Raw genomic sequence first — 461,373 nt, forward strand, 5'->3', positions numbered from 1 at the left:
CAACAATGGTTACTCTTTATTGATTTGCACTTTTTTAATATTGCCGTCGCCATCTCGAATACTAACTATAACGGTGTCTTTCCCCTCTAAAATTGATTTGTTAATAACATCGCACAAACTTATTGTTGAACAATCAATCCCATCTATTGCAATAATTTGATCGCCTTGTTTTACTTTTCCAATTCCCTTTTCCCAAACAGTGCCAACCATCAGTTTATTATTTGCAATTATTGGCTGAAAGGGCCAATGTTTTTCATTTAGGTCATTGAGCGGTTGATTGGCATCGAAATAAAATTTTCCGTGAATAAAATCAAGCGTAACCGATCCGTAATCTAAAATTTTAGTTCCTATAGCCGGAGAGCCTTCTTTATTGTTTTCGGTAATTACATTATCAAACCGGCCGTTGCCTACGGTTATAAACGGAAATTTTATAAGTTGTTTGTCTGCACTTGCTTGCAGGCCGCCCGCACTAAAATTGTTGGCTCCATAACCTTTGGCCAAAACTTCATAAACGCCCGGTTTTGTAAACTGCTTTAATAAAGGATCGCACATTCTGATAAAGGTATTGTCGCCGGTATCAAATCCAAGGGTTACATCAACTTTATCTGCAATAACGATTTTGACAATGGGGTCGCTTTGTGAACTTGTGTTAGTCACCAACGGACTACTACTTTTAACGTTCAACGATAGCTTTTTGGAGTTATTGGTTAATATAATGAGATGTTTTGCCGGGTTTATGTTAACTATAGAATTACGAAGTATATTGCTGCCTATAACACCATCAACATTCCAACAGTTGTAAAAATCAGGAATAAGCATTACAGCGGGTATGTTGTTAAACTCTGTGTTGCCTAATTTTATTCTGTTCAGGCTTACAAAAGCAATTGAGTCTGTACTTTTACCATACGCATCTGTAACCGGAGATTTATGTAATACAGCAGCCCTTAATTCCTCAGCTAAAGCTTTACTGATAGCAACGGGCGCACCGGTATCAAATAAAAACCTATGGTTTTTGCCGTCTATTTCAACGTTTAAGAAGATTTTACCATTTATGTTTTCGTAGGGAAGCTCTTCGTAATAATCTTTGGCCAGTGTGCCCCCCTGGTTAAAAGTAAACTTTTGCGCTCTTGAAACGGTGGTTAAAAATAGCAGAGCAATAAAAAGTGTATAAGGTTTCATATAAAATAGGTTGACGTCACAAATTACATAAATGGGGTGATTTTAAAAAATGTATAGAAACAAGAAGCGCCCCTGATGGGCAGGGGCGCGTTCTAACCAATTATAAACCTAAATTATGAGAAGAGTTGCAAGGGAGGAGTCGAACCGTCTGTTGCTGCCTGTCAGCTCCTTACAAATAACTATGGCACAAATATACATACAGAAGTTATATTTTGCAATAGTTTTAATAAAAATCTTTATGTGTTAACAATATGTTAACTATATAGATGTTAAAGTATGATATTAATAATACAATTGATTGCTTTTTCTATCGCTAAAGCCTGTATATCAATTGGATTTATCATGATACAATTTCAAACTATTGCTTTCCTAAACGTAAAAACAGTAAGTTTCGCATCCAAATAAACGCGAAACTTACTGTTTAATGAATAGGTGGTTTAGTAATTTGACTTTACGGTGATCAATCTAATGCCGTTTGATGACCGCCGCGTGCTGTTTTAGTTAGCCGGATAGCAGCAAGTAAATAATAAAATGCACCAAATGCAGAGTAGCCCGCCAAGCTGGCTATACCCTTTGTTGGATCATGTGCCGTTATTATAAAAACAACACCAGCAAGTAGCGATTGACCACCGCTCAGAATCATTGGCCATTGGCCACCAAGCTCGCGTCTTCTGCGTAAGCCTAATATCAGTTGTATAATTCCGGTTAAGCCGGCCCATACGCCAAATACTATAATGGCCGCCGGAACGCCGACGGTTAAGGCAAAACCAACTGCAAAGGTGGTAACTATACTGATAATCGCGTTTGCAAATTGAGGTTTTAATGAATTGCCGCTGCCACGGTTTGCACGAATGTCAAGCAGTGTACCCACCACATCCCATGCCGGATAAATGACCAATAATACCGCCGCTATCTGGGGTGAAGTTTTAGCATAAACAGATACAAGCGTAACCCAGACGATGGAGAAAGCCATGCGGGTAAAATAAAGTGAGCGCAACGCATTTGCTGTTTGAGCAATGTTGTGCGATTGATTGTTTGAAGTTTTATCAGTTTTCATTTGCTGTCGTTTAATATTTGATAGCAAATTTGAGTGTTATTGAACCGGTAATTTTTCACCTAGGTGAAAATCAGCTGAATTATTTTAAAATAACCCAGATTCGTATTAATCTTTTTGTTTGAGCAGCCTTTTTTTAATGCGGGTTAATGATGGGTTTTTAATACCCAGGTACGATGAAATATGATAAGCGGGTATGCGGTTAACAATGTTGGGATGTTCGCCCAGCATTTTAATATAGCGTTCTTCGGCTGTATTAAATAAAAATTCTTCGGCCCGGCTTTGTGAATAGTTGAAAAACAGTTCGGCAATCAGCCGGCCAAATTTTTCCCAACCGGTGGGTGTGGTATAAAGATATTGGAGGTCTTTATAATTGATGGATATGATCTCAGCATCTTCCAGCGCTTGTATATAGTAATAACAAGGATATTGGTTAATAAAACTCCGAAATGACACCAGGAACTGTTTTTCTGAAAAGAAGTAAACATTTTTTTCCTCACTTGTTTCCGGCGGAACATAGTAAATCCTGAAAATGCCTTTGGTAATTAAAGCCAGATCTGTACATACAAAGCTTTGCATGTTAAAAAAATCGCCTTTTAAAATTTTTCGGGGTCGCCATAGCGGTAAACCAACGGTAATGTCGTTATCTGTAAGGGCTGCAAAGTTTTTTAATACTTCAGCCAGTACTACGTGCTTTTCATTCATTAATGTAAATATAATAATAGCGGGAGACGAAATAAATAGCTAAGGGGGGTAAAACGCAAAAGCCACCTCAAAATACATGGGTGGCTTTTTGTATTTATATAAAATTTAATACTTACTGCTTGGGAGCTGCAGTGTCGGCTTTCTTTTTATCGTGTTTTTCCTTTTTTGCAGCCTTAAAATCAGCAAGGGCTTTTTGCTGATCGGCAGTTAAAATGGTGTTTAGTTTTTGATCGGTTTGCGCCTCTATAGCTTTGTGCTTTTCCTTGTTGGCCTTTTTACCGGCTTTGTTAGCTTTTAAGCTATCAATACGGGTCGCTTCTGTTAGGAAAAGAGCATTAACCTGTTTGGTTTGGGTAGCAGTAAGTTTCAGGTTCTTTTGCAGGTTTTGTGTTTTATGGGCAGCCTTTTCTGCAGGTGTCTTGTCTGTTTTTTGCTGCGCATTGGCAAGTGTGCTTAAACTGGTTGCCAGTGCTATAACTAAAATTAATTTTTTCATTTGATATTTATTTGTTAGGTATGACAATTACTTGCCCGGTTAGTTTAACCGGATGATAAAGTTAACAAAAACTTAAAGCTAAATAATTTGCCTGCCTTTTAAACCAATATATTTATTTCAGGTCAAAGCATTTAACAACTTAAACTTATTAATCATTAGCGCCTATGAAAAAGACGGTAAAATACCTTTGTTATGTTGGATTGTTAATATTTGGTACTATACTGCTTTCCTCTTTTTTTGCAGGAGACAGAGGGTTTAAAACAGTAAAATTCCCGTACAAAAAACAGGGGCTAACCGAAACACAGGCAGCTGCTCATTTATTAAGCCGCTTTACTTACGGGGCCACACCCGGTGAAATTGATGAAGTGGCTAAACAGGGGTTAGAGAACTGGTTTAATCAACAACTGCAGGCCAGTCTGCCCGACGATTCTCTAAATAATTTATTATCACAATATGATGCGCTTAAATTAAGCAACGCTCAGGTTGTTACAGAATATCCAAAAAATGCCCAGGTTTTGCGTATGGCTATAAGTGCAGGTATTATAAATAAAGATTCAGTAAAAACCGACAGGAAAGCCTATCGGGATATATTACAAAACTACATGCAGCAAAACGGTATGAAGCCCGAGCAGGAATTATTCCGTCAGTTTATCAATCAAAAAATATTAAGGGCTGCTTATAGCAATAACCAATTGCAGGAAGTAATGACAAGTTTCTGGTTCAATCATTTTAATGTATCTATCACAAAAAACGACTGTGCTCAATTTATTCCTGCCTATGAACGTGACGTAATCCGTCCCAACGCATTAGGAAAGTTCAATGATATTTTGCTGGCCACTGCTAAATCTCCGGCTATGCTGTATTATCTCGATAATTTTAGCAGTTCGGCATCAAACGACGATGTGAAATCCAATAAAGGAATTATGCGCCGCAGGTTGATGCAAAATATGAACGATCAAAGTGCCGATACCGGACGCCGTGCGGCATTAATGAATAAATTACAAAAAGCAAAAAAAGTACAGGGACTTAATGAAAATTACGCCCGTGAGGTAATGGAGCTGCATACCCTGGGAGTTGACGGAGGCTATGCCCAACAAGATGTAACGCAGGCTGCCAAAGTATTAACCGGCTGGACAGTTTATCCAATGGGACAATACGGAAAAACGGCAAAAAATATAATGGATAAGGCGGGGGATAACCGGTTGGAAAGTCGTGGCTTTGTTCACGACGGCGATTTTTTATTTAACGCCAACCGGCATGACAAAAGTGAGAAAGTAGTTTTGGGCAAACATTTTGGCCCCGACGGAGGCTACCAGGAAGGGGAACAATTATTATCCATGCTGGCCCATAACCAGGCTACGGCAAAACTTATAACCAGGAAAATAGCGATTCGTTTTGTAAGTGATAACCCGCCCCAGAGCCTGCTTGATAAAATGGCCAAAACATTTTTGGATAAAGACGGAGATATTAAACAAGTACTGGTTACCATGGTAAGTGCACCAGAGTTTTGGAGCCCGGCTGCATTGAGAGAAAAAACAAAATCGCCTTTTGAACTGGCCATTGGCGCTGTACGAACTTTAAATGCCAGTATTGAGCAGCCATACCAGTTATACAGCTGGATAAACAAAATGGGCGAAAAAGTATATTTTTATCAGGCCCCAACCGGTTTTCCCGATAAAGGTCAGTATTGGATAAATACCGGGTCGCTGCTTAACCGCATGAACTTTGGTTTAGCCCTTGCTTCGGGTCGTATACCTGGAGTTAAGGTTGATCTGGTTGCCCTGAATAACCATCATGAGCCCGAAAGCGCACAGGCCGCTCTTACTACATACAGCAAATTGATTATGCCAGGGCGAAAGCTGGATGAAACTATTAAGCGATTAAGTCCGTTGCTTACCGATCCCAACCTGATGCAGAAAGTTGATGAAGCCAGTTCCAATAAGCTTTATGTAAAAGTCGGGCAGCCTGCCTCCATGACTATGACATCTTTAGACAAAGCAATAGCCGATAGTAAAATGAATTTGAAGGGAAAACGCTCCAATAATTTGATGGCAATGCAAAATGCAACTGGCAATAATTCCATGCTGGGGCAGGTTGTAGGGATTATCATCGGATCGCCGGAGTATCAACGACGTTAAATTTATATAAACATACAATCATGGTATCAAGAAGAGGATTTTTAAAATCGGGCGGCTTAGCCTTGTTAGGTGTTGGTTTAATGGGAGGCATTCCTGGGTTTTTAGCCGAGGCAGCCGCAAGTGAAAAAATTATTGCACCTTATAAAAAACGCAAAACACTTATCTGTATATTTCAAAGGGGCGCCATGGATGGCTTGATGGCTGTTACACCCTTTACTGATGAGTATTTAAAAACGGCACGGCCCAACTTATTCATGTCGGCAGCAAAAAGTGGTAACAGCACGCCGCTTATTGATCTGGATGGCCGTTTTGGGTTGCACCCATCTATGAAAGCTTTTGAACCCATGTTCCGCGAAAAGCGCTTGGGTATAGTACATGGTATAGGTTCGCCAAATACAACCCGCTCTCATTTTGATGCACAGGATTATATGGAATCGGGCACACCATTCAATAAAGGGACTGCCAGCGGCTGGCTTAACCGCGCAGTTGGTTTACTTGGTCATGATGCTCTTACGCCTTTTACTGCCGTAAGTATGACGTCGGCAATGCCACGGTCCTTTTATGGCGATAACCCTTCTGTATCTATCAGTAACCTGCAGGATTTTGCTATTCAGATGCGCGGCAACCCAATGGGGGCCAACCTGGCAGCTAAGAGTTTTGAAGACTTGTACGATCAAACCGCATCCGGTTTATTAAAGGAGACAGGTAAGGAAAGTTTTGAGGCTGTTAAAATGCTTCAAAAAACCAATATTAAAAATTACACACCTGCTAATAATGCGGTGTATCCAAATTCTGCATTGGGCAATTCTTTAAAGCAAATAGCGCAGCTCGTTAAAATGGACGTTGGCCTGGAGGTTGCCTTTGCCGAATCAAACGGCTGGGATACGCACTTTAACCAGGGAACCGAAAACGGTATTTTTGCCCGTAATGTTGCTGATCTGAGCAATAGTGTCACAGCACTATGGACAGATCTCGGCGCCTATCAGGACGATGTAACCATAATGACCATGACCGAATTTGGACGCACTGTGCACCAAAATGGCACCGGTGGTACAGATCATGGCCGCGCATCATGCAATTTTATTTTGGGCAATGATATTAATGGCGGCCTGGTACATGGCGACATTAAGCCATTAGCGGTAGATAATCTGGAGGATGGCCGCGACCTGGCAGTAAGTACCGATTTCAGGAGTGTGTTTAGTGAAGTTGCGGACAAACATCTTAGTATAAACAACGACCATGTTTTATTTCCCGATTGGAAGGGGGACAGGATAGGGGTGATGCTTGGATAGAATTGCTAATTAATTATCGCATCCAAATATTGGATACAATAATTAATTTAGTTGCAAAACTTTTTTAATGAAATTCATTTTTGCACTACTTGTGATAGTGACTGCTTGTAGTAATAATCAAAAACAAAATAATTGCAAGGATGCTAATTTAAAACTTCTTGATTATGGAACTTTTACTATACAAGTTCCTAAGCAATGGAGAAAAATGGAGGTAGGACCTCCCGAAGATTCATATGTTGGCTATATTCAGATAAATGAAAAAGCCTTGGTAAGTTTTGATTTTGGTCGTTATTCTAACTCACTAAATGAAGATGATAATAATTATTATTATCAAATTGAAGATGGGAAAGTTTTTATGATTGAAAAATCATCAACACCCAATAATGTTAAGTTAAAGTATTTTGGAATTGCTGACAGCGCAACGTTGGAAAAAGTAAGAAGAAATAAAATTGAATGGATTAAAGTTGATGGTAAAACTGCCAAATTAATTACGCCCAAAAAGCATGGAGTTGGTACAACAGGCGTTTACATCGATAACTTATGGATAGTGCAGGGGAGCAAAATAAAAATTCAAATAAACGCACAAAATCTTCCTAAGGAACAAGAGAAACAATTATTATCTGCAATAAGATCTTTAAAGTTTTATCAAAAAAAACCTTTCATAATTAATTGACTCAGTTTTCATCCGGCATAGTTCTTGCACCATTTTCTGCAATTGTACACTTAATTTAATATCTTATGAAAAACCATCAGGATTCAAAAAACAGTGGAAACATGCAGGGTAACCCCACGTCCGACAGGGCATTTTTTGATCAGAAAGCGGCCAAGAAGCAAGCAGGAATAAGTAATGGTGGTGGCCAGCGGTCAGATCAGACTTCAAATCGCGATAATAACCGCAAATACGAGAATAAAAAAAGTTAGTAGAATGAGCAAAATAAAGCGTCCCTGGCAAAAATCGGGGACGTTTTATTTCAATACTTATAGCTATAAATTCAATGCCTCAATTTTATCAGCAATGAGGTGCAGTACTTCTTCATCAATATTTCCGGGGTTTTGACAAATATGCAGAAACCGCTGCTTGTCTGGCTCAAATCCCGCCACCATTCGTCCTTCTCTGTAAACCTCAAATTTGCATTGTTCGCCCTCGTGGTGCACAAAATCTGCCACCTCAAATTCAAGGGTTTCTTCGTCCTTTTCAATAGCTATTTTAAATAATTCCATAATTACCGGTAAATCATAAGTAATGATTTTACAACAACTGTTACAAGCAATTGTTGTAAACAAAACTATAAGCTTAAAACGGTGTTTTTTGTAAATGAAACCAATCAGCATCGTTATTGAAACACCCAAAGGAAGCGGTCACAAGTATAACTACCAGCCCGATCAAAAAAACTTTAAGTTAAAAAAGCTTTTACCCGCAGGGATGGTGTTCCCTTATGATTTTGGCTTTATTCCGGATACCCGGGGTGAAGACGGCGATCCGCTGGATGTGATGGTTATTTCGGAGATTGCCACTTTCCCGGGTTGCTGTATGGATTGTCGCATTATTGGGGCCTTTAAAGTTTTGCAAACCGCACCCGATGGTAAAACTATCCGCAACGACCGTTTCTTTGCCATTCCCGAGGTGTCTGTCATGTTTAAGGATGTCACTGATATTAAAGATCTGCCCCATGCTTTACTCGACCAATTGGAACACTTTTTTAAAAACTACATAACACAGGAAGGCAAGCTGCTCGAGGTAACAGAACGGATTGGGGCTGCTGCTGCACGAAAAATGATACATTGATTCAGATGGGCTTAAAACTTTATTTCTACTTAAAATGTTATAGTTGTAATTAATGGAGCGATGCTATGAGCCTGGAAAAATATGCACAAAAACGCGACTTTACCAAAACTGCCGAACCCAAATCGGGAAAAAGTAAAGACAAGGACAAACTAACTTTTGTTATCCAAAAGCATGATGCCACCCGTTTGCATTATGATTTTAGGCTCGAAATGGAGGGCGTGTTAAAAAGCTGGGCAGTACCCAAAGGACCATCTACCGATCCCCAAACCAAGAGGTTGGCCATGATGGTGGAAGATCATCCCTATGACTACCGAACATTTGAAGGCATTATTCCGGAGGGTGAATATGGCGGCGGTACCGTGATTGTTTGGGACGAGGGAACCTATGAACCCATAGAGGAGATAAGAGGCAAAAAAGAACAGGAGAAATACCTCTTAAAGCAGCTCAAGTCGGGCTCGCTCAAAATTAAGTTACATGGCGAGAAATTGCAGGGCGAATTTGCACTGGTTAAAACCCATGGTATGGGCGATAACGCCTGGTTGCTGATCAAACATAACGACGATTTTGCATCAAAAAAAGATATTACCAAAGAAGATAAATCTGTTTTATCCGGTAAAACCATAACCGTAATGGAAAAAACCAGTGATAAGGTTTGGCACAGCAATCATGAGGAAACGATAGAGAAACCCAAGAAAAAGGCAGCAAGTAAAAAAAAAGTACCTGAACCTGCAGAGCCCGATGAAAGTATAGCCGAGACGGCGGATATAGATGTTGCCGCTATATTGAAAAAAGCGCCAAAGGCTAAAATGCCGGCTGGTATCAAACCTATGCTGGCTACGCTTGTTGATGAACCATTTGATGACCCGGATTGGGTTTACGAGGTAAAATGGGATGGTTACCGGGCCTTGGGCTTTATTAATAAAGGTGAGGTTGAACTGTTGTCGCGTAATAAAAAAACATTTAACGAAAAATTTTATCCTATACATGATATTCTTTCAAACTGGAAGATCAACGCTGTAATTGATGGTGAGATACTGGTTTTGAACGACGAAGGGATCTCCAACTTTGGCAACCTGCAAAATTGGCGCAGCGAAGCTGATGGTGAGCTGGTTTATTATGTGTTCGACCTGTTGTGGTATGAGGGTAAAAACCTTATGGGCTTACCTTTAACACAACGACAGGCCATATTAAAAGACATTTTGCCTGCTGAAGACGATCGAGTACGCTTGAGTAAAGTTTTTGACGCAAGTGGCACCGATTTTTTTAACGCTGCGGAACGGATGGGGCTGGAAGGTATTATTGCTAAAAAAGCAGATAGTACCTATTCGCCAGATGTACGGTCGAAAGAATGGTTGAAGATCAAGGTAAGTAAACGCCAGGAGGTGATCATTGCAGGTTTTACAAAAAACGCCGATACACCCAAGCAATTCAGCTCGCTTTTACTGGCGGTTTACGAAGATAAAGCGCTGCGTTATGTAGGCAAGGTGGGTACCGGTTTTTCTGATAGTGTGCAAAAGGAAATGATGGCACAGTTTAAGCCGCTGATAATTGATAAAAGCCCTTTTGACGAAATACCTGATGTAAATAAACCATCGCGCTTTCGCCCAAATCCGCCTAAGGCTAAAGCTATATGGTTAAAACCAGAGTTGGTTTGCGAAGTGGCCTTTAGCGAAGTTACCAGTGATGGAGTATTTAGGCATCCGTCGTTTCAGGGCATGCGTGAGGATAAAAAGGCTAAGGATGTAGTTCGTGAAGTTGCCGCGCCTACCGAAGATGTAATTGAAGCTACAGAGAAACAACAGGAAGATAAGCATACAGCAGCAATTAAGCCACCCAAACAGAAAGGACGGAAAACATTGTTAAACCCTACAGACGAAACACAAGTACGTAAAATTAACGGTCACGACCTGAAATTTACTCACCTGAGCAAAATTTACTGGCCCGAAGATAAGGTTACCAAAAGGGATATGTTCAACTACTATTACCAGGCAGCCGAATACATTTTACCTTATTTAAAAGACAGGCCCATGTCGCTCAACCGTTTTCCCAATGGCATACATGGTCCCAGCTTTTACCAAAAGGATGTTAAGGATAAAGCCCCGGATTGGGCCAAAACATTTCCTTACACAACCAGCGAGGGAGAGCATAAAGAGTATTTGATAGGTACAGATGAAGCGAGTCTGCTGTGGATGGCTTCTTTGGGCTGTATTGAGATGAATCCCTGGTTCAGCCGTGTACAATCGCCGGATAATCCAGATTATTGCGTAATAGATCTTGACCCTGACAAAAACACCTTCGACCAGGTCATTGAAACCGCGCAGAAGGTAAGAGAAGTGCTGGATGCAGTTGACGTGCCTTCATTCTGCAAAACATCGGGCTCAACCGGAATGCATATTTATATTCCTATTGGAGCAAAATATGATTATGACCAATCGCAAATGTTTGCCCGTATTATCGTAGGCATAGTGAACAAACAATTACCCGGCTATACTACACTGGAGCGGATGGTGGCTAACCGGAAAGGAAAGATGTACCTTGATTTTTTACAAAACCGACCTGGGGCAACCATTGCAGGACCTTATTCTTTACGCCCAAAAGAAGGGGCAACGGTATCCATGCCACTGCATTGGGACGAGGTAAAGCCTGGGCTAACCATGAAGCATTTTACTATTTTTAATTCAATCGACCGTTTGAAATCAGAAGGCGATCTGTTTAAAGGTGTATTAGGAAAAGGCATCGACCTGGAGAAAACCATAAGAAAAACACAGAGCGTGTTTGGGTAGAAGTATTGAGTTTTAAGTTGTGAGTGTTGAGTCTGATAATAGAGTGTTACTCATAACTTAAAACTCAATACTTTAAACCGCTCATCCCAGCCAGGACGCCGGTAATTTTATGGTAAAAACAGATCCGCGGCCTACTATGCTTTCCACCTCAATAATACCGTTGTGCCTTTCAATAATCTGGCGTACAATACTCAATCCCAAACCGGTTGATTGTTCTCCCCTTAAACCTGTTCTCCGTGCTTTTGAAAAGCGGTCAAATACGTCCGGAAGCATATCTGCTGGTATGCCAAGGCCATAGTCTTGTACCTCAATAATCAACTCTTCGTTTTTTTTACTCAACCGCACGTCTACCCGGCTGTTATCTTTTGAAAACTTTATGGCGTTGCTTATTAGGTTATCAAGTGCCCTGTGCAGTTTTTCTTTATTTACCGCTCCATAAACAGGGTTAATATTACTTGTGAAAAGCACATCTGTTTTAAGATCCTGTTGTATTTCCCAGTCGCTTACAATACTTTTTAATAATTGGTTCAGCTCCGTTTTTTCCATTTCAAAAACGTTACTGGTATCATTATGCGCAGCTTCCAGCAGGTCGTCAATAATGTTACGGGCCTTAACACATGATGCCTTCATCAAACTCAGGTTTTCCAGGGTATCCTCGTTTACTTCATCCAGCTCCATCATCATCGCAATAGATTCAACAGCAGCTATAGGGTTGCGCAGGTCATGGGCAACCATTCCTAAAACCTGGTTTTTAAATTCGCCTGCTTTTTCAATCTCCACATTTTTTTCCCTGATCTCAATCACCTGTTGGTAGTAATTAACTTTGTAAGAGAAAAAATATCTTGAAGTAAGATAGAAAGCCGAAAGTAAAATTGCCGATATCAATTGGTTGTATACCATTTGCGTGGCACTGGTTTGGCTGTAAAATAAAAGAGCGGTAAACAATACCTCTACTGTGATTATTAATATTATTGTTTCATAATATTCAAACACGTAAATGGCGCTTACCAGGCTTAAGGCAATGAGGTACAAGGTTAAAGCATTGCTGGGGTCAGATGTGGCAATAAAACTTGAATACATGCCACATGATATTATATATACTGAAAATAAGAACACAAGCAGCGCCATTGAGGCGGTAGCCTTCCTGTGACTTTTAAAATTAGCTATCAGTAAGTTGCTTACGATCAGAAAAATGGGAGTAATGATGATGAATGCCCAGTTGCTAAAATTAAACTCCGGAAAGTTTTGAGCCTTGGTAAGGCTTACCGGAAATACAAGGTATAAAATCCTTATAATAATATTCAGCAATAGGAATATAATGCTCCCGGCTCTTATGGCAACCAGGTTTTGATACGTATAATAGTCCCGGTATGATGCCTTATATTTTGCCGGCAGGCTGTTAAAAAAGAAATGCGTATTCAATTATTTTATATATAAGGTTTGGTAGCAAAAATATTAAAATTTAATAAGAATTCTTCTAAATAATAACAAGCCAAAATGTCGTTTTGGTTTATATTTACATGACTTTTTTTCATTATAAGCTAAATGGCAAGCGTTTTGATTAATACCAATCAATATGAACTTTAACAACTTTACAATAAAAGCCCAGGAAGCCGTACAAAAGGCTTCGGAAATTGCTACTGGTAATCAACAGCAGGCAATTGAACCCGCACACCTGTTAAAAGGCTTGTTGCTGGTTGATGAAAATGTTATAACCTATTTATTAAAAAAACTAAATGTAAACCTTAACCGGCTGAACGAAACGCTTGATGCACAAATAACGTCGTACCCTAAGGTAAGCGGAAGCAATATTTATCTTTCCTCAGATGCCAATTCGTCACTGCAAAAAGCGCAGGGATACCTAAAGGAATTTAAAGACGAATTTGTATCGGTTGAACATATACTGTTAGGTATACTCGCAGCAGGTGGTACGGTAAGCTCCATGCTCAAAGATCTTGGTGTGAACGAAAAAGATCTTAAAAAAGCCATCCTAAGTTTACGTGGCGATAGCAAAGTAACTGACCAGAATGCTGAAGCTACCTACAACGCTTTAAATAAATATGCCCGTAACCTCAATGAGTATGCCGGATCAGGTAAGTTAGACCCGGTGATTGGCCGTGACGAAGAGATTCGGCGCGTGATACAGATACTATCACGCAGAACCAAGAACAACCCTATACTGGTAGGTGAACCGGGCGTAGGTAAAACCGCTATTGCCGAAGGTATTGCCTTCAGGATAATTAAAGGTGATGTGCCTGAAAGCTTAAAAACCAAGGTAGTTTACTCGCTGGATATGGGAGCGCTTATTGCAGGCGCCAAATACAAGGGCGAATTTGAAGAGCGCCTTAAAGCCGTGATAAAAGAAGTTACCCAGAGTGATGGTGAGATCATTCTGTTTATTGATGAGATCCATACGCTGGTAGGTGCCGGTGGGGGCGAAGGAGCCATGGATGCCGCTAATATATTAAAGCCCGCTTTGGCCCGTGGCGAACTAAGGTCAATTGGTGCTACTACGCTTAACGAGTACCAGAAGTATCTGGAAAAAGATAAAGCTCTTGAACGCCGTTTTCAAAAAGTAATGGTCGAAGAGCCCGATGCTGCAGATGCTATATCTATTTTGCGTGGATTAAAGGAACGTTATGAAACCCACCACAAGGTGCGTATTAAAGACGAGGCCATTATCGCAGCAGTTGAAATGTCGCAACGATATATATCCGACAGGTTTTTACCCGATAAGGCTATCGACCTGATGGACGAAGCTGCTTCTAAACTGCGTTTGGAAATGGATTCGGTACCTGAGGTAGTTGATGAGCTGGAACGCCGCATTATGCAGCTGGAAATTGAACGTGAGGCTATAAAACGTGAAAAGGACGACCGCAAGGTTGCTGAGTTGAGCGAGGAAATAGCTAACCTGTCGGCCCAGCGCGATTCTTTGCGTGCCAAATGGAAAGGTGAGAAGGATTTAGTTGATGGCATCAATCAAAAAGTGGAGCTTATTGAAAATTATAAGCTGGAAGCAGAACAGGCAGAACGCGCCGGTGACTATGGCAAGGTAGCTGAGTTACGCTACGGGACTATCGTGGAAGCGCAGAACGAGGTTGAAAAACTGAAAGCTGCCCTGCTCGAAAATCAGAGCGACAGCCGTATGCTGAAGGAAGAAGTTACTGCCGATGATATTGCAGGGGTAGTTTCCCGCTGGACAGGTATACCCGTTTCTAAAATGATCCAGAGCGAACGTGAAAAACTGCTGCATCTGGAAGAAGAGCTGCACAAACGCGTAGCCGGGCAGGAGGAGGCTATTGAGGCCATAAGTGATGCTATACGCCGCAGCCGTGCGGGTTTACAGGATAAGCGCAGGCCAATTGGTTCTTTTATATTCCTGGGTACAACAGGTGTAGGTAAAACCGAACTTGCAAAAGCATTGGCCGAATACCTGTTTAATGATGAAGGCGCGCTGGTACGCATTGACATGAGCGAATATCAGGAACGACACGCCGTTTCAAGGTTGATAGGAGCGCCTCCGGGCTATGTGGGATATGATGAAGGCGGCCAGCTTACCGAGGCTGTGCGCCGTAAACCTTACAGCGTGGTATTGCTTGACGAAATTGAAAAAGCGCACCCTGACGTGTTTAATATATTGCTGCAGGTACTGGATGATGGTCGCCTGACTGACAACAAAGGTCGTGTGGTGAACTTTAAGAACACTATCATCATCATGACGTCCAATATTGGATCGAACATAATACAGGAAAACTTCCAGGGACTGGAAGATAATAACCGCGATGAGTTGGTGGCCAAAACCAAGAACGAGTTGTTCACCTTGCTAAGGGCAACCATCAGACCTGAGTTTTTAAATCGTATTGATGAGATCATTATGTTTACTCCGCTTAACCGCGATGAGATACATGATATTGTAAAACTACAGTTTAACCAGGTAAAACATACCCTTGCCGAAATGGGAATCTCTATGGAAGCTACCGATGAAGCGCTCGACTGGCTGGCGCAATTGGGTTACGACCCGCAATTTGGCGCCCGTCCGCTGAAACGTGTTATCCAGAAAAGGATCCTGAATGAACTGTCAAAACAGATCCTTGCCGGTACAGTAGATAAGGACAGTACCATTAAGGTAGATATGTTTGATAACAACTTCGTGTTCCTGAATGTTCCCAAGACTGCAGAGGATGCTGTTAAATCATAAAATAATAACTCCATACATATAGCAAAGAGCCATCCAATAGGGTGGCTCTTTGCGTTTCATTAGTTATTACCCTAAAATAGTAAAGCGGGGCTGTCATCCTGAGAGAGAGCTTGTCGAAGGATCTCGCGCAGAGGCATGCCCAGCATGCTTCGAACGGGGGCATTATGACAACTTATTTCACAATAAAGACTTACGAAGTTTTTAAAACTTCGTAAGTCTGACAGACCGTTTCTGCTGAGCTCGCCAGGAGATCTGGCTCAGAGGCTAATCAGGGTTTTTCTTCGTCATCATCTTTTTTTTGGTCAACCATTTCAATTAAGGTTTCATTATCAATAATTTTTTGCCTGTTTTTCGGCTGGGTTGGCGCGGCACCTGTTATGGCAATGCCGGTCACTGCCAGCAGTAAAAGCAGGGCAAGGCAAAAAAGCCTTAATATTCTTTTAAGTTTCTTCATGCGTATAGCGCAGATATTCAATGCGCTTCGAGCGCATTAAACGGGTTACTAAAATTTACTTAAGCCATAAAGGCAGGAGAGAAGGATCAACTGATCCTGAATGAAGACGGGCTGTAGTATTTATCGGAGTTATAAAATAAGCTATTTACCGGGTAACTGATGCTGTGTTTGGTAAATAAATAGAGCTGTTTTAAATGCTGATAGCGGTTTATTATCAGGGTATGATATAAACAAACCCCCAGTTGGCAATTTTTGCTGATATTAAAGTAACCGGCAGCATTTTTATAAATAAGCAATGCTGCTCTTTTATAATTAATCCCCTTTTTTAAGCTGAAGGATTTAGTGGCTAATACCTCGGTATTGACCCTGGCATAGTTATACCGGTTATTAACCAAATAGCCGGAAACGGCAAAAAAGCCCAGCACAAAGGTTAATGCCAGCAATTGCCTTTTAAGTAGGGTTTTTATATGGATTTCTTTATAGGCCACATGTAAATATAGTGATTAGTTTAATCAGTACTTAGATAAAAAAACAAGGTAAACTGGGCAATATGGAATCGATGAAAATTTAAATGGCTTATAGCAGTTATAAACTAATTTATACCGCCAGATATTTAATAATAAGTTAATATCCGGGCAATATGTAAGTATAAACTTTTAGAGAAGTTTACCGTATAATTAATAAGTATCAACTTATATTAAACTCACCTATTATTATGCTTAAATTTACTACCTTAAGGTTATTTGTAATAGCCTCAGCGCTTACCGGTATGCTGGTAAGCGGTTGCCAGAAAAACGAAACGGTTCCGGCAGAAAATGCCGGTGCTTCCAAAGTTGAAAACGGCAAAACCCTCAAAACGCTCGCCGTATCGCTTACCCAGGGATTTGAAGTAGGTTCAACAAGTCCTAAAACTGCCTATGACGTGGCTCCGGCCGGTTCAAGCAGTGGCGATAATGTAACATTGTCTGGCAATTCATGGAACATGTATGATGCGCTGATCGGTAATCTGGCAGCCGATCAAAGGGTTGGTTCGTGGAGCGCAAGAGTACGTAATACAGGTAAAATCACCATGTTGTTTAATGTAACAACAGGTATAAGCACGGTTACCATAAAAAGTGCTACTTATAATGGCGATACGCCAAGCGCCTGGGGGTTATTCTACTCAACAAACAATGGCAGCTCATGGGCACAAACCGGATCAAATATAACTACCACGGCCACATTGGTTACTTCAACCTTTACCATCAATCAAACCGGTAACGTACGTTTAGAGATCCGCAAGCTAACCGGCGGCAGCAACCGTATCAATATTGATGACATTACTGTTAATGACAATGGCGGCGGTACAACCCCTCCGACGGTTATCACCGGTAAAAAGTACCTGTTTGATGCAAGCCATCTGGAAAACGCAGGCAGCGCCGACTGGCAGATAGATGCTGACGGTACCGAAAGTGTGCCAATTTATACTGGCGGCTCAACTACCGAAACAAAAGCACAGCGTACACCAACACCTTCATATACCGGTATTACAGCAAGTACCTCTGAAACTTATTGGAAAGGTGGGATATCATCATGGGCTGTTTCATTGGTTAAACTTGGTGAACTGGTTGAAACCCTTCCGGTTGGGACAAGTTTAACCTACGGCAATTCATCAAATCCGCAGGATCTGAGCAATTATGATGTGTTTGTAGTGGTTGAACCTAACCGTTTATTTACTGCTGCTGAGAAAACTGCGCTGATGAACTTTGTTTCAAACGGCGGCGGATTGATGATGATTGCCGACCATACCGCAGCTACCACAGGTGGTACCGATGCCAATGGTTACAATCCGTCTGACAGGGATGGTGATGGTTACGATTCGCCAAGGGTATGGAACGATCTGATGACCAATAATGGTATTAATAACAGCAACCCTTTCGGTTTTACCATAAACTATGTTGATATAAGCGAAGGGCCATCAACCAATGTTTATACCGGTACAAATGCTAACGCACAAAAAGTATTGAATGGTGCAACCGGTACAGCTTCAAAGCTGGCCTTTTATGATGGTTCAACCGCTACTTTAACGCCAACAAATAATTCGAGCGTACAGGGATTGTTTTGGCGCAACTCTGCTACTAACGGTGGCAATAACAATGTAATGGCGCTGCTGGCTACTTATGGAACTGGCAGGATAGTTTGGATAGGCGACAGTTCGCCCGCTGATGATGGCACAGGTGATACCGCCGACAACTTATTCAACGGCTGGTCGGGCGATGCACCATCGGGCTTTACATCACATCCGGCGCTTCATCTTAATGCGTCCTTGTGGTTGGCTAAGGCTATATAATAGCTGAATAGCTCTTTTTGACTCTGAATACTGAAACTTACGAAGTTTTAAAACTTCGTAAGTTTTTCTATTTAAAAGGTAAACTGTTCAAACAACATGAAAGGTTTAACGGTTATAAAACACAAGCGGCTCATGAGTGCTGCTTTTACTTAAACAAAACATCGCTGCCATGCAAAATTATGAAACCTTAGTGGATGCCACTAATGACCTTCTGAAAAGAGGATATACTGCCAACCTGATCCTGGATGGCGATACTATAGATGATAATGACCAAGGCATCAAAATGGGTGCCGATGATTTTGAAATTGATGAGTTTTACCGATTTGAGGGTGCCAGTAACCCCGACGATATGTCAATAGTTTACGCGGTATCATCGCCAAAATACAACCTTAAAGGTGTGCTGGTAAATGCTTACGGAACTTATGCTGATGATAGTTCATCGGCTATAGCGGCCAAACTGCATCACAATCAGATAAGCGATAACCTGCACGGTGAAGACAGACCGAGTGCTTAAAAGTTAAAATTCACCAGCGCGTCATTGCGAGGTACGAAGCCTCACCCGACCCTCTCCAGAGGAGAGGGCTTTAAAATTTTTTTTTAAGTCTCCCCCCTTTGGGAGATTTAGAGGGGGCTTATTGCTTCATACTCGCAATGACGCGTTTAATTTTGCATATCTGAAGTCTGCACATCATTTTTTTATCTCCTTCAGTATCTTTTTTCCGCCTGTTTGTATCGCCGGGCTGCCATCGCGCATCAAAAATTCCAGCTGATCTGCGAGTTCTTCCTTTACCCATGGAAATGTGTCTTTCAGGTTAAACAAAGCACTTCCGGCAAACATCTTTACCGCTACCTTGATTTTTGGATTTATCATCCAGTCAAAAAGCTGTTCCACAACCGGTTCAAAATCGATTTCTTTAAGTTTTAATTTTAACGATTGTGGAGCTTTAGCATCGGTTATATGCATGGTAATTTTGGCATAATGCCGCATGCAGCCCTGGTGTTTCACTTCTTTAAACTTTTGTATCAGGTAACGCAAGTCATCAAGATAACTTTCGGGATCGGTTAACAAAACATTTTCCAACAACCATACGGCTCTAAAAGCAACGGCTTTATCGGGATGAAAGGTAATATCAATAACATCCCGTAAGGGATAATGCAGCTCCCTCAGTACCCGGCTCAGTTTAAGTATACGCTGTTTGCCGATACTACTGCTTAATTGCTTTATGAGTTCTGCCTGGTTCATGGTTGGTTAGTATAAAGATAACACGTTTGAAAAGAAATTCCGGTTGCTTTATTCGCGTGTTTCTGTCATCTTATATCTTAACAATACCATTATCAGCAAAAGTTTTACATTTGCTTTCTGTTTTATTAAATATAAAAACTGTACATGGTTAAATTCAACCGATTTACACTGGATAATGGCCTAAGGGTTATTGTTCACGAAGATAATACAACACCCATGGCGGTGCTTAACATATTATATGATGTTGGCGCACGCGACGAAAATCCTGAACAAACCGGTTTTGCACATTTATTTGAGCACCTGATGTTTGGCGGATCTGTAAATATACCCAGCTACGATGAGCCCCTGCAGCGGGTGGGCGGCGAAAATAATGCTTTTACCAGCAACGATATTACCAACTATTATATCACCCTGCCATCTGCCAATATCGAAACCGCTTTTTGGCTGGAGAGTGATCGGATGCTGAGCCTTGCCTTTAGCGAAAAAAGCCTGGAGGTTCAGCGTAATGTGGTGATAGAAGAGTTTAAGCAGCGTTATCTTAACCAGCCTTATGGCGATGTATGGTTAAAGCTGCGTCCGCTGGTTTACAAACAGCATTCATACCGCTGGGCCACCATTGGCAAAACCATTAAACATATTGAAGACGCCCGTATTGAAGATGTAAAGGCATTTTTTAAGAAACATTATAACCCACAGAATGCCATTATGGTAGTTGGGGGCGATGTAAAGCTGGAGCAGGTGAAACAACTGGCCGAAAAATGGTTCGCACCTATTCCGGCTGGCGAAAAATATCACCGTAACCTGTCACAGGAGCCCGAACAGCGCGAGGAGCGCCGTGAAACGGTTACTGCCAAAGTTCCGCTTAATGATGTTTATATCGCTTTTCAGATGGGAACCAGGCTTGACGATGATTTTTATGCGGTAGAGCTATTGTCAGACGTGCTTTCACGTGGTAATTCATCCCGTTTGTACCGGAGCTTGGTACAGGACAAGCAAATATTCAGCGAGGTGCATGCATATATCACCAGCAGCTTAGATAAAGGCATGTTTGTGCTGGAAGGTAAGCCGCTCGAAAATGTAAGTATTGAACAAGCGGAAGCCGCCCTTTGGGAAGAGCTTGAAAAAGTGAAGCAGGAACAGATCCCGGCTGATGAGCTCACCAAGGTGCAGAATAAAACCGAATCGACCATGGTGTTTTCCGAAATGTCATTGCTTGACAAAGCCATGAACCTGGCATCGTTTGAGTTGCTGGGCGATGCCGATATGCTAAACCAGGAAACAGCCAGATACCTTCAGGTAACTACGGCGCACATTAAGGAGGTTGCCAATAAAATATTCAGGAGAGATAATTCATCAACCCTGGTTTACCTGGCCGAGAAAACAGAATCAGCATTAGTCTGAAAAATAGCTGATTCAAACAAACTAAAAGAATAAATACATGATCGACAGAAAATTAGCCCCTGAATTTAAGGCTATTGATAATATAAACCTGATCAGGCCCGAACATACAAAGCTCGATAATGGCTGCAATGTTTTTTGCTTTAACTCCGGCGACCAGGAACTGGTACGCATTGAGTGGATTTTCAGCAATCTGCGTTTTGATGCTGCCAAACCGTTGCTTAACATGGCGGTAAACACTATGCTTACCGAGGGTACCCGTACTTTAACCGCCGCGCAAATTGCCGATAAAATTGATTTTTACGGCGCCTTTTTACAGGTTGATTACGGCTACGAGAATTCGCAGGTTACGTTGTACAGTTTGAACAAGCACCTGCACCACATACTACCGGTTATTATAGATATACTTACCAATTCTGTTTTTCCCGAAAAGGAGTTGGAAACATTTAAACGTAACCAACAGCAAAAACTACAGGTGAGCCTGCAGAAAAATGATATTGTTGCTCGTCGTGATTTTAATAAGGCCATATACGGCGATACCATATATGGCTTAGGCGCAAGTTTTGATAATTATAAAAGCCTGCAACGTAATGATATGCTAGAGCATTTTAAAAAAATGTACCAGCCTGCAAACTGCACGCTGATAATTGCAGGTAAAATAGAACCCGATGCGTTATTATTGATAAAGGACACATTTGGTAACGACTGGACAAATGGCGAGATAGCGGCCGATATTACGCAGCCCGAAATACAACCAGCCACCGAACTGTTTTATTTTACCGAAAAGCCCGATGCCCTGCAATCGGCTATCAGAATAGGGTTGCCTACCATAAACCGCAACCATCCCGATTTTCAACCTATGCAGGTGTTGAATACAGTTTTGGGTGGTTATTTTGGATCAAGGTTAATGGCCAATATCCGGGAGGACAAAGGGTATACTTACGGCATTGGCTCTGGCCTTAACTCGTTTAAACAGGGTGGCGCATTTTTTATAGCTACCGAGGTTGGCGCCGATGTATGCAGATCGGCCATTACCGAAATTGAAAAAGAGATCAGTCTGCTGAAAAATGAACTGGTTCCGGACGAAGAGCTATCGCTGGTGCGCAACTTCATGCTCGGTTCATTACTGGGCAGCCTGGAAAATGTTTTTTCGCATGCCGATAAATTCAAAAGTATTTATTTTGCAGGCTTAGATTATGATTATTACGACAGATACGCGTTAACGGTAAAGACAACAACTGCTGTCAAGCTACGCGAATTGGCCAATAAGTACCTGAACTTTGACCAGTTTTATAAGGTGATAGTAGGGAAATATTGAGATTTAATCTATAAGAGTCTTGTCATTCTGAGGTACGAAGAATCTAATCGGATAACAGATTCTTCGCTATGCTCAGAATGACAAATGTTTTGGTATTGAAGTCAAAAAAGCAATTATCACAGAAAGGCAATTTTCCGTTCAGTTTTAAATAAATCCGAAATCTTAATTCCGATATCCGAAATATTTATTACCTTTGCCCGGCAAATAATAACTCCAAAATAATTATTTGCTATGCAGTTAGACCCATCAAAGTTTGTTGCCGAAGGATTAACCTACGACGACGTTTTACTACTCCCCGCTTATTCAGAAGTATTACCGCGCGAAGTTAACACCAGTACTTTTTTAACAAAAAGCATTCGTTTAAACATCCCGATCATCTCGGCCGCTATGGATACCGTTACCGAAGCTGGCCTGGCTATTGCCATTGCCCAGGCAGGTGGTATAGGTATGCTCCATAAAAACATGACCATACAGGCGCAGGCCGATGAAGTACGCAAGGTTAAGCGTTCTGAAAGCGGTATGATCCAGGATCCGGTAACGCTGCTGGAAGATGCATTGCTTGCTGACGCTTTTCAGATCATGAGGGAGTTTAGCATAGGGGGGATTCCGATAATTGACGCTGAGCATAAACTGAAAGGAATCATAACTAACCGCGATCTTCGTTTCCAGAAAGATATGACGGTGAAGGTTAGCGACGTAATGACCAAAACGGGTTTAATTACTGCACCCGAAGGAACTACTTTAACCGAAGCTGCCGCTATACTACAGGGCAACAAAATAGAAAAGCTTCCTGTTGTAAATAAAGATGGCAAACTGGTTGGTTTAATTACCTATAAAGACATTCAAAAAGTTAAAAACTTCCCTAATGCCTGTAAAGACGAGTTTGGTCGTTTACGCGTAGGGGCTGCGGTTGGGGTTGCTGCTGATAATATTGATCGTGTTACCGCGCTGGTTAATGCTGGCGTGGATGTGGTTACTGTCGATACTGCTCACGGACACTCAAAAGGAGTTATTGAAATGGTGAAGGCTGTAAAAAAATTACACCCTAATCTTCAGGTTATTGCCGGTAATATAGCTACCGCCGATGCCGCCATTGCCCTGGCCGATGCAGGCGCCGATGCGGTTAAAGTAGGTATTGGTCCGGGTTCTATATGCACCACACGTATTATTGCGGGAGTTGGCGTACCACAATTGTATGCAGTTTATGAATGTGCCAAAGCGCTTGAAGGCCGCGGCGTACCGGTTATTGCTGATGGTGGTATTAAACAAACCGGCGACATTGTAAAAGCCATTGCCGCAGGTGCAAGCTCTATTATGGCCGGTTCGTTATTTGCAGGTGTGGAAGAATCACCCGGCGAAACCATTATATACGAAGGGCGTAAATTTAAATCATACCGTGGCATGGGCTCGGTTGAAGCGATGGCAAAAGGTTCAAAAGACCGCTATTTCCAGGACGAGACCGATGTGGTTACCAAGCTGGTTCCCGAAGGTATAGTTGGCCGCGTGCCATTTAAAGGTAATATGGCCGAAGTAATATTCCAGTACATTGGTGGTTTACGTGCCGGTATGCACTACTGTGGTGCTGCCAACATTGAGGATCTGCAAAGAGCCAAATTTGTACGCATAACCGCTGCTGGTATGCGCGAAAGCCATCCACATGATATTACCATTACTAAAGAGGCTCCTAATTATACAAGTAGGTAATTCTGAAGATCCGGGGATAGGGAAATAAAAGATCAGGGACAATTTTTATAAAAGAAAATGGAACCAATTTGGTTCCATTTTCTTTTTTTAGCCTTATTTGCCACCTCCCAGGGCCGCACCTGATAATATGCCTCCGGTAGTAATTATTCTTAAAGCCTGGTCTTCTGTAAAGCCTTCTTTTTTCAATGCATCAAAGTATTGTTTGTTCACTTTAGCTAATTCTTCTATTTTTCCCGGTTGTCTATAGTAATTGAGCTGCGAATCCATTAATGATTTGGCCATGTTAGCATACATAGGCCCCATGGCATTCATAGCGCTTGTCATACTATCCATTTCATTATTACCGTTGAGTATTGGCGGAGGTGGTGTTAATACTACATCGGTAACTTTTACTTTGCGTGTTCCGGCAGGTAATGATTGGGTAAGGCTTACGTTATAAAAATTAAAAAAGGTGATGCCGTCACTTCTTCTGCCGGCTCTTTCAATTATATCTATTGATTTTGCGGCCTGGGGTATTTTTTTAAAATATACTTTGAAGGTAAGTTTATCGCCAGCTTTAGCAAAAGTATGTTTAGCAGGTGCTATAGCAATATTTTCAGATTTTACATAATCATAGTGCTCATTCCCCTGATCGGTTTGAATAAAGATCTCTTTATTTAGCTGTGCTCATGAGTTATCGCCATTTGCGGTGTATTAAAAATTTACTGTTGTAAACTGTTTATCGGTTTCAATTTTGGTTATGGTACTGCTCCAATCGTCCTGGTTTTCAACCAACGGATTTACAATGGTTTGTGCAAATGATGATAAGCAGCTTGTTAACAGTAAAAGCGGTAAGATTAACTTTTTTTTCATGTGAATAATTTAGGTGGTTATTTTATAAATATATAAATAAGCTTTTAAATGTATGTCTGACAAATAAAATATATTTTGCTAAAACATTATTTAAACACAAGGGAACACTTTTAACGGATATATTTACAACATGAAAGCTATCTGCGTATTCTGCGGCGCTAATTTTAATGGCGACCCAATATTAAAACAAGCCATTGAACAACTGGCCGAAGTGTTGGTAAGCCGGGGTATTACCCTGGTGTATGGCGGCGGTAAAGTTGGGATAATGGGATTACTGGCCGACGCTGTTTTGCATCATGGGGGCAAAGCAATTGGTGTTATACCGCAGTTTTTACTGGATAAAGAAGTTGGCCATACCGGCCTTACCGAATTGCATATTGTTGAAAATATGCACCAGCGCAAACAAATGATGAATGATCTTTGCGACGGTATAATTACCCTGCCGGGTGGCTTGGGCACGCTCGAAGAGTTTTTTGAAGTATTAACCTGGCTGCAATTAGGCTTGCACAAACACCCTATAGGTTTATTAAACGCAAATGGATATTATGATTTTCTGCTGAAACAGTTGGATGTTATGGTAGAGCAGCGATTCCTGAAACCCTCCAATCGCGAACTGGTGATCACCTCCGGCGACCCCATCGAACTTGTTAACCTGATGGATAGCTTTGATGTAAACCCTGATGAAGTATGGTTTAAGGACCGGAACCTGACATAGGCTTTGGCAAATTAAAGCAAATAAAAAAGGACGCCATCCTTTCGTCATGACGCCCTTCACTATACCCGTTTAATCGCTTGAACTACAATAGGTGCATTGCACCGTTATTCTCCGCCAACAGGGCCATAAAAAATAACCCAGGTGGCAAAATCACTGGTGAAGTTTTCAAAGCGGTGCTCTGTACCTGCCTTAACAAAAAGTACGTCGCCTTGCTGAAAGGTGGTGCGTACACCATCGTTTAAAAATTCGCCATGCCCGCTTATGATCATGTATAGCTCATCCTGCAAATGCGGGGTTTGCGGATCAATATTATCTGGCCTGTATATCTCAACAGACATACTGCCGTGCTGTATTACTTTAACAAATAATTGTCCGGGTTTATCACTTAAATGTTGAAGCGCCTTTATTACCGATGATTTCATTTTATAATTTGTACGTTAATGTTGTTTTGAGTCCTAAGCTTAGGATAGAAAATAATGTTATGCTCAATTACCCCGATTATAAACTCAATACTTATAACTCGATATTTATCCCTCTACCTGGCTTATTGTCCAGAAATCGTCGGCCAGATCGGTGCTGGTCACGTAATCGTAGGGCATATAAAAATAACCCTTAAGTCCCCATCCGTCGCCCCAGCTGTTGCGGATAATAAACGCTTTCTTTTTGTCATCGTAACCAACAGCCATAACCGCATGGCCGCCCATCACGCTTTCATTTTTTGTAGGCATATTCAGCACACCGCTTTGAGCTACTTTGTCGCCTTCAAAACTTTGATATACAGTAAAACCGAAAACAAAGGGATTGCCACTTGCCAAACAGGTTTTAAGCTCATTGATGGCGGTATTGTTTAACCTGGTATATTGCAATGCCTGGTTTTTCAATGCTTTGGTGTATAACGATTTCTTGGGTTTTTTGGCGAATTTACTAATGTCATACGGCCAAAGCTGTTCATCGCAAACACCTTGTACGGCTACGGATTTAACACCATCACGAATTTGCGCGCCGCTATCTTCTTTAACATGTCCTTCCAAAACGCGTTCATTGTAATAAATAAACAATCTCGACGGATTAAACACCGGCAGGTTTTGTTTCATCAATTCAAATTGGAAGGCTGCGCCTATGGCGTTGGCTGTGCAGGAGCCTAATGTGCCCTGGTCGTAAACAGGCGGGCATTGGGCGCGCAGGTCAACCAATGGCGGGGTGGGTTTTGCTAAAGCAGCATGGCGAACTGTCGCGTATCTGTAATCTCTTTGGTCGGGCAGGTCAGGTAACCAGCCGTAGCGTTTGGTTTGCTGTATCATATCAGGGATGAAATAATTGTTGGCTAAAGGTATACTGTTTAACAGGGATTTGTTAACGTGTTTTTACGTAATTTAATACGTACTGACACCTTAATATTTTAGGAACGCAATAAACAGGTGATTAATATATCAGGCGTTATTTTTATAAACAAAACAACAATTCATTAGCTTTTCCTGCCGTAATTTTTCCTAATTTACATTTCCTATTACAACCAGATTATGGATATCGGATTCAATATAAATGAAGATATAAACAAACAACTTGTTTATGAGCTGAATACCAGGCTCAAAAAAGTACATGAAGGCGGCGGCGAAAAGGCTGCAGCTAAACAAAAAGAAAAAGGAAAGATGCTGGCTCGCGAACGTGTGGCCTACTTAATTGATAAAGACAGGCCCTGGCTTGAAATTGGCGCGTTTACTGCCGATGACATGTACTCAGAGCATGGTGGTTGCCCCTCCGGAGGAGTGGTATGCGGTATAGGTTACATATCGGGCAGGCAATGTGTAATAGTAGCCAATGATGCCACGGTAAAGGCCGGGGCCTGGTTCCCTATAACGGCTAAAAAGAACCTGCGGGCGCAGGAGATAGCTATAGAGAACCGCTTGCCCATTATTTACCTGGTTGATTCGGCGGGCGTGTACCTGCCTTTACAGGATGAGATATTTCCGGATAAAGAACACTTTGGGCGTATATTCCGCAATAATGCCATCATGAGCAGTATGGGTATTATCCAGATTTCGGCCATTATGGGTTCATGTGTTGCGGGCGGGGCTTATCTGCCTATCATGAGCGATGAAGCCATGATCGTGGAGGGCACAGGTTCGGTTTTTTTAGCAGGATCTTACCTGGTAAAATCGGCCATAGGTGAGGATGTGGACAACGAAACCTTAGGAGGGGCAATTACACACTGCGAAATATCCGGCGTTACAGATTATAAGCAACCAAATGATCAGGCTTGTTTGGATTCAATCCGTAACATCATGAGCATGATTGGTGATTATAACAAGGCCGGGTTCGACAGAATTAAACCATTAGCTCCAAAGCTGAGCGAGAAGGAAATTTACGGTATACTGCCCGATAACCGCGAAAAGGCTTACGATATGCACGAGATTATATTGCGCCTGCTTGACGACTCGGCTTTTGAGGAATATAAAGAAGGCTATGGCAAATCTATCATTTGCGGCCTCGGCCGTATTGATGGCTGGGCGGTGGGTATCGTCGCTAACCAGCGCAAAGTGATCAAATCAAAAAAAGGAGAAATGCAGTTTGGCGGCGTTATTTATTCCGACTCCGCCGATAAGGCCACCCGCTTTATTATGAATTGCAATCAGAAGAAAATCCCGCTGGTCTTTTTACAGGATGTTACCGGCTTTATGGTAGGCAGCAGAAGTGAACAAGGAGGAATTATTAAGGACGGCGCTAAAATGGTGAACGCGGTTGCCAACTCTGTAGTGCCCAAATTCACCATTGTTATAGGTAATTCTTATGGGGCAGGTAATTATGCTATGTGCGGCAAAGCTTACGACCCAAGGCTCATTTATGCATGGCCATCGGCCAAAATTGCGGTTATGGGGGGCGGGCAAGCCGCCAAAACCCTGCTGCAGATACAAGCCGCCGGTTTAAAAGCCCGGGGCGAAGAAGTAGACGAGGTAAAAGAGGCCGAATTGCTGAAACAAATAACCGACCGATATAACGCCCAAACAACTCCTTACTATGCCGCTGCAAGGCTTTGGGTAGACGGTATTATTGATCCGCTGGAAACCCGAAAAGTGATATCCATGGGTATTGAAGCGGCAAATCATGCGCCGATAGAAAAGGCCTTTAATGTTGGGGTGATACAGACGTAAGTAAACAGATAACACTATAACTTTCAACATGTCATTGCGAGGAGGAACGACAAAGCAATCTCAAGGGACAGGAGGCAGACCTGTATAATGAGATTGCCACGCTACGCTCGCAATGACATACTTTATAATAATATTAAAATTCAGCTAATCAACGGTCATGAACGCAACAGTTAATGAAGTTTTAGCAATTACAGCAGGTGCTTTTCTCGCAGGAATTGGTGTGATAAAAATTTATTTACGTAAGCAGCTTCAAAAAATTGGAATCAAAGTCAACGGTGTTGTCATCAGAATAGACACCAACATAGGTATAGGTAAAAGAAATCTGTATTACCCTGTTTTTAGATTCGTTACTCTTGAAAATGAAATAATTGTCAAACGCGTAACATGGGGCTCTAATCCTTCAATATATAGTGAAGGTGAACATGTTGTAGTAATTTATGACCCAACTGATAAGAACCACTTTATCATAGATAAACTGGATATATACTGGCAATCGTTGGGTTTGCTTTGATATTAAGTGTAATTTTTGATTATATACTACATCAGGCATAATCAATAATCAAAATTTCTATCTTGAACTTATGAAAAAGCTACTACTCCCTTTTCTGTTTTTCTCGTTAAAACTCTCTGCTCAAAATGTACAACAAATTCATCAAAAAGCGATCCTGATTGATACGCATAACGATGTATTATCCAACCAGCTTATTACCAAATTTGATCTGGCTAAACGTCAAACCGAAGGAAATTTCGACCTGGTAAGGGCCAAAGAGGGTGGGCTTAAAGCGCAGATATTTTCTATCTGGTGCGGTGAAAAGTATGGTAAAGGAACAGCCTTCGCAATGGCTAACCGTGAAATTGATTCCTTGTATGCGCTTATTAAACGCAACCCAGATAAAATTGCCCTGGCCCGTAACAGTGCCGAACTGCAAAACATTGTTAAGCAAAAAAAGCTCGCCGCGCTGATAGGTGTGGAAGGTGGTCACATGATAGAGGACCGCATGGATTATATTGACAGTCTTGCCAAACGAGGTATGCGCTACCTAACCCTCACCTGGAATAACAGCACTTCCTGGGCAACATCCGCGCGCGACGAGGTCACCAAAAAAGACAGTCTGCCGCATTTAGGACTTAGCGACTATGGCAAACAGATTGTCCGCCACCTGAATGGGCTGGGTGTAATGGTCGATGTATCTCACGTAGGCGAACGTACATTTTACGATGTACTGGCCACTACAACCAAACCTGTAATAGCGTCACATAGCTGCGCCTATAGTATTGACCCAAACAGACGCAACTTAAAAGACGAACAACTAAAAGCGCTGGCTAAAAACGGGGGAGTAGTGTGTGTTAATTTTTACAGTGGCTTTGTAGACAGTGCTTATTCAGCAAAGGTTCAAAGTTTTGTTAAGCAGCATAAAGCAGAGCTGGATTCATTGGTGAAAATATATCACGATGTTGATTTGGCAACCATCAGGCTGAACACAATACACAAAACCGAATCGGAGCAATTAAGGCCGCCGCTGAGTATGCTCATTCACCATATTGATTATATCGTAAAACTGATAGGGGTTGACCATGTAGGTATAGGCTCTGATTTTGATGGTTCTGAATCTTTTCCGCAGGAGATGAATAGCGTTGCCGATTACCCTAAGATAACCGAAGAACTGCTTAAACTGCACTACAGCGAAAAGGATATTGATAAAATATTGGGCGGCAACGTGATGCGTGTGCTGAAAGCAAATGCCGGTAAATGATTATCTTTGTGTACCTAAATTAGTATATGTTAAAACCTTATCTTATCTTTTTATTTTTATTAATTATCGTACAAACGTCAGGAGCACAAGTCTATAAAGCCTACGTAACCACCGATGGTTCAAGAACCACAGATTCCTCGAAAGCCGTCTCTTATATTTTATACAAAAAAATGAAAGCGGATTCAGCCTGGGCAATGAGTCAGTATGATATGCAAGATACTTTAATGACGACAGGAACATTTAAAGATGAACAGTTGATGATTCCACATGGAAAATTCACTTTTTATCATTTTATTCGTCCGGCTGAACTACCGTTTTACAGTAGGAATACTACAAAAAAAAAGATTGTCTTTGAACGTGGCGGCAATTTTATTCAGGAAACAGGAATATATTTAAATGGAAAGAAGAATGGAACGTGGAAATCATACAGGCATGGAAACCTTGAATTTGTAAATACATATAAAAACAATATTCTTAACGGAAGGTATTTGAACTATCGAAGCGGTAAAATACTCATAGAAGGCAATTTCGTTAATAATAAACGGGAAGGAAATTGGAACTACTTATCTTACTATGGAGACACAATAAAGACCGACATTTACAGAAAAGGGGAATTTATAAGATCTATTTCTCATTTATATGATAAAAAGTTTAGATATCTAACAAATGTTAAAGGTTCTAAGTATGACATAATAAGATACTTGAACTCAAAATTATCCAAGAATAAATTCGATAGCATAGGTAAATACTATGCTTCGTATAGTTTTAATTTAACATCAGATGGAAAGCTGATTTCGCCAGTGGTTAATGAAAGTGCAGACAGTCAAATAGATAACGCAATTGTATCTGAAATAACTCTTGCTCCAAACTGGAAACCAGTTATACAATATCCAACAACAGAGTTGTTTTTATTAACACAGGCCCCCAATACCGATCTTAATGCAGCTAACAAGGGAGAAAAAAAAGGATACATCTACTTTGATCTTTTGATTAACGTAAATGAGTATGGAAAAATTGATATTTCATATTCGGAGAGAGGTTCTATATATAACTAATCAGCTAACAATGGCAGTATCCTGACCATTCCCACTTGTCTGATAACCGGATAAATGTTAAATTCGCATACATTTTTTAAAGATAATGTCTCAAGAAACTGAACACATCAAATGCCTTATCATAGGCTCTGGTCCTGCAGGTTATACTGCAGCAATATATGCTTCAAGGGCTGATTTAAAGCCCGTTATGTACACCGGTTTATTAGCCGGCGGACAGCTCACCCAAACCACCGAAGTGGAGAATTTTCCCGGTTATCCTGAAGGTATTATGGGGCCCGAATTAATGGAAGATTTCCGTAAACAAGCCGAGCGGCTGGGTACCGATATTCGTTTTGGCTATGTAAGTTCTGTTGATTTTACAAGCCTGCCACATAAAGTGGTAATTGATGATGTAAAAACCATCACGGCCGATACCGTAATTATTGCCACCGGGGCATCCGCCAAATGGCTGGGTCTGGAATCTGAAGAAAAATATAGCGGTTTTGGTGTTTCGGCCTGTGCCGTATGCGACGGGTTCTTTTTTAAAGGACAGGATGTTGCCATTGTTGGTGCCGGCGATACCGCTGCCGAAGAAGCTACCTATCTTGCTAAATTAACACGCAAGGTTTATATGATTGTTCGCAGGGATGAGTTCCGGGCTTCCAAAGCCATGGTACACCGCGTATTAAACACGCCGAACATCGAAATTTTATACAACACCGAAACCAAAGAAATACTGGGCGACGGACAAAGCGTAACCGGTGTTAAGGTTACCAACAACCAAACCAATGTTGATACAGATCTTGACGTTACCGGGTTCTTCGTGGCAATAGGCCACCATCCCAATACCGATATTTTCAAAGGCTGGTTAAACATGGACGAAACCGGTTATATCATAACCCGCCCCGGTTCAACAGAAACTAATGTAGAGGGCGTATTTTGCTGCGGCGACGCGCAGGATCATATCTATCGTCAGGCAGTTACGGCTGCAGGTACCGGTTGTATGGCGGCCATTGATGCCGAACGTTATCTGGCTGCTAAGGAGCACGTAGTTACCGCATAAGCCCCACCCAACTCTCTCCTTTAGGGAGAGGGCTTTAATGAAATTACAAAAAGAAGCTGTCAAAAGGGCAGCTTCTTTTGTTATAGGATGCTTTTTTGTGTATCTTAAAGACATGGGAGGCAAGGTAGTCTTTAAGGCATATGATCCGGACCAGTTAACGTTTTTACCGTATAAACTGGAAGAATTGGTACCGGCGGGTCATCCGGTACGGATAGTTAAACAGGTGGTTGACGCGGTCGATGTCAAGCCACTCAACCGGAAGTACAAAGGCGGCGGCGCGTCGAGTTTTCATCCCCGGCTGATGCTGAAACTGCTGGTTTATGGTTATCTGACCAATACGTATTCATCACGTAAACTGGAAGACCAGGCGGCACAGAACGTTCACTTCATGTGGTTATTGGGCATGAAAAAGCCCGACCACAATACCATCAACCGTTTTCGCAGTGAAAAGCTATCAGGGGTACTAAAGCAGATATTCTCACAGATCGTTCTTTTATTACAACAGGAAGGAATTGTATCATTGAAGGAGGCCGTTTTCACTGATGGCACCAAGATCGAATCGGTGGCGAACAAGTACACTTTTGTATGGGGTAAAAGCATAAAGAACAGTAAAGAGAAGATGAAAGCCCAGCTTGATGAGTTACGGGGCTATGCGCAAAGTATTGCTGCTGAAGAACTCAAAGACACCGCACCGCTGGAATACAGCGAGATCAACCCTGAGAAAGTGAAAGAAACGATCTCAAAGATCAACGCGGCATTGGAGGATAAGGAAGACGTGGCGGGGAAAGTAAAACAAAAGCTGAACTATGCAAAAAAGCATTGGCCGGAGAACCTGGCCAAATATGATGAACAGGAAAAGTTATTGGCTGGGCGTAACAGTATGTCAAAGACGGACCCGGATGCCACGTTCATGCGGATGAAAGAAGACCATATGCTGAATGGGCAACTCAAGCCTGCTTATAACCTGCAGATCTCCACCCAAGAGCAGTTCATTCTCAATTACACGCTGCACCAGACCCCGACCGATTACCAAACGCTACCATCACATATCGAACAGTACGAATCCCTTTATAAAGAACAGCCCAAAGCGATAGTTGCCGATGCAGGTTACGGCTCGGACGAGAACTATGGTGTGCTGCAGCAAAAAGGTATTGAAGCTTATATCAAATACAATACGTTCGACAAGGAACAAAAAGAAGGTATCAAAGCATTCAGTAACGATAGTCTGCATTATAACGAAGCGGATAACTATCTAACCTGCCCGATGGGCCAGCGCATGCACCATGTTGGCGACGGTCAGCGGATAACTTCTTCAGGTTTTCTGCAGTTGATCAGCCGCTATCAGGCGCAGAACTGTGAAGGCTGTCCGATGCGGGGCGTATGCCACCAAAACCCCGGCAACCGGATCGTCGAGATCAACCACAGTCTGAGAAAACATAAACAGGCAGCGACGGAAAGATTGAATACAGAACAGGGCATCAAATACCGAAAACGAAGACCCGCCGATGTGGAGCCGGTATTCGCACAACTGAAGCACAATCATGGTTTCAGACGATTCCTGTTGAAAGGAATGTCCAAAACAGAGGTAGAAATAGGGTTATTATCCATCGCTCATAACCTCAGAAAATGGAAAGCCTGAGAAAAAGGCTTTTATCTCCCCAAAGACAGCTGAACCAATCCAAAAAACAGAACAAACCAACACAGTCCGCCTTCCCTAATAGCTTATCTAAATCGCTCTAAATAAAAAAACCGCCTCATAATTGACTTATGAGACGGCTTCTTCTTGTTTCCTCCCCATGGGAAGGGTGCGGAAGCTTATGCGGGGGCAGTAACCAGCATTTAATCAAGGGGGCTAACACATTTTTTACACATCAAACTTCTTATATTTTTTTAAAAACTTATATATTCACCACTTAGTATTAACCTGATTAATAATTATGTACAAAAAAGCCCTCCTAATGCTGTTTGCTTCGCTTACAGTAAGTGTAACCGTAGTGGATGCACAGGATTCCGACCCTAATTTAGGCATCATCCCTGCACCTGTATCTGTAAAAAAAGCTCCCGGACAGTTTGTGCTGAGTGAGGAAACCATTATTCAGGCCGACACGCCATCGAATAGGGCGGTTTTGTTTTTTAATGATTATCTGGCCAATAATATGTATCATCGGAAAGGTGTTGTGGTAAAGGCAATGATGAAGAACCATAAAAATGCAAACCTGATCAGACTGACAGCGGCAGGTACGGATGGTTTGCCTGCAGAAGGTTATCGCTTAACCATTACGCCTGAGCAGGTAACAGTTGCCGGTAAAGGTTCAGGGCTTTTTTATGGTGTGCAAACGCTATTACAGCTAATGCCGCTGGAAAGAAGCGCTACGGCTAAATTACCTTGTGTGCAAATAGAGGATTATCCGCGTTTTGGTTACCGCGGGGCTATGCTTGATGTGGGCCGCCATTTTTTCTCTGTTGAAATGGTTAAAAAATACATCGACCTGCTGGCTGCTTATAAGCTCAATAATTTTCACTGGCATTTAACAGAAGATCAGGGCTGGCGTATCGAAATTAAAAAATACCCTAAGCTTACTCAAATAGGCAGTATGCGGGCACAAACGCTTATCGGCGGTTATCGCGACCGTACTCCGCAGCAGTTTGACAATACACCTTACGGTGGCTTTTATACCCAGGATCAGATTCGTGATGTGGTAAAATATGCAACTGCGAGGTATATCAATATTATACCCGAAATTGAAATGCCCGGCCACTCAACTGCAGCGCTGGCAGCCTATCCGGAATTGGGATGTGAGCCTGGCAAACCTTATAAGGTTACCGAAACCTGGGGCGTGTTAAAAGATATTTATTGCCCCACTGAAAAAACATTCAGCTTTTTGGAGGATGTTTTAACCGAAGTGATCGCGCTTTTCCCAAGCAAATACATTCATATAGGTGGTGATGAAGCTCCTAAGGATGCCTGGAAAAATTCGGCATTTTGCCAGCAACTCATCAAAAAACTTAACCTTAAAGACGAGCATGGACTGCAAAGCTATTTTATACAGCGCATTGAGAAGTTCCTGAACTCAAAAGGGCGCAGCATCATTGGTTGGGATGAGATACTGGAGGGGGGGCTTGCACCAAATGCTACCGTAATGAGCTGGAGGGGCGAAGATGGTGGTATAGCCGCTGCCCAGCAAAACCATAATGTGATCATGACACCAGGCAGTGCAGGTTTATATATCGACCATGGTCAGGGTAAACCAAGCCAGGAGCCACTGAGCATTGGCGGTAATGAGCCATTATCAAAAATTTACAGCTATAACCCAACTCCGGCTGTTTTAACACCGGAGCAACAAAAGTATATTGAAGGTGTACAGGCTAATTTATGGACGGAATATATACCAACTGATGCTAAGGTTGAGTATATGCTGCTGCCCCGTTTAATGGCCCTTTCAGAAGTGGCATGGTCGCCGCTGGCTAACAAAAACTTTAAGGACTTTTCAGAAACCCGCTTACCCGGTCATTTAGCCTGGCTCGATAAAAACAACATCAATTATCGCGTGCCCGTGGCAATTGGCGCTAAAGATACGGTAATGATAGGTTCGCAGTTGAACGCCACTTTAAGACCGTCTGTTGACGGAGCTAAGGTCTATTATACAATTGACGGTTACACTCCGCGCGAAACTGACCTGACCTACAATATCCCACTGAGCTTTCCTGTTCCGCAGGATCAGTACCGCGAGTTGCAAACCATTGTTATAACCCCATCTGGTAAAAGGAGTGTGGTGACACGTACCGTAGTTTACAATAAAGCCCCTTTTGCCCCCGTTAATTATATAGGGCAAACCACTGGCGTAAAATACAAGTTATTTGCAGGTACATACACGGCTACCGGCCAGCTGGAAAATGCTACGGTTGCAGATAGCGGCACTGTTAAAACTTTTAGCACGGTTGATTTTCGTAAAAATAAAGGGAAATATGGTGTAGTTTATTCGGGTTATATTAATATTGATGCTGATGGTAATTACGGTTTCTCAACACTGTCTGGTAACGGATCGGTTTTGCTGATAGATGACCAGGTGATAGTTGATAATGATGGCAAGCATGCAGTAAATGAGCAGGATGGCGCGGTACCATTATTAAAAGGATATCATAAATTTACTTTAAAATATGTTGATGCCGGTGGCCCGCCCGCATTAAAGGTATTTGTAAACGCTCCTGGCAAGCAAAAAGCCGAGCTAACAGCCGATACCTTATATAATTAATACCATTAAATAATGATTAACAGATTTTATCTTTTTGCGTTATTAATAGGTACTGCAATTGCCGGTTGCAGTGGCAACGAAACAAAAACCGCTGTAACGGCGCCTGCGCCCAAGAAACCCGAATTAATGGGGCCTTTCCGATTTCACAAGCTGATAGAGGTTTCTCCTGGGCAGAGCTATGATATACTGAGCTGGGGCCGTGGCTCGGTTGACGCGGGCGCTTTTATGATATTACACTCCGACTCATCGGCTATACAATACACCACCACTACCGGCGATCTGGATGGTACTATTGTTGATGTGTACAATGCCGACATGGACGTAGATGGTAACCCGGAGATACTGATACAGGCCAAATCAAAGGATACTACCAAGTACGCTACCATTTATGCTTTTGAGTTTAATAACAACAAAGCTAATAAACTCGATTTTCCAAGACTGAACAGTTCGCAGCGTAAAGGCTATCGCGGAAACGATAATTTTTATATCAGGGACGGTAAACTGATGCGCGAGTTCCCGATTTACAGCGGTACCGGTAAAGATGCCAAACCTACCGGCGCAAAGCGTCAGCTGGAATATGGCCTACGGAGCAACGAGTTCACTGTAAAACAGTTGAGCAAAGATTCAACCGATGTAGCTGATAAACCTGCCGCGAGCACACCGGCTAAAAGCGACGATAATAAAAGCACAGTTCAAAAATCTGATAACAAAAGCTCTTCTTCAAAATCTAACAAGAAGAAACGCAGAAGGCATAGAAATTAATAAGAAAGGAGGTATAGTAACCTCTGAAAAATATTTGTCATCCTGAGCGAAGCGAAGGATCTATTCGCAAATGTGCTATCGTAAAATAGATCCTTCGCTTCGCTCAGGATGACAAATTTAGAATATCGCTTTTCTTCAACACCGAATTATCCAACAATCTCCAGATCGCTGAGCTGGTTATTTATAAACTCCATTTCTTCACCATTAATATGAATGTCAATGGCTTTGGCATTTTGTTTGGCTTGCTCGGCGTTGCGGGCGCCAACCAATGCAATGGTAATACCAGGGTGGTTAATAGTCCAGCGGATCACTAATTGGCCCAAGGTGGCATTCTTTTCATCGGCCAATGGTTTTATTTTTGCCAGGAACTCATTAGTGCGCCTGATGTTTTCTTCCTTAAAGTATTTATTGCCGGCACGGTGGTCGCCCTCGCCAAAGGTTTGGCCGGGTTTTAGTTTACCAGTAAGCAGGCCGCGTTCCATCGGGCTATAGGCCAGTATGGCTTTTTTATTTTCAATGCAATAGGGAATCAGTTCATCCTCAATACCCCGGTTTACCATACTGAAAGGTACCTGGTTTGATGCCAGCTTAATTACTTTTTCGGCAATGGCCATTTGTTTTACATCGTAATTGCTCACACCGGCTTCGCGTATTTTCCCCTGCTCTTTAAGGCGCAGTATAGCCTCCATGGTTTCTTCAATAGGCGTGGTGCTATCGGGCCAGTGGATCTGATAAAGGTCAATATAATCTGTATCCAGGCGTTTAAGGCTGTTTTCGCATTCTAAAATGATGCTTTCCTTGCCGGCATACTTATAAATATCAATGTCATTACCATTATTATCCTGGCTTTTGAAAAAGAAGTCACCTTTGGCAAAATCCCAGCGCATGCCAAACTTGGTCAATATCTGAACCTTATCGCGTTGCAGGCCTTTAATGGCTTCGCCAACCAGCTCTTCGCTTTTGCCCTGCCCGTAAATAGGTGCAGTATCAATAGAGGTAATACCAAGGTCATAAGCGGCACGCATGGCTTCAATAGCTTCCTTATCGTCGTTACCGCCCCACATCCATCCGCCGGCTGCCCAGGCGCCGAAAGTTATTGCCGAAACCGCCAGCTTAGTCTCTCCTAATCGTCTAAATTCCATAGTTAAATAAGTAGAATGTATAGTTTAAAAATCAACAGCAAAATGTAGTTAATTATTCAAATTATAAAATTATTTAACGAGAGAAATCATGTCTTTTGCGTTCTGCACACCAACCGCATCAAAATCATTGTTAAAATAAAACCAGCCCTCGAGAGTATGGTGGTTTTGCTTTACCGCATCTGCTACTTTCTGCAGAAAATCCATAGCATAAGGCGACCGGTACAACACAGGCACACCATGAAAACGGTAATAAACTATCGGGGTATTCTGTATCACATCATCGGGCAGGGTTGGGTGACTCATGCCGCAAAAAGTGATTTTATGTTTGGCCAGTTTCTGATAAACATCATTGTTCCACCAGCTAACATGACGCAGCTCCAGCACGTTTTTAAATGCGGGGCTTAGGCTGTTGATAATACGGTCAAGCCTTTCTTCGTCATAACTAAAACTGGGCGGCAACTGGAAAAGCACTGGACCAAGCTTTTCCTGCAGACCATTATTAATGGTGTCATAAAAGCTGGTAATAAGATCGGTAGTATCATTGAATTTCTTATAATGGGTGATAGCCCGGGGGGCCTTCACCGCGAAACGAAAATCTGCCGGGCTTTTAGCGTACCATGTTTGCAAGAATGAAAGTTGGGGAAATCGATAAAAGGTAACATTCAGTTCCAATGTTTTAAAATGTTCGCAGTAAAAATCAAACCATTTACGCTGCGGTAACCCCTCCGGGTAAAATCTGCCTTTCCAATCCTTATAATGAAATCCTGAACATCCAATATGCCAATCCATTTACAAAACCTTTTATTGATAAGAAGGATAAGGGCGATTTGTTTGATAACGCAACGAGATCTCGCGGCAGTGGTAAGCCCAATTCTGCACATCTAAAATAAAATCTGCACATTTGTATATCTGCCAATTGCACGTATAAAATATGCACTTTATATATCCGGCTTTTTTATTTGCATTACTCACGTTAGTTATTCCGGTTATCATTCATTTGTTCAACTTTCGAAAATTTCAGAAAGTGAATTTCAGCAATGTGCAGTTTTTAAAGGAGATACAGGAACAGCAGGCATCGCGCAGAAATTTAAAAGAACGGCTGATATTGGCCGCAAGGTTATTGGCTTTACTTTTCCTGGTGCTGGCCTTTGCCCGGCCTTATCTGCCCGGACAAAACACTGGCAATACAGGCCGACAGAATGCAGTAAGTGTTTTTGTTGATAATTCTTATAGCATGCAAACCCTTAACCGTGAGGGTTCATTGTTGGATGATGCCAAACAGAAAGCAAAGGAAATAGCAACGGCTTATAATATTAATGATCGCTTTCAGCTGCTTACGCAGGATTTTGAGGGGAAGCACCAGCGCTTGCTAAGTCGCGATGAATTTAATGACGCGGTTGACCAGGTAAAGATCAGTCCGCAGAGCCGTAGTTTGCAGCAGATTATCAGCCGTCAGCAAAATTTGCTTGCTACACAGCCCGGCGCTACCAAATCGGTATATATTATTTCAGACTTCCAGAAAAACATGGCTGATAAACCGTTAAAAACGGATAGCAGCATTGCCATCAGCCTGATACAACTTAAAGCGGGTAACCTGCCTAATGTGGCGGTTGATTCTGTATGGCTGCTTAGCGCGGTGCATCGCCCGGGCGAAAGCGAAAAACTGGTGGTTCGCCTGCATAATTATGCGGGTGAAAATGCCAATAAAATTCCGCTGAAGGTTTTAATAAACGGAGCTCAAAAAGCATTAGGCAGTTATTCTATCCCGGCCCGGTCGGTACAAAATGATACGCTCACGTTTATAGGCCTGCAAGAGGGTTGGCAGCAGGGGAGGGTGGAGCTGCAGGATAACCCGGTTACATTTGATAATCAATTCTATTTCAGCTTTAACGTAAGTAATCAACTACCCGTATTGCTGATAGATGGCGGAACCCCCAGTCCATACCTAAAAGCGGTTTTTACTGCCGATCCATTTTTTAATATCCACCGTGCGCCCGATGGGAATGTAGATTACGCCGGTTTGGGGAGCCTGCCTATTGTGGTGATCAGCGATGTGAGAGCTGTTTCTACAGGTTTGGCGCAACAGCTAAAAACATATGTTGCCAAAGGTGGTACATTGGTTGTTTTCCCGCCAGCAGATGCCGACTTGGCCAGCTATCGTGGGTTTCTGCAAGCGATGAACGCTGCCTATCCCGAAAAATTAATAACAGGGGCCACCAAAGTAGCTGCTCTTAACAGGCAGAGCCCGGTGTTTAAGAATGTGTTTGAACATTTTCCGGAGAATCCTGACTTGCCATCGGTAAGTAAATATTATCAGCTTAGCAGGGCGCATGGTGTAGAGGATAATTTAATGCGGTTAACCGGCGGCCAAACTTTCTGGGCCGGTTATAATCATGATAAGGGTCGGGTTTATGTGGCGGCAGTGCCACTTGACGAGACATACAGTAACCTGCCCCGGCATGCGCTGTTTGTGCCAACCTTGCTGCGGATAGCCTTGTTGAGTGGGCATGATCTACCGCTTTTTTATACATTAGGACAGGATGAAACCTTAGAAATTCCTCCGGTGCAGGTGACCGAAAAACAGCTGCTGAAGCTGACAAAAGGTGATCAGAGTACTATTCCCGATGTGAAACAGCAGGAAGGGAGCACGCTTTTGTACCTGTCAGACCAATTACACGACACCGGCATTTATACCTTGAAAAAACAAGACAGCACACTGGCAACGCTGGCCTTTAACGATAACAGGGCCGAATCTGACATGAGTTATTTGAACCAGGCTACCTTAAAGGAACTGATGCCAAAGTCAACTGCCTTATTAACAGGTAGTAACATTTCATTAAAAGGTATTGTTAACGAAACAAATTTTGGCACACAATTATGGAAACTTTGTATAATTTTGGCATTGATTTTTCTGGCGACCGAAATTTTGCTCATCAGGTATTTTAAGCCCGATAAACAAACAGCCGGGCAGCCTGTTTAATCAATACAAAATCCTTAAAGCAGTGCTAATGAATTTGCTTATCAAATCTGCCACTATTCTTGATCCCGGATCACCTTTTCATCAACAAGTTGCCGATATATTAATCGAAAATGGGGTAATCACCCGTATTGCTGAAGAGGTTGAGGCTGATGCCGAACTGATTGATGCCGAAGGTAAATATGTATCACCCGGCTTTTTCGATCTGAATTGCAATATCGGTGAGTTGGGCCTCGAAACAAAGGAGGATATGTATTCCGGAACGCGGGCGGCCGCAGCAGGTGGTTTTACCGGCGTAGCGCTTATGCCCAATACCAATCCGCCTGCACATTCTAAAGCCGAAATAGAATATTTGCTTAACCGGGCAAAAAATAACCTGGTTGAAGTATATCCTTTAGGAACTATATCGCACAAACGCGAGGGTAAAGATCTTGCCGAAATGTATGATATGTACCTGAGCGGCGCCAAAGCTTTTACCGATGGTAATCGCCCGGTGCAGGATGCCGGCCTCATGGAACGCGCCCTGTTATACGCTCAGGGTTTTGATGCGCTGGTGTTTTCATACCCGGAGGATACAGCTATAGCCGGTAAAGCCAAGGTAAATGAAGGCGAGATCAGCACCCTGTTGGGTATGAAAGGCATCCCGTCGCTGGCCGAAGAACTGATGATAGCACGTGACCTTTACCTGGCCGAATACACGGTGTCAAAAATACATTTCAGCACCATATCAACCGCCCGGTCGGTAGAGCTGATACGCGAGGCAAAACGAAAAGGCCTTGAGGTAACCTGCGATGTAGCCGCTCATCACCTGGTACTTACAGACGAGGCATTGATGGGGTTTGATAGTATGTATAAAGTAAAACCACCGCTACGTACCAAAGATGATGTTACAGCGTTGATAAAAGGGCTTAAAGACGGTACCATTGATGCCATAGTAACGCAGCATACCCCGCACGAGGTAGAATTTAAAGATGTGGAGTTTGAAATGGCCGAATATGGTATCGTAGGCTTGCAAACGGCTCTTCCGCTGGCACTCAGGTCTGGCTTAACGGTAGAACTGCTGGTTGATAAACTGGCCATTAACCCGCGTGAGATACTGGGAGTTGCCGTACCGGTTATTGCCGAAGGCGAGCGGGCCAATTTGGTACTTTTTGATGTGGACACGGAATGGGAATATACTGGTAAAAGCAATCGTTCCAAATCAGTTAATTCACCATTTATAGGAAAAAAATTAAAGGGTAAAGTATTACTGACATATAATAATCAACAAATTTTTAAATAAAAATCATGATAGATCCTAAAATAGAAACTGCCTTTGAGGCTGCTTTAGAGGCTTTTTCTAAATATAATAGCTTTGATGCTACTTCACTTAATAATGAATTTGGTGAAGTTTTTGCGTCAGACGAAGACTTTTTGAGCAAAGTAGATGCTTTGGACCAAGTATTTGATAACCATCCGGCGGTTGAATCATTGCGCGAGGTGTTTTTTGATCTGCTGATGATCAACTTTTTTAGCGCGGATGTTAAAAAGCTGGAAGAGGATTACCTGGATACTCCTGAATGGGAAGATATCGAAGAGCAAACCCTTGACCGCGGTACCGAGCTGCTGAACTTGCTATTATACCTCAACGAATGCGAGGATGAAGATATTGAGCCGGAACTGGAAGATTACCTTAAAGAGTTTTTACTGGTGGATGAGGATGAGTTTCAGGACGAATACCGCATTTATGAGCCTGTAATTGCCAACCAGATATTGATTGAAAGCCCGGTCGCAGAGATCAGCAAAGTAGCCAAAAGCCTTCCTGAAGATTCAGAATTGAAAGAGTTGTTTTATCCACTGATGTGCTTTTTTCAAAATATTGATCCTTCAGCCGACGAGAAAAATGCAATTGCTGCTAATGCCATCGATAAAGAGTTTGATATGGCCGTGTTGGAGATACTGGTTAATTTTCAATAATACCCATTAGTTAATCTACATTTACTAAACTATGGCTATTGAAATTGATAATAAAAAGCTGCGGGTTACCGGCATCACTTTTGGATTATTACTGGGACTTGCGCTGACCATATTGAGTATTTTATCATTTTACATCATGATATCCATATCATCTGTGATCCTGATATCGTCGGTTCCGTTTATATTTTCGGTATTGTTACCAATTGTGCTGGTTGTGATCTTATGTTTTAATTTCAGGAGAAGGATAGGCGGGTTCTGGACGTTCAAACAGGCGGCTACCGGTATATTTATCATGTTCCTTACCGCTTTCGTGGTGCAATTTGTATTGAGAGATCAGGTGTTTGCTAAAGTTATTGAGCCTGATATGGTGCAAAAAACGCAAACAGCTATGACTAATGCTGTATCAAAGTTCCTTCACGAGAGCAAAGCAAGTCAGGATGATATTGATAAAAAGATGGATGACATCCAAAAACAATTTGAATCTCAAAAAGAAGTTACCATAGGCAAGCAGATCCAGGGAGTTTGTTTCTCCATTATCTTTATGTTTGTATTAGCCCTTATTTTCGCTGCTTTCTTTAAAAAAGAGGTGCATATATATAATCCGGGTGTTGATATTACGAATCGTTAAAAACAAAATATATTGTCAAAAGCGGCCTTTCTCACCGGGAAAGGCCGCTTTTGTTTTCAGGCGTTTTGGTAACCGTTAATTTACAGCAGATAAGCGTTTATTATGGTTGTATAAAAAAATATTGGTTAATTTTAAATTATATCATTAAACCAATAATTATGAAAACCCAAACACCTAATCCAAACAGTGCAGCAATTAAATGGGCTGTAATCAATTTAGTCACCACTATTATCCTTACTTATGGCATACAGTCGTTGAATATGGATCCTAACTCATCATTAAAATATATAGGGTATCTGCCTTTTATTTTATTTTTGATACTCACACAAAAGGAATTCCAGGAGCAGCTTGGTGGTTATATAACTTTTGGACAGGCATTTACCGCGGGGCTATGGTATGCTATATTTACAAGTTTACTGCTTGCTGTTTTCATATACCTATACCTCGCCGTATTAAGCCCTGATGTGTTTGATAAATCATTGGCAGTATCCCAAAGCCAAATGGCCGAAAAAGGCATGTCGCAGGAACAAATTGATAAGGCGATGGGGATAGCCAAGAAATATGGGCCAATCATTGCAGCTGTTGGCACAGTAATCATAGATATTATTTTCGGCATAATAGTCAGTTTAATAGGCGCCGCTATTGTGAAAAAGGAACGTTCACCGTTTGATACACCCGATGCAGATTACAAGGATCCTGAACCCACAGTTTAGATAAATAACCATAAACAGGAAAGGCCTTTTCAATCGAAAAGGCCTTTCCTGTTTATAATTGTATCTTTTAATAATCTACGCAGTAGCAACCAGTTTGCTGATGCTTCTGTAAACGTAATCGTTATAAATATGTCTGCGGGCAAATCTTCCCGGCGAATCGGCATTGATCAGCTTTACGTAAACCGCCTTTGGTACGTCAAAGTATTCGTAAGTATTACCATCGGCAAAGCTTATTTTCAGCACCTGCGATTTGTATTCAAAATCGGCAATACTTGAAGTTGTGGTTGTAATAGTGTACTCAGCAAACGACTGGCTGCGCGTTTCGGGTGCTATACTTACCAAAAAATGGTAGGCTTCAATAATGGTTTTGCTTTTTTCTTCGGCCTCCAGTTTGCTTTCCGGACTATCCTGAAATTTATCGGGATGCCAGGCTTTCATTAAGCTCCTGTAAACTGTTTTTAATTCCTGTAGTTCGGCTGCTTCATTTACGCCTAAAAGCTTTCTGTAATCGACAATTTTTTTCATTCTGTTTTATGTTGTTTTATTGTCGTTGAAGAATTAAGCAAATGAATGTTGCGCCCTTTCAAGAAAATAATCGCGCAAAGGTACGGTTTTTCGGTCAGGAAAAATCGGGTGCCGATAAAGTTAAGGTAAAGCATGGGTTATGAAATGATTTAAGCACTGGCTTTAGCTTAAATTCTGATTACAGCGTCAAAAACAAAACAGCCCCGGAAAATAAAATCCCGGGGCTGCATATATCCTGTTAATCAGGGGGTTATTTTTTCATTACCTGTTTTACAATATCATTACCAAAAACAAATACCATCAGGGTAACCAATATTACAAAGCCAACTATCTGGGCGCGTTCTAAAAACTTATCGCTTAGCGGTTTGCCCTTTATCATTTCAATAATCAGGAATACAGCATGGCCGCCATCAAGCGCGGGGATAGGCAGCAGGTTCATGAGGGCAAGCACCATTGATAAAAAGCCTACCAGGCTCCAGAAGTGTACCCAGTCTACATGGCTGCCAAACAGGTTGGCAATAGCAACCGGACCGCTCACCGCTTTGCTGAATTTAACATCGCCCTTGAATATTTTACCCAGGCCCTTGGCATTATCGGTAAAAGTTCCCCAGGCCCTTGACGCGCCAATGGGAAGGGAGCCAAAAAAGCCATAATAAATGGTTTTTACCTGTGGAAAACCTTCTTTTGACCGGGCAAAGCCGATAGTTCCGTCTCCATTAACCTGAATTTTAAGCGGAACCAGGGCATTGTTACGTTTCGCGGTAACATCAGCCACTTTACCTTTAGCATTTAGTAAGGCAACCTGTAATTGATCCCAGAAAGCGATAGACTGGCCATTAACAGCTACTACGCTATCGCCTTTTTGCAAGCCGCCCTTCAGCGAGTTCCCATATACCGAATCAACCGAAAATTTGATGCGGGGAATACGGCTGATAAATTCTTCAATGCCGTGATCCGACAGATCATTCAGTATAGTACGCGGTATAGTTACACTTACATGCTCGGTGCCGCGTTCAATGCTGAAAACGGTGTTTTCAAGCAATACTTTCGGACTGGTAAGGTCGTCAAAACGCTCAACGGCTTTGCCATTAATGGCAACAATTTTATCGCCGGGCAACAGGCCTATTTTTTTACCAACCTCACCCGGTACAATACCATATTTCGCGGCTGAGTTAGGTATGTAACTATCGCCAAAACGCATGGTAAGCACCCAGAATATCAATATACCCAGTATAATATTTACAGTAACACCGCCAAGCATTACAATTAAGCGCTGCCAGGCGGGTTTTGAACGGAACTCCCACGGTTGCGGCGGACCGGCAAGCTGATCGGTATCCATTGATTCGTCAATCATGCCGGCAATTTTAACATAGCCACCCAAAGGGAGCCAGCCAATGCCATATTCAACACCTTTATAAGTAAATTTAAATAAGCTTATGTTCCATGCATCAAAAAAGAGGTAAAACTTCTCTACCTTAATGCCAAAAGCACGCGCTGCCAAAAAATGTCCCAGCTCGTGCAGGATTATTAAAATTGAAAGGCCCAGTATCAGCTGGCCCACCATGATCACTATGCTCATTATCTGCGTTTATGTAATTTTAAAGTTGTATTGCCTTTAACGGCATTTGTTGTATTAAATTTTGCGCAAAGATGCGTGTTTCTTTATCAGTATTCAAATAGTCGGTTAAGGTAGGCTGTTCTAAGTAGTTCATTTGCTGCATACATTCTTCAATAACACTGCTCATACCTAAGAAACTGATAGTGCGGTTTAAGAAACCGGCAACCGCCACTTCATTGGCTGCATTGATGATGCAGGGCATATTGCCGCCTTGCTTTAACGCCGCAAATGCTAAACCAAGATTACGAAAAGTATCAAGATCTGGTTTTTCAAATGTTAAATTAGGGTAGCTGGTAAAGTCAAAGCGCTTAAAGTTGGTCTGTATGCGGTTTGGGTAGGTCAATGCGTATTGTATAGGTAGTTTCATATCAGGCAGCCCCATTTGAGCTTTGATAGAACCATCGTTAAACTGTACCAGGGAATGTACAATAGATTGCGGATGAACAATTACCTCAACCTGGTCGGCGGTTACATCAAACAACCATTTGGCCTCTATCACCTCTAAGCCCTTATTCATGAGCGAGGCTGAATCAATAGTGATCTTGGCGCCCATTACCCAGTTAGGGTGTTTCAGCGCATCCTCGCGGGTTACGCCGGCCAAAAAATCAAGGCTGCGGCCGCGGAAGGGACCGCCGGAAGCGGTGAGTATTACTTTTTCAATTTTGTTATTATGTTCACCGGCAAGGCATTGAAATATAGCCGAGTGTTCTGAATCGACAGGTAAAATTTTAATTCCATGTTGTTTAGCCAGTCCGGTTATCAGCTCACCCGCTACTACAAGGGTTTCCTTGTTGGCCAAAGCTATATCTTTACCCGCTTTAATGGCGGCTATAGTAGGTTCAAGCCCCGCAAAGCCAACCATAGCGGTAAGTACCACATCAATATCCGGATGGGTTATATGGTCAATAATGGCCTGGTGACCGGCAAGCACTTTTACAGGTAAATGAGCCAGGGCTTCTTTCACCCGCAGGTATTTACTCTCGTCGCATATAATGGCATACTCAGGCTTAAATTCAATAGCCTGATTGATGAGCAAATCGGCATTAGAGTGTGCGGTAAGTAAAAATGCCCTGAACAGGTTGGTATTACCCCTTACTACTTCCAGTGTTTGTGTACCTATGCTGCCTGTGGAGCCAAGAATGGCAATGTTTTTTATATGATTAGTCAATGATCGTATTGTTTCAATTAGTTAAATAAAACAAACGGGGTATTTGCGACCACGCTTATCTTAATCATGTCAAAGTTACTTATTATTAGTGTATTCCTTTAATACATCTGCTATCTTCCTGTCGTTTGCCAGCCGCGGAACCTTATTTTGTCCGCCAAGTTTACCCTGTGAACGCATGTAATTTATAAACGCATCCTTTTGCATGCTTTGGATGATCAAAGGTTGCAGAATGTTACCTTCAATGAGGTCAAAATAGTAAATATTTTTCTTTTGCAGCGCTTTATCTACTTTGAATGCGAAACCCTGTAAATTGGCCGGCGCCGAACCAAATTCAATAAACCATTCGTGGTAGGGGAGCTGTCCGGCGGGCGGGTTTACCTGTGGCGCCACGGTGAATTCTATCACGTCAACCCCTTCTTCTTTGGCCACACTCATTAAAGCCTGTTCTACCTCTTCGCCAATTACGTGCTCGCCAAAGGCCGATATGTAATGCTTGATGCGGCCCGTCACCACAATCTTATAAGGGTTTTTTGAAATAAATTTGATGGTATCACCCAAGCTGTAACCCCACAAGCCTGCGCTGGTATTCATAATAAGCGCGTAATTTTTGTCGAGCTCTACATCTTTAAGATTGATGCGCGTGGGCGATTCATTAAAATATTCTTCGGAGGGGATAAACTCATAAAATATACCCGAATTTACCAGGAGCAACAATCCTTTTTCTTTTTGCGAATCCTGGAAAGCTATAAACCCTTCGGATGCAGGGTAGGTTTCAATAGAATCAATGTTAAACCCTATGCTCTCTTCCATACGGGCGCGGTATGGTTCGTAATTTACGCCTCCGTGTACATATAGCTTAAAATTGGGGAATATATCCTTTATTGGTTTGCCACCAGCCTTGGCCGATAACCTGTCGAAATACATCTGGCACCAGGGCGGTATGCCAGATATAAGGCGCATATCTTCCTTAAAAGTTTCTTCGACAATGGCATCAACCTTTTGCTCCCAGTCTTCAATACAATTGGTATCATAGCTGGGCAGGCGGTTTTTTTGCAGATAGGCAGGCACATGATGCGCTACTATACCCGACAGCCTGCCTGTTGAAATACCGTGCTTTTCAGCAAGCACAGGGCTGCCTTGTAAAAATATCATTTTGCCATCAACAAAACCGGTATTGCCTGTTTCATGAATATAGCTGAGCAGGGCGTTGCGGGCGGCCTTAATGTGCTCGGGCATACTCTCTTTTGAGATGGGAATGTATTTTACGCCCGAGGTAGTGCCCGATGTTTTGGCCAGGTAAGCCGGTTTGCCCGGCCATAATACATTTTCTTCGCCGTTTACAACCCTGTCAATATAAGGGCGCAGGTCCTCGTAATCATGTACCGGAACGTTTCGTTTAAAATCTTCGTAGTTATTGATCTGGTCGAACTGGTGTTCGCGGCCAAAGGAAGTATTTTTAGCAGCGTGAACAAGATCGGTAAAGGTTTTTTGCTGAAGCGCGACGGCGTTTTTTCGTATCTGGTTAAGCTCCCGGTTTACCAGGGCCGCAAACACTTTGCTTAATGCAGACTTTAATCCCATTGGTTAATTCGTTTCGGCAATATCATCGTCAACATCCAGGTGACTATAAACCAGTTTACGATAAGTAACCATAATGATTACCTGTATAAATGGAAACGTGAGGATAAACCAGCAATAAAATGCCAGCCTGAACATAAATCCTCCGTTGTCATCATCCAGCCCAAAAAAATGCATAACAGCAATTACAGGTATCAGCGCCAGCGCCAAAATGGCAATAATGATAATAAATATGCTCAGTGTTTTAAAAAAGTTATCCTTGGTTATTTCAAAGCTTTGCTTTAGCGATTCCCATGGTGAGGAGGCGTCGTCAACTATAAAACAAATGCAGAATATGCAGCGCAAGCCTATGTAAAGTACAAATAACAATTCCAGTATTTCAAAAACGCGGGGGTAGCCCAGGTAACGTTCGGCTGCCACATACAGGAAAAACAATAACAGAAATAAAACACCCAGTAATAACCCTATAACAATGAAATTGAACGCCATTTTAAATGACGGTATGATGTCTTTAAATTCAAATTCATAATATGCCCTATCCATCAGGGTTAGTATCAACTTGTAAAAACTTAGTCCGATATAGGCCTGTACCAACATTTGTAATAAAATAATGATAAGACGACTTACTATGTCATCATCAATTAATATAAATGCCTTAAGGAAATCAACAAATTCATAAATAAACAAGGATATCACCGAGTAAACTACCAGGGGCACAAAGTTTCTTTTCAATACATTCCATGCAGTTTTAATGGTTTCTGCAACAGAAAAAGGGTGGTACATAGGTTCTTATGATCTGTTAAAAATTACTCGCTTCCAAAAATCCTGCATAAATCCTATGCCATAGGCAATAAGCTGTGTCAAGGCCGCTATAATGCTCAAAAATGCAATTTTTGCTGATTTATTTTTCAACCACGCGTGAAAAAATATTAACAAAATGTAAACCGCCAGCAAAAGGTTAAATAATTTGCTTATTTGCCAGCCAAACAAATTGGTTATAAAGGTGAGCAGCACAAACATGGTAAACGCCGCAGGGAAAAAATGCACCATCTTTAATTCTTTTGGGAAAAACTTATAGATGTTGATACGTGCCCTTCCAAAAAAATGGAGCTGTTTGTAAAACTGCGAAAAATTGGTTCTCCTTTTATGATAAACAACGGCATCAGGTATCAGGCCTATTTTAAAGCCCATCGAGTGGATGCGGATACTATATTCAATATCCTCGCCCAGGCGGGTAATGATAAAGCCGCCAGCTTTTTCCCACACTTGCCTTGACACACCCATGTTAAAACTGCGCGGGTGAAACTGCCCAATAGCCTTTTTGTTGCCGCGTATACCCCCGGTTGTAAAAGGGGAGGTCATGGAATAACTGATGGCCTTTTGAGTTGGTGTAAATGAGGCATGTGCGCCATCGGGGCCACCATAAGCATCGAGGTAGTTGGTGGCTAATGAATTATTTACAATTTCGAGATAGTTGGCCGGTATCAGGCAATCGGAATCAAAAATGATAAAGTAATCGCCTTTGGCACGTTCAAAGCCAAAATTGCGGGTAAATCCCTGGCCCTCGTTGGGTTTTTTAAAATAACGAAGCTGCAGTTGGCCGGCAAAGCTGTTTACAATAGCTTCGGCGTCGTTAACAGAACCATCTTCAATTACCAATACCTCAAAATCCCTGTAGGTTTGCAGTACAAGGGTTTCCAGCAGTTCTTTAATTTCCTGTGGGCGGTTGTATAATGGAATAATGATGGAAAAAAACATGTGCTAAATTAGAATCAAGAGATTAGAACCAAGATATAAGATAAAAGTCACTCTCTTGACTCTTGTATCTCGGTTCTTGTTTCTCAAATTATATAATCTCCTCAACCTGGTAGTTATTGCGTTCGCTGGCGCTTCTTGACACCAGTTCGGCAACAAAGCCGGTTAAAAACAGCTGCGAACCAACAATTATGGCTACCAGTGCAATGTAAAACAATGGGTTATCGGTTGGTTGCCGTACCGTTATACCATGAGCCAGGTTATACAGTTTATCGGCTATGATCCATATAGCTATCACCATACCGGCCAGAAAACTCAGGGTACCCATAGTGCCAAAAAAGTGCATGGGCCGCTTACCAAACTTGCCAACAAAAAATATCGATAAAAGATCCAGAAAACCGTTGACAAAGCGGCTCATACCAAATTTGGTTTTGCCGTACTTACGTGCCCGGTGCTCAACTACCTGTTCGCCAATTTTGCTGAACCCGGCCCATTTGGCCAGTACGGGTATGTAGCGGTGCATTTCGCCGTAAACCTCAATGTTTTTAACTACCGTTTTTCGGTAAGCTTTTAAACCGCAATTAAAATCATGCAGATTATTAATACCGCTCATTTTACGCGTGGCAAAATTGAACAGTTTGGTAGGTATGGTTTTGCTCAGTGGGTCATACCGTTTAGCTTTCCAGCCCGATATGAGGTCATATTGTTCTTCGGTAACGCGGCGGTAAAGTTCAGGAATTTCGTCGGGGCTGTCTTGCAGGTCAGCATCCATGGTAATAACCACATTGCCGTTTGCAGCTGCAAATCCGGTATTCAAAGCTGCCGATTTACCATAATTACGCCTGAACTTGATGCCTTTAATAAAGGGATTGTTCAACTGCAGCTTCCTGATCATTTCCCATGAACCATCTTTACTGCCATCATCAACAAGAATGATCTCGTAGGTAAAACGATGCTCGTCCATCACCCGGCTTATCCATGAGGTTAGCTCCGGTAATGATTCTATTTCGTTGTAAAGTGGTACTACTACTGATATATCCATTTATTAGGAATGTGATGTGGAACAGTGGTTTTGCATGCTCCTAATCATCCGCAAAAATATAAAAAATAGATAATGGTTTACATACTGTTTTTGTGGGACTGTTCTAAAACCTTCGCTAACATGCATCTTGTTTTAAATCTGCAAATATGGAATAATTGTGAAGTATTATTTGTTAAAATATGTTATTATGAGCATTATAACTTATCAGTGCAGACATAATTTTGATATATTGGCGTTCATAAAAGAATCAAGAAGATATTCATGAAGTTTTATAAGATAACACTTGCTATATTGCTGTGCATCATTGCTTGTACAGGATATGCTCAAAATGCCGGTCAGGCCGGAGCAAAGTATGATCAGCATAAGGTGTTTAGTCCGCTTTTTTACCCCGAAAAAGGCAATGAATTTCGCAATGCCGCGGGAGCGCCGGATGCAAAATACTGGCAAAATCGTGCCGATTATAAGCTAAATGTTACCCTTGATACTTCAAAACACCGGTTAGATGGCACCGCCATGATTACCTATACCAATAACAGTCCGGATGCCCTTGGCTTTTTATGGTTGCAAGTAGAACAGAATATTTATCGCGAAGATTCAAGAGCAGAAGCTACCAGCCCGATAACCGGAGGGCGGTTCAGCAATAAATCATATACCAAAGGCGATGAAATAAAGGCTATTTACGTCACCAATAAAGGTAAAACTGAAAAAGCTGATTATATAGTAACTGATACCCGCTTACAAATAAAGCTTAAAGATTCATTAAAGGCCGGAGGCAGCAAACTTCAAATAAAAATTGAGTACGGGTTTGATATTCCGCAATACGGAACCGATCGAATGGGGCGCCTGCTTACTAAAAACGGCTGGATATATGAAGTGGCACAATGGTACCCGCGTATGGAGGTTTATGATGATGTGACCGGGTGGAATACACTGCCATACCTTGGGGCAGGCGAATTTTACCTGGAATACGGCAACTTTGATTATACCATTACCGCACCGTCCAGTATGCTGGTTGTGGGATCGGGAGAGCTGGTTAATCCTAATGAATTGTATTCGGCAACAACAATAAATCGTTTGGCCGAGGCCCGTAAGAGTGATAAAACGGTGATGATTAAAGATTCGGCAGATATTATGTGGAATAATAATCGCCTGAAGAAGCCGTCACTTACCTGGCATTTTTTGTGTAAAAATGCGCGTGATGTATCCTGGGCAGCTTCAAAAGCCTTTATCTGGGATGCGGCCCGTATTAACTTATCGGGTGGTAAAAAGGCGCTTGCTCAATCTGTTTATCCGGTTGAGGGTAAGGGTAATGCGATGTGGGGGCGCTCAACTGAGTATGTGAAAGGGGCTATTGAATTATACTCAAATCAGTGGTTTGAATATACTTATCCTGTAGCTACCAATGTAGCAGGTACAGTTGGAGGTATGGAATATCCGGGTATTGTTTTTTGCGGTTTGGAAAATAAAGCCGGCGATTTGTGGGAAGTTACCAATCATGAGTTTGGGCATAACTGGTTCCCGATGATAGTGGGATCAAATGAACGAAAATATGCCTGGATGGATGAAGGCTTTAACACATTTTTGAATCGTGTAGATACTAAAGCATTTAATAAAGGTGAATATTATGTAAAACGGGACGAGCAAAAGGAAGCTCCCCTTTTATTTGGGCCTGATGCTGAACCTATAATGACCATTCCGGATGTGTTGCAGGCTGAATCTTTGGGAGGTGAGGCATATGATAAACCCGCCTTGGGCCTCACTATTTTACGAGAACAGATCCTGGGCGAACAGCGGTTTGATTATGCCTTTAAAACCTATATAAAACGCTGGGCATTTAAACATCCTACGCCCTGGGATTTTTTCCATACTATGGATAACGCCGCGGGAGAAGACCTGAGCTGGTTTTGGAACGAGTGGTTTTTTACCGACTGGAAATTAGATCAGGGGGTGAGGGGGATAAATTACCCTAATGGCGATGCCTCAAAAGGTGCGCTTATTACCCTCGAAAACCTGGAAGAAATGGCGTTGCCAGTAACTGTTCTCATTAAAGAAGAAAATGGTAAGATCGCTACTGTTAAACTTCCTGTCGAAATATGGCAACGGGGAGGAGTATGGACTTTTCCTTATAAATCTACCTCGCGTATTGTTTCGGCTACTATTGATCCCGATCACCTTTTACCCGATATAAATCCGGAAAATAATTCATTCAGCGGTTTGCCAATACCTGCGGGTACGACAACTGCTGGCGTAATAAAAACTTACATTGACGCTATTGGCGGCGCCGAAAAACTAAAAAATATAAAAGACCTGCAAGTATCATCGACAGGTGTGATACAAGGTTCGGAAGTGCAAATGGTTACGCGTTACAGGGTGCCGGATATGTATTTTCAACAAGTATCAGTTCCTTCTTATAACAACCTTGTAGTGAACCATATTTTGGTAAATGGAGATAATGTAAGTGCCCAGCAGCTTAACCGTGAACTGCCTTTAGATGATGTAAGTAAGAGATTACTAAAAATAAGAAGCAAGCCATTTCCGGAGCTCGACTATGAAAAAAATGGCTACCCCATGCAACTCGACTCAACGCTTAAAATTGTTAATGGCGACCTTGCTTATGAAATTGACGTTAATGTAGCCGATGGAGCTGTAGTAAAGAACTTTTATAACCAGAAAAACGGATTGAAGGTAAAACAGGTAATAGAAGGGCCAATAAATTCGGTAAATGAATGGAGTGATTATGAAGGTATAAACGGCGGTATTAAAATTCCTTTTTCAATTAAAACAACGTTACTTGGGCAAGCGGCCGAGTTTAAAGTTAAAGAAACGGCTGTGAATAGTAATATGACGGCTGGGGCATTTCAGTAGGACCTTACAACCAATAGCGTCATGCTGAACTTGTTTCAGTATCCCACTTGCAAAGTCAGCATTGTTTAAGCTTAGTACTTTGCTAATGAGATCCCGAAATAAATTCGGGATGACTTAGGAGAGGTTACACCAGTCCCAACGCCTCGCTTGTCCTGGCTCTTGTAGCTTCGCTTAATGCCGCATCATTGGATAATGACTGTCCGTATGATGGTATCATCTGCTTTAATTTTTCCTGCCAGTTGGTTGATTTTATATGGTTTTTGAAACAGCGTTCAATCAGGTGGATCATGATAGGAACAGATGTTGATGCGCCCGGCGAAGCTCCCAGCAATGCAGATATGCTACCATCGGATGAGGTTACTACTTCAGTACCAAATTCAAGCACACCACCATGTTTGGCGTCTTTTTTTATAACCTGTACACGCTGGCCGGCAATGTCCAAATCCCATTCACTTGCTTTTGCTGTTGGCATATACTCTTGTAGTGCCTTTAAACGGTCGGTAGGCGATTGCATTACCTGGCTGATAAGATATTTGGTTAGCGGCCAGTTGTCGCGTCCTACGGCCAATAATGGTAATATGTTGTTAAGCTTAATGGAGCAAAAGAGGTCAAGTAATGAACCTTTTTTCAGGAAACGGGTAGAGAAACCGGCATAAGGGCCAAAAAGTAATTCCCTTTTACCATTGATCATGCGGGTGTCCAAATGCGGAACCGACATTGGAGGAGATCCTACCGAGGCCTTGCCATAAACTTTAGCTTCATGACGTTTAATAACATCGGGGTTGTTGCATACCAGCCATTGCCCGCTTACCGGGAAACCGCCAAAGCCCTTGCTTTCCGGAATGCCCGATTTTTGCAAAAGGTGTAAAGCGCCGCCACCAGCACCAACAAAAACAAATTTGGCGTTTAACTTTCTTTTTTGGCCGGAAGCTTTATCCTTAACGGTTACCAGCCAGCTATTATCATTGTTGCGTTTCAGGTTGGTTACATCGTGGTTGATGTGCAGGTTTACACCGTTTTTTTGTTTTAATTGACTGAGCAAACTGCTGGTTAAACTGCCAAAGTTTACATCGGTACCCAGATCCATAAACGTAGCCGAAACTTTTTCGTTCTCATCACGGCCTTCCATTACTAACGGTATCCACTGCTGCAGTTGCGCACGGTCTTCAGAGTATTCCATCCCTTTGAAAAAGTGATGTTTGGTAAGTGCTTGCTGGCGTTTTTTTAAGTAATTTACATTTTCGGCACCCCAAACAAAGCTCATGTGCGGCACCTTGCGGATAAAACTTTGTGCCGATGGTATGTATTTTTGGTCGATAAGGTATGACCAGAATTCTTTTGATATTTCAAACTGCTCGGCAATTTTTATCGCTTTTTTTATTTCAACCGTACCATCCGGAAGCTCGGGCGTATAATTTAATTCGCAAAAGGCCGAGTGACCAGTACCCGCATTATTCATCGGGGCCGAGCTTTCGGCGGCAATAACATCAAGTCGTTCAAAAATTTCAATGGTTAAATCAGGTTGCAATTCCTTAAGCATTACCCCAAGCGTGGCGCTCATAATACCGGCACCAATTAAAACTACATCAACCGTTGTTCCTGAAACTTTATCGCTATTAGCCATCTTTTTATAGTATCCCGTAAGGGGGATGTGCAAATTAAATTATATCAGGTATAACCTGATTTTGGAAAAATTGTTATGATGATTAAGTCCTGCCGGATTGTTTTACAGCGGGGAAAATTAAATCAGGCAATTTTAAGAAATTTTATAGAAAAAGCTGTCTTTTCCTGTCCTCTAATTGCAATAAAAACCATGTTTAAATTTAAACAATCGTGATTTTTCCCCTCATGAAACCCAAATTGATCATATTTAACACAAAAAGCAGTCAATACTGTATAGTAAGAATATAATTAGTATAAACCTGCCATGAATATATTGAAACTTTGTGCCTGCATTGGCATTATAAGCATAACCTTGTTTGCCTGTGATCAGTCCAAACCAAAGCCGGTATCAAATGATATTTCAAAAACTGCTGTGCAAGTAGCCGGAAAAAAAGACAGCGTGATCAACAATCCGAGAAAAAATTATGGTATGGCTACCGTTGCGGACCCCTGTGTAAAATGCCTGTTACAGGTAATACAAACCAGCAAAAGCTATAAAGAAAACACAGCATCGGTATCGCCGCAAGACATAACCTATACAGTTAACTGGATCAAAGCTTCGGCCCCGGCCGAACCTGCTGATGGCACTACCACAACCAATGGTTTAAAGGTGGATGTGAGGGAAAATAACAATGGCGAAGAAAAAAAGCTGTGCTCATACCTTTATAATAACCAGAGTGGCTCCATGTATTTGCTTGATTCTCAAAATAAATACCAGCGGGAAGTATCAAGCGTAACACCCGAAATACTTAAAAAGATCAGGAACAGCTGCTATTGGGGTGTAGCATCAGCGAAGTGAGTGGTGAGTGGTGAGTAGTGAGTAGTGAGTAGTGAATAGTGAATAATAAAATTGGGAAACAAGTTAATCAAAATCCTGTGATCCCTTAATCCTGTGAATCAAGGTTCCGACAAAATCAACGAAATCAATCAATCACCCTCAATCAACGGTCAAAAAAATAGCGGTGAGTTTAACCCATCGCTATCAATATTTAAAATGCAAACTGCCTGCAGATAACTGCAAACCGCCCACTGCAAACTGTTAAGTAGTATAGCCCAGGATTTTCAGAACCTGCTTGCTGTTTTGCTCCTCACCGAATACTTCAAAGTTGAATGTCTCATCGCGGTTGCGGCGGATGATCACGTGTTTGGGAGATGGCAGTAAACAGTGGTGGATACCCCCGTAGCCGCTCAATACTTCCTGATAAGCTCCTGTATTAAAAAAGCCCAGGTATTGAACCTTACGGGTTTTAGGCATAAATACGCTGTTCATGTGTGCTTCCTGGTTGTAATAGTCCTGCCCGTCGCAGGTAATGCCGCCCAGGTTTACACGCTCGTATTCCGAATCCCAGTTATTAACCGGTAACAGAATGTATTTTTGGTTCAGTGCCCAAACATCGGGCAGGTTGGTGATAAATGAACCATCAAGCATCAGCCATCTTTCACGGTCATTTTGTTGCTTGCGGCCCAAAACCTTGTATAAAATGCCTGAAGCCTCAGCAACGGTATATTTACCAAATTCGGTAATAATATCCGGTTCAATGGTATCGTGTTCGGCGCAGATCTCTTTAATCCGACTTACAATTTCATTGATCATGTACTCATAATCAAAATCAAAAACCAACGAATCTTTAAACGGCATACCACCACCAATATCAAGCGTATCCAAAGCCGGGTTTACCTTTTTAAATTTACAGTAAAGCGTTACATATTTCTCCAGTTCGTTCCAGTAATATGGGGTATCGGATATACCGGAGTTGATAAAGAAGTGTAATAGTTTTACCTGGAAGTTAGGGTTCTCTTCTATCTTGTTATGATAGAAATCAATAACATCTTCCATACGCACACCTAAACGCGAGGTATAGAATTGCGAATCGGGCTGCTCTTCTGCTGCTATACGGATACCAAGGTTGCATGGGGTATCCATCTCAATCTCATCATCGTACAGGTTAAACTCCTCTTTATTGTCCAATACAGGGATGATGTTTTTAAAGCCATCATGCAGCATGTCAATAATATAGGTTTTATACTGGAACGTTTTAAAACCGTTGCAAATTACCGTAATATCTTTGTTAACAGCACCCTTTTTCTCCAGGGCGTCAATCATGGGCATATCAAATGCCGATGATGTTTCGAGATGGATCTCGTTACGGAGCGCCTCTTCAACAATATGCCTGAAATGCGAGCTTTTGGTACAGTAACAATATTTATAGCTGCCGCGATAATTGTTTTTGATAATAGCCTGCTGAAATAACAGCTTGGCCTGCTGTATCTTCTTGGTTATCATGGGTAAATAAGTGAAGCGCAGGGGAGTGCCGTACGTTTCAATCATCTCCATTAAATTAAGATCCTGAAAATATAGTTCGTCGTCGATGATCTCAAAACCATCCTGCGGAAAACCTACACTTAAATCAAGAAATTCCTGGTAACTCTGCATGCTTTAAAATTTTGGCAAAAATGTAATTTTTAAACGGAATTAATGGCCAAATGTTGGGATAAAATTTATAGTCTGAATGTAATTTATTTGTGGAGGGTTAGCGAGGTGGGTTTAAGTTAAGGAGATACAGCCTTGCTGTTATGCTGACAGGGGGCGCAGGAACAGTATTCTAAGATTGGATTGCTTATACATACTCTTAGTAATTATTACGCAATATAATTTAGAGGCATCCTTAAAGATGCCTTTTTTATTTATATTTATTTATAAATCAAATCCTTACCCCTATGTTTAACCTGCCATTTCCTACCGATAGCTTGTATAAATTTGCCTTTATGTTTGGCTTGGCTTTAATCGTTTTTGCTTTTTATTTCAGAGATACCCATTTAAACAGATACAATAAAACACAGCCTATATTTTCGATTGATTCGATATCTGAAGTGGACGAAGTGCAAAAAAAAGCGTTTGTTAAAGTTCTGAAATATATAGATTCGACAGAACTCAAAAATTTTACAAACAGTGGCTTGATGGATGAAAATGACTTTTTAATAATAGCTGACGAATTAAATCATAAAAAAGTAATAGATACTTTATCTAAAATAGAGGACATAGACATGTATTTTCATGGACTTTTGAAAAGAATTAAATCTCCCGATTACGTAATATCAAAACAAGGAGTGGCATCAAGTTTTTATATTAGAGAGTTATTATATATTAGAATGGATGCAATTGATAAAAAACATAAAAAGGAAATTGCCTATTATAATGACGTGAAGAAAGATGATAACAGCTCATTCCAATTTTTACTTACTTCTGGAATAGTTTTATTTATACTTGGGTCTTTAGGATGGTACTTTAATATACAGAGAATTCAGGATAAGTTGTTGAAGTTTCAGTTATCTGAAACCGAAATAAAAATCGTAGAATCTAAAGTTATTAAAACAAGGAAACATTTTGAACCTAAGATGTTGCCCAGACCAGAAGTTAGGAATGGAGTATAAGTAATAACATAGTAACTTCGAAGCATTTTTATTAAATTGCTTACCTAAATTCTTATCATGAATAATATTTGGTTAACGGGTTGGTTAGCAATAGCACCAATTATAGTTGGCTTTATTAATGGTTGGATCTCTTATCGAACAAAAGATGTTTTCGACAAAGAACTTAGTAAGCTTCAAGCAGAGGAATTACTAAACTTAAATGTTTGATTATCAAATGTTCATGAATGTTCACGCTGTTCACCGGGGCGTGAACATGAACATCGTGAGCATTTTCATCTATTTCCCCACCGGCAAATGCACCTCCGCCATCATGCACCTGGCGCTGCCGCCGCCATTGGTTTCAATGGTGTTGATATCAGCATACACCAGTTTGCCGTATTTTTGGAGGGCCAATCTCTGTTCTTCATCCAGGGCCTGGTAAGCATTTTGCGACATCACAATCAGGGTTTCGCCTTTATTGCTTTTCACTTCCAGCATATTGCCTGCAAAGCGGTTCATCTGATCAAAGCTGATGGTGATCACTTCTTTCCGGGTTGATCTTAACGACTCCAGAACCACTACCTTTTCATGCGGATTTGGGATACTATCTGCACAAATTACCGCGAACCCGCTGCCTATACACATCAGTACGTTGGTATGGTATATGGCTTTGCCATTGGCTTCGGCAGCTTCAAAACTGATGATTTTATAACCGGCCTGTTCACCAAACAATTTTAGTACTTCCTGATCTGTACGGGGCGAAAGACCGGCGTAGGCTATTTTGTTCTCTCTGTCGAGTACCATGCTACCTGTGCCTTCCAGGAACTTATTTTCTGCTTCAAAGCGGCTCAGGTCAATTACATGGGCAACTTTAAAACTATCTTCCAGCTTGCTGATGATATCCTCGCGGCGTTCCAGCCTGCGGTTCTCGGCCTGCATGGGATACAGGAAAACATTACCATCGGCATGGAATGATACCCAGTTGTTAGGGAAAATAGAGTCGGGGGTATGCGGCTGCGGTGTATCATCAATTACGGTAACACTTACACCATTTTCTTTTAAAGTATTCACAAAACCGTTAAACTCGGCCAGTGCCTTATCCTGAACGGCTTGCTGGTCGGCATCGCGGTTCTGAAACGCGTTACTATCTGCAGTTTGCTCGTTAAACCCGAAACTTACCGGCCGTATCATTAATATGCTATTGGTTGATTGCATAGTGCAATATGTAATTTTTAGATTGTAACAGCAATAATTGTAATTTGTTGTCAGTCTGCTTTGTAATCTAATATATCGCCGGGTTTACACTTCAATTCACGGCAAAGCGCTTCGAGCGTGTCAAATCGTACTCCCTTTACTTTGCCAGTTTTGAGCAGCGAAAGATTGGTCATGCTGATATCCAGACGTTCGGCAAGTTCTTTTAATGACATCTTGTTTTTCGCCATTTCTACATCAAGGTTTACTATGATAGCCATTATACAAACTCTCCATTTTCTTTTTGAAGTTCAAAACCATACCTAAATATATCAGCCATAATATAAATCACAGCACCCAAAATCAGGCCTGTAAAACTTTCCGACCATACCATCTGCCCGTAATCTTTAACGTAGCTCCTTAATAATATTGAAGTACTTATGCCCTGCAAAATATGTAGCAGCGTTAAGGAGGCGAAGCACAGAGCCGTTATGCGCAGCCTTTTGATATTATCATATTTAAACGGCATATCTTGTTTTATACTTTCAAAAAACTTACGTAGCTGGTATACGATAATCATAACTAATACCTCAAATAATATAAGAAAGAAATAGGCGGTAACTATTTGGCCAACTGTATTTCTCACCTGCATTTTCAGCATACCCTGGTCGCTTTGTACAGTAACAGGACCTGTATCAGGTATTAACGGAACGAGTTTAATAACCTCCGGATGAGTGGGATATTTAACAGGCGTGCTAAAATCAACAGCATCGGCTGTAATAAATTTCCATGTTAACAGAGAGAAAGCGATGATTATTAAAACGATGTTAACATACCACAATATGCTCAGTATAACCCTCACAGTGTTTAAAAGCCATTTCGAATTAGTTTTCATGTCTGTATTGTTTAGTAATACAAACATAAATATATATCAGGCATAAAACAAAAAATATTTTATGTTTTACATAAAATATTTTTTGTTTTATGCTATACAACCTTTTCTCTCAATAGCGGCATGCTCATACAATGAAAACCACCACGGGCCCTTGAAAGTTCTGCCGAAGGCATTAAAATTAAGGTATCGGTCATTTCTTGCGGATCAAGCTCGCCGGTTTCAAATTTCTGAAGCAATTCGTTCACCCTGATGATAGCAAAGCCGTTTTGTTTAAAGGCCTCTACCGTTTTATCGTTGCGGTCGTAACCCAAAACAACACCCTCTTTTATAGCCAGCAGATTACAGGAGTCTGTCCATTGTTCGCGTGCATCAAAGGGGAAGGTGCTATTACCCGAATAAATGAATTTCGTTTTGGTTTTGCTTTGCAGATCATTCTCGCTGATATCGGCCAGGAGGTCCTCAATACAGCCAAACAGACGGGGCTTTTTATCTTTCTCAAACTGCACAATTTCGGCCCTGTCTTTTTGTTTTTTATCAGCGAACCACGATATAGGCTCCTGTTCTTCCAGTGGTGCTTCACCTACAGCCAATGAGCGCAGTAGTACCCAGGTATCACGTTTCACTTGTGTAAACACAGTATCGATGTGCATGTAATCGCGCTTATGCGGAATTTTTACAACAGTTACTTTTTTTACCACATCGTTATCAAACAATAATTTAATAGCTTCATTTGCACCGCTGATAGAGGTACGTTCACTGCAACCTATAATTAAATGCTGCGGACTCACCATCATTACGTCGCCGCCTTCCAGCGTCGTTTTTTCCAGACTGTCTTCGCCCGGGCGTAAAAAATGCTGAGCGGTTTCGGGTATTTCGAGTATATTATTGCTGTACGCAGCGAACAATGGGTGGTTGAAAAATATGTACCGGGCCAGTAGGGTTTCGCGGAAACGGGCCTTTTTAGCAGGTTTGTTGAGCAGCATGTGGTTGTTCACCGCAATGCCAATGTCCCTCGAAAAAATAAGGTTTGGTATAGGGGCAAATATCATTTCCTCATTATTTAAGGACCCTGATATGAATATTTTAGCCAGTTCAACCGGGTCGGTATTAATGAGTTGTTCCTGCAAGCGGTAGTTGCAGCTTTCAATAGCGCAAACTGAGGCTGTCAGTTTTTCGCGGATATCATACTGCTGTAAAATATCGGCCAGCAGAGTTTGTATCTCAATTACCTTGTTAGAGGAATGAAAGGCTATATTATCAGGTTTAAAAAACAAGCGGTCGGCATCATCATCTATCTGCTGTAATTTGCCCTTTATTTTATCAGGATCTAAAAAATAGAGCAGGAGTTTTACGTAATAATCATACTCGTTTTTACGCATGGTATCCAGGTGTACAATATCTTCAAAAAGCCAGTCCTGGGCTTTTGAAGGTACAACTTTACCCAGACCACTGTCGGGACTGTGGATCAGTAGACTGCGCAAGCTGCCAATTTCGGATGTTACATCTATCTTAAAATCGTTGTTGGTTAATATCATAAGGGGTTATAAGTACAACAAATCTATTCAGAATAATCAACATTTTATTATAGCCGGGATATTGGCAATTTAATTAATTTTGCCGCATGGATTTTATTATTGATGCGGCTGTTAAAGCGATAAAACATCTGTACCAAACTGATGTAGCCCCAGCCGCTATAAGTTTACAGGAAACCCGGAAAGAATTTGAAGGGCAAATTACCATAGTAACCTTTCCGTTCACCAAGTTCTCGCGCAAAGGGCCGGAACAAACCGGTACCGAAATAGGGGAGTTCCTGAAAAATGAATTGAAAGAGATAGCCTCATTTAATGTGATAAAGGGTTTTCTCAATATCTCTATAAGCGACGAATACTGGATCAGTCAATTATATAACGTTGTACTGCCTGATAATTTTGCAGTAGCAAAACCAAATGGGCAAAAAGTGATGGTAGAATATTCATCACCAAATACCAATAAGCCGTTGCACCTCGGGCATATCCGCAACAACCTGTTAGGTTATTCCGTTGCACAAATATTGGATGCTGCTGGTTATGAGGTAGTGAAAGCCAATTTGGTTAATGACCGCGGTATACACATCTGCAAATCTATGTTGGCCTGGCAAATGTTTGGTAATGGCGAAACGCCTGCGTCATCGGGCTTAAAAGGCGATCATTTGGTAGGTAAGTATTATGTACTGTTTGATAAAGCTTATAAAACGCAGATTGATGAACTCAAAGTCGAAGGTCAAAGTGAGGAAGAAGCTAAAAAGAATGCTCCCGTTATAAAAGAGGCACAGCAAATGCTGCAAAAGTGGGAAGCCGGTGATGCAGAAGTGATTGGCTTGTGGAAAACCATGAACGAGTGGGTTTATGCAGGTTTCGCCGAAACTTATAAGCAGTTAGGCGTTGATTTTGATAAATACTACTACGAGTCAAATACCTATCTTTTAGGGAAAGACATCATAGAAGAAGGCCTTGAGAAAGGCGTGTTTTTCAAAAAGCCGGATGGTTCCGTATGGATTGACCTTACAGCCGACGGACTTGATGAAAAACTGGTGCTAAGGTCAGATGGTACATCAGTTTATATCACCCAGGATATGGGTACCGCCCAGCTAAAATATAACGACTATCACATGGATAAATCCATTTATGTGGTAGGTAACGAGCAGGATTATCACTTTAAAGTGCTTTTCCTGATACTGCGGAAGCTGGGCAAGGCTGGTGCCGATGGTTTGTTCCATTTATCATATGGCATGGTTGATTTGCCATCGGGTAAAATGAAATCGCGCGAGGGTACGGTTGTAGATGCCGATGATTTGATGGAAGAGATGAACGCAACTGCTAAAGAACAAACTGAGGCCATGGGCAAGGTTGATAATTTTAGCGAAGAATATAAATTGCAACTTTACCATACTATAGGTATGGGTGCGCTTAAATATTTCCTGCTGAAAGTTGATCCCAAGAAACGCCTGTTGTTTGACCCTAATGAGTCGGTTGATTTTCAGGGACATACCGGACCGTTCATTCAATATACCCATGCCCGTATTAAATCGGTACTAAGCAGGGCTGATTACCAGGTGAACAATAACATAGAAATAACTGAACTTGCCGCGGTTGAGCGTGATCTGATTGTGCTGTTAACCCAATTCCCGGATATTATACGTGCGGCAGCAAATGATTACAGTCCGGCAGTTATAGCCAATTATGTATATGAACTGGCCAAAGCATACAATAAATTCTATCACGAAAAGTCAATATTGCAGGCTGAGGATGAAATATCCAAACAATTCAGGTTGCAGTTGTCGGCATCATCGGCCAAAGTGATCAGCAAGGCCATGAACCTGCTGGGCATTGATGTGCCGGAAAGGATGTGAGCCCCCAGCCCCTGAAGGGGGACTTTTGATTTGCAAATGTGCAGATATTAAAACAACAAAGCCCAGTTTCTGGAAAGAGCCGGGCTTTGTTGTTGAATTAGATTTTAAAAACTCCCCTTAGGGGTTATGGGCTCTATCTCCAATGCCCTCTGTGCCACGCATAGCCACGGCGCACAGGATGCCAGTATCCCTGAACGTAAACACGACCCGGACGCGGGCGGGCATAGTAGCCATTTATGTAAACATATCTATTGCCGCGCCATGCCCATTCACCGGGTACCCAATAGGCCCCGGCATACGGAGCCACGGGACGTACATATACGGGTTCGGCAGGACGTTCGGCAACATAATAGTCAGCAGCGCAGGAGGTGAATAAGGTGCCTGTTAAGGCCAGTAATAATCCTATTTTCGCTATCTTTTTCATCTGTAAAATGTTTATTTTATTAAATACTACAGAATTTTGACAGCGGTCAGCTTAAAAAGTTTAATTATTTACCAGCAAATTTATCCGCTACAATAAGCTCTTTATTACCTGGTGTGTACTTGTAAAAGCCACTCCCTGATTTTACTCCCGTGTGGCCAGCGGTCACCATATTTACCAATAAAGGGCACGGCGCATATTTTTGGTTGCCAAAGCCATCATACAGCACTTTTAATATAGCCAGGCAAACATCAAGCCCTATAAAATCGGCCAGTTGCAATGGGCCCATCGGATGTGCCATACCCAACTTCATTACGGTATCAATTTCTTCAACACCGGCAACCCCTTCGTATAAGGTATAAATGGCCTCATTGATCATCGGCATTAAAATACGATTAGCTACAAAACCCGGATAATCATTCACTTCAACGGGTTCTTTTTCTAATGTTTTAGAAAGCTCCATAATGGTGACTGTCACTTCATCGGTAGTAGCATAGCCCCTTATTACTTCCACCAGCTTCATTACCGGCACAGGGTTCATAAAATGCATACCGATAACATTACCCGGATTTTTTGTTACCGCGGCAATCTGCGTAATGGATATTGACGATGTGTTGGATGCCAGGATAACGTCATCGCCACAAATGTCGCTGAGCTGTTTAAACAGTTTTAGCTTGATATCCCGGTTTTCGGTGGCGGCTTCAATTACCAGATCGGCATTGACAGCGCCTTGCGCCAGATCTGTAAATGTTGTAATGCGATCGAGGGTTTCGGTTTTTATCTGCTCATCAATAGTTCCTTTTTTTAACTGTCGGTCCAGGTTATTAGTAATGGTTTGTACGGCTTTATTTAACGCTTCTGTGCTAATATCAACCAATGACACTTCAAAGCCATGCTGTGCAAAGGTATGGGCTATGCCATTACCCATAGTGCCTGAACCAATTACAGTAATATTTTTCATGATAACCGGGTGTTTAAGTGCTTAACGCAATGGCTAATTTGAAGCAAATTATTTATTTAGCAAAATACTGGCGTGTTATATATTAATAAAGCTGCCGGCTTCAACTACCATTTTTTTATTAATATGATCGTAAGTGGGGATATGCCCCAGCTCATCAACACCCGAGTAATCCAGGATATACGTTTTTGAATAAATATCCTTATCTCCATTGAATATAATTCCCATTACCGGTATATTATATTTTTTAAGCGCAAGGAGCGACAACAGTGTGTGGTTTATACTGCCAAGATAGTTCTGCGATACCAGAATAACCCGGGCATTTAGTTGTTTAATCACATCTATTATCAAGAAGTTATCATTCAACGGAACCATAAGGCCCCCTGCTCCTTCAATTACCAACTGGTTATCAGTTTGGGGAGCGATAATATTTTGCATATCAATAACAATTTTATCAATAGCAGCCGATTTGTGCGGTGAGTAAGGTTGGGTTAAACGATATGCTTCCGGAAAAAATCGAGAAACATTATTTGACACTAAACTTTGTACTTTCAAGGTATCGCTGTTATCCAGGTCGCCCGATTGGATGGGTTTCCAATAGTCGGCCTTCAGTTTCTCTGTAACAATAGCGGAAATTACGGTTTTGCCAACTCCGGTACCAATACCGGTAATAAATATGGGTTGCTTAGATGACATTAATAAATTGGTTTATAGTAGCAATAAGCAAGGTTAAATCATCGGTCGTATTAAATGCATGCAAGCATATCCGTATCCGTTCTGTGCCTGCTGCAACAGTAGGACTAAGTATAGCTCTTACATCTAACCCTGCATTTTGCAAAATGTTTGCAGCTTTTCGCGCTTTGTCATTGCTCTTTAGCAGAATACACTGAATGGCACTATCGCTGTCAAGTAACGGGAAATTCTCATGCGGCCGAAGCTGCCTTTTAAATAAATTGATATTGTTTTTAAGATTGATAATGTCAGCAGTCTCATTTCGGAGAAGCTTATAAGCCATTTTTATAGACGCCAGCTGATGAAATGACGATGCTGTAGTGTAAATAAAAGAGCGGGCAAAGTTTATCAGGTATTCTCGTAACAAATTACTACCTAATACAATAGCCCCATGGCAGCCCAGGGCTTTTCCAAAGGTAACAATGAGTGCGAACACCCGGTTTTGTAACCCCATTTCATTTACCAACCCGGCAGGGTAGAGGCCTACGGCGTGAGCTTCGTCAACTATCAGATGCGCGCCGTATTTTTCAGTCAGGTTTAATATTTCCAGTAATGGTGGGGTATCCCCATTCATGGAGTAAATGCTTTCGATAACCACATAGCAATTGCCTTTAGACAGCTTTAGCTTGGTCTCCAGGCTGTTTATATCGTTATGGCGGAAACTATACCTGTTGGCATAACTTAAACGCGCTCCGTCAATTACAGAGGCATGTATCAGTTCGTCGAGTATAATGGTATCGCCACGCTGTGCTAACGAGGATAATAGACCCAGATTAGCATCGTAGCCTGAATTGAACAGCAAACCTGCTTCATATTGATGATGGGCAGCTATTTCCTGTTCCAGTTCTTCGGCATAGGTTACATTTCCGGATAACAGCCTTGAGCCGGTAGCCCCGTTTAAAGCGTAAGGGTGGTTTTGGATTTCGGTTGAGATATTATTTTTTAACTCTGTTGAGCGGGCAAAACCGAGATAATCATTCGAGCAAAAATCAATAAGGTTGTTTTCGGGCTTTAACGTTCGGTACGTGCCCGCTGATGTCCTTTCATCAAGTTTGTTTTTGATATATTTTTCGGCAGATGTCAAAGCGATTGATTTCTGCAAAAATAAAAAAAGCGGCGCTAAGCCGCTTTTTATTATCAATTAATTTTGTGAGCCGCCTCCGCCGCCGCCCTGTCTCATCCTGTCCATTCTTTCCTTCATCCAGGCATCATAGGCAGTTGCTTGTTCGGGAGTTAAAACAGCTTTGACTTTATCATCAGTTGCTTTTCTTAAAGGTGCCATTGCTCCGCGCATTGCACTTCTATCGCCATTGGCAGCTGTTCTTACGCTGTCCATTTTGGTAGCCTGGTCTTTGTATATAGCAGTAATTTTAGTGGTCTGGTCGTCAGTTAATTTTAACTGGGTTTGCAGTCCCTTAGCCATTTCCTCGGGGCTTCTTCTCATACGGCCACCTTGTGCATAGCTTAATGCCGAAATTCCCATCAGGAAACAGCACATTAACAAAATTTTTTTCATAGCTTTTTTAATTTAATTTACGTTTTAATCTTATGATAAAGATATACCGTAAAGGTTTAAATAAGCCGTTGTAACTTAATTGTTGCTTTGTCGCAAGTTTGATATAGAACGCTGCATTTGAGCCATCATTGCGGTAAGGCTTTCCATAGTTGGCTCGGGTGTTGGTTGTGGTAATTGGGTTGAAATATAGCCTTTAGCTTTCCATATTTCCAGCACATCCTCACCGTTTATTTCATAAGGTTCATATACCGGATTGTCAGATATCAGTTTGAGCTTTTTGTTCTCTTTAAATTTGTTGCCTATACGTTTATATACTACGCCATCATTTTTTGATATAACCACATAGGTTTCGCCGCTTTTAATATCGGCCCAGTTCTCCAGGTATTCCCCTATAATAATATCGCCTGATAATATAGGCAGCATGGAGTCACCTTTTATTTCAAATGCCCGGTAGGTACCCTGTTTAAACATGGGCAAATAAAATTTGGGCAGTTGGGATACATATTCCGGATCTGCATAGCCATTTAAATAACCGGCGCTTGCTTTAAGCGGTACCATCTCAATATTTTCATTATCATCCTTATCAACAGAAATACTTAGTATACGCAGGTTTGCAGGGTTTCCCTTTGGCTTAGGTGCCCATTTTTCGTCGATGGTTTCATTGATAAAATCATCAATCGTGATGTCAAAAAAAGTTGCTAATGTTTTTAGCAAGTCATATTTTGGATCAGCACGGTCTTCTTCATATGCACCTACTAATGAGCGTTTTATGCCCAGTTGATCAGCGAATTGCTGTTGGGTTAAACCCTTTTTCTTGCGGAGGAACTTAATATTTTGTGAAATTATTGACATAAAATTTGCATTTGCTAAAATAATTAGTAATTTTATGCTCATAAAGTTAGTAATAATTATCGGTTCACCAAAATTTTTATCATAAATGAAACGTTTTATATATATCATCACTGACAGAAACAGGAAAAACTTACATGTTGGTTTATGCTCTGATCTTGTAAAAACATTACAGTTCTATAGTGATATGCCTACGTTGTTTTTTGACAGCGCCCAGCAACTTAACCGGTTGGTTTATTTTGAAGAGATTAATACCGAAGAGCAGGCTATGGAACGTTTTAAAGTGGTAAGCACTTATACCCGCCCGCAAAAAGAAAAAATGATCAGATCTGTTAATCCCGACTGGATAGACCTGACCATTGGTTTGAAGTTTGAAAATGGTTTACGAGTAAGGCCTCAATTGCGCCCATCTGTAAATGCTAACAGGAGAGCCCTTACTTTTTAATGAATTTTAAGGCTCCCGAGTTCATACAGTATCTTTTACCGCCACGGTCGGCGGGGCCGTCGTCAAAAACGTGACCAAGGTGCAGACCTGTACTTTTTTCAATAACTTCATCACGGCTCATACCGTAGCTATTATCATGTACAATAGCAACTTTTTTAGGATCAAAGGCTTTTACAAAGCTTGGCCACCCTGTTCCGCTGTCGAACTTATCGTCAGAGCTGAACAGTATATCACCGGTGGCCGCGCTTACATAAACGCCCTTTTCATGATTGTTCCAGTATTCGTTTTTATAAGGCGGTTCCGTTCCGCTTTCTACCATGATGTGGTACTGATTGGAGGTTAATGTTTTTTTCCACTCGGCGGCAGGTTTACTCAGCTTTCTTTTGGCATCCTGCCCGTTGCTATTCTGACAGCCAAAGGAGGTCAGAACACCTAATATTACTATCGCTAAAATTGATCTTTTCATTTTTAATTATTTAAAGCATTGTAAACATTAGTCGTAAAATACGGCTCGTCCTTACAATTAATTATACTTTAAATACGTAATATTATTTTTAACGGATTGTCATCCACTGGTACTATTAAATGATTTTGTTTTTTGGGATAAGTACTTTATTTACAATATGCATCATGCCGTTGCTTTGTTCAATATCAAAACGGCTTATAATGCTTTGACCACCATTTTCGTCTTCTAATACGATATTCCTGTTACTATCAATTTTGGCGGTTAGGGTAGCGCCGCTCAATGTTGTAAATGTGGCTATTCCTTTATGTTCGTTAATCTGTTTTTCAATATCCTTTGCTTTTAACTTACCCGCAACGGCATGGTATGTCATTATACCGGTAAGCTCCCAAACGCGTATTGGTTTGGACAACGAATCGAGCTTACCAACAGGTAAATTTTCAAAAGCCACGTTATCTGGGACAAATACGGTGATAGGGCCTTTGCTCTCATAAGTTTGGGTCAGGTTGGTGGATTTAATGAAATTATAAAAAACAGAAAGTTCATTAGATGATGCAATGTTCTGCACAATGTTATTCGTAGGCTGCATTCCATCACCAGCGGTGTTTTTTAAAGTGCCGATTGTCGGGACGTGAGCAGTTGTGTCGATGGTTTGCGCAAGCACCGTGGTGCAGTATATTAACAGGCTTAACAGCAACAGTTTTTTCATATAGTGAGATGATTATATAAATAGCTGCAAAAGTAACCGTTTTTAGTGGTTTAAGTTTTAAATAAAAGAAGCCGTCTCATAAGTCAAATATGGGGCGGTTTTTTGTGTATCTTAAAGACATGGGAGGCAAGGTAGTCTTTAAGGCATATGATCCGGACCAGTTAACGTTTTTACCGTATAAACTGGAAGAATTGGTACCGGCAGGTCATCCGGTACGGATAGTTAAACAGGTGGTTGACGCGGTCGATGTCAAGCCACTCAACCGGAAGTACCAAGGCGGCGGCGCGTCGAGTTTTCATCCCCGGCTGATGCTGAAACTGCTGGTTTATGGTTATCTGACCAATACGTATTCCTCACGTAAACTGGAAGACCAGGCGGCACAGAACGTTCACTTCATGTGGTTATTGGGCATGAAAAAGCCCGACCACAATACCATCAACCGTTTTCGCAGTGAAAAGCTATCAGGGGTACTAAAGCAGATATTCTCACAGATCGTTCTTTTATTACAACAGGAAGGAATTGTATCATTGAAGGAGGCCGTTTTCACTGATGGCACCAAGATCGAATCGGTGGCGAACAAGTACACTTTTGTATGGGGTAAAAGCATAAAGAACAGTAAAGAGAAGATGAAAGCCCAGCTTGATGAGTTATGGGGCTATGCGCAAAGTATTGCTGCTGAAGAACTCAAAGACACCGCACCGCTGGAATACAGCGAGATCAACCCTGAGAAAGTGAAAGAAACGATCTCAAAGATCAACGCGGCATTGGAGGATAAGGAAGACGTGGCGGGGAAAGTAAAACAAAAGCTGAACTATGCAAAAAAGCATTGGCCGGAGAACCTGGCCAGATATGATGAACAGGAAAAGTTATTGGCTGGGCGTAACAGTATGTCAAAGACCGACCCGGATGCTACATTCATGCGGATGAAAGAAGATCATATGCTGAACGGTCAACTTAAACCTGCTTATAACCTGCAGATCTCCACCCAAGAGCAGTTCATTCTCAATTACACCCTGCACCAGGCTTCGACCGATTATCAAACGTTGCCCTCACACATCGAACAGTACGAAGCCCTTTATAAAGAACTGCCCAAAGCGATAGTTGCCGATGCAGGTTACGGCTCGGATGAGAACTATGGTGTGCTGCAGCAAAAAGGTATTGAAGCTTATATCAAATACAATACGTTCGACAAGGAACAAAAAGAAGGTATCAAAGCATTCAGTAACGATAGTCTGCATTATAACGAAGCGGATAACTATCTCACCTGCCCGATGGGCCAGCGCATGCACCATGTTGGCGACGGTCAGCGGATAACTTCTTCAGGTTTTGTGCAGCTGATCAGCCGCTATCAGGCGCAGAACTGTGAAGGCTGTCCGATGCGGGGCGTATGCCACCAAAACCCCGGCAACCGGATCGTCGAGATCAACCACAGTCTGAGAAAACATAAACAGGCAGCGAAAGAAAGATTGAATACAGAACAGGGCATCAAATACCGAAAACGAAGACCCGCCGATGTGGAGCCGGTATTCGCACAACTGAAGCACAATCATGGTTTCAGACGATTCCTGTTGAAAGGAATGTCCAAAACAGAGGTAGAAATAGGGTTATTATCCATCGCTCATAACCTCAGAAAATGGAAAGCCTGAGAAAAAGGCTTTTATCTCCCCAAAGACAGCTGAACCAATCCAAAAAACAGAACAAACCAACACAGTCCGCCTTCCCTAATAGCTTATCTAAATCGCTCTAAATAAAAAAACCGCCCCATAATTGACTTATGAGACGGCTTCTTTTATTTAAAATATCAATGAATTACCAGCCAGGTGTAAAGCCTAAACCGAATAACGGTTTTTTAACATCATTGCGGTTAAACGGAATGGCCAGATATGGTTCAAGTACGAAAGCGCCGAAAACATTAATCCGTAAAGAGATACCCGCACTTAATGCCGGAACCCTGCCATACACAGGTTGAGTGACCGGCTGTCCATCTACTACAGATTGGGTACCATCATCATTTAACACAGGCTTTTCACCAATTACAGGTGGATTTTTTTGGAAATAAATATGGTCGCCGGCGTTCCATGCCAAGCCCGCGTCGAAAAATAAGTTCAGATCGGTAAACAGGAATTTCGATTTAATTTGGGCCAGTTTCTCAGGACCGGTAAATGGCAAACGGACTTCAAAGTTAAATACCGCTATACGGCTGCCCGATAGCTGGTCGATAGTGAAATTATTGGTTTGACCCTTGCCATTATTATAAAAAGTTTGCCCTTCGTAGCCTCTTATATAAAACGGATAGCCCACATATAGCGGATAAAGTCCGGTAGCATCGCCCCCAAAACGGCCATAACCATAAAATCTGGCAGCAAAAGTAACGGGTTCAACGCGTACATATTTCCGGAGATCGATGGTAGGAGCAAAGAAATGATATGTTCCAAAATTGTATTCTGCCTCGAGCCTGTACCTGAAACCATTAAGTGGAGCTGTTACACCAAAAAATGAATTGTCACCAACCAACGCAGTTGAAACCTGAAAAAGTGAGTATGATCTTAAGCTGGTACCTATGAGGTCACCTTCTTCTTTATTAGAGATCTTTTTACGGTCGGACGTGATGTAATTGGTGGTAATAGTTTTGCTGTTATCGGCATTTACAACGGTATCAAGGGCATAGTAATCGCTGTAACGGTCAACCCTGTAAGAGTTGTACGATGCGCCAGCGCCAACCTCAAACCTGGTGGTTTTTGAGATAGGATAGGAGGTGAATACCCTTGCCGCGTCCTCAAAGTTGCGTATGATATCGATATTATCTGATAGTACCGTTTCGTTTTTACCTCCTACATTTTTAACCGGGAAGGTATTGGTTTGCAAACCGAACTGGTAGGGGATGTGCGATATACCAAACCCAAGGTTCCAGCGACCGGTTTGATTTACATAGGTTATGGCGGCACCCGAATCATATATCTGCCCGTTAACAGAGGCCGCGGCAAATATCTGATTGCGACCCAGTATATCGCTGAAAACACCCTGTATACCACTTGATAAACTGGTTCCGTAAAAACTGCTTACCCCAACACCAATGCCACTACCAGCCAAATAATCGAGCTTAAACTTTGGTTTAAACGGAATATTGGTGACCGAATCGGTCGGGATTTTTTTATAGGCAAGGTAATTGTTCAGATTTGAGTTGATCAGATCGACACCTACAGCACGCGGCGGAGGCAACATGGCGGCGCTAAAATTAACATCTGTGGCCTGCAGGGTTACGGGTTTAAAGTCGGACGCCTTGGCATTGTACAGCGCATATTTTTGAGCCCGGTAATAGGAGTAAACTACATCATCATTATTGGAGATGCTTAACGCAGGCGAGTATTCGGTTATGCCGCAGATGCCGGTAAACAAGTCGGTCATTTGCTCAATTTTTCCGCTGCTCAGTGTGTAGCGATACAAATTGCGGAAGCCATCGCGGTTTGATAAAAAGTAAACCTGAGAACCATCTGCCGAATATTGTGGGTTAAGGTTGTTTGCGCCGTTAAATATTTTAATATCGGTTATCTTTCTGGTGGCCAGGTCAAGTTCTGCCAGGTTAAATGGGATATCCTGTTCTAACGATTGATCGTACGTTGAGCGGTCGCTCGAAAAAATAATCTTTTTGCCATCCCTTGAGTAGCTTGGCTGATAATCTGAATATTTATCATTGGTAAGCTGGGTGACTTTTTTTGTATCAAAGTTATAGGAGTACAAATCACCCTGCCCCTCAGACAAGCCCTGGAAAACAATATCTTTGCCATTTGGCGACCATGAAAGGTTACTGAACTGCTCGGCTTTCTCCATCGATACATCATCCACCGTACGCCCGCTGGCCACATCAACTACAACCATCCGGTTCCGGCCCTTATTAAAAACGCTAAAGGCAAAACGCTTACCATCCGGCGACCATGCACCCGCCGATTCAATAAAATTAAACTCGTCTATATGGGTGTTGGATACCTTACTGGTAAGTTTTCTTAATATACGTCCGGTATGCGCGTCGGCCAGATAAAGGTCAATAGAGAATAAACTTTTTGCAGATAAAAACGCCACATACTTACCATCAGGGCTAACTGCCGGCGCCACTACCAAATCCCCGCCTGTTTTACTGTCGACCAATTTAAGACCAACCGGCTTTTGAACCGTATCTTTTAAATATGGTTTGTAAGTATTCTCGATGGAGTTTTTCCATAAACGCGAAAGGGTTTTATCGTCATACCCAAAAGTTCGGCGGATGCCATATTCCAAACCATAACGGGCCGTGTTTTTAAAAAAAGGTACGATTACCGTGTCTCCATAAGTGGATCCCAGGTACGACCAAAATGCCTCTCCATATCGATAAGGGAAATATTTGTTGCTTTCGGTAAGGTCGCGTACCGAGGGGATGTCATGATTTAGATAAGCATCGCGCATCCACATAGCGGTATATGAATCTTTTTTACCTAACGAAAGATATTCGGCCATACCCTCAATCATCCACAACGGGATGTTATTGATATTATCAAAACTTTCGTTTTCGCCGCCTTGTAATGCACGATATTGAAAGGCGTGCACCAACTCGTGACCAATAACGTGCCGTGTGGTTTGGTTAGTTTCCATCACAGGCATTACCACCCTGTTTTTAAGACCCTCCGTAACACCGCCGGTACCTACACCGATTTCGCCATCGATGGCTGTAGTTTGCTGAAAATCGGGATGGTTGGCATATAGAATAATGGGGTTTGCGGTCCTGAATGTATCCCTGAATATTTGCTGATGCAGGGTATACCACAGTTCGCTTTCCTGTGCAAAGCGCTTAACCATGCTGTCATTCTTTAAATAATAGTAAATTTCAAAGTGCGGTGTTTTATAAACCTTAAACTTAAGATTTTTGTACCGTACCTTATTTTGACCGAAGTATTGCGCATGGGCGCCGGAACTCATCAGCAGGGAACCAATAAGACAAATCGTTATTAAAACGGCCTTTTTAGCTTTGTTTGATAAGGAGTAGTTGTTATTCATAAACTTAACTAAGTGTATATGGCTAATTTAATGAAATAGGGTATTACTAAAGCAAATTACTATTTATTACCGGTTAAAACACAACCGGCAGACCTTAATGATCTACCGGTTATATTATATTTATAAGCATACGCCATTAATACAAAATGTTTTATTGATTTGGCGGTGTATTCTCCGGATTTTCTGGCGGCGTTGTAGGTGCCGGTACAGGTAATACGCCAGTTGTGTCAATAGGGTTGCTTACGCTATCAGTGGCTGTAGTGTCTTCTACTATCCTGGGCGAAGGGCAATTATATTCTTTGGTTATTTTAACCCATGGTTTTGGGAAAGCCCCATAGGTATAACCCAATTTCTGATCGGCGTAAACTTTTTCCATAAACCGGCCAAAAATAGGCAGTGCTGTATGCGAACCCTCGCCGGTTTCGGAGGTAGTGAAGTGAACGCTCCTGTCATCGGCACCTACCCAGATTCCTGTAACCAGGTCTTTAGTAATACCCATGTACCAACCATCAACATAGTCGGACGAGGTGCCTGTTTTACCGCCTATCTGGTTGTCTTTTTTCCATAACCCGGGATATTCCCACAAGGCCTGAGAGGTGCCTCCAGGCTCTTCCATACCACCGCGGAACATGTAAAGCATCAGCCAGGCAGTCTCCTCGCTTATAGCGCGTTCTTCTTTGAGTTCAAACTCTTTTAACACATTTCCTTGCTGGTCGGTTATTTTGGTCACCAGCATCGGATCTAACTTTTGGCCTTTGTTCAGGAATGTGCTATAAGCCCGTACCATTTCAAAAACCGAAACATCATTTGAGCCTAAAGATACTGATGGCACTGATTTTAACGGGCTCTCAATACCACATTTATGCGCATATTCTACAATTTTATCCCAGCCAACTTTTTCGGTTAGCTGCGCGGTTATGGAGTTTACCGATTTGCCCATGGCCCAGCGTAATGACATTTCGCGATATGAAAAATTGAAATCGGCGTTGTTTGGCTGCCAAACTTCATCCTTACCATTATCCTTGTATTTGATAGTTACGGGTTTGTCGGTAAACTTATCGCAGGGAGTAAAACCGTTATCCAAAGCGGTTAAGTAAGCAAAGGGCTTAAAGGTAGAGCCTGCCTGCCTGCGCGATTGGTTTACGTGATCGTAATTGAAAAAACGATGGTCGATGCCACCAATCCAAACCTTTATTTTACCCGTTGATGGTTCCAGGGTCATCATACCGGTATTAAGGATCTTAGCATAATATTTAATGGAATCGATACTTGAAAAAGTAGTATCCTGTTCACCCTTCCAGGTAAAAACGGTCATGCGTTTTTTCTGTTTAAAGTAATGTTGAATTTCAGTAGTATCGCCTTTGTACTTTTTATCGAGCAATTTATAAATCGGTAATCTCTGCTCATTTTTCAATATAAAATCTTTGATTTCCACACCCTTTGAATCGCGCCACGGATTTTTGTTACCCCACAAATTGTTGAAGCGCTTTTGCAGCATCTTCATCTTCTCGGTTACGGCTTCCTCGGCATATTGCTGCATGCGTGAATCAATGGTAGTATAAATTTTAAGTCCGTCCTCGTACAGGTTATAATCATTTTCCTTGCACCATTTATCCAGCCATTTTTCGACCGCGCGCCTTAAATAGGAGTCGCCATGCGAGTCCTGTTCCACATAGCTCAGGTCAAGTTTTATGGGCGATTTGGCGCTGGTATCATATCCGGATTTTGTCAGGTAACCATATTTTTCCATCTGCCCCAATACAGTATTACGACGTTCAAGGGCGCGTTCCGGATTTTTAATAGGGTTGTAGCTCGATGTAGCTTTAAGCATACCTATAAGCAATGCAGCCTGGGCCGGGGTTACCTGATCAGGTGTTTTATTAAAATATTTTAATGTAGCCGTTTTAATGCCAAATGAATTGTTCCCAAAAGGCACGGTATTGAAATACATGGTAAGTATTTGCTGTTTGTTGTAAACATGCTCTATTTTAAACGCCGTGAGCCACTCTTTACACTTATAAACTACGGTATTAATTAGCGGTACGCGCTTAATTAAACCCTGCGACTTTCTTTTACGTGTTTCGAAAAGGTTTTTTGCCAATTGCTGTGTAATGGTACTTCCGCCGCGGCGTTCACCTTTGGCAGTGGAAAGCATGCTGGTAAAAAAGGAATAAAAGTCAACACCGTTGTGTTTGTAAAAACGTACGTCTTCGGTAGCTACAAGAGCGTTTACAAGGTTTGGGGATATGTTTTTTAATTCAACCGGTGAACGGTTCTCTTTGTAATATTGACCTATTAATTTGCCGTCGGCGGTATAAACTTCAGAACCCACTGACATGATGGGGTTTTTAATATCCTGCATATCAGGTGAGTATCCTGACAGCCAAAGGAAGTTAAGTTCAATAGAACAGAAAAAGATAATAACGAAGTAAATAAATATGGCGAAATATCTCAGAAATCGGTTTCGTATACGTCTGAACATTGGGTAAAGATGTAAAATTATGGCGCTATATCATAGCTTCAAACAAATATTAATATATACAGTTTACATAAAAGTTACAGATACGCATGTTGTAAGCCAGTTGCCAAGCGTAAGCCTTTAAATTGTTTACCAATATCCGGCTTTAAAAATAAACAGCATTATTATCAACGCAATTTTAACATCTAAATTTTAAGTTAACAAAGTGTAAAGCCATTTTTTTAAATATGAGCAACATGATTGGTAAATTCAGGATAAGCAATGGTAAAAAGTTTTCACTTAATGATTTTGACGCGGGATATGCCGATGGTTTTGAAAAAGAGGATGCTAAAGAAGTTTTAAGCGGGCTAATTGAAGAAACTTTTGATTTGCAAACTGAACTATATGCGGCTAATAAATATGCTTTATTGATAATTTTTCAGGCGATGGATGCGGCAGGTAAAGACAGTGCTATCGCGCATACCTTGTCGGGTTTAAACCCACAGGGCTGTCAGGTTTATAGCTTTAAACAACCCAGTACTGAAGATTACGAGCATGACTTTTTATGGCGGCATTACCGTGCGCTGCCCGAGCGTGGCCGCATCGGCATTCATAACCGTTCGCATTATGAAAATGTACTGATAACAAAAGTGCATCCGGAGCTACTGTTAAAAGAAAATTTGCCTGGTATTGATGATGTTAAACTTATTGATAATAAGTTTTGGGCCAAACGTTACGAAAGTATCCGGGCCTTTGAAAAGCATCTGACGGATAACGGAACGGTTATCATCAAGTTTTTTCTGCATTTATCAAAACATGAGCAAAAAGAGCGCTTTTTAAAACGGATAGATGACCCAAAAAAGAACTGGAAATTTTCGGCTGCAGATATTGAAGAACGGGAACGCTGGGGCGATTATATGGATGCTTACGAGAAAGCGATTCAGGAAACAGCCACCAAGAACAGTCCGTGGTATATTATACCAGCCGATAAAAAATGGTTTACACGGATCGCCATTTCATCAGTTATATTACAAACTTTGAAAGACCTGAAGTTGCAATATCCAGTTTTATCGAAAGAGGAGAAGGAAAAACTGGATGAATCAAAGAAATTGCTGGAAAAGGAATAGAGTTTACCGTCCTGTATATCTGCCAGGCACGGCAAACTTTAAGTATGATTAAATATTTGAAAACATTGATTGTGCTTTGTCGCCAATAAGGGGAATTGGTTTTTGATCGCCATTGATAGCACCGATAAACCCGATGATCCACAGTACAAATAATGCCACTTTAATTACCCAGTAAAGCGAATAACCAAGCGAAAAGCCGCCCGAAAAAAATACAGCTGCAAAAATGGCCCCTGCGGCATAATAAACTATAATGGAAACGATGTGAAATAATAAAGTTTGCCTTAGCTGATAACTCGCTAACGCTGTCTTATTATCCTTATAGATAGCGAAATAGGCTACAAGCCAACCAATAATTGTAAAGTAACTGACAATGCCGGCTGTTTTGCCGTCATCTTTTGATGGAAACTCGTTCATAGCGATAGGTTAATTTAAGATTTGGTGTTTTTTTAATAAAGCTAATTATATTTTATTATCAAATCATTAAATTCCCGATCAATTATCTGATCAATTTACCTTTACAAAATTTGCTTCATCAATAAAGCTGCTTTTTCCGTTCAATATAGCTATGGCCTTAACCGTGGTATTGGTCGAAATATTAACGGGTTGATTATAAAGCAGTGAATTGCTGTTTGGAATAGAACCGTCAAGTGTGTAATAAATTTTGGCTCCGGCATCTGCACTTTTTATCTGTATGCTGATTGGCTGCTTAAAATCTTTTGATGGTGCGATGATATAAGGATTAGCCACAATCAGGTCATCGGCTATTTTTGAAAATGGTTTTTCAATATCCTGTAAAAACATTTTGTTGGATAGCTTTCCGGTAAATACCTCAAATTCCCCTCCATCGGCAATATCATTATAGTTTAGGTATAGTTTGTTATAGGCTTTTTTAGCAAGGTTCATGCCCTGCAAGTAAATATTAGCCCTGCTTATGCTTGCTCCAGGATTGGTAATGGTGAACTTTTTATTGTTCTCCAGGTAAATAACCGCCTTATCAAACTGAGGGATACCTATCTGGAATTGGCTTTGACCTGGCGCAATATTATAAAAACCCAATGAGCTCATTACATACCAGGCCGACATTTGCCCGCAATCTTCGTTACCAGCCAGGCCATCTGGTTTTTCGCTATATTCCTCACGCAATATGCGATCAATATATAGCTGGGTTTTATCGGGCGAATCGGTGAAATTATATAGGTAAGCCATGTGGTGACTTGGTTCATTCCCATGAGCGTACTGGCCAATTAATCCGGTAACATCGGGTACCGCGTTGCCACTTAGCTTTGATTCAGTGGTAAACAGTTCATCAAGCTTGGTTTCAAAAACTTGTTTGCCGCCCATCCATGCCATTAAACTTTCCACATCCTGCGGTACCATGAATGCATATTGCCATGCATTACCCTCAGTATAATTGCGATTTACTTCTGTTGGTTCAAAAGGGGATACCCAGCCGCCGTTAACGCGGGCCTGCATAAAACCATTTTGGTTGTTATATACGTTTTTCCAATATTGGGCACGTTGTATATATTCTGTGTAATCCTGTGGTTTATCCAGCATTTTCGCCATTTGGGCTATACACCAGTCGTCATATGCATACTCCAGCGTTTTTGAAACTGAAAGATCTATCGTATCGGCCAACACTACACCATCATTGCGGTAATCATCTAAACCAAACTGATCACGGTTTACTGCCGCTTTCATAGCTGTAAAGGCCTTTGCGGCATCAAAATCACGAATCCCTTTTGCATAAGCATCTACAATAACTGGAATGGAGTGATTGCCAATCATGGCAAAAGTTTCATTACTGGCTAATGGCCACATTGGCAATAAACCGCCCTGCTCATACATGGCTAAAAAAGTTTTAATGAAATCGAGGGTCCGTTTTTTATCTATCAGGGTGAGCAGGGGATGTTCGGCCCTGTAAGTATCCCATAAAGAAAATACCGTATAATAATTAAATCCCTGTGCGGTATGTACTTTTTGATCTAAACCGCGGTATTGTCCGTCAACATCATTATAAATACTGGGGGCGAGCATTGTATGATAAAGCGCAGTATAAAATATGGTTTGTTTAATTTTAGCATAATCAGGAATTGCAGGTCTTTTTGCGTTTGGCTTATTGCTTACCCTGATGTCTGTTTGCGCCGCTTGAGTGGCTTGCGCTACGGTAGGGGCACCGCCTTCAACCTGTATTTTATTTAGTTCGGTATTCCAGGCAGTTTTTGCAGCCTTCTGTACCTTTTTAAAATCAAAATCCGGTACTTCGGCATCCAGGTTTTTTAAGGCACCGTCAGTGCTCACCGCTGATATGCCCACCTTGGCAATTACTTCGCCGGGGTTATCAAACTGGAGGTACATCTTGATATTTTTCCCCTCGAGTTTGTTTTTCCCTTCCTGTACCTGGTCATCACTGGCTATACCGTAAGTTTTAAATGGTTTTGAAAACTTAGCGTAAAAATACACCTGCTGATCTGCCGCCCATGATCCGGATTTTCGGAAACCTCGTATTTCATGGTCATTTACAACTTCTATCCAGGAGTCAAGCACCTCGTCGCGGTGTTGCAGGTCAATAATAATGTTGGCATTTGGGGTGGATGGGAAATTATAGCGGTGCACACCAACACGCGTAGTAGCCGTAAGCTCTACGCCAATGTTATATTTATCAAGCAGCGTTTTATAATAACCAGGAGATGCCTCCTCATTTTTCTTTTTAAAGCCCGACAGGTAATCTGTATTCTTAAACCGGGGTTCGCCGGTGGTGGGCATAAACAATACATCGCAATAATCCAGATCGCCAGTACCGCTTAAGTGGGTATGTGAAAAGCCATAAACAACGGTGTCGGTATAATGGTAACCAGAGCAGCCATCCCAGCCTGTTAAACGGGTATCCGGACTCAGCTGTACCATGCCGAAAGGCAGCACAGCGCCGGGATAAGTGTGTCCGTGCCCGCCCGTACCAATAAAAGGATCAACCAATTGGGCATAATCCTTTATTTTTTTATTCTCGGTTTTTTGTTTTTGTGCCGATGCAGTAAATACTACTGCGGATAATATGATAAATGTTAAAACGCTGCGGTGTGCAAATTTTAGAGCGGGCATATTGGTGAATGCTGTTTTATAATACGCAAATTAAAACTTAAATGCCATAACAAAAAACGCCCCGGTATTTACGAGGGCACTGAAAAAGTCTAAATAGGCAAAACGGGGTTGAAAAATTAGTTTTTCAACCCCGTTTTTTGTATCTTGAAGTGTCAAAAGAAAGCCACTACAAGATGCTCGTTCAACAACAAAAGATCCATTTTAGCGCGTTTTCGGGCTTATATGACCTGATCGTTCCTAAAGACAATCTTCTGCGGAAGATCAATGACCTGGTAGATTTTACCTTTATCTATGATGAACTGATCAGCAAATACAGCATTACTAACGGCCGGGCAGCAGAAAGCCCTGTACGGATGTTCAAGTATCTGTTGTTGAAAACGGTTTATACGGTTTCAGACGTTGATGTGGTTGAGCGTTCGCAGTATGATATGTCTTTCAAATATTTCCTTGATATGTCGCCTGAAGAAGAAGTTATTGATCCCAGTTCATTAACAAAGTTCAGAAAGCTGCGGCTAAAGGATAATGATCTGTTAAACCTGCTCATTGGTAAAACGGTCGCTATCGCTATTGAAAAAGGGGTCATCCGGTCCAGATCCATCATTGTTGATGCTACGCATTCCCTGTCACGATCAAACCCATATTCAGCATTGGAAGTATTGCGGGAACGCTCGAAACTGCTCCGCAAAGCGGTATATGCTATCGATGAAGACATGAAGGCCGGTATGCCTGAAAAGAACACAACTGACGAACTGGAAAAGGAACTGGCTTATTGCAGCGCGCTGGAAAAGCACATCGAAGCTGATCAAACGTTAAGCCAGATACCTGCGGTGAAGGAAAAGCTGAACCTGCTGAAGGAAACGGTAGCGGATACGCAGGATCATTATACATTATCTAAAGACAGGGATGCCAAAACAGGGCATAAATCAGCTGACAACTCATTCTTTGGTTACAAGACCCATCTGGCGATGACCGAAGAACGCATCATTACCGCTGCGGTAATCACATCAGGTGAAAAAGGTGATGGGCCGGAACTTCCCAAGCTTCTGGAGATCAGTCAGAACAACGGCATTGAAGTAGAAAGGATCATCGGCGATTCGGCTTATTCAGGAAAAGAGAACCTTGCGTTAATGAACGGAGAGGATATTAAGGTGGTAGCCAAACTAAACCCAACCATTACCCAGGGGTTTAGAAAAGAAGAAGATAAGTTCGATTATAACAAAGACGCTGATATGTTCGTTTGCCCTGCAGGGCATTTGTCCATACGAAAATCAAGACAGGGAAAAAAGAACGTTGGAACAAATCAGACAGACACGTATTACTTTGATGTTGAAAAATGCAAAATCTGCCCATTTAGGGAGGGTTGCTACAAACCTGGGGCAAAAACCAAGACCTATTCTGTAAGCATAAAGTCAGACCTGCACCAACAACAGATGGCTTTTCAGGAAACGACACAATATAAGGAAAGCATCAAACACAGGTATAAGATCGAAGCCAAAAACAGTGAACTAAAAAACGTTCATGGTTATGACCGGGCGATAGCTTATGGTATCGAAAACATGCAGATGCAGGGCGCATTGGCCATCTTTACTGTCAATCTGAAAAGGATCATCAAACTGATCGCCTAAAAAACAATAAAAAGAGGTATTTAGCCGTTTTTTGCACTCCCCAAACTCCTATAGGCCCGTATTATCCACATTAAATCACCCACACAAAAGCAATCAGAACAAAAAAGCGACCAAGTAAAAGTTGCCTTTTCTCTTGATCGCTTTTCGTAATTCGTTTTATTGCACTACTTTTTCAGTGCCCTCGTATTTACCGGGGCGTTTTTTGTTATGGAGACTATGCATTTCGTACAACGCCCATTTTTTTCAATAGCTTGCGGTTTTCACGGCGATGTACCAGCCGGTGAACTATAGCATAAATAATAGGTAATATGAGCAAGGTAAGTATGGTTGATGTAACCAACCCTCCAATAACTACGATGGCTAGCGGTTTCTGTGTTTCGGAACCAATACCTGTTGATATAGCCGCCGGCATCAGACCTATAGCAGCCATCAGGGCCGTCATCACCACCGGGCGCACCCTGGAGATAACACCTTCCAATATAGCTTCATTCAGGTGCATGCGCTCTTCCAGGTTCTTTTTGAAAACAGAGACCAGGATTACACCATTCTGGATACAAACACCAAACAGCGCTATAAAACCAATACCTGCGGATATACTGAAATTGGTGCCGGTAATATGCAGTGCCAATATACCCCCAATAAGGGCGAATGGCACGTTCATGATAACCAGTGTAGCATCCTTGGCATTGCCGAAGGTTATAAACAGGATAAGGAAAATAACTAGTAAGCAAATAGGTACCACATGTGCCAATGTGTTTGATGCCCTAATCTGGTTTTCAAACTCACCGGCCCAAACATAGGAATATCCCTGATCAAGCTTTACTTGTTTGTTAACCTTTTGCTGGGCCTCGGCAATGGTACTGCCTAAATCGCGACCTCGTACCGAGAATTTTACAGCAATGTAACGTGTGTTATTATCCCTGTAAATAAAGGCAGGACCGGTAATTGTTCTGATAGTAGCAATCTCTTTTATGGCAATTTTTGATCCGTTAAGGGTAGGTACCATCAGGTTTTCAATCTTTTCCTGCGTATCGCGGAATTGTTTTTGATACCTTATTCTGATATCAAAGCGGCGCTCGCCCTCATACAACTCGGTAGCTGCCTTACCGCCAATGGCCATTTCTATTACAGAGTTAGCATCGGCGGTGGAAACACCGTAAAGGGCCATTTTGCGTTGGTCCAATTCAATCCGGAACTCAGGCTGACCTAAGTTACGCAGTACACCAAGATCATCAACCCCTTTTACGGTTTTAAGGACATTAAGCACTTTATCAGCTTTTTCATCAAGCGTTTTAAAATCGGGGCCGAATATTTTTACAGCTAAAGCAGCATTTACACCGGCTACGGCTTCTTCCACATTGTCGCGAATAGGTTGCGAATAGTTGAAAATGGCCCCAGGGATCTTGCTTAGCTGTTTATCCATCTGATCAATAAGCGCATCTTCGGTTAAGCCGCTTGGCCATTCCTTTTTGTTTTTAAGATCGACCTGTATCTGTACATCGAAAAAGCCCTTAGGGTCTGTACCATCGTTAGTACGGCCTACCTGTGCCAGCGTCTGCTTCACCTCCGGGAATTTGGCCAGTATCTGCATCATTTTCTGATTGATACTTTCGGCTTCGGACAGGGAAACACTCATTGGCAGCTCGGCTTCAACCCAAAGCGCGCCCTCGTTAAGATCTGGCAGGAACTCAGATCCCAGAAACTTAGCCGAGAAGAACGTAAGCGCCATAAACGCAATAGCTACAATTAAACTTAACTTAGGATTGCGATAAGTGTAATTGAACATGCGGCGAATACCGTTCTCGAAAAATATAACGATAGGGTTATGCTTTTCCCTAACATTTTTGCGCAGCAGGATGCTTGATAAGGCAGGTACCAGCGTTAAGGTGAATATAAGCGCACCCAATAGGGCAAAGCCCAATGTATAGGCCAGCGGACTAAACATTTTACCCTCCACCTTCTGAAACGCGAAAATGGGGATTAAACAAGTGATGATGATAAGCTTGGAAAAGAAGATAGCTTTACCCATTTCCGTGCCTACGTTTTTAAACAGCCCGAGTTTTGCCAGGCCGTTAAACTTCTGCATACCTACCTCTTTAGCCTTATGATCAAGGGCCACAAAAATACCTTCAACCATCACCACCGCACCATCTATGATGATACCAAAGTCAACCGCCCCCATCGATAACAAGTTGGCGCTCATGCCCTTTATTCGCATACATATAAAGGCAAATAATAGCGACAATGGGATAATAATGGCTACAGTAAGTGTGGTTCGCCAGTCGGCCATGAACAGGAACACGATTACGGTAACCAGGATGATACCCTCGCACAAGTTGTGGATCACCGTTTCGGTACAAAAGTCCATTAGGTTTGTACGGTCATAAAATGTATCGATCTTGACGTCTTTAGGTAAAACATTTTCGTTCAAATCTTTCACTTTAGCCCGTATCCTGTCGAGCACTTCGGCCGGGTTTTCGCCCTTGCGCATCACAATGATGCCTTCAATAACGTCTTGTTGCTTATCGCGGCTTACCTGGCCTAAACGAGGGAGGCCACTTTCTTTTATATCGGCAATATCTTTGGCAAGTATGGGTACATTGTTGACATTCTTAATGATGATGTTCTGTATCTCCTCAATGTTATTAATGATACCTATACCTCTAACCACATAAGCCTGATCATTCTTTTCAATCACATCGCCACCCACATTAATATTGGTGCGGTTTATGGCATTATAAACATCAAGAGAGGTAAGGCCATATTTTTGCAGCAGGGCAGGATTTACGCTTACTTCATAGGTTTTTTCCTCACCACCGAAACTGTTTACGTCGGCAACGCCCGGTACTGATTTAAACTGGCGATCAAGAATCCAATCCTGTATGGCAGTTAATTCGTGTATTGATTTGGTATGGCTTTTAAGTGTATAGCGATAGATTTCGCCTGTAGGTCCATAAGGAGGTTCAACTTCGGGTTTTACACCATCGGGCAAATCTGCATTGCCCAGACGGCTCAGTACCTGCTGGCGGGCAAAGGCATCGTCAACATCATCATCAAAAATGATGCGCACATAAGATAAACCAAATGCCGATGTAGTACGCAGGTTGGCTTTTTTTTGCACCGAATTTAATACCGTTTCCATAGGAATCGTGATCATTTTTTCCACCTCTTCGGCACTGCGCCCCGGCCATTGGGCTATGATAATGATCTGGGTATTGGTTACATCGGGAAATGTTTCAATAGGTGTGTTCATGTAACTCCACACACCAATCACTACAAGCACCAGTGTCATGAAAAACACAAACACGCGGTGCCTTAGTGAGAAATAGATTATATTTTTAATGAATTTGTTCATTTTAGTATCAGGTATTTAGTATCAGGTAGCAAGTACAGATATTAAATAGTGTTAGTTATTAAGCATCCTTGATCTGTAACTCGGATACAACTTATTCTTGTTTATTCTCCTGTTAAAGAATCATACAATAACAGCTGATTTTTGGAGATCACCTTATCACCGGCCTTAAGGCCCGAAGCAATGTAGGTAGTATCGCCCACGGTTTTAATGATGCTAACTTCCCGCAGTTTTAAATCGCACTTGTCGTTATATACAATCACAAAATTCCTGCTGTTATCAAATACTACTGCTTTTGCCGGTACCGATACCGATTGGGCCCTTTCACTATTGGTGATAATCACGTTGGTGAACATTTCGGGCTTCAGTAACATATTGGTATTCGGCAATACTATCTTGATCTTCATTACCTTGTTATCCGGATCAAGTACCGAGCTTACAGCATCTACCTTGCCGGTGAAAACCTTATCGGGATAGGCTACGGTAGTAACCTTGGCTTCATAACCTGTTTTAACCTTGCTAATGTCAGATTCAAACACGTTGGCCCAGATCCAAACATCCTTCATGTTTGAAATGGTAAACATGCTGTTATTGTTATCCGGACGGATAAAACTCCCCGAAGTGATATTTTTTTCGACGATATAACCGCTCTCAGGCGCTTTAATAACCAGTGTACCACCTGCATTGGTATTACCTCCGCCGTTAATGGCAATTTGCTGTTGTACCTTGCTATTTGCTGCAACTGCCTTATTGTAGTTTTCTTTTGCTTCGGTATAATCACGTTCGCTTGATATGCCGTTTTTGTATAAATATTCGGCCTGCTCTAACTGGCGTTTGGCAATGGCAAGGTCTGATTTGGTAGCAGTTAAGTCGGTATAATTACCAGCAACATCAGCACTGCGCACAATAGCCAGTGTTTGGCCTTTGGTAACCTTATCGCCCAGCGAAACCTTAACGTCCAACACCTGCCCGCCGGCAAATGGGAATACTTTAACCACATTATTGTCATCATAAGATACCTCGCCCGAAAGGCTTAGTTCATCTTTCATGGTGGTTGTTTTTGCAGTGTCAATGGTTATCATGTGCGCCATGGAGTCGCTAACACAAACCTGTTTGTTTTCTGCTACGGGTTGCGGCTTACCTTTGCAGGCGGCAAGCAATAGTAAAGCGGAGATGCCGGATAACAGCGTTTCTCTTTTCATCATTATTTTATTTATAAAAATTTATCAGGATTTAATTACAGTGGTGCCGGTGGCAAAATTCAGATCGGCAATGGCTTTTTGGAGGTTGTATTGCTGTTGCAATATTTTAAGCTTGGTATCTTTATAAGTATCAAAAAAATCAACAAACTCAACCAGGCTTATTTGTCGTTGCTGAAAGCTTTTGAGCATGCTGTTAAATAACTTATCATACTGTTCATTAAACTCAACCTGCTGCGTTGTGAAAAGCTGCTGGTTTAATTTATATTGATTTACAGCGGCTACCACATCGTTTTTAAGCTGCAGCTCGTTTTGCTTCAGTGTGCTTTCCTGGCTTTGGATATTGTATTTGGCCGATTTAATATTGCCTTGGTTACGGTTAAAGAAGGGCAGGGGCAAACCAATTTCTAATCCATAATAATTAGGCGCGTAGCTGCTGTTTTTGTCATACGACGCGCCAATGGTTATATCCGGAACAGCCAATGCTTTTTGATAAGCCAGGTTGTGTGTGGCCGAATTAAGCTGGTATTGGTTTGACAGGTAATCGGGTCTGCTGGTTTTAGCCTGTTCGATTAAAGCAGGGATATCAAGCGCTACAGTTTCGACGGGTTTGTCGTTAATAATGGGATCAACAAACGCAGTTTCTTTGGTTTGCAACAGGGCTTTTAATTCTGTTTGCAGATCATTGATCTGGCGGTTGTTCTCTACCATATCATTCTGCAAGCCAAAAAGCAAAGCTTTAAGCCTGATCAGATCTTTCATGGATGTGTTACCCGCGTCATAAGATTTCTGGATGGCCTGAACCAGGTTTGTAGCTGATGTGATCTCGTTCTGATAAACCTTTTCCTGAGCATTCAGGGTAGCCAGCTGACTAAAGTCGAGTTGCAGGTTATATTTCAGGTTGCGCATCAAATCGTTAAAGGCAGCCTCTTGCACCATGGCGTCGTCTTTAGCCATCTGTACCTGTTTGCCGCGTTTACCAGCGGTGGTAAACACCTGGCTTAGCTGAACAAATACTTGTCCGCTGCCATTGCTATGATCAAAAAACTTACTACCGCTGGTATGTATATTTTGATCGGTGCTAAGGGTGGGATTGTCCCAAAGTTTGGCTTGCTGTATGAGCGCTTTCGATGCCTCTACATTGTATTTCTGAGCCAAAAGGCTTAAATTATTTTCAAGAAATTGTTTTTCAGCATCTTGAAAGGTAATCTTAACGGTGTCGGTTTGGCCATTGGCCCGGTTAGCAGTAAAACTAAGAAGTGAGACTGATAAAAAAAGCAGGGTTTTTATTTTAAACATGATCCTCGTCTATTCAACGCTACAAAAATTCGGAACGGATATGAATTTTCTATGAAGACCAGATATAGATAATGAACAGAGTTATAGATGTTACATTTGAGGCGCAACTGAATAAATCGGGCATAGTATCCCCCTGCAAATTCTAAAAAAATTACAGTTAAGAAAAAAATTAAGGACTGAGAAAACTGAAGTTATTTTATTTCAAAATCATCAGCATCTTTTAGGAAAGGCAGGGCCCTGCGCGCTTTTTTTACTTCGTCGGCTATGATAGAGAACGTATACACATCATCTTCATCGCGCTTGTAATATACCACATTGCCATTGGGGTCAATACAAGTAGAATCGCCAGAGTGATAAACCTCGTTGCCATCGTGCCCAACGCGGTTAACACCAATTACATAAGTTTGGTTTTCAACAGCGCGTGCAGGTAATAGGGTACGCCAATGCAACGCCCTACGCTCGGGCCAGTTGGCTACTATAATGAGCAGGTCATAAGCGTTTTCGCCAACATTGCGCAGCCACACCGGAAAACGCAAATCGTAACATATAACCGGGCAAATTATCCATCCCTTCAATTCAACAAAAAGTTTTTCGGTACCTGCAGTATAAGTATTATGTTCTTTGCCAAGGGCAAAAAGGTGGCGTTTATCGTAATGTTCATAGGTGCCATCGGGGCGCATCCAGATGAGGCGGTTGTAATATTTATCAGCTTCTTTTATAATAATGCTGCCTGTTACCACACAATCATACTGCTGCGCGGTTTTGTGCATCCACTTCATGGTTTTACCATCCATAGGCTCAGCAAGTTTTTCGGCGTCCATAGTAAAGCCGGTGCTGAACATTTCTGGCAGTATAATCAGTTCTGTTTTTTCACGTATACCACCTGATAATCTCAATGAGATATTCTGTAAATTTTTATCGGTATTTTCCCAAAAGAGGTAGCCTTGAAAAACAGTAATTTTAAGATTATCCATAAGCGTTTTTTAGTCGCAGCACTATAGTCAATAGTCTTGCGATGTTTTATAAAGTTAACGTATGGTGGTAATTATCCACAGGTTTATTTTGTTGGCAATTTAAACTTTCATTAACCTATCAACGGCTTTATCTAAAGTTTCTTGTCTTTTGGCAAAACAAAACCTTAGTACATGATGATCTATCCCTTTGGTATAAAAAGCCGAAACCGGTATGGAGGCAACACCATTTTCCTTAGCCATTCGTATAGCAAATTCAGCATCTTTATCATGGGTTATTGCATTGTAACGTACTGACTGAAAATATGATCCGAAGCAAGGTAATAGTTCAAACCGGGTTTGCTCCAGGCCCTTGCGAAAGTAATCTCTCTTCTGCTGAAAAAAATCGGGCAGGCCCATATATGTTTCTTCTCTTTTCAGATATTCGGCTATAGCATATTGTATAGGGGTATTCACCGCGAACACCAAAAACTGGTGTATCTTCCTGAACTCCTGCATCAGGTATTCAGGCGCCATACAATAACCAATTTTCCACCCGGTAGCATGAAAAGGTTTGCCAAATGATGCCACAATAAAACTGCGCTGCTGTAACTCCGGATAGCGCGCCATACTATGATGAATTTCGCCATCATATATCAGGTGTTCATACACTTCGTCGCTTAAAATCAATATATCCTGATTTTTTACTATGGCGCTCAGCTCATCAATATCTTCTTTATGAAGAATAGTAGAAGTTGGATTATGCGGCGAGTTAAGGATGATCATTTTTGTTTTATGATTGATCAGCCTTTTAACCATATCCCAGGCAATACGGTAGTTTGGCGGTTCGAGCGCTAATGATTTTACAACACCGCCCATTAGTTTAATAGCGGGTGCATAACAATCAAAGGCAGGCTCAAATATGATCACTTCATCATTAGGATGTATAACAGCACTTATAGCAGTAAATATTGCTTGTGTACCACCAGCAGTTATCGTGATCTCGGTATCGGGATTATAAACAGCGCCGTATAGCTTTTCGGTTTTCTCGGCAATTCTTTCACGTAGGCTCATCACTCCGGCCATAGGAGCGTACTGATTATGGCCATTTTTCATGGCTTGGTTTACCAGCTCAATAAGCTCAGGGGAACAGTCATAATCAGGAAAACCCTGCGAAAGATTTATTGCACCAGTATCGTTGGCCAGGGCCGACATAATGGTGAATATGGTTGTGCCGGTTTGGGGGAGTTTTGAAACAACAGGTATCATCAGGCGCCAAAATTAAGCAAAAAACGATAAAGGGTAACACGTAAAACTACGCTTTTTTTGTTTGCTGAAATTATTTAACCTTATACGAAAATTGATCAAACTATGTGAATTACTGCGTATAAAGCTGCTAATGATATGGTTACCCATAATAATATACCCTGTAGTAAAAGTTTGAAACCTACAGACAGGAGTACTGTGCGTGACAGGCCTGCGCCTATTAAAAACAAGGTAAGTGTTAAGCCCGATTTGGCTATTTTTATAAAAACAGGACTAACTATAGCCACCGCGGGTAGGTAGGTGTTAAGAATCATGGCCAGGATAAATAACCCGATAAAATAAGGGATCTTTATTTTTTTTGAATTATTTTTGAAAGCAAACGACGACAGGAAAGCTACGGGAATTATCCATAATGCCCTTGCAAGTTTTACCGTTGTGGCTACTTCTAAAGCATGCGTGCCATATTTGCTGGCTGCACCTACTACCGAACTGGTATCATGAATTGCAATGGCGCACCATAGGCCAAATTGAGTTTGGGTAAGATTTAAATGATGCCCAATTACCGGAAATATAAACAACGCTACAGAATTAAGAATAAAAACACAGCCCAGGGCTACTGATATTAGTTTTTCTTCGGCTTTAATTACAGGTGATATTGCTGCTATAGCACTGCCACCACAAATAGCCGTCCCTGATGAGATCAAGAATGAGGTTTTCTTTTCGATATTAAACCATTTGCCAATAAAATATCCTAAAATTAAAGTGCTGGTAATGGATGCTATAGTAAATAATATACCTTCTTTACCTGCCTGAAGGGCGCTGTGTACATTCATTCCGAACCCTAAGCCAACTACCGATATCTGAAGTAGAAGATGAGTGGCTTTATGATTAAGATGCAGATAGGGATGCCCTGTAAATTGTGCTATAACTAAACCCATTAAAAGTGCAGCTGCCGGATTTATAAATGGGGTTAAACAAAGTATTGCGCAGATGATAAATATAATTATACGAGCATTTGAATTTACCTGGAGTAACAGGTTATTGGTATTATCGGTGATTTGATTTTGCGTATGCATGTGATGTTCATTAATTATATCACAAAAGTGACAGTTTGTTCGATGCTATTTTCATCACAAAACGCAATCCGTAATAACTTTTAGTTATTTGGTTGTATATTTATGGCTGAATAATTGCAATTACTGAAATTATTTCTACGGTTAATATTTCTTAAAGTTATAATAACCACCTTTAACTGTGTGTTTCATTAATTACAATAGATGTGCAAACAATTATTTATAATTTGGACTTCCTATAGAAGAATCATCATTTATTTTTTTGTAAATTGAAGTCATGAAAAACGCATTTGTAACAGGTTTGGTTATGGGGATTTTTAGCGGGACCTGGCTATTCGTAATGCACGCGTTTGGGTATAGTAATTCTGGTAACCGTGTTGACCCAATTGAATATTTATCCATTTTAATACCGTTGGTAGGGGTTTACATCGGTGTGAAGAGTTATAAGGAGAATGAAAAGCACAATAGTCTTAGTTTTTTTGAAGCATTGTTTCAAAGTTTTAAGATACTATTAATAGGCGGTGGCTTTGCCTGCCTTGCGGGGCTTGTTTACCTGAATTATGTTGATCAGGGAAATAACTTTCTTGATTTTTCGGGCCGGTTGTTTGGAGGATTGCTGATAGGGATATTGATTTGTGTGACGGTATCATTGGCGCTTATGAACAGGTCAAGTAAACTTGATTAGAGATTACCTTATCTGTTAAACCGGAATATATCTGCATAAGGGTTCTTTTTACCGAGTATCAGGTCATGAATAATTAGAGCTGCTATAACACTAAAAGTTATTCCATTACCCCCAAAACCTAAAGCAAAATAGGTATTAGGTCTTTCGGGTATCGAGCCAATGTAAGGTAATCCATCTTTAGTGGACGCAAATGCCCCAGCCCAGCTAAAATCGGGTACAAGAGGTATGTGCGGCATTTTTTTTAAAAATGCTTTCTTTAATAATTCAGTTTTTCTGATAATTACCGATGGCAAAATATGAGGGTTATGAAATGGATCATCACGGCCTCCAATCAGGATGCGGTTTTCGCTAACCACCCTAAAGTACATATAAGGTTCCGCGGTTTCCCAGATCAGGCTGTTTTTGTGCCAGAAAAAATCCTCAGAAACAGGTTCCGAAACCATGGCATAAGTGGAGTTAATGTCGGCTATTTTTTTAGGAATATAATGCAGGCTCTCATATCCGCAGGCTATTATCAGTTTTTTTGCCTTTATGGTTAAGTTATTAGTGGTAAGTAACAACACACGTTGTTTGGTATGTTCTATGTGTTTTATAGCAGTGTTATTATAAACCTTATGACCAGCCTCCTGAAAATTGTTAAATAAAGCATGAGTAAGTAAATAAGCATCAACTTCGCCGCCATCTGCCGAAAACAAGCCCCCGGGCGCATCAAAGCCAAATATCTTTTTAACATCGGTACTTTCAAGCCACTCTACCTTAAACCCGTGCTTTTTACGAAGCTTGAATTCTTCTGATAAATTTGTTTTGTGAGTTTTAAAGCTGGCATATTGCAGGCTTGGCCGTAGGTGAAAATCAAAAGCTGGTTTAAATGATTTGCACAGATCGTGAATATCATATATAGCCTTTCGGCAAAGCTCGTAACTTTTTATGGCATCTGTTTCGCCTACCAAATCCTTTAATTTGGTTAACGGGGTATCAATTTCATATTGTAAAAAAGCAGTGCTGGCAGCGGTACTGCCCATGCCGGCATGTTTTTTATCAAACACAGCCACTTTTAATCCTGAGTTACGCAAATGCCAGGCAGTTAATGCCGCACTGATACCAGCGCCCATAATAGCTATGTCTACCTGTAGATCATGTTGTAAAGAAGGGTAAGAGGCAACAATACCATTCTTCATCAGCCAGTAAGGGTGCTGTTCATACAGGTTCATATGCTTTTGAGGGATTTGTATAAAACAACATTGTTCAGTATTTAAAGTTTTACAACAACAATATTTGTGTAAATTGAGCTAATAGCATACTAAAATAAGACTCGGAAATTTTTTAAAAAAATTAAATCCCGTGCAAATGAACGAGTTAAACTTTAGCTTTAAACTTCTTTGAAAAAAAGTTTTGTAACTTAATTTAAAATCCTACTTTTGCAAACCCAATCGGGAACGGGATGTAGCGTAGCCCGGTATCGCGCCACATTTGGGATGTGGAGGCCGCAGGTTCGAATCCTGCCATCCCGACTAAAGCGATACCAATCGAAGTCAAGAACCCGCAAATCAGTGTGATTTGCGGTTTTTTTGTTTTATTTACCACCAAAAACCACCAATCAATATCAAAGAAGGATTTACTCACGCAATTGCTCACATCTTCGGGTCAATACAAATTCAAAGGGTCAGAAATTGACCGCAGTTTGAGCTACGGAAAATTGAACAAACAGATAGGGCAGCAGGTACGGCAAAAAGAGGCAGAGGAACAACGCCCATCTTTGGCACAGCAGCTAAGGGAGGTAATAAATAAAGAACCGGACAAAGAGCAATCCCATCACCAGCCAATCTTTAACCCGTTTGAACATCTGCCAGTGATTACACCGGAACCGGATGAACCTTACAGAAGAAGAAAAAGAAAAGGCCAAGACCAAGACCAAAGTCAGGGAATTAGTTATTAAAAATTATTAATCAATTGAATGGAGTAAATCATGAATTACAGTGAAGATAAAAACATGCAAGACGAAATCATAAACAGTTTAGCTAAGAAAGTTACCCAACTGGAAAACCGTCAGCACAAAGTAGAAGAAATGGAACTGGAAAAGCTGCAACCGAGGGTAAAGGATTTGGAAACAAAGGCAGCCAATGTGCACCATTTTAATATTAAAAATATTTGTTTGTAACAATATTATATCCGATTTTAGAAATCGGAAATTTAAATAAATAACCAACCTTATCACAATGAAAAATACTCCGCTATTGCAAGTCCATTTAAGGATTTGATCCGCTAACTGTATCTGATTTTAAACAAGCTAAGCTACTTTCTCCAATAAGGGACTGATATTGCCTTATGCTTCAGAAATACGAATCCCCTATAATATTAACACTAAACTTAAATCACTTCATGAAAGGTTTTTATTTGACTCTTTTTGTTAGTTTATTAACTGGATACCGCACTTATGCGCAAAATACATTTCCTTCAAGCGGGAATGTCGGGATTGGAACCACAACTCCTCAGGGAAAGCTTAACGTTATCGGACAAGAAGCAATCCGGATTACGGGTACAGGCGCCAGTGGTGTAGCCTCATTGGGATACCTTACTTTCTTTGATTCAAACAACACGGTACGACGTGGCTATTTGGGCGACGCCTCATCTGGTGATGCTAATATTTATCTTACCGCGGAAGCTGGCGGAGGCTTAACATTTGGTACCAATGGCATTGACCACCGAATGTTTATCAATACACTGGGTAACGTCGGGATTGGAACATTGACTCCTGTCACCCTATTAAGCGTTGCCGTTTCCAGTCCCAAAACCACAGTTGCCGGCAACGTTGCTTCATTCTTATCAACGAATGAAGCATCCGGCCCCTTTGGACTTCGAACAATGATTTACGGAGCGGCATCGATAGCTGACAGGTATGTAACATTACAAACTACTGATTACGCATTAACAGACGGGGGCAGTTTGGTATTGCAACCATCTGTTGGTAATGTGGGGGTGGGTACTGCCGACACCAAAGGCTATAAGTTTGCTGTAAACGGCAGTGCCATAGCTACCTCCATGACGGTTAAGTTATACGCCAACTGGCCCGATTATGTCTTTAAAAAAGACTACCAATTGCCATCACTATCAGAAGTGAAGACTTACATCGATCAGAACCAGCACCTGCCGGATATGCCATCAGAACGAGAGCTCGCTAAAGATGGGCTTAACCTGGGGGAGATGAATAAGCTATTGGTTAAAAAGGTGGAAGAATTGACTTTGTATTTGATTGAGAAGGAAAACAAAGACAAGCAGCAACAGGAACAAATCGACCAGTTAATAAAACAAGTTAAATCATTACGAAAAAAATAATTCAATTGAATCATGAAAAAGGTAGCCCTGACTCTTATCCTTATTTTATCCCTTTTCGCCATTCTTACATGCCCAGTGGGTTAATAACCCTGGTGGTACCATTTATACAACAACAGATAAAGTTAGTGTCGGGAACACTACACCTGTTGCCGGCTTAAGTACGGAAGCCGGAGAGAATGCAGCTATCGCCCCGTTGACGGTGGTTCCCAATGGTTCTGCATGGATCGGCGGATCAGGTACGACGGGCGGTATATTAACCTTTATGACCTAATCTTCCTGGGAGTAATATTTATCGGGCTGACTTTTGTCCTATTGCTTTGGTTCACCCAAAAGACAGGTAAGGCAGCAAACAGGTTCCTTGCCCTGGCAATGGCTGTCATCGTTTTACGGGTAGCCTGGATTTTGGGAATCGACATTAGGCTGGAAACCTATCCGCGATGCATACATACACCCGTCTGTTGCCCCTTGAATGAAATTTATGCCTTATTAAAAGTATTAGTAGTTGAATTATTGTAAATAATTGATTATAAGTAGTTTGCTTGTTTTGTTGACTATGCACGTAAATGCCTGTATCTGCCTGATGCATTTTGATAGCAGTAATAATATGTTTGCTTTAACGGTAGTCTCTAATAGCGCCCTGCATTAGTTGCAAATGATTCGGGGCAGTTTAGGATGATGTTAACCAATTATACTAATAGCGCTTTTTAGAGGTAGCGGTGTGTTTTTCTTATTCAGCTAAATTCAGGATTGTCCGGTGTGCATGCTGCCAGGATAATGGTTGCCGGTTGGGTAAATCATGACAATAAAGCCCCAAAAAGTTAGCGCCATTAGTCAAGAAACCAATTTGACAATTAATAATCAATTATGAAATTATTTTTACTTCAATGGAAGTATAGGCATAAAGCATTAAGACTTTGTGTTATACCTGCACTTGTAAGCTGTATCGCTTTTAATGGTAAAGCGGCTCCGGCACTAACACACCCCGTCATAAAAAACGGAACATTTCACCGTGTTCCCGATAATGTCATCACAGGTACAGTTATCAGTAAAGGGCGGCCTTTGCCGGGTGTAACCGTTTCTGTTAAAGGCGTAAAGGGCGGAACCATTACCGATGCTGACGGACACTTTATCATTAAAGCCGGAGATAACGCTATTCTGATATTCAGTATGGTTGGTTTTGTAAAACAGGAAGTTACTGTTGGCACAAAAACCAGTATAACCGTTGACCTTGTTGATGATTCAACATCGCTAAACGAAGTTGTTGTTGTGGGTTACGGAACCCAAACCAGAAAAGACCTGACATCATCAGTGGCTTCTATCAAAGGAGAAGACATTGCAAAGGTTCCGGTAACAAACCTTGACGCGGCTATGCAGGGAAAAGTTGCAGGGGTGCAGGTGGTTCAAAATTCAGGCGCACCAGGCGACGAAACCTATATCCGCATCCGTGGTAACGGTTCTTTATTTGGAGAGAATAGGCCTTTGTATGTGATTGATGGCGTTCCGATGAATAATATTCCTGCCGGTGTATCCCCAATTGGAGGCGACGGGCAACGGATAACGGCGACCAATGACATTAACCCGAATGACGTGGAGTCTATTGAGGTATTGAAAGATGCGGCAGCAACAGCCATCTATGGATCACGTGCTGCGGCCGGCGTAATCCTGATTACCACCAGGAAAGGAAAAGCTGGAAGGGCCCGCTTTAACTTTAATGCTTATACTGGTATTGCAAGTGTTACACCAAGGCTCTCCCTGCTTAACGCAGACCAATATGTAGACCTTATAAGCGAAGAACGAGTTAATGCCGGGTTACTGGTGGATACGGCTATTAAAAAAACAGGCGTAAATACCAATTGGCAGGATGCAATTTTTAGGAATGCGCCTATTTCAGAATACAATTTATCTGTTTCGGGGGGCGATAAAAACATCACTCATTATTTATCGTTCGGCTATCTTGATCAAACTGGTACGGTTGTGGGCCAGCAGCATTTTAAACGTTTTAACGGACGGGTAAACCTAGAATATAAAGCCACCGAAAATCTGAAAATAGGGATTAGCGTGAACGGTATGCACTCATTGAACAATCGTATCGACAATAGCTTTTCCGGTCAGTCGGTACTTGCTAATGCGTTGATATATAATCCTAATTATCCTATTTATAATGCCGACGGAAGCTATTATTACGATGTTAACCGCCGGGCTACCAATCCGGTGATGCTGGCCAATAACCTTCGTTTTGTATCTATTGTTGATCGGTATGTGGGAAATGTTTTTGGAGAGTATACCATTTTACCAAATCTGAAGTTCCGCACAAGTTTCGGTATGGATAATCAGGGTATCCAGGATGATCGCTATCAATCTTCCGAAATTAACAACCGTAGCGCAGCTACCGGTGCAGCTGATTTTTTTACCCAGATGCTATGGCTGAATGAAAACACCCTGACTTATACGGCTAATTTACCCAAAGGGCACTCGCTTTCAGGAGTAATCGGTGAAAGTACCCAGGTTACCAGTATCCGCCGTATCGGCGCAGCCGGAAACACCGGCGCTACGGATTTGATCCCTGCAATAACAGGCTTTACCAACCGTACCGAAGCAAGCGATTACCGGTCGAAATCGGGGTTGCTTTCTTATTTCGGTCGTGTTAATTATAATTATCAGGACCGGTACCTTGTACAGGTAGCCGCACGTATTGACGGCTCTTCGCGTTTTGGTACAAATCAGAAATATGGGTTTTTTCCTACAATTTCCGGCGGCTGGCGTATCAGTAACGAGTCGTTCATGAAAAATCAACACTTCGTTGATGATCTGAAGCTGCGTGCAAGCATAGGTGTTTCGGGTAGTCAGGAAGGTTTGGGGAACGATTTCCCCTCACTGGCAACCTACGCTACAGCGGTAAACTATGGCACCGAGCCAGGTATTGCAGCCTCAACGCTTTCAAATAAAGACCTTAGCTGGGAGGCGACGACCCAAACGAATATTGGAATTGATCTGTCACTTTTCAACAGCCGTGTTAATATCACTGTTGACGCATACCTTAAACAAACTAACCGGTTGATCTTTAAACTTGATCTGCCTTACACTTCAGGTTTTGCCAGAACTAATGGTGCAAACATAGGCAAGCTGCAGAATAAGGGCCTGGATATCAACGTAAGTACCGATAATATCAGGGGTAAATTTGGCTGGAGCACAAACTACAATATGTCTTTTAACCGGAACAAAATTACCGATCTTCCTCAATTGGTTGTTGGCGATCCCACCAGCTCTGATTTTACCGAAAGTTTACCTGGCCTTTACGGCACAACGTTGCCCACCAGTATTTACCGTGTAAATGAACCGGTTGGGTCGTTTTTTGGTTACAGGAGCTTTGGTGTAGATCCTGCAACAGGCAATATGGTCTACCAGGATACCAATGGCGACGGAAAAATAAACGCTGCAGACCGGGTTATTATCGGTAATGCACTTCCGAAGTTTACGGGCGGCTTTACCAATACGTTCAGTTATAAAGGATTTGACCTTAGCGTTTTTCTTTATTTCTCTTATGGGAACCAGGTCTATAATCAAACCCGCGCCATATTGGAGCGTATGGTAGGTTATAACAACGGAAATACAGCGGTTTTAAACCGCTGGGCTCCTGCCAACACCGTAACCAATGTACCGAAAGCCATTTTTAACGATCCGGTTGTTGCCAATAGTCTTACCAATGGGGAGATGTCCTCGCGCTGGGTGGAGAACGGCTCCTTTATCAGGCTGAAAAATATTACGCTGAACTATAATATTCCTTCTTCCATTTTGAAAAGGCTGCGGATTCAATCGGCGAAAGTATTTCTGAGCGGACAAAACCTTGCGTTATGGACCAAATATTCAGGTTATGACCCGGAAGCCCAAAACCAGTCTGTTAAGAATTCACAACTGGGTATCGACTATGCGGTGCAGCCGCAACCCCGAACCATCAGCGCAGGCATCAATGTTAGTTTTTAATTTAAACATCATGAAAAAGTTTTTAATAACGCTCCTTATACCAGTATTGCTATTTAATTCATGTACCAAGGTACTTGACCAGGTTCCTCAGGATAAAATCACGGAAGAAAATTTTTATAAAACCACCGGCGACGCAGAAGCCGCTGTCACAGGGATTTACGATGCTGCCCAGGCGTTGTCTACACAATACCCGGTGGCCTTTGATGCAGCATCCGATCTGGCCAATGCTTTACTCATTAATTACAGCCCCTTTTCCCAGCATGGCATCACGGTTGACAATGCAATAGTTGCCACTTATTGGCAAAATAATTATGTAGGAATTGGCAGATGCAACGACGTGTTGAAAAATGTTCCGAATATTGATGGCAGTTTGTTTGCTGCCGGGCAAAAAGAGCGGATTTTGGGCGAAGCATATTTTATGCGGGCCTATTTTTATTTTAACCTGCTTAAAGCTTATGGCGGCGTGCCCCTTGTAACTGCACCCTACGATTCGTTCAATGCCGACTTTACCATTGCCCGTTCTACAAGCGACCAGGTATTCGGTCAGATCGTTTCCGATCTTAAAATTGCCGAAACTAATCTTCCTTTGAGTTATCCTTCCAATATTGATACACGCGGTAGGGCTACTCAGGGCGGTGCAAAGGCGCTTTTGGCCAAGGTGTATTTAAGCATGAAGGATTACACTAACGCTGCCGCAAAAGCATTAGAAGTAATCAACACCACCACCTACAGCCTAGTTTCCGGGGCTTCTGCATACGCGGCTATGTTCTCTGCTTCATCTAAAAATAGCAGCGAATCTATTTTTGAAATCCAATATGTAAGCTCATCATCTGAAAGTAACGGTCTGTTCAGTTTATATGTACCTACACCTGCTCCAGTGGGTATACAGGGTGGCAGCTACCAGATTGTGCCTACAGATAAAATCATCAACGCCTTTGAAACGGGTGATATCAGGAAAAATGTATCTGTAAGCAATAGCCCGGCCACACCACCGGTACCGTATGTGGGGAAATATTTAAGGCTAACCAATGGTATCGATCCCAATATTATAGCCCTCAGACTTGCCGATATTATTCTTGTGCGTGCAGAAGCTTTGAATAACCTGGGGCAAACTGCAGAGGCTACCGATGCACTTGACATCATCAGGAGGCGTGCATTCGGGTTACCAATAAATACGGCGTCACCTCGGGATTTTCCGAGTGCAAATGACGTAGCTAATAACTACAATCTTACCCAGGCAATTGAAAACGAGCGGATGAAGGAGCTGTGTTTTGAAGGGCAACGTTTTTATGATCTTGTCAGGACTGGCCGTGCTACAGCAGTACTCGGCATTTCAGCCAATCAAATGCTATGGCCTATACCGCTACGGGAGGTTGGCCGTAATCCTAAACTACAACAAAATCCGGGCTATTGAGTGTCGCGAGCAAATCAGAGGTTCGCAGAACCACTGATTGCGAGCTGTATAAAAGATGAGGGACGGCCCCTCGGTATCGGCTTACAGGAGCGGGTACCAAACCGCCGCTAAGCTGCTTTGGTTAAGTGCCTTGGTAGTGAGCGTTAGCGGAAAAGGCATCATTAAAGGTGTCAGGTAAGTGTTAAGAAGGTGAACGCAAGTGAACCACTGATGAGGCATCGAAAGGATTAGACGATGTCAAAACCGGGTAACAGTAGCGACCCAGGGACAAGCAAGGCGGGAACCTGTTTACTGGCTTTGCGGCATCCGGTGTATAAGTGGCACGAGCTTAACACAGGCTTTTGTATGGAACGCGAGAACCTGTCGCCATCATGTTAAGGGAAAACCTCAAGTCGGTGCACCGGCAAGAGGGAAAGTACCGATGGATGGCACGGGGGCGGAACATCCCGTATTAGTAATGAAGTTCCTGTAATGGGAATGGAGCGAAGGGGATGTATTAACAGGCTTTCTATATCCGGCGCAAAACTGAGCGATCAGGAGGTAGCAAAGGATGAAAGCAAAACACGCGGAGTCAAGGACAGACCCCGGTGTATTAGTTAATAAGAGCCGTGTGATGGGAGACTATCAAGCACGGTTCTATGAGGGACTTGGGGTGAAATTCCCCAGGTCTACTCGACAATTTCAATAGTGATATCTATGAAAAAGAAAGTAATTTATACATTGCTGGTTTGTTTTGCAGCACTCGGCACCAATTGCAAAAAACAAATTGTAGCTGGTGACAGTCACGTAAAACCTATATTAGGTGCAGGTAATCAAAAGCTATCTGCCTTAGCGACCGATTATAGTGTAACATGGTTCGGGAACAATTTTCCGGATGTTAATAATCATGTGGGTAATGCTGCCCGGTCAATGTGGGTTTCGCCCGATGGTATAATTTACACAGCATCGGGTTGGGACGAAAAGAGCAGGAACATTGGCATTTACCAAAATGGTGCTACCATCGGTGCAATGGGCGGTACTAAAGATTCGCAGGGGAGCGCCATAGGTGGTGATTCAACCTCTATCTATACCGCCCAGCAGGCGCCAAATGCTGGTTACATTGGTCGCTATGGTCGAAGTACCAAAACGCGCAACCTGCTTTTTAAAGCAAGTAACGGTACCGGCGATGCCATTCGTGGGATTTTGGTAAACGGCAGCGAGATTTTTGTAAGTGATTTTGCCGGGAACAGGATCGGCGTATATAGTAACGCGGGAGTTTTGCTAAGGGAATGGACGGTTACTGAACCGGGAGCTTTGGCAATAGACAGTCAATCCAATTTGTGGGTTGCCCAGATGAGCACCGGCCAGGTAAAGAGTTATAGCACTACAGGTGTTGCCGGTGCTGTAATTGATATGGGAACCAACAGCAGGCCTTCCGCACTTTATTGCGATAATACGGCCGGTTTACTTTATATCGGCGATCAGGGGCCGGATCAAAACATCAAAATCTATTCAAACCTATCGGCAATTCCGCAATTGCAATCGACCTTTGGCGTTACTGGCGGTTATCTGGAATCTACAACCGGCATTCGCGGGCAAACAGGTGATAAAAGGTTTACCAGGGTAGTTGGAATAGGAAAAGACAATACAGGAAAGCTGTATGTGCTCAATAACCCCTGGGGACGCTCATGGGATTTAGGGCGCAATGGAGCTACTGATATTCACTGTTACAGCAGCTCCGGAACCCTGCTATGGGTATTACAGGCCCTGAATTTTGAAGGCAATGCCGGCGCAGACTCAGGAACAGACGGGGCTGATTTCTATAGCGGAAACATGTTTTATACCTATAGTGGTACAGGAGGAGGAAGGTTTAAAGGGAATACGATAGACCCGTTCCGGTATCCGTCCGATCCGCGTATCAATTTAGGCGATCCTTCGAGAGGCTTACATTTCGGGCATTTTGCCAATGTTGGCGGAAAAAGGATACTGATGGCTTGTGGCCAAAATCCCGATACTTTCTACAGCTTTTATTTTAACAGAAACACCGATGGTTATATTGGTATCCCGGGCGTTTCTTTTACCAAGGTGAGAAACGGTTTTGCTTTAGATTCGCTGGGTGGTGTTTGGATTTCGCAGGATAAGACAAATGCCATTCAATATTATGAGCTTACCGGCTTTACCGCCAGCGGAAAGCCAACCTGGGCTTCGCCTGTGAGCACGCCTGTACCGGCAAGTATTGCTCCCCTTAACCGTCTTGCATACTTACCAAATGGCGACCGGATGATACTGGCCGGCGGAAGTTCCGACTGGACACTGATTGGTAACCGGTTAGAAGTTTATAACGGATGGAAGGCCGGTAACCGCATACCAAATACAGTTATAACGCTTACCAGGGGTCAGGCAAAATCAATGACGGCTTCGGGTAATTACGTATTTGTAGGCTATTATGCAGTGCCAAATATCGATATTTTTGATCTTGCTACCGGAACCTTGGTATTGAGCATGACCACCAATAATGATGTTTATGTTGGCAATGATGTTGATTCAATGTATGGCATCAACGCATATAGAAAATCAAACGGGCAATACCTGATAACTAAAGATGACTACAATGCTAATAAAGTGGTACTTTACCAGTGGACACCGGGTCAATAATAACCGCAGCTATAAATGAATACAATTAATTCGATACTATTAAAATGCCTGTTCTTGTTGCTGTTGGGAAGTCCGCTTATTGTGACTGCGCAAATGACTTCTCCTGAGCAATGGGTAAATTACAACCAGATTTTCAATCTCAAAACGGGCTTAAGGCAATATGACTATGATGTGGCCCTCATCCAGTCCAGCACTAATACCAATATACTCTGGCCCGGCGAACAGCCGGGCTATACCATTCAGGTTGTCAACAACCTCAATGCACCTCTTGAGGTTAAAGGTAAATTGGAAATTATTCGGTATGGTACCAAAGGCAGGCCAAATGATGTTTGGTTGCCTGAAATGGTGAAATTTGCTACGGTTTCGTCATCAGCTATACCAGTTTCTATTAAACCTAAAGGCTTTGCCAATATTGAAGTAAAACCACTTATCCCAGCCACGTTTGGAGGATATGCCCTTATTCTTGATCTCGGACAATACGGCAGGCACCTCATTTGCAGTGTGGTACGGACGTTTGCGGCTAATCCAAAAAGACTGCAATACCCTAAACAATCGCTGGATGATATGGATCCGGATTTTCTTCAGCGGCTCGGTGTACAGGCAATAAGGATGGGGATAGACTATTTTCCAACCACGGATGCCGATTATCAGACCAAATTATCGGCCCTTTATGAAAAATTAAAAAAATACAGCGATAGAAATATCACGGTTTTATTGATGTTTGGAGCAGGTACCGCAAAATTACCACTCGACATGCCCCGGTCGTTGTTAAACGACGAGGGCGTGATGCGTAAAACTAAGCAGGACTGGGTATGGGCACCCTCTGCCGATACTGATTTTGCAAAGTTCGTCCATCGGTTCTGCATTGATCAGGGCTGGCCGAAAGGCCCGGTTACGGCAGTTTCTTTGTGGAATGAGCCCTGGGAAGGAAGCTCAATTTCGGGCTGGCAATCTGATATTCCGCGATACCGGGAAATTTATAAAAGCATGGCCGATGCTGTTCTCGATGCCCGCAAAAAAGGGGCAGATGTGCTGGTTGGCGGAGGCGATTCAAATTCGAACGCCTGGGATAAGCTTTTTGCCGATGGTAAAATGACTTTTCTGCCAATCTTTGACTTTTGTTCCATCCATTACCAGGGAATGGAAGCCCCGAGTATTTACCCAGAATGGATCAACCGGAAATCGCCGAGAGGGCATGTTAAAATATGGGATACGGAAAGCTGGGTAGGCAATACGGATGATCGTATCGGGCTTACCGTTGCAACCAATAGATCTACCGGGTATGATCGTTCTATGGGGATTTATGCAGGATACCTTTCAACAGGTGGCAGGGGATCTGAGCATTTTAAACAAAAGGTTATGACGGATGCCGGTCGTATCACTATAAACCGGATCCCTGATGCATGGTCGCCGGCCGTTGGCGTAGGCGCGGTACAACATTTGGTTGGTGAAAGGGATTTTAACCGGCTGCTGTTCAAAAAAGGTCTGCCATGGGTGATGCTGTTTGATGGTTATGATCATAATCCTGACGATGGTACAGCGGTTATATGCGGAGACATTGGCGAGGCCTTCGGTGCCGATCGTTTGCTTTTCAGGAGTGTTAGGGGCCTTAAAGAAATTGAGGATAAAGAACGGATCCGCAAGCAATTAAATGATGAATTGCTTAGCCCGGCACAGAAAGATAGCCTGTCACGTTTGCTAAAAATTGCCCAGCCATTGTCAGGAGGTTCAATGATTATACCTGCTGATAGTCACTTTAGGTTATATGATTTTTACGGAAACATCATTCCCGCTGAAAGTGGAAACATCCGTGTTCCGCTTAATACGCAGGGATATTATTTGCGGTCTGATGGAACTAAGGGTTCGTTCGACAGGCTTATTAAAGCTATGGAGCATGCAAAGATCACGGGATATGAGCCAATTGAAATTATTGCTAAAGATATGACCGCGCGCATTGAACAAAAAGCCATACTAAATCTTCAGCTAACCAATATCCTAAACAGGCCTGTAAACGGGCAATTGTCGGCCTCGCTTTCTGGCTTAGAATTGTCATACAATAAAAACATAAGCATCCGCCCGCATGAAATGATTATTGTGCCATTGCAAATAATTAAAGGCAAAGCCAATGCTACTAATACCTATCCATTAAGTGTCCGTATTGAAACGCCAAAAGATGGTATTGCTGTATTAAATGAAGAGATGCATGTCAATGTAATTTCCCGGATCCCTGTTAAAGTGGATGGCAACCTGGATGAGTGGAAGCCGGCTATACCACAAACCGTAAGCAGTAAGGGGACTGAAAGTACAAGCCTTACCGAAGCTGCCTGGTATCCGTTCAAAAACTTTGATAACAGGGCAGAGGGCTATGCAAACGGTTACTTTGGGTATGATGATAAGAACTTTTACTTTGCCGCTAAAGTTGCCGATAATACGCCGCACCCGGGCACTTACCGTTTTGAAAACAGGCCCGACGATTCATTTTTTTATCCTGACACGGCATATATCATGGATATGGATAAGACCCTTATAGCAAAAGAAGATAGTGTCCCAGCAAAAAGCAATGACAATGGCGATTTGCAAAAGCCCAATGGAACCGGAAGGACCGTGCATTTCCTCTCAAGCAGCGATGTTGCTTATGCATTTGGCATCGACCTGGACCTGCCGGCGCAAAAATACACCCGTGTATCTTTCTACATGCCCAATATCAGGGTGCCTAATGCAACAATTGAGGTTTTTGATGGGCAGACCGGCAATTTCCTTTTGCGCAAAAAAATAGAAAATTTATGGCAGGGTGCTTTTGAATCGCTTGATCTCACAGGTAAGGTAAGAGTTGTTTTTCGCACTTATAACTGGTGGACATCAGTAAAAGTAGCCGGGATTTTCTTCGATAATTCAACAAACGCCGAAGTTCATGATAAAGCCGTTTTTGTAAAGGAAGACCTGGATACCAGGGGAAACTGGAAAGGCTTTTATGGGAAGAATGGATATAATATTATAGGAGTCGAAGCAATGATACCCGGAGGTATAAAACTTAGCATACCTGAAGTGAAGGTTAAGCTCCCGCTTCCCTGGCCGGATGGAGTACGTCATTATACTTATCGTAAAAACCCGGTAACTCCGGATAATTCGGGACTCGGTTATTCATATGATAACGTGATACTTGCTTTCAACGTACTGCCCGCAGGAGCTGATGGCATGCTTGCAAATCCTCCGGGAACAATGCCGAGATATACCGGTTACAAGGATACCGATTATGAATATGCCATGAACAGCGTAGCGCCCGAATATGGCGGTGGCACAGAAATGTGGCGCTTGCTAACCCCGCAACTCAACCGAAAACACTTCTTTCCCCGTCAGCCAAAATCAGCGGGAGAGGGGCCTGTAAGAAATAGCCAATTGGTAATTAAAAGGACAGGGAACACACTTGTTACAGAATGTGCCATTCCCTGGTCGGAAATACCGGATGTTTATAAAGCGCTGCAAAGCGGGAAGAAAATTAAGTTATCCTTCCGGGTTAATGATAATGCCTCACCTGCCGCTACAATGGAATTGGCTAAGGACAGAAGTGTATCTAAAGTAAATGCCAGGGCCTTTCACCCTGATTGGAAAACGCATTGGGCAAACGAAGTAGAGTTTGGTTTTGAAAAGTAAGTATTCAGGGATAAAAAATGCGTAATATCGTTTGAACTACGGGAACTGTCCGCTGAAGATTTCAGCGGACAGTTTTATAAAAATGCATCTATGAAATTTAAGAGATTAATTTTACTTCTTGTTTTGATAACGCCGGCTTACTGTTCTGCTCAAACAACCGGAGTTAAATGGGCAGAGTTTCACGCGCCGCTTCAACAGGGTTTGAATGGGCTATCTAGCGAAAACGGTAATTACCCATATTTGAATTTCGTTACGAATACCAATAATATGATTGTTCGCCTGGTTTATGGGCAAGTTAAAAATACTAAAAGCAAATTGGCGGAAAGCAAATGCAAACTATATGCTTTGGACGATGATGGAAAATGGACTGAATTTGAAGGAACCCGATCAGGAGAGGATTCGGTTTCGTTATTATTTCGGGATATTTCAATTGATAATCCTCAACCCCGTAAAAGCATCGAATACAGGCTGTTTTTGCCGATAGGTCAGGCTCTGTCCGACATTAAGATAGGCACAGACGCACGAAGCCAATTTGAACTACTGCCCCTTCAGCCCGAAAAACAAATTTTTATTTATAAGCAGATAGAGGAAGACAAAGGCATTGAAGCAGGAAATAGCTGGCCGGCCCGGCTGGAAAGAGAGTTGGATCGTCCCATTATTGTTTTTGATGATAAAGCAGATCGGAAAGTATTTTTAGGACAGGCCGCAAAGGCCCCAACAAAAGCGGTTTTTCTGGAGATTTGCGCCTACAGAGGCGCTGGTAAGATAAATGAAATGCTTAAAGATGCCAGGCAAATAGAACAAGCCGGCATTCCTGTATTTATCACTCCTTGTGAACATGAATCATTAAACAAATCAAAGGCAATATTGAACGAAATTGCCAGGCAGATAGCAGGGGGCAAAGGCATCTATATATTAAGCCGCCCCGCGACAGATGACTGGGCTGCCTTCAATGCGCAGGTACGCCTCGTACTTCAGGAATCCGGAGGCGATATTTCGACGATGAGGCCTTTAACCCAGCATCGTGACAGAAATTACGATTGGCGACGAAGGCATGCAGATGAACTTACCTTAAATAAAACAAAGGCACCACACAATATCATATTTGCTAATTCCATCATTCATTACTGGGGTGGGCTGCCGCAATCAACCATCGTAAGGGGAAAGGATTCATGGGATACTTATTTGCAGCCGTTAGCTGTGCAAAATATGGGTTTTGGCTGGGACAGGATTGAGAATGTACTTTGGAGGATTTATCATGATGAATTGGATGGCTTTAAGGCCGATCATATTTTATTGATGATAGGCACTAATAATCTGCAATCAAATACCGACGACGAAATTATTAGGGGCCTTAGGCAGCTTATTACTGCTGCTAAAACAAGGCAGTCTCAAAGCAGGATAATTATTTCGGGAATCCTGTCACGCCGTAATATGGAGACGAGGGTTGCTGCCCTTAACGTCGACATTGAAAAGCTTGCTGCAGAAGTGAATATTAAATACATTAATCCCGGAGCAGTGTTCCTCAATGATGCGGGGAAAATTAAAGAGGAATTGTTTGGTGATGGGCTTCATCCTAATGCCGCCGGTTATCGCCTGCTTGCCCCAATTATTGCAGAAGCTTTCAGTGAACATTGACCTTAGTGTGAGGCTTAAAGCTGATAAGTTTATTTAGATGTTATTCAATTTATCGTTCCACTATATAATACCATTAACAGGACCAAAAGATGACCTGTTAATGGTTAAACTCATCCACGTATATTAAATGATGCTGCTGATCATATACCCTGATAAAATCAAGTTGTCCTGATCCTTTAAACCGGCAAAAAAGCCCCCGGATGTTGCCTATAGGGGTGTTGTAAACCGTTTTGTATTTAAAAACATTGTTTATATAAACCATGCTGGTTTTATTTCGGGTTTCGATGCGTACAACAGTCCATTTTGACAGATCAATTCCCAACGAAGATAAATTGTGGAAGTTTCCCGTTAACTGAGTATCTCCAAACTCGGTATCAGCAAACTGGGTACAGCCGGGTTTAACAAATTTAAAACGTCCGCGCCCGCTTTCGCCTGTAAACTCCAGGCTGGTGTCAAAGCAATCAAACCCACCCATATCCTGGCTGTTGCGTAAACGAAATTCAACTGTCATTTGATCGCCGTCAACATGGAAATTTTTGATGTTACGGTAATCAACCCAGTATTCCTCTTTAGTATTAATATTAAGTCTGCTTATTACTGCAGGTGCAAAATACAAAGATGTTTTATCATTGAATTTGTTTGAATCGATTACTACCCTTGCATTCTGGTCGTTATTGCCTACATAGCAAACCCATCCGTTTGTTTGTACATAAACCGTATTTTTTGCCAATACACGACCATCAACAATCAGCCTCATTTTGTAAAAATTAGGTGTTTTGTATTGGTAGGTAAGTTCGCCTTTGGGGCCGAGCAACAGTTTATATTCACCTCCGCTCCCAAAATCTATAAACGCATTTTTATAATTCAAACCGGATAGGTCATAGCTAATAGCGGCAGTTAGCGGGGCATGCCCAGAAGTGTTTTTTACGTTGAAGGTAATATCGGGTTGATTAAAAAAGAATGTTAATCCCACTATGAGGACGATTAACAGAAGTCCGCCGGCAATCCAAACGCTGCGCTTGCTTTGTTGACCTGCAACCGGACTATCCGGTTTAACTACACTGGCCGGAATTTCAACAGGTTTAGAGTCCTTGTCAAAATTTTCTTTTAAAAAAAGCGCCCAGTCCTTATAACCAAGGTATTGAGCCATAGCATTCTTGGTGGCAATTTGCGGCTCGTAATTATCGTTTACTTTGAAAATACGTTTCAGTGTGCGTACACTGATCGAAATTTTGGTTGCCTCAAAAATTCGGTCATGAAGCATGGAATAATTATAATCAATCCAGTCCCTGCTTGGGCCCGACTGCATTTTATCCTCAATTAACTGAGTACATTTTAGCAAATAATCAGGATTTTTCATTTTAGGTAAACGATCGTGCAAAAAGCATGAGCGGTGGAGTAATTGAGTTTTTAGGTGGCTTTCAAATATGCTAAAATGCAATCTTAATTTATTACAGTTGATGTTATTTTTTTAAGATTTTTTGTGTTGGCGCTTTGTTTTACTAATTGGAAACATCAATCCGGTTAACAATAATACAGGTAAAATAATAAAAAATTACCGCCTGTGCATTATGCTTGACTCTGCCCGAGAATGCATTTAACCTGAAATATACTAATTGATAGTTTCGCTCTCATTGTCTCCCGGTTCGGTGATGGAGGCATTACCAATTGGAACACTTTAGTTAATTATGAAAAACTATTTTCTGATGTTATTTTTCCTTTTTACCGGTACTCACCTGCTCGGGTGGCCTGCCGAATCCGCACAAAGCCGGCAACTCTCAACGTCAAACAATCAAATTAAATAATGATGTTGATGAAGAAAATCATTGCCTTGCTTTTCGTTAGTATTGCTTTTCCCTGCATCGCATTAGCCAAAGACTATCTTGTCACAGATTATGGCGCGATAGGAAACGGCAGTCAATTATCCACAAAGTATATTCAACAAGCTATTAATGTATGCAACGCTAATGGCGGCGGGCGTGTAGTGGTTCCACCGGGAGATTTTTTGACAGGGACGATATATTTAAAGAGTCATGTTGAACTTTATTTGGACAGGGGGGCTAAAATTTCGGGGAGCCGGGATCATGCTGATTACCCCGAATTTGCCGGTGAGCGGGGGCTGATATTCGCTTTAAAAGCAACCGATGTAGGAATTACTGGCAACGGTGAGATCAATGGCAATGGGGACGCCTTTTTTAAAGGGGACAATACGCCAGACAGGCCATTTCTGGTCATGATCAAAAAATGCAGTAAAGTACTGGTTTCCGGCATTAGCCTTAAAAATCCGGCTTTCTGGACATTTCGCCTGCTTTATAACGATCAGGTTAATGTTGAAGGTATCAATATATACGCCCACGTTAATTTTAATAACGACGGATTGGATATCGACAGCAAAAATGTAACGATTAGCAACTGTATCATCGATACTGACGACGATGCCCTGTGTTTTAAAAGCGACAGCAGTTTCATTTGTCAAAATGTGACTGTATCTAATTGTGTGCTTGCCTCCAATTGCAATTTTATTAAAATGGGCACTGCTTCTGTAGGAGGCTTCAAAAATATCAATGTAAGCAATTGCGTTTTGCGGAGGGCTTCCGAATCGCGTTTCCGCTTTTGGGAACGCAGTGTGCCCGGAGTAACGGAACCGGTAACCGGGCTCGCAGGAATTGCACTGGAGATAGTTGATGGCGGGGTGATGGATGGCATTAACATTAACAATATTGTGATGGATGGCGTGCAAACGCCGTTATTTATCAGACTGGGTAGCAGAAGTAATGCGACGGGTGCAGCCAGGAATGTAATGATCAGCAATATAACCGCCAAAAGCGTGAGCAGGATTGCGAGTAGTATTACAGCAATTCCGGGTTTCCGGATAGAGAATATCGTGTTGCGTGATATCAACATTCAAAACCCGGGAGGGGGGAGTAGGAGTGAATACGCAACCAAGGTCCCGGAGCAGGAACATGCTTATCCCGAAAATCGAATGTTCGGCACCAGTTTGCCTGCTTATGGGATATATCTCAGACATGTCGGTAATATCAGCTTTTATAACGTTCAGTTTAGGCTCGATGCCGGCGAGGCCCGGCCGGCTGTGTACATTGAGGATGGGCATGGAATCCGGATTTCTGATCTAAAAGCAACCGCTTCCATACAGCATGCTCCATTGATAGAACTAAATAATGTTTCCGGATTCAGTTTTGAAGGCTGTACACCGGATAAAACAATTCCCCTTCTTTTCCGGATCCGTGGTGCACAATCAAATCATATTAGTATAACCGGGAAGTACGATGACAATATCCATCGCCTTTATGAATTAAAAGATTCGGCGCCGAAAAAAGCACTTATTATCAGATAATATTTATTGATACCTGAATTAGCAAATGAAAATTACCATATCTAAACCTAAAAGCAAAAAAGGCTTTAAAGCTGCTCATGCTTTGAAATTACTATTATTCATGTTTTGTATTGTGGGTATACAAGCCAAAGCCCAGGAATACCAGGCGGGTGCTTTCAAATTCACTATTCCAAAACAGGAAGGTGTGAACGTGGATATAAGTCATGAGCGCTCTGAAGCCGGGGTTTTACTTTTAACTTGTCGCTTTACTACTACCGGAGCATTTAAAAATGAAATTAACATCAAATGGAGCTGCCCGCTCCGGGATGTTACCGGCTTCTGGACCACCAATGGCAATGAAGCTCGATTTATGCACGCAGGCTTTAAAGTGCAAGCTAACCTTGCCAGCCAGGCGCCGGTTTTAGCCATGTATAACGATGCCGGGCAAAACCGGTTAACGATAGCTTTATCTGATGCATTTCATAAAACTACCTTGTCTGCAGGTGTGAATGAAGATAATTCAGTACTTAATTGCAGTGCAGGCATTGAGCTCACTGGCGAAGAGCGGAACAGCAGGTCGTACCAGGTTATCCTGATGCTGAACGACCGGGATGAAAGATATGAGGAAGCATTAAACCAGGTAGGCGCGTGGTGGGCGGCCATGCCCGAGTATCGTCCTGCTTTAATTCCGCTGGCAGCGAAGCAGCCGTTGTATTCAACCTGGTATAGCTATCACCAGAATTTTAATGAGGCTTTATTGCTTAAAGAATGCGCGGAAGCGCATAAGCTGGGCTATACCGGAATTATTGTCGATGACGGCTGGCAAACAGTTAACCATTCGGGAGGCTATGGTTTTACCGGCGACTGGAAGCCGGAGCGACTTGTACATATGGCTGATTTCGTGAAAAAGGTACATGCAACCGGGATGAAGTGCCTGCTTTGGTATTCGGTGCCATTTATGGGCTATCATGCCGAAGCTTACAAACGCTTTGAAAACAAAGTATTATACAAAAGCGACCGTCGATCCGCCGTGATACTTGATCCGAGATATCCTGAGGTACGGAAGTTCATTGTTGATCGATATGTGCAGGCCCTGAAGTCATGGAAGCTTGATGGGTTTAAACTTGATTTTATCGATAGTTTTACTAATCAACCCGGTGATCCGCCTGTTGCTGATAAAGAGGCAGATTATCAATCGGTTTATGCGGGTGTCGATGCGTTGATGTCGGATATAAAGAATGCACTTACCACCATCAAACCGGATGTCCTGATCGAGTTTAGACAATCTTACACAGGCCCGGCGATGCGTAAATATGGCAACATGTTCAGGGCCGGCGACTGTGCAGCTGCAGCGCTTACAAACCGGATCAGGATAACAGACATCAGGTTGCTGGCCGGGGGAACAGCTGTTCATTCTGATATGCTCACATGGAATTACTATGATACGCCGGAGATTGCGGCCCTTCAGTTCCTGAATGTGATCTTCTCCGTTCCTCAACTTTCCGTACGATTAACCGAGATCTCTGCATCGCACCTCAATATGATTCAGTTTTATACCCGTTACTGGCTCAAAAATAAAGACGTGTTAATAAACGGGAAATTCAGGGCTTATGGGCCGGAAATGAATTACCCGATGCTCAGTAGCGGAAAAGGAGGTAAGCTGATAGCTGCAGTTTATAGCGACCAAAGTCAACCGCTTCTTTTAAATAAACCTTTTGTGGATATCATTAACGGGAAAACCACCGACGGAGTATTGATAAAGTTAATGGCAGCTCGAAGCTATAGAGCTGAGATATTTAACTGTGAAGGGAAAAAAATACGGGTTAGCAGATTAAAAGCTGGTACAGCTATACAGAAGTTGCCTATTCCGCCTTCGGGGATAGCTTGCTTACGATAATTTCCTTATAGCGCTTTCCTCACTTTTAGGTACTCTTTGACCATTTCTGTTAGGTCATTAAAAATTTTTAAGACATGTGGTTGGTTGATGTTGGCTGGAGAGTTGATCTCAATGGAAACGCATACTCTTAATTCTTCCGAACTGTTTTCCCATATGAAATCATCAGGTTGAATTAACGCGGTAACTCCATCCATCGATTCCAATTTTTTATAATAGCAGTTAAGAATATCTGATTCCAGGGATGTTAACATGGTATTCATGGGGTGCCGAGTATAACAAATGTAAAGTACAAATTTAAGCGGGGTGATGCGCAGTCTATTTGCGTAGCATAAAAAAACTGAATGTAAAATATTCCGGAAGTCAAGCCCCGACAGAGCTCAAACTCCAAAATGAATGGTTCGAAAAACACCCACTAAGGATCGTTAAAAGTGCTCTAAGTCGTTCAAAACGTACATTTGATCTAATAGTTGATTCGAATTTCGTTCAGTTAGGGACTCGAGTAGCCGTCCAGACCGTTCGCGCCACTGGTATCATCTCCGGCGGCGAAGTACAGTACAATCTGTTCTCCAATTACGAGCACAGCAGAGAACCGACACGGCCACGGCACCATCCGCTTAGCCGCAGACAGCTTTGAACCTAAATGGGTTATGAAACAGGAGTCTCTAAGTAAGCCGACACCACGAACTGGTGGGATATCGTTATCAACTGATGCTCTTAATGAACCGATTCCGGCGCATTTTCATATTTTCTGTACTTGCCCAGCCATTTACCCAGGGATACCAGCAAGGGAAAATAAGTAGCCTGTATAAAACCGGGGATCTCTGTCATGCGAAATTCCGACCGGTACCTTCGCATCAGAAAGGCGATGTCGAACATGCTCGGTTTATAGTTACCCGCATAAACAGCCTTGTGTATTTCAGATAACAAAAAGACAAAACTGTCGACCGGGGTCACCCAGCCGTCGTAATGCAGTGTATCTTCGCCGGCATTCCAGAATTTGTGAGTGACACCGGCTTCCCACAATACGGTTTCACCAGCGGTGATGAACCGCTCGGGTTTACCCGGCTCTTTAATGCCCATCGTACCCGAGATGACCCTCAGATATTCGTCCTGCTTAATATGTACGTGCTCAGGCGGTCCGCCCTTAGGTGGCGTCTTGCCTTCTACAGCGACCACCGGCCGGCCCTGATCGTCGGTGAAATAACGTTGGAAGATGATGTAATCATCCGGTTTATAATGTACTGCCAAAGGCAGCTCTATACGATCCTTTGCGATTTGCATAATTTTTATATTTTTGACACTGTCAAAACTAAATACAAAACTTGACAATGTCAAATAAAATATCAACCCGCGAAACGATCGTCAATAAGGCTTTGGAGATGTATAATGCTTATGGCGTAGAATATGTCGGCGTGCGAGAACTGGCCAAAGAACTGAACACAAAAGGCGGGAATATCACTTATTATTTCCCAACTAAAAATGACCTGTTACAGGAACTGGCTGAGCGACTGACGGCCTCGAACAGCGAAATACTCCAACGGTCCAAAGCTCCTGGCCTGTACGGTTTCATGGAAATGAACAAAGCCCTTTATTTTAACCAGTATCAGTACCGGGCATTTTTCCTCAGCCTGCCTTTATGGCTGCAACAGAATATCGCCTTTGCAAAAAAATACAGGGAGGGGTTGATCACCCGGCGAAAATTATTCACCCAGGAATTGGAAACACTGGTTAACGAAGGTTATTTGCTGTCGCTTTCGGCGAAGGATATGGAGCCCGTATTAGGTGCATTATCCGCCACGGGTCGCCTGTGGATCTGCGAGGCCACCATCGACGGATTGATCGATCAGGAAGAAAAGGCCGTACATACCTACTTGCGCAGAATGGCTGGACTGCTGCAATTGATTGCTACAGAAGAAGGCAAGGCAGACCTTCAGAAATTTTTGAAAACCTTCAAATAGAACTTACCTGTTCCTGTCACCTACTTATAAACCATTGGACCGGATAACCAGGGAGGTGATGAAAGAACAGTCATTCGCGCCTTCGTCGCTGTTTTTCAAGCGCCTCGCCAATGGTGCGATAGCCGGTCCCCGTATCAGGATCGAAAAGATGACGATCATATAAGTGAATCGCGCTCCGGCAAACCAAATCACTGCCCGTTCGTTTCTGAAATAGGAAACAAGCAGGCGTTATCCGCAATATTAAATAACAACATCTGATGATCAGGAAATTAAAATCAGGACAATACCGCATCTATTCCAGGAAAGTAGACCCCGAAACTCATAAACGGAAAAACCTGGGCACCTTCGATTCCAAGGAAGCCGCGCAAAAGCATGAAAAGGAAATACAGTATTTTAAGCAGCATTAATCCGGATTCGGATCAAACGGCAAAGAAGCCAATCACGCTTAGATCCGGCAACTTTAAATGACAGACCGCAAAACCGGTACAGGCATCTGTTTGCCGCTCCAGTACAACTGCCCCCAAATCCAGGGCAGTGCTAACAGCCGAATCCAGATCCTCCACCCGCCAGCTGATCACCGGCTGTGGTGCTTCCGTCAGGTACGCCGGCGGCTGCACCCCCGCATTGCAAAGCTGCAGCACAATGCCCGGCGCAATCTGGTACGCACACGAACCAGGTTCTGTATAGACCTCCGCGCCGCCGAACAGCGAACGCAAAAGCGCCGGCATCGGGTCGCGGGTGCCGGCGCTGTAATGCGTAATAAACAGATGAACTGTTTCCTTAACCATAGCGATCTTAGATCTGCGCCAACCCCCCGTCAACGAACAGTTCGATACCGGTGATATAACTCGAATCCGCCGAAGCCAGGAATAAAGCGGTGGAAGCGATCTCTTCAGATTCACCAAAGCGCCCCATCGGTATCTTGGATGTGAAAATGTCCCTGGTTTCCTGCGGTACCCCATCAAATGTCGCGGTATCGATCGAACCAGGGCTGATCACGTTCACCCGGATCTTGCGCGGTTGTAATTCTAACGTCCAGGTGCGGGCGAAAGAACGGAGGGCCGCTTTGCTGGCGCTGTAAACACCCATACCCGGCAAACCTTTCATACTGGCAATTGAACCTGTCATGATGATAGATGCGCCATCGTTCAGCAAAGGCAGGGCTTTTTGTACGGTGAACAACGTACCTTTGACATTGACATCGAACACGCGGTCATATTCTTCCGGCGAAATAGTTGCAACAGGTTCATTCCAGTGACCGATGCCCGCGCTCGCATATAACACATCAATGCGGCCATGCGCCTGTTTAACGGTCTCGAACAAGCGGTCCAGATCGGCTAAATTGCCGGTATCACCTTGTACTCCGGTCACATTGCTGCCGATATCTGCTACAGCAGCATCCAACTGCTCCTGGCGACGGCCGGTGATATATACATAAGCGCCTTGGGCTACAAATAATTTGGCGGTGGCTAAAGCCATCCCGCTGGTTGCGCCAGTAATTACGGCGACTTTGTTTTCTAATTTACGTGACATGTTTTTTGCTTTTGTTATGAAGCAAAATTGCTACGAAAAGCAGCCTCGGAACGATGAGGTTTGTCAAGAAAACAATTGACAAATGTCAATCAAAACGCATTAGCGCTTATTACGCAGCCGGCTCAGGGTTTCCGGTTTGATGCCCAGGTAAGATGCGATCATCCCTTGCGGCGCGCGCAGCGCAAAGTCAGGATAACGCCGCACAAAATTTTGATATTTTTCTTCCGCCGTACTGCTGATAGCTTCGTGGATGCGGTTCTGCGAAGTAATAAAACTCTTATTCAGGATATCATTGATCATTTTGCTGAATACCGGCAATTTTTCCATCAGCATATCCATGTCCGCTTTGTTCCACAGCAACATTTCCGAATCTTCAATCGCATCGATATTAAACCGGCTCGAGGTCTCCGTCAGCAGGCTTTCGCGGTCGCTGATCCACCATTCCTCTTTGGCAAAACGGGTAATGTGCTCATTGCCTTTATTATCTACCGAATAAGTCCGCATCAGACCTTTCGTGATAAAGCAATGGTATTTGCAGACATCGCCTTCCTGAAGCAGGTACTGGCGCTTGCGTAGTTTTTTCACGCGCGCAACGGATTCCAGTAACGCGAATTCGTCATCGCTCACCGCAGCATGGCGCAGGACATAGGCTTTAAATATTTCAAACACGGCGCTAATTTAGTAAAACCGCAGATTTTTCTTCCATATCTTCTCTTTACCTGCTGATGACCAATGGAATCTTCAATCCGCTAAGTTTGACTGGCATCAACTGAAAGGACATATTATAAATTTCAACCATATTTTGTTTAACCACATCATTCGGTATTTTTGAAGGAATGACGCGCTACGAATTCAACATCCTCACTGACTACCATAAGGCCAATGCAATCTGGCAGGGCGGCTTCCTAGCAGACCGTAGGGAGGACGGCTCACAGGCACAACTATATGCCGTAGACAATTTTTACGTAGCGCTATTTTATGACGCGCGGGAAAACAAACAGATAAACCCCGGCCAGTTTGTTCAAATTCAGAAAATTTTATAGATCATATCGATTCCTTTTCTATTGTAAAAACCTGAATATGATTACCAGCAAAATATATTTTAATCCGTTTCTTAAATGTTTTAAAGCATTTGAAAGCTGGTTTTCTACGGTGCGCCTTGAAATTTGCAGGCGATCCGCAATTTCGGCAATCGACAGGTTTTCCTTACGGCTCATAGTATAAATTTCACGGCAACGTTTGGGGAGGTCATTTAGCAGGTGGTCAACTTCTAAATCCAATTCACTTTTATAAAGGGCGGTTTCTCCAAAATTAACCGCGACATGCGGGTTGCTTAAATCAGCGTTATCTTCGGTATACTCATAGTTTTCCACGTAATTGATCGGAATTGCTTTTAATATTTGTTTTTTTCTGATGCCATGATAGCTGGCTGCTGTAATTACGTAGCTTTTAAATGATTTAATATGCAATTCGTGCCGTTTCTTCCAGATATTCAGGAAAACATCATGAGTAATTTCAAGGCAGGTTTCCTGATCCTTTACATACCTGAAGGCCATAGTATATACTTTTGACCAGTGGCGCTCAAATAATTGATTAAACGCCTTTTCGTCATTGATAATAATAGCTTCTAATAATTCGGAATCTGTTAAATTATTTTTAAGCATACATTGGTTTGCATAAAGCTATATATTAAAAATTAGTAAGTGAAACTTTTATTAACACACATTTAACTTTGCCCCACACTCCGGCTATTTTTCAGGCATCCTTGGCCTCATTTCAGAAATATTCAAAATATTTCAACTTTTTTATGTGCGTGGCAAGTGAAAATTGTATCAGATACTTATATAAACCAATTATATAAAGTATTGCCTCATGACGGAAAATGAATATTTGGCGCTCTGCGAGAAATATCTGAATGGCCATTGTACACCCGGGGAAGAAGCTCGTTTACAACAGTACCAGAATGAGTTTGGCATGGCAGAAGAGCAGTGGAGCGATAGTGATATGGGCGACCAGGAGCATATGAAGCGCTTACTTTACAGCAGGCTACAGCAAAGTATGAAAGTGCGGCCTAAGCCTGATGTTCGTAAACTTACCTGGAAATATGCCGCTGCTGCATCTGTACTCATATTTCTATGTGTAGGAATATATATCAGCAACAGATCATCCGGTAGCCGTAACCCTTCTGAAAAAAAATCAACAGTTTTCAAAAATGATATAAGACCTGGGTCAAATAAAGCGGTACTCACGCTTGCCGACGGTAGCCATATCGTACTTGATAATGCCAAAAAAGGGGTGTTGACCAGACAAGGCGGTACTGCGGTGACCAAATCGGCCAATGGTCTTATCGTTTATAATTTCAATAAAACAGTTACCCAGCCGCAGGCGGCTAACCACTTAAATACCATTACCATTCCGCGTGGAGGTAAATACCAGATCGTGCTGCCCGATGGCACTAACGTTTGGCTCAATTCATCATCAACGCTAACATTTCCGACATCTTTTGCGGGAGCAGAACGGGATGTACAACTAACCGGTGAAGCTTATTTTGAAGTTGCCAAGAAGAAGCGTATGCCATTTAAAGTAATGCTCAACAATAACACCGAAGTAAAGGTTTTAGGCACCCATTTTAACATTATGGCTTATGATGATGAACCTGAGGTAAGAACAACGCTGTTGGAAGGCTCTGTTAAATTAACCAATAAACAGGGCAATGTATTACTCGCTCCCGGGCAGCAGGGTGTTATTGAAAGAAAAGACAATGCAGCCTTCAGGGTCCGTGATGTTAATACAGCGCAGGACATAGCCTGGAAAAACGGAAGCTTCATGTTTGTTAATGATGATATCCGGAGCATTATGAAACGAGTATCCAGGTGGTATAATGTAGATATCGAATATACCAGCAATATTACCGACCGCACCTTTACCGGCACCATTTCACAGTTTGAAAATATAACAGAGGTACTCAAGTTGTTGCAACTTACCGGTGCTGTTCATTTTAAAATAGAAGAAAGGAGGATTCTCGTCATGCAATAAAAATTACTACATCTTCAACCCAATAATGGTATAACATAAAAAAACCAGAAGCGTTCCGAGGCGCTCCTGGATAATGTCGGGTTATCCATTTACATCTGATGAGAGAATCAATTTATAAACCCAAACTATTCAAAGATATGAATTTTCGACTTCTAATTAAATTTAGGAAGGTCTCCTGTATTCCTGCTATAAGGTTCCTAATCATGGTAAAAACGATCTTATTCTTAGTGTTTGTTTCTTTTCAGGCAACAGCTTCCATGTATGGTCAAACAGTAAGCCTCAATGTGAAAAATGAATCATTACACAAAGTACTCCTCCGGATACAAAAGCAAAGCGGATACAATGTACTGTTTAATGACCAAATGTTAAAAAACACTGTTCCGGTAAACGTATCGCTATCAGGCGTACCCATTGAATATGCATTGAAAGAATGCTTTAAAGGCCAGCCGGTGACTTATGTGATAGAAGCCCGCACCGTAGTGGTGCAAACAAAGCCAGCATCAGTGATCGCCTCTGAAAGAAACGACATTACAATAACTGGTATAGTTACGGACGAAAAAGGAGTCACGCTACCTGGTGTGAGTGTAAAACTTAAAGGAACCACAAGTGGTGTGGTTACGGACGGCGCCGGGAAATTTTCTATACGCGGGCCGGGAAATGGTACGCTTGTATTTTCCTTTATAGGTTTTATAAGCCAGGAAATCGCCATCAATAACAGAATCGCTTTTACAATAAAACTGGTTGAAGAAAATAAAGCCCTTAATGAGGTGGTGGTAATTGGATATGGGACGGCCAAACGGAAAGACCTCACCGGTGCAGTTTCTTCGATTGATAACAAAACTATCAAAGATTTAGCGGTTACACGCGTTGATCAGGCCCTATCCGGCAAAATAGCGGGGGTACAGGTTAAAACGACATCTGGTGAGCCGGGTGCGGCACCGCAGGTGAGAATACGCGGTATCAGCAGTATCTCCGCCGGATCAGGTCCTTTATATGTGGTAGATGGCTTTCCCATAGACAATATTCAAACCCTCAACCCAAATGATATCGAAAGTCTCGACATTTTAAAAGATGCATCGGCCACTGCTATTTATGGTTCGCGCGGTTCAAATGGTGTTATCATTATTAACACCAAACGGGGGAAATCAGGTAAAGCAACCATTGCCCTTGATTCCTATTATGGTTATCAGAGTGTATTGAGGGTTCCGCAGCTTAAAAATTCCATAGAGGAGGCAAACTATTATTACGATGGTATCAAAAATCAAAATATTGATGCCGGTAATGATATTTCCGGCCCGCCCAACGCCTGGAAAGTAGTTGTCCCGCAGGATATTCTGGATGTGTTAAGCGGTAAAAACAAGATTGACGAAAATGCGCTTGACGCGATTTTACGGACCGCCCCGCAAAAGCAATATCAGCTTGCTGCTTCCGGTGGCACCGAAGGTGTAAGGTATTACCTAAGCGGTGAGTTTCTTGATCAGGATGGCCTGGTTAAAAATAGCTGGTTTAAAAGATATAATGTAAGGGCTAACATTGATGCCAACCTATCAAAAAAGCTTACGGTGAAAGTAAATTTAAATCCCTCCTATGCAGAAAAAAGCTCACTTCCGGTAACAGGTACAGGTCCTAATGCTACTGATGTTTCGGGCAGTATAGTAAGCGCCGTAGCGGTTAACCCGTTTTATCCCTTGTTAGATGCTAATGGCAATTACACTATTTTCCGTGGTCTGGCCGCCAATGGTGATTTTCAGAACCCCTTAGCCGTAGTAAATGAAACCATTGCCAACACCAAAACATTTGGCTTTGTAGGTAACGTGAATGCCAGCTATAAAATCATTGATGGCCTTAACCTCAATATATTATTAGGCGGTAATATATCTACTATTAAAGACATGACCTTTAAACCGCAGTTGCCCGTTTTTTTTAACAACCCGGCATACGGTACAGACGCGCAAAACCTTGATGTAAATTGGCTTTCGGAATATACACTGAATTACACCAAAACTATGGGGAAGCATAATATATCGGCTGTGGGTGGTTTTACAGCTCAAAAGGATGTGTTTTCTACCAACAGTATGAACAGCAATAAGTTTCCTAACAACCTTGTGCCCACACTTAGCGCAACCAGCGGCCAGATCACCTACGGAACTTCAACAAAGTCTGAATGGTCGTTGCTGTCATACCTGGCCAGAATTAATTATAATTATGCGGGCAAATACTACCTAACAGCATCTATCCGTACTGATGGCTCGTCCCGTTTTGGATCCGAGAAAAAATATGGTCTGTTTCCATCGGCAGCGCTGGCATGGCGTATATCGCAGGAAGATTTTTTAAAGGATGTAAGCTTTTTAAGCGATCTGAAGATCCGTACCAGTTATGGTAAAACAGGCAATAACAACATTGGCAATTATCAGCAATACGCGCTCATTAATTATCAGTCCTATCCGTTTGCGAATGCTGCCGTTGGCGGTTATTCACCCGGGCAATTAGCCAATCCTGCGCTTACCTGGGAAACCCAGCAGTCATTCAATACAGGTGTTGACATCAGCTTGTTTGACCGGAGAATAAATCTATCAGCCGATTACTTTCACTCTGTTAACAGTAATTTGCTGCTGAACGTAAATGTGCCTGCGGTAACCGGGTTCAGTACCGCGCTGCAAAATATTGGGGAAGTTAAAAACAAAGGATGGGAATTTGTTTTAAGTACCGATAACTTCAGGGGCAAATTCACATGGTCAACAGATTTTAATATCTCTACCTATAAAAATAAAGTAACCAAACTCGGTCCGCAGGGTGATCCTATCTATTCCGGCACCAACGTCACCATGATCGGGCAGCCTATAGGTATGTTTTATGGCTATGTAACCGATGGCATATTTAAAAACCAGGCCGATATTGATAAAGGCCCGATTTACAATCCGGGTGCGGCTGACCATTCAAGGCCCGGTGATATTCGCTTTAAAGATATCAGTGGGCCAAACGGAACTCCCGATGGTGTGATCAACAGTTTTGATAAAACGATCATGGGTTCACCATACCCCAATTTCTACTACGGCATGACCAATAGATTTAGTTATGCGCGTATAAGTTTAAGCGTAAATGTGCAGGGTGTACACGGCAATCAGATCTACGATCTTTCAAGAGGATCGGGAAACAGTACCCGCGGCCGTTACAGGGGTTACACCTTCACCAATAACTATTGGAAATCTGCTGATGATCCGGGAGATGGTAAAACACCAAGACCTAATAACTCACCAACCGGTGGAGTACGCGAAAACAGCCAGGCATTTTTAGATGCTGGATCTTATTTGCGTGTAAACAATATTACTGTGGGTTATCAGCTACCGGATCAGTTTGTGCAAAAAATAGGTATCAGTGCGCTCCGGTTTTACTTTACGGCTACCAATCCTTTTATCGTAACAAAAAACACCGCGTTTAATCCCGACGTAAGTACCAGTGCCGATGCGCTTACGCCAGGTTTGGAGGCTAATGATTATCCCATAGCCAAAAGCTTTGTTTTAGGACTAAACTTATCATTTTAACAGTAATCATTATGAAAAAGATAATCAGCATACTTGCCCTAAGCATTGTGTTTATGGCATCATGTAAAAAGAGTTTTATTGAATTAACACCGCCATCATCGGTTAGCGTTGACGCCGTTTATAAAACCGACAAAGATTTTCAGGATGCTACCACAGGTGTTTACAGTACCTATGAAGACCAGTATCAGAACTTTTGGATGTTTGGCGATGTACGTGGCGACGACTCCTGGCAGCAGGTAATAAAAAACTCACCCTGGTATTTTGTTGATGTTTTTACCACCAACAGCTCAGATGGGCTTATGAGCAGCACCTGGCTTAATTACTACAAGATCATTTACGGTTCGAATACCATCCTTTCTAAAATTGCAGCAACAGACTCTGCTGTGGTAACCAATAAACAGCGTTATATGGCAGAGGCACACTTTCTGCGTGCGCTTGCCTATTTTGACCTGGTTAGAATATTTGGCGATGTGCCTATGATCACCAAACCGGTAACCATTGAAGAATCATATAAAATTGGCCGCGAAAAGGTAGATGACATTTATAATAAGGTAATTATTCCTGATCTGATTGCTGCTGAAGCGGCGTTGCCCCAAAAATATACAGGGCCTGACATCGGACGGGCTACCAAAGGGGCGGCCAGCGCATTATTAGGCAAAGTATATTTATACCGAAAGGATTTTGCAAACGCTGAGAAAAAGTTTCAGGAGGTAACCACTATGGGCTACGCCTTACTACCCAATTATAATGACCTGTTTGACTATACCAAGGATGAGCATCACAGCGAATATATATTTGACATTGAGTATGAGCAAGGCATTGGCCGCGGCAGTATTTTTACCAACCAGTTTATGCCAAACTCGGGGCCAATGGCTACATTTTTTGGTGTTAACGGCACGCTGCAGGAAACCAATTCGCCCACGCAAAAATTAATGGATGCTTTTGACCCGAACGACAAGCGGAAAGATATTACGGTAGGTGTAGCAGGAGGTTTTTACAACGGCAACCACGATTTTATTACCCTGCCGCCACAAACTTCACAAACTTATACTAAAAAGTACCTTACGCCTGTGCAAACGGGTAACGACAGCCGTGCCAACTGGAAGGTAATAAGATATGGCGATGTGCTCCTGATGTATGCCGAGGCGCTGAATGAAAATGGCAAGACCGCCGAAGCGCTTCAATACCTTAACCAGATACGGACAAGGGCGGGACTGGCTGGCTATAGTAGCCTGTCTCCAGCTGATACTCGTGAAAAAATTTACCTCGAACGCCGTTTTGAACTTTCGTTTGAAGGTCAGCGTTGGTTTGATCTTGTACGGACAGGCCGTGCCTACGATACCATGAAGGCGACCGATATGCAACCGTATATGACTGTTTTTCCTATTCCGCTTACACAAATACAGCTCATGAATAACCCATCCATATTTCCTCAAAATGCGGGTTATGGACAGTAAGCATTTCATGACTTTATCAATTAATAAATTATCCATCGACCTTTAAATTATCAACTTATATGTCAGATCATTCAGCATTTACAGATACAGGCGACAGCAGACGGTCGTTCCTGAAAAAAAGCATGCTTGCCAGCGCATTGCTGGCTACAGCCGATTTGGTATCCTTTGCATCACCTAAAAACGATGCTCAACCGGAAGCAGCTGCAGAAAAGCTACCATGGTACAAGGAACTCACCCGCTGGGGGCAGGTAAACATATCAGAAAAAGACCCCGCGCATTATGATATTGCCTGGTGGCGTAAATACTGGAAACGTACCAGCATACAGGGTATTGTAGTAAATGCAGGAGGCATAGTTGCCTATTATCCCAGCAAGGTTCCGCTCCATCACCCGGCAGAATACCTTAAGGGCGGAGACCTTTTCGGCGACTTATGCCGCGCGGCGCATGAAGATGGCATTGCCGTATTTGCCCGCATGGACTCCAACCGTGCATACGAGGAGGTTTACAAAGCCCATCCCGACTGGTTTTGTGTAGATATTGACGGTAAACCTATTAAAGCAGGCGAACTTTATATTACCTGCGTAAACGGGCCTTATTATAACCAACATATACCCGCCATTCTGCGCGAAATATACACGCTATATAAACCCGAAGGCTTTACCGATAACAGCTGGAGCGGTTTGGGCCGCGAAACCATTTGCTATTGCGACAACTGCAAAAAGAGTTTCCGTGACAAAACCAGGAACGATATTCCCAAATCCAAAAACTGGGAAGATAAAGTTTACAAACAATGGATCCGCTGGAATTACGACCGCAGACTGGAAATATGGGACCTGAACAACCGGACTACCAAAGAGGTAGGCGGACCGGATTGCACGTGGTCTGGAATGAACAGTGGTTCCATCAGCGGACAAAGCAGGAGTTTTAGGGATTTTAAAGAAATCTGTAAACGCGCGGATATCATTATGTTGGATGATCAGTCGCGGTCAAATGCCGCCGGCTTTCAGCATAATGGCATTAATGGCAAACTGATACACGGCCTTTTGGGCTGGGATAAACTGGTGCCCGAAAGCATGGCCATGTACCAGGCAGGCAGGCCATGGTACCGGCTGGCCTGTAAACCACCCGAAGAAGCACGCATGTGGTCAATAAATGGTATGGCCGGCGGTATACAACCCTGGTGGCACATCCTGGCCGCCTCTCATGACGACCGGCGGATGTACAGTACCTTTGTTCCGCTTTTCAACTGGCACAAAGCCAATCAGCAATACCTTATTAACCGTAAGCCTGTTGCCCGGGTTGGCGTGGTATGGTCACAGGAAAATGCAGATTATTATGGTAAGGATAATTCCGATGCGCTTGTAGAGTTGCCTATCATGGGCATGACACAGGCGTTGTTAAAAGGCCGGATTCCCTACCTGATGGTTCATGCTGATCATATTGAACGCGATGCCGCCCAGTTTGATGTACTGGTGCTGCCAAATCTCGCCGTAATGTCTGACAAACAGGTTGCTGCTGTAAAGGCCTTTGTTGAACGAGGAGGTAGTTTAATTGCAAGCGGCGAAACCAGCTTGTATAATGAATGGGGCGAGAAACGCGATGATTATGCGCTTGGCGACCTATTTTGCGCACATATCAAATCGGGGGAATCAATTAAGCCTCCGAAAGAAAGATTTTCGGGTGATGCCTATCATACTTACCTCCGTTTGCTGCCTGAAATGCGCAAAGGTGTAGACGGTCCATCCTCGGGCACAGAGCCGGCCTTGAGCGGAAAACGCCATGAAATATTTAAGGGCTATGACGAAACTGATATTATCCCTTTTGGCGGTTTGTTAAGTCCGCTGAAATTGGATCAAGGTGCAGAAGCAGTGCTTACATTTATTCCGCAGTTCCCCGTTTACCCACCTGAAACAGCATGGATGCGCGTACCTAAAACAGATATTCCGGGATTGATCATTAATACCGGTAAAAAAGGTAACCGCGTTGCTTTCATCCCTGCTGATATTGACAAACAATATGGCAGAGACAATTTGCCGGATCATGGCAATTTACTGGCAAACATTGTGAGGTGGGCCGCGAAAGGCGAAGTTGGACTTAACGTTACCGGGGCGGGTATGGTAGATTGCCATTTGTATAAACAGGCTGGGCGTATGATTTTGCATATCGTTAACCTGTCAAACGCTGCCACATGGCGCCAGCCGGTTGATGAGTTAACGGGAATAGGTCCTTTAAAGGTACAGGTAAAATTAGCCGACGGCGTTAAAGGAAAAACGGTTCGTTCTATTGTAACCAACCAGCCTGTTATTGCCCGGGCAGAAAACGGATATTGCTATTTTGAGATAAAAACAGTGCTTAATCATGAGGTCATTGTGTTAGGCTAAGTGCCTGTTTTTTTCAGATCCGTATGATGGGTCAATTACCTCATCATACGGTTTGCCATCTTTTACTAAATTATAATATGAAACAAAAAATAAAACTATTAGTAGCCGTACTTTTTCTATTATTTGCTGCACCTGTGTTTGCCCGGCAACAACCCGATCCGGCAAAATGGTCTGATAAACAGGTTGCTGTCTGGTTTGCTAAAAGCAACTGGTATAAACAAACAGGACTAAAGCCTGACATTTCCATTAATAAAAGGGAATTTGCCATTAGGTATTATAAAAACAAATCTTTGTGGGATAAGGCATTCGCATTTCTGCTCGATGCTGATCTGACAGCTTTAAAACCGGGTGTATATGAACTCCAGGGAAAAGATCTTTTTGTAAAGGTTACCGATTATCAAACCAAAAGTGCGGAGTCCATTCCCTTTGAATCGCACAGTAAGTATTCAGATATCCATACGGTGGTTTCAGGAATGGAATATATTGGTGAATCTGTTCCATCAGTTGCTACCATAAAAACGCCTTATAATGAAGAAAAAGATATTGCTTATTACACTGTAAGAAAAAGCCGCAACCTATTGGGCGTACCCGGCAAATTCTTCCTGTTATTTCCTGATAACTTACACAGGCAGGGGGTACAGGTAAATAAAAGTGAAAACCTAAAAAAGATCGTAATTAAAGTAAAAAACTAACAGTAATTGTTATACAATCAGCTTTTCTTCCATGGATGTTTCCCTTGTACGTATTTTAATCTGCCTTATAGCCGGAATCGCGGTTATCGTATTGCTTACCGCCAAATTTAGAGTTCATGCGTTTTTTGCCCTGATTATAGCCTGCTTCCTGGTTGGCTTAGGTGTTGGAATGAGGCTTAATGATGTGCTCACAACAATTAAAGATGGCTTTGGTAATATATTGAAATCATTGGGCCTGCTCATCGTACTGGGTACTACCCTGGGGGCCATACTGGAGCATACAGGCAGTACAAAGGTAATGGCCAATACCATTTTGAAGATCGTTGGAGAGAAGTATGCGGCGCTGGCCATGAGCTTAACTGGATTTATTGTAGGGCTGCCCATTTTTTGCGATTCCGGGTACATTGTTTTAAGCGGATTGAACAAATCGCTGGCAAAAAGCACTGGTATTTCTTTGGCTATAATGAGCACCTCACTGGCTACTGGTTTGTATGCGGTTCATTGCATGATTCCGCCGCATCCCGGCGCTGCCGCAGCAGCAGGTATCATTAGTGTTGATTTCGGTAGGCTGATGCTTACGGGTATCATGATTGCTATTCCTGCAATGATCTCCGGATACTTGTGGTCAAAGTACGCAGGAAAAAAAATTCCGGCACAGCTTATCGATGCCGCGGAACTGATTAAGGGAAATCAGCGGCTCCCTTCCGTTATCAAAGCATTTATGCCTGTGGTGGTTCCTATCTTTTTGATTGCATTAAAGTCCTTTTTTATAGTTGAGCCGGGCACTGCAAGTAACCGGATAAACATGTACCTAATGTTGGGCGATCCCGAAATTGCACTGGCTATCGGTGTCTTGTTTGCTTTTAATACCATGCCATCATTTAAAAAAGATGTTCTTGGTCCGCTGTTGCAGGAAGGTGCCGAAAAAGCCGGAGGTATCTTAGTGATCATAGGTGCAGGGGGCGCTTTCGGGGCCATTCTGGCGGCAACCAAGCTCGGCACACATTTAAGCGAAGCATTACCTTTGGCAAGTCTCGGGATATTATTCCCTTTTTTATTGACCAGTATAGTCAAAACTGCCCAGGGATCTTCCACTGTGGCTATCATTACCGCGGCTTCTATTATATTACCACTATTGCATGCGCTTGGCCTGGATACAGATACAGGACGCTTACTCTGTGTTTTATCAATGGGCGCGGGATCAATGATGATCTCCCATGCCAATGATGCTTACTTTTGGGTGATCGCCAAATTTTCAGGTCTCGAAATGAAAACCATGCTAAAAGTATATTCCCTCGCTACTGTATGCATGGGTTTAACCGCTTTAGCTATGGTTTATATTGTTTCATTTATAATTTAATTTTATGCATATCCTTATAGCTCCCAATGCCTTTAAAAACAGTTTAACTGCTTATGATGCCGCGCAGGCCATTCAAAAGGGAATAAAACTGAGCATACTACGATGCACTACGACATGTTTTCCGATAGCCGATGGTGGCGATGGGACTGCCGGGTTGATTATTCAGCAATTAAAAGGTACCATCGTGCCGGTAGCAGTACATGATCCTTTAGGTAAGCTTATTTCTACTTCATTCGGGCTAATTGAAAACGGGCGTACTGCCGTTATTGAAATGGCTGACGCCTCTGGTTTAAGACTATTAAATGCAAATGAACTGAATCCACTCTCAGCCAACTCCTTCGGTACAGGCGAACTGATCAAAGCGGCACTTGATACAGGGGTTAACAAGATTATCATAGCTATGGGAGGTTCAGCCACAGTTGATGGGGGTACCGGCATATTAAAAGCACTAGGCATTGGTTTCCTGGACACCCATGACGCTGAACTTGTCGGCATACCTGCAAGCCTTCCTGATCTTGCACGAGTAGATATTTCGGGCTTAGATAAGCGCTTATTAGCTTGTGAAATTGTTGTACTTTGCGATGTAGACAATATGCTATTGGGAAGCCGGGGTGCCGCGGTTGTGTTTGGTCCGCAGAAAGGCGCCGATGCATCGACTGTCGGAAAACTGGAACAAGGGCTTTCCAAGTTTGCCGAGATAACATTTAAGGAAACTGGAAAAGACATAGCCTCAATAAAATACGGAGGCACAGCCGGAGGAGCATCTGCCGGGCTATATGCTTATTTAAATGCCAAACTTGTAAACGGAATTGATTATTTTATGGAATTAACTGGTTTTAATGATGCTTTAAACAGAAGCACATTGGTGATAACTGGAGAAGGGAGCATAGACGAACAAACTTTACAAGGGAAAGGACCATTCGGGGTAGCTAACAGTGCCAAATTAAAAGGCATACCGGTGATTGGTTTAGCAGGCAAAATACCGCTCGAACCTCACGAACAGCTCAACCGGTATTTCGATGTGCTGCTGGCCATAGGCAACGAACCTTCAGATATGCCAACGGCTCTTAGCCGTACCGAACAAAACCTAATACGGGTGTCAAAAGAGATTGCTGAGATGTTGGGGATGGGATAAGCAGGTTGTTGTGACTGTATTCTTCTAATTCGTTTCATCAGCAAATTATGCCGGTGGTTATTGCCAATGATCCCAAAGTTCAAATAAGTATAGCGCTAAAATTATCTCCCACCGAATATCAAAAGGGCGACATATCAAAATTGATAAACGGTATATCCAGGGAATGGAAAAAAATTTATCCTGAAGAGCCCTTTGATTATTCATTCCTGGAATCAACCCCTAATAAATACTTTCTAAAATCTCCAACTTTAAGGTAAATGGTTCGAATTTAGTGAGATTGGGGCTAGTCTGATAGCCCGAGTAGGACTTGAACCGTGTAACAAGACATCTTAATATCAAGTTCCACAACAAAAGAAAAGTAACATCGTGGATTTAACACAAAAAGATTAGCTGAACAATATTATAGGGCGTCTGGCAATTAAGTAGTACCTAGATAGTACCCATCTTCATTGGTTTTTGAATCATTCTCTTGAATTTGATTTAAGATCTTAAAATCGCATTTCTGGATTTAGCCTAAGGCATGCATTTTTAGATAATTCGAACATAACTCTCACATTATCAATAATAATTTTGGTATTATGTACATCGTGTGGAGCCTTAAAAATCAATGATTTAACCCCGCTCTGGCGAGTGAGGCTTTTTTATTTGCATAAAATTTGCATAGAAATTTACTAACGTTACATTTCTATAAAAGCAGGTCAATGAAATTTCGGCCGTATTTATCACTTTTTTTACAAAGAATAACCTAATTTATTTTTTTCATTGTTGTGTTTTTGGCCGGCTTATCCGTCCTTCCCCAATATTTTTTTGCGGTTTTTTTCATTTTCTTGTTATCCGACTCGGATGATCTCGGACGTCCCAACCTGACCGGCTGAATATTTTTGTCTCTGTACAAAAGGGAAAACATTATGGAGATATTAACTTTTGACCAACTGCCAAAGGCTGTCAGTGAACTTTTGGAAAAGGTATCAATGATTGAACACTTGCTCAAGGATGACCATTCAAGCGATATTAATGATAACAGACTTTTTTCCATCAAACAAGCTGCAATTTTTTTGAACTTGTCGACTTCCACGATTTATGGTAAAGTCTGCCATAGGGAAATTCCGGTCAGCAAACAAGGTAAAAAGCTATATTTTAATAAAGCAGAGCTCCTTGAATGGTTTAGTCAAGGGGCGAAAGCATAAGATAGCAGAGATGTCAAATTCTATTGAAATAATTCGTCGTAGACGTTCGTGATTGCCACCGTGTTTTAATATCCAATTAATCCCATGATAAACAACTACTGGTTTTTCATATCAGTTGATAACGGCGTAGATGCTGCCCAAAAAGGTGATATATCTACTTCCGTTAAATTATATGACGATGGTACCGCAATTAGCCAGTTTCCAGGAGCAGGTATTACGCAGTTTAATTTGGCCGGTACACCTCTGAAACTTAGCCAGCCTATTTCAGTGGTGCCAAACCCAATGCGTTTACTACGCTTCCAGACATTACCGGTATGATCAAAGTAACCCTCAAGTAACAATTGTTTCATTCCATCGGCCGGAAAATACCCGGGCTGATGGAATGAATCATTTTTAGTAAATAAACCTTTATTTAAAATGATTCCATTATTAAAAGCTATAAAATAATGGACTGATAATTCGAATTTTCCAAACTGGCGAACGATTACTTCATGTTTCTCTATAGCTGTTTTTTTGAAGGAGTCATAGTTAATATAGTATTTAAAGTGTGACAAATGTCCTTGTACTGGAATCTTGATTTCTTTTCTTTTGTATATACTAAATAGGATAGAAGAATTCTAAAACTAAAAGTTGAATATGACATTAAATGAAAACGATCTTATTACGGTAATTGACGAACTACGCCTTAAAGGTTACACAGATAACTTTATCATAAAAGACAATCTGATTTTCTCGAATAGCTTGAACCAAGGGTTTAAAGTAGAAGATGTAATTATTGAAGGGGCATATCAATTTGACGTCACTGAAGACGCCTTCGATACACAATATCTATTTGCTGTTTTTGTGCCACAATATGGACTAAGGGGAATGATTGTTGATCTTTTAGGAATGTACTTCTATATGGAAGATCAACCAATCACCGAGATACTGAGAAATGCATCCCTGGTTAGCTACATTTTTGACGATCAAGACCCTTATGTTAAATATGGACTAAAAAAAATTATGCCATCTGATTTTAACGCGGACAGCAATAGATACGTGTTACGGATAGGATTTCCTGATTATCCTGCATGTCCTGTAGGAACTGATTTTACGATGCTGGGATTTGATGAACAAACAAAACAGTATGTATGGCTTTCAACAAGCATTCTAAAAGATAGTCGGCTTAAAAAATTCGAGTTTAATAAATTGTGATCCTTGCCAAGGATCACAATTTACAATTGATTTTTGTGACAAATATCAATTCTTAAGAGATGTCCGTGCCCTCATGTAATTGAAATTAAAGGCTTGAAGATTGTCTTAAAACAAGAAGAATCCGACGAAGACTTGAAAACATAGACAGAAAAAAATTAAACAAATAGATTTTTATGAGCAACTTTTTAATGCCGAACGAACAAGAAGTTTCGGATAAAAACAAAAAAATATTTGAAGAATTCAAAAGGATGTTTGGTAAGGTACCTAATATTTTCCTGGCCTTTACCAGTAGTGAAAATGGTCTTGAAAGTTATTTTAATTACTTCACGCAAAAAAACTCATTAAGCTATCGTGAACGGGAAGTAATAAACCTCGTAGTGAGCCAGGTTAATGAATGTCCATATTGTCTTAGCCTCCACAGCGTAATCGCCGAACGCCTCGGTTTTACAAAAGAACAGATATTAGATATACGCGCAAATAACATCCTATTTGATAACAAATTGAAAGCCATCGCTGCATTGGCGCAAAGGCTTGTTGTCGCAAAAGGAAATATTGCGGGACCTTACCTTTTAGACTTTTATCAGCAAGGATATGACCAGGGACATTTGGTTGATGTGGTACTTGCAGTTGGTAACATCTCTACGCTTAACTTATTGTACGCGATTTCAAATGTTCCTATCGACTTTCCACATGTAACGGTGAAACTTTAAAATAAACCTTAATGTCCTGAGGGGGGAAGGTAGCGCCATCGCAGTAAAGGAAATGATGAAAGGATTATAACGATAAGCTATGTACTGATTAACACCACAAATAAAAAGATATGTCTGCAATTTCACTAAGTAGTTCTAAGGGAAGATGGGTGATGGTGAGCACGATTATGGCTTCGTCTATGGCATTTATAGACTCGACAGCACTTAATGTTGCATTACCTGCTCTGCAGAGTGGATTTCATGCGACAAGCAGTGAATTATTCTGGATTTTGAATGCATACCTCCTCATGCTCACTTCTTTGATCCTGATAGGTGGATCATTAGGTGATAAAATTGGACGTAAGCGCATCTTTATGTTAGGAATATTGATTTTTAGTATCGGATCTGCTACATGTGGATTGTCGCGGGATGTACTATCGCTGATTATGTTTCGCGTAATACAAGGTATTGGTGGTTCCTTGATGATCCCCGGAAGCCTTGCACTGATTTCTTCTTCGATAAATGAAAGCGAGCGGGGAAAGGCTATCGGGACATGGTCGGCCGCAACGGCTGTCGTTACTATCGGAGGGCCGTTACTCGGCGGCGCGCTTGCCGACGCCGGACTTTGGAGATATATATTCTTTATTAACGTACCCATAGGTGTATTTGCTTTGATTTTTCTGGCGACAAAAGTAGGTGAAGTCAAGTCAGATGTAACAGATAAATCGATTGATTTTATTGGCGCCATTACGGTTGCTGCCGGGTTAGCCGCACTAACATTTGGATTCCTGAATATGCCCGCTAAAGGGATTTATAACTACCAGGTATATATGGCGTTGATAATGGGTGTTATCCTTCTCATCGGTTTTGTTCGGATTGAACAACGGGCCAAACATCCAATGATGCCAATATCCATATTCAAAAATAGAACCTTCAGTGGAGTCAATTTGCTGACACTATTTCTCTATGCAGGTCTTGGTGGTGGATTGTTGTTTCTCTCGTTAAATCTCGTTCAGGTGCAAGGATATTCACAATTTGAATCCGGACTTACCATACTTCCTTTTCTTATCCTTATGATATCGTTCTCACGGTTCATCGGTAAATTATCCGACAAATATGGAGCGAGGACGTTTTTGATATTCGGTCCGATCATCGCCGGTAGTGGCCTTATAATGCTTTCATCAATCCGGCAAACCCATGGATCAGGTCAGTACTTGAATACTTTTTTTCCAGGGATATTCATATTTGGGCTTGGTATGGTCATTACCGTTGTCCCGCTTACAAAAACCATAATGAGTTCGGTTGGTGATCAATTATCAGGGACCGCATCAGGCATCAATAATGCAACGGCACAAATGTCTAATGTTTTTGCTTATGCCATTTTTGGAGCTTTGGCCGTTTTCTACTTCTCTTCAGGAATTGAAAGCCGCCTAGCAAATTCAAATTTATCTAATGACGCTCGGAAGCTCATAGTTTCTGAGGCTATAAATCTTGGAAACGCCCAGGTCCCGGCAACATTACAGGAGCCCGACCGTACTCAAGTTGCGACATTTTATAAGGAAAGCTTCATAGACTCCTATAAAAATGTAATGCAGATATCAGGATTGCTTTGTATTACCGGAGCATTTATGACGATTATCTTTATTAAAAAAAATTCTGTTAAGGATGGCGCAGAAAACTCTAAATCCATACTTAATAAAAACTATGATGCGATTCAGTAATTTAATTTCCTGGCAAACTATCGCAAATATAGAAACATGAATTTTTCAACTTGTAAAAAATATCGATGAACACACTTTACTTAATCGGTTTTTAATAACTGTTAGATCCAAGTTGATATAGTATAGTATTCTGTCAATTTTATAGATCTGATTTTCAGGGTTATATAATGATCGTTTGTGGTAGTCATAGAAAATGGCCCGAGCCCGGCGGGCATTAGTTACATGAAGTTAGCTTTGTTTGAAGCTACGAATAAATTAAAGATGCGGTTGAACGCCAATTTAACACCTACTTCGGGATTAATAAAAATAAACTAACGTTATTTGACATCGAAAAATCAAAATCGATAAACGTGAAAAAGAAACTTTTGATAACGGGAGGAGGTGGTACGCCGGTGGATACTGCCTTTCAACCTTATTATGAAAAACTGTTCACGTCGGTTTCGGAATGTGTGGGCCGTGTCAAGAATAGGAAAAAAGATATTGATTTTACATTACAGTCACCGGTACAGGCAAGAGATTTTAGAATTATAAAATAGGTTGGGGGTATCAAGCCTGTTGAAGGGCAGGTATATTCAGTTTTCATTTTTTGATCATTGTTCCTCAGGGTGGATCGCCCCACAAGTACTTTTTTTGTAATTATAACGCTTTACCTTAGTAACAGGGTGAGGCCTTTAAGTTGGACTTTAAGGTCAAATTAACGTACAACTGAGCCCTTTTTTATTTGATTTCATCTAAATGGCCTATGTTTGTAATCGGAATTAACTTTAAACCATAATTATGGAAACGATAGAGGATTACAATGTGGACTGGAACGAAGTGATCAAGCAGGCATTTTTTGATTCCTGGTCAAATAACTCGCCGGTAGACGTTACAAATTACGCTTATAAGATAAGTAGTCATTTTAACCTTGATTTGATCACGAAGAAGCTTCAGATCACTATCATGAATTCCAATGACAAGGCGGGTGAGATTAAATACCATACCAACAGGTTACAAATACTGGTGGATGCTTTTGTTTTAGCACTCCTTTCCGTTTCCGACGATGGCAAAATGTTAACCGCACATAATATCGAATTAGCTAAAAATACTTTACAGGATAAAGAGAAGTGCAGCTATGAATAATAGCGGTAATGAAATGTTTGTTACTTTAAAGCTTCCCCGGCTAAAACAATAAAGTAACAAACTAATGATTATTGGTCAACTGGCGTGAAAACGTATATATAATACGATACTATCCATCAATAACTAATATGCACTTACAAGGATTTGCTGACGGTTTTTTCCGCCTTTTTTCCAAAATAGGTAAAAATGTAAAATGAAGCCCCCATCGCCGTAATGTCCTTAAAAAGAAAGGAGCCAAGATCCGAAAGTCGTGGAAATCCATTTATAAGATGTACGGAACCTGGTGTTGACAATACAAAGGTGCTGGTAACGAAGAAGATTACCACGGCCATTAACGCACCGATCATGCCAAGCTTCGGCTGAAAGTTGCCGATAATGATTAATAATGCAGCTATAATTTCGGTAGTCCCGATAAAACCTGCTCCTAAACGAACGCCGAATAAACTGTAATCCCAACTGACTAGCGGGCTGTTGGTTACCAAAATAGCAACGCCATTAGCTTCAACAGCCTCAAATTTAAAAGAACCGATCCATAGCAGTATAACACTGATGCCAAAACTGCATAAGATGAATGGAAGATTTAAGTCAGCAATTGCTTTTGATAAACGAATAAGTTTCATAGGTTAAAGTTGAATGGTTAAAAAACAGGAACAATTAGCGGGCATCGGTCCCGGGGTGAATTGATGCGCCTAAGTTCCTAGTAAAATGAACCTATGTAAATAGATAAAAAGGACTATTGTTGGTATAATACGACCACTATGTGCCGCATTAGCACCGTTATTCAATTCCCCCAAAAAGATTATTAATTGATTCCGCATAAAGCGGATGGGCGAAAATCCAATATTTTAGTTGTAGGTAAGTAATGTTTGCTGCCATCGCCATGTGGAGGATTGTCATTAACTCTCCGCCGTCGGTACATAAAGCAGCCACCCCGAGGATCAATTTGGTATCTGTATCCACGATCACTTTTATAAATCCCCGTGTGTCTCCTTTTTCAACAGCCCTTGCAATATAGTTCGCAGGCAAACTTACAACACGAAAGTTTAATCCTCTGTTTCTAGCCTGTAACTCTGTAAGCCCGACCCGTCCCAATGGCGGATCTGTAAAAATGCAATAAGGAACCAGCCTGTCCTTCGCTGACAGTCCCCCATTTTCAAAAAGATTACGATATACTATGGTAAAATCATGATAAGACGTATGAGTAAATGCCGGGCCGCCATTAATATCACCCAAAGCATATACTCCCGGCACAGATGTTTCTAACCGTTCATCAACCTCAATGTAACCCAGATCATTCAATTTTATCTTTTTGTTTTCCAGTCCAAGTGCTTCCGTATTTGGAATGCGGCCTGTAGCGAAAAGTACATGCGAGCACTTAATGTATTGTGATTCTCCTTTTATAGAAACAGTTGCTTCCACATATTGGTCCGACAGCTTCCTGAAATGAGTAGGCTGAGAGAACGGTACTAAGTTAATTCCCTCCAATTTGAAAATTTCTTCCAGGCCCCCGGCGATATCCGGATCTTCCTGGGATGTAAATTGTCCGCCGCGGTACGATATCGTAACCGCGCTTCCAAAACGACGAAACATCTGACCAAACTCGAGGGCTATGTAGCCGCCGCCAATGATCAGTAGATGCTCGGGAACGTACTGCAATTCCAAGATCGAATGGGATGTTAAAACCTGAATATCCTCTATACCGGGAATATTGGGAACGAATGGCCTGCAACCAGCATTAATGAAAATCTTATCAGCTACCAAGACCAACTCTCCATCAGCTTGTTTGACTGAAATTGTTTTATTGTCCAAAAAGGATGCTTCTCCGTATATCAGCTCAAGATTCGGGGTATTCTTTAATCTCCGTTCTCCCCCTTCACGAAAAGAATGCACAATCTCATCTTTACGGGCTTTGATCTTAGCCATATTCACCTTGAATAAAGGAATATCAATACCAAGATTTGGCGCTCTCGACGCAGCGTAAGCAGCATCCGAGGATGCGACCCAACTCTTCGTAGGCGTGCAGCCGTCATTGATACATGTTCCTCCTACAAACCGCCTTTCAATGATGGCGGTTTTCAAGCCCTGTGCGGCCAGCTTTTGGGCAAGAGGTCCGCCAGCTTGTCCGGCACCTATAATTAAAGCTTCAAAGTTTTTAACCATAAGAGAACATTTATATCCGAAATTGATCGATAACAAAGACATGGCTAACCTGTTAAGGTTAACAACCGTTCTTTCCGGCGATCAATACTAAATAAAAAAGATAGTTAAACAAATGGATAAAAAAGCTAATTGCTTGGATTTATTTGCTACTTGAAGCAAAATGAGTTGACTCCTGGCTTTTATAATATACGACAAATGTCCTTGGATGCATTTTCATATCTCGGTATCTTAGACCTGTTTCTGTACACTGCTTTACGCTTTCTGAAACGCTTTATAATTTATCAAACCAAGTAATGGAGAAGAATAGGACGGATTACGATGCTGTGATAGTAGGGGCCGGTCCAAATGGCCTATCCGCTGCTATTTTGCTGCGACAGTATGGGTTATCTGTTCTATTGCTGGAAGCAAAAGATAAGATCGGCGGTGGTCTCGCCACAGAGTCCCTTACATTACCCGGTTTTTTGCATGATGTAGCTTCCGCCGTTCATCCGATGGCCGCTGCATCGCCATATTTGCAAACTCTTCCTTTGAATGAATATGGCCTGGAATTTATTAACCCTGACATTCATATCGCTCATCCTTTTGAGAACGGTTCCGCAGCATTTGTAAATTCTTCTCTAACCGAAACTGCACACCAATTTGGCATCGATGAAGACATTTACCTTGATCTTGTCGGGTCAGTTGTTGAAAAATGGCCGAAAATCGGTAATGGTTTGTTGGGGCCACTACGAATGACATCTCATTTGTTTGATTTAGCACGGTTCGGCCGTAATGCCCTACTTCCGGTGTCACTGTTAGCCAGACGTTTTCATAGTTCAAAGGCACGCGGTTTATTAGCCGGTGTGGCCACTCATAATTTTCAGCCACTTGAAAATTTGGCGACGTCTGCTATTCCGTTGGTGATGTTGGCAAATGCCCACCTCAAGGGTTGGCCAGTGGTTAAGGGAGGCTCTGCAAAGCTCGCGGAAGCCCTGGGTAATTATTTTTTGAGCATTGGCGGACAGATCGAAATCGGGTTCACCTTATCGGACTTGGCCTTATTACCTCCGGCCAAAGCTGTTTTGTTCGATTTAACCCCTGCACAAATTCTATCTCTAAAAAACAACCGGTTCTCCGGATTTTATCGCTGGCAGTTAAGAAGATATCGATACGGACCTGCAGTATATAAAATAGACTGGGCGCTCGAAAATCCGATTCCTTTTACTGCTCCTGAATGCAGACGTGCGGGTACAGTTCATTTAGGTAACACATTTGAGGAGATAGCAGCTGGTGAAAAATGTATTGCTGCTGGTAAGGAAAACGATAATCCTTTTGTACTGCTTTCCCAACCTTCTCTTTTCGATATAAGCAGGTCACCAGCCGGCAAACATACAGCTTATGCGTATTGTCACGTTCCGAACGGTTCTGTCCAAAACATGGCAGCTCGAATAGAAAATCAGGTAGAGCGGTTTGCACCTGGTTTCAAAAAGTCGATCATCGGAACACATACTATGAATACCGCTGATCTGGAAAACTTCAATCCCAATCTTGTAGGCGGAGATATTAACTCCGGTCGCATTTCAATCGATCAACTGTTTACAAGGCCAGCTTTTCGTTTTCCGCCGTATAACACTTCTGTCAAAGGGTGGTATGTCTGTTCCGCTGCAACGCCCCCTGGCGGCGGTGTCCACGGTATGTGCGGATACCATGCAGCCCGAACGGCGTTACGGGAAGTGTTCGGCGTGAAAATTTCGGGCCATTAATAATCTATTTTTTATTGATCATCATGCAATACGGCTGAATCGCTAATCTCGCGCTAATAGTTTTTTTGAAATATCGCGAATGATCGCCGGTCAGTTTGTTTTTGTGACATATGTCCTTGAAGCCATTGATCATTCCCGCTTAACTTTAAATAAAAACATGGAAAAGAACAAATTATTACAAATCGGCAGTTTTGGCCAGAGTATATGGCTGGATTTCATAGACCGCGATATTTTAAGATCAGGTAAACTTGCCTCCTTAATCGAACAGGATGGCGTAAAAGGCATCACTTCAAACCCTGCAATTTTTGAGAAAGCAATAAGTAGCAGCGATGATTATGCAGATGACATTGCTGAATTGCTGAAGTATTCACACGACAGCGAAAAGATTTTTTATCAGCTGGCTGTGAAAGATATTCAAACTGCGGCAGATTTGTTCAGAGGTGTTTATTGTGAAAAAGACCGGCGGGGCTATGATGGCTACGTTAGTCTTGAAGTTTCGCCTTTTTTAGCGAACGATACCGAAAAAACTATCAGACAGGCGGTTGAGCTTTGGCAGGCGGTAGATCGGGAAAACCTGATGATCAAGATTCCCGGAACCCAACAGGGAGTTCCCGCTGTCAGACGGTGTATCGCTTCAGGCATTAACATAAATATTACCCTGCTCTTCAGTTTAGACCGTTACAGTGAAATTATTGAAGCCTATATTTCAGGACTTGAAGAAAGATTGTCCGAAGGAAAAGATATCAGTAAAGTAGCATCAGTCGCCAGCTTTTTTCTTAGCCGCATAGATGTGGTAGTGGATCCTCTTTTAAAAGATACGGAAAAGGCTACCTTAAAGGGTAAAGTAGCGGTCGCAAGCGCAAAAATCGCCTACCAAAAATATAAAGCGGCATTTAACTCCGATCGCTGGAATAAATTGGCCGATAAAGGGGCGATGCCACAGCGGCTTTTGTGGGCCAGTACCGGAACTAAGAATCCGGAATTTAAAGATACAAAGTACATCGAAGAATTAATAGGCCCTGAAACCGTTACGACAGTCCCTGTTGAAACTCTCGCCGCTTTCAAAGATCACGGTAACGCCTCAAATACGTTAGAAACAGACATCGCCTTGTCACAGGAAACACTAGACTCTCTAAGCAAAGTGAATATAACCCTTTCCCAGATTACACAACAGTTAGAGGACGAAGGTATCCATAAATTTAATATTCCTTTCGGGAATATCCTGCGGCTTATCGACAAAGCAAAAGGAAATTTGATCACGACTGCGAAAGATTTTACAAAAAGCTGAACAAATCAGACATGATGAATGATATTAACAAAGTTTTAAAATCCACTGCAAAACGGCTAGTTGCTGACCACAAAGGTTTATTAGCGATGGACGAGAGCGTCTCCACTTGTAACAAGCGTTTTGAAAAATTAGGAATTCCGCAGACCGCGGAATTCAGGCGGCTTTACCGGGAGCTGATCGTTACCACTCCGGGACTTGGAGACTACCTGAATGGAGCAATCCTATTTGATGAAACAATCTATCAATCTACATCCGACGGTATACCGTTCGTTAAGAAACTCAGGGAAGCCGGTGTGTTACCCGGAATAAAAGTCGATGAGGGGACCATTGATCTAATCGGCTCCCCTGGTGAGCGGATAACAACAGGCCTGAAGGATCTGCCGGAACGACTGAAAACCTATTCGGAGGCGGGGATGCGATTTGCAAAATGGCGTGCAGTATTTTCAATCAGTACTGGTGTTCCGACTAAAGCAGCTATCGAGGCTAACACGCGTGAATTAGCGATTTATGCCAAATACTGCCAGGAAGCAGCGATTGTACCCATCGTAGAACCGGAAGTTCTTATTACCGGGATGCATTCCATAGAGCGTTGTCATGCGGTCACAGGTAGTGTGCTGGCCGAACTGTTTGTACAGCTTCGTGAACATGATGTAAATTACGAGCACATTATTTTAAAGCCTAACATGGTTACTTCAGGTGATTCGGCAGAAATGCAGGCAACTCCAATGTCCGTAGCTCAACACACGATCGAGTGCCTTGCAAATCATGTTCCTGCCGGCGTGCCCGGAATTGCGTTTCTCTCGGGGGGACAGCCGCCGGCAACTGCGATTGCCAATTTAAATGCAATGAATCTTAAAAATGGGTTTGCGACTCCCTGGCCGGTTACCTTTTCTTTCTCACGTGCGATCCAACAGCCTGCATTAGAGTTTTGGGCGGGAAAAGCTGATAAAGTTATTGGAGCACAAAACCTATTATATACTCAGTTGGAGCGGTGCAGACAGGCGCGTAAAGGAGTGTATCGGATAGACGCTGACAAGTAAATTGTAATGAAGGCCATTAAAGAAAAACACTCTTTGCTCATGCGGTGGACCCATTGGGTTAATTTCCCATTGCTGACTATCATGATATGGAGCGGTATATTAATATACTGGGCGAACGATGAATACAGATTAACCGTTTTCGGCCATACGTATATTCATTTTTTTCCTGATTGGTTTTATAATCTGCTGCATATTCCCCATCGTCTCTCGGAAGGTATGGCATTCCATTTTCTCTTTATGTGGTTTTTTACTTTGAATGGATTCTTCTATGTTTTGTATACCATTATTTCGGGTGATTGGCGTCAACTGTTACCAAACCGGCATTCATTCAAAGAAGCATGGCAGGTCTTATTACACGATCTTCACATTCGTAAAATAGCACCGCCTCAAGATAAATATAACGCCGCTCAACGTATCGCGTACACAGCCATCATTATCATGGGATTTGGATCTGTGATTACCGGCCTCGCAATTTATAAACCTGTACAATTTAACTGGTTGACATGGCTTTGCGGAGGCTACCATCTCGCCAGAATATCGCATTTTATCCTTACCATAGGTTACACTCTGTTTTTCCTGATCCATATTATTCAGGTGGTCCTGGCAGGGTGGAGCAACTTCCGTTCCGTTATATCAGGTTTCGAAGTAATAACCAAAACAACTAAACCTGCCATTGAAAGCAAGTCCGAAAATGAAAAAACCTAAGAGGGAATTAACAATTGAGCAAAAGATCAAAAGAAGAAATTTCATTTCATTTGCCATATTTGGTGCCGGAGCTGTAAGTACCTACACTGGCTGGAGATGGTTATATAAATCTCCCAACGAAATACCTGGAATAACTGCTGGAGCACATCAACCGCTGCGCAGGGCATTGAATAAAACCGAATTGTTCTTTAGAAGATTGATTTTTAACGAGAATCATTTGGTAAAAACCTATCCCAGAGAAATGGCCGCAAAAAAGATCAGGCATAATAGCGATATAGGCTCTGAAGGAAAACTGCCGCCGGAAAATTGGAAATTACACGTGAAGAAAATTTCGGGTGAAATTTTGCAGATTTCGCTTGACGAGTTGATGGCATTACCAAAAACGGGAATAACTTATAATTTTAAATGTGTCGAAGGATGGGATCAAATTTCTCATTGGGAAGGTGTAAAATTCCGGGACCTTATCACGCATTACCAATTGCATGAAGAGACCAGATTAGGCTATGTCAGTTTTGAAACACCAGACAGGAAATATTATGTCGGTATTGATATGCCGAGCGCTATGCACCCGCAAACCCTATTGGCCTACCAGATGAATGATGAGTTATTAAATGGTCAGCATGGACAGCCTCTTAGACTGATTATCCCGATAAAATATGGAATTAAAAATTTAAAACGTATAGGAACAATTGCCTTTAGTGACAGCAGACCCCGCGATTACTGGGCCGAAAAAGGCTATGATTATTATTCCGGATTGTAGCTAATTAAATTGATGTTTAATAATTTTTATCGGACGGGATATTTTTTCCTTTTCAAACCGCACCATTACGAAATGTTGACGGGTCTGAATCGTAAGTTTTTCGGAATGCTTTCAAAAAACTTCCCCTGCTATCATAGCCTGCAAGATGAGCGATGTGCTCCACTGACATATCGCTCGTTTTTAGATGTTGGGTAGCCTGGCGCATTCGTAAATCCCTAAGGATGGACATCGGTGATTTTCCAAAGAGTTCGGTAAAGCGGGACATAAACGCTGACCGGCTCATGCAGGCACAATCCGCCAGGCTCATCACTGTGTGATCGCCACCAGGTGCAGCCACCATTTCACTAAAAGCTTTTGAGATCCTTGCGTCACTAAGAATCGAAAACCGTTCTATCCAAAGCTCTAATGAAACCAGGGAACGGCGTAAAATGGAAACAATGACCTGCTTTAACAGCGCTGCACTCATTGCACCAGAACCAATCTCCTGGGACATTAATTCTGAAAGTGCGGCTTGTAGTTTAATGTCAATATGATCGTTAATTTCGAATTGTTCGACAATCGGGGATGAAAGGGAGGCAAACAGGTCAGCTGAGGCCCCATAAGAGGCATAGAAGTAGCCACAGAGCAGGACTACCTCGGGTTGACCAGTTCCCGCTACATAACGCTGCACGCCATCGGTACTCTTGTTCTGCAGCCTACCATCAATCGGTTTCAAAACGGCGGACCGCTCTTTTTCATCTGCTACCTCAATTCTAAAAGGCGTATTCTTCGGGACGATAATTAAAGTGTGCGGTTTTAATTCGATCGGCGGATGATTTGCAATAATAATTTTCCCCCTGCCCGATAAATTGTAATGTATGCCTGGCGCTTCCGCATCTCCTAATTCAAGGCGGTAACCCGTACTAACTGAACAGTGGGCCAATCCAACAAATTTAACGTCTAAGGTGCTGATCAGATTTTCAAGGTCTGCTGGCGCGATTTGAAGGCCTTTGTTAAGGCTGTTTACTTTCATAGGTATTGTGTTACTAGTCTGAGGTTCTGGCAAATCTAAACCAAATCAATAAAAATTGTCAAAATCAAATCGATTTCCCCTTAAACATCGCTACTCCCTTAAGAGAACCTAACATTTGGACTTTTGAAGCCCACTTGCGGATTTTTGGATTTACGGGGCTACCTACCTTTGTATTGTCGCCGCTGATAATAAGATGCCGGCGACATTAAACAAAAATTTTTAAACATAAATTATCATAAAATGGAAACTACATCATCAAGAATCAAAATCCTCGATAACAGCAATCTTCCTGCGCAATCTGTCGAAATCCTAAACTCAGTTGATAAACAACTAGGTTTCGTTCCGAACGTCTTAAGGCTTTTAGCTGCCAGCCCGTCCGTTCTTAAAAGCTTCCTGGGTTTACAAGCTGGCCTTTCCGGAACACTTGACCTAAATACACGAAATGCCATTGCGCTTGCTGTTTCTGAATCCAATAGTTGCCATTACTGTGTATCAGCCCACGCGCATTTCGCCGCAAAAGGCGCCAATTGTTCACAAGATGAAATCTCCAGAAACAGGGTTGGAGAATCGATCGACCCCAAAAGAGCAGCCGCTGCAGCATTTGGCGTAAGCGTGATTAAAAGACGCGGAAACGTCTCTAACGCTGACCTTGAAAAGATTAGAGAAGCCGGTTACAGCGATGTTGAGATCCTTGAAATAATCGCACTTGCTGTGCAGTTTTCTTTCACAAATTTCATGAACAACGTTGCACAAACAGAAATTGATTTTCCTAAAGTAGACGCGCCAGCGGGAATAACGGAACAGCTTGTAGCTTAATTGAAAATGAAAATGTTGAATGCCATGTTGCTCCAGTCTATTGCCGCTTTGCCATGTATTTTAAAAGAACGTTTCGCTACACGATTAGCCGGTTTCGGTGGAAGACGGAAAATCAATGTTGCCTTAGATACCGATTTTAAAATTCGCCTGCAGCGGCTTATAGATCTGGAAATTGAACGGAAGAAAGGCAAATAATTAAATTATTATTCCTTCTACTCTGAAAATTAAAAATGGTTCAGAAATGCAAACCGGAAGAAGTTTCCGGCTTGCATTTTTTTAACAACTCAAAACAATCAACAAATTTTCAAATCTCTGACGAATCACATCAGTATTACAAATTTCAATATTAATGGGGGAAGGTAAATAGGATGAAAGGTACAAATGCTGGTACAATAGAGCCAAAAGAACAGGTATCCGCTAACAACGACTTTCTTTTGTGATATATGTCCTTGAGCTGTTTTACAATCACGGCTAACTTTAACGTTATATCGGCAAGTTACATGACTTGAACCGCTATCGGAGCTACGCAATTAGATATAATATAGACTGTGAAAAAGTATAGCTATGAACCTTATTAACCACAAATCCGGGAAAAGTAAAATACTTATTAACTACTATGCCAAAGGTAGAGATTCTGATGAACCTAAAGTCGGCATGTATGAAGAGGGTGCTTGTTTTCAAGCGCAACATTATCGTTTAGATACCCGCACCGCGAGACCGGTGATTAAAGAGGCCCCGCGTGAGGGCTTGTATAAAATCAGCCTCGCTATGATAAGTTTCCCTATTCATGAAAGTCGTTTTCCGCCAGTGGCAAATTGTTCTACTTTACTATTTATGCACCCCGAGGCGAAACAGCCTGAACAGTATAAAGATGGAAAATGCTACGAGTGTTCCTTTACGCCCAATTATCTATGTAAGAAAAGCGTGGAAATTTCCCAAATTATGAATTTATTTAATTCCGAAATTTCAACTGCCTTTTTAGTAAATCATACTCAGGAATGGCGTATCGAGGAAATTTTTGAATCCATGATAGAAGAGAGTTTAGTAAACAGACCATTTAAAAGTGAAATGCTTCAAAATCTCATAACTGAGCTATCCGTTTTCACTCAAAGGCTGATTCCTGTCGATTTGGCGGTGTCTTAAACTTAACTGAACTTCAACGACCATTAGCATCAATGGAAAGAACTTCGCTCATGTAATCTAAAAACGGGCGCATTTCTTTAATGGTGTCGCTGGCAAGTAGAAGAAACTCTGAACTTAAAACCTGTTCGTCAGTAAATTTACGACGGACGAGAAATTGTTTATATCGCAGCAGGTCAGCAGCCTCATGTGTCTTTTCGAACCCTCTCGGTATGTTCTTCAGCTGCTCACCACGCAAAACTCCGAAATACTCGGTAAAAGTATCCGAATTAATTATTTCCGTTAACCGTTTAGGGTTAAATGCAATATCGTCACGAATAAGTCTCAGATCATGTGCGTTCGGTCTCCAAAAGTCCCCTGATAAAAAGCTTTTATTACCCGGTTCAAAATGATAGTAATATCCGCCACGTCTTTCTTTTCCCGCCCGTTTAAAACGGCCGCCCAAATAAGTATTATATGGCATCTTATCTAATGAAAATCGGACATCACGATAAATCCGATATTGGCTTTTAGCTCCGCTTGGCGTCTCTATCACATCATGCTTGTTCAGTTCCTTCAATAAGCTATCCGCAAAATTCATAATGTCTCCTGACACCTGTAGGTATAACGGTTTATTTTGAGTAAACCACGCCCATTCATTATTTTGTTTGAGCTCTTCGAGAAAGCTAAAGGTTAATTTGGATATTTTAACTAGTCCCATTTTAAAAACTAACGCTTCGGCCTTTTATCCGATGCCTATGTAATAAATGATTACTTAATTCTTACTCTAGTGCATACCACTATAAGTAGAATTGATGTTTTTACGCTTCAGTTTCAAAACGCTGACTATCATCTGTCAGTCATGAATTTAATTAATTAATGGCGTCGGCAAGTTTTCAAGAATTACATACTATATCTCCTCACCCAATATGGCTTTATCGTTATTCGACAGTTATAAGGAGTATGATTCTACATCCTTTTCTATAAGAATATCGCGATTGATTGGTGTTTTTCCGGTCCCCGAAATAAAACTCAGCATTAATGTTATCGATAACAAGGACACGGTTATCCAGATAACCTGGTGAATACCATAATGTACAATGGCAAATCCGCCGAGAAGACTGCCCAACGTGATCCCGGCATTGAAACAGGACGGCATTAAACTGTTTACAAAGTCGAGTGAAGTATCTGGCAGATTATGCGTGAGCTGTATGCTGGCAACCAGGAAACCTCCGGTATGAATAAAGCCCCAAACGGATAGGATGATGACCATCGGAATAAAATCTCCGCCAAATTGATAAGCTAGTCCATGTGTTACGATCAGCGCTATCAGGAATAAACGCACGGTTACCCGTACATTTTTGCTAAGAGCGATCCCAATAAACCAGTTGCCGGCTATGCCGGTGCTTCCGAATACAAGTAATAAGATACTGATCTGTGTTCCGGTCATGTTTGTTACTTTTTCGAGGTATTCAGCGAGATAGCCGTAAGAGGCGAACATACCGGCGAGCACCAGAGTCGCCGCTAAAAGTTTGATCCACAAATTTACATTCCGTAATATTTTAAGGAGACTTTTGGAACCGGGCTGTTCAGGAGCGATCGGCATTGAAGGTGAAAACAACGCCAAAGCTGCAAAGGCTAGTAAATTGATAACCGAAGACACAACAAAGGAGATGCGCCAGTTGAAAACATTGGCGATATATGTAGTTAACGGTATCCCTAATACTGTGGCGAGACTAAGGCCGGCCATAACAATAGCGACTGCTTTAGGTGCATCTTTGGGACCGGTTTGTTTGGCCGCGGCAGTGACCGCCACGGCCCAAAATACCGGATGCAGGAACGCAGGCAGTATACGTGCGATCATCAATATAGTGAAATTCGGCGCGACCGCAGACACTAAATTCGACAGCGCAAACATAACGAGCACCAAACACATTATTGTTTTGCGATTTATCTTCGCTGTCAGCATGTTAGTAAAAGGGCCGGTAAGAGCAACAGTTAATGCGAAGCCGCTGATCAGCCATCCGGCGGCATCTATCGAGACATTAAATTGTTTACTGAGGTCAGGCAATATGCCGATCACACCAAGCTCCGTGGTGACGATGCCAAAAGCCCCGAGCGCCATAATATAGATTGATCTTTTCATATCTTTTAATTAGTTACAAGTATTTTCGCGACTTTTTTTAAAAGGTTGTTAAGCTCTCTTTTCTCGGGCTAGGTGCATGTGACTTTGTGATATGACACTTTGTTTTCTGCCATCCTACGCATTATCTTCGCAGTTTTATGACAAATTGTTCATTATCAAAAGATGGGTTTCACCTTCCGGCTACTTTTTAGTGTAACTTATAATACAGCAGACCTCATAAGCCTTCCGGTCTAATGAGTATGCGATAGTAAGATTCCGAAAAGGCTTATCTCAATAGAAAATCAACGTCAGCCAGGCAGTTACTCTTCCCGGTTGAAAATTCTGCGTGTCCTATTTATTGGTTATCAATATAATTGCCTAACGCAATGGCCAGCTTTTCAAAAACTTCATCTTCTATCTGCCCGTCGCGCTGTTCCCAAGCATCCGTACCCTCACCATTACGAACCATTGTCGTGAAATGCTCGTTTTCTGTAACCACAATAAATACATCATTACAGGGAATGAACAGCAGGTTGTAATAATCGCCGGTATCATAGAGGTCCATTTCTAAATGGAACGCTTCCTGCGGCATCTGTGGCTCGTCGAGTTCAAAATCTTCTTCTTCTATCATGGGGATCGTTTTTATGCAAAAAAAGGCGACTGCGTTGAAAGATGGAATGGACAAATGAGATAATCTCTTGCACTTTTAGGCTATTATATGCGGATTTTGCAATTGGTAGCCTAAATTTGATAAAAGACAAAATCTACAATTATGCTTAACTGGAATGAAGTGATCAGATTCGCCAATACCGGTAATCCGACACCTGACAAGAGGGTGGAACGTCCGGATGAGGAATGGAAACAAATTTTGACTAGCGAACAATTTGTGATAACCCGAAAAAAAGGAACTGAAGCTAGTTTCTCGGGTGAGTTTTGCAGTAGCTATGATCCTGGTAAATACCATTGTATATGTTGCGATACTCCATTATTCGATTCAACGATCAAGTTTAATTCTCAAACAGGCTGGCCAAGTTTTACCCAACCTGTCACGATAAATGCTATTAAATACCTGATGGACAGGTCGTACGGGATGACTCGTGTGGAAACGCAGTGTAACACCTGTGACGCCCATCTCGGACATGTATTTCCGGACGGTCCGCATCCAACTGGTTTGCGCTATTGTATTAACTCTATTTCCCTAAAACTAGAAAGAAATGATGTCAAATCATAAAAATCCTCTTATGCGGCGGTTGCTTTTGGTGTACTGAAGCTATATTTAAAAGCCTGAGGGGCCAACGAGTCCGATCCGAAATATACATTAAATCAAGAAGCGCCTTGATTTTTGATGCTTGATAATACCACGTGACTGCAAATATTCCGGCCTGCAGAGCCGGATATTTACAGTCATACCTAGTCTATTTCGCTTCCCAAAGAACATCCGCAAACCATTCGCGGCTATCTGTAAATAAATTTATTGGTTGAAAAGCATTAGCCAGTGCAATATCCTCAATCTGAGCTAAGGTATATTTTTGGGATATTTCCGTCCAGATCGATTCATAACGAGATAATTTAAATCTTTCAGCGCCGATGTCGATGCTTGTATCACCTACGGCTACTAAATAACTCTTGCAGGCGCCGGTCACGGGGTCATAGCTACAATAATGTTCGAACTTTGAAATATCCAGATCCGCCTCCAGCTCATTTGACATTCGACGAAGCAGGTTAAGGTTAAACTCTCTGGTAATACCTTCATCGTCATCGTAGGCTGCGCGTATGATTTTCGGATCTTTTACCAGGTCGAATCCCATCAGGACAATATCCCCTTTAGATAAACTGTTTCGGAGGTCCCCAATGAACTTGTAACATTGTTCCGATGGCATATTACCTACATTTGCCCCTAAATTTAAGATGACTTTTCGGCTATCCGAACCTGAGGAGAGTGCCTTTAACATTTGATGGTAATCCCCATGTCGGCTGGAAATTTGTATGCCCGGTAAATCTCCTGGTAAATTAGATTCAATACCCTGAATGACATCATACGAAATGTCTATCGGAACATAATTGAAACGCACCCCATTATTAAGTAACGCCTGTAGCAGGTGTTTTGATTTCGAACAATCGCCGGGACCGAGCTCTATCAAATCAAATTCACCACGCCCAGTCGAAATTGCCCGGGCGATCTTTTCGGTCTGTTCGGTAAATATTTCCATTTCACATCTTGTAACATAATAGTCCTTACAGGCCATGATGTCACGAAAGAGTCCATCTCCTTTCGCATCATAAAAATACTTAGATGGCAACCTTTTAGGAGTCATGCTGAGACCGGCAATCACATCCTGCGTAAATTGGGCAATTATATTTTCTTTTTCAGTAAGTACAAACATGTTTATGTGTATAGTGGCCTTGATAAAGCCAGAATTTATTGTTAATATCTTGCTGCCGGTTTAATGCACCGGCAACCTGCCTCATAAGCGGCCGTTAATTTTAATTACTGTTCCCTGCTGACGAAGACTATTGTTTTTTTGAAAATTTCCGTGCATTCATGTTAATCTAATCCCCGGTGGCCTTTTGTGCCTGTTCCAGATGTCGTTGTATTTTTCCGGGTCGCGGTTGAACTGCGAATAGGAATAAGGACAAAGTACAGTCACTATCATACCATTTGAGCGTACATATTCGGCCATTCCATCTACGAGCTTGGCACCAAAGCCGCGGCCCTGATAAAACGGTTCCATTTCCGTATGCTCCGCGGTTAATTCATTACCCCTAATGGTGACAACCATTTCACCGGCTTTTTTTTGGTTATCATATAAAACAAATGCAAGCGTGTTATCTGCCTTCGTCTCCAGCGTGACTTTTTCCATATGCAATAACCGGCACTCAACGGCCGGTGCGTTGAATTTACAAGAACCGTAGCGTACCATGTTACTTAGTAATCGAATTTGTCCGCTTAGTCCTTTTCAATGTCCCTATAGTCCATGTGTAGTGAAGTCAACTGATTCTTAAACCGGGAAAAGGAAATCACTTCAGCGTTTTTAGTCGCCATTTTTCATGGGTGAAATTTGCAACCGATAGTCCCTTTTGTCCATTTATAAATCTTGCCGAGTAATGCAAATTTGTACTGGTAAAGACCCTAATGAACGTATCTATGAAAACAACCATTAACCAAGATTTGATAAGGTACGGTTTATGTCTGTGAGTATGCTTGAATTTTTTGAAAACTATATTAGAGCGCACAGCTCATGTTCAAATGAAGAGATTGCGATGATCAAATCACTGGCAATTTCTAAACGGCTTAAGAAAAAGCAATTCCTTTTGCGACCCGGCGATGTTTGTCGGTTTCATACATTTGTGTGCAATGGCTGTCTGCGATCCTATCGGATTGGCTTCGATGGCTCTGAACACATACTTAGCTTTTCATCCAATAATCACTGGATCAGTGACCAGGTGAGCCTTGCGACGGGTGAACCTTCCACGGACTATATAGATGCCCTGGAAGACAGCGATATCATACAGGTATCCGTTGATAATTTTAAAAACCTACTGCGTGATATACCTAATTTCGATGCGCTGCGTAATAAAATCATCACCGATGATAGCGGTAGGACACAGGATCGTATTTATATGATGATCAGCCAACAGGCAGAAGAACGATACCGGCATTTTGTCCGCTTATACCCGCATTTATATCATCGTATCCCACTATTCATGATTGCATCCTACCTAGGTGTGACTAGAGAAACTTTAACGAGGATTAGGGGTAATGCAGTCGTTAAATGACATCAATTATCGATAAATCGTAATAAAGTAACGCAGAATGAAATGCTTTGAGGGTGACGGGGCAGCTTAAATTGATAAAACTAATCAGGTAAAGTTATCGGTTAATCGTCCCAATATAACCCTGACCGGTATATATCCGGAAGAGGATGATGGTCGCTGTCATTTATCGCTAATGGCGTTTCGAAGGATGGTAGATGTATAGGCATGGTGGCGATGGATGTCATTTAAGGGATCCGTAAAAAGGCGCGGGACGGCGCAGCGATAGGTTTAATAAGCACAGTTAAACTGCGATTTTGCGGATTTGGGCTTTTTAAATTAAATCATATCGCCAAGATTATCTAAAGAATTACCTGACATATATCACGTTTTTTATTGATCCATCCTGTAAATACCGATTAGAAAAGGCTTCCTATCACTTTCGGGTCGTAGATGAACGAGACTTATATCCTTGTACAAGTTGCGCTATTGAAATAACATTGTTTCGTAATGAATGCACCTAACGAAACGGCTCTGATTAATCCTCTGACGAATGCGCTGGCCTTTAAAGTATTTCAATTTAGGGATGACCAATATTTTAAAAACTTAAACTGTTTTAATTTCTATACGGTAATTCTGATCAGAAAAGGGTCGGGGCAGGTAATTTTCGATCTGGCTAAGTACGACTTTGATGAAAATACGCTGATCAGATTTCCCGTCTATGTGCCTTTTCAACTCAACAGTAATGGCTTGTTGGAAGGGGTGCTTCTTCAGTTCCACCCGGATTTTTTCTGGAACCATAGATACCAGAAAGACCTTCCGTACAAACAAGCCTTGTTCAAAAACATTGATGAAGTCCCGTTACTGAAAATCGATGAAGAGGAAATGGCAAAGCTATTATACCCTCTGGATAATCTCTTGTCAGAGGTACAAAGCGACCGTCTGGGTCGTTACGACATAACGATTGCCTGGACCAAAATTTTTATGATCTACGCATCAAGGATCAAAATGGCCAAGGGAACTAAGACAAGAACTGTAGAAACTGAAGCGCCCTATATCATTAGAAAATTAATTGATGCAGTAGAAGAACATTTTTACAGTAAGCACAGGCCTGCTGACTATGCTGCATTGCTAAACGTTACTATGAAAAAACTGAACCGGGTCGCAAGGCAGCATCTGTCGAAAACCATAGGCGATATGATCTCAGAGAGGCTGATTGCGCAGGCTAAGTATGAGCTGTACGTGGGTGGCAAACCTGTCAAGCAAATCGCACGGGAACTCGGTTTTCGTGACGTATCTTATTTCAGTCGCTTTTTTAAAATGCGGACAGCTACTTCTCCTCATGTTTATAGAGAATCGTTCAGGAAAGATAGGGGTGATCCTGCTTAAAATCTATTTAAGATTGAATATAGGACGGGACATAGAATTAATGTCCAGATTTTAAATTTGGGATGCCAATGGCATTGGCGTATTGAATTGAAATCATTTAACTCCATAAGTTTCATCCCATCCTTCAGCACCCAACCGTTTTGCGTTTGCATACCGGCTTTCGGCTTCTGCGAGATGGGGGTTTAGCGAACAACGCCGTGGACGGGTGCCATTCGACATATTAATCAGTTCAAGCACTAACGCTGCAACAGATTGTGAATGCACTTTACCCTGCTTATTACCTTCCAGTATCTTATTCTTTAATTTGGCTTGCTCATCGCAAAGCCCCCCCTCGTCATATATAGAGATATCTTCTATTTTTTCCAAATTGCTTAAGACCTCCGCGGGATAGTACCCTGTCCATACACTGACATTCTCGATACCAAACCTTTGTACCTCGCTTAATATTCCGTCTATGAGCATTTCAAGGCCCGCTTTCGCCATGCTCAACGCAGTAATGAACGGGGCGGCGAAATAGCAAACGCCGCTGTTGACATTTATAAGTAAACCGCACCTGTTTTTTCTCATGGTCGGAAGAACCGACCTAAACACACGAAGAACACCGTAAACATTGACGTTAAAAGTTTCTTCATATTGTTCGATAGATGTGTTTTCTGCCAATCCTATTTTAATAGGCCCCTCGTTGCTGATGAGCACATCGATATGACCATAACGTTTGAGGATCGACGAAAGGCCGAGCTTTACTGACGCGTCATTTCTTATATCGACTTCCACCAATTCCACGTTGGCGGTTTGTCGTAATTCCTTAGCGGCCGCCATATTGAGCTCGTTTAACGGGTCAACTATTGCAACCACACCGTGACCTTCATCAGCGAGCGTTTGAATAATCGCTCTTCCATAAGATGATGTGGCACCTGTAACTATAATTGTCTTTGACATCGTTTAATGATTAATCACATACATGGCCTGCCGTATCCGGTAGATTATTTCTTATTTGTGCTATTCTCGAATCACCTTTAAGAATGCTGTTTTTGATATTGTTTAATCGCCCCGATTATAAAAGTCGGTTCAGCACGCTGCCGGTAGTCAGATTCTACAAACGCATATATGACTGTACCTTGAGGACTGATGATATAAGTGGCCGGTACCGGGAACTCTTGTATGTCATCAGTGTAATGATCAAAGACTCCGCGGTCTTTATAGAAATCTTTTACTTCTTTGTTGAGTCGATGTACGCCTCCATAAAGTTTAGCAATTTCATTATTCTCATCAGTCAGTATTTCAAATTCAAGGTCGTGTTTTTCCTTAATGGTTAGCGTCTCATCAGGTTTTTCAGGTGTAATAGCTATCAGCTCAGCTCCCGCTTCCTTGAATTGTTTAAGGAAGCGTTGGAGATAAGCCAGCGCAAGGTTGCAATAGGGGCACCATCCACCGCGATACCATGTCAGGATTACTGGTCCTCTCTTTATTTCCGCACTTAGGGTAATTGCTTTTCCCAACGCATTTTTAAGCGTAAAGTCGGGAGCTGTCTCACCCATTTTTAATGCGCGTGATTTAATCTCGGCAGGGTCCGTTTCTCCTATGAATTTGGTGAAATTATCTGCGCTTTCCGTTCCGTTTTCTTTACGGATTTTATCTTCTGCCTCGGTTAATTTCCAAGCCAATGAGCCTTGGTCGTGGTTTTTAGATTCGTTGTTCATGTGGGCACGTGATTACGTTCAAGCAAAAATCCCCGAATGACTTACTATATACAAGGACATTTATCTCTTTTTTTAAAAAAATCAGTGAGTGTTTTCTGAGCTTTCTGAGCAATGATCCGGATCGAAAATCTCCATCACAAGTAATAGGTAAGGTGTCTTTTCCAGCCGGTAATTGAATACTGTAGTGATGTTTTTTATCTTTATGGTCAAAGATCAACCGAGAGTCCTTCCGGCTTTAACTAGCCCGCCGGTTTGCAATATATAAGACTAGTATTTATTATATGTTTATTGCGCCGCAGCCACATGATTCAAGGAATGCATCTTTAAGAACTTCCGAATAGGTAGGATGGGCGTAACATATTTTACCCATCTCGGCATCCCCGATCTCAAATTCCATCGCGACGACAGCTTGTTGGATTAGATCGGCGCTTCGGGCACCGATAATATGTACGCCAAGTATTTCTCCTTCTTTTGTATCCGCCAAAACTTTCACAAACCCATCTGTGTCGTCCGCCGCTCTTGCGCGGCCACTCGCCAAAAACGGAAATTTACCTTTCCGGTAAGCGATATTTTTTTCTTTTAGCTCTTCCTCCGTATAGCCAACAGACGCAACTTCCGGCCAGGTATAAACAACCGATGGAATAGTGTGATAATTTAAATGTGGATTTAGCCCCAATATGCTTTCAACTACAAATGTAGCCTCTTCTTCTGCTTTATGCGCCAGCATAGGCCCGGCAACAACATCGCCTATCGCGAAGATATTGATCTCCGCTGTGCGAAGCCTGCCGTCTGTCTTGATCCGTCCCCGCTCATCTACATTGATCCTGGTATTTTCCAGTCCAAGACCAGCAGTATAAGGCTTGCGGCCAACGGCTACGAGGCAGTAATCAGCGCCGATTGCCTGGAGATTACCGGATGAATCTATATAAGTCACTTCTGCACGGTCACCTTTATTAACTGCAGATTGTACTCTGCAGTTAAGCCGGCTGTCGATATTCAATTTATTTAATATCTTCTTCAGTTCACGCCCGAGTTCCCTGTCCATGACCGGGATCAGGACATCGGCATATTCGATTATGGTTACCTTAGTACCGATACGGGCATAAACCGACGCTAATTCAACACCAATTACTCCGCCGCCGATAATTACAATGCTCTTCGGTTGTTCTTTTAGGGACAGTGCTTCTGTAGACGTAATGATTCGCCGCTTATCAATTTCCACACCGTGGATAGTCGTGGGTTTTGATCCGGTCGCGATAATAAAGTAATCGGCTGTAATGAGTTGAACGGAACCGTCTTTGGCAGTAACTTGAATTTGATTACAGTTGATAAATGAACCGGTGCCGAAGTGGGTTTTTACCTTGTTTTTTCGCATTAAATAGTTTACTCCGTCGGAATTCGATTTAACGACGCCTGCCTTACGTTCAATAAAACGGCTAAAATCGAGCGAAATGCCCTCCACATTAATCCCCATTTTCCCGACTTTATGCTGAACGTCATGATAATGCTCCGAAGCATCCAGCAACGCCTTTGTCGGAATGCATCCAACTACGGTACAGGTACCTCCTAAAATATCATAACGCTCGATTATTGCAGCTTTTAATCCAAGCTGGGCTGCTCTTATGGCTGCTACATATCCGCCCGGACCCGACCCGATAACGACAATATCATAATCTGTCTTCATAGCCTGCCTGCTTTTAAAAGTTGTTAGTTTAAGTCCCATAGATCCATGTTCCTACGAATTATAGTTAAGTTCTTCCGCGCTTTTCCTTTTAAGAACATCCTCAATGCTTTTTGCCCTAGATGAGCGCATCGTTAATGTTCACCGGGTAAGCCGGGAACACCTGTTTTGGCGTCCCGGCATTCCACTCATCGTTCGCATCCCGTGTTTCCCGGAACATACTTTTCTTATGAAGGGTATATTGTTTATTTTTTATATTAATTAAAATCTGGACGATCCCGGATGTGCCTCAGGGGTTTCACTCGCAGTTAAAGCTACGACCAGATAGACCACTACTGCATTGATATAAAAATATGCAGCGTCCACGCCTTCCAATTTAAAAAGATAAGGTACAAACATAAAGGCAGTAGCTACTAAAAGGTCAAGCGCAAGGTGCCCGCCAAATGGTATCAGTTTGAAAATTCCGTATCGGTAACGTGTAGCGATACTGACAATAATGACAGTTATCCCGGTAACGACGGAAATCCACAACGCCGCCGGGTTACTACTACCCAATCCTAAAATAAACGGTCCGCCAATTAAGGCAACAGCTGCTGCATAATCAACAATTCCGTGATTGGTCGGGGATAGAAATCTTAGTTTCATGATAATTTGTTTATGGTGAAAAAATATGTTTGTTATCAGGCTAACTTCAGACCGCGATCCCGACATCCAGTTAATGAATGTCAGCAGCGCATCGCGCTTTCCCAGATCCGTCGTCAGGTGTCGCTTTTAAAGTCAGGAACTTTTGTTTATTTGTTAACTTGACACTATGGCTTGTCGGGCCATGTTTCAAGCCGGCTCCAATAGATTTTTTATTGCTATCTTAGATGTGATCGAAGCATCCATGCTGTTTTTTCATTGTATTCAGTGAGCCCCGTCAAATAGTCACTGGTGCCGGCATCTTTTAATTTTTCTGCTAAACGATTGATATGGCCGCGTATATGGAGGATAATGCTTTCATGGTCATTCAATAACTCCCGGATAAAGCCTTCACTGTCGTTTTTTTCCCTGCTCTGTTCAGTGAGGTGCGTAAGCTCTAGAAACTGCTTCAAAGTAGCCGGAGCGTAATGACCTAGTATCCTTATGCGTTCAGCAACCGTATCTATAATTTCCGCGATATCGTTATATTGTGATTCAAAAAAGATATGCATTGAGTGAAAATCAGGACCCTCTACATTCCAGTGGGCGTTTCTGGTCTTTGTGTATAAAACATACTCATCCGCAAGGATGTGTGAAAGTGTTTGGGTGATCTCTGCCAGGTGTTCCGGGCTGATTCCAATGTTAGGCTTCATGATATTATAATTTGATTTTTAATTTTCTCCTAATGTAAAAGGCTCGCGGTGTTGCCTTCAAGGATATATGTCACATAATTCACAATGGTTAGGCTACGTAATTCCCGTCATTGTTTCCTTTGATCACGGGACTCTTCCAGCATACTAATAATTTTATTCAGCTTCTCTGTTTCGATCAAATTCAGCCTTATCGTCAATTCTTCAATCTCACGTTTGGCTTCCAGGTTCGTGATGTAGTCATCGTGTGCCTGTATGCGGTCACGTTCACTTTGCCTGTTTTGTGCCATCATAATTACCGGAGCCGCATAAGCGGCCTGGGTCGAAAAAAGCAGGTTCAGCAGGATAAAAGGATACGGATCCCAGTGGGAAAGGTATGCGATCAAATTGACCGTAACCCAAAGGCCAACGACAATAGTCTGTGCAATTATAAATCGCCATGATCCCATAACTGCAGCAACACGGTCCGCAAGCCGCTCACCAAATCCACAGGTGGCTTTGTGCTGTTCATGCCACGTCGCTCCATCAGGAAGGTCTTCCATCTACTTTGTATTTTCGGTGTGTTCAATGCCTGAAAGATGACGCTCACAGTCCAGTGCGGCCATACAGCCACTACCTGCCGCCGTGACGGCCTGTCTGTAAACAGGGTCCTGGGCATCTCCGCAACAAAAAATTCCGGGCTTATTGGTTTTTGTCGAACGGCCAATAGTCTTAATATAGCCTGATTCATCCATGTCGATCCATTCTTTAAAAATGGCTGTATTAGGCTGGTGACCTATAGCAACGAAGAAGCCGGTCACCGGAAGTTTTGATTCTTCCATCGTTACCGAATTGAAGATTCTGACCCCGTCGACGGCAATACCATTACCCACCACCTCTTTTACTTCGACATTAAACATGACGTCGATATTGGGTAACGCCTGCAATCGGTGAACCATAGCCTTTGACGCCTTAAATTCACTCTTACGCACCAGCATATAGACTTTTTTAGACAAGCCTGCTAAGTGGATGGCTTCCTCGGCGGCAGTATCGCCGGCACCCACTATGGCCACATCTTCTCCTTTAAAGAAAAATCCATCGCAAGTAGCACAAGCCGAAACGCCACAGCCGGCATATTTTTGTTCAGATTCCAGGCCAAGCCATTTTGGAGCCGCGCCTGTAGAAATAATGATCGAATCAGCCAGTAACGTTTTTTCCTCATTGGCGATAACACGATAGGGGCGTTGCGAGAAATCCACCTTACTGATAAACCCATCCCGCAGATCAGCACCCATCCGTTCAGCCTGTTTATGAAAGTTGTTCATCATCTCCGATCCCATTACTCCATCCGGGTAACCCGGATAATTATCTACATCGGTCGTATTTATTAGTTGTCCCCCTGCGAGAAACCCCTTGTACAAAACAGGCTTGAGATCGGCACGGGCAGTATATATCGCCGCCGTGTACCCTGCTGGCCCTGATCCAATGATCAGGCATTTAACGTGTTCAACTTCATCCGACATCATCAGTTATAAATTTATTGTTTAATAATTTTGGCTCTTACAACAAATTACCTTCATTCCCCATCCTTTTTCAAGGACATTAATCACAAAAAAAACACCTCTGCTATAAAAACAAGAGAACTAACCCCGTGATGGAGTGCGTGCGGGCTACCGCAATGATGATTTATATAGGCAGGTAACTTTTTTAAAAAGCGGAGTTACAAAATTGACCTGAAGCTACTTTCACGGCTTGGTATCTCGATGGTAGAGTTGATGAAATTATTGTGAAGTTATGCCGTGTAGTCAATCGTATCGCTACGGCATTTAGCTCGGACCAGGAAGAATGAAAAGATTTGTGAATGACGCCAACAGGGAAACGAAGGAGGACATCTCAACGTAATGGCATAATACCTCCTAAAATACTATAAATCGATGGCGCGACCGGTCCAGGTTCGGGCAATCGCAACAAGTTCAGCGATATCAAAGGGTTTACTCAGAAAAGCATTGGCGTGGCTTTCCAAAGCCATTTGTTGCACCCTGGGGTCACCGGAAACTAAAATAATCGGTATATTTTTGGTATCATGACCTTCCTTGAGCTTTTTACAGATATTTTTGTTATCGCTTTCGGCGAGCCAGTTATCAATTAATATCAGATCCGGCATTAACGATTTGATATCCCTGAGTGGCCAGTAATCCCTCGACGGAACGACATTGTAACCGTCCTCCGTCAAAACCATATACATCATCTCTAGTACATCTGGATCGTCTTCAATTATCAGAATGCGCTTTTTTGACATTTCTAAAGTTCATTGATTGATTAATATAAAGCATATCGTTCTGAACCTGCCGGCAGACAACAGTAAGTAAATGTTCCGACAGCGCTCAATCTGCTATTTCAATTTCATCATCGAAGGCAATCTTGTTCCTAACCACCTTCGCAGCATCGCTCGGATCGTGATATTGCCACGCCCCGTTTGTTAGCTTTTTCCGGCCAACTTTAATGTGAAAATAATTGGCAGTCCCCTTAAGATAGCAGCTTGAAGTTTCACGGGAAGGTATTAACAGATCCATACGAACTGCATCAGTCGGGAAATAATAATACCCTTCGTTCATTATTGCATTATCGCTTTCGGCAATAATCTCTTTATTCCAGATCGCCTTCATTCACCTAACTATTATTTCCCAAAGCCTGCCATAGACAAGTTTATTTTAAATAGCCCGCGAAATGCGCTTTAAACTTCTGCAATTTGAAATCAATTACTGCCCGGCAATAAGGAGCATCAGTATTCTTTTTATAATAATCCTGATCATCCGCAGATGCTATTTCAAACGGATGTGACGGCAGTATCTCAGTAATGATCAAATGTTCATAAGACGACTGCATTTCAGCAATGATCTCAACAATTATTTTTCTTTCCTCTTCATTGTTGAAAAAGATCACGCTCCGAAATTGTTGGCCAGCAGCATCATGTACCCCTAATTCCGTTGTCGGATTGTGCGTTCGCAAATGTATCCGTATGATATCAGCCAAAGTGATTTGCTGAGGATCATAAGTTATTCTTACTACTTCACTGTATCCATGCTCCGATACGTCTTGGTCGTCGCCGCCTTCAGAAGCATAATGACTATAACCGCTTTCAACATTATTCACGCCAATTACTTGCCTGAATATGGCCTGTGTACACCAAAAACGTCCGCCACCAAAGATAATTTCACTGGTATTCATAGAATTTTTGCCGCTGTTTTATCTACCTATTATTTAGCCTTGTTGTTTTTTCGTTTGCTTTGCACGCGGTAATCGGAACCGGGTTCTTCCCCCAGCAAGTAGGCTGATTCTGCCGCGCGGTACGCTTGCGCAAGAGTATCAGGATTGGCATTTTGTTCAGTCACCCGTGGTGTCCGTTCTTCTTCTAAACCGTTGGAATGGTAGTCTTTCTGGCTAACCTGGTCTTCCTTGTCTTCGAACTCCTGATCGTCGAAAGGTATTTGATCTTCTGGATTTATCATTTTCTTTATTTTACTGAACAATATTGCTCTTAGCTGGAGGCAATTTCCAGTTTAACAGAAAACTTTAAAAGGACATATGTCTCATTTTTAACATAAACATTTCCGGATATAACAACAGTAATTGGCGTCGATCCATGACGTTAGGCCTAAAAGTCCTACTGATAAGTCCTATTTTCCATTGCGGCGTTTTTTTTTCTTTCTAAAATTGCCTGGCCGGTAACAAGAAATGTAATGGCAGAAAACGTTACCGGTAGTAGCCGTGCAGTCTGAAAAAGGTGGCTGCGGTCGCAGTTTATGCTTAACAACTTAATATCTCATACAATGGAAAACAATCTTCAGGCAATTTTTGCGGAAAAAAATGCAATGGTTAAACAGGGGCAGATCGTAGAAGCCACAGCCAAATTTTTCGCTGATAGCGCCACTACAAGCGATCACACGGGTGCGAAAACAAAAAATAAGGCGGAGATGCTGGAAAAAATGCGCGGTTTTGCGGGATCGATCAAAGCTGTTAATGGCATTACCCTTCATAATGAAGCGTTGAACGGCAATGTTTCATTTGCCGCCGCCTCTCTTTGCTTAACATTATACTGCGATGGATGGCCGGACAAATAATTTCCCAAACCCAAAAGCTTTCCGACCGGCTCCTTTCGCGTAGAGTTCGATTATTTTTAAGACCGAAGAATATAATAACCTGTTATTCGTTTCGCTAAAAGAAAGTTTTGTGATCATCCGCGGCAATGCCGATACCGCGCCTGACGTGGAATATTTTTAATTTGTTCAACTCCGTTCTCCGGGTCTTGATTTAAAACACGTACCGTTATAGATACCACTCCTGATCGTTATTTCAATAGCTTATCTACGAGTCCTGAGGGCAACCGCTTTGGGGCGGGCTATCCGATGTATCTTCTGTCGAATGCTGCCGCTGCTATCCCTCTTGCTGAACTACGTCCCAATTCTACCAATCCTTCATTCTTTCAAATCACAGAAGATGTACGACTTTTTCCTGATCGACCAGATAACTGTATCGCGCGATCAATTCCCGGAGTTTGGGATTTACAATATTTTCACAGAACGGTTTTTGCGGGTTCTTAAAATAATAATTCAGGTAATTTGCGGAGTTAAGTTTAAAAGCCCCAAAGGGTACAACCTCCGTGATAATCGGAGCGTCAAAGTCTCGCTGATAATCCTGGATTGCATTAACGACCGGTAATTCCTGCTGATCATTTAGCAGGTAAACGGCTGACCTGTACTTGGATCGCATACTATGACTCGAAGTGCAGCTATGCGAATGCAAGTGTATTCCGATCAGATCATGAATACCGATTACCTTCCTGTCAAATTCGACGATGACAGCTTCAGAAAATGCAGCGTCATTTCCCTTTGGCGAAATCCAACCCTGATCAACATTAAGAACCCCTTTGATGGACAGAAATATTGCCTCCGTACACCAATGGCAGCTACCGCCGAATCCGATCTTTTCTAGCATCATTTAAGTATGTTCTTTCTTTAACCCGCAAAATTTAATCCAGTTTTTACTTACATCAAAATTTTATTGAAATTCTATCGCTCTATTCAAGTTCAGCAAATACGCCTCAAAAAAGACGTGTTATCATTTTCATTAAGCAGTTATAAGAGCGTGGATTATTCTCATTATCCGCTATTTTCTTCAAACTATCAGTAACCCAAATACCTGCTTTGTTTTTTGAACCTGCGCCAATTGACGATAATAATGGCGAAAAATAGCTAATCACAAAATCAATAAATTGTTAAAATATTGAAAGCCAGATACTTATTGCGTTATTCCAAACTGGAACTTAAATTGATTTTACTGCGGTGATCAAATCAGGAACTATTAAAAATGATAAACATGGCCTATTTAACCAAAAACCAACACAAGATCTTAATTATCGCCTTAGTGATACTTTCAGGTTGTTCATCAAAACCAACGCCGTCGGCGATGCCTGCGCCTGTTGTACCTGTACTTACGCTGGCGCCGGTTTCCCTTCTTACTCACCAGCTTTATCCTGCGTCCATCGAAGCTAAAGACGAAGTCGAAATAAGACCACAGGTAAGCGGCATACTGGAAAAAATTCACGTTGATGAAGGTGCGTATGTAATGGCGGGGCAACCCCTTTTTGAGATAGATCAAAGACCATTTCAAGCTGCCTTAAGCAATGCGACCGCGACCCTGCATGCCGCCGAGGGTACCGCATCAAATGCCCGATTGGAAGTTGAGAAACTAACGCCGTTGGTTAACAATAAAGTCATATCCGATTTTCAATTAAAGACTGCGACTACCGCTGTGCAAGTAGCTGAAGCTAATACTGAAGAAGCTAAAGCCAATATAAGGACTGCTCAGATCAACCTGGCTTATACGATTATCAAGGCGCCTGTTAGTGGTTATATAAGTAGATTATTGCGAAAACGGGGCAGCCTTGTTGGTCCTGGTGATGCGGAGTCGCTGACAAGTATATCTGATGTCCATGAGATCCATGTCTATTTTTCATTGTCAGAAAATGACTTCACCATTTTTAAAAACAGGTATGCAGGTAATACGCTCAGTGAGAAAATCAAAAAGGTTCCGCAAGTTTCATTGGTGTTAAGTGATAATTCCGAGTACCCCTTAAAGGGAAAGATTGACATCATCAATGGACGTTTTGACAAAAACACCGCGGCTATCACCTTACGCGCCGTTTTTGCAAATCCTCAAGGAATATTACGGGCAGGCAATACCGGTAAGATTCAGCTTGATTTGCCATATAATGACGCCTTATCCATTCCTCAGTCCGCTACCGTCGAATTGCAAGACAAGATATTTGTTTTTTTACTTACCGATAGTAATAAGGTTCTGAAACAGGCTATTCATGTAGCGAGCCGTGAAAATAAAAATTACCTGGTTGACAACGGATTAAAGCCGGGCGATAAGATCATAACGGATGGCATTATTACGCTGCAAGACGGTATGGTTGTTCAGCCCGAAACGGCTAAAGCAACAACATCCGCCTCATCCAAAAATTAACCTTAAATCACATTAGTCATGCTAAAAAGCTTTATCAATAAACCGGTACTGGCGACCGTTATATCTCTTTTGCTGGTCATACTCGGAACAATTGGGTTGTCCAAGTTGCCGTTACAGCAATTTCCGGATATTGCTCCCCCGACAGTCGTGGTCACCGCACATTATCCCGGCGCTAATGCGGAAACTATACTTCGATCGGTGGCACCTCCGCTCGAAGAATCTATTAATGGCGTTGAAGGGATTACTTACATTAACTCGACAGCGAGTAACGATGGTTCACTAACCATCAACGTTTTCTTTAAATTAGGAACAAATCCCGATCAGGCGGCGGTTAACGTACAAAACCGCGTCAGCCAGGCTACGAGTCAGTTACCCGCTGAGGTTGTTCAACAAGGTATAGTCACTGCTAAACAGCAGAATAGCCTCATCATGGCAACTGGTCTTTACACGGAAGACGTGGGAAAATATGATGAGGTCTTTCTAAATAATTATGCCTCGATCAATATCATTCCTGATATCAAACGGATTCCAGGTGTCGGCTTAGCACAGATATTTGGCGGCGGAAAAGACTATTCCATGAGGATCTGGTTAAAACCAGCTCAAATGGAAACTTACCATCTTACCGCGGCTGATGTTACAACTGCAATACAAGATAAAAGTCTGGAGGCCGCGCCGGGGCGTTTTGGGGATCGTACTGATGAGCCATTTGAATATGTGATCAAATATAAGGGCAAACTGAATAAACCGACGGAATATGAAAATATTCCGGTAAAGGCAAATCCGGACGGGTCCATTTTGAGGTTGAAAGATGTTGCCAGAGTGGAGTTCGGTTCTTATGATTATTCTAATATTCAACGGTTAAACGGACATGTCGGAGTCGGGATCATCGTCGTGCAACTGGCCGGCTCGAATTCAAACCAAATCCAGATTGAGGTAAATAAGTTGATGGAAAGGGCATCAAAAAAATTTCCCAAAGGCATAAAATTTAAGACTTTCTATAGCACAAAAAGTGCGCTTGATGCCTCAATCGATCAGGTTGTTCACACATTGGTGGAAGCCTTCATATTGGTGTTTCTTGTAGTCTTTTTATTTCTTCAGGATTTCCGGTCAACGCTGATACCTGCGATCGCCGTGCCCGTTGCCATCGTAGGCACTTTCTTCTTTATGTATGTGTTTGGTTTTACAATAAACCTGCTTACTTTATTTGCACTCGTGCTCGCTATCGGTATTGTTGTTGATGACGCGATCGTTGTTGTTGAAGCTGTCCATGCAAAAATGGAAACAAAAAACCTTGAGCCTGGTGAAGCTACGATCGAAGCAATGCAAGAAATAACCGGTGCGATCATTTCCATCACACTGGTAATGTCGGCCGTATTCCTACCTGTCGGCTTAATGGACGGGTCAACCGGATTATTTTACCGGCAGTTCGCCTTTACCATGGCGATCGCTATTGTTATTTCGTCCGTTAATGCGTTAACCCTAAGTCCTGCTTTAGCAGCCTTATTCCTGAGAAATAAATATGATGTTGAGGATCCCGGGAAGAAAACAACCTATAAGGAGCGGTTCTTCGCAGGTTTTAATACAAAATTTAACCAGATCAGCGGCATATACATGTACCTCCTGAAATTTCTAATGACAAGAAAATGGATGGTCATAACAGGTCTGATGATAATCGTCGCATTTACTATCTATTTGCTCAGAACGACACCAAGCGGATTTATTCCGACCGAGGATCAGAATTTCGTCGCGGTAGCAGTCAGTATGCCTTCGGGAACGTCATTAAAAAGAACGCAGGATGTGATGATAGAGGCCGAGAAAAAATTAAAGGCCCTTGCTCCAAGCGAGTTTGTCATCGTTATTCCAGGGTATAATTTACTTACCTCAACGACAAGCCCGTCTTCTGCATCAGCGTTTATTAATCTGAAAAAAGTTAAGGATCGAGGAGAAGTAAGTGAGCTCGGGGCGGTACTTGGTATGTATCAGCGTACGCTGTCCACTATAAAAGGGGGGGTGTTCTTCGCTTTTACATTCCCGACTGTTCCGGGCTTCAGTAACGTAGAAGCATTAGATGTCGTTCTTCAGGACAGATCCGGCGGGTCGCTAAATCAGTTCTCGGGCGTTGCGAATAATTTTATTGGAGAATTAAATAAACAAGCCGCGGTTGGCGCCGCATTTACAACGTTTCGTGCCGATTATCCGCAGTACCAAATAGAAATAGACGATGATAGGGCAGCCCAGCTAGGTGTTAACGTACGAGATGTGTTACAAACAATGGCGGCTTACTTCGGCAACGTCCAGGCATCCGACTTTAACCGTTTTGGTAAATATTACAAAGTTGTATTACAAGCCGAAGCGAAGGATAAGTCAAATATAGACGCCTTAAATAATGCTTATGTAAGAAACAAGCTCGGCGATATGGTGCCCGTAAATTCATTGATTAAGCTTAACCGCGTATTTGGATCGGAAACCGCATCTCGTTATAATTTGTTTAATTCGATATCATTGAATGTGATTCCGAAGCCGGGACATAGTTCGGGCGAGGCTATTCAAGCCGTAAGGGATGTTGCCGCGAAATTACTTCCTGAGAACTTTGCTTATGAGTTTTCAGGTCAGACAAGAGAAGAGATCGCATCCAGTGGTGCTTCTGTAATAGTCTTCGGGTTATGCCTCGTCTTTGTTTACCTTTTGCTTTGTGCGCAATACGAAAGCTATATATTACCTTTTGCGGTTATTCTTTCGATACCAATCGGCGTTTTTGGTGTATTTTCCATGATCAACCTAAGACATATTGACAACAATATCTATGTCCAGGTTGCCTTGGTGATGCTCATCGGGTTACTTGCAAAAAATGCGATCTTAATCGTCGAATTTGCTGTACAGCGCCGCCGTTCAGGTGAGACACTGATTGATGCGGCTCTTGACGCGGCCAAACAACGGTTACGTCCGATCATCATGACTTCACTCGCATTCATTTTTGGCCTTTTTCCTATGAGTATCGCGACGGGTCCTTCAGCCCAGGGTAATCATTCTATCAGCTACGCGGCTGTAGGGGGAATGATTGCCGGAGTTTCATTGGGGATTATCGTTGTTCCTGTTCTTTTCGTCATTTTCCAAACGTTCCAGGAGAAAATAAGTAAGAAAAAACCAAAGAAAACGAATAATAAATTTCGTGTATTACCGGGCGCAAACCCAATAAATCTTTCTTAATATGAAGAATATTAAGTTTTATTTCACCGTCATGGCCGCGTTGACTTTTTACATATCGTCATGCAAAGTATCCAAAGATATCGGCGTTTCAGCGACGCATGTTCCTGCCAATTATAAAGACACCGGAATTGATTCAACCAGTATCGCTAAAGTACCCTGGAAGGATTTTTTTGAAGAACCACCGCTACAGGTACTGATTGACTCTGCTATCGTGCATAATAATGACTTGCTGATCGCCGTAAAAAATATGGATGCTGCTTCGCTGATACTAGGTCAGGCGAAGCTGGGAAATTTACCTACGCTGGGCATTCAGGCTACGGCAAATACGAGCCGGCCGTCTGATAACAGCCTGAACGGACTAAGCCTTTCTGCGTTTAATTACCAATCCAAACATATTGAAGATTATAACCTTTCCGCTTATTTAACTTGGGAGGCTGATCTTTGGGGTAAAATAAGAAGTCAGAAAGCAGCAGCGTTTGCCACGTTCTTAAAATCAGATCAGGCAAAGCGGGCGGTTCAGACACAGCTTGTCAGTCAGGTCGCCAAAGGGTATTATAACCTTATTTTGCTGGATAAACAATTGCATATTTCCCATGAAAATGTAAGGTTATATGATAGCACGCTGAGCATTATCAAACTGCAATTTAATGCCGGACAGGTTAGCTCTCTTGCGGTGCAGCAGGCAGAAGCCCAGAAAATGTTAGCCGAGGTGCTCGTGCCGCAATTTGAACAGGCAATTTCGATTCAGGAAAATGCCCTTAGTATTTTGACCGGAGCATTTCCCCGGCAAATAGCCCGTGCAACAGTTCCCTTCCGGCTGTCTGAAAACACCTATATAGATGTCGGTTTACCAGCGGCATTACTAAGTAATAGACCGGATGTCAAAGCATCTGAGCTTGAAATCGCTGAAGAAAATGGAAAGTTCGGTTATGCCAAGGCAAATATGTATCCTTCGTTGTCAATAAGTGCCCAGGGAGGGCTAGACGCGATAAAAGCAAGCAATTGGTTTAATATACCCGCTTCGCTTTTTGGAATGGTTACCGGCGGCCTTATACAACCAATCTTTGCGCAAAGAAAATTGAAAACAGCATACGAAGTAGAGAAAATCCGACGTGAACAGGCTGTAATTCGTTTCCGGCAAACATTTCTTGTAGCTGTCGGAGAAGTTTCAGATAATATCACGAAGCTCAATAAAACGAGTCAGCAATTATCGATATCCGAAAACCGGGTCGAGATATTACGTACAGCAATCTCAAATTCACAGCAACTTTTCAAAAATGGCCTGGCAAACTATCTGGAGGTACTTACTGCCCAGGGAAATCTGTTGCAAGGCGAGCTTGAGCTCGCCAGTCAGCAAAATTCAATCCGTTCAGCCCGTATCGATCTTTATCGCGCCGTGGGTGGCGGTTGGCAATAATAATATATCAATAGTCAATTTACCAACAATATATCTATGGAAAAAATAGTAATCGCCGGAGGCGGGTTTGCGGGAGTGAATCTTGCAATGGGTCTATTAAAAAACAAGGCCTATGAAATAGTATTAGTTGACAGAAATAATTATAATTATTTCTCACCATTGTTATACCAGGTTTCTACCGCTTTTCTGGAACCTTCAAGCATCTGCTATCCCTTCAGAAAGCTATTTCGGGATGGAGGGATTAGCTACCGTCTGGGTGAGATCGTAAGGATTGACACATCCGAGCAGATTCTCGTACTCAGCGATGGACAGATAACCTATGACCATCTGATCATAGCCACAGGGGCAGCGATAAATTATTTCGGTAACGAAAGTATCCGGCAAAATGCCATCCCTATGAAAACTGTAGACGATGCCTTGCAGATGCGGAATACCATTGTGAAAAGATGGGAAAAGGCCGCCATAACAACAGATCCTGTTGAAAAGCAAAAATTATTAAATATGGTTGTAGCGGGGGGCGGTCCGACGGGTGTTGAGGTTGCCGGCATGCTTGCAGAAATAAAGAAATTTATCCTGGCCAGGGAATATCCCGAATTTAAAACATATCCCTGTGAAATCTATCTTGTAGACGGAGGATCATCTTTATTACGTTCCATGAGTGCTAAAACTCAAAAACACGCCGAAAACGTACTAAACCGTCTGCATGTAAAAATAATATTGAATACAACTGTATCAGAGCTAAAGGATGGTTATGTAAAGTTAAGTAATGGCGAAGCTATCGAAGCATATACATTGATATGGGCCGCAGGCGTAACCATAAAAAGATTTGATGGAATCCCGGAGGATAGCTTTGCAAAAACAGGAAGGATGTTTACGGACGAATTCCACCGGGTAAAAGGGGTGGAAAATATTTATGCGATCGGTGACTGCGCTATCCAAACACACGAAGCAGCCTTTCCAAATGGACATCCGCAACAAGCCCAGACCGCGATACAACACGGGACACATCTTGCCAAAAATTTCACGCTCAGAGCGGCAGGTAAAGAAGAACGCCCGTTTCGCTATAATGATAAAGGAGAGTTGGTGGTTATCGGGCGAAATCAAGCCGCCGGCGATCTGTTCAAGGTTCGTTTTCACGTTCAGGGATATCCGGCGCTTTTCCTTTGGCTGTTTGTACATTTAACAGGTTTACTCAACCCTACTAATCGTATGAGGACCCTAAATAGCTGGATAGTCGCTTACTTATCCAGGGACCAGGCTTTGCGAATGATCTTCAGATCAAAAGCGGATTAACACCGTAAATGCGGAGCCAGTGTATTAGAAGGGCTAAATAATAGACAACTTGTTGGAAATTGTTATCAAAGCTCTATTAAAAGAGAAGCGTAAAGGTTTCCTGATCAGTAACGGGACTGATCAGGAAACCCTTGAAAATGATAGGTCGATTTCTGATTTGACGATAGCTCCCTTCGTACCTCAGTCCCGCTGATTCATTTTATTTAGTTCCTTATTCCGTTGTAGTATATACTGATTACCAGGCCAGGCTCTAATTCAACATAGCAAAAACGGAAATTCGGACCACATGAGATCACTTCGCTTAAGAGCTTAAAACCTGACTGCCGAATGAGATCCAGTGCTATTGACATGTCAACCACCGGGAAACTCATCAGTTGGTTACTTCCGTGAAAGATAAAGTCCGATGAGGTCGACCCAGGGCCGTGAAGTTCCAGAAGATCATCATTGAGTAACTTATAGGCTTTCAGCCCGGGATTGATATAAATCTCTTCAGTGTCTAATAATCTTTCCAAAAAGTCTGAAACCCGATCCAGTTGATCGGTCTCTATATTGATCGTAAATTTTAAGCTATAATCCTTTTTCATCAATAAATTAAGAGATATATGATCTTTCTCTGTAATAAATTTTACAGGTTTAAATTCTGCAGGTTTTCCTTCTTACCCTGCTGAGCGTTTCCGGATTTACACCCAGGTAGGATGCTATCATTCGATGGGGAATACGCAGAAGCAGTTCCGGCTGACTTTTAAGAAAATGCCGATACTTCTCTAACGCCGTCAGTGTATGTGTAACATGGATCTGGTATTGGCAAGAAATGAAATTAGTGTAACGCCAGTTTCTCAAGACTTCCCGAAGAACAGGTACTTGATACGAAAGCGTCGCAAAATCACTTTTGTCGATCACTATAACATAACTATTTTCCAATGCTTCAATTTTAAATCCCGACGGTTGCCGGGAAGTAAGACTTTCATTGTCACCGATCCAGTTATATTCCAGAAAAAAGGAAATAACAGATTCTTGCCCATTCCGATTTAAAAAGCAATGCCGAAAGCACCCTTTCATAACAACGGCATAGTTATTCCATTTGTCTCCTGAAACGATAAGCGCCTCTTTTTTTAAATAATGATGAACCTTAAAATATGGTTTAATGTACTCCCAGTCCGACTCACCGAGCGGAACAGTTTTGCAAAGGTGTTTCCTGAAGTCTTCTATTATTTGTGCTGGCATAGAATATTTTTCTCCTCTTGGATTATCAACGAACTGAAACAAGAACAGACATATATAAATTTCGATAGGTATAAAGGTCCTTTTTCTTTAGTCACGCGCACAGGACATTTATCACAAAATTAGCTTACATCACTAATAGGCTCGCCTGAAGCAAGTCTTGATCTACTATAAGCTCGATACGTATAAGGTATAATCTGATAATAAATATTCTCCTTCATCCCTGCCTTTCATTATATCTCTACCGAAGGATGATCAGGTCTTTTTTCTCGCTATGCGAGATCTATCGGGATATTCCGGGTGCTGAACAATAGATTAATAGCTAACTGATAGATATACCCCGTTTCATATTTCTAATATCGAAATCTTGCCTGTTTTTTTAAAGGTGGTTACCTGGCCTCTAATATTAATCTCCTACGGCTGAAAAGCCGGAAACTATACTGCCCGTGATATTTGCCCATTATCAAAGTTCCTGCTGTTGATTTCAGCATCACCGCATGTCGTCACGCTTAAAACATGTTATGCGTTTTCGAGATCATTATCCAACAAACTCATTTTTTTAAAAATGAGTTTGTTGGACGAAACAGATCACTGTCTAAATTCTTTTTTTTGAAAACATCCCCGGCCTGACGCGATTGACGTCCGGTATGTATCAAAGCTTACTCAGTTTCCCAAGTACCTACGGGCGAACACGAATGATCGTTTTTCCAACGAGCGGCACCTTTGAAGCGAACGTTGCAACTGCCTCATCAAGCGTAACAATTTTTCCAATATTCGTTTTAATGCGCCCGTCCCGAACCCATTGGGCGAGCTCGATCAATTGCCCACGATTGGCCTCGACGACGAAATCTATCGCGCGGCCGTCGACAGGTCTCGCCTCAGTTGGGCCGGCGATAGTGACGAGCGTTCCGCCGGCGCGAATTACGCCTGCAGACCGGGTTGTGATATCTCCGCCAAGAACGTCAAAAACGAGATCAACCTTACGGACGTCTTCTAATTTCTCATTATCGAGGTCGATATATTCATTTGCACCAAAATCGAGCGCCGTATGACGGCTGCTCGCGCGTCCGGTTCCGATGACGTATGCACCAGCTTCACGTGCGAGCTGTACAGCCATTGAGCCTACCACACCAGCCGCACCATGAACAATTACGCTTTGTCCCGATTGAACCTGGCCATGCTCGATAATCCCTTGCCACGCCGTAAGTCCCGGCATAACCAAGGCAGCGCCAATCGTGAAGTCGATATCTCCCGGTAACGGCGCGAGATTTCGGGCTTCGATGGCAACGTATTCCGCCAGCGATCCGTCGCGAAACCAGTCAGCGAGACCAAATACGCGTTGTCCCACCGATAGCCCCGCGGTACCATAGCCGAGAGCCGTAACTACGCCGGAAAATTCATGTCCCGGAATGGACGGTGTTCGATTAACGTCACGTCGGTCAGTCCAGGTCGATGGCCATTCAAGCTCGTTGAAAGTGAATCCCGAAGCGTGAACCTGAACAACAACTTCGTTCATTGCCGCGATCGGCTCAGCGCGCGCTGTCAGCTTCATGCCAGCCGTTCCTTCAGCCTCGTTTGTTACAATAATTGCTTTCATAATATTACCTCTCTTTTTTACACATGCACATGCTCGCTTGATGATTGAACTAGCTGAGCATTACAGTTTTAATTTTTGAATTCAGGTTAATTTAATATTTACGGTTTTTAAATATTTTTTATGGTAAATCAAATCTAACTTTTTGTTTGGTCACTTAAATGGACCAATTTTAAAATAGGTTTGGGTCCAGTTATGATAGAGAAATTGTTTTGAAATTACATGCTATAAACTCCGTCAGACGGCGCCGTCGCCAGGTTCACCGGCGGAGAGATTAAGTCTCTACCGTAAGATAATGGTGATGGCCTACAAAGAATTAAATACGCTCAGTACGGTAGAAACTAAAGATAGAAACGATCCACACGTTTGAAGGTAACCGCCTGAAACTTCCGCTCGTATTGTTAATATAAACAGTGAAAAGCTGATACGTGGCCAGCCACAGGTAGCCTGCTGATAACAAAATTATACCGTAGCTGATCGACATCCCGCTGGTTTTTTGATCGCTCCGGCTCCAACGGCATTTTATATTTAAATTGATGAATATTTTTAAGCGAAACGGGTAAAAAGCGCAGTTAAAATCAATCCAGGATCTGTCGTGGGGTTTGCAAAAGATTACGGCATAAACGGTTTCCTCCCCTAAAGGGCCCCTCCGAAATCCATTTTGACAAAATTTAAGTTGATTGCCAGAGATCAGTAGAGCTTAGGCAATCGTCTAATATAGCCAATGATAGTTAATTTACCTGATTAGGTCAGGCTCAAATACTTTGCGGTACCGCAACTGTTCTAATAATTAATTATCGGCAGAACTTCGGGAATATCAAGCCGGGCTACGCCAATACGATTGTCAGCCATGCCGTAATAAACGTCAAATCGATCAGGTTTCCCCAAATCATCACGGCGGTCGATACCCGTAGGAAACACTACGTCTGCAATTATTCCCACGCGTTCCTCAGGAAGGTCCGGACTGAGAAGCGGATATCGAGATCTGTAGAGTATTTTACAAGGATTATCGGCTGCCAGAATCATAACACCCGCAGAATATCGGTATTCTTTTTTCGTCGACGAAGAATGCGGACCTTCGCCAACGCCGTGGTAGAGATACATCCAGCCATGCCTTGTTAATATTGGCGGAGTTCCGGCACCGATCTTTAGGTCTTCCCAGTTTTGAATCGGGGCCGCGAGCGGATGATGGGAAATGAATTTCGATAATTTCCAGTGACGGGCCTTCTCCGAATTAAAATGCAAATAGGAAATCCAGATACATTCTTGATGACGGTTTCTTTTCGCCTGATTTTTGTGTAGCGCCTTTTCTTCGGGACTGGTACCAGGGAATAACGGCCTGTGCAACATACCCAAAGCCGTATGGCCGCGCGGGTCTTTAATAACCTGGGGAAAAATGCAGGCATCTTTATTATTTATTCCGTTAAACTCGATATGTTGAAACGTATTATAATTCGCTAGTCCGAGCCGTTCCCAGTGGAGTAGATCCGCGGACTTGGCCAAAGCAACGCGTGGCCCCTCTGGCGAAAAAGCCGTGTAGGTCATCAGGTATAGGTCCAGCGGTTCAACAAATGTTATACGAGGATCTTCACAGCCGCCGCCGTTTGGCCGCTTTTCATACTCGGCTTCAGGCTCCAAAGCTATACCTAATCTTTCAACGCCGCAAGGGTCGCCGACAGCATTGAATTTAACTCTTGCTATTCCTATCCTGGAATAATTATCCATTGTCGCCATACGCGGGAATAGATACAGATTACCGTCCCGACTTCTGATAGCGGCGGGATTGAGCACACCGCCGGCTTCCATAGGGTTGGTCATATCAGGCTCCATGATCGTGCCTAACCGTTGCATTTTAAAATCTTCTATACGCACCGTCAATGCGTTAATTTTAGGGTTATTTGTCATTGCAAATTGTTATTAAAATTGATAAAGCCACATATATGCCACTTTTATAAGTGATTAAAGATCAAATGTTTAATATATTTCATACGATGGGATATCCGAGATTCCGGGATTTGGCGAAGTGCCGTTACGAAATAGAGGCCTATTTCTTATCATTTAGAATACACCGGAACAGTCGCGCACTTCGCTATATCACGAGATTTCGGATTTTGCCGACACCATGAATTAATTAACAAGCTGTATCACTTGATCTTATATTAACTGGCATTAATACTGTTGTAGAATAAAAAGATTATTTATTAAGGTTAGTTGATAGAGTTCGGGTGATGAGTGAAATTGAATAACTACAAAAATAATTGAACTGACAACCGATGAAAAAGGAGAAGGCGGATTGATTGCCTTCTTACGTTAGTGAAAAATCAGAGGCACGGGCGTTCGAATATCTGGGTCAACTTTAATTGTGAAAGTCGTGAAAGTCGAAGAACAAATAACATTTGACCTCGAATGATCTAATGCGTTAAATTAACATAACTTATACAAATCAAATTAGAAGAAGGGTAATTATGCTACAGTGGAATGACATCATCAGGCTTGCGAAAAATGGTAATCCCGCGCCTGACCGAAGAGTTGAGAAAACCGACGAGGAATGGAAGGCCATCTTAACTCCTGAACAGTTTCGGATCACTCGTCGAAAGGGGACGGAAATGAGCTTCACCGGCGAATTGTGCAGCCGGTACGATCCTGGAAAATACAACTGCATCTGTTGTGACACCGAGCTTTTCGATTCCGAAATAAAATTCGAATCTTACACCGGCTGGCCAAGCTTTACACAACCGATCAAAGAAAATGCGATCAAATACAAAATAGATCCGCCATATAAAATGACAGGGTTTGAAGCTATCTGTAATACCTGCGATGCTCACCTCGGACATGTATTTCCGGATGGACCTGCGCCAAGTGGCTTGAGATATTGCATGAATTCTGAATCGCTCAAGCTGATATCTGCCGCCGAAAACCAGAAGCTATCGAACTCATAGATTTTTTAAAAATCTGAAGCTATGAAAAAGATACATCTATTTTTAGCGTTTATGTTGATCATTTTGAATGTGGCTTGTCAAAGTCCCCGGCCCGATAAGCAGGTAATAGATTCTAAAAGATATCCCGACGCAAAGCCGGACAGCTATTGGAAGAAAAAGTTGTCGCCGGAAGCGTATAACATTTTGGTCAACCGGGGAACAGAACCCCCCTTTAAAAATCCTTATTGGAACAATCACCAAAAGGGCGTCTATGTAAGCGCTGCTACGGGAAAGCCGTTATTCACTTCAGATGATAAATTTGAGTCCGGTACGGGTTGGCCGAGTTTTACTAAACCGATAAATGACAAAGATATCAGTATTGTGAAAGATACATCGTTCGGTTTGGTACGTGATGAAGTTGTAGAAAGCAGTACAGGGCTGCATCTGGGCCATTTGTTTGACGATGGCCCGGCGCCCACGTTTAAGCGGTTTTGTATGGATTCATATGCATTCAAATTCATTCCTGCTGAGAAAAAACGGAATACTCACATAAATCGAGACACCATAAAATGAAGAAGACAGGATTATACATTGTGTTTGTATTATTAAGTTATAGTTGCACCTATTCACAGACATCCGGCAACGGTCAAGGATACGCTAAACTACCGGCGGTTACACCAGGTGAGCACGTAGCTGATTTTGCCGCCGGATGCTTTTGGGCGAGCTCAGAGGCGTTGCTGGAGTTAAAAGGGGTAAATAGCGTGGTGTCCGGATATGCGGGCGGTAACGTTGTAAGACCGACCTACGAAGCCGTTTGCTCTGATAAAACCGGGCATGCCGAGACGGTCCAGGTATATTATGATCCCAAGATAATCAGTTACGCAAAATTGGTTGAAGCTTTCCTTTATGCCCATAATCCTACAGAACTGAATTACCAGGGCCCTGACCGTGGTACGAGTTACCGTTCTGCTATTTTTTACCGGAATGCTGAAGAAAAGGCAATTATTCAAAAAACAATTAACCAGGTTAGCGCCTCCAAATATTATGATGCGCCGATCGTTACACAAGTGTTGCCGTTTTCAACATTCTATCCGGCAGAAAGTTATCACCAAAATTATTTTCGCCTGCATCCGGAAAGTCCCTACATACAAAATGTTTCCGTTCCTAAAATCCTTAAACTACGAAAAAAGGAAAATAGCCTTTTAAAACCTGAATTTCAGAATAACTAATATTTGAGGCTGCTATATGTCATGTAGTAAAAGTGGGATGTGAAAGTTGAATGCGCCTCCATTAAAAAGAGATTATGACAGCGACATCATGCATGGTGGCTATCCTTTTGTTCTCGTGCATATCACAGCCAGCCGATTTTTTTAAACCTAAAATATAATAGGATACATATTGTAGCCATCACTATCAAAACCACGAAATAACCGGAATTTGTCCGCGTTTCAGGCATGTTTTGAAAATTCATACCATAGATGCCAGCAATTGCGGTGGGCACTGCAAGAATTCCTGCCCAGGCCGCTAACCGCCGCGTTATTACTCCCTGCCGTTGCTGTTCTAACAAAGTACTCGCTTCAAACACCGATTTGATTATCTCTATAAGGCTACTAACCAGCACTTCCTGCCTAAGGACATGATCCAGTACATCGCTGATATATGGTTTTACCTCTGCCGCCACACATGGAACTTGCAAATGCACGAGTTTTCCGGTTACTTCCGACATCTTTCCCAGCACGCGTTGAAAGAGGATCGCTTCTCTGCGAATGCGGAAAATCCTTGTTATTTGATCCCTGCTGAGAAACGCTTCCAGCATCTGTTGTTCCAGGCCTAAGACGGTGTCCTCCATCATTTGAAGTACCGGCAGATAACTATCAATAATGAAATCCATTATTGCATGTAGTATATAATCCGGGCCTTGACGAAATGATGAAGGTCCATTGTCCAGCCTTAAGCAATAGTCGTGATAATCAGGATAATCTCCATGCCTTGTAACGATGATATATTTCTTGCTTAGGAAAACTGACATGTCGCTGTACACAATACAATCATTTTTTAGGTTCGCAGACTTTATCACCAAAAAGATCTGGTCATTATAAAGATCTAACTTAGGTACCTGGGAAACGCTCATGGCATCTTCTACAGCAAGATTATGTAAATTGAATTTTTCTTGCAGCACTGAAAAGTCAGCCTCAGTCGGATCTTGAAGGTCGATCCATATAAATTCTGAAACAGCCAGGGGGGGAGCGGCATCCTCGAGCGCAATTTTTTTGGTCCGGTTTCCGTCCTTGTATATAAATGAAATGCTTTGACTCATTGTAACCAAATTAGCTATTTTAATGCCACCCGGCTAATATGCTATTTTTCAAGGAGGTTTATAACCGAAGAATCGTGATTTGCCGATATTTGGTGATATAACGAAAATGGCCTGTTTAACAAATATTTATATCCGGGAGCCGGTCAAACAAACCTAGTCTAAATAACTGTAATTCAATACCAAGATAAGATTTTGTTCTAATCGACATCAAATTGCACGGCTTTTGGTGCAGTTTCGATTTGGGGCATTCCCATGATTAATAATTTGTATACCAATTAATATAATCAGTAAACAAAAACAAATCTTATGTTAAAGTGGCTTGATATCATCAGAATTGCAAATAACGGTAATCCATCCCCTGAAAAAAGGGTTGAAAAAACTAATGAAGAATGGCAATTGATCTTAACACCTGAGCAGTTTAGGGTAACCCGTTTGAAAGGTACTGAGCGGCCGCACAGTTCTGACATGTGTTCTTATTTTGAGCCGGGCAAATATGCCTGTATCTGTTGTAACACGGAATTGTTTGACGCAGGTGAAAAGTTTGAAAGCGGAACGGGGTGGCCTTCCTTTACACAGCCTATAAAGGAAAACGTGGTTGCATATCATAAGGACAGCACTTTCGGCATGGTTAGAATTGAAGCATTATGTAACATCTGCGACGCGCATTTGGGGCACGTATTCCAGGATGGTCCCACGCCAAGCGGTTTGAGATATTGTATGAACGCTGTTTCGCTAAGAAAGATAGTTGTAAACGAAAGCAAGATCACCTTTGGTGGCGGATGTTTCTGGTGCACGGAAGCGATATTTCAGCAGTTGAAAGGAGTTGTCAAGGTAGAAAGCGGCTACAGCGGAGGAGAGATCTCGAATCCCAGCTATCGGGAGGTTTGCAGCGGTATGACAGGGCATGCTGAAGTTATCGAAGTCACTTTCAATCCGGCAGAAATAAGTTTTGAAGACCTGCTGCGCATTCATTTAGCAACACACAATCCCACCACCATTGATGCGCAGGGCGCCGATAAGGGCTCACAGTACAGAAGTGTAATTTTCTATCGTAATGACAAGGAAAAGGATGCGGCTATGAAAGTAATAGAAGAATTGCAGGCCAGTTATAATGCAATGATCGTTACACAGCTCGAGATGTTTGAACATTTCTATAAGGCTGAAGCCTACCATCAGAATTATTACAACAATAACAGTGATCAGACATATTGCCAAGCCATTATTAACCCGAAACTAAAAAAATTCAAGGATTTATTTAAAGAGAATCTCAAAGAACAAGTGACTCTTTAAAAAATATCTGCGAATCCAGTGTTGAATTTTAATTAATAAACATCCGCTACATAATATGAAAATCGCATATATATCAACCGTTCCGCCCGCGAATGCACTTACGCTGGCCCATCGTCAGCGCCGAGTTTGTGAAATTGGCCCAGGGGATGTCGCTCTTGCCGATGATTTCAATGACAAGATGTTAAAAAGCGGCATTCTGGACCCCTAGATTTTACTATGAATGTTATTGCCAGATTCTGCAGCTGTATTCAATTGCCACAAATTTTAATGAAGTTGTCGGAAAATGAGATTTATTCGGGATTCTTTTATTCCTTTCATTTTTGGAATCCGATGTTGCCAGTTTTCCTGAAATCCGACCTTCATTAGCAGATAAGAACCGTTTTCAAGTAGAATAGAAAATTCAAGTGAGTGGTCATCCCTGTTCCGGATGTCAAACATCCGTGACCGGCCAATACTGACAACGCATAATTTTCGTCCCGGCTCGCCATAGTTATCCATATGCCAACCCACCGAGTCGTTCCCGTTCCGGTAATAGTTCAGCGATACGCTGTCGAATTTTTCTCCGGATAGCCTTTCTATACGCTCTTTTATCACCAGTAGCTCAGATGTCCAGGGCAACGGGTATAAACCTTTGCATGTAATGGAATAATCCAGGTCGGCTTCGCCGAACCAGGCGATCAGGCGTGGGGTGGAAACTTCTTTTCCATTTATCAATTCAAATTTTTCCTCCCAAGGAGTTTCGTCAATAATCTTGTCCAATAAATCCAAACTTTCTTCAATACTGAAGACTCCGGGTTTATAATCGACAAGCTTTGCCGGAATCCCATGATTCGGGAGCATGTCGTCAGGTGCGTTAAATTGCGGCATATGTTTATTTTAGTATAGTCATTTTAACAGGCTGTTATTTGGTTACAAAAGCGATACTTTGATCTTACATCCTGGTAGGTATCGAAATGCCAAGTAAAGATAATCCTGATTTCAATATCGACAGGACACATGCCGACAATGAAATTCGCGCCGCTTTAAGTTGCTGATTATTGGAATCCTTAATCTGGGTTGAATTATAGAAACTGTTATATAATCTGGATAATTCATATAAATAATTTGCCAAAAGGTTTGGCTTATACTTCGTACATGCCTGAACGACTTGCTCGTTAAAACGAGAAATTTTAATTAAGATGTTTTTTTCAACCTCCGAAGTTAAAACCGACCAATTGGTATGCTCGGCGTGTGGCATTCCTAATTTGTTAATTAGTGAATTAATACGGGTGGTGGTATATTGTAAATAAGGACCGGCGTCGCCGTCAATCTTTAACCATTCGTCCATATCAAATATAATCTTGTGGTCCGGATCGATCTTATTCATGCCATATTTTATAGCTCCCTCAGCAATTATTTTTGCGTTGTCCTCAATTTCACTACTAGTTAAATTATTATTATTACGATTCAAATGATCTATTTTTACTTTTTCTGTCATTTGCTTGATCAAATCCAAAATGGGTATGATGTTACCCGCCCTGGATGACATCGCGCCTCCCGGGAGCTCTACAAAGTTATACGACAGGTGAAGATTATTCTTTGCGTTCCTATCTCCTAACACCTCTAACACTTTAAATACCTGCGCGAAATGATGGCCCTGCCGTTGATCTACTACGATTATACTTTTTTCGATATTATAATCTGAAAATTTAAGTTTGGCTAATTCCAGATCTTTCGTGGCGTATAATCCGTTGCCGTCTGATTTAATCAACAGGCAGAACCCGAGATTAAACTCACTCAGATCAACTCCTACAGCTCCCTCTGACTGTACAAAAACTCCGTTGTGTAAATTGCCTTTTACATAGTGGACCGATGACAATGTAACATCGGATTCCCAGTACCATTGGTCAAAGTGTATATTGGCCCAACGATAAACTTCGTTCATTAATGCAATGGACCATTGTCTCGTTTCCTTCCAAAGCAGGTAAAAATGGCCAGTTTTGTTTTCAATCTGATAAAGAATTTCGGTAAGCTGCTCCTTGTTGACGCGCTCGTGTGGTGTACCTTCTTCTGACGCAAGTTTTAAATGTGCCTTAGTATACAGGGAACCGAGCCAAGTTCCCTGGTCGTGCGAGGGAATGCTTTCACTATTATAATATTCCATATACCACAGGCATTTCGCTACATGCGTGCCCACATCACCTGGAAAAGTGGCGCTGATTACTTTAAATCCGCAATATTTGTGTATCCGCACTAAAGCATCGCCCAAACACATGTTCCGCATATGGCCGACATGAAGTTCTTTGTGGGTATTTGGCTGTGAATATTCGATCATGATCAAGGGGCGGTCATCCAAATTAATCTGGTCAAAAAAGATTCCCGAGAGTACCTTGCTACCGACTGCTTCGCCGGTAAAAAGTGAAGTCAACGTAAAGTTGATATAAGGGCCTACCGCTGCAAACCGCTCAACTTTTTCAGTATCCGTTGCTATATGGTCCGCGATCTGTGTCGCAAGCTCAAGAGGCGACCGGCCGGCAGCTCTGGCAAGAAAAAAACAGGGGAACGTAAAATGCCCGAATGCTGTATCGGGCGGCGGAATCAACTGATTATATATTTCATCAATTGAAATATTTTTTATTATAATATAAACAGCATCAAAGAGTATTTCCGAAAGATAATCTTTCAGCACATCTGATTTGTAGGAGTACATATGTTTTGTTGCATTTATGCCAAACTATGAGTATGGCGTAGTAATCTTGACGTTTAGGAATAATGTTTTGTCAGTCATACGCTATACCGGTCGTTACGCCAGGGATACGCGGTATCTGAATATCCCCTTTCTTCCCAAAAGCCGCGTTTCTTTTCTGTTAAAAACTCGACGCGTTTAATCCATTTAGACCCCTTCCATGCGTACAATTGAGGCGTAATCATTCTTACAGGGCCGCCATGCTCTATCGACAATGGCTGTCCTTCGAAGGTATGGACCAAAAGTACATCCGGTTTAAGCGCTTCTTCAATCGATAAATTGGTTGTATAGTTGTCATAACCATAACATAGGACATTAGTCACATCCGATGAAGGTTGCGCAAGTGCGGCCAGATCTATTAGCCGTACTCCCTTCCAGTGCATATTGAGTTTAGACCATGTTGTGACACAATGAAAATCGGAGGTGTCCTTCGTTTGTGGCAGATTCATAAATTCCTTCCAGCTTAGTTTAAGCGGATGCTCAACTGCGCCATTGATTTCCAAATTCCAATATTCGAGCTTTATGTTAGGCTGATTCCCCAGGTCGAGCACCGGCCATTTTTCAGTTACCGTTTGTCCTATAGGGACTTCAGGCATGCCATGCCGGTTGATATTACCGGTGCCCATTGGTGGAGCATCAGCCCCATAGGCTTGGTGTTCCATTTGTTTTGTAAATCGCTCCCTGAGTTTCATTCGGGCCGCTACGATTCGATCTGACTGGTCCATATTTAATAAAGTTGAAAAAAATTCATGGTAACAAAAAATTTAACACTGTCGATAACATCGAAATCATTTGCCACCGGAGGAACATCTGCGCAATCAGTTTGTCAAGTTTAGATCCGCAGATCTATTTATATTTATTGTTCCTTACCGTTAAGTATTCGGAGCTTAATCATATCCGGAAATAAACTACTGAAAGGCCAGGATATCTCCATTCATGGTAATCCGGTCCTTCTATACGCCAAAAGCGCTTTCAACGAAAGGAGCGGACTATGCAGGCGGCGACTTTCGCCAATCCTGTTCTAATCATCAGTCCTTTTCTACTTTAACACCTTTCCAGAAAGCAACATAATTACCAATTTGTTGGTAACCGCTTTTGGGATTGGGATAATACCACGCCGCTGCCATATTTTCATTCCCGTCCACATTGATGTCATAATAGCTTGCAACGCCCTTCAAAGGACAGGTTGTATGCGAATCTGTGGTTGAGAAGTACTCCTTTACAATACTTTCCGGGGGGAAATATTGATTGCCTTCTAACGCTACAGTATTATCGCTCTGAGCGATGATCTTATTGTTCCAAATTGCTTTCATTTTTATTTAATATTGATAGAAATTATTTTAGTTGTATGTTCTGTTAAAGCCAACGTCGTCCTATCCCGTCAAAATCCTAAAACTTCGCCAACGAGAATGACATGGACCTGTCGGGGCCTGATTTCTCTTTCAAAAACCAAATACTTACCCAACGTCGCACCTTCTTTAAAGCCTGCTCGTTTCATCCGCTCATTCTCTAACGGAAGCACAAATTCGTTAAGCCGTTCGAATGCAGAATCCAGAGTCGGAACAACTTTTTGTAAACCGGCAACGAACACAATGTTTCGGCTGGCGTAAGCAATTGCCGACAGTTGATTTCCCATACCAGATGCAATAAGTAATTGTCCGTTTTCAGTGATGGCCTGAAGACTTTGGATATTGTAGTCAGCCAAAATGCTCTCCCTGCGTAGCTCATCCCTTTTCAAGTGATCGACTTCGGTAAAAATATTATCCCTAAAGTTTTTCCAATCATGTTTTTTTGAATTGAGGAGATCGAGAAAGCCTATTTGTTTCAGTGTAACAGACGATGCTGTTGCTATTTCCGAGCCGGGAGGAATAACCGAAATGACTTTAGCCAGTGCATCCTCCTTTGACACTGCAAAATGAGGGATAAAGTTCCGGTGTCTTAAATTTTCAAAGAGTTTGTCGACACTTTTTCGGGTAGCGAGGTAATTCATAACCGCATGTTTAATAAATTAAGGATTTCATGGCTTATAATTTTCGAGAAATTCAATAGCATTCTCCACATTCAGGTGGAAGTCACTAAATACTATATTCCGATTTTTGTCGATGAAAATAAACCAGGGAGTTCCACCAGTTCTATAATTGAACATGATATCGGAAATATTATTTGTTGAGGCATCGCCGTCATCCTGACCAAACGGAATTTCAAGGTTGTATTTTTTCTGCATCTCTATTAGCTTTTCAGCAGTGTTAATATCTCTTCCTTCAAAGACGGTCTGGATAGCCAGAAAAACCACTTTGTCGTTTCCTTTTAGGGCGTTTGTCATACGTTGTAATGAAGGAAAACCTTTTAGGTGACAACCTCTGCACCAACTTTGGAAGCAAAACAAGACAATAAATGCTCCCGGAAAATCAGCAAGCAGTATCGGCTTATTCAATTTTTTGCCGGTTTTATCTATCCACAATGGTATATTCAATTCCGGAGCTTTTTCGCCCGAAACGCGATTAGTTTTTTGCATATCGTTTTTATTTATTCTTTACTTAATCCGTGATTTGAGTCGGCAAAGAGAAATGGAATATGCTGCCGACTCCGGGCTGACTATTAACCCAAATCTTGCCTTCATGACGTTGAATGATTTCGGCACACAGGTATAAACCTATTCCTGACCCGCCAGTATGCCTGGTAAAACTGTTTTCAGCGCGATAATATCGTTCGAATAATTTTTCCTTATCCCGCGGCTCTATACCTATGCCTTCATCGCTCACACTTATCTGAACCACATTATCCGCCAAATGGCAATTAATCTTTATTAGTTTTCCTGGTAATGAATACTTGATCGCGTTCCTAATGAGGTTACTGATTACGTAACCGATTTTATTATAATCAGCATTTAAGAACAGTGGGTCACAAGCGGAAAACTGAATAGAATGAGTGGAAATGCTAAGCTCAGTTTCGCGGATCTGTTCTTGAATAAGCTCGCTTATATCAAAATCGCTCTTGTCAAGCCTTAATTTACCGGCATCAAGCCTCGGAATCTCTAAGAACCCGTCGATAAGATTAGTCATCTTTGTAATCTGACTCATTGATTTTAAAAAGGCTTCCCGGACATAATCGTCATTACTTCTTTTCAGCTTCAGTGCGACCGTCTGGAGGATAGCGCTAAGAGCCGAAAGGGGACTTTTAAGCTCATGGCTGACCATGATGATAAAATCATTTTTCCGAATTTCATTCCGTTTCTTTTCAGTAGTTTCATAAAAGAAAGCGATAAAATAGCTATTGTTTATACGCTTTTTATCATGGTGAATACTTCCAATGCCATGAACCCAACGTGAGTGTTCGTCGCACGAACCTGTGATCGGAAATTCCATATCGAATCGGATACCTTCCACCATTGCCGCCTCAATAGCTTCATATACAACCCGGCGATAATCCGGGTGAATTCGGTCGATAGCATCGTGATAAGTGAAATGATCGCTTGGAATGTAGCCGAAAAGCTGTTTAAACCGCGTGTTTTTGACAAATATCTTTCGGTCGATTACATCGACATAGAAATATCCGAGATCGGCCGAATCAAAGGCGATACCCAGACTTTCTTCGAGAAATCCGGCATGGTGATTCCCGGAGCAGATCCGGTCATTTGTTTCCTTTATAAATATTGGGGGCTGCATCAGGTTATGAATATCTTCCATGATTTCTAATTTTTAAAGGTTACTGAATAACATTAGATAAGATTTATAATATTCTAATGCCATGCCGAAAGTGTAACTAATTGATAATCATAAGGTATGTTTTTATATGACGATTCATGATACCATATTTCGTGCTTTGACGAGCATGCGGGGTGATCGGTTGTAAGATGTATTATAAAAGGGTAACTGCGAATATTGGAACACACATAATTAGAATAGCAGCCATCTATTTCTTTAAATACGTTTTGATTTCTTCAAGGCATTTTGGCAGGTAGCTAGTAGGCGCCCACAAGAATACGGCTTACGAATCATGGCGATAATACTCATTTTCTGTTCGGATTTTTTTCAATTCTGAAAAAACAGAGGTTACATCAACAGCCGAATTTAATTCCATGATAAATTCATTAACAGTAATTCTACCCTGATGAAAATCGAGAAACATCAAATCAATTTTTCCAGACTGTAACAATTGAACAGCAGAGAAGGGGACCGTCAGAGTATCAGCTAAATTAATAAAATATGATTACAACACTCTTCATGTGATTTGTTTTACTAATTGCTGTAAAAACGTTACGACTTCATTTTCAAACCAGGGATTTTTCTTTTGCCAAATCCTATTGCGAGGAGAAGGATGTACGAGCGGTAAATAAGTTGGAAGATAGGTGTGGTACGTCCTGACCGTCTCGGTTAATGATTGCTTATCTGTATTTTTCAAATAATAATCTTGTGAGTATTTTCCGATAAGAATAATCAATTTATTTTCGTCCATGCTGCTCAATAATCGTTGATGCCACAATGGAGCACATTCAAACCTCGGCGGTAAATCACCGGAAGTACCCTTTCCGGGATAGCAGAAGCCCATCGGAATTAATGCAAATAAGTTCTCATCGTAGAACTGCTCCTTGGTAACACCAAGCCATCTTCTAAGTTCATCGCCACTTTGATCATCCCAGGGAACGCCACTATTTTGTACTTTTAACCCCGGTGCCTGCCCAATGATGACAATCCGTGCGCTCTTACCTGCCTGTACAATTGGTTTGGGTGGATAAGGTAAACAATTTGCGCACACTTTACACGACCGTATTTCTGCCAGTAGTTGTTCCATAATCTTGTACTAAGAAACGACAAATAATATCATCTGTCGTTTCTAACTTATTTATTCGGCCGGTCGGTTCTCGGTGAGCGCGACTACCAGGTATACAATGACAGCGTTTACAAAAAAATACATTGCATCTAATCCCTTTAAATCAAATGTAAAGGGAATAGCGACAAATGCGGTAGCCGCCGCGAGGTTAATTGCGAGATGGAGATCAAACGGAATAACCTTAAATATTGAGTATTCGTATTTTGTTAATATACTTATCGCTATGCCTGCAAGTCCGGTTCCAATCGATACCCATTTGATAGCCGGTGAATCTCCCAGTTTTAAAATAAATGGGCATGCTATCAAGGCGATCGACCCTACATAGTCAATAATACCGTGAGAACCCGGCGAAATGAAACGAAGTTTCATAAAGGCTATAATCCTTTGAAGTATGCTTCCTCAGTAACTTTACCATTTTCCCAAACAGTACGAATGATCTCATGCCAAAGTATTTTGCTTCCGTCTTTCATGTCGAAATCAAAAGTGAATTCTGCGAATGATATGTCTCCGGTAATAGATGCATAATGTAGAGTAATCCCGTTTACATTTTTGATGTTCTCCAGTAAGCCTTTTTCTTTTGCTACTAGTTCATCGCGGCTGTTGGTTAATGCTCCTGTAAAATCCATTGTTTTTGCATCGGGTGCGAAAAATTTCTCGCAGGCTTCCACAATTTGTCCTTTTACGATCATTTCATTCTTTTCTGTAAATAGCGCATCTAAATTCTGTTTCATGGTAATTTTTTTAATTGATTATTAGTTAAAAGAAGACAACAGCCCATTAGATGATACCTCACCACAGGATCCGCGTCCGTTATCTCAAAGTCATACTACAAAATCCATGCGTGAACCCGTCAGACGAAGCTATACGCGTTTTATTAAGAGATTTCCGCGGATTTTTATTTTTATCAATCGCGCTCGAGCTGCATGCTTCACGTTATTTAGTTAATTAACGAAGTTTGAAGTGAAATAACGACGGTCGATTTCAAATAGCTTTAATCGGTGTCGTAGTGATAGGGGCCTATAATCATTTCACCGAATTTAATATAAGCAAATGAATAGTAATCGTTTTCCACTATAACATTACTGATTGCTTTAAAACCAGCTTTTTTCGTCGTTACAATTGCTGCAGATAGGTCATCCTCTTCAAAACGAATCACCACCTCGTTATTTTTAAAGATAAAATTATGTGGATGTGCTCCGGGTCCATGAGCTTCGAGCAAAATATTTTGCCACTTACAGGCTACTAAGCCAGGCTCACTATAGATTTCTTTCGTTCCTGGAACGCATTTTAAAAATGGACCGATCATCGGGTATTGTTCGTGGTCGAACAACATTGAAATTTTTAGACCCGTTGCATCTTTCATGGTTTCTTGTTTTATTATATCCTTCGATTTTTATAATTTATAATAAGGGTTTTCTTTTTCCTTTCGAAAATTCGCGCCGTACAGAATTCAGTGTTTCTGTATTAATACTTAAATAAGATGCGATTAAATTCTCCGGTAAGCGTAACACCAGTTTTGGATATTGATTCAGGAAATTTCTGTATCGTCCGATAGCCGTACGGGCAAAAGCCGCATGGATCTTTTTGTTCGAGTTGATAAACTTGCCATATCGGACCGAATCGACATAGTTATGAAAAGCTTTCACGTTGTTTCGGATCAAATCAAAATCGGTATTTTCGATTAAAAGGAGATGTGTATCTTCAATTGCTTCTATATTGAAGCGGGAGGGCAATCCCGAAGCCAGGGCCTCGCCGTCGCCGATCCATGCCGTTTCACAATCAAAGGAAATGATTTCTTTATGATCGGTTTCGTTTACTTTAAAAGTGCTAACGCAGCCTTCTAAAATGAATGCATGAACTTGCCAATTCTCACCTGCCGTTAATATCATGTCGCTTTTATGAAATGAGCGGGTTTTGAGAAGTGGCGCAATAAACTCCCACGCATCATCAGTTACACAAAGACGATCCTGTAGATACTTCTTAAAAATACTAATCATAAAAATGTCCGATTTCATAGTTGTTAAATCCAATGCAAAGTGCTATCAAAGTCGTATTAGAAATCTTGCGATGCTTTCCTGAGCTTTTTTTAAGATCCTAACGACATCTGTAAACCATTGCCGACTGTCAAAAATAATGTGAGAGGCTACAAGGGGTAGTGTAGCGATTGTTTTTAAATAAATTACTTCTTTCTAAATCGTTAACTTATGGCAGGTAACTACATGCTATGAATATGCCAATATGTGCAATTGTTTACTTATCATAATTTAGTGATTGTGAAAGGGGGGGATTCGAAATCTCGGGATTTGGCGAAATTAGTTACGAAACTATAGGAACCTTCTAAATAAAAATATATGCGAGGTAGCTTACCGTAAAGTAGAAAATAAAAAGACAGGAGGCATCTATTACCATTTCTTTAGACCAAGCCTTTTGATTTTCGAATGTAAGGTTGTAGCAGGTATTCCTAAATGCTCAGCTGCGCCACCGGCTCCGCTGATTTTACCGTCGCATTGTTTTAGCACAGACAAAATATGTTCTTTCAAATTTTTATCGATAATTTTCGCAAGCGGTACGGTTTGCTCCGCCTTGTCGGTAAGAGGAAAGCCGGGTTCGAACGAAAAATGGTCAAATTCACTTATGAAGTTGTCTTTAGATAATAAGACGCCTCTTTCAACGAAATTTTCCAATTCACGAATATTACCGGGCCACGGGTGGGATTGCAAACTATTCATAACCTGGGTCGATACGCCCGAGACGGTTTTGCCAAATTTTCGGGAGAACTTCTTACAAAAGTAGGTGACGAGCTTAGGGATATCGGATTTTCTTTCACGTAAAGCAGGCATCCTGATCGGAAATACGGAAAGACGATAATAAAGATCCAGTCGGAACCGTCCTTCTCTGATTTCAGTTTCAAGATTCCGGTTGGTGGCCGCAATCACCCGAACATTTATACGTATAGTTTTGCTTCCGCCAATTCGTTCGATTTCTTGTTCCTGCAGCACTCGCAATAATTTGCCCTGCACTTCTATAGGCAGCTCGCCAATTTCGTCAAGAAAAATAGTACCCTTATTGGCTAATTCAAATTTACCGATCCGCTTTTCGATTGCCCCGGTGAATGAACCTTTTTCATGTCCGAAAAGCTCTGATTCAATAAGATTTATAGGTAGTGAGGCGCAATTGATAATGACGAGCGAATTGTTTTTCCTCGGAGATAGCTCATGAATAGATTTCGCGATTTGTTCTTTACCTGTTCCGCTTTCTCCAAGAATTAATATTGAAGTGTCGATGGGAGCAGCGATACTGACATGATCGAGAATAGTAAGGAGTTGATTACAATCACCAATAATGTTTTTAAATATCGCTGGTTTACCTTTTCCGCCGTTAAGGTCGCTGCCAGAAAATTCATTCTCAGTATTATTAAAGGCTTGCAACGGTAACACCACTTCGATGGCGAGCGTAAGCGTAGGGTTAAGCCTATTCATCAATTTTAAATGTCCCACATCATATGCGTCAGACCCACTGCTATAAAATGAGATGTTAATGACCTGCCCGGTGGAACTAAGAACAGGCAAATGAAGCATTGATCGTAAATGAAAACAAATAGCGAGCGCTCGTCTTATAGCACAGCTGCCACATAAATCCTGGAAATCTCTCTCGTTAAAATATCCGGGCTTAATAAAAGTATTGCTATCGCTTGAACTATCGACGTCGGTTTGATTTAAACCTGAAAGTTCAAGGAACTCCGCATACGAGCTGATTATGTATGAATCATAGTTTTTTCGTCGCAGGAAGATTCTGTCGTGGCGCGATCCTCTAACTGTTTCAGAAATAACTAAATAATCAAACGGCAAATATGGTTGAAGGCTTTTTACAATACCAAAGAGTTTTTCCTTCCAATCCGTCTCCTGCCCGGCGATAGATTTAAACGATTCTTCTAAAATCAGTTCATGTCGGAGTTGCGCCTCTAAACTGTTTTGATGACGATAAAGTGCGATGTCTAACATGACTAGCATTTCGCTTTCTCGAAATGGCTTAATTAGGAAACCATACGGTTGGGTAGCTTTGACCCATTCCATGATATTGTCTTGATAGTTAGCGGAAAGATAAATAAAAGCGATATTGAGGTTTTTCAATCGCTTACCTAGATCAACACCGTTTTCATCAGATTTTAAATAGATGTCGATAAATACGATATCAGGTTTATAATGTTCAATTAATTCTAGGGCATCTAATACGGTATCGGCAATCCCGCAAACAGCGTAGCCCGCCTTTTTCAACATTATCTCCATGTCGTAAGCAACCATCGTCTCGTCCTCCACAATCAATACTTTAGTGCTCATCTTTATGCAATTTAAGATAGTTGAAATAATATGTAAATATATTTCTCTAAACCTAAAAGATCAGCCAGATGCGTTAAAACGCGTGTTTTATTGACCAAACTCCAGATTGGTCAAGTCTTTCCCATGCTCGGCTTTTACCGGTGGTATTACGGTCAAAATTCGGAAACTAGCCCTTTGTGCTTGCTTCTCTATGTGGAATTGATTGTGAGGCCGGGTCATATTGACCGTTTATTTGATTTTGTAGTTTGCTTGAGCAGCTTATTGTTATCACTGATCTAGCAAAAAGCGGAAAATGATATTTGTTATACCGATTTTCGCTATTTCACTAAATATGGCGAAATCGCAATTTTATAAAACCAACATAACCCTTATTGTCAGTGGTTTAAAAATCAGGTTCGGTTTTAGGTGTAGTTATTTGAATTGTAACGCGGTTGGCTACGGAAGATTACAATGATCAACATTAAAATGCTAAAGCAACGGCCAAAATCCGATACGAAATCTTATAGTATTAAAAGAAGAAGAAATGGAAAGCAAAGCAATATTCGCGTCAGGCTGCTTTTGGGGAACCCAATACTACCTTAAGAAGGCGCGAGGGGTTATTTCAACCATTGTCGGTTATACTGGTGGAAACAAAGATGATCCCACCTACCAGGAAGTGTCTACAGGACGGACCGGTCATGCCGAGGCAGTCGAAGTAACTTTTGACCCGTCAATTATATCTTACGAAGAACTGGGAATGCTTTTTTTTGAGACTCATGACCAGGGCCAAAAAGACGGACAGGGTCCGGATATCGGAAATCAATATAGGTCAGCGATTTTTTATCTGGATGAGAACCAGAAAGAGATCGCGGAAAAATTAGTATCCGCATTAAAAAATATGAGTTATCCCGTTGCTACAGAGATAACAATGGCTACTAAATTCTGGAAAGCCGAAGACTATCATCAGAACTACTATGATAAAAAACATGCCGTGCCTTATTGCCATCTCTACATGAAAAAGTTTTTTGTTCCCAATAGAACGATATGAATTCGGATGTTAACGATGGTGTTACGTCTGACCATTATTTCCCGACCGGCAGGTATGTGACAGCGCCGCAATCTATGCGGTGCCGTGCGATCTTTAAACCGTGTCGATTCGTATTGATTGATATCCTGCTGAAGCAAAAGTGAATTGTTACCTGTTATTTTAGAGCGAATGGAGTTAGGGCCTGCTTCCATATATTAATAGCTTCAGCCATTTCTGTTTCGTCCAATGAACAGAAACCTATCCGCACAAAGTCATATGGCATCGAGGTGTTAGACTGAAAGAAATAATTACTGCCGTCGCTGATGTTTAATCCCAGCTTGCCTGCATTTACGGCAACTTCTCTGGCGTTTATACCTTTTCTGTAGGATGCCCAGATGGCCAAACCTCCGTTCGGCCGCTCAAATGTTAAATATTCTCCCAATTGATCCTTAAGCAACCGGCATGCATTATCCAACCGGCCTTGGTAAACCTTATGCGACTTTTTGAGATGCCGGGAAATTTCACCCGTGCTCAAAAGTTCGGCAATCGACTCTTCCATTAGCCGTTCACCCTGCCGGTCTATTAACCTACGGATTGTCGCGGCTTCGTTTATTACAGCTTCTGGTGCCACCATAAATCCGATCCGGATACCGGGTGCGATGCTTTTACAAAAGGAACCTGCATAAATAACGTGTCCGCCCGTATCTAAACACGCCAAGGGAAAAAGAGGATCGCTTGTAAAGTGATAATCAAAATCGTAATCATCTTCCAGCAAAGCAAATCCGTATTTGGCAGCCAGGTCCATTAATCGCATGCGCCGGTCCGCACTTAGGGTAACTGTAGTGGGCCGGTGGTGATGCGGGATAATATAGATCATTCTGGGGGCTTTCTTCTTACAGAGTTGTTCAATCCTTTCTACATCCATACCTTCTTTATCTACAGGAATGAATGCAAGATTAGCCCCTGCAAGAATAAAGGTTTGATTCGCATCCCTATAGCCGGGTTCTGGTACAAATACCGTGTCTCCAGGTCGGATAAGCAGCTGCGCTGTCAGATAGATGGCCATCTGCGTTCCTTTAGTGATGAGTATCTCTTTTTCAGTGATCTGCAGGCCCCGGGTCCGGTTTAAAAATTTAGCGAGTTCAACACGGAGCCGATAGGAACCCTTCTCGGGGCCGTACATTAAAAAACGATTTGTTAAGTGACCTTTTCCAAATCTTCTGAATTCCCGCACGATCTGCTCAATGGGCGCTATTCTGGGATCAGGAAAACCGTCATCGATTCTGTATAATGGCGCCGCAGTTCCCGGGGTATCGTCATCGATGTTTGGATTTGTAGCGATCGGTTTATCCGAAGCTGATTTTATGATCAATGGATAGCCCGGTTGGAGGCTTCGCGCCCATTTTTCGCCATTGTCGTCAATTGCGCGATCCGATGTATCAGGCAGGTGGCCGGAAACATAAACGCCGCTTCTGTCCCGGCTTTCGACCCAGCCTTGGGCATTCAGCTCGTCGTAGGTTGCCACCACCGTTTTACGATTGAGCTGAAGGCATCGCGCCAGTTCTCTTGAAGACGGAAGTGCCTGCCCTGGTTTCAAGATCCCGCGACAAATTAGCCGTATAATCTCCGACTCTAATTGCTGATATAAAGGACGATTATCCCCACCTTTTATAAAAGATATGTCAATTAGTTTTTGGATCATAACTGGCCCCCTGTCTTCTTAAAATTTGAACCACTAATGTATCCAAATTTTACCATAACTTTATCGTATCGTTAAAAAGTTTATTGTATAACTTTAAATAAAAATATATGACTAAGCCGTCATCGAGACTATCTTGAGTTGCACGGATGTCCGTAGTGACTGGGCTCACCGGAAAATCTGTCGATACTAATTCAGAATACCGGTGTCACCTTTAATGCTGAAACACCAACGGCATATACAAATTGAAAAATGAGTAAAAAACAACTTTTAGATTACGTAAAAAAATTTGTGTCATTAGATGATAATGAAGCAGAACAATTTGTGTCTTGCTTCAAAGAAGTCAAAGTAAAAAAGAGACAATTCATTGTGCAGCCTGGTTTTACCAATAAGTATAGGGCGTTTGTGATAAAAGGTGCTTTCAGAGCTTATGCCGTTACGGATGAGGGGCAAGATCACACCTTTCAATTTGCAATAGAAAATTGGTGGGTATCGGATTTTAATAGCTATATCTATCAGCATCCTGCGACCCTTTTCATCGTTGCACTAGAAGACAGTACCATTTTACAAATTGAATACAATAACGAGCAAGAACTAAAAAAAAACAACCATAACTTCGAAACCTTTTTTAGAATAATGGCTGAAAAGGGCCTTGCTTTTGAACACCGAAGAATCCTTTTTAACCTATTACACGATGCGGAAGCGCGCTACGAAAACTTTTTATTGAACTTCCCGAACTTTGTCCAACGTGTACCTCAATACGCATTAGCTTCCTATCTCGGAATGTCAACTGAATTCCTCTCAAGAATCAGAAACAAGAGAATCCGGGGAAAAAGTTGAACTACATCAACCTTTTTTCTTGACTTACCACATTTTTATTGCTTTTGAATTATTGGAGTTTTGTTTTGTCAACGTTGACAGATAATTTGAAACAGATAAAAAAATGGAACATTCATTAAATGAAATCTTCTCGGCTAAAAACGAGATGGTTAAAAAAGGGCAAATTGTAGAAGCAACCGAAAAGTTTTTCGCTCCGAATGCCAAAACCATCGATTTTGATGGCACAGTAACGAACGGGAAATCAGAAATGCTAACTAAAATGGGAGGTTTTGCAGGTGCTATAGCCAAAGTAAATGGTATCACCCTGCATAACGCTTCAGTGAATGGAGATGTTTCTTTCGCTGAATTCACTTTTGACTTCGATATGAAAGATGGGAGCAAAATCTTATGGCACGAAATACTTCGAACCTTATGGCAAAACGGACAAGTTGTAGAAGAGCAATATTTTAAAGCTTAAACCGGCGAGACATGAGATTTGTAGACGAAAAGAAGACACTTGGGTACCGTGCTCCCCGCCTTTTTTAAGAGAAATGTCAAAAAGCTTTTGAATCCTAACTGGACCCCTGTGTATTTTGAATTTGGCCCACTATGGTGTCCAAATTATGCTATAGTTTTATCGGACCATCAAAAAAATTTGCAAACTTTAAAATATTAAAATTATGACCAACGTTGTCATCGACACTATTTTGAGCCGTAGCGCCGCCAAGTACTACGATTCCACCGCTACCCTGAGCGACGACCAAATAAGCGATCTGGTACGAATTGGCACTACTGCGCCGACGTCCTTCCACTTGCAGAACTGGCGTTTTATCGCTGTGCGTACGCCTGAGGCCAAAGCGAAATTGAGCCCGATCGCATGGCATCAACCCGCAATTACCGAGGCCGCAGTTACCTTTATTATGGTCGGGCAATTAGCTGATTCCAGCGTGATACCGGAACGTCTGGCACCACTGGTAGCAGCGGGTGTTATGCCGGCTTCAATGGTGCCGGATTGGGAAATTCCCGCACGCGACCTATATAAAGAATTCCCGCAACGTCAGCGCGATGAGGCGGTGCGCACCGCTAGCTTCGGCGCTGCAGCGATAATGTATGCGGCGCGCTCGCTAGACCTGGGCTCTACACCGATGATCGGTTTTGATGCCGAAGATGTGAGCCGTGAGTTCGGACTTGCTGAAAATGAAATACCGGTACTACTGTTGTCCGTTGGTAAAGAACGTTCCGGTAACTGGGCACAAAAACCGCGCCGTCCGATCGCTGAGGTGTTGGAATTTGTATAAATATTTATCAGGACAGTAAATTAAAGAAACTATAATGCCAAGAACTAAAGCTTTAAATCCGGAAGAAGTACCGGCCGAATCGAAACCGACGCTCGATGCGTTTACGAAAAATATCGGGTTTACTCCAAATATGATGGCAACCTTCGCACAGAGTCCGATTGCGTTCAACGCTTGGGCCACACTGTTCGGATCTCTCAGTAAGGCGCTCGACGTGAAGACACGTGATAGCATCGGCCTTACTGTTTCCGAAGTGAACGGCTGCAACTACTGCCTTACAGTTCACAGCTTCACCGCGGAGCATATGGCCAAGTTGCCTGCGGACGAAATTATTCTGGCCCGGAAGGGTCATGCCACCGACGCGAAGCGGGATGCCGCCGTGCAGTTTGCTCGCAAAGTCATGGAGACACGCGGCAACGTTAGTGACGCCGATGTGAGTTCCGTTCGCGATGCTGGCTACACGGATGCAAACGTTATGGAGATCATCGCGCTCGTGGCGATGTACTCTCTTACGAACTTTTTCAACAACGTGTTCGATCCTAAGAAGGATTTTCCAGAGGTTAAGCCGGCTGGTTCGATCTGATTGCTCGGTGGCGATTTGTTGACTAACACATCAAAACATAGAACAATTAATAAAGAAAAGGATAACAATGCCAAGAATTCAAGCTTTAGAACCGGAAGAGGTGCCGGTCGATTCGAAACCTACTCTCGATGCGTTTGCCAAGAACCTCGGATTCACCCCAAATATGCTGGCAACGTTCGCTCGGAGCCCGATTGCCTTCAATGCGTGGGCCACGATGCGTAACTCTTTGAATAGGACGCTTGATCTGAAGACGCGCGAACTCATCAGCCTGGCCGTGTCTGAGGTGAACGGCTGCAACTACTGCCTTGCGGTTCACAGTTATGCGGCCAATAAAGCTAAGTTGCCGGTGGAAGAAATTGTTCTGGCTCGGAAGGGCCACGCCAGCGACCCGAAACGGGATGCTGCTGTCCAGTTTGCCCGCAAAATCATCGAGGCCCGAGGCCAGGTCAGTGATGCTGACGTGGAAGCTGTCCGCGAGGCCGGTTACACAGATGCGAACGTCATAGAGATCGTCACCTTGGTGGCGGTATACTCGCTGACGAATTTTTTCAATAATGTGATCGATCCGGTTAAGGATTATCCGGCCGTTGCGCCGGCTGGCTCGATCTGACCACTATTCGTCACATCGACTATCTTTGAGGGTTTTTGGATGCTAACATGCTGAAAACAAGATTGAAAGCGTCCTGTTATGTTGGAGAGGTCTTTTTTACGGATAGTTTAATTATCAATGTTAATTCTAATAAAAAATGAAAATTTTAGTATCCGGTAACATCACGATGTTAAGCTGGTGTGTACCGTTGATCAAAAAAGGAGGTGTATTATGAAAGCGATAGTTGTTAAAGATCAGAATGCCGGATTAGCCGGGATGAAATTAGTAGAATTGCCCGAACCGGAAGTAGCGATAAACGACGTCATTGTTCAAGTTTATGCCGGCAGTATTACTGGAGATGAGCTGTCATGGCCGTCAACCTGGACAGATCGCGCCGGTCGCGATCGGACGCCGTCGGTCCCTGGCCACGAACTGGCCGGAGTAGTTACCGCGATAGGCTACGGTACGACAGGATTTTCGGTTGGACAAAGGGTATTTGGCCTTCAGGATTGGTATCGGAATGGCTCGCTTGCAGAGTACGTGGCCATTGAAGCGAGAAACCTTGCGCCGCTACCTGGCGATGTTGATTTTACTGAGGGAGCTGCGCTTGTGATGCCTGGCTTGACTGCATGGCAGGGACTTTTCGATCACGGCCGACTTCAGGCTGGGCAGCGGGTTTTGATACATGGTGCGGCAGGTATCGTTGGGTCGATGGCTGTTCAACTCGCTCTTGAAGCCGGAGCGTACGTAATCGGCACCGGACGTGGTACCGGACGCCAGGCGGCTCTCGATTATGGCGCTAATGAGTTTGTTGACCTTGATAATGATGTCTTAGAGGACATTGGCCAGGTCGACCTTGTTTTCGATGGTCTCGGTGGTGATATTGCGAAAAGATCTGCGGCGTTGATTCGCAAGGGGGGAATTATGGTGACTGTTACGGGCGCTAGCGATGCCCGGCCGGCTGATGGTTTAACCATTGACTTTGTTGTCGAAGCTATTCCCGCTCAATTGACTGAGATAGCCCGGAGGTTCAGGGAAGGAAGTCTCAAGACGAACATCGGTAAGATTGTTACGCTCGATGAGGCCGTAGCCACTTACAACTCGACCGATCGGGTCAAAGGTAAGGCGATAATCCGCATTCGCTAGTAAATAACCAGAGAGGCCGAACTTCCGCGGCCTTGCTGTAATTTAATTAATCATTCCAAAATCAATATAGTGATACGCAAAAAGGAAACCGTGCGGCTCTTCGCAAAAGACATTACCGGTGACCTGGTGAAAGATCGCCAAGAGGTTACGATCAACTGGAGGGCCGGACAGCTTGTGCTGGACGAGCCGTCATTCAACGGCGGTAAAGATATCGGCCCGGATCCGTTTACAACTGTACTTTCGGGATTGGTAGGTTGTACGTTGACAACATTACGCATGTACATCAAGCGAAAAGCATGGGATATCACGGACATACATTGTTCGGTAAATCTGTTGCAAAGAACGGAACCTTTCGAGACGTCGATCTTTCGAACAATTTCCTTCGGCCAGTCGGTGACCGACGAGCAGAAGGAAAGACTGCTCTGGATAGCAAGGAATTGTCCGGTTGCCAAGTTGTTACAAGGTGATATTAAAATAGACACCCATCTATCCGACGATGCTGCGGTACCCGCCGGTACTGGCAATTATCCACCATCAGACGAAGAATCTACTCATGTAACTAAAAATTACGCTTTGCAACTTTGAAAGCCAACCCTTTGAAAGTGGCTGTAAAATAAGTTTTATAAACTGATATAGCTATTGTTTTTCAAATCTGTATCTAAGTTCAAAGAAAGTCAACGAGTGATGGAGTATGTACAGCAATTTTTGCCCTATACACTTCATCTTTTTCCAATATTGGTGGTGTAAATGATCTTTCGGATTTCCGAAAGGGGTCAAAAACTGGTAATACAATCCCATTTATTATGCGTATACTAGACTGTATGGTGGGAGTTACAGAATAATTTATCTGAAGGTATTTATTCAAACCCATTTTCTACTGCATCTCTGCTAATGACCTAAATCCCTTTAAATAATCCGGAAAGGACTGACGCCCTTTCCGAACCGCATATTTTCAGCAGTTGCGAATATGGTATACAACACGGAGTGGGCGTACGCGATTGTTAGATGCGCCTTTCATACGTCTTCGAATTTTTTGTGTTATTAGTATTCAAGTTATTATCAAGTTTAAAGCATTAACATAAAATTGTTGGATCATGAATAATCAATTGAAAATAGAACTTGTAAACCCTCAAACAAACATCTTAGCGTTTAGACTGATACGATTTAACGATGATGCGTATTTTAAAAGCATAAAAAGCTTTAACTGTTATAAAGTGATCCTGATCAGAGAAGGTAAAGGCCAATTAACCTTTAACCGAGCGAAATATGATTTCTCTGAAAATTGTTTAATTAGATTTCCGATTTACCAGCCTTTTCAAATTGAGACAGATGGACCGGTTGACGGGACATTAATACAGTTCCATCCGGATTTTTTTTGGAACCATAAATACGACATGGAATTGACAAGCAAACAAGTGCTTTTTAAGAGTATCGGCGAAATTCCATTAATAAAAATCAGTAAAGAGGAAATGGAGCAACTCCTGTTTCCCCTGGACCATCTTCTTTTAGAGCTCACGGACGACCGTCTCGGTCGGTACGACATAGCAATTTCATGGGTGAAAATATTCATGATCTATGCTTCGCGGATAAAGATGGAAAGAGGAACAATACCGTCGGAGACACTCTCGGAGATCCATTACAATATCCGGGAACTGATCAATGCAGTGGAGGAACACTTTCATCATAAGCATCGGCCTGCAAATTATGCAAAATTGTTGAACGTTACTGTGAAAACACTGAACCGTATGTCGAAACAGCACCTGGAAAAAACTGTTGGCGATATGATTTCGGAGCGGATAATAACACAAGCTAAGCATGAATTATATTTAAGTGACAAGCCAATAAAACAAATTGCGCTTGAACTCGGGTTTCATGACGTAGCTTATTTCAGCCGTTTCTTTAAGATACGCACGACCGTTCCTCCCGACGTTTATCGGAAATCATTCAGGGATGATATCGATTAGGCTATTAATGACTTAATATTTGTTGATAAGGCAGAAGATGGTAAAAAGGACTTTCGATCGTATAACTTGTCTAAAGCTGAGAACTTTAAAATCACTCTCGTAAGCATTTTATACCTAAAAGGCACGCGCATTCCAGTGAATGTCTTTTTTATTGAAACACATAATCTTTTCTTCCCGAAAAGTAATTTATGTCCTTGTTGTATGGGATAAACTGTTCGCACTTTGAGTGATCGATTCCGTTTTGTGTAACGTTGACGCAAAGAGTGCCTAAATACCTTCCACGATATGAAAGATAGCGCCCTCACCAAAAGAAAATTAATAGACGCTGTAGGAGAAATTTTCTGCACAGAAGGCCATGCCCGGGCTCGGCATGAGCAAAGTCGATCTCGGCGAAAGGTTTAAAACTTCCTGTGAGGAGAGGGCTAGGGTTGATGCTGCTTTTCCTGAATGTGGGCGCGCGTATTTTCCTGAGCAGTTTATGCCATTGGTAGAACGTCTCTTTAAAGAGTAATACAAAAGCTGTCCAATAGCTGCAACATTAAAATTGTCAATAAAAGAAATCGGATAAAGCTCGATTTTAACGCTTTATCCGACTAGTTCATCCGGCTTTAACCCAAATAGGATTTCAATATGCGAGATCGTGAATTCTCACGGAGCCTTGCTAAGGCTTTATCCTTGATTTGTTTTACCCGTTCACGCGTAAGATGATACTTCTCCCCGATTTCTTCCAGGCTTAACGCCTGCCCACTGCCAAGTCCAAAAAATAGTTCCACAATGTCCTTATCTTTATCGGGTAGGGTTCGCATGCTATTTCTAATTTCGATACGTAAAGATTCTTTCATCATGTCCACATCAGTCTCCGGTTCACTGCTTTGCAATACGTCTAGCAAAGTATTGTCTTCTTCACTTGAAAACGGTGAATCATAAGAAAGGTGACGGCCCGAATGCGAAAGCGAATTTGTTACCTTTTCAACGGCTGTATCTAAGTCATCAGCTAACTCCTCCGGTGTCGGTTGCCGTTCGTACACCTGTTCCAACTTCGAAGCGGCTTTTGCGATCTTCGATAGATCACCCACCTGATTCAACGGCAAACGAACCATACGCGACTGTTCGCCAATCGCAGAAAGTATAGATTGACGGATCCACCATACAGCGTAGGAAATAAATTTAAAACCCTTGGTTTCATCAAAACGTTTTGCCGCCTTAACCAGGCCAAGGTTGCCCTCGTTAATTAGATCGCCGAGTGTAAGACCCGAACTTTGGTACTGTTTGGCCACGGAAACTACAAAACGCAAATTTGCGGTAGTCAATCTTTCCAGTGCTGCCTGGTCGCCCTCCCTGATTTTTTGAGTCAGGATCACCTCTTCCTGTGGCGTAATCATTGGAATCTTTGCAATGTCCGACAAATATTGATTCAACGACGCCGTCTCACGATTCGTGATCGACTCACTTATTTTAAGTTGCCTCATTTATTAAAATATTTAAAAAGTGAATGCTAAAGATCCGATGCCTTAAGATGCGCGTTAAGCAGAAATATTCTCTATGAGAGGGCAGCGAAGTTGCTGATGCTTGCGGAAGAAAGGATTTGCAAAAATCTTTAACACACAAATATAAGCACAGAAGCAAAAAATAGTGTTGACTGGATGTCAGAAGATAGACAACCCATCATCCTTTTGTGATTAAGGGTTCCTCTAAAAATATATGACTGGCACCTTAAATCGAGGGGTAAGTAATGCTATTCAAAAGTTTGTTTAATTAATCCGTTCGAATCTTAATGATCATTTCCTTTATAAATCCACATTGACTTTGTTTGGCCGGCTTGTTCAAAACCACATTTGGCATAAAACTCTATAGCTTTTCCATCTGCGACGAGCATTTGCTGATGAAAATTTCCATACTTTTCTTGAAACTTATCCAAAATCATTTTCCCTATGCCGTTGCACTGATAGTCAGGGTGAACAATTAAGTGCGGATAATAAACTACCAAGTGACCATCTGATAAGGCATTTCCTAATCCCACTAGACGGTCATTATGCCAAGCGGTTATAAATGAGTGCGAATCAATTAAGGCCTTGTACAATAAATCCGGTTTTTCAGCGGATGACCAGTGATTTGCTTTATAAATTGAAAGTATATCCTCCTTTTTTTACGTCTTTGATTTCTTTAATTTCAATGGTCATATTTTTTACGGTTTACTATACGAACTCAATTTGATTACCTGATTTAGCCCATGCATCCAAACCGCCAAGCAAAGGACGGATGCGTTTAAACCCCGCTTGCCGTAGTCTTTGAGCAAACTTGGCTGCAGTAATTTCATTCGGACATGAACAATATATAACCACCTCATTATACTTCGAGTAAAGATTTACAATGTGGTCAAGGTTATTTTCGTCAATCGGGATTGAACCAGGGATGTAGCCATCAATAGAACGTTGATCATCGGGCCGGGCATCAAGAATAATTGTTTGTGGTTCTGTTACCATTAAAGCATTAAGATCCTCCACAGTAACTCTATCCATCTGGAACCGTTTAAGTAGGCGGTAACGCTGAACCCATTTCAAAAAAAGATAAAAGGCTAAGAGAGCAATAACAACAAGTCCTCCAAGCCTGCCGAATTCCTGCAATGTGGAAATCACGTCGCCGATCGCATTTCGAAAGATAACACCCAAGGTAACTGCTAGACCGAGATAAATTAAGGCTGCGAGGCTTGAAAATATACTGAAGATGGTTACAGGCATGGCATATGCACCTGCAATAACGGGCGCTAATGTCGAAAGGCCGGGTATAAATTTGACAAAGGTAAGCGAAGAGGCGCCATACCTACCAAACAAATTGCCGGTTTTGTTAACGCAGGTATCTGGTGAGATGGATATCTTACATATCCGTCCTAAAATACTGGTGCCATAATGCCGGCCTGCGGCGAATAACACAAAATCACCGATCAAGGTTCCGGCCGAGCCAATCAATATAAGAAATGTGGCATCGTAAATGGTAGGTGGCATCAAGGCAGCAGCAACCAATAAAAACGGATAGGCAGGAAGTGGTAGTCCAATACTTTGCAAAAGCATAATGATGAACACTACCCAAAGACCGTAAATTTCTAACAAATGAATTAACCAACTCATAAATTCCTCCCTCCACAAAGATGAAGCAAATATCGGTAAACCAAAATCTCAATTTAACGTGTCTGTTACTTGTTTACCAAAGTCTTACACAATGTCGACACGATATTTATAAAAACGAGATTGTCGGGTAGCAAATTAACTCTCTGCATTAAATTTCCTTTCCAAATGAGCGCGCCCCGCTTGCTTTAAACATTTCTTTTTTTCATATCGTTGAATCAGATCAATATGTCTGTACCCTGAGACACCCCAAGCTTGATCCTGTCGTTACTGATACTATTTTTCTCAAAACCGTCCATTGTTATTTTCATTGATTTTATTTAAAACTTAGCTTTTATGCTGGTCCATTTAATAGGCAATAGCTGGTACCTAAGACTTTAAATAACGGGCGTTACATTTGATTTTAAACTTAAAATCAAATGAAGAGAATCGCGGAAGTAGGCCAGCTGTTATTACGATTAGCTATTGGAGCTGGTTTTTTAATACCAGTAATGGACAGGTTAGGTTTATTGGGGCCTCCCGGTTCAGGACCTTCATGGGGCGACTGGAAACATTTTGTTGACTATACAAATACGCTCATACCTTTTGCAAGTAGACCCATGGCCAATATTATGGGTGGTTTTTCCACTCTCGCGGAATTCGTATTTGCAATAATGTTAATTGTAGGCTTCAGAATTAAAGAAGCTAGTTTAGGCACCGCTCTCCTCACACTTAGCCTCGGCCTTTGCATGGGAATATTTCTAAAGATTAGCGCTCCGTTCGATTATCCGGTTTTTGTTTTTACAGGAGCTGGAATGGTACTGTCAGGGCTCGATCATTACAAGTGGAGTATCGATAACTATGTCAAAAAAAGGCCTTTGTAACTGGATTTAACAATATATATAAAGAATGATTATGGAATGTAGAAAAGCGGTCACTAAAGCTGATATTGAATTTTGTAAAGACGCGATCCTTGAATTTCGACCGGAAGTCCATCCAGAAACGGTAGTAGATCAGGTTTTTAAAATGATTACTGAGGAAGGATATGAACTGGTCTTTTTGCCGAACGCGGAGAATACCAGAGCCGGTGCGTTTATAGGTTACCGAAAGTTGAATATGCTTCGTACCGGACCTATAATTTATGTTGATGACCTGTTTACTTTTGCTGAGTGCAGAAAACAGGGGCTTGCTGGTGCTTTGTTAGATTATGTCACTCGTCAAGCTACGGATGAAGGAATGAAAAGCGTTCATTTGGATAGTGGTTATACCCTGCACCCCGCGCACAGATTATATCTGAATAAGGGCTACTATCTTGCTTGTAACCATTTTGCCAAAGCCATCAACTAATTTAAAACAATATCAACGCCGGAAAGTATGGATAAGGGGTTAGTCACCTTGAGATCATATTTATTAAATTACGAACTTGCTATTTGCAACCATTTTTGGTTACCTCAGCACATAAAATTCTAACCAAATGAAAAGAGGACGTCTGGAAGCCTTCAGCGATGGGGTTATAGCGATCATTATTACGATCATGGTATTGGAGTTTAAAGTACCTGAACACGGGCATGACTTGAACTCTCTTATTCCGCTTGCTCCATTTTTCCTGAGTTACATATTGAGTTTTGTTTATGTGGCTATTTTTTGGAATAATCATCATCACATGCTCTATGTGGTTAATTCCATTAACGGTAGTGCATTATGGGCTAATATGTTTTTGCTATTCTGGCTGTCACTTATTCCTTTCGGTACGGAATGGATGGCCGCAAATCAATTTGCGAAAGCGCCGGTAGCCGTTTATGGATTTTTACTATTTATGTGCGGCGTGGCTTATCGTATACTGGCGGGCATTTTAGCAAGGAATGGTGGTGAAGACTCCGAATTAGCGCAAGCGCTTGGCTATGATCAGAAAGGAAAGTTTTCCAGCATAATTTATGTTATCGCGATAGCGACAGCATTTTGGTTGCCTGTCCTGGCATGTGTATTATATGCCGTGGTTGCCTGTATTTGGTTTATCCCGGACAGGCGTATAGAAAAAAAAGTTATAAAAAGATAAGAATGCGGCGCATTATGGGCTCTTGTCGCGGTCAAAATGACGATGTTAAATGCAAAATAAAAAAGATGTAGCTAAGCTACTCATAACGGTACAGATTTTAGAATCTGTACCGTTTCCTTTTGCACCAGATCTTATTAAGCTATGATCTTATCATTCGAAGCCATTTCGGCTATTTTAGAATAAACATCTTTTTTAGATTGTTCATATACCTCCTGGTCAAATGCGCTTCCATTTAATGCGATCTCCTGGATATCTGTAAGGCCCATGATTTTAAAAACCGTTTTGAGGTACTCAGTCTGAAAATTCATGTGTGCGTAATATTCGTCTCTTTCGTAACCCGCGTTTCCTCTGCTAAATAGCAGGTAAACTTTTTTATCCTTTAATAGGCCCCTATATGGGTTTTTCGGATCATCAGGTCGCATTTTTACGGTTTCATTAGCTCTTATCACCTGGTCTAAATAAGCTTTTAATACACTCGGGATGGACCAATTATACATGGGAGTTCCTAAAACAATCACGTCGGCGGCTTTAATCTCGGCAATGTACATATCGCTGATTTTCAATATGTCGATTTCTTCTTCAGTTCTCAACTCAGCAGGTTTAAATGTGGCTGAAATCCAAAGCTCGGATACATGCGGTATGGGTTCCCGGCCAACCTCGCGATGGTGGATCGTGTAATCAGGATTAGCTTCCATCCACTTGGTGGCAAACAGTTTTGTAAGATCTCTGGTGACTGAACGTTCGCCTCTGGGACTCGCGTTAATAATCAATAAATTTTTCATTTTCTTCTGTTTAATTCAAACAAAGGCCGGCCCTTGCTATATATATTGTATCGTATGATTAGTTATCATATGATGGTGATTGTAATATATTTGTGCAATGCAAAATTAAATACGACTGCTCATAGCTTTGGGTACCAACTTTTGATAGTCAGAGTGACCAGGGCAGTTTGATGTTTTGTGGTATAACTTACTTGGTCTATTATGCTTCCTTTTAAAACTTTGTTAAACATCGACAAAAAGAGTCCTGAAGCGGTATACAGGCAGATTGCTTCGCAGCTTGTTCTGTTAATTCAAAAAGGAATATTGATGCCCGATATGCAATTACCTAGTACCCGCTTGTTGGCGGCGGAGCTCGGTTTGCATCGTAAAACTATAATGGCGGCATACAACGATCTGATAACGGAAGATTGGATAATCGGTAGAGAAAGGAAAGAATATAAAGTGTCAACTCTTCTAACTATTATAAAACCACGGGCATATGCTAATAAAGCTAAATCAAGTTATAAGACTAAATCGACATTTGTATTTGATAAATTGGACCATGTGCCGTCGTTAACTCAAATAACCTCTGATTTTAAGGTTATTATAAATGATGGTTTCCCTGATGTTAATATATTCCCGGTTGAAAAGGTTTCGGCCGAATACAAAAGGCTCCTTACTCATCAAAACTTAACAAAAGCCTCCATAAGCTGGAATAATACCGGTAATCAAGTTTTTAAGGAGGCTTTATCATTATTTCTGAATGATACCCGTGGTCTAAACATTGAACCAGAAAATCTGATGGTTACCCGGGGCGCTCAAATGGCCATCTACACGGCTGCTTCATTATTAATAAAACCCGGAGATAAGGTTCTAGTAACCAACCCGAGCTATTTTTTTGCTGATGCGATCTTCAGACAGCTCGGTGCGCAACTAGTAACTATTCCGGTAGATAGCGAAGGTGCTGATGTGGAGGCTATAGCGGATGCGTTAGAAAACAACGATATAAAACTGTTGTACATTATCCCACATCACCATCATCCGACAACCGTTACGTTAAGCTCTGCACGTCGCACTAAACTCCTCGAGCTTATTAGAATTAACCGACTAACTGTTATTGAGGATGATTATGATTACGATTTTCAATATCAATATAGCCCATATCTACCCCTGGCAAGTGGTGCCCACGAAGGCAATGTGATTTATATAGGCTCGCTTACTAAAGTGCTGGGTTCAAATTTCAGGCTTGGTTACATGATATCAACACCTGATTTTTTGCGTAGCGCTTTTAAATTAAAAATGTTAATTGATTTAAAGGGCGACGCGTTGATGGAAGATACTATAGCATCACTTATGCAGAGCGGTGAATTTTCGAGGTTTATCATGAAAGCGAACAAGCTGTATAGTTCCAGATGCAACTATGCTTCAAATCTCATAGAAAGCGAACTGAGCCATTTGGTAGAATTTATGAAACCGCAAGGTGGTATGGCGCTTTGGCTAAAGTTCAATGAGAATTATCAGCTTGCCGGTGTTATTAATAAAGCCGCTGCTTTAGGATTGCAACTTACGGCAAGGCCTTATCTTAAAGGTAATGGTTTAACATACGATGCCATCCGTTTCGGATTTGCGTCCGTAAATGAACAAGAAATAGGATTTGCTGTCGATGTGCTTAAAAAAGTATCTTTTGGAAGATGAATGTCGGTTTACGCTAATTTTTCGTATGCTCATTTAGGTTGTTAAGTTTGATTAACATGGGGAAAGTGTTGTCCAAATCATATAATGGTCAATTAAAATACTATACTTTGGTATTTAGTCTTCCATGTTTTAAATTTATAAAAAAAGCTATATGAAGATTGAAAAAGCCATTTTGGCCGGTGGTTGTTTTTGGGGCGTAGAGGATTTGATTAGAACGCAACCGGGTGTAATTTCAACTGTTGTTGGTTACACCGGCGGTGACACCCCTAATGCGACCTACCGGAATCACGGCACACATGCCGAAGGAATTGAAATTACGTTTGACTCTGAGCGATTATCTTATAGAGAACTGCTCGAATATTTTTTCCAAATTCACAACCCGACTACGCGCAACCGCCAAGGAAATGACATTGGTACCTCATATCGTTCGGCAATTTTCTTCTTGGATGAAACTCAGGAAACTATTGCGAAAGATTTGATATCGGAGATGGAAGCGTCGGGTAAATGGCCAGGCAAAATAGTAACTGAGGTGGTTCCTGCTTCAGATTTTTGGAACGCTGAGGAAGAGCATCAAAACTATCTACAAAAACACCCTTACGGCTATACTTGCCATTACGAGAGACCTGAATGGACATTGAAGTAATTGTTATTTGAGATTTATTGGGTTTAGTTTTCGAATGCCCCATTGAATGCATTAATATGCTGTTCAATGGGGTTTTTCTTGTCGGGCTAAATTTAGCTACGTAGTTATTGCTGTAACAACGTCGGAAAGAAATACTTATCAAGGCCTGTATTCTCTGGCTCCAGATGGCTTCTCTCCAATGAGCTTTCTTCCAAAATCAGCATATCCTTGGTCTAACGCCCAAGTGGAGAAAATACCAGCATAGCATTTTTACTATCTGTTTTGATGATTTATGAGTGTAATTCATCAGCACAAACAAGGACTCAAAGGTTGGACAGCCTTTTTTCCGCGCTGGATCATGACCATACCTTCAACGGAAATGTGCTGATTACCGAAAAAGGAAAACTTATATACCAGCGATCCTGCGGGTTTGCCAGTTTTGCACCGCAAAAAAAGAACAATGAAGCCTCCGCTTTCTAAATAGGCTCCGTATCCAAAACATTTACTGCGGTAGCCGTCTTGCAGCTCCAGGGAAAAGGCAAATTAAAGATAGAGGACACATTTGTTAAATATTTTCCTGAGTTTCCATACCCAACCGTAACCATTAAACAGTTACTGGGGCATACCTCCGGTATTCCGGATAAAGAAGAATTGTTCTTCCCGATCATTGAAAAACAGCCAGAGCGTCTTTTTAGCAACTCCGACATCATCCCCGCTATGATCCCGTCTTCTTTAAAATTATTTACGGTAAAGTTGAAGCTCGAGGTTTTGGTGCCTCCATTAATATTCAGATTTTCAGTGTGAGATAACGCGTCCCGTCCAAATACCTTGTTCTGCCAATCACTAAAAGTGTAGTTTTTGTAAATATCAAGATCATCGAACGTTCCATAAGTCTTGGTAAAAGCATCTTTGGTTGCTTGATCAGTATTGAGATTATAGATTTGGTATTGATACTGTACATAATCATAAGGATTAAGGACTGGAAGTTCATTAGTGATCTTTCGAACACCCGCGTAACTGCTAAAAGAAACAAGCGTTCGGGCATTCCGTCCGCTTTTTGTGGTGATCAATACCACGCCATTAGCTCCCCTTGCACCATAAATAGCGGTAGAAGCAACATCTTTTAAAACATCAATAGACTGGATTTCCTGTGGCGAGATCACCGCCAGTGCATTTTCTACCTGAATGCCGTCTACGATATATAAAGGCGAGTTATCCTGAGTAATGGAACTGCCGCCTCTAACGCGTATCTGCATGTCGGCACCAGGTTTACCTTCCGTGGTTGTTACTGTAACACCGGCCAGTTTGCCTGCTAAAGCTTCCGCGGTAGTCGAAACAGGAAAGTCTCTGATATCCTTGGCCCCAACCGAAGACACCGCGCCGGTGACCGCATTTTTGGAGACCGTGGCATAGCCGATGTTAACTACCTTGACCTCTTCAAGTACACGTGCATCATCCTGAGACATAATGATCACGATTTCATTTTGTGACCTAACCGACACTTCCTGTGGTTTTAAGCCCACATAGGTGGCTACCAGGGTTACATTGCCGGAAGCCGGCACAATGAGTTTGAAATTACCTCCTACATCTGTTGTAGTTACGGTTTTGGTGCCCTTAACAGTCACTGTTGCCCCGACCAGTAATTCATCATCTTTACCAACAACTTTTCCGGTAACAGATCTGGTCTGTGCGAAAACGGGAAGGCAAAGCGTTAGCAACAAAAAAGTTTGCAGTAAAACTTTCTTCATAATTTAGGTTTTTTTTCATGTGCTGAAACCTCGAGCAAGGTTTTCAGCACGATTGGATAAATTGGTTAATTTATGCAAGCCCGATAAAAACGATATTTATGTATCGAAACAATCGATTGCGAAAGCAAACCTAAAGGAAGTTGAACGGAAAGTAAGACAATATTTGACCATTTAGGTCTAAAAATTGTCAACCTCCAATTTTATTGAGTGGCTTAACGCACTTTGGGTATGTGTAACTTAAACTTTAATCAGCTTATTTTTTATAGCAAACAGTACCAGCCCTGTACGCGATTTAAGGTCAAGTTTTTGAAAAAGTGTTTCCCTGTAATTATCAATAGTATGAGGGCTCAGATTCATAACACCCGCAATTTCTTTATAAGTAAGTTCAGAACAGCATAACTCCAGAAATTTCATTTCCCTGTCCGATAACTGATTTACCTTGCCGTGTGCCTCCAGCTGATCGTCCTGTACAGACCTGATCAGTTTACCGGATACAAGATTGTTTAAATAAAACCCATGGTTAACAACGGTTTGAATGGCCACTACCAGATCGGCTGTTTTTGACTCTTTAAGCAAATAACCACTTGCCCCGCTTTTGATCATTCCAATGATGGGAGCATCGTCCTCAAACATGCTTAAAGCCAGCACTTTTATCTGCGGGTGGTTTTTTTTTAGCCACTGCGTTGATTCGTACCCATTCATAACCGGCATAGTAATATCCATTAATATTACCTCCGGTAAGGTATCAGGAACCAGTTTATTTATCATTTCTTCGCCATTGGCTGCATCAAACACCACCTCAATTTCATTCAGTTCCGAAAGCAGGCTTGCTACTCCATTCCTGAACAGGGTATGATCATCAATTATGGCAATACGGATACTTTTATCCTGCTGCATACTTTATGGTTTTTTAGGTATTTTTATCAGTACCTCTGTTCCTTTTCCGGGCACCGAGTTAAACGTTGCTTTGCCGCCAAGCATAGCTGCCCTTCTTTGTATGGTATGTAAACCCATACCATTGGTCTCCTTCATTTTTTCATCAATTACAAAACCCAGCCCGTTGTCTTTTATCGTCAAGCCGGTTCCCTGATCAGATTGCTCAAGGTCAACACTTATGGTTGTAGCTTTTGCATGCTTTATTACATTGTTTATGATTTCCTGAAACAGCCTGAACAATATAATGTCGTTATCTGTTTGCTTCGGATCTACCTCATAGTTATCATTTTTAAAATGGATCTGGTATATCCCGGTTTTATTTAGCCATTCCAGTTCAAATCCAATAGCAGTTTTCAATCCTTTGCTTATAAGCTCTTTACCATACAATAAGCGCGTAAGCTGCCGCAGCTCCTTAATACACCGGCTTGTAAGTTGCTCGGCCCTTTCTACTTTCTCTAACGCCTTAGCTGTTTCATTGATATTTATAGACGTTAATGTAATAGTGGTGAGACTAAGCAATTGCCCAATATTATCGTGCAGTTCTGATGCTACATTTTGCAGCGTTTGCTCCTGGACTTCCATTTGGGTCTTAAGCAACTCATTTTCAAAACTTTGTCTTAGTTTTTCCTTTTCCTCGGCGTGGGCCCGCTTTTTACGATTATAGGAAATAACATATAATATTAAAAACAGCGGCGCTATCAGAAAAATGACTGAAGTTAATCCGACGAGGGAGTATATATCCGTTGAAGATATCTGCATATAAAAGCGTATGACCAAAAACTGTACAAAATGATATTTAATATGCTATAAACAATATACCTGATAGAGTTACCGAATAAGATATGTGTATCCTTAATGAGATAATTAAAAAATATATTACAGGCAGTGCTTCCAAAATAAAAAAACAATGCCCCGTTAACCCACCAAAACGGCGCGTAAGTGCTTAAGCGTATATATTTTTCGTCCATAAGCATGAGGTAATAAAAGTATAATGCAACGAACACAAACACTATTGACATTACTGATGCTGTATAAAATAAAAACTGCCCCATATGGTTTATAATGAGCTCAGTGATATACATTGTTATAAAAATAGCCAGCCAGGTAATTACATACGGAAGCAAGTTTTTATACGCCCTAAAAAGGTAATAATAGAAAAAAGTGACTGTGCCGTACTCAGCCAGTAGCGAAAGGTTATAAACCGGATAATTATGAAGGTGTAACCCAACCCGTATATAAATGCCAGCTACTTCTGTACTACAGGTTAATAGCATGTAAAAAATGAACAGCCTCCATGCCGGGCTTTTGTCTTTTGCTAAAAAAAACAAGCTGGCAATAAGGCATACAAATTCCGATATTGTGTTAACGGTGAAGTAGCTGGCCATATTTTAGTTATCCAGTAAAGTAGCACCTATATCTTTGCATTTTGCCGGTGGCGGGCACAATTCACCACGGTTTTCCGGAACAGCCATTACTATAAACCCATGTCCCCTTGGGTTAGAATTGATTGAATTAGTGTAATAATCTACATGGTTACCATTAATGTATTGCGTTGAAACCATAATCAATGTATTATAGCCCCAATATGCCCGCTCTGGTTGGTTGGGTTGTTTTTTACTGATGTATTCTTTATCGTATGTGGACAGATAAAATCTTATCCCATCGCCGTGTTCTTGTTCTATCTGGTCAGCAAGTGCTCTTAACCTTTGGGCGCTAAACCATATACAACGCGTATCGGGCAAAGTATCTGTTGCTAGTTTTTTTTCACCATCAGTCGTTATTTTTTTTACAACTCCGGCACGTGGGGCATAATTTTGAACATATTTTTTGGCTATTTTATAACTCAGCATATCAGAATCAGGTATGGCTGATTTCATTTCACTTTTTGGGGCCTCCCTTTGTGTACAGGCGCTCATAAACAAAATAGCGAGTGTAATGACACATAAGATGTTCTTCTTTTTTTTCATAAAGGTTAATAATTGGTTTTTCATAATAATTAATTGATTTAATACCAAATTGCTTATTTATTTTCTAAAAACCTATTAGGAAAATGCCTTTTTTTAACCCGGAAAAGACTGAATAAAAAAGCTGTTTTCACCCTATAAAATAAGAGTTGTTGCATTGAAATTTGTTTTCGTAAAAATTAATATTTAACCTTTAAGAAACAAAAGTATGAGCACACTCACTATTCCAACCGTACTTCGGTCGGCAGCAAAAGGCACAGCGAAAACAGCAGAATCGGGCGAACCATCATTGTATGTAAGCTATACCAGCAACTACAACTTTATATACAATGACCAGGGCTCGGGATCCGATGGGGATGTTGGTATCTGGAGACCATCTCCTACAGACAATAATTATTTTATTGTAGGCGATTACGCACAAGGCAATTACGGAGCACCTTCTGGTTCATCCCTTATTGTAACAGCAGTAAATGACGATCCGGATTATCCATTACTAAAAGCTCCTATACGTTATGACCAGGTGTGGAATGACAAAGGAAGCGGCGGCGATTATGATGGTTCTATCTGGCGCCCGGTAGCGCCCGATGGTTATGTAGTATTAGGCTGTGTCGCCGCACTCGGCTACGACGCGCCTGCCATACCTAACTACCGCTGCATCCGTAAAGACATGGTAACCGATGCCGCCGTTGGTTCACTCATCTGGAGCGACAAAGGATCAGGTGCAGATAATGACGTATCATTATGGCAGGTTCAGGGTGTTACAGGCGCATTTGTAGCCCAGGGAAATTATAATCCGTACACCGGGCCTTGCTTTAAACTGGCAACTATCTAAACCTTATACCTAAACCTACACTACGTGTTTAACCGGCAGCAACGCACATGTGTACTGCCGGTTTTTTATTTAATATAAACCTAAAAATCATCTATCATGGCTACCCTAAAACAATACAGTAGCGCTAATGCGGCTACTGACACTAATACTGTACCTGCGGTTGGTCTTAAATCCGCAAATTTTCAAGTAGATGGCAGCGGACAGGCCAGTTATACTATTCCTGTTGAAGTACCTCCCGGAATAGCGGGAATGCAGCCTAAACTGGAAATTACCTATAACCACAGGCAACCAAACGGGATTTTGGGTGTTGGCTGGAGCCTTACGGGCCTCTCGGCCATTAGCCGTTCCAAAGCAAATTATGCTATTGATAATTTTAACGGAGCGGTATCATACGATAGCTTTGACCGTTACGCGCTCGATGGGCAACGCCTCATTAATATTGATGGCGAATACGGCGAAGCGGGAACGCTTTATTATACTGAGCAGCAAAGCTGGCGTTATATTAAAGCCGGCGCCACAGCCAATGACGGATTTATCGTCACTACAAAAAATGGAGAAAAATGGTACTACGGCACCACCGACGACAGCCGTATCCTGGCTGCCGGAACTAGCGACATAAGGGTGTGGGCCCTGCATGCCATTACCGATAGGAATGGCAATTCCATCATTTATACGTACACACAATCGCCCAAACTTGCCAATAGCCAAAACGGCGCGGCAGATGAGGGCGCCTACTATATCGACAGTATAAGCTATACTTTAAGAGACGGCCTGGATGCTAACCGCTTTGTAAGTTTTGTTTACGAACAACGCCCGGATGTTATCAGCAGTTTTGTGGGTGGCTATCCGGTTCCGTTAAGCTATCGGTTAATAACCCTGTCAACCGCTTTAGCCAGCCATGTACAGGTAAAATCCTTTACATTTAATTACACCACAAGTGCAAGCACAGGGTTAAGCTGCATAACTACCATAACCGAATCGGGCAGCGATAGTGTTACCCAATTGCAGCCTACTGTTATTACCTGGCAGGAGCAGGATAGCCCGGGTTTTGATATTAATGACGCGTCGGTATTAGACCAGCACCTTAACGCCATCGGAATAGAAACCATGGATGTAAACGGCGATGGCTGTACTGATGTTGTACAACTATGGCTTGATCATGATGGCGCCATTAATGCCTCAACCTATCTGGCAACGCCGGCAAACGGTAGTACGCAATATATTCTCAGTAAAAACAGTTACCTCGGCGTTTTTCCTGCTAACAGGCAAATTTTCCCTGCCGATCTTACTGGCGATGGCCGGTCGGATTTGCTTATTGTTTATGCTTCGGGCCCAAATAGTAATCTTAAGTTAGCCGCCTTCCTTTCGGACGGCTCCGGTTTTGTGGCACAGGATATTTTTGATACCGGCGATACCTGGAGCTCAAAACACCTGAACTTTTTTCCCATGGATGTTAATGGCGATGGCCGTACAGATCTGGTAGAAACATACGCCCATTATGACCCTTCGAGCGGGGGCGACCTGTTATATTTCAGAAGCTATTTGTCTTTATTAGGCACTGGCTCCGGTCCGGCATTTACCAGCGGTATCGTTAGCGAAACCACAGACCCGGCCTACCCAACACATGAACTTGCCTTTTGGCCTTTGGATGTAAACGGCGATGGTATGGTTGACCTGGTACGCATCTGGCAAAACGGTTCTAATGATCATGTTATAGCTACATCGTATATCAGTGTAAGTAAGGCTATTGATGATGTATCGTTTTCCAAAACACAAAAGACCGATCTTGGCGTACTCAACTTCGCTAACCAGATCGCGTTTTTTCCGGTTGATGTCAATGGCGATGGCGTGGTAGATATGCTGCAGATCTGGAAAGAATCGGCAGGCGGCAAAACCACATTGCACTTCACCACATTTCTGTGCAACGCGGGCGGCGGTTTTATAACCGGGCCCGACTCCGCCTTTGAGGGACAAACCATTGATCCCGAAAACTATTTCTCGCTTAACATTACCGGCGGTGGGTTATCAAATATTATCAATAAATGGGTATCGGGCACCGATCTGTATTTTACCCTCTACACTGCGTCACCTTCTGGTACATACAGCTTAACCGGCGATATTCCTGCCGGACAGGCTGGCTCAGTCATCAATATGGCTAAATTTTACGGCGGCGATGTAAATGGCGATGGCAAGGCCGACTTTATCCGCATGTCGCTCGATCAAAATCAACAGATAAATATTGTGCCCTATGTAAGCACCGGTCTTTACCCCGATCTGGTAACCAATATTGTAAATCCGCTCGGCGGCGAAACGGCCATTGAGTACGCTCCGCTAACCAACAGTGATATTTATACATCTAATGCTGATACCAGTTTTCCACAGGGCCCGGGGCTGCGCTACCCTCATCCTATTACACCCGCGCAATTCCCGATGCAAGCCGTTATTGGGCAGTCCATATATGTGGTTAGCAGCTATACGCAAACCACCAATAGTGACATTAACCGGTTCACGTATCAAAACCAGTATAATATAACTTATACCGATGCCTCTATCAATTTACTTGGGCGCGGTTTTGAAGGTTTTAAAACTATAGGCACCCTAAACACTGCTAATAACTGCAATACTATTCAAACCTATAATCTTGATTACCCGCTAACCGGAACCATTGCCGAAACCCGAATTGAAGGCGATAATTTATTAATGGCCCTTACCACTACTACTTATGAATCGTTTGTGCGGGCCACGGGCGTTAACCCCAATCAGCAGGTGGTTGAAGTGTTAAAAACCGCTACCTTGAACGCTCAATATGATTACGGTGAGCAAAACCTGGATTATGCCATAAAGGAGACATTTGAATACGATGATTATGGTAACCTTATCAAAGACTCCTATCTGGGTAATGTAGATCCCAACACCGGGAAATCGCTAAGCAACTCAGATGTGGTTTATCATTATAAGCTTTTCGAAAATAATTTACTGGCCGATGGCTGGGTACTGGGGCTACCTTTGTATGCCAAAGATTCGGCAAATGACAAAGATCCGGATATAGTCCAATTTAATAGCGGCGACTTCCATCTCGAAAAATCAACTTATACCGATAATACCTATAACGAGGCCTCAAACAGTAAATGGGACAATATAAACAATTGTTATCTCACCACTACTTACGAGTATGACGAATATGGCAATCGCAAAAGCCAGGCCTTGCCGGGTGGTGCCACTACTACCTATGAGTATGAGCCCGATTATCATACCTATCCTATGCAAACCACGTTGCCTCCAAATGCCGATGGTGTATCACTGGTTACCTGTTATGGTTATGACCCCCGTTTTGGTGCCGAAATAGCGAAGAAGGATGTAAATGGTTTTATATCTGTAAACTCGTTGGATAGTTTTGGCCGTACGCAATACATACAGGGGCCGGTGCCGCAAATTAACAATGCCGCCACCGACCTCAACGAACTTACAACGCTGGTAACCGGGAATACCCAGATAAAACAGGCTTTTCTGGATGCCGAAGTGGTAACCTTGCAAACTATAACTTTTGAAAGCGACGGCTCGGGAGGTTTGTTTAAACGTCAAAATTCGCTGCAAAGCTTCCCTACAGATATCGGCCGCGTTTTTGTATGGTATAAAACCTATGTTGACGGCCTGGGCCGAGAAAGGCAAACCATTCAGCAAACGGGCCAATCCTCAGGCAATATAACGGTACTTACCGATTACGACTCTGGTAATAAACCTGTTCAAAAGAGCCTGCCGTTTTTATCAACGGAGTCTGTGTCGCCGCAAACTTCAAACTATATAATTTATACCTATGATGTTCTGGAGCGCATACTTTCGCAAACACAACCGGTTGGCGAAAATAATGACGAAACATCTGTTACTACCTGGGTTTACAGCAGGGGCGGATTAGTAACCCAAACAAGCGCCTCCGGTACCGATAGCAGCTACGTACAGGCTTTTGAGCACCACGCTTACGCCGGTAAAGATAAAGTGATCAAAAACACAGTTGCTGCCGACAATAATGCCGTTACCACTTATAATTATGATGCGGTGGCGCGGCTTTATAAAACCACTGATCCGGCAACAACATCCAATCCCGACGGAGTGAGCAATTATATTACCTATGATTCTATAGACCGCCAGCTTACGCTTGACAACCCTGATCAAAACACCACCGGCAATGCAGATATAAAGGCACTGAGCTATCAGTACGATGCCAGTACCGGTTTGCTCGGCAATCAAACAGACGCTGCACTTGCAACTACTGCTTATGAATACGACAAACTGGGCCGCGTGCTTAAAACAACATTGAGCGATAGCCGGGTAATTAACTATACCTACGATGATGCATCGGTAAACGGAAACGGGCGGCTCACCAAAGTAAGTTTATCGGCGACCGATAAAACTGTAGAGTCGCAGTACGAATTTACTTATGATGTTTATGGCAACACCAACCAGGTTACCTTAACCATACAAGGCCAAAATGACCCGTTTGTTACCGCTAAAGTATTTAACCCGCAAAAACAGGTAATAAGTACGGTTTATCCCGATTCGTCGGAACTTAGCCGCACCTTTGATTATGGTTACATGGTAAGCCAGTCGTTAGATGGTGCAAGGATTGATTATTCGCTTGATGATTACACCGCTTCGGGTAAAGCAGGGCAAATGATATTTGGCAAGGGAATACTGCCTGCCGATGGCATCATTACCAATTATACCTACAATGCGTCGGACCAATTGTATCAGGAAAGCTTAACCGGTAATGCTGGCGATCTTTTAAAATTCGGTTATCAATATGATGCTCTTGGACAGCTATTACAGGTAACTGATGACCTGACAAGCAATAACAACCAGGTATTTACCTATTTTAATAAAAGACTGGCATCAGCCATAATCCCAGGGTTTGATGATGGGGGGTATGGCTATGACCAATCCGGTAATATTGTGAGCAAGGATGGCTCCAATTATACCTACCAGGCCCATTTTGCCAAAAGCATCACCCAAAATGGCACGGAGATGTTTTCTGCAGTACCCGATGCCTGCGGTCGCACACAAACCCGCACCTCAAATGGCGTTACGCTTAACTTTAGTTATGATAGTTTAGGCTGTTTAAATAAAGTAGCCGACGACCAGCAGAACATGGTACTGGAAGTATCATCAGATTACAGTGGCAAGCGACTAAAAGAAACCCAGCCCGACGGTTCTGTTACCTTGTATATTGATGCCGCTTACCAGGTAAAGTTATCAGGCAGCGAAACAACAATTATCAAATATTTGCAGGATGGCCAGGGCAGTGTAGCATCAGTAAGTACAGTATCTGCCGACAAAACCATAAGTTATTTCCGCAGAAATAATAAGGGCAGTATAACCCATACTTTCGACAGCACAGGTGTCATAGCTACCATTATCCAGTACGACGGATATGGTTTATCGAAACTCATCAAAGGCCCGGACGATCCGCAGCCCAGATATGAGCAGCGGCAATGGAACGAAAAAACAAGCCTCTATTATTTCGGTACCCGTTATTACGATCCGGTTATTGGCCGCTTTTTAACTCCCGACAGTGGCTTAGGGGCCAAAGACCACTTAATGGCCGATGTGCAAAACAGGTATGCCTTTGAGCTTAACAACCCGGTCAATAATATTGATACTTCAGGCAATAATGCATCCTGGATAGCCGGCTTGATAATTGGCATAGCACTAATTGCGGTTGGTGTCGCGTTAATGGTTTTCACGGGTGGGGTATCAGCGCCGCTGATTGCACTGGGCGTGTCAGAAACTGTAGCAGGTATTGCTTCGGGGGCCATATTAGGTGCCGTTGTAGGTGCGGGTATTAATGCCAGCATATATTCGGCAACCCATAAAAATGATGATAAATTCTGGGGTGGCTATTTTGCCAGTGCGGCTATAGGAGCAGCCGTTGGCTTTGTTAGCGGAGGTGCCTTCTCAGGTATTGGCGCCGCTGTTGAAGCATCTTCATTTGGTATCCGTGCCGGGGCATACATAATCGGTGGCTCGCTGGTTACCTCGGGCAGCGACTCGTTGAACCAGTTTGTTAATAATGCTATAGATAAAAATATAGTAGGAAAAGACGGTGTTGGTTTAGGCGATGGAGTAGGCAGGGCAGCTATTACGGGTGCCATATTTGGCGCGGTGGCAGGGTTGACACAAGCTTCGGCCGAAGCCAAATTCCTGAAAACACGTTATGTAATGGATGGCGAAACCCTGAGCTCAGAACCAATAGAGTTAAGACCAGTAGCCGCTAATGATCCTTCGGCTTCGTTACTGCCCAAACCTTATACCACCATTAAGTATGTAGAAAATACCTTAAAAACGAGAGCAATAATGGTTACGATGAACACCGCATCGGCCATTACCGATGCCAGTTTGGAGGCAGCTGGTTTGTGATAATCCAGCAAAACCCGGTTAGATAATACCTAACCGGGTTTAAATTGTAGTTATAAATGATAAAATGCCTGAAGGAATTATTCCTTCAGGCGTTTTATTGTAGCGTCCAAGATGGGTAACCTACAGAGCAAAAATCTTAATCGTAAATGTCTCTACAAATAGGGAGCTCCTACGGAGCATGAAATTGGGGGAAGCGGTTATGATAAGAGACGCAAATATGCGCCCCTTATCAAACATCCCTTTTTGAGATATTGAATTAAACGGTTTTAACCTCTGCCAATGTATCCATAGCTGATTTGAGACCATCTTTTTCCTTGCCAAACAAATGACGTGACCAGTAATCTGTAAGGAAAATATTATTAGGATCGCGTTTTTCACGAAGCGCCATAAAATCATTCCATCGCGGATAGGATTTGCTGATGTAAGATGCCCAACCCGGGAAATCATATTCGGGCAGGAATTTGGCCCAGTGCAGGCGGAAGTCAATATTCTCATTCTTGAGCGCTTCCCAGAATTGGCTAAAAAATCCGTCTTTAGCGGCTGGGTTTCCTTCATTGGTGCTGAACCAGAAAAAATCTATCCGCAGTACATCCTGTTGGTAAGCTGGGCTCATCCAGTAATTACTTTGTTTACCTGCATAAAGCTCGGTTGAGTAGTAGCCGGTTGCTGCAAATTTTCCCTCCTTAAACATTTTGTCTAACAGTTTCATGGCCTTTTCCGTGTCCGACAGCGGGATCCATATTTCTGTAAACTCGGTCCCCATTAGTATATCATTCGCGCCGTTATCCATCGGCAGGCTGCTGTAAGTATAATCCATAAATAATTGCGCATTGCCTTTTTTTGTTAATGGCTGCAGGGTATTAATTACAAACGGGTACAACGCATGCAGCAATCCTTTAAATGTCATGAAGAAAAATACCAGTATAAACCCGATTACTTTGAGCACACCGGTAAGTAACCAGGCTATTACTCTGGCAAAAAAACCACCTCCCCATGACTGTTCGGTAAGTCTCCTGAACTCCGTAAAGGAAGGTTTAAGCTTTTGCCATACTACCCAGAATTTACTGTTCCCCAGCATGGTAAATAACATCGATGCTAACAATTGTTCAATATTACTGGCAAGGGAGTTTTTCTCAAACTCTTCATATGGGGCCGGATCAAACACCGGCATGGCCGTTCCGCGCGACGCTTCCCATATTACTACCCGCTCAACCTTTTCCTGCGGCCACCACAACACCCGGGTATAAGGCGTAGCCTTTAAAAAGTCCTCAAAGCTGGGTTTGCCCGGCGAACCACTGCCAAACAGGTCAATTGGACATGCAGCCGGTTGGGTAGGATAGGTGATCTGCTGGCCATAAATATTAAAAAGCGGGGCTAATTGCAGCTTAACCTTACTCACAATACCCAACAAACCCAATGAAAGCACTACCGCGCCAAAATCATCATCGCCTTTATTAAACCATTGCAAATCGCCATTACCGTCAATAACGGAGAGCCCCATTATATTTTCGTCAATGCTATACATTAGCGAGCCACCCGAAGAACCCGTCATCAGGAACCCACTTATGGTTTGATGGGATATGCCACCTAAATCGCTCAGGGTAAAGCCATTAATAAAAGCCTGATAAAGCAGACTATTCTCCAACGTAGAAGTCATAGTAGGATCTTCCGGATCATACCCCAGATGAATCCCGGCTTCCACTTCAATAATCCCGGCAGCTTTATCAACCCATACCAGTTTGGCATACTGGTCAAACATAACATTGAGGTTAGATCCCTTAGGCGGCGCCTGCTCAGATACCACATTGGGTAACTGCGGATCACCTTTGCCGGGGTCGGTATAAATGGCCCTTGCCAATGAATGTGCCGCGCCGCGGCACCTGATCTCTAATTTTTCGCCGGCAGCTTTTTGCACCAGAGCAATAATTTCATCTTCTGTGGTGGGATGGTAAAAACCATCAGCACCTAAGGGAGGTGTTTGTAACATATCGTGTTTTTTAGGTTATGAAAATTCAGGTTAAATAATGACTGAAAAAGCGTTAAAATGAAGCAAAACACATCAATAACAGTTGATTTTCGCAACTATTTTGACGATATAAAGCGCATTCCGGCTATAAAAAACCAAACCGGAAAGCGTATTATATCAGTTTACTTTTTCTTCTTTTTATTCAATAGATCATGAGCAACAATCAGGGGTTGTAACTTTGAATATATATGGCTCAAGGTATCGGGGAACAAAACAGGATTGGCCGGGCCATTGGAGTGACAGGTAAAACAGCTGTTCTTCGGACTTTGAAAATAGGTTTCCATAGTACTGTTTGCCAGGACACTGGTTCCTATAGATACCCCTGATGTGGTGTCTGAACCATAACTAATTCCGGTAGGTGCAGCACCGCCATCTGTCCAGGTTGCCCCAATAAGGATATAATTTTTGCGGATATCGTTACCCACTAATAATTGATGTATTGTGTTATTAATAGATATGATTTCGCTGTTAGATGCTGCCGAGCTCTTGTCCTGCTGATTGGTAACAGAATCCATTGCACTTCCCCATGGCAAAGCCTGGAGTGTATTACTTGGACTAATATTGTGGCCTATTTTAGCTTTAATAGTATCGCCATAAGCTTTCATGTGCGAAACATTATAAGGTGTATCGGCAGCATTGGCATTAAATAACCAGTTTGTACCCTCTTGCTGCGGTACAGTTACTATTTTTTTATTGATATCAACATATTGAAAAGACGCATTTGGCGTATTATTCTGATGTTCAAAAGTTGCCCATACCATTTCCGGATGGCCTGCCACGCTGCCGACAATATGTATGCCTACCAATGCCATTTTTGCTATTTTTTCACCTTTTGGTAACCATTGTTTTGAACTGGTAGTATCATATGTTGGAATAGAAGCATTCACGGTTACATAGTTCTCAGGGTCGGCAAGCGTGCTGGCTTCTACCCAAGAGGTTTTAAGTTCCATAGCCAGTGCATTAGAGTCGGGTAGGGTAATGTGGTTGGCCCGGGCAATGGCACAAATGCTGTCTCGTGCCGCTGCTGTGGTTGGGAACTGGCTGCCGCTTATCTGGCCATTTTTTGCACCGGTCAAATAATAAGCGTAAACATCATTTACAAAAGAAAGATAGTAAACCAAAGCGCCGTTTTTAGTCATTAATGCATCGTTGGTTGCCTGACCTTCTTCAGATTCAATAAAGTTACCGAACGAATCAAGAAATACAAATTTTTGGCCCACTGCAAAGCGGTGCACGATGTTTTGCGAATTGTTTTTATGCTGAATAATGGCCTTAGGATGCTGGATAGGTTTACCGGCTTTGTCCATAAAAACAATAGCTCCTTTGGCATCTGTTTGTACATGATCAACCTCCACTTCAGCCCCTGCATCGTTTTTTACCAGTGCTTTAATATTTGCCTTTATTGCCGGCGTTTCTATTTCAAATAACCTACCCGTTTTCTTGTCTTTAATAACAGGCAACTTATTAGGGCCATTTTTTTCCAGATGATTGGACATGCGTAGCAGTGTATTTTGCACATGGGGGATGAGTATGCGTTGATTAGCCGAATCGACCGGTGAAACACTGTAAAAAACCGGAGATTCCATTATCGTACCGGTCTGCCCATACACTCCGGAAGCGGGTGAAGTAACCCAAGAAAACATTCTTTCGGCCCACTGGTAAAAATCACAATTATCCTGATGCGGAAAGCCAACACTGTTGGCAGGGGTTACCAAGCCATTTTCGGTAGCGTTTTTTCCGGCAAACCAGCTATTAAAGGTATCTGGCCTAAGCGTACATGATGGGTACGCATCTGTGGGAAGTCCTCCCTGATTTGTAGTTGTATTTGAATGTGGCGTACTGCATCTCCATAATGTAAATGAAAACACAACTACTGTGGCAATTACTTTAAACTTATTTTTCATGGTTTAGGTTTTAGTGATGAAATATATTTGTTTGAATAGTATGCTTTGTTATTTCTGAAACAGTTTAAGTTTAAGGCCCAATTCAACAGCCCCGGCGGTATAGCTGTTAATACGCCCGGTTTCCAGGTTATAAGTAAAGTTTACAGCAAATGCTTTTTGGTCAAAAACGAAACCAAGACCTGCGCTTTGGTTACTATGATAAATAGCCTGGAGTGATATATAATAATTGGTCATGGTGAAATTAAGGCCGGCATCAAAAATATCGGTTGCTCCCTTTACCTTTCTATAAGCTACCAACGGTTCAAATATCATGTTACTGAAATCATCATTCGATTTTATCTTGTAGCTCACCGCACTCATGAACAATACCCTGTCCACATCTATCCGTTCAATAGAGTTTTTAAAAAAAGCGGCCTTTAAATTGGGGACAACAGCTTCAACAAATAGTTCATTGCTGGTGTAGGCAATACCAAAATCGCCATCAACATAAGGCTTTGCTTGATTATACCTGGCAATCTGCTCATCAGTTTCGTCGCCTATAATTTTATCACGATCAAGTCTTGAATCATCAATACCCAGCGACAAACCAAAGTTCAGCTTCTGGTTATTATCGCTCAGGGGCAAGTGATAGGCATAGGTACCCATAGCCCGGGTTTGCCTTATTAAGCCAGCCTGATCGTCATTTACATTAAGCCCCAAACCTACTTTATCCGTCGCCTGGTAATCGGCAGTTAATATCTGCGATTTAGGTGCGCCCGGAAAAGAACTCCATTGCTGGCGGTAGCCTATGTTGAGGTTAAGGCCCGGGTTAAGACCAGCCATAGCCGGATTAAGCAAGTAGCGGTTTTGAAAATAAATAGATTGAAACGGATTTAACTGGGCTTTACAGCATAGCGTACCGCATATAAGCAGCAACAGCACCAGTAAAGGCTTTTTTAATATCATATTTTTATTCCGTTTAAAGTTTTTCATGTTATTAATAATTTCTTTTTATCGGCATTCGCCTTTTGTTGATTTATGCCGGTTATCTGTTCCTTACAATGGTTATATATCCTTTGAATTTGCGTTGCTGTGGCCCCAGGTCAATCAGGTAATAATAAGTTCCCTCGGTAAGCGGCGATCCACCATACATTCCATTCCAATCATTGGTATAGCCATGTTTAGTGTAAACCGTGCGGCCCCCTCTGTCGTAAACAGTAACTATGTTATTGGGGTAAAGCTGAATATCCTGTATTACCCATACATCATTTTTCCCGTCGCCATTTGGTGTAAGGATGTTTGTAACCACTAAATCTTTCTGATCAGCCCCTCTATACACCAATAAGGTATAGGTGTTGGTAGTAGTGTGGTCCTGTGCAGTTACTACAATGGTAATAGTATTATTACCTGTATTAAGCGGGATGCTGTAAGATTCATGATTATTTGAGGTTGATGTACCATTAACCCGGGCAGTTGCTGTGGCATCAAAAGTTAAGGTAAGCCTGATATGGTCAACATCATTATCAACCTGTGTGGTGTAAGCCAGATTACCTGATGTAAATGCCGGTGATAAAGTACCCGAGCTTAGTACCAGGTTAATTAAATTTGCATCACTCAGCGGATTAACCATCAGTTTACCGGGAACATAGTTGAATGTATAATTGGATGATACCGTGCCACTTGCCGTTATCGGATAAGTTCCCGGCGTTGAGGTAGTATTGGCCGGGGTTGTTAGTACTGGCAGCGTCGTTAAACTCTCCTTATCATCACCGTTCACAAAACCACTGTAGGCAGCAGTAAGTGCCGGGTTAGGCGCACCATATAGCCTGCTCTTATTTTCGGCAGTAATGGTTAACGTTGCTTTGTTAATGATTAAAGTTCCGGGAACATATACAATTTTATAATTCGCAATAACAGCACCGCTGGCCGTAATTGGATAGGTACCTGCCCCCGATGCAGCAGTAGCCGTTGTAGATACTGATGGTTTGGTTGCGAAGCTGGAGTTGTTATCACCATTAATAAACCCGTTATAGCTTAAACTCAATGCCGGATTAGCCGAACCATAAATCTTACTTTGATTATTAGCCGTAATGGTTAAAGTCACCTGGTTTACAATAATATTGCCGGCTACATAAGTTATCTTATAATTGCCCGATGTAAACGAACCACCGGTTGCAGCGCTCGCCACTACCGAACCTGTGTAAGTGTTAACCGCCGCGTTGGCTGCGGCCCCGGTTCCATAAGTTATGGTTACACTGCCAATGGTTTCGGAATTTACAAGTCCTGTTGAGGTAAATGCTGTTAACCCAGTACCACCAGTTAGTATTTGCCCATAAAGTTTGGTTTTATTGTTAGCCGTGATAGTTAATGCAACTGGCGTTACAGTCAAGATACCTGGTTTATATGCAATGGTATAATTTGATGAAACTGCTCCGCTGGCTGTAACGGGATAAGTATTAACCGGCGAATTGGCAACAGCTGTTGTTGCTATCGTTGGCTCAGTAGTCAAACTGGATGCATTATCTGTACCAACAAAGCCATTGTAGCTTACACTCAATGCCGGATTAACCGAGCCATAGGTTTTAGTAGCATTATTAGCTGTGATGGTCAGCGCGGCAGGAGTGACCGTTAAAATACCTGGTTTGTAAACAATGGCATAGTTAGCCGATACTGCACCGCTTGTGGTAACAGGATAAGTATTAACCGGCGAACCGGTTACCGCTGTTGTGCTAACCGTTGGCGCGGTAGTTAAGCTCGATTCGTCATCCGTACCGGTAAAACCACTATAACTTACAGTAAGCGCCGGGTTAACCGAACCATAAGTTTTGGTGGCGTTATTGGCGGTAATGGTCAGTGCTTTCTGAATAATGGTGAGGTCTGCGCCGTTATAGGTGAGCGTGTAATTACTGCTTAATGCCAGGCTGCCTTGTTTAATGGCGTAAGTACCTGCATTCTCGCCCGCATCCCTGCTCAATGCTCCGCTGAAAGTATCTGCAAATGCTAACGTGCCGTTGGTGACACGATACGTTAATGCAGGATCGGCAGCGCCATAAGGTTTAGTTTGCGGATCGGCAGTTACTGTAATGGCCTTTTTAGCGATTGTTAGATTTGCGCCTTTGTAAGTCAGTATATAGTTAGCGCTTAATGCTAAACTACCTTGCTTAATAGCGTAGGTGCCTGCGTTTTCGCCGGCGTCCCTGCCGAGCGTTCCGGTAAAGGCGTCTGTACCCACTAATGCACCACCGGTAACACTGTATGTTAACGCCGGATCGATATCGCCATAGGTTTTGGTTTTTGTGTTTGCGGTAACAGTCACCGCTACTTTACCAACTATTATATCACCCGCAACATAGCTGATGTGATAATTACCCGGAGCAAAGGTGCCGCCGGTTGCCGCGCTAACTGTTACAGAGCCTGTATAAGCATCGGCAACTGCGCCTGCGGCAGATCCTGCACCATAAGCAATGGTTACGGTGCCAATGGTTTCGGAATTTATAAGTCCAGCTGATGTAAATGCTGTTGAACCAGCGCCTCCGGTTAATGCTTCACCGTAAAGTTTATTTTTATTATTGGCCGTAATGGTCAGTGTTGCCGGGTTTATTGTTAAAATACCTGGTTTATAAACTATGGTATAATTAGCCGATACCGCACCACTGGCAGTAACAGGATAAGTATTCACAGCCGAGTTAGTTACTGCCGTAGTACTTACCGTCGGAGCGGTGGTCAGGCTTGATGCGTCATCGCCGACTGTAAACCCGCTGTAGCTTACACTTAAAGCCGGGTTAGCAGCACCATAAGTTTTTGTGGCGTTATTAGCGGTAATAGTTAAAACCTTTTTACCAACTATAATATCGCCGGCAACATAGCTAATGGTATAGTTACCCGGTGCAAACGTGCCACCAGTAGCCGCGCTGGCCACTACAGATCCGATGTAGGTATTAACCGTTGCGCCTGCCGCCGCACCTGTACCATAAGTAATGGTTACACTGCCTACGGTTTCGGAGTTTACAAGCCCGGCTGAAGTAAAATCAGTTGAACCAGCACCGCCGGTTAACGCCTGGCCGTAAGACTTCGTTTTATCATTGGCAATAATAGTTAATGTAGCCCGTGTTACTGTTAAAGTACCTTGTTTATAAGTTATAGTATAGTTTGATGATACTGCTTCGCTTGCTGTAATTGGATATGTATTTACCGGCGAATTGGTAACGGCTGTCGTGTTTACTGTTGGTGCTGTGGTTAAGCTTGATGCATCATCCGTTCCAACAAAGCCACTATAACTTACATTTAGTGCAGGAACTGTCGCTCCATATATTTTGGTAGCATTATTAGCGGTGATGGTCAATGCCGCTTTTGTTACGGTCAATGCACCTGGCTTATATACAAAGGTGTAATTGGCAGATGCTGCCCCACTGGCCGTGATCGGATATGTATTTACCGGCGAGTTGGTAACGGCAGTGGTTGTTATGGTTGGAGCGGTGGTAAGGCTTGTTGCATTATCCGTTCCAACAAAGCCACTATAACTTACACTTAGTGCAGGAACAGGCGCCCCGTATATTTTGGTAGCATTGTTGGCCGTAATGGTCAATGTTGCAGGAGTAACTGTTAGCGTACCAGGCTTATACACAATGGTATAATTAGCAGATACCGCCCCACTGGCTGTTATAGCGTATGTATTCACCGGCGAGTTTGGAACTGCTGTTGTGCTGATGGTGGGTTGTGTAGTTAAGCTGGATGGATCATCGGTACCTACAAAACCGCTGTACGTAACACTCAGGGCAGGAACTCCTGCTCCATATATTTTAGTAACATTATTTGCCGTTATAGTTAAAATAGTCTGGCCAACGGTAAGGGTACCGACTTGATAGGTAATAGTATAATTATTCGCGTTAAAGGTACCGCCTGTGGCCGCACTCGGTATTATATGGTATGTGCCCACCGGGGCCAGGGCTGTCCCACCAACTCCATAATTAATGGTTACACTGCCTATCGTTTCTGTACCCACGAGGCCGGTTGAGGTAAAGTCAGTAGAACCCGAGCCACTGGTAAGGGTTGTACCAAAGGCCTTGCCTTTATTGCTGGCGATAACGGTGAGTGCTGCTTTGTTCACCACGATGTTTCCGGCTACATAATTAATGGTATAGTTGGCCGGTGTAAATGTGCCGCCGCCTGCTGCACTGGCGGTTACCGAACCGGTGTAGGTATTAACAGCGGCATTGGCAGCAGCGCCTGTTCCGTAAGCAATCAGCATATTACCCACGGTTTCTGTGCCTACCAATCCTGTAGCTGTAAATTCAGTAGTTGTGGCACCATCGGTAAGGGCTTGTCCGTAAGTTTTGGTAATATTTTTGGCCGTAACTGTCAATGCTTTACGATTAACCGTGCTGGCAACCGTTGCCACTTTTACATCGCTTACCCCGGTGCTGCTCAGTACTATATCGCCGGAGTAAGTGCCTGCTCCAGAGCCAGCGGCCAGCCTGATATAAACCGGTGTTGAAGCAATGTTTCCGGCTGCACCAATGGTAACCGTAGGGGTAAATGTGGTGTTGTTGGCACTCACCTCAAAACCAGCCGGAGCCGTAACCAATATACCGGCGCTAAGCCTTAAACCCGATACGTTAAATGTACCCGATGATGACGCCGTTCCGTAAGTTGTAGCTAAGGTCGATAATGTGCCGGTAGTACTGATTGTCGAAGGGGCATAAGTTATGGTTTTGAAGGCCGTGGTGCTGTTATGCAATCCATCGCTTACCATAAGGGTTATTGTACGGTCGCCCGTATTTGCAGATGTACTTTGATAAGTTATTGACCTAAGCGCATTTTGCCATTGTGCGAGAGTTGCCGATGATCCTACTGAATTGAGGATAAATGTGCCGGGTGCCCCTGGAGAAGCGGTTATATTGCCCACATCACCGGTAGGTGCAAAGGCCAGTTGATCTCCACCTTGAAAACCTGTCTGTATAGTTAAAAAGGCGCTAAACAATGTAGTGTTATCAACATCCGCTACCGTTATCCCCGGGTCAACAATTACAGGTACCGCACCATACACAGTGGTTCCGGCGCTTGCTGTTACCACCGGCGGTTGATTAACTGCCGCTATATTAAAAGTGGCAGTTGCCGTATCGCACAAAGAAGGTGTACCATTATCACACACCTGGTATCTCAATGAATCGGATCCTGCGTAATCATTATTTGGTGTGTAGGTAACGCTACCATCCGCATTTAATACCACGGTACCATTTACCGGTGCTGTTACCAGCGACGCAGTTAAAGCATTACCATCCGGGTCGGTATCATTAGCAAGCACATTGCCGGTTGATGGAATATTTTGATTTGTGTTGTAAATATCATTATTAGCTACTGGGCTGGAGTTGGCATGGGTAAGCGATACCGTGACTATATTACCATCGCCTTTACTATCGTTTGCTTTATAGGTAAAATTATCACTAGCCGGACCTGTTGAGGCATAAGTAAAACTGCCGTTGGGATTTAAAGTCAGGGTACCATTGACAGGGCCGTTTACCAATATGGCAGTTATCGGGTCACCATCAGCATCGGTATCATTACTTAGTACACCCGGCGCTGCAATGGTTAAGGTCTGATTGGTTTTAATGTTATAATTATCGGCAACAGCTACAGGTAATTGATTTACCGCCGACACGTTGAAAACCAGCGTTGCCGTATCACACAAAGAAGGTGTACCATTATCACACACCTGGTATAAAAGTGAATCGGAACCTGCGTAATTATTGTTTGGTGTGTAGGTAAAGCTACCATCAGCGTTTAATACCACGGTACCATTTACCGGTGCTGTTACCAGCGATGCAGTTAAAGCATTGCCATCCGGATCAGTATCATTAGTAAGCACATTTCCAGTTGAAGGAATATTTTGATTTGTGTTGGAGAGATCATTATTCGCTATAGGATTTGAGTTGACATGGCTAAGCGATACCGTAATCGTATTGCCATCACCCTTGCCGTCGTTAACCTTATAGGTAAACTGATCATTAGTTGCACCGGTTGAGGTGTAGGTAAAACTGCCGTTTAGATTTAAAATCAGGGTACCATTGGCAGGGCCGAATACCAATATGGCTGTCAGTGGGTCACCGTCGGCATCAGTATCATTACCCAATATTCCCGGTGCAGCAACAGTTAAAGCCTGGCCTGTTTTAAAGCTATAATTATCGGCCACGGCTACCGGTAGATTATTTGCTGCAAGTGTGGTAAAAGTTTGATCGGCGCCGTAAGATGTACCTATTGAGTTGGTTGCGTAGGCCCTATAATGATAAGTAGTGCTACCCGCCAAACCCGAAGCGCTTACAGATATAGCTCCGGTACCGGTACCATTGGTTAGTTTAGTATTAACTGTGGTAGGGTTGGCTGTAGTAGCGTAAACTATACCTTTTTCGGTTACGGCGGCGCCACCGTCGGCGGTTACCGTACCGGTTAAGGTAGCGGAGCTGGCGGTAACCGATGTCGAATTGTCGGTGGTTACGCTTGGCACCGTTGCACCGGTACTAATGACCACATCATCAATACCAACACCAAAAGCGGCAGCTTTATCAGAGGTAAATCTCACCTCATCTATATTAACAAAGGCCCCCAGCTGTGATTCGGGGATGTTCACTAACCCGAACGCATTGAATGCCGCTGTTGATGTTGAACCTAACTCACGCCCTCCTTTATAAGCATGCAGCGTAATTACCTGATCGCCACCGGCTAAAGCACCTACAGCAGTTGGTGTAACCGATATACTCCGTAAAGTAAACTGAGAGCCCGATGCTGTTAATATACGCGCAAAGTTAAACGTTGCATCCGTACCGACCTTTTGCATACGGATATAAGGATTCCCGCCTACATTTGAGGTAAGAATCCGCTGTTCGCCGGTTCCCTGGCACTGTACTACCCAACCATTGGCAACACTGCAGTTAGCACTGGTCAGGTTAAGATTGGCGATCACATTGTTATCGGCCAGTATGACGCCCGAGGTTGGGAAACACGACCAGTCAAAGGTTTGGGCCGAAGCCCGAAAACCGAACATGACTATTAAAAGGCTTATACAAAAAACAAGTAGAAGTTTTTTCATTATAATAAGGTTTAGGTTAGGCAGATGCCTTTATAGTATGTATAAAATTTATTCTGTTTCCATCTTTGCCAGGTTTAGATATTCAGCATAGCTTATAAAGCGCTGCCCTGTATTAAATCCGTATTTACTGGCAAACCTGGCCGGTACATAACAATTTTTGATGTTGAAAAAATTGATATTCAATAACTTATTACTTCTGCATGCCACAGTGAAACCAAAATTCGCGTTGAGAATAATGGTTCCGGGGGCATAGTACATCTTATTGGAGATGGTAACAGCTGCATCTAAAATTTTAAGCTCTGATCCATTGATCAGCGTGGGGGCTCCCATATTCCATGAGCTACAAGCTTTGATCACATCAATAATTTCTTCAGCTTCCATGGTGCCCCAATTGATCATGATATCTTTAAGCTGGGGGCGCTCGTAATAGGCCGCCTTACTTTCATCCTGTTCAATTTCAGGTAACATTTTACCTGCGGTTATGCTATCTAATATGTTAAATACCCCTTTTATGTATAGTTCACCAAATAACTGATGAACATAATCATAACTAAAGTGCGGTTCATTCAAGACTTTATGTCGCCATACTACCGCACCGCTGTCTAACTTATCAACCAAACGATGGATAACTAATCCAATTTCTTTAAGCCCGTTTCTAAGTTGCCAAAAAACAGGCGCGGGTCCTCTGAATTGTGGCAGTAAGCCAAAGTGAACATTGTAAATACCCCATTTTACATCGGTAAGACGTGCCGTTTTTACAACATGGCTGTAGCCGACAAAAAAAATAATGTCAGGCTGATTTAATTGCTGCCAATTATACAGATCATCCTTTTCACTTTCAAAGGTGAGTTCAATACCTGCGGCATTACAAAAATTTACCGTTTCGGAAGGGTTTTGATTAGGATCGGCAGTTTTGCCCACATATAACATTGCCCCTGCTTTATTTTTATAGTTATATAAATTTGAAAGCAGGGGGATGTATAGCATTGCTGAATTGGATACGATACCTATTTTCATCAGCTCCGGATCAATGTAAAACGGTTTTATAGTGATTCTTATTTAAATCAATTAGTTTCTTGATGGATAAATGCCTTCTAAAGCGATAATAAAGGTAATCGCCAAATAAGGCTGCATGTTATTGTGCGGCTGGCTGTTTCCCGCTGTAGAAATCATGGCAGGAGCCATCGTAGTGTTAATAGAAGCGGGGGCGATGAAATTTAATGGAGCGCCTCCAACGTCCGGATCTGAGGATAAGGCCAGTACATTTCCCTCTGGCGAAGCCTGTGTACCGGTTGCAGCACTTGCCGAAACCGTATGCGTATGCTGCGGCATCTGAGTATTGATCAATGTTACATTTTCTGATCCGCTTGCTTCACCAATTACCCTGTTAGTTAAACCCGGGCTCTGGCCCCAGTGTATTGGTGCCCGACCCTGCAAATTAGGCAGTGCGAAGGTTGTTATGCCATCACCTCCATAAGTAGTGCCGAGAAGTGAAAATAATGCTGAGTTTTGAGCTATTGACAGCAATTGACCATTACACAATGCCCAGCCACGTGGGGCAAAGTTGCCGGCAAACATTAAAACAGTTCCAAGATAAGTTTCCATAATTTAAGGGTTGTTTAGGTATTAATTAATATTTATAAATGGTTTTGTGTATCAATATAAACAACTCCAGGATAGCACTTGCGCATGCTACGGTATTGTTTAATAATAGTATACCGAAATCAGTATATTAACTAAAACAACATATCAAAATGCATTATAAATCATACATTTAAACATATCGATTGTTAAAATGATTATTCACAATATCATGTCAAACTATATAGTCAAGCCTTTATAAATGTGATTATCAGGGGTAAAATCACCTAAAATTAGTAGCAAAACGTTTAATGGGCGTTTATTTTGGTTTTGAGATTTAAGTTTATAAAGGTAAATGTAACTACTTTTAATATATTATTATAATTTTTTTATTTAGTTTTAGTTAAAAATAAAATATTGATTAAAATTAAATCTACTTAATTATTTTACTATTAAGTATTTAATGATTGCCTTCATAAATCTTTAGTAAAATAAAATGAATAAAATAAATACTATAATTAACCAATAGTTTATTTATAATCTACATGATATAGCTTATTATCACCAAATGTCTATCAAAAATATAATGTCATACAGGGTGAAAACAGCTTTTTTGAAGGTTATTTTAAGGTAAAAACAGCTTCAAATCACGTTTTTATGCGTTAATAAGTATCCATTTTCGTAAATTTTAACACTTTTTTGTAAAAAATGACGCGTATTATTTGGTTAAGACCAAATGCCTCATTCTTGATAAATCCTAAACCATTATCTATGATCCGTTATGCAAAACTCCCCTTCCTTTTTAATTCCGAGGCTGTACAAAAAGAGCTTCAATCCATACGGGAAGGGTGGCAGAAGCATTTTAATACATTTTATTATGAAGGGACATGGACAGTGCTGGCATTAAGATCTCCGGGAGGTGATACCAGAAACATCATACCCGATCAGATAACGGATGCAGATTATATAGACACCCCAATGATGCCTTGCTTCCCAACCGTTAAAACCTTATTATCACAGATCAGAAGTCCGATAATGGCCGTGCGTTTTTTAAATCTGCAAGCAGGGGCTGAGATAAAACCTCACCGGGATAGAGAGCTGGCTTTTGAAATGGGCGAAGCGCGTTTGCATTTCCCCATTATTACTAATCCTTTGGTATCATTTACTATCGACAATAAGCTCATCCCCCTGCAAGCCGGTGATTGCTGGTATATAAATGCCAATTTAATGCACAACGTGGCAAACAGGGGTACCACTGACCGGATCCACCTGGTTGTTGACTGTAAGGTTAACGACTGGCTTAAGCATACTATGAGCTTGGCGACGGAAATCTCCTGTAAAGAGGATGCCAATAATGCCGATCTCAGCAATATCATACGGGAACTCAGGGGGCTTAATACGTATACTTCAAACAAACTTGCCGACGAACTGGCACAAAAGTTAAAAGACTTAATGAGTATCGGCACATCCAATAACTAAAAAACTATGTCCAACGTGCTGCTAAAAGATTGGATCCCGTATAAACTCGAAAACACCGCAGCTCAAATACAATGCTCGTGGTTAAATACTTATGCTGTGCCGTTTACCGAGCCGTTTTTTGATGATACTATTAATAAGTGTAAAAGGATGAACGGCGGCGGCGCTCCGTTTGCATCCATAAGTGGTATTGATGTGCTCACAGACTGGGCTGCCGGATTAGCCTATGTTGAGCCTTCTGCTTTTATTTTTCACATATCGCGTTGCGGGTCCACACTGGTTTCGCAATTACTGGCCACATCGGCTGCAAATATTGTACTTTCTGAAGTCCCGTTTTTTGATGCGCTGCTTCGCTTGCCTTACCAGGTTCCTGGTTTTAATGAAAACAATTCGGCAGATTTATTAGCAGCTGCCATAAAATTTTACGGGCAGAAAAGAACCGGCCATGAACGGCATTTATTTATTAAGACGGATAGCTGGCATATATTTTTTCACAAACAATTCAGAATACTTTACCCGGATGTTCCAATTATTTTGATTTATCGCAGTCCCTACGAAGTATTGGCATCGCACCTGAAAATGCCAGGAATGCAAGCGATACCCGGTTTTATTGAACCAGAAATATTTGGATTTAAGCCCGGGGAATTAACTTATAACCGTCCTGACATTTATACTGCCCAGGTGCTGGAGCGGTATTTAAATCAATATCATGAAATTATAGCAACCGACAACAAATGCCTGCTGCTAAATTATAACGAAGGGCCTATGGCCATGATTAAACAAATTGTATCATTTACAAACACGCCGCTCAACGAACAAGGTGTATTGACTATGGATGAACGAAGCCGCTACCATTCTAAAAAGCCCAATGAGCTTTTTTCAGAAACACATCAACATCCCAAACCACATTTTTTAAACAACGCCATGGCGCTTTATCATTCATTAAATTCCATGTAAGATTGTTGCAAACCACCTTTGATCTGTTTAAACATAATATTAATTGTGTTTTATACAATAATTTATCTGGTTATTTATTGATTATTTGAATAATAGGTTGTTACGTTATAATTCCAATTATAATATTGCATTGTTAAACCATTTGAGTTCATCTGATACAGGTGACGAAATACCAATTTCGCTGCATCAGCGTCTGTCATCGGGCGACGATCGGTATTACGGGCGCAAAACACACAGCCTTATTCACAGCGCGTGGCACAAACGGTGATGACCATTTGGAAAGATACCTTACCAACCGGGGATAAGTGGACCTATGACCAGGGAGTAATCTTAAAAGGAATAGAAGGCATTTGGCAACAAACAGGCTACAAAACACTTCACATATATACAACAATGTATGAATATGTACGTTACGTCCGATGGTTTCTAAAGATGAATTGATGCGCGACCCATGTATTATTCGTGGAGCAGATGATCTGTTTCGTATGGTTTGGACAGATAGCTGGACGGATAAAGGGATTGGCTACTCGAGTTCGCTCATGTTAATCTCGGCCCAGATAAACACTATTACAGTGTGTATTACCGCTTCATTGGCAAAAAGGTCAAGCTGTTATACTCCCGCACCATTGTAGAGATCTGCTACAATTATGAGCGTATCGCCTCCAGGAAGATTGATTTTTTGCAAAGGATACTATGTACTGATTTAATTATTATTCAGAAATAAATATCAGGGATAGAGCTAAAATAAAGGATTACTTTCATCTTTTTATGTGCTTTTTAAAGCCTGAGGTAATAAATTAAAGGTCCCGCATGTTAAATTGCCAAAATAACCATCGCCATAATGTAATCTATTTGTTCTTACCCTCAATTCAATAACACGTTTCTTTTGTGAATATATATTCTACCTCTCTCAGAATATCTATACATTTTATATAAAACGGCAGTGCCTTTGGATTTTAATTATTATAGTGCTATATAAAAATACTTCATAAAGTTGAGTATTGAAAAATACATACTTATTAAAAGTATTTGCCAGTCCCATTTTTACATATTGTATAAATAATTATATATTTATATAATATTTTTTAAGTTTGAAAGAGCTAACCATTAAACCTATGCAATTCTGTCGTTAGCCTAATCAATTTGTTAACTAATAAATTTTAATCATGAGTAAACATTCTATCGAAGTAACTTCCATTAAATGTAATGCCACTTCCGAGACCAATGTGTCTTCGGGTGATGAGGTGTACCTGGTATGCCAGGCAGACGGCGGCCTTCCCATCCGTGTGCCTGCCGGCTTGAATGAAAGTGAGAAGATGAAGAAAGGAACAACCTGGACGCTGAATAACCTCGTGCTCAACTTTGAGTATGAAGTGCTGGTCACTATCTGGGATCACGACCTGAATTATGATCCTAATCTGGCGACCTATCTCCAAAGCAATGATTTTCAGCCGGGCACAGGTTCTGGCTCCAAGCGCCTCACCAATCACAACGGGGCCGATTACACAATCAACTACAATTACATTGATTAACTCCAAAAAAGCAAATAATGAACGAAAAACTGAACATACAGCTCGCTAATTATGTAGCCGCTTACCAGTCCATGGATGCTCCCGCACCCCCTAATCCACCTGCAAAACCGGTGTTGACCGACGTAGAAAAGCAGGTTTTTACAGCAGCCGAAAAAGCTTGGGAGCGCTATCGCGATTCCCCGCAAGGCAAAGAGGAGTTAGCGGCCACGAAGCATATGGACCTACCCGCGTTTCGGGCATACGTAGCCGGGTTACCGGATAATCCGATATTCAAAGAGCTGATCAGCTGGATCAAATCCCTGGATCTCCCGGTCAGCAGCTTCTCTATAGGATTGAATGTGGAGGTAGAGTTCATCGTCGGATTCTCCGCCACGCTGGGCGTCGCTGTCGGCGTTGGTAACTCCAAAGGATTACAGTCATGCGAATTTTTATCTGTGGCACTGGAAGAGGGTATCCAGGCTGGTGCACTGGCAGGTGTACAATTCGGATTGTGGAACCATGCCCCGGCCGACCTCGGCGGGCGTGCATGGGCTCTTGAAGGGGATGTGGGCTTGGAAATTGAATTCAGCCTTGGCTTTTATTGGAACAGCTCCGGCCCGCTGGGTGTGGCTTTAACGGTCGGAGGTGGGGTAGAGGAGGGGATAGCTATTGTGGAAAGTTATACTTTCATCCTGGGCGACCAGGGCGTGGATCCCTACATCAAACCCGTTGTGCAACCCAGGAAAAGCAATTTCCTGATAATTGAAAGCTTAAAATGCGTGCACCCGTCGAATGATGGCACGGGAGATGAAAATGAAATTTATTTTATTTTTCAGGCGGATGGCGATACTGCCTATCCTTATCCGACGTACGATTATTTTTCCATGAAAGAAGGTGATACCTGGGCCTGCGGACGTTCCGTATGGTTCAATTCCAGCGTAAAGGTGACGGTGTATGACGAAGATTCGCCGAGCAACGATGATGTGGTAGGCGACTTCAGTATCAGTCTTTCTCAATTAGCGCTGGGTAAGTCCATTACTTTCAACAGCACGAAGGATTATTCATCCGGGCTGGATAAGGTGGAGTATACCATCAACGTAAAATTAATTGCTTAGAACATTGCGGGCAAAGCGGTATAACAGCGAGCTAACCAAACTGGTTGATACAAATATGGATGGGAAAATGAGCGAATTGATAGTGTAAGTTCTAAGACAACAGGCCGTTTTTGACAGTTACATTAATCGTCCTTTAATCTGCCTTTTCGCTTAAATATTTACAAAACGATTTCAGCATTTAATAATTTGTATCCTTGAATAGCTCAAAAGGAGAGCAGACACCAATCCGACTACCAGTTTTGAGATTTGAAATGTAATTTGCTTAATATCAGCTATATGCAGGCAATGGTTGTCGTCCTGCCATCCTGACAGATAGCGATATCAAAACAAATCAAAACCCTGTAAATCATCTGATTTACAGGGTTTTGTGCTTTATAGGCTTTGCTCTAAATATCAATATTTCTCAACTTGTTTGCTACCAAAGTGCATACCTAAATTAAAATTGTAGATTTGAGGTATTCGGATGTGGTTTAATTAATTGTAATACAGTTAGTTATGATTGCCCTAATTGGCATGAATTTGCCGGTTTTCGCCCTTATGGAGTCAGTTTAACATGAAAAGAAATTAAACGAAACTCATTTAAAATCAAATAATATGAAAACAACAAACAGTTTTGGGATCCATTTTAACATCAGGACCGATAAAGAAAGGGACGGGGGCGCTCCCGTATTTGCAATAATTACTGTCAATGGGCAAAGGGCGTCGATGGTATTGAAGGACAGAATCAGCGTTAAAAGCTGGGATATGAAAAATGGGATAGGCAAATCCAATACCAGCGAGGGTAAAAAGGTGAATGTTTATCTCGATGAAACACGGCAATCTATAACGGACTGTTACAAGGACCTGCATGCACAACGCAAAGTTATTACATCGGAATCACTCAAGGCAGCCTATTTAAGAACAGGTAATGATCAAAGCGCTTGACGGAACTTTAGCACCACATCACTTAGTCCAGTTACAAATGCTGTTGCAAGACTTTGACCATATGCAAAGCCAGCTTAGTACGCTTGAGGTGATGATCACCGAAATAACTCAGGCACATTATTCATTAGCTTATGAATACCTTGAAAGTATTACCGGTATTGCTGGCCGGTCAGCGCAGATAATTTTAAGCGAAGCAGGCAATGATATGAGCCGATTTAGTACCGCAGATCATTTAACAGCATGGTCCGGTCTGGCACCAGGTAACAACGAAAGTGCAGGTAGACGCAGAGATACATCGGTTAAGAAAGGTAATCCTTATTTGAAAACAGCCCTTGTTACCGCTGCGTGGGCAGCAGTGAGAGTCAAAGATTCATATTGGCGCGCTTTATTCGAACGCCCGCGTAAACGGATGAAAGTGCAGAAGGCCATTGTAGCCATTGCCAGAAGAATGCTTAAGGTCGTTCATAAAACATTAGACACACTTACTTTATATCAGGAAAAGGGCATCGCGCACTTTGTAGACTTGCAGACAAAAGCTGCGTTGTATCAAAGAATAAAGCAAGAATGGCCATTAACTGAATTATAATATCATACGATACTAAAAGGACGGATAAGGTTTTAGAGCAAATAGTCTGTAACCTAAGTTGCCCAACTATCAGGTAGCGAATTATAATATCATACGATACTAAAAGGACGGATAAGGTTTTAGAGCAAATAGTCTGTAACCTAAGTTGCCCAACTATCAGGTAGCATCCAGGCTTGTTCCATGAGAACGCAGAGGAAACTTATTATATTTTCGTTATCGGTTCAACATGTGTAATTTTCTTTTTTTCAAGATAAAATTGCTATTGCTGACACTATAAATTGCAGTAAATTCATAATGTTCTGAATTATCTCCAACTGAATATTCTTCAATTTTTACCGAGTGGTCAGAATTGATTGTAAGCGTTCTTATGATATTGCCATGCGGGTTTCCTTGAGTAAGTTCTCCATCGGAAAACACCCAATCAAGTATTTTACCCTGAGGAGTAATTAATGCTAAAATACCGCGATCATTATAATACCAATCTTTATGAGTTAGCATAATATGACACAAATAGTTGGTATCAACTTTCAAAGCACAAACAATTCCTATTTTACCATATTCATCTGTGTTGAGGCAATTCGCCGAGTCCAAAAGGCAATCAAAGTCCCCAAATGATGTTCCACCATCAGGATTCACTATCTGGGGGCGTGAGGTTTTCAATCCACCTATTACAAAAGCACTATCTACAGGTATTAAACGAGTCTGTTTTTTGATATGTACTAAGTTCTTATCCTCTACCGATGTGTAGGGTAAGGAGGGTGTTCTAGAAGCAATTTTAGCACTGAGAGTTTGATTAGAAGGAAGAAATGGCAATGTAGTCGTCGATAATTTATTATATAAATCATTTATGACACCTGTATCATTTGTCGTTATGTTTTTGGAGATCGTAGTATCCTTTGGGAGTGTTTGTTGATTTCTAAGGCGATCTCTTTGAGCTTTATTACTTGACGGCTGTTGATTGCAGCTAAAAAGAGCGAATATGCTAGCAATAAAAAAATAACACCATCTTAAATTCATTACTTTGAAATAAGGTTTCAAATAATTAGAATTTGTAAATTAACCAAAAGGGTGTTTAATATTCAACACTTAAGAGCCGTATTTTTAGAGGAAACCTTATCACAATGGGGCGGGTTCGCCGCTTTTGATAGTTCAAAGGTAAGGGCGAATATTTTACTTGGTGGTAGATAATAAAAAAATATTTTTTTGTTACTGGAAGCGAGAGATACGGCAGCTTTCTGAGCTCCACACTTTGTCAGCAATTAGGTGGCATAGAATGGAAGGATTTTTTGTAGGAGTTCAAGGTAGGTTATAGGATTCGCGGATGTAAACAAACAGACCGGGTTTGATGTCATCTGTGGTGGAGATGCGGATGTGGTTGGCAAATTTTTTTCCGTCGGCTACGCTTTTGCGGACAGGTTTTTCGGGGTGAGGCACCGCAGAGTAGAACTTGAGGTCGAGTTCTTTTTTCATGGGGCGGATGATCAGGAAACCGACACGGCGGGTGAAGACGATACAATTGGGGGTTACGCCGACGAGCACTTTCGGCCAATCGGCTACTTCAGCGAGTATTTTATCAAAGGCCAGTACCAGCTCCGGCGAACGTCCTTCAAACAAACTGTCTAAGTTTACCCGGGCGCAATAATGCCGGTAATCTTTCCAGGGTAGTTCGCGATCACATTTGGGGCAGGTCCAGCTCATATTTCTTTTTTAATGCACTGCTAAAATGATGCCGATTAGATTTTGGTACGATGATGGGCGGCACGAGCGGCTTGCAGATCGATCAGCCGAAGCGGGACTTTCCGCCGGAATATAGCCACCTTTCCCGGCTGTCCTATTATGCGCTGTAGGAGAACAGCATCGAGATTAACAGTTCTTTTTATAAAATTCCGCGGGTGAGAACAATAAATCGCTGGGCATCGGAAGCCGGTTCCGGCTTCCGTTTTACTTTTAAACTCTGGAAAGGGATCACGCATCAGAAAAATCTGTTGTTCCGTACGGAAGACGTTCATCATTTTATGGAAGCTATCCGGCTGCCTGAAACGCAATGGGGCTGCCTGCTTGTCCAGTTTCCGCCCAGCCTGCAGGTTAGCGCCAACCCGCAGTTCCTTGAATTGCTGGCTGTTGCTAAAACTTATGACTGGCCCATCGCTGTGGAATTCCGGCATCCATCCTGGTATAAGGATGACATATTTGAATCGTTAAACCAACACCAGGCCACCATGGTATTACAGGATATGCCCAAATCAGCGACGCCCATGGAAATCACCGCTGACCGGCTGGTCTACCTGCGTTTCCACGGGCCGTCCGGTAATTATAAGGTAGCTATGGGGAAAGCTTCTTATACGAATATGCTTCCTATATTCGGGAATGGCAACAGGAAGGTAAAACTGTTTACGCCTATTTTAATATTACTGCGGGTGCGGCCCTGGAGAACCTGCATTTCCTGAAACGCTGCCTGGCGGAACAAAGTTATTATTGATCAAAAAAAGCAAATAGCCATTTCGGTCACAATTGTTTCTCATTAAGGAAGAATAATATGAAAAAGAAAAACGGTAGCCGCACTAAAAATGGGTTTCTGGCGAAGTGAACTCAACCAGGGCGGGGTTTGGCGGCATATAAAAAGAACGGAGCAGGAGGTACTGCCGTTTGCGCAGTTTTTTGATGACAACAAAATAACCGAGTCTGTGATTTCGGGTGATTAACAGACCTGCAAACCGGTTTTTTATCATAACACAGTTCGCAGGTCTGTGGTTTAGCTTGTTTAAGGCTGTTCCATAGTGTACAAGGAGTTTACTTCCGCGTCGCTCAGTGCCTTGTTATATAACCTTACTTCGTCTATTGCACCGATAAAGAAACCCGCGCCATAAAAAGCGTTTGGGCTATTGCTGTCGGTAAAATTATAAGCCGACTTGGGCAGCTCATTGCCGATAGCGAGGTTCGGCGGAGAGACCAGGGGAAGCGGGTTGCCGGTAACGTTGGCTGTTTTTACCAGCACGCTGTTGATATAAAATTTCTCGGTGCCGTTGGTAAAGCTCACGATAACCTGTGTCCATTTATCCAGTTGAACTGCCGCGCCGCCATCATCCTGGTCATGATCACCAGTGTCGGTATTCACGGTCAGAAAAGGCAAGTTTCCTCCCTGTAACTGAAATTTATAACCCAGCCAGCGGTTAAGCGAAAAAATATAATTACCGTTGCTGGCCATATGGGGTTTGACCCAGGCACTGATGGTAAAGCTGTTCGGCCGCAAGGTGCTGTTATACGGCACCTCAATATAAGCACCGTTATTAAAAGTATAGGCTTTACCCGAAGCCCCGTAACGATCTGTTGTCAGCACTGGGACAGTACCACCGTCAAGTGCAGTGGCGGTAGATGAACCAACCCAACCCGTTTTTAGCAGCCCGTCATGCCCGTTGCCGCTCGCGTCTTTCGCGTCGCCGTCAAACTTCCAGTAAGCAACCAGGTTATCGGCCGATATCTCCTGTATGAGTTTGGTGCTGAATTGCACCAGCGCCCTCATCAGGTTAGCCGTCGCGTTGTCTACCTGCTCCTGTGTGAAGCTACCGGTTTTAACCTGGCTGGCGAGGTCAATGGAAGTTTTAAGCGTTGCTTTTGCCCCCGTGGTGTAATCACCGGCCTGTTTGCCTTCCACAGCGGTGTTATAAAGCGCGTTGGCAGAATCTATCCGGAGGTTTAATTTCGTTTTATCCGAATTGTAATTGGGCTTGTCCTTGTCCTTTTTACAGGATGCTGTCAAAAGCACTACGGCGGATAAGATGATGAACGCCGTAATGATGTTTTTAATCTTGCTCATGGTGCTATAATTAAAGAAGTTCATATTATTTACCTAACTTAAGATTGGTTTGCCTTTCGCTTTCCGGAATCGGGAAGAACTGGTTGGCGGTGAAATTAAAGTTTGGTTTATTATTCAAGACGCTGGCAGCATAGGCCGATCCGTAACGGATGATATCGAAAAAGCGATGGAATTCGAGCGCCAGCTCCGAGCGCCTTTCCCGGCGTATCGCGTCACGTAAGGTAGCTTGGTCCGTTGTCGTAATATCGGGTAATAAGCCATCGGGGACTTTTCCGTTGGTAATAGCAGAAAGTGCGGTATCGTGAATATAGCTTTCGCGCGCGCGTTTACGAACTTTGTTTAGGGGTATTAAAGCGCCCGCACCGTTGCCCGATTCATTAAGCGCCTCGGCTTTGATCAGCAATACTTCAGCAAAACGGATAGCCTGGTAATTTAGATTACCGTCGCCCTTAGTGCTCACCGGGATCTCCGCGAGGGGCTGGGTGTGCTTTTTACTTACATAGCCGGTACTGGTCCAATTGGAGTCAAATGCGCTGTCATAATAAGGGTGTCCCGCTCTGCCTACGGAGTAATCCAAACGCGGATCATCAACCCCTGCGGTACTTTTTTCAAAATTGCTGACCAGGCTCTGTGTGGGCAAATAAAAGCCGTAACCGTTCAATGTGCGCGGGGCAAACCATTGATTTAAGGTATTGCCCTGAAAAGGAGATAAACCGGTAGTATGCAAGATGGAAAACACCGCTTCCGAATTAATTTTTGTGGCAGCCCTGAAATTGTCCGAAAAGACAGGCAACAGGCTGTAGACACCTAAAGCTTCCACCTGTGCCGCGGTGGAGGCTGCAAGCGCCCACTTTTTCTCAAACAGGTAGGTTTTTGCGAGTAGGGCGAGCGCTGCGCCTTTCGTTACCCTGCCTGCGTCGCCATCCTTCCAGCTGGCCGGTAGTACGGTCGCCGCGGCCTGACAGTCCTTTTCTATTTGTGCGTAGATCTGTACCTGGGGCAGGGCAGGGCTTTGTAATTCTTCCGGGCTTTCCACTTTAAGGTGCAGGGGTATATCGCCGTAGGCAACCGTAAGGTTAAAATAATAATAAGCCCGTAAAAACTCCGCCTGGCCCAAAGCCGCATTCCTTACTGGTTCCGAAACCCCTGTCTTTGCCGCGGCCAGCCCATCAGTCACTACGTTGCATTTAAAAATGCCGTCATAATATCTTTTCCAGACTGCTTCGACAGCTGCATTGGATGGGTTGATATTGAAATTCTGTACGCTCAGGAAATCACTCTGATCGCCGTCGCTGCTGCCCTTTACCGCATCGTCAGATGCCAGGTCGCCCAGCACCCATATTGCGTTGGAAGAGGCGTCGGTAAAGGTGAGCGGCGAATAAGCCGCGTTTACCGCCAGTACGGCGTTGGCATCCGAAGTAAAAAAATTGTCCGACTGGTACTGGCCAAGCACAGGTTGCTCCAGAAATTTTTTGCAGCCGCTTGTCACGATGAGAAGGGATGCGCTAAGAAATAAATAAATATGCTTTGATTTCATCTCCGTCTTTTTTAATGGTTAGAAATTCGCGTTAATACCAAATGTTATGGTACGCGCCGTTGGATAAGTTCCCCAGTCGATACCAACCGCAGTGACGGCGTTGCCATTATTGCTGTTATAGTATTGTTCCGGGTCCAGACCGGTATACTTGGTAAATGTCAGCAGGTTCTGGCCGCTTGCAAATACCCTGACCGACGACAATCCTATGCTTTTGAGCGCGTTATGGCCCAGCTTATAACCTATTTGTACATTTTTTAGCCTCAGGTACGATCCGCTTTCCAGGAAACGGGTGGACGGCTGTTTGTTGTTCGTACCGTCCGACCATGACAACAGCGGGAAGGTATTGCCGGATCCGGGCCCTGTCCAGCTTTGGGTAGCAACACGTTCGGTGATGTTGAAAGGACGATAAAAACCTTCTATATCGGTTAACACCTGGTTGTATAATTTGTTACCGTATACGCCCTGGAAAAATACGTTCAGGTCAAAGTTTTTGTATTGAAGGCCTGCGGTGAGCCCATAAGTGAACTTGGGTATCGGGCTGCCTACAAAACTGCGGTCCTTATCATCAATAATGCCATCGCCGTTAACATCTTTATACATGACATCACCGGGCCTTATACCAGGACCCTGGTAAGCGTGTGTAAATACCTCCTGGGCATTTTGGAAAACACCTTCTTGTTGTAACAGGTAAAAAGAACCTATCGGGTGGCCTTGTGCTGTAAGGGTGGCGAAATAGTTATTGTCGATACGCGCGTTGGCTATTGGTGCCCCGCCGGCCAGCGATACCACCTTGTTGTTTACCGTGGCAAAGTTCGCGCTCAGCGTATAGGTCCAATTGGTATTGACGGTCTTTTTATAACCCAGTTCCAGCTCAATGCCGTTGTTACGTACCTTACCTGCGTTTACTGCCGGGTTACCGCCGTTGCCCGCGCTGCTGGGTAGCGGAAGATTTAACAACACTTCAGAAGTGTTTTTGATATAGTAATCGGCGGTTAAGGTCATCGCATTTTCAAAAAAACCCAGATCGAGCCCCAGGTCTTTCTGTGTGCTTTTTTCCCATCGAATTTTTGGGTTACCCTTGGAGGTTATGCTGTAGCCCTGTGTGGTAACGCCGTTAAACGGATAGTAAAAATTACCGCTCAGCAGCGAGGTATAGGGATAGGTGCCTATTTGTGAGTTACCCAGCTGACCTATGCTGGCACGGAGTTTTAAGGTTGATACCGGTTTGATATTTTTCATAAAATCCTCCCGGTCGATCCTCCAGCCTAATGAACCGGAATAAAAGCTTTCATAACGCGAAGACGGGTCCAGCTGCGATGAACCATCACGGCGGTAGTTTACACTTGCCAGGTATTTGTCATCATATTGGTAACCCGCGCGGCCAAATATCGAGAATAGTGCAGAATGGTACTCATTACCGCCGTTTTGCTGGGAGGATGCGGTGCCGTTATCGAGGTACTGGAAATTGGGCGTTTGATCCGTAAAACCCTTACGGGAAGCCGACAGAGCCTGTACATCCTGCTTAATGGCCTCGGATCCCGCTAAAAAGTTGATGGTATGTTTACCAAGGATAAGGTCGTAGGTGGCCGTATTGGTCCAGTTATAGTTCAGATCATTGGTATGCGATTGCGCAAGGGAATTGGGAGAATTAAAAAAGCGGTCGATACCGAATGTTTCAAAAAACTGCTTGTAATCGGTTTGGATCAGGTTAACGCCGATGTCCGATTTTATTTTCAGGCCTTTTACCGGGTCTATTTCCACATATCCGTCACCTAATATCGTATAAGCATAAGTGTTATCATTGCTCGCATCGGCTAAAGCTACCGGGTTGATACCATCTCCCAGAAAATTTCCCAGTAAGGCGTCCTGCTTTGGCAAATCCACGAATTGCCCGGCGGCATTTCGAACTGGTGTGCCAGGCGTACGGAATAAGGCAAAGCGTACCACGCTGGCCGCTGCGCCGGTGTACCCGTCTCCTGAGCTTCCCACGCTCCTGGTTTTGGAGTAAGCCAGGTTTACATTCGTACCCACCTTAATCAATTTCGCAATCGTTCCGCTTACGGCCGTCCGCAGGTTAAAACGGTTAAAGGAAGAATTCTGGATCAGGCCATCCTGCTTAAAATAATTCGCGGAAACGATGTACTGGGAATTGTCGTTCCCACCGCTTACAGACAACTGCGCATTGGTGACGGGCGCGGATTTGAGCACCTCTTTAAGCCAGTTAACGTTGGAAAGGGTACCTGCCAGGCTGTCTGATATGGCCGGCCTCCCGTCGTTTTTGGCGGCTGCGTTATAGGCGCTTACGTATTGCACGTTATTGGCCATTTTGATCAGGTGCTGAGCCGTCTGGACGCCAGTATAAGCGCTGAAGCTGAGTTGGGTCCTGCCCGATTTGCCGCGCTTCGTGGTAACGATAACCACACCGTTCGATGCCCTTGCCCCGTAAATAGCCGCGGAGGAAGCATCCTTTAAAATATTGATAGTTTCAATATCGTTCGGTGAGATTTCGTTAATGCCGTTTTGCGTCGGTACACCATCCACAATATACAGCGGATCGTTGTTGTTGATCGTTCCGACCCCGCGTACCCGAACGGAGATTCCCCCGCCCGGAGCACCAGTATTTTCGGTAACAGAAACCCCCGCGGCTTTGCCCTGCAGTACCTGGTCGACCCCGCCAACGGGCAGGCTGCTGATATCTTTGCTGCTGATAAGGGAAACAGCACCGGTGAGATCCTTCTTTTTTTGCGTGGTATAACCCACTACCACCACTTCATTTAGATTGCCTGCGGCAGCCTGCAAAGTGATATTAAGCAATGTGCGGCCGGAAACCGGGACCTCCTGCGTTTCATACCCGATATACTTTATCGTTAAAACCGCGTTTTCAGCTACGGTTACAGTGAAGCGCCCGTTAACATCGGTAACCGCCAGCGCTTTTCCGTCCTTTAAACTGATGGAAGCGCCGGGAAGGGTAATCCCTGCAGCATCAGTAACCGTACCGCTCACCTTGATGTCGGCGGCTGCCGGTCCAACGATGGCTTTATTTAAAGGGTTTGCCCGGACCGGAAATTGCATCAATACTACCAAAAACAAAGTAATTGCGAGCTTCAGGTTTAAGGCGGTCCTTTTTTCATATCTGCGGATAATGAAATAACTGTAAGTTTTTTTCATATGCTTTTGTTGTTGAGTTAATGATTATTCATATCATCGTGACCGGGATGGTTTCGCCGGTCTGTCCGGTAGTACAGCATGCGCCGTTTACTACCACCAATAAGAAGTTTAACAGGTCATTCCATAGAATCTTCCTTTCTGCCCGGTTTTAAATTTCAAGCTTTTCTCTGACACCAAATTTTCCGTTGATGATCAGGCATTTTTTTTACTAAAATTGTGCGTTAGGTTGAGGAGGGAGATTTATAATGCAGGCAAGGGATCTGGCGGTGCAGGTTTAGCCGGATCAAAAACAGCTACGCCAACTTTCGAGTCGGCACAGCCATAATACAAAAACCACTTGTTTTTAAAAAAGGTAAGCCCCTCAATAAAAACTGTCCCGTTCACATATTGACCACTTTTTTCAAATGGTTCCATGGGCCGTAAAAAAGGTACATCGAGCCTACCGATCGCTTTAGCCGGATCTTGCAGTGAGAACAATACCTGGCCGGCACAATAGGAGTTACCATTAAAGCGTTTATCACCACCTTCCCCGGGATGGTTTTTACCATTATAAAATAAGATGATCCCGTTTTCTGTGATCAGGGCAGGAGGGCCACATTCGGTAAGGTCACTGTCGAAATAGTTTTTGCGCGGGGAGATCAGCCATTTGAGCCCACCTTTGCTGTCGGTTAAAGGTCTCCAGTCAATAAGGTTGGTGGAGGTAGCGGCAAATACATGCTGTTCCCCCCAATACATCCAGTATATACCGTTTACTCTGGCAATGACAACCCGGCCATCTTTAAGCCGGGTCACAATGGACGCGGATTTATTAGGGATATCAGCGAATTTACCGTTATAAAATTTCCTGAAAATAGGGCCGTGCTTAACCCAGGTAACCAGGTCCTTTGAAGTAGCGACGCCCAGGCGCGGCACTTTCCGGTTCCACTGCGTGTAAAACATGACATACGTTCCCTTTTCCGTTACGGCGACCCTTGGATCTTCACACCCGCCCGGCCATTCAAATTCTTTCTGATTGTCATGCCCCGGATAAACAACGGGCGTGCCCCTTCTTTTAAAATGAAGCCCATCCATACTTTCAGCATAGCCAATCCGCGATGTTCGGGTACCAATTGCGTCGCCGGTCATGTCTTCAGAGCGGTATAATACTGCTACCTTACCGTTTTTAACCACAGCCGCGGGGTTAAACGTATAAAATGCTTCCCATCCGACTGATTGGCCCGACATGGGGTCCGAAAACTTTGAGCTTGCTTTAGGAGATATGATGGGGTTGATATGAGCAGGTCTTTCAAAGCCCCCAAAAGCCCATTTGGGCAATGTATTTCGCCCGTTAGTCTGTGCAAACGTAGGCGAAAAAAACAGCAGGCACGTTAAGGCCGCTAATAGGCTGGTTATATGTTTATTCATCAGGCTGTAGTATAGGTTTGGTAATTGGAAAGTTACCGGCATGACTGTTTGCAAAACCGGTTTTATAACTTAGACAATATTAATCAATAAAACCGGTTTTGCAAATTAATTATCAAGAAGTTATCCTGATACGATAAAAATTTTACAAAAGCGATAATGGCGATAGCGGAATGGGGCTGGTCTTCAGGGTTCTTTAAATATCGCTGCCGCGCCGATCAATGGGCTTTGCGCTCCCAACTGTCCAAGCCGGACAGGAAGCGGCCCCAGGTTTCGTTTGAGCCGGGGCAGAAAAAGATCAGCAGCCCCGGCGATATTTCCCCCAATAACCAACACCTCCGGTTGCAGTTTTTTTGTCACTTTCAAAAGAAAGGCGCCAAGTCCGTCAGCAAATTCATCGAACACCTGTTTCGCCTGGTCACTTTTTTCAGCCAACGCGGCCAGTTCTTTTACTCCGCCGGTCAGTAACTGATCCCTTAAAGCGGCATATCGCTTTACAAACCATCGGGTTGAAAAATAGTCGTCCGCGATACTTGATCCGTGCGGATCGCTGCCGAGGTTGAGGTCTTTCGTTATTTTTTCAACTGAAAAAGCCGAACCGAACCCCGTTCCGAGCGTAATTCCTATTACTTTGTTGTAGCCCTTCCCTGCGCCGGCCAGTACCTCGCCCGCTATAGCGCATTCGGCATCGTTCCTGAAGCGTACCCGGTCTGGTTCCATAGCAAGGGCGTCAGCAAGATGTCTTTTAATGTCCATTCCAAATATAGCTTCGTATTTGTCCAAGCCCTTGATATAGGATATGCCCCTGTCGTAGTCGAAAGGGCCGGGCATCGCTACGGCCAAGCCGGCCAGAGGGTGATCATTTATTTTCATAACCGCTTGTAAACCCATAATCCATCCATGCAATATTTCTTTTGCAGTACCTTTGCTCATGACCTCAGCGCTGATGACGCTTTCGGGTATCACCGCATTGGTGCTGAAGTTAGCGATGCCTGCTGTCAGGTGTGAGCCCCCGATATCGGCAGTCAATACGTGTGGTGGTGGATGTTGGGTTTGCATAGCAGACATATTGCATATTGATCCGGAAAGCTACATTGGCCGGTTGTTTTCCTACCGGAAGGATGGCGTGTCTAAAAGCCTCTTTTATCCTGCGCTGCAATTATAAATAATAAAACCGGTTTTGCAAATCAAAAGCATTACATTTGAAAAAAATACTTTTAACTTTCAACCTCAAACAGCCTGTTTTGCATGAGTAAAAAACTATCGATTAACGACATCGCGAATGAATTACATGTTGCCAAATCGACCGTGTCATTTATATTAAACGGAAAAGCAAAAGAAAAACGGATCAGTGAGGAACTGACCGAACGTGTGCTGAAGTTTGTGGAAGAGAAGGGTTACCGGCCCAATCAGCTTGCCAAAAGCTTGAGTACGGGCAAGACGAAGATGATCTGCCTGCTGGTTGAAAAAATATCGGATTACTTTTTTTCCCACATCGCCTTCCACCTGGAGGCGCTGGCTTATAAAAATGGTTATAAGATTATTTATTGCAGTACTGAAAATGACCCGGAGAAAACCCGCGAACTAATCAGTTTATTAAGGGCGCGGCATGTGGACGGTTATATCATCACGCCGCCGCCAGGTATTGAAACGGAAATTCAGGCTTTACTGACTGATGGTTTGCCTGTGGTGCTGTTTGACCGTTACCTGCCCGGCATACCGACCGATTATGTGGGCCTCGATAACTACCATGGCACTTATGAGGCCGTTGAATTTTTAGTGAAGGCCTTATCGAAGAGAATAGCGCTGGTCACCCTGAATTCCGGTCAGACGCAAATGCTTGAGCGGCGCGACGGCTATATGACGGCGCTTAAAAAATACAAGTTGAAGCCTTTGATTCTGAAAGTGCCCTTTGAAAACCCTATGGAGACGACAGTAAAGCAGTCGCTTCAGTTTATCAAAGACAATCCCGATATCGATGCTATTATCTTTGCTACCAACTATCTCGCACTTAGCGGGATAAAAGCGATAAATGAAGCGGGGCTTCAAATTCCATCGGATATCGGGGTGATCGCTTTCGATGACCACGATGTTTTCCGTATTTATAATCCATCGATCAGTGCAATTGCCCAGCCCCTGGATGAGATGGCCAAACAATTATTTAAGATCCTCCTGGACAAACTGGAAAACCGGGTGAGACTTAAGGACCTTAGTAAAATTATCATTCAACCTGAACTTATATTAAGAGGGTCCACAACGGATACGCTGGTGCGTAAATAATGTTTTTTCAATTTCAGGAATACGGGAAAGACGCGGCCTACCCTTCCTTTGGCTTTGATTTTAATGCGGAAAAAGCATTAAGAACTATCGGAACACCAGTTGTAACAATAGCCAGATATTTTAATAATGTGGAATAGGTTTCTTTTTGTGAAGTAAATAAGAAAACTAATACAGCCAGGATCAATAGCAGGAGCGGTGTTTTTAGCTTGCTCCAGTTACCGGTATCTTTTATTTGTTCCTGGATTTGCAGGGCCTCCGCATGTCCTATCGCCGTCAATATGAAATTACGGAATTCATTGTTGAATATTTTCAGGATATTGTATTCCCGTATGATCAAGCCTTTACTGATGAGCAGCGTCAGGTTATAATCGTCATAAGGGTTTACTAATCCATCCTCTGCCAGATCGTATAAAAGGAATTTTTCTTCTTTGGTTAATGATTGCCAAACATACATGTAAAAATAATGCGAGGTTACACCTAATTTGGCAGATAACGATTCCCCATCGACGGATCCGGGGGCTTTCTTGTCCTTCTCCTTCATGATAGTAAGCACAGGTTTACGGAGCCTTTGAAGGAAATGACTGTTCCGGGTTTCATATAAGAGCATCTTCTCCCATTCCGGAGTATCCTTAGTAAAATTAAGTTCGCAGTTTTTCAGTCTTTCGATCGCAATATTAAAATGCCCCAAAAGTACGTGCCATCTTTCCAAATCATGCTCCGGCTGACGGTCGCTTGTTGTATTTTCGTTGTTTTGCTGGTTTAGCGAGTCCAAAAAATTTACCGGATGGACAGTGGATATCACCAATAGCTTGCTTTTGTTTTTCTGGAGCAGCGATTCCAGAAAGTTAAGTTTGAGATTGTTGGTCTTGGTGTTTTTGATATCATATTCGAAATGATTGATAATGATCAGTTGATATTTCTCCTTATCCATTTCGGTTAAAATATCATCCCAAACCCCATTTTCCCCATCATTTGGGAGCAGGATCATATCCGCGATAAAAAAGGTGTCCAAACTGGGATCTTGCGGGTTATAAATGATTGGATCGCCATTTTTTCCGTTAATAGCGGACTTTTCTATGAGTTTTTTAACTTTTGTCAGTTTACCCGACCCGGGAGACCCAATCAGGAACACCAGGGGATTCAATTCGTCATGGGTCAGCAGCAGCGAATCAATATCATCCCAATAAGTTTCGGAAGTAAGGTTCAGTGCAAATAGCTTTCGCAGGACATGGTGAAGTACGAACCAAAACCCTCCCAACGCGCTCAAAAAAATCAGCCAATATACTAAACCGCTAAACCATTCCTCCGGATCAAACGGATTCGGCAGCCGGTATAGCAGCGAAGTGGAAGCGACATAAAAGCGACTATTCGTTTTATAGTGAAAATACGACTCGCCGCGGCCTTGGGCAAACAAGCTGCTATATATTCTTGAACTATCCGCCGCATTGTGATCAAGTTCTTTAATTTCCGGGATCAATTCATCCGCGCCGATCATTAATTTATTAAATAGCCAGCTGGAATATACTTCATCGGACGCCCTGCGGATATTGGGATTACCGCTGAAAGTTTCCGCTTTATCGACCCAAATACTATCAAAATAAATTTTGTTTAAGTTTAACTTGTCTAATGACTGACTGGTATCTTTCTGGATACTTTTGACAAACTCCGTGTGCCGGTACCGGGTAACCAGTTTCACTTCATAAATGGACGTCGCGATAAAAAATGCCACTACCGGCAGTCCGCTGGTAACGATCAGCCGGGTAAAAATCATCAGGGAAAAACTACAGCTATAGTCCCAGGTGGTAGTCTTTTTTAACCAATCCGCATTTTCGCCCCGACGGTAAATTTTCGGGATCGCGAGCAGCAAAAGACCAAAAGCAAGCTGAAAAATGGCGACTGGCAGATAATCGGTAAGCCGGGCAGCATATACATTTAATATAATAGTAATGATGAGTAAAGCCGTCAGTGCATTCTTTTTCAATATCGCCGATGGTTTATCATGGTCTTTTTGATAAACCTTTCTGTAAAGATAGTTGAGAAAACAGGTGATCATCGTCGCGGTGATCAGGAGGATGAACAAGTATTGCAGAAACGTCGTCCAGTAGTATATCGCGATCAGCAAAATGATGGCCCCGATATTTCCGGCCGCGGCGATATTATATTGCTTGTGAAAGTGCTCATTTGGCCCGATCCAGGAAATATCGAAATATTGTTTCTGGTAATAACGCTTTTTATAAGAGACGATAAACACGATCAGGAATTCTGCAGCCAGGAGGAGAAAAAAGCCAAAAAGCATGAAGTAGCTGAAACAGAAGTTATTAATATCCCGGATACCTGAAAAAGTATGATCTTCGAGGATAACCAGATAGTAGGGCAAACCCTTAATCGGAGAAACAAAAGCGTTATAATCTTTGCCGGCGTAGCCAGTCATGAAAAATACATCGTTCCTGGCTTCGATCGCCGCTTTCAGGACAGTGTGATTGGAGAATTCGCTGAAGAGATTTTCGTTGAGTTGCCTGGAAGCGTTTTGATGATATAGCACCTGGCCTTGTTCATTGACAACCGCGTACAGAAAACCGGCTGGCAGTACATCGTGTTCAAAGCAACTCAGATTAAAAGCCACGGCTATATAAGGAATAGCATCTTTAAACATGGATTTTTTCGCCATTACCGTTGTAAACTTCCCCGTTGTCCAGGAAACCACCTGCTCCAGGGTAAATTCCGCCCGGACGTTATCTTTCAGATAATAAGGATTGCCATCTTTCAGACTAAGATAATAGGCCCGGTTGGAAAAGTCCCCGGGTGGAGAAGATACGGCTTCGGGCGCCCAGTTGTAAATTTCCATACCATTTTTATCCAGGGCGTAGACCTGGTTAATACTGATTTTTTTGGCAAGCTGCTTCAGGCCTGTGCCAAAACTGTCAGTTACCATTTTGGAATTAAGATTGGCTTGTTTTTTCTGATTGATCAGGATATCTGCCTCCTCCAATGCACAGTATGTTTTTTCGATCTCGGAAGTAAAAGCATGTTTGATATGGTCAGAAAGTGCTTTGCCGGATATCTTTGTATCAGCAGCACCTCGTCTCCGGTTATTTGAATTATAAGAAAAAAAAGCAAAAAAGAGGATGGACATCAATAGCATCGACACGCCAAAGGAGAATAGGCCATCAGCCCAGGTGAGCCGGTCCTTGTTGCCGATCTGGTAAAGCTTGATCCAAGGCAGCGAAATGATGCCCGCCATCGCGATCGTGAGCAAAAAAAGCACACCCGCTTCAGGCAATTTGTTTTTTTCGGCATCATAGTTTTCCTTGGTTAACAGGCCAGCAATGACAATCGAAGAAGTTGTATTCAGGTTCAATTGCTGCATAAAAAGTTTGTAGGCAGTACCGCTGATCGTTACATTCTTAATCTGTCCTTTTGCGAAACCGGTTTTTTCTATTTTTAAAGAGTCGTTTGTTATGGTAGTAATTCCGCTTGGAAATGTTTGCTGGATGACCTTCGTATCATTAAAAATAATATACTCGTTAAAAATATCTTTTGAGAGCAGTGGATCCATGAACTGTTTCAGGGTATAGGTCATATTAACGCGGACGTTTTTATTGCTCAGCCGTATGATAAGCTCAGTATTGTTAAACTCGACGGCAGAACTATCCGCCTTACGATCAACACGTTTATAATACTTACCGGATGTATCGATGCTTAAAGCGAAGTTTTCCCTTGGATAGTTGTCGATATACTGTCTGACTGCGGCGCTGTCATATGCCGTGTCATTTTTTATATAAGCATTACTCAGCGTCCTGAGCAGCGCGAAGGAGTTATCTATTTTTCGGGCGATGTTATTTTCAATGTTCTGGAGGCCCCGGTATTGTTTTTCTTCTAATTCTCGCTGGCGATCGGGAACATACTTTAAGAAATAAACAGACCCGACCGCGATTAAAAACAATACGGTGACCATAACCACCCTTTGATTACGGCTGAAGGAAAAAAGATTGCTTAACATATGGAATCAGGATAGGATTTATTGAAAATATATGCTGGCCGGATTTTACCCGTGAATGCGTATGCCTTCGAAACAGTTAACGTTTAATAATAAAGGGAGTCTTTTATTGTCCATGATGAGTTGGTTTAAGTTGACTTATCATAAAATTGAAGTGATTGGAAATTGCAATTCTCTGGTTTTCAATAAATTTACAATAATAAATCTTAAAAACTAATTCGTAAAACCACGGATATAAAAGCGTAGTTCTACGTTATTTGGGCGAAAATCTTCACCGATCCGTTCGTTTGATCAGCTCAATTATTTTGGGATCACGCGCCTTGTCCAACGCGGTTTTACCGTCAAACGACTTGAAATCTATATCAACGCCGTAATCAATGAGGATAGCCGCATATTTATAGGAACCTATTTCGCAGGCGTGCATAAAAGCGGTATAGCGGGCGGCATCAGGATAGTTTTTGGCGGCTTCATTGCCGAGGAGAACTTTTTGATGCAGATAAATCTCTTTTTTCAATAGTACAACTTCCAGTTTTAGCTGTGCCTTTTTCGATAAAAGATTGATGCTTTCAATTTGCTCTTCTGCTACCTTAGTCTGTCAGCACTTATACGGCTAAGGGCAATGCCGCAGGCAATCCGGGCCCGATGCTGCCGGTGGTTACGGACGTTATGCCGGAAAAGGTACAGGAATACCGCTGGGGGCTACTTTCGCTGGAGGATGACTGGCCGCACAGTAAAAATAAACATGCGCGGATCGAATCATTGTTTTTAGTGCCGCTTTGGAAGGAGCTGGCGGGCCGCAAGCATTGAGTGGTACGTATCCAGGCCTATTTCGAATATAACCCGGTGCGAAACATGACGTATAAAATCGAGCGCACGGACGGTCAGCCTTTTTACATCGTAGGGTTATGGGATATTTGGTTTGATATTAAGACGGGCGTATTACTGCCTAATTTTACGATGATCACGATGCCGCCGAATGCAAAGATAAGTGAGGTACACGACCGGATGCCGGCTATTTTGGAGCGCGGCGATATTAAGCATTGGATCAACCGGAATTTATCTGGTGAGGAGCGTGTGTGGTATCTGCGCGGCAGTCCCTGCGCTTCCGAAAACCTGGACATTAGTATCTATAAAGATCATCGGGCTCAGTGACGGGGCAATCTAGTTTTTTTTCAGCCTGGCGCTTGTTAATCAGGCCCCGTATGCAACTTGTTGAAAGGGGATTCGTATACAACAAATCAATCCGTTTGTTTACCTGTTGTCTGTGAGGCTTATATTTAACATTTATATTTTTAATGATTAGGACCCGGGCGCTTGTCCACCTGTTTAGATTTGTCGTGCTTTTGGTATGGTTAATGATACCGGTTGCGTGTTTTGCGCAACATCAGAGTCTTAAATTCGAACATATAGGCACAAGAGCGGGATTATCGCAAATTGATGTAAGCTGCATCGTCCAGGACAGCCGGGGATTTATGTGGATTGGAACCGGAAACGGGTTGAACAGGTATGACGGTTACAAATTTATCAGCTATCATCATGACCCTGAGGATAGCAACTCCCTTAGTAATGACGTCATCAGTGATATTGTAGTTGACCACACCGGCAATATATGGGTAGCCACAAAAAGTGGTTTAAACAAGCTGGAAATAAAATCCGGGCGCTTCTCCAGGTATCTCCATAATGATAAAGCCCCTCATAGTTTAGCAGCTAATACCATTAATAAGATTGCCCTTGATTTTAAAGATAATTTATGGATCGCCACACAGAGCGGGGGCCTGGACTATTTTGATCGCAAAAAAGGTATGTTTCAGCACCATGTCCACCAGAAGGCCAACGCGCTTAGTCTGAGCAATAACAATGTGCTGGCTATACAGCAGGATTCGCAGCACCATCTTTGGGTAGGGACCGCGTCGGGGAGATTAGAACTTTATCAGCCTGCTCAAAATGCGTTTTTGAAATTCGGACAGGGTACCGGAAACCCCATCACCTGTATTTATGAAGACAAATCCCGCGTTTTGTTTTTGGGTACCGAATCCACGGGCGTCTTTCGTTTTGATATCCGCGATAAGATATTCAGTCATCTTAAAAATATACCAAAAACTACAGGCGATAAGTCCGTAAATACCATCAACAGTTTGAGTGAAGATGACCTGGGCAACCTTTGGGTCGGTATGGAGCATGGAGGGCTGGCGGTGCTGGATAAAACCACGAGTGCATTTTATCTATATCAGCATGATGAAATAGATGAAAACAGCATAAGAGGTACCAATATCAACGCGCTTTGTAAAGATAAGTCGGGTAACATGTGGTTGGGCGCTTTTGGCGGGGGAGTTAATTTATATAAAAAAACAGTCGCCAGTTTTCCGATGTACCGGCATAATTCGTCGGCCGGGAGTTTGTCTAACAATTTCGTGCTGAATATTTTCGAGGATAAAGACAAGCACATCTGGTTGGGGACAGATGGGGGCGGGCTTGACCTGTTCGATCGTGGGAAAGGAACTTTTAGCCACTACCGGCAACAGCCTGTGGGTAAAAACGGCATAGCCGGTAATTATATTATTACAATGAACCAGGCTGATGATGGCCGCTTATGGATAGGTACCTGGGGAGATGGCCTGAGTATATATGATCCGAAGACTCATCTATTCCAAAATCTAAAAAAAGAACCCGATAACCCACAAGGCATCGGCGGCAACAATATCTATAGTATTATTCAGACAAAAGATAAAAAGACATGGCTCGGCACGTTTAACGACGGCCTGGACTGTTATGATCCCGCGACTGGTCAATTTAAACACTTCAGGTACAGTACAGATAACCCTGACGGTATTGGCAGCGACAGGATTTACGATTTATGCGAGGACCATTTGGGTAACTTATGGATCGGAACAAATGATGCGGGCCTCGACCTTTTGGATCGCAAAACTGGCAAGTTCAGCCATTTTGAGCACAGTGACCATGCGAACAGCTTGAGTAACAATACGGTAACTGATATTTTGGAGGACAGCAGGGGAAATCTGTGGTTGTGCACCATAGGCGGATTGAATTTGCTGGATGTGGCCAGCCGGCACTTTACGGTTTTTACGATAAAAAGTGGTTTACCAAGTGATGTAATATACGCTATTAAAGAAGATGATGGCGGCGATCTCTGGATAAGCACTAACAGCGGCCTGTCAAAATATGACCGAACAAAAAAAAACTTTACCAATTATACCATTGAAGATGGTTTGCAGGGTGATGAGTTTAAACCCCATGCCGCGTTAAAAAGCAGCGATGGCCAGTTGTTTTTTGGGGGCACAAATGGCTTTAACGCTTTTTATCCGTCTCGTGTATTAAAACCAGCGGGTTTTCTCCCTTTAACGGTTACCTCCATCCAGGTTTTTAATAAGCCCCTGGCTCCTGCAAGGGATAAGACGGATCCTTCTCCCTTAAAGCAAGACATTGCCGATGCGAAAAAAATTACCCTGAGCTATAAGCAATCTTTCTTTTCGCTCGAATATGCCGCATTAGATTACGGTACGGCTGATAAAAAGCAATATGCTTTTAAACTGGACGGGTTTGATGAAGACTGGAACTATGTGGGGGCACGGAATACGGCATTTTACACCAATATACCTGCCGGAAAATACTTGTTTAAAATCAAATACCGGAACAATTGGGGGCTTTGGTCGCCGGTAAAGACGGCGCTGCAGATTACGATTGTGCCGCCGTTCTGGCTTACCTGGTGGTTTAAGTTTTTGATTTTGTTTTGCATAGGCATCGCTCTGTATTCCAGCAACCGGTACCGGATGCGCGTCAATAAATTGCGGCAGCAGGTTCTGGAACGACAGGTTAGGGAACGAACGAAGCTGTTGGACCGCAAGACTATCGACGAACACCGCGCCCGGGAAGAGGCGGAGCAGGCCCGGGAAGAAGCGGAACAGGCTAACGTTGCTAAAAGCCTTTTCCTGGCCACGATGAGCCACGAGATACGGACGCCTATGAATGGTGTACTGGGAATGGCGGCGCTTTTATCCGGTACCTCCCTGACCCCTGAGCAGCAGGAATATACGGAGACGATCAAAAACAGCGGCGACGCGTTATTAGCAGTCATCAACGACATTTTGGACTTTTCTAAAATAGAAGCCGGACACATGGAACTCGATTCGCAGGACTTTCACCTGCAAAATTGCGTGGAAGGGGCCATTGACGTTTTTGCAGATAGCATAGCCCGGAAAAACCTGGATTTGGTTTACCATATAGGCGACGGTGTGCCGGACATTATCTGCGGCGATGAACTGCGGCTGAGGCAAATACTGCTCAACCTGATTGGTAATGCGGTAAAGTTTACAGATTCCGGTGATATACTATTGGAAATAAAAATATGCGGTGCAGAACCCGGCAGGACGATATTAGAATTCCGTGTAAAGGATACCGGGATCGGGATCGCCCCGGACAAAATAGACCGGTTGTTCAAAGCGTTTTCGCAAGGCGATTCCACAACCACGAGAAAATACGGCGGCAGCGGGCTCGGACTTGCCATTAGCAAAAGACTCGTTGAACTAATGGACGGAAAGATCAGGGTATTTAGCGCCCTTGGATCAGGAAGCACTTTTTCTTTTGATATCCCCTTAAAAGAGGGAAGGGTAATTCCCGCCGGGAAAATTACAAATCCGCTACGGTGGCCGGGTAAGCTGGCCCTGATCGTGGACGATAACGGGACCAGCCGCGATATCCTGAAGCAGCGGCTGGAAAAATATGGCTTTGTGCCACTGCCTGCGGAATCAGGCGCGGCGGCGATGAAGTTATTGTCTGAACACCCTGATGTGGATTTATTGGTAACTGACCAAAACATGCCCGGGATGAGCGGGGTTGAGCTGTCAAAAATGGCCCGGGCGGCCATGCCCTCGCTTCGTATTATTTTGCTTAGTTTTCCCGGTCATGAACAGCAGAGGGATTATTACCGTTTCGTTGATGCTGTGCTGACCAAGCCTGTTAAATACGACGCGTTATTCAAGGCCATCGCAAATCAGTTTACGGGTTTCGTTTTACCTGATGCTGCACCAGACCTTGATCAACAAGTGATTTTCACCGTGGAGTTCAGTCAGAAGTACCCATTGTCTATCCTGATCGCCGAGGATAACCTGATCAATCAAAAGCTGGCCGTGCACTTGCTGAAAAAAATGGGTTATGAACCTGATGTCGCCTTAAACGGCGCTGAGGTCCTTCATTTATTACAAAGGAAGGATTACGGGCTCATCCTGATGGACATCCAGATGCCTGAAATCGATGGTTATGAAGCAACGAGGAGGATCAGAAAGCAAAACGCCTTCCAGCCGGTGATCATTGCCATGACCGCGAATGCCATGCAGGAGGACCGGGCGATATGCTTAAAGGCTGGTATGGATGATTACCTGAGCAAACCGGTCAACTTAAATGCTTTAATAGAAGTGCTGAAAAAATGGAGCAAAGAACCTCTTCATAAATAAAAAGTCCTAAATCAATAAACAAAAGGTCCGGACAGGTCATCATGATTTTCAACGCGCTTTTCCGCAAACTGCCACCACTTTTGCCGGAGTGGCGTGTGTGTTACTACACTTACCCAGGACTACATAAATGATGATAAAGATAATAATGGTGGACAGGCAGCCACCTCCCAGTTTTTTGGCGCCCCAAGCGGCGATAATAGCCCTAAAGAATTTATTCATTGCAGAAGAATGTTTGGTTATGATCTAAACAACAAGTCTGGTAAATAGTTGTACCTTAATTAATTATTTATCCGGAGAGGCTATAAGTATGACTCAGTGATGTTGTATTGTCCTTGTTACTATACAGTCCCGTTCAGGCGATAAAGCCTGTAAACTGCCTGGTGTCTGTGTCGACAACGCCATACAGGTGGTGATAAATGGTTCTTAGCTTCACCGTTTCCCTGCTGAAAAGGTCAATGATCTTGTTCGCGGCTGTTTTAACGGTTTGATGGTGGTTGATGTGTACGATTTGCATATTAAGTGATGTACTAAGGTTGTGCCAATCCGGTATTCAGCTCTTTAAATTCAGTAGTTTGTACGCGTTACCGTGAGCGATCTTTGCCAGCGGGTCATCAGGCAGACTGGTCTCCTTTAGGAACAGGATGCCCATTTCGTTGGTGCTGAAAGGATAGTCAACGGAAAACAGGATGTTATCAATACCAAAGGTGTCTAATGCGATCCGGAGCGGCGGCTGGGTGAAAAAACCGCTGGTGGTAATATGAAGCTGCTGGTGGAAAGTATCAGTAAGCGTACGTTGATTGGCACCGCCGTTCCCGGGCCGGAATGCTCTTTCTGACCTCGCCATCATCATGGGCAGCATTTCGCCCATGTGCCCCAATAATCAGTTTGAGTCTGGGGTATTTATCAAAAGTTCCCGCATAAAGCAGGCGTAAAACATGTAACGCGGTTTCCGAATGCCAGCCCCATCCGTAACAAGCCAAGGCTTCTGCCATACCGGAATGTTGCGGCAGTCCGCTGTAATAAATGTCCGCCACTCCTTTTGGCGGCAGGCCGGGATGTAGATATATCGGTATCTCGAGTTTCTCTGCCCGTTCAAAAACGGGTGTAAATTCAGGCTGGTCTAAAAATTTATCTGCTGTCAGCCCTCTGATCATGGCGCCCCGGAAATGGTATTTTGTCACTGTCCGTTCCAGTTCATCGGCGGCGGCAAGGGGAGCTGTCATGGGCAGATGGGCGAGCGCTGTGAAGCGGTGCTCAAAACCCCTGATGTTTTCGGCGATCAGGTCATTATACTTCAGCGCAAAAGGAGGGTCTTGTTCAGCGCTTAACAGGTTCGCGCCTGAGCTGTCTACGGAGAGCACCTGCATGGAAATGCCACAGGCATCCATCGATATTAAGCGTTCCCCCGTAATGTCGGCCAGCTTTGGGGTTAATTGCTGCATCCTTTCCGACTGGCCGAAGCCGGCCAGCGCTTCCTTAGATATTTGCGCTGTCATTTCGGGAAAGGACATGTGTTCTTCAAGAGTTATGATCGGCATAGTTGGTTGATCAATTAAAAGTCAAAGAAAGTCAAGCAACTTTCAGGCCGCAATGCAGGGTGTAAGACCTGATCAGTTAAATGTCTTTCGGAACTCCAGCGGCGAAAGTTCGGTACGGGCTTTAAACAAGCGGCTGAAAGATTGCGGGTGTTCGAAGCCTAAAGCATAAGCCACTTCGCTAACTGATAGCTTTGTGGTGGATAGTTGCTCCTTGGCTTTTTCAATCAGCCAGTTGTGAATATGCTGCTGAGCGTTTTGTCCGGTCAGCGCCCGCAGCATATCGCTGAGGTAACTTGGTGAGATGTTCAGCTGTTCCGCCAGGGACTGCACAGACGGCAGACCTTTGCCGAGCGCATTTGCACCGGCAAAATAATGACTGAGTATACTTTCCAGCTTTCCGAGCAAATCGCTGTTGACCGCTTTGCGGGTAATAAACTGGCGCTTGTAAAAACGTTCGGCGTAGGTCAGCAGGAGCTCAACCTGCGCAATAATGACATCCTGACTGAGCTCGTCGATGCGGTCGCTAAGTTCTTCCCCAATATTTTGAAATATAGCCATGACTTTGGCTTTTTCCGCTTCCGATAAATGGAGGGCTTCATTAGCGGCATACGAGAAAAACCCGTACTGACGGATTTTCCTGGCCAGCGGGTAGTTCCAAAGTAAGTCAGGATGGATGAGTAGCGTATATTGGGAACAGGCACCGCTGTTCAGTTCTTCGTTACCACCTATAATTTGTCCAGGGGACGCGAACAACATTCCGCCTTCGTCAAAGTCATAATGACCCTGGCCGTAACGGATGCGTCCACTCAGCCGGGGTTTGTAGGAAATCTTGTAAAAGCTCAGGACATGTCCCCCGGCAGGCGGCTGGACATCAATGCCGGCGCCAATCAGCGCCACCAGGGGGTGCTGGGGCTTTGGCAGTCCCATGGCCTGCAGTGCTTCTGTCAGCGAACCGAATTTTTGCGGTACATGTTTTTCCTTTTTCATCCTTGCAAAGTTAAGGCTATTTTATTTTGGTTCGCCCTGCGCTGAGGCCGAGACGTCATTCCATTGCTCCCAAACGGCAAGGCGCTCATCGTAAGTCTCGCGCGTCCAGTCCAGGTTATGGCTGCCCAGGTTAAAACGCAGCGGCGGGTTGTCTGAATCTACCATCCGGAAAAGCGCCTGCGGCGTGGCCTGAGGGTCGCCTCTCTTAAGGGCTTGCAGGCCTTTGATAAACTCACTTTTAAAATTCTCATAGATATCCATGCCGCCGGCGAATTTAAGCGATTCCTGGCTGCCGAACTCGGTAGCGTAGGCACCCGGTTCTATAATCGTCACTTTTAGGTTAAACTGTTTGATCTCCTGCGCGAGACTTTCATGGATCGCTTCGAAGGCCCATTTGGAAGAACAGTAGTAGCCGATGACCGGCAGTGTTACATGGCCAAGGTTACTGGAAGTACCCAGGATATGACCGTAGCCTTGTTGGCGTAACAAAGGTAAGGCGGCTTTGATCACCGATAGGGGGCCGATAACGTTGGTTTCATAGAGCGAACGCACTTCGCCAGCGCTGCCTTCTTCGACGGTTCCGACCAGTGAATAACCTGCATTGTTGAGCACGATATCCAGCCTGCCGAAATGGGCATGTGCCTGCTCTACAGAAGATTTGGCTTGTTCTGCATTGGTGACGTCGAGCTCGAGTGCCAGTACCCTGTCCCCATATTTTTTGTTAAGGTCTGCTATGCTGCCGAGTGTACGGGCGGTAGCGGCTACCCGGTCGCCGCGTTCCAGGGCGGCTTCGGTCCATACCCTGCCGAACCCGCGGGAGGCGCCAGTTATGAACCAGGTCTTTGGTGGTCTTGTTTGTTGTTCCATAGTGAAACAAAGGTCGTCCGTTAATTAACACGGGGGCTAACTAAATTGCGGGTGTTTGTAACTGAAATGCGGGAAAAATATAAAGGGCAGGAGTTGAGGTTGATTAACGGCTTTGATGAGTTGTCATACGGTTACAGCCTGGCCAATTGTTCCCGGTATTCAGGCGCGATATACTTTTCAAACCTCGCCAATAAAGCGCTCAGCTTCGGATTGACGATGTTTTGGCAAAAGGGCTTGGAAGGATCTTTATAATAATAATCCAGGTAGTTCTCGTCATTGAGCTTAAAAGTGACGAAGGGTAAAACCTCAGTAATGATGAGCTCACCGAAGTCAGCTTGTAATTTCCTGATCGCTGCCTTGGCAAATTTGTTTTGTTCTTTGTCAAATGTATAGACAGCTGACCGATACTTGCCACGCATGGAATGCGTTGAGGTGCAACTATGCGTGTATAAGTGAATCGCGATCAGGGTTCGCAAATCAATTTCGTTTTCGTCAAAATGCACAATCACCGCTTCGGATGGTTGGGTATGACCACCATCAGACGCGATCCAACCTTGATCGACCTTTTGCACGCCGCGCAAAGAACGAAATATGGCCTCTGTACACCAATGACATGAACCGCCGAAACCGATTTGCTGCATCAGGGCAAAGGTACGACAAAAAACAAAGGCTCACCGCTTGCAGGGCATCACTGTCAAAACTCAAAAAATATATAGCTTTACGATAGCACAAGACCTGACCAATATGTTCCTTGTTAACCCGGGCACAGCTTACCCCGATAGCCCCTTGCTTAGCCGGCAAAACCATCACCGTAGCCGGCCAGGTCCTGGATTACAAAGGGAAACCAGAGATCATCGTAACAGCGACTAATCAATTAAAAGTGATATTATAACTTTTTTGACTAATTTTAGTCATTAACCAATGCGCACCATGAACATTGAATCGGTGATCCCCATTTTGTATTCCGAAGATGACCGCCGGAGCATTCGGTTCTAGATCGCGATTGAAGATGACCGGTATTTTCATCCATCCAGCTGCTTATCCACATGACCCATACGGTAATAGAAATTGTGCAGACCAATAACGACGCCGAGCCTTCTTTTGAAGTCTGGCAATGTGCCTATCCGTTAGCGGAAAACCGTTACCGGATAGCTTATGCGCCCGCAGTTCCGGGACCGGATCACTGGCCGGTACCGGCAGACCCGGGAAACTATTTATCGCATGCGCTTAAGTGGTATTTTGAAGACTATATATTAAATCCGGCGCCGGAACGGGTACAGCAATCGAAAAATGTACTCAAGGCATTATATGATTGGGGCAAAGAAGTCTACCGGTTACTTTTTAACACGGAGGTCGCGCGGAAAGGATACACCGCATGTACAAGCCTCCCATTGGATCACGAAACGCGCATAGAAATCCACTCCCGGAATACAAAAATCCTGTCCTGGCCCTGGGAGGCGCTGATTGATCCCGGCGGCGAACACATCGGAGCTTTACTATCGGTTGAAAGAATATTTACCGGTGCCGGCCCGCAGGAGAACGTGACACAGCAACCTCAACAGTCAAAGAAACTGGATGTATTACTGGTAACCGCCCGCTCCCGGACGGATATCGATTATCGCCTGATCGGCAGGATCTTGTCTAACGCGGGGGCGGCGATCCGCCTGACCTTGTTAAACCCTCCCACACTGAACCATTTAAAAGAAATATTGGCCGGCCCTGAAAGATTTGACGTCGTTCATTTTGACTGCCACGGTATTTACGAGGCCTTAGATGGGGTATCCCATGCGGGTTATTTGCTGCTGGAACAAGACAACACTTCCTTAATCCCGGTGAGCGCTGATCAGCTATCTGATGCGCTGGGGCCGGATTGTCCCGCGCATATCGTGATGAATGCCTGCCGTTCGGCCATGTCAGGCTATAGTCCGCATAATGATGCATTTTCACTAGCTACAAAGTTATTGCTACACCCCGGCATTACGGATGTTACGGCGATGGCCTATAATTTATCTGTGGAGGCAGCCGAACATTTTGTCCGGAATTATTATACCGGCTTACTCCGTCATTTCAGGCCCGGTTACGCCGTCCGGATGGGAAAAATGTCCATGAGGCAAGAGCCCGCGCGTTCCTTCATTGGGGGGACGGTCAACATGATGGATTGGGTCATACCGGTTTTTTACCGGAAATACAGCCTTCCGGGAGGCGAGGTAATTCGTACGGCCGAGCCCGGTAATTTGGAAACCTTACCGATGGTTACCCTGGATGATTGCATCGGAAGGGACAAGTTTTTCTATCACCTTGACCGGCTTTCCAATCTTAAACAGTGCGCATTTTTTATTTTTGGGCTGGCAGGAGCGGGCAAAACCATGCTGATTAAGGCGTACCTGACCTGGCGAAAAGATACCGGGGATCAGCGCGGCAGTTCATGGATCGATTTTGAAAAATGCCAAAATTTAACGGATGTTTTGCGAACGCTCGCAGGCTCCCTGGCCGCAGAAAAGGATATGGTGCCATATGAAAATAAGAAAGCCCTGCAATCCTTTATCTTAACGGAATTAGCGATCCATCCCAGGTGGGTCATGATGGACAATATCCAGGAAGCCAATGCCCCTTTTTCGGATGCTAAAGGGTTCCGTGATACGGACAGATCGGCTTTGTCGCAACTCATTGGGGAAATAACAGCGACGGGAAGCGTTGTAATCGCTTCCGGCAGGGGAAAGCAATCCTGGCTCCATAGCCATAGCCGCGTGATCGACTTGCCGATGACCGGGTTGAACGATATCGAAAGATGGCAGTTCATTAATAAATGGTGGGAAAGTGAATACCCGGACCCTGCGGTGCGCGCCGCGGCGGAGCAATCCGAAAACTATAAAAACCTCCTGTTTTTTCTCGCGGGCCACCCGGTAATGACTGCTTATGTGCTGGGGCAACTGGCGAAGGGAAAGACTGCCAATGATTATTACCATCAATTCAGGAACGGCGGGTTTAATTTTTCGGCAAAGGATAAATCCTGTCCCCCCATACAGCGGATCATGGATTCCGGCCGGGTTTTCCAGGATGACGATGTGCGGCAGCTGGCGCCTTTCCTGATTTTCCACCAGGAGCTGATCGACGAATTTCTTTTAAAGGAGATGTTAACCCTGATGAACCTGCCGGATCCAAATGAAATTGCCGACGCCGCGCTTCAAAAACTTGAATTTGCCGGTTTGTTGTTTGACAGGTGGTGCCTTCACCCGGTTGCAGGCTGTCTTTTGAGAAATGAATTTAACCCGGATCATTACAAAGAACATGCAGCGATATTTTTGAAGGTGTTGTTCCGGGCAGTTGACAATTTTTATGAAGACCGGTATGATAAGACCATTAACCTCAGTATGGGTACGATCGAAACCGGCATTCGGCAATCATTAAAACTAAAACGCTTTGACCAAACGGTTTTTTTAGCAAAATACTATATTCAATTTTGCAGTACCAATCGAAAGCCGGCCGCAAAACAAAAATTCCTGCTGCTATATGACTTCTTTTTTTCCGGCGGGGAACTGGTCCATTGTTTTGAGCTGATGGTTTACGCCTTGCGCCTTCATATCTGGGATGATTTTAATGATATCAGTTATTGGCTCCATCAGGCAATGACCTGTTTTAATGCCAGCAAAGGGATTTTACAAGCCGATCAGCAAGGCTGGTATTATATCATGCTGGCTGATCATGATTTAAAACAACATCATTTCGCCGGATGCAAAGAAAAATTAGCAATTATTGAAAGTTTTCGCCGAACTTTAAAGGACAAAGCGTTGCTAAAGACCTACCAGGAGATGAAAACCGCATTATCAGCACGGATATAAAAAATAATCCCATGAGTAACCAGGAACCAAAGTCATCAGGAGACTTTTTTTATTTGGCCAAGCAAAAAATCCAGGAAAACAAACTGGACGAGGCAAGACTTTTTGCACAGCGGGCAATCGCGTTAAGTCAAACGGAAAAGAATGAACCGGGCCGGGCCATGAACTTAAGTTTGCTGGGAGAGATCGAGGCCTGGTCAAAACACTACGAAAGCGCGTTCCATTATTTCGACCAGGCGATTATCGTCTTTACCACGCTTGGAGAAATCAGGGATGCCGGGATCACCCGGCACCAGTATGCCAAATTCCGGTATATCAGCGGTCAGATCCCGGAAGCAGGTGAGCTGTTCCTGGCCTCGGCGCAAAGTTTTGAACAAATCAATGACCAGGCAACTTTGAAACTTGTCGTAAACAGCTTTGATACTTTTGTCCGGGAACTGGGTGAAAACGATGCTATTTATATCACCCAAAATACCTTGATGGGGTTTATCAAGCTAGGTTCAAAAGGTGCGAGGGAGGTGTTGATGAATATTTTAAACAAAATGAGCAAATAACAATTGTCAATCAAATGGGCGTACCTCAGAAAAAATTAGCAGTCAGTCAATTAAGCCCGGATCAAGCCGAGCTATTGTTGCGGAAAGTATTGAAAAGCACGGCGCTTTACCAGGTTAGCGATCAAACCAGACCCGCCCCCTCAAAACAGCTGTTCGAGGACCTGCTCCGCCACTACGCTCCGCCGTCTGGATCCACTGAACAAGCAAGCGATGAAGATTTAGGTATTGCCAAGCAAGCCCTGATGGTTTTAGCGGCTGATGACGCCTTTGAAGATTACGTAATAAACCCCGAACGGTACGCCGGGGAAGAAAAACCAACGTCCTTTAGTATTGACCCCGTATCCATATTAAGTTTGACAACGCTGGCGATGGTGGTTTTAAGCACCTACCTGAATATCAAAAAAGACAAAGATGGCTGGAGCTTTGAGTTAAAGATCACGCCCTTGAGTGACAAATTGAAAAAAGAATTATTCAGCCTTATCAAGAAAATCACTTCCGGGCTTTCCTAACCGGTGAACAAGTTGTTTTTACTGGTTTTTCTGAGTAGAGACCGCTGCGCGATTACAGGCAAGTTGATGATCGTCATGATCGTCATGATCGTCTTGGGCGTTTCTTTTTTGGGGGTTCCTGCAGGCCCCCACGCGCCGCGAAATGCTGACTACGTGGTAATGGCTTCTGAAAAGGGCCCTTCGCCGCTTCCTTTCCGGTCGTTTTTTTATCATCAGCGATACGGACACTAATTTTGCGATCATCGATTTCCACGCCATCCATTGCCGCAATCGCCCGGTCAGCACCGGACTGGTCCATCATGGTTATAAAACCATAACCCTTACTGACACCGCTCTCTTTGTCTGTGACAATCGTTACGGTATTGACAATACCATACACACTGAACATTTCGACTAGTTCAATCTCTTCCATATCCTTTGGAAACCCAACGATAAATAGTTTTGCCATAACGCCTACAAATATATCGATTACTTTATGATACAACGTTCTTCATCAGAACAATAGCTTCATCAGCCTTGTTTTCTCATTGCCGCTAACAGAGCGAATCGGAAATAAACTCCAAACGGGAAATCGCTTTTTTGCTGACACAAAACGCTGAGACAGGCTGATAATTTTTTGATGCTGATAAAAGAGCTGCTCGTCTCCATCCAAAACAGGGATACTGCCGGCTGTAGCCGAATAGCTTATCAATTTGCTTTACGGTAACTTGGTGTTTCGTGACAACAGCAGAATCGATCTGTAGCGAACGGCTTTTTGCCTCGGGATTATGATTTTTAGTATTGGAAGACGCTATCTTCATAAGCTTCGGCCTATGCAATAAGAAATAAGAAAAAACAGATACAAGGATACCGAAAATGCTTTAAAATGGTTTTTCTTGTTGGTTAACGATCGGTGTTCGGTAACTGTTTGATCTCTATATTCCTGAAATCGACAGGCTGCCCTTCACTTTGCAAAGCGATAAAGCCGGCGCTTAATAATTTTCCATCCTGTTTGTACTTAGGATCGTAACCATGCGCTACGCCGCCCCCAACGGTGGGCCTGGAATATTGCAGCACGGTATCGCCGTTGATGATATGTGTAATTAATTTGTTGCCCTGAACGATCAGTTCCCCCTTTACCCACTGCTCGCCGTCGTAAGTTTTTGAAGAGGAGCTGATACAATGATCAGGCGAAATGATTCCTTTGTAGACAACATCAGTGCCCGGTGAGCACATATTTCCCGTTGGTCTCAGCTTTCCGTCACCAAAGCCGCCTAATAACTGCATTTCTATCGAGATGGGCCAGTCCTGATCTTTGAGCATGGTCCGTGGATCCTGTGAATGAAACATGACGCCGCTATTAAGAAGGGTGTAATCCGGCGCCCCTTTTTGCTGCTTACCAACAAAGCGGTACTCAAATCGCAGATGATAGTAAGAAAACGGTGTTTTGTAATACAGGTGACCAAACTGATCGTTGAAATCGCCATATTGGTCATAGCTGATTTTGATCATGCCATTTTCCACCCGAAAAGTATTTCCAAAATTTTCGCCAACCAGGTGATGATTGATCTTGACAAACCAATCGTTAAGGTCATGGCCATTAAATAACTTCTTCCAGCCGTTATGGGCATCGCTGGCGCCGGCCGGTTTTTTTACACCGGTAAAGTCCAATAGGGCGAGGCAGGAAAATAAAAAAAGACAGGATGTTTTTTTCATAAAGTGAAAGTGTTACGTATTTGTTTCCATAATCAAAAATAGTATAATTCAGTTCAAGATTTAGTGATACATTCTTACCGGAAAATGGATATCATGTACTGGCCGACGCGCTACGGCTTATTTGCTTTAAGCTGCCAGTAAGGGGCTTTTAGTATCCATTAATGGTCGTTTTTCTGTCAACTGCCGAATCATAATCTTGAGCATAGTCCTTGTATACAACAGGGGAATCACAAATTGTTTTTGCTTGATTGTATAGCTTTCAGGAAAACCGCTTTAAACAGTGTCGCTAAAGGATGTCGTATATGGAATTCAGCAACTTTACTTCGGTACCTTCAGAGATGTGTTTTATCCGTCTATCAGCAACGCCTGCCGTTATTGAATGTGTTTTCCCATATTTTCGGAATCTACCTCATTTTAACCATGGTTTTAATCTTTTTACCGGACAAAGGCAAGAAGGCTTCACAGCTACTGGGTAGTGTTTTTATAGCATTGTCCTTGGTACCTATATCTCTTACGAACTTATCTCCGAACCTAATAAACTTTATCATCTGGGTTTATGGACTACTCCGCTTAAGGAACTTGCGCTTGCCGGCGGCGCATTTGTTGTAGCCTATTCATACGGTGTAGATCCGGCTCCGAAAAAGAGATTTCTGGAAAAACTCACCTCTTATGGCAATTTATTTTTTCTGTAAACCATAACCAGCTATGGAATATCTCACATCATTTATGCGCCATATCTGTTCGGCACAGTTCCTAAATGGATCGCGAACCATCTTTTTTGGGTCATGCTGACCGGAATAACGCTGACTGCCGGTGGTATTGCCATCATCCTGGGAATACGGATCCGAATTATTGCATTGCTGTTAGCGCTCAAGACATTCATTTGGGTTTTTCTGGTGCACGTTCCCAGCACCTGGTCAAAGGCCCTGGCAGCCGACAGGGGTAATCTGCTGGCAAGCACTTTCGTCTCTGGTCGCTCAGATTGGAAGAGTCGTTGCACGGCGAAAGACGAACCGCACTCGGTTGAACCAGTCTTCTTTTAATCTATCCGGAAAGTGATCAGCAATCGTATAGTTCTTCGACCCGGAAAACCGCTGAATCCGGAACGGCGGCGGTATTTGATAACACCGGCCCAATATCGGTTGTTCGTCAAGTATTTCGCTTGCTTGATGTAAATTTTTAAAAATACCAAAATAAGTTAGCTCTTTTTATCATCGTAATCCCCGTAAGAATGGAGATGCTCAGCATTGGTTCGTAAATAAACAGGCCATTGCATACGCTCCTTATATACTATGAACGATAAGGGATGTGATTGAAAAATCTAATAACTATAAATATGAAAAAACAATTAATTATGAAGGCCTTGTTTAGAGCAGCGGCAATTGCATTAACACTTTCTTCCTGTAAAAAAGGGAATATGACGCCAATGACAACGGCGCAGTTTAACGTAAGCCAAACAAATTTAGTGGCAGACAAGGACGGATACAACGCTGTCAAAATCGACCCGGATCTTATTAATGCGTGGGGTTTGGCAGCCAATGAGGGAGGCATCGTTTGGGTGGCCTCGAACCGTAAATCCCTAAGTACGATATACGATACTACAGGGCAAATACTAAGGCCGCCTGCGAATATCCCATCTGCTAACGGTAATCTGATGGGTAAGCCTACTGGTATGGTTTTTAACAGTTCGGCGGATTTTGGCGGAAATAAATTTATTTTTTCGGGCGAAGACGGTACCATTACTGCCTGGATAAGGGATGATAATGCAACCGTGGTTGCCAACGGCATTCCTGGATCAGCGTATAAAGGTCTTGCACTTGCGACCAACGCGGGTGCTAACTTTTTGTATGCAGCTAATTTCAGGGTCGCCAGGATTGATGTATTTGACAAAGCATTCAAGAGCGTGACCACAAATGGGTTTAAAGATCCTAATATTCCAGCAGGGTTTGCACCTTTTAATATTCAGACCATCGGTGGGATGTTATATGTAACATATGCTAAACTGGCCGGCCCCGATAATGAGGACGACAGTCCGGGCGCTGGTAACGGCTATGTCGATGTTTTTAAACCTGATGGTACGCTGGTGAAGCGCTTTGCTTCGCAGGGGTCGCTTAATTCTCCATGGGGAATCACACATGCCCCTGCCGGTTTTGCCGCGACAACGGAGACGATCCTCGTTGGCAATTTTGGCGATGGCAAGATCAATATATTTGATATGAATGGGGATTTCAAGGGCCAACTACAGGCAAATGGAAAAGCAATTTCCATTGAGGGCCTATGGGCGCTTGACTTTGTAAAAATGACCCCAACAGCTGGCAGTAACCTATACTTTACCGCTGGCCCCGGCGGCGAGGCACATGGACTTTTCGGATTTCTTAAAACAGCGATGGTCACTAATACAGGCAATAATAATGGTGACAATAATGGAGGTAGCGGACCTAACGGCTATTAATGGGTTACCGGGGCGTCTCCATTGTGTGCTCCACTATCATTAAAGCAAGGCGCCCTGTATGTGCAGCCTTACCCTATTTTTAACGATGGCAGCGAACTTCCGGCAGTTTTGCCAGGATGACGGCAACAGTAATTTGCCTTGCGGAGATGCGGGCTTTTTCTATATCATGGAGCTTGTTTGCAGTTTTACTTGCTATTATACTTTCTGCATTCCTAATCGCTGCACAGGAGAAAGTCGCCATTCATATTAGGGAAAGGTTGGCGTTTAGCGATCAATCGCAGAAGCAATTTACATGGTAATACTTATTAATACTGATTGATAGCTGCAACTAAATCAATATTCGTCAAGTATTTACCTTGTTTCATGTAAAATAATATAACAGCGCGGATACTTTCTTTTTCTTCGTAGTGTATTCCAATAAATAGTTAATAAATATTATGAAAAAATACTTTCATCACGAACACGAACATATACACGATGCTGATAGCGACGGTATTGATAGGAGAGGTTTCTTAAAATGTATGGCATGGGCAGGCACAGGTGTTCTTTGGATGATGTCAGGAGGCATTTTAAAATCATATGGCATGAGCCAAATGATTGATAAAACTACAGGCAACCTCAAAAAAGGACTTATTATGCCACAATCTGATTTTAGCTTTGTACAGATCAGCGACAGCCACATCGGTTTTAATAAAGCCGCTAATCCCGATGTATTAAGTACGCTGCAAGCTACCATTGATAAAATCAATAATATGCCGTCGGCTCCGTTATTTGTGTTACACACAGGAGATCTTTCACACTTGGCTCAGGCCGAAGAGTTTGACGCGCTGGAGCAATCCTTAAAAAGTGTTAAAACTGAAAAAATATTTTACGTGCCCGGCGAACATGACGTAACAGATAATGGGAAGCTTTATTTGGAACGCTATGGCAAAGGCACAAAAGGTGACGGGTGGTATAGTTTCGACTCCAATGGCGTACATTTTATTGGGTTGGTAAATGTAACAAATCATGTTGACGGGGGGCTGGGCTATTTAGGTCCCGACCAGATCAAATGGCTTGAAAATGATTTAAAACCTCTGTCGTCAAGTACACCTATTGTTGTATTCGCACATATACCAATGTGGGCTATTTATCCGCAATGGGGATGGGGAACGGAGGATAGCGCCCAGGCTTTAATGCTGCTGAAACGTTTTGGATCGGTATCGGTACTAAACGGTCATATTCATCAAACCATTCAAAAGGTAGAGGGAAACATCACCTTCCACACCGCAAATTCAACTGCTTTTCCGCAACCTGCGCCCGGCGCGGCACCTTCGCCCGGACCGATGAAAGTTCCGGTAGGAAAACTTCGATCTATGCTTGGCTTAACCAGTGTAAATTATCAGGAGCATGACCATGCGCTCGCTATTACGGATATACCATTAATAAAACCCGAATAGTAAATGGATGAAGAAACTGTTGAGCTTGGTTAGTTCAATAGATTAGTAGGGTGGAGCCACCTTGGTCGGTGGCTCCTTATTTTAAAAAATTGAAAAAATATGAAAACAATAACATTCTTAGTGCTGCTTATGATAACAGGTGTAGCAGCCATGGCGCAATATAAACCCGCTGACAAAAAATCAAGGGTAGAGTTCACAATCGCTAATTTTGGTTTTGATGTAAAAGGATCTTTTACTGGGATACAGGGACTTATCAATTTTGATTCGCAAAATCCACAAAACAGCAGCATGGACATAACGGTTGACGCCAATACTATAAATACTGATAATTCCTTAAGAGATAAGCATCTAAAAAATGAATGGTATTTTGATGTTAAAAACTATCCGAACATTCATTTCTTATCTTCCAAAGTTACGGATGGCGGCAAATCAGGTAATTATGTGGTTACCGGAAAACTCACTATTAAAGGAAAATCAAAAGATATTTCAATCCCTTTTACCGCAGTACAGGATAATGAAGAATTTCTTTTTAAAGGATCATTTAAAATAAACAGGATAGATTTTGGAATTGGAGCAACAAGTACAATTTCGAATGAACTGGAGGTATTGTTGAATATTTATACGGTCAAAGCCTGAGTTTTTGTAAAATACCTTCCCATAAAATCCTTTTTCTACTAATTTATATTAACCATTTTAAGATCAATGAAGATCAATAAAAAGTTGGGTGTTATTGTATGTATTTTAATTACAGTAACCATTGGTGTCGCTGCAACATCACCTAAACCTATCATTACCCATTATACAAATTTGAAAGTATTACCGAAGGATATCTCCTCAAAAAATCTCCAGGAAATCATGGTAGATGATTTTCAGGATGGGTTAGGGGTTACCTGCAGTTTTTGCCATGCTAATTCAAAAGATGGTCACGGTCTTGATTTTGCCAGTGATGCCAAACCCGAAAAAGAGATTTCAAGGGCCATGATGCGTATGACTATCGGGATCAATAAAAAATACTTTAAATTAAAACACCCATTGATAGGCAGCGGTGCACTTACGATAACCTGCAGTACCTGCCATAAAGGCGAAGCTTTTCCAGATGGTACCGGGGAACAGAAATAATTGTATTTTTATATAGAAAGCTCAAATAATTTGAAAAAAGGTTCGATCATATATCATTTCCTGTTTTGGTTGCTTGCTTATATATTCTGGATCTTTGTTTTCAGGAACAGCACGCTGGTGCTTACCCATGCAATCACTATTCAGTTTTGCTATTTACTATTCATAGCCGCTAATTATTATTTTAACACATTATATAACATTCCTCAATTGCTGGATAAAAAGCAATATGCAAAATTCGGGTGTTTATTTATTCTGACAATAGCGATAACGGCCTTGGTAAGAATACCGGTATCTATGCTGGTTACGATTTATGTTTTTAAGGTTGCGGGGGCACATTTCAATTATTTAACCATTTTTTATGACTCATTCGTTAATATTTTATTTTGGGTGGCTTTAATCCTGGGAGGCAAAATGATTGGAGAAAAAATTCGCTCAGAAATTTACATTGAGAAAATTGAAAAGGAAAAAGCAGCAAATGAGCTTAATTTTTTGAGAGCACAGTTTAATCCTCATTTTCTATTTAATTCTATCAATTCCATATACGGTCATATTGACAAATCAAATAAACCGGCCAGAGAAATGCTGCTGAGTTTCTCTGAAATGCTTCGCTACCAGCTATATGAGTGCAATGTTGCACAAATTGAAATAGACAGGGAACTTAACTATATGAAGAACTATATCGATCTTCAAAAAAGCCGGATTGATGAACGCATAAAGGTGTCGTTTTGCGATGGTCAAATTGGTAGTAATTTGAAAATTGCCCCCTTGCTCCTGATCACCTTTATTGAAAATGCCTTTAAATATGTAGGCTTTAACGAGGGTAGAGATAACTATATTGACATAAGTTTGACCCACAATAACGGTAAGCTCGTTTTTAAAGCAGCAAACTCCAAAGATGCCTGTATCAGCCGGGGTGAAAAATCTTCAGGATTGGGTGTAGCAAATGCTAAAAGGTTACTGGAACTTTTATACCCGGATAAACATTTGTTACATATCAATGACCAGGAAGAAAGTTATGAAATCACTTTAACATTATTTGATGTATGAAATTAAAGTGTCTGATCATTGATGATGAACCCATTGCCCGCAAATTATTGCAGGAGTATATAGAAGAAACAGACTTTCTTGAGTTAGTTGGGGTTGCCGAACATCCGTTAAAAGCTGCCGGACTAATTAACAGCATAACAGTTGATCTGATTTTTCTGGACATTAATATGCCCAAAATGAGCGGGCTGGAATTTTTGAGGTCGGCTCCTAATTTACCTATGGTAATCTTAACTACGGCATACGGCCAATATGCGCTTGATGGCTTTGAATTGGCAGTAGTTGATTATCTGGTAAAACCATTTTCTCTAGAACGTTTTTTAAAGGCATGTATCAAGGCTTTCGAGCTTAAAGCATTAAAAGATGGCAAATCAACTCCCTCAAAATCAGATGGCGACCATTTTTTTGTAAAGTGTGAAGGGAAAATTGAAAAAATAGCTTATCATGAATTGATTTATTTGGAGGCGATGGCAAATTATGTGGTCCTTCATACCATCAATGATAAAATGGTAGTCTACCTGACCATTAAAGGAATATTGGAAAAGCTCCCGGCCAGTCAATTTGTGCAGGTACATAAAAGCTATATCGTAAATATCGAAAAGATAAATACTATTGAAGGTAATATGCTACATCTGGGTAGCAAAAAAATCACAATGGGCCTAAATTATGCAGATGGTGTAATGGATCGTGTTTTAAAAAACAGGTTTATCAAGAGATAGGTGCTCACCGACGGAAAATGAAATTTAGAACACGTCAATTCGAATAAATCCTTATAATGCATTAACTGGATACACTTCTTGAAAATTTTGTTATGTAAGCAACCAAGACATAAATGCCGGGATCTCTGATCAGCAGTTGCTCTTGGTATCTCATCCAGGTGTTTCTGATTGGTGACTGAAATAGTTTAAGGGGCTTTAACCAATTCGAATATCAGTTTTAAAAGAAATAAATGTCAGGCCATTTAAAGAAACGTTTAAGGACATGCGCTGAAAAAAGCTGTGAACGTTAAGCTCGTTGGCTAAACCCCCCATCAAGAAGTATAGCATAGTTATGGTATCGCCCTACACAGGCGGCTATACCCCGGAATTGCAGCGAAATAAATTATAATAGACTGTAAACTTAGTGGATATAAATTATGCATAGGCTTATCGTGATTAAGGACACAATGGATAATTTAGGATAAGACATGCGCAGGTAACGCAAGGCAAATGTAATTTGATTTTCGACAGTACGTTTTGATATATTTAGCTTGACAGCGATTTCTTCATTACTTAAATTATCTACCCGGCTGAGCCAAAAAATTTCCTGACAACGCCGGGGCAATGACTTTAATACCTGTGCAAGCTCAGTTTCGAGGTCCTCATAGCTTAACTTACTATCCGCGGTATTATAAACAGCTGTAACACTGGTATCTGTCAATTGGTCGATATACGTTACGCAGTTTACGCCGGCTGCTTTTAAATGTTTAAATACATGATAACGTGCAGTGACGTGGATATAGTTTTGAAAATTTTTGATTTTAAGATGTTTACGTCTTGTCCACAGGGCCACAAATACATCATGTGTTATTTCTTCGGCAATAGCCTCATCTTTGAGATAAAAAATGGCTGTTTTATAAAGTTTTTTCCAATACCGGTTATACAGGGTCACAAAAGCCCTGGAACTATCAGAGACTACAGCGTCCCATAATTCATTATCAACAGCCTGATGGATCATAATCGGTTCGATAAAAATAGGAAATGTTTATCAAATGCAATTGTCAGCTGCACATCTATCTCACGGTTAAAAAATATTTTTAAAACTATGTGTGTTGAAAATGATTTTACACCACTTTATATATTGTAGCCATACCTCCAATTTATGACCCCTGAGCAATACATACTTCTTTACGAAAAATATCTTTCAGGTTTGTGTACCACTGAGGAAGAAGAATTGTTGATGCAATATCATGACAGTTTTAAGGTACAGGATGATGAAGAGAAGAAGCTGGCTGATCATGACAGGTTTATAAGGCATTCTATTTACCAGCGTATAGAACAAACTGTATCAAACCAAAAACAAAGAGTTTTTAAAATGAATTGGTGGTGGGCAGCCGCGTCGGTACTTGTTTTAGCAATATCAGCAGGGCTGCTTTTTAATAATCTATCATCCAAACCGAAAACCGTTGTTAAAAATAATAATACAAAAACCATAGCTATACAGCCTGGCAAAAATACAGCGGTGCTAACCTTAGCTACAGGTGCCAGTATAGTTTTAGATAATGCGGCAAACGGTGTTTTGGCAAAATCAGGAAATACAGCTATAAAGAAACTAAAAAATGGTTTGCTATCATACGCGGTTGATAAAACAAAAGCTAATCAGGATGCCAATACTCTAAACACTTTAACCATTCCGCGGGGAGGACAATATACGATTGTATTGCCTGATGGAACGAACGTGTGGCTTAATTCGCAATCGTCTTTAACTTTTCCAACTGCCTTCAAAGGCCAAAATCGTTCGGTTACTTTAAAGGGAGAGGCATATTTTGAAGTAGCTAAAAATAAGCAAATGCCATTTATTGTACATACTAACAATGCGGATGTACGTGTTTTAGGTACACACTTTAATGTAAATGCGTACCAGGAAGATGGTAACGTAAAAACTACGTTGCTTGAAGGGTCTGTGCGTTTTTCAAACGCAGTTTCTTCGGCTTTGCTGGTACCGGGTGAGCAGGGTATCAGCGATGCAGCTGATGGCCGTATTACACAAAAGAAAGTGAATGTTAACCAAGTGATGGCCTGGAAAGCAGGATACTTTATGTTCAGAGATGATGATATTCACGACATTATGAAACAAATAAGCCGGTGGTATGACGTGGAGGTAATATATGAGGGTAAAATAACCAATATGAAGTTTGGAGGTACTTACGCGAAAAATAAGGACATTAACGAGTTATTGAAAGGACTTGAGTATACCGGATTAATTCACTTTAAAATTGAAGGAAGGAGGATAATTGTTATGACTTGATAAAAAAGCTTAACGGTTATCTAAAAAATAGATCAGGAGCGTTCCAACCGCTCCTGATCTTCAGCTTGCGCTGAGTTAGATAACCATACCAATTGCGCGAACAATCAATTATAAATTAAACCTAACATTCAAATGTATAAAATATTTACTGAATCAAAGTTCAGGTGGCATAACCATGCCTTGCTTAAATTTATTCGCATCATGAAACTAACCTGTATCCTAATAATGGTAACCATACTCCAGGTTAGTGCAAACTCGTATGCGCAAAAGATAAATCTTGACGTACAAAAAGCCCCTCTGGAAGATGTATTGTTTACCCTTCAGCAGCAAAGTGGCTATGATTTTCTGTATAGCGCCCAGTTGATAAAAACAGCGACCCCGGTGTCATTATCTCTTAAAAATGTATCTATTGCACAGGCGCTCGATAAAATTTTCAGCAACCAGCCGCTTATTTATCTCATCAATAAAAAAACGATAACCATTAAGTCAAAGCCGGTATCTGAAGATATTATTATTCAGAATATAAAAGGAAAGGTCACCGACAATAAAGGTGTTTCTATTCCCGGCGTAAGCATTCAACTTAAAGGTACAAAAACAGGTACCGTAAGTGATGCTAATGGCGAGTATAGTCTTAATGTACCCGACGGCAGTAGCGGTATCCTGATATTCAGCTTTATAGGCTTTGCAAGGCAAGAGGTGGCTATAGGCGGAAAAAGTGTAGTCAACGTTACCCTTATTGAAGACAAGCAAGGCCTAAGCGAAGTAGTTGTAACAGGTTATAGCACCCAAAGCAAACATACCCTAACAAGCGCCATTGTATCAGTTAAAGGCGAAGAAATGACCAAACGAGTTGCTACCGATGCTACATCTTTATTGCAAGGTCAGCTGCCAGGGTTATCAGTTATTCAAAACTCGGGTGAGCCGGGTAATGAAAATGTACAATTACGTATACGTGGTCTTGGAACTTTTAGCAGCGCGGGTAATAATCCGCTTGTTATTGTAGATGGTATCCCCGGAAGTCTTGCGGTTATTAACCCTAACGATATTGAATCGGCCACCGTACTGAAAGATGCGGCAGCAGCAGCTATATATGGTTCGCAGGGAGCCAATGGCGTGGTGGTAATTAAAACAAAAAAAGGCAAAGCGGGTGGTTTTACACTATCGTACAATTACAATATCGGGTTTGCTTCACCTACCAGGTTGCCAAAACTTATCACTAACTCGGCCCAGTACATGGAACTGTTAAATGAGGCCGAAGTTAATTCGGGCAACGCGGTCATTTACACACAGGAGCAAATAGATTTGTACAAAAACGCTACCGACCGTGTCAAATACCCAAATCACGACTGGCTCAAGGATATGTTTAGCACAGCAGTGGTACAAAACCATTACCTAAATTTAAGCGGCGGTAATGAAAACACAACCTACAGCCTTGGTTTAGGTTATACGGATCAGCCCGGTACCATGAGGGGGTTCGACTATAAAAAATACACGGTAGACCTGGGCCTGACATCGAAGGTAAATAAACGTGTTACTTTAGGTACTAACTTCCAGATACGTTATGGCGACAGAAATTACCCTTATAATAACAGTACCGACTTATATATATCAACATTGGCACAGTCGCCCCTGTATCCTGCAAAAACTGCGGATGGCCTGTGGATCACAAAAGCTTATGATAAAGAGCTTGGTAATAAAAACCCGGTATTAGCCTCGGAGCTGTTAACCCATAACCCTAACTATTACGGGCAGGGCAATATATCTCTTGATATTGATATTGTTGACGGATTAAGATGGGAAAACAGGGCGGGACTTAGTTTTAACGTTGACAAAAATAAAACATTCAGGCCTACCATACCCATGTACCTTTACAGTGATCTGTCGTATAACCGTAATGCCGACGTCGGTACTCCAGGCTTAACAGTTAACGAAAATGACGAAACACATTCAACTATTTATAGCCAGTTGAACTTTCATAAACTGCTGGGTAAGCATGATCTGACTATCTTAGGCGGTGTACAGCAGGAGGTCGACAACAGAAGCTATGTAAATGCTTACCGGGTGGGCTATCCTACCAATGAGCTTACAGAGCTAAATGCAGGTTCCATAAATAATCAAACCAACGATGGTACATCCGCGCAATGGATTATCCACTCACTTTACGGAAACGTAAACTATAATTTTGATGATAAATATCTTTTAGGCGCTAATGTAAGGTATGATGGTACTTCGCGCCTGCCAAGCAATAGTCGCTGGGGTTTATATGAGTCGTTTTCCGCCGGATGGCGTGTTTCTAAAGAAAACTTTTTGAAAGATGTAAGCTGGATAAATGATCTGAAGCTAAGAGGTTCATGGGGCCGTTTGGGTAACCAGAACATCAATATCGCCGTTAATAACACCAATATACCTTATCCATATCCCTATCAGTCAACCTTAACTCAAAATAGCTATGCCTTTGCCAGTGGCATAGCCTCCGGATTTATTCCGAGCACACTGGTTGACCCGGCACTTACCTGGGAAACTACTCGAATGACCGATTTGGGCCTGGATCTGACCATACTTAAAAACAAGCTAACCTTTACTTTTGATTGGTTTAATAAATACACTTATAATATTTTAAGACAGTCACAGGTCCCCTTAGCGCTTGGCGTAAACGCGCCCATTGTGAACAACGGCGCGGTAAGTAACAAGGGTTTAGAGTTTAGCTTGCGTTACCAGGACAGGCCATCTCCAAAATTTAGTTATTATGCACAGGCCAACTTCCAGCTGTACCGTAACAAGCTGGTTTCTTTTGGTGCAGACGAGATAGGGGGCCCCGATAGCCAAACCATTATGCGTAATGGTTACCCGATCAATTCTTTTTACCTGCAAACGATGGATGGCATTTTCCAAAATCAAACAGAGATCAATAATTCGCCAGATCAATCATCGTTGGGCGGCGTGCCAACCCCGGGCGATATCAAATACAAGGATGTTAATGGCGATGGCAAGGTTGATGCTAACGATCGCGGCATAATTCCGGGCCAATATCCAAAATTTGAGTATTCTTATACCATGGGCGCAACCTGGGGAAACTTTGACGCCAGCATGCAGTTATACGGCTCATACGGTAACAAACTGTATTTGTATAAATGGGGGGTTGATCCGTTTGCGCAGGGTGCTATGCCTACTACCGACTGGTTAAACAGGTGGACTCCTCAAAACCCGTCAACCACAATGCCTAAAATTTATATGGGCTTCTATGGCTATCCTAAAATAACCAATGTGCAATCTACCTATCATTTATACAATGCCAGCTTTATGCGTATTAAAAATGTTCAGCTTGGTTACACATTTCCGGCAGGACTGATAAAAGGAGTTAAATCACTCAGGGTATTTGGCGCGGTTGATAATCTGGCGCTTTTTACACCGCTTAAACAGGCTACCGACCCCGAGCGGCAGGATATTAATAACAAACCAGATGCATGGTATGGTTTTGCCAACTATCCGCAAAACCGCACTTACACATTTGGCGCATCGATTCAATTTTAATTTCAACTTAAAAGCAAATGAAAACTATCATCATAATATTCATGGCAGCAGTGGTTTGTTTAACATCCTGCAAAAAATTGGACGTAACGCCACCTGACAAATTATCTACCGCCAATTTCTGGAAATCAGCCGCCGACGCCGATCAGGCCCTCGCCGGTATATACGCTACATTGTATGCACAAAGCGGTCAGGTGAGCGAGTATGCACCTATGTGGTGGGAAAATTTCAGTGATAACTCCTATAGTCAAAACAATCAGGGTGGCTCACAGCAATCACTTATTGCCGGGCTTACGCCAACTATTGGCGGTTTCCCTACTGATAACAGCAACAGCCTTTATATTAACGCTTATATCAGTATTGCGGCCACCAATAGCTTTCTGGCCAACGTCGGTAAAGTATTAAGCGGCGATAAGTTAAACCAGTATAAAGGAGAAGCCTATTTTGTACGTGCTTTTAACTACTTTTTGCTGGCCGAAACTTATGGTAATGTACCTTTAATAACAGCCGACCCGCTAACCATAGATTTTAAAAATAAAATAAGTAAATCGTCAAAGGAAGATATTTTAAAGCTTGTGGAAAGTGATCTTGATCAAGCTATTACTTCGTTACCTGATGATAAATACACTACAGGGCATGTTGTTAAAGCTTCTGCGCAGGGCATAAAAGTACGTGTACTGCTTTTTGAGAAAAAATATGCCGATGCAGCCGCGCTTGCCAAAACAATTATCAGTGGCGGATTATTTTCACTGAGTAATAGTTACGCGGGGAATTTCTATAAGCCAGATCAGCGCTCCAGTCCGGAAATTATGTTCTCGGTACAGTTTCAGGCACCGGCAGTGCCACATCCTTTTGCTATAACTACGGTAATTATTGGTGCCGGTTACAAGGATTTGCAGGGTACACAGGACATGATCAATGAATATGAAGCAAATGATCCACGCAAAACCATGACTTTCTTTTTCCCGGGTGATACGCCAGCTAAGGGGTGGCCATTCCCAAATACAGTTGGTACCCCGGGTGTTAACAATTGGACACCTGGTTTTTACCCTGGAAAGAAATGGCTCGATCCTAAGAATGTTGACCCTCAGCCAGGTATGCTCGACGATCAGGATTATGTATGGCTGCGCTACGCAGATGTTAAGCTTATGTATGCCGAAGCTCAAAACGAAACAGCAGGACCCGATGCCAGCGTATATCAACAAATAAATGAGGTACGTGCAAGGCCTGGCGTAAATATGCCGCCATTACCAGCTAACCTTACGCAAGCGGAAATGCGTACCCGTATCATGCACGAGAGAAGAGTTGAATTTGCCCTGGAAGGTTTACGCTATTTTGATTTGCGAAGATGGGGGATAGCCAAACAAAAGTTAAATGGTTTTATTCAAAACTCGTTAACTCCCGCGGTTAAAACAATTTACAAAGACAATTTTGATTTGTGGCCGTTGCCGCAAAATGAAATTGACAGAAATACACCGGCATTAATCCAAAATCCGGGTTATTAAAATTAAACCTTAATAGATATGAAAAGATCCGTTTCTTACAAAGAAGCGGATCTTTTAAAAAGAACTCGATAAATTCTTTCGGGTACGAGATAAGTTAATAGTAAAAGATTAAGCGCCATTAAAAACAAATTCGTTTTGTATGCAAACCCGGGCACGATCACGTGCCGACTCCGCCGGATGTACCGGTTATCACAATCATTTGGCCGGTTAAATCTTTTGTTTTCAACTGGCGCGGACTATCAGATGTCCTCTAAAATGCTTGGGCATCGCCCGCTTAAAACTACACAATGCTATACCATGGTAATCGATAAAGCAAAAGAGGAAGCAGTGAATCGTATTTTGCGGGATCTTTAAGCACGTTTTTTTCTGTCTAGGGAAAATATGTACTTGTACCTAAATATTCAAATCAATCTAAGCTTTCTTAGTAACCTGCTTCCCTTTATGACCACTTAGCACATGCATTATCTCGTCAGGGTTGTAATATAAGATCCCGCCGATTTTTGTTGGTTTGAGCGTACCGTCCTGCCTTAACTTGTGCAAAGTATTTGGCGAATCTTCAGCAGGCTTTTACTTGGCAACTTTTTAGCCATCTTTTTGTTTCTTCATTTGGTTTTATAAGTAATGCACGGGGCTCTTGGATCAACTTTTGTCCAAACTGCTCTAAGTCTTCTTTTGTTATAATTTCTGCAGCCATATCAGTATATTTTGACTGGCAAAGAAACAGTGAACGGCAAACTTAAAAAGTCTGTAACGAGATTGGAAACCAACAATATTTCAGTATGAAATTTAAATGGGTTGGTTTGTGGTTTAATTATTTGATTTAGAGTATTTTATGGTATATTTGTATGTGCTCAGTAAGTGGTGATACCAAACTGCATACCTGGTTTGAAAAATGATTTTTAACTGATTTATTATCAGATGTTTATAGGAATTGATTATCGTCCTGCCATCCCGACGAAAAGCGATACCGCGAAGTATCAAAAACCTCTAAATCATTGATTTAAAGGTTTTTTTTATGTTTTCTAAATCACAAAAAAGATCAATAAATATCATCAGTTTCGTGCCATATTCATGGTCGTATAAGTGGTGACATTCGACCAGATAGGATCGCTTAAGGATCACTTTACTCGCTAGGCTCATTCATACCACGGATAAGAAACTGTTGATTTCGTCTTTTGACAGCGTGACGCCGGAAGGAGTTCTCTTCCCTAAACTATATACGGTTTTCACTGTCATTAGTTCAGAGCCATATCAAGCCAATGGGATATTAACTTATATATGAAAGATATGTTAAAAGAAGAAGGTTATGAAAGCAATAGGCTTTAATGCTAAAACTTGTTACGCTTTTTAAACTGGTTTGGTGTAAGCTTAATGATTTTTTTAAACTGTTCGGTAAAATGAGTTAAATTATTAAAACCGCTTTGGTAACAAACGGTACTGATACTGGTATCTGCCTCCATTAAGTATTTACAGGCATGACCAATACGGATCTCATTAACAAAATGAGAGAAGGTTTTTTTTGTCCGGTTTTTAAAATATCTGGAGAACCCGGAGTAGCTCATGTTCGCTATTTTAGCTACATCCTCTATCTGAATGTTGTTGGTGAAATTTGTCATTACATAATCGAAAACTTTGTCCAGCCTATCGTTGTCCTTTCCGTTTTGGCCACTTACATCAGGGTTGGATAACAATTCATATTCGGTAGAGTCAGCTAAAGAAGAAAGCAGTTGTAAAAGAGCAATTAATCTTTCCATACCCATTTGCCTTAATATCTCGTGCATTTGCAGGCTTATTTTATCCCGCGTGCTGCCTTTGATAAGCAGGCCCATTTTTGATTTTTCGAAAAGCAGCTTTATTTTTTGCATCTCTGGTATTGCTCTGAACTCGTTCCCTAAAAACTCCTCTTTAAAATGAATTACCAGTGATCCTCCATCATCGCTACTGCTTTCTTTTCGGAACAAGTGCGGTAAATTTGGTCCTAAAAAAAGCAGGCTGCCTTCTTCATAATCAGCAACGTGATTGCCCACAAAGCGTTTTCCGTTTCCTTTAATAATAAGTACCAATTCATATTCCGAATGGTAATGCCAGGGCGTTTCAAAGTAAGGCGTAATAAACTTATCGGCCAAAAAAGAGGATTGCTCTGATAAAGGCAGCTTTTGAATATGAGGACGCATAACGGAGGCGTTTAATAATTGGTAGTATAAATATATATACCAAATTTTAAATACAAGTAATTAAAAATGTCAAAAAACTTTATTTTTTTGAACAGATACTTGTTGTATTATGGAATTATTAAACGAAAATTTGATCAACCAAAATATAAATCCTTATGTCTTACCAAAATTTAACAGCCTCGCAAAAGGCGCGATATGATAGTGACGGGTATTTAATTATTCCAGATTTTCTTACCCGGACAGAGGTCGACCTGCTTTATAATCTTGCCACTAACGACGATATTTTGCGCAACAATGCTTTTGACCTGAATGATCAGTCGGGCAAACGTACCAAACTCACTTTATGGTTTACACCAGGTAACGATACTTTCAGCCTGCTCACACGCAGCGAAAGAATGGTACGATCAGTACAATCTTTACTGGGCGATGGGAAGGTTTGCCATTTTCATTCTAAACTGATGCAAAAAGAACCTAAGGTAGGCGGGGCATGGGAGTGGCATCAGGATTATGGCTATTGGTACAAAAACGGCTTTTTATATCCGGATGCCCTGATTAGCGTAATGCTGGCACTTACAGAAGCCACTAAGGAGAACGGTTGTTTGCAGGTACTTAAAGGATCACATAAAATGGGTCGGTTTGAACATCTGTTTGCAGGTGAACAACAAGGGGCAGATATGCCTTTTGTGGAGGAAGCTTTGAAAATATGCAAAAAAATATACGTTGAATTAAAAGCAGGTGACGTGTTATTTTTCCATCCCAATTTATTGCACATGTCTGAAGCTAACTTATCAGATAAACCACGTTGGTCATTAATATCAGCTTATAACCTAAGTTATAACAAACCATTCCGTGAAAAAAATACCTCATGTATTACACCGGTAAGTATGGTGCCCGATAATGCGATAATGGAATCTGCCCCAACTGGATTGTCCGCCCAGTCAGATTTTTTAAATAAAGAAAACGAAATAACGCTAAAGGTAAAATAGACAACCGGCTATGAATACAGATATTAAGCTGGATTATTTAACAAAACTTCCGGTTGATAAAGAATTAGGCATAGGATGTATAGGGTCGGGCTTTATCATGGCCGATTGCCAGCTTGTGGCTTACCGGCAGGCCGGTTTTAACCCGTTAGCCATTGCATCCAGGAACCGAGCCAACAGCCAGGCAGTTGCCGACAGGCACGCTATCAAAAAAGTATATGATACTTACGATGAACTGTTAGGAGATGCCGAAATTGCTGTAATTGATATTGCCGTTCCGCCGGATGTACAGATAGAGGTAATTCGGAAAGCAGTTAGGCAAAAGCATATTAAAGGAATACTGGCGCAAAAGCCGTTAGGGGTTAATTTGCAGCAGGCTAAAGAGATTGTAAAAATGTGTGCCGATGCCGGCATAAAGCTTGGCGTTAACCAAAATATGCGTTACGATCAGTCCATACGGGCTTGTAAATCGCTATTAGATCAAGGGTTGTTAGGAATGCCGGTATTTGCGTCAATTGATATGCGCGCTATCCCACATTATATGGATTGGCAAAAGGCATTAGGTTGGGCCACCTTGCGTACCATGAGCATTCATCATTTAGATACCTTCCGGTTTCTGTTCGGCGATCCTGAACGTGTGTTTGCCAGTGTGAGCGCGGATCCTCGTTGTGCGAAAAGCTTTGACCATGAAGATGGTATAGCTTTATATATCCTGGAGTATGCCAATGGTTTCAGGGCATCTTCATGGGATGATATATGGACTGGCCCCGGCAGGGAGGGCGCTGTAAACGATACCTATATTAACTGGCGTGTTGAAGGAACCGATGGCCTGGCTAAAGGTACTATCGGTTGGCCGTCATACCCTGAACGCACGCCAAGTACTTTGGATTATAGTACTATTAACAATAATGGGCAGTGGATAAGACCCCGGTGGAATGAAGTTTGGTTTCCCGACGCATTCGCCGGACCTATGGCGCAATTGCTTTGCGCTATTGAAGATGATAAAGAGCCCGAAATAGGCGGGAAAGATAATCTTAAAACCATGGCTTTGGTAGATGCATGCTATCTTTCATACAAAGAGCATAGAGCAGTATTGATAGAAGAAGTATTATCAGCAAACTAACCTTAAAATCAATAAACAATGATACAAGTTGGAATATTTACGGGCTATTTTCCGTATACACTGGAAGAAACTGCCCGTAAAATCAGGGAAATTGGATTCAATACGGTTCAGTTAGATGTGTCTTTTAAAGATATGGATCTTTCCACCGACCAGATCACGTCGGATAAATGTAAAAAAATACGGGATACCTTCAGGAATTATAATTTACCTGTTTCCTGTGTTTCAGGTTATACCAACCTCGTGCACCCTGATCCTATAACACGGAAAAAGAACTTGGATCACTTAAAGCAAATTATACGTTTTGCAAACGAACTGGGTTCGCCGTATGTTATCAGTGAATCCGGAACATTTGACCCCGACAGCGATTGGGTACATCATCCAAAAAATAAAACCGAAGTAGGATATCAGGAATGTCTTGAAGTGATTTCGGGATTAGTTGATTTTTCAAAGACACAAGGTGTATCTTTCCTTGTAGAAACATACGTAAATAATGTAATTGGTTCAATTGAAGAGACATTGCGCTTGTTTGCCGATATAAACGACCTGCATCTGGGCTTATTAATGGATCCTACAAACTACTTTGAAGAACATAATATTGATCAAATGGATCAAACCCTTAACCAGATTTTTAATGCCTTATCTGATAGAATAAAAATAGCTCACGCCAAAGATGTAAAACGTGCGGCCTCAGCGCATGGGGTACAAATGGCCGATATTGATGCCAGCGAGGCGCACGCATTAAGGGGCGTAGGGGCCATTGATCTTCCTGCGCCGGGCCTCGGCTCATTAAATTACGATTTGTATTTGAAACGCTTAAGCCGAAACCACCCCAATATCCCAATTATAATTGAGCATTTAGAAGAAAGCGACGTTGCGCGCGCAAAACGGTTTTTAGATGGAAAATTGCTGGCGAACGGTTGTTAATTAAATTATTTATTGCAAATAATTAGGATAACTTATTTCCATGCCCATACTCGTTTTTTTGTTTCAATAAGCAGAGGTGCTCTTCTGCTGGTGAATGTTTTATTTACCCTGAGTGTTGCGTTAGTTGCTGACTGCTTGTTTTGCGCCATAGCGATAGTTGAGATATTTATTCCTGCAAGTTCTAACGCCTTTTTTAAAAGTGGGTCGCCAGGGTCGCCAAAGGGTAATAGTGGTAATACAGCAAATTCATCTACCGTATAGTCTGGTTGTAATCCATCACTATAATTCCCTTGTTCCTTAGCGTTATACAGCTTAAAAACCAACGGGTGGAGTGTAATATTAATCAACTTTGGGGTCCTGAAGTCTTTAATGGCAAAACTGGCCATGTCTTTGCCCATCGTTTTGCTTCCTATTTGTACCACATTTATATATGGACGCAGATTGTTGATCAGTAATTCGGCGGCTGAGGCAGTAGAACCTGAGGTAAGTATAATAACCCTGGTTAAATCAAGACGGTAATTCAGCAGTTCACTAAATGATTGTGGCTGATATGCGTTTTCAGTCATAGTATTTTGAAATGAACTGTTCCTCTGTCCACCGTTTTTGTTAGCCTGGTAAATTACAAAGGTTTGATCGGATCTAGTATTGGCAAGTGCACCCGCAAGCTTGGCCGCAGATGATACATCGCCGCCTGGATTATAACGAAGATCAAGTATAAGTTCATTAATTCCATTACGCCGCATAGTACCCAGTGCTTCCAGTAGTTGAAGGTCGTAGCTGCCATTAAATTGGTTATAAAAAATATACCCTGCCTTTTTTCCACCATCGCTAAATATTCTGGTTGTATAAACTGGCTGTTCTGTGTAAGGTAAATAGGCTATCGTAAGCACAGGCCCGGTCTTAAGTATTCCATTGGTTAGAGCGGCCATTGATAGCCGCAAACCATCACCCGTACGGAGTAAACGGTTAATATTGTCTGTGTTAGCTTTGTTAAGCAATGTGCCGTTCACCGCTGTGAAAATATCACCGCGGTGCAGACCCTGCTGCTCCGCGGGACCCCCGGGTACCACCAGCGTTATTGTTCCTAATAATTCGCCGGGGTTTTGCTGATTTTCCAGTAGTGCATATTCAAAACCATACCAGGCAAAGGATGAGTATTCCTCACGGTTCTCGTCCGGGTCTGTTATAAAAGAAAAACGATCTGCAGTATTCAGCAGGGATTTGAAAAACACGCTTGCGCTGTTTTGATTTGATGGCGAGCCGGGGAGCTGGTCGTTCCAGTAATAGTACACCTTCATACTGTCGAGGATCCATCGGTTTTTTTCAGTAAGCTGAATCTCTGGCGCGGCTTTTTTACAGCTGCTCCATAATATTAAACTCGTCATAACCAAAGCCACCGTGCGTAAAACAGGTATGGTCTTTCTCATAATTTTTATATCATCTATAATATAATCTGCGGGAAGCCCGGATTCCCTACTCTGCCAAAAATTAAATTTTTATTTGAGTAAGGGATATAGCATGTAGATAACAGATATGACGCCTTATTAAAAATATATTTTTAATAAGGATAGGGAGTTTGCGTCTCCCGGAGATTATATATAGTAAAGCAGCAAGATAACGCCCAGCATATGAGAATGGCACGGTGAAGATATACAAAAAGGAAAATGAACAAGGAAATTTTAAAAAGGTATTTTGAAGGACTGAGCGGCCGGTGGGAAAAAAAACAGGTGCAAGAGTATCTTGAAGGGGATGATCTGCAGGTTTTTGATGAATACATCAGGGAGCAGAAGGAAAATAAAAATAGGGAGGGGGTTGCTGATGATAGTTATAAGAATGATTTCTATAAGGAACTTACAGGCCGCATTAAAGAAATAGAAAATCCCGGAAAGGTGCGACAGATGATTGGTTTTAAGCCATTATTAAAAATTGCGGCAAGTATCATGTTGGTTTCATCCATTAGTGGATTTTTATATCTCAAAATTAAGCAGCAATCAAAGAATATAAGCCGCACCCTGACCAGCATTAATAATGATACCCGCAACCTCAAAGAAGTTGAATTGAAGGATGGAACAAAGATTTGGTTGAACCCGGGAACCAAACTTGCTTATGACCCTCAGGGTTTCGGTGACACGGCAAGGCAGGTGAGCATCACCGGAGAAGCCTACTTTAATGTAGCACATGATAAAGCGAGGCCATTCAGGGTAAAAGCCGGAGGAATAACTACCACGGTTTTGGGAACCACATTTAATGTAGAGGCTTATACAGACGAACAGGATGTAAGGGTAATGCTTGTTACCGGGCATGTGCGTATAAATTCTGCTACCGGCACCGCGATATTGTTTCCGGGCCAGATGCTGAAATATTCTCATCATAACAAAACCATGAAGATCAGCTTGGTTGACGTAACTGATAAACAGGAGCTCTATACCAGCGGTAAACTGGTTTTTGAGAATTTACCTCTGAACGATGTTCTTAAGCGGCTGGAACGTGTATTCAATGTGAAAATTTCTGCCGTCGATACCAATATTTTAACAAATAAAAGAATCAGCGGCGCTTATTTCCGTGACAACCCAGAAACCGCGTTGAACCGCATTTTATTCATTCACGGATTACATTATAACAAGAAAGGAGAGGACAAATATGTAATTATAAAATAATACAAAAAGAAGGTAATTAATTTAAGTATAAAAATGGGGAGTGCCATCGCAACTGGCACTCCCCGGTAAAAAACTGAATAGTACGACCTACTACAATTTTATGTGTAAAACTACGAAACTAAATATATTTTTTATTGGTAAACCGTGCCTGCTCGCTATTTCTTTAGCGATAGCATTGTTTATCAACCCCGTGAGCGGGCAATCCGCAGCAACAAAAAAAGCTAAAGAAAATCTGATTGAGCTGAATATTTATAATTCCAATCTTAATAATGTATTAACGATTATAAAATCGCAATCTGATTATAATTTTTTTTATGATAGGGAAGCTGCTAAAAAACTGCCTGTTAATCGGCTCATATTTACAAAAACGCCCATCCATGAAGTACTACGTAAAATGCGCGAAATATTACCGCTGCAATACGATGTGCTGAACAACGAAATATCTGTACGCATTGAAACACCGGAACAGTTTAACCGCAGAAAAATGCAGGAACAACCCGGAAAAATAACGGGCCGGGTGCTTGATGAAAAAGGCGAAACCCTGCCCAGCGCTAATATCAGAATAGTTCAACTAAACCGGTCATTGCAAAGTGGCACCGATGGTACTTACCAGTTGAGCGTTGAACCGGGAACCTATACCATTGAAGTTAGCTATATAGGGTATCAAACCAAGCAGATTACAGGTGTGGTGGTAAGGCCAGGGCAAAATACTCCTCTGAATATATTATTAACCATGGATTCAAAAGCATTGAATACCGTTGTGATAACATCAAGCTATAAAAAAGCCTCTGTTGAGGGTTTATACGCCAGGCAAAAAAATAATGCTGCGGTATCTGATGGTATTACTTCAGAGCAAATTAGCCGTACACCTGATAACAATACCGCGCAGGTACTTAAACGGATAAGCGGTTTACAGGTATCGGACAATAAATATGTGGTTATCCGCGGATTGAGTGACCGTTATAATAACGTGCTGCTTAATGGGGCCCTTTTACCAAGCAGTGAGCCAAACCGTAGGAATTTTGCTTTTGATATGGTGCCCAGCGCCATTCTTGACCGCATCGTGGTGAACAAGACTGCTACCCCTGATCTTACCGGTGAATTTACCGGCGGATTGGTTCAGATTGAAACAAAAGATATACCCGATACTAGCTTTTATCAGGTTACTATAGGTACCGGATTTAATACGCAAAGCACAGGTAATAATATGTATGGACTTGACCGTGGAAAAGATGCCTGGATAGGTTTTGCGTCTGATATACATAAAAAACCCGAAGGCATGACCTTTGGGGAGTACAACGAGCTGGAATCAAAGGTTAACCATAATACACCAGCCAAAGATCCAATTCGGCAGCAAATGCATCAATTTTTAGGTTCCATTCCTGATAATTGGAAGCTGAAAAGATATACAGCCGATCCTATACAAAATTACCAGTTTCAGATGGGACAGGTATTTTCATTTAAAAATAATAGCCGTTTAGGACTGGTTGCGGCGTTGACCTACCGCAATGAGCAAAATATTGAAAACAGAAGTTTGCACAGTCCCTTTTTTGACTACACGGGCACAGCAAATAGCTTTGTTACCACAATTGGAGGCAGTTTTAACGTAGGTTATCAGTTCGGTAAAAATAAAATCACATGGCAAAATACCTATAACCACAGGTTTAGTGATAATTTATGGAAGTATACCGGGATAGATATAGATAATAGCAATTTACGACAGGACAGTTATAGTAATGTAACTATCATCAGCCAGCTTTTTCAGTCGCAGTTAGGCGGAGAACATACCCTGAGTAAAAATGGTATTAAGGTAGATTGGTTTGCCTCAGCGGGAAGGGTAGACCGTGATCAGCCGTACAGTCGCTTAGTTTCCAGGAACAATGGCCGTGCCAATGGTGATGGAAATAATCTACCGGCAGACTATTTAATTATTGATCTGGGCGATCTAAGACTAAGAAACGGAAACCTGTTTTACTCAGAATTAAATGAAAAAATTTATAACTGGGCCGCAAACATACAGGCGCCATTTCGTCTGCTTAATCTCGGCCAAACTTTTAAAGCAGGTTACCAGGGCAAATACAGGACGGCTGATTTTGACGCTGACCTTTATCGCATGTACGCGTTTAGTGATGCAGGCAGTTTTGATGGCTTAGCATATGATAAAATCTTAAATCAAAAGAATTTTGCAACTAAACTTTACCTGCATTCTATAAATACCAGTGGTTTAGAAGTGCCCACTGCACGATCATCTGACGGATATGATGGTTTTCAGCGCCTGAATGCCTTCTATGGTATGCTTGATCTTAAGCCACTGAAAAAACTCCGGATTATTGGCGGTTTACGGGCCGAAAAAAACGATCAGAATGTCCACGATTTTGTATTCAATCCGCAGACACAGCACCCTGAAAGACAACTTATCACAAATAAACAAACGGATTGGTTGCCATCGGTTAATGCCATTTACTCTATTACTGATAAATTAAATTTTCGCGCGGCCTGGTACAAATCAGTAGCCCGTCCGGACCTTCGTGAATTATCCAGCTTCTCCTATTGGGATTATGATCTGTTTGCAACAGTATCGGGAGCCCCATTACACACTACCAAAACTGAAAATGCCGATTTGCGCCTGGAGTATTATCCGTCTCCCGGAGAAGTGATCAGTGTGTCAGGTTTCTACAAGAATTTTCATAACCCTATCGAACTCATGTATATACCTTCGTCAGGAGGTGGAGGTGTGAGTTATTATTATCGAAATCTGCAAAGCGCACTTGACAGAGGATTGGAGGTTGATTTGAGGAAATCCCTTAACTTCATCAACTCCGCTTCTGATTTCTTGTCTAATCTTTATATTTCGGGCAATTTCACCTGGCTCAACGCCAACATCAGCTTTTATCCTAATGATGCGGTAGACTCATTAGGAAAGCCGGTATACCCCAAGCGCGACAGGCCGCTTGCAGGTCAATCGCCTTACATTATTAATGGCGGGCTGCTATACACAGGTAAATCATTTGGTGTTAATCTGTCCTATAACCGATTTGGTAAACGCATCGTTTTTGCCTCTCCAGACAGGGGTGAAGATGAATATGAAAACCCGCGTAACCTGCTTGATCTTCAGGTAAGCTATAAGTTCCTGAAACAAAAACGCGCCGAGTTAAAGCTTAATGTAAACGATTTACTGAACCAGGAACAGCTTTTTTATAAAAACCAATTTGATGAAGGCAACCCCTTAGGATTTCCCGCGCGATCAACATCCGTAGAGCGGTATCCCGGTGAAGGCGAAGCTTTGCAGCCCGGGCAAAAAGACCCCAAAGGAACTTCCTATAACAAAGATTACGATATGGTAGTACGCCGCTACAAATTCGGCACTACGTACAGTGTCAATTTTATTTATCGCTTTTAATGTCAAATCAATATAATGTTAAACTTAAATCAAAAACCATGTAAATGTAAATGAGAAACAACAATGAAGACAGCTCATTGAAAATCAAAAACACTACAAAATTTATTACTATGAAAAAAATTATTAAAAGTTTAGCTTTTGCCCTGCTAATCGGGGTAACAGTAGCAGGATGTAAGAAAGCTGAAAATTCAGATGATTCTGCATCAACAACCGGAGATTTTGATAAATCAAGCAGCGCTTATCTTGACAGCCGTACCGTACCTACAACAGTAGCTACCGTTCCCAGTGTAATTAGCGGCGCTGTAACTTTAAATGCCAGTACTGAATGGATAATTGACGGCCCTACTTATGTTGTTGCCGGCGGTACACTGACCATTCAGCCAGGTACTTTTATCAAAGGTAAAAAAAACAGCACTTCGGGTAACCCATCTTTTCTTTTGGTTGCTAAGGGTGGTAAGCTGATTGCAAATGGTACAACAGCTCTTCCTATCGTTTTCACATCTGATCAGGCTCCTTGCTCTCGCAATGCAGGTGATTGGGGTGGCGTTGTACTTTTGGGTAATGGTATCACCAACGTAGCTACTACAACCGTTATTGAAGGTATCCTGCCAAGCTATGTTACTTCTCGTGGTTTGCCATATCCGTCAACTATTGAGTACGGCGGCAGCAGTGAGGCAGATGCAGCAAATGCCAGCAGCCTTAAAAATATACGTATTGAGTTTGCCGGTAAAATACTTTCTGCTGATAACGAACTTAATGCTTTAACTTTAGGTGCTGTTGGTTCGGCTACAACCCTTGAGCATATTCAGGCTTCATGGGGTGCTGATGACAGTTTTGAATTTTTTGGCGGATCTGTGAATGCTAAATTCCTGATCAGCTATGGTGCTAATGATGATGATTTTGACTTTGATAATGGCTATCAGGGTTCAATTCAGTATGCTGTAGGCGTAAGACTGCCTACTATCGGGCCATACTCAGCAAATCCAAATGGTATTGAATGTAATAACGATACCGATTTTCCTGTGGTTAATACAAGAAAAACTCATCCTGTATTGTCAAACTTTACCTTGCTTGGCCATTCAGCTACAAGCGGACCCGCTGGTGGTGCTGGTGTAGTATTCCGTCAAACTACAGAGTTTACCATGGTTAATTCGGTAATTGGTGGTTGGGGCCTTGGTGCAAATACTACTGCTGCTACTTCAGGAGTATCATCAAACAATTATATCCAGGCGTTTACTACGGTTAAATCCGGTACCGTTGCATTTAATGTAAACACATCAAATGTTGGCACCCCGGCCAATAATTTCTTAAAACTGGCTAATCCGTTTAATCTTACCACTGTTTGTACAGCTAATGCCACTCCTGATTTCCGGTTCCGCTTAACTCCGCCGCCGGCATCTCCTGCAAACGGCCCGTCACTTAATCCATCACCAAGTGTAACTCACCCGGGTGGTGTTTTCCCTGCTGCCAGCTCAATGGACGACAATGCTTATATCGGCGCTTTCGTAAATGCAGCAGGTACTCGTTGGGATGTACCGGTTTGGGTATCATACGCTCCTCAAACCAATCCTTACTAAACATGATTCTTGTTTAACAACATATTGACCATCATTAAAAGAACACCCGGGACGAAACCTCGTCCCGGGTTTATTAAAAAATATGAAAAAATTAGATTTACTTTTTAAATTACTTACTTTATTAACTTTTATCGCTGCTACCGGTACTTCCTGCCAAAAAGGCAAGGATATACTTGGAGTAAGTTTCGGACAACTGAGAATTTCATCTGTTTTTTCGGGTAATGCTGCCCCGTTATTAGTTCAGGTTGATGGGAAGGTTAAAGACACACTCAGGGTGGATAAACCGAACACGAACAGCGCTATTATTCTGGAAGCAGGAAAACATAAACTTGTACTGATTAACAGGACAACGAAAAAGGCACTTTCCACTACTACGGTTACCATAGCAGCTGCAAAAACCCTTAGTCTCCCCAAATTTTATTATACAGGTACCGCGGCTTTATTTGACGACCTTACCGTAAAACCAACCCGCGATAGTATGCTGGTGCGGATAGTTACATTAGACCCCGCCTTGCCCGATGTAATGGATTTGGAATTAAGTCTGTATGATTATGGATCAATCTATGTTCCATTGGCAACTAAAAAGATAAAAGGGGTGCGTAAAGATCGTTTCAGCGAATTTATAACACTCCCGAACCCGGCCAAACTTCTTCCTGATGTTGACGCATCATTTATTTTGTATGCAATAGAGGGATACGATTCTAATAATAAAAATAAAAAAGTAATGAGTATTGAAAATGGTACCAATAGCTATATTTTGTTAAACAATTTTCAATATTTTGTTCCCAACGCCGTTGTTTCCATGGGTATTGGCCCCTACAATCAGGGTGTGCAGGAACCTTTTACAATATTTGAACGGATAGCAAAATAAATATTAAATAAAGATAAAGGGCTTATAAGACAGATGAGCCCTGTTTCAGATTAGGTTACTTTTAAGCTTTTGCCGAGTGAAGTAACACTTTTCAGAGCATCCCGGTTTAATTAAATCCGGGATGTTTATTAATAAGGCAAACAGTGCCTTGACTTATAAGAAGGCTTAATATTAAAATAACTTACGGTTCAAATTGTGATTGGCTGATAAAAAAGAAAGGCTCATCCAGACAGCGGATAAGCCTTTATACTATGATCCAAACATCAGTTTTTAACTTTTGCCGAATGGTTGCGAAGGTACAAAAAAGTGTGAAAATTAATTGTTATATCTGTATGTTTTTGTGCTTTATCGCCCGGGAATAATTTTATACTTAATACGATTTTTTAGTAACTAATTGGCTATAAATTAAACAAATAGGCCCGTTCAAATGAGCGGGCCTATTTTGTTTATGATCATTATCGTAATTATCGTCCCAGCAAGAACAATAATAAAATCACTATCAGTTTGGTAATACCGTAAATGGAGCGGATCTCATACTTTATTGCGCGGGTAGCCTTAGTTAAATGATTATCTACTGTTTTGTAAGAAATATGAAGTTTTTTCCCTATTGATTTGTAACTTAATCCTTCTTCTTTAAATAACCGGTAAACTTCTCTTCTTTTTGTTGGCAGGCGATTAACTGCCTGGCTAAGCTGTAAGTGGTATTCTTTAAATTCCAGTTCATGTTCCAGATTTATGCCATTAGCTTCGCGAAAAATATCTCCTTCCAGCAACTCGCGTTTAATATTTCTTGAAATTTGTTTTATGGCATAATTCCTGGCATAAAAATATAGGAAGGGCATATAATCCTCTTGTTCTTCCTGCTCATCCATTTTTACCCATAGTTTTAAATAAGCTTCCTGGATGGCATCATGAACAAGCTCGTCATTCTTTATAGAATTTAAAGTCTTATTTAGTTTGTCAAAAGTTGCCAGGTAAATAGTCTTGAAAATTTGCTCTTTATCTATAGTGCCTGTTGTTTTCATGGTAGAGGTTTACAGCACTCAAGATAGAGAGCTTATATTAACTCACTATTAAATTTTAGAAACGATTTTAACTATAAACAAAATGTCGGTTTTAAAGAAAGCTGGTCTGTTAAATAGGTCTCTTTAATCACCCCGACAATGCTATGTTTAACTTTACAGATGGGTATGTGAAACTTCCAAAAAAATAAGTTAGATAACTTCGATACCAATAAGCTGTACAAGCTCAGAATCAATATTACTTTATTTACTTTTTATTAGTTATTTTAATCCGGATAATTAATTGTTGAAAAATGGAGGATGCACTCATGGCTGAGGTAAACTTCTGACAAAATACGAATGTTACATAATTACTTTAAATATTTAAACATTACGCCTATTGAGGAGCGTTGGGGTATGTTTGTTACGGCTGTGGGTTATTCAAAAGTTGAACCTAATGATAATTATCCTAACCAAATACACCCGCAAAGTCATCATTTAACCTGGAACAGGGGGCGTATATTAAATGATTATTATATTGTTTTTATTTCAAAAGGTAAGGGCGTCTATGGTTCGGCGTTAACCGAACCAACTGATGTAACTGCTGGTACATGTTTTTTTCTGTATCCAGAGGTATGGCACCGGTATAAACCCGACCCTAAATCGGGTTGGGAAGAATATTGGGTTGGGTTTAACGGTTTTTATATAGAGCAATTAATGGCCAATGGTTTTTTTGACAAGCAAACCCCCTTTGTTTTTTTAGACTTAAATAAAGATATACTGATCATGTTCCGTAACTTAATTGAAGCTGTTCAGGCTTCTTTAACCGGTTATCCTCAGTATATTGCCGGTATTACCATGCAAATTTTAGGACTCATCAATAATGTAGCCCATCATCATCAGGAATATAGTAATGACCCGGTCGGGAAATTAATATCAAAGGCAAAATTTATTATCCAGGAATCATTTGAAGATGCCCTGGATATGGAAAAACTGGCCATGGAGCTGCCTATGGGGTATTCTTCTTTTCGTAAGGCTTTTAAACAAATTACCGGTGAATCGCCCAATCAATACCATTTAAATTTACGGCTTTCAAGGGCTAAAGATCTGCTTACATCTACAGTTTTAAATATCAACGAAATAGCCTATCAAACCGGGTTTGAATCTGTTTTTTATTTTTCAAAATTGTTTAAAAAGAAAAATGGCGTTTCTCCAAATGCCTTTCGAAAAAACATCGATCAATCATTTTAAACTATACCTGTCATTCAATAAATCTTTCATAAAGTTATTGATCGTGAACTGATCTACTACTGGCTTACCGGTAAAAGGAATGGCAGGCATGTATGGCACAGGGCCAAATTCTGTTGTAACAGGTAATACCTTAGTATTAACTTGTTTGTTGATAGCTACAATTTTATCCCACCAGCCAAGAAACTTATCCAAGGCATACTTCCATTCCGGTGCCCGGGGATCTGCAACCTGCGGCCCTTGTTCAAAACCAACACGCGCATGAACATGACGGCTTCGTTTAATAGCTTCATCAACAATGGTTGCAAAGTTTTCCAGCATACTTTCTGTAACGCATACCCAGTGCGAAAAATCTGCTGTTATATTAAAATCATTACGCAGTTCAAATATTGTATTGATCATTTGCGGAGAATATCCCAACCGCCCACGGTGCGTTTCGTGCGCGATAGTGATCCCTGTTTTTTCTGAAAACTCCTGTGCTGCATCCACAAGCTCCAGGTTTTGCCGTAATGAAAAATAATCCCGGCCGGTATGAGAGTTGATCAGCAGCGGACCTGGCTCTGCGCATTGATAGAGGTTTTTAATAAATGATTGTTTAAGCTTTTTAAAAGTACTCCCTTCAGCGCTATGTTGATGGCTTACCATATACATTTCGTGCTGTTGCAAATAATCAAACAGAACGCGCTTATCATCCAGGTTATCCGGTATCCAGGTATCTATTCCATCATATCTCGCTGTTCTTATCTTATCCAGAAATGTCTTTAACTCCAGGTGCTCATGTCCCCATAGCGGACTAAGTATCTTAATTTCCATAGCCGATGCTCATCTTTTCTGAAGCTCCGCTAATGCGATGGGTTATTGAAATATCGCCTTTATCATCACTCTTTACCTTTTGAACCGCTTTTCCATTAATAGAAACTATATAATTTGCATTCGGTTTCAATTGCTTAATAAGATAAGTGAGCGCTTTTGCCGACGGTTTGGTTGCTGTTTGCTGCCATTCCATTTTAACATTGCTCCATTGGCTTACGCTGATAGTTAACGGCTTGTCTGTTGTGATTTGTAAAGAAGCTACGGGATTGCTGCCGTTAAAATAGCTCAGTTGATTTTTGGTGGCGTTAAAGCCAAAGCTTTTATTACAAATAACCTTAAACTGTTGATTCGATACCGCATAGCTATCATTATCAAGGTTAACAGTTAAGCGCTGATCTCTGAAATTATATTTCAGTGCAGTACCTTCAAGTTCCGGTGTAATATGCGGGTCGAGATAAAAGCGATTATACAATGGATTTACGCCGTAGATAGCTTGATATAACCCTACTATAGAAAGGCTGTTGCCAGACAAAATATCATCGCCCAGGCCATCCTGTTTCAGACGGCCATATCGTTGAAATGCAAGGCCATCTTTACTATACCGATCCAGCACGTTTTTCACATACTTAACTGCCAATGCCGGGTTATAACTTGCATAGGCTTTAACCCCAACGGCTCCCCATGACAAAAACAAATCGCCATTTTCATATCCGGGGAAAGGCCATTGCCAGTCCTTACCTTCGCCGGGAGCATACGATGTCATAGCAAGCGGCCAAAAGAAAAGATTTTCCTTTTGCATTTGATTCTCAATATTATCAAGGATCAATTTTTTCCGGCTATCATCATCGCAAATATCATAGGCTATAGCCATAAAATTAACCGGAGTAACCATGTTGCGGCCGTGAATGGTTTGGTCTTTGTCTCGCCAGTGAATATAACATTTGTTTTCGTCGTCCCAGAAACCACCCTGGCTGGTTGATTTGTTAAAGCTTGTTTTTAATTTGGCGGCAAAGTTTTCATAGTACTGTGCTTTAGTGTGATTATTTAGCTGGTTTTCAATATCAGCCCATTTTACGAGCGCGTGATAAAGATTGGCGTTGACAAAGGCATTTTCATACGATGCCCAGATAATGTCTATCCAATCGCTGCTTTGTTTTTGCGCCTGGTTATCTGTCATCATTTCGACAAGGCCGTTATTATTGCTGTCTCGTTTAAGTATCCAGTCTAAAGCTTTCTCGCATGATAGTTGATGGGTTTTTACCCACGCTTTATCCCCAGTCATATCATACAGCTCGGCAACGTTGGTTACGAAATCGGGGTTCGAATCCATGAGTATTCCCCATTGTGCTTCGTAAAAACCATATTTATTAAATTGCCCAGGCATGGCATCCTCATTGGTATAAGCCCATCGCGGGTACACCCGCCCGTCGGGTTTTATCGCATGGTCACGATAAAAATCAAGACAGCTCTTATAACCTTTCAAATAATTAGGGTCATTGATGCCTAAGCCAAGCTGAGCAATATACTGTTCGTGCAAGCACACAGGTCCGTAAGGGGTATGCCAGCTGTTGCCGCCAAAATGCAGCGAATCAATTACGCCAATTCGGGCAATTGTACTTAACACAGCATTTACCTGATCTCCATTTATCCCCGCCAGTTTACCGCGGCCATATTTGTCATTATAATCAAAATAGCTGAATGTTAAACTTTGCGAACTTTTACCGGCTGGTATATTAAAAGCAGACCATACATCAGTGGCTTTCCGTATAAAACGGCGCCTGTTGGTGCCACTGTCTGTGCGTGGTAGCATTTCCTGGTTAGAAACAGTAACTGTATAAGCCAGTTTATTTTCATTTGTACGGGTATATTTCATCGCTACCTCTTTGCCCGGTGCGTCAACCGTTATGTTTAAACCTATACCATTTTTGCTGTTCCAAAAGCTGGATGACCGGGTGTGAACACCGTAAGTGCATAGTGGCTCATTAAATAAATAAAACCAGGCCAAGCCACCGTAACCCTGATACGCCCCGTTCCAGGTATTGATGTCGTCAAAATTAAAAACGGGCATGGCCGCTTCATCTACCTTAACCTGTTTTGAGAGCTTTCTTTCAATAAGCCATTTTATGGATTTGTCTTTTTTTATAAAAGTCCAGCTCTCATTAATAGTTAAATCCTTATCGCCGTAACTGATACCGTCAATCTTGTAACTATCAGCGGTTTTTATTAGCACTGGATTACTTTTTAAATGCAATGAAGAATAAGTTATACCACCTGCTTTTATTGAAGTATAGATACCATCTGCACTGCTAATCACCTTTTTGCCGTTAATTACCAGCGATGTGACGCTCGCTTTGTTATTATAATTAAGCACCATGTTAAGCTTTGGTGTACTTATCGTAATTGTTTTAGGCTCGTCGGTTATTATTTTGTGAGTTGATTTTGCAGATCCGATTAATGGCTCCAGTATCGCTAAAAAAAATATCAGCTTAATATATACTCTTTTGATAAACATAGGTTGGTTATTTAATGGGAGATAAGGAATCGTAAAAGATAAAGTTAAGGGTTTATTGGTTCTTGTGGTAAATTAAGGGGTTTTGGTCATTGTTGTTTAATACATCACCTATTTTTAAACTAGAAAATGCGTCATCATTTAAAATATTTTGAATACCATTAAAAGTACTTCCATCAGGCATATAGGCGCAGGTCATGGCTCGTCTGTAACCTGGTGTCATATTTGCATGGGCTCCATGTATGGTAAGCCCGTTGTGAAACGAACAACTGCCAGCCTTCACTGGTGCAGCCACAGCTTTACTGGTTTTAAATTCGGGATAGGTTGTGAAAATGGCACCCATGTTTTTGCCGATACCAGGGTTTTCAAAAGTTGTTTGCAGATAGGAGCCGGGTATGAAGAAGAGGCAGCCGTTTTCATACGTTGCGTCATCAAGTGCCACCCAGATAGATAATGCCCGGCGGTCGCTAAATGACCAGTAGGGGGTATCCAGGTGCCATGATGTAGGGTTGGCCCATGGTTTTTTAATGAGTGCCTGATCATGCCATATCCTTATACCGTCAGCGCCCGATAATTGGGCTGCCATTTTGCCCAACCGTTCGTCGACCATAATCTGTTTAATTTTATCATTATCCTGCCATAGGTTAATTAACTGGTCAAAAACGTTGTCATAATAGGATTTGTCGGCATCATCTCCTTTGCCATAAACCTCTTTGCGATCGGGCATTTTGTTGCCGTTTCGGTTTGCAACTGCCTCATCAAGGGCTGTTCGCCAAAAATCAAGCTCATCTGGTGAAAGGAAATCTTCTACTACTAAAAAGCCATTATGGCGGTATTGCGCAATGTCCTGCGGCGATAGCTCATTTTTCATTTAGTTCTAAAATTGGTTTATGAAATCAAAATTATAATGAAAGCTATTTCAGCAGTTATTACATGAAGGGCTTTTTTTTGTACTTTTTGATATATCTGTTTTTAGGTAACTGATAGTGATCTTATAACGATCTTATAAAAAACTACTTATTGCATAATTATCAAAAAGTACAAATTAATGTCCAAATAATGTATTTAAAAATTTAAACTATCGAATAATTTTGATGTAACAATTATATACCAATTCATCCGGCCGAACCATCTAACCAGCCGCGATAAGAATAAATTACTAATAAAACTGATTATGAAACAAAGCATTACTGCAACAGTAAGTCATTTTTGGTTCTCAGGTAGTCCTCCTTAACAGGTAAAGAAGATTGTTCTGAATCTTTTAATAATCCGGAAATCTAATATTGAGTGATCCGGTTTGCTATGAACTGAGCAACCCAAAAAATCCAAAATTCTGAAAGCCAATAAAAAAAAATGCCATCAATACATGGCCTGGCTTTGCTATGCCAAAATTTAACCAAACAATAACCAATTAATTAAATCTCATGAAAAAAAAACTTTTACTTTTTAAACCGTGGAAGTACAGCGCGCTACTCATGTTGGCGCTACTCATGTACCTTCCTTTACGGTCGCAGGGCCAGGTTGCAGTTACCGGCACTGTAAAAGATTCGGTAAGTTCCGAGCCGGTCGTAGGTGTTTCTGTTTCCTTAAAAGGTACAACAACAGGCACCCAAACAGATCTCAATGGTAGGTTTAAAATTAGTGCACCGGTTGGCAGCGTGTTAATATTCAGGTATATAGGTTATAAAGAGCAACAGGTTACGGTGCAAAACTCCGATATGATTAATGTGCGGTTAGCCTCTATATCACAAAATTTAAAAGAAGTAGTGGTTGTGAGCTATGGTACGCAAAATAAGCGTGAAGTAACCGGCGCCATAAGTCAGCTAAAAGCTACCGAGGTTAAAGATATGCCGGTACCTAATATTGGCCAAAAATTACAAGGTAAGCTCGCCGGTGTACAGATCAATCAAAATTCAGGAACCCCGGGTGCAGAAATGACGTTCCGCATCCGTGGTGCGGCATCCATTAACGCGGGCAATAACCCACTGGTTGTTATTGATGGGTTTCCATCCGAAAGCGGCCTTCAAACCCTAAGTCCTGATGAAATTGAAACTATTTCGGTATTAAAGGATGCATCGGCTTCTTCGTTGTATGGTTCACGTGCAGCCAACGGCGTTATTTTGGTAACTACGAAGCAAGCTAAAACTGGTCAGAAAAGCCTGGACTTTAGCGCTTATACAGGTGTACAGTCTGTCCCGGACAGGGGCAAGCCCGACCTTATGAACCCCCAGGAATTTGCACAGTATAAAAAGGAGTATTATGAGGATGCCGCCAGATACGAAGGCTACACTGGAGGAGTACCTACGGTTTATCAAAACCCTGCTCAGTACGCCGGTAAACCTGGTACAAACTGGTTTGATATTTTATTACGTAATGCAGTTACTCAAAATTATAACCTGGCTTTTGCCTCGGGCACAACAGATCTGAAATCGGTTGTCAACTTGAACTACAACAAGCAGGAAGGCGTAATGCTCAATTCGTATGATGAACGCTTTACTGCCAGGACTAATAATATTTACACAGCATCTGACAGATTAACACTCGGAGTTAACTTGGAGGTATCCTATGGTAATAACCAGGTGGTGCCTGGTTTGGATAACGGACGTAATATCATAGAAAATGCCTTTTTAATGGATCCTACACTAAACTATAAAAACCCCGATGGTTCCTATCCGTTGTCGTTTTCGCAACCCGGTATGTTCCCAAACCCCAACTATTACCTGGTGTTAACACAAATAGTTAACAAAACCAAAGCAACAAGAGTAATTGCCAACGGATTTGCCGAATTGAAAATTGTTGATGGTTTAAAGTTTAAGACAACCATAAATGTAAATACCGACAATACTACTAACCGGCAATTTACACCATCTACGGCACAAGGAGGATTAGGCAGCGCACCGCCGCAACCGGCTACGGGGCGTTATGGCAGCAGCAGCTTTACTACCTGGCTAAGTGAAAATACGCTGAACTATCAAAAAACTTTAGCAGGCAAACATAATTTTGATGTGTTGGCAGGTTACACCTATCAGCGATACTCGAGCGAGAACAGTTACATTGATGCAAGTCAATTCCCTGATGATAACATTCAGTGGATTAACGCGGCAACAACCCGGATAGGGAATATTGATCCCAATAACTTCGGACAATGGTCGTTATTGTCGTATATCGGTCGTTTTAATTACAATTACGACAGTAAATATCTTGTTTCCTTTGCTTTCAGGCGAGACGGCTCTTCAAAATTTGGGGCTAATAACAAATACGGTAATTTCCCTTCGGTATCATTAGGATGGGTTGCCTCTGACGAAGCATTTTTTAAGAATGTAAAGCCTATAAACTTTTTAAAACTAAGGGCCAGTTACGGTAAGGTTGGTAACAATAATATTGGCAACTACACCTACCTGGCTTCGGTTAATACAAGCAATTATGTTTTCAGTAATCAGGTTACGCCGGGAAAAACGCTTAGCGGCATAGGCAATAACGATTTAACCTGGGAAACCACCACCAGCTATGACTTAGGTTTAGATCTTGAAATGTTTAACAGTAGGTTGTCATTTACCTATGATTATTACTGGAAAAAAACCGATGGTCTGTTATATGGGATAGACATCCCCGTTCAATCAGGGTTTACAACCATCACATCCAATGTGGGCAGGTTTGATTTCTGGGGGCATGAATTTACCATTGGATCAAAAAACCTTGTAGGGGCGTTTAAATGGAATACTAATTTCAATATTTCATTTGACAGGAACCTTGTTAAAAAACTGGGCACCAATGATGCACCTATTGGCGGTTACAATGAATACTGGGATGATAACAGGACAGCTGTTGGCCATCCAATAGGCTTGTTTTACGGCTATATCAACACCGGTGTTTACATGACCCAGCAGGAGTTTGATACACAGCCTCATAATGCTACAGCCATGGTTGGTACAGCCCGTTTTAAAGACGTTAGCGGACCAGATGGTGTTCCTGATGGTAAAATTGACAGTTATGACAGAACCTACATCGGTAACCCGAACCCAACCTTTGTTTATGGTATTACCAACAGCTTCTCCTACAAAAACTTTGATCTAAGTGTAGTAATGGCCGGTTCAGTCGGGAACGATATTGCCGATGATGCGTTTCAGTCGACAGAAAATCTTGATGGCGTATTCAATGTAAGAAAAGGTGTGGCCAATCGCTGGCGGTCCGAAGAAGATCCCGGTGACGGCATATATCCAAGAACAAGAAGCGGAACCACTGCCGATTTCAGAAACTTTACCAGCCGGCAGGTATTTAAGGCAACATATCTTGCTGTTAAAAATATTACGCTGGGCTATACCTTGCCAGTTAAAAAGACCAAATATTTCAGAAGTTTCAGAGCTTATCTGAGCGCGCAAAATGCATTCATTTTCTCTAAATATCCAGGGCTTAACCCCGAGGCCGGACTTGCAGGCTTAAACGGGCTAAACCAGGGCCGCGATTTTACCGGTTATCCTATTCCCCGGGTATTATCAGTGGGTATAAATGCGGGTTTTTAATGTAATATCTATTAAGCAAAACAAAAATGAAAAAGTTATCATATATAATATTAATGACGTTGGGCATGGTTTCCTGTAAAAAGGATACACTCAATCTTGTTCCGCAAACTTCACTGAGTTCGTCGTCGTTTTTTAAAAACGCAGCTGAGTTTAACCAGGCACTGACCGGAGCTTACACTAACCTTCGGGGTGTTGCCTTTATGGGCATTTATATGGATGAAATGCGATCTGACAATACTTTTTTTACCATTTACTCTGCAGATAGGGGCACCTCAACCAGTGCCGAGGCAATGGCCGAATTTATTGACAACAACATATCCAGCCAGGAACCAAATACACCCGGTAACCGGTACGGTAATGATTATTCGGGCATTTCATCTGTAAACATAGTGCTGTCGCGCCTGGCCAAATCAACCCTTGCACAAGCAGATAAAGACCAAATATCCGGCGAAGCTCTATTTTTAAGAGCGTTTTACTATTATGATCTGGTTCAGCATTATGGTGGTGTACCATTGCAACTGGAAGAAGTTACCAATATAGACGGCGCTTTTTTACCCAGAAATTCGGTGGATGATGTTTATAACCAGATAGTGAAAGACCTTACTGCTGCTATACCACTTTTGCCTGTTGTAAAAACCTTCCCGCAATCGGGTAGAGCAACACAGGGCGCGGCCAAAATGCTACTCGCTTACGCCTATATGTCAAAACCGACAAAGGAGTATGGGAAAGCAGAAGCCGCTTTGCTGGATATTACCAAAATGAATTACGCACTTTTGCCGGATTATGCCAGTGTATTTGACCCGACGAAGAAAAATAATCAGGAATCGATATTTGAAGTACAATATAAAATAGGTAACGATGGACAACAAAGTGACTTTATTTGGAGGTTTATTCCTAAAACAACCAACTCTGAGGTAATACTGGGTTTACGTGGTACCAATGCACGTGGGGGCTTAACCAGCGGCGGCTGGAACGTTCCGACCCAGGAAATGGTTGACTCCTATGAGCAGGGGGACTTGCGGTTGCCGGCCTCTATTGCAGTAGCCGAAGGAACGGTTGCTAATGAGGTATTAACCACTACGGCGGTTAAAAGTCCGGTAGGCTATAAACCCACTCCCGGTTTAGGTTATTACTACTTTATTAAAAAGTATCTGCACCCACCATACCAGGTTGAATATAATACTGACGACAACTGGCCGGTATTTCGCTACTCGGGCGCATTGTTGCTTTTAGCCGAATGCTTGGTAGATGAAGGCAAAAATGGCGACGCATTGCAATATCTTAACCGAGTTAGAAAAAGAGCGGGGTTGCCAGATCTGGCACAGGCCACCAAGCAAAACGTTTCCGACGAGATGCGTCATGAACTGGCATTTGAGAACCACAGATGGACAGACCTTATCCGTAATAACATGGCAATTGATGTCCTTAACGCTAAAGGCGTAACGATGAAAAAATTGTACGGATTTTTATTGCCATCTACCTTTAACGTTACTCAAAACAGACTAATTTATGCTATCCCTTTCCGCGAGCTACAAATAAATAATAAACTGACCCAAAACCCAGGTTATTAAGTTATCTGAAAGCTACGAAACTAAAAAGCAGGTAAGCCATAGTTTACCTGCTTTTTAGTAATATCTGAAAATGAAATCAGAAAATTATTTAATGTGAACTTTTAATTTGATCGCTTTTCCTTTTTCCTGGGTAAACCGGTCACTTCCATTATTACTCATCGCCGCAGAATTGTCAGTCTCGGACTCTTTATATTCAAGACCGTAACAACCGGTTGTAGTGGTCGATTTGATAACCGCTAGGTAACGTTTTCCTTTAATAACAGCTGCTTTAAATTTAATTGTATAATTTTTAGGTGCCCATGATAGCGTATCCTGCTTTAGCGTTATAGTTGCAATTGCGGCACCTGTGAGATTTGATTCATTATCAGTACTGTATAACTCTATCATAAGGTCCGCATCTGGATAGCCGCTTTTAAATGTGGTAAAATCAAGCTGGTATAAACTACCGCTGTGGTCGGCGGTAAATGATTGCGCCCATTGCCTGGTTTTATTGATATCACATGCCGTGGTAAAATCATCATTAACCTGAGTTGATTTGCCAGCATTGTAATTTGGAAGGACATTGGTTTCACCGCAGATTAGTGGATTGATAGATCCATCAGCAGCAAAAGTAAGCGGAGCCCAGTAAAAATTGGCTTGCGCCTCATTTTTGGCTGCGTTGTTCCATAAGTCGCTGCCAAAAAGAAAAACTGTTTCTGAATTTAATTTAAAGGTTGATACAAAAGAGGGTTGGCCGCCGCAGGAATTGTCGCTGATCTTTTTACCTTCAGACCATGGCCCCAAAGGTGATCTGGCAGTGCGATAAGAAGCGCCTGTGCCCGAGCAATATCCACAGTTAGGATCCGAGTAAACCACATAGTAAATGCCTTTTCGCTTAAACAATGCTGGCGCTTCTGTTTTGCCATCGGTAACTGATTTAACATGCTGACCTGTACCAGTAAGATAATCGGCACTTAACTTTTCAATCACGATGCTGCCTTTTGTACGCCAGTCGGTATAAGCAAGATAAGCCGTTCCGTCATCATCAACAAACGTATCATGGTCGCCATTATTCAGGCCTGCTACGGGCATTTCACTGTTAACCGCAAGGGTTGGTTCCTTAACTTCGGTAAATGGGCCTGTTGGCTTTTTGCTTGTGAAAACACGATACCCAACGCGATTATCATATACATTTATCCAAAGTACATAAAGCCGCGTTTTCTGATTGTAAATAACATGAGGACGAAAGCAACCATAAGTTTTGCCATCGCAACGCGTTTGCCACACAGTGGTTTTAGCGTTAAATAAAAAGCCTTTATCTGTCCAATTGTTAAGATCTGTAGATGAATATACTTTAAAACCACAAAATGGGGCCGACTTATTGCCCCATTCAAAGCCACAATCATAACTGGTGCCATATAGATAATATATGCCATTAAACAATGCTATTTCGCCATCATGAGCATCAATAGCATTGCCAAGGTTATCAAACCTGGTTAGCTGTTTCCCGTTGCTGCTAAAGTTTTTTTTGGTTTGTGCGAAGGTAATTTGTGTAAATAGCAGAAAACTTAGAATGGTGGTGATAATGATTGTTTTCATTGGTCTTAAAGTTTATTTGGAAGCTTATATGTTGTACAGCATAGAGCTGTAGCTTTCCAAAATTATTTTAGTAGAACCAGATTATACTTACATTATTTGATAATTTATTTGTTGTTTATGGCAGGTGTTACAAAGTACCCCGGGTTCGTTTCCTATATTCTGAAGGGGTTAAGCCGGTTCTTTTTTTAAAGAGTTTTGAAAAGTAAAAATAAGAATCAAACCGAAGATCACTTGAAATCTGTTTAATGGGTATGCCTGGGTCATTAAGCAAACTTTTGGCACGCTCAATTTTTAATTGAATATAATACTGACCAGGTGAAAGGCCTGTGTGGGTTTTAAACACTTTACGAAACCAGGAATAACCAACCTGCAATTGCTCGGCGGCTATTTCTGGCGAAAAATCCTCGGCTATGTTAGACCTAAACAATAGACGTGCCTTGTTAATAATCACTTCTTTGTCTTCAGATTCGACTGAGTTTTGTTTTATAATAGAATGGAAGCTGCCAAGCAAATGCAATGCGGCACCGGATATGAGGGGCTGGTAGCCTGGACCTTCCAGTTTCGTTTTTTCGATGATGCAGTTAAAAATGTCAAATGTATTTTCATTAAACCCAATATATAAACAAGGGTTATCGGGCTTGAAAAAACTCCTTTTAGCCAGATTGTCCATGATCTCACCTTTAACGCCTATCCAATATTCGTCCCATCCGGTTTCGCCATTGGGTTTATAGCGGTGTCTTTCGCCGGGGAAAAGAATAATGATGGTACCTGCTTTAACTTCGGTTTGGCTGCAACTGTCCGACTCAAAAATGCCTTTGCCTTTGGTGATATATATGATCTGGTACTCATTTAAAACACGGCCTGCGTTCCAGTTAAAATAATGGTGGGCCGGATGGCTTTTAAAAGGATATAAGCCAGATGCTTCAATACGCGTGCAACCGGCATTTAAAACACATAAACCCCAGTTTTCATCTTCTTTACTTACCGGCAGGTATTTATAGTAATTGATCATTCAGATATAAATTAAATCCGACTACCTGGTATAAATTCTTATTGGCGCATTAATCCACGGATGTTTGATTTACAATCTATAAAAATATTAAACTTTTAAGTAAAAATATATGCAGATTATACATGTTAAACCTTAATGCCAAAAAATACAAACAAAATATCAAATAGTTTATAGCAGGTCTGTTGCCTGTTTAAATCAAAAACTACAAATCAAATATCAAAACATACATTGTAAAAAGGGGGCTGGCAAGATAACTTTGAGATATCAGCAATTAGCCAGTTTATAAAAAGCCCTTGCCCTTATAGTTTAATATGGTGGTCAACCGGCCTGATTTTTATACCATACTGTAAATAACATGTTAACAAAAACAATAATTGCCCCAGAGGTTAAGGTCGGACTTTTTGGAATTGGTTTAAACGTTTACTGGGAACAATTTGAGGGGTTAGAAAAGAGACTGTCTGGGTATACCGATGTAGTAGCCGATAAGCTCAAAGCCTCCGGTGCAGTAGTTGTAAACCTTGGCCTGATAGATACGCCCCAAAAAGCGTTTGAAGCGGGCGATCGTTTCAGAACCGAAGGAGTGGATATTATATTTTTATACGTTACCACCTACGCTTTATCTTCAACGGTGTTGCCTGTGGTTAAAAAAGCTAAAGTGCCTGTAATTGTACTTAACCTGTCGCCCGAGGCGGCAATTGATTATACTGCCTTTAATAATTTAAAAGACCGTACCGCCATGACGGGGGAGTGGCTGGCTTATTGTTCGGCCTGTCCGGTGCCCGAAATAGCTAACGTTTTTAAACGCTCCAACATTCCTTTTTACCAGATAACAGGTATGCTGCATGGCGATGATCATGTTTGGCATGAAGCGGGGGAGTGGATAGGCGCTGCCAAAGTAGCCGGTCAGATGTATTATAATACGCTTGGACTTATGGGTAGTTATTATTCGGGTATGTTGGATATATATTCAAATCTCACTTTACACTGCGCAACATTTGGCGGTCATATAGAAATTATTGAGGTTGATGAATTATCAGCATTAAGAACGAAAGTATCGGCTGATGAAGTTAAGCTTAAAGTTGATGCGATTCATAAATGTTTTGATGTTCAGGATGATTGTTCTGTAGATGAAATAGAACGGGCTGCCTTAACAGCCGTCGCCTTAGACAAGCTTGTTCAAAAGTATAATTTAGGCTCCCTTGCTTATTACCATAAAGGGACCGGTAATGCAGTTAACGAAGATACCATGAGCTCTGTAATTGTAGGTAACTCCCTGCTTACAGCTGGCGGTATCCCAGTGGCGGGTGAGTATGAAGTTAAAAACGCGCAAGCTATGAAAATTATGGAGTGCTTTGGCGCGGGAGGCTCTTTTACTGAATATTATGCAATGGACTTCACAGATGACGTAGTACTCATGGGGCATGATGGTCCGTGCCATCCGGCTATTGTCCAAGGAAAGATTAAGGTTAAGCCGCTTCAGGTTTACCACGGTAAAGTAGGTAAAGGTTTATCTGTAGAAATGTCTGTTAGCCATGGGCCGGTTACTTTGCTTTCGGTAGTGGAAACAGCCGATGGCAAAATTATGTTCCTTGTGGCCGAAGCGGAATCAGTTACCGGGCCAATTCTTGAAATAGGTAATACCAACAGTAGGTACAGGTTCCCGATAGGAGCGAGAAATTTTGTGGAGACCTGGAATGCGCAAGGCCCGTCACATCATTGCGCCGTGGGGAAAGGGCATATTGCTTCTAAAATAAAAAAGCTCGGTGATCTTTTGGGTTTGCAAACGATCAAAGTATGCTGATAATGCTATAATTAACTGGTTGAAACTTTATTAAATATACATGAAGCAAAGAAAAATTACTTTAGCGATATTGGTTATCTGTTGTTTCGGTTCATTGAAGCTATATGCTCAACACTATATAGACGGAAGACCTTCCGCATCATTACGTTTACAATGCACTGATGAAGGCGTTGTGTTGAGGCACGGAAACGGAGCCGACAGTTGTGACACATTTGGCGCGAGGGAAGCTATTGTTAACGAGGTTGACAATAAATATTACTTGTTTTATGACGGTGCCGGAAAAGATGGATGGAGAGCTTGTTTAGCCGAAAGTGATGATCTCAAAAACTGGAACAAAAAAGGAGCTATTCTTGCCCTGGGGGATCCTGGAAAAAGCGATTCAAAAAGTGCATCTGCTCCCTGGGTAATTAAAAGTGATGGTGTATGGCACATGTTCTACCTGGGTACTCCGCATACAACACCCGCTCCGGACAGGATACCCGCTTTCCCTTATCTAACTATGAAAGCGCAGGCCAAATCTATTAAAGGCCCATGGATTAAACAATATGATGTTACTCCTTTTGTTGAAAAAGCAAATAGCTTTTATACAGTAACCTCCAGTCCGGGGTTTATTGTTAAGGTAAATGGAGAGTTTCTACAGTTCTTCAGTGGTGCTTCCGAAGATGCCAACGGAACTAAAAGAACCCTTGGACTGGCAAGAACTAAAAATTTAAACGGTAGCTGGAATATTGATCCAAAACCATTATTCCCGCCCACTGAACAGGTAGAAAATTCATCTGTATTTTTTGAACAGGCTACTAAAACATGGTATTTATTTACAAACCATATCGGAATAACAAAGGAAAATGGAGAATACACCGATGCCATATGGGTATACTGGACAAAAGATATTTACCATTGGAGTGAGAAAAACAAAGCCGTTGTATTAGATAAGTCGAATTGCACATGGGCTAAAGGAGCCATAGGAATGCCCACCGTAATTAAAGTAGGGAATAGGTTGGCAATGCTATATGATGGGGTTGAAGGAACCAGTACAAGTCACATGGGTAGGGATATAGGCCTGGCCTGGATTCAATTGCCATTAAAAATTCAATAAAACCGTTTTCTCAAAAAAACTGCCCAAAATGCCATAATATTCCCGATGGGTCATGCAGAAAACATTCTTTTCCCCAATGTTCCACCCGGGTGGAGGTTAGCCGGGCTGTTTTATATTTAGCCGTAAGATTTAATGCTGAAAGCTCATCCCAGTACCTGTCAACATCATCCACCTCTAAAAATATCATTGTATTATCTATCCAGTCCTTTACATAGGCCTTCTGCAAATAAAAGGCTGTTTGCCTGCTCTTAAAAACCGACATGTTATCGGCTAATACTGTTTCTTCAAAACCAAGATCACGATAAAAACTTCTCGATACCTCAAAATCTGTGGCGCCAATAAATGGTCTGATTGATTTAATATTATGTTCCATTTTTTCAGTGGTTTAATGGTTTTAAACAAACTTATTAAATCATTTCAAAATCACGAAACGAGTAGGATTTAACTTTCGGCGGTTGCTGCATTTAATTTATCTCAATTTCCTTCATTTTCAGTCTCCAAACTTTCGTGGTAATCAATGATCTTATTCAGAACCTGCACAGCTATTTCCAGGTCTTTCTCTCCAACTAATTTCTTGTAAATAGTACTCATCCTGAAAACATCTTTGTTGGCTTCAAGCAAAAAGAGCTTTCCATTTTTAGTAAGCTCAAGAATATCGCTCCGTTTGTCTTGGGGATTTTCCCTGCTCACAATCATACCGGCATCTTCTAACTCCTTGACGGTACGGCTCATGTTTTGCTTGGATATCATCGCCAATCGTGCCAGTTCTGACGTAGTACTTCCGTCAACGCAGATATTACAAATAACCGGCATATAAGAAATTTTCATTTGCCCCCAATAAGGTTTAATGTTATAATGTGTCCAGGTGTCCAGGTGTTTTCTTAAATTGAATATTAGCCGCTGCCAGTTCTTATCCTGCAAGCCTTCAAAGGCTTTCAACTGTTTATCTATCTTTTTATCCTCCATGGGGTAAAATTAATAAAATAGTAATCATTGATTACTATTTTATTGTCATAATACCTGAGATGAAAAACGTCGGCGAGATATTACATCTTGTTACAAGGCATTATTAAGCTTTAAAACGATTAACTCAGCAGATGCATCGCCAGGCTTTAATCCTGATAGGTCAATAACACAATCCTTGTCCGTATTTTTTAATTTTAACGATTTACCGGTTCCCAAAATAGTTGCGGTGCCATTAGCTTTTGCGTGGAAATTACGCAACTTAAATGTAGGGGTGTAAGTAGGCAGAATGCAGAATAGATCTTTATTTTTTACTGTAAAAAATGCTTCAACATAGGCGGTATCTTTTTGAGGCTTTACCAGTTGGGTAATGCTATATCCGGCCATATAACTTTTGCCCTTCTTCTCGCGCCTGATACCATTGCTCCATTGATAGGGTTGTTTGTAAGCCTCAGTCTCATAGATTGCCTCGCCGTTTAGTTTTAACCAACTGCCAATTTCGCTGAGCCGCTGTTGCATAATTACGGGGATGCGCCCATCAGCCGTGGGGCCAATGTCAAGTAACAGGTTTCCCCCACGGGATACGATATCTATAAGCATTAAAATAAGGTCGTGCCCGCTTTTATAATCCTCTAATTTTTCGTTGCGGTTATAGCCGTAAGAATGCCCTATACCCTGGCTTTCTTCCCATATTACACTCGCATCCTTGCCGCTCCCGTACTCAGATGTAGTATAGGTAGCGCCTTTATTATTATCACGCGTATTACTTCCCCATCTATCATCAACCACCACTTCTTTAGCTACCGGCGATTCGTTAAATAACCATGCCAGCAGCTCCGGGCTATGCCAGGCGGTATCTGGCAATTCCCATTCGCCATCGGAGAAAATAATAGAAGGTTTATACTTGGTAACCAGGTCTTTAAATTGGGGGATCATATGTTCGGTTACAAACCGTTTTTTATCTTTCAACCACAAGGGGTTATACCACTCATACAATGAGTAATAATATCCCATTTTTAAACCTTCTTGTCTTACAGCATTGGTGAGGTCCCCAAGCAAATCCCGCTTTGGTGTACCCGATACCGCGTTCCATGAACGTCCCCAGTCCCTGTCGGCCTCCGCGCTGTTCCATAAACAATAACCTTCATGGTGCTTTGAGGTGAGTACCACATAACGTGCTCCCGAGTTTTTAAATACCTGTGCCCACTGTTGAGGATCGAACATCTCTGCCTTGAACATCGGTTCAAATTGCGGATACAAAAAATCGGCGCCATAGTTTTTGTTATGAAAAGCCACGAAATCTTTTTGCTTTTCTGTTGCAATGCGTTGCCAATACCATTCGGCATAGCTGTAACCACTGTTAGGTATTACAGGAGCATAAGCAGGAACGGAGTACAAACCCCAATGAATAAATATGCCAAACTTATCCTGATGGAACCATGCCGGCATTTTGCGCATGTTTAAAGAAGCCCAATTAGGTTCAAATGTTTGTGCCGAAGCGGCAAGGCTAAAAAAGGTAAATAAAAGGAGAGCTAATCTTTTCATCGTAAATGAAATTTTATGAAAATTAAGTGTAATTTTTTTTAAATCAAATTTGGGTTAATTTACAGCTCCGTTTTGTCGCATCCAACCCTTATTTTGACGCATTTGCACCGGACGAAGAAATTGACTAAGCACTATTTTTGTTAAATGAAAATAGTACGCGTTCAATACACAACCAGGCCAGATTATGTGGCCATTAATCAGCAAAATATAGCCGCAGTGGTAGCTGAGCTGAAAGTGCTGAATCACCCGGGTATCAAATATGGCACCTGGTTATTGCCGGACGGCAAAACTTTTATGCACTTTGACCAGTTTGAGAGTGAAGCAGCTCACCTGATTTTACAGGAACTCTCCTCTTTTAAAAAATTTGCAGAAGAGCTGGAAGCCAGCGGTTTGGAGGTAGAGCCAAAATTAGAATTGCTTTCGCTCGTGGCTTCCACGGAAACGTATTTCTAAAGGAGCTAGGAATCGAAGCACATGTAATTAACTGGTTTAATTCAGCATATGCCGCTGTTCTGGCTGGTGAAAGGAATAGCGGGTTATATTTAACAACACGAGGATCAATATGCCGGAAGCTAAGCCAAGACCAGCCATCAGGTTGGATAGCAGGATATTGGAACTTATAGCTTTCTCCCCGTTTTTCATTAAACGGGCGCTTTCAATAACCTGAATATCAGTTAGTCGGGCTAATGCCTGCTGCAGATGATTAAAACGCGTCATTTGCTCAGATGTACTCACCGTTTGCTCAGTAATGGAAAGCTGTTTTAATTCCAAACGAAACTGCTTCCATTGTGTGGTTTCTTCTGCTGTTAGTTTTGTTGCTTCATATTTCTTTGCCAGAACTTCAATGGCGTTGAAATTCGCTTTTATTTCCGCCGAATGGTAGCCACCGCTCATGAGCATTTTATTCTCATAGAGCAGGCGGGTGATCTCCTGCGCGTACACAACAGGCAAGAGCCGGTCATTTCGCAGCGAGGTTAGTGTTTGATTCATATCTGTAACATTGGTACGCCCCTGCAGGTTAGCTAATAATAACAGTACGGTCAAAACAGCCAGAACACCAGCCGCCTTGAGCCTATTTTTAAATAAACCGGCCCTTCTCATCATTAAATAAATTGGTTAGTTAAAGATACCAATTCTGTTGTGAAAATCCAGTCTCAAAAATTAGCAGATATACATGATTATGTTTAAATTTAAAAAAAGAGGCGTGTATATTAGCTCGAAAACAAAAATCAGATGGGATGACATGAATGCTGACCGGCAAGCCGTCTCTTCTTAAATAATTTAAAAAATTCTCACCAATCAGTTTGATTTATGAGCAAATCTGTAAACAAACATTTTTCTGCAACAGTAAATTGCTTTAAAATGCCAATTCATTCAATTATTGCCAACGTTGTATTATTGTTCACATTGTGCGGTTCCATAAACTGCATGGCTCAATCTAAGCCAAAACAATACCTGCTTGCGCTTTCGAAGGCTGACCATACCCTGGCTATCGTAGATCCTACAACGTTTAAATTGATTACAAAGGTACCTGTCGGCCCTGATCCCCATGAGGTTGCGGCATCGTCAGACGGCAAGACGGCGTACGTATCCAACTACGCGGGCGGACGCCTTCATGAGCTTGACATCATTGATCTTACAACACAAAAGCTTGTAAATCGGGTTGATACAAAACCACTGATCGGATTGCATGGGTTAATGTTTGCAAATGGAAAGTTATGGTTTACAGCAGAAGGTTCTAAATCTGTTGGCAGCTATGACCCGCATACCGGTAAGGTAGATTGGAGTATGAGTACCGGCCAGGACCGGACGCATATGATTTACGTTAGTGCCAACGGAAAAAAAATTTATACCACTAATGTTAACTCGGGTACGGTGAGCATTTTGACCGATACATCACTTCCGGGTATGCGAAAGGCTGTACCAGGAATAAAACCGCATAAGAACTGGACAGCGAAGGTTATCACTGTTGCAAAAGGTTCAGAGGGATTTGACGTATCACCTGATGGTAAGGAATTGTGGACTGCCGCTGCTACAGACGGTTCTATCTTCATTATTGACCTTGCCGGCACGAAGCCGACTGATAAAATTGATGCAAAGGCCCTTGGAGCTAATAGGCTCAAGTTTACGCCGAATGGCAAGCATGTTTTGGTTTCGAGCCTGAGCACCGGCGACCTTTTCATTTATGACGCGAAATCGCATAAAGAACTGAAGCGGATAAATACAGGTCATGGTGCAGCCGGTATCTTGGTTGACCCGGACGGATCGCGGGCTTTTATAGGTTGCACCGCTGATAATTATGTTGCGGTTGTAGACCTCAAAACGCTACAGGTTACCAACCATATTGATGTAGGCAAAGGGCCGGACGGTTTGGCTTGGGCGGTTCAACCATAGCATAGTTTAACTCTTTTTTGTCGCGTCTGCTTCATCAGCACCCGGATTTTTAGACTGGGTTTCGACAGATTTATCATCAGCTGTTGGTTTAACGGGTGGTTTATCCGGCGACAGCGGGATATCGTCACCAGTTTGTTTCGGAGGTTCGGATTGTTCCTTAGTCGGTTCCGTATTTTTTAGAGCAGCGTAAGTACCTGAGCTAATCCCCATCAATATCAGTACATTTTGATCAAAATCAGGCATGATATGGTTGGTAAAGGTCTTTTGCAAAAATATTACACCAAAGAAGAGATTAAATGCCACATTTTGAAAACGTTGTATATTGATGCTGCTCCCGTCTGATAGGATATCAAGAATGAAACCTTCGCTTTTGGCATTTTTATCTATAGGGATGCTTACCTTGTTTTTATTTTCAACCAATTTAGATACCGCTGTGGTAGAAACGCTGATACCCAGGATAGCAAGTACCGACAGCGGAAGATCGGGGAGTGTATCTGTAGTGAAACAAATTGTCAGATAAGCTACCAGCACCAGCAGCGTCCAGTAAAATAACTGCGCGCGGCCAAGGCTATAATAAAGGTTATTATCGTCTTTTAAAATATTGTTTTTAAGACCGGCAAAGGCAAGCAGTAATAGGACTACAGCGCCTCCCCAAATCCACCAATGACTTATTTTTTGCCGTACCACCATGTATATCGGTATGTTAGTATTGCTTATAAAAGTTCGGGCATTGCCAACACTAAAGTGGACTGTCAATACCGATTTTTCGAAGGGGCTGCTTTCTAAAAATTTCAAAAGTATATCCTGCACCCGGGAATCCAACCGGAAATACAGGATTTTTTTAATATCGTTCGTCTTCCAGGGTTTAAGGCCGGTTACGGCAATCCCATCTACATACAATGTACCCAGGGAGTCGATATGCTTGGTGGTGGATACCGTAATGGCAATAACCTCTTTAATTTTAGCCGAATCTTGCTGTGCACCTAAATTTTCAATGCCGATGATAGAATCCTGACTGAGGGGTTTAATCGATATTGTCGAGTCGGCCTGGGCATAAGCATAACCCATCATCGGGTTTGCCAGGAAAAAGAAAATAGAAATTAACCAATGAATGGTCTGGTGGCGATTAATCCTTTCAAACCTCATGGGCTTGCTGCTGCTAATAATATACATGATAGGGGTATAGGATAAATGCCTACTTCGTTCCGTTTTCGGCTTGCCGGAATCATTTTTAAAGAATGATCAAACTCTGTACGAGAAAATTGTAATGTCGCTATGAGCCAGTCGTTTACAATTTAAAAGTTATTTATTAAAAAAGCAAGCACTCTTGCTTAAAAAATAGTGTGTGGTATATATCGTTGACAAATACGATCAAAGGCGACTGAAAAGAGAAAGTATTATACAATTGCTGAGCAATAACACTTGATAAATGAGAATTTACAGACTTCTGAATTCATATAATTTATAAATATTATCCGCACTGCCGTTTACACAATCAAGCCAACTTTGCCGGGCTACCAGGGGCGAACATGGGCCATAGGTGAAAATTATGATCCTTCTTTTTTGTGATTCTTTTTGTAATATATTCAGCATATCCTGCAACATGCTTCCTCCAAAAGGAGTGTACATAAAGAATACTGTTCCATGCGAATAGTCCCATTTAAGGGCATCTGCGTTTATGAATTCAACTTGGGGTAGATTTAGTTGTGATGCATACGTTTTAGCATAGTTATAATAAGCTGGTTCAAATTCAATCCCCTTAACAGTAGCATCGCTGATTAAACCCATGAGGATAGCTACCTGGCCCAAGCCTGATCCTAAATCAAAAAATACATCGTTGGGCTTTAAATCCGCCCGCTCTGCCATCTCGAATATTATTCTTGCAGGCGTTTGCTGATAAAATACCATTTCCGGTTGCCTGTTTAAGGTGGCTTCAGGAATAATTTTGTCATATAGCAGCCCATTAATAAAAACATCCAGATTATTATAACCAATCTGATCGGCCGTGTAGATTTCAGTATCGTTATATCTCCGGATCATTTTGCTGAAAGATGCTTTAGTGTAAGCGCCGGTTTTGATCTTTTCCCTAATCCGCTTAAACAAGTTGGCGTCAACTTTTTCCAGCTCAGATTTTGTCTTCTCAGCACGCCGCTTTAGTATAGCCAGTTCTGCTTTCAATTCTGCTTTTTGCAGTAACCCCTCAATGCGATCAATTACATGAAAATCAATGAAGTCTATAGCGTCTGTACGGCTATCAAAATTGATTTCCTCATAAAGGGTTGTGTTATCTTCAATGTCCTTTATGTTTGATTCTATTTCGAGTAAGATCATTATGGCTTCAGTATTCATAAATACATGTAGATGTATGGCTTGGGGTGATAAAGCTTTATCAATTCACATCGGTAAGCAATTATAACTATTGTAGCCTGATTTTTACGCAGCAATAACAATTAATGGATCAATTGCAGGTAATTTCAGCTTTTCTTATTTTAAGCTGTTAAACACTATGAGTACCATAATCGCCGCTACAAATTATACCGAACTGGCCGAAAATGCTGTAGCCTTCGCTGCCGAAATTGCCCGCCAAAATAACTACCGGTTGATCTTATTAAATGATTTCTCTGTTTCCGTTCACGCAATGAATGCACGGCTCTCGGCCGAACGGATAGAGGAACTGATTGACGAGAATAAACTGCTCCTGGAAAGCAAAGCATTATTGCTGGCCGATCAATATGGCATTGAGGTAATATCTAAAGCTACTTTTTCTTTCGTGGAAGACGCCATAGAAGAAGTGGTTACGCAGTATAATGCCGAAATGATTGTGATGGGAATGGAGGAAAAATCAGTGGAGCAAGAACTTTTGGGAAATACTACTACCTCCATAATTAAAAAACTCCATTCGCCGGTAATGGCGGTTCCGGCAAATGCCAGATTCAACGGTATAAAAAGAGTGCTTTTTGCCTGCGATGTATTGCATGGGGTTTCTGAGCAAATATTGGCACGCATTAAGCAAATGGCCCTAACCAACAACGCCGAAGTGGAAGTGCTTCTGATTAATGAAACCGTGGAAGAATTAAAGGCAGTAGGGGCAGACCCGAACGCGCTGCGCATCATTGATAAGGGTCTGGATGGCATTGATTATTATTATAAAAATGTCAGATCAGATTCTATTATAGATGGAATTGCCCGTGAAATTAAAAGAATGGAAGCCGATTTGTTAATTATGGTTCCGCAGCCACACGGATTTTGGGATTCAATGGTTCACCGCAGTAAAACACGCGTCATGGCTTCGGGTTTAAATATACCGCTGTTTTCCATACCCGCTTAATTTACTTTGTAATACGATTAAAGGGTATTAAGAGCAATGCGGCCAGTAGGCTGGCCGCATTGCTCTTAATATGTTAATTTATAAATACTTCATCGGTAAACACCCAGGCCGGTTTACCCTTGGCCGGGTGCCAGGCGGGCATGCTTTTAAGGGAAGTCGCCAAGAGTTTAATGCAGGATATTGGCTGTGCAGATTTTAACTTACATTCCAGATTGATGGTTGCAGGTGTGTCTTTTTTTCGCGGTAGCGCGGTTTTAATTGTGCCAATCAATTTTAAGTGCTGCTGATCCGGGCCGCCCCATACTTCTACCAAGGCCGGCAAGAAAATATGTGCATCAGTTTTGCGCATTGTGTTTAAGCCGAGACTGTGTATAGTTACGGGGGTACGAAACCACATGAGCATCCCCAGATCGTGCTGTGAGGCAAGCCATTTGTTGTTTCCATTATCCTCGCCCCCCATTTCCTTGTCCATGATGGTTTTAGGCCCATCGGCTTTGTACCTGTCGTCCGGCCTTTTAATAAAGGCTACGCTATCGGGCGTATAAGTGCATTTGTATACTTTAAACTCAACAGTATCACTGCCAATCCAGCCAGGTTTAAAAGCCCTTGCCCGTATCTCTGTGCTTTGGGTAAAATTAACTCCCGGTTTGTATAACGTTGCGTGAGTACTATCCGGCACACTGCCGTCTGTAGTGTAGCGGATATCAACGCCTTTCACGGGGTTGGCAAGTTGCAGTTGGTATTGCTGTTTAAATACCAAGGCTGTGTTTTTTAACTGCGGACTGGTTAGTTTTATCGCTTTACCATCATCTTTAAAACCGGTTAAAAATTTAAGGTTTTTGTTGGTTTTTTGAAGTGGTTCAAGATCGGCTGTTTTTAATCCCGTATCCCATACAACCAGCTCGGTAAGGCTTGTTATTGCCGTTAACTGTTTTACATCGGCAGGGTTTAATTTCACACCCGCCAGCGAGAGGCTTTTAAGATATTTCAATCCGGCGAGTTCTTTTAAACCTTTACCCGTAACATCGCTAAAATTAAGGTTGAGCCTACGGAGATTCTCAAATTTCGCAATGGTTTTAAGGTCGGCATCTTTTACCGGAATTTTGTTAAGATCAAGCGAAACTACCTGTTTTTTGATGGAACTTAGCTCTTCAAGTACTTTAACATTATATGTGCTTTTATTGTAGATGTTAACCGCCAGCGCAGGCGATTCATTCGCCAAAGAGTAAACTACCCGGTAATTATTATTCAATTTTTTAACGTCCTGATCATCAGCGGCCGAAAAATTATAGGTTTCCTCCACACTTTCGGAAGGTGCTAATAAAGTTGCCGCCAATACTCTTAATGAATCAGCAGCAGGTAAATCAATAACTTTTTTATGGAAGTTGGTGTTGTTTTTTACCCACAAATAAAGCAGCATTTTTTCATCATCCGTAAGCTGAGGTTTACCTGTTGGGGGCATGTGTTTTTTGGCTGTTTCCGGAAGATGTATCCGCTGCAGCAGCAGGCTCATTGCCGGATCGCCCGCTTTAAAGAGCTTACCGGTTTTCCCACCCTTTAATATCGCTGCTGAATCAGTAAGCATCAGTCCTCCTTTCATCTTATCGGCATTATGGCAGCTTTGGCATTTCACCTCAAAAATGGGTTTAATTATATCTGCATAAATCAATGCCTGGTTAATTGGCACAGCCTTTTTGCTTTTATCCATCACCGGTTCCAAAACAAAATCTTCGCCATGGGTAAGGTTACCACCCAGGTGCCCGGTTACAATTAAACAAAACACGGTGATAATAGCCCCTGCTTTGGCAAGGTTAGCAGTATATTTTGATGTATTGCGAATAAGGTAAACGCCATGGCCCATAAAGGCCACGGTTACCCCAAACCATTTGTGCCATTGCAAAGTGCCTCCTTCGTAACCCGGCTCTCTTGACAGGAACAAACCCATAATTACTGTAATTGAAGAAAGCAGGGCACCTAATACCAGCAGATAGTTGGTGAAATTCTGATACAGCCTTTCGTTAATAAACTCGGGGCGGAAGCGGAAAAATTCCATGACCATGGCAAGCATTAGTATTACAATAGGGAAGTGGAGGATAAGTGGATGCATGCGGCCAACAGGCTGTACCCATTGCGGAACAACGAGCCGGTCGCCGGCTAACAGTAATACCACAATAAAAATGTTTAATGTAAATAGCGCCCCTTCTGCTATACTTTTATGACTGCTTTTCATATCTTATGCGCCGATGGAGAGTGGGTTGCGAATGTTTTCTTTCATTCTTTGAGGATGAATACCTTGATTTTAATGAATAGTGGTTTTTAGTTAGGCGAGGGAAACGGACTCAGGCTATTATCCCATTTATCACATTGCCGGCCACATCGGTTAGCCTGTAACGCCTGCCCTGGCTTTTAAAGGTGAGCTTTTTATGGTCAATACCTAATTGATTAAGGATTGTAGCATGAAAATCATGCACATGCACCGGGTCTTTAACAATATTGTAACCAAACTCGTCCGATTCGCCGTAAACTAAACCGGGTTTGATACCGCCGCCGGCCATCCAAACGCTAAAGCAACGCGGGTGGTGGTCGCGTCCGTAATTGGCCGCCTCCAATTTACCCTGGCTGTAATTGGTACGGCCAAACTCGCCGCCCCATATTACCAGTGTTTCGTCAAGCAAACCGCGTTGTTTCAGGTCGGTTACCAATGCTGCCGAAGCCTGGTCTACATCTTTAGCCTGGCCGGCCATTTCACGGGGCAGATTGGTATGCTGATCCCAACCCTGATGATAAAGTTGCACAAAACGCACCCCATTCTCTGACAGTTTACGCGCCAGCAAGCAGTTGGCTGCGTAGGTGCCGGGAACTAAGCATTCGGGCCCGTACATTTTAACTATATCGTCAGACTCACGCGATACATCCATCAGCTCTGGCACGGCCGTTTGCATGCGATAGGCCATTTCGTATTGCTGAACCTTGGTATTGATCTCGGGATCCCCAAATTCTTTGTAATTGATGTCGTTGAGTTCGGCCAGTTTATCAAGCATTTTGCGACGCTCGTGCCGGTCGAGGCCTTCAGGGTCGTTCAGGTAAAGAATAGGGTCTTCACCGCTGCTGAATTGTACCCCCTGGTGTATGGAATCAAGGAAACCATTGCTCCATAGTTTGCTATAAACACCTTGCCCGTTGCCTTTACCTTTTGATAACAATACCGTAAATGCTGGCAGGTTTTTATTTTCGCTGCCCAGGCCATAGCTCACCCACGAACCCATACTGGGCCGGTTACCCTGCTGTGCACCAGTTTGAAAAAAAGTAAGTGCCGGATCATGGTTAATGGCATCGGTATTCATTGAGCGGATGATGCAGATGTCATCGGCAATTTTAGCAATGTGCGGGAACAGGTCGCTTACCCAGGCGCGCGACTCTCCATATTGTTTAAAATCATAAAACGAACCTACCAGCGGAAAGGACGCCTGCTTGGCGGTCATCCCTGTAAGGATCTGGTTACCGCGAACGGATGGTGGTAATTCCTGTCCCATCATTTCGCGCAGTTTCGGTTTATAGTCAAATGATTCCAGCTGTGATGGCGCCCCATCCTGAAACAGGTAGATCACCCGTTTGGCCTTAGGCGCAAAATTGGGAATGCCCGGAATAAAATCAGCCTCAGCCTCTTCTCCTTTACCACTAAACAGGTCGGGAATAAGCAGCGAACCCAGCGCCACACTCCCAATGCCCAAACTTAATCGCGACAGGAACCTGCGCCTGTTGATGTTGAGCCTGTTTTCTAAAAAATCCTTTTCCATATCAGGTTTTTGTTATCGCTTCTTCCAAATTATACATAGCGTCTACTACTTTCATCATAGCCGCCAGCCTTACTTTATCCAGGTTTGCCGGTACCGGGTACTCGCCGACCGTCAGCAATTTTGCGGCATCGATTTTTTTCATACTCTTCAACTCGTCCTGGTAATAGGCCGTAAGTATAGCCAGTTCTTTCTCCTGCGGATGACGGCACATTATCAGGCGAAAGGCCTTCACTATTTTATCTTTAGGTTGACTACTTTCCTGTAGAAGTTTGGCCGCCAATACGCGGGCAGATTCCAGCACGGTGGGGTCGTTAAGCATCACCAAGGCTTGCAATGGTGTGTTGGTGCGCAAGCGTTTTACCTCGCACTGATCACGGTTACTGGCGTCAAAAATTCCTAATGATGCGGGCGGCACGGTACGTTTAATGAGTGTATACATACCTCTGCGATATAGGTTTGGCCCATGTACTTGTTTATAGCTGGCCAGTTGTCCGCGGCCTGATGTCGCATTCTCCCACAGACCAGGAGGCTGGTAGGGATTCACGCTTGGCCCGCCGATGTTACGGTTAAGCAACCCACTGCTGGCCAGTACCAAATCACGAACAAATTCGGCCGGTAACCGGCCTCTCGGGCCGCGGGCCAATAAAGTGTTATCGGGGTCGTTTTTTAATTTCTCGGGTGTTGCCACTGCCGACTGCCGGTATGTAGCCGACATTACTATCCGCTTTACCAGCCGCTTAATATTCCAGCCATGATCACGAAAATCAACAGACAGCCAGTCCAACAATTCGGGGTGAGAGGGGAGATCGCCCTGCATGCCAAAATCGCCCGAACTTTTGACAATGCCTTTGCCAAAAAACTCCTGCCATACCTGGTTTACAAATACCCTTGCAGCAAGCGGATTCTTTTTATTGAAAAGCCATTCCGCGAGCCCCAATCGGTTTTTAGGGTAATCAGATGTAAAAGGGAGTATGGATGCCGGCGTGCCGGGTTGTACCTCAACACCATGAGCATCGTAATTGCCGCGTTTGAGGATATAGGTTGGGCGCATTTTGGTACTGTCGGTCATGATAGATACGATAAGTTTATCGGTGTCCTGCTTGTTTATAAACGTTAGTATCTTTTTAACATCGTCATTGCTGATCTGCATCAAGGGTTTTTTGGCATAGGTTTCGGGGCCGCCAACTACAGATTCAATTCCTACTTCTTTCACGCTATTAAAAAAGGCAAACACCTCATAATATTCTTTTTGTGAGAAAGGGTCGTATTTATGATCGTGACAATGTGCACATTCAAGGGTAACTCCCAGCATGGCCTTGCCAAAGGTGTTGGTGCGGTCGGTTACATAACTCACGCGGTATTCTTCGTCAATAACGCCGCCTTCTTCGGTTATTTTGTGATTGCGGTTAAAACCGGTTGCCAGTAGTTGTTCTTTGGTGGCGTTGGGTATCTGGTCGCCGGCTAATTGCCAAGTAATAAATTTATCGTATGGCAGGTTCTCATTAAATGCATGGATCACCCAGTCGCGCCAGGGCCACTGGCTGCGGTAATTATCATCCTGATACCCATGCGAATCGGCATAACGGGCAACATCCAGCCAATGCAGGGTCATTTTTTCGCCGTATTGGGGGCTTGCCATCAACTGGTCTACAATTTTTTCATAAGCATTTGGACTTTTATCTGCTAAAAAACCGTCCATCATTTGCAGACTGGGCGGTAGCCCGGTTAAATCAAGCGCTACCCGTTTCAGGAGGCGTTCTTTATCGGCTTCGGGGTTGGGTTCGATATCGTTTTGCTCCAGTTTTTGCAGTACAAAATTGTCTATCTGGTTTTTGGGCCATGCGGTATTTTTTACCTGTGGAATGGAATAGGATTTTGGAGGAACAAAGGCCCAGTGCTTTTCATACTTGGCACCTTGTTTAATCCATTTTTCGATAAGGGAAACCTCGTAGGGGTTTAACTTTTTAAGATTTGACGACGCGGGTGGCATTTGCTCAGCCGTGTCTTTTGTAGATACGCGGCGGAAAACCTCTGATTGTAATGGATTGCCTGGCACCAGGGCATGAGCAGACGGGTTATCCTTTAATGCCTTAAAAGCACTGTCAGGAAGATCGAGGCGCAAGCCGGCTTCGCGATGAGTAGCATCCGGACCATGACATTTAAAACATTTATCAGAAAGGATAGGACGTATATTGAAATTATAACTTACCGTCTCCGGCATTTGCTCCGCATTATCCGAACCCGAACGACAAGCATTCACCGAATACAAAACAAAAAGCGCCACTATCAGCCACAAATAGTAATACTTCCCAGACATTAATTTAAAATTGGTTTAACAAGTTATTGATAAATTATAACATCATCAAACTAATGACCCGGTTTTTTTAAAAAGAGGCGTAACGTAAACCAAGAAATTTATGTTGAATTACACGATTGTGGGTTATAGTGAGCGCTTTAAAATATTCATACTTCAATGATTGAATTACCTGTTTTTTTAATCCTTATCAGTTTTAACTTCTTTAAAAAAAGCGGCTCTTGTAGGGCTTGGCAAAGGTGAGTTTTCTCCCTTTACACCTTTCCAGATAATTTCATTAAGTACCTGATCCGGAATAACGTCCTCCTTTGAAAAATCAAGCTTATTTGACAGGGCGCTAAACCTGTTTTTTACGGTATTCTTTTCATTCAAATCTATTTGAGCTGGCTTTACTTCAAAGCCCTGCATGTTTACTTTATTATCAAAAGAACGCCACATTGGTGTAGCGGCTGCATCAAACTGTGTTAATGGCGGCATGCCCAAGATCAATTCAATAGTACGCAGCATTGATGAAGTTGAGTACATGGTATGATCAACGTAATTTCGTTTTACAAAACCTCCTGCAACAAACGCTGTGGTACGGTGTGCATCAACATGGTCGGGACCGTTTTGCGCATCATCTTCTACAATAAAAACCGCGCTTTCTGCCCAGATTGGGCTTTTACTTAAATAATTTACAAACATGCCAACGGCAAGATCGTTATCTGCAACATGGGCAAAGGGAGTGGGCCTGCCGGTAGCGATACCCTCGGTATGATTATTACCTATCCTGATTGTATTTAAATGCGGTAAAGCATGCACGGTAAGTAACGAGTCAAATTCTCTTTTCCAAAGATTGATCCGGGTTGTGTCCCTCACATGAAAATCAAAGCTGGGGTAATAGGTGCAAAAATGGTTTTTTAACACAGGTATATTGGCTTTGGCATGATCGGCAAATTCGCCATAAGTTCTGTAGCTGACCCCGTATTTGCTTGCCTGATCCCATATAAAACCATCTTTATTGTTGGCTGTTTCATTGTATCCGGATGAAAGTTCACCGCCGCCTCTTCTCCCATAGGAGGTGGGCCAGTTCTTTTCAAGAAAATCAGTAGCGTAAGCGCCCATGCTCCAGTTATGCCCGTCTGAACTAACTTCTCCATCTACATAAAAATTATCGAGCGTAACAAATTCTTTGGCTATGGCATGTTGATTGGGTGTTACTTTTTCGCCAAACAAAACCAGGCTTGTATCACCGTTGGCTCCCTTAATATCACCAAGTACCTGATCGTACGTGCGGTTTTCTTTAATGATATAGAAAACATATTTAATGGGGGATGGGGCACCTACCTTGTGGGGTATAGGGTTTCCGGTTTCTCCTGATGTCAGTAATTCTTTTGTTTTGCTGTAAGGTGTATTATGATACACTGCTTGCGAATAAGTTGCCAGTAATTTGGCCGAAGGGATATCAATAATACTTAAGCTGCCTTTAAATAAACTGGCAATGTATTGAACAGGTGTTTTACTTTCTATCCCCTGATGTAAAACAACACTTTGTTTTTTGCTAATTGGGTTTGGGCCTTGTGGGTTTGCCATTGAAGAAAGTCCTTTGCCGTTGGATACATAGATCTTTTTCCCGATAACCCGTACACAGGTAGGGTACCAGCCTGTTGGGATAAAGCCCTTTGATTTGCTAAATCCTGGTTTACTGACATCAAATACGGCTAAGCAATTATTATCGGCATTAGCAATATATAATGTTTTTTCATCGGCAGATAAAGCCAGGCCATTGGTAGTAGAACCGCTAAGCGTGCTGGAATATAATGCCGCGTTTAGTGTTTCCAGCACTTTTCTTTTCTGAACATCAATTACAGAAACGGTATTGTCATTGGCATTAGCAACAAAAAGATAGCGCCCGTTTTTTGACAGGCAAATCTCATTGGGGTTATCGCCAACATTTACACTATCCGTGAATTTTTCTTTATCGGTATCATATATCATTATTTTATCACCACCCCACACGCTTACATAAAGTTCATTCTTATTAGGTGAAAGTAGGCAGGTGTAAGCTTCGGTACCCAGGGGGAGTTTTTGTTTTATGTTTTTGGTTTTAAGGTCAATAACATACAGTGCGTTATCCATTTTAGTTACCACATACAGCAACTGTTTGGCGTCATCAATCGTGATGCCTGCGGGTGAAATTTTGTTGGGCCATGGTTCCCCTAACTTAATGGTATCCGTGGTAATCAGCTTGTCGTTTTGTACGGCATACTTTAATATCCAGTTATCATTTCCGCCCGAGGCATAAAGATATTTTTCATCGGCGCTGAACACTATACCGCCCCATGATTTTGGAATTTCCACTTCGTCGGCCTGTTTGCCTGAATTTACGTTGATTAGCTGGATGGTTTGCTTGCTTTGGCCATTATTGGTTACCGCTATATATTTTTTTGATTTGCTCACCGCCATGTTCAATGGTAAATCGCCTAAAGGTAGATGTTGTCCTATAGCGGTTATGCCCCAGCCATTAGGCAGGGATATGCGGCTATGCTCTATATCTGCAAGATTTTGAGCCCCCGCTTTTAAAGATATGAGCGCTATTATCCAAACTAAAGTTATGTTTTTCATATACTGTAATTAATTGCAACCAATATGTAATAAACAACAATACCAGATTTGCGATCTGGTATTGTTGTTTATTAATTTACCTGGATTACCATCCGGGGTTTTGTTTAAGGTTTGGGTTTAAAATAATTTCATTTGGCGCTATCGGATTCAGATAATCTCTATCCGGATACGATTTAGGAATATTGCTCAGCCAAATCAGGTTACCTTTAGTGCCCTGGGAAAGTTTGGAGGTGTTGTTATCCAATAAAAAGTAAACTACACCCGCAATTTTTGTTGCCGGAATTTTGTCTACAAATGCAACATCAGGTTTTCCGTCATCATTTAAATCCAACGGTGTGTCTTTTGCAGGCACATAAAGGCCATCATATGGTCTTTCCAGCAATTTTCCGGCCTTCCAGCGTTTCAAATCATCATAACGAAACCCTTCCACGGCAAGCTCAATTCCTCTTTCCCTTCTGATCTCCATTAATGCAGGGTTTGACACGTCAGGGAAAAAAGTGGTTTGCATATAGGGATCTACAGTTGTTGGCATAGCTGCATTGGTAATACCGGCTCTGGTGCGTAACGCAGCAACGGTAATACTCCAATCGCCTGCGGTAAAGGTGCCTAACTCAGCTTTCGCCTCCGCATAATTGAGCAATACCTCGGCATACCTGATAATGGGGATAGAGTTATAATTTTCTGTACGGGTATCATAATACTTATCATCAAGCGAAAACTTCAATATGTGATAGCCTGAATAAGTTACGTTAAAATCGGGGGGAGCTAACGAACCATCGCTTCTGGCATATTTTCCCGCCCTGATGGTTTGCTGTAAACGCAGATCCCTGTTTTTAGTTTCATCCTTAAACTGCAGGGTATCATAACCAGGTATGCTGGTAAATGGAGTACCATCTATATTGAGGTATGTGTTGACAAAGCTTTTTGATAATCCCAGTCTTGCGCCCAGTGTTGCGCTATCAAACCAGTAAGTTGCGTTATGCCATCTTTTTAAAGCATTGTTATAAACCGCAGCCAATATAACCTCGCTTGTTTGTGGGTTTTCACTGATAAATACCGAACGATAATCCTTTTCAGGCGCACCGGTAGTTTGCAACTTATATTGTCCACTGGTTATTAGCTGATTAGCAGCATCTTGGCTATTTTGCAGCCAGGTGTTTGCTGTAGATGACAAACCGGTTTCTGTATGGTATTTGCGATAAGTACCCTCAAATAAACAGATCCTTGATTTTAATGCCAGGGCAACCCATTTTGTAATTTGTGTGCTTGAATTATCTTTCGCGTTGGTAATGTAATTACATGCGTAATTAATATCGGCCAAAACAGAATCCATTACCATAGCACGCGGATCGCGAGGTTTGTAAAGACCGGGGTCATCAACAGCCAGCGTGTGGTTGTACCATGGCACATCGCCATATTGCTTAACTAAATTGAAGTAAAAATAAGCCCTGAAAAACTTGGCTACACCTGCATAATTATTACGGGCGGCTTGTGATATGGCAGGGTTATTATAATGTTCCAAAAAGTAATTGATATTGCGCAAATTGGTAAAGTTCCATACTCCTGCATCCTGAGGGCTTAGCTTTCCGGATATTAAGGTTGGCACAATATTAGGTACTGTTATATCAGTCATTACATCGGCTTCGTATATACCGGGGCCATCAGGTAGCATCGCTACGGAAAAGGAATTGGTATATAGCTGCAGGTTACTTTCGTTTGAAAAGGCCTGTTCTACGGTAAGTTTATCTAATGGCTTAACGTCCAGGTATTTTTTACATGAACCAAAAGCTAACAGGCTTAACAGTAGTAAAATTATATTTTTTATTTTCATCAGCTTATTATTTTTCATCACATTAATAATATTATAAAGCAACCTGAACTCCTAAAGTGTAGGTCTTTTGCATCGGATACGAAAATCCATCACCCTGTGTCGCGTTTATTTCCGGATCAGATCCTTCTATTACCTCCGGATCGAAATCTTTGGTGTACTTAAATATTGGTGAGTAAGTCCATAAATTTTGGCCTGTAAAATAGATCCTTACAGATGTGAAATTGAGTTTTTTGAGCAAATTGGCCGGTAAATTATAGCCAATTGTTAACGTTTTTAAACGGATATAGCTGGCGTCCTGCAGATACCTTGTTTGAGGTACTGCAAGTTCACGTGTGCCTGATAACGCGGTGTAACCTCTGTAACGGGGGAAGTAAGCATCCTGACTTGGGTTTTCTTCGGTCCAGTGGTTAAGTGTTCCTGCCGGCACAAAGCTATAAGGGCGATTGTATTGCCCCCAAAAGTTAGCAGCTTCCGGCGATGGGTACCAATCTCTTTGTCCAAGTCCCTGGAAGAAAAACTCAAGCGAAAAATTATTCCACCCAACATTTCCGGTAATGCCGTATGGGTAACGCGGGGCTGAGTTACCAATAACACTCTGATCTCCGGGATCGTTCAGCGTATTTTTTCCGTTATTTACTTTTCCATCACCATTAATATCCCTGAATTTTAAATCTCCGGGCAGTAGTTTATTATTGTTTGATACCACAAAATAGCTCTGGTCAGCATGTGATTGTATATCTTGTGTTGAAGTAAAGAATCCATCAGTTTGATAACCCCATATATCACCAAGGCGTTCACCCACATAATACGTATTATTAGTATACGGTGCCGGTAATATATTGTTAGGGTTATAAAACTTGGTAATATGTGCAACGTTATCGGCCAGTGTAAGGCGTAAGCTATAAGTAATGGGCTTACGTGTATCTATTTTATCTCTCCAGGTTACAGAAACCTCCCAGCCTTTGGTACTCAAATCGGCAAAGTTACCTTTAGGTACAGCTGTCCCAAATACTGCGGGCAGCGGCTGTCCTACAGTTATCATATTTGTGGTTTTACGCTGATAAATATCTACACTGGTACTAAGCCGGCCGTTGAGCATGTCAACATCCGTTCCAACATTCGCGGTAGTTACTTTTTCCCAGGTTAATCCATTAGGAAGCACCCGGGGCTGCGATATGTAATTCAGGTATGCGCCGTTTGCTATATAAGATGACGTGCCTGGGCCCAACGTAGCCAAAAAGGTATATGGCGCAATATTGCCATTACCCAAAGAACCATATGAACCTCGTAATTTCCAGTTGGTTAACCATGATTTAGTTCCTTCCATAAATTTTTCTTCAGATATATTCCAACCGGCAGATGCAGATGGAAAGAAGCCAAAAGCCTGTTCCTGCGGGAATTTGGATGAGTCGTCATACCGGCCATCGAGCTCAAACAGGTATTTGTTTTTATAAGCATAATTTGCCCGGTAAAATATACCCGCGGTTGACCATTCGCTGCCCCCACCCAATAATCTGTAATTTAAACCGGTTGCCAGGTTAAAATCAGACAAGTCATCGACCAGCAAACCATCTCTTTGTTCAAAATTGCCTTTTGTAAGACTATGCTCTATATTACCGCCCACCAGGATCTGAACATTATGATTGCCCATGGTTTGCGAATATTGCCCGTAAAGGTTCGCATTATAATATCTGGTAGATACTACGCTATTTGACAAATAATTAAGCCCTGAAGTAATTAATTGGCCTGGTTTTGAACTATACGGAACCGGGAAAAATTTACGTGTATCTGTTGTATCCGTACGCAGGTAAGAGAAATCGCCATTAATGGTTAGCTTGCTTTTTTCTTTCCTTATTGGGCTGGCAGTAAACCCTATGGTGCTTTTATTAAAGTTTTGAACCAGTGTGGAGTTACTTTTACCATAATAAAAGTCGCCCACGGTTTGGGCGGCCGTATAAGTAAGTGTACCATCAGGGTTTAACAACGGAGCTAATGGAAAAGCCGATACGGCCATTAATCTCCATACCGCATTAACCCCGCCTACAGAAGTTAAAGGATATTTATAATTAAAAGTAGCATACTCTGAGTTACCATTTACAGTTAACCAGTCATTTACCTTTACGCTACCTTTAAACCGGAGGTTATAGCTACGGTATTTATCGGTATTGTACCTGAATATACCATCCTGATCATAAAACCTGCCCGATACTGAAAATTTAACCTTATCACTTCCTCCAGATACACTTAAAGAGTGCTCCATGGTAGCATTGTTATCTTTATATAATTCCTTAAACCAGTCGGTATTAGCAAAATACTGGTAATTGCCGGTCAGCGGGTCAACAGAAACCTGCGGAAGCCCGGGATTAGCATCATGTCTTTTTAATGAATCAAGGTATGATAAAGAGAAAGCCGGCTGTGAATTGATTACAGTTGGGTGAGATAAGTAATCATACCATGCGTTAAAGGCTTCGTCAAAATTCTGGGCCCATTGATAACCATTACTTAGCAGATCGGGTTTTATTGTTTGTTTGTTAATAGAGTAATTGCCGCTGTAAGTAATTTGAACTTTACCTACTTTAGGGGTTTTAGTAGTGATAAGCACTACACCATATGCCGCTCTGGAACCATAAATAGCTGCTGAAGAAGCATCTTTTAGTACTGATACACTTTCTATATCATTGGGATTTACGGTATTTGGATCGCCTGGTACACCATCAATCAATATAAGCGCACTTCCTCCTGACCCGATAGAGGTTGTTCCGCGTATATTATAAGTAGCACTCCGGGTAGGCTTACCGTCGGTCATTTTGATGTTCAAATTCGGGATAACGCCTTCAAGTCCTCTGGTTACATTTGGTACCGGGCGATCATCAAAGTATTCACTCCCGACCTGGTCAACCGCACCTGTTAAGTTCGCTTTTTTCTGAGTACCATAGCCAACAACAACAACCTCATTAAGGCCACTATTGGTTGGTTTCATTGAAACGTTCATAGTTGCTTCCTGTCCACCTTTTAGCTGCACAGTTTGTTCAATCGGTGCATAACCAATAAAACGAAAAACCAGTACTGCGTTATCAGGCGCATTGATACCATACTTTCCATTATTATCTGTTGACGTAGAGTTTCTGGCACCTTTTTCGGTTACAGATACACCCGGAAGGGGTTGGCCCGTTTCATCAATTACCTGCCCGGTTACCCTGCCCGCCGGAGCAATTTTCTGTACTAAAAAAAAACTGCCGGGCTCGGTCCGTCTTACCTTCAGGAAAATGTTCCGGTCATTCACCTGGCTAATTTCTCCCTTATAACCTTTAAGCAGCTTTTTAAGCACAACAAGAACGGGCTCATTCACCGCGTTAATGTTCACTTTTTGATTGGCATCTATGTCATTAGCATTATACCCCAGTGAAAAGGTTGTTTTTTGTTCAATGGTGTTAAATGCCACCTTTAAAGAAATATTATGGGCACTTAAGCTTATTCTGGTATCATTCATGGTTTGGCCTTTTATGGTACCGGCCATACACATGGTTTGAAATAACAGGATGATAGCAAGTTGGATACGCATAAACTTAAAAAGGGAATTAATGGTATATGGTATAGCTATATTTTTGTAAATATTTATTCGCATTTTTGTTAATGTTTAATGATTCCGTAATCGTTGAATTCCTGCGGCTGCTACAGCGGCAGGTTATAGTACAGGGAATGTTGACGCATTTCCTGTACTTTTTTAATCGTTTTTCTTATCTACATATATTTATTGCTTTAAACATGTTGTTGGTGTTGAATTTATTTGCAATGCTGAACATTTATAATTAGTTGCTCCATTTTAAACTCATAGGTAATTCCAGTCAAGTTGGCCAGCAAAGGCAGCAACTTATCAAGTGGATAATTATCAAATGTTACGGTATAAAGACCTTGCTTATAAGGCTTGCCCGTAAGTACAACAGGTATGTTGTAACTCCTTTCCAGAGTACGGGCTATCTTAGCCATAGATGCATTGTTGAATACGAGCTTGTTTGTTCTCCAGGCGCTCAGCAAGTCGGCATCAGTGAGCATTTGCCGGTAGGTATCTTTTTTAATATCATATACCAGCATATGATTATGAGTAAGATCGCGGCCAATTAAGGTTTTCCCTTTTACATCTTCTTTTTCAACCTGAACTTTTCCTGTAGACACTGCTACACTAACAGACTTTTCATCGGCATAGGCATTAATGTTAAAGGAGGTTCCTACAACCCTGGTCTGTATCTTTCCGGTTTTAATGATAAATGGCCGGGTTTTATCTTTACTTACCTCAAAAAAAGCTTCGCCCTGCAATAATACATTACGCTTCTCTATACCAAAATCTGAGGCAATTTGAATAGTTGAAGCCGCATTAAGCACAATTATAGAACCATCAGAAAGGCGAATTTCCCTGCGTTCGCCTTTGCGGGTGCTGTATTTGCTATAAGTAATTTCGCTGGGCTGCGTTTTTTTGAACTTACCTGCCATGAAATAAAGCGTGCAACCAACTATTAAACATGCCGCTATGCGTAACAAAGTATAAACGATTCCCCCTTTTTTATCGCGGGTTTGCTCTTCTTTGTTTTCTCCAAAAAGTTTAATCAAGGTTTTGTGAGCGGCTTCATCTGCTGCCATACGTGCATCTGCAATATTTTGACCGGATGACAAATCATCAAAAGAATCATACCACTGCCTGATGCGAGCTATTTCCTCAGGTGTACATAACCCTGCCTTATATTTTTGAAGAAGCGCTATGGCTTTTTCCCTTTCCGATGATGTGTCCATTCATCAGTATAGTCTGAAAAGGAAATACCTGGTACCGTTAATAAATTACTATGTTTATATTAAGCCTTTGTGAACGGATTGGCTGCGGTGAGCATCGGTATGATTAGAAGGAGACTTTTAATAAGGATATAATAAAACAGCAGCGAGAGTTTGTCGCTTACCATTCGTCGCCTGAGTTGTTTAAGCGCTACAGAGATATTGTTTTTTACTGTCTGTTCTGATAAATGAAGCACGGTAGCTATTTCTTTAACCGATTTTTGATCAATCCGGCTCATGCGAAAAACGGCCTTTGTTGTATCAGGCATTTTTTCTACCTCTTCCAGTAATTCCTGTCTGAGCTCATCAGCAATTACCTGATTTTCTATTGAAAACACCGCCGGTTCTTCGTTTTCAAGCAATAAATGATGACGGGATAAATTCTTTTTATGAAGCAATTGCCAGTCAATAACAGCATAAAATGCTGATCTTGATAAATATGGGTATAAAGCAGTGGTTTGAATATTGTGACGGTTATTCCAAAGAGAAATAAATATTTCCTGGATAATATCCTTTGCGTCGTCTTCCATCCGCACCCTATTTTGCACTATCCTGTAAAGCTTTAAATTATACCGGTAAACAATAACAGAAAAAGCTTGCTGGTCATCCAGTTGAATTCTCTTCAGTAATTCCTCGTCCGGCAAGCTTTTAATCATAGCATTGCAAAGATAAGAGCTCAATGTAAAACGGATGTTAAATCGTTTTAATGGGTAATCAAATGCAACTTTGTATTTTTCAATGCGTTTTCATCAGTTTACTAACTATATTTCCTCAAGCATAACTATCAATCCGTTCAAGCAAATGCTCAATATTAAAAGGTTTACTAATGAAATCGGCCTTGCATCCAAAATCCTCTATCTCCCGCCTGGTTTTATTGGCAGACATCATTAAAACGGGTATCCCGGAGGTTGTGATATTGCTGCTTAGCTGTTTGCAAACATCCAGCCCATTTCCATCCGGTAAAATAATATCAAGTATAAAAATATCCGGCAACTTATGGGAGATTATTTCGTTAAAGCTATCCACAGTTCCGCATTCTACCGGCTCGTAACCCGCTTCTGAAAGAATATATACGATCAATTCGCTGATGTCCGGGTCATCTTCAAGAATATATACCAATTTCCTGCTCATAGTTACGCTATGGGTTAATCACTACAACTTTAAGACTTAGGATTGCTGCCGGCAAGGAACCGCAAAGATAAAGGATGCACCTTTGCTAAGTTCACTATCTACCCATATGCGGCCACTATGGCGCTCAATAATTTCTTTCGTGATATACAGGCCGAGCCCCAGTCCGGATATATGTTTATCCCTGTCCCTGATCCTGTAAAACTGAGTAAATATCTGAGATTGATTCTCTTTGCTGATTCCTGCACCATAGTCTATTACTGAAACAACGATTTCGTTTCCTTTGTTTGCTGCCTGTATATCTATTTTTGGCGACTGAGGAGCATACTTGACCGCATTGCCAATGAGGTTGGTGATCACCTGTTCCATTCTTATCTTATCGCCGTTCATGAGCAAGTCACCCTGAAGGTCGTATACAAATGTATGGTCGGGTACTGATTGCTCAAAGGTTTCACAAATTTCCTGGATCAGCAAGCCAAGGTCAAAATCCTCAAAATAGAACTGTAGTTTTCCGGCCTGTACTTTAGAGATATCAAAAAGATCGTTAACAAGGGTGTTGAGCTTCTCTAATTGACGAACGGCCTTATCTAAAAACTTACTGTTCAGGCCTTCAGGTGTTGTCTTTTGCATGAGCTGTAAAAAACCGCTCATAGAGGTTAGCGGGGTTTTGAGTTCATGTGAGGCCAGGGCTATAAACTCATCTTTCTTTTGGCTGAGGGCTGTAACTTCTTCAAAAAGCTTGCTGTTATCTAAGGCAATGGCGGCCTGCGAGGCTACATTGGCCACCAGATCTTCATGCTCTTGCTTAAATACACCAGAAGAGGGGTGGCCGAAGAAAAGTCCTCCTATCACTTCTCCGGATAAAGAAACCACCGGGACCGCCAAATAGCTTACAACCGGCAGGTGGCCTTTGGGCATACCGTAATGCGGGGCCATTTTACCATAACGGGGGTCTTTGGTAATATCATCAACCCGCACAATGCCCTTGCCACTAAAGGTGGTATGGAATACAGCTGTATTACGCGGCATGCCGAACTTCTCAAAGGCTTCCCGCGGAGCACCCGAAAGTGTATAGAGCATATAAGCCTCACCCTGTTCATCTACTTTATTATAAAAAAAAGCGCCGAATGCCGCGCCGGTAAGCTGTGTTGTTGTATCTGTTACTTTTTGGAGGATAACTTCTACATCTAATTGTTCGCTGATACTTTTGCCTATAGAGTTTAGCATAAGTAATTGACGGGTATTATGCTGAAGTGCCTGCTCTGCCTGTCGTTGAGCGGTAATATCGCGGGCCACTTTTGAAGCGCCGATGATGATTCCGTCGCCGTTCAGGATCGGCGATACGGTCAGGGATATCTGTAATTCAGTGCCGTCCTTTCGCATCCGGATTGTTTGAAAGTGATCTATTTTCTGCCCGTTTTTGATGCTGTTAATAATGCGGTCTTCCTCCTGAAGCCGGTTTTTGGGTATCAATAGTGAGATGTGCTGACCCAACGCTTCCGCCTCAGTATATCCAAATATGTTTTCTGCACCTTTGTTCCAGGTGGTAATAATGCCTTCGAGCGTTTTACTGATAATGGCATCATCTGAGCTTTCAACTATGGCAGCGAGAGTGGCTTGTTTAATGTCGGCCTGTTTTAGGGCGGTGATATTGCGCGCTATCTTGCTTACGCCGATAATATTACCCGCTTTGTCAAGCACAGGAGATACCGTTAGTGATATCGGAATCCTAGTGCCATCTTTAGCCATGCGGATCGTTTGAAAATGTTCAATTTTATTGCCTTGCCTAACGTTGTTTATAATATAATCTTCTTCATGGAGTTTGTCAGGAGGCATCAGCGTTGTAATGTGTTTGCCTACAATTTCGCTTGCTGTATATCCAAAGATAGTTTCGGCACCTTTGTTCCAACTGGTAATCATGCCTTCGAGCGTTTTACTGATGATTGCATCTACCGAACCTTCAACAATAGCCGCCAGTATAGCTTTCTGTTCCTGAGCAATTATATCTTCTGAAATGTCACGTAGGATCTGCGAAGCGCCGATAATAATTCCTGCTTCATCACTGATAGGAGAAAGCGTGATAGAAACCGGTATGGAATGACCATCTTTGGTAATCCTTTTTGTAAAGAAATGATTAATTGTTGCCCGTTGAAGCAAATTATTCATCATCTCTTTCTGTTCCGGATAATAGCTTTCTGTCATTAAAGAGAATAGCGTCTTTCCGATCATGTCCTCTTTGGTATAACCAAAAAAGCGCCCGGCGGCAGGGTTCCAGTTGGTTATTGTAAAATCGAGGTCATGACAGATAACAGCGTCTTCAAGTCCTTCAAAGATAGACTTGAATGTAAATAGCTGTCGCAAAGAATTTAAATCCATAAAGTAGGTTAATCATCTCTGTGTAAGTGATCATTGTTGGCTACCTCAGAGAAATGCAACCTACAGGTAAGGTAAACAGGATTCTCTCCTAATAGTTTTAAGTGTTAGGTGGTTTAAAAATCCTCTAAATAAGCTCGGTATAAAATGAAGTGACAAACAGGTAAGTAACCCAATGCAGTATTTTGCTGAATTGGTTATTAACCTCAAACAGCTGTAATCTGTCCGTGATGAAGTTTAACTTTACGGCTTTCTAATCGACCAATTTCCAGTCTGGCCTTTCAAAATGGCAGGTATATCCGTATGGATTTTTTTGCAAATAGTCCTGGTGTTCGGCCTCCGCATCCCAAAAATCGGTTGCTGGTACTACTTCAGTAACGATCTTGCCCGGCCATATACCAGAGGCTTCCATTTCGGCAATCAGATCATTCGCGATATCCCGCTGATTTTCATTTAAATAAAAGATAGCAGAGCGGTAAGAAGCTCCGATGTCGTTTCCCTGCCTGTTACGGGTGGTTGGATCATGTATCTGGAAGAAATATTCCAGCAGTGTACGATAAGATAACTGTTCCGGATTAAATACCACTGCTATGGCTTCTGCATGTGTACCATGATTACGGTATGTAGCATTAGGAACATCGCCGCCAGCGTACCCCACCACGGTTGAAACAACACCCGGATAATGTCTGATTAATTCTTCTACACCCCAAAAACAACCGCCGGCCAGGATAGCTTTCTCTGTATTCATATACTTTATTTTGCACTATAAAGTTAATATACAAATGGACAAATGTCAAGCATAAAACCGCATTGCACTAACAAATAATTAAGGCCGCTTGCGTTAACAGGCCGGACTCATGCCAGCTTTTCTAAACTCTCCGTTGCTGGGCTGAGTTTTTTTAACGGACTGGTTAAAAATCTACTAAATATCAGCGCAATAATCACTGCTAAAACACCTTGGGCCAGCACGGTTGCCGGTGCGCCTATGTGCTCTGACACTGCGCCGGTCAGTACACTACCAAGCGGCATCATGCCGAAAATGGCCATGAGCAGGATACCCATAGTTCGCCCACGCATTTGAGGTGCAGCATCCGATTGTACAACGATATTACTGATAGTAAATTGCGCTACCGACCCGTAACCGGCTATAGCGGCAAAAAGCATGGCAGCAGGAAAGTTCCTGATTTGTGAAAAACAGATCAATCCAATGCCCATCAGTAGGGTGCTGATGAACAATATCTGTTTTAAATGTGCGCCGGGCTTGCGCGAGGCCAGAAAAATAGTACCGGTTACCGCGCCAATGCCTACAAAGCTGTTGATATAACCAAAGGTTGAGGCATCGCCCTTGAACACTACTTTGGCAAATACCGGCAATACCGTATTATAAGGCAGCACCAGTAAACTAATTGCAGCAAGCATAACTATAATGGTGCTGATACCCGGTGTGTTTTTAATGTAAGTGAAACCCTCGGCAAAATCTGCTATGACCTTTTTATTCGTCTTTTTAAACTGATAAGCGGGTAATTTCATGAGCAGCAATGAAATGATAACAGCCCCAAAACTTGCCGCGTTCAACAGAAAACATACGCCAGCCCCAAATGCACTTAAGATTATGCCCGATAATGCCGGCCCCAACAATTGCGCAAGGCTGGCCGTTGCTGTTGAAAGTGATAACGCATTTGGCAAATCGGTCGGACTGGCAACAACATCATTGATTAAAGCCTGTCGTGCGGGAACATCAAATGCGTTAATAATGCCCAGGATCATGCTAAGCAAGAGTACTGCCCACACCATGATATGGCCCGACATAACCAGCACAGCCAACAATATTGCCTGAATCATCGAGGTGATTTGGGTAACTTTAATTACTGTATAACGATTATAGCGGTCGGCTGCTACGCCACCTGGTACAGAGAATACAAATGATGGAAATTGTTCCGCAAAAATGGTAAGGCCGAGCAGGAATGCGGAGTGTGTCATCGAATAAACCACCCATACTACAGCTGTACGCTGCATCCAGGTACCAAATTGTGATACGGCCCTGCCAATAAAGTAAAGCGTATAGTTGCGGCTGGCCAATGCTCTGAATAAATTAAGCTGACTTATTTTCTTCATTTAAAAACTGACAAAATTATATTTAATGTCGAAATATGATAAGGAATTAAGGCTGTAACCACTTGGTAACCATATCGCTTAACAAAGTTGCTGCTGCTTTTGCATCGTGCGGATCGTTATGGTCATAAATCTCACGCCTTACACCACGTATCCCGGTTGTGATAATAAAAGCGAGCATATCCAGTTCTGCATTGTTCAGGATGCGGGCAGGAGGAAGGCCTTCCGATATTGCTTCTAACAAAATGCCCCTTTCCATATAAATGAGCTTTTTGTGCAGCGCATCCATTGCTTTAGCATGCCTTGACTTTTCATCGGCATTCATTAACTGGTCTATCGCACTGAATACGCGTTTCCATTCTTCAGATGTTTTGATTTTTATTGAACAAAAGGCATATATTTTTTCATTCAGGCTTGGCGCTGTGACTACCGCAATGCGAATTTTACCGGCAACGTCTTCGGCAATGCGGTTAAGTACTGCCTGGAAAATATCGTCCCGGTTTTTGAAATAATAATAAAGTGAGCTCCTGCTGCGTCCGGTAGCCCTTGCTACATTATCCATCGTAACCTTTGACGGGCCGGCTTTGCGGTACAGCCGCAAGGCAGCCTGCAGAATTTCTTGATGGATGATATCGTCCTGGTTGCTCATCGTTTTACCTTAAGACAAAGGTAACGATTGTTTTGACAAAATATTTTTTTTTGTCAAATTGAGATTCGGGAAAGACTACCCCGATGCTGTTTAAAAAGAGTTTCAGTATTGAAAATAATGTTGATTTTCGTCAACCATTTTGATCAACAGTTGTTAATCATTCCATACCTGAATAAACAAACAGTTTCGTTATTTTTATATCACAGCACAAGTAACCGGTGCGGGTCAGTATTCAATTTGTAAACTTATCAGTATTAAATATGGAAAGAGAATCAAATGACATCAGTAAATGCCCTTTTCACAATGGTAGCATGAAAAATAATGTTGGTGGCGGCGGTACCCGGAACCACAATTGGTGGCCCAAACAATTAAAGTTAAATATCCTCCGTCAGCACTCTTCTTTATCAAACCCTATGGGTCAAGATTTTAATTATGCCGAAGCTTTCAAAAGTCTCGATCTCGGAGCTGTAAAAAATGATCTCCATGTACTTATGACTGACTCACAGGATTGGTGGCCGGCAGATTTTGGGCATTACGGTGGCTTGTTTATACGCATGGCATGGCATAGCGCCGGAACCTATCGTGTGGGCGATGGGCGTGGAGGTGCAGGTGCAGGTCTGCAACGTTTTGCGCCGCTTAACAGCTGGCCCGATAATGTAAGCCTTGATAAGGCACGCAGGTTGCTTTGGCCTATAAAACAAAAATACGGTCGCAAAATTTCATGGGCCGATCTGATGATCCTTGCCGGTAACGTAGCGCTGGAATCAATGGGATTTAAAACTTTTGGCTTTGCTGGCGGACGTGAAGACGCCTGGGAGGCGGATGAATCTGTATATTGGGGTGCTGAAACCACGTGGTTAGGTGGCGACCTGCGTTATGCGCATGGTTCTCCCGGCGTCGTAGAGGGACATGGCGTACTGGTATCAGATGACGATGCCGACGGTGATATTCACTCCCGCAACCTGGAAAAACCGCTTGCTGCTGTACAAATGGGATTGATCTATGTAAATCCTGAAGGCCCTGACGGCAATCCTGACCCTGTTGCTGCTGCCAAAGATATACGCGATACATTTGGCCGGATGGCTATGAATGATGAGGAAACAGTTGCTTTAATAGCCGGGGGGCACAGCTTTGGAAAAACTCACGGCGCAGCATCTGCCGATAATGTAGACAAAGAGCCCGAAGCTTCCGGTATAGAAATGCAGGGTTTCGGTTGGAGAAACAATTATGGTTCTGGCAAGGGCGCCGACACCATTACCAGTGGGTTGGAAGTAATATGGACCAAAACACCTACCCAATGGAGCAATAACTTTTTTGAAAACCTGTTTGGCTTTGAATGGCAGCTGACCAAAAGTCCGGCCGGTGCCCATCAATGGGTAGCTAAAGATGCAGAAGCTATTATTCCGGATGCTTATGATAGCTCAAAAAAGCATTTACCTACCATGCTTACCACCGACCTTGCTTTAAGATTTGATCCGGCTTATGAAAAAATATCGAGGCGCTTTTTGGAAAATCCAGACCATTTTGCTGATGCTTTTGCGCGTGCATGGTTTAAATTAACGCATCGCGATATGGGCCCCCGTGAACGTTATCTGGGTGCAGAGGTACCACAGGAAGAGCTGCTCTGGCAGGATCCAATTCCTGCGCTTGATCACGCACTGATAGCCGAAAATGATATTGCAGCCTTGAAAGCAAAAATACTGGAATCGGGTTTGAGTACAGATGAATTGGTTCTCACCGCATGGGCTTCGGCCTCCACCTTCCGCGGTTCTGATAAGCGTGGTGGGGCCAATGGCGCCCGCATCCGCCTTGCTCCACAAAAGGACTGGCAGGTTAACAATCCGGCGCAATTACAAAAGGTGCTTAACGTACTTGATGGCATTCAAAAGGAATTTAATACAGCACGGGCCGGTAGCACAAAAGTTTCGCTGGCAGATCTGATTGTGTTGGGCGGCTGCGCGGCGGTTGAAAAAGCGGCTAAAGATGCAGGTCATACCGTTACAGTTCCTTTTACCCCTGGTCGTATGGATGCATCGCAGGAACGAACCGATGTAGAATCTTTTGGCTACCTGGAGCCCCTTGCCGATGGATTTCGTAATTACCGGAAATCAACAATCCCGGTTTCAACAGAGGAATTACTGGTAGATAAAGCACATTTGCTCACACTAACGGCACCAGAATTAACCGTATTATTAGGCGGCATGCGTGTATTGAATGCTAATTTTGATAACTCCAGACATGGCGTTTTTACCTCACGCCCGGGTGTGCTTACCAATGATTTCTTTATTAATCTGCTCGATATGGGCACCGCCTGGAAAGCGGTATCTGAAGATAAGGAACTTTATGAAGGCAGTGACCGCGCCACCGGCGAAATAAAATGGACAGGCACCCGTGCCGACCTCTTATTAGGATCTAACGCAGAATTGAGAGCTGTTGCCGAAGTGTATGGAAGCGCCGATGGGCAGGACAAGTTTGTAAAGGATTTTATAAAAGCCTGGGACAAAGTGATGAATCTGGACCGTTTTGAATAGTCTGATCTTAAATCATGAAGATGATGTGGATTTTAAAAAAGGCACCTGTTCATGGTGCCTTTTTTAATTGACCTGAATATGGGATAAAGGAGATAACAGCTTTTCCTGAAATCTCTCAAAAAACTCCATCTTTGTTCCTGAAAAATACATTAATTCATGCAAAAATAATCGGGATTACCCGGGCATAAACAACATTGATTTGATATGATGAGGCAAACTATATTGGCAAGCATTGGCTGGCTTGGTGTGATTTTATGCACAGTAGGCTATTTGTTGTTGAGTATGAAAGCGATAAAAGCCGAATCGCGCAGCTTTCAGCTATTGAATATTTTAGGCGGATTGTGTTTGGTGGCTACTGCTGTTGATAGTAGTGATATGCCCAATGCTGTAGCTAACCTGCTATGGATGTTTATTGGGGTTTACGCTTTCGGTCGTCAGTTACGAACTCAAAATGCTGCCAGAACCAATTAAGGGTTCATTTCTAAAATCTGGTAGGCTTTATTTTTATAATACTCAAGTCTTTCTGCATAGGCCTTCTTATCGTTTTCCAGTGATAGATAAAAATAGGCGCCATCTACCAGCACAAAAATTAAATCAGCTGCCGCTTTCGGAGCCTGCACATTTGTGAACTGCCTTTCATTGCACTGCTCTATCATTGATGCAAGGGCAAGGCGAAGGGAATCCAGTATGGTTTTATATTTTGCTTTAATTTTTTTTTCTCTGAAAGCCAAAGCGTAAAAGGTATAAAACAGCCCATCATCAAATAGTAAATTCCATTTTTTTGAAAAAAGCATTTCGATGGTTTTTTCTAAATCTGCAAGTGTAACCCCTTCCTTGTTTTTGATAGTGTAGATCAACAGATATCTTTCAAGTATATAATCAATCAATGCGTAGGTAAGGTCTTCTTTTGTTTCAAAATAATGACTCACAAGGCTCGGATTGATATCCATCACTTTTGCAATTTTGGCAATAGATGTGTTCTCATAACCCTCCTTTTTAGCAACCTTGTAAAAAGTCTTTATAATTTCTAATTGTCTTTCCTCTTTAAGGCTTTTTCTACCCATGTTAATAATATCTGAAACAGCCAAGCTAATCAAAAGTAATGTTATTTTAAAATTAATAAATTGATTGACTGTTCAATTAATTTATTAATTAAATGCTAACTTGCAGATAACATAATAACCTGAACTTAGCCGCGCTTCAAAATAGTACTGCATACAGAAATTAAACTCGCTAAATCTTAATTCAATTATGAAAAAAAAACTACTATTGATCTGCTTCATGTTTTTTGCAGCAAAGAGTTTCGCCCAAAATATAACAGTGGGCGGTACGGTTTTGGATGCAGAGAGCAAGGGGCCTCTTCCATCGGTTAACATCAGTGTAAAGGGTACAAACCAACGCACTGCAACAAACTTACAAGGTAATTATTCCCTTGCCAATGTAAACCCGAATGCAATTCTTGTTTTTAGTTATGTAGGGTATAAGCAGGAAGAAATTACGCTTAATGGGAAAACACAATTAAATGTAAGTCTAAGCCCCGACTATGGTAAACTCAATGAGGTTGTAGTTGTGGGTTTTGGCGCCAAGAAGAAAATAAACATTGCAGGTGCTATCGATCAGATTTCGGGTAAACAGCTCGAATCGCGACCGATATCAAATGTGATGCAGGGTTTGCAGGGTATCAGCCCCGGTTTAAATATTACATATCCAGGTGGAGCGCCTGGTACTACTCCTACAATCAATATCAGGGGTTTTACATCTATAAACGGAGGTTCGCCGTTAATTGTAATTGACGGTATACCGGCAACAAGTAACGATGATATGCTGCGGTTAACGCCATCAGATATTTCGTCATTTACCGTACTGCGGGATGCTGCATCAGCAGCCATTTACGGAGCCAGGGCCGCTTTTGGAGTAATCCTGATTACCACTAAACAAGGCGCTGCCGGCCATCAAACTATCAGTTACAACGCGCTAACCTCATGGGGTAAACCTACGGTACTGCCCCAGCCTGTAACTGATCCTTATATATACTTAAGGGTGCTCGAAACGTCTACCAATAATACACCCTGGGATTATGTAAATTATAGTGATGAATATTATAAATGGGCTAAAGAAAGATCAGATAACCCATCAATTGCTGATACGCGGTTAAATCCAACAGACCCAACAAAATGGGAGTACATGGGTAGCAACAACTGGTATAAATATTTTTTTAACGATGCCGCCTTATCACAAAACCAAACGCTTACACTCTCAGGTGGAGCTACTGTAAATAACACACCTTTAACTTATTATCTCTCTGCCGATTATACCAAGGAAAATGGTTTGAATAAACTTGCAGATGATTTCTGGAACCGTTACGGCTTGAGGTCAAGGCTTGGATTTTCGCCTTTAAAATGGCTTAAGGTAGATAACAACCTTAATATTTACGAAACTAAGCGCGCCCAGCCACTTACCGGTATTACCAATATTTATTACCTGCAGCCAACCGATGTAGCTAAAAATCCTGATGGAAGCTGGGCAAATACCGCAGCGGGCAGGCTTGCCGCTCAATTAGTTGATGGCGGAAATAACCTTCAAACCATGTTTGGTTTTCAAAACATTACCAGCGCAACGGCTACATTCTTAAATGGCGATTTGCAGGTAAATGGTGATGCTTCGTTTAAAAGAGAGTTGTGGAAGTATCATACTGATGCTAATACGTATGATATTGGATTTGGGCCAAATGATATCAGGCAAGAAGGTGGTACAGGTTCGGTAAGCGAAAATAACGGCTACTTATATAACAATGCTTTCAATTTATACACGACATATAAAAAGACTTTAGGTGACCATTTTTTTAGCGTCATGGTTGGATACAACTCCGAGGATTACAGCTATTCGGTTATAAACGCGTCAAAAGACGGACTTATATCCTCTTCTTTACCTTATCTTGGGCTAACCAGTGGTACCGCCTCTGTAGGGGCAGATTATTCAGCTTATGCTACTACCAGCGCATTCAGCCGTATAAACTATACTTATAAAGGTCGTTATATTTTAGAGGGTACCGGCAGGTATGATGGTTCTTCGCGTTTTCCAACAGACAGGCGCTGGGGCTTTTTTCCATCAGCCTCTGCAGCCTGGATAGCAAGTGCCGAGGATTTCTTTAAACCATTAGCTCCCGTGGTATCTACGTTTAAAATGCGTGCATCTTATGGAAATTTAGGGAATCAGGTTGCCAGTTCAGATCCATATCTTCGTGATTTTGGTTATTTGCAATCATTACAAACAGGCACTTCGGGTTATTTAATAGGCGGAAATAGCCAAACTCCTATCATTACTGGTGCCCCCGGATTATTGGTCGACCCAAATACTTATACATGGGAGCGGGTATCTACCTTCAACCTGGGTACCGATATCGGTCTTTTTCAAGATAAATTCCTGGTTGGGTTTGATTATTATATCCGCAATACCCGAGGAATGCTTACCGGCGGACAGGAATTGCCGGGTGTGCTTGGTACAGCGGTGCCAAAACAAAATGCTGCAGATTTAAGAACCAAAGGCTGGGAGCTTTCTGTAACTTATCAGGATAGGTTCACACTGGCGTCTAAGCCTTTTAATTTCTCGGCAAAGATATTCCTTTCAAATTCTGATTCTGAGATTACCAAATTCCAGAATGATCAGAATCTTTTTTCTAATTATCGCGTAGGACAGAAAATTGGAGAGATATGGGGGCTACAAAACGATGGCTTATTCCAAAACCAAGCCGAAATAGCCAAGCTTGATGAATCGAGCATTATACCATGGGGAGCTTTAAGCATTGTTCCGGGATGGCCTAAATACAAAGATTTGGATGGTAATCATAAAATAGAACAAGGGTTAAGTGCGAATGATCCAAAAGATCTCAAAATTATAGGTAACAGTGCTGACCATTATAGTATCGGGACTAATATAAACATGGATTGGAATGGGTTTGATGTTTCCATATTCTTACAAGGGGTATTAAAAAGGGATTTTTATCCGCACAATTATTTGTTCTGGGGACCATTTCAGCAGCCTTACGCCAATATTTACCCATGGAATCTTGATTACTATCGGGCCACGGCAGATGCGCCCGACTTAAGAGCTCAACACTCTAAATCATACATTGCCGCAGGCCTTGCCGATGCGAACACTAATTCATATTACCCGGTACTGCAATCATGGCTTGCCGATGCTAATTATGGTTCCGGTTTGGATATTCCGCAATCAAAGTATCTTTTAAACGGCGCGTATTTACGAATTAAAAACGTTTCGCTGGGCTATACCTTCCCAGTGAGATTTAGCAAGCGTTTAAAAATAAGCCGCCTGCGGATCTTTGCAACCGGCGATAACCTTTATGAATTTTCGGCTATAAAAAAATATATAGATCCGGAGGCTGTAAATCAGGGCGCAAGTGCAATGGCTTATCCGTTTCAGCGTAAATATGCATTTGGCATCAACTTAGATTTTTAATTATTACGCGATTTAACAATCATTAAAAAATTAGTCATGAAAAAATATTCTATATATATCCTGTTTATGATGCTTGCATTCTCTGCATGTAAAAAGGATAGCCTCGACCGTTTTCCGCAAACGGCCATCTCACCAAATCTTTTCTTTAATACAGAAAACGATCTCGCGTTATACGTTAATGGACTGCTTTCAATGCCAGACAGGAACACTTATCTCAACGATCAAAGCAGCGATAACGTTGCAACCACCGCCAATGTAGAAGTGAAAAATGTGATGGCAGGCAGCGCCAATTCGCAAAATATTACTACAGGATGGGATTGGAGCAGATTACGTGATATCAATTACTTTTTAGAAAATTACAATAAGGCTAAAGTTACCACGGAGATAAAAAATCACTATGTAGGATTAGCCAAATATTACCGGGCGGTATTTTACATGGATAAAATTAAACGTTTTTCTGATGTGCCCTGGTATTCAGGTACCTTAAACCCAGGAGATAAAGATTTATACAAGGGACGTGACCCACGGGCGTTGGTTATAGATAGCGTAATGGCCGATCTGGACTTTGCTTATAAGAACGTCAGGGAAGATGTTCCTGTAGGTACGCCCGGAAAATGGGCTGTAGCTGTATTTTATACCCGTACAGCGCTTTATGAGGGCACCTACCGTAAATATCATTCAGAGCTAAATTTAGCAAATAGTGCAAATGGTTTTCTTGAAACCGCTGCTAAAATAGCAGGTGATGTTATGGCGTCAGGAAAATTTACCATTTACAATACAGGAAAGCCTGATCAGGATTATGCTACCTTATTTGATAGCCAGGATTTAACGGCGAATAAAGAAGTTATTTTGACTAACATTTTTGATCAGAACAAAGGCAAGAGTCAAAATGTGAATAGTGTAGTTTTTGGCGATTATGAGCAGGCCCCGGCTAAAGACCTCATCCAATCTTACCTCATGAAGGATGGGAGCCGTTTTACAGATCAGCCAAATTATGATAAACTTGGCTTTGTAAAGGAGTTTGAAAACCGTGACCCGCGGCTTGCCCAAACAATGGCTTATCCCGGGTGGATTAGAGTTCCGGATACAAAGCCGTACATCCAGATTTTAAATAAAAACTTTACAGGTTATCACCAGCTAAAAGGATATGTAAACAGCACTGATGATGCTACTTTAAATGGTGTTGATTTTCCGGTATACCGTTATGCAGAAGTCCTGCTAAGCTATGCCGAGGCGCTTGCCGAACTGGGTACCCTAACGCAGCAACAACTTGATGCATCGGTGAACCTGCTCAGAAGAAGAGCCGGTATGCCCGATCTGAATATAGCTAAGGCAAATGCTTCTCCCGATGTATTACAACAACAGCAATTTGGTAATATTTCATCAAATGTTGGTGTGATCTTGGAGATAAGAAGAGAGCGGAGAATAGAATTTGCATTTGAGAATACGAGGTATGATGACCTGATGAGATGGAAGGCCGGAAAATTATTAACCAAAAGCCCTGAAGGGATGTATTTCGCTGGTTTAGGGAAATATGACTTAACCGGAGATGGTGTAGAGGATATTATTTTGATAGATAAGTCTTTAACCATTCCGGCCGAAGAAAAGAAAGAAAAGAATTCATTAGGTGTGAAGTTAATTTATTATCGCACCGGGACTATTGGTTCTGATGCTACCGTGTATTTAAAAAATGTTAACACCGGTAGTTTCATGGTAACCGAATCAGCGGTACGTGATTTTCAGGAACCTAAATATTATTATCGTCCAATACCCCAACAACAGGTAATACTCAATCCAAACCTAAAACAAATATTTGGCTGGTAAGATATTAAAATACTTCTGTTTGATGATACAAAATGAAACGATGAAAATAAAGAGAAGATCTTTGCTAAAAGCGGCAGGGTTGGCCACCGGTTTAATGGTAACCGGGGGCCTGCCTGCCCTTGCCTCCGTGGATAATCCGGAAGAAAGAAAACGTAAAAAGTTGGCGCTTACGGTAGCACATATTACCGATGTGCATATCAGGGAAGGCGATAACGCGCCAGAAAGATTTAAAAATTGTTTAAAGCAAATCCTCACGAAACACAAGCCCGATTTCTTCTTAAACGGTGGTGATTCTATCAATGATGCGTCTTATGATAATGTAGTACATGACCAGGTTATACAGCAATGGGGCATCTGGGATGAATGTATAGCGTTGCTTGATAAATATGAAGTGCACAGCTGTATCGGTAACCATGATACATGGTGGAAGGCGCCTTCTAAAGAGCATGAAATGTATGGTAAAGATTACGTGGTTAAACGATTGAAAATTCCGAACAGATACTATAGCTTTACCAAAAAGAACTGGCATTTTATAGTGCTTGACGGGAATAATAGTAATATTTCCTTAGATCAGGAGCAATTTAACTGGCTGCAGGCTGAATTGGAAAAAATACCTGCATCTGCACCAACATTGCTTATGTCGCACTATCCCATTCTTGGTACTACACAGGTGCTGGTGGGAGGCGGTCATTCTGATTGTAAGAAGTTAAAAGATCTGTTTTTCAAACACCGGGATAAGGTAAGGGTTTGCTTAAGCGGGCATAACCATTTATCTGATCAAACCCAGTACAACGATGTTTTATATTGCTGCAATGGAGCCATGAGTGGTTTCTGGTGGGGTAAAGGTGATGCGGAATCAGCCGGACCTGGTTATTACCTGGAAACACCGCCAGGTTATGCCATGTTGAACCTGTATGAGGATGGAACTGTTGAAAATGAATATTTCCCTCATTCATATTAACTAACAATTGCTTTTAACATTAATAATATCCAGCAGGTATTATCTGGTTTACTAATGTTCACGGCAGACAAGTTTGCCTTGAGAAAAGCCCGGAATAAAAATGTTCATTATATTGTAGTTACAAAAATAGTTATGAAAACCTGGTTTATCTGTAGTTGCTTAATGCTGATCAACACTACGCTTTTCGCACAAAAAGTACAGCTTCCTAATGGCTGGTTTCTATCGCCGGCGGGTAATTCTATACCGTTAAGCAGCGATTTGCCACTCAACATGGCGCTTGCCCCGGATGGTATTCATGCAGCAATAACTAATAACGGTAATGGACGGCCGACTATAGATCTGATCAATTTAAAACAAAAAAGAATAGTAACATCTATAAAAGTAAAAAATGCATGGTTGGGCCTTACCTTTAGTAAAAATTACCTGTATGCATCTGGCGGCAATGATGATATTATCATCAGGTATCAATTTACAGGAGAAAACCTGATTAATAAAGATACACTTGTGCTGGGCAAGCCATGGCCTAAAAATAAAATAAGCCCCGCCGGCCTATGTATTGATGAACAACATCAACGGCTGTATGTAGTGACCAAAGAGGACAATGCACTATATATATGCGATACAAAAACAATGAAGGTATTGAAAAAGGTCTCACTTTATGCTGAGGCCTATACCTGTATCCTCAACCCGGTAAAAAGGGAATTGTATATTTCTGCATGGGGCGGCAGCAAAATATGGATATATGATACGCAAAGAGATGTCCTGAAAGACTCGGTAAGTACAGGGAGCCACCCTACAGATATGGCTGTCAATGCTAAAGGCAAATGGCTGTATGTTGCCAATGCCAATTCAAATTCGGTATCTGTTATCAATGTGACCTCACATCAGGTTGTTGAAACTCTTAATGCTGCTATATCTCCGGATGCGCCAATAGGTTCTACAACTAACAGTGTTGCATTATCAGCTGATGGGAAAACACTTTACATTGCCAATGCCGACAATAATTATCTTGCAGTGTTTGATGTGTCAGATCCGGGCAACAGCCACTCCCTGGGGTTTATTCCGGTAGGATGGTATCCTACCTGTGTACGTGTACTTGGTAAAAGTATTTTAGTAGCTAACGGAAAAGGGATGTCTTCTGCCTCGAACGTAATTGGACCTGTTACCAATTTATCTCCATCCGACAGGAAATATAAAAAGAGTGATGATAAGGCAAAAACATCTAAAAGTGAGTTTAAATATGTCGGAAATATGTTTAATGGAACCTTGTCGGTAATCCCAGTTCCGGCCCCTGTAATATTAACTAAGTATACCAAACAGGTTTATGAGAATACGCCTTATTCTAAAGAGCGGGAACAGGGTACTTTGGGCGAAGCGGGTAATCCGGTTCCTATTAAAGTTGGTGACGTATCTCCAATTAAATACGTGTTTTATGTATTGAAAGAGAACCGTACTTACGATCAGGTTTTGGGTGATATGCCGCAAGGTAACGGAGATAGCAGCCTTTGTCTTTTTGGAAAGAAGATAACCCCGAATGGTCATAAATTGGCACAGGACTACGTGTTACTGGATAATTTTTATGTTGATGCAGAGGTAAGCGCCGATGGCCACAACTGGTCGATGGCTGCCTACGCTACGGACTTTGTAGAAAAAAACTGGCCATCAAATTATGCAGGCAGGGGAGGTAACTATGATTTTGACGGAAGCCGTCCTATTGCAAACCCGCCCAAAGGCTTTATATGGAATTACTGCCAGCGCGCCGGTGTTTCTTTCCGCAACTACGGCGAATTTATGGATACCGGAAAACCTACGCTCGGTTTGCTTAGGGAAGATGAGCATTACTGTAAGCCATATCCTGGCTGGAACCTGGATATTCAGGATATATACCGGGAAAAGGTTTTTGAACATGATTTCGATTCTTTGGTAGCAAAACAAAATGTCCCTCATTTTAATACTGTTTATCTGCCAAATGATCATACCAGCGGTTTATCAAAAGGTGCTTATAGCCCTGCAGCGCAGGTAGCGGATAATGACCTTGCGCTTGGGAGACTTGTTGAGCATATATCTCATAGCCCGATTTGGAAAGAATCTGTCATTTTTGTTTTAGAAGATGATGCCCAGGATGGTCCCGATCATGTAGATGCCCATCGCTCCGTTGCCTGGGTGATAAGCCCGTTTGTTAAACGCCACAGCGTTAATCATACCATGTATTCCACTTCCGGAATGCTTCGTACTATCGAATTGATTCTGAGGCTTCCTCCAATGAGCCAGTATGACGCTGCGGCCACTCCCATGTGGAACTGCTTTCAGGCCACTCCCGATATTGCCGGGTATACTGCAGAGGCAGCCACCATAAATATTAACGAACGAAACACGGCCTGGAATAATGAAGCCAAACAATCGGCATTGTTTAATTTTGCCAAAGCAGATGCCGCACCTGACCGGTTGCTAAATGAAGTGGTCTGGAAAGCAATAAAAGGCCCACAAAGCAAAATGCCAGAGCCAAGACGGAGTGCCTTTGTTAAAATATCTCCGGTTAAAGATGACGACGATTGATCAGTTTGTAATAGGCCCTAAATTTGTTCATTATTTAATCATCAATCACCCAGCTCAATCCAAACCGGGCAGTGGTCGCTTGTTTTTTCCCAGCCCCGCACATGGCGATCAACAGCTGCTGCAAGCAGGCGTTTATCCAGTTCAGGGCTTAACAGAAAATGATCAATACGTAAACCTGCATCGCGGCCATAAGCATTGCGGAAATAATCATAAAAAGTATAGATCTTTTCTTCGGGATAAAGCTTTCGGATTGCGTCAGTCCAGCCCTGGTCTACCAGGGTTTTAAAAGCAAGTCGGGTTTCGGGCCTGAAAAGCGCGTCATCAAGCCAGCGCTCAGGTTTATATACATCCAGTTCAGTAGGCATCACATTATAATCACCGGTTAAAACCACCGGCATGCCATGCGCAAGCAAGCCAGAGGCGTGCGACTTTAAGCGTTCAAACCAGGCCAGCTTATAATCAAATTTTGGCCCGGGGGCAGGGTTGCCATTGGGCAGATACAAACATCCGATCACAATATCACCAACCATCGCCTCAATGTAGCGGCTGTGGCTGTCATCAGGATCGCCGGGTAAGCCCCGGCGGAGTTCCCGGATGTCTGCTTTTGCTAAAATAGCCACTCCGTTCCAGCTTTTTTGCCCATGCCAGATAGCCTGGTAACCCGCATCCCGGATGGCTTGTTCGGGGAACTTTTCATCCGGGGCTTTCAATTCTTGCAGGCAAACAACATCCGGTGATGTTTCTTGTAACCAGCGGAGCAGGACGGGGAGGCGCCCATTGACACCGTTGACGTTATAGGTGGCTATTTTCATATCTTTAAAAATGATAATTGTTCAGAGATTATTTACTTTTTGTCAGGAAAGTTTTTTTATCGGGTGTTCATTTCTTAATCTAAATTAAGTTGAACTGCGGGAAAAAGCAACAGATTTGTATCAACAACATTAACCACACACTATTTCAAATTTCTTAACCTTTAATGATTAAAAAGATGAGCGCAATCAAAGTAAAAGACGGAACCGAAATTTATTACAAGGACTGGGGAACAGGACAACCCCTTTTTTTTCATCATGGCTGGCCATTATCCGGCGATGACTGGGACAACCAGATGATGTTTTTCCTGAAACGGGGATACCGGGTGATTGCCCATGATCGCCGTGGACATGGCAGGTCAAGTCAGGTTTCAGGTGGACATGACATGGATACCTACGCAGCCGATGTGGCAGCGGTGACAGAGGCGCTTGATTTGAAAGATGCCATACATATTGGCCACTCAACAGGCGGCGGCGAAGCCATACATTATGCGGCTAATTTAGGGAAAGGCCGGGTAGCCAAAGTTGTGCTCATCAGCGCGGTTACGCCACTGATGGTTCAAACTGAAAATAATCCGGATGGTGTTCCAATGGCCATATTTGATGAAATACGTGAGGGTACCGCATTTAACAGGGCCCAATACTTTGCGGATTTTACAATCCCGTTTTATGGTTATAACCGTGAAGGAGCTAAAATATCGCAGGGCATCCGGGATAATTGGTGGCGCCAGGGTATGATGGGCAGTGTTAAAGCGCATCATGACGGTGTTAAAGCCTTCTCCGAAACGGATTTTACAGAAGACCTTAAAAGTGTGGATATTCCGGTGCTCGTGCTGCATGGCGAAGACGATCAGATCGTTCCATTTCCTATTTCGGGAGCAAAAGCAATAAAGCTATTGAAAAATGGAAAACTGATCTCTTATCCGGGGTTTCCGCATGGCATGCCGGCTACAGAAGCAGCGACCATCAATAGGGATCTTTTGGCGTTTATTCAATCCTAAGGATTTCAACCATTAATTACCCGCGAAAACCGGGGATAATTACGATACAAAAAAGCTGTCATCTATAGAATTGACAGCTTTTTTTGTGGCCCTCTTCAGAAAAAACATTACAATAAAGTTTACAATTTTTAACTGACGGCTCTGTTATCAATAAATTTAATATCCATGATTTTCTGCTCAAAAACATCTGCGGGAACCAAGGCTCTTGATTTAATTCGTATTTGATAGGTGTATACCGTGCTCACGCTGTAATCCAATATTTTAGCAATTACTTCCAAATCATTTATCCCCAGCCGCATCAATGCAAATATCCGGAGCGTTGCATTCATAGTTTCACCCGATTTTGGCCAAATTTGATCTTCTTTTTTGAGCAGTTCATTAAAAACTGCAATGAAATTGGGGAACATTGTTAAAAAAACAGTATCAAGGGTGTTGTATAACTGTCCCTTTTCTTGTTCTATGTGAACATCATTTAGCACCGCATTTACATCATCATATTTCCCGAGTTTAATATTGCGTTGCGTTCTGCGTTTTAATTTTTCGAGTGTTCCTATGTATGAAGAACACGTTTTAAAGAACAACCCGATAAGTTCCTCCTTTATTTTCGAAGACTCCCAAAGTTTTTCATTTACGTTTTCCAGTTCGATATTTTTTTCCGTGATCTCCTGTTCATTGGCTTTGATCCGCAATAACTGTCTCCTATAAATCACCAGCAGGAAAAACAATACAACTGCGACAATCACAAACATCAGAAACCCGATCAGGAGCTTGTCTTTTTCATGTTGTTTCTCGTCAATTAACTTACTTGCAACAATCGGCAAAATCGACTCGATTTGCACGGCGCGGTTTCTTGCGCCATAAAACTTGGCATTTTTTGCTGCCTCCTGCATAAAAATGTAAGCATCAGCCGTCTTGTTCAGTTTAAACAACTCCTGGCCGAGTAAAAATACAGCCAGGGTTTCTTTGGTAGAGGAGCGAATGTCATTGATGGCCGCAAGTGCAAGAAAAAGGATTTTGTTATCGTCGGTATAGGCATAACTGATGCGGGTGGCAACCATAGCGACAGTATGTTCAGGCATGCGACGCTGAATAATTAAGTTATAGAAAAACTGCGGTGTCAGCTTCTTGTTTTTCATCGAATCAGGAAGAAAAGCCAGGTTAATGGTTTTTTCGAAATCATTTGAAGGCGTCGCGATTTCAGCATTTTTAAAATCATCTACCGACTGTTTGTAGTATAATCTTGAAAAATAAGCGTCGTTGTCATAGTCACCTATCCCTGCATTTAGGCGTGCACATAATACCAGGTAATCGGTTTTAAGTGCCCTGGATAAGCCACTGGTGTCAATTTTTTCTGTTACGTCAAAGGCTTCCTTATAAAAACCCGAATTTAATAAGGTAACCCCCAGCAGGATCTTGCTCTTAATCAGGTTTTCCTTTTTTTTAAATTTCACACAGAGATCAATCATCTTTTTGACATATACAAACGCCGAATCAAATTTGAAGGAGTGGTATTCGTCGGAAATTTTAGAATATAGGTTATACTGGGCATCAAAGTTTGTATTGTCGGTATGAAGTAAACAACGCTGTAACAGCCTTATTCTTTTTTCTTTGCTACGATTGTGAAAGCTTTCTCTGGTCAGCTCATTTTTTAAAACTTTTAAAAGACTATCTGATCTTGTGTCTTGCGAATAGCCACAAAAATTTGCAAACAAAAAAAAGCTAATAAAAAGTATTGTAGTTTTCATCATAGATCAGTCTCTTGAGTTTCGGTTACCCATGAATTTTGAAAAAGTATCGGGTAATGTTTGACCATTTTGTACCCGCCGAATTTAATTCAATCAATCGGAAGAACCACCATTGTAATTTCTTATTAGAAGGTGGCGCTATGCCAAAAAAATTAATAAATAACTAAACGTCTCCAACATTTCAAATGCGAAACGGGCAATCAGTGCAACTGAAAATACCTGTATTTTCTTAGATTTTAAGGCTTGATTTAAAATGTATATAACTCAATATCAATTATGTATGTCTGTATATTTTTAGATTTTATGCCTCTGTGAACATGCTTGTAGAATAACCAGCGCAAATCATGTTTTACTTTGACTTGCCAATTAAATGCGCCACAATGATGCCGGTATTACTAACAACCGGCTGCAGCGATGAATGGTAAATGACTGTGTTTATAAACCAATTAACCAAACAATTATGCAAGTAAAAATTTTACGATTGTTAAGTTGCTTTGCCTTGTTATGTCTTTTTGTGCTGCCTGCTATGGCGCAAAATAAAACAGTTACAGGTAAAGTAACAGACTTAGAAACCGGCTTACCGCTACCAAGTGTAACCGTTTCTGTTAAAGGATCAACTATCGGTACCAATACCGATGCTAATGGCAATTTTAAACTCTCTGTTCCAGGGTCGGTTAATACCCTGGTAGTTTCTTTTATTGGCTATAAACGCCAGGAAGTAGGGGTTACAGATGGTGCAGTTTTAAGTATAAAGCTGGAAACGGATCAGAAAACGCTGAAGGAAGTGGTTGTGGTAAGCGTTGGCTACGGAACCCTTGATAAAAAGGAGGTTTCCAGCGCTATTTCACACGTATCTTCCAAAGATCTGCTTTCCGTTGGCAGTAATAGCCCCTTAATGTCTTTACAGGGTAAGGTGCCTGGGCTTACAATTTCCAATACTGCCGCTGCCGATCCAAATTCGACCCCCACCGTTCAGTTGCGAGGGGTTTCATCCCGTAATGCAGGTTTGGGGCCTTTGTATGTTATTAATGGTGTGCCTGGCGGTAATATCGATAACATCAATCAAAACGATATTGAATCAATTGATGTGCTGAAAGGTGGCGCGGCTTCGGCCATTTATGGTACCCGGGGCAGTAACGGTGTTATTATTATTACTACAAAAAAGGGAACATCCCAATCGCGTTTATTTTATGATGGCTATACCAGTTTTGATTATATCACCAATAAACTACAGGTGCTTTCAAAAGATGATTTCATCAAAAATAGGGTTGATAATAAACAGGGCCAGGATTATGGAGGGAATACCGATTGGTTAAAGTCGGTCAGTAATTCACCCTCATTTGGTCAAAAACACACGCTTCAGTTTTCAGGAGGCTCGGGTAAAACCAACTTTTTTGCATCAGCCGATTACAGGAATGCCGACGGGATTGATCTCCGGGCCAATAAAAAAGAATATGGTGCCCGGGTTAATGTGAATCATACCTCGGCAGATAATATTTTTTCTGTAAGCCTGAATGTTGCCCCGCGGTATGCAAATACCAATACTGCCGATTATAGTGGGTTTAATAATGCATTAACGCTTAACCCCACGCTGCCTATCTACAATAGCACAGGACAGTACAACTTTATAAATACCGGTTTTTTTTCCAATAACCCGGTAGAAAATGCCAAAATGATCCAGGCACAACAAGAGATCAAAGAACTGGACATGAATGGTACTTTTAAAGTGAATATTTTAAAAAACTTAAATACTGCTGTTACCGTTTCGGAAGTAAGTTCTTCATTTAAAAACCTCAACTTCAGTCCCTCCACGCTTAGTACCATTTTACATTCAAACCCTGTTAACAAAACAAATTATGCTTCGCAGGAGCAAGTTGAAAATGATGTAAAGAACGTGGAATGGACGGGTAACTATTTTGCAACTTTTGGTAAGCATGACATCAAGCTACTGGCCGGATATTCATACGCATTATATGATTATCAACAGTTTAAGGCCAGTAATTATGACTTCCCATTCGACTCTTTTCTGTGGAATAACCTGGGTTCAGGAGCGTATAATGGTGGTGATAAAGGTAATGGGCAAAATGCCGTTGGTTCAACCAGGAACGGCTCTACGCTGATAGCTTTTTTTGGCAGGGTAAACTATGTTTATGATAACAAATATATTGTAACTGCCAGTTTAAGGCGCGAGGGTTCATCAAAATTCGGTCCCAATAATAAATGGGGAAATTTCCCGGCTGCATCGGCTGCCTGGAGAATTTCTGATGAAGAGTTTTTGAAAAATAAAATATCATGGCTTAATGACCTCAAGTTAAGGGCAGATTATGGAGTAACCGGTAACCAAGATTTCGGAAGCTACCAATCGTTGCTTTTATATGGAGGATACGGTTACTTCCCGTTTGATGGCACCACTTACCAGGTATTTGGACCGTCGCAGAATATCAACCCCAATTTAAGATGGGAAAAAGCCATCAACTTTAATGTGGGGCTTGATTTTGAGCTGTTTAACAGCCGGCTCTCGGGATCTTTGAATTATTATATCCGTACCAATAAAGATTTGTTGGGTAGCTATAACGTGCCTGTGCCGCCAAACCCTCAGTCACAAACCTATGCAAACGTAGGTACTTTAAAAAACTCAGGTATCGAAATACAATTGAACGCGAGTGCCGTAAATGGCCCGAAATTTAAATATGACATTTCTTTCGCTGCTGCACTCAATAATAATAAGTTTGTTTCGTTCTCCAATGATATTTATAAAGGTGCCCCATACCTGGATATAATAGGATTACCAGCGCCTGGCAGCCCCGGTAACATTCAACGTATTCAGGAAGGCGAAAGGATAGGGGAATTCTACGGTCTTAAATCTGCCGGGGTTGATGATAAGGGAACACTGTTGGTTTATAAAAAAGACGGAAGTATAGTAACTGCCAATAATGCCAGTAATGATGATAAGCAATTTATAGGCAACGGCCTGCCCAAATGGACCGCTTCTCTGGGCAATACCTTTAGCTATGAAAACTGGGATCTGGGTATATTTCTCCGCGGCAATTTTGGCTATAAAATTTTCAATATGCCCGCTTTTTATTTAGGTACACCAGCTACTCAGGCTGATATCAATGTGCTTACCTCGGCATATAACAGCAGCAGTAAATATTCTAAACTTACCAATCCTTCCACAGCTTCCATCGCATCTGATTATTTTCTTGAACCGGGTTCGTTTGTGAAAATTGATAACGTCTCATTAGGATATTCGCACCAGATTGCATCCAAGTACATCCATCGTTTCAGAGTATACGCCACGGGCAGAAACCTGCACACCTTCACTAAATATACCGGCGGCGATCCCGACCTCATATCTGTGAACGGATTAAGGCCCGGTATAAATACAAATTCTGATGGAAACGGCACGTTGAATTATTATCCATCTACTCTTCAACTGCTGTTAGGTGTTCAGGTAACTTTTTAACCTTTAATTTTTGTAAAGATGAAACGCATAAAAAAACTAAGATATATAAGCGCGGGAACAATGCTCCTTGTACTGTTAGTGGCAGGCAGTTGCACCAAGCTTGATGAGAAAGTATATGATAAAGTTGCAGTGGATCAGTTCCTGACCCGCAGAGACGATGTGATACGTGATTTTTTAAGGCCCTTTGAACATGCGTATTGGAGCATACAGGGTAATGATATTTATGCAGCCAGCGAAGATTGCACCGATGAGCTTGCTACGGTAAACCGGCAAGGCGACTGGCAGGACGGTGGATATTACCAGCGTATGCATTATCATACCTGGACCATTAACGATGGGTTTACAAGTGGCGCATGGACAGCCTTTTACCAGGGTATTGTACTCGCCACCAATTCCCTGCAGGATATGGAGGGCATAAAAGATCCGGCAAAATTAAATATAACACCAACTGAATTAGCCGATTTTAAAGCCGAATTAAAAACACTGCGTGCCTGGTTTAATTTAAGAGCGCTTGATTTTTACAGAAATATCGAGATTATTACCGATGTGAAAAGTTCAACACAGGGTAATAAGCAGGTACCCCCACAGGAAGCTTTTAACTTCATAGAATCGGAATTAAAGGCGGCCATTCCTGATTTGCCAACACGTGAGAGCCTGGGCGATCAGGGCATTGGAAGATGGACTAAAGCCGGTGCTGCCGCATTGCTGGTACGTTTATATCTAAATTCAAAAGTATACACGGGCGTTGATAAGTTTGCCGAATGCGCTGCAGTTTGTCAGGACATTATTAATGGAAAGTATGGGGCCTATGCATTAGATACCCGCTGGGACGCGCCTTTCGATTATACCAATAGTACCGTGGCTTCCGAAACCATATATGGTTTCCCGGGTAGCTTGTCACGTACACACTGGCAGTACGATGGCGGGATGTTCTTTTTCGCCATGACCTATGACGCGGCACCCCTCTATTGCGGATTTACCGATTTTGGCCAGGCCAATCCAAAATACGCATTGCAGCCGGGCAGGGATGTAGATAGTGTAGAGTATAGCTTTCAATTGGGAAAACCTTTTGTGAAATTTCAAAAATACCCGGACGACTATCGCCTGAAGTTGTATAAAAATCTGGGAAACAGCAAAAGAGAAGGTATGTTCCTGTTCGGATATCTGCCCTATCAGCACAGCGTTAATGGAAAAACGGTGACCGATACTGTAAAGGGAAATAAAGGTGATTATCCTTTGTTTATCCGTGATCAGGTGGGTATGTTCCTGGACACCAAACCCGGGAAAAAAATAGCCGATAAGGAATCTGACATGAACCATGCAGATCATAATTCAGGGGTGTTCTTTTTAAAATACCCGCTTTACCCAACGCCCGATCCTAACAGGATAACTTCGGCTTATGCAGAAATCAGGTTATCTGAAATCTATTATTCACTTGCGGAGTGTAAATACAGGTCGGGCGACAAATCCGGCGCTGCGGTATTGTTAAATGCGGTAAGGAAACGTAATTACCCTGCAAACTCTCCAAGTTTATATAAAAGCGACGGAAGCCAGTTAACTGATCAGGAAATGCTTGACGAGTGGGGGCGTGAGTTTTTGGGAGAAAACCGCCGTCGTACCGATCTGATACGCTGGGGCGTGTTTAGCACAGGCACCTGGTGGGATAAAAAACCAGATGGCGATAAGCACACCGAAATATTTCCTATTGGTAAAGATATTTTGGGTGTGAACCCTCAACTGGTGCAAAATCCGGGATATTGAGCGCCATGAACGATTTGCGCAGCAAATCGGTGCTGTTTGAATGATGAGGACAGGCCCCTCGGTATCGGCTTACAGGAGCAGGTACCAAACCGCTGCTAAGTTGCTCTGGTAAAGAGCCAGGGTGGGAAGCGTTAGCAGAGAAGGCAGTATTAAGCTGTCAGGTAAGTATAAAGAAGACGAATGCAAATGAACTGCCGAAGAGACGTCGAAAGGATTAGATGATGTCAAAAGTAAAGTACAGTATCACTTTATTATCAGCAGGGAGGACGACCTGTTTACCGTCCCTGCGGCATCCGGCGTATAGGCAGCGTGAGCTTTATACAGGCATTCAAGCGGAACTTGGGAACCTGTCGGAACGATGTGAAGAGAAAAGGTCAAGCGGAAGAACCCGTAAGTCCGAAACTATCGATGCGTACCACAGGGGCAGAGCCGCCCGTAGTAGTGATGATAGCCTTGGAAACTTGGCAAGAGCGAAGGGGTGGCATTATCAGGCGCTGTACATTAATAGAAACTGTTCAAAGGGCAACCTACAGGAGGTATAAGACATGTATAGGCCAAAACCATATTGTATTTCGAAAAAGTCGGTGCAGGAAGCTTACTTGAAGATCAAAACCAACAAAGGGGCATCTGGTGTAGACCAGATGAGTATGGAAGCATTTGACCAACAGCCACAGAAACATCTGTATAAGCTATGGAACCAAATGAGTTCAGGCAGCTATATGCCCCCTGCGATTAAACTGGTGGAGATACCCAAGAAAGATGGCGGTAAAAGGCCATTAGGTATACCTACCATAACCGACCGTATCGGACAAGCGGTGGTAGCCGGGATGTTGGGAAAGGTGGTCGACAACCTTTTCCATGATGATTCCTACGGCTACCGGCCTAAGAAATCTGCGTTGCAGGCAGTTGCCAAAACCCGTGAAAGGTGTTGGGAATATCACTGGCTGCTGGACGTAGATATCAAAGGGTTCTTCGGTGCGCCGGGCTAAGTTCGGCATTTTCAGCAGGTGAGATTCCTGTCTCAGCAAGGGCTAAGCCTGCCCACTGAGAATCGAGCCTTGAGTGCGTTAGGTAACGAAGCGTGCTAAGCGTAGGCAGAGCGATGACCGGGCCACAACGCAAGTGAAGCTATTGAGCCTCGTTATTAGAGAACCGGAGGCCGACAGGCTCGAAGAACCTGGAAGGCAAAAGTAGGCACTCGCAGAAGGCGAGAGTGTTGGAGACTCCGGCGGGGTCTTAGGGCGTGGCACGGCAGAAACGGAAATGACGGAAACCCGGGAGATCCATACCAGTCCTTGTCGGGAAGATAAGGTACACCGGACTAAAGGAGCTCCGAAGAAAGGTGGAGGCTGATATGGAAGTCGGACCTGTTCATAGTATTCTGAGCGCAGGAAAGCTGCGTACACGGGGAAGGGACAGGCAGGAATGTAACACAGTAAAGGGACACATGAACCTTACAAATTATGGAAACATGAACACAGAGAAGGAGAACGCATGAAAACGCAACTGAGCAGTGTAGCCGTGAAGGCAAAATTAGACAAGAGGACGGTGTTCACCTCTTTGGCGCATCTTTTAACACCAACTTTCTTAAAGGAAACATGGAAGAAGATGAACAAGAAAGGAGCGCCGGGAATCGACAAGGAAACAATGGCAGCTTTTGCAGAAAAGCTGGAAGAAAGAGTACAAGAAATGCACGAACAATTACGAGCAGGTAAGTATTATGCGCCACCAGTACGCCGGGTAGAAATACCCAAAGATGGAGCCAAAACGAGATTGTTGGGTATACCCACCGTTTCCGACCGGTTGCTGCAAGCTGCTGTAGCAAGGATACTGAATGCCGTGTTCGAGCCTGTCTTTCTGAACTCATCATGGGGTTACAGGCCAAAGCGAGATGCACATGGCGCGATAGGCGCATTACGAAGCCACATTATTGCAGGCAAGGTAATGCAAGTCTATGAAGCAGATATACGTGCCTACTTTGACAGGGTAAATCATGATTGGTTAAGACAATTTCTAAAGCAGAAAATTGCAGACCCGGTAATACTCCGATTGGTTGACAAATGGCTCCGGGCGGGAATAATGTCCGACGGGCTGAAAATCAGTAAAGAAGACGGAGTACCACAGGGTGGCCCGGTATCGTGCATACTGGCAAATGTATATCTGCATTACGTACTCGACCTATGGTTTGAAAAGAAGTTAAAAGCTTCTTGTAACGGCGAAGCACACCTGGTGCGTTACGTGGACGATTTTGTGGCTTGTTTCCAATATGAAAGAGACGCGATTCGCTTTGGCAAGGAACTGAAGGAACGCTTCCAGGAGTTTCATCTGGAACTGGCAGAAGAAAAGACAAGGTCAATGCCATTCGGGCGGTTCGCCAGAGAACGGGGCAAAAGCTTTAACCAACCTGTTGGAAAGTTCGACTTTCTTGGCTTCGCTCACATCTGTGGGACAGACCATGAAGGTAAGTTCGTTCTAATTCGAAAACCCAGACAGAAAAGCTGTCGAAAGTTCCTTGACAGGGTAAAGGAATGGTTGAAACGACATCCACACTATGATGTGTGGGATCAGCAGAGGCAAATACTGTCGATGTTGAGAGGTTTCTATCAATACTACGCCTTAACACATTGTGTGGAGAAATTGAACCTGATAAGGCTCTATGTGAGAAGGTGTTGGCGCTTTGCTATCAGACGCAAAAGCCAGCGCACTCGCTCGCAATGGGGATATCTGGACAATAAAAAGTGGTTTGAAATGCCCTATCCACAATTGTTACACGCTAATATCTAATTATGCAAAGAATGGACAAACATCCTGAAGAGCCCGTTGCGGGAAATCTGCACGGCGGGTTCTGTGGGGGAAGCAAGGGAGTAATCTGTGCTTCTACCCGACACAACATCCCGCATGATCTGCTCATGCTGTCTGTTGAGAAACATGCAGCGGACGAATGGATGGTAGTATACATCAAAAGATGGCTGGTAGCACCCTTGCAACTGGAAGATGGAACGATAGTGCAAAGGACGAAAGGCGTGCCGCAAGGCTCGGTGATCGGTCCCATACTATCAAACCTTTACCTGCATTACGCAATGGATATGTGGCTGATGAACAACTATCCCGACTTAGCTTTCGAGCGGTATGCGGATGATGGAGTCATTCATTGCAGGCGAGAAGAACAAGCTATCCGCTTAAAGGAACTACTGGCTAAGCGACTGAAGGATTGCGGACTGGAGATGCACGAAGACAAAACAAAGATCGTCTACTGCAAAGACAGCAACCGTACCAACAAAAGCCCCAAAGTAGTAACGTTCGACTTCCTTGGTTACACGTTCAAGCCGCGACAAGCGCAGAACAGCCAACGGAAAGAGGACTTTACCAACTTCCTGCCGGGCGTAAGCACAAAGGCAATGACAGCGATGAATGAAAAGCTGAACAACATGCCGATACTGCGCATACCAGGCATCGAAGTCGAGGCAGTTGCCAAAGCCATAAATCCTGTCCTGCAAGGTTGGATTAACTACTATGGCAAGTTCTATGCGACAAGGTTGAGAGACTTTATGCGCACGATAAATGCCAAAATAGCCAACTGGGCAATACGGAAATACAAAAAGCTTAGAACCAGCGTCACCAGAGGAATGAAATGGGTAAGCAGCCTTTACAGGCGTAAACCCAACTTGTTCGCACACTGGGCATTCGGTGCTAAGCCATTAATGGAACTACGATAATGGGAGCCGTATGCGCGGAGACGTGCACGTACGGTTCTGATAGAATCTCAGGCTGCAATGCCTGGGTTTACTAACTAATCAAATCAACTGCCGCTCCGTACCCTTATTGGCATTGGAGCGGCAGATTGTAAGATTTTGCCACAAAGCCTTCTAATTGAAGGCTTTTTTTGTTGACTCTTTTTGCCCTCAGGTTGTCCTTGCTGACGCCGCGAAGCCTTCTTTACCCTATTTATTCCCTCAGTTTCAGCGGCAAACCTTTTAGTTGTATAAACTGCATTTTATTGTTTCAGAATCCCTTTCTGATGAAAATATATAAATTAGCTATGTGTTAAAAAAAATCCCCTAACTATGAAAGTGTTGCTGTCGGTGTTCTTTTTTATAATAGTATCCTGTAATGCAAAATGTAAAGAATATACTGATAGTCTTTTAAGGGTTTTAAAATCCGAGATCCTAAAAAAAAAAATCTACGATGGTGAAAAAGACCGCCATATCAAAAAATTAAAGGAAACCCTGGCTTCGGTTCCCAAATCCGATTTTTACACCCAATATGCCATTTGCGATAAGCTGTACCAGGAGTATAAGGATTTCATATTTGATTCGGCCCATGTATATACTGAAAAGCTGCTGGCCTTAAGCCGTAAGATGAACGATTTGCCTAAGCTGTATGAAAGCAAAATAAAGCTGGGTACAATTCAATCGTCATGGGGCATGTTTAAGGAAACTTTTGAATGTCTTAGTCAGATTGACGTAAACCAGGCACCTGATAGCGTCAAATTAAGATACTATGAATTAAAATCAAAAGCTTATACCCGGCAGGCTCTGTATAATACCGATGAATTTTATTCCCCTTCTAACCGCGCCGAATCTATAAAAGCCTTAACCGCGGCCATACGCCTAAGTAAGCCAGGATCGTATGAAAAATATAGGCATTTAGCCGAGCTGTGCACGATATACGGGCAAAATGATAAGGCCACCGCTTATTGTGTTAAATTATTGAACAGCAATTTACCAACCTATCATGAACGTGCCATGATAGCACATGATTTAAGCAATTTAACTACCGGGCCCCAAAAAATACGACTAATTACACTTGCTGCCATTTATGATATCCGCTCGTCAACCAAAGAGACGTTGGCCATTTTTACACTTGGAAAAATATTAATGGATGAGGGCAAAATTGAAGATGCTGAAATCCTTTTACAGGAAGCGCTGGATCAGGCCAATATTTATGGCAACAAGATGCATAAGATAGAAATTGTGGCCATTTTAACCACGCTATCGGCTCAAAAGCTCATCAATTCTGAAAATAAAAAAAATGAAATATTAACCTATCTCATAACTATCTTAAGCATCGCCATAGCGGGCGTTGTATTTATTTCGGTAGTTGTATATACCAGGTTAAAAAGAGTAAAACGCCGTGAAGCCATCGTGAGCGAAAAGAACCAGCATTTAGATGGTTTAAATAAAAAACTTTCAGAAGATGCCCAGATCAAGGAAGAATACATTGGTTATTTTTTTGACGTTATTTCCGGTTATATTCTCAAACTCGAAAAAATAAAAAGAAATACCGAACGTAAGATCAAAATTCAGAATTATGAGGAGTTATTGCATTTAGCCAATCAAATCGACATTAAACAAGAGCGTCATATTTTGTTTCATACGTTCGATAATATATTCCTTAAGCTGTTCCCTAATTTTATTACCTCCTTTAACGCTTTGCTAAAGCCCGAAGATCAGATATGGCCAAAGGATAATGAGATTTTAAACACTAACCTGCGCATATTTGCCCTCATGCGGTTAGGTATTAAGGATACACAAACAATAGCCAATATACTGCAGAGTGCCGTAAGCACTATTTACACTTACAAAACCCGAATTAAATCAAAGGCGCTTGTACATGGCGATGATTTTGAAAACAAGATCATGGAGATCAATTTTGTCGACATCGAAAGCGTCCATTCTTAAGCAGGTTCGCCGGTTCGTTTGTGATATTTAAGGGTTAATCTAAGGGTTAATTTTAATGCTTTTATCTTCAAATAGCTTAAACTTTAGTTAGATTTTTTATTAATTAATTTGGTTTAATTTACTGATAATGAATTTTTTATACAAAAAAGCGTTTTGATTTTTTATAAGCGTCGGTAAAACAGGTATTTATTGTACTTCCCTATATACAACTTTGTATGTTATCCAATCATTACGGTTAACCTAAGTTATTAACCGCCTACCGGTGATCGGATACCCTTATAAACCAATAATAGTTTTTTTTCGGAAAATGTAGTTACGTATGTAAAATACAGTAAGCAGGCTGCCGCTGCTTAAGAATTTTACCTGTACCATAAATATCATTCCGAAACAGCATAGGTCGATAACCAAATTGATAGGAATGTCGTTTGTGACGCTCCTAAAACGATTTTATAAACCAATTTTTAACCTAACAATCATGCCAATGAAGAAAAAATCAAGCAAAATCATCACTGAAATTTCAATCAATCTTTTTTAGCATCTAATTAAAAACCAATTATGAAAAAAAAATTACGAACAGCAATTTCGATTTTCAAAAAGCCTCCGTTTTACATAGTCGCTATGATGATGTTATTCCTCTCAAACACCGGTATTGCCCGTGGTTTGAGGAACGTTGCGCCCGGTAAACTATCGCCTGCTGCAAAAATAGATAAGCCCTCAAATGCCATAACTGTAAAAGGAGCGGTTACAGACGGGGCGACAGGTGAAAAATTAACGGGTGTTTCTGTTGGAGTAAAGGGAAAACAATCCGGAACGCTGACCGACGTAAATGGAAATTTCTCTATTAATGTTGAAGGAACTGAAACGTTGGTGTTTTCATACATCGGGTATGAGTCTGTAGAAGTGCCCGTCGGCGGAAAAACAACCATCAATGTTAAACTAACCTCAACCAACAAAAGCTTAAACGAAGTAGTGGTGATAGGTTACGGAACGGCAAAAAAGGTTTCGCTAACCGGCGCTGTTGACAGGGTATCGGGTTCCCAGGCAGTGGAAGGCCGCCCTGTTACCGGTGCTATACAGGCGCTGCAGGGTGAGTCCCCCAACCTGGTTATCCAGCAAAAAGGCTGGAGCCCCTCGGGTGGCGGGTCATATAACATCAACATCAGGGGTACCGGAACTACAGGTAATAATGATCCGCTGATTGTTATTGACGGAATTATTGGTGGCGATATGAACACATTGAACCCCAATGATATTGATAATATTTCCGTTTTAAAAGATGCAGGTTCGGCTGCTATTTATGGCTCGCGCTCTGCCAATGGTGTAATATTGGTTACTACCAAAAAGGGAAAGCTTGGCACTAAGCCCAGCATTACTTACAATGGTATATATGGTACGCAGGTTCCCCACTTTACCTTTCATCCGTTAGGTGCATATGAAAACGCGCTTGATAAAAACATGTCGCTGGCCAATTCGGGCAAACCACCGCAATACTCAGATCAGCAATTGGCAGATATTAAAACTAAAGGCGACGGCGACTGGCGATTGGAAACCATTATGCACAACGCGCCGCAAACTAATCAGAACTTAACCATAAGTGGCGGATCACCAACCAGCACTTACCTCATGTCCTTTGGCTATTTTGATCAGCGTAATTATTTAGAGAAGAGCCTTATTAATGGTACTTATGGGCTAAGACGGTTTAACTTTCGTTTAAACCAGACAGCTACACTTGGCAATTTCAGCACCGGATGGAATTTAACCTACGCGAAGATCCAATATAACGAACCATTCAATGATGTAGTTGGCGATGCGCTCCGCGCCCCGTTAACCGATAGTTTTCAGGACGCCCAAGGCCGTTATATTACCGGGTTTGTAACATCCAACCCATTGGACCTTTTACGTAATGGTGGTTTTATGTTTACTAATAACGATGAGATTAACGGTAGTTTTAATATGGCTTATGCCATCACGCCCGCTTTTAAAATCAGGGCTGTATTTGGTGGTACAGTAAAAGCAAATACGCAATTACAAAGGCAGGTTGAATTAGATTATTATCCTACGGGACAATCTAATCAGGGCCGACAAACCGCTAACTATAACACCAAATCGCTTGCTACCAATACCAACTTAATTGCTGAGTACACTAAAACCTTTGGTAAACATTCTTTAAATGTTTTGGTAGGTGTGGCTAATGAATCGTATACATCTGAAGGAAACGGTGTACGCAAATCATTAACTGATTCGCTTTTAGGTATTCCGACCACCGGTACTATAATAGATCCGGGTACTCCTAACAATGGTTCATACAACTCCCTCAGTAACACCATTGAAACCAGCCTTAACTCTTACTTCGGTCGCGTTTCATACTCATATGCAAACAAGTACTTTTTAGACGGTACATTCAGGGGTGATGCCTCTTCAAACTTTCCTAAGAACAAACGCTGGGGATATTTTCCGTCAATAGGCGGTTCCTGGCGTTTAAGCGAAGAAGATTTCATGAGCAACTATAAAGAAAAAGTAGGCGATTTGCGGGTGCGGGCAAACTATGGTGTATTAGGAAATCAAAACGTTAGCGCTTATCAGTTTACGTCGTCATTTAATACCAATGCTAATGTTTACGCTTTTAATAATACTGCAACGGCAGGCGCTACACGTAACCTGGCCAACGTTGATCTTACCTGGGAAAAGGCTGCAACACTTGATATAGGTGCCGACGCTACGTTCTTTAACGGCCAGCTAACAGTAGGTGCAGATTATTTTAATAAAATAACGAGAGATATCCTCGCCCCCCGGCAGGACGTTCCAACGCTCTTCGGATCAGGGTTCCCCTCATACAATGTTTCTAAAGTGCAGGATAGGGGGTGGGAGTTGAAAATAACCTATGCAACCAGGGGCACGTTTGCTCAAAACTTCTCATTCAGTATTTCAGATGCCAAGAGCAAATTACTGGCATTTAGTTATGGGCAAACAGAAAATGTATTCCAGAGAGAAGAATTTGAATTTGTTCGCAGGGTAGGCTATCCTATTACCGTTTACCAGGGTTATAAAACCGCTGGCCTGTATCAATCGCAGGCAGAGGTTGACAGCTACCCCAGGTTCGCGAATTATACCACAGGTCTGGCTCCGGGCGACTGGAAATTTGTTGACAAAAACGGCGACGGAAAAATTGACGCGCAGGACAAGTTTATTTTAGGCGACCCCTTTCCGAGATATACGTTTGGGTTTAATTACAACGCCTCTTATAAAGGTTTCGACCTCACCATATTTATACAGGGTGTGCTGAAAAGGAGCGCGTTGATAAGGGGCGAATTAATTGAGCCGTATCACTTCAGCAATTATGGAGGCACGATATACGATAGCAACAGTGATTTCTGGACACCACAAAATACCAATGCCAAATATCCCCGCTTAGCCGAAAACGGCACAGTGGCCAACAACAATGATTACCGTACCGGCTCTGACATGTATCTATTTAATGCCGCCTACGGAAGGCTTAAAAATGTACAGATAGGGTATTCTTTACCGGCCGGTTTTTTATCTAAAATAAGTGTAAAAAAGGCAAGGGTATATTTTACGGCTCAGAATATACTCACCGTATCACCATTGAAATTTACCGATCCTGAAGGGACTGAGTTCGGTAATAACCTGGATAATACCGTAGGCGCAAACAGCCCGCGCGGATATCCGGTGCCTGTTTTCTATGGTATGGGTTTAGACATGACTTTTTAACAATTAAAATTAAATGATTATGCGTTTAAGACATTTTAATAAAACAAAACTCATCATACTCCTTGCGGTTGCTATGGTCGGCTGTAAAAAGATCGATCTCACGCCCAAAGACAGGTATACCGATGATAACTTTTGGCAGGTAAATGCCAATGCATTTAATGCGCTGGCCACTTGTTATAGCCAGCAAATTAGTGGCGGGCAGCCGGGCTCAAGCAGCGCAGCGCAAGCCTACTTTTATAACGAAGCGCTTTCTGATAATGCGTTTTGCCCGCTTGATGTTAACGTTGGTACGCCAACTCAGATATCAAGCGGGAGCGACGCAAATTTTAACCCTGGTATAAACAGGGTGAAATATGAATGGGGCAGTTATTACACCAATATCAGGTCGTGCAACCTGTTTTTGGAAAACATAGATAAGAATACCACACTGGGCGCTCCACTTATTGAAAGAATGAAAGGCGAAGCAAGGTACCTGCGGGCGCATGCGCTTTTCAGGTTAACAAACTTTTTTGGCGATGTGCCGCTGATTACCAAAGTTCAAACCCCTGAGGAAGCAAAAGTGGTTGCAAAAACGCCTAAAGCCGATGTGGTAAAATTTATACTAAGTGAACTGGATGCCGCCGCCGCTGTTTTACCAAAAAGAGAGGACCTGGCAGCTACAGATCGCGGGCGTATAACAAAGGGAGCGGCGAAGGCCATGAAGGCGAGGGTATTACTATATAATAACCAATGGGCCGAATGCGCAACTGTTTGCGAGGATTTGATGAATAACCAGGCCGAGAATGGCACTTATACTTTACAGACATCCTTTCCTGATATTTTCTCCGCCACTAATAAGTATAATTCTGAAGTTATAGCCGATCTGGGGTATCAGCAACCCGACCGCACCTGGACCGATTGGTCAGATTTTGGGCCTTTTTATACCGGATCCGGCGCTACAGCGGCAAGTAACAGCAACCTGGTGCCAACCCAGGACCTGGTAGAAAGTTACCTAACGCTGGATGGTAAAAACATATTTGAACAGGGTTCTGGCTATGACGAAAATAATGCGCCTTATGCAAATCGCGATCCCCGTTTAGGTTATACCGTTGTTTATGATAAATATAAATGGGTAAATAACTTAGGCAATTCGCAGACAATCTATATTAAACCCGGAACTGCGCCGGATGCCACTAACAAAAAGAATGAAGCTGGTCCCACCGGTACAACCTCTGGATACTATTGGAGAAAATATTTTGACCCAACAGCCCCATCCGGTACTTTTAATTATGGCGAAAACATAATTATACAACGATGGGCCGAGGTTTTACTGATGGAGGCCGAAGCGAAAACAATGCTGGGGCAAATGGATGCAGCCGTTTGGGATAAAACAATAAAGCCATTACGAGTAAGGGCGGGCTTTGTTAATACTTTAGCATTAACTTATCCCGGTAATACCACCATGAAGATGATTGACCAGGTCAGAAACGAAAGAAGGTGCGAACTGGCCTTTGAATCGTTACGTTATGATGATATCAAGAGGTGGAAAATAGCCGAGGTTGTGCTGAACCATCCGCCGGGTAATGAGGTGCGCGGTGCCAAGTTTGCCTCAAATAATACCGCCTTCCTGAAATTAGTGGTAAGAACATTCAATCCGGCTAAACACTATCTGTGGCCCATCCCAACAGAAAGTATACAAACTGACCCGAGCCTTACTCAAAATCCGGGATGGTGAAGTGTTTATCGTTTCAGTTGAAAAAATAACACACTGTTAAAATTAAAAATAAGGTAAGAGGTCGACCCCGGACCGCTTACCTTATTTGAAAAATAAAATGCAACCGAGGCATTTTATTTTTCCATTTTATTAAGTAACTACATATATTAAACCCAACACAACTACAATCAGCTATCATGAAAAAGAATTTTGTATTAATCGTTTTCCTTTTGTTTGCCATAACCCGCACACAAGCACAAAACGCGCCAGTTAACTACGTAAACCCGTTATTAGGTACTGCAACGCTATGGGATGCTAAAGACGCCGGATATGTACCAACCAGAAGGGTATGGGGAGCGGAGGTATTTCCCGGGTCATCTGTTCCAAATGCCATGGTTCAGTTAACGCCGGTCACTCAATTTCATAGTGGGTCTGGGTATCAATATGAAGATAAGGTTATTTATGGGTTTAGCCATACAAGTAAAGGTCACTGGAATTTATGTTATATCCCCTTACTACCCGCAACCGGTACTATAGCGGCCGATGATTATAAATCGGAATTTAGCCACACAAAGGAATCGGCACATCCGGGTTATTACCAGGTTTACCTGGAGCGTTATGGCGTTAATGCCGAACTGACTTCAACATTACGGTGTGCATTTCATAAATATACCTTTAAGGCAGGGGAACATAAAAAAATAATTGCGGATCTTTCCATGTCAAATGAGCGGGTTAGGAGCTGGAACATTGTTCAAGAAGGCGATAATGTTTTTACAGGTTTTCAGCAAGCGGGGGAAAAAATGTATTTCTACGCGGTTACCAACCATAAGATAAAAAGTATCGATTCGGTAAAAAGCGAACCAAAAAGGGGGGAGCCAAAAACAGTACCTGTAGTAAGTTTTGAGGACGCTGATAAACCGCTGGAAATGAAGATAGGTTTTTCATTTGTAAGCATAAAAAACGCAAAGGAAAACTTAGAGAAGGAGATGCTGAATAAAAGCTTTGACCAGGTGCGGAAAGAAGCTACAGATACCTGGAATGACCTGCTTTCCAAAATCACTGTTACCGGTGGTACCGAGCGTCAAAAGGGATTGTTCTATTCATGTCTGTACCGGTCGTTTCTGTGGCCAGCTTTGCGTAGCGACATAAACGGTGATTTTACCGACATAGGTGGTAAAGTTGTAAATAAGGGGTTCAATTACTATACTGAGCCATCTTTATGGGACGACTATCGCAATAAACTGGTGCTGTTGGGCCTGCTTTCGCCCAAGGTAACCAACGACGTGATCAAATCATTGATAGATAAGGGAGAAATAAAAGGGTTTATGCCAACCTTTTTCCATGGCGATCATGCATCGGCTTTTATCGCCGGATCATATTTAAGGGGATTAAGGGATTATGATGTGAAAAAGGCCTATAACCTCCTTTTAAAGAATGCGACCGTTGAGGGAGGAACCCGGCCATATATAACCGAGTTTAATACCAAAGGCTACATAGCAGAGCTTGATGTTGAAAATCCGGTAACCAACACCGTTACCAAAGCCGCTGTTACCAAAACATTAGAATATGCTTATGACGATTACGCGGTGGCCTTACTCGCTAAAGAACTAAAAGATACGGCCAATTATCGCATGCTCATGAGCAAAACCGGTAATTACAAAAACGTATTTGATAGCGCTACTGGTTTTATGCGCGGGCGACTGGCCGATGGCACCTGGGTGAAAAATTTCAAACCGGATTATCCTTACTTTGAGTATATGTACCGCGAAGCCAATGCGTGGCAGTCAACTTTTTTTGCACCGCATGATCCTAATGGCCTGGTTGGACTTTTTCCGAGCAAAGCTGCTTTTGAGCAAAAGCTTGATTCGCTTTTTACTGTGCCATGGAAAGGATATGAAGCCGAAAATATATCAGGCTTTATTGGTCAGTACTGCCAGGGAAACCAGCCCGATCATAGCACGCCGTTTATGTATTATTTTATTAACAGGCAAGAAAAATCGCAGGTTATACTGGATAGCATCATGAACCATTTTTATGGTATGGGTAAAGAGAAGCTGGCTTATGCCGGTATGGACGATGCCGGTGAAATGTCGTCATGGTATGTATTCAATGCCATGGGCTTTTATCCGTTTTCACCTGCCGATCCTAAGTATATTGTTTCGGTGCCGATTTTCGATAAGATAGAATTTAAATTTGGGGGTACAAACAAGGGCTTTGCAATTATAAAAAAGAACTCAGGTAAAAAAATCAATGATATAAATTATGGCGGCCAGAAAGTGAATGGTTATTTTATTGACGATGCCGAACTGAAAAAAGGCAAAACATTGGTAATAACTACCAGCAAATGATCAAAGAAACCGGCTACCTGAATAAGGAGCCGGTTTCTTTCATTTGTACAATTATTATTTTCGGCTACTACTGCTGCCGATGAGCATATCTCTTACAAAACTCTCTTATTATTTTCATTTAATCCATAAGCCTTTATTGACCCATATGGCCTTTATTTTCAGTGAGCATATCAGGGTAGATATTTGTGATATTATGTGCATATTCATTGGGATTTTTAATAAATAATAGCGTTATATTTCTGTATATTAACACTTTACACAATTGAGTATACAATCCTCCGTTGCCTGTTTTTTCAGCTTTACTAAGTATGATCTTTGTTTGTAAATATTAAAAAATATTAAAACCAATTAAAACAGGCCGTTATGAAAAATTTAAATACCATCGCATTCAGGCTGGTCATATTTGCCGTCATTGCCTTTAGTTTTTCCTGCAAAAAACTTGAGGAATCTCCACAACCACAAAGTTCAAAAAGTTTGACAGGTACTAATAGTACTTTATATACTCCGGAAACCATTTTTACGGCACAGCAACACGTGTTCACGGATATTCATATCTGTTATGATGATAAGGTGTTCCTGCTGGAGAATGGAAAACTGAAACGATTAGTAGGTAACGCGCTGGTTGATGTTGCATTGCCCAGTTCGGTTTACACCAATTTTCATCCGACACATCTTGCTATATCAAAAGACTTTACTTTTTATCTGCGGGCAACAACGGGCATTAAAATTATCAAAGGCGGGCAGGTTATAAAGGAATACAAGGTAGGGCAGGCTCCTTTACAAGACTATACTACGGAAACCTTTGGTGATTTTAACGTTGCTGTAGACGAAACAGATCAGTCATTGATTGTTGGCGTACCAAGGCTTTTTAATCCCGGTTTGGTATCAACATTAAAGATTACCAAGAGTGGTCAGGCCAGTTTGCTTTCACAAAGTGACGGAGAAACTAAAGGGGGCTTTTTTACCGCTTTTGATGTAGGTGGTAATCCGGGGCAGCTTTGGTTTACAGGCTTATCGTCTTTTAATGACAATTTTTATTCTCAGCTTTATGTTTATAAGCTGACCAGCCCCCCATTTAATTATACGCTGCAACACACTTATGGTGTGGATTTAGGCAATCACTCACCCTTTCCGCTCGAGGGCGCTCTGGATACTGTTGGTTTTCTTATAATGGCCGACATTAAAATTTCAAAGGATGCTAAAACCATATATTTAAAAAATGGTGAGTATGAAAGTGATACAACGGCGAATGTAGGGAGCGTATTCCGGATTCGTGATAATATGGTTACCGAGATAGCTGAAAATGTTACAAACAAAAGAATGGCGATTTCGAAGGATGGTAAAACACTGTATTTTGCAGGGCAAGGCCTATACAAAATCACTTTTTGATCACAATCATAGGGGTTTTATAAACCAGGGAAGGCGATGCGGCAGGTTGACTTATCTTGCAGTTAATGATTTTTCTAAATCATCCTTAAAGTGTCGGCCAATAGGAATTTGTTGACTATTCAGTAGCACCTGGTTACTCTCTAAACGAGTGATTTTTTGAATCGATACAATGAAAGATTTATGCACCCGGACAAAGCGATTGTTGGGGAAAATATCCAACATCGCTTTGATTGAGCCTTTCAGCAGGATCTTTCCTGAATGTGTAAATACAATGGCATAATCTTTCAATCCCTGAATGTATATTACATCATCAAATTGCAGTTTGATGCGTTGAACACCACTTTTGACAAAAACAAAATTTTCGCTTTCATCAGAAATAGCTTCAATTTTACTGTGCTGCATTTTCAGTTCCAAAAACTCCCGTACTTTTGAAATGGACTGGTTGAAACGGGTAAAGGATATCGGTTTTAGTAAAAAATCAATTACGCCCAATTCATACCCTTCAAATGCATAATTGCGGTAGGCTGTGGTGAAAATGGTCAATGGAGGATCTGATAATGCTTTTAAGAATTCGATGCCTGTCATTTCCGGCATCTTGATATCCAAAAGCAAGACATCTACCTGGTGATTTTCCAGATAGAGTAATGCTTCGGCGGTATGGCTAAAAAGCGACGCAGAATGTACTCCATCCAGTTTTTTCAGGTAGCCGTCTAATACTTCGAGCGCAAGCGGCTCATCATCTATCACAACAAATTTCAACATCATTTCTCAATCTGTCTTTATAATTCAATTACCAGTTTAGCCAGGAAGGTATCTGCCTTTTGTTCAAACTTCAGGGAATGCCTTCCGGGATAGAGCAGCTCCAAACGCTTTTGCAGATTGCTGAGCCCGATTCCACCTTTACCTTTACCGACAACTGTAGGTGGTTTACCATTTTCTATAATAACAGCCAATGTGGATTTGTTTAAGGTAATTCTTGCATTCAGCCAGCTATTTTCCGTTTGTTTGCTTACTCCGTGCTTAAAAGCGTTCTCTACCAGCGGCAACAGCAGGAGGGGGGCAATTGTATAACCGGTCATTTCACCCTCAATGGTTAAAGTAATAACAGATTGGTGGTTTAACCTGAGCCGCTCGAGTTCCATATAATTGTTGAGGTAAGCAATTTCTTTTTCCAGTAGCACCCTGGCATCAGTACTGTCATATAACATGTATTCCATCATCTCAGACAGCTTCAGGACAACATCAGGAGCAAGTTCTGACTTTTTCAGTGTCAGCGCGTAAAGGTTATTTAAGATATTAAATAAGAAATGCGGGTTCACCTGAGCGCGAAGGAAATTCACTTCTGCATTCAATTTTTCTACAGTGATTTTCTGAATGATAAGTTGCTGCCCATACCAATCCAAGCTTAGCTTTAATGCCAGCATTAAGCCCAGGTACCACAAGGTGCTGAAAAAATTGTAGGACAATGCCTGCATCAGATCACTGTTACGCATCGGGCCAACCACATAACCATACAAATAATAATCAAACAGGCTTTGGGCAGTTAAGTAGCCGATCACCGAAAGGATAACCGCCATAAAATAGGCGACATATCGCTTCTTTAAGAGATATTTCGGTAAAAAATAGTGCAGGTTAAGATAAGCGATCAGGATAAGCAACATGACCCGGCCCGTAACGCAGGCAACAAAATAAGGCATACTGGCTTTATAGATCAGGTACCTTTTTTCATATATAAAAAATCCGGTAATCAATACCCAGTAAGCACTATGTATGAGGGCATATTTTATCGAAACGGTGCGTTTTGAAAATGGCAACTTTAGTGTTTTGTCAAAAAAATCCATTTTGATCATTTAAACGTCAGTGGTAGAGGTGCTTCTTAACCCCTTTTATAAAAGAACCTAAAAAGATTAAGCTTACGAAATTTCGTCGATCAACTGCACAAATAGTAGATGAATATAAGCAATTATAACCGATGTCTATTATTCCTGTAGTTGCTCTACTATTTTTCTGCCGGGTAGGCTTTTCATTTAATATTGTTCCAAAAATACGATCCTTTAAAATTAAAAATCATGAAAAAAAGCACAATAAATCAGACGTTTATCAAGGTATTTACGCTGATCGCATTTAGTTTTGCAGCATTGGGATTTACCACCAGGTTTGGACTGGACGGCTACGAGGTATACTTAAATAACAAACTTTTACTGAAGCAGTATGTGAACCAGCCGGTGAATTTAAGGGTATTACAACTGGATAAAGCAAAAGACAACGACGAGTTGCGCATAAAGTATACCCATTGTTCCAATAAGGGAGCCGGTACGGGCCGGAGTATAGCGCTGAAAGATGAGCAGGGAAACACCCTGAAGAAATGGGCTTTTGCCGATGCTGCTGGTTCAGATTTAAGTATGGTTGTGCCCGTAAAAGAGTTGTTGCAGCTGGAAAAAAAGAATGCTGGTCATGAGCTTAGCCTCTATTATACCGCCCGGGAGCTTCCCAAAAGCGAGATGCTTGGATTTGTCCGCGTCAAATAATATAATAATAGTGCCCCGTTTCGCCCGGGGCACTTGATTAACCAGGAAGGACACTCTTTTAGATTAGCGAAGGTTTCCGTATTTAAGGATTAAATTAATTTTTGCCAAACACTTGTTTTACTGCCTCAAGATATTCGTAGCCATGTTGTTTGTCTGGTTCCAGGTAACTGCCTTCGGCCCATTCGTTCCAGGCATTAATGGTTATCAGCTTAGGTTGTTCTGGGTGACTATCTGCATAATTTTTGGCCTGCAATAAAAAACGTTTAAAGTCGGCTGGGTTGGCATCCGTAACCATACCCTGTAACGGTCCGGTGAAGCGTGGATTAGGATCCCAGCTGATAGATACATGCGGGAAAAACGGTACGGTAAACTCTTTGCTGAATTTATGCCACCCTTCAATTGCTTTAACGCCCCATTTGTCATACCTGTCTAAAGGGATATAATGGCACCACTGGTAATTGGTAAGACTTTTGAAACCCAGCTCGGTAACCGTATTATTTTGGGTACTGCTGGTATCACCAGGCACTGCAGACAGGTTACTGGGTATAGCCGACCATAAAATGCCTTGCAGGTGTAAGCCAGGGAAGCCCGCTTCTTTTGTTTTTTTGGTAAAATAATCAAGCGCTGCTTTGGCTGCAGTGATACTGCCCATGCCTTTAATAAATGTGGATAGTTCATAAATACTGAATACCGGCTCGCCATTTATTTTGTAATAGTTAGGCTGGCTAAAATAATCTTTAATTACATGAGCAATCATATTATTAAATGTGGCCCTGTCTATGGCCCCGTGCCAGTATATTTTATTTTTGTCGGCAGCGGTATAATCAAGGTAGCTGCTGTGATCGTGATTGGCCCACATCAAATAAAATTTCATTTTATTTTTGTTTGCCGCACTTAAAAAACCTTTATTCAATCCGTCCTCCAAAAAAGGTTTTCCATCATACCAATACCAATCATATATAAATACATTTACACCATGTGATACGGCAGCATCAATCTTTTTTGCCACCACTTTAGGATCAGCCTCATTGGTATAACCCCATAATGGAACGTGCGGCTGGTTATGCCCGGGGAATTTAGGTTTAGCATTATAAATAGCTTCCCACTCACCTTTACCATCTTTAAACACACCAATGTCCTTAAATCGTGCATCGGGCTGATAAGCGGGCCATACATAAGCGGCAATGTCATATTGCTGCTTTGCAGACTGCGGATATGCCGCTATTATATTTGTCATGAATAAAAAGAGCGCGTAAAAAAACTTTATGAATTTCGGTTCTTTCATTTTTACGTTGTCGTATTTAATGATTATTTCTGTACAATCTTTTTATTGGCAAAACGCTCAGCTTCCCTCAGAAATGTAATTCCCGGAAATACAAAATGTGGAAAGGTTTTAAAGCTGCGTATTAAGATAAAGATATCAGGAAAATTTTATTTTATCCCATAATTTATTGGCCACCACCTGTTGTATTACTTGCTCGCGGTAATTGCGGCTTATTGGTATACGGTGCGATTGGATGAAAATATCATTGCCTTCAATACCATCAATTTTATTGGTCGATACGATGTATGATTTGTGTACGCGGATAAATAGCTTACTATCCAAATTTTGTTCAAGGCTTTTGAGATTAAGCAGTGTAATGTATTTTCCTTTGCCCGTAAAAATTGTCACATAGTTTTGCATACCTTCTACATACAGGATCTCGTCAAAGTAAATTTTTTCATACTTATTGCCGCATTTTATAAAAAAGTAATTCTCATAAGTTTCGGCCTTTTGTTCGCCCTGGTGGATAGAGTTGCTGAGCAGGCGGTGATAATCTTTTGCCTTATTTGCCGATTTAAAAAAGCGGTCGAACGTGATGGGTTTCAGCAGGTAATCGAGCACGTTGAGCTGAAATCCCTCCAGTGCATAGCTTGGGTATGCTGTTGTGATGATTACCATAGGTGGCTTCGGCATAATCTTCAGAAAATCGATACCATTCATTTTGGGCATCTGAATATCCAGGAATATCAGGTCGATGGATTGATGATCGAGTAGTTTGATGAGTTCCAACGGGTTTTCGCAGGTGCCCGTTAGTTGTAGAAAGTCTACCTCGCGCACATAACTTGCAAGTCCTTCGCGGGCCAGTGGCTCATCATCAATTATTACGCAGTTCATCATATCAAGCCATTTGCAGTGTTGGGGTGGATAGTACAAACTCCGTTAAGGTAAGCTGAAGTCTTACAGCAAACCGGTTTGCGCTTTCATCTATATCCAGTTGGTACTGGTTTGGGTAAATAAGGTCGAGCCTTCGTTTTACATTTTTTAGGCCGATACCGCCATAATTCACCGCGTCGGTAGTTGCATCGGTCGAGGTACTGTTGGCAACATGCAGCTCAAGCTCATTGCCCGTAAGGTTTAATTTTATTGCTATCCAATTGCGAGCGCCGGTATGTTTGGAAACATGTTTAAAAGCATTTTCCACAAAGGTCATGAGTATAAAAGGGGCTATTCCTAAATGGCTGGGTAACGGCTCATCAACCTCAAAAGTAACACGCACGTTGTTGTTTTGCCTGAGTTTTTCGAGCTCGATAAAGTTTTCGAGATAGCTGAGCTCTTTCCATAAGGGTATCTGGTGACCGTTGCATTCATACAGTTGATAACGTAGCAATTCGGAAAATTTGGCCAGCGAGGCGGATGCCATATCAGGGTTTTTATGAATGAGGAAGAAGATAGAATTGATGCTGTTGAACAGAAAATGCGGGTTAAACTGATATTTTAAAAAATTGAGTTCCGTTTCCAGTTTCTCTTTTTCAAGCATCTGTTGCCTGCGCTCCGTTTGCAGCCAGTTTTTGGTTAGTTTAATGCTCATGCCAAGCGTCATGCTGGCTACGGTAGAAGGGAAGGAGGTATTGTAAAAAAATGTGAAGTTGCCGGGATCAACATCAAACATTTTTTTAACACTGCAGCCTGCTAAAAACGCACTTAAGTAATATCCGGTGTTAATAAGGGTAGACGTGCAGATAGCAGTAATGCTTAAATAAATGATATACTCGGTGAGCCTGTCTTTTTTCATGAAGCGCGGCATCAGAAAATACAGGTTAAAGTACACCGCAATGGCCTCAAAAATTACATAAGCCAAAATCTTCACACTGTAAGCCGAAAAGAACATCGACTTAGCAGCCACCAATGGGTTGGCAACGGCTATTGTAAACCAAAAATAATGGTACACACACCAAAATGGAATATGGTACAGCTTGTATTTAAACAGCCAGTTTTGGTTTAATGTATCAACTGATAACTTGCTCATTTTTACACCGTAACATTTCAGTATACCTAAGATACAGCAATTGTATTGATTTATGCATTGCTTTTGTATCAGGCGCTTTAAATAATTGATGAATTGCGGCTGTTAAGTGATAAGTGGTAAAATAGAAACCAGAACCTCTGTTTTTAATCAATCTGCGTTGTTTTATGCGTCTTGTCAATTATAGGTAGCCACTTATCATCCTTATTTTTCTAAGTTTTGTGAACGGTTTTTATTTGTTGTGCCAGCCACTGAAAAGGCTGATCCCATCATGAAAACTCTTTGCATTAGTCTGCTATTGATATGTATGTTGCAAAGCACCAGGGCCCAGGTATCGGGTAAGGTAATCACTGGAAAGGGAGCGCCCTTGCCGTATGCAACTGCATCCGTTATTAAAGCTGCTGATTCGTCACCGGTTAAAAGTTTGTTGACTGATGAGCGGGGTATCTATAGGTTAGAAAACATTGTTCCTGGTAGTTACCGCGTCCGGTTAAGCAGCATTGGTTATCAAACTTGGGTTTCGCCCGTATTTATAATTACAGCAGGTACGCCCGCAAACGATTTAGGGGTTATCATCATGGCCGAAAATATCCATCAATTGATCGAGGTGGTGATCCGCGCTGATAAACCTTTGTACCAACAGCGGAGTGATGGTTTGGTTGTGAATGTAGAAAATAGTGTGCTTACCAAAGGCAGTTCGGCATTGCAGGTTTTGGAACGGTTGCCCGGCGTAGCGATTGACCATCGTAATAGCGGTATTGCTTTAAACGGTAAAAACGGGGTTACTGTTATGATCAATGGTAAACCCGTGCGGATGCCACTTGGACAGATAGAGACCCTGCTAAGTGGTACAAGTGCCGATAACATTGAAAAGATAGAATTACTAACCACCCCGCCCGCAGGCTACGACGCTGAAGGGAGTGCCGGCATCATTAACATAGTGATGAAGAAAAGCAAAAAACGTGGTACGAATGGCTCATATTCATTAACCGGAGGCTACGGCATGGGCGAAAAAGGCACGGCCAGTCTTAACCTAAATCGTAATACCAAAAATGTGAATCTATATGGTTCATACGCCTACTCGCATGATCGTACCTATACCGATCTGTTTATTACTGGTCACCAGGTCACGCCGTTTTTGGGCGGTCCTTCCGAAGTTGCCTTTTATACCAAAACGAAACAAATAAGTAATAATCATAACGCTACGCTCACGGCCGATATTAAACTGGATACGCTAACTACGCTTAGCACCAGCCTGGCATATAATAACAGTCACTCGCCCAGTTACACCTATAGCCACGCAGACTACAATATATTGCCCGATTCATTGCTCGTTTACACCGGACATATCAACGGCATGAACGGTTGGAACAACCTGACCGGCTCGGTTAGTATCGAAAGGATGTTATCCCAGGATGAAAAGCTCAGCTTTGATATCGACTATATTCATTACAGCAACAACAGCCCATCGGAAGTGCAAAGCTCATTCATCAATAAACACGGGCAACAGGTATATGCTAATAACAGTGTAAGCGCCGAACGGCAACGCGGGTTTGCAAACACGGTCATTAATGTTGGCGTAGCAAAAGCCGATTATACCAAACAGCTGAATGCCAAACTAAAGCTGGAAACCGGGATTAAAAGCACCTATACCACCAGCACAAGTTCGTCTGGTATCGAAAGCCTGTTGAATGGTGCATGGGTTAAAAATAGCGTGGTTGCCAACGAAATATTCATGAAAGAAGGGATTGCCGCGGCTTATGCATCATTTACCGCGAATTTCAGTAATGCTGTAAGTCTTGTTGCAGGGGTGCGCTACGAATACTCTTATACCAATATGGATAACCCGCAGACCATTGAAAATCTGGTTAACCGTAAACTGAGCGTATTATTCCCTACGCTATTATTTACTGCTAAAACTGGCGAACGCGCAGAATTACAGCTGTCGTACACTAAACGTATCAGCAGGCCTACCTATGATGACCTTGCATCATATGTTGGCTACAGTGACCCTACCGCGGTTTATACCGGTAATCCGTTTTTAAAACCCACCATTACCAATAATATAAAATTGGGTTATAACTATGGCGATTATACTTTTTCCCTGCTGTATAGCCACGATGATAACCCCATTTCGCGGTATCAGTTGAGCGATAGTCCGCAGCATGACCTGTTGTATATCTCGCCTCAAAACCTGGTTTATCAAAATAACCTTACTTTTCAAACCAATTTGCCTTTTAAAGTAAGCAATTGGTGGAATATGAGTTATAGCTTTGTTGGCGGACTAAGGCGGTTTAAAGAAAACTATACGCAGTATCCTTTTACCAAATCATACTTTGGGTATTCAATAAATTTTAACCAATCAATTAAACTGTCAAAAAGTTTTTCTGCAGAAATTTCGGGTGGATATAATTCCTACTCCATTAATGGTACGCAAACAATAAATGGATTTGGCATTTTAAATGCAGGTATAAAAAAGGAACTGAAAAATAATAAGGGTACTATCCAGCTATCAGCAGCAGATATTTTGAGCAGTTCACGTATTCATGTTTATTATGGTACGCTTACTCCCCAGCCGTTCAATATATACAGTCATGTAGCTATTAATACCGAATCGAGGCATTTTCCTATTATAAAACTCACTTATACACGATCATTTGGTGGCGCCGGTATGCTAAACAAGAACAAACAGGAAAGTGGCTCAAAAGATGAAAGCGACCGGATCAGAAAGAACTAAAATTGCTACCTAATCACGACCTTTTTAGCCAGGAATTGATGAACAATTACTGTTTTAATTTTTCGTACCGTGCTTTTTTGCTTTTATACCCATTTTATAATATTTGATCAGAAATCATAAGCTTATTTTGGCTAATTTGGATTTTTGAAATAAATGCTTCTAAGATCATTAATATTAACAGGTGCTATTAATGGCTTATTTTTCATGCTGCTTTTGAAGAATAAGAAGAAAATTTCGGGTAGCGATAAGATATTAATGTTATGGATGGGGATTATTTCATTACAACTAGGGTTTTATTATGATAATCTATCTGCCAAACCCATTTTCCCGGGATATTTACAACTGGTAAGTTTTTCCCTGCCACTAATTAGTTCTCCGGTGCTTTATTTTTACATTCGTTCGTTATCTATGGGGTACGGGTTTAAAAAAAGAAATCTGTCAATCCATTTACTCCCATTCCTGGTTTTCAATTGCGTAATTTTTTTTCTTCGTTACACAAAAGAGGATGGTCTTTTTTTGAAAGATGGATTCCCGCATTTTGGCAGTACATTAAATTGGGGGCTTAGATATTCCTTAACCGCTTTATTAGCAGTTATTCCCGGATACTACACTGTTTTAAGCTTTCTTGTACTTTTAAGGTATCAAAAAACATTGCCGAATAATTATTCCTATACTGAAAAAATAAACTTGAACTGGCTAAAATGGATTGTTGTTTCGCTGCTTATTCTTTTCGCCGGGCTGTTTCTATTTATTAAATATGGGGTTAGCTATAAACTTGTTGACTATCCCAATCTTTTTGCAGTTGTTGGGGCCGTCCTTACTGGCTATGTTTTTTTTATTGGCTTCTGCGGTCTACAGCAGGATGCAGTATTTAACAATGATATATCACTTCAAGAATATCTTAATGAAGAAGACATCAAAGTAGCAAACTATAAAAATTCGGGGCTGAACGAGGAAAAAGCAGATCAAATTTTTATTCGGTTAAAATTCCACATGGATGGAGCTAAACCTTTTTTAAAAGAAGATTTGAGCCTGACTATGCTTGCAGGTGAATTGGGAATTACCTCAAATCAGCTTTCGCAAGTTATCAATCAAAGGGCCCAATCAAATTTTTTTAATTTCATAAATGGCTACCGGGTAGAAGCTGTTAAAGATAAATTTAAAGACCCTGCTATGGCGTATTATTCGATATTGGGCATTGCGTATGATTCGGGCTTTCGTTCAAAGTCTTCGTTCAATAAAATTTTTAAAGAAACTACGGGTCAAACACCTTTGCAATACCGGAAGGCTATTAGCTCATAAATTTATTGGTCTTTCCCTACCTTTCCGGACGATTGCCATCCGTTTTAAACTTTCATTTGCTAAAAATAAAGCAATGGAAAGTTTTACAGTCATTCACAAAATTAATATTGCGGTGCACGTCGCAGCAGGCTCATTAGCATTAATAGTTGGTTTAGTGGCTCTTATTGTCAATAAGGGAAAAAAGCTGCACCGGCTAACCGGGCGATTATTCCTGATGCTGATGTCTGTCGTTATCTTAACCGGATTAATTGGAGTGTTTGTGTTCGGAAGAAATACTTTTTTGCTCGTTATAACCGTATTGAGTGGTTATTTGGCATTTTCCGGATACCGGGTCATAAAAGCAAAGTCAAATGTTCCTAAAGTTATCGACATAGGTATATGTCTGCTATCCTTAATATCCGTATCATATTTCCTTTATTATTTTAAATCTATTGGGATGATCTGGTCTCCGGTAATTATTTATAGCACGGTTGGCTATTTATTTTTGATGATCGTGTATGACTGTGGCAGATACTTTATACCAGCCAAAACATACGCTAACCTTTGGATATATGAACATATTTTAAAAATGGTGAGTGCTTTCAGCGGTTTATTATCTGCTTTTTCAGGAACAGTTTTTCCTCAATATCAGCCTTATAGCCAGTTTATCCCATCCATTTTAGGGACATTGACCGCAATTTGCTTCATGATACATGTCTCCAACAGAAAAAAATATGTTGATGTTAAATTAAAAAGGATTGGATAATTTCCTCGTCACCTATCTCATTTCATGCCATTAAATAGTTTAAAGGCTCAAGATCTTCCAAATTATGATCGAAAAGTTGTAACATTTAGAATACCGAAATCAAACTTTTAAACTTTAAGTGATTTTCCTGAAGCTAAGCCCGAACCAGCAGATACCAGTTCAGGCAGGCGGCAACTGACATTGCCGTCTATCTTACAATCGAAAATAAAAAGAATAGTTCGAATTTATCCACCGACTTATTAAAACAACAATACTATTCGAGCGAAGTGATTATGTTTGTTTTTTAACCGGTTTTACCTTTCAATTGCCTTGCGCTTTAGTCAGATATTTTATTCGCTTCGTAGGCTCTTTACCGGATTAGCCAATGCTGCTTTAATAGATTGAAAACTGATAGTTACAAACGCTATTACCAGCGCTATAATGCCGGCTGCCACAAATATCCACCAGTTCATATCGGTATGGAAAGCAAAATCAGCCAGCCATTCATGCATCGACCATCTGGCTATCGGGATGGCTATTACAGCTGATATCAAAACTAACCGCAGGAAATCCTTTGATAACTCAAGTACAATTTGCCGCACACTTGCTCCCAGTACCTTTCGTACGCCAATTTCCTTAACCCGCTGGGTAATGGTAAACGCCGACAATCCGAATAGTCCCAAACATGCTATACATATAGCGATACACGAGAATATGGTAAAAAGGTTACCCTGCTGTTGTTCGCTGTTGTATAGTTGACGGAATTTATCATCCAAAAAGGTAAAATCAAAAGGAGTTTCAGGAAGATATTTATGCCAGGTGGCCTGTAGCGAACTTACTGCGGTTTGGATATTGCGACTATTTACTTTTATCGACATTACATGATAATTGTTGTTCGATGGCAATCGAAATAACAGCGGAGTAATTGTCTGATGCAACGACTCGAAGTGAAAATCCTTAACAATGCCGATAACTTTGCCGCTAACATCTCCATACTTAATATCTTTACCGATAGCGTTTTGCGGGATTTTCCAGCCCAGCGACCGTACCGCCGCCTCGTTCACAATAAAGTTATTGGTATCAGTTGAAAACGCTTTCGAGAAATTGCGTCCGGCGACCATTTTCATGCCATAAGTCGGGATAAAGCTGTAATCGGTACTGAGGGATTTCAGATCGCCTTGAATGGGTTTCATTACGCCATCTACCAAAACCGACCCGCCTTGATAGTCGAGCAGGCGGTCTGATGGAATACGGGATGAGCGGCCAACATCTTTTATCGCGGTGTTTTTCAGCAACTCTGCTTTAAATGCATCATATTGAGCATGTAGCTGTCCAACATACCCTATCGTTAGAACTGCGTCCTTATTGAAACCTAAATCGGCTTTTTGTATATATTGCAGCTGGCGGTACACCACGGTTGTGGCTATTATGAGGATAATCGAAATAGAAAACTGCACAACAACCAGCACCTTGCGGAACGAGACCCCGCCTGAGCTGGTTTTTATGATGCCTTTCAAAACCTTCACCGGTAAAAACGATGACATAAAAATGGCCGGGTAAATACCACTGACGATGCCTATTATAAACGACAGCAACAAAACGGGCACTAAAATTTGCCATTGCAGCAGGCTGTTAAACGCGAGATGGGTGTTTGCCAAATGGTTTATCATTGGCAGTAGAAATGTCGTTGCCGCCATGGCCAGCGCAAGCGCAAACCAGGTGATCATTACCGATTCGCTTAAAAATTGGCTAATGATCTCCTTTCGCTGTGCGCCGATAACCTTGCGGATACCAATTTCCTTTGCCCTCAATACCGAACGTGCGGTGGATAGGTTCATGTAGTTGATGCAGGCTATCAGCAAAATAAACAATGCGATAGCCGAAAATATGTATACCCTTTTGATATCGCCGTTCACTTCAAACTCATCATCCAGGTGTGAGTGCAGGTGTATGTCGGCGAGCTTCTGAAAAGTAAGTTTGGTGCCATCGTGTGTTTTAGCGTTGCTGGCCGCGCCGCCAAGGTGTACGTATTTATCTAGGAAATCAGGCAATTGGCTTTCAATCCTGTCGGTATTATAGTCCTTGGGGAAAAGCAGGTAGGTAAAAAAGGCATTACCGCCAAAGTCGTTCGCTAAATTGTTCGCGCCATACATTGCCGGATCTTTTAGGGTGCTGAACGACATCAGTATGTCGGGGTGCATGTGCGAGTTGGGAGGAAAAGCTTTGAACACACCGGTAACTTTAAAGTCGTGATTGATCTTACCCAGGAAAACGTTATCCAGCAACAGGCTTTTGCCGATCGGGTCGGTATCGCCGAAATACTTATGCGCCATGGCTTCGCTCAGCATAATGCTGTAAGGCTCTTTCAGCGCATTATTTGGGGCGCCCTTAACCACAGGTACTGTGAAAAAGTCGAAGAAATTATCTTCGGCAAAGACGCTGTTCTGTTCGTTAAACAGCTTGCCATTATAGTGAAAGGCCGTGGTGCGGATAGGCAAAACCCGTGTTGTTTTTTTAATATCCGGAAATGCGCTTTGCAGTAAAGGCCCAAACGGCGGCGCAATCGCGCTTAAATGTAGGCTCTCCACATTTTTGCCAGCATAAAAAATGCGCGTCACCCGGCGGATATCCTTCGCATTGGCGTTAAATTTATCATAGCTGCGCTCGTTAATAATATAGCTTAAAATAAGCAAGCAGCAGGTTAACCCTACGGTTAAACCAAATATGTTGATAAATGAAATAAACGGGTGCCTTTTGATGTTACGAAACGCACTCCTCAAATAGTTTTTTATCATGATCGTTCCATTTTCAGGGTAAGTGATTAATTTTCTTTTGTTTTGCCAGTTATAGTTTGAGGCAGCACCCTGTGTGATTTGATGGGATTCAACGGATTTAATCCGCACCATTAGTTTTGCAAAGTTGTGATCAGTATCCTCTTTGGACACTTGTTCGTTGGTTTTCCATTTTGCCAGCAATACCCGTAATACCGAAAACGCATCAGTATCATTGTTCAAGAAATTATCCAGTTCCTGTAATTCTTCAACAGTAGCTTCCCCGGCTAATTTTTTAACTGCCAGTTCCAATATCCTACCTTTAAGTTTCATCTGAATAAATCGGGCTGATACATTTTTTATAAACGATACAGTAAATGTTGTCATCACATTTAAACTTCGTGCCAAATATGTAATGTATTTAAAATGAGTTGCTTGTAAATTAAAGATCGCCAATGCCGTACGAAAATGTTACAATCGGTGTGCGATTTTATCGATATTTAACCGGTCTTGAAATACCTGTACAGGTGATGCTTCCTACAATAAACTGAAAGAAGCAATTTATTGATGAATTTATAATTGATTTTAGCTTGCTATTTTTACTATGTGAATCCCGGACAACAGATACTATTCTTTTTTAGCGCTTTAGGGGCGTTCAACGGTTTCGTGATCAGCTTCTATCGGTTGTTCTTTAAAAAGACAAAGTCCTCGACCTCCTACTTTTGGGATTGTTACTTTTAGCACTTTCGCACGGGCTCGCGCCCTGATAATACGCTTATCAGTTTCTCTGTTTAGAATGTTATCTTAGGAATAAGGTGAGTAATGCAGTGGTTATGCGGGAAATGTAAATTGTATTTATTTGCTTAAACCTTAGCTTCATCATTTGTGAAACAATAACCGATGGTTTTTCAATCTGATCATTGTCAAATAGATTGCGGATTGAAACGCCGATAATGCTGACGAGGCAGATTAGCATTATGATATGTGTAAGTACAAATAGAGTTTCCATAGCTTTCAGTTTAATATGGCCTTAGTATTTATTTGTCAGCATTGTGCTGCCTGAGGTATACCAAACTGATGCCAATAATTAAAATGCTTATTATGAGTTATTTGTATTGTGTATGGCTTTGTTTTTATCATTTTATATCGCCATATGACCATAAACAAAACGAAATGAGGTGGCACTATTACCCACTATTGCATGGTTGGTAATTTCAAAATTTAACTTTCAAAGATAGCCTCTGTTTTTAACGGAACCGAAGCTGCTTTCCTGAGTGAGGTTATCTGTCCTTGATAATGTAAGCAACTCTTTATATCGTTTTCCCGAAAGTATTTTGACTGAATAAAGTAGCGGTTGAATTATGAAAATATTCCATATGGTTGAATTTTAGATTGTTATGTATTGGCATTTCCATTGCAAATACCTATGAGATATAATTATTAAACACCGGTCTTGACAATAGGCCATTAAACACATTTTATGAAAATAGTAGTAATAGGCGGAAGCGGGCTCATCGGAACGCAGCTCGTAGACAGGCTAAGTAAGCTTGGTCACGAAGTTATAGCTGCATCACCCGCGACAGGTGTAAATACATTGACCGGGGAGGGGCTTTTGGAGGCTCTTAATAGAACAGATGTTGTAGTTGACGTGGCCAACTCGCCTTCATTTGAGGATAAGGCAGTGATGAACTTCTTTGAAGTTTCAGGTCGCAATCTTTTCCAGGTGGAAAAAAAATGCAAAATTAAACACCATGTTGCCCTTTCTGTTGTTGGTACTGACCGCTTACAAGAAAGTGGCTACCTCCGGGCAAAGCAAACGCAAGAGAATTTAATTAAAGATTCAGGTATTCTCTATTCAATTGTTCACTCCACGCAATTTTTTGAATTTCTTGGAGGCATCGCGGCTACTGCTACTGAAGGAGGTGTCGTTCGGCTCTCATCTGCTAAAATCCAGCCCATTGCGTCCTCAGATGTGGCAGCTATGATGGCCGACGTTATTGTTGGATCACCACTTAATGACATAATAGAAATAGCGGGCCCTGATCAGTTTAGCCTTGCAGAAATCGTTCAGCTCTATTTGCAAAAGAACAACGATCCCAGAAAGGTAACAGTAGATAATCATGCACGTTATTATGGGGCAGAACTGACCGATCAAATGCTTCTTCCTGGGGGAAACGCACGAATAGGTAAGATCAATTTTGATACCTGGTACGTTAATCAACCCAAAAAGCCTTAATCGTCCCGCTGATATCAAAAGTTTGCTTGCCGTCCGTCGTAACGAAGATGACGGGTGTCAGTTCCTTGAGGATGTTGTAAGGGGCGTGCACTTTCCACCCGTTCGTGCCCGGGACAAACCCACGCCGGCACAGTGTCCCTGTGAAAACCGCTCATCAACGCGAGGAGCCGACGGGCGGCCGCATACTTCAATAGTGCAGATAACGATGATTTTTCTTTTAATAAGAGCCGCCTGCAACACACTATCCTGGTGATTGTGTTGCTACAGGTTTTTAGCCCTGTATGTATTCCCCGAAAAGGATAGATTGTTTACGTGGAAACGACTTCAGAGTTTTAAGCATAAAAAAAACTACAAGCCCATTCGAATTTCAACTGATCCACCTAATTCAAAGATTGGGCAGCCTTTTGCAATTTCCCCGGCCTGGTCATAGTTTTCCGCCTTTATAACAACCATACCTCCTATAGAGTGTTTGATTTCTGCATAAGGCCCGTTAGTGACGCTTTCACCTGGTTTCATTACGCTACCTTCCGCGTCCCAGCTCTTGTGCTTTTGTGCCAGCAACCCTTTTTCTGTCAATAAATCAAGCCAGTCTTTCCAATGTTTTACGTTTTTTTCTAATTCGTACTCTGCTGGCTGAATTTCTTTGGCCTTGAAATCCCGACGAAATATAAATAAGAACTCCTTCATTTTTTCCTTTTTGATTAAATAAACATTAGCTGACTACCGAATTTTACCCAAAGGTTCGTTGGGCCTTTTTGATGACCACACCTAAATTTATTCCGTGCCCCAAAACACCTTTGAACAGATCTCCGGTTTCCTTCAGCCGGTCGATAGAATTGAGAATAGTAAAGTCGCGCATTTTTAAGCCTGGTTTTAACTCATCCCAATGTACTGGCATAGAAACTGTAGCACCCGGTTTTGGCCTTAGCGAATACGGCGCGACTATTGTCGCCTCTTCCCGATTTTGCAAAAAGTCAAGATAAATTTTTCCGTGGCGCGAACTTGTCACTCTTTCCAGCGTAGTAATATCCGGCAGTTCCTTTTGAACCTGCTTTGCTATTATCCTGGCAAACATTTGGGATTGATCGAAAAAATATTTGGCGCCGAGCGGTACAAAAATATGAATTCCCGTAGAACCTGACATTTTTGGAAACGACGGCACGTCCAGCGCATCAAGCACCTTCTTTATTGTTTGTGCGACCTGCATTACCTGGTCTAAAGTATTTCTATCATCCGGATCAAGATCAATTACACAATAATCAGGGCGATCCTGTGAATTTATCCGGCTAAACCAGGGATTCATCTCAACGCAGCCTTGTCCGGCCATCCACAGCAGGCTCTCCATATCGCTTCCCACAAAGTATTGCAGTCTCTTCCCTCCAATGGTATCGTGTGTCAACATTCTGGCCCACTCCGGGGCCTTGCCTGTTACATCTTTTTGATAAAAATGTGGCCCCATTATACCCTCAGGGAAACGGTTTAGAGACATTGGCCTGTCTTTTAGATAAGGCAAAATGAAATCAGCGATTCGGAAATAAAAATTAACCATATCGCGCTTGGTTATACCTTCATAAGGCCAAAAAAATTTATTTAGATGCGTAAAGGTTAACTTATGGCCGTCAAAATTTATATCGGCTGTCTCTTTGCTATCCTTGGGTATTGGCATTCCCACTGGTGAACTATCTGCAATAGCGGGCGATGCCGTCTTTGCAATATGCTTCATCGTGTTAGCCGGGCCGTTACCTGTTGTTGCTTCCTGTGCGCTTTTATCGATTCGCATGTCGAGAATAAATTCAAATATAAATGACAATTTAAAGGCGATAGAAAATGAACAAATAAGGGTCCTTAACGCCTTCAGATGCTCTTTCTTTTCTCGGATCAATGATCTCCCACACCCGATTTATCTTTTGTTTTTCCTGCATAGCAACCGTTAGACGGGTTTGCAGAGAAAACTTTGGCGTATTTTACTTTTATAAAGAAATAAAATATTTTTCCGCGTGTAACGAGATCAACCGAACTGGCCGACTTTGTACGTTCCCGGTTCGGTAGGGAAAGCAAGGTTGAAGCGATTCCATGAATTGATCGCTGTAACTGCAAGTGTCAAGTCAACCAACTCTGCATCGGTGAATAACGGTTTAACCTTTTCGTAAACCGCGTCGGGAACCTCACACCTAGTAACTGCCTCCGCCCAGGCCAGTGCAGCACGCTCACGGTTGGTGTAGTATGGAGTTTCACGCCATGCACTAAGTCCATATAGCCGCTGCTCAGTTTCACCATCGGCACGAGCATCTTTAGAATGCATATCTAAACAATATGCACAGCCGTTAATTTGAGATATTCTAAAATCTACCAGCTCAAGCAGCCGTTTTTCAACAGATGATGTCTTAAGATAATTTCCAATGTTAAAAAGCGTTTTCATCGCATTTGGCCCTTTGATATAGGCGTTGATTCTTGTTTCCATTTCTAATGATGTTTTATGTTTACAATTAAAAGCCGCTCTCGCTTTAATTAGAGCCAGTCTCATCCTTTTTTAATTCTTAGTCTTCATACAGTTGGATAGATCCTGGTTTTTGAAGATCATCGATCCACCGTTGAATATATTCAGTCAGATCCGTTAGCTGAGGGCATGCCTTTAATTCTCCGAAAGAAGCATACACAATAAGGCCCAGTAAGATGCAGTGTGTGATATCAAGCTGCATTAACAGACCAATGCTGAAGCCTGTGCTATAGTTACGCCTGGCATCCGGGGACATTTCGATCCCTGGATCGACTTGCTTTCGCGATATGATAAATTGCTCTTGCTCTGAAAAAAGTAATACATCATTTCCTGACCATATCAAAAGTTGGGCTACTTTCATAGTTCTAAACAAGGAGATATACTTCTTTTTCAGATCAGACGGAGTCTCTTCCTCAAAGGATGAATTCTTTTTCACGCCATTCAATACCATCCATAATCTCAATGCTTCGTTATCGTCCAGCGCGAGCGTGACTTTTCCATAATTCGAAAAGGCACTGATAATATCAACCGCTTCGTCCACCTCAAATGAGAGTTTTTTTGACGAATCACCGAGGTAAAAAATGAATTCCAGGTCTTTTCTGCCAAGCGGTTTAATAACATCCGTAAGCAATCCATTCCATAACAGAGAAGCTCCGGTCATGTTTGCCCAGTCGTCAAATGCCACTGTACTGCAATTGCGGAAAAGGGAACGGAGTTCTTCTATAACAGCATCGTCTTTAAAAAAAGCCCATACATATCGCTCAATTTCTCCAGAAGGAAGCGCGACATTAAGTTTTGATAGTGCCTCAAAGTCATGCAGTGTATTCGTTGTTATACTGCGAATTCCAAGAATATTGGCAATTTCCGGTAGCCGTGACGCTTTTAGGCCTAATACACCTAACAATGAATCGGTTGTGCCGGCATTTGATTCATCGTCACTCTGTAAACGACTTATACACAGGCTTCCTGCAACTTTAACGTCGTTTATTGCTCCTAACAGATCCCTTAATATCGGATCAGCGTTTTTTACTTCCATATTAAATGTTATCATTTTTATATTTTTTAAGTTTAACAAAGCGTCCCATCAGATATATTCAGAAGGTGGAATTAAAGATAATATTATTTCCCCGCTCCAGCTCAAGCGGCAGGGCTTCCTCCTAAAGTCCCCGGCTATGCAATTATTGACCCGGAGATATTCGGCTATCTCAGACGAGAAACATGGTATAAAGTCACCGGAATGACGCCGGGAACGCACAGAATGTAATCTTTCGTCTCGTACAGATCAGAAATTCTGATGCCTTATATGCTTTACTTACATGCATTTACCACTGTTATTTATTAAGTATTATCACCGTTTTTATGAAATGGCTGTTCTACCATTCTTAAAGCATCATCCATATATTCATCGCCCTCGCTTGAGCTTTCCTCGTTTGGGTGAAAATCATTTAAAGCTTCTTCGGATAACTGTTCTTTCTCTTTGTTGTTGGGGTCTGCGTGAACCCCAAATAAAAAATTCATCATTGTTGTTGTGTTTTGTCTTTTAATTAACTTCTGGCTATCTGTATTTATCCAACTGTAAAATTGGTCCGATTCTGTCATGGTTGAACGTATAAATATTTTATAACCATAGACGTTGTTTAGGGCTTTTATAGGATTGCAACGGTTGTGCCAATTGCTTAAATGTTTGATAACGTGATATTTGGTAAATTATCGGGGTGGTGTATTATACTTTATATAGTGGATTGGCGATCATATGTACGAGATTCAGAGCCTTTTAATTGATGATTTCCTGTTCACAAAGTTTAGCGATAACCTAACATCAGACAGCAGTAAGCTGTAACGTCGTAATGTTCGATGAGTCATTGACTCTGGCGGTAACAGTCAGGAAAATAGCTCCTATTCAAAACCTGTTCTGTTGGTTAGGAATGCTCCTTATTTCGTGGAGCTGCCGTCATAGCACTAAATATAGAGGATGAATAAAAATTATAAATTGCATAAGTTGCTGATTATTATTATATTATTCCATTGGCACGCTGGTTGCAAAGCACAGTTCAATGAAATCAAACGAATTTTTACTGGTCTTTTGGAAAGGCCACAAAACAAACGAGCTACAGCCATCAGCCGTGATGCTGAAAAGGCATTTAAAGTATTGGCATGAATGGGTTATCAGCCTTGCTGTTAATGATCTGCTTGCAAGTCAGCTTAGGCGATGGGATACAGGCGGGCGGGTTTTGAAACCTGATCGCAGCATAATAGAAGGGCCTTTTAAAGAAAATAATGAATTAATCGCGGGCCTGATCACCATTTACGCGAACGATTACCAGGAGGCCAACGAAATCGCACTCGGATGCCCGATTCTCGACTTAGGAGGAACTGTAGAGATCCGGATGGCGGTAAGTAATTCCCTAAACGTCATAAGTAATTACTAACCATTGAAAATACTGAGGATAATATAGGGGAATTATTGGAGTATATATCTTATTTACAATAAGTTAATAGATCAACCTATTGTCCTCAAAATTGCCACCAAATAATCAATTAATTACAAATATTAATATTCATCAACATGAAAAATTACAAAATCAAAAAGTCAGCGATCGCATTTTTAACACTTTGTATTGCCTTTATATTAAGCGCAAAAGCACAAGAGTCTGATAAATCACCTGTTACCGGTGCGCCTCCGCGTCTTATTCTTAAACAACTTATCCAAACTTCTGGTCTTAAGGAGCAGGAGGTAAAAGTGGTTATTGTGGAGTTTGCACCGGGGGAGACTTCCACAGCGCACCGGCATCCCATTCCGACTTTTGGCTATGTTCTTGAAGGTGAATTAGAGTCGACGTTCGATGGCAAAGTCTATCACTATAAAACAGGTGAGGCCTTTTATGAAAGGCCAAACGGCCTGCACTCCGGAACAAGGAATATGAGTAAAGACAAGCCCGCTAAACTGGTTGCCTTTTTTGTTGGCGATAAAGGAAAACCCTTCCTGGTACCTGAAAAGGAATAAGGCCTTGAATGCCGTAATTTCCTTATCAGCATTCTATAGTCATTAATATTTTCAGAAAAGTCCCACTGTGCTTTTAATAAGGCAAGTGGGACTTTTTTTGGATCAGATCATGCTATGGAGTGATCTTTTCTAATGCCCAGACGTTTCATCTTTGAATGCAGTGTGGTGGCGGGAACTCCTAAAATGTAAGCTGCACCATTAAAACCCGCGATCCTTCCATCACAATACTTTAGAACTTTGTAAATATGATCTCTTTCATTCTGATCTATTGTTTTATGAATAGATTGGATTTCTTCATCATGATTACAGCCGGCGTCTGTCGGCAACGGGAGAAGCACATGTTTAATCATGTTGCTCTCTGCAAGTAAAACACTTCGTTCAATCAGATGCTCGAGTTCTCTAATGTTTCCAGGCCAGGGGTAATTTAACAAACTCTGCAACACACGGCTGCAAACAGAATTGATGTTTCTTCCGCATTCCCGGCTATAGCGTTTAACAAAATGCATCGTGAGCAACGGAATATCATTTTTTCGCTCCCTCAAAGGTGGTAAAGAAATAGGAAAAATATTCAGGCGATAATACAAATCGCTTCTAAACCGGCCCTCAGCCATTTCTTTCTCCAAACTCTTATTTGTGGCTGCGATGATCCTAACGTTGACTTTAATTGTCCCTTTACCGCCAACCCGCTCAATTTCTTTTTCCTGGAGTGCCCGAAGAAGTTTCACCTGCAAGTCCAGTCCTAATTCACCAATCTCATCAAGAAACAAGGTCCCGCCGTTAGCCTGTTCAAATTTTCCTAACCTACGTTCTGTCGCTCCTGTAAAGCTTCCCCGTTCATGTCCGAAAAGCTCGCTTTCAACCAGATTAGCAGGCAGTGCGCCACAGTTTATTGTAATCATTTGTTTAACTTTTCGGGTTGATAAATTATGTATGGAACGAGCTACAACTTCTTTACCCGTCCCTGTTTCGCCAAGTAATAACACCGTTGAATTGGATGGTGCCACTATTGACATCAAAGAGTACACTCTTTGCATTTCCGTGCAGTTGCCGATCATTCCAGGGAAATTATAAACAGGTTTCACGGATTCATTTTCAACTTCCAAATTCATTTCGGAGCTGATGTGGAGCCTTCTTACAAATGGTTCTTCTTTGTTGGGATTTAATCCGTTATATTCATGGGGTACCGGTTTCAATGTTGGTCTGTAAGTTTCCATTTTTATTTCGCTTTGCTGTGTCTGTGATCTCTGGAGTTCGAATTTTATGCCAGTTCAATATTGGGTATAGGAGACTGCAAATAGTGCCAAAGACGACGATATTTCGGCTCTTTTGCTTTTGTGGGATTATATTTCGTCGGTTTAAGTGAAATTTGACCCTTGTTGTGAATATTGTTTCAGCAGATAAATTTTAAGTAAATTTTATCGTGTTTCTTGATTGCTTATTGCCACCTGTCCCAAGTAATTAGCTTAATTTTGTTCAACTAATAAATTTGAATGAAGAAAGTATTGATCGTTGAAGACGAATCCCTCGTTGCCCACCATTTAAAGTTGATTTTAGTAGGTGCCGGATATAGGGTTTCTGGCATTGCCGAATCAGTAATCAGTGCACTTTCGATCATCGAAGAACAAAGGCCCGATTTGGTCTTGCTTGATATTCACCTTAAAGGGGAATTAAACGGGATCGACCTGGCCAGGAAACTTACGGAGAGTAATATTGCTTTTGTGTATCTCACGGCAAATTTTCAGGGTACGTTACTCGAAGAGGCTAAATCTACGATGCCGTTCGGCTTTATTGTTAAACCTTTTAGGGAAGCAGATCTTCTTACCACCTTAGATGTGGCATTTTACCGCCTTCAAAATAGTCTGGAAGCAGGTCGCCAGCAGGAAATGGAACTTAGTCAAAAATTAAAAGATCTAAAAAATTCAGGCGGTAATGTCATACAGCGACTACTTAAAGTGGCGCACCATCTCCAGGCACATATTCCTTTTGATTATTTGAACCTGATAATAAGGGGATCAGAAGGAACATATCGCAGCTGTATCGGTTTCTTAAGGATTGGTTTTGACGAGTACCAGGTTTTAGGTAACCAAGAATTTCTGAAAATTACTGGTATTGCAACCGAAAAACTCATTAGCGCATCAGAGTTGTTGCCCATCGTAAAAAAAGCAAAATTCTTTAATGCAGACGATTTTGATCAATTGTGTAATCAAAATTCTCTAAGTAGAACGATTGCTGATACTTACGACTTCGAATCTGCATTGCTTTTCCCGGTTCTGCCCGGTAATCCGGAAATCATCCGTTATGAATTTTATAACCGGAAAGGTAATACTTATTCACAACTGCACGTCACCTTATTAAGTCGCTTAATAAATACCCTTGGTAATTTATTGGAAACTGATAAATATATCTCTACCGTTGATGAACTTAGTCAATCTTCAAATGATATCCCGCTGCCGGTGAGGATTAAAGACCGAATTGATGATTTTGACGGTATTGTTGGGCAAAGTTCTTCCATGTTGTCAGTGTTGGATCAAATCGCTATAGTGTCACCATTAAACACATCTGTCCTTGTCCTTGGAGAAAGCGGTACCGGCAAGGAGAGGGTGGCAAAAAGTATTCACGCATTATCAACTCGTAAAAACAAACCATTAATTGTGGTAAACTGTGCTTCGCTTCCGGCCAATCTAGTAGAAAGCGAGCTTTTTGGACATGAAAAAGGCTCGTATACGGGGGCAACAGATAGAAGAATAGGTAAATTTGAACAGGCTAACGGAGGAACAATTTTTTTGGACGAGATCGGTGAACTAACAATTGATTTGCAGGTAAAGCTGCTTCGTGTTTTACAGGAACAGGAGATTGAACGAATTGGAGGCAAAGGGCCGATCAAGATCGATGTTAGGATAATTGCTGCTACAAATCGGGATTTGGAACTGGAAATGGAAGAAGGGCGATTTCGCCTGGATCTGTACTACCGCCTTTATGTATTTCCCATAGAAATTCCTTCTTTAAGAGAACGGACAGACGATATACCTGCGTTGACAGAACATTTTATCACGTACTATTCTAAGAAATATAATAAACCGATTGCTGGCGTTTTGCCAGAGGTTTTAGAGCAAATGCTCGACTACCCATGGCCGGGCAATGTCAGAGAATTGGAACACTTTATTGAACGTTCAATATTGATGAGCAAAGGGCCTGTGATAACCGAAGCCAAACTTCAGAAAAATGCGACAAATAAAGGGAAACCTAATCATTACAGTGACGAAAGAACCAAAACTATAGAGGAGAACGAAAGGGATTACATCGTCAACGTATTAAAAAAGTGTAACGGCCGCATCAGAGGTCCCGGTGGCGCAGCCGAAATTATGGGATTACCCCCAACCACACTTCACTCAAAAATGAAAAAGCTCGGCATCAGGTAGTAACCCTCTACCATTCTTGCAGGAAGCTTTAGTATCCTAACCTTCTTAATAGTTTTTAAACCGGTTTGTCGTCATAGATCATTCTAACCTTATTTTAAGGCGAAATATCGTCTGCGAGAATAATTCGTCCGAAATATCGTCGTGCAATTGCCTAATGGAAAAAAATATTTATTGATTATTAGGTAGTTATATAAATGGAACAATATTCGCCATCGCATCTTGTCAACTTTCAGGGCTTTTAATCAGAGGTTTTGGGATTATCATAACAACAATTTCATAATTAAGAATTTCCGAGATACTCAACAGATAATAGTTTATAAGACTTCAGCTATGATTAGAAAGCTTGTAATCTGCTTTTTTTTACTGTTCACTGCCTCAATCACCATTGCTCAGGATAAACTCGAAAAGAGCAACCAGGAAAGAAATGTCATCCTGGCCGGAACTCTTTTTACGCTTATTGGAGCTACCTTACTGTATTATGCCTATCGCAATAAACAACGGAACAATGATAATCTTCGAATTAAACAAGAAGAGATCAACCGGCAGAACAATGGGTTATCGGCATTAATAAACGAAAAAGAAAATTTATTAGTTGAGAAAGATGATTTGGTAAAGCGACAACAGAATCTAATTGCCGAAAAGGAATGGTTGCTTAAAGAAGTCCAGCATCGTGTTAAGAATAACCTGCAAATAGTGATGAGCCTGCTATATACTCAAGCGGCTTATTTACAGAACACGGATGCGATCGAAGCCTTAAAAAATAGTCAGAATAGGGTGCAGGCGATTTCAATTATTCATCAAAAACTTTACAGTAAGACCAATGTAGCAACTATTGTAATGACCGATTATGTAAGTGACCTGGTAAGGCATCTTTGTGCTTGTTATGATTGTAATCATCGTAAGATCAGGCTGAAAGAGGTTGTGGAGCCGTTGAATCTCGACATCTCCCAGGCGGTGCCCATGGGCCTGATACTAAATGAAGCCATAACCAATGCTATTAAATACGCATTTGGCACTGATGGCGGACAAATCTCCATCGAAGCTCACATGTTGGGCGAGGATAACGTTAAACTTTCAATTGCTGACAATGGTAAAGGGTTGCCCGACAATTTTGATTTAGCCGAAACTTCTTCTTTAGGGATGGAAATGATGAAGGGACTCAGCAGGCAGCTTGGGGGCAATTTCGAGATCAGTAAGGATCAGGGGGTGATTGTAACAGTGCTGTTTAAGATCGAAAGTCAATTAAAAATGGTGTAGCATCAATTTCGTGTGAAAAACGTCCATTGATAATTCAATAATTAAGTAATTTTATTCTGAATTGAATAATTAATTGATCTGGCAATGATTAAAAGGCTCTTCATCTATGTTATTCTTTTGCTCTCCGCTTCGGCAACTATTGCCCAGCAGTCGGATACCTTGCTATTGAAACTCAGCAAAGCAGGCAAAGATACTAACCGGGTAAATTTGCTTCTTCAATTAGGTCATTACTACCTTGACAAACCCGAAGTATCTAAGAAAGGCCTGGATAGTTCGCTTTATTACATTCAATCGGCAGAGACCCTCAGTATCGCTATCAGCGCTATCGATCACAGATATCGCGCTATCATAGCGAAAGGCGAGTTTAGCACAGTAAAAAAGGATTTTGTTGCTGCTGATAAACTTTTTACCGAAGTCGCCAATTACTATCATAAAAGAGGGGATCAATTAAAAGAGGCTCAGGTTTGGCAGACCTATGCCGATTATATGCCATATGCTGATTTATCGCATCTTTCCATCAGAAGGAATGGTTACAACAAAGCATACGAGATATACAAATCGATGCACAATGAACTTAAAGCAGCGAACGCGCTGGTTGGAATGGCTGACGTGGACCTAAACCTGGGCCTTTACGATAAGACCGAAAATGAATTATTGTCTGTAATAGCACAATACAAAGTGCTCCGGTATTCGAAAATATATTACGGCTACCATCTACTCGCTGAAACTTATAATCGAAGAAATCTTGTCCAAAAAACTTTAATAGCACGTATGGACTGCGTAAATAGCTATGAAAATGATCCGCAACATACCGTCTCAGAGGGAATATTATATTATTATGATTTGGGGGCGGCTTATCGGCATAGTAAATTTTTTGATAAGGCGCTTGTATATTTTCAGAAAACGATAGATATGGCCGTGAAAATAGGTAGAAAGGATTTCTATTACAATAGTTTGATGGGTATAATGGACAGCTATACCGATTTAAAAAAGTATAAAGCTGCATTAGTGGAATTGCGCAAATTGTCGGAGCGGTACAAATCCAAAAGTCCAAGAGAAGAGAGTATTGTCCTATCCGCGCAAATGAGATTCTACAACCTGCTTCATGATTTTAGTAGTGGTGAAAAACTTGCACCCGCTTCTAAAATAGTTAATAACAAAGTATACCAGGATTTAGCCAAAGACTTCAATTATTACGCTGTTAACGACTTTATTAAAATCTCCGATCCGCTGCTTCAGCATTATATTTTAAGTAAGCACTGGGGAGGGTTAGCCGAAGAGCTGTCAAAACTAGAAACACTTTTGACAACAAGGATGTCAGTGGATTCTAAATTAGTGTTATACAACGACCTATTTAAACTTGATTCGGCGAATGGAAATACACTCTCTGCGTTAAAAAAATTCCAACGAATCAAAGCTATCGAAGACTCCATAACAACGGCGACGAACACTAAGCAAATCAATGAGCTGGCGGAAAAATACGAGTCGGAGAAAAAGGACAAGACCATTCAAAATCTTAACAATCAGTCAACTATACAAAAAAGCAACCTGGAAAAGAGCAACCTGCAGAGAAATATCACTTTCGGGGGGATCCTGATCGCGATACTACTTGCCGCCCTGATGTATGTTGGTTATCGTAATAAGCAGCGAAGTAACCGGCAGCTCCAGATTAAACAGGATCAAATTAACCGGCAGAACAATGAGCTATCTGCATTGGTGAAGGAGGAAGAAAAACTACTGAAAGACAAAGATATTCTGTTAAAACAGCAGGAAGGTTTACTAACAGAAAAAGAATGGTTGCTTAAAGAGGTTCATCATCGAGTGAAGAATAATCTTCAGATTGTAATGAGCCTGCTTTATTCACAAGCTGCTTATTTACAAAGCACCGACGCAATAGACGCCATAAGAGATAGCCGAAACAGGGTACAGGCGATTTCAATTATTCATCAAAAGCTTTATAGTAAAAGTAATGTTGCAACTATCGTGATGAGTGAATACGTTGCAGAGATTGTAAGGCATTTATCTGACTCTTATGATTGCGCCCGGCGCGGAATCAGATTTAGAGAGCTGATCGAACCGGTTAATCTCGATTCATCCCAGGCAGTCCCGATGGGGTTAATATTAAATGAAGCAATCACAAATTCTATCAAATATGCATTTGGGGATGATGGAGGAGAAATCGTTATAGAAGGTCATTTAACTAATGGGGAAACTATTTGTCTTAAAATTGCCGACAACGGTAAAGGGCTTCCGGTCGATTTTAATTTATCGACGACTTCGTCCCTCGGGATGGAAATGATGAGGGCGCTCAGCAAACAAATTGGTGGCGACTTTGAAATCCAGAATGATTGCGGCGTTGTAATCTCTGTAAAATTTAAAGTGGATCATTCACTAAAATCAGTTGTCGGGAAGCTGGTAACAACGTAATAAGTTTTATGATAGTTAATGGTTTAACAGCAGATCAAGTTTGCGTCGTCAGTGAAACAATTGGACTGTAGAAACAAGGCGGCGGCGAATCTTATTTAAATACAAATACGATGCATAAATCAATCATTGTCATTCTGTCTATAGCCGTCACTACAGCCATTCTAATCATATTCCCCTTAGCAGCCCTTGGTCAGTACTACCCCTCTCCACAACCCGAGGATCCTTCAAATGAACACGTCCTGTTAAAACAACTTTCAAGCGTTTCAGGTAAAGATAAAGTACGGGTACTTCTCAGGCTAACTAATCTTTACCTGAACAAACCGTTACGCCGGGATGCCGATATGAAACGCGCAATGGCTTTCGGAATATCGGCGCGAGATTCAAGTATTAAATACAATGACAAAAAAAGTAAGGACCAGGCTCTATTGTTTATAGCCGACATTTTTACCTTTCAAAATAATATGCAGGCTGCCGAAAATATTCTCCCGGCATTGAAAGATACCGCCAAAGCAGTGTTATGTCTGAATTTAAGCTATAAATATGGCAATATGGATGCCCCTGACCAGCAATCCGTATGGGAAAAAGGACTCTATTTTGCAGAACAAGCGCGGCTTCTAAGCATTCAATTTCATTTGCAGTTATATGAGATAAAGGCGCTTGAGGATAAGGCGTACATCCACATACTCCAATCAAAGGGAGATCCTGAGAAAGAATATCTCGAAGCTTTGAAGAGGTACCGCACCTTGAAATATCCTTACCTGCAGTACACATTTTATGGCCTGGCAGCTTATTATTTTTATACCGGTCATCCCGAAAAGTCAGAATATTATAGTGAAGAAGCAATAAAAACGATGAGGGCTACTAAGGACACCCTCATTGCCGGCGACATCTATTTCGCATATGGGCATATCTCTTTCAATAACGAAAACTACCAAAAGGCCTTTGATCTTGGGAACTTAGCTTTAAAATATCTGAAAATACATGCGGGTATGTTTTGCTTAAATCAACGCATTGTTTTTATTCTGCCTGTACGTGCGTTACGAAAAATGAAGAAATATTCCGAGGCTATCGGCTACGTTCGCCGTATGCAGGCAGAATATCCGGCAACGAACACCGGCGATAAGATAGAAGATGCCCTGTTTCTCGGAAATATTTATCGCGACATGAAAGCCTATAAAAAGGCTGAGGAAGCATTTTTAATGGCGTTTAAGATAAATAAAACTCAAGCAAACCCGTCTGTATACGTTTATAAGGACATCGCTCAGGTTTACGTCGAGTCAAAACAATATGCTAAAGCAAAGCCTTTCTTGAATCTTGTCGTTAATCATAAGAACAATACGTTTTCGTCGGGTGAAAAAAGCCACTTAGATTACTTGTTTTTTCTTACTGATTCAGCAACCGGTGATTATTTCCAGGCCATCAAACATTTAAGTTTATACCATAATGCACAGGAATTTGAATTGAGGAATAGTAAGGAAGAGAACGCAAAAAAACTGGCAGTTCAATTTGAAACCAGGCAAAAAGAAGATAGAATAAAACTGTTAAATCAGAGAGCCGCACTGGATAAAAGTAACCTGCAGCGGGCAACCATGGTGAAGAATGTTACAATTGGCGGCATCGTTTTAGCTTTAATCATAGCAGCGTTATTATACCGACAAAGCAGGCTAAGGAAAAAGAATAACAAAATAATCACGCAGCAAAACGAACTTATTACTCATAAAAACGAGTTGCTGGAAAACCTGGTGATCGAAAAAGAATGGCTGCTCAAAGAAGTCCACCACCGTGTAAAAAACAATTTGCAAATAGTGATGAGCTTGCTATATACACAGGCTGCTTATTTACAAAACAATGATGCAATAGACGCGATCAGGGATAGCCGGAACAGAATGCAGGCAATTTCAATTATTCATCAGAAACTTTATAGTAAAAGCAACGTTGCAGGTATTGTCATGAGTGATTATGTCGCAGACCTTGTTAGGCACTTATGTGATTCTTATGATTGTGCCCGTCGCAGGATAAGATTTAAAGAATTGATAGAACCGGTTAACCTTGATTCATCCCAGGCAGTACCGTTAGGATTAATATTAAATGAAGCAATAACAAATTCCATAAAATATGCTTTTGGCGACGATAGCGGAGAAATTATTATTGAAAGTAATTTACTTGATACGGAAACTATTGGGCTTAAAATTGCCGACAACGGGAGAGGGCTGCCGATTGGTTTCAATTTATCGGAAACTTCATCTCTCGGGATGGAAATGATAAGGGCACTCAGCAAACAACTGGGGGCCAGCTTTGAGATAGAAAATGACTCCGGTGTAGTCATCACCCTAAAGTTTAAGATTGAACACGCGCGGGCAAACGCTGTTATAACTTAACTTGTTTTATAAGAGTGCCTTTTGATGATAAGTGAAATAGGTAATCCCACCAAAAACATATGCAAAATAATACCAATTGCTACATCGCTTGCTCCAAACGGAGGAGGCGGAGTTTTGCTAAGTGGTACCACTACCAGATTCATAATCAGCCAGGCGCATAAGCCAAGCGTCAGGCCAGACAGCACAGCAAAACTGCGTAGTGTTTTAATTTTTGTATACGCATAGAAATAACCTGCCGCGATTGTAATAGCTGTTAGAAAATGCAGCAATGTACCAATTAGGATCGTTGAAATGCCCCCGGAAAAAGCCGACCGGCCATAGAGCCCGCTTGCAACGTATTGCATGACCTGGCCGGGATTTAAGCCAAGCTTAATATTAAACACTATCGAAGCTGCAATACCATCAAGCAGCCCAGCCGTTAGACCTGCCAATATTATTGGTTGAAGGCCGTTTGATTTGGGCTTCGGGTCAATTTGAATTCTTTGTTCCATTTGCTAATTTTTTTAAGTTCTGTATGACAATGTAAATGTGAAATCAGGTTTCGCAGTTAAAAATTAAATTCGGTCGTCCGCGCTTTCTGTCCGAAAAATCATTCTTAGTGTTTGGTCATTAGTCAAATAAGCAAACGCCCAGTTATAAAATGTTTTTATCTTGTTATTGGTGCTTACCAAAGACATCAGGTGAATGAGTAACCAGGCCATCAGGCCCGGCAAACCGCCAAAATGGACCCGGTGTTTAAATAGATCTGCAACAGCGTTCTGCCGACCTATTATCGCCATTTCACCCTTGTCGAAGTATTTGAAAGCTTTCATTTGTTGCCCACAAGCAACTCGAAGTAGATTTTTAGCGAGCGCTTTCCCTTGCTGAATAGCTGGTTGCGCAAGCTGTGGATGGCCATCAGGGTAATCAGCATCGTCAAATTGGATACTTATATCCCCGATGGCGTAGATATTTTCATATCCCTGCACCTGATTATATTCATTTGTGATCATTCGTCTGCCTTTGCCAAGGCTGCTCTCCGCTATTCCTTCAAATGAATTGGCAATTACACCCGCTGACCATATCAATGTTTTGCACTCGATTATGTCTCCATTGGACAAAAACACTTTCTCATTTTCGAAGAGTACCACATGCGTTTTTAAAATAATATGTACATCCAGTTTAGTTAATGTGTTGTAAGCAGTTTGATGACTCTTGTCACTCATCGGCGCCAATAAAAAAGGCGATCCATCGACAATGTAAATTTCAAATGGAAAGTCTTTTAGTTCCGGATATTCACGTGCATAAATGTACTTGCGCACTTCTGCCAACACTCCTGCAACTTCTACGCCAGTCGGTCCTCCACCAGCAATAACAATAGTGAGCAACCTTTTTCTTTCTTCAGGATCTTTTTCGATAGATGCTTTTTCGAGTATACCAATCAATTCATTACGCATAACCAAAGCATCATTAATTCCTTTTAACGATAGTGCCCTCGCTCGCAAACTTTTGTTCTCAAGGAAATTTGTCTTTGTACCCGCTGCCAAAACGAGGAGGTCATAACTTAGTTCAGATCCATCGTCTAAATGAATCTTATTTTTTGATGCGTCAACACCATTAACGTCCGCCATTCTAAAGGCTATATTCTTGTTTTTAAATAATTTCCTGAACGGATAACTAATACTTGAGGGTGCCAGAAAGCCCGTGGCGACCTGGTAGAGTAGAGGCGTAAAATAATTGTAATTGTTTTTGTCAACTAATGTAACATCATAATACTTATTGTTATAAAAAGAAGCTATGAAGTTCAACCCGCCAAAACCTCCCCCAATGACCACGATGTGTTTTCTTTTAAAATGATTGATTGTCATAAGAATGATTATGCAACTAATGTTCCATTATGTAACTATCTTATTATAAATGAACTAACAGATTGCATCAGCGACAAACACACTAAATAAAGTGTTTTGGCGAAACGTTATACTAAATACCGAGCTGCTGATTGAGAAATGGTAGTTGATAGAATATTAATCGTTATTAATAAGGGTACAAAAATTTAGGGCAATGCGCATAATTGCACCCTAAAAAGTGATTGTATATCGAACTGTTCCTTAACTACTGCCAGCGTTTTTACGACTTTTAGTTCATTATGCATGAAGGTGTGCATAAGGATTATTTTGCAGCTGCTTTCATTATGCGTGCGCAGGCTAATGTAGAGCTATATCCTAAAAAAAAAGAGCAGCCAACCTTCCGGTATGGATTTTCACGGTGCAAATGATGACATTATTAACCCATGGCACTTGTTATGCTGGCTGAGTTTGAAAAATTTTATCGTGCATTTATTGTGGTGATCGGGATGTTACTACAAACTCAATTTGTCCTATAAGCAAAATGTCGGTTTTGTACAAAAGAAAGTCCTATTGGGATAACTGTTAACAATTATTTAGTGGATAAATTTGACTGATCAGTTATCGATAGCAATTGTAAGATCTTGCTTCGAATTAATGGACTTGGCCCGCCTTGAAAGTGGGAAACCAATTTCCAGGGACCTCAATACAAAAAAATGAATTCTGCATGGACATTACAAAATGTAGCTTTTTAAGCTATTTCAAACGGTACACTTCTGGGCTTTTCGGATCGATTTTACTTCCTGCCTGCTTTTGCTTAATCTCACTTTCTGCAGAATCGCAGGTGTCCAATCCCTTTGGTCATGCACTAATCCCAGACATGATCGCTGATGCGAGTATCCAGGTAATCGACGGCATGTTTTATTGTTATGCGACGACAGACGGTTATGACCGTGGATTGGATGCGTCCGGGCCACCTGTAGTGTGGAAGTCGAAAGATTTTGTGAATTGGAGTTTCTCCGGATCTTATTTCCCCTCGGCTATAGATCAGAAATACTGGGCCCCAAGCAAAGTCATTTCGGCAAACGGTAGATATTATATTTACCCCACGGTCAATGGATTTATGTACCCGGCGGTCTCGGCTTCACCCGATGGCCCGTTTAAGCTAGCGAAAGGCCCGGATATGTTTATCATGCCGTATTCTGCCGGAACATTATTATCGTCCAAAAATTCCAAGCCACCGCTGGGTATCGACGCCGAGATTTTTGTTGATGATGACCACCAGGCTTACGTGTTCTGGCAACACAGGCGCGCAGCCAAACTGGCATCGAACATGATAACTGTCGACAGCAATAGCATTACCACCATACCCACTCCAAGAATAGCTTATTCTGAAGGCCCCATTTTCTTTAAACGTAAGGGTATTTACTACTATTTATATACACAGGGCGGGGACGAGAAATACCAGTACGCTTACGTGACCAGTACAGTCTCCCCGTTAGGCCCGTTTGATTTTCCGAAGAACGATCTCGTGTCGACTACCGATCATCAACGGCAGATCTTTGGCCCAGGCCATGGCTGTGTTTTTAATGTACCGGGAACTGATGATTATTACTTTGCCTATCTTGAATTTGGCCGCGGCAGTACCAACCGGCAAACCTATGTCAATAAGCTGGCCTTCAATCAGGACGGAACGATTCGTCCGGTCGAGCTTACGCTGGATGGTGTAGGCGCGCTGGGGCCCGTTCAACCAGATAAAAAAATAAAGATTGTCGCTGCTACAGCTTCGAGTATTCGCCCCGATTTGCCGGTAAAACCGATGAAAGACACATTATTACACAGGACAGAATCTTTTGTGCCAGCCTTTGCGTTCGACGGGCAGAATGGCTCACGCTGGATGCCTGCTCCGGAAGACACGGCCAACTGGATGGTAGCCGACCTGGGCATTATTCAAAAGATCAAACGCAGTGAAGTGTGTTTTGTCCGACCGACGGTGGGGCATACCTACAAACTTGATTACTCCACAGATGGTAACAAGTGGCAAACATGCGTTATGCATTCCGATCTGAAAATTCAATCGCCCCATACAGACGACCTCAGGATTAAGGCCCGTTATTTAAGAGTGAAAATAACAAGCGGTGTTAAAGGGATATGGGAATGGAATATTTATTAGGCCAGGTTTCTTAAGATGAAAGCAATCCGGATATTTTTTATACTATTTCTCCTGCAACTCCAGGCCTTGTTCCTGTATGGCCAATTTTCGGAGCGATGGGGCGACCAGAAAAACGGCACTTACGTTAATCCTGTTCTGCCTGCCGATTACAGCGACCTCGATGCCATCCGTGTAGGAGCGGATTACTATGCCATTTCGTCGACTATGCAGTTCTCGCCAGGAATGGTGGTGTTGCACTCCAGGGACCTCGTCAACTGGGAGATCATCGGCCATGTTGTTAAAGACCTTACTACCATCAGTCCGGAATTGAACTGGAACCGCATGAATGCTTATGGAAAAGGTATATGGGCAGGGTCAATACGGTACTATAAGAACAGGTTTTGGGTATATTTCGGCACCCCCGATGACGGATTTTTTATGAGCTCGGCGAGTAGTGCTGCGGGGCCGTGGGAACCTTTACACCAAGTTTGGAAGATAACGGGCTGGGATGATTGCAGCTCTTTTTGCGACGACGACGGCCAGCTTTATTTCATTGCGACGAATTTTGAATTTGACCGCAAAACCAACAAGCAATACAATATCCATCTGTTTAGGATGAGGCCGGACGGTAAAAATCTTATCACCTCATCAGATACAATCATTCACCAGTCGAAGGGCAGCGAAGCCAATAAGCTGTATAAGATTGGGGGTGTTTATTTTCATTATTTCAGCGAGGTTAAAGAAGAGGGGCGAGTGATGATGATTGAACGTGCGAAAAAACTTACCGGTCCCTGGGAGATCAGGCAGTTGAACCATGTGAATGCAAAGTTGGATAAAGAGCCCAACCAGGGTGGTTTGATACAGCTTCCGAACCGTAAGTGGTATTTTTTTACGCACCATGGTACTGGTGATTGGGAAGGCAGGGCAGCCAGCCTGTTACCCGTTCAATGGGTTGATGGATGGCCTATCGTTGGAGCAGTTGGAGAAGACGGCATAGGCCGGATGGTATGGTCGGCCACTAAACCAATCAACAGCAAAAAACACCTTGGTATCAAAGGTAGCGATGATTTCAGTTCACCCAGCCTGGGGGGGCAATGGGAATGGAATTACCAGCCCAGATCAGAAAAATGGTCGCTAACTCAGCGTCCGGGACATCTCCGTCTGCACGCTTTCAAACCAATCAATTCAAGTGGAACCCGAGGCAGTATTTTAATGGCAGGTAATACGCTAACGCAAAGGTCGATGCGAACCAGGGCTAATACGGTGACCATCAAAATAAACATTGACCATATGGCCGACGGTGAATATGCAGGACTAACGCACTTTTCCACAGCCAGTTATACCACATTGGGTGTCAGGCAAAGCGGAAATGAAAGGCACCTCGTATATGAATATAACGGAAAAGATACTGTTGGTGCCAGGATCACCGCAAACACAATTTGGCTTCGTTCAACTTGGGATATCCACGGCAAAAACACCTACTCGTTTAGTATGACCGGGCGAGCATTCGTCCCCTTTGCCGGCGTCACACAACTGACATGGGGAAGTTACCGGGGAGACCGGATTGGCATCTATAATTATAATGTGCTCGGGGATAAAGGTTTTGTGGATATTGATTGGTTCAGATATCGGTACTGAAAACGAACTCCGCACGGACATGATTGAGCCTTTCTGTGTCGAATAGCTTGTTCGTTATTCTAATTAGTTCATGCTTGGTTAAAACAACTGGCATTACCCCGTCTCGTTTTGTTCTAAAGCTCAAAAATGAATCGTTGGTTAGCAACCCCCTTTGTTTACATTCCAGGACAATTTTCTTGAAATTACCAAGATATTTTATGGTCATATTATTACAACAATGTATTTGTGTTTTAAACCAGAATACAAACTGTGATATAAACTCATAAGCCAGTTCCTTTACCTCTCTATCATTTTTTCTATACTTACAACCAATAAAGTTGTTTACATGGTCGTATGTGGTCTTATATCCCTTTTTCTATCATAATCGTTTTTTTTAGTGTAGTCAAATTTGTTAAAGCAGTATGTCAAATCAAAAAAGCAAGGTTTGGGCAGATATTAATCAGATCCGTTTTAGTGGTCTTTTATTAACCTTTTTTACTTGTATAAATAGAATGCGAGAGCGTCTTTTTTATAAGCAAAAGACGCTACGAATGACGCAATAGAATTTTGAATATTTTTGCGTTTTTGAAGAGGTTTGTAAATCAAAAACCCCTTAATTATTCAAATTAATAGGTTTTTGCAATTTTGCATAAGAAGGTTCGAATCCTTATATTACATAATAAAGCCCTGTAAATCAAGTTTTACAGGGCTTTATATTTTCAGCGGGGTGAATGGGAATCTATTAGAACACTTGGAAGGGATTTTGAAGGTCATCAATGAAATTGTAAACACTAACCATCGGTCTTCAAATACCTCCGATGGATACTGATTACTTTGCTTTATTGGGGTACTGGTCAAAAAAATCACTTTTTTCACCAATTGCTGTTCTGAGACACCTCATGATTTCCTCATGGAAGTCGGTACCCGCAGCATGCAGAGGATCGATAGCCTTTGCCAATAATGTTCGCAAGGTAAAAAGTTGCTCTCTGTTATATTTTTTAGAAGCTTTTACCAATTCCAGTTTCATCAGTTCTTCTTGCTGATTTTGTTTGGGATTAAAAATTTCATTTATATGGCTGCATTGATGGCAGACGCCTTCCTGATTGATTAGCGCACAACGATGCTCGAAAATATCGGTCATAGTATTCCTGGCATTATTCAACAGGTGTTTTATCACGCCTTCCGTCTTTTCGAGAATCAAACTAATTTCCTTTACCTGAAAATCGTACATGTTCTTTAAGATCAGCGCTACCTGGTTTTCTATGGGTAAGGTCTTTGAGATGCAGGTGAAACAGTAGTCGATATGCTCTTTCATTTCGTAAGCCCCGGCAGGCGAGGTATTGTGAACCATCCAAAAGACCTGCCTGATCTCCTCCGAACCTATAGCCAGATCTGCTGCCCGGTCCTGAGCATCCGCCTGCCATCTTTTTAGTTTCCGTAAATGATCGTAAGCGAGATTAGTGGCTATCTTAAATACCCAGGTTTTTAATGAAGAGTCCTGACCAAAAGTCGATATATTAGTAAATGCCTTAATAAAGCAATCATGGGTCAGATCTTCTACATCATTCCGATCGGTAAGTAAGCGATACAGGTAAGATTTCAGCTGATTTTGAAATTCGGCAAACAATATCTGGAACGCATTGATATCGCCGGATATGGCTGATTTCAGGATGTCTTCTCTTTCCATTTAGTTCGTTAACAGATAAAAATGAAAGTAGCAACCTTCCTCCGAAAGACTGCTACTGCTAATATATTATAAAATGTTCAGCTTACCGCAGTCCACATCAACAATGTGACTGTTGAAAACTACCCCTGTTTCAGAGGCGAGGAAGGCCGCCGTTTCACCTGTTTGTTTCAATGTCGGGGTCGACTTTAATATGTCGAAGGCCTTGTATTGTGCAACCAATTGCTCCGGCGATATTCCATACTGTTTTGCAGCAGTATCTATCCAGCCGGAGATTCTTTTTGTTTCCATTATGGCCCCGGTACAAATACAGATGACCTTGATGCCATCCGCCCCCCATTCTGTGGCCATCACCCGTGTCATCCCTTCAACAGCGGCACTGGCGGCCGTAATACCTGCCAAATTGGGAAGTTTTGACCTGGATAACGCAGCCGTGAGCAATAAGATTGTCCCTTCGGATTGAGTTTGCATCATATACTTCGCTGCCACCCTCGATGTAAGAAATTGTGAACCACATATCTTTTCCATCGGGGCCATAAATTGTTCGAAGGTAGCCACCGTTGTTGGCGGACGGCCACCCATCTCGCTGTAATCAATGCCAATGCCATTGAATACTATATCCAATTTCCCGTTCTCCGAGATGACTTTATTTAAAAAGTCGTCAATTTCGGTCTCATTCAATGCGTCCACTTTGACGGCTTCTGCGTGGCTACCATTCACGCTGATCTCTTGGGCCAGTGCTTTTACGGCATCAAGGTTTCGGGCGGTGACATACACCTTAGCCCCGTGTTGGGAAAACGATCGCGCTACGGCACCCGCGATATCTCCGGATGCTGCAAATACTACGGCTACTTTGTCTTTTAGATTTTGCATTTTGTTTAAAGTTTATCTTTTGACGATTTAGCCTGGCAAAACGGTCTGTTTTTTTTAAAAAAAAAAGAAAAGATATTTTATAACAAATTGACCATCATATGCTCGCCTATGAAATTTATCGAAGTTTCTTCCGTTGTTTTTTTGATTGACGATTGATTTTATTCGCCGTAGCCCGCTTCGGCGGGCAAAGATGGAGTGAGAGCAAATACTTTTTATCTTATCCCACAATTATTCCCCTTGATCCGTGAATGGTTCTCTATTAGCCTACCTGTAATAGATTTTAGGTGTTATTAAACAAAAAAATCCGTGTATGTACTACACAGATTTTTTAAGTGTTCTAAAATTTCCTTAAGCGGAGAGCTAGGGATTCGAACCCCAGGAACCTTTCACAGTTCAACAGTTTTCAAGACTGCCGCAATCGACCACTCTGCCAGCTCTCCGGCGACAAAAGTACAAATCCGGACTGAATTACCAAATCTGTTTACCGTTTTTTTTCAATTATTTAATATTGGTTGATAAGTGTTTGATATCCAATTTCTTAATTTTTGGAAGTGTCTGTTTTTTTGCTTCTGAAGCTGTTATAACGGGGTTTTACTATCCGTATATTGCGTTTTGAAAGCTCAATACTGGCGTTTAATTCAAAACCGATGAGCAAAATTAGCGAGTTCAGGTACATCCAAATCATCACAACTATTAATGTTCCGATAGAGCCGTAAACTTTATTATAAGAGGAGAAATTATTGATATAATAAGAAAAACCTATCGAGGTTAACACTGCAAGCCCGGTTGCTAAAATTGATCCGGGATTAATAAACTTCCAGCGTTTTTTATGCGCCGGACCGTAACGGTATAAAACAGATATGGTGGCAAAAAATATAATGATAATAACAAGCCAGCTAACAATCCATCGAAATAATAATATACAGTAATACCAAAAGAGGTTCCGGCTTGCGAAATGGTGCTTTATAAAGCTTATAAGGCCTTGTCCGGCCACCAGTATGCCTATGGCTATCACAAGTGCAAAGCTGATAGCTACTGTGAGCGCAAGGGCTACACCGCGTTTTTTTAACCAGCTTCGCCTATCAGTTATAAGCGATGATTTATTAAACGCCTTCATCAGGTTAATAACGCCATTGGTGGCAAAATACACGGTTAATAAAAAACCAAATGATAGTAATTTACTGTTTTGGTTTTTGATAATATCTATAATGGTATCGCTAAACGCCTGGTAGGCATTTGTAGGCATTATGTTTTTAAGTACCCGTAATAGTTCGCCCTGAAAGTCAGTTATTGGAATATAGGGGATGAGCGTGCATAAAAATATAGTGGCAGGAAAAATAGCCAGCATAAAACTATAAGCCAGTGACGAGGCCCGGTTTACCAGTGAACTGTTACTTATTTCCTTAATAAAAAAGTCAATAACGGTATACAGGGGCAAGGGGCGAAAACCCGGAAGTATGATGTATCTTGTCCAGTCAATAAGGTATCGGTAAAAAGCAAACCGGAGTAAAAAATGATGCAGCCATTTCATTTAGGCCAAAATTACTCAAAAAAATGGTACCAATTTATCAATGAAATCCTGAGGGGGCAGGCATGGACGGTTAGTTTTCATATTGATGAAAACAAGCAGCGTTTCACCCTGGTTTATGAGTTCGGCTTTTTCGTTAAAAAGTTCATACCTGAAATGGATACGAATGCCGGGCATCCTGTCCATAATTACCTTAACGCTGATCTCCTCATCGTACAATGCCGGTTTCAGGTATTTACATTTTAGTTCAAGTACAGGCATCATGATGCCCGATTGCTCCATGCCGCTATAAGTTAGGCCTAAACTTCTAAGCATTTCGACGCGGCCCACTTCATAAAATTCGGCATAATTGCCGTAGTACATATAACCCATCTGGTCGGTTTCTCCGTACCGCACCCGTATCTTTGTGGTATGCTCAAACATTATCGCTTAATGTTTCTTTCGTTAAGGACCTGCTGAAATTTATGAGCGTTCACCAAATGATCGGCTACGTTGGTCGCAAAGGCATGATAGCCGGAGAAATCTGCCTTTGCACACATATATAGGTATTCGTTTTTTTGATAGTTCAATACAGCCTTTACCGCATTTACCGACGGCATCATGATAGGGCCAGGAGGCAAACCGGTATGCAAATAAGTATTATACGGCGAATTGTATGACAGATAACGGTTTAAAACCCTTTTAATGGTAAAATCATTCAGCGCGAAAATCACGGTTGGATCCGCGTCCAGTTTCATGCCTTTTTTGAGGCGGTTAAGGTATAAACCGGCGACTATCGGCATTTCATCGTCGTGCAAGGCTTCGGCATCAACTATCGAGGCTAAAACAGATACTTCCTGTGGGGTGAGGTTTATGGCTGCCGCCTGTTGTTTACGCTCCGGTGTCCAGAATTTTTCATAATTCTTATACATCTTCTCAAAAAACTTATCGGGAGATGTATTCCAGTACAACTGGTAGGAGTTGGGCATAAACATGGTGTACACATTGTCAGTAGTAAAACCATATTTGGCCACAAAACTTGCCGAATCGAGCAGGTTAATCAGAGATGTTGAATCGGGTTCTATTTTTTTGGAGATAAATCCAGCAAATTGTTCTTTTTGCCTTAAACCATGAAATTCAAGTGTAACCGGTTCCTGCGTGCCGGAAGCCAGCATGTTAATAAACTTACGGTTGCCCATACCTTCGAGCAGGCGGTACTTACCAGGTTTTACCCGTTTGGTGTAATTCATATTACCCGCAGCCCAGTTAAACGATGCGGTATCTTTAACCATTTCCTGTTGCTTTATGGTTTTCAATACCTCATCATAGGTGGCTCCAGTATGTATATATAGATATTGCTGTTTGCCGGTAACATTGGGGCCAAAGTATTTGAAATAATAATTTGCCGCGGTAAAGCCCAGCAATACAATAATAACGAGCACCAGGGCTATGATGAATTTTTTTAATATACCCTTTGACGGTGCCTTTTGTTCAGTCATGATAAATACAATGTTTAAAGATTATTTTAATTTCCGGAGCGCTAATAATCCACCGGTTAAATTTTTAACATTTTGATAACCATTTTGCAGCAATATAGTTTGAGCGGTTTCGCTCCTTAAACCAACCTTGCAGATAACGATGATCTCATCTGTTTTGTTATACCCCAATTCATTTATGCTTTGTTCAAGTTTGCGCAATGGGATATTATTACCGCCTATGTTATAGGTATGGTATTCCATAATTTCCCTTACATCAAGCACGTTTAAATGCTCGCCGTTATTTATGCGGGTAAGCAGTTCGGTTGCAATAATTTGCCGGGGCATCTGTTTTAGGGAGTTCTGTTTTAGTGCCTTGGGTAACTGTAATGTTTATGCGCGTACCAATGCTGGTTTTGCTTAACGAATCAGTTTTCATAGGAAATTGTGCTACCACAACCACATTGGTTGAGTCGGTAATAGAGCCCTGATAGGTTATTGTACCAATAGTTAACCCCGATCCTTTAATGGCAAAACGGGCGGCATCCAGGTCAAGGTTTACCAGTTCCGGAATGTCAACTTCGCTGGCACCTTCGCCGTCGCCCAAAACCAGGTCAATGCGCGATCCTTTAGGTATCTTGGTGCCTGCTTTAATTACCTGTCCGCCAAAACGCACTTCCAGGATACGGTCACGGGCAATATCTGAGCGATAGGTGGTATCACCAACTTTTAAGCCATAGTTTGACAGTGTTGCAATAGCCTCGCGGTAACTGCTCTGATCCAGATCAGGAAGTGAAATATTAGGAGCCTGTAAAGTAACCATGGTTAAGTAAACAACCCGGCCTTCTTTTACATTAGTACCCGCATCGGGATCTTGCTCTACAATAGTGCCAGGCGCCACATCCTGCACGTAAACCGAATCAATTTTATAGTCAAAACCCTGTTCTTTTAAAGTGGCGGTAGCCCTGTCAACAGATTGCCCTTTTAATTTTGGCACCGGTATGCCTGAGCCATGATGGGTATAATATCCAAGACTGTAAAAGGCTATTAAAACAACAGCTATTACTGTGATAATAGCCATGATGATGTTATTGCGAAATGATTTTGTTTTTAAGTAAGCCCCAAATTTGCTCATCGGTAATAGTAAGGATAATTACAGTCAAAATATGTATCAAACATACTGATAATTTCGGATTTCGGAATTTTGATTTCCGAATTTTGATGGTATGCCTGCGATATTAAACACTTTTATCCTTAATTTCGAAATCGAAAATTGGAAGCTTACGATACCGATAAAAACGAATTATTAAATCCTGAAATCAAACATCCGACACCTCGAATGAAAAAAAATATAGCCCTTTTAGCCGGCGGTTTTACCGGCGAGTATGAAGTATCTGTAAACAGCGCTAAAAATATTGCCGATAACTTGCCTGCAGATAAGTACACAGTTTACACCATATTTATTAACCGCGACAAGTGGTTTCATGAAGCTGCCGGCGAATTGGTTGATGTTGACAAAAATGATTTTACGATAACCCTTAACGGCGGAAAAATAAAATTTGATTTTGCCTTTATCACCGTGCACGGTACCCCCGGCGAGGATGGTAAACTACAGGGGTATTTTGATATGCTGGGCATACCTTATAATACTTGTGATGCTACTACATCGGCTATTACCATGAATAAGGCTTACACCAAAGCTTTGGTAAATGGTATTCACGGGTTGCATACCGCCCATTCCATGCGTCTGTTTGAAAAAGATATGCACGATGTGGCTATTATTGCGGCTACGTTGAAATTTCCCTTGTTCATTAAACCCAATAATGGTGGCAGCAGCGTGGGTATGAGTAAGGTTTATAACGTTGCCGGGCTGCCCGACGCATTAAAAAAAGCATTCCATGAAGATGAGCAAATACTGGTTGAGGAATTTATAAAAGGCCGGGAGTTTAGCATAGGCATAGCGAGGCTGCATGGTAAAATAACCGTTTTGCCAGCCACAGAAATTATCAGCTCTAAGGATTTTTTCGATTACGAAGCTAAATACACTCCCGGCGTAACGAAAGAAGTAACTCCGGCTGACCTGTCGCCTGCGCAAAACGAACAGATAGCAAATATTGTGACCGAGATTTATACCCGGCTTAACTGTAAAGGGATGGTAAGGATAGATTTTATTTTGCTGGAGGGCAGTAACGATTTTTACTTTATTGAGGTTAATACCACACCGGGCCAATCGGCTAATAGTTTGATACCGCAGCAGGTTAGGGCAGCGGGTATGAATGTGGGCGAGTTTTACAGTGCCCTGATAGAGGGGGCATTATAATATGAATTGATACATAATAAGAGACGCATGTAATGCGGCTCTTATTCAAACAACATTTTGCAAATAATATGTAACAGCATAATCCTTTCAGCATCAAATTATCAATGTTACAATTTGTAAAATTCAAAAAACTATATGGCGGTTTCCCGGCGCTCAAAGTTGATGAACTATCTATAAGTCCCGGTATTTACTGGATAAAAGGGGTGAACGGCTCTGGTAAGAGTACTTTACTAAAATCGATTGCCGGTATTTTATCATTTGAGGGCGATATTTTGCTTGATAACAGCATCAGCATAAAGAAGCAACCCGTAGCTTACCGTAAGCTGGTGAACTTTGCCGAGGCCGAGCCACTGTTTCCTGAATTTTTAACCGGTAAGGAACTGATAGCTTTGTTTGCCCAGGCCAAAGATGCACCCGAGGGGCAGGAACAGCATTATATTGACACCATGCAAATGCAGGCCTTTGTAAACCGGCCGGTAGGCACTTATTCCAGCGGAATGCTCAAAAAGCTGTCGCTTGTACTGGCTTTTATGGGCAGGCCTAAACTTATCCTGCTCGACGAGCCTTTGATTATCATTGATACCGCTTCGCTAAAAATATTGAACACCTGGATAGCCGAACGGCATAATCAGGAAGGTACAAGCTTTCTGTTATCATCACACCAAGCGCTGGAACATGCTGAGTTGCCCATAGCCCGCGAACTGATGGTTGAGGAACAAACCCTGAAATTTATAGCCTGATGCAGCAACCGCTTACCAAAGTATTGATCAAAGTATTTGTCCGCGGGTTTTATCAAGTACACGCGGCTATATTGCTGTTCGTATTTTTCATAATGGTGGGCGCCGTGCCTGGTAATATGCTTATTCCTTATCATAAATCATTAATGCTAAGCATGGCGAGCAGCCCCATCATGTTATTGCTCGTGACCGGGGTTTGGCTTTTGTATATATTTAAAAGCTGGCATTATGTTACAGGTCAGATTTTTGCGCCCGATAAGCAGTTTTTATTTTACAGCAGTGCCGCGCTAAGCCTGCAGCAACAACGCAAAAGTTGGCAATATACCCAGGCTGTTATTTTATTACCTGTTGTTATTTATGCCCTGCTGGCCGTAGCAGTAGGGGTGGCGCATCATTATTATTTACTACCCATTCTTATCGTGGTATTTTTGGCTGTCATGATCTGGTGCAGTGCTATTTTATACACAACTGTGGTAAACCGCTTGGTTGATGGCAGTAACCAATCGCTGTTGTTAAAGCTGAGCAGTAAGTGGCGTAAACCTTATTTTAGCTTATATATCTATCATATTTTTGATAGCAAGAAAGTTCCTTACTGTATTACCAAAGGTTTATCGTGGTTAATTATAAGCGGTGTGTTTTATTTATTTGCCGATGTAAAAACCGATACACGAGTGGCAGGCATAGCCATACTCGCAGTTATTACAGCACACGTGGTATTAATATTTGAAACTCGCCGCTTTGAGGAAACCCGGCTTGGCTTTTCCCGCAATTTGCCGTACAGCAGGTTCAGGTTGTTTTTGAATTTTGTTGGTGTTTACTTTTTTTTGCTGCTGCCCGAAAGTGTATGGCTATTCAGCAGGTTTCAACCGGTAATGGCTTTACAACTGTTACTGGCGGGGTTAAGCATTGCCATGTTATTCCACACCCTGCTGTATTGGTTTGGTCTTAATATGGATAAATACCTGCAATGGATACTCGGCCTTTTTATTTTGCTGTTCTGGATCATCATGTTTCACCTGCTGTGGTTACTAATTCCACTGAGCTTTATAACTGCTTACCTGTTTTTCTACAATAATTATTACAGGTATGAGGATGTAGTGGGTAGTGGGTAAAATTGGAAAACAAGTTAGTCAAAATCCCGGTAATCCCTTAATCTGATGAATCTTGGTTCAGAAAAATAAATCTTGGTTCAGACTACCTATTTCAAATAGTGCTCAATAATATCTTCGGGTATGCGGGCTCCGCGACCGGTGGCCATATCAATCATAGTGTAATCAAACCAGCCGTCGCAGCAAATTTTATTGGTGACTTTATTGGTGATGCTAAACTTTACGCGGCAGCCTTTATCGTCGATAGTTTCAATACCTGTTTTTACAATAAAGTAGTCGCCCATGGTTAAGGCGCGTTTATAGTCGACGTGTGCTGTTCGCACTACCCAGCCAAAGCCGCGTTCCATAAACTTTTCCATGGCCATGCCATAGCAGCGTTCCATCTGGTCATACCGGGCGGCCAGCACATAATCAAAATATTTGCTGTTATGTACATGCTGAAACATGTCAATGTCATCGGGGCGTACACGAAATTCGGTTTCAAAGGTGCTATATTGGACAGAATTAGTCATGAAATTTGCTAAGTAGAAAATCAAAAATAAAGAATCAAAATCACATTCATCATTATAAATGATGCGGAATGTGATTTGTTAAAATGCCCGGATATTAAATAACATAATTAAGCGTTATGATCCATAAATAATAATACTACTGAAACCTTGTGAAACAATTGACGCTGCTGCTCTTAATAACTTGCTTATTAAGTTGTAGGCATTTACCCGCACAACAAATACAATTTAACGGTGATCTTGAAATAATAAACCCAGCTACCCAGCTGCCTGTGGGCTGGACCTTTAGAAAAGCATCGTCCGGCGATTACAGCTATGAATTGGATAGCATGGTTAAACAACAGGGAAAATATGCAGTATCTATAACCTCTAAAAACGCAACTGGAGATTTTGGTTCGATAGGCATAAATATTCCGTACCGATTTAATGGCAATGAGATTGAATTGCGAGGCTATATTAAAACAGAGAACATAAATAAAGGCTTCGCTGGTTTCTGGCTTCGCATTGATGGTACACTGGCATTTAATAATATGCAGAATCAAAATGTACATGGAACCACGGATTGGAGAGAATACAGTATAAAATTACCATATGATAGCGACAAGGGAACTAACATAGCAGCTGGAGCTTTATTGGTCGGCGGTGGTAAAATATGGTTTGATCATGTTCAGTTACTTATTGATGGTAAACCGATTGAAAATGCCATTATAAAAAAGATTGTACTTACTAAAGCCGAACAGGATACCGTTTTTAATAAAAGCTCAGGCATTACTAATATTAAGCTGGATGCTCAGCAATTAAAAAATTTAACCTTACTCGGCAAAGTGTGGGGTTTTATAAAATACCATCATCCGGAGGTTGCAAAAGGTAATGTTAATATGGATGCAGAGCTTTTCAGGGTGCTGCCGGCTGTGATAAAAGCCAGGAATAATCAGGAGTTGAGCAGCATTCTTGAACAATGGATTGGCAAGTTCGGTAAAATACAAACTTGCGATAACTGTAAACCTGATAGCGAAGATAAGGCAAAACTTGCACTCAAGTTGGGAGATAGTCCTGAAAATTGGGGATTAAGCAAAACGCTTATTGATAAACTCATCGCATTAAACAAAAGCAACAACAGCGAAAATTATTATGTAGATACCGCTCCCAACGTAGGTAACCCAATATTTAATCATGAAAAGGGTTATGAATTTATGCAATACCCTGATGCCGGTTATCGCCTGCTTAGTTTATACAGATATTGGAATATGATACAGTATTTTTCGCCATATAAACATTTAATAGGTGAGGACTGGAATAAAGTATTACCAGCATTTATTCCGCAGTTTATTAATGATGCCGACAATACGGCCTATACCTTAACAGTGCTGGCCTTGATCAGTAGTATAAACGATACTCACGCCAATATCTGGGGTTACCGAAAAGAGCTTGAAGATTATCGTGGGAAATTCGCGCCGCCATTTAAGGCTAAATTTATTGAGGATAAATTGGTTGTAACCGGTTTTTATAACGATACGCTGAATGTGAAGAGTAAATTTAAATTAGCGGATGTGATAACCTCCATTAATGGTGTAAAAGTTACCGAATTGATAAAAAAATTTCTGCCCATTACCGCTGCTTCCAATTATTCAACACAATTACGGGATATGCCTAATAATTATTTGTTACGAAGCAATAACCCGCATTTTGACTTTGTAATTGAACGCGATGGCAAAACCCTAAACACCAGCATTGCTGGATTGGAACGTAAAAGTGTTAATTACAGGCTTGATTATGATCCTAACACTGGTACTTCCGGTTATTATGTAATAGATAAGCAGATAGGTTATCTGTACCCGGCTAAATATTATAATAAAGATCTGCCCGATATTAAAAAAATGTTTAACGGTACTAAAGGTATTATTGTTGATATGCGGTGTTATCCTTCGGAGTTTATGCCTTTTACCTTTGTGCCATATATTAAATCGGGCAATGCGCCATTTGTTAAATTTACAAACGGCAGTGTTACTCACCCTGGCTCATTTACAGAAACCCCGACATTGAGCGTTGACCCAACCAATGAATATAAGGGTAAAGTGATAGTTATTGTTAATGAACAGACACAGAGCCAAGCCGAATACACTACAATGGCTTTCCAAAGCTCTCCTAATGTTACGGTTATAGGTAGTACAACAGCCGGGGCCGATGGTAATGTATCTCCTATTATATTACCGGGTGGTATATCAACTATGATATCGGGTATAGGAATATTATATCCAGATGGTGCTGAAACACAGCGTAAAGGCGTTAAAATTGATGTGAAAATAAGCCCAACTATTAAGGGAATCAAAGCTGGTATTGATGAGCCGCTTGAGAAAGCAAAGCAACTTATTTTAAATGAAGTTAGTAAGTGATAAAAGCAGAAATTCAGGAGCTTTTATCACTCGGTTAATTACTCATTCGCAGTTAAATCCTTTTGAATTTTTACTTTTGATTTCTGACTTTAAACACTATCTTTGCACCTCAAAATAATTAATTATTCACGCTTTAATATTATTCAAGTAATGTATTTAGGTAAAGAAGCAAAGGCAGAGATCTTTGCAAAACATGGTAAAGGCGCTACAGATACTGGTTCTGCAGAAGGTCAGGTAGCTTTATTCACCACTCGTATTGCTCATTTAACCGGGCATTTGAAAAAAAACAAAAAGGATTTTTCAACTCAATTATCGCTGCAAAAATTAGTAGGTAAACGCCGTGCATTGCTGGCTTACCTTTATAATAAAGATATTGAAAGATACCGTGCTATCATCAAAGCTTTACAGCTAAGGGATATCATTAAGTAATTCTCTCCTTTTTTATTTAAAAGCCATCCCGATTTTGGGGATGGCTTTTTTACTTAGAAACAATATTCACAAACATAAAACCGATGCGCTCCGAAAGATGAAAAGTGCATCACAAACGAAAAAAGATGAGTTTAAACGTAATTAAAAAGGTTATTGATTTAGGTGACGGCCGCACCATTGAGATCGAAACCGGTAAGCTGGCCAAACAAGCCGATGGCGCTGTTGTAGTTAAAATGGGTGATACCATGTTATTGGCTACTGTTGTTTCATCGCCCGAAGCGAAAGAGGGAGTTGATTTTTTACCCCTTTCTGTTGATTACCAGGAAAAATACGCAGCCACCGGTCGTATCCCGGGTGGTTTTTTACGCCGCGAGGCACGTTTATCAGACTATGAGGTTTTAATCTCCCGTTTGGTCGACCGTGCTTTACGTCCATTGTTCCCGGAAGATTATCATGCTGATACCCAAGTGATGATCTCTTTAATATCTGCCGATAAAGACATTATGCCTGATGCGCTTGCAGGTTTGGCAGCATCAGCAGCTTTAGCTGTTTCAGATATTCCTTTTAATGGCCCTATATCTGAAGTTCGTGTAGCTAAAATTGATGGCCAGTTAGTAATTAACCCAACCTTAAGCCAGCTTGAGAGAGCAACTTTAGAATTTATTGTTGCAGGCAGCGAGCATGATATTAACATGGTTGAAGGTGAATCAAAGGAAATTCAGGAAGCTGAATTGGTTGAAGCCATTAAATTTGCACACACTGCTATTAAAGTACAGTGCTTAATTCAAAAAGAATTAACCATTGAGGCCGGTAAAACCGAAAAACGTGTTTACAGCCACGAAAATCATAACGAGGACCTGAAAAAAGCTATTTATGCGGCTACTTATGACCAGGTTTACGCTATCGCTTCTTCTGCATCTGCAAAAGACGAGCGTTCTACTAAATTTAAAGAAGTACGTGACGCCTATATCGAAACCTTAGGTGAGATTGATGATGTTACTAAATTCCTGGCTAAAAAATATTACCATGATGTAGAGTATGATGCTATCCGTAACCTGGTATTAGAAGAAGGTAAACGTTTAGATGGCCGTACCACTACTCAAATACGCCCAATATGGAGCGAAGTTGGTTATTTACCATCTGCTCACGGTTCGGCTGTATTTACCCGTGGCGAAACGCAATCATTAACTACAGTTACCCTGGGTGCTAAAGACGATGAGCAAATGATTGATGGCGCGTTCATCAACGGTTATCAAAAATTCCTGTTGCATTACAATTTCCCTGGTTTCTCAACCGGCGAGGTTCGTCCTAACAGGGGTGCTGGCCGCCGCGAAATTGGTCACGGTAACCTGGCTATGCGTTCATTAAAACAAGTGTTGCCATCAGAGGAAGAAAACCCATACACTATACGTGTAGTATCTGATATATTGGAATCAAACGGTTCGTCGTCAATGGCAACGGTTTGCGCCGGTACATTAGCGCTGATGGATGCAGGTGTTAAAATCAAATCGCCGGTATCAGGTATCGCGATGGGATTGATCACAAATGAAATGGGTACCAAATATGCTATCCTTTCTGACATCCTTGGCGACGAAGATCACCTGGGTGATATGGACTTTAAAGTAACCGGTACCGAAAACGGTATTGTTGCTGTTCAGATGGATTTGAAGATCAATGGCCTTTCATACGAAGTGTTAACCAATGCTTTGAACCAGGCTAAAGACGGTCGTTTACATATCCTTGGCGAAATGGCTAAAACCATTACCCAGCCACGTGAAGATTACAAACCGCATGCTCCGCGCATCGTTACCATTAAAATTGATAAAGAATTTATTGGTGCAGTTATCGGGCCCGGTGGTAAAATCATCCAGGAAATGCAGCGCGAAACAGGTGCAACCATCTCTATCGAAGAAAAAGACAACCAGGGTATTGTTCAGATATTTGCCGATAATAAAGCATCTATCGACCAGGCCTTATCACGTATCCGCGCCATCGCTTCAAAACCTGAGGTTGGCGAGATATACGAAGGTAAAGTGAAATCGATTATGCCATTTGGTGCATTTGTTGAAATTATGCCTGGTAAAGATGGTTTACTGCACATATCTGAAATTGACCATCGCCGTATCGAAAAAATGGACGGTATATTTGAAGTAGGAGATGAGGTAAGGGTTAAATTGCTTGACGTTGATAAACAAGGAAAATTAAAACTTTCCAGGAAAGCATTATTGCCAAGGCCCGAGTCGCCAAAAGCTGAAAACTAATCTTATTAAATTTTATTTGCAAAACCCTCGTAAAGAGGGTTTTGCTATTTAACTTGTTTTATGCAGGTTTTTTTTGAAAAAAAATAAAACAAAAGCCCCTTGTTTAAACTTTAATACAGTTAACAGATTAGTTGGAAAAACTATAAAATCCGATCCTGCTTGAAAAAAACATGACTCCTTCTACTAATGATCCTTTAGATTTTCTCAACAGCAATCCGCATGGGATCCAGTCGGGGGCACAAACCGATTTGGTTCAGTTGTTATTGTATGAGATAATAAGGGTTAAAGATTTGATCATATATTACGACTCTATTCCCAATGGAGGAGGGCAGCTTGGCTCATCTATTTTGAACGAGCTGGTATCTGAGGCCTACAGCTCCTTGGTAAATTATGATACCATACTCATGAGAAAGTATTACGATCTGCTGCTTAACTGCGATTAGGCTCCTGAAATACAATCGATTGATCTACAGGCTTTATTGAAGGAAGGACCGGACTATTTACGTTGCTTCTTTACGCACACTCATTGCCACTACTTCAGCCAAGTTTACTAATGCAATTGCCGGCTCACTAATCAACTGTGTTCTTTCTGCTTTCTGTCGAAACGTATCTGATGATAGAGGAGAATGATAGTCAACACCAAGTCACTATCTTAAAACTTTACAATTAATTGCTATTATAGGGTGGGCAGGTTTTATATATTTGCATATGAACCATCTGATAGCACCATCAATTTTAGCTGCCGATTTTGCCAACCTGCAACGTGATCTGGAAATGCTCAATGTGAGCGATGCCGATTGGGTACACGTTGATATTATGGATGGCATGTTTGTACCCAATATATCCTTTGGTTTCCCGGTTGTCACTGCAACTAAAAAACATGCCACCAAGCCACTTGATGTGCACCTGATGATAGTTGAGCCCGACCGTTACCTGAAAGCATTTAGAGACGCTGGAGCTGATGGTATTACCGTGCATTACGAAGCTTGTCCGCATTTGCACCGTACCATACAGGCCATTAAAGAGCTTGGCTGTAGGGCAGGAGTGGCCCTTAATCCCCATACCCCTGTTACGCTGCTTCAGGACATTATTGCCGATCTTGACCTGGTTTTGATCATGTCGGTAAATCCGGGTTTTGGCGGGCAAAAGTTTATTGACAATACCTACAAGAAACTACGAGACCTGAAGGAACTGAGCCGGGAGAAAAACCCCAACTTATATATTGAAGTTGACGGCGGTGTTGATGAATATAATGTTAAAAAATTACTCGGTGCCGGTGCAAATGTGCTCGTTGCAGGCAGTTCGGTGTTCTCGTCGGCCAATCCGCCGGCCGCTATTTCCAACCTCAAATACCCCGAAAAGTTATTACAATCGTAATAAATTCTATTAACCCAATAGGAATAATTACAAATTTGCAATCAAAGGGCCTTTTGTTGATTAATTGTATATTTTTTCAAAAAATGCAAATAAACTCTATATATTTTGTCAAATTAATTAACTTCGGCCCAACTAAATACGAAGTTCCTAATCGTGTATTCAGAACCTACAATTTGTTAACTATATGAAACATAATTTTGGTGCCGGACCGGGCATTTTACCTCACGAAGTTTTAAAACAAGCTTCTGAGGCGGTAATTGATTTTAATGGTACAGGATTGTCATTATTGGAAATCTCGCACCGTTCAAAAGAATTTGAAGCAGTTTTGGATGAGGCTGTTAAATTAGTGAAGGAGTTATTTAATGTTCCTGAAGGTTATTCGGTATTGTTTTTACAAGGTGGTGCAAGCACTCAGTTTGCTATGGCTCCTTACAACCTGTTACCTTCAACAGGTAAAGCCGCATATTTGGAAACAGGTGTTTGGGCAAATAAAGCTTTAAAAGAAGCCAAATATTTTGGAGAGGTTGAAATTGTGGCTACCTCAAAAGAAAGCAACTTTACCTACATTCCTAAGGATTATACTATACCTGCCGATGCTGCATACTTCCACATTACATCAAACAATACCATTTATGGTACGCAGTTACAGGAATTGCCAACATCGTCGCCAATACCGGTAGTTTGCGATATGTCATCAGATATATTCAGCCGCAAAGTTAACGTAGCCGATTTTGGTTTAATTTACGCTGGTGCCCAAAAAAATATGGGCCCTGCCGGTGTAACCCTGGTAATAGTTAAAGATGATATTTTAGGCAAAGTTGATCGTAAGATCCCTTCGATGTTTAATTACCAAACTCAAATTGAAGGTGGTTCTATGTACAATACACCTCCATGTTTTGCAATCTACGTATCTATGCTTACTCTTCGCTGGTTAAAAGCAAAAGGTGGCGTTGAAGCAATTGAGCAGGAAAATATCACCAAGGCAAGGGTATTGTATGAGGAAATTGAGCGTAACCCATTCTTTAAAGGTGTTTGTGCTCCTGAAGACCGCTCACACATGAATGTTTGTTTTGTAATGGAAAACCCTGAGCACGAAAAAGCATTCCTTAAATTGTGCGATGAAAGAGGAATAGTAGGTGTAAAAGGTCACAGAAGTGTTGGCGGTTTCAGAGCGTCAATATACAACGCATTGCCAATAACCAGCGTTTATGTGCTGATTGACGTAATGCAGGAATTTGCAGAAAAGAATAAATAATTGGAATAGTTCATTAGTTCACTGGTTCATTTGTTCATTAGTATTTTAATGGGTAAAGGGCACCAATGAACTAATGAGCAAATGAACTATTGAACGAAATAAGATGATTAAGATATTAGCTAACGATGGTATAGACCCAATAGGAAAGCAGCTTTTAGAAGATGCCGGATTTTTTGTTGATACCAATAATATTCCACAGGATGAACTTCCTGAAAAATTAAAGAATTACGATGCCATCACTGTACGCAGCGCCACTAAAGTGCGTAAAGCATTAATTGACGCTACCCCAAATCTTAAACTGATTGGTCGCGGTGGCGTTGGTGTTGATAATATTGATGTTGATTATGCTAAAGAAAAAGGTATTGGTGTTTACAATACCCCGGCTTCTTCATCATTATCAGTAGCCGAACTGGTATTTGCCAACTTATTTGGCGGTGTTCGTTTTTTACACGACAGCAACCGCAAAATGCCGGTTGAAGGTTCAACTAAATTCAACGACCTGAAAAAGGCATATGCAAAAGGTATTGAGCTGCGCGGTAAAACTTTAGGCGTTGTTGGTTTTGGCCGTATTGGTCGTGAAGTAGCTAAAATAGCCATTGGTGTTGGTATGGATGTTTTAGCATATGATCTTTTTGACTTTAACCCCGAGCTTGATATTGTATTAGGTGGTGGCACTACGGTAAAGGTAGCCGTTAAAAAAGCTACACTTGAGGAAGTGATCAAACAATCTGATTTTATTACCCTACATACGCCATTTATTGATAAAGCCCTTTTAGGTGCCGAAGAATTGGCCCAAACCAAAAAAGGTGTAGGCCTGGTTAACATATCACGTGGCGGCTTAATTGATGAGCTGGCTTTAATTGATGCATTAAACAGCGGTCAGGTTTCATTTGCGGCTCTTGACGTGTTTGACAATGAGCCTACCCCACGCGAAGAAATATTGAAACACCCTAAAATTTCCTTAACCCCTCATATTGGCGCTGCCACAAATGAGGCACAGGAAAGAATAGGCGTAGAGCTTGCTAATTTGATCATTGGTCATTTTAAGAAATAAGCAAACACGAATTTCACTAATTTGTGCGAATTACACGAGTGGCACGGATCTATAATGATTTCGTGCCATTTTGTTTGATACTGAAAATAAATCCTTTGTCATGCTGAACGATAGTGAAGCATCTATTCTACAATATGCATAATCGGCTAATAGATCCTTCGCTGGCGTTCAGGATGACAATTCGGTGCGATGGGGGTGTAGGAGACGCATCACATGTATCTCCCAATCTTAAAGTGTATAAGCCATATCTTGCTCCGGTATAGTAACCGTGTAACCATTCTGCTCCAGGTCACCGGCAAGTAACTGCATTGATGCCTCCTCGCCATGCACCAGGAACACGTTTTTTAGCTTTGCTTTATCTTGTTGCTTAACATTTTCCATCAGGTCGTTATGATCGCCGTGGGCACTTAGTACATCAGTTTGTTTAATCGTGGCATATACGGCCAATTCCCGATCCTTAATATGCACTATCGAATCGCCGCGCAATAAACGGTGACCTAATGTACCTTTGGCACAATAGCCTATAAAAAGGATAGTGCAATAATAATTCTGGATATTATAGAATAGGTGATCCTGTATACGACCGCCTTCCAACATTCCTGCCGAAGAAATGATGATACAGGGTTCATAATAGTTGGATATCTGCCGGCTGTCCTTTAAATTCTCAACGTAAGTGAGGTTATCGAATTCAAATTCGTCACCTTTATCCCTGTAAAAATCCTGTGCTTCCTGGTTTACGTGGCTGTGGTATTTTCTGAAGATACCGGTAGCCATAGTAGCCATTGGGCTGTCGACAAAAACTTTTACCTGTGGCAATAAACCTTCACTGAATATTTTATTTAAAGAATAAACCAATGACTGTGTACGCCCGATACTAAATGCCGGGATAATTAAGCGGCCCTGTTCTTTGATACAGGCCTTATCAATAACCTCAATGAGTGTTTGTTCAACTGATTTGTTTTTGGTGTGATAGCGGCCACCATAAGTGGATTCTGTAACCAGGTAATCAACCGGAGGCAAAGCCTGCGGATCATTTAAAACCGGATAGTTTTTACGGCCAATATCACCTGTAAAGGCAATCGATTTTTCCTCGCCGTTCTCGGTTATTTTAAGTACAGCGGCGGCGGCGCCCAATAAGTGCCCAACCGGAATAAAAGTGAGTTCAATATTACCGTTGATGCGAAAAGGCCTGTTAAAACCGATAGTGACAAATCGGTCAACGGTATCCATTACGTGTTTTTGCAGATAAAGCGGCTGTGGGCCACCTCCTGAATTGAATTTGCCTTTACTGCGTTTCCTGTTACCTTTATTTGCCTTGTTCATGAAAATACTTACAGAATCAAGCAATAATAGTTCTGTAAGGTCGGCAGTAGGGGGAGTACACAGGATCTGGCCGTTAAAGCCAAGCCTGATCAACGTTGGTAAATTGCCCGAGTGATCAATATGCGCGTGCGTAAGTATCACAACGTCTATTTCCTCAGGTCTAAAAGGGAAATTTTCGTTTGACTGTATGCTGCGGTCCTTCTCATAATCCAATCCACAATCTATTAAAATCTTATATCGGTCAACTTCCAGCAAATGCATGCTGCCTGTTACCTGACGGGCCGCCCCATGTATGGTTAATTTCATTTTTCGTTAAACGTTATACGTGTTACGTTATACGTTTTTAAAAGTTATATTAATTAATGCAATTGTTTAAAGTTAAGCAGGCTATTTTATTACTTGTAAAATGCGGTCTTAGCTATTTTGAGCGTCAAACTGCAACTGGTTCAAGTAACGGTAAAGTCCTTGCTCGTTGCTGATAAGTTCCAGGTGACTGCCGCATTCAATGATCTCACCTTTTTCAAGTACAATGATCTTATCGGCCTCTCTAATGGTAGAAAGACGGTGTGCTATGATGATGGATGTACGGTCTTTCATCAGTTCTTCCAAAGCTTCCTGAACCAGTCTTTCCGATTCAGAATCTAATGAAGATGTCGCTTCATCCAGTATTAATATAGATGGGTTTTTTAATAGAGCCCTGGCTATAGCAATGCGCTGGCGTTGGCCGCCCGATAGTTTTACGCCACGCTCACCAACAATAGTTTCATATCCTTCAGGAAAGGAGCTAATGAATTGGTGCGCGTTTGCCCGTTTAGCGGCCTGTATAATATCTTCTTTAGATGCACTAAGTCGACCGTAAGCAATGTTTTCCAATATCGATCCGCCAAACAGCATCACATCCTGTGGTACAATGGCCACCTGGTTACGGATATCAGTGATCGAAAAATCAGATGCGGGGCGGCCATCAAATAAAATGCCACCGTTTTGCGGGTGATAAAACTGTAATATCAATGAAGCCATGGTTGACTTACCAGAACCGCTGGGGCCTACAATGGCAACCCGCTGCCCGGCGGCAGCATCGAACGAAATACCTTTTAAAACCGTAAGTTCTGAGCGGGACGGGTAGGCAAAAACTACATTATCAAAAGCGATATCGCCTTTGATTTGCTGGTCAACCTTGTTATTGTTTTCAACCATGTGTATATCTTCGCCATTTTCGGCTAGTATTTCCAGTACCCGCTCACTTGCACCAACAGCCTTTTGTAAATTGGCATATAGATCAGGGAAAGTGCCCATAGCAGCACCTACAAATATGGAATACATGATAAAGGTGGTCAAGTCACCCACCAGTATTTCGTGATTGCTTACCAATACCGAACCATACCATATCACCCCCACAAAGGTTCCAAACAGGCAAAATACAATGAACGATGCGAATATTCCCCGGAATTTGGCTCCTTTTACGGCTATGTTTACTACCGCTCTTAAAATTCTATCATAACGGGTTGCCTCATAAGCCTCATTAACAAAGGCCTTAACATTGGCAATACCCTGCAGCGTTTCTTCAACAATGGTATTTGATTCGGCCAGTTTATCCTGAGCCTGGCGTGATAGTTTACGGATATATCTTCCAAAAAACACAGCAAATCCTACCAGAAAAGGCAGTATTGCCAGCAAAGCAAGGGTTAGTTTAATAGATACTACAGCCAGCAAAATAACACTACCTACCATAATTACCAGCTGCCTGATGATTTCGGCAAAGGTGGTAGTAAGTGTATCCTGTATCTGTGAAAGATCGGCGGAGATGCGGCTGTTTAATTCACCAACACGGCGGTTGGCGAAGAAGTTCATAGGCAATGTTATCAGTTTAAAATAAGTATCGCGCCTGATATCGGCCAGTGATTTCTCAGCTACCTGTACAAACCAAACCACTCTGAAAAACGATACAAATGCCTGTCCAAACAATAGTAAAAAGCCCGCGACCGCTATGCCATTGAGGCTGTGTGGCAAGTAATTGTTTTGATATTTACCCTGTGCGGCATCTATTAAGGCACCTAATATCTTAGGGAAGGCCAGCCCTACAAGGCTTGATATGAATAAAAAAATAAGTCCGGCTATAAATTTGCCCCTGTAAGGTTTAATGTAGGTGAGCAGTTTACGTATATTTTGTATGCTTTGCCTGTTTATTTTAGCCTTGGGTAATTCAGTTTCAGCTTTAGCGCCACTATTCAGTCGTCCTCTTGCCATTTATGGGTTTTATAGTTATGGGCGCAAAATTACACCTTAACTTTACTTTTTTTGTTTAAAAGAAATAAAATTGACGCAAGCATGAGAACAATTACTATTATATAAATGCGTTGGGAGCTTTGTTTTTGTTCAAGAGCCTTTTGAGCGTTTGCTTTTAACTGCTGGTTTTGCTGCCGAAGCTTGTTGATAGTGCTCATATAACCCAGGTTCATGCTTTCGGCTTCTTTAGAATGATTTTGTATCTGCCTTTGCTGAAAAGCCTTGTATTCTAATAATATTTTGAGCTCTTTGTAAATTTTATCGTCGGTTTTAACAATATCCATCAATATATCGTTCGATCGGCGTATATCGCCCTTGGTTTGCAGACCAAATATACCTGTGTGCTCATTAAGGCTTTGACTGTACTGCCCAAAGCGGAGTTTCCGCATATCAAGCATGCTGTTTATTTTCTTCCGCTGCAGTTGATAAGCTATTGAATCGGCGCTAACCTGTTCATTTGTCTGGGCATGTAGTACATCAATAAACAGGAAACAAAGTAAGCTAAGCAATAAGAATTTTTTCATAATGTTATTGAAACTCGATGATGACCTTATCATTAAGGTTTAAACCTAACAAGCCGCTTGCGTTGCCTTTATTTATGGCAATTTCCAGGTGGTCACTTATACCAAAAAGGCACAGTTTTTCGCCGACAGGAACTTCATTATAGTGCCAGCTTAAATGATTAATGGTTTCATTTCGTTTAAAGTTTAAAACAAACCGCCGGCCTTGCTGCACACTGTTAAAAAATTCCTTGGTGATATTGGTTATTACGTTCTGAAACGAATCAATATAAATAACCACACCTTTTATCAGGTTTTTTTCAATAACAGGCTGTAAATTCATTTTGTTTTCGATGTCATGAACCGGGATACCTATTTCGGTTAGTTTACCGCCCTGTGCCAAATGGCAGGCAGCTTTTACAAAAATATCGGCCAGCGGGAAATGCAAGAATTTAAGATCCTGCATAATATTGATCTCTACAATTTCCTCAGGTTCGGCATCAAACATCAACGAAAAAATTCCATTATCGGCCCCTACAAAATAGTGTTTTTTATACCGTACGGCCAGGTATTTGGTATGGTCATTATACACAGTATCTATACCAATAAGGTGTACTGTATCTTCGGGAAAGTAATAAAAACTGTTTTTTAATATAAAGGCAGCCTGCTGCACGTTAAAGGCAGCAACGCTGTTGGTAATATCAACAATGTTAACTGTAGGCAACAATTTGTAGATACTACCTTTAAGTGCAGCCTGGTAAATATCTTTATCGCCCAAATCAGTAGTTAATGTTATTATTGCCATTAATTTTATAATATTTATTGCTAATCTTGTAGTAGCATTTGAAGCTACAAATATTCAATTTTTAATTCATAAAAATCGGTAACTAAAAAATCAAATTAGTATTGAACGAGCTAAAGCTATCAATTGAAAACGTAAATCCGGCAGTATTGTGGGGGCCAAATAATGATCATTTTGAGATCATTAAGAAACAATATCCTAAGCTTAAAATAGTTGCACGTGGCAGCGAAGTTAAAATTTTGGGTGATGATCACGAACTGAATACTTTTCAGGAGAAATTTGATCACCTGCTTCAGCATGTAGAGAAATTTGAAAACCTGAATATTACCGACCTTGAACGTATACTTGGGTCAAAAGCAAGTGCAGCTCCATCCGCAGACCAGGTAAATGATAAGTTTGCCAGCGGCGAGGTAATTGTTTTTGGGCCAAACGGTATAATGGTTAAAGCGCGTACTGCCAACCAGCGCAAAATGGTTGATGGAATTGGTAAAAGCGATATACTTTTTGCCATTGGGCCTGCGGGCACAGGTAAAACCTATACTGCTGTAGCTTTGGCTGTACGGGCGCTCAAAAACAAGGAAATTAAGAGGATAATATTAACCCGGCCGGCCGTGGAAGCAGGGGAGAACCTCGGCTTTTTACCTGGCGACCTGAAAGAAAAGATAGATCCTTATCTGCGCCCTTTGTATGATGCGCTTGATGATATGATCCCTGCAGAAAAGCTAAAAGTTTACCTGGAAAACCGTACCATTGAAATAGCTCCGCTGGCATTTATGCGCGGCCGTACACTTGATAACTGTTTTGTGATATTGGACGAGGCTCAGAATGCTACCGATATGCAATTAAAGATGTTCCTGACCCGCATGGGCCCTTCGGCTAAGTTTATTGTTACGGGCGACGTTACACAGATAGATTTGCCTAAAAAACAACAATCGGGTCTGCATACCGCCCTGCGCATATTAACCGATATTAAGGGAATTGAAATAGTATACCTGAGCGGCGAAGACGTGGTAAGGCACAAACTGGTGCGTAAAATACTGGAAGCTTACGGAGATATACAATAAAAGCAATAGAAAATTAGAAACAAGAGTTAAGAATCAAGAAACAGGAAAAATTGGTATTCCTTTCTTGATTCTTGACTCTGAATTCTTGACTCTCACATGAACGCAATAAAAGAAACACATTTTAACTTCCCGGGCCAAACTAATTTTTACAAAGGCAAGGTTCGTGATGTTTACACTATAAATAATAAATACCTGGCCATGGTGGTTACCGACCGTATTTCGGCATTTGACGTGGTGCTGCCAGAGCCTATCCCATACAAGGGACAGGTGTTGAACCAGATAGCAGCACGTTTTTTAGAAGCCACTGCCGATATCGTTCCAAATTGGGTAATATCAGTGCCTGATCCAAGTGTTACTATTGGCCGCATTTGTGAACCTTTTAAAGTTGAAATGGTAATTCGTGGTTATTTAGCTGGGCATGCCTGGCGCGAATATAGTGCAGGTAAAAGACAGGTTTGCGGTGAAAGCTTACCGGAAGGATTAAAGGAGAATGACATACTACCAGAGCCTATTATTACGCCTACTACCAAAGCGTCAGTAGGGCATGATGAGGATATTTCAAAAGCCGAAATATTAAAACAAAACATCGTATCGGCTGATGATTATGCCCAACTGGAAACCTATACCAAAGCCTTGTTTAAACGTGGAACGGAAATTGCTGCAAAACAAGGACTTATATTGGTTGATACAAAGTATGAATTTGGGAAAGTTGGCGATCAGATTTATTTGATTGACGAAATACATACGCCAGATTCCTCAAGGTATTTTTACAAAGAAGGTTATGAAGCACGCCAGCAAAATGATGAGCCTCAGAAACAGCTTTCAAAAGAGTTTGTGCGAAAATGGCTGATTGAGAATGGTTTTCAGGGCAAAGATGGCCAGGTAGTACCGGTGATGACGTCAGAGATTGTGAATTCCATATCGGAACGCTATATTGAGTTATATGAACAAATTATTGGCGAACCATTTGTAAAGTCAGATAACGAAAGCGTATTAAACAGGGTTGAATCTGGGATTAAACAAGCATTAACCAATTTGTAATTTTTAATTACACGTAAAATAATCATATCTTAGCTTTCTAATTTTTAATAGGAATGAAATTCACCGTCGATAAACACGAGAAATATATTTTAGTGAAGCTTAATGAGTCAAAATTGAACTCATTGGTAACACCGCAATTAAAATCTGAGTTGATATTGATCAATACTGAAGGTCAGCGAAATATAATTCTTGATCTTTCACAGGTGAAATTTGCAGATTCCTCTGGTTTAAGCAGTTTACTGGTTGGCCATCGTTTATGTAAAAATGCTACAGGGTTATTTATCCTGGCAGGTTTAAATGACGCGGTTGCACGTTTGGTTACTATTTCGCAATTGGATAATGTACTGAATATTGTTCCTACAGCCGAAGAAGGCATCGACCTTATCTTTATGGAAGAGATTGAAAAAGAACTGAAAAAAGAAGCAAGATAAGTCTTATGATTGTTTACCCTATATGAAATTTGAGGTAACAATACTTGGGAGCAGTTCGGCAACCCCTATTTTTAACAGAAACCCAACATCGCAGGCGCTCAATATCAACGAACATCTTTATTTAATTGATTGTGGCGAAGGTACCCAGCAGCAAATGCTGCGTTTTGATATTAAAGCCAGTCGTATTGATTATATATTCATAAGCCATCTTCATGGCGATCATTACCTGGGGTTGGTCGGTTTATTATCATCAATGCATCTTAACGGACGGAAAAAGCCACTGTACCTTTTCTGCCCGCCTCAGCTAAAAGAAATAATTGACCTGCAGTTAAAATATTCAGAAACTACACTACAGTTTCCGTTAGAATATAAATTTACTGATGCTCAAAAAGCCGAGGTAATTGTAAATAACAATGATATAGTTGTAGAAACTATACCGCTCGATCACCGAATTGATTGTACCGGGTTTATTTTTAAACAGAAAAAGCGCCTGCGTAAGTTGATCAAAGAGAAATTGGAAGAGCTAAACATCCCGGTAGAATATTATACCGCGCTGAAAAAGGGAAGTGATTATACATCGGCGAGTGGGGTAGTATACAAAAACGAAACCCTAACCATTGATTCTGATATACCCAAAGCTTATGCCTATTGTTCGGATACTTTATATAACGAACAGTATTTTAACCAGATAAGCAATGTCACAGTGCTTTATCATGAGGCTACATTTTTAAACGATATGCTTGACAGGGCTAATGAAACCCACCATACTACAGCGTTGCAGGCCGCTCAGATAGCGTTAAAGACAAATGCAAAAAAACTGCTTATTGGTCATTTTTCGGCAAGGTATAAAACTTTAAATGAACTGCTTGATGAGGCCCGCAGTGTTTTTCCTGCAACCGAACTGGCAATTGAAGGCAAAACATTTATTATAGGGTAAGGGAAGAAACAGGATATAAGAATCAAGATATAAGACTACTCCCAATTGAAATAAAAAAAAGCAGACGATCATCGCCTGCTTTTTTGTTATCCTATATCTTGATTCTTATCTCTTGACTCTATAAGCAGTTAGTCTTTCTTTCCTCCAAAAATGGAGAAGCTTACATAACGTTTTGGATGAGCTTTTAGATCAATAAACAAGTTGTTCAGGTTGTTTGATGCATCAGTAAGATTTTTATACATCTTATCATCGTTCATCAATAAACCTAATGAACCCTGGCCATTATTAATTTTGGCTATAGTGGTCTGCAGGTCGGCCATGGCTTTATTGGCGTTGTCTAATGTTTGCTTAATATTGGCGGCCGCTATATCATTACTTACCTTTTCAAAATTGGCAGTCATGCCGTTTAAGTGTTCTGTGCTGGTTTTTAAACTTCCTGAAACAACCTCTGCATTAGTAAGTATGCCATTGATATGGCCTGATTGAGAGCCTACTAGCCTATCAATTTTTTTAGTAGTGCCTTCAAGTGTTTGTAATGAGTTGGCGATGCTCATAAAGCTGCGGTCAACATTTTTTTGAAAGGTAGGATTCAATATTTTGTTAATAGCAGCCAATGATGAATCCATTTTTGATATCAGCATTTCGGCCTTTTTTTGTATCGGCTGCAAACTTTCTGCCAGGCTGCCCTGTATGTCGGCCCTTAGGGTATCTTTATCGTCGGCAGGCACCTTGCTGTTGCCCAGCTCAAAAACAATGGCTTTACTGCCCAAAAGGTCGGTACTTGATAGTTTTGCAAGTGTATTATTGGGGATAACATAATCAGGGTCAATTTTAAATTCAACAACCGTACGTCCGTCAGGTTGCAATTTCATACTTGATACGCGCCCAATTTGAAACCCATTTACCAGGACAGGCTTTGCCAGGGCAAGGCCTTCCACACTTTTATAAACAGCATAATATTTATTAGAACCAGAAAAAACATCATTTCCGCGCAGAAAGCTATAGCCCAATATGAGTATAGTTATAGCGATGGCCGTAAGTGCGCCTATTTTAGTTTCGTTTGAGATTTTCATTCAGTAGTGGTTATGGGTGTGTGTTTCCTGTGTTCTTTTTATTGCTTGTGTAGTATACGTGTTATTACTAATTATTGTGACAGTTGCTCTACGCTTTTTTTATAAGTTGTTAAAGCACGAACAATGGAAGCTACGATTTCGTTTTGCCCATCTTCCGAATTTAAGTACTTTTCATCATCCGGATTGTTTATATAGCCAGTTTCCACTAAAACAGATGGCATTGCGCTATGGCACAGTACGTAAATGCTTTGCTCCCTGATTCCTTCGCTCGGCCTTTCGTCTGTTTGAACAAATTCATTGTTAATAAGGTTTGCAAGATTTATGCTTTGTTGCCTGAATTTTCTTTTATACTCATTAGTTAAGATAATAGTAACGGGATCATCCGGATCCAAACCGGCACTCATTTCAGAATCACCCTCAACCTGATTGGCTTTTATTTCATTTTCTGCTTCCCTTGTACGCTTTAACCCATAAACAAGTACTAACACACCCTTGCCGGAACGATCAGGTACACTAACTGTACGATACACTGGTTTATGGCGTTTGGTGCCAACTCTTTCTCGTATATATCTGTTAGATAGGGAATTACAGTGTAGGGATACAAAAATATTTCCTTTGTTTTGATTGGCTATTTCTGCCCGCCTTTCAAACGAAACATCATCTTCGGTAGTACGTGTCATTACGGCTTTTACACCTGTCAGATCTTTTTCTATTGCTTTTTGCAATTTAAACGCGATAGCAAGCGTTACATTCCTTTCAGTAGAATATTCGCCTGATGCGCCATGTGAAAAGTGGCCTTCGGTACTGGAAGGTTTGCCACCGTGACCGGCATCAATAATAATAGTTTTGATTTTAAAACCTGTATTGTTAGTTACAGTATCATTTTTTGAATTATTTACGATAGTATCTTTTTTTATGGAACCATAAGATGTAACCGGAAAAAATGAAAGGAGTATTAGTAATACCGATAAACTATAAATCAATCTTTTCAATGCCCTATTTTTCATTATTTTTGAACGCTGTTAAACTGTACCTGCAAAAATACTATTCATAATCAATTTTGAAATTCATAACCTTTTTTTTTCTACTTGCAATTATTTTAACGGTGAATGTACTTATTGCCGAAAGCAAAGGTACACATAAGGGCTATTATAGCAGAACTGTTATTGATACGATTATAAAACTTGATACTGTTAAAGACAGGAAACTGCTTAAAGGTAAAAAAAATGGGCGTACTCCAACATCCCAAAATGGGAAGGTTCAAAATGATACTACTAAAAAAGATGGCAGCCTGCAATCGGAAGTAAAGGCTGTTGCCGAAGATTCTACCCGTAATGATTTTGATCACGATATTTTATACCTGTACGGGCGGGCACGTGTAACTTATGAGGATTTTGAGCTTGATGCCGATTATATTAAGGTTGATCAGAAAAACCACGTAATATTTGCCCGGGGAAGTATTGACCCGCGAACCAAACGTTATATTGGCCGACCTATTTCAAAGCAAAAGAGCGAAAAGCCGGTATCGTCCGATTCACTTTTGTTTAACTATGAAACAAAAAAAGGTAAGTTATACAACCCGGCATCTGAACAGGACGGTAATTTCATATCTGGCGGACAGGCAAAAAAACTGAATGAAACGGAAGTGGCTTACCGTAATGTGATATTCAGTACCTGCGATCTGCCGTATCCTGAAACGCACTTTGGTATTGTGATAACCCGTGGCATTGGTGAAAAAAACAGAATTATTTCCGGCCCGGCATATTTGGAAATTGAGGGCATACCCTTGCCGCTGGCTATACCATTCGGTTTTTTTCCAAAACCTAATTCACGTACTTCGGGGGTAATACTACCTACCTTTGGTGAAGATCAGCAGCTGGGTTTTAAGCTGTCGAACTTTGGTTATTACCTTGGTTTCAATGATTATATTGACCTTACCACCACAGCTACTGTTTATTCCAAAGGATCTTATGAGTTAAATAGCGTAATGCGTTATTTAAAGCGATATAAATACACCGGGAATCTTGCACTTAGCTTCGGTTCACATAATTACGGTTTGCCGGGCGATCCCTCGGTTAAAGACATACACATCGACTGGACACATTCACAGGATGCCAATGCCAACCCAGGTTCTACGTTTAGTGCATCAGTAAATGCCGGTACACAAGGCTTTTTCAGAAACAGCCCCTCATTTTCAAATTACAACCCGAATACTATAGCGCAAAGCAGTTTGCGTTCAAGTATTTCATATAGTAAAACCTGGGCGGGTACGCCTTTTAACATGAGTGTAGGTTTGTCACATAGCCAGGATATAGCACAAAAAACCATTACCATTGAGCTGCCAACCGTGGCATTTGGTATGTCGTCAATAAACCCGTTCGATTCCAAAGACCGGGTTGGCGAACAAAAATGGTATCAGAAAATCACGGTTAGTTATAACATGACCGCCACAAATAAGGTGAATAATATTCCAGAGGCTGAATTATTTAAAAGCGAAACATTATCAAAACGTCTGCAAAATGGTTTCCAGCACCAGATACCGGTAAGTTTAGGTTTAAATGTGCTTAAATACTTCCAGTTTAACAGCAGTGTCAATTATACCGAACGTTGGTATTTTCAAAGTATAAATAAAAGATTTGAACGGGGGAGTATAAGTAATGGTGATCAGCTGATAGTAGATACTATTCCCGGGTTCAAACGTGCTGGTGAGTACAGCTTAAGTACCGGTTTATCAACCAAGTTATACGGACAAATAAACTTTAAGCATGGTAATTTAAAGGCCATCAGGCACGTAGCAACTCCCTCCATCAGTTTTGGTTACCGTCCTGATTTTTCGGATCCAAGCTTCGGATATTATAAAACAGCAGTAAGTAGTGCCTCTATTCCATATCCTTATACCTACCAAAAATATTCCATTTTTGATGGGGCGGTTTATGGTGGCCCTTCTCCCGGAAAGCAAGCGGGTTTGAATTTTAGTTTAGATAATACTATTGAGGCCAAGGTAAAAGCCAAAAGCACCGATACATCCGGAACCGACAGGAAAATAACTATTTTACAGGGGCTTTCGTTTTCAACGTTCTATAACTTCGCTGCCGATTCCATGAAGCTTTCACCAATTACGTTTTCGGGGCACACCGCTATTTTTAATCAAAAGCTAAATATTAGTTTCCAGGGTAGCTTTAACCCGTATGTTACCGTGGTGCGGGATTCTATTGAAAATAATAATATTAAAAGGTACAGTGTACCCATAGACAGGTATACCTGGCAGGATGGTAAATTTCCGCAGTTAAGCAATATTGGTATATCTATGAGCGGTAGTTTCAATTCAACCAAGGCCGCGGCCCGCGGTACCCCGGGCGTGGTTAACAATACATTGCAAAATATAACTCCCACGCAGGCCGACAGGTTGGCTTTGGTAAACAGCGACCCCAATGCGTATGTAGACTTTAATGTGCCCTGGAACATTAATTTTAATTACAGCTATAGTTACAGCAACTCGCTGAATAATATTTCGACAAGTAATACCATACAGGTGAGCGGCGATTTTAACCTTACGGCCAAATGGAAAATACAGGGCTCCACCAACTTTGACCTCAAGGTAATGAAAGTGGGAAGCGCTACGTCTTTTTCTATTTACCGCGATTTACATTGCTGGGACCTGTCGGTTCAGTGGATTCCCTTTGGATATTTAAAATCATATAACGTTACCTTGAAGGTAAAGTCAACCATTTTGCAGGATCTTAAGCTGAGCAAGAGAAACGATTATACAAACAACGGAACCTTTTACTAATTAATAATGCTGGCAGAAATTATAACCATAGGTGATGAAATACTTATTGGCCAAATTGTTGATACCAATTCGGCCTGGATGGCTACCGAGCTAAATAAAATAGGAGTGCGTGTTAAGCAGATCTCGTCTATATCTGATGATAGGGAGCATATTTTAAAAGCATTGAAAGAGGCAGCCGGGCGGGCCGGTATTATATTTATTACCGGTGGTTTGGGTCCAACTAAAGACGATATTACCAAAAAAACATTGGCTGAATATTTTAGCGTAGGGCTTGTTGAAAATAAGGAAGCGCTTGATAATGTACAACGTATTTTTGAGCGGTATAACCGCCCGTTGCTTGAAGTTAACAGGCTCCAGGCATACGTTCCGGCAAATTGTGAGGTAATATTGAACCACAATGGTACTGCGCCCGGCATGTGGTTTAACCATGAAGGTGTTATTTACGTGTCGATGCCCGGAGTGCCCTTTGAGATGATGTATATGATGGAAGAAGAGGTGCTGCCCAAAATAAAATCGACATTGGAACTTCCTGCTATTGTTCACAAGACGATATTAACTGTAGGCGAGGGTGAATCATTCCTGGCCGAGCGCATTGCCGATATTGAAAATGATCTTCCTGCCCATATAAAACTGGCTTATTTGCCAAAACTGGGTCAGGTACGTTTACGTTTGAGCGGATTTGGTGAAGACGAAGCGACTTTACAATCAAAAGTTGATGAGTTTGCTGCGAGAATAATTGAACGCATTGGAAACGTGTTTGTAACTGACCAGGACATTGCCCTCGAAAAGGCAATACTCGATAAAATGACGGCCAGGGAACTAACCCTTTCAGTTGCCGAAAGCTGTACCGGGGGATACCTGTCGCACCTGTTTACACAACATCCTGGCTCATCTGCGGTATTTTGGGGTGGTGGGGTTACCTATGCAAACGAATTAAAACAAAGCGTTTTGGGGGTGAAATCAGAAACAATTGAGAAATTTGGAGCTGTTAGTGAAGAAACCGCGAAGGAAATGGTACAAGGGGCCCTATTGAATTTCAAAACAGATTTTGCCATATCAGTAACGGGTATAGCCGGGCCTGATGGCGGTAGTGCTGATAAACCTGTTGGTACTGTGTGGATTGCTGTTGCCGGTCCACAAAAAATGTTGATAAAGAAATTTACATTTGGTAATAAACGCAGGCAAAATATTGAGCGGAGCGCCATAAGTGCACTGTCAATGTTAAATACTTTGCTCACATAATTGCAAAGTACAGATCGAAATCCTTAATTTTGGGAAAGAACTATAATTTTCGCATGGCCAAATACCAACTATTATTGCCAAAAATGGGTGAAAGTGTTGCAGAAGCAACTATCATTAAATGGACAAAAAACCCAGGAGATCATGTAGACGCAGATGAAGCAGTAATGGAAATTGCAACCGATAAGGTTGACTCTGATGTTCCTTCTCCGGTAGCCGGTAAATTAGTAGAACAGCTTTATAAAGAAAATGACGTTGTTCAGGTTGGGTCTGTTATAGCAATTATCGAAACCGCTGCAGAAGAATCTGGTTCAGCCGTTGCTGCTGCACCATCTGTACCGGAAGAAAAGCAAACAGCAGTTGAAACACACCGGGAAGAAGCTGCTGTTATTCCTGCTGCTCAAACTCATCAGACCGAGGTGTCCGCTATATCTGAACCGGTAACAATACCAGGTATTGATCAGTTAGAAAGAAATAACGTTGCAGCCGAAACATTCAAAAGTGAAGGCCGGTTTTATTCGCCATTGGTAAGAAATATAGCCAACCAGGAAAATATAGGCATTGCTGAATTAGACAGGATACCTGGTACCGGTTCGGACGGCAGGTTAACCAAAGATGATCTTTTAAGTTACCTGCAAAACAGGCAAAGACCTGCCGCCGCTGCACAACAAATGGAAGAGCCCGTACAAGCTCCTGTAGCTACCGGATCTCCATTAAAGACAAATGAACCGGCTACGTATTCGATTAACGATACTACAGTAGCACCGTCTGCCAAGACTGAAGAACCACAGCAAAAAGTTGTTGAAAATAAACCGGTAGCTGCTACTTCAGTGAATGGTGTAGATGAGGTTATAGAAATGGACAGGATGCGCCGCTTAATTGCCGATCACATGGTAATGAGCAAGCAAACGTCTCCGCATGTTACCTCGTTTGTGGAAGCCGACGTGACCAACCTGGTCATGTGGCGCGAAAAGGTTAAGAACAGCTTTGAAAAGCGCGAAGGTGAAAAAATTACGTTTACGCCTATCTTTATTGAAGCTGTTGTAAAGGCCATCAAAGATTTTCCGATGATCAATATATCCGTTAACGGTACGCAGATCATTAAAAAAGCTTCTATTAACATTAGTATGGCAACCGCCTTGCCAAGCGGAAACCTTATAGTACCGGTAATTAAAAAAGCGGATGAGTTAAACCTTTTGGGTATTACCAAAGCTGTTAATGACCTTGCCAACAGGGCCCGCATAGGTAAACTCCTGCCCGATGACGTAAAAGATGGTACTTTCACTATAACAAACGTAGGTTCATTTGGCAACGTAATGGGAACACCCATTATCAACCAGCCACAGGTTGCTATTTTAGCGGTAGGGGCTATCAAGAAAAAGCCCGCGGTAATTGAAACCCAGCAAGGTGATATGATCGCTATCCGTCATATGATGTTCCTGTCATTATCATACGACCATAGAGTAGTTGATGGCGCGCTGGGCGGTTCATTTGTGCGCCGCGTAGCGGATTACCTCGAGAAATGGGATCCTAACAGAGATATATAAGATATATAAGATATAATATAGTAAAGCAAAAAAGCGGCTTTTTAGCACGAATGGTCGGAAGAAATTCCGGCCATTTTTTATGTCTTAAAAAAGAGGCCGGGATCACCACCACATTGTACAACAATTAAAGCAATGGCCAAGTCTCTGACTTCCATAGCAAATCGTCTTTTAGAAGTTTTATAACCCTGTTTATTCCCCTTTTTGTAGATCAATACCAGCATACGGGTTATCAATGTCATATATAACATAACCTGTAGACCGTTTTTATTTAGCGAAACCAGGTGGCTCACGTTGAGTTCTTGTTTGAGGAACCGAAAAAAAACCTCGATGTCCCAACGCCTGCGGTAGGCTTGGGCGATGTCTTTGGCTGATAAGTCGAACTCATTGGTTAACAGCCAGTACTCTTTACCATCATCGGATTTACTTTTTACGACAACCAGGCGAAAAGGACGATCCACCAGTACCTCTCTGTAATGTTTATTCCCCCGCTTGTTGGCTATAGGCATACCTGTATAGAGCCGGACAATGCTATCTCTAAGCAAAATGGCTCCCCCCATATCCATGTTCTGCCCTTCAGTGATCAGCGATTCTACCAATTCGAACTTTCTGTTCTCCTTTGAACGACAGATGAAGTTTAGCTCACTTTCACTGAAAGTTTTCATTGTCCGGGTAGATTGAAGCCCCCTGTCCAGTACATAGATATTTTGATGCCCGGGTTCTTTCTTTACGTGCGCCATGACAACCTCGGGCAGTGCATTATCTTCGTTGCCATACTTTGGGCTGGTAAAGACCTGCGCAAGGCCTGGCAGCAAGCCATCAAAAGCAAGACTATATTTGATTGCTTTCTTGCTACTGCCGGCATTGACAATGCCTGCGGTTAGCTTGCCGGCGGTTTCACTGACTATAGTGCTGTCTACACGGATGAGATTATACTGCTTTCTTTCCGTTAACGTATAGGAGCAGGAAAAACGCTCGTAGATGTATTCATAGATCTGTCTGAAATAGTCCGGGTCAACCTTAGACAACCTTTCCGAAATGGAACTCCTGCAGACCTTTTCATCTTCATCAAGGTTAAAAAGCACTTTAAATACCGAAGCATTGAACGTGTCCTCAAGGCTTCTCTGGCTAAGCCTGTCGTTGTCTAAAATACCATAGAGCAGCAAATAAAACAGCTTATTGCCATGCAAAACCTTTGCGTAATGATCGATCTTGGTTGTGAGCGACAAATTTGCTATCAGCGCCTCCGGAATGAAACCTAAAAGCTGTTTTACAGTAATGTTATGATCTTTAAATATCGTCATATCTGATTGATTTACAGCATTTAATATACTCAAAATCAATGAGAAAAACAAGTAAATAATTGATAATCAAATGCTTAAATACAAAACTTTAAGCCTGAAAAACAAAAAAAGTCGGAAGATAAAATCTTCCGACCATTCGTGGGGTTTACCCGGCTTTTTTGCTTATTTGTCATTCTGAGTCTGAGTGTAGCGAAGAATCTAATCCGCTGATAGATCCTTCGCTACACTCAGGATGACAAAGAGGTGGACGCAATCATTTCACCAATTCAAAACCCCAGTCTTTCCCTTTATCAACTGCCGGTACACCTTTCGCCATCCAAACCGGCATGGGTGCTCCTTTCAAAAAATGATCAAAAAACTGCTGTTCACGTATCGTGATATCTTTACGGTTTTGGCGTAATACCAAATTATGGGCTTCGCCATTATATTGCAGCAGCCAAACAGGTTTACCTAAACGGCGTAATGCTGTAAACATTTCAATACCCTGGTACCAGGGAACGGCACCAT

Annotated in this window: 377 protein-coding genes, 2 tRNA genes and 2 pseudogenes (1 of these 381 running past the window's edge); 194 read left to right on the forward strand and 187 right to left on the reverse strand. The window is 42.0% G+C overall.

The features are described 5' to 3' along the window. Positions 1 to 9: 9 nt before the first annotated feature. From SNE25_RS14875 to SNE25_RS14890, 4 genes are all read right to left on the reverse strand, one after another. Positions 10 to 1,179: a retropepsin-like aspartic protease gene (locus tag SNE25_RS14875; protein ID WP_321565892.1), complete on the reverse strand. Its 1,170-nt coding sequence runs from the start codon at positions 1,177 to 1,179 to the stop codon at positions 10 to 12. Between the two features lie 460 nt (positions 1,180 to 1,639). Next, complete coding sequence (locus SNE25_RS14880) at positions 1,640 to 2,236, reverse strand: DUF308 domain-containing protein (RefSeq protein WP_321565893.1); 597 nt, start codon at positions 2,234 to 2,236, stop codon at positions 1,640 to 1,642. A gap of 105 nt (positions 2,237 to 2,341) precedes the next feature. Further along, positions 2,342 to 2,938 (reverse strand): Crp/Fnr family transcriptional regulator, encoded by a 597-nt coding sequence (locus SNE25_RS14885; RefSeq protein WP_321565894.1) that lies wholly within the window; start codon positions 2,936 to 2,938, stop codon positions 2,342 to 2,344. Positions 2,939 to 3,050: 112 nt separating this feature from the next. Continuing rightward, a complete protein-coding gene (locus tag SNE25_RS14890) occupies positions 3,051 to 3,434 on the reverse strand; it encodes a hypothetical protein (RefSeq protein ID WP_321565895.1) in 384 nt (127 codons plus the stop codon). A 164-nt stretch (positions 3,435 to 3,598) separates the two neighbouring features. On the opposite strand from SNE25_RS14890, the gene SNE25_RS14895 reads away from it, so the two are divergent. The 4 genes from SNE25_RS14895 (at position 3,599) to SNE25_RS14910 (ending at position 7,785) form a co-directional block, all read left to right on the forward strand. Further along, positions 3,599 to 5,572, forward strand: a complete 1,974-nt coding sequence (locus SNE25_RS14895; protein ID WP_321565896.1) for a DUF1800 domain-containing protein — start codon at positions 3,599 to 3,601, stop codon at positions 5,570 to 5,572. A 20-nt stretch (positions 5,573 to 5,592) separates the two neighbouring features. Continuing rightward, positions 5,593 to 6,864, forward strand: a complete 1,272-nt coding sequence (locus tag SNE25_RS14900) for a DUF1501 domain-containing protein (protein WP_321565897.1) — start codon at positions 5,593 to 5,595, stop codon at positions 6,862 to 6,864. Between the two features lie 67 nt (positions 6,865 to 6,931). Continuing rightward, entirely contained in the window at positions 6,932 to 7,537 is a 606-nt protein-coding gene (locus SNE25_RS14905) for a hypothetical protein (RefSeq protein WP_321565898.1), read from the forward strand. A 65-nt stretch (positions 7,538 to 7,602) separates the two neighbouring features. Then, the gene (locus SNE25_RS14910) at positions 7,603 to 7,785 is read left to right on the forward strand and encodes a hypothetical protein (RefSeq protein WP_321565899.1); all 183 of its coding nucleotides are present in this window, start codon (positions 7,603 to 7,605) and stop codon (positions 7,783 to 7,785) included. 63 nt (positions 7,786 to 7,848) lie between these two features. Here SNE25_RS14910 and SNE25_RS14915 read toward each other — a convergent pair whose 3' ends face one another. Beyond that, complete coding sequence (locus SNE25_RS14915) at positions 7,849 to 8,085, reverse strand: hypothetical protein (protein WP_321565900.1); 237 nt, start codon at positions 8,083 to 8,085, stop codon at positions 7,849 to 7,851. 94 nt (positions 8,086 to 8,179) lie between these two features. On the opposite strand from SNE25_RS14915, the gene SNE25_RS14920 reads away from it, so the two are divergent. Both SNE25_RS14920 and ligD (SNE25_RS14925) read left to right on the forward strand, forming a co-directional pair. Beyond that, a complete protein-coding gene (locus SNE25_RS14920; protein ID WP_321565901.1) occupies positions 8,180 to 8,650 on the forward strand; it encodes an inorganic diphosphatase in 471 nt (156 codons plus the stop codon). A 65-nt stretch (positions 8,651 to 8,715) separates the two neighbouring features. Further along, complete coding sequence (ligD, locus tag SNE25_RS14925; protein WP_321565902.1) at positions 8,716 to 11,433, forward strand: DNA ligase D; 2,718 nt, start codon at positions 8,716 to 8,718, stop codon at positions 11,431 to 11,433. A gap of 81 nt (positions 11,434 to 11,514) precedes the next feature. Here ligD (SNE25_RS14925) and SNE25_RS14930 read toward each other — a convergent pair whose 3' ends face one another. Beyond that, entirely contained in the window at positions 11,515 to 12,855 is a 1,341-nt protein-coding gene (locus SNE25_RS14930) for a sensor histidine kinase (protein ID WP_321565903.1), read from the reverse strand. Between the two features lie 154 nt (positions 12,856 to 13,009). Here SNE25_RS14930 and clpB point away from each other — a divergent pair, with 154 nt between their 5' ends. Beyond that, positions 13,010 to 15,631: an ATP-dependent chaperone ClpB gene (gene clpB, locus SNE25_RS14935; RefSeq protein ID WP_321565904.1), complete on the forward strand. Its 2,622-nt coding sequence runs from the start codon at positions 13,010 to 13,012 to the stop codon at positions 15,629 to 15,631. A 268-nt stretch (positions 15,632 to 15,899) separates the two neighbouring features. Here clpB and SNE25_RS14940 read toward each other — a convergent pair whose 3' ends face one another. Beyond that, positions 15,900 to 16,085 carry a hypothetical protein gene (locus SNE25_RS14940; protein WP_321565905.1) on the reverse strand — a complete coding sequence of 62 codons (186 nt, stop codon included), beginning with the start codon at positions 16,083 to 16,085 and terminating at the stop codon, positions 15,900 to 15,902. Positions 16,086 to 16,171: 86 nt separating this feature from the next. Continuing rightward, positions 16,172 to 16,573, reverse strand: coding sequence for a hypothetical protein (locus SNE25_RS14945; RefSeq protein ID WP_321565906.1), 402 nt, complete (start codon positions 16,571 to 16,573; stop codon positions 16,172 to 16,174). A 227-nt stretch (positions 16,574 to 16,800) separates the two neighbouring features. Here SNE25_RS14945 and SNE25_RS14950 point away from each other — a divergent pair, with 227 nt between their 5' ends. Together SNE25_RS14950 and SNE25_RS14955 are read left to right on the forward strand one after the other, a co-directional pair. Further along, a complete protein-coding gene (locus tag SNE25_RS14950) occupies positions 16,801 to 18,414 on the forward strand; it encodes a hypothetical protein (RefSeq protein WP_321565907.1) in 1,614 nt (537 codons plus the stop codon). A 169-nt stretch (positions 18,415 to 18,583) separates the two neighbouring features. After that, positions 18,584 to 18,928 carry a phosphoribosylpyrophosphate synthetase gene (locus tag SNE25_RS14955; protein ID WP_321565908.1) on the forward strand — a complete coding sequence of 115 codons (345 nt, stop codon included), beginning with the start codon at positions 18,584 to 18,586 and terminating at the stop codon, positions 18,926 to 18,928. Positions 18,929 to 19,102: 174 nt separating this feature from the next. Here the strand turns inward: SNE25_RS14955 and SNE25_RS14960 are convergent, their stop codons facing one another. Further along, complete coding sequence (locus SNE25_RS14960) at positions 19,103 to 19,657, reverse strand: hypothetical protein (RefSeq protein WP_321565909.1); 555 nt, start codon at positions 19,655 to 19,657, stop codon at positions 19,103 to 19,105. A 144-nt stretch (positions 19,658 to 19,801) separates the two neighbouring features. On the opposite strand from SNE25_RS14960, the gene SNE25_RS14965 reads away from it, so the two are divergent. The 3 genes from SNE25_RS14965 to guaB all read left to right on the forward strand — a co-directional run bounded on the left by SNE25_RS14965 (position 19,802) and on the right by guaB (position 24,077). Beyond that, positions 19,802 to 21,058: a M16 family metallopeptidase gene (locus SNE25_RS14965; RefSeq protein WP_321565910.1), complete on the forward strand. Its 1,257-nt coding sequence runs from the start codon at positions 19,802 to 19,804 to the stop codon at positions 21,056 to 21,058. 37 nt (positions 21,059 to 21,095) lie between these two features. Next, the gene (locus SNE25_RS14970) at positions 21,096 to 22,373 is read left to right on the forward strand and encodes a M16 family metallopeptidase (protein WP_321565911.1); all 1,278 of its coding nucleotides are present in this window, start codon (positions 21,096 to 21,098) and stop codon (positions 22,371 to 22,373) included. A 231-nt stretch (positions 22,374 to 22,604) separates the two neighbouring features. Beyond that, positions 22,605 to 24,077, forward strand: a complete 1,473-nt coding sequence (gene guaB, locus SNE25_RS14975) for an IMP dehydrogenase (RefSeq protein ID WP_321565912.1) — start codon at positions 22,605 to 22,607, stop codon at positions 24,075 to 24,077. A gap of 93 nt (positions 24,078 to 24,170) precedes the next feature. On the opposite strand, the gene SNE25_RS14980 is transcribed toward guaB, so the two are convergent. After that, the gene (locus SNE25_RS14980) at positions 24,171 to 24,359 is read right to left on the reverse strand and encodes a hypothetical protein (protein ID WP_321565913.1); all 189 of its coding nucleotides are present in this window, start codon (positions 24,357 to 24,359) and stop codon (positions 24,171 to 24,173) included. Between SNE25_RS14980 and SNE25_RS14985 the strand changes: the two genes are divergently transcribed. Beyond that, positions 24,358 to 24,516, forward strand: coding sequence for a hypothetical protein (locus SNE25_RS14985; protein ID WP_321565914.1), 159 nt, complete (start codon positions 24,358 to 24,360; stop codon positions 24,514 to 24,516). The genes SNE25_RS14980 and SNE25_RS14985 overlap by 2 nt on opposite strands. A 254-nt stretch (positions 24,517 to 24,770) precedes the next feature. Here the strand turns inward: SNE25_RS14985 and SNE25_RS14990 are convergent, their stop codons facing one another. Beyond that, complete coding sequence (locus tag SNE25_RS14990; RefSeq protein WP_321565915.1) at positions 24,771 to 24,929, reverse strand: hypothetical protein; 159 nt, start codon at positions 24,927 to 24,929, stop codon at positions 24,771 to 24,773. A gap of 130 nt (positions 24,930 to 25,059) precedes the next feature. On the opposite strand from SNE25_RS14990, the gene SNE25_RS14995 reads away from it, so the two are divergent. Then, complete coding sequence (locus tag SNE25_RS14995) at positions 25,060 to 25,644, forward strand: LOG family protein (protein WP_321565916.1); 585 nt, start codon at positions 25,060 to 25,062, stop codon at positions 25,642 to 25,644. A gap of 104 nt (positions 25,645 to 25,748) precedes the next feature. Here SNE25_RS14995 and SNE25_RS15000 read toward each other — a convergent pair whose 3' ends face one another. Continuing rightward, positions 25,749 to 26,066 (reverse strand): cupin domain-containing protein, encoded by a 318-nt coding sequence (locus tag SNE25_RS15000; RefSeq protein ID WP_321565917.1) that lies wholly within the window; start codon positions 26,064 to 26,066, stop codon positions 25,749 to 25,751. Between the two features lie 105 nt (positions 26,067 to 26,171). Next, positions 26,172 to 26,945 carry a C1 family peptidase gene (locus tag SNE25_RS15005; RefSeq protein ID WP_321565918.1) on the reverse strand — a complete coding sequence of 258 codons (774 nt, stop codon included), beginning with the start codon at positions 26,943 to 26,945 and terminating at the stop codon, positions 26,172 to 26,174. A gap of 219 nt (positions 26,946 to 27,164) precedes the next feature. On the opposite strand from SNE25_RS15005, the gene SNE25_RS15010 reads away from it, so the two are divergent. The 8 genes from SNE25_RS15010 (at position 27,165) to SNE25_RS15045 (ending at position 37,659) form a co-directional block, all read left to right on the forward strand. Next, complete coding sequence (locus SNE25_RS15010) at positions 27,165 to 28,793, forward strand: acyl-CoA carboxylase subunit beta (protein WP_321565919.1); 1,629 nt, start codon at positions 27,165 to 27,167, stop codon at positions 28,791 to 28,793. Between the two features lie 157 nt (positions 28,794 to 28,950). Further along, entirely contained in the window at positions 28,951 to 29,304 is a 354-nt protein-coding gene (locus SNE25_RS15015) for a DUF3592 domain-containing protein (RefSeq protein WP_321565920.1), read from the forward strand. Between the two features lie 70 nt (positions 29,305 to 29,374). Further along, entirely contained in the window at positions 29,375 to 30,547 is a 1,173-nt protein-coding gene (locus SNE25_RS15020) for a dipeptidase (protein WP_321565921.1), read from the forward strand. A 170-nt stretch (positions 30,548 to 30,717) separates the two neighbouring features. After that, positions 30,718 to 31,602 (forward strand): toxin-antitoxin system YwqK family antitoxin, encoded by an 885-nt coding sequence (locus SNE25_RS15025; protein ID WP_321565922.1) that lies wholly within the window; start codon positions 30,718 to 30,720, stop codon positions 31,600 to 31,602. Between the two features lie 85 nt (positions 31,603 to 31,687). Next, positions 31,688 to 32,644, forward strand: coding sequence for a thioredoxin-disulfide reductase (gene trxB, locus SNE25_RS15030; protein ID WP_321565923.1), 957 nt, complete (start codon positions 31,688 to 31,690; stop codon positions 32,642 to 32,644). Between the two features lie 112 nt (positions 32,645 to 32,756). Next, positions 32,757 to 34,283 carry an IS1182 family transposase gene (locus SNE25_RS15035; RefSeq protein ID WP_321566227.1) on the forward strand — a complete coding sequence of 509 codons (1,527 nt, stop codon included), beginning with the start codon at positions 32,757 to 32,759 and terminating at the stop codon, positions 34,281 to 34,283. Positions 34,284 to 34,581: 298 nt separating this feature from the next. Beyond that, positions 34,582 to 36,897 (forward strand): family 20 glycosylhydrolase, encoded by a 2,316-nt coding sequence (locus tag SNE25_RS15040; RefSeq protein WP_321565924.1) that lies wholly within the window; start codon positions 34,582 to 34,584, stop codon positions 36,895 to 36,897. A 12-nt stretch (positions 36,898 to 36,909) separates the two neighbouring features. After that, positions 36,910 to 37,659, forward strand: coding sequence for a hypothetical protein (locus SNE25_RS15045; RefSeq protein ID WP_321565925.1), 750 nt, complete (start codon positions 36,910 to 36,912; stop codon positions 37,657 to 37,659). 146 nt (positions 37,660 to 37,805) lie between these two features. Here SNE25_RS15045 and SNE25_RS15050 read toward each other — a convergent pair whose 3' ends face one another. Together SNE25_RS15050 and SNE25_RS15055 are read right to left on the reverse strand one after the other, a co-directional pair. Continuing rightward, complete coding sequence (locus tag SNE25_RS15050) at positions 37,806 to 38,801, reverse strand: aldo/keto reductase (RefSeq protein ID WP_321565926.1); 996 nt, start codon at positions 38,799 to 38,801, stop codon at positions 37,806 to 37,808. A 69-nt stretch (positions 38,802 to 38,870) separates the two neighbouring features. Then, on the reverse strand, positions 38,871 to 39,590 hold the full coding sequence (locus SNE25_RS15055) for a DUF72 domain-containing protein (protein WP_321565927.1): 720 nt from the start codon (positions 39,588 to 39,590) through the stop codon (positions 38,871 to 38,873). A 142-nt stretch (positions 39,591 to 39,732) separates the two neighbouring features. Here SNE25_RS15055 and SNE25_RS15060 point away from each other — a divergent pair, with 142 nt between their 5' ends. From SNE25_RS15060 to SNE25_RS15080, 5 genes are all read left to right on the forward strand, one after another. Beyond that, positions 39,733 to 41,781 carry a BatA domain-containing protein gene (locus SNE25_RS15060; RefSeq protein WP_321565928.1) on the forward strand — a complete coding sequence of 683 codons (2,049 nt, stop codon included), beginning with the start codon at positions 39,733 to 39,735 and terminating at the stop codon, positions 41,779 to 41,781. Between the two features lie 28 nt (positions 41,782 to 41,809). Beyond that, a complete protein-coding gene (locus SNE25_RS15065) occupies positions 41,810 to 43,060 on the forward strand; it encodes a dihydroorotase (protein WP_321565929.1) in 1,251 nt (416 codons plus the stop codon). Between the two features lie 5 nt (positions 43,061 to 43,065). After that, positions 43,066 to 43,734, forward strand: coding sequence for a hypothetical protein (locus SNE25_RS15070; protein WP_321565930.1), 669 nt, complete (start codon positions 43,066 to 43,068; stop codon positions 43,732 to 43,734). A gap of 31 nt (positions 43,735 to 43,765) precedes the next feature. Then, positions 43,766 to 44,362: a DUF4199 domain-containing protein gene (locus tag SNE25_RS15075; protein WP_321565931.1), complete on the forward strand. Its 597-nt coding sequence runs from the start codon at positions 43,766 to 43,768 to the stop codon at positions 44,360 to 44,362. Positions 44,363 to 44,520: 158 nt separating this feature from the next. Beyond that, positions 44,521 to 45,075 (forward strand): DUF4199 domain-containing protein, encoded by a 555-nt coding sequence (locus tag SNE25_RS15080; protein WP_321565932.1) that lies wholly within the window; start codon positions 44,521 to 44,523, stop codon positions 45,073 to 45,075. Between the two features lie 75 nt (positions 45,076 to 45,150). On the opposite strand, the gene SNE25_RS15085 is transcribed toward SNE25_RS15080, so the two are convergent. From SNE25_RS15085 to SNE25_RS15115, 7 genes are all read right to left on the reverse strand, one after another. Beyond that, the gene (locus SNE25_RS15085; RefSeq protein ID WP_321565933.1) at positions 45,151 to 45,600 is read right to left on the reverse strand and encodes a KTSC domain-containing protein; all 450 of its coding nucleotides are present in this window, start codon (positions 45,598 to 45,600) and stop codon (positions 45,151 to 45,153) included. Between the two features lie 250 nt (positions 45,601 to 45,850). Beyond that, positions 45,851 to 47,179 carry an RIP metalloprotease RseP gene (gene rseP / locus SNE25_RS15090; protein ID WP_321565934.1) on the reverse strand — a complete coding sequence of 443 codons (1,329 nt, stop codon included), beginning with the start codon at positions 47,177 to 47,179 and terminating at the stop codon, positions 45,851 to 45,853. A 19-nt stretch (positions 47,180 to 47,198) separates the two neighbouring features. Then, a complete protein-coding gene (locus tag SNE25_RS15095) occupies positions 47,199 to 48,386 on the reverse strand; it encodes a 1-deoxy-D-xylulose-5-phosphate reductoisomerase (protein WP_321565935.1) in 1,188 nt (395 codons plus the stop codon). Positions 48,387 to 48,461: 75 nt separating this feature from the next. Further along, the gene (locus SNE25_RS15100; protein WP_321565936.1) at positions 48,462 to 49,967 is read right to left on the reverse strand and encodes a GH3 auxin-responsive promoter family protein; all 1,506 of its coding nucleotides are present in this window, start codon (positions 49,965 to 49,967) and stop codon (positions 48,462 to 48,464) included. Between the two features lie 3 nt (positions 49,968 to 49,970). After that, a complete protein-coding gene (locus SNE25_RS15105) occupies positions 49,971 to 50,747 on the reverse strand; it encodes a glycerophosphoryl diester phosphodiesterase membrane domain-containing protein (protein ID WP_321565937.1) in 777 nt (258 codons plus the stop codon). 6 nt (positions 50,748 to 50,753) lie between these two features. Next, positions 50,754 to 51,722 (reverse strand): glycosyltransferase, encoded by a 969-nt coding sequence (locus SNE25_RS15110; protein WP_321565938.1) that lies wholly within the window; start codon positions 51,720 to 51,722, stop codon positions 50,754 to 50,756. Positions 51,723 to 51,810: 88 nt separating this feature from the next. Continuing rightward, complete coding sequence (locus SNE25_RS15115; RefSeq protein WP_321565939.1) at positions 51,811 to 52,761, reverse strand: glycosyltransferase family 2 protein; 951 nt, start codon at positions 52,759 to 52,761, stop codon at positions 51,811 to 51,813. A gap of 261 nt (positions 52,762 to 53,022) precedes the next feature. Here SNE25_RS15115 and SNE25_RS15120 point away from each other — a divergent pair, with 261 nt between their 5' ends. Beyond that, positions 53,023 to 55,626 carry a M1 family metallopeptidase gene (locus SNE25_RS15120; RefSeq protein ID WP_321565940.1) on the forward strand — a complete coding sequence of 868 codons (2,604 nt, stop codon included), beginning with the start codon at positions 53,023 to 53,025 and terminating at the stop codon, positions 55,624 to 55,626. A gap of 124 nt (positions 55,627 to 55,750) precedes the next feature. On the opposite strand, the gene SNE25_RS15125 is transcribed toward SNE25_RS15120, so the two are convergent. Next, on the reverse strand, positions 55,751 to 57,250 hold the full coding sequence (locus tag SNE25_RS15125) for a malate:quinone oxidoreductase (protein WP_321565941.1): 1,500 nt from the start codon (positions 57,248 to 57,250) through the stop codon (positions 55,751 to 55,753). A gap of 303 nt (positions 57,251 to 57,553) precedes the next feature. On the opposite strand from SNE25_RS15125, the gene SNE25_RS15130 reads away from it, so the two are divergent. Then, positions 57,554 to 58,087, forward strand: coding sequence for a hypothetical protein (locus SNE25_RS15130; protein WP_321565942.1), 534 nt, complete (start codon positions 57,554 to 57,556; stop codon positions 58,085 to 58,087). Positions 58,088 to 58,327: 240 nt separating this feature from the next. Here the strand turns inward: SNE25_RS15130 and SNE25_RS15135 are convergent, their stop codons facing one another. After that, positions 58,328 to 59,722 (reverse strand): arginine decarboxylase, encoded by a 1,395-nt coding sequence (locus tag SNE25_RS15135; RefSeq protein WP_321565943.1) that lies wholly within the window; start codon positions 59,720 to 59,722, stop codon positions 58,328 to 58,330. A gap of 284 nt (positions 59,723 to 60,006) precedes the next feature. Between SNE25_RS15135 and SNE25_RS15140 the strand changes: the two genes are divergently transcribed. Both SNE25_RS15140 and SNE25_RS15145 read left to right on the forward strand, forming a co-directional pair. Beyond that, complete coding sequence (locus SNE25_RS15140) at positions 60,007 to 60,720, forward strand: hypothetical protein (protein ID WP_321565944.1); 714 nt, start codon at positions 60,007 to 60,009, stop codon at positions 60,718 to 60,720. Between the two features lie 57 nt (positions 60,721 to 60,777). Continuing rightward, a complete protein-coding gene (locus tag SNE25_RS15145) occupies positions 60,778 to 60,927 on the forward strand; it encodes a hypothetical protein (protein WP_321565945.1) in 150 nt (49 codons plus the stop codon). 69 nt (positions 60,928 to 60,996) lie between these two features. Here SNE25_RS15145 and ctlX read toward each other — a convergent pair whose 3' ends face one another. The 4 genes from ctlX to SNE25_RS15165 form a co-directional block, all read right to left on the reverse strand. Next, positions 60,997 to 61,914, reverse strand: a complete 918-nt coding sequence (gene ctlX, locus SNE25_RS15150; RefSeq protein ID WP_321565946.1) for a citrulline utilization hydrolase CtlX — start codon at positions 61,912 to 61,914, stop codon at positions 60,997 to 60,999. 50 nt (positions 61,915 to 61,964) lie between these two features. Continuing rightward, complete coding sequence (locus SNE25_RS15155; RefSeq protein WP_321565947.1) at positions 61,965 to 62,171, reverse strand: helix-turn-helix domain-containing protein; 207 nt, start codon at positions 62,169 to 62,171, stop codon at positions 61,965 to 61,967. After that, the gene (locus SNE25_RS15160; protein WP_321565948.1) at positions 62,171 to 62,785 is read right to left on the reverse strand and encodes a DUF2975 domain-containing protein; all 615 of its coding nucleotides are present in this window, start codon (positions 62,783 to 62,785) and stop codon (positions 62,171 to 62,173) included. Before SNE25_RS15160 ends, SNE25_RS15155 begins: the two co-directional genes overlap by 1 nt. 92 nt (positions 62,786 to 62,877) lie before the next feature. Then, positions 62,878 to 64,320, reverse strand: a complete 1,443-nt coding sequence (locus SNE25_RS15165) for an arginine deiminase family protein (RefSeq protein ID WP_321565949.1) — start codon at positions 64,318 to 64,320, stop codon at positions 62,878 to 62,880. A gap of 86 nt (positions 64,321 to 64,406) precedes the next feature. On the opposite strand from SNE25_RS15165, the gene argS (SNE25_RS15170) reads away from it, so the two are divergent. Continuing rightward, on the forward strand, positions 64,407 to 66,173 hold the full coding sequence (argS, locus tag SNE25_RS15170; RefSeq protein WP_321565950.1) for an arginine--tRNA ligase: 1,767 nt from the start codon (positions 64,407 to 64,409) through the stop codon (positions 66,171 to 66,173). Positions 66,174 to 66,306: 133 nt separating this feature from the next. On the opposite strand, the gene SNE25_RS15175 is transcribed toward argS (SNE25_RS15170), so the two are convergent. The 6 genes from SNE25_RS15175 to SNE25_RS15200 form a co-directional block, all read right to left on the reverse strand. Next, entirely contained in the window at positions 66,307 to 66,597 is a 291-nt protein-coding gene (locus SNE25_RS15175; protein ID WP_321565951.1) for a hypothetical protein, read from the reverse strand. 64 nt (positions 66,598 to 66,661) lie between these two features. After that, entirely contained in the window at positions 66,662 to 67,555 is an 894-nt protein-coding gene (locus tag SNE25_RS15180; RefSeq protein ID WP_321565952.1) for a 3-hydroxyacyl-CoA dehydrogenase family protein, read from the reverse strand. 75 nt (positions 67,556 to 67,630) lie between these two features. Next, positions 67,631 to 68,248: a dethiobiotin synthase gene (gene bioD, locus SNE25_RS15185; RefSeq protein ID WP_321565953.1), complete on the reverse strand. Its 618-nt coding sequence runs from the start codon at positions 68,246 to 68,248 to the stop codon at positions 67,631 to 67,633. Further along, positions 68,238 to 69,386: an aminotransferase class I/II-fold pyridoxal phosphate-dependent enzyme gene (locus tag SNE25_RS15190; RefSeq protein ID WP_321565954.1), complete on the reverse strand. Its 1,149-nt coding sequence runs from the start codon at positions 69,384 to 69,386 to the stop codon at positions 68,238 to 68,240. The genes bioD and SNE25_RS15190 overlap by 11 nt, the downstream gene beginning before the upstream one ends. Before the next feature lie 39 nt (positions 69,387 to 69,425). Beyond that, positions 69,426 to 69,800: a Spy/CpxP family protein refolding chaperone gene (locus tag SNE25_RS15195; protein ID WP_321565955.1), complete on the reverse strand. Its 375-nt coding sequence runs from the start codon at positions 69,798 to 69,800 to the stop codon at positions 69,426 to 69,428. A 75-nt stretch (positions 69,801 to 69,875) separates the two neighbouring features. Then, on the reverse strand, positions 69,876 to 70,652 hold the full coding sequence (locus SNE25_RS15200; protein WP_321565956.1) for an XRE family transcriptional regulator: 777 nt from the start codon (positions 70,650 to 70,652) through the stop codon (positions 69,876 to 69,878). An 85-nt stretch (positions 70,653 to 70,737) separates the two neighbouring features. Between SNE25_RS15200 and SNE25_RS15205 the strand changes: the two genes are divergently transcribed. Then, positions 70,738 to 71,094, forward strand: coding sequence for a GIY-YIG nuclease family protein (locus SNE25_RS15205; RefSeq protein ID WP_321565957.1), 357 nt, complete (start codon positions 70,738 to 70,740; stop codon positions 71,092 to 71,094). On the opposite strand, the gene msrB (SNE25_RS15210) is transcribed toward SNE25_RS15205, so the two are convergent. Continuing rightward, complete coding sequence (gene msrB, locus SNE25_RS15210; protein ID WP_321565958.1) at positions 71,084 to 71,560, reverse strand: peptide-methionine (R)-S-oxide reductase MsrB; 477 nt, start codon at positions 71,558 to 71,560, stop codon at positions 71,084 to 71,086. The two genes, SNE25_RS15205 and msrB (SNE25_RS15210), sit on opposite strands and share 11 nt — an antisense overlap. 115 nt (positions 71,561 to 71,675) lie before the next feature. Further along, positions 71,676 to 72,266 carry a fasciclin domain-containing protein gene (locus SNE25_RS15215; protein WP_321565959.1) on the reverse strand — a complete coding sequence of 197 codons (591 nt, stop codon included), beginning with the start codon at positions 72,264 to 72,266 and terminating at the stop codon, positions 71,676 to 71,678. Between the two features lie 119 nt (positions 72,267 to 72,385). Between SNE25_RS15215 and SNE25_RS15220 the strand changes: the two genes are divergently transcribed. Further along, entirely contained in the window at positions 72,386 to 73,912 is a 1,527-nt protein-coding gene (locus tag SNE25_RS15220; protein ID WP_321566228.1) for an IS1182 family transposase, read from the forward strand. Between the two features lie 163 nt (positions 73,913 to 74,075). Here the strand turns inward: SNE25_RS15220 and SNE25_RS15225 are convergent, their stop codons facing one another. Beyond that, positions 74,076 to 77,291 (reverse strand): DPP IV N-terminal domain-containing protein, encoded by a 3,216-nt coding sequence (locus tag SNE25_RS15225; RefSeq protein WP_321565960.1) that lies wholly within the window; start codon positions 77,289 to 77,291, stop codon positions 74,076 to 74,078. 151 nt (positions 77,292 to 77,442) lie between these two features. Then, entirely contained in the window at positions 77,443 to 79,773 is a 2,331-nt protein-coding gene (locus SNE25_RS15230) for a transglycosylase domain-containing protein (RefSeq protein ID WP_321565961.1), read from the reverse strand. Between the two features lie 224 nt (positions 79,774 to 79,997). Between SNE25_RS15230 and SNE25_RS15235 the strand changes: the two genes are divergently transcribed. Next, positions 79,998 to 80,876: a polyphosphate kinase 2 family protein gene (locus SNE25_RS15235; RefSeq protein WP_321565962.1), complete on the forward strand. Its 879-nt coding sequence runs from the start codon at positions 79,998 to 80,000 to the stop codon at positions 80,874 to 80,876. Positions 80,877 to 80,924: 48 nt separating this feature from the next. Here SNE25_RS15235 and SNE25_RS15240 read toward each other — a convergent pair whose 3' ends face one another. Both SNE25_RS15240 and SNE25_RS15245 read right to left on the reverse strand, forming a co-directional pair. Then, positions 80,925 to 81,290 (reverse strand): DUF4870 domain-containing protein, encoded by a 366-nt coding sequence (locus SNE25_RS15240; protein ID WP_321565963.1) that lies wholly within the window; start codon positions 81,288 to 81,290, stop codon positions 80,925 to 80,927. A gap of 90 nt (positions 81,291 to 81,380) precedes the next feature. Further along, positions 81,381 to 83,975: a GH92 family glycosyl hydrolase gene (locus SNE25_RS15245; protein ID WP_321565964.1), complete on the reverse strand. Its 2,595-nt coding sequence runs from the start codon at positions 83,973 to 83,975 to the stop codon at positions 81,381 to 81,383. A gap of 173 nt (positions 83,976 to 84,148) precedes the next feature. Here SNE25_RS15245 and SNE25_RS15250 point away from each other — a divergent pair, with 173 nt between their 5' ends. After that, positions 84,149 to 85,600 (forward strand): IS1182 family transposase, encoded by a 1,452-nt coding sequence (locus SNE25_RS15250; protein ID WP_321565965.1) that lies wholly within the window; start codon positions 84,149 to 84,151, stop codon positions 85,598 to 85,600. Positions 85,601 to 85,814: 214 nt separating this feature from the next. Here the strand turns inward: SNE25_RS15250 and SNE25_RS15255 are convergent, their stop codons facing one another. The 6 genes from SNE25_RS15255 to SNE25_RS15280 form a co-directional block, all read right to left on the reverse strand. After that, positions 85,815 to 88,955 carry an efflux RND transporter permease subunit gene (locus SNE25_RS15255; RefSeq protein WP_321565966.1) on the reverse strand — a complete coding sequence of 1,047 codons (3,141 nt, stop codon included), beginning with the start codon at positions 88,953 to 88,955 and terminating at the stop codon, positions 85,815 to 85,817. A gap of 101 nt (positions 88,956 to 89,056) precedes the next feature. After that, entirely contained in the window at positions 89,057 to 90,157 is a 1,101-nt protein-coding gene (locus SNE25_RS15260) for an efflux RND transporter periplasmic adaptor subunit (RefSeq protein ID WP_321565967.1), read from the reverse strand. A 21-nt stretch (positions 90,158 to 90,178) separates the two neighbouring features. After that, positions 90,179 to 91,450: a TolC family protein gene (locus SNE25_RS15265; RefSeq protein ID WP_321565968.1), complete on the reverse strand. Its 1,272-nt coding sequence runs from the start codon at positions 91,448 to 91,450 to the stop codon at positions 90,179 to 90,181. A 191-nt stretch (positions 91,451 to 91,641) separates the two neighbouring features. Beyond that, a complete protein-coding gene (locus tag SNE25_RS15270; protein ID WP_321565969.1) occupies positions 91,642 to 92,424 on the reverse strand; it encodes an amidohydrolase in 783 nt (260 codons plus the stop codon). Between the two features lie 99 nt (positions 92,425 to 92,523). Next, positions 92,524 to 93,669, reverse strand: a complete 1,146-nt coding sequence (locus tag SNE25_RS15275) for a methionine aminotransferase (protein ID WP_321565970.1) — start codon at positions 93,667 to 93,669, stop codon at positions 92,524 to 92,526. A gap of 95 nt (positions 93,670 to 93,764) precedes the next feature. Continuing rightward, positions 93,765 to 94,742: a YeiH family protein gene (locus tag SNE25_RS15280; RefSeq protein ID WP_321565971.1), complete on the reverse strand. Its 978-nt coding sequence runs from the start codon at positions 94,740 to 94,742 to the stop codon at positions 93,765 to 93,767. Positions 94,743 to 95,016: 274 nt separating this feature from the next. Here SNE25_RS15280 and SNE25_RS15285 point away from each other — a divergent pair, with 274 nt between their 5' ends. Continuing rightward, positions 95,017 to 95,424, forward strand: a complete 408-nt coding sequence (locus SNE25_RS15285) for a DUF4199 domain-containing protein (protein ID WP_321565972.1) — start codon at positions 95,017 to 95,019, stop codon at positions 95,422 to 95,424. A gap of 8 nt (positions 95,425 to 95,432) precedes the next feature. Here the strand turns inward: SNE25_RS15285 and SNE25_RS15290 are convergent, their stop codons facing one another. Next, the gene (locus tag SNE25_RS15290) at positions 95,433 to 96,635 is read right to left on the reverse strand and encodes an NAD(P)/FAD-dependent oxidoreductase (protein ID WP_321565973.1); all 1,203 of its coding nucleotides are present in this window, start codon (positions 96,633 to 96,635) and stop codon (positions 95,433 to 95,435) included. A 226-nt stretch (positions 96,636 to 96,861) separates the two neighbouring features. On the opposite strand from SNE25_RS15290, the gene SNE25_RS15295 reads away from it, so the two are divergent. From SNE25_RS15295 to SNE25_RS15345, 11 genes are all read left to right on the forward strand, one after another. Continuing rightward, a tRNA-Pro gene (locus SNE25_RS15295) sits at positions 96,862 to 96,935 on the forward strand. Continuing rightward, positions 96,902 to 97,360: a hypothetical protein gene (locus SNE25_RS15300; protein ID WP_321565974.1), complete on the forward strand. Its 459-nt coding sequence runs from the start codon at positions 96,902 to 96,904 to the stop codon at positions 97,358 to 97,360. Before SNE25_RS15295 ends, SNE25_RS15300 begins: the two co-directional genes overlap by 34 nt. A gap of 30 nt (positions 97,361 to 97,390) precedes the next feature. Then, entirely contained in the window at positions 97,391 to 97,582 is a 192-nt protein-coding gene (locus SNE25_RS15305; protein WP_321565975.1) for a hypothetical protein, read from the forward strand. Positions 97,583 to 97,803: 221 nt separating this feature from the next. After that, complete coding sequence (locus SNE25_RS15310; RefSeq protein ID WP_321565976.1) at positions 97,804 to 98,757, forward strand: hypothetical protein; 954 nt, start codon at positions 97,804 to 97,806, stop codon at positions 98,755 to 98,757. Between the two features lie 864 nt (positions 98,758 to 99,621). After that, positions 99,622 to 102,738, forward strand: a complete 3,117-nt coding sequence (locus SNE25_RS15315) for a SusC/RagA family TonB-linked outer membrane protein (RefSeq protein ID WP_321565977.1) — start codon at positions 99,622 to 99,624, stop codon at positions 102,736 to 102,738. 10 nt (positions 102,739 to 102,748) lie between these two features. Next, a complete protein-coding gene (locus SNE25_RS15320) occupies positions 102,749 to 104,152 on the forward strand; it encodes a RagB/SusD family nutrient uptake outer membrane protein (protein WP_321565978.1) in 1,404 nt (467 codons plus the stop codon). Between the two features lie 55 nt (positions 104,153 to 104,207). Then, positions 104,208 to 104,330 (forward strand): hypothetical protein, encoded by a 123-nt coding sequence (locus SNE25_RS15325; protein WP_321561241.1) that lies wholly within the window; start codon positions 104,208 to 104,210, stop codon positions 104,328 to 104,330. 56 nt (positions 104,331 to 104,386) lie between these two features. Beyond that, positions 104,387 to 104,530 (forward strand): hypothetical protein, encoded by a 144-nt coding sequence (locus SNE25_RS15330; protein ID WP_321562136.1) that lies wholly within the window; start codon positions 104,387 to 104,389, stop codon positions 104,528 to 104,530. A 318-nt stretch (positions 104,531 to 104,848) separates the two neighbouring features. Further along, positions 104,849 to 106,786, forward strand: coding sequence for an NHL repeat-containing protein (locus SNE25_RS15335; protein WP_321565979.1), 1,938 nt, complete (start codon positions 104,849 to 104,851; stop codon positions 106,784 to 106,786). Between the two features lie 15 nt (positions 106,787 to 106,801). Then, a complete protein-coding gene (locus SNE25_RS15340; protein ID WP_321565980.1) occupies positions 106,802 to 110,437 on the forward strand; it encodes a DOMON domain-containing protein in 3,636 nt (1,211 codons plus the stop codon). A 90-nt stretch (positions 110,438 to 110,527) separates the two neighbouring features. Further along, entirely contained in the window at positions 110,528 to 112,075 is a 1,548-nt protein-coding gene (locus tag SNE25_RS15345; protein WP_321565981.1) for a GDSL-type esterase/lipase family protein, read from the forward strand. A gap of 97 nt (positions 112,076 to 112,172) precedes the next feature. Here the strand turns inward: SNE25_RS15345 and SNE25_RS15350 are convergent, their stop codons facing one another. Further along, the gene (locus SNE25_RS15350) at positions 112,173 to 113,435 is read right to left on the reverse strand and encodes a hypothetical protein (protein WP_321565982.1); all 1,263 of its coding nucleotides are present in this window, start codon (positions 113,433 to 113,435) and stop codon (positions 112,173 to 112,175) included. 453 nt (positions 113,436 to 113,888) lie between these two features. Between SNE25_RS15350 and SNE25_RS15355 the strand changes: the two genes are divergently transcribed. The 3 genes from SNE25_RS15355 (at position 113,889) to SNE25_RS31885 (ending at position 118,106) form a co-directional block, all read left to right on the forward strand. Then, the gene (locus SNE25_RS15355) at positions 113,889 to 115,430 is read left to right on the forward strand and encodes a glycoside hydrolase family 28 protein (RefSeq protein WP_321565983.1); all 1,542 of its coding nucleotides are present in this window, start codon (positions 113,889 to 113,891) and stop codon (positions 115,428 to 115,430) included. A gap of 25 nt (positions 115,431 to 115,455) precedes the next feature. Continuing rightward, the gene (locus SNE25_RS15360; protein ID WP_321565984.1) at positions 115,456 to 117,306 is read left to right on the forward strand and encodes a glycoside hydrolase family 36 protein; all 1,851 of its coding nucleotides are present in this window, start codon (positions 115,456 to 115,458) and stop codon (positions 117,304 to 117,306) included. Positions 117,307 to 117,875: 569 nt separating this feature from the next. Then, entirely contained in the window at positions 117,876 to 118,106 is a 231-nt protein-coding gene (locus SNE25_RS31885) for a DUF4113 domain-containing protein (RefSeq protein ID WP_407667045.1), read from the forward strand. On the opposite strand, the gene SNE25_RS15365 is transcribed toward SNE25_RS31885, so the two are convergent. Beyond that, the gene (locus tag SNE25_RS15365; protein WP_321565985.1) at positions 118,021 to 118,635 is read right to left on the reverse strand and encodes a cupin domain-containing protein; all 615 of its coding nucleotides are present in this window, start codon (positions 118,633 to 118,635) and stop codon (positions 118,021 to 118,023) included. The genes SNE25_RS31885 and SNE25_RS15365 overlap by 86 nt on opposite strands. On the opposite strand from SNE25_RS15365, the gene SNE25_RS15370 reads away from it, so the two are divergent. The 3 genes from SNE25_RS15370 to SNE25_RS15380 all read left to right on the forward strand — a co-directional run bounded on the left by SNE25_RS15370 (position 118,635) and on the right by SNE25_RS15380 (position 119,671). Next, positions 118,635 to 119,264, forward strand: coding sequence for a TetR/AcrR family transcriptional regulator (locus tag SNE25_RS15370; RefSeq protein ID WP_321565986.1), 630 nt, complete (start codon positions 118,635 to 118,637; stop codon positions 119,262 to 119,264). The genes SNE25_RS15365 and SNE25_RS15370 overlap by 1 nt on opposite strands. Positions 119,265 to 119,298: 34 nt before the next feature. Beyond that, the gene (locus SNE25_RS15375) at positions 119,299 to 119,427 is read left to right on the forward strand and encodes a hypothetical protein (RefSeq protein ID WP_321565987.1); all 129 of its coding nucleotides are present in this window, start codon (positions 119,299 to 119,301) and stop codon (positions 119,425 to 119,427) included. 94 nt (positions 119,428 to 119,521) lie between these two features. Next, positions 119,522 to 119,671, forward strand: coding sequence for a hypothetical protein (locus tag SNE25_RS15380; RefSeq protein WP_321565988.1), 150 nt, complete (start codon positions 119,522 to 119,524; stop codon positions 119,669 to 119,671). A gap of 12 nt (positions 119,672 to 119,683) precedes the next feature. Here SNE25_RS15380 and SNE25_RS15385 read toward each other — a convergent pair whose 3' ends face one another. The 4 genes from SNE25_RS15385 to SNE25_RS15400 all read right to left on the reverse strand — a co-directional run bounded on the left by SNE25_RS15385 (position 119,684) and on the right by SNE25_RS15400 (position 122,461). Then, positions 119,684 to 120,052, reverse strand: coding sequence for a VOC family protein (locus SNE25_RS15385; RefSeq protein ID WP_321565989.1), 369 nt, complete (start codon positions 120,050 to 120,052; stop codon positions 119,684 to 119,686). A gap of 7 nt (positions 120,053 to 120,059) precedes the next feature. Further along, entirely contained in the window at positions 120,060 to 120,797 is a 738-nt protein-coding gene (locus SNE25_RS15390) for an SDR family NAD(P)-dependent oxidoreductase (protein ID WP_321565990.1), read from the reverse strand. A 99-nt stretch (positions 120,798 to 120,896) separates the two neighbouring features. Continuing rightward, positions 120,897 to 121,466 carry a Crp/Fnr family transcriptional regulator gene (locus tag SNE25_RS15395; protein ID WP_321565991.1) on the reverse strand — a complete coding sequence of 190 codons (570 nt, stop codon included), beginning with the start codon at positions 121,464 to 121,466 and terminating at the stop codon, positions 120,897 to 120,899. A gap of 392 nt (positions 121,467 to 121,858) precedes the next feature. After that, positions 121,859 to 122,461 carry an RNA polymerase sigma factor gene (locus tag SNE25_RS15400; RefSeq protein WP_321565992.1) on the reverse strand — a complete coding sequence of 201 codons (603 nt, stop codon included), beginning with the start codon at positions 122,459 to 122,461 and terminating at the stop codon, positions 121,859 to 121,861. 208 nt (positions 122,462 to 122,669) lie between these two features. Here SNE25_RS15400 and SNE25_RS15405 point away from each other — a divergent pair, with 208 nt between their 5' ends. The 14 genes from SNE25_RS15405 to SNE25_RS15470 all read left to right on the forward strand — a co-directional run bounded on the left by SNE25_RS15405 (position 122,670) and on the right by SNE25_RS15470 (position 140,313). Next, the gene (locus SNE25_RS15405) at positions 122,670 to 123,833 is read left to right on the forward strand and encodes a FecR family protein (RefSeq protein WP_321565993.1); all 1,164 of its coding nucleotides are present in this window, start codon (positions 122,670 to 122,672) and stop codon (positions 123,831 to 123,833) included. A 203-nt stretch (positions 123,834 to 124,036) separates the two neighbouring features. Next, complete coding sequence (locus SNE25_RS15410; RefSeq protein WP_321565994.1) at positions 124,037 to 127,375, forward strand: TonB-dependent receptor; 3,339 nt, start codon at positions 124,037 to 124,039, stop codon at positions 127,373 to 127,375. Positions 127,376 to 127,386: 11 nt separating this feature from the next. Then, positions 127,387 to 128,832 carry a RagB/SusD family nutrient uptake outer membrane protein gene (locus SNE25_RS15415; RefSeq protein WP_321565995.1) on the forward strand — a complete coding sequence of 482 codons (1,446 nt, stop codon included), beginning with the start codon at positions 127,387 to 127,389 and terminating at the stop codon, positions 128,830 to 128,832. A gap of 59 nt (positions 128,833 to 128,891) precedes the next feature. After that, on the forward strand, positions 128,892 to 131,213 hold the full coding sequence (locus tag SNE25_RS15420) for an alpha-amylase family protein (protein ID WP_321565996.1): 2,322 nt from the start codon (positions 128,892 to 128,894) through the stop codon (positions 131,211 to 131,213). A gap of 77 nt (positions 131,214 to 131,290) precedes the next feature. Continuing rightward, entirely contained in the window at positions 131,291 to 131,905 is a 615-nt protein-coding gene (locus SNE25_RS15425) for a YhcH/YjgK/YiaL family protein (RefSeq protein WP_321565997.1), read from the forward strand. A gap of 31 nt (positions 131,906 to 131,936) precedes the next feature. After that, a complete protein-coding gene (locus SNE25_RS15430; RefSeq protein WP_321565998.1) occupies positions 131,937 to 133,265 on the forward strand; it encodes a GntP family permease in 1,329 nt (442 codons plus the stop codon). 4 nt (positions 133,266 to 133,269) lie between these two features. Continuing rightward, on the forward strand, positions 133,270 to 134,400 hold the full coding sequence (locus SNE25_RS15435; RefSeq protein ID WP_321565999.1) for a glycerate kinase: 1,131 nt from the start codon (positions 133,270 to 133,272) through the stop codon (positions 134,398 to 134,400). 908 nt (positions 134,401 to 135,308) lie between these two features. Then, positions 135,309 to 135,587, forward strand: coding sequence for a helix-turn-helix domain-containing protein (locus tag SNE25_RS15440; RefSeq protein ID WP_321566000.1), 279 nt, complete (start codon positions 135,309 to 135,311; stop codon positions 135,585 to 135,587). 84 nt (positions 135,588 to 135,671) lie between these two features. After that, positions 135,672 to 135,905, forward strand: a complete 234-nt coding sequence (locus SNE25_RS15445) for a hypothetical protein (protein ID WP_321566001.1) — start codon at positions 135,672 to 135,674, stop codon at positions 135,903 to 135,905. A 318-nt stretch (positions 135,906 to 136,223) separates the two neighbouring features. Continuing rightward, positions 136,224 to 136,781, forward strand: coding sequence for a hypothetical protein (locus SNE25_RS15450; RefSeq protein ID WP_321566002.1), 558 nt, complete (start codon positions 136,224 to 136,226; stop codon positions 136,779 to 136,781). Between the two features lie 173 nt (positions 136,782 to 136,954). Then, entirely contained in the window at positions 136,955 to 137,491 is a 537-nt protein-coding gene (locus tag SNE25_RS15455; RefSeq protein WP_321566003.1) for a carboxymuconolactone decarboxylase family protein, read from the forward strand. 110 nt (positions 137,492 to 137,601) lie between these two features. Continuing rightward, complete coding sequence (locus tag SNE25_RS15460) at positions 137,602 to 139,191, forward strand: MFS transporter (protein ID WP_321566004.1); 1,590 nt, start codon at positions 137,602 to 137,604, stop codon at positions 139,189 to 139,191. 350 nt (positions 139,192 to 139,541) lie between these two features. Beyond that, complete coding sequence (locus tag SNE25_RS15465; protein ID WP_321566005.1) at positions 139,542 to 139,727, forward strand: hypothetical protein; 186 nt, start codon at positions 139,542 to 139,544, stop codon at positions 139,725 to 139,727. Between the two features lie 241 nt (positions 139,728 to 139,968). Further along, a complete protein-coding gene (locus SNE25_RS15470) occupies positions 139,969 to 140,313 on the forward strand; it encodes a hypothetical protein (protein WP_321566006.1) in 345 nt (114 codons plus the stop codon). A 134-nt stretch (positions 140,314 to 140,447) separates the two neighbouring features. On the opposite strand, the gene SNE25_RS15475 is transcribed toward SNE25_RS15470, so the two are convergent. Together SNE25_RS15475 and SNE25_RS15480 are read right to left on the reverse strand one after the other, a co-directional pair. Continuing rightward, the gene (locus SNE25_RS15475; protein ID WP_321566007.1) at positions 140,448 to 140,933 is read right to left on the reverse strand and encodes a DUF417 family protein; all 486 of its coding nucleotides are present in this window, start codon (positions 140,931 to 140,933) and stop codon (positions 140,448 to 140,450) included. A gap of 157 nt (positions 140,934 to 141,090) precedes the next feature. Further along, positions 141,091 to 142,473 (reverse strand): mercuric reductase, encoded by a 1,383-nt coding sequence (locus tag SNE25_RS15480; RefSeq protein ID WP_321566008.1) that lies wholly within the window; start codon positions 142,471 to 142,473, stop codon positions 141,091 to 141,093. 293 nt (positions 142,474 to 142,766) lie between these two features. Between SNE25_RS15480 and SNE25_RS15485 the strand changes: the two genes are divergently transcribed. The 5 genes from SNE25_RS15485 (at position 142,767) to SNE25_RS15505 (ending at position 148,008) form a co-directional block, all read left to right on the forward strand. Continuing rightward, the gene (locus tag SNE25_RS15485) at positions 142,767 to 144,215 is read left to right on the forward strand and encodes a phytoene desaturase family protein (RefSeq protein ID WP_321566009.1); all 1,449 of its coding nucleotides are present in this window, start codon (positions 142,767 to 142,769) and stop codon (positions 144,213 to 144,215) included. A gap of 157 nt (positions 144,216 to 144,372) precedes the next feature. Then, positions 144,373 to 145,503 (forward strand): transaldolase, encoded by a 1,131-nt coding sequence (tal, locus tag SNE25_RS15490; protein WP_321566010.1) that lies wholly within the window; start codon positions 144,373 to 144,375, stop codon positions 145,501 to 145,503. A gap of 11 nt (positions 145,504 to 145,514) precedes the next feature. Then, positions 145,515 to 146,543, forward strand: a complete 1,029-nt coding sequence (locus SNE25_RS15495; RefSeq protein ID WP_321566011.1) for a class I fructose-bisphosphate aldolase — start codon at positions 145,515 to 145,517, stop codon at positions 146,541 to 146,543. A 6-nt stretch (positions 146,544 to 146,549) separates the two neighbouring features. Continuing rightward, positions 146,550 to 147,248, forward strand: coding sequence for a cytochrome b/b6 domain-containing protein (locus tag SNE25_RS15500; RefSeq protein WP_321566012.1), 699 nt, complete (start codon positions 146,550 to 146,552; stop codon positions 147,246 to 147,248). Continuing rightward, positions 147,235 to 148,008, forward strand: a complete 774-nt coding sequence (locus SNE25_RS15505) for a molybdopterin-dependent oxidoreductase (RefSeq protein WP_321566013.1) — start codon at positions 147,235 to 147,237, stop codon at positions 148,006 to 148,008. Before SNE25_RS15500 ends, SNE25_RS15505 begins: the two co-directional genes overlap by 14 nt. A 52-nt stretch (positions 148,009 to 148,060) precedes the next feature. Here SNE25_RS15505 and SNE25_RS15510 read toward each other — a convergent pair whose 3' ends face one another. Beyond that, positions 148,061 to 149,020 carry an AraC family transcriptional regulator gene (locus tag SNE25_RS15510; RefSeq protein WP_321566014.1) on the reverse strand — a complete coding sequence of 320 codons (960 nt, stop codon included), beginning with the start codon at positions 149,018 to 149,020 and terminating at the stop codon, positions 148,061 to 148,063. Positions 149,021 to 149,260: 240 nt separating this feature from the next. Between SNE25_RS15510 and SNE25_RS15515 the strand changes: the two genes are divergently transcribed. The 3 genes from SNE25_RS15515 (at position 149,261) to SNE25_RS15525 (ending at position 150,979) form a co-directional block, all read left to right on the forward strand. Then, positions 149,261 to 149,836, forward strand: coding sequence for a carboxymuconolactone decarboxylase family protein (locus SNE25_RS15515; RefSeq protein WP_321566015.1), 576 nt, complete (start codon positions 149,261 to 149,263; stop codon positions 149,834 to 149,836). Positions 149,837 to 149,842: 6 nt separating this feature from the next. Then, a complete protein-coding gene (locus tag SNE25_RS15520; protein WP_321566016.1) occupies positions 149,843 to 150,031 on the forward strand; it encodes a hypothetical protein in 189 nt (62 codons plus the stop codon). Positions 150,032 to 150,400: 369 nt separating this feature from the next. Then, positions 150,401 to 150,979, forward strand: coding sequence for a hypothetical protein (locus SNE25_RS15525; RefSeq protein ID WP_321566017.1), 579 nt, complete (start codon positions 150,401 to 150,403; stop codon positions 150,977 to 150,979). 13 nt (positions 150,980 to 150,992) lie between these two features. Here SNE25_RS15525 and SNE25_RS15530 read toward each other — a convergent pair whose 3' ends face one another. The 3 genes from SNE25_RS15530 to SNE25_RS15540 all read right to left on the reverse strand — a co-directional run bounded on the left by SNE25_RS15530 (position 150,993) and on the right by SNE25_RS15540 (position 153,711). Beyond that, complete coding sequence (locus SNE25_RS15530) at positions 150,993 to 151,676, reverse strand: DUF2461 domain-containing protein (RefSeq protein WP_321566018.1); 684 nt, start codon at positions 151,674 to 151,676, stop codon at positions 150,993 to 150,995. 231 nt (positions 151,677 to 151,907) lie between these two features. After that, positions 151,908 to 153,101 carry an MFS transporter gene (locus SNE25_RS15535; protein WP_321566019.1) on the reverse strand — a complete coding sequence of 398 codons (1,194 nt, stop codon included), beginning with the start codon at positions 153,099 to 153,101 and terminating at the stop codon, positions 151,908 to 151,910. 334 nt (positions 153,102 to 153,435) lie between these two features. Continuing rightward, the gene (locus tag SNE25_RS15540) at positions 153,436 to 153,711 is read right to left on the reverse strand and encodes a hypothetical protein (RefSeq protein WP_321566020.1); all 276 of its coding nucleotides are present in this window, start codon (positions 153,709 to 153,711) and stop codon (positions 153,436 to 153,438) included. Positions 153,712 to 153,852: 141 nt separating this feature from the next. Between SNE25_RS15540 and msrB (SNE25_RS15545) the strand changes: the two genes are divergently transcribed. Both msrB (SNE25_RS15545) and SNE25_RS31890 read left to right on the forward strand, forming a co-directional pair. Further along, the gene (gene msrB / locus SNE25_RS15545) at positions 153,853 to 154,311 is read left to right on the forward strand and encodes a peptide-methionine (R)-S-oxide reductase MsrB (protein ID WP_321566021.1); all 459 of its coding nucleotides are present in this window, start codon (positions 153,853 to 153,855) and stop codon (positions 154,309 to 154,311) included. Positions 154,312 to 154,313: 2 nt separating this feature from the next. Continuing rightward, the gene (locus SNE25_RS31890) at positions 154,314 to 154,433 is read left to right on the forward strand and encodes a hypothetical protein (RefSeq protein WP_407667046.1); all 120 of its coding nucleotides are present in this window, start codon (positions 154,314 to 154,316) and stop codon (positions 154,431 to 154,433) included. Between the two features lie 62 nt (positions 154,434 to 154,495). Here the strand turns inward: SNE25_RS31890 and SNE25_RS15550 are convergent, their stop codons facing one another. Then, complete coding sequence (locus SNE25_RS15550) at positions 154,496 to 155,464, reverse strand: L-histidine N(alpha)-methyltransferase (protein WP_321566022.1); 969 nt, start codon at positions 155,462 to 155,464, stop codon at positions 154,496 to 154,498. Positions 155,465 to 155,620: 156 nt separating this feature from the next. Next, on the reverse strand, positions 155,621 to 155,941 hold the full coding sequence (locus SNE25_RS15555) for a GNAT family N-acetyltransferase (RefSeq protein WP_321566023.1): 321 nt from the start codon (positions 155,939 to 155,941) through the stop codon (positions 155,621 to 155,623). 337 nt (positions 155,942 to 156,278) lie between these two features. On the opposite strand from SNE25_RS15555, the gene SNE25_RS15560 reads away from it, so the two are divergent. Together SNE25_RS15560 and SNE25_RS15565 are read left to right on the forward strand one after the other, a co-directional pair. Next, on the forward strand, positions 156,279 to 156,857 hold the full coding sequence (locus SNE25_RS15560) for a Crp/Fnr family transcriptional regulator (RefSeq protein WP_321566024.1): 579 nt from the start codon (positions 156,279 to 156,281) through the stop codon (positions 156,855 to 156,857). Between the two features lie 486 nt (positions 156,858 to 157,343). Then, positions 157,344 to 158,222, forward strand: coding sequence for a helix-turn-helix domain-containing protein (locus SNE25_RS15565; protein WP_321566025.1), 879 nt, complete (start codon positions 157,344 to 157,346; stop codon positions 158,220 to 158,222). A 93-nt stretch (positions 158,223 to 158,315) separates the two neighbouring features. Here the strand turns inward: SNE25_RS15565 and SNE25_RS15570 are convergent, their stop codons facing one another. The 11 genes from SNE25_RS15570 to SNE25_RS15620 all read right to left on the reverse strand — a co-directional run bounded on the left by SNE25_RS15570 (position 158,316) and on the right by SNE25_RS15620 (position 166,422). Continuing rightward, positions 158,316 to 159,161 (reverse strand): SDR family NAD(P)-dependent oxidoreductase, encoded by an 846-nt coding sequence (locus tag SNE25_RS15570; RefSeq protein ID WP_321566026.1) that lies wholly within the window; start codon positions 159,159 to 159,161, stop codon positions 158,316 to 158,318. Positions 159,162 to 159,238: 77 nt separating this feature from the next. Further along, positions 159,239 to 159,922, reverse strand: coding sequence for a redoxin domain-containing protein (locus SNE25_RS15575; protein WP_321566027.1), 684 nt, complete (start codon positions 159,920 to 159,922; stop codon positions 159,239 to 159,241). A 277-nt stretch (positions 159,923 to 160,199) separates the two neighbouring features. After that, positions 160,200 to 161,606: a dihydrolipoyl dehydrogenase gene (gene lpdA / locus SNE25_RS15580; RefSeq protein ID WP_321566028.1), complete on the reverse strand. Its 1,407-nt coding sequence runs from the start codon at positions 161,604 to 161,606 to the stop codon at positions 160,200 to 160,202. A gap of 258 nt (positions 161,607 to 161,864) precedes the next feature. Continuing rightward, positions 161,865 to 162,248 (reverse strand): SPW repeat domain-containing protein, encoded by a 384-nt coding sequence (locus SNE25_RS15585; protein ID WP_321566029.1) that lies wholly within the window; start codon positions 162,246 to 162,248, stop codon positions 161,865 to 161,867. Between the two features lie 215 nt (positions 162,249 to 162,463). Further along, positions 162,464 to 162,937: a Dps family protein gene (locus SNE25_RS15590; RefSeq protein WP_321566030.1), complete on the reverse strand. Its 474-nt coding sequence runs from the start codon at positions 162,935 to 162,937 to the stop codon at positions 162,464 to 162,466. 107 nt (positions 162,938 to 163,044) lie between these two features. Next, complete coding sequence (locus SNE25_RS15595) at positions 163,045 to 163,476, reverse strand: DUF1003 domain-containing protein (protein WP_321566031.1); 432 nt, start codon at positions 163,474 to 163,476, stop codon at positions 163,045 to 163,047. Continuing rightward, a complete protein-coding gene (gene trxB, locus SNE25_RS15600) occupies positions 163,477 to 164,436 on the reverse strand; it encodes a thioredoxin-disulfide reductase (protein ID WP_321566229.1) in 960 nt (319 codons plus the stop codon). 401 nt (positions 164,437 to 164,837) lie between these two features. Continuing rightward, a complete protein-coding gene (locus tag SNE25_RS15605) occupies positions 164,838 to 165,212 on the reverse strand; it encodes a response regulator (protein ID WP_321566032.1) in 375 nt (124 codons plus the stop codon). 85 nt (positions 165,213 to 165,297) lie between these two features. Then, a complete protein-coding gene (locus SNE25_RS15610; RefSeq protein ID WP_321566033.1) occupies positions 165,298 to 165,579 on the reverse strand; it encodes a DUF427 domain-containing protein in 282 nt (93 codons plus the stop codon). A gap of 40 nt (positions 165,580 to 165,619) precedes the next feature. Continuing rightward, positions 165,620 to 166,141: a peptide-methionine (S)-S-oxide reductase gene (locus SNE25_RS15615; RefSeq protein WP_321566034.1), complete on the reverse strand. Its 522-nt coding sequence runs from the start codon at positions 166,139 to 166,141 to the stop codon at positions 165,620 to 165,622. Positions 166,142 to 166,170: 29 nt separating this feature from the next. Further along, a complete protein-coding gene (locus SNE25_RS15620; protein WP_321566035.1) occupies positions 166,171 to 166,422 on the reverse strand; it encodes a hypothetical protein in 252 nt (83 codons plus the stop codon). A gap of 321 nt (positions 166,423 to 166,743) precedes the next feature. On the opposite strand from SNE25_RS15620, the gene SNE25_RS15625 reads away from it, so the two are divergent. Then, on the forward strand, positions 166,744 to 167,034 hold the full coding sequence (locus tag SNE25_RS15625) for a hypothetical protein (protein ID WP_321566036.1): 291 nt from the start codon (positions 166,744 to 166,746) through the stop codon (positions 167,032 to 167,034). A 367-nt stretch (positions 167,035 to 167,401) separates the two neighbouring features. Here SNE25_RS15625 and SNE25_RS15630 read toward each other — a convergent pair whose 3' ends face one another. After that, positions 167,402 to 167,911, reverse strand: a complete 510-nt coding sequence (locus SNE25_RS15630; RefSeq protein WP_321566037.1) for a peptide-methionine (S)-S-oxide reductase — start codon at positions 167,909 to 167,911, stop codon at positions 167,402 to 167,404. Positions 167,912 to 168,289: 378 nt separating this feature from the next. Here SNE25_RS15630 and SNE25_RS15635 point away from each other — a divergent pair, with 378 nt between their 5' ends. Genes SNE25_RS15635 through SNE25_RS15650 form a run of 4 tightly spaced genes read left to right on the forward strand, consistent with a single transcriptional unit; the run spans position 168,290 to position 175,358 of the window. After that, a complete protein-coding gene (locus SNE25_RS15635; RefSeq protein WP_321566038.1) occupies positions 168,290 to 169,441 on the forward strand; it encodes an efflux RND transporter periplasmic adaptor subunit in 1,152 nt (383 codons plus the stop codon). An 18-nt stretch (positions 169,442 to 169,459) separates the two neighbouring features. After that, entirely contained in the window at positions 169,460 to 172,648 is a 3,189-nt protein-coding gene (locus SNE25_RS15640; protein ID WP_321566039.1) for an efflux RND transporter permease subunit, read from the forward strand. 1 nt (position 172,649) lies between these two features. Continuing rightward, positions 172,650 to 174,065: an efflux transporter outer membrane subunit gene (locus tag SNE25_RS15645; protein ID WP_321566040.1), complete on the forward strand. Its 1,416-nt coding sequence runs from the start codon at positions 172,650 to 172,652 to the stop codon at positions 174,063 to 174,065. Between the two features lie 36 nt (positions 174,066 to 174,101). Then, on the forward strand, positions 174,102 to 175,358 hold the full coding sequence (locus SNE25_RS15650; RefSeq protein ID WP_321566041.1) for an NAD(P)/FAD-dependent oxidoreductase: 1,257 nt from the start codon (positions 174,102 to 174,104) through the stop codon (positions 175,356 to 175,358). A gap of 203 nt (positions 175,359 to 175,561) precedes the next feature. Here SNE25_RS15650 and SNE25_RS15655 read toward each other — a convergent pair whose 3' ends face one another. From SNE25_RS15655 to SNE25_RS15670, 4 genes are all read right to left on the reverse strand, one after another. Then, positions 175,562 to 175,942: a hypothetical protein gene (locus SNE25_RS15655; RefSeq protein ID WP_321566042.1), complete on the reverse strand. Its 381-nt coding sequence runs from the start codon at positions 175,940 to 175,942 to the stop codon at positions 175,562 to 175,564. Positions 175,943 to 175,991: 49 nt separating this feature from the next. Beyond that, on the reverse strand, positions 175,992 to 176,582 hold the full coding sequence (locus tag SNE25_RS15660) for a Crp/Fnr family transcriptional regulator (protein ID WP_321566043.1): 591 nt from the start codon (positions 176,580 to 176,582) through the stop codon (positions 175,992 to 175,994). 676 nt (positions 176,583 to 177,258) lie between these two features. Beyond that, complete coding sequence (locus SNE25_RS15665; RefSeq protein WP_321566044.1) at positions 177,259 to 178,176, reverse strand: NADP-dependent oxidoreductase; 918 nt, start codon at positions 178,174 to 178,176, stop codon at positions 177,259 to 177,261. A 780-nt stretch (positions 178,177 to 178,956) separates the two neighbouring features. After that, positions 178,957 to 180,078, reverse strand: a complete 1,122-nt coding sequence (locus tag SNE25_RS15670) for a glycoside hydrolase family 130 protein (RefSeq protein WP_321566045.1) — start codon at positions 180,076 to 180,078, stop codon at positions 178,957 to 178,959. A gap of 560 nt (positions 180,079 to 180,638) precedes the next feature. Between SNE25_RS15670 and msrB (SNE25_RS15675) the strand changes: the two genes are divergently transcribed. The 3 genes from msrB (SNE25_RS15675) to msrA (SNE25_RS15685) are packed head-to-tail and all read left to right on the forward strand — an operon-like array spanning position 180,639 to position 182,320. Beyond that, complete coding sequence (gene msrB / locus SNE25_RS15675) at positions 180,639 to 181,112, forward strand: peptide-methionine (R)-S-oxide reductase MsrB (protein ID WP_321566046.1); 474 nt, start codon at positions 180,639 to 180,641, stop codon at positions 181,110 to 181,112. A 21-nt stretch (positions 181,113 to 181,133) separates the two neighbouring features. Beyond that, positions 181,134 to 181,664, forward strand: a complete 531-nt coding sequence (gene msrB, locus SNE25_RS15680) for a peptide-methionine (R)-S-oxide reductase MsrB (protein ID WP_321566047.1) — start codon at positions 181,134 to 181,136, stop codon at positions 181,662 to 181,664. After that, positions 181,661 to 182,320: a peptide-methionine (S)-S-oxide reductase MsrA gene (gene msrA, locus SNE25_RS15685; protein WP_321566048.1), complete on the forward strand. Its 660-nt coding sequence runs from the start codon at positions 181,661 to 181,663 to the stop codon at positions 182,318 to 182,320. Before msrB (SNE25_RS15680) ends, msrA (SNE25_RS15685) begins: the two co-directional genes overlap by 4 nt. 122 nt (positions 182,321 to 182,442) lie before the next feature. Here the strand turns inward: msrA (SNE25_RS15685) and SNE25_RS15690 are convergent, their stop codons facing one another. Beyond that, entirely contained in the window at positions 182,443 to 183,408 is a 966-nt protein-coding gene (locus SNE25_RS15690) for a magnesium and cobalt transport protein CorA (protein WP_321566049.1), read from the reverse strand. Between the two features lie 306 nt (positions 183,409 to 183,714). On the opposite strand from SNE25_RS15690, the gene SNE25_RS15695 reads away from it, so the two are divergent. Beyond that, positions 183,715 to 184,698, forward strand: coding sequence for a bifunctional methionine sulfoxide reductase B/A protein (locus SNE25_RS15695; RefSeq protein WP_321566050.1), 984 nt, complete (start codon positions 183,715 to 183,717; stop codon positions 184,696 to 184,698). Positions 184,699 to 184,753: 55 nt separating this feature from the next. Continuing rightward, positions 184,754 to 184,906 carry a hypothetical protein gene (locus tag SNE25_RS15700; protein ID WP_321566051.1) on the forward strand — a complete coding sequence of 51 codons (153 nt, stop codon included), beginning with the start codon at positions 184,754 to 184,756 and terminating at the stop codon, positions 184,904 to 184,906. A 56-nt stretch (positions 184,907 to 184,962) separates the two neighbouring features. Here the strand turns inward: SNE25_RS15700 and SNE25_RS15705 are convergent, their stop codons facing one another. The 13 genes from SNE25_RS15705 to SNE25_RS15765 all read right to left on the reverse strand — a co-directional run bounded on the left by SNE25_RS15705 (position 184,963) and on the right by SNE25_RS15765 (position 196,590). Further along, positions 184,963 to 185,565 carry an alpha-ketoglutarate-dependent dioxygenase AlkB family protein gene (locus SNE25_RS15705; RefSeq protein WP_321566052.1) on the reverse strand — a complete coding sequence of 201 codons (603 nt, stop codon included), beginning with the start codon at positions 185,563 to 185,565 and terminating at the stop codon, positions 184,963 to 184,965. A 64-nt stretch (positions 185,566 to 185,629) separates the two neighbouring features. Next, the gene (argS, locus tag SNE25_RS15710; protein ID WP_321566053.1) at positions 185,630 to 187,387 is read right to left on the reverse strand and encodes an arginine--tRNA ligase; all 1,758 of its coding nucleotides are present in this window, start codon (positions 187,385 to 187,387) and stop codon (positions 185,630 to 185,632) included. A gap of 74 nt (positions 187,388 to 187,461) precedes the next feature. Continuing rightward, positions 187,462 to 188,085, reverse strand: a complete 624-nt coding sequence (locus tag SNE25_RS15715) for a molybdopterin-dependent oxidoreductase (RefSeq protein ID WP_321566054.1) — start codon at positions 188,083 to 188,085, stop codon at positions 187,462 to 187,464. A gap of 366 nt (positions 188,086 to 188,451) precedes the next feature. Beyond that, a complete protein-coding gene (locus SNE25_RS15720; protein ID WP_321566055.1) occupies positions 188,452 to 188,736 on the reverse strand; it encodes a DUF427 domain-containing protein in 285 nt (94 codons plus the stop codon). 68 nt (positions 188,737 to 188,804) lie between these two features. Beyond that, a complete protein-coding gene (locus tag SNE25_RS15725) occupies positions 188,805 to 189,413 on the reverse strand; it encodes a lactate utilization protein (protein ID WP_321566056.1) in 609 nt (202 codons plus the stop codon). Positions 189,414 to 189,440: 27 nt separating this feature from the next. Beyond that, entirely contained in the window at positions 189,441 to 189,938 is a 498-nt protein-coding gene (locus SNE25_RS15730) for a peroxiredoxin family protein (protein ID WP_321566057.1), read from the reverse strand. Positions 189,939 to 189,960: 22 nt separating this feature from the next. Next, positions 189,961 to 191,109: a sensor histidine kinase gene (locus tag SNE25_RS15735; protein WP_321566058.1), complete on the reverse strand. Its 1,149-nt coding sequence runs from the start codon at positions 191,107 to 191,109 to the stop codon at positions 189,961 to 189,963. Positions 191,110 to 191,644: 535 nt separating this feature from the next. Then, positions 191,645 to 192,214, reverse strand: coding sequence for a uracil-DNA glycosylase family protein (locus tag SNE25_RS15740; RefSeq protein WP_321566059.1), 570 nt, complete (start codon positions 192,212 to 192,214; stop codon positions 191,645 to 191,647). Between the two features lie 51 nt (positions 192,215 to 192,265). Then, the gene (locus tag SNE25_RS15745) at positions 192,266 to 192,622 is read right to left on the reverse strand and encodes a hypothetical protein (protein ID WP_321566060.1); all 357 of its coding nucleotides are present in this window, start codon (positions 192,620 to 192,622) and stop codon (positions 192,266 to 192,268) included. 5 nt (positions 192,623 to 192,627) lie between these two features. Continuing rightward, positions 192,628 to 192,984 carry a hypothetical protein gene (locus SNE25_RS15750; protein ID WP_321566061.1) on the reverse strand — a complete coding sequence of 119 codons (357 nt, stop codon included), beginning with the start codon at positions 192,982 to 192,984 and terminating at the stop codon, positions 192,628 to 192,630. A 260-nt stretch (positions 192,985 to 193,244) separates the two neighbouring features. Then, positions 193,245 to 193,616, reverse strand: a complete 372-nt coding sequence (locus SNE25_RS15755; RefSeq protein ID WP_321566062.1) for a hypothetical protein — start codon at positions 193,614 to 193,616, stop codon at positions 193,245 to 193,247. Between the two features lie 37 nt (positions 193,617 to 193,653). Beyond that, a complete protein-coding gene (locus tag SNE25_RS15760) occupies positions 193,654 to 194,268 on the reverse strand; it encodes a Crp/Fnr family transcriptional regulator (RefSeq protein WP_321566063.1) in 615 nt (204 codons plus the stop codon). Between the two features lie 387 nt (positions 194,269 to 194,655). Then, complete coding sequence (locus SNE25_RS15765) at positions 194,656 to 196,590, reverse strand: sigma 54-interacting transcriptional regulator (RefSeq protein ID WP_321566064.1); 1,935 nt, start codon at positions 196,588 to 196,590, stop codon at positions 194,656 to 194,658. Between the two features lie 523 nt (positions 196,591 to 197,113). On the opposite strand from SNE25_RS15765, the gene msrA (SNE25_RS15770) reads away from it, so the two are divergent. After that, complete coding sequence (gene msrA, locus SNE25_RS15770) at positions 197,114 to 197,617, forward strand: peptide-methionine (S)-S-oxide reductase MsrA (RefSeq protein WP_321566065.1); 504 nt, start codon at positions 197,114 to 197,116, stop codon at positions 197,615 to 197,617. 154 nt (positions 197,618 to 197,771) lie between these two features. Here the strand turns inward: msrA (SNE25_RS15770) and pdxR are convergent, their stop codons facing one another. Continuing rightward, a complete protein-coding gene (gene pdxR, locus SNE25_RS15775; protein WP_321566066.1) occupies positions 197,772 to 199,298 on the reverse strand; it encodes a MocR-like pyridoxine biosynthesis transcription factor PdxR in 1,527 nt (508 codons plus the stop codon). Between the two features lie 249 nt (positions 199,299 to 199,547). Here pdxR and SNE25_RS15780 point away from each other — a divergent pair, with 249 nt between their 5' ends. The 8 genes from SNE25_RS15780 to SNE25_RS15815 all read left to right on the forward strand — a co-directional run bounded on the left by SNE25_RS15780 (position 199,548) and on the right by SNE25_RS15815 (position 205,691). Further along, complete coding sequence (locus SNE25_RS15780) at positions 199,548 to 200,135, forward strand: Crp/Fnr family transcriptional regulator (RefSeq protein ID WP_321566067.1); 588 nt, start codon at positions 199,548 to 199,550, stop codon at positions 200,133 to 200,135. Between the two features lie 103 nt (positions 200,136 to 200,238). After that, a complete protein-coding gene (locus SNE25_RS15785) occupies positions 200,239 to 200,592 on the forward strand; it encodes a SnoaL-like domain-containing protein (RefSeq protein WP_321566068.1) in 354 nt (117 codons plus the stop codon). Positions 200,593 to 200,794: 202 nt separating this feature from the next. Further along, positions 200,795 to 201,412, forward strand: coding sequence for a nitroreductase family protein (locus SNE25_RS15790; protein ID WP_321566069.1), 618 nt, complete (start codon positions 200,795 to 200,797; stop codon positions 201,410 to 201,412). A gap of 34 nt (positions 201,413 to 201,446) precedes the next feature. Then, positions 201,447 to 201,992 carry a carboxymuconolactone decarboxylase family protein gene (locus SNE25_RS15795; RefSeq protein WP_321566070.1) on the forward strand — a complete coding sequence of 182 codons (546 nt, stop codon included), beginning with the start codon at positions 201,447 to 201,449 and terminating at the stop codon, positions 201,990 to 201,992. 67 nt (positions 201,993 to 202,059) lie between these two features. Then, entirely contained in the window at positions 202,060 to 202,602 is a 543-nt protein-coding gene (locus SNE25_RS15800) for a carboxymuconolactone decarboxylase family protein (RefSeq protein WP_321566071.1), read from the forward strand. A gap of 210 nt (positions 202,603 to 202,812) precedes the next feature. Next, positions 202,813 to 203,727, forward strand: a complete 915-nt coding sequence (locus SNE25_RS15805; protein WP_321566072.1) for an NADP-dependent oxidoreductase — start codon at positions 202,813 to 202,815, stop codon at positions 203,725 to 203,727. A gap of 69 nt (positions 203,728 to 203,796) precedes the next feature. Continuing rightward, on the forward strand, positions 203,797 to 204,312 hold the full coding sequence (locus SNE25_RS15810; protein ID WP_321566073.1) for an OsmC family protein: 516 nt from the start codon (positions 203,797 to 203,799) through the stop codon (positions 204,310 to 204,312). Between the two features lie 509 nt (positions 204,313 to 204,821). Continuing rightward, complete coding sequence (locus tag SNE25_RS15815) at positions 204,822 to 205,691, forward strand: helix-turn-helix domain-containing protein (protein ID WP_321566074.1); 870 nt, start codon at positions 204,822 to 204,824, stop codon at positions 205,689 to 205,691. Positions 205,692 to 206,299: 608 nt separating this feature from the next. On the opposite strand, the gene SNE25_RS15820 is transcribed toward SNE25_RS15815, so the two are convergent. The 3 genes from SNE25_RS15820 to SNE25_RS15830 form a co-directional block, all read right to left on the reverse strand. Continuing rightward, on the reverse strand, positions 206,300 to 207,160 hold the full coding sequence (locus SNE25_RS15820; RefSeq protein WP_321566075.1) for a sigma-70 family RNA polymerase sigma factor: 861 nt from the start codon (positions 207,158 to 207,160) through the stop codon (positions 206,300 to 206,302). A 302-nt stretch (positions 207,161 to 207,462) separates the two neighbouring features. Beyond that, positions 207,463 to 207,771: a GNAT family N-acetyltransferase gene (locus tag SNE25_RS15825; protein ID WP_321566076.1), complete on the reverse strand. Its 309-nt coding sequence runs from the start codon at positions 207,769 to 207,771 to the stop codon at positions 207,463 to 207,465. Positions 207,772 to 207,886: 115 nt separating this feature from the next. Beyond that, positions 207,887 to 208,816 carry a DedA family protein/thiosulfate sulfurtransferase GlpE gene (locus SNE25_RS15830; RefSeq protein ID WP_321566077.1) on the reverse strand — a complete coding sequence of 310 codons (930 nt, stop codon included), beginning with the start codon at positions 208,814 to 208,816 and terminating at the stop codon, positions 207,887 to 207,889. A gap of 416 nt (positions 208,817 to 209,232) precedes the next feature. Between SNE25_RS15830 and SNE25_RS15835 the strand changes: the two genes are divergently transcribed. From SNE25_RS15835 to SNE25_RS15845, 3 genes are all read left to right on the forward strand, one after another. Continuing rightward, positions 209,233 to 209,676, forward strand: a complete 444-nt coding sequence (locus SNE25_RS15835) for a hypothetical protein (RefSeq protein WP_321566078.1) — start codon at positions 209,233 to 209,235, stop codon at positions 209,674 to 209,676. Between the two features lie 31 nt (positions 209,677 to 209,707). Continuing rightward, complete coding sequence (locus SNE25_RS15840) at positions 209,708 to 210,139, forward strand: GNAT family N-acetyltransferase (RefSeq protein ID WP_321566079.1); 432 nt, start codon at positions 209,708 to 209,710, stop codon at positions 210,137 to 210,139. Between the two features lie 127 nt (positions 210,140 to 210,266). Beyond that, positions 210,267 to 210,848 carry a TMEM175 family protein gene (locus SNE25_RS15845; protein ID WP_321566080.1) on the forward strand — a complete coding sequence of 194 codons (582 nt, stop codon included), beginning with the start codon at positions 210,267 to 210,269 and terminating at the stop codon, positions 210,846 to 210,848. A gap of 134 nt (positions 210,849 to 210,982) precedes the next feature. Here the strand turns inward: SNE25_RS15845 and SNE25_RS15850 are convergent, their stop codons facing one another. Then, positions 210,983 to 211,630 (reverse strand): FMN-dependent NADH-azoreductase, encoded by a 648-nt coding sequence (locus tag SNE25_RS15850; RefSeq protein WP_321566081.1) that lies wholly within the window; start codon positions 211,628 to 211,630, stop codon positions 210,983 to 210,985. A gap of 201 nt (positions 211,631 to 211,831) precedes the next feature. Here SNE25_RS15850 and SNE25_RS15855 point away from each other — a divergent pair, with 201 nt between their 5' ends. Continuing rightward, positions 211,832 to 213,304: an aminotransferase-like domain-containing protein gene (locus SNE25_RS15855; protein ID WP_321566082.1), complete on the forward strand. Its 1,473-nt coding sequence runs from the start codon at positions 211,832 to 211,834 to the stop codon at positions 213,302 to 213,304. A 151-nt stretch (positions 213,305 to 213,455) separates the two neighbouring features. Beyond that, positions 213,456 to 213,947 (forward strand): peptide-methionine (S)-S-oxide reductase MsrA, encoded by a 492-nt coding sequence (msrA, locus tag SNE25_RS15860; protein ID WP_321566083.1) that lies wholly within the window; start codon positions 213,456 to 213,458, stop codon positions 213,945 to 213,947. 455 nt (positions 213,948 to 214,402) lie between these two features. Here msrA (SNE25_RS15860) and SNE25_RS31975 read toward each other — a convergent pair whose 3' ends face one another. The 4 genes from SNE25_RS31975 to SNE25_RS15880 form a co-directional block, all read right to left on the reverse strand. Further along, positions 214,403 to 215,674, reverse strand: coding sequence for a TonB-dependent receptor plug domain-containing protein (locus SNE25_RS31975; protein WP_321566084.1), 1,272 nt, complete (start codon positions 215,672 to 215,674; stop codon positions 214,403 to 214,405). Positions 215,675 to 215,911: 237 nt separating this feature from the next. Continuing rightward, entirely contained in the window at positions 215,912 to 216,571 is a 660-nt protein-coding gene (locus SNE25_RS15870) for a response regulator transcription factor (protein WP_321566085.1), read from the reverse strand. Positions 216,572 to 216,574: 3 nt separating this feature from the next. After that, positions 216,575 to 217,369 carry a sensor histidine kinase gene (locus tag SNE25_RS15875; protein WP_321566086.1) on the reverse strand — a complete coding sequence of 265 codons (795 nt, stop codon included), beginning with the start codon at positions 217,367 to 217,369 and terminating at the stop codon, positions 216,575 to 216,577. 629 nt (positions 217,370 to 217,998) lie between these two features. After that, entirely contained in the window at positions 217,999 to 218,601 is a 603-nt protein-coding gene (locus SNE25_RS15880) for a hypothetical protein (RefSeq protein ID WP_321566087.1), read from the reverse strand. Between the two features lie 181 nt (positions 218,602 to 218,782). Between SNE25_RS15880 and SNE25_RS15885 the strand changes: the two genes are divergently transcribed. After that, the gene (locus tag SNE25_RS15885; protein WP_321566088.1) at positions 218,783 to 219,406 is read left to right on the forward strand and encodes a Vps62-related protein; all 624 of its coding nucleotides are present in this window, start codon (positions 218,783 to 218,785) and stop codon (positions 219,404 to 219,406) included. 96 nt (positions 219,407 to 219,502) lie between these two features. Then, complete coding sequence (locus SNE25_RS15890) at positions 219,503 to 225,817, forward strand: RHS repeat-associated core domain-containing protein (RefSeq protein ID WP_321566089.1); 6,315 nt, start codon at positions 219,503 to 219,505, stop codon at positions 225,815 to 225,817. A gap of 256 nt (positions 225,818 to 226,073) precedes the next feature. Here SNE25_RS15890 and SNE25_RS15895 read toward each other — a convergent pair whose 3' ends face one another. The 6 genes from SNE25_RS15895 to SNE25_RS15920 form a co-directional block, all read right to left on the reverse strand. Continuing rightward, positions 226,074 to 227,804: a D-arabinono-1,4-lactone oxidase gene (locus SNE25_RS15895; RefSeq protein ID WP_321566090.1), complete on the reverse strand. Its 1,731-nt coding sequence runs from the start codon at positions 227,802 to 227,804 to the stop codon at positions 226,074 to 226,076. Positions 227,805 to 227,965: 161 nt separating this feature from the next. Next, the gene (locus SNE25_RS15900) at positions 227,966 to 229,747 is read right to left on the reverse strand and encodes a hypothetical protein (protein ID WP_321566091.1); all 1,782 of its coding nucleotides are present in this window, start codon (positions 229,745 to 229,747) and stop codon (positions 227,966 to 227,968) included. Positions 229,748 to 229,795: 48 nt separating this feature from the next. Then, on the reverse strand, positions 229,796 to 230,719 hold the full coding sequence (locus tag SNE25_RS15905) for a PorP/SprF family type IX secretion system membrane protein (RefSeq protein WP_321566092.1): 924 nt from the start codon (positions 230,717 to 230,719) through the stop codon (positions 229,796 to 229,798). A gap of 52 nt (positions 230,720 to 230,771) precedes the next feature. Further along, a complete protein-coding gene (locus tag SNE25_RS15910; protein WP_321566093.1) occupies positions 230,772 to 237,809 on the reverse strand; it encodes an MBG domain-containing protein in 7,038 nt (2,345 codons plus the stop codon). A gap of 48 nt (positions 237,810 to 237,857) precedes the next feature. Further along, the gene (locus tag SNE25_RS15915) at positions 237,858 to 238,826 is read right to left on the reverse strand and encodes a methionyl-tRNA formyltransferase (RefSeq protein ID WP_321566094.1); all 969 of its coding nucleotides are present in this window, start codon (positions 238,824 to 238,826) and stop codon (positions 237,858 to 237,860) included. A gap of 51 nt (positions 238,827 to 238,877) precedes the next feature. Next, entirely contained in the window at positions 238,878 to 239,414 is a 537-nt protein-coding gene (locus tag SNE25_RS15920) for a phage tail protein (RefSeq protein ID WP_321566095.1), read from the reverse strand. Positions 239,415 to 240,161: 747 nt separating this feature from the next. On the opposite strand from SNE25_RS15920, the gene SNE25_RS15925 reads away from it, so the two are divergent. The 6 genes from SNE25_RS15925 (at position 240,162) to SNE25_RS15950 (ending at position 245,959) form a co-directional block, all read left to right on the forward strand. Then, positions 240,162 to 240,869 carry an aspartyl/asparaginyl beta-hydroxylase domain-containing protein gene (locus SNE25_RS15925; RefSeq protein WP_321566096.1) on the forward strand — a complete coding sequence of 236 codons (708 nt, stop codon included), beginning with the start codon at positions 240,162 to 240,164 and terminating at the stop codon, positions 240,867 to 240,869. Between the two features lie 6 nt (positions 240,870 to 240,875). Continuing rightward, the gene (locus SNE25_RS15930; RefSeq protein ID WP_321566097.1) at positions 240,876 to 241,823 is read left to right on the forward strand and encodes a hypothetical protein; all 948 of its coding nucleotides are present in this window, start codon (positions 240,876 to 240,878) and stop codon (positions 241,821 to 241,823) included. 1,166 nt (positions 241,824 to 242,989) lie between these two features. Then, positions 242,990 to 243,355 (forward strand): hypothetical protein, encoded by a 366-nt coding sequence (locus SNE25_RS15935; RefSeq protein ID WP_321566098.1) that lies wholly within the window; start codon positions 242,990 to 242,992, stop codon positions 243,353 to 243,355. A 17-nt stretch (positions 243,356 to 243,372) separates the two neighbouring features. Further along, on the forward strand, positions 243,373 to 244,449 hold the full coding sequence (locus SNE25_RS15940; protein ID WP_321566099.1) for a C2 domain-containing protein: 1,077 nt from the start codon (positions 243,373 to 243,375) through the stop codon (positions 244,447 to 244,449). Positions 244,450 to 245,043: 594 nt separating this feature from the next. Continuing rightward, complete coding sequence (locus SNE25_RS15945; RefSeq protein WP_321566100.1) at positions 245,044 to 245,373, forward strand: Arm DNA-binding domain-containing protein; 330 nt, start codon at positions 245,044 to 245,046, stop codon at positions 245,371 to 245,373. Beyond that, entirely contained in the window at positions 245,357 to 245,959 is a 603-nt protein-coding gene (locus SNE25_RS15950) for a transposase (RefSeq protein WP_321566101.1), read from the forward strand. Before SNE25_RS15945 ends, SNE25_RS15950 begins: the two co-directional genes overlap by 17 nt. Positions 245,960 to 246,172: 213 nt before the next feature. Here SNE25_RS15950 and SNE25_RS15955 read toward each other — a convergent pair whose 3' ends face one another. After that, on the reverse strand, positions 246,173 to 246,976 hold the full coding sequence (locus SNE25_RS15955; RefSeq protein WP_321566102.1) for a hypothetical protein: 804 nt from the start codon (positions 246,974 to 246,976) through the stop codon (positions 246,173 to 246,175). 279 nt (positions 246,977 to 247,255) lie between these two features. Next, positions 247,256 to 247,657, reverse strand: coding sequence for a DUF5655 domain-containing protein (locus tag SNE25_RS15960; protein WP_321566103.1), 402 nt, complete (start codon positions 247,655 to 247,657; stop codon positions 247,256 to 247,258). A 194-nt stretch (positions 247,658 to 247,851) separates the two neighbouring features. Between SNE25_RS15960 and SNE25_RS15965 the strand changes: the two are divergent. After that, positions 247,852 to 248,217: pseudogene (locus tag SNE25_RS15965) on the forward strand (DUF72 domain-containing protein); the annotation flags it as partial. 101 nt (positions 248,218 to 248,318) lie between these two features. Next, the gene (locus tag SNE25_RS31905; protein WP_407667048.1) at positions 248,319 to 248,438 is read left to right on the forward strand and encodes a hypothetical protein; all 120 of its coding nucleotides are present in this window, start codon (positions 248,319 to 248,321) and stop codon (positions 248,436 to 248,438) included. A gap of 282 nt (positions 248,439 to 248,720) precedes the next feature. On the opposite strand, the gene SNE25_RS15970 is transcribed toward SNE25_RS31905, so the two are convergent. From SNE25_RS15970 to SNE25_RS15990, 5 genes are all read right to left on the reverse strand, one after another. Beyond that, a complete protein-coding gene (locus SNE25_RS15970; protein ID WP_321566105.1) occupies positions 248,721 to 249,773 on the reverse strand; it encodes a LamG domain-containing protein in 1,053 nt (350 codons plus the stop codon). 25 nt (positions 249,774 to 249,798) lie between these two features. Then, positions 249,799 to 251,310: a RagB/SusD family nutrient uptake outer membrane protein gene (locus tag SNE25_RS15975; protein ID WP_321566106.1), complete on the reverse strand. Its 1,512-nt coding sequence runs from the start codon at positions 251,308 to 251,310 to the stop codon at positions 249,799 to 249,801. 18 nt (positions 251,311 to 251,328) lie between these two features. After that, positions 251,329 to 254,478 (reverse strand): SusC/RagA family TonB-linked outer membrane protein, encoded by a 3,150-nt coding sequence (locus SNE25_RS15980; RefSeq protein ID WP_321566107.1) that lies wholly within the window; start codon positions 254,476 to 254,478, stop codon positions 251,329 to 251,331. A gap of 240 nt (positions 254,479 to 254,718) precedes the next feature. Continuing rightward, complete coding sequence (locus SNE25_RS15985) at positions 254,719 to 255,882, reverse strand: glycoside hydrolase family 130 protein (protein ID WP_321566108.1); 1,164 nt, start codon at positions 255,880 to 255,882, stop codon at positions 254,719 to 254,721. 183 nt (positions 255,883 to 256,065) lie between these two features. Further along, a complete protein-coding gene (locus SNE25_RS15990) occupies positions 256,066 to 256,938 on the reverse strand; it encodes an ROK family protein (RefSeq protein WP_321566109.1) in 873 nt (290 codons plus the stop codon). Between the two features lie 189 nt (positions 256,939 to 257,127). Here SNE25_RS15990 and SNE25_RS15995 point away from each other — a divergent pair, with 189 nt between their 5' ends. Beyond that, positions 257,128 to 258,159 carry a LacI family DNA-binding transcriptional regulator gene (locus SNE25_RS15995; protein ID WP_321566110.1) on the forward strand — a complete coding sequence of 344 codons (1,032 nt, stop codon included), beginning with the start codon at positions 257,128 to 257,130 and terminating at the stop codon, positions 258,157 to 258,159. A gap of 37 nt (positions 258,160 to 258,196) precedes the next feature. Here SNE25_RS15995 and SNE25_RS16000 read toward each other — a convergent pair whose 3' ends face one another. Together SNE25_RS16000 and SNE25_RS16005 are read right to left on the reverse strand one after the other, a co-directional pair. Next, on the reverse strand, positions 258,197 to 262,159 hold the full coding sequence (locus SNE25_RS16000; RefSeq protein WP_321566111.1) for a PDC sensor domain-containing protein: 3,963 nt from the start codon (positions 262,157 to 262,159) through the stop codon (positions 258,197 to 258,199). Between the two features lie 268 nt (positions 262,160 to 262,427). Beyond that, positions 262,428 to 262,670: an ankyrin repeat domain-containing protein gene (locus tag SNE25_RS16005; RefSeq protein ID WP_321566112.1), complete on the reverse strand. Its 243-nt coding sequence runs from the start codon at positions 262,668 to 262,670 to the stop codon at positions 262,428 to 262,430. Positions 262,671 to 262,807: 137 nt separating this feature from the next. Here SNE25_RS16005 and SNE25_RS16010 point away from each other — a divergent pair, with 137 nt between their 5' ends. From SNE25_RS16010 to SNE25_RS16025, 4 genes are all read left to right on the forward strand, one after another. Next, the gene (locus tag SNE25_RS16010; protein WP_321566113.1) at positions 262,808 to 262,963 is read left to right on the forward strand and encodes a hypothetical protein; all 156 of its coding nucleotides are present in this window, start codon (positions 262,808 to 262,810) and stop codon (positions 262,961 to 262,963) included. After that, positions 262,964 to 263,308 carry an SOS response-associated peptidase family protein gene (locus SNE25_RS16015; RefSeq protein ID WP_321566114.1) on the forward strand — a complete coding sequence of 115 codons (345 nt, stop codon included), beginning with the start codon at positions 262,964 to 262,966 and terminating at the stop codon, positions 263,306 to 263,308. 143 nt (positions 263,309 to 263,451) lie between these two features. After that, positions 263,452 to 267,624, forward strand: coding sequence for a hybrid sensor histidine kinase/response regulator (locus SNE25_RS16020; RefSeq protein WP_321566115.1), 4,173 nt, complete (start codon positions 263,452 to 263,454; stop codon positions 267,622 to 267,624). A 93-nt stretch (positions 267,625 to 267,717) separates the two neighbouring features. Then, entirely contained in the window at positions 267,718 to 267,891 is a 174-nt protein-coding gene (locus SNE25_RS16025) for a hypothetical protein (protein ID WP_321566116.1), read from the forward strand. An 85-nt stretch (positions 267,892 to 267,976) separates the two neighbouring features. Here the strand turns inward: SNE25_RS16025 and SNE25_RS16030 are convergent, their stop codons facing one another. The 6 genes from SNE25_RS16030 to SNE25_RS16055 all read right to left on the reverse strand — a co-directional run bounded on the left by SNE25_RS16030 (position 267,977) and on the right by SNE25_RS16055 (position 271,657). Continuing rightward, positions 267,977 to 268,138, reverse strand: a complete 162-nt coding sequence (locus tag SNE25_RS16030; protein ID WP_321566117.1) for a hypothetical protein — start codon at positions 268,136 to 268,138, stop codon at positions 267,977 to 267,979. A 36-nt stretch (positions 268,139 to 268,174) separates the two neighbouring features. Then, entirely contained in the window at positions 268,175 to 268,492 is a 318-nt protein-coding gene (locus SNE25_RS16035) for an amidohydrolase family protein (protein ID WP_321566118.1), read from the reverse strand. Next, a complete protein-coding gene (locus tag SNE25_RS16040) occupies positions 268,404 to 269,162 on the reverse strand; it encodes an amidohydrolase family protein (protein ID WP_321566119.1) in 759 nt (252 codons plus the stop codon). Before SNE25_RS16040 ends, SNE25_RS16035 begins: the two co-directional genes overlap by 89 nt. Positions 269,163 to 269,234: 72 nt before the next feature. Beyond that, the gene (locus SNE25_RS16045; protein ID WP_321566120.1) at positions 269,235 to 270,149 is read right to left on the reverse strand and encodes a helix-turn-helix domain-containing protein; all 915 of its coding nucleotides are present in this window, start codon (positions 270,147 to 270,149) and stop codon (positions 269,235 to 269,237) included. Positions 270,150 to 270,170: 21 nt separating this feature from the next. Continuing rightward, positions 270,171 to 271,016, reverse strand: coding sequence for an SDR family NAD(P)-dependent oxidoreductase (locus tag SNE25_RS16050; protein ID WP_321566121.1), 846 nt, complete (start codon positions 271,014 to 271,016; stop codon positions 270,171 to 270,173). Positions 271,017 to 271,147: 131 nt separating this feature from the next. Beyond that, the gene (locus SNE25_RS16055) at positions 271,148 to 271,657 is read right to left on the reverse strand and encodes a peptide-methionine (S)-S-oxide reductase (protein WP_321566122.1); all 510 of its coding nucleotides are present in this window, start codon (positions 271,655 to 271,657) and stop codon (positions 271,148 to 271,150) included. Positions 271,658 to 272,062: 405 nt separating this feature from the next. Here SNE25_RS16055 and SNE25_RS16060 point away from each other — a divergent pair, with 405 nt between their 5' ends. Genes SNE25_RS16060 through SNE25_RS16070 form a run of 3 tightly spaced genes read left to right on the forward strand, consistent with a single transcriptional unit; the run spans position 272,063 to position 275,915 of the window. Then, a complete protein-coding gene (locus tag SNE25_RS16060) occupies positions 272,063 to 274,855 on the forward strand; it encodes a CHAT domain-containing protein (RefSeq protein WP_321566123.1) in 2,793 nt (930 codons plus the stop codon). A gap of 11 nt (positions 274,856 to 274,866) precedes the next feature. Continuing rightward, entirely contained in the window at positions 274,867 to 275,406 is a 540-nt protein-coding gene (locus SNE25_RS16065) for a hypothetical protein (protein WP_321566124.1), read from the forward strand. A gap of 14 nt (positions 275,407 to 275,420) precedes the next feature. After that, positions 275,421 to 275,915, forward strand: a complete 495-nt coding sequence (locus SNE25_RS16070; RefSeq protein WP_321566125.1) for a hypothetical protein — start codon at positions 275,421 to 275,423, stop codon at positions 275,913 to 275,915. Positions 275,916 to 275,997: 82 nt separating this feature from the next. On the opposite strand, the gene SNE25_RS16075 is transcribed toward SNE25_RS16070, so the two are convergent. Beyond that, positions 275,998 to 276,363: an RNA recognition motif domain-containing protein gene (locus SNE25_RS16075; RefSeq protein ID WP_321566126.1), complete on the reverse strand. Its 366-nt coding sequence runs from the start codon at positions 276,361 to 276,363 to the stop codon at positions 275,998 to 276,000. A gap of 434 nt (positions 276,364 to 276,797) precedes the next feature. Further along, positions 276,798 to 277,610 carry a 3-keto-disaccharide hydrolase gene (locus SNE25_RS16080; RefSeq protein WP_321566127.1) on the reverse strand — a complete coding sequence of 271 codons (813 nt, stop codon included), beginning with the start codon at positions 277,608 to 277,610 and terminating at the stop codon, positions 276,798 to 276,800. A 785-nt stretch (positions 277,611 to 278,395) separates the two neighbouring features. On the opposite strand from SNE25_RS16080, the gene SNE25_RS16085 reads away from it, so the two are divergent. From SNE25_RS16085 to SNE25_RS16115, 7 genes are all read left to right on the forward strand, one after another. Further along, positions 278,396 to 278,653, forward strand: coding sequence for a hypothetical protein (locus SNE25_RS16085; protein WP_321566128.1), 258 nt, complete (start codon positions 278,396 to 278,398; stop codon positions 278,651 to 278,653). Positions 278,654 to 278,946: 293 nt separating this feature from the next. Further along, the gene (locus tag SNE25_RS16090) at positions 278,947 to 280,062 is read left to right on the forward strand and encodes a TIGR03118 family protein (RefSeq protein WP_321566129.1); all 1,116 of its coding nucleotides are present in this window, start codon (positions 278,947 to 278,949) and stop codon (positions 280,060 to 280,062) included. Between the two features lie 437 nt (positions 280,063 to 280,499). Beyond that, entirely contained in the window at positions 280,500 to 281,501 is a 1,002-nt protein-coding gene (locus SNE25_RS16095; protein ID WP_321566130.1) for a metallophosphoesterase family protein, read from the forward strand. Between the two features lie 99 nt (positions 281,502 to 281,600). Then, entirely contained in the window at positions 281,601 to 282,137 is a 537-nt protein-coding gene (locus tag SNE25_RS16100) for a YceI family protein (protein WP_321566131.1), read from the forward strand. 66 nt (positions 282,138 to 282,203) lie between these two features. After that, positions 282,204 to 282,620, forward strand: a complete 417-nt coding sequence (locus tag SNE25_RS16105) for a c-type cytochrome (RefSeq protein WP_321566132.1) — start codon at positions 282,204 to 282,206, stop codon at positions 282,618 to 282,620. Positions 282,621 to 282,650: 30 nt separating this feature from the next. Further along, positions 282,651 to 283,667 carry a sensor histidine kinase gene (locus SNE25_RS16110; RefSeq protein ID WP_321566133.1) on the forward strand — a complete coding sequence of 339 codons (1,017 nt, stop codon included), beginning with the start codon at positions 282,651 to 282,653 and terminating at the stop codon, positions 283,665 to 283,667. Next, positions 283,664 to 284,383: a LytR/AlgR family response regulator transcription factor gene (locus tag SNE25_RS16115; protein ID WP_321566134.1), complete on the forward strand. Its 720-nt coding sequence runs from the start codon at positions 283,664 to 283,666 to the stop codon at positions 284,381 to 284,383. Before SNE25_RS16110 ends, SNE25_RS16115 begins: the two co-directional genes overlap by 4 nt. Before the next feature lie 400 nt (positions 284,384 to 284,783). Here SNE25_RS16115 and SNE25_RS16120 read toward each other — a convergent pair whose 3' ends face one another. Continuing rightward, the gene (locus SNE25_RS16120) at positions 284,784 to 285,380 is read right to left on the reverse strand and encodes an RNA polymerase sigma-70 factor (RefSeq protein ID WP_321566135.1); all 597 of its coding nucleotides are present in this window, start codon (positions 285,378 to 285,380) and stop codon (positions 284,784 to 284,786) included. A gap of 144 nt (positions 285,381 to 285,524) precedes the next feature. Between SNE25_RS16120 and SNE25_RS16125 the strand changes: the two genes are divergently transcribed. From SNE25_RS16125 to SNE25_RS16135, 3 genes are all read left to right on the forward strand, one after another. After that, on the forward strand, positions 285,525 to 286,670 hold the full coding sequence (locus SNE25_RS16125; RefSeq protein ID WP_321566136.1) for a FecR family protein: 1,146 nt from the start codon (positions 285,525 to 285,527) through the stop codon (positions 286,668 to 286,670). Between the two features lie 132 nt (positions 286,671 to 286,802). After that, entirely contained in the window at positions 286,803 to 290,201 is a 3,399-nt protein-coding gene (locus tag SNE25_RS16130; RefSeq protein WP_321566137.1) for a TonB-dependent receptor, read from the forward strand. 17 nt (positions 290,202 to 290,218) lie between these two features. Next, a complete protein-coding gene (locus SNE25_RS16135; RefSeq protein ID WP_321566138.1) occupies positions 290,219 to 291,703 on the forward strand; it encodes a RagB/SusD family nutrient uptake outer membrane protein in 1,485 nt (494 codons plus the stop codon). Between the two features lie 556 nt (positions 291,704 to 292,259). On the opposite strand, the gene SNE25_RS16140 is transcribed toward SNE25_RS16135, so the two are convergent. Then, positions 292,260 to 292,397, reverse strand: coding sequence for a hypothetical protein (locus tag SNE25_RS16140; protein WP_321566139.1), 138 nt, complete (start codon positions 292,395 to 292,397; stop codon positions 292,260 to 292,262). Between the two features lie 634 nt (positions 292,398 to 293,031). Beyond that, complete coding sequence (locus SNE25_RS16145; protein WP_321566140.1) at positions 293,032 to 293,877, reverse strand: AraC family transcriptional regulator; 846 nt, start codon at positions 293,875 to 293,877, stop codon at positions 293,032 to 293,034. 155 nt (positions 293,878 to 294,032) lie between these two features. Between SNE25_RS16145 and SNE25_RS16150 the strand changes: the two genes are divergently transcribed. From SNE25_RS16150 to SNE25_RS16160, 3 genes are read left to right on the forward strand one after another with little or no spacing between them, the layout of a single operon-like run. Then, positions 294,033 to 294,863 (forward strand): phytanoyl-CoA dioxygenase family protein, encoded by an 831-nt coding sequence (locus SNE25_RS16150; protein ID WP_321566141.1) that lies wholly within the window; start codon positions 294,033 to 294,035, stop codon positions 294,861 to 294,863. 10 nt (positions 294,864 to 294,873) lie between these two features. Further along, positions 294,874 to 295,983, forward strand: coding sequence for a Gfo/Idh/MocA family protein (locus tag SNE25_RS16155; protein WP_321566142.1), 1,110 nt, complete (start codon positions 294,874 to 294,876; stop codon positions 295,981 to 295,983). Positions 295,984 to 296,001: 18 nt separating this feature from the next. Then, positions 296,002 to 296,907, forward strand: a complete 906-nt coding sequence (locus SNE25_RS16160) for a sugar phosphate isomerase/epimerase family protein (protein WP_321566143.1) — start codon at positions 296,002 to 296,004, stop codon at positions 296,905 to 296,907. A 32-nt stretch (positions 296,908 to 296,939) separates the two neighbouring features. On the opposite strand, the gene SNE25_RS16165 is transcribed toward SNE25_RS16160, so the two are convergent. Then, on the reverse strand, positions 296,940 to 298,334 hold the full coding sequence (locus SNE25_RS16165; RefSeq protein ID WP_321566144.1) for a S41 family peptidase: 1,395 nt from the start codon (positions 298,332 to 298,334) through the stop codon (positions 296,940 to 296,942). Positions 298,335 to 298,571: 237 nt separating this feature from the next. On the opposite strand from SNE25_RS16165, the gene SNE25_RS16170 reads away from it, so the two are divergent. The 4 genes from SNE25_RS16170 (at position 298,572) to SNE25_RS16185 (ending at position 305,412) form a co-directional block, all read left to right on the forward strand. Then, positions 298,572 to 299,564, forward strand: coding sequence for a FecR family protein (locus SNE25_RS16170; protein WP_321566145.1), 993 nt, complete (start codon positions 298,572 to 298,574; stop codon positions 299,562 to 299,564). A 100-nt stretch (positions 299,565 to 299,664) separates the two neighbouring features. Then, complete coding sequence (locus SNE25_RS16175) at positions 299,665 to 302,964, forward strand: TonB-dependent receptor (protein ID WP_321566146.1); 3,300 nt, start codon at positions 299,665 to 299,667, stop codon at positions 302,962 to 302,964. Positions 302,965 to 303,074: 110 nt separating this feature from the next. Then, complete coding sequence (locus tag SNE25_RS16180) at positions 303,075 to 304,541, forward strand: hypothetical protein (RefSeq protein WP_321566147.1); 1,467 nt, start codon at positions 303,075 to 303,077, stop codon at positions 304,539 to 304,541. A gap of 82 nt (positions 304,542 to 304,623) precedes the next feature. Continuing rightward, positions 304,624 to 305,412 (forward strand): hypothetical protein, encoded by a 789-nt coding sequence (locus SNE25_RS16185; RefSeq protein WP_321566148.1) that lies wholly within the window; start codon positions 304,624 to 304,626, stop codon positions 305,410 to 305,412. Positions 305,413 to 305,876: 464 nt separating this feature from the next. Here SNE25_RS16185 and SNE25_RS16190 read toward each other — a convergent pair whose 3' ends face one another. Then, positions 305,877 to 306,437, reverse strand: coding sequence for a sigma-70 family RNA polymerase sigma factor (locus SNE25_RS16190; RefSeq protein WP_321566149.1), 561 nt, complete (start codon positions 306,435 to 306,437; stop codon positions 305,877 to 305,879). A 336-nt stretch (positions 306,438 to 306,773) separates the two neighbouring features. On the opposite strand from SNE25_RS16190, the gene SNE25_RS16195 reads away from it, so the two are divergent. Then, entirely contained in the window at positions 306,774 to 307,664 is an 891-nt protein-coding gene (locus SNE25_RS16195; RefSeq protein WP_321566150.1) for a helix-turn-helix domain-containing protein, read from the forward strand. Here SNE25_RS16195 and SNE25_RS16200 read toward each other — a convergent pair. From SNE25_RS16200 to SNE25_RS16210, 3 genes are read right to left on the reverse strand one after another with little or no spacing between them, the layout of a single operon-like run. Next, positions 307,656 to 308,474 (reverse strand): hypothetical protein, encoded by an 819-nt coding sequence (locus SNE25_RS16200; RefSeq protein WP_321566151.1) that lies wholly within the window; start codon positions 308,472 to 308,474, stop codon positions 307,656 to 307,658. The two genes, SNE25_RS16195 and SNE25_RS16200, sit on opposite strands and share 9 nt — an antisense overlap. Further along, positions 308,464 to 310,986 carry an alpha-L-rhamnosidase-related protein gene (locus SNE25_RS16205; protein WP_321566152.1) on the reverse strand — a complete coding sequence of 841 codons (2,523 nt, stop codon included), beginning with the start codon at positions 310,984 to 310,986 and terminating at the stop codon, positions 308,464 to 308,466. The genes SNE25_RS16200 and SNE25_RS16205 overlap by 11 nt, the downstream gene beginning before the upstream one ends. Positions 310,987 to 311,038: 52 nt before the next feature. Further along, positions 311,039 to 311,854 (reverse strand): phytanoyl-CoA dioxygenase family protein, encoded by an 816-nt coding sequence (locus SNE25_RS16210; RefSeq protein ID WP_321566153.1) that lies wholly within the window; start codon positions 311,852 to 311,854, stop codon positions 311,039 to 311,041. A 553-nt stretch (positions 311,855 to 312,407) separates the two neighbouring features. Between SNE25_RS16210 and SNE25_RS16215 the strand changes: the two genes are divergently transcribed. After that, on the forward strand, positions 312,408 to 315,503 hold the full coding sequence (locus tag SNE25_RS16215; RefSeq protein WP_321566154.1) for a SusC/RagA family TonB-linked outer membrane protein: 3,096 nt from the start codon (positions 312,408 to 312,410) through the stop codon (positions 315,501 to 315,503). A gap of 26 nt (positions 315,504 to 315,529) precedes the next feature. Next, positions 315,530 to 317,074 (forward strand): RagB/SusD family nutrient uptake outer membrane protein, encoded by a 1,545-nt coding sequence (locus SNE25_RS16220; RefSeq protein WP_321566155.1) that lies wholly within the window; start codon positions 315,530 to 315,532, stop codon positions 317,072 to 317,074. An 84-nt stretch (positions 317,075 to 317,158) separates the two neighbouring features. Here SNE25_RS16220 and SNE25_RS16225 read toward each other — a convergent pair whose 3' ends face one another. Next, a complete protein-coding gene (locus SNE25_RS16225) occupies positions 317,159 to 318,652 on the reverse strand; it encodes a family 43 glycosylhydrolase (protein ID WP_321566156.1) in 1,494 nt (497 codons plus the stop codon). Between the two features lie 127 nt (positions 318,653 to 318,779). Further along, on the reverse strand, positions 318,780 to 319,664 hold the full coding sequence (locus SNE25_RS16230; protein WP_321566157.1) for an AraC family transcriptional regulator: 885 nt from the start codon (positions 319,662 to 319,664) through the stop codon (positions 318,780 to 318,782). 355 nt (positions 319,665 to 320,019) lie between these two features. Here SNE25_RS16230 and SNE25_RS16235 point away from each other — a divergent pair, with 355 nt between their 5' ends. Both SNE25_RS16235 and SNE25_RS16240 read left to right on the forward strand, forming a co-directional pair. Then, complete coding sequence (locus SNE25_RS16235; protein ID WP_321566158.1) at positions 320,020 to 321,465, forward strand: arabinose isomerase; 1,446 nt, start codon at positions 320,020 to 320,022, stop codon at positions 321,463 to 321,465. A gap of 40 nt (positions 321,466 to 321,505) precedes the next feature. Continuing rightward, entirely contained in the window at positions 321,506 to 322,561 is a 1,056-nt protein-coding gene (locus tag SNE25_RS16240; protein ID WP_321566159.1) for a glycoside hydrolase family protein, read from the forward strand. A gap of 10 nt (positions 322,562 to 322,571) precedes the next feature. On the opposite strand, the gene SNE25_RS16245 is transcribed toward SNE25_RS16240, so the two are convergent. From SNE25_RS16245 to SNE25_RS16255, 3 genes are all read right to left on the reverse strand, one after another. Then, on the reverse strand, positions 322,572 to 322,934 hold the full coding sequence (locus SNE25_RS16245) for a VOC family protein (protein ID WP_321566160.1): 363 nt from the start codon (positions 322,932 to 322,934) through the stop codon (positions 322,572 to 322,574). Positions 322,935 to 323,035: 101 nt separating this feature from the next. Further along, positions 323,036 to 323,527 carry a MarR family winged helix-turn-helix transcriptional regulator gene (locus SNE25_RS16250; protein WP_321566161.1) on the reverse strand — a complete coding sequence of 164 codons (492 nt, stop codon included), beginning with the start codon at positions 323,525 to 323,527 and terminating at the stop codon, positions 323,036 to 323,038. A gap of 90 nt (positions 323,528 to 323,617) precedes the next feature. Continuing rightward, the gene (locus SNE25_RS16255; protein ID WP_321566162.1) at positions 323,618 to 325,069 is read right to left on the reverse strand and encodes an alpha-L-fucosidase; all 1,452 of its coding nucleotides are present in this window, start codon (positions 325,067 to 325,069) and stop codon (positions 323,618 to 323,620) included. Positions 325,070 to 325,213: 144 nt separating this feature from the next. Here SNE25_RS16255 and SNE25_RS16260 point away from each other — a divergent pair, with 144 nt between their 5' ends. Continuing rightward, positions 325,214 to 325,522, forward strand: a complete 309-nt coding sequence (locus tag SNE25_RS16260) for a hypothetical protein (protein ID WP_321566163.1) — start codon at positions 325,214 to 325,216, stop codon at positions 325,520 to 325,522. Positions 325,523 to 325,558: 36 nt separating this feature from the next. On the opposite strand, the gene SNE25_RS16265 is transcribed toward SNE25_RS16260, so the two are convergent. Continuing rightward, the gene (locus SNE25_RS16265) at positions 325,559 to 326,173 is read right to left on the reverse strand and encodes an MCP four helix bundle domain-containing protein (RefSeq protein ID WP_321566164.1); all 615 of its coding nucleotides are present in this window, start codon (positions 326,171 to 326,173) and stop codon (positions 325,559 to 325,561) included. A gap of 258 nt (positions 326,174 to 326,431) precedes the next feature. On the opposite strand from SNE25_RS16265, the gene SNE25_RS16270 reads away from it, so the two are divergent. Continuing rightward, a complete protein-coding gene (locus SNE25_RS16270; protein ID WP_321566165.1) occupies positions 326,432 to 327,463 on the forward strand; it encodes a hypothetical protein in 1,032 nt (343 codons plus the stop codon). Between the two features lie 6 nt (positions 327,464 to 327,469). Here SNE25_RS16270 and SNE25_RS16275 read toward each other — a convergent pair whose 3' ends face one another. Both SNE25_RS16275 and SNE25_RS16280 read right to left on the reverse strand, forming a co-directional pair. After that, positions 327,470 to 328,636, reverse strand: coding sequence for a hypothetical protein (locus SNE25_RS16275; protein ID WP_321566166.1), 1,167 nt, complete (start codon positions 328,634 to 328,636; stop codon positions 327,470 to 327,472). A gap of 264 nt (positions 328,637 to 328,900) precedes the next feature. Continuing rightward, the gene (locus SNE25_RS16280) at positions 328,901 to 329,812 is read right to left on the reverse strand and encodes a class I SAM-dependent methyltransferase (RefSeq protein WP_321566167.1); all 912 of its coding nucleotides are present in this window, start codon (positions 329,810 to 329,812) and stop codon (positions 328,901 to 328,903) included. Between the two features lie 157 nt (positions 329,813 to 329,969). Between SNE25_RS16280 and SNE25_RS16285 the strand changes: the two genes are divergently transcribed. Then, positions 329,970 to 330,791: a universal stress protein gene (locus SNE25_RS16285; RefSeq protein WP_321566168.1), complete on the forward strand. Its 822-nt coding sequence runs from the start codon at positions 329,970 to 329,972 to the stop codon at positions 330,789 to 330,791. A 73-nt stretch (positions 330,792 to 330,864) separates the two neighbouring features. Here SNE25_RS16285 and SNE25_RS16290 read toward each other — a convergent pair whose 3' ends face one another. From SNE25_RS16290 to SNE25_RS16350, 13 genes are all read right to left on the reverse strand, one after another. Continuing rightward, the gene (locus tag SNE25_RS16290; protein ID WP_321566169.1) at positions 330,865 to 333,021 is read right to left on the reverse strand and encodes a DUF2231 domain-containing protein; all 2,157 of its coding nucleotides are present in this window, start codon (positions 333,019 to 333,021) and stop codon (positions 330,865 to 330,867) included. A 109-nt stretch (positions 333,022 to 333,130) separates the two neighbouring features. After that, the gene (locus tag SNE25_RS16295) at positions 333,131 to 334,588 is read right to left on the reverse strand and encodes a DUF1501 domain-containing protein (protein WP_321566170.1); all 1,458 of its coding nucleotides are present in this window, start codon (positions 334,586 to 334,588) and stop codon (positions 333,131 to 333,133) included. 1 nt (position 334,589) lies between these two features. Continuing rightward, a complete protein-coding gene (locus tag SNE25_RS16300; RefSeq protein WP_321566171.1) occupies positions 334,590 to 336,905 on the reverse strand; it encodes a PSD1 and planctomycete cytochrome C domain-containing protein in 2,316 nt (771 codons plus the stop codon). Positions 336,906 to 337,082: 177 nt separating this feature from the next. Beyond that, a complete protein-coding gene (locus tag SNE25_RS16305) occupies positions 337,083 to 339,506 on the reverse strand; it encodes a bifunctional YncE family protein/alkaline phosphatase family protein (RefSeq protein ID WP_321566172.1) in 2,424 nt (807 codons plus the stop codon). Positions 339,507 to 339,591: 85 nt separating this feature from the next. Next, positions 339,592 to 341,355, reverse strand: coding sequence for a RagB/SusD family nutrient uptake outer membrane protein (locus SNE25_RS16310; RefSeq protein ID WP_321566173.1), 1,764 nt, complete (start codon positions 341,353 to 341,355; stop codon positions 339,592 to 339,594). Between the two features lie 13 nt (positions 341,356 to 341,368). Further along, on the reverse strand, positions 341,369 to 344,962 hold the full coding sequence (locus SNE25_RS16315) for a SusC/RagA family TonB-linked outer membrane protein (protein WP_321566174.1): 3,594 nt from the start codon (positions 344,960 to 344,962) through the stop codon (positions 341,369 to 341,371). Positions 344,963 to 345,120: 158 nt separating this feature from the next. Beyond that, positions 345,121 to 346,122, reverse strand: a complete 1,002-nt coding sequence (locus tag SNE25_RS16320; protein WP_321566175.1) for a FecR family protein — start codon at positions 346,120 to 346,122, stop codon at positions 345,121 to 345,123. A 59-nt stretch (positions 346,123 to 346,181) separates the two neighbouring features. Further along, on the reverse strand, positions 346,182 to 346,814 hold the full coding sequence (locus SNE25_RS16325) for an RNA polymerase sigma factor (RefSeq protein ID WP_321566176.1): 633 nt from the start codon (positions 346,812 to 346,814) through the stop codon (positions 346,182 to 346,184). Between the two features lie 115 nt (positions 346,815 to 346,929). Beyond that, on the reverse strand, positions 346,930 to 347,289 hold the full coding sequence (locus SNE25_RS16330) for a response regulator transcription factor (protein WP_321566177.1): 360 nt from the start codon (positions 347,287 to 347,289) through the stop codon (positions 346,930 to 346,932). A gap of 36 nt (positions 347,290 to 347,325) precedes the next feature. Beyond that, the gene (locus tag SNE25_RS16335; protein ID WP_321566178.1) at positions 347,326 to 349,662 is read right to left on the reverse strand and encodes a PAS domain S-box protein; all 2,337 of its coding nucleotides are present in this window, start codon (positions 349,660 to 349,662) and stop codon (positions 347,326 to 347,328) included. 250 nt (positions 349,663 to 349,912) lie between these two features. Next, complete coding sequence (gene msrA / locus SNE25_RS16340) at positions 349,913 to 350,407, reverse strand: peptide-methionine (S)-S-oxide reductase MsrA (protein WP_321566179.1); 495 nt, start codon at positions 350,405 to 350,407, stop codon at positions 349,913 to 349,915. A gap of 107 nt (positions 350,408 to 350,514) precedes the next feature. Next, the gene (locus SNE25_RS16345; protein WP_321566180.1) at positions 350,515 to 351,774 is read right to left on the reverse strand and encodes an MFS transporter; all 1,260 of its coding nucleotides are present in this window, start codon (positions 351,772 to 351,774) and stop codon (positions 350,515 to 350,517) included. 46 nt (positions 351,775 to 351,820) lie between these two features. Then, complete coding sequence (locus tag SNE25_RS16350; protein WP_321566181.1) at positions 351,821 to 352,420, reverse strand: TetR/AcrR family transcriptional regulator; 600 nt, start codon at positions 352,418 to 352,420, stop codon at positions 351,821 to 351,823. A gap of 260 nt (positions 352,421 to 352,680) precedes the next feature. Here SNE25_RS16350 and katG point away from each other — a divergent pair, with 260 nt between their 5' ends. Continuing rightward, complete coding sequence (katG, locus tag SNE25_RS16355) at positions 352,681 to 354,951, forward strand: catalase/peroxidase HPI (protein WP_321566182.1); 2,271 nt, start codon at positions 352,681 to 352,683, stop codon at positions 354,949 to 354,951. A 204-nt stretch (positions 354,952 to 355,155) separates the two neighbouring features. Next, positions 355,156 to 355,422, forward strand: coding sequence for a CBU_0592 family membrane protein (locus SNE25_RS16360; RefSeq protein ID WP_321566183.1), 267 nt, complete (start codon positions 355,156 to 355,158; stop codon positions 355,420 to 355,422). On the opposite strand, the gene SNE25_RS16365 is transcribed toward SNE25_RS16360, so the two are convergent. Continuing rightward, complete coding sequence (locus SNE25_RS16365; protein ID WP_321566184.1) at positions 355,419 to 356,039, reverse strand: TetR family transcriptional regulator; 621 nt, start codon at positions 356,037 to 356,039, stop codon at positions 355,419 to 355,421. The genes SNE25_RS16360 and SNE25_RS16365 overlap by 4 nt on opposite strands. Positions 356,040 to 356,202: 163 nt before the next feature. Between SNE25_RS16365 and SNE25_RS16370 the strand changes: the two genes are divergently transcribed. The 4 genes from SNE25_RS16370 (at position 356,203) to SNE25_RS16385 (ending at position 364,768) form a co-directional block, all read left to right on the forward strand. After that, positions 356,203 to 359,427 carry a SusC/RagA family TonB-linked outer membrane protein gene (locus SNE25_RS16370; RefSeq protein ID WP_321566185.1) on the forward strand — a complete coding sequence of 1,075 codons (3,225 nt, stop codon included), beginning with the start codon at positions 356,203 to 356,205 and terminating at the stop codon, positions 359,425 to 359,427. Positions 359,428 to 359,463: 36 nt separating this feature from the next. Next, the gene (locus tag SNE25_RS16375) at positions 359,464 to 361,251 is read left to right on the forward strand and encodes a RagB/SusD family nutrient uptake outer membrane protein (protein ID WP_321566186.1); all 1,788 of its coding nucleotides are present in this window, start codon (positions 359,464 to 359,466) and stop codon (positions 361,249 to 361,251) included. 22 nt (positions 361,252 to 361,273) lie between these two features. Further along, positions 361,274 to 362,212, forward strand: coding sequence for a metallophosphoesterase family protein (locus SNE25_RS16380; protein ID WP_321566187.1), 939 nt, complete (start codon positions 361,274 to 361,276; stop codon positions 362,210 to 362,212). Positions 362,213 to 362,344: 132 nt separating this feature from the next. Beyond that, on the forward strand, positions 362,345 to 364,768 hold the full coding sequence (locus SNE25_RS16385) for a bifunctional YncE family protein/alkaline phosphatase family protein (protein WP_321566188.1): 2,424 nt from the start codon (positions 362,345 to 362,347) through the stop codon (positions 364,766 to 364,768). A 41-nt stretch (positions 364,769 to 364,809) separates the two neighbouring features. Here the strand turns inward: SNE25_RS16385 and xth are convergent, their stop codons facing one another. Continuing rightward, positions 364,810 to 365,580 carry an exodeoxyribonuclease III gene (gene xth, locus SNE25_RS16390; protein WP_321566189.1) on the reverse strand — a complete coding sequence of 257 codons (771 nt, stop codon included), beginning with the start codon at positions 365,578 to 365,580 and terminating at the stop codon, positions 364,810 to 364,812. A 176-nt stretch (positions 365,581 to 365,756) separates the two neighbouring features. Here xth and SNE25_RS16395 point away from each other — a divergent pair, with 176 nt between their 5' ends. Next, positions 365,757 to 366,578, forward strand: a complete 822-nt coding sequence (locus tag SNE25_RS16395; RefSeq protein WP_321566190.1) for an alpha/beta fold hydrolase — start codon at positions 365,757 to 365,759, stop codon at positions 366,576 to 366,578. Positions 366,579 to 366,706: 128 nt separating this feature from the next. Here SNE25_RS16395 and SNE25_RS16400 read toward each other — a convergent pair whose 3' ends face one another. Then, entirely contained in the window at positions 366,707 to 368,044 is a 1,338-nt protein-coding gene (locus SNE25_RS16400; protein ID WP_321566191.1) for a DUF6377 domain-containing protein, read from the reverse strand. 739 nt (positions 368,045 to 368,783) lie between these two features. Between SNE25_RS16400 and SNE25_RS16405 the strand changes: the two genes are divergently transcribed. The 10 genes from SNE25_RS16405 (at position 368,784) to SNE25_RS16450 (ending at position 388,390) form a co-directional block, all read left to right on the forward strand. Continuing rightward, the gene (locus tag SNE25_RS16405) at positions 368,784 to 371,789 is read left to right on the forward strand and encodes a SusC/RagA family TonB-linked outer membrane protein (protein ID WP_321566192.1); all 3,006 of its coding nucleotides are present in this window, start codon (positions 368,784 to 368,786) and stop codon (positions 371,787 to 371,789) included. A gap of 18 nt (positions 371,790 to 371,807) precedes the next feature. Next, a complete protein-coding gene (locus SNE25_RS16410; RefSeq protein ID WP_321566193.1) occupies positions 371,808 to 373,550 on the forward strand; it encodes a RagB/SusD family nutrient uptake outer membrane protein in 1,743 nt (580 codons plus the stop codon). Between the two features lie 545 nt (positions 373,551 to 374,095). Beyond that, positions 374,096 to 374,539, forward strand: coding sequence for a reverse transcriptase domain-containing protein (locus SNE25_RS16415; protein WP_321563968.1), 444 nt, complete (start codon positions 374,096 to 374,098; stop codon positions 374,537 to 374,539). Between the two features lie 505 nt (positions 374,540 to 375,044). Then, on the forward strand, positions 375,045 to 376,334 hold the full coding sequence (gene ltrA / locus SNE25_RS16420; RefSeq protein WP_321560076.1) for a group II intron reverse transcriptase/maturase: 1,290 nt from the start codon (positions 375,045 to 375,047) through the stop codon (positions 376,332 to 376,334). A gap of 2 nt (positions 376,335 to 376,336) precedes the next feature. Continuing rightward, positions 376,337 to 377,266 carry a reverse transcriptase domain-containing protein gene (locus SNE25_RS16425; RefSeq protein WP_321560077.1) on the forward strand — a complete coding sequence of 310 codons (930 nt, stop codon included), beginning with the start codon at positions 376,337 to 376,339 and terminating at the stop codon, positions 377,264 to 377,266. A gap of 348 nt (positions 377,267 to 377,614) precedes the next feature. Further along, complete coding sequence (locus SNE25_RS16430; RefSeq protein ID WP_321560078.1) at positions 377,615 to 379,231, forward strand: DUF6377 domain-containing protein; 1,617 nt, start codon at positions 377,615 to 377,617, stop codon at positions 379,229 to 379,231. Positions 379,232 to 379,786: 555 nt separating this feature from the next. Next, positions 379,787 to 382,960 (forward strand): SusC/RagA family TonB-linked outer membrane protein, encoded by a 3,174-nt coding sequence (locus SNE25_RS16435; protein ID WP_321560079.1) that lies wholly within the window; start codon positions 379,787 to 379,789, stop codon positions 382,958 to 382,960. Positions 382,961 to 382,979: 19 nt separating this feature from the next. Then, positions 382,980 to 384,674 carry a RagB/SusD family nutrient uptake outer membrane protein gene (locus SNE25_RS16440; RefSeq protein WP_321560080.1) on the forward strand — a complete coding sequence of 565 codons (1,695 nt, stop codon included), beginning with the start codon at positions 382,980 to 382,982 and terminating at the stop codon, positions 384,672 to 384,674. A gap of 176 nt (positions 384,675 to 384,850) precedes the next feature. Continuing rightward, positions 384,851 to 387,001, forward strand: a complete 2,151-nt coding sequence (locus tag SNE25_RS16445; protein WP_321560081.1) for a GH92 family glycosyl hydrolase — start codon at positions 384,851 to 384,853, stop codon at positions 386,999 to 387,001. Between the two features lie 363 nt (positions 387,002 to 387,364). Beyond that, positions 387,365 to 388,390, forward strand: a complete 1,026-nt coding sequence (locus tag SNE25_RS16450) for a hypothetical protein (protein ID WP_321560082.1) — start codon at positions 387,365 to 387,367, stop codon at positions 388,388 to 388,390. Positions 388,391 to 388,441: 51 nt separating this feature from the next. On the opposite strand, the gene SNE25_RS16455 is transcribed toward SNE25_RS16450, so the two are convergent. Next, positions 388,442 to 389,155 (reverse strand): LytR/AlgR family response regulator transcription factor, encoded by a 714-nt coding sequence (locus tag SNE25_RS16455; RefSeq protein ID WP_321560083.1) that lies wholly within the window; start codon positions 389,153 to 389,155, stop codon positions 388,442 to 388,444. Positions 389,156 to 389,169: 14 nt separating this feature from the next. Beyond that, positions 389,170 to 390,231 carry a sensor histidine kinase gene (locus tag SNE25_RS16460; RefSeq protein ID WP_321560084.1) on the reverse strand — a complete coding sequence of 354 codons (1,062 nt, stop codon included), beginning with the start codon at positions 390,229 to 390,231 and terminating at the stop codon, positions 389,170 to 389,172. A gap of 228 nt (positions 390,232 to 390,459) precedes the next feature. Between SNE25_RS16460 and SNE25_RS16465 the strand changes: the two genes are divergently transcribed. Further along, positions 390,460 to 390,918 carry a hypothetical protein gene (locus SNE25_RS16465; protein ID WP_321560085.1) on the forward strand — a complete coding sequence of 153 codons (459 nt, stop codon included), beginning with the start codon at positions 390,460 to 390,462 and terminating at the stop codon, positions 390,916 to 390,918. Between the two features lie 94 nt (positions 390,919 to 391,012). On the opposite strand, the gene SNE25_RS16470 is transcribed toward SNE25_RS16465, so the two are convergent. The 3 genes from SNE25_RS16470 to SNE25_RS16480 form a co-directional block, all read right to left on the reverse strand. Continuing rightward, a complete protein-coding gene (locus SNE25_RS16470; protein WP_321560086.1) occupies positions 391,013 to 392,155 on the reverse strand; it encodes a glycosyltransferase WbsX family protein in 1,143 nt (380 codons plus the stop codon). 183 nt (positions 392,156 to 392,338) lie between these two features. Then, entirely contained in the window at positions 392,339 to 393,079 is a 741-nt protein-coding gene (locus SNE25_RS16475) for a LytR/AlgR family response regulator transcription factor (protein WP_321560087.1), read from the reverse strand. Position 393,080: 1 nt separating this feature from the next. Further along, entirely contained in the window at positions 393,081 to 394,208 is a 1,128-nt protein-coding gene (locus SNE25_RS16480) for a sensor histidine kinase (RefSeq protein WP_321560088.1), read from the reverse strand. A gap of 268 nt (positions 394,209 to 394,476) precedes the next feature. Between SNE25_RS16480 and SNE25_RS16485 the strand changes: the two genes are divergently transcribed. The 3 genes from SNE25_RS16485 (at position 394,477) to SNE25_RS16495 (ending at position 398,989) form a co-directional block, all read left to right on the forward strand. Continuing rightward, positions 394,477 to 396,942 carry a TonB-dependent receptor gene (locus SNE25_RS16485; protein WP_321560089.1) on the forward strand — a complete coding sequence of 822 codons (2,466 nt, stop codon included), beginning with the start codon at positions 394,477 to 394,479 and terminating at the stop codon, positions 396,940 to 396,942. Positions 396,943 to 397,629: 687 nt separating this feature from the next. Continuing rightward, positions 397,630 to 398,244 carry a helix-turn-helix domain-containing protein gene (locus SNE25_RS16490; RefSeq protein WP_321560090.1) on the forward strand — a complete coding sequence of 205 codons (615 nt, stop codon included), beginning with the start codon at positions 397,630 to 397,632 and terminating at the stop codon, positions 398,242 to 398,244. A gap of 73 nt (positions 398,245 to 398,317) precedes the next feature. Further along, positions 398,318 to 398,989 carry a DUF2306 domain-containing protein gene (locus SNE25_RS16495; RefSeq protein WP_321560091.1) on the forward strand — a complete coding sequence of 224 codons (672 nt, stop codon included), beginning with the start codon at positions 398,318 to 398,320 and terminating at the stop codon, positions 398,987 to 398,989. A 329-nt stretch (positions 398,990 to 399,318) separates the two neighbouring features. Here SNE25_RS16495 and SNE25_RS16500 read toward each other — a convergent pair whose 3' ends face one another. After that, positions 399,319 to 402,072, reverse strand: a complete 2,754-nt coding sequence (locus tag SNE25_RS16500; RefSeq protein WP_321560092.1) for an ABC transporter permease — start codon at positions 402,070 to 402,072, stop codon at positions 399,319 to 399,321. A gap of 1,147 nt (positions 402,073 to 403,219) precedes the next feature. On the opposite strand from SNE25_RS16500, the gene SNE25_RS16505 reads away from it, so the two are divergent. Then, a complete protein-coding gene (locus SNE25_RS16505) occupies positions 403,220 to 403,975 on the forward strand; it encodes an SDR family oxidoreductase (protein ID WP_321560093.1) in 756 nt (251 codons plus the stop codon). Between the two features lie 348 nt (positions 403,976 to 404,323). Here SNE25_RS16505 and SNE25_RS16510 read toward each other — a convergent pair whose 3' ends face one another. The 5 genes from SNE25_RS16510 to SNE25_RS16530 all read right to left on the reverse strand — a co-directional run bounded on the left by SNE25_RS16510 (position 404,324) and on the right by SNE25_RS16530 (position 408,071). Next, entirely contained in the window at positions 404,324 to 404,662 is a 339-nt protein-coding gene (locus SNE25_RS16510) for a YciI family protein (RefSeq protein ID WP_321560094.1), read from the reverse strand. Positions 404,663 to 404,705: 43 nt separating this feature from the next. After that, positions 404,706 to 405,755 (reverse strand): non-homologous end-joining DNA ligase, encoded by a 1,050-nt coding sequence (gene ligD, locus SNE25_RS16515; RefSeq protein ID WP_321560095.1) that lies wholly within the window; start codon positions 405,753 to 405,755, stop codon positions 404,706 to 404,708. Positions 405,756 to 405,983: 228 nt separating this feature from the next. Beyond that, positions 405,984 to 406,436, reverse strand: a complete 453-nt coding sequence (locus tag SNE25_RS16520; protein ID WP_321560096.1) for a carboxymuconolactone decarboxylase family protein — start codon at positions 406,434 to 406,436, stop codon at positions 405,984 to 405,986. A gap of 76 nt (positions 406,437 to 406,512) precedes the next feature. Further along, on the reverse strand, positions 406,513 to 407,523 hold the full coding sequence (locus tag SNE25_RS16525) for a hypothetical protein (protein ID WP_321560097.1): 1,011 nt from the start codon (positions 407,521 to 407,523) through the stop codon (positions 406,513 to 406,515). Positions 407,524 to 407,810: 287 nt separating this feature from the next. Continuing rightward, complete coding sequence (locus tag SNE25_RS16530; protein ID WP_321560098.1) at positions 407,811 to 408,071, reverse strand: hypothetical protein; 261 nt, start codon at positions 408,069 to 408,071, stop codon at positions 407,811 to 407,813. Positions 408,072 to 408,526: 455 nt separating this feature from the next. Here SNE25_RS16530 and SNE25_RS16535 point away from each other — a divergent pair, with 455 nt between their 5' ends. After that, a complete protein-coding gene (locus tag SNE25_RS16535) occupies positions 408,527 to 408,901 on the forward strand; it encodes a YciI family protein (RefSeq protein ID WP_321560099.1) in 375 nt (124 codons plus the stop codon). Between the two features lie 137 nt (positions 408,902 to 409,038). After that, a complete protein-coding gene (locus tag SNE25_RS16540; protein WP_321560100.1) occupies positions 409,039 to 409,476 on the forward strand; it encodes a cupin domain-containing protein in 438 nt (145 codons plus the stop codon). A 107-nt stretch (positions 409,477 to 409,583) separates the two neighbouring features. Here the strand turns inward: SNE25_RS16540 and SNE25_RS16545 are convergent, their stop codons facing one another. After that, positions 409,584 to 410,690, reverse strand: a complete 1,107-nt coding sequence (locus SNE25_RS16545) for a sigma-54 interaction domain-containing protein (RefSeq protein ID WP_321560101.1) — start codon at positions 410,688 to 410,690, stop codon at positions 409,584 to 409,586. Positions 410,691 to 410,966: 276 nt separating this feature from the next. Here SNE25_RS16545 and SNE25_RS16550 point away from each other — a divergent pair, with 276 nt between their 5' ends. The 4 genes from SNE25_RS16550 (at position 410,967) to SNE25_RS16565 (ending at position 418,957) form a co-directional block, all read left to right on the forward strand. Beyond that, the gene (locus SNE25_RS16550; RefSeq protein WP_321560102.1) at positions 410,967 to 412,895 is read left to right on the forward strand and encodes a sigma 54-interacting response regulator; all 1,929 of its coding nucleotides are present in this window, start codon (positions 410,967 to 410,969) and stop codon (positions 412,893 to 412,895) included. Positions 412,896 to 413,225: 330 nt separating this feature from the next. Further along, positions 413,226 to 414,152 (forward strand): sensor histidine kinase, encoded by a 927-nt coding sequence (locus tag SNE25_RS16555; protein WP_321560103.1) that lies wholly within the window; start codon positions 413,226 to 413,228, stop codon positions 414,150 to 414,152. A gap of 84 nt (positions 414,153 to 414,236) precedes the next feature. After that, the gene (locus tag SNE25_RS16560) at positions 414,237 to 416,579 is read left to right on the forward strand and encodes a tetratricopeptide repeat-containing sensor histidine kinase (protein WP_321560104.1); all 2,343 of its coding nucleotides are present in this window, start codon (positions 414,237 to 414,239) and stop codon (positions 416,577 to 416,579) included. 110 nt (positions 416,580 to 416,689) lie between these two features. Beyond that, on the forward strand, positions 416,690 to 418,957 hold the full coding sequence (locus SNE25_RS16565; protein ID WP_321560105.1) for a sensor histidine kinase: 2,268 nt from the start codon (positions 416,690 to 416,692) through the stop codon (positions 418,955 to 418,957). On the opposite strand, the gene SNE25_RS16570 is transcribed toward SNE25_RS16565, so the two are convergent. Next, positions 418,954 to 419,448: a hypothetical protein gene (locus SNE25_RS16570; RefSeq protein ID WP_321560106.1), complete on the reverse strand. Its 495-nt coding sequence runs from the start codon at positions 419,446 to 419,448 to the stop codon at positions 418,954 to 418,956. The two genes, SNE25_RS16565 and SNE25_RS16570, sit on opposite strands and share 4 nt — an antisense overlap. Positions 419,449 to 419,511: 63 nt before the next feature. Further along, the gene (locus SNE25_RS16575) at positions 419,512 to 420,804 is read right to left on the reverse strand and encodes an NAD(P)/FAD-dependent oxidoreductase (protein WP_321560107.1); all 1,293 of its coding nucleotides are present in this window, start codon (positions 420,802 to 420,804) and stop codon (positions 419,512 to 419,514) included. 856 nt (positions 420,805 to 421,660) lie between these two features. Here SNE25_RS16575 and SNE25_RS16580 point away from each other — a divergent pair. Together SNE25_RS16580 and SNE25_RS16585 are read left to right on the forward strand one after the other, a co-directional pair. Beyond that, positions 421,661 to 422,953, forward strand: coding sequence for a family 43 glycosylhydrolase (locus SNE25_RS16580; RefSeq protein ID WP_321560108.1), 1,293 nt, complete (start codon positions 421,661 to 421,663; stop codon positions 422,951 to 422,953). Positions 422,954 to 422,968: 15 nt separating this feature from the next. Further along, positions 422,969 to 424,570, forward strand: a complete 1,602-nt coding sequence (locus SNE25_RS16585; protein ID WP_321560109.1) for a glycoside hydrolase family 43 protein — start codon at positions 422,969 to 422,971, stop codon at positions 424,568 to 424,570. On the opposite strand, the pseudogene SNE25_RS31910 reads toward SNE25_RS16585, so the two are convergent. The 9 genes and pseudogenes from SNE25_RS31910 to SNE25_RS16625 all read right to left on the reverse strand — a co-directional run. Then, positions 424,554 to 424,910 (reverse strand): annotated as a pseudogene (locus SNE25_RS31910) (phage integrase SAM-like domain-containing protein); the annotation flags it as partial. The gene SNE25_RS16585 and the pseudogene SNE25_RS31910 overlap by 17 nt on opposite strands. 468 nt (positions 424,911 to 425,378) lie before the next feature. Continuing rightward, the gene (locus SNE25_RS16590) at positions 425,379 to 426,236 is read right to left on the reverse strand and encodes an RNA polymerase sigma factor (protein WP_321560110.1); all 858 of its coding nucleotides are present in this window, start codon (positions 426,234 to 426,236) and stop codon (positions 425,379 to 425,381) included. 66 nt (positions 426,237 to 426,302) lie between these two features. Next, entirely contained in the window at positions 426,303 to 427,106 is an 804-nt protein-coding gene (locus SNE25_RS16595; RefSeq protein ID WP_321560111.1) for an SDR family NAD(P)-dependent oxidoreductase, read from the reverse strand. A gap of 353 nt (positions 427,107 to 427,459) precedes the next feature. Continuing rightward, positions 427,460 to 427,546: transfer RNA gene (locus SNE25_RS16600), tRNA-Ser, on the reverse strand. A gap of 98 nt (positions 427,547 to 427,644) precedes the next feature. Further along, positions 427,645 to 428,637, reverse strand: a complete 993-nt coding sequence (locus SNE25_RS16605; RefSeq protein WP_321560112.1) for a YihY/virulence factor BrkB family protein — start codon at positions 428,635 to 428,637, stop codon at positions 427,645 to 427,647. Between the two features lie 15 nt (positions 428,638 to 428,652). Continuing rightward, on the reverse strand, positions 428,653 to 429,057 hold the full coding sequence (locus tag SNE25_RS16610; RefSeq protein WP_321560113.1) for an acyl-CoA thioesterase: 405 nt from the start codon (positions 429,055 to 429,057) through the stop codon (positions 428,653 to 428,655). Continuing rightward, positions 429,057 to 430,112 (reverse strand): endolytic transglycosylase MltG, encoded by a 1,056-nt coding sequence (mltG, locus tag SNE25_RS16615; protein ID WP_321560114.1) that lies wholly within the window; start codon positions 430,110 to 430,112, stop codon positions 429,057 to 429,059. The genes SNE25_RS16610 and mltG overlap by 1 nt, the downstream gene beginning before the upstream one ends. Before the next feature lie 21 nt (positions 430,113 to 430,133). Further along, positions 430,134 to 430,436 carry a rhodanese-like domain-containing protein gene (locus SNE25_RS16620; protein WP_321560115.1) on the reverse strand — a complete coding sequence of 101 codons (303 nt, stop codon included), beginning with the start codon at positions 430,434 to 430,436 and terminating at the stop codon, positions 430,134 to 430,136. Beyond that, complete coding sequence (locus tag SNE25_RS16625) at positions 430,390 to 431,169, reverse strand: PASTA domain-containing protein (RefSeq protein ID WP_321560116.1); 780 nt, start codon at positions 431,167 to 431,169, stop codon at positions 430,390 to 430,392. Before SNE25_RS16625 ends, SNE25_RS16620 begins: the two co-directional genes overlap by 47 nt. A 258-nt stretch (positions 431,170 to 431,427) precedes the next feature. Between SNE25_RS16625 and SNE25_RS16630 the strand changes: the two genes are divergently transcribed. From SNE25_RS16630 to SNE25_RS16640, 3 genes are all read left to right on the forward strand, one after another. After that, positions 431,428 to 432,408 (forward strand): D-alanine--D-alanine ligase, encoded by a 981-nt coding sequence (locus SNE25_RS16630; protein ID WP_321560117.1) that lies wholly within the window; start codon positions 431,428 to 431,430, stop codon positions 432,406 to 432,408. A gap of 104 nt (positions 432,409 to 432,512) precedes the next feature. Next, entirely contained in the window at positions 432,513 to 433,148 is a 636-nt protein-coding gene (locus SNE25_RS16635; RefSeq protein ID WP_321560118.1) for an ABC transporter ATP-binding protein, read from the forward strand. Beyond that, positions 433,148 to 434,257, forward strand: coding sequence for a hypothetical protein (locus SNE25_RS16640; RefSeq protein WP_321560119.1), 1,110 nt, complete (start codon positions 433,148 to 433,150; stop codon positions 434,255 to 434,257). Before SNE25_RS16635 ends, SNE25_RS16640 begins: the two co-directional genes overlap by 1 nt. A gap of 86 nt (positions 434,258 to 434,343) precedes the next feature. Here SNE25_RS16640 and SNE25_RS16645 read toward each other — a convergent pair whose 3' ends face one another. Further along, on the reverse strand, positions 434,344 to 434,766 hold the full coding sequence (locus tag SNE25_RS16645) for an acyl-CoA thioesterase (RefSeq protein WP_321560120.1): 423 nt from the start codon (positions 434,764 to 434,766) through the stop codon (positions 434,344 to 434,346). Positions 434,767 to 435,035: 269 nt separating this feature from the next. Between SNE25_RS16645 and SNE25_RS16650 the strand changes: the two genes are divergently transcribed. The 7 genes from SNE25_RS16650 (at position 435,036) to SNE25_RS16680 (ending at position 443,532) form a co-directional block, all read left to right on the forward strand. Then, complete coding sequence (locus SNE25_RS16650; protein ID WP_321560121.1) at positions 435,036 to 437,156, forward strand: S41 family peptidase; 2,121 nt, start codon at positions 435,036 to 435,038, stop codon at positions 437,154 to 437,156. Between the two features lie 150 nt (positions 437,157 to 437,306). Next, positions 437,307 to 437,585: a 30S ribosomal protein S15 gene (gene rpsO / locus SNE25_RS16655; protein WP_321560122.1), complete on the forward strand. Its 279-nt coding sequence runs from the start codon at positions 437,307 to 437,309 to the stop codon at positions 437,583 to 437,585. A 125-nt stretch (positions 437,586 to 437,710) separates the two neighbouring features. Then, positions 437,711 to 439,846: a polyribonucleotide nucleotidyltransferase gene (gene pnp / locus SNE25_RS16660; protein WP_321560123.1), complete on the forward strand. Its 2,136-nt coding sequence runs from the start codon at positions 437,711 to 437,713 to the stop codon at positions 439,844 to 439,846. Positions 439,847 to 440,016: 170 nt separating this feature from the next. Then, the gene (locus SNE25_RS16665) at positions 440,017 to 440,289 is read left to right on the forward strand and encodes a hypothetical protein (protein ID WP_321560124.1); all 273 of its coding nucleotides are present in this window, start codon (positions 440,017 to 440,019) and stop codon (positions 440,287 to 440,289) included. A 265-nt stretch (positions 440,290 to 440,554) separates the two neighbouring features. Further along, positions 440,555 to 441,223: a ribulose-phosphate 3-epimerase gene (rpe, locus tag SNE25_RS16670; protein ID WP_321560125.1), complete on the forward strand. Its 669-nt coding sequence runs from the start codon at positions 440,555 to 440,557 to the stop codon at positions 441,221 to 441,223. A 184-nt stretch (positions 441,224 to 441,407) separates the two neighbouring features. Next, a complete protein-coding gene (serC, locus tag SNE25_RS16675; RefSeq protein WP_321560126.1) occupies positions 441,408 to 442,478 on the forward strand; it encodes a 3-phosphoserine/phosphohydroxythreonine transaminase in 1,071 nt (356 codons plus the stop codon). 103 nt (positions 442,479 to 442,581) lie between these two features. Beyond that, a complete protein-coding gene (locus tag SNE25_RS16680; protein WP_321560127.1) occupies positions 442,582 to 443,532 on the forward strand; it encodes a D-2-hydroxyacid dehydrogenase in 951 nt (316 codons plus the stop codon). Between the two features lie 228 nt (positions 443,533 to 443,760). Here the strand turns inward: SNE25_RS16680 and SNE25_RS16685 are convergent, their stop codons facing one another. The 4 genes from SNE25_RS16685 to SNE25_RS16700 form a co-directional block, all read right to left on the reverse strand. Beyond that, entirely contained in the window at positions 443,761 to 445,161 is a 1,401-nt protein-coding gene (locus SNE25_RS16685) for an MBL fold metallo-hydrolase (RefSeq protein WP_321560128.1), read from the reverse strand. A gap of 108 nt (positions 445,162 to 445,269) precedes the next feature. After that, positions 445,270 to 447,102, reverse strand: coding sequence for an ABC transporter ATP-binding protein (locus tag SNE25_RS16690; RefSeq protein ID WP_321560129.1), 1,833 nt, complete (start codon positions 447,100 to 447,102; stop codon positions 445,270 to 445,272). A 29-nt stretch (positions 447,103 to 447,131) separates the two neighbouring features. Then, positions 447,132 to 447,665, reverse strand: a complete 534-nt coding sequence (locus tag SNE25_RS16695; protein ID WP_321560130.1) for a hypothetical protein — start codon at positions 447,663 to 447,665, stop codon at positions 447,132 to 447,134. 4 nt (positions 447,666 to 447,669) lie between these two features. Continuing rightward, complete coding sequence (locus SNE25_RS16700) at positions 447,670 to 448,446, reverse strand: SAM hydrolase/SAM-dependent halogenase family protein (protein ID WP_321560131.1); 777 nt, start codon at positions 448,444 to 448,446, stop codon at positions 447,670 to 447,672. A 101-nt stretch (positions 448,447 to 448,547) separates the two neighbouring features. Here SNE25_RS16700 and SNE25_RS16705 point away from each other — a divergent pair, with 101 nt between their 5' ends. The 4 genes from SNE25_RS16705 (at position 448,548) to SNE25_RS16720 (ending at position 451,916) form a co-directional block, all read left to right on the forward strand. Beyond that, positions 448,548 to 449,507 (forward strand): PhoH family protein, encoded by a 960-nt coding sequence (locus tag SNE25_RS16705; protein WP_321560132.1) that lies wholly within the window; start codon positions 448,548 to 448,550, stop codon positions 449,505 to 449,507. Between the two features lie 96 nt (positions 449,508 to 449,603). Then, the gene (locus SNE25_RS16710; RefSeq protein ID WP_321560133.1) at positions 449,604 to 450,548 is read left to right on the forward strand and encodes a phosphoribosylaminoimidazolesuccinocarboxamide synthase; all 945 of its coding nucleotides are present in this window, start codon (positions 449,604 to 449,606) and stop codon (positions 450,546 to 450,548) included. 53 nt (positions 450,549 to 450,601) lie between these two features. Further along, the gene (locus SNE25_RS16715; protein ID WP_076378832.1) at positions 450,602 to 450,979 is read left to right on the forward strand and encodes an STAS domain-containing protein; all 378 of its coding nucleotides are present in this window, start codon (positions 450,602 to 450,604) and stop codon (positions 450,977 to 450,979) included. Between the two features lie 22 nt (positions 450,980 to 451,001). Then, the gene (locus SNE25_RS16720; protein ID WP_321560134.1) at positions 451,002 to 451,916 is read left to right on the forward strand and encodes a ribonuclease Z; all 915 of its coding nucleotides are present in this window, start codon (positions 451,002 to 451,004) and stop codon (positions 451,914 to 451,916) included. Between the two features lie 128 nt (positions 451,917 to 452,044). Here the strand turns inward: SNE25_RS16720 and SNE25_RS16725 are convergent, their stop codons facing one another. Beyond that, complete coding sequence (locus SNE25_RS16725; protein ID WP_321560135.1) at positions 452,045 to 452,989, reverse strand: MlaD family protein; 945 nt, start codon at positions 452,987 to 452,989, stop codon at positions 452,045 to 452,047. 71 nt (positions 452,990 to 453,060) lie between these two features. Next, positions 453,061 to 453,996: an N-acetylmuramoyl-L-alanine amidase family protein gene (locus tag SNE25_RS16730; protein ID WP_321560136.1), complete on the reverse strand. Its 936-nt coding sequence runs from the start codon at positions 453,994 to 453,996 to the stop codon at positions 453,061 to 453,063. Between the two features lie 98 nt (positions 453,997 to 454,094). Between SNE25_RS16730 and SNE25_RS16735 the strand changes: the two genes are divergently transcribed. Genes SNE25_RS16735 through SNE25_RS16745 form a run of 3 tightly spaced genes read left to right on the forward strand, consistent with a single transcriptional unit; the run spans position 454,095 to position 459,565 of the window. Continuing rightward, the gene (locus SNE25_RS16735; RefSeq protein WP_321560137.1) at positions 454,095 to 456,779 is read left to right on the forward strand and encodes a putative LPS assembly protein LptD; all 2,685 of its coding nucleotides are present in this window, start codon (positions 454,095 to 454,097) and stop codon (positions 456,777 to 456,779) included. Positions 456,780 to 456,785: 6 nt separating this feature from the next. Then, the gene (locus SNE25_RS16740) at positions 456,786 to 458,021 is read left to right on the forward strand and encodes a competence/damage-inducible protein A (RefSeq protein ID WP_321560138.1); all 1,236 of its coding nucleotides are present in this window, start codon (positions 456,786 to 456,788) and stop codon (positions 458,019 to 458,021) included. Positions 458,022 to 458,074: 53 nt separating this feature from the next. Then, a complete protein-coding gene (locus SNE25_RS16745) occupies positions 458,075 to 459,565 on the forward strand; it encodes a dihydrolipoamide acetyltransferase family protein (protein WP_321560139.1) in 1,491 nt (496 codons plus the stop codon). Between the two features lie 77 nt (positions 459,566 to 459,642). On the opposite strand, the gene SNE25_RS16750 is transcribed toward SNE25_RS16745, so the two are convergent. Beyond that, a complete protein-coding gene (locus tag SNE25_RS16750; RefSeq protein WP_321560140.1) occupies positions 459,643 to 460,866 on the reverse strand; it encodes an IS4 family transposase in 1,224 nt (407 codons plus the stop codon). A 253-nt stretch (positions 460,867 to 461,119) separates the two neighbouring features. Next, positions 461,120 to 461,373: the final stretch of a S9 family peptidase gene (locus SNE25_RS16755; protein WP_321560141.1), read on the reverse strand. Its footprint extends 2,557 nt past the window's final position; 254 of the gene's 2,811 nt are visible here — the last part of the coding sequence; the start codon falls outside the window, past its right edge — the gene reads right to left on this strand; its stop codon occupies positions 461,120 to 461,122.

This window comes from Mucilaginibacter sabulilitoris, assembly GCF_034262375.1.
Classification (GTDB): Bacteria; Bacteroidota; Bacteroidia; order Sphingobacteriales; family Sphingobacteriaceae; genus Mucilaginibacter; species Mucilaginibacter sabulilitoris.

Excerpts from the sequence above, each read along its gene's own strand:
- SNE25_RS14875 (WP_321565892.1), bottom strand. The coding sequence starts at position 1,179 with ATGAAACCTTATACACTTTTTATTGCTCTGCTATTTTTAACCACCGTT.
- SNE25_RS14880 (WP_321565893.1), bottom strand. The coding sequence starts at position 2,236 with ATGAAAACTGATAAAACTTCAAACAATCAATCGCACAACATTGCTCAA.
- SNE25_RS14885 (WP_321565894.1), bottom strand. The coding sequence starts at position 2,938 with ATGAATGAAAAGCACGTAGTACTGGCTGAAGTATTAAAAAACTTTGCA.
- SNE25_RS14890 (WP_321565895.1), bottom strand. The coding sequence starts at position 3,434 with ATGAAAAAATTAATTTTAGTTATAGCACTGGCAACCAGTTTAAGCACA.
- SNE25_RS14895 (WP_321565896.1), top strand. The coding sequence starts at position 3,599 with ATGAAAAAGACGGTAAAATACCTTTGTTATGTTGGATTGTTAATATTT.
- SNE25_RS14900 (WP_321565897.1), top strand. The coding sequence starts at position 5,593 with ATGGTATCAAGAAGAGGATTTTTAAAATCGGGCGGCTTAGCCTTGTTA.
- SNE25_RS14905 (WP_321565898.1), top strand. The coding sequence starts at position 6,932 with ATGAAATTCATTTTTGCACTACTTGTGATAGTGACTGCTTGTAGTAAT.
- SNE25_RS14910 (WP_321565899.1), top strand. The coding sequence starts at position 7,603 with ATGAAAAACCATCAGGATTCAAAAAACAGTGGAAACATGCAGGGTAAC.
- SNE25_RS14915 (WP_321565900.1), bottom strand. The coding sequence starts at position 8,085 with ATGGAATTATTTAAAATAGCTATTGAAAAGGACGAAGAAACCCTTGAA.
- SNE25_RS14920 (WP_321565901.1), top strand. The coding sequence starts at position 8,180 with ATGAAACCAATCAGCATCGTTATTGAAACACCCAAAGGAAGCGGTCAC.
- ligD (WP_321565902.1), top strand. The coding sequence starts at position 8,716 with ATGAGCCTGGAAAAATATGCACAAAAACGCGACTTTACCAAAACTGCC.
- clpB (WP_321565904.1), top strand. The coding sequence starts at position 13,010 with ATGAACTTTAACAACTTTACAATAAAAGCCCAGGAAGCCGTACAAAAG.
- SNE25_RS14940 (WP_321565905.1), bottom strand. The coding sequence starts at position 16,085 with ATGAAGAAACTTAAAAGAATATTAAGGCTTTTTTGCCTTGCCCTGCTT.
- SNE25_RS14950 (WP_321565907.1), top strand. The coding sequence starts at position 16,801 with ATGCTTAAATTTACTACCTTAAGGTTATTTGTAATAGCCTCAGCGCTT.
- SNE25_RS14955 (WP_321565908.1), top strand. The coding sequence starts at position 18,584 with ATGCAAAATTATGAAACCTTAGTGGATGCCACTAATGACCTTCTGAAA.
- SNE25_RS14960 (WP_321565909.1), bottom strand. The coding sequence starts at position 19,657 with ATGAACCAGGCAGAACTCATAAAGCAATTAAGCAGTAGTATCGGCAAA.
- SNE25_RS14965 (WP_321565910.1), top strand. The coding sequence starts at position 19,802 with ATGGTTAAATTCAACCGATTTACACTGGATAATGGCCTAAGGGTTATT.
- SNE25_RS14970 (WP_321565911.1), top strand. The coding sequence starts at position 21,096 with ATGATCGACAGAAAATTAGCCCCTGAATTTAAGGCTATTGATAATATA.
- guaB (WP_321565912.1), top strand. The coding sequence starts at position 22,605 with ATGCAGTTAGACCCATCAAAGTTTGTTGCCGAAGGATTAACCTACGAC.
- SNE25_RS14985 (WP_321565914.1), top strand. The coding sequence starts at position 24,358 with ATGTTAGCATACATAGGCCCCATGGCATTCATAGCGCTTGTCATACTA.
- SNE25_RS14980 (WP_321565913.1), bottom strand. The coding sequence starts at position 24,359 with ATGGCCAAATCATTAATGGATTCGCAGCTCAATTACTATAGACAACCG.
- SNE25_RS14990 (WP_321565915.1), bottom strand. The coding sequence starts at position 24,929 with ATGAAAAAAAAGTTAATCTTACCGCTTTTACTGTTAACAAGCTGCTTA.
- SNE25_RS14995 (WP_321565916.1), top strand. The coding sequence starts at position 25,060 with ATGAAAGCTATCTGCGTATTCTGCGGCGCTAATTTTAATGGCGACCCA.
- SNE25_RS15000 (WP_321565917.1), bottom strand. The coding sequence starts at position 26,066 with ATGAAATCATCGGTAATAAAGGCGCTTCAACATTTAAGTGATAAACCC.
- SNE25_RS15005 (WP_321565918.1), bottom strand. The coding sequence starts at position 26,945 with ATGATACAGCAAACCAAACGCTACGGCTGGTTACCTGACCTGCCCGAC.
- SNE25_RS15010 (WP_321565919.1), top strand. The coding sequence starts at position 27,165 with ATGGATATCGGATTCAATATAAATGAAGATATAAACAAACAACTTGTT.
- SNE25_RS15015 (WP_321565920.1), top strand. The coding sequence starts at position 28,951 with ATGAACGCAACAGTTAATGAAGTTTTAGCAATTACAGCAGGTGCTTTT.
- SNE25_RS15020 (WP_321565921.1), top strand. The coding sequence starts at position 29,375 with ATGAAAAAGCTACTACTCCCTTTTCTGTTTTTCTCGTTAAAACTCTCT.
- SNE25_RS15025 (WP_321565922.1), top strand. The coding sequence starts at position 30,718 with ATGAAAGCGGATTCAGCCTGGGCAATGAGTCAGTATGATATGCAAGAT.
- trxB (WP_321565923.1), top strand. The coding sequence starts at position 31,688 with ATGTCTCAAGAAACTGAACACATCAAATGCCTTATCATAGGCTCTGGT.
- SNE25_RS15035 (WP_321566227.1), top strand. The coding sequence starts at position 32,757 with ATGGGAGGCAAGGTAGTCTTTAAGGCATATGATCCGGACCAGTTAACG.
- SNE25_RS15040 (WP_321565924.1), top strand. The coding sequence starts at position 34,582 with ATGTACAAAAAAGCCCTCCTAATGCTGTTTGCTTCGCTTACAGTAAGT.
- SNE25_RS15045 (WP_321565925.1), top strand. The coding sequence starts at position 36,910 with ATGATTAACAGATTTTATCTTTTTGCGTTATTAATAGGTACTGCAATT.
- SNE25_RS15050 (WP_321565926.1), bottom strand. The coding sequence starts at position 38,801 with ATGGAATTTAGACGATTAGGAGAGACTAAGCTGGCGGTTTCGGCAATA.
- SNE25_RS15055 (WP_321565927.1), bottom strand. The coding sequence starts at position 39,590 with ATGGATTGGCATATTGGATGTTCAGGATTTCATTATAAGGATTGGAAA.
- SNE25_RS15060 (WP_321565928.1), top strand. The coding sequence starts at position 39,733 with ATGCACTTTATATATCCGGCTTTTTTATTTGCATTACTCACGTTAGTT.
- SNE25_RS15065 (WP_321565929.1), top strand. The coding sequence starts at position 41,810 with ATGAATTTGCTTATCAAATCTGCCACTATTCTTGATCCCGGATCACCT.
- SNE25_RS15070 (WP_321565930.1), top strand. The coding sequence starts at position 43,066 with ATGATAGATCCTAAAATAGAAACTGCCTTTGAGGCTGCTTTAGAGGCT.
- SNE25_RS15075 (WP_321565931.1), top strand. The coding sequence starts at position 43,766 with ATGGCTATTGAAATTGATAATAAAAAGCTGCGGGTTACCGGCATCACT.
- SNE25_RS15080 (WP_321565932.1), top strand. The coding sequence starts at position 44,521 with ATGAAAACCCAAACACCTAATCCAAACAGTGCAGCAATTAAATGGGCT.
- SNE25_RS15085 (WP_321565933.1), bottom strand. The coding sequence starts at position 45,600 with ATGAAAAAAATTGTCGATTACAGAAAGCTTTTAGGCGTAAATGAAGCA.
- rseP (WP_321565934.1), bottom strand. The coding sequence starts at position 47,179 with ATGAGCATAGTGATCATGGTGGGCCAGCTGATACTGGGCCTTTCAATT.
- SNE25_RS15100 (WP_321565936.1), bottom strand. The coding sequence starts at position 49,967 with ATGGGATTAAAGTCTGCATTAAGCAAAGTGTTTGCGGCCCTGGTAAAC.
- SNE25_RS15105 (WP_321565937.1), bottom strand. The coding sequence starts at position 50,747 with ATGTACCACCCTTTTTCTGTTGCAGAAACCATTAAAACTGCATGGAAT.
- SNE25_RS15110 (WP_321565938.1), bottom strand. The coding sequence starts at position 51,722 with ATGTTTTTTTCCATCATTATTCCATTATACAACCGCCCACAGGAAATT.
- SNE25_RS15115 (WP_321565939.1), bottom strand. The coding sequence starts at position 52,761 with ATGGATATATCAGTAGTAGTACCACTTTACAACGAAATAGAATCATTA.
- SNE25_RS15120 (WP_321565940.1), top strand. The coding sequence starts at position 53,023 with ATGAAGTTTTATAAGATAACACTTGCTATATTGCTGTGCATCATTGCT.
- SNE25_RS15125 (WP_321565941.1), bottom strand. The coding sequence starts at position 57,250 with ATGGCTAATAGCGATAAAGTTTCAGGAACAACGGTTGATGTAGTTTTA.
- SNE25_RS15130 (WP_321565942.1), top strand. The coding sequence starts at position 57,554 with ATGAATATATTGAAACTTTGTGCCTGCATTGGCATTATAAGCATAACC.
- SNE25_RS15135 (WP_321565943.1), bottom strand. The coding sequence starts at position 59,722 with ATGCAGAGTTACCAGGAATTTCTTGATTTAAGTGTAGGTTTTCCGCAG.
- SNE25_RS15140 (WP_321565944.1), top strand. The coding sequence starts at position 60,007 with ATGTTTAACCTGCCATTTCCTACCGATAGCTTGTATAAATTTGCCTTT.
- SNE25_RS15145 (WP_321565945.1), top strand. The coding sequence starts at position 60,778 with ATGAATAATATTTGGTTAACGGGTTGGTTAGCAATAGCACCAATTATA.
- ctlX (WP_321565946.1), bottom strand. The coding sequence starts at position 61,914 with ATGCAATCAACCAATAGCATATTAATGATACGGCCGGTAAGTTTCGGG.
- SNE25_RS15155 (WP_321565947.1), bottom strand. The coding sequence starts at position 62,171 with ATGGCTATCATAGTAAACCTTGATGTAGAAATGGCGAAAAACAAGATG.
- SNE25_RS15160 (WP_321565948.1), bottom strand. The coding sequence starts at position 62,785 with ATGAAAACTAATTCGAAATGGCTTTTAAACACTGTGAGGGTTATACTG.
- SNE25_RS15165 (WP_321565949.1), bottom strand. The coding sequence starts at position 64,320 with ATGATATTAACCAACAACGATTTTAAGATAGATGTAACATCCGAAATT.
- argS (WP_321565950.1), top strand. The coding sequence starts at position 64,407 with ATGGATTTTATTATTGATGCGGCTGTTAAAGCGATAAAACATCTGTAC.
- SNE25_RS15175 (WP_321565951.1), bottom strand. The coding sequence starts at position 66,597 with ATGAAAAAGATAGCGAAAATAGGATTATTACTGGCCTTAACAGGCACC.
- SNE25_RS15180 (WP_321565952.1), bottom strand. The coding sequence starts at position 67,555 with ATGAAAAATATTACTGTAATTGGTTCAGGCACTATGGGTAATGGCATA.
- bioD (WP_321565953.1), bottom strand. The coding sequence starts at position 68,248 with ATGTCATCTAAGCAACCCATATTTATTACCGGTATTGGTACCGGAGTT.
- SNE25_RS15195 (WP_321565955.1), bottom strand. The coding sequence starts at position 69,800 with ATGAAAAAAATTTTGTTAATGTGCTGTTTCCTGATGGGAATTTCGGCA.
- SNE25_RS15200 (WP_321565956.1), bottom strand. The coding sequence starts at position 70,652 with ATGTCAATAATTTCACAAAATATTAAGTTCCTCCGCAAGAAAAAGGGT.
- SNE25_RS15205 (WP_321565957.1), top strand. The coding sequence starts at position 70,738 with ATGAAACGTTTTATATATATCATCACTGACAGAAACAGGAAAAACTTA.
- msrB (WP_321565958.1), bottom strand. The coding sequence starts at position 71,560 with ATGAAAAGATCAATTTTAGCGATAGTAATATTAGGTGTTCTGACCTCC.
- SNE25_RS15215 (WP_321565959.1), bottom strand. The coding sequence starts at position 72,266 with ATGAAAAAACTGTTGCTGTTAAGCCTGTTAATATACTGCACCACGGTG.
- SNE25_RS15220 (WP_321566228.1), top strand. The coding sequence starts at position 72,386 with ATGGGAGGCAAGGTAGTCTTTAAGGCATATGATCCGGACCAGTTAACG.
- SNE25_RS15225 (WP_321565960.1), bottom strand. The coding sequence starts at position 77,291 with ATGAATAACAACTACTCCTTATCAAACAAAGCTAAAAAGGCCGTTTTA.
- SNE25_RS15230 (WP_321565961.1), bottom strand. The coding sequence starts at position 79,773 with ATGTTCAGACGTATACGAAACCGATTTCTGAGATATTTCGCCATATTT.
- SNE25_RS15235 (WP_321565962.1), top strand. The coding sequence starts at position 79,998 with ATGAGCAACATGATTGGTAAATTCAGGATAAGCAATGGTAAAAAGTTT.
- SNE25_RS15240 (WP_321565963.1), bottom strand. The coding sequence starts at position 81,290 with ATGAACGAGTTTCCATCAAAAGATGACGGCAAAACAGCCGGCATTGTC.
- SNE25_RS15245 (WP_321565964.1), bottom strand. The coding sequence starts at position 83,975 with ATGCCCGCTCTAAAATTTGCACACCGCAGCGTTTTAACATTTATCATA.
- SNE25_RS15250 (WP_321565965.1), top strand. The coding sequence starts at position 84,149 with ATGCTCGTTCAACAACAAAAGATCCATTTTAGCGCGTTTTCGGGCTTA.
- SNE25_RS15255 (WP_321565966.1), bottom strand. The coding sequence starts at position 88,955 with ATGAACAAATTCATTAAAAATATAATCTATTTCTCACTAAGGCACCGC.
- SNE25_RS15260 (WP_321565967.1), bottom strand. The coding sequence starts at position 90,157 with ATGATGAAAAGAGAAACGCTGTTATCCGGCATCTCCGCTTTACTATTG.
- SNE25_RS15265 (WP_321565968.1), bottom strand. The coding sequence starts at position 91,450 with ATGTTTAAAATAAAAACCCTGCTTTTTTTATCAGTCTCACTTCTTAGT.
- SNE25_RS15270 (WP_321565969.1), bottom strand. The coding sequence starts at position 92,424 with ATGGATAATCTTAAAATTACTGTTTTTCAAGGCTACCTCTTTTGGGAA.
- SNE25_RS15275 (WP_321565970.1), bottom strand. The coding sequence starts at position 93,669 with ATGATACCTGTTGTTTCAAAACTCCCCCAAACCGGCACAACCATATTC.
- SNE25_RS15280 (WP_321565971.1), bottom strand. The coding sequence starts at position 94,742 with ATGCATACGCAAAATCAAATCACCGATAATACCAATAACCTGTTACTC.
- SNE25_RS15285 (WP_321565972.1), top strand. The coding sequence starts at position 95,017 with ATGAAAAACGCATTTGTAACAGGTTTGGTTATGGGGATTTTTAGCGGG.
- SNE25_RS15290 (WP_321565973.1), bottom strand. The coding sequence starts at position 96,635 with ATGAACCTGTATGAACAGCACCCTTACTGGCTGATGAAGAATGGTATT.
- SNE25_RS15305 (WP_321565975.1), top strand. The coding sequence starts at position 97,391 with ATGAATTACAGTGAAGATAAAAACATGCAAGACGAAATCATAAACAGT.
- SNE25_RS15310 (WP_321565976.1), top strand. The coding sequence starts at position 97,804 with ATGAAAGGTTTTTATTTGACTCTTTTTGTTAGTTTATTAACTGGATAC.
- SNE25_RS15315 (WP_321565977.1), top strand. The coding sequence starts at position 99,622 with ATGAAATTATTTTTACTTCAATGGAAGTATAGGCATAAAGCATTAAGA.
- SNE25_RS15320 (WP_321565978.1), top strand. The coding sequence starts at position 102,749 with ATGAAAAAGTTTTTAATAACGCTCCTTATACCAGTATTGCTATTTAAT.
- SNE25_RS15325 (WP_321561241.1), top strand. The coding sequence starts at position 104,208 with ATGAGGGACGGCCCCTCGGTATCGGCTTACAGGAGCGGGTACCAAACC.
- SNE25_RS15330 (WP_321562136.1), top strand. The coding sequence starts at position 104,387 with ATGTCAAAACCGGGTAACAGTAGCGACCCAGGGACAAGCAAGGCGGGA.
- SNE25_RS15335 (WP_321565979.1), top strand. The coding sequence starts at position 104,849 with ATGAAAAAGAAAGTAATTTATACATTGCTGGTTTGTTTTGCAGCACTC.
- SNE25_RS15340 (WP_321565980.1), top strand. The coding sequence starts at position 106,802 with ATGAATACAATTAATTCGATACTATTAAAATGCCTGTTCTTGTTGCTG.
- SNE25_RS15345 (WP_321565981.1), top strand. The coding sequence starts at position 110,528 with ATGAAATTTAAGAGATTAATTTTACTTCTTGTTTTGATAACGCCGGCT.
- SNE25_RS15350 (WP_321565982.1), bottom strand. The coding sequence starts at position 113,435 with ATGAAAAATCCTGATTATTTGCTAAAATGTACTCAGTTAATTGAGGAT.
- SNE25_RS15355 (WP_321565983.1), top strand. The coding sequence starts at position 113,889 with ATGAAGAAAATCATTGCCTTGCTTTTCGTTAGTATTGCTTTTCCCTGC.
- SNE25_RS15360 (WP_321565984.1), top strand. The coding sequence starts at position 115,456 with ATGAAAATTACCATATCTAAACCTAAAAGCAAAAAAGGCTTTAAAGCT.
- SNE25_RS15370 (WP_321565986.1), top strand. The coding sequence starts at position 118,635 with ATGTCAAATAAAATATCAACCCGCGAAACGATCGTCAATAAGGCTTTG.
- SNE25_RS15380 (WP_321565988.1), top strand. The coding sequence starts at position 119,522 with ATGATCAGGAAATTAAAATCAGGACAATACCGCATCTATTCCAGGAAA.
- SNE25_RS15385 (WP_321565989.1), bottom strand. The coding sequence starts at position 120,052 with ATGGTTAAGGAAACAGTTCATCTGTTTATTACGCATTACAGCGCCGGC.
- SNE25_RS15390 (WP_321565990.1), bottom strand. The coding sequence starts at position 120,797 with ATGTCACGTAAATTAGAAAACAAAGTCGCCGTAATTACTGGCGCAACC.
- SNE25_RS15400 (WP_321565992.1), bottom strand. The coding sequence starts at position 122,461 with ATGCTTAAAAATAATTTAACAGATTCCGAATTATTAGAAGCTATTATT.
- SNE25_RS15405 (WP_321565993.1), top strand. The coding sequence starts at position 122,670 with ATGACGGAAAATGAATATTTGGCGCTCTGCGAGAAATATCTGAATGGC.
- SNE25_RS15410 (WP_321565994.1), top strand. The coding sequence starts at position 124,037 with ATGGTAAAAACGATCTTATTCTTAGTGTTTGTTTCTTTTCAGGCAACA.
- SNE25_RS15415 (WP_321565995.1), top strand. The coding sequence starts at position 127,387 with ATGAAAAAGATAATCAGCATACTTGCCCTAAGCATTGTGTTTATGGCA.
- SNE25_RS15420 (WP_321565996.1), top strand. The coding sequence starts at position 128,892 with ATGTCAGATCATTCAGCATTTACAGATACAGGCGACAGCAGACGGTCG.
- SNE25_RS15425 (WP_321565997.1), top strand. The coding sequence starts at position 131,291 with ATGAAACAAAAAATAAAACTATTAGTAGCCGTACTTTTTCTATTATTT.
- SNE25_RS15430 (WP_321565998.1), top strand. The coding sequence starts at position 131,937 with ATGGATGTTTCCCTTGTACGTATTTTAATCTGCCTTATAGCCGGAATC.
- SNE25_RS15435 (WP_321565999.1), top strand. The coding sequence starts at position 133,270 with ATGCATATCCTTATAGCTCCCAATGCCTTTAAAAACAGTTTAACTGCT.
- SNE25_RS15440 (WP_321566000.1), top strand. The coding sequence starts at position 135,309 with ATGGAGATATTAACTTTTGACCAACTGCCAAAGGCTGTCAGTGAACTT.
- SNE25_RS15445 (WP_321566001.1), top strand. The coding sequence starts at position 135,672 with ATGATAAACAACTACTGGTTTTTCATATCAGTTGATAACGGCGTAGAT.
- SNE25_RS15450 (WP_321566002.1), top strand. The coding sequence starts at position 136,224 with ATGACATTAAATGAAAACGATCTTATTACGGTAATTGACGAACTACGC.
- SNE25_RS15455 (WP_321566003.1), top strand. The coding sequence starts at position 136,955 with ATGAGCAACTTTTTAATGCCGAACGAACAAGAAGTTTCGGATAAAAAC.
- SNE25_RS15460 (WP_321566004.1), top strand. The coding sequence starts at position 137,602 with ATGTCTGCAATTTCACTAAGTAGTTCTAAGGGAAGATGGGTGATGGTG.
- SNE25_RS15470 (WP_321566006.1), top strand. The coding sequence starts at position 139,969 with ATGGAAACGATAGAGGATTACAATGTGGACTGGAACGAAGTGATCAAG.
- SNE25_RS15475 (WP_321566007.1), bottom strand. The coding sequence starts at position 140,933 with ATGAAACTTATTCGTTTATCAAAAGCAATTGCTGACTTAAATCTTCCA.
- SNE25_RS15480 (WP_321566008.1), bottom strand. The coding sequence starts at position 142,473 with ATGGTTAAAAACTTTGAAGCTTTAATTATAGGTGCCGGACAAGCTGGC.
- SNE25_RS15485 (WP_321566009.1), top strand. The coding sequence starts at position 142,767 with ATGGAGAAGAATAGGACGGATTACGATGCTGTGATAGTAGGGGCCGGT.
- tal (WP_321566010.1), top strand. The coding sequence starts at position 144,373 with ATGGAAAAGAACAAATTATTACAAATCGGCAGTTTTGGCCAGAGTATA.
- SNE25_RS15495 (WP_321566011.1), top strand. The coding sequence starts at position 145,515 with ATGATGAATGATATTAACAAAGTTTTAAAATCCACTGCAAAACGGCTA.
- SNE25_RS15500 (WP_321566012.1), top strand. The coding sequence starts at position 146,550 with ATGAAGGCCATTAAAGAAAAACACTCTTTGCTCATGCGGTGGACCCAT.
- SNE25_RS15505 (WP_321566013.1), top strand. The coding sequence starts at position 147,235 with ATGAAAAAACCTAAGAGGGAATTAACAATTGAGCAAAAGATCAAAAGA.
- SNE25_RS15510 (WP_321566014.1), bottom strand. The coding sequence starts at position 149,020 with ATGAAAGTAAACAGCCTTAACAAAGGCCTTCAAATCGCGCCAGCAGAC.
- SNE25_RS15515 (WP_321566015.1), top strand. The coding sequence starts at position 149,261 with ATGGAAACTACATCATCAAGAATCAAAATCCTCGATAACAGCAATCTT.
- SNE25_RS15520 (WP_321566016.1), top strand. The coding sequence starts at position 149,843 with ATGAAAATGTTGAATGCCATGTTGCTCCAGTCTATTGCCGCTTTGCCA.
- SNE25_RS15525 (WP_321566017.1), top strand. The coding sequence starts at position 150,401 with ATGAACCTTATTAACCACAAATCCGGGAAAAGTAAAATACTTATTAAC.
- SNE25_RS15530 (WP_321566018.1), bottom strand. The coding sequence starts at position 151,676 with ATGGGACTAGTTAAAATATCCAAATTAACCTTTAGCTTTCTCGAAGAG.
- SNE25_RS15535 (WP_321566019.1), bottom strand. The coding sequence starts at position 153,101 with ATGAAAAGATCAATCTATATTATGGCGCTCGGGGCTTTTGGCATCGTC.
- SNE25_RS15540 (WP_321566020.1), bottom strand. The coding sequence starts at position 153,711 with ATGATAGAAGAAGAAGATTTTGAACTCGACGAGCCACAGATGCCGCAG.
- msrB (WP_321566021.1), top strand. The coding sequence starts at position 153,853 with ATGCTTAACTGGAATGAAGTGATCAGATTCGCCAATACCGGTAATCCG.
- SNE25_RS15550 (WP_321566022.1), bottom strand. The coding sequence starts at position 155,464 with ATGTTTGTACTTACTGAAAAAGAAAATATAATTGCCCAATTTACGCAG.
- SNE25_RS15555 (WP_321566023.1), bottom strand. The coding sequence starts at position 155,941 with ATGGAAAAAGTCACGCTGGAGACGAAGGCAGATAACACGCTTGCATTT.
- SNE25_RS15560 (WP_321566024.1), top strand. The coding sequence starts at position 156,279 with ATGCTTGAATTTTTTGAAAACTATATTAGAGCGCACAGCTCATGTTCA.
- SNE25_RS15565 (WP_321566025.1), top strand. The coding sequence starts at position 157,344 with ATGAATGCACCTAACGAAACGGCTCTGATTAATCCTCTGACGAATGCG.
- SNE25_RS15570 (WP_321566026.1), bottom strand. The coding sequence starts at position 159,161 with ATGTCAAAGACAATTATAGTTACAGGTGCCACATCATCTTATGGAAGA.
- SNE25_RS15575 (WP_321566027.1), bottom strand. The coding sequence starts at position 159,922 with ATGAACAACGAATCTAAAAACCACGACCAAGGCTCATTGGCTTGGAAA.
- lpdA (WP_321566028.1), bottom strand. The coding sequence starts at position 161,606 with ATGAAGACAGATTATGATATTGTCGTTATCGGGTCGGGTCCGGGCGGA.
- SNE25_RS15585 (WP_321566029.1), bottom strand. The coding sequence starts at position 162,248 with ATGAAACTAAGATTTCTATCCCCGACCAATCACGGAATTGTTGATTAT.
- SNE25_RS15590 (WP_321566030.1), bottom strand. The coding sequence starts at position 162,937 with ATGAAGCCTAACATTGGAATCAGCCCGGAACACCTGGCAGAGATCACC.
- SNE25_RS15595 (WP_321566031.1), bottom strand. The coding sequence starts at position 163,476 with ATGGAAGACCTTCCTGATGGAGCGACGTGGCATGAACAGCACAAAGCC.
- trxB (WP_321566229.1), bottom strand. The coding sequence starts at position 164,436 with ATGTCGGATGAAGTTGAACACGTTAAATGCCTGATCATTGGATCAGGG.
- SNE25_RS15605 (WP_321566032.1), bottom strand. The coding sequence starts at position 165,212 with ATGTCAAAAAAGCGCATTCTGATAATTGAAGACGATCCAGATGTACTA.
- SNE25_RS15610 (WP_321566033.1), bottom strand. The coding sequence starts at position 165,579 with ATGAAGGCGATCTGGAATAAAGAGATTATTGCCGAAAGCGATAATGCA.
- SNE25_RS15615 (WP_321566034.1), bottom strand. The coding sequence starts at position 166,141 with ATGAATACCAGTGAAATTATCTTTGGTGGCGGACGTTTTTGGTGTACA.
- SNE25_RS15620 (WP_321566035.1), bottom strand. The coding sequence starts at position 166,422 with ATGATAAATCCAGAAGATCAAATACCTTTCGACGATCAGGAGTTCGAA.
- SNE25_RS15625 (WP_321566036.1), top strand. The coding sequence starts at position 166,744 with ATGGAAAACAATCTTCAGGCAATTTTTGCGGAAAAAAATGCAATGGTT.
- SNE25_RS15630 (WP_321566037.1), bottom strand. The coding sequence starts at position 167,911 with ATGATGCTAGAAAAGATCGGATTCGGCGGTAGCTGCCATTGGTGTACG.
- SNE25_RS15635 (WP_321566038.1), top strand. The coding sequence starts at position 168,290 with ATGGCCTATTTAACCAAAAACCAACACAAGATCTTAATTATCGCCTTA.
- SNE25_RS15640 (WP_321566039.1), top strand. The coding sequence starts at position 169,460 with ATGCTAAAAAGCTTTATCAATAAACCGGTACTGGCGACCGTTATATCT.
- SNE25_RS15645 (WP_321566040.1), top strand. The coding sequence starts at position 172,650 with ATGAAGAATATTAAGTTTTATTTCACCGTCATGGCCGCGTTGACTTTT.
- SNE25_RS15650 (WP_321566041.1), top strand. The coding sequence starts at position 174,102 with ATGGAAAAAATAGTAATCGCCGGAGGCGGGTTTGCGGGAGTGAATCTT.
- SNE25_RS15655 (WP_321566042.1), bottom strand. The coding sequence starts at position 175,942 with ATGAAAAAGGATTATAGCTTAAAATTTACGATCAATATAGAGACCGAT.
- SNE25_RS15660 (WP_321566043.1), bottom strand. The coding sequence starts at position 176,582 with ATGCCAGCACAAATAATAGAAGACTTCAGGAAACACCTTTGCAAAACT.
- SNE25_RS15665 (WP_321566044.1), bottom strand. The coding sequence starts at position 178,176 with ATGAAAGCAATTATTGTAACAAACGAGGCTGAAGGAACGGCTGGCATG.
- SNE25_RS15670 (WP_321566045.1), bottom strand. The coding sequence starts at position 180,078 with ATGACAAATAACCCTAAAATTAACGCATTGACGGTGCGTATAGAAGAT.
- msrB (WP_321566046.1), top strand. The coding sequence starts at position 180,639 with ATGCTACAGTGGAATGACATCATCAGGCTTGCGAAAAATGGTAATCCC.
- msrB (WP_321566047.1), top strand. The coding sequence starts at position 181,134 with ATGAAAAAGATACATCTATTTTTAGCGTTTATGTTGATCATTTTGAAT.
- msrA (WP_321566048.1), top strand. The coding sequence starts at position 181,661 with ATGAAGAAGACAGGATTATACATTGTGTTTGTATTATTAAGTTATAGT.
- SNE25_RS15690 (WP_321566049.1), bottom strand. The coding sequence starts at position 183,408 with ATGAGTCAAAGCATTTCATTTATATACAAGGACGGAAACCGGACCAAA.
- SNE25_RS15695 (WP_321566050.1), top strand. The coding sequence starts at position 183,715 with ATGTTAAAGTGGCTTGATATCATCAGAATTGCAAATAACGGTAATCCA.
- SNE25_RS15700 (WP_321566051.1), top strand. The coding sequence starts at position 184,754 with ATGAAAATCGCATATATATCAACCGTTCCGCCCGCGAATGCACTTACG.
- SNE25_RS15705 (WP_321566052.1), bottom strand. The coding sequence starts at position 185,565 with ATGCCGCAATTTAACGCACCTGACGACATGCTCCCGAATCATGGGATT.
- argS (WP_321566053.1), bottom strand. The coding sequence starts at position 187,387 with ATGTACTCCTACAAATCAGATGTGCTGAAAGATTATCTTTCGGAAATA.
- SNE25_RS15715 (WP_321566054.1), bottom strand. The coding sequence starts at position 188,085 with ATGGAACACCAAGCCTATGGGGCTGATGCTCCACCAATGGGCACCGGT.
- SNE25_RS15720 (WP_321566055.1), bottom strand. The coding sequence starts at position 188,736 with ATGAAAGCAATTTGGAACAATAAGATCATCGCTCAGAGCGATAATACT.
- SNE25_RS15725 (WP_321566056.1), bottom strand. The coding sequence starts at position 189,413 with ATGAATTACCTCGCTACCCGAAAAAGTGTCGACAAACTCTTTGAAAAT.
- SNE25_RS15730 (WP_321566057.1), bottom strand. The coding sequence starts at position 189,938 with ATGCAAAAAACTAATCGCGTTTCGGGCGAAAAAGCTCCGGAATTGAAT.
- SNE25_RS15735 (WP_321566058.1), bottom strand. The coding sequence starts at position 191,109 with ATGGAAGATATTCATAACCTGATGCAGCCCCCAATATTTATAAAGGAA.
- SNE25_RS15740 (WP_321566059.1), bottom strand. The coding sequence starts at position 192,214 with ATGGAACAACTACTGGCAGAAATACGGTCGTGTAAAGTGTGCGCAAAT.
- SNE25_RS15745 (WP_321566060.1), bottom strand. The coding sequence starts at position 192,622 with ATGAAACTTCGTTTCATTTCGCCGGGTTCTCACGGTATTATTGACTAT.
- SNE25_RS15750 (WP_321566061.1), bottom strand. The coding sequence starts at position 192,984 with ATGAAACAGAATTTAGATGCGCTATTTACAGAAAAGAATGAAATGATC.
- SNE25_RS15755 (WP_321566062.1), bottom strand. The coding sequence starts at position 193,616 with ATGAAAGATGCAACGGGTCTAAAAATTTCAATGTTGTTCGACCACGAA.
- SNE25_RS15760 (WP_321566063.1), bottom strand. The coding sequence starts at position 194,268 with ATGAAATCGGACATTTTTATGATTAGTATTTTTAAGAAGTATCTACAG.
- SNE25_RS15765 (WP_321566064.1), bottom strand. The coding sequence starts at position 196,590 with ATGAGCACTAAAGTATTGATTGTGGAGGACGAGACGATGGTTGCTTAC.
- msrA (WP_321566065.1), top strand. The coding sequence starts at position 197,114 with ATGGAAAGCAAAGCAATATTCGCGTCAGGCTGCTTTTGGGGAACCCAA.
- pdxR (WP_321566066.1), bottom strand. The coding sequence starts at position 199,298 with ATGATCCAAAAACTAATTGACATATCTTTTATAAAAGGTGGGGATAAT.
- SNE25_RS15780 (WP_321566067.1), top strand. The coding sequence starts at position 199,548 with ATGAGTAAAAAACAACTTTTAGATTACGTAAAAAAATTTGTGTCATTA.
- SNE25_RS15785 (WP_321566068.1), top strand. The coding sequence starts at position 200,239 with ATGGAACATTCATTAAATGAAATCTTCTCGGCTAAAAACGAGATGGTT.
- SNE25_RS15790 (WP_321566069.1), top strand. The coding sequence starts at position 200,795 with ATGACCAACGTTGTCATCGACACTATTTTGAGCCGTAGCGCCGCCAAG.
- SNE25_RS15795 (WP_321566070.1), top strand. The coding sequence starts at position 201,447 with ATGCCAAGAACTAAAGCTTTAAATCCGGAAGAAGTACCGGCCGAATCG.
- SNE25_RS15800 (WP_321566071.1), top strand. The coding sequence starts at position 202,060 with ATGCCAAGAATTCAAGCTTTAGAACCGGAAGAGGTGCCGGTCGATTCG.
- SNE25_RS15805 (WP_321566072.1), top strand. The coding sequence starts at position 202,813 with ATGAAAGCGATAGTTGTTAAAGATCAGAATGCCGGATTAGCCGGGATG.
- SNE25_RS15815 (WP_321566074.1), top strand. The coding sequence starts at position 204,822 with ATGAATAATCAATTGAAAATAGAACTTGTAAACCCTCAAACAAACATC.
- SNE25_RS15820 (WP_321566075.1), bottom strand. The coding sequence starts at position 207,160 with ATGAGGCAACTTAAAATAAGTGAGTCGATCACGAATCGTGAGACGGCG.
- SNE25_RS15830 (WP_321566077.1), bottom strand. The coding sequence starts at position 208,816 with ATGAGTTGGTTAATTCATTTGTTAGAAATTTACGGTCTTTGGGTAGTG.
- SNE25_RS15835 (WP_321566078.1), top strand. The coding sequence starts at position 209,233 with ATGAAGAGAATCGCGGAAGTAGGCCAGCTGTTATTACGATTAGCTATT.
- SNE25_RS15840 (WP_321566079.1), top strand. The coding sequence starts at position 209,708 with ATGGAATGTAGAAAAGCGGTCACTAAAGCTGATATTGAATTTTGTAAA.
- SNE25_RS15845 (WP_321566080.1), top strand. The coding sequence starts at position 210,267 with ATGAAAAGAGGACGTCTGGAAGCCTTCAGCGATGGGGTTATAGCGATC.
- SNE25_RS15850 (WP_321566081.1), bottom strand. The coding sequence starts at position 211,630 with ATGAAAAATTTATTGATTATTAACGCGAGTCCCAGAGGCGAACGTTCA.
- SNE25_RS15855 (WP_321566082.1), top strand. The coding sequence starts at position 211,832 with ATGCTTCCTTTTAAAACTTTGTTAAACATCGACAAAAAGAGTCCTGAA.
- msrA (WP_321566083.1), top strand. The coding sequence starts at position 213,456 with ATGAAGATTGAAAAAGCCATTTTGGCCGGTGGTTGTTTTTGGGGCGTA.
- SNE25_RS31975 (WP_321566084.1), bottom strand. The coding sequence starts at position 215,674 with ATGAAGAAAGTTTTACTGCAAACTTTTTTGTTGCTAACGCTTTGCCTT.
- SNE25_RS15870 (WP_321566085.1), bottom strand. The coding sequence starts at position 216,571 with ATGCAGCAGGATAAAAGTATCCGTATTGCCATAATTGATGATCATACC.
- SNE25_RS15875 (WP_321566086.1), bottom strand. The coding sequence starts at position 217,369 with ATGCAGATATCTTCAACGGATATATACTCCCTCGTCGGATTAACTTCA.
- SNE25_RS15880 (WP_321566087.1), bottom strand. The coding sequence starts at position 218,601 with ATGAAAAACCAATTATTAACCTTTATGAAAAAAAAGAAGAACATCTTA.
- SNE25_RS15885 (WP_321566088.1), top strand. The coding sequence starts at position 218,783 with ATGAGCACACTCACTATTCCAACCGTACTTCGGTCGGCAGCAAAAGGC.
- SNE25_RS15890 (WP_321566089.1), top strand. The coding sequence starts at position 219,503 with ATGGCTACCCTAAAACAATACAGTAGCGCTAATGCGGCTACTGACACT.
- SNE25_RS15895 (WP_321566090.1), bottom strand. The coding sequence starts at position 227,804 with ATGTTACAAACACCTCCCTTAGGTGCTGATGGTTTTTACCATCCCACC.
- SNE25_RS15900 (WP_321566091.1), bottom strand. The coding sequence starts at position 229,747 with ATGAAAAATAAGTTTAAAGTAATTGCCACAGTAGTTGTGTTTTCATTT.
- SNE25_RS15905 (WP_321566092.1), bottom strand. The coding sequence starts at position 230,719 with ATGAAAAACTTTAAACGGAATAAAAATATGATATTAAAAAAGCCTTTA.
- SNE25_RS15910 (WP_321566093.1), bottom strand. The coding sequence starts at position 237,809 with ATGAAAAAACTTCTACTTGTTTTTTGTATAAGCCTTTTAATAGTCATG.
- SNE25_RS15915 (WP_321566094.1), bottom strand. The coding sequence starts at position 238,826 with ATGAAAATAGGTATCGTATCCAATTCAGCAATGCTATACATCCCCCTG.
- SNE25_RS15920 (WP_321566095.1), bottom strand. The coding sequence starts at position 239,414 with ATGGAAACTTATCTTGGAACTGTTTTAATGTTTGCCGGCAACTTTGCC.
- SNE25_RS15925 (WP_321566096.1), top strand. The coding sequence starts at position 240,162 with ATGATCCGTTATGCAAAACTCCCCTTCCTTTTTAATTCCGAGGCTGTA.
- SNE25_RS15930 (WP_321566097.1), top strand. The coding sequence starts at position 240,876 with ATGTCCAACGTGCTGCTAAAAGATTGGATCCCGTATAAACTCGAAAAC.
- SNE25_RS15935 (WP_321566098.1), top strand. The coding sequence starts at position 242,990 with ATGAGTAAACATTCTATCGAAGTAACTTCCATTAAATGTAATGCCACT.
- SNE25_RS15940 (WP_321566099.1), top strand. The coding sequence starts at position 243,373 with ATGAACGAAAAACTGAACATACAGCTCGCTAATTATGTAGCCGCTTAC.
- SNE25_RS15945 (WP_321566100.1), top strand. The coding sequence starts at position 245,044 with ATGAAAACAACAAACAGTTTTGGGATCCATTTTAACATCAGGACCGAT.
- SNE25_RS15950 (WP_321566101.1), top strand. The coding sequence starts at position 245,357 with ATGATCAAAGCGCTTGACGGAACTTTAGCACCACATCACTTAGTCCAG.
- SNE25_RS15955 (WP_321566102.1), bottom strand. The coding sequence starts at position 246,976 with ATGAATTTAAGATGGTGTTATTTTTTTATTGCTAGCATATTCGCTCTT.
- SNE25_RS15960 (WP_321566103.1), bottom strand. The coding sequence starts at position 247,657 with ATGAGCTGGACCTGCCCCAAATGTGATCGCGAACTACCCTGGAAAGAT.
- SNE25_RS15970 (WP_321566105.1), bottom strand. The coding sequence starts at position 249,773 with ATGAGCAAGATTAAAAACATCATTACGGCGTTCATCATCTTATCCGCC.
- SNE25_RS15975 (WP_321566106.1), bottom strand. The coding sequence starts at position 251,310 with ATGAAATCAAAGCATATTTATTTATTTCTTAGCGCATCCCTTCTCATC.
- SNE25_RS15980 (WP_321566107.1), bottom strand. The coding sequence starts at position 254,478 with ATGAAAAAAACTTACAGTTATTTCATTATCCGCAGATATGAAAAAAGG.
- SNE25_RS15985 (WP_321566108.1), bottom strand. The coding sequence starts at position 255,882 with ATGAATAAACATATAACCAGCCTATTAGCGGCCTTAACGTGCCTGCTG.
- SNE25_RS15990 (WP_321566109.1), bottom strand. The coding sequence starts at position 256,938 with ATGCAAACCCAACATCCACCACCACACGTATTGACTGCCGATATCGGG.
- SNE25_RS15995 (WP_321566110.1), top strand. The coding sequence starts at position 257,128 with ATGAGTAAAAAACTATCGATTAACGACATCGCGAATGAATTACATGTT.
- SNE25_RS16000 (WP_321566111.1), bottom strand. The coding sequence starts at position 262,159 with ATGTTAAGCAATCTTTTTTCCTTCAGCCGTAATCAAAGGGTGGTTATG.
- SNE25_RS16020 (WP_321566115.1), top strand. The coding sequence starts at position 263,452 with ATGATTAGGACCCGGGCGCTTGTCCACCTGTTTAGATTTGTCGTGCTT.
- SNE25_RS16030 (WP_321566117.1), bottom strand. The coding sequence starts at position 268,138 with ATGCAAATCGTACACATCAACCACCATCAAACCGTTAAAACAGCCGCG.
- SNE25_RS16035 (WP_321566118.1), bottom strand. The coding sequence starts at position 268,492 with ATGGGCGAAATGCTGCCCATGATGATGGCGAGGTCAGAAAGAGCATTC.
- SNE25_RS16040 (WP_321566119.1), bottom strand. The coding sequence starts at position 269,162 with ATGCCGATCATAACTCTTGAAGAACACATGTCCTTTCCCGAAATGACA.
- SNE25_RS16045 (WP_321566120.1), bottom strand. The coding sequence starts at position 270,149 with ATGAAAAAGGAAAAACATGTACCGCAAAAATTCGGTTCGCTGACAGAA.
- SNE25_RS16050 (WP_321566121.1), bottom strand. The coding sequence starts at position 271,016 with ATGGAACAACAAACAAGACCACCAAAGACCTGGTTCATAACTGGCGCC.
- SNE25_RS16055 (WP_321566122.1), bottom strand. The coding sequence starts at position 271,657 with ATGCAGCAAATCGGTTTCGGCGGTTCATGTCATTGGTGTACAGAGGCC.
- SNE25_RS16060 (WP_321566123.1), top strand. The coding sequence starts at position 272,063 with ATGACCCATACGGTAATAGAAATTGTGCAGACCAATAACGACGCCGAG.
- SNE25_RS16065 (WP_321566124.1), top strand. The coding sequence starts at position 274,867 with ATGAGTAACCAGGAACCAAAGTCATCAGGAGACTTTTTTTATTTGGCC.
- SNE25_RS16070 (WP_321566125.1), top strand. The coding sequence starts at position 275,421 with ATGGGCGTACCTCAGAAAAAATTAGCAGTCAGTCAATTAAGCCCGGAT.
- SNE25_RS16075 (WP_321566126.1), bottom strand. The coding sequence starts at position 276,363 with ATGGCAAAACTATTTATCGTTGGGTTTCCAAAGGATATGGAAGAGATT.
- SNE25_RS16080 (WP_321566127.1), bottom strand. The coding sequence starts at position 277,610 with ATGAAAAAAACATCCTGTCTTTTTTTATTTTCCTGCCTCGCCCTATTG.
- SNE25_RS16085 (WP_321566128.1), top strand. The coding sequence starts at position 278,396 with ATGCTGACCGGAATAACGCTGACTGCCGGTGGTATTGCCATCATCCTG.
- SNE25_RS16090 (WP_321566129.1), top strand. The coding sequence starts at position 278,947 with ATGAAAAAACAATTAATTATGAAGGCCTTGTTTAGAGCAGCGGCAATT.
- SNE25_RS16095 (WP_321566130.1), top strand. The coding sequence starts at position 280,500 with ATGAAAAAATACTTTCATCACGAACACGAACATATACACGATGCTGAT.
- SNE25_RS16100 (WP_321566131.1), top strand. The coding sequence starts at position 281,601 with ATGAAAACAATAACATTCTTAGTGCTGCTTATGATAACAGGTGTAGCA.
- SNE25_RS16105 (WP_321566132.1), top strand. The coding sequence starts at position 282,204 with ATGAAGATCAATAAAAAGTTGGGTGTTATTGTATGTATTTTAATTACA.
- SNE25_RS16115 (WP_321566134.1), top strand. The coding sequence starts at position 283,664 with ATGAAATTAAAGTGTCTGATCATTGATGATGAACCCATTGCCCGCAAA.
- SNE25_RS16120 (WP_321566135.1), bottom strand. The coding sequence starts at position 285,380 with ATGATCCATCAGGCTGTTGATAATGAATTATGGGACGCTGTAGTCTCT.
- SNE25_RS16125 (WP_321566136.1), top strand. The coding sequence starts at position 285,525 with ATGACCCCTGAGCAATACATACTTCTTTACGAAAAATATCTTTCAGGT.
- SNE25_RS16130 (WP_321566137.1), top strand. The coding sequence starts at position 286,803 with ATGTATAAAATATTTACTGAATCAAAGTTCAGGTGGCATAACCATGCC.
- SNE25_RS16135 (WP_321566138.1), top strand. The coding sequence starts at position 290,219 with ATGAAAACTATCATCATAATATTCATGGCAGCAGTGGTTTGTTTAACA.
- SNE25_RS16140 (WP_321566139.1), bottom strand. The coding sequence starts at position 292,397 with ATGGCTGCAGAAATTATAACAAAAGAAGACTTAGAGCAGTTTGGACAA.
- SNE25_RS16145 (WP_321566140.1), bottom strand. The coding sequence starts at position 293,877 with ATGCGTCCTCATATTCAAAAGCTGCCTTTATCAGAGCAATCCTCTTTT.
- SNE25_RS16150 (WP_321566141.1), top strand. The coding sequence starts at position 294,033 with ATGTCTTACCAAAATTTAACAGCCTCGCAAAAGGCGCGATATGATAGT.
- SNE25_RS16155 (WP_321566142.1), top strand. The coding sequence starts at position 294,874 with ATGAATACAGATATTAAGCTGGATTATTTAACAAAACTTCCGGTTGAT.
- SNE25_RS16160 (WP_321566143.1), top strand. The coding sequence starts at position 296,002 with ATGATACAAGTTGGAATATTTACGGGCTATTTTCCGTATACACTGGAA.
- SNE25_RS16165 (WP_321566144.1), bottom strand. The coding sequence starts at position 298,334 with ATGAGAAAGACCATACCTGTTTTACGCACGGTGGCTTTGGTTATGACG.
- SNE25_RS16170 (WP_321566145.1), top strand. The coding sequence starts at position 298,572 with ATGAACAAGGAAATTTTAAAAAGGTATTTTGAAGGACTGAGCGGCCGG.
- SNE25_RS16175 (WP_321566146.1), top strand. The coding sequence starts at position 299,665 with ATGTGTAAAACTACGAAACTAAATATATTTTTTATTGGTAAACCGTGC.
- SNE25_RS16180 (WP_321566147.1), top strand. The coding sequence starts at position 303,075 with ATGAAAAAAATTATTAAAAGTTTAGCTTTTGCCCTGCTAATCGGGGTA.
- SNE25_RS16185 (WP_321566148.1), top strand. The coding sequence starts at position 304,624 with ATGAAAAAATTAGATTTACTTTTTAAATTACTTACTTTATTAACTTTT.
- SNE25_RS16190 (WP_321566149.1), bottom strand. The coding sequence starts at position 306,437 with ATGAAAACAACAGGCACTATAGATAAAGAGCAAATTTTCAAGACTATT.
- SNE25_RS16195 (WP_321566150.1), top strand. The coding sequence starts at position 306,774 with ATGTTACATAATTACTTTAAATATTTAAACATTACGCCTATTGAGGAG.
- SNE25_RS16200 (WP_321566151.1), bottom strand. The coding sequence starts at position 308,474 with ATGGAAATTAAGATACTTAGTCCGCTATGGGGACATGAGCACCTGGAG.
- SNE25_RS16205 (WP_321566152.1), bottom strand. The coding sequence starts at position 310,986 with ATGTTTATCAAAAGAGTATATATTAAGCTGATATTTTTTTTAGCGATA.
- SNE25_RS16210 (WP_321566153.1), bottom strand. The coding sequence starts at position 311,854 with ATGAAAAATGAGCTATCGCCGCAGGACATTGCGCAATACCGCCATAAT.
- SNE25_RS16215 (WP_321566154.1), top strand. The coding sequence starts at position 312,408 with ATGAAAAAAAAACTTTTACTTTTTAAACCGTGGAAGTACAGCGCGCTA.
- SNE25_RS16220 (WP_321566155.1), top strand. The coding sequence starts at position 315,530 with ATGAAAAAGTTATCATATATAATATTAATGACGTTGGGCATGGTTTCC.
- SNE25_RS16225 (WP_321566156.1), bottom strand. The coding sequence starts at position 318,652 with ATGAAAACAATCATTATCACCACCATTCTAAGTTTTCTGCTATTTACA.
- SNE25_RS16230 (WP_321566157.1), bottom strand. The coding sequence starts at position 319,664 with ATGATCAATTACTATAAATACCTGCCGGTAAGTAAAGAAGATGAAAAC.
- SNE25_RS16235 (WP_321566158.1), top strand. The coding sequence starts at position 320,020 with ATGTTAACAAAAACAATAATTGCCCCAGAGGTTAAGGTCGGACTTTTT.
- SNE25_RS16240 (WP_321566159.1), top strand. The coding sequence starts at position 321,506 with ATGAAGCAAAGAAAAATTACTTTAGCGATATTGGTTATCTGTTGTTTC.
- SNE25_RS16245 (WP_321566160.1), bottom strand. The coding sequence starts at position 322,934 with ATGGAACATAATATTAAATCAATCAGACCATTTATTGGCGCCACAGAT.
- SNE25_RS16250 (WP_321566161.1), bottom strand. The coding sequence starts at position 323,527 with ATGGAGGATAAAAAGATAGATAAACAGTTGAAAGCCTTTGAAGGCTTG.
- SNE25_RS16255 (WP_321566162.1), bottom strand. The coding sequence starts at position 325,069 with ATGAAAAGATTAGCTCTCCTTTTATTTACCTTTTTTAGCCTTGCCGCT.
- SNE25_RS16260 (WP_321566163.1), top strand. The coding sequence starts at position 325,214 with ATGAAAATAGTACGCGTTCAATACACAACCAGGCCAGATTATGTGGCC.
- SNE25_RS16265 (WP_321566164.1), bottom strand. The coding sequence starts at position 326,173 with ATGATGAGAAGGGCCGGTTTATTTAAAAATAGGCTCAAGGCGGCTGGT.
- SNE25_RS16270 (WP_321566165.1), top strand. The coding sequence starts at position 326,432 with ATGCCAATTCATTCAATTATTGCCAACGTTGTATTATTGTTCACATTG.
- SNE25_RS16275 (WP_321566166.1), bottom strand. The coding sequence starts at position 328,636 with ATGTATATTATTAGCAGCAGCAAGCCCATGAGGTTTGAAAGGATTAAT.
- SNE25_RS16280 (WP_321566167.1), bottom strand. The coding sequence starts at position 329,812 with ATGAATACTGAAGCCATAATGATCTTACTCGAAATAGAATCAAACATA.
- SNE25_RS16285 (WP_321566168.1), top strand. The coding sequence starts at position 329,970 with ATGAGTACCATAATCGCCGCTACAAATTATACCGAACTGGCCGAAAAT.
- SNE25_RS16290 (WP_321566169.1), bottom strand. The coding sequence starts at position 333,021 with ATGAAAAGCAGTCATAAAAGTATAGCAGAAGGGGCGCTATTTACATTA.
- SNE25_RS16295 (WP_321566170.1), bottom strand. The coding sequence starts at position 334,588 with ATGGAAAAGGATTTTTTAGAAAACAGGCTCAACATCAACAGGCGCAGG.
- SNE25_RS16300 (WP_321566171.1), bottom strand. The coding sequence starts at position 336,905 with ATGTCTGGGAAGTATTACTATTTGTGGCTGATAGTGGCGCTTTTTGTT.
- SNE25_RS16305 (WP_321566172.1), bottom strand. The coding sequence starts at position 339,506 with ATGAAAAACATAACTTTAGTTTGGATAATAGCGCTCATATCTTTAAAA.
- SNE25_RS16310 (WP_321566173.1), bottom strand. The coding sequence starts at position 341,355 with ATGAAAAATAATAAGCTGATGAAAATAAAAAATATAATTTTACTACTG.
- SNE25_RS16315 (WP_321566174.1), bottom strand. The coding sequence starts at position 344,962 with ATGCGAATAAATATTTACAAAAATATAGCTATACCATATACCATTAAT.
- SNE25_RS16320 (WP_321566175.1), bottom strand. The coding sequence starts at position 346,122 with ATGGACACATCATCGGAAAGGGAAAAAGCCATAGCGCTTCTTCAAAAA.
- SNE25_RS16325 (WP_321566176.1), bottom strand. The coding sequence starts at position 346,814 with ATGATTAAAAGCTTGCCGGACGAGGAATTACTGAAGAGAATTCAACTG.
- SNE25_RS16330 (WP_321566177.1), bottom strand. The coding sequence starts at position 347,289 with ATGAGCAGGAAATTGGTATATATTCTTGAAGATGACCCGGACATCAGC.
- SNE25_RS16335 (WP_321566178.1), bottom strand. The coding sequence starts at position 349,662 with ATGGATTTAAATTCTTTGCGACAGCTATTTACATTCAAGTCTATCTTT.
- msrA (WP_321566179.1), bottom strand. The coding sequence starts at position 350,407 with ATGAATACAGAGAAAGCTATCCTGGCCGGCGGTTGTTTTTGGGGTGTA.
- SNE25_RS16345 (WP_321566180.1), bottom strand. The coding sequence starts at position 351,774 with ATGAAGAAAATAAGTCAGCTTAATTTATTCAGAGCATTGGCCAGCCGC.
- SNE25_RS16350 (WP_321566181.1), bottom strand. The coding sequence starts at position 352,420 with ATGAGCAACCAGGACGATATCATCCATCAAGAAATTCTGCAGGCTGCC.
- katG (WP_321566182.1), top strand. The coding sequence starts at position 352,681 with ATGGAAAGAGAATCAAATGACATCAGTAAATGCCCTTTTCACAATGGT.
- SNE25_RS16360 (WP_321566183.1), top strand. The coding sequence starts at position 355,156 with ATGATGAGGCAAACTATATTGGCAAGCATTGGCTGGCTTGGTGTGATT.
- SNE25_RS16370 (WP_321566185.1), top strand. The coding sequence starts at position 356,203 with ATGAAAAAAAAACTACTATTGATCTGCTTCATGTTTTTTGCAGCAAAG.
- SNE25_RS16375 (WP_321566186.1), top strand. The coding sequence starts at position 359,464 with ATGAAAAAATATTCTATATATATCCTGTTTATGATGCTTGCATTCTCT.
- SNE25_RS16380 (WP_321566187.1), top strand. The coding sequence starts at position 361,274 with ATGATACAAAATGAAACGATGAAAATAAAGAGAAGATCTTTGCTAAAA.
- SNE25_RS16385 (WP_321566188.1), top strand. The coding sequence starts at position 362,345 with ATGAAAACCTGGTTTATCTGTAGTTGCTTAATGCTGATCAACACTACG.
- xth (WP_321566189.1), bottom strand. The coding sequence starts at position 365,580 with ATGAAAATAGCCACCTATAACGTCAACGGTGTCAATGGGCGCCTCCCC.
- SNE25_RS16395 (WP_321566190.1), top strand. The coding sequence starts at position 365,757 with ATGAGCGCAATCAAAGTAAAAGACGGAACCGAAATTTATTACAAGGAC.
- SNE25_RS16400 (WP_321566191.1), bottom strand. The coding sequence starts at position 368,044 with ATGATTGATCTCTGTGTGAAATTTAAAAAAAAGGAAAACCTGATTAAG.
- SNE25_RS16405 (WP_321566192.1), top strand. The coding sequence starts at position 368,784 with ATGCAAGTAAAAATTTTACGATTGTTAAGTTGCTTTGCCTTGTTATGT.
- SNE25_RS16410 (WP_321566193.1), top strand. The coding sequence starts at position 371,808 with ATGAAACGCATAAAAAAACTAAGATATATAAGCGCGGGAACAATGCTC.
- SNE25_RS16415 (WP_321563968.1), top strand. The coding sequence starts at position 374,096 with ATGTATAGGCCAAAACCATATTGTATTTCGAAAAAGTCGGTGCAGGAA.
- ltrA (WP_321560076.1), top strand. The coding sequence starts at position 375,045 with ATGAAAACGCAACTGAGCAGTGTAGCCGTGAAGGCAAAATTAGACAAG.
- SNE25_RS16425 (WP_321560077.1), top strand. The coding sequence starts at position 376,337 with ATGCAAAGAATGGACAAACATCCTGAAGAGCCCGTTGCGGGAAATCTG.
- SNE25_RS16430 (WP_321560078.1), top strand. The coding sequence starts at position 377,615 with ATGAAAGTGTTGCTGTCGGTGTTCTTTTTTATAATAGTATCCTGTAAT.
- SNE25_RS16435 (WP_321560079.1), top strand. The coding sequence starts at position 379,787 with ATGAAAAAAAAATTACGAACAGCAATTTCGATTTTCAAAAAGCCTCCG.
- SNE25_RS16440 (WP_321560080.1), top strand. The coding sequence starts at position 382,980 with ATGCGTTTAAGACATTTTAATAAAACAAAACTCATCATACTCCTTGCG.
- SNE25_RS16445 (WP_321560081.1), top strand. The coding sequence starts at position 384,851 with ATGAAAAAGAATTTTGTATTAATCGTTTTCCTTTTGTTTGCCATAACC.
- SNE25_RS16450 (WP_321560082.1), top strand. The coding sequence starts at position 387,365 with ATGAAAAATTTAAATACCATCGCATTCAGGCTGGTCATATTTGCCGTC.
- SNE25_RS16455 (WP_321560083.1), bottom strand. The coding sequence starts at position 389,155 with ATGATGTTGAAATTTGTTGTGATAGATGATGAGCCGCTTGCGCTCGAA.
- SNE25_RS16460 (WP_321560084.1), bottom strand. The coding sequence starts at position 390,231 with ATGGATTTTTTTGACAAAACACTAAAGTTGCCATTTTCAAAACGCACC.
- SNE25_RS16465 (WP_321560085.1), top strand. The coding sequence starts at position 390,460 with ATGAAAAAAAGCACAATAAATCAGACGTTTATCAAGGTATTTACGCTG.
- SNE25_RS16470 (WP_321560086.1), bottom strand. The coding sequence starts at position 392,155 with ATGACAAATATAATAGCGGCATATCCGCAGTCTGCAAAGCAGCAATAT.
- SNE25_RS16475 (WP_321560087.1), bottom strand. The coding sequence starts at position 393,079 with ATGATGAACTGCGTAATAATTGATGATGAGCCACTGGCCCGCGAAGGA.
- SNE25_RS16480 (WP_321560088.1), bottom strand. The coding sequence starts at position 394,208 with ATGAGCAAGTTATCAGTTGATACATTAAACCAAAACTGGCTGTTTAAA.
- SNE25_RS16485 (WP_321560089.1), top strand. The coding sequence starts at position 394,477 with ATGAAAACTCTTTGCATTAGTCTGCTATTGATATGTATGTTGCAAAGC.
- SNE25_RS16495 (WP_321560091.1), top strand. The coding sequence starts at position 398,318 with ATGGAAAGTTTTACAGTCATTCACAAAATTAATATTGCGGTGCACGTC.
- SNE25_RS16500 (WP_321560092.1), bottom strand. The coding sequence starts at position 402,072 with ATGAAACTTAAAGGTAGGATATTGGAACTGGCAGTTAAAAAATTAGCC.
- SNE25_RS16505 (WP_321560093.1), top strand. The coding sequence starts at position 403,220 with ATGAAAATAGTAGTAATAGGCGGAAGCGGGCTCATCGGAACGCAGCTC.
- SNE25_RS16510 (WP_321560094.1), bottom strand. The coding sequence starts at position 404,662 with ATGAAGGAGTTCTTATTTATATTTCGTCGGGATTTCAAGGCCAAAGAA.
- ligD (WP_321560095.1), bottom strand. The coding sequence starts at position 405,755 with ATGCGAATCGATAAAAGCGCACAGGAAGCAACAACAGGTAACGGCCCG.
- SNE25_RS16520 (WP_321560096.1), bottom strand. The coding sequence starts at position 406,436 with ATGGAAACAAGAATCAACGCCTATATCAAAGGGCCAAATGCGATGAAA.
- SNE25_RS16525 (WP_321560097.1), bottom strand. The coding sequence starts at position 407,523 with ATGATAACATTTAATATGGAAGTAAAAAACGCTGATCCGATATTAAGG.
- SNE25_RS16530 (WP_321560098.1), bottom strand. The coding sequence starts at position 408,071 with ATGACAGAATCGGACCAATTTTACAGTTGGATAAATACAGATAGCCAG.
- SNE25_RS16535 (WP_321560099.1), top strand. The coding sequence starts at position 408,527 with ATGAAATCAAACGAATTTTTACTGGTCTTTTGGAAAGGCCACAAAACA.
- SNE25_RS16540 (WP_321560100.1), top strand. The coding sequence starts at position 409,039 with ATGAAAAATTACAAAATCAAAAAGTCAGCGATCGCATTTTTAACACTT.
- SNE25_RS16545 (WP_321560101.1), bottom strand. The coding sequence starts at position 410,690 with ATGGAAACTTACAGACCAACATTGAAACCGGTACCCCATGAATATAAC.
- SNE25_RS16550 (WP_321560102.1), top strand. The coding sequence starts at position 410,967 with ATGAAGAAAGTATTGATCGTTGAAGACGAATCCCTCGTTGCCCACCAT.
- SNE25_RS16555 (WP_321560103.1), top strand. The coding sequence starts at position 413,226 with ATGATTAGAAAGCTTGTAATCTGCTTTTTTTTACTGTTCACTGCCTCA.
- SNE25_RS16560 (WP_321560104.1), top strand. The coding sequence starts at position 414,237 with ATGATTAAAAGGCTCTTCATCTATGTTATTCTTTTGCTCTCCGCTTCG.
- SNE25_RS16565 (WP_321560105.1), top strand. The coding sequence starts at position 416,690 with ATGCATAAATCAATCATTGTCATTCTGTCTATAGCCGTCACTACAGCC.
- SNE25_RS16570 (WP_321560106.1), bottom strand. The coding sequence starts at position 419,448 with ATGGAACAAAGAATTCAAATTGACCCGAAGCCCAAATCAAACGGCCTT.
- SNE25_RS16575 (WP_321560107.1), bottom strand. The coding sequence starts at position 420,804 with ATGACAATCAATCATTTTAAAAGAAAACACATCGTGGTCATTGGGGGA.
- SNE25_RS16580 (WP_321560108.1), top strand. The coding sequence starts at position 421,661 with ATGATCGCTGATGCGAGTATCCAGGTAATCGACGGCATGTTTTATTGT.
- SNE25_RS16585 (WP_321560109.1), top strand. The coding sequence starts at position 422,969 with ATGAAAGCAATCCGGATATTTTTTATACTATTTCTCCTGCAACTCCAG.
- SNE25_RS16590 (WP_321560110.1), bottom strand. The coding sequence starts at position 426,236 with ATGGAAAGAGAAGACATCCTGAAATCAGCCATATCCGGCGATATCAAT.
- SNE25_RS16595 (WP_321560111.1), bottom strand. The coding sequence starts at position 427,106 with ATGCAAAATCTAAAAGACAAAGTAGCCGTAGTATTTGCAGCATCCGGA.
- SNE25_RS16605 (WP_321560112.1), bottom strand. The coding sequence starts at position 428,637 with ATGAAATGGCTGCATCATTTTTTACTCCGGTTTGCTTTTTACCGATAC.
- SNE25_RS16610 (WP_321560113.1), bottom strand. The coding sequence starts at position 429,057 with ATGTTTGAGCATACCACAAAGATACGGGTGCGGTACGGAGAAACCGAC.
- mltG (WP_321560114.1), bottom strand. The coding sequence starts at position 430,112 with ATGACTGAACAAAAGGCACCGTCAAAGGGTATATTAAAAAAATTCATC.
- SNE25_RS16620 (WP_321560115.1), bottom strand. The coding sequence starts at position 430,436 with ATGCCCCGGCAAATTATTGCAACCGAACTGCTTACCCGCATAAATAAC.
- SNE25_RS16625 (WP_321560116.1), bottom strand. The coding sequence starts at position 431,169 with ATGGCTATTATCACAGTAATAGCTGTTGTTTTAATAGCCTTTTACAGT.
- SNE25_RS16630 (WP_321560117.1), top strand. The coding sequence starts at position 431,428 with ATGAAAAAAAATATAGCCCTTTTAGCCGGCGGTTTTACCGGCGAGTAT.
- SNE25_RS16635 (WP_321560118.1), top strand. The coding sequence starts at position 432,513 with ATGTTACAATTTGTAAAATTCAAAAAACTATATGGCGGTTTCCCGGCG.
- SNE25_RS16640 (WP_321560119.1), top strand. The coding sequence starts at position 433,148 with ATGCAGCAACCGCTTACCAAAGTATTGATCAAAGTATTTGTCCGCGGG.
- SNE25_RS16645 (WP_321560120.1), bottom strand. The coding sequence starts at position 434,766 with ATGACTAATTCTGTCCAATATAGCACCTTTGAAACCGAATTTCGTGTA.
- rpsO (WP_321560122.1), top strand. The coding sequence starts at position 437,307 with ATGTATTTAGGTAAAGAAGCAAAGGCAGAGATCTTTGCAAAACATGGT.
- pnp (WP_321560123.1), top strand. The coding sequence starts at position 437,711 with ATGAGTTTAAACGTAATTAAAAAGGTTATTGATTTAGGTGACGGCCGC.
- SNE25_RS16665 (WP_321560124.1), top strand. The coding sequence starts at position 440,017 with ATGACTCCTTCTACTAATGATCCTTTAGATTTTCTCAACAGCAATCCG.
- rpe (WP_321560125.1), top strand. The coding sequence starts at position 440,555 with ATGAACCATCTGATAGCACCATCAATTTTAGCTGCCGATTTTGCCAAC.
- serC (WP_321560126.1), top strand. The coding sequence starts at position 441,408 with ATGAAACATAATTTTGGTGCCGGACCGGGCATTTTACCTCACGAAGTT.
- SNE25_RS16680 (WP_321560127.1), top strand. The coding sequence starts at position 442,582 with ATGATTAAGATATTAGCTAACGATGGTATAGACCCAATAGGAAAGCAG.
- SNE25_RS16685 (WP_321560128.1), bottom strand. The coding sequence starts at position 445,161 with ATGAAATTAACCATACATGGGGCGGCCCGTCAGGTAACAGGCAGCATG.
- SNE25_RS16690 (WP_321560129.1), bottom strand. The coding sequence starts at position 447,102 with ATGGCAAGAGGACGACTGAATAGTGGCGCTAAAGCTGAAACTGAATTA.
- SNE25_RS16695 (WP_321560130.1), bottom strand. The coding sequence starts at position 447,665 with ATGAAAAAATTCTTATTGCTTAGCTTACTTTGTTTCCTGTTTATTGAT.
- SNE25_RS16700 (WP_321560131.1), bottom strand. The coding sequence starts at position 448,446 with ATGGCAATAATAACATTAACTACTGATTTGGGCGATAAAGATATTTAC.
- SNE25_RS16710 (WP_321560133.1), top strand. The coding sequence starts at position 449,604 with ATGAACGCAATAAAAGAAACACATTTTAACTTCCCGGGCCAAACTAAT.
- SNE25_RS16715 (WP_076378832.1), top strand. The coding sequence starts at position 450,602 with ATGAAATTCACCGTCGATAAACACGAGAAATATATTTTAGTGAAGCTT.
- SNE25_RS16720 (WP_321560134.1), top strand. The coding sequence starts at position 451,002 with ATGAAATTTGAGGTAACAATACTTGGGAGCAGTTCGGCAACCCCTATT.
- SNE25_RS16725 (WP_321560135.1), bottom strand. The coding sequence starts at position 452,989 with ATGAAAATCTCAAACGAAACTAAAATAGGCGCACTTACGGCCATCGCT.
- SNE25_RS16730 (WP_321560136.1), bottom strand. The coding sequence starts at position 453,996 with ATGAAAAATAGGGCATTGAAAAGATTGATTTATAGTTTATCGGTATTA.
- SNE25_RS16740 (WP_321560138.1), top strand. The coding sequence starts at position 456,786 with ATGCTGGCAGAAATTATAACCATAGGTGATGAAATACTTATTGGCCAA.
- SNE25_RS16745 (WP_321560139.1), top strand. The coding sequence starts at position 458,075 with ATGGCCAAATACCAACTATTATTGCCAAAAATGGGTGAAAGTGTTGCA.
- SNE25_RS16750 (WP_321560140.1), bottom strand. The coding sequence starts at position 460,866 with ATGACGATATTTAAAGATCATAACATTACTGTAAAACAGCTTTTAGGT.